The sequence below is a fragment of the Arthrobacter tumbae genome, assembly GCF_016907495.1.
GTDB lineage: Bacteria > Actinomycetota > Actinomycetes > Actinomycetales > Micrococcaceae > Arthrobacter_D > Arthrobacter_D tumbae.
Genome location: NZ_JAFBCC010000001.1, coordinates 1,197,988 through 1,654,881, shown reverse-complemented (window position 1 = coordinate 1,654,881; position 456,894 = coordinate 1,197,988). Strand labels below are relative to the sequence as shown.

Annotated in this window: 436 protein-coding genes, 4 tRNA genes, 4 pseudogenes and 4 riboswitches (2 of these 448 cut by a window edge); of the genes and pseudogenes, 238 read left to right on the top strand and 206 right to left on the bottom strand. The window is 63.6% G+C overall.

The window, feature by feature from the left end; translation table 11 throughout:
* Positions 1–1,826: the 3' portion of an error-prone DNA polymerase gene (locus JOD47_RS07910; RefSeq protein ID WP_204533408.1), read on the top strand. It extends 1,579 nt beyond the left edge of the window; 1,826 of the gene's 3,405 nt are visible here — the last part of the coding sequence; its start codon lies off the left edge, out of view; it ends in the stop codon at positions 1,824–1,826.
* A gap of 73 nt (positions 1,827–1,899) precedes the next feature.
* Here JOD47_RS07910 and JOD47_RS07905 read toward each other — a convergent pair.
* Positions 1,900–1,985, bottom strand: a tRNA-Leu gene (locus tag JOD47_RS07905).
* 279 nt (positions 1,986–2,264) lie between these two features.
* On the opposite strand from JOD47_RS07905, the gene JOD47_RS07900 reads away from it, so the two are divergent.
* Genes JOD47_RS07900 through pknB form a run of 7 tightly spaced genes read left to right on the top strand, consistent with a single transcriptional unit; the run spans position 2,265 to position 11,585 of the window.
* Positions 2,265–2,993 (top strand): FHA domain-containing protein, encoded by a 729-nt coding sequence (locus tag JOD47_RS07900; RefSeq protein WP_204533407.1) that lies wholly within the window; start codon positions 2,265–2,267, stop codon positions 2,991–2,993.
* Positions 2,990–3,466: an FHA domain-containing protein FhaB/FipA gene (locus tag JOD47_RS07895; protein ID WP_204533406.1), complete on the top strand. Its 477-nt coding sequence runs from the start codon at positions 2,990–2,992 to the stop codon at positions 3,464–3,466. Before JOD47_RS07900 ends, JOD47_RS07895 begins: the two co-directional genes overlap by 4 nt.
* 3 nt (positions 3,467–3,469) lie before the next feature.
* On the top strand, positions 3,470–5,050 hold the full coding sequence (locus JOD47_RS07890) for a PP2C family protein-serine/threonine phosphatase (RefSeq protein WP_204533405.1): 1,581 nt from the start codon (positions 3,470–3,472) through the stop codon (positions 5,048–5,050).
* Positions 5,047–6,459, top strand: coding sequence for an FtsW/RodA/SpoVE family cell cycle protein (locus JOD47_RS07885; protein ID WP_204533403.1), 1,413 nt, complete (start codon positions 5,047–5,049; stop codon positions 6,457–6,459). The genes JOD47_RS07890 and JOD47_RS07885 overlap by 4 nt, the downstream gene beginning before the upstream one ends.
* The gene (locus JOD47_RS07880; protein WP_204533402.1) at positions 6,456–7,898 is read left to right on the top strand and encodes a peptidoglycan D,D-transpeptidase FtsI family protein; all 1,443 of its coding nucleotides are present in this window, start codon (positions 6,456–6,458) and stop codon (positions 7,896–7,898) included. The genes JOD47_RS07885 and JOD47_RS07880 overlap by 4 nt, the downstream gene beginning before the upstream one ends.
* Positions 7,895–9,625, top strand: coding sequence for a protein kinase domain-containing protein (locus JOD47_RS07875; RefSeq protein WP_204533401.1), 1,731 nt, complete (start codon positions 7,895–7,897; stop codon positions 9,623–9,625). Before JOD47_RS07880 ends, JOD47_RS07875 begins: the two co-directional genes overlap by 4 nt.
* 22 nt (positions 9,626–9,647) lie before the next feature.
* Positions 9,648–11,585, top strand: coding sequence for a Stk1 family PASTA domain-containing Ser/Thr kinase (gene pknB, locus JOD47_RS07870; RefSeq protein WP_307836228.1), 1,938 nt, complete (start codon positions 9,648–9,650; stop codon positions 11,583–11,585).
* Here pknB and JOD47_RS07865 read toward each other — a convergent pair.
* From JOD47_RS07865 to JOD47_RS07855, 3 genes are read right to left on the bottom strand one after another with little or no spacing between them, the layout of a single operon-like run.
* On the bottom strand, positions 11,574–12,227 hold the full coding sequence (locus JOD47_RS07865) for an anthranilate synthase component II (protein WP_204533400.1): 654 nt from the start codon (positions 12,225–12,227) through the stop codon (positions 11,574–11,576). The two genes, pknB and JOD47_RS07865, sit on opposite strands and share 12 nt — an antisense overlap.
* A 2-nt stretch (positions 12,228–12,229) precedes the next feature.
* Positions 12,230–12,388: a hypothetical protein gene (locus tag JOD47_RS07860; RefSeq protein ID WP_204533399.1), complete on the bottom strand. Its 159-nt coding sequence runs from the start codon at positions 12,386–12,388 to the stop codon at positions 12,230–12,232.
* Positions 12,388–13,110, bottom strand: a complete 723-nt coding sequence (locus JOD47_RS07855) for a class E sortase (RefSeq protein WP_239548401.1) — start codon at positions 13,108–13,110, stop codon at positions 12,388–12,390. The genes JOD47_RS07860 and JOD47_RS07855 overlap by 1 nt, the downstream gene beginning before the upstream one ends.
* Positions 13,111–13,385: 275 nt before the next feature.
* Between JOD47_RS07855 and JOD47_RS07850 the strand changes: the two genes are divergently transcribed.
* Positions 13,386–13,631 carry a cell division protein CrgA gene (locus JOD47_RS07850; RefSeq protein ID WP_204533397.1) on the top strand — a complete coding sequence of 82 codons (246 nt, stop codon included), beginning with the start codon at positions 13,386–13,388 and terminating at the stop codon, positions 13,629–13,631.
* Between the two features lie 13 nt (positions 13,632–13,644).
* On the opposite strand, the gene JOD47_RS07845 is transcribed toward JOD47_RS07850, so the two are convergent.
* Both JOD47_RS07845 and JOD47_RS07840 read right to left on the bottom strand, forming a co-directional pair.
* Positions 13,645–15,045 carry a GntP family permease gene (locus tag JOD47_RS07845; RefSeq protein ID WP_204533395.1) on the bottom strand — a complete coding sequence of 467 codons (1,401 nt, stop codon included), beginning with the start codon at positions 15,043–15,045 and terminating at the stop codon, positions 13,645–13,647.
* A 30-nt stretch (positions 15,046–15,075) separates the two neighbouring features.
* Positions 15,076–15,588 carry a gluconokinase gene (locus tag JOD47_RS07840; RefSeq protein WP_307836227.1) on the bottom strand — a complete coding sequence of 171 codons (513 nt, stop codon included), beginning with the start codon at positions 15,586–15,588 and terminating at the stop codon, positions 15,076–15,078.
* 161 nt (positions 15,589–15,749) lie between these two features.
* Between JOD47_RS07840 and JOD47_RS07835 the strand changes: the two genes are divergently transcribed.
* On the top strand, positions 15,750–16,460 hold the full coding sequence (locus JOD47_RS07835) for a FadR/GntR family transcriptional regulator (protein ID WP_307836226.1): 711 nt from the start codon (positions 15,750–15,752) through the stop codon (positions 16,458–16,460).
* Between the two features lie 153 nt (positions 16,461–16,613).
* Here the strand turns inward: JOD47_RS07835 and JOD47_RS07830 are convergent, their stop codons facing one another.
* Positions 16,614–17,480, bottom strand: a complete 867-nt coding sequence (locus JOD47_RS07830; protein WP_204533394.1) for a rhomboid family intramembrane serine protease — start codon at positions 17,478–17,480, stop codon at positions 16,614–16,616.
* Positions 17,481–17,486: 6 nt separating this feature from the next.
* A complete protein-coding gene (locus JOD47_RS07825) occupies positions 17,487–18,029 on the bottom strand; it encodes a peptidylprolyl isomerase (RefSeq protein WP_204533393.1) in 543 nt (180 codons plus the stop codon).
* A gap of 153 nt (positions 18,030–18,182) precedes the next feature.
* On the opposite strand from JOD47_RS07825, the gene JOD47_RS07820 reads away from it, so the two are divergent.
* Positions 18,183–18,986 carry a hypothetical protein gene (locus JOD47_RS07820; RefSeq protein WP_204533392.1) on the top strand — a complete coding sequence of 268 codons (804 nt, stop codon included), beginning with the start codon at positions 18,183–18,185 and terminating at the stop codon, positions 18,984–18,986.
* Between the two features lie 109 nt (positions 18,987–19,095).
* Positions 19,096–19,932, top strand: a complete 837-nt coding sequence (locus tag JOD47_RS07815) for a glycosyltransferase family 2 protein (protein WP_372432796.1) — start codon at positions 19,096–19,098, stop codon at positions 19,930–19,932.
* A gap of 55 nt (positions 19,933–19,987) precedes the next feature.
* On the opposite strand, the gene JOD47_RS07810 is transcribed toward JOD47_RS07815, so the two are convergent.
* The 11 genes from JOD47_RS07810 to dnaA form a co-directional block, all read right to left on the bottom strand.
* Positions 19,988–20,060 (bottom strand) — tRNA-Ala (locus tag JOD47_RS07810).
* 45 nt (positions 20,061–20,105) lie between these two features.
* The gene (locus JOD47_RS17490; protein WP_307836225.1) at positions 20,106–20,222 is read right to left on the bottom strand and encodes a DLW-39 family protein; all 117 of its coding nucleotides are present in this window, start codon (positions 20,220–20,222) and stop codon (positions 20,106–20,108) included.
* Positions 20,223–20,262: 40 nt separating this feature from the next.
* Positions 20,263–20,336, bottom strand: a tRNA-Ile gene (locus JOD47_RS07805).
* An 85-nt stretch (positions 20,337–20,421) separates the two neighbouring features.
* Positions 20,422–20,955, bottom strand: a complete 534-nt coding sequence (locus JOD47_RS07800) for a DUF3566 domain-containing protein (protein ID WP_204533390.1) — start codon at positions 20,953–20,955, stop codon at positions 20,422–20,424.
* Positions 20,952–23,588 carry a DNA gyrase subunit A gene (gene gyrA, locus JOD47_RS07795; protein ID WP_204533388.1) on the bottom strand — a complete coding sequence of 879 codons (2,637 nt, stop codon included), beginning with the start codon at positions 23,586–23,588 and terminating at the stop codon, positions 20,952–20,954. Before gyrA ends, JOD47_RS07800 begins: the two co-directional genes overlap by 4 nt.
* An 83-nt stretch (positions 23,589–23,671) precedes the next feature.
* Complete coding sequence (gene gyrB / locus JOD47_RS07790; RefSeq protein ID WP_204536526.1) at positions 23,672–25,693, bottom strand: DNA topoisomerase (ATP-hydrolyzing) subunit B; 2,022 nt, start codon at positions 25,691–25,693, stop codon at positions 23,672–23,674.
* Positions 25,694–25,974: 281 nt separating this feature from the next.
* Entirely contained in the window at positions 25,975–26,451 is a 477-nt protein-coding gene (locus JOD47_RS07785; protein ID WP_239548398.1) for a DciA family protein, read from the bottom strand.
* Between the two features lie 106 nt (positions 26,452–26,557).
* A complete protein-coding gene (gene recF / locus JOD47_RS07780; protein WP_204533385.1) occupies positions 26,558–27,739 on the bottom strand; it encodes a DNA replication/repair protein RecF in 1,182 nt (393 codons plus the stop codon).
* Positions 27,740–27,756: 17 nt separating this feature from the next.
* Positions 27,757–28,644 carry a phosphogluconate dehydrogenase (NAD(+)-dependent, decarboxylating) gene (gnd, locus tag JOD47_RS07775; protein ID WP_204533383.1) on the bottom strand — a complete coding sequence of 296 codons (888 nt, stop codon included), beginning with the start codon at positions 28,642–28,644 and terminating at the stop codon, positions 27,757–27,759.
* Between the two features lie 41 nt (positions 28,645–28,685).
* Complete coding sequence (gene dnaN / locus JOD47_RS07770) at positions 28,686–29,810, bottom strand: DNA polymerase III subunit beta (protein WP_204533381.1); 1,125 nt, start codon at positions 29,808–29,810, stop codon at positions 28,686–28,688.
* A 455-nt stretch (positions 29,811–30,265) separates the two neighbouring features.
* A complete protein-coding gene (gene dnaA, locus JOD47_RS07765) occupies positions 30,266–31,669 on the bottom strand; it encodes a chromosomal replication initiator protein DnaA (protein ID WP_307836224.1) in 1,404 nt (467 codons plus the stop codon).
* 453 nt (positions 31,670–32,122) lie between these two features.
* Between dnaA and rpmH the strand changes: the two genes are divergently transcribed.
* The 8 genes from rpmH to JOD47_RS07725 all read left to right on the top strand — a co-directional run bounded on the left by rpmH (position 32,123) and on the right by JOD47_RS07725 (position 37,998).
* Positions 32,123–32,260, top strand: a complete 138-nt coding sequence (rpmH, locus tag JOD47_RS07760) for a 50S ribosomal protein L34 (RefSeq protein ID WP_196395440.1) — start codon at positions 32,123–32,125, stop codon at positions 32,258–32,260.
* A gap of 63 nt (positions 32,261–32,323) precedes the next feature.
* Entirely contained in the window at positions 32,324–32,698 is a 375-nt protein-coding gene (gene rnpA, locus JOD47_RS07755) for a ribonuclease P protein component (RefSeq protein WP_204533378.1), read from the top strand.
* Positions 32,695–33,048 (top strand): membrane protein insertion efficiency factor YidD, encoded by a 354-nt coding sequence (yidD, locus tag JOD47_RS07750; RefSeq protein ID WP_204533377.1) that lies wholly within the window; start codon positions 32,695–32,697, stop codon positions 33,046–33,048. Before rnpA ends, yidD begins: the two co-directional genes overlap by 4 nt.
* Positions 33,049–33,061: 13 nt before the next feature.
* A complete protein-coding gene (yidC, locus tag JOD47_RS07745; RefSeq protein ID WP_204533376.1) occupies positions 33,062–34,024 on the top strand; it encodes a membrane protein insertase YidC in 963 nt (320 codons plus the stop codon).
* Positions 34,021–34,578, top strand: coding sequence for a Jag family protein (locus JOD47_RS07740; RefSeq protein ID WP_204533375.1), 558 nt, complete (start codon positions 34,021–34,023; stop codon positions 34,576–34,578). Before yidC ends, JOD47_RS07740 begins: the two co-directional genes overlap by 4 nt.
* 34 nt (positions 34,579–34,612) lie before the next feature.
* Positions 34,613–35,251: a 16S rRNA (guanine(527)-N(7))-methyltransferase RsmG gene (gene rsmG / locus JOD47_RS07735; RefSeq protein WP_239548043.1), complete on the top strand. Its 639-nt coding sequence runs from the start codon at positions 34,613–34,615 to the stop codon at positions 35,249–35,251.
* A gap of 155 nt (positions 35,252–35,406) precedes the next feature.
* Positions 35,407–36,459 (top strand): ParA family protein, encoded by a 1,053-nt coding sequence (locus JOD47_RS07730; protein ID WP_239548042.1) that lies wholly within the window; start codon positions 35,407–35,409, stop codon positions 36,457–36,459.
* A 93-nt stretch (positions 36,460–36,552) separates the two neighbouring features.
* Positions 36,553–37,998, top strand: a complete 1,446-nt coding sequence (locus tag JOD47_RS07725; protein WP_204533374.1) for a ParB/RepB/Spo0J family partition protein — start codon at positions 36,553–36,555, stop codon at positions 37,996–37,998.
* Between the two features lie 2,089 nt (positions 37,999–40,087).
* Here JOD47_RS07725 and trxA read toward each other — a convergent pair.
* The 5 genes from trxA to JOD47_RS07700 all read right to left on the bottom strand — a co-directional run bounded on the left by trxA (position 40,088) and on the right by JOD47_RS07700 (position 45,456).
* Positions 40,088–40,411 (bottom strand): thioredoxin, encoded by a 324-nt coding sequence (gene trxA, locus JOD47_RS07720; RefSeq protein WP_204533373.1) that lies wholly within the window; start codon positions 40,409–40,411, stop codon positions 40,088–40,090.
* 21 nt (positions 40,412–40,432) lie between these two features.
* The gene (trxB, locus tag JOD47_RS07715) at positions 40,433–41,467 is read right to left on the bottom strand and encodes a thioredoxin-disulfide reductase (RefSeq protein ID WP_307836223.1); all 1,035 of its coding nucleotides are present in this window, start codon (positions 41,465–41,467) and stop codon (positions 40,433–40,435) included.
* A 118-nt stretch (positions 41,468–41,585) separates the two neighbouring features.
* On the bottom strand, positions 41,586–43,094 hold the full coding sequence (locus JOD47_RS07710; protein WP_204533372.1) for an ABC transporter substrate-binding protein: 1,509 nt from the start codon (positions 43,092–43,094) through the stop codon (positions 41,586–41,588).
* Between the two features lie 82 nt (positions 43,095–43,176).
* On the bottom strand, positions 43,177–44,904 hold the full coding sequence (gene murJ / locus JOD47_RS07705; RefSeq protein WP_204533370.1) for a murein biosynthesis integral membrane protein MurJ: 1,728 nt from the start codon (positions 44,902–44,904) through the stop codon (positions 43,177–43,179).
* A 72-nt stretch (positions 44,905–44,976) separates the two neighbouring features.
* Positions 44,977–45,456, bottom strand: a complete 480-nt coding sequence (locus tag JOD47_RS07700) for an NUDIX hydrolase (protein WP_239548041.1) — start codon at positions 45,454–45,456, stop codon at positions 44,977–44,979.
* A gap of 221 nt (positions 45,457–45,677) precedes the next feature.
* Here JOD47_RS07700 and JOD47_RS07695 point away from each other — a divergent pair, with 221 nt between their 5' ends.
* Together JOD47_RS07695 and JOD47_RS07690 are read left to right on the top strand one after the other, a co-directional pair.
* On the top strand, positions 45,678–47,123 hold the full coding sequence (locus JOD47_RS07695; protein WP_204533366.1) for a CCA tRNA nucleotidyltransferase: 1,446 nt from the start codon (positions 45,678–45,680) through the stop codon (positions 47,121–47,123).
* On the top strand, positions 47,120–47,767 hold the full coding sequence (locus JOD47_RS07690) for a histidine phosphatase family protein (RefSeq protein ID WP_372432795.1): 648 nt from the start codon (positions 47,120–47,122) through the stop codon (positions 47,765–47,767). Before JOD47_RS07695 ends, JOD47_RS07690 begins: the two co-directional genes overlap by 4 nt.
* Here the strand turns inward: JOD47_RS07690 and JOD47_RS07685 are convergent.
* Positions 47,764–48,924: a DUF418 domain-containing protein gene (locus tag JOD47_RS07685; RefSeq protein ID WP_204533365.1), complete on the bottom strand. Its 1,161-nt coding sequence runs from the start codon at positions 48,922–48,924 to the stop codon at positions 47,764–47,766. The two genes, JOD47_RS07690 and JOD47_RS07685, sit on opposite strands and share 4 nt — an antisense overlap.
* A 70-nt stretch (positions 48,925–48,994) precedes the next feature.
* On the opposite strand from JOD47_RS07685, the gene JOD47_RS07680 reads away from it, so the two are divergent.
* The 7 genes from JOD47_RS07680 (at position 48,995) to JOD47_RS07650 (ending at position 56,893) form a co-directional block, all read left to right on the top strand.
* Positions 48,995–49,762 (top strand): DUF8692 domain-containing protein, encoded by a 768-nt coding sequence (locus JOD47_RS07680; protein ID WP_504739226.1) that lies wholly within the window; start codon positions 48,995–48,997, stop codon positions 49,760–49,762.
* A 416-nt stretch (positions 49,763–50,178) separates the two neighbouring features.
* Positions 50,179–50,493, top strand: coding sequence for a hypothetical protein (locus JOD47_RS07675; protein WP_204533363.1), 315 nt, complete (start codon positions 50,179–50,181; stop codon positions 50,491–50,493).
* A gap of 251 nt (positions 50,494–50,744) precedes the next feature.
* Positions 50,745–51,992 (top strand): D-inositol-3-phosphate glycosyltransferase, encoded by a 1,248-nt coding sequence (gene mshA / locus JOD47_RS07670; protein ID WP_204533362.1) that lies wholly within the window; start codon positions 50,745–50,747, stop codon positions 51,990–51,992.
* Positions 51,993–52,042: 50 nt separating this feature from the next.
* Complete coding sequence (locus JOD47_RS07665) at positions 52,043–52,810, top strand: phosphatase (protein ID WP_204533361.1); 768 nt, start codon at positions 52,043–52,045, stop codon at positions 52,808–52,810.
* A gap of 108 nt (positions 52,811–52,918) precedes the next feature.
* Entirely contained in the window at positions 52,919–54,610 is a 1,692-nt protein-coding gene (locus JOD47_RS07660; RefSeq protein ID WP_204533359.1) for a formate--tetrahydrofolate ligase, read from the top strand.
* A gap of 34 nt (positions 54,611–54,644) precedes the next feature.
* Positions 54,645–55,688 (top strand): L-threonine 3-dehydrogenase, encoded by a 1,044-nt coding sequence (tdh, locus tag JOD47_RS07655; RefSeq protein ID WP_204533357.1) that lies wholly within the window; start codon positions 54,645–54,647, stop codon positions 55,686–55,688.
* Between the two features lie 11 nt (positions 55,689–55,699).
* Complete coding sequence (locus JOD47_RS07650) at positions 55,700–56,893, top strand: glycine C-acetyltransferase (protein ID WP_204533356.1); 1,194 nt, start codon at positions 55,700–55,702, stop codon at positions 56,891–56,893.
* 46 nt (positions 56,894–56,939) lie between these two features.
* Here JOD47_RS07650 and JOD47_RS07645 read toward each other — a convergent pair whose 3' ends face one another.
* The 3 genes from JOD47_RS07645 to JOD47_RS07635 all read right to left on the bottom strand — a co-directional run bounded on the left by JOD47_RS07645 (position 56,940) and on the right by JOD47_RS07635 (position 59,774).
* Complete coding sequence (locus JOD47_RS07645; protein ID WP_204533354.1) at positions 56,940–57,524, bottom strand: sigma-70 family RNA polymerase sigma factor; 585 nt, start codon at positions 57,522–57,524, stop codon at positions 56,940–56,942.
* Positions 57,525–57,609: 85 nt separating this feature from the next.
* Positions 57,610–58,581, bottom strand: a complete 972-nt coding sequence (locus JOD47_RS07640; protein ID WP_204533352.1) for a YeiH family protein — start codon at positions 58,579–58,581, stop codon at positions 57,610–57,612.
* A gap of 107 nt (positions 58,582–58,688) precedes the next feature.
* Positions 58,689–59,774, bottom strand: a complete 1,086-nt coding sequence (locus tag JOD47_RS07635) for an inositol-3-phosphate synthase (protein ID WP_204533350.1) — start codon at positions 59,772–59,774, stop codon at positions 58,689–58,691.
* A 214-nt stretch (positions 59,775–59,988) separates the two neighbouring features.
* Between JOD47_RS07635 and JOD47_RS07630 the strand changes: the two genes are divergently transcribed.
* From JOD47_RS07630 to JOD47_RS07590, 9 genes are all read left to right on the top strand, one after another.
* Complete coding sequence (locus JOD47_RS07630) at positions 59,989–61,458, top strand: glycosyltransferase family protein (RefSeq protein WP_204533348.1); 1,470 nt, start codon at positions 59,989–59,991, stop codon at positions 61,456–61,458.
* On the top strand, positions 61,455–62,546 hold the full coding sequence (locus tag JOD47_RS07625; protein WP_204533346.1) for a lipid II:glycine glycyltransferase FemX: 1,092 nt from the start codon (positions 61,455–61,457) through the stop codon (positions 62,544–62,546). Before JOD47_RS07630 ends, JOD47_RS07625 begins: the two co-directional genes overlap by 4 nt.
* Positions 62,547–62,548: 2 nt before the next feature.
* Positions 62,549–63,994: a phytoene desaturase family protein gene (locus JOD47_RS07620; RefSeq protein WP_204533344.1), complete on the top strand. Its 1,446-nt coding sequence runs from the start codon at positions 62,549–62,551 to the stop codon at positions 63,992–63,994.
* An 87-nt stretch (positions 63,995–64,081) separates the two neighbouring features.
* Positions 64,082–65,152, top strand: a complete 1,071-nt coding sequence (locus JOD47_RS07615; protein WP_204533343.1) for an FAD-dependent oxidoreductase — start codon at positions 64,082–64,084, stop codon at positions 65,150–65,152.
* Between the two features lie 84 nt (positions 65,153–65,236).
* Positions 65,237–65,338: riboswitch (glycine riboswitch) on the top strand.
* Position 65,339: 1 nt separating this feature from the next.
* A riboswitch (glycine riboswitch) is annotated at positions 65,340–65,443 on the top strand.
* 55 nt (positions 65,444–65,498) lie between these two features.
* A complete protein-coding gene (gcvP, locus tag JOD47_RS07610) occupies positions 65,499–68,327 on the top strand; it encodes an aminomethyl-transferring glycine dehydrogenase (protein WP_204533342.1) in 2,829 nt (942 codons plus the stop codon).
* 9 nt (positions 68,328–68,336) lie between these two features.
* Positions 68,337–69,449 (top strand): glycine cleavage system aminomethyltransferase GcvT, encoded by a 1,113-nt coding sequence (gcvT, locus tag JOD47_RS07605; protein ID WP_204533341.1) that lies wholly within the window; start codon positions 68,337–68,339, stop codon positions 69,447–69,449.
* Positions 69,446–70,819: an L-serine ammonia-lyase gene (locus JOD47_RS07600; protein WP_204533340.1), complete on the top strand. Its 1,374-nt coding sequence runs from the start codon at positions 69,446–69,448 to the stop codon at positions 70,817–70,819. The genes gcvT (JOD47_RS07605) and JOD47_RS07600 overlap by 4 nt, the downstream gene beginning before the upstream one ends.
* Entirely contained in the window at positions 70,820–71,581 is a 762-nt protein-coding gene (locus JOD47_RS07595) for a methylenetetrahydrofolate reductase (RefSeq protein ID WP_204533339.1), read from the top strand.
* A gap of 294 nt (positions 71,582–71,875) precedes the next feature.
* On the top strand, positions 71,876–72,109 hold the full coding sequence (locus JOD47_RS07590) for a hypothetical protein (protein ID WP_204533338.1): 234 nt from the start codon (positions 71,876–71,878) through the stop codon (positions 72,107–72,109).
* Between the two features lie 4 nt (positions 72,110–72,113).
* On the opposite strand, the gene JOD47_RS07585 is transcribed toward JOD47_RS07590, so the two are convergent.
* Positions 72,114–72,644 (bottom strand): P-loop NTPase family protein, encoded by a 531-nt coding sequence (locus tag JOD47_RS07585; RefSeq protein WP_204533337.1) that lies wholly within the window; start codon positions 72,642–72,644, stop codon positions 72,114–72,116.
* An 81-nt stretch (positions 72,645–72,725) separates the two neighbouring features.
* Between JOD47_RS07585 and JOD47_RS07580 the strand changes: the two genes are divergently transcribed.
* On the top strand, positions 72,726–74,408 hold the full coding sequence (locus JOD47_RS07580) for an ABC-F family ATP-binding cassette domain-containing protein (RefSeq protein WP_204533335.1): 1,683 nt from the start codon (positions 72,726–72,728) through the stop codon (positions 74,406–74,408).
* Positions 74,409–74,509: 101 nt separating this feature from the next.
* Positions 74,510–75,688: an MFS transporter gene (locus tag JOD47_RS07575; protein ID WP_204536516.1), complete on the top strand. Its 1,179-nt coding sequence runs from the start codon at positions 74,510–74,512 to the stop codon at positions 75,686–75,688.
* 31 nt (positions 75,689–75,719) lie between these two features.
* Here JOD47_RS07575 and JOD47_RS07570 read toward each other — a convergent pair whose 3' ends face one another.
* Positions 75,720–76,136, bottom strand: coding sequence for an EGFR-like transmembrane domain-containing protein (locus tag JOD47_RS07570; RefSeq protein WP_204533334.1), 417 nt, complete (start codon positions 76,134–76,136; stop codon positions 75,720–75,722).
* A 337-nt stretch (positions 76,137–76,473) separates the two neighbouring features.
* Between JOD47_RS07570 and JOD47_RS07565 the strand changes: the two genes are divergently transcribed.
* From JOD47_RS07565 to rplI, 12 genes are all read left to right on the top strand, one after another.
* Positions 76,474–77,460 carry an ATP-binding cassette domain-containing protein gene (locus tag JOD47_RS07565; RefSeq protein WP_204533333.1) on the top strand — a complete coding sequence of 329 codons (987 nt, stop codon included), beginning with the start codon at positions 76,474–76,476 and terminating at the stop codon, positions 77,458–77,460.
* On the top strand, positions 77,457–78,290 hold the full coding sequence (locus JOD47_RS07560; RefSeq protein WP_204533332.1) for an ABC transporter permease: 834 nt from the start codon (positions 77,457–77,459) through the stop codon (positions 78,288–78,290). The genes JOD47_RS07565 and JOD47_RS07560 overlap by 4 nt, the downstream gene beginning before the upstream one ends.
* Before the next feature lie 67 nt (positions 78,291–78,357).
* Positions 78,358–79,518 carry a YncE family protein gene (locus JOD47_RS07555; protein WP_204533331.1) on the top strand — a complete coding sequence of 387 codons (1,161 nt, stop codon included), beginning with the start codon at positions 78,358–78,360 and terminating at the stop codon, positions 79,516–79,518.
* Positions 79,519–79,643: 125 nt separating this feature from the next.
* On the top strand, positions 79,644–80,591 hold the full coding sequence (locus JOD47_RS07550) for an ABC transporter ATP-binding protein (RefSeq protein WP_204533330.1): 948 nt from the start codon (positions 79,644–79,646) through the stop codon (positions 80,589–80,591).
* A 2-nt stretch (positions 80,592–80,593) separates the two neighbouring features.
* Complete coding sequence (locus JOD47_RS07545) at positions 80,594–81,475, top strand: ABC-2 transporter permease (protein ID WP_204533329.1); 882 nt, start codon at positions 80,594–80,596, stop codon at positions 81,473–81,475.
* Between the two features lie 34 nt (positions 81,476–81,509).
* The gene (locus JOD47_RS07540) at positions 81,510–82,769 is read left to right on the top strand and encodes a sensor histidine kinase (protein WP_204533328.1); all 1,260 of its coding nucleotides are present in this window, start codon (positions 81,510–81,512) and stop codon (positions 82,767–82,769) included.
* Positions 82,766–83,449, top strand: coding sequence for a response regulator (locus JOD47_RS07535; RefSeq protein ID WP_204533326.1), 684 nt, complete (start codon positions 82,766–82,768; stop codon positions 83,447–83,449). The genes JOD47_RS07540 and JOD47_RS07535 overlap by 4 nt, the downstream gene beginning before the upstream one ends.
* A gap of 48 nt (positions 83,450–83,497) precedes the next feature.
* Positions 83,498–84,778 (top strand): M18 family aminopeptidase, encoded by a 1,281-nt coding sequence (locus JOD47_RS07530; protein WP_204533324.1) that lies wholly within the window; start codon positions 83,498–83,500, stop codon positions 84,776–84,778.
* A gap of 189 nt (positions 84,779–84,967) precedes the next feature.
* Entirely contained in the window at positions 84,968–85,273 is a 306-nt protein-coding gene (gene rpsF, locus JOD47_RS07525; RefSeq protein WP_204533322.1) for a 30S ribosomal protein S6, read from the top strand.
* Between the two features lie 54 nt (positions 85,274–85,327).
* A complete protein-coding gene (locus JOD47_RS07520; protein WP_204533321.1) occupies positions 85,328–85,882 on the top strand; it encodes a single-stranded DNA-binding protein in 555 nt (184 codons plus the stop codon).
* Between the two features lie 99 nt (positions 85,883–85,981).
* On the top strand, positions 85,982–86,221 hold the full coding sequence (gene rpsR / locus JOD47_RS07515; protein ID WP_005273147.1) for a 30S ribosomal protein S18: 240 nt from the start codon (positions 85,982–85,984) through the stop codon (positions 86,219–86,221).
* A 15-nt stretch (positions 86,222–86,236) separates the two neighbouring features.
* Positions 86,237–86,686, top strand: coding sequence for a 50S ribosomal protein L9 (gene rplI / locus JOD47_RS07510; RefSeq protein WP_204533319.1), 450 nt, complete (start codon positions 86,237–86,239; stop codon positions 86,684–86,686).
* Between the two features lie 65 nt (positions 86,687–86,751).
* On the opposite strand, the gene JOD47_RS07505 is transcribed toward rplI, so the two are convergent.
* On the bottom strand, positions 86,752–87,177 hold the full coding sequence (locus JOD47_RS07505) for a DUF1801 domain-containing protein (RefSeq protein ID WP_204533317.1): 426 nt from the start codon (positions 87,175–87,177) through the stop codon (positions 86,752–86,754).
* A 577-nt stretch (positions 87,178–87,754) separates the two neighbouring features.
* Between JOD47_RS07505 and JOD47_RS07500 the strand changes: the two genes are divergently transcribed.
* Positions 87,755–91,426 (top strand): replicative DNA helicase, encoded by a 3,672-nt coding sequence (locus JOD47_RS07500; protein ID WP_204533315.1) that lies wholly within the window; start codon positions 87,755–87,757, stop codon positions 91,424–91,426.
* 12 nt (positions 91,427–91,438) lie between these two features.
* On the opposite strand, the gene JOD47_RS07495 is transcribed toward JOD47_RS07500, so the two are convergent.
* Genes JOD47_RS07495 through JOD47_RS07485 form a run of 3 tightly spaced genes read right to left on the bottom strand, consistent with a single transcriptional unit; the run spans position 91,439 to position 93,441 of the window.
* The gene (locus JOD47_RS07495; RefSeq protein WP_204533314.1) at positions 91,439–92,008 is read right to left on the bottom strand and encodes an MOSC domain-containing protein; all 570 of its coding nucleotides are present in this window, start codon (positions 92,006–92,008) and stop codon (positions 91,439–91,441) included.
* A gap of 39 nt (positions 92,009–92,047) precedes the next feature.
* A complete protein-coding gene (locus tag JOD47_RS07490; protein WP_204533313.1) occupies positions 92,048–92,335 on the bottom strand; it encodes a MoaD/ThiS family protein in 288 nt (95 codons plus the stop codon).
* The gene (locus tag JOD47_RS07485; protein WP_204533312.1) at positions 92,332–93,441 is read right to left on the bottom strand and encodes a WD40/YVTN/BNR-like repeat-containing protein; all 1,110 of its coding nucleotides are present in this window, start codon (positions 93,439–93,441) and stop codon (positions 92,332–92,334) included. Before JOD47_RS07485 ends, JOD47_RS07490 begins: the two co-directional genes overlap by 4 nt.
* A 138-nt stretch (positions 93,442–93,579) precedes the next feature.
* Here JOD47_RS07485 and JOD47_RS07480 point away from each other — a divergent pair, with 138 nt between their 5' ends.
* Together JOD47_RS07480 and JOD47_RS07475 are read left to right on the top strand one after the other, a co-directional pair.
* Positions 93,580–94,458, top strand: a complete 879-nt coding sequence (locus JOD47_RS07480) for a DUF4031 domain-containing protein (protein ID WP_204533311.1) — start codon at positions 93,580–93,582, stop codon at positions 94,456–94,458.
* Between the two features lie 87 nt (positions 94,459–94,545).
* Positions 94,546–95,175: a TetR/AcrR family transcriptional regulator gene (locus JOD47_RS07475; protein ID WP_204533310.1), complete on the top strand. Its 630-nt coding sequence runs from the start codon at positions 94,546–94,548 to the stop codon at positions 95,173–95,175.
* A 4-nt stretch (positions 95,176–95,179) separates the two neighbouring features.
* Here JOD47_RS07475 and JOD47_RS07470 read toward each other — a convergent pair whose 3' ends face one another.
* Positions 95,180–95,461: a hypothetical protein gene (locus JOD47_RS07470; RefSeq protein WP_204533309.1), complete on the bottom strand. Its 282-nt coding sequence runs from the start codon at positions 95,459–95,461 to the stop codon at positions 95,180–95,182.
* A 79-nt stretch (positions 95,462–95,540) separates the two neighbouring features.
* Between JOD47_RS07470 and JOD47_RS07465 the strand changes: the two genes are divergently transcribed.
* The 7 genes from JOD47_RS07465 to JOD47_RS07435 all read left to right on the top strand — a co-directional run bounded on the left by JOD47_RS07465 (position 95,541) and on the right by JOD47_RS07435 (position 100,520).
* The gene (locus JOD47_RS07465) at positions 95,541–96,878 is read left to right on the top strand and encodes an MATE family efflux transporter (RefSeq protein ID WP_204533308.1); all 1,338 of its coding nucleotides are present in this window, start codon (positions 95,541–95,543) and stop codon (positions 96,876–96,878) included.
* 43 nt (positions 96,879–96,921) lie between these two features.
* Positions 96,922–97,512 (top strand): hypothetical protein, encoded by a 591-nt coding sequence (locus JOD47_RS07460; RefSeq protein WP_204533306.1) that lies wholly within the window; start codon positions 96,922–96,924, stop codon positions 97,510–97,512.
* A gap of 39 nt (positions 97,513–97,551) precedes the next feature.
* Positions 97,552–97,887, top strand: a complete 336-nt coding sequence (locus tag JOD47_RS07455; protein WP_204533304.1) for a hypothetical protein — start codon at positions 97,552–97,554, stop codon at positions 97,885–97,887.
* Positions 97,888–97,902: 15 nt separating this feature from the next.
* Positions 97,903–98,334 (top strand): DUF1761 domain-containing protein, encoded by a 432-nt coding sequence (locus JOD47_RS07450; RefSeq protein WP_204533302.1) that lies wholly within the window; start codon positions 97,903–97,905, stop codon positions 98,332–98,334.
* 46 nt (positions 98,335–98,380) lie between these two features.
* Positions 98,381–98,959, top strand: a complete 579-nt coding sequence (locus tag JOD47_RS07445; protein ID WP_204533300.1) for an HhH-GPD-type base excision DNA repair protein — start codon at positions 98,381–98,383, stop codon at positions 98,957–98,959.
* Positions 98,960–99,058: 99 nt separating this feature from the next.
* Entirely contained in the window at positions 99,059–100,036 is a 978-nt protein-coding gene (locus tag JOD47_RS07440; protein ID WP_204533299.1) for an EamA family transporter, read from the top strand.
* Positions 100,037–100,166: 130 nt separating this feature from the next.
* Entirely contained in the window at positions 100,167–100,520 is a 354-nt protein-coding gene (locus JOD47_RS07435) for a hypothetical protein (protein WP_204533297.1), read from the top strand.
* 16 nt (positions 100,521–100,536) lie between these two features.
* Here the strand turns inward: JOD47_RS07435 and JOD47_RS07430 are convergent, their stop codons facing one another.
* The 3 genes from JOD47_RS07430 to JOD47_RS07420 are packed head-to-tail and all read right to left on the bottom strand — an operon-like array spanning position 100,537 to position 103,416.
* Positions 100,537–102,813, bottom strand: a complete 2,277-nt coding sequence (locus JOD47_RS07430; RefSeq protein WP_204533296.1) for a heavy metal translocating P-type ATPase — start codon at positions 102,811–102,813, stop codon at positions 100,537–100,539.
* A gap of 37 nt (positions 102,814–102,850) precedes the next feature.
* A complete protein-coding gene (locus JOD47_RS07425; protein ID WP_204533295.1) occupies positions 102,851–103,075 on the bottom strand; it encodes a heavy-metal-associated domain-containing protein in 225 nt (74 codons plus the stop codon).
* 29 nt (positions 103,076–103,104) lie between these two features.
* The gene (locus JOD47_RS07420) at positions 103,105–103,416 is read right to left on the bottom strand and encodes a metal-sensitive transcriptional regulator (protein WP_204533294.1); all 312 of its coding nucleotides are present in this window, start codon (positions 103,414–103,416) and stop codon (positions 103,105–103,107) included.
* A gap of 128 nt (positions 103,417–103,544) precedes the next feature.
* Here JOD47_RS07420 and JOD47_RS07415 point away from each other — a divergent pair, with 128 nt between their 5' ends.
* Both JOD47_RS07415 and JOD47_RS07410 read left to right on the top strand, forming a co-directional pair.
* Positions 103,545–104,201: a DUF305 domain-containing protein gene (locus JOD47_RS07415; RefSeq protein WP_204533293.1), complete on the top strand. Its 657-nt coding sequence runs from the start codon at positions 103,545–103,547 to the stop codon at positions 104,199–104,201.
* A gap of 59 nt (positions 104,202–104,260) precedes the next feature.
* The gene (locus tag JOD47_RS07410) at positions 104,261–104,905 is read left to right on the top strand and encodes a thioredoxin-like domain-containing protein (protein ID WP_204533292.1); all 645 of its coding nucleotides are present in this window, start codon (positions 104,261–104,263) and stop codon (positions 104,903–104,905) included.
* Between the two features lie 72 nt (positions 104,906–104,977).
* Here JOD47_RS07410 and JOD47_RS07405 read toward each other — a convergent pair whose 3' ends face one another.
* Positions 104,978–106,522, bottom strand: coding sequence for an MFS transporter (locus tag JOD47_RS07405; RefSeq protein ID WP_204533291.1), 1,545 nt, complete (start codon positions 106,520–106,522; stop codon positions 104,978–104,980).
* A gap of 64 nt (positions 106,523–106,586) precedes the next feature.
* Between JOD47_RS07405 and JOD47_RS07400 the strand changes: the two genes are divergently transcribed.
* Genes JOD47_RS07400 through JOD47_RS07380 form a run of 5 tightly spaced genes read left to right on the top strand, consistent with a single transcriptional unit; the run spans position 106,587 to position 109,163 of the window.
* Positions 106,587–107,144, top strand: a complete 558-nt coding sequence (locus tag JOD47_RS07400; RefSeq protein WP_204533290.1) for a TetR/AcrR family transcriptional regulator — start codon at positions 106,587–106,589, stop codon at positions 107,142–107,144.
* A 32-nt stretch (positions 107,145–107,176) separates the two neighbouring features.
* A complete protein-coding gene (locus JOD47_RS07395; protein WP_204533288.1) occupies positions 107,177–107,674 on the top strand; it encodes a hypothetical protein in 498 nt (165 codons plus the stop codon).
* A gap of 28 nt (positions 107,675–107,702) precedes the next feature.
* Positions 107,703–108,245 (top strand): dihydrofolate reductase family protein, encoded by a 543-nt coding sequence (locus tag JOD47_RS07390; RefSeq protein WP_204533287.1) that lies wholly within the window; start codon positions 107,703–107,705, stop codon positions 108,243–108,245.
* Between the two features lie 55 nt (positions 108,246–108,300).
* Positions 108,301–108,636, top strand: a complete 336-nt coding sequence (locus tag JOD47_RS07385; protein ID WP_204533286.1) for an ArsR/SmtB family transcription factor — start codon at positions 108,301–108,303, stop codon at positions 108,634–108,636.
* A gap of 26 nt (positions 108,637–108,662) precedes the next feature.
* Positions 108,663–109,163: an SRPBCC family protein gene (locus JOD47_RS07380; protein ID WP_204533285.1), complete on the top strand. Its 501-nt coding sequence runs from the start codon at positions 108,663–108,665 to the stop codon at positions 109,161–109,163.
* Positions 109,164–109,285: 122 nt separating this feature from the next.
* On the opposite strand, the gene JOD47_RS07375 is transcribed toward JOD47_RS07380, so the two are convergent.
* The 4 genes from JOD47_RS07375 to JOD47_RS07360 are packed head-to-tail and all read right to left on the bottom strand — an operon-like array spanning position 109,286 to position 112,779.
* Positions 109,286–109,678 carry a universal stress protein gene (locus tag JOD47_RS07375; protein WP_204533284.1) on the bottom strand — a complete coding sequence of 131 codons (393 nt, stop codon included), beginning with the start codon at positions 109,676–109,678 and terminating at the stop codon, positions 109,286–109,288.
* The gene (locus JOD47_RS07370) at positions 109,675–111,234 is read right to left on the bottom strand and encodes a tripartite tricarboxylate transporter permease (protein WP_204533283.1); all 1,560 of its coding nucleotides are present in this window, start codon (positions 111,232–111,234) and stop codon (positions 109,675–109,677) included. Before JOD47_RS07370 ends, JOD47_RS07375 begins: the two co-directional genes overlap by 4 nt.
* Complete coding sequence (locus JOD47_RS07365; RefSeq protein ID WP_204533282.1) at positions 111,227–111,775, bottom strand: tripartite tricarboxylate transporter TctB family protein; 549 nt, start codon at positions 111,773–111,775, stop codon at positions 111,227–111,229. The genes JOD47_RS07370 and JOD47_RS07365 overlap by 8 nt, the downstream gene beginning before the upstream one ends.
* A gap of 5 nt (positions 111,776–111,780) precedes the next feature.
* Entirely contained in the window at positions 111,781–112,779 is a 999-nt protein-coding gene (locus tag JOD47_RS07360; protein ID WP_204533281.1) for a Bug family tripartite tricarboxylate transporter substrate binding protein, read from the bottom strand.
* Positions 112,780–112,989: 210 nt separating this feature from the next.
* Here JOD47_RS07360 and JOD47_RS07355 point away from each other — a divergent pair, with 210 nt between their 5' ends.
* Together JOD47_RS07355 and JOD47_RS07350 are read left to right on the top strand one after the other, a co-directional pair.
* Entirely contained in the window at positions 112,990–114,600 is a 1,611-nt protein-coding gene (locus tag JOD47_RS07355; RefSeq protein WP_239548040.1) for an ATP-binding protein, read from the top strand.
* Positions 114,597–115,325 (top strand): response regulator, encoded by a 729-nt coding sequence (locus tag JOD47_RS07350; RefSeq protein ID WP_204533278.1) that lies wholly within the window; start codon positions 114,597–114,599, stop codon positions 115,323–115,325. Before JOD47_RS07355 ends, JOD47_RS07350 begins: the two co-directional genes overlap by 4 nt.
* Here the strand turns inward: JOD47_RS07350 and JOD47_RS07345 are convergent.
* Complete coding sequence (locus tag JOD47_RS07345) at positions 115,322–116,041, bottom strand: AAA family ATPase (protein WP_204533276.1); 720 nt, start codon at positions 116,039–116,041, stop codon at positions 115,322–115,324. The two genes, JOD47_RS07350 and JOD47_RS07345, sit on opposite strands and share 4 nt — an antisense overlap.
* A 48-nt stretch (positions 116,042–116,089) precedes the next feature.
* On the opposite strand from JOD47_RS07345, the gene JOD47_RS07340 reads away from it, so the two are divergent.
* The 4 genes from JOD47_RS07340 (at position 116,090) to JOD47_RS07325 (ending at position 119,365) form a co-directional block, all read left to right on the top strand.
* Complete coding sequence (locus JOD47_RS07340; RefSeq protein ID WP_204533274.1) at positions 116,090–117,556, top strand: cryptochrome/photolyase family protein; 1,467 nt, start codon at positions 116,090–116,092, stop codon at positions 117,554–117,556.
* A gap of 130 nt (positions 117,557–117,686) precedes the next feature.
* Complete coding sequence (locus tag JOD47_RS07335; protein ID WP_204533272.1) at positions 117,687–117,932, top strand: hypothetical protein; 246 nt, start codon at positions 117,687–117,689, stop codon at positions 117,930–117,932.
* 3 nt (positions 117,933–117,935) lie between these two features.
* Positions 117,936–118,838 carry an FHA domain-containing protein gene (locus JOD47_RS07330; RefSeq protein WP_204533270.1) on the top strand — a complete coding sequence of 301 codons (903 nt, stop codon included), beginning with the start codon at positions 117,936–117,938 and terminating at the stop codon, positions 118,836–118,838.
* A 2-nt stretch (positions 118,839–118,840) separates the two neighbouring features.
* Complete coding sequence (locus JOD47_RS07325; RefSeq protein WP_204533268.1) at positions 118,841–119,365, top strand: 2'-5' RNA ligase family protein; 525 nt, start codon at positions 118,841–118,843, stop codon at positions 119,363–119,365.
* Here JOD47_RS07325 and purB read toward each other — a convergent pair.
* The gene (purB, locus tag JOD47_RS07320) at positions 119,362–120,801 is read right to left on the bottom strand and encodes an adenylosuccinate lyase (RefSeq protein ID WP_204533267.1); all 1,440 of its coding nucleotides are present in this window, start codon (positions 120,799–120,801) and stop codon (positions 119,362–119,364) included. The genes JOD47_RS07325 and purB overlap by 4 nt on opposite strands.
* Before the next feature lie 170 nt (positions 120,802–120,971).
* On the opposite strand from purB, the gene JOD47_RS07315 reads away from it, so the two are divergent.
* Positions 120,972–121,271 (top strand): hypothetical protein, encoded by a 300-nt coding sequence (locus tag JOD47_RS07315; protein WP_204533265.1) that lies wholly within the window; start codon positions 120,972–120,974, stop codon positions 121,269–121,271.
* Positions 121,268–122,530, top strand: a complete 1,263-nt coding sequence (locus JOD47_RS07310; protein ID WP_204533263.1) for an alpha/beta hydrolase family protein — start codon at positions 121,268–121,270, stop codon at positions 122,528–122,530. Before JOD47_RS07315 ends, JOD47_RS07310 begins: the two co-directional genes overlap by 4 nt.
* Here the strand turns inward: JOD47_RS07310 and JOD47_RS07305 are convergent.
* Positions 122,492–122,896, bottom strand: a complete 405-nt coding sequence (locus JOD47_RS07305; protein ID WP_204533261.1) for a phage holin family protein — start codon at positions 122,894–122,896, stop codon at positions 122,492–122,494. The genes JOD47_RS07310 and JOD47_RS07305 overlap by 39 nt on opposite strands.
* Positions 122,897–123,000: 104 nt before the next feature.
* Between JOD47_RS07305 and JOD47_RS07300 the strand changes: the two genes are divergently transcribed.
* The 4 genes from JOD47_RS07300 (at position 123,001) to JOD47_RS07285 (ending at position 127,829) form a co-directional block, all read left to right on the top strand.
* Positions 123,001–124,140 (top strand): histidinol-phosphate transaminase, encoded by a 1,140-nt coding sequence (locus tag JOD47_RS07300; protein ID WP_204533260.1) that lies wholly within the window; start codon positions 123,001–123,003, stop codon positions 124,138–124,140.
* A gap of 122 nt (positions 124,141–124,262) precedes the next feature.
* Complete coding sequence (locus JOD47_RS07295) at positions 124,263–125,435, top strand: thiamine pyrophosphate-dependent dehydrogenase E1 component subunit alpha (RefSeq protein WP_204533258.1); 1,173 nt, start codon at positions 124,263–124,265, stop codon at positions 125,433–125,435.
* On the top strand, positions 125,435–126,409 hold the full coding sequence (locus tag JOD47_RS07290; protein WP_204533256.1) for an alpha-ketoacid dehydrogenase subunit beta: 975 nt from the start codon (positions 125,435–125,437) through the stop codon (positions 126,407–126,409). The genes JOD47_RS07295 and JOD47_RS07290 overlap by 1 nt, the downstream gene beginning before the upstream one ends.
* A 10-nt stretch (positions 126,410–126,419) precedes the next feature.
* Positions 126,420–127,829, top strand: a complete 1,410-nt coding sequence (locus tag JOD47_RS07285; RefSeq protein WP_204533254.1) for a dihydrolipoamide acetyltransferase family protein — start codon at positions 126,420–126,422, stop codon at positions 127,827–127,829.
* 31 nt (positions 127,830–127,860) lie between these two features.
* Here the strand turns inward: JOD47_RS07285 and JOD47_RS07280 are convergent, their stop codons facing one another.
* A complete protein-coding gene (locus JOD47_RS07280) occupies positions 127,861–129,162 on the bottom strand; it encodes an aminotransferase-like domain-containing protein (RefSeq protein WP_307836222.1) in 1,302 nt (433 codons plus the stop codon).
* Positions 129,163–129,208: 46 nt separating this feature from the next.
* On the bottom strand, positions 129,209–130,177 hold the full coding sequence (locus tag JOD47_RS07275; RefSeq protein WP_204533253.1) for a helix-turn-helix transcriptional regulator: 969 nt from the start codon (positions 130,175–130,177) through the stop codon (positions 129,209–129,211).
* Positions 130,178–130,794: 617 nt separating this feature from the next.
* On the opposite strand from JOD47_RS07275, the gene JOD47_RS07270 reads away from it, so the two are divergent.
* Both JOD47_RS07270 and JOD47_RS07265 read left to right on the top strand, forming a co-directional pair.
* Positions 130,795–131,754, top strand: a complete 960-nt coding sequence (locus JOD47_RS07270; protein WP_204533252.1) for a lantibiotic dehydratase C-terminal domain-containing protein — start codon at positions 130,795–130,797, stop codon at positions 131,752–131,754.
* 54 nt (positions 131,755–131,808) lie between these two features.
* Positions 131,809–132,000: a hypothetical protein gene (locus JOD47_RS07265; protein ID WP_204533251.1), complete on the top strand. Its 192-nt coding sequence runs from the start codon at positions 131,809–131,811 to the stop codon at positions 131,998–132,000.
* Positions 132,001–132,070: 70 nt separating this feature from the next.
* Here JOD47_RS07265 and JOD47_RS07260 read toward each other — a convergent pair whose 3' ends face one another.
* Positions 132,071–132,568, bottom strand: a complete 498-nt coding sequence (locus tag JOD47_RS07260; protein ID WP_204533250.1) for a winged helix DNA-binding protein — start codon at positions 132,566–132,568, stop codon at positions 132,071–132,073.
* Positions 132,569–132,707: 139 nt separating this feature from the next.
* On the opposite strand from JOD47_RS07260, the gene JOD47_RS07255 reads away from it, so the two are divergent.
* Positions 132,708–133,730, top strand: a complete 1,023-nt coding sequence (locus JOD47_RS07255) for a Gfo/Idh/MocA family protein (RefSeq protein ID WP_204533249.1) — start codon at positions 132,708–132,710, stop codon at positions 133,728–133,730.
* Here JOD47_RS07255 and ald read toward each other — a convergent pair.
* Entirely contained in the window at positions 133,727–134,839 is a 1,113-nt protein-coding gene (ald, locus tag JOD47_RS07250; protein ID WP_204536512.1) for an alanine dehydrogenase, read from the bottom strand. The two genes, JOD47_RS07255 and ald, sit on opposite strands and share 4 nt — an antisense overlap.
* Before the next feature lie 306 nt (positions 134,840–135,145).
* On the opposite strand from ald, the gene JOD47_RS07245 reads away from it, so the two are divergent.
* Positions 135,146–136,357, top strand: a complete 1,212-nt coding sequence (locus JOD47_RS07245) for a PucR family transcriptional regulator (protein WP_204533247.1) — start codon at positions 135,146–135,148, stop codon at positions 136,355–136,357.
* Here the strand turns inward: JOD47_RS07245 and JOD47_RS07240 are convergent.
* Positions 136,337–136,720, bottom strand: coding sequence for a helix-turn-helix domain-containing protein (locus JOD47_RS07240; protein WP_204533245.1), 384 nt, complete (start codon positions 136,718–136,720; stop codon positions 136,337–136,339). The two genes, JOD47_RS07245 and JOD47_RS07240, sit on opposite strands and share 21 nt — an antisense overlap.
* 475 nt (positions 136,721–137,195) lie before the next feature.
* Positions 137,196–137,960: an SDR family oxidoreductase gene (locus JOD47_RS07235; protein ID WP_204533243.1), complete on the bottom strand. Its 765-nt coding sequence runs from the start codon at positions 137,958–137,960 to the stop codon at positions 137,196–137,198.
* 100 nt (positions 137,961–138,060) lie between these two features.
* Here JOD47_RS07235 and aceE point away from each other — a divergent pair, with 100 nt between their 5' ends.
* Positions 138,061–140,766 (top strand): pyruvate dehydrogenase (acetyl-transferring), homodimeric type, encoded by a 2,706-nt coding sequence (gene aceE / locus JOD47_RS07230; RefSeq protein ID WP_204533241.1) that lies wholly within the window; start codon positions 138,061–138,063, stop codon positions 140,764–140,766.
* A gap of 137 nt (positions 140,767–140,903) precedes the next feature.
* Positions 140,904–141,019, top strand: a riboswitch (SAM riboswitch).
* A 43-nt stretch (positions 141,020–141,062) separates the two neighbouring features.
* Positions 141,063–142,388, top strand: coding sequence for a bifunctional o-acetylhomoserine/o-acetylserine sulfhydrylase (locus JOD47_RS07225; RefSeq protein WP_204533240.1), 1,326 nt, complete (start codon positions 141,063–141,065; stop codon positions 142,386–142,388).
* A gap of 7 nt (positions 142,389–142,395) precedes the next feature.
* On the opposite strand, the gene JOD47_RS07220 is transcribed toward JOD47_RS07225, so the two are convergent.
* Positions 142,396–143,415 (bottom strand): PHP domain-containing protein, encoded by a 1,020-nt coding sequence (locus JOD47_RS07220; RefSeq protein ID WP_204533239.1) that lies wholly within the window; start codon positions 143,413–143,415, stop codon positions 142,396–142,398.
* 255 nt (positions 143,416–143,670) lie between these two features.
* On the opposite strand from JOD47_RS07220, the gene uraD reads away from it, so the two are divergent.
* From uraD to JOD47_RS07190, 6 genes are all read left to right on the top strand, one after another.
* Entirely contained in the window at positions 143,671–144,165 is a 495-nt protein-coding gene (gene uraD / locus JOD47_RS07215; protein WP_204533238.1) for a 2-oxo-4-hydroxy-4-carboxy-5-ureidoimidazoline decarboxylase, read from the top strand.
* On the top strand, positions 144,162–144,503 hold the full coding sequence (uraH, locus tag JOD47_RS07210) for a hydroxyisourate hydrolase (RefSeq protein ID WP_204533237.1): 342 nt from the start codon (positions 144,162–144,164) through the stop codon (positions 144,501–144,503). Before uraD ends, uraH begins: the two co-directional genes overlap by 4 nt.
* Positions 144,504–144,505: 2 nt before the next feature.
* The gene (gene pucL / locus JOD47_RS07205; protein ID WP_204533236.1) at positions 144,506–145,459 is read left to right on the top strand and encodes a factor-independent urate hydroxylase; all 954 of its coding nucleotides are present in this window, start codon (positions 144,506–144,508) and stop codon (positions 145,457–145,459) included.
* Between the two features lie 65 nt (positions 145,460–145,524).
* Positions 145,525–147,078 (top strand): nucleobase:cation symporter-2 family protein, encoded by a 1,554-nt coding sequence (locus JOD47_RS07200; protein WP_239548039.1) that lies wholly within the window; start codon positions 145,525–145,527, stop codon positions 147,076–147,078.
* A 145-nt stretch (positions 147,079–147,223) separates the two neighbouring features.
* Positions 147,224–148,570 (top strand): 8-oxoguanine deaminase, encoded by a 1,347-nt coding sequence (locus JOD47_RS07195; protein WP_204533234.1) that lies wholly within the window; start codon positions 147,224–147,226, stop codon positions 148,568–148,570.
* A 96-nt stretch (positions 148,571–148,666) separates the two neighbouring features.
* A complete protein-coding gene (locus JOD47_RS07190; protein ID WP_307836221.1) occupies positions 148,667–149,863 on the top strand; it encodes a hypothetical protein in 1,197 nt (398 codons plus the stop codon).
* Between the two features lie 95 nt (positions 149,864–149,958).
* Here the strand turns inward: JOD47_RS07190 and murJ (JOD47_RS07185) are convergent, their stop codons facing one another.
* The 7 genes from murJ (JOD47_RS07185) to JOD47_RS07155 all read right to left on the bottom strand — a co-directional run bounded on the left by murJ (JOD47_RS07185) (position 149,959) and on the right by JOD47_RS07155 (position 158,032).
* The gene (murJ, locus tag JOD47_RS07185; protein ID WP_204533231.1) at positions 149,959–151,491 is read right to left on the bottom strand and encodes a murein biosynthesis integral membrane protein MurJ; all 1,533 of its coding nucleotides are present in this window, start codon (positions 151,489–151,491) and stop codon (positions 149,959–149,961) included.
* A gap of 197 nt (positions 151,492–151,688) precedes the next feature.
* The gene (locus JOD47_RS07180) at positions 151,689–153,032 is read right to left on the bottom strand and encodes a glycoside-pentoside-hexuronide (GPH):cation symporter (RefSeq protein WP_204533229.1); all 1,344 of its coding nucleotides are present in this window, start codon (positions 153,030–153,032) and stop codon (positions 151,689–151,691) included.
* Positions 153,033–153,204: 172 nt separating this feature from the next.
* Positions 153,205–153,792, bottom strand: a complete 588-nt coding sequence (locus JOD47_RS07175) for a DinB family protein (RefSeq protein ID WP_204533228.1) — start codon at positions 153,790–153,792, stop codon at positions 153,205–153,207.
* Between the two features lie 57 nt (positions 153,793–153,849).
* Positions 153,850–155,505: an ABC transporter permease gene (locus JOD47_RS07170; protein WP_504739225.1), complete on the bottom strand. Its 1,656-nt coding sequence runs from the start codon at positions 155,503–155,505 to the stop codon at positions 153,850–153,852.
* Positions 155,506–155,510: 5 nt separating this feature from the next.
* A complete protein-coding gene (locus tag JOD47_RS07165; RefSeq protein ID WP_204533224.1) occupies positions 155,511–156,422 on the bottom strand; it encodes an ABC transporter ATP-binding protein in 912 nt (303 codons plus the stop codon).
* Between the two features lie 67 nt (positions 156,423–156,489).
* Positions 156,490–157,158, bottom strand: a complete 669-nt coding sequence (locus JOD47_RS07160) for a TetR/AcrR family transcriptional regulator (protein WP_204533222.1) — start codon at positions 157,156–157,158, stop codon at positions 156,490–156,492.
* A 112-nt stretch (positions 157,159–157,270) separates the two neighbouring features.
* The gene (locus tag JOD47_RS07155; RefSeq protein ID WP_204533220.1) at positions 157,271–158,032 is read right to left on the bottom strand and encodes an IclR family transcriptional regulator; all 762 of its coding nucleotides are present in this window, start codon (positions 158,030–158,032) and stop codon (positions 157,271–157,273) included.
* Positions 158,033–158,321: 289 nt separating this feature from the next.
* On the opposite strand from JOD47_RS07155, the gene JOD47_RS07150 reads away from it, so the two are divergent.
* The 5 genes from JOD47_RS07150 to JOD47_RS07130 all read left to right on the top strand — a co-directional run bounded on the left by JOD47_RS07150 (position 158,322) and on the right by JOD47_RS07130 (position 163,721).
* Positions 158,322–159,737 carry an NAD-dependent malic enzyme gene (locus tag JOD47_RS07150; RefSeq protein WP_204533218.1) on the top strand — a complete coding sequence of 472 codons (1,416 nt, stop codon included), beginning with the start codon at positions 158,322–158,324 and terminating at the stop codon, positions 159,735–159,737.
* A 9-nt stretch (positions 159,738–159,746) separates the two neighbouring features.
* A complete protein-coding gene (gene aceB, locus JOD47_RS07145) occupies positions 159,747–161,345 on the top strand; it encodes a malate synthase A (protein WP_204533217.1) in 1,599 nt (532 codons plus the stop codon).
* The gene (locus tag JOD47_RS07140) at positions 161,346–162,611 is read left to right on the top strand and encodes a DUF6986 family protein (protein WP_204533216.1); all 1,266 of its coding nucleotides are present in this window, start codon (positions 161,346–161,348) and stop codon (positions 162,609–162,611) included. It begins immediately after the preceding gene.
* A 10-nt stretch (positions 162,612–162,621) separates the two neighbouring features.
* A complete protein-coding gene (locus tag JOD47_RS07135) occupies positions 162,622–163,434 on the top strand; it encodes a bifunctional allantoicase/(S)-ureidoglycine aminohydrolase (protein WP_204533215.1) in 813 nt (270 codons plus the stop codon).
* 71 nt (positions 163,435–163,505) lie between these two features.
* Positions 163,506–163,721 (top strand): death domain-containing protein, encoded by a 216-nt coding sequence (locus JOD47_RS07130; protein ID WP_204533214.1) that lies wholly within the window; start codon positions 163,506–163,508, stop codon positions 163,719–163,721.
* Between the two features lie 644 nt (positions 163,722–164,365).
* Here JOD47_RS07130 and JOD47_RS07125 read toward each other — a convergent pair.
* Positions 164,366–165,307, bottom strand: a complete 942-nt coding sequence (locus JOD47_RS07125; RefSeq protein WP_053548963.1) for a GlxA family transcriptional regulator — start codon at positions 165,305–165,307, stop codon at positions 164,366–164,368.
* Positions 165,308–165,414: 107 nt separating this feature from the next.
* Between JOD47_RS07125 and JOD47_RS07120 the strand changes: the two genes are divergently transcribed.
* From JOD47_RS07120 to JOD47_RS07110, 3 genes are all read left to right on the top strand, one after another.
* Positions 165,415–165,726, top strand: a complete 312-nt coding sequence (locus JOD47_RS07120; protein ID WP_033107114.1) for a putative quinol monooxygenase — start codon at positions 165,415–165,417, stop codon at positions 165,724–165,726.
* A 594-nt stretch (positions 165,727–166,320) separates the two neighbouring features.
* The gene (locus tag JOD47_RS07115) at positions 166,321–167,646 is read left to right on the top strand and encodes an ISL3-like element ISPfr2 family transposase (RefSeq protein WP_204533213.1); all 1,326 of its coding nucleotides are present in this window, start codon (positions 166,321–166,323) and stop codon (positions 167,644–167,646) included.
* Positions 167,647–167,764: 118 nt separating this feature from the next.
* The gene (locus JOD47_RS07110; protein ID WP_204533213.1) at positions 167,765–169,090 is read left to right on the top strand and encodes an ISL3-like element ISPfr2 family transposase; all 1,326 of its coding nucleotides are present in this window, start codon (positions 167,765–167,767) and stop codon (positions 169,088–169,090) included.
* Here JOD47_RS07110 and JOD47_RS07105 read toward each other — a convergent pair.
* On the bottom strand, positions 169,056–169,511 hold the full coding sequence (locus JOD47_RS07105; RefSeq protein WP_307836392.1) for a competence protein CoiA family protein: 456 nt from the start codon (positions 169,509–169,511) through the stop codon (positions 169,056–169,058). The genes JOD47_RS07110 and JOD47_RS07105 overlap by 35 nt on opposite strands.
* Before the next feature lie 185 nt (positions 169,512–169,696).
* On the opposite strand from JOD47_RS07105, the gene JOD47_RS07100 reads away from it, so the two are divergent.
* Both JOD47_RS07100 and JOD47_RS07095 read left to right on the top strand, forming a co-directional pair.
* Entirely contained in the window at positions 169,697–170,905 is a 1,209-nt protein-coding gene (locus JOD47_RS07100) for an AlbA family DNA-binding domain-containing protein (protein ID WP_204533209.1), read from the top strand.
* Between the two features lie 10 nt (positions 170,906–170,915).
* Positions 170,916–171,467, top strand: coding sequence for a hypothetical protein (locus tag JOD47_RS07095; RefSeq protein WP_204533207.1), 552 nt, complete (start codon positions 170,916–170,918; stop codon positions 171,465–171,467).
* A 743-nt stretch (positions 171,468–172,210) separates the two neighbouring features.
* Here JOD47_RS07095 and JOD47_RS07090 read toward each other — a convergent pair.
* On the bottom strand, positions 172,211–172,384 hold the full coding sequence (locus JOD47_RS07090) for a hypothetical protein (protein WP_204533206.1): 174 nt from the start codon (positions 172,382–172,384) through the stop codon (positions 172,211–172,213).
* Positions 172,385–172,503: 119 nt separating this feature from the next.
* Here JOD47_RS07090 and JOD47_RS07085 point away from each other — a divergent pair, with 119 nt between their 5' ends.
* The 3 genes from JOD47_RS07085 to JOD47_RS07075 all read left to right on the top strand — a co-directional run bounded on the left by JOD47_RS07085 (position 172,504) and on the right by JOD47_RS07075 (position 174,594).
* On the top strand, positions 172,504–173,232 hold the full coding sequence (locus JOD47_RS07085; protein ID WP_204533205.1) for a class I SAM-dependent methyltransferase: 729 nt from the start codon (positions 172,504–172,506) through the stop codon (positions 173,230–173,232).
* A gap of 29 nt (positions 173,233–173,261) precedes the next feature.
* Entirely contained in the window at positions 173,262–173,870 is a 609-nt protein-coding gene (locus JOD47_RS07080; protein ID WP_307836220.1) for an HAD family hydrolase, read from the top strand.
* A 142-nt stretch (positions 173,871–174,012) separates the two neighbouring features.
* A complete protein-coding gene (locus JOD47_RS07075) occupies positions 174,013–174,594 on the top strand; it encodes a GNAT family N-acetyltransferase (protein WP_239548038.1) in 582 nt (193 codons plus the stop codon).
* A gap of 145 nt (positions 174,595–174,739) precedes the next feature.
* On the opposite strand, the gene JOD47_RS07070 is transcribed toward JOD47_RS07075, so the two are convergent.
* The 3 genes from JOD47_RS07070 to JOD47_RS07060 all read right to left on the bottom strand — a co-directional run bounded on the left by JOD47_RS07070 (position 174,740) and on the right by JOD47_RS07060 (position 176,462).
* On the bottom strand, positions 174,740–175,294 hold the full coding sequence (locus tag JOD47_RS07070) for a GNAT family N-acetyltransferase (RefSeq protein ID WP_204533203.1): 555 nt from the start codon (positions 175,292–175,294) through the stop codon (positions 174,740–174,742).
* An 89-nt stretch (positions 175,295–175,383) separates the two neighbouring features.
* Complete coding sequence (locus tag JOD47_RS07065; protein WP_204533202.1) at positions 175,384–175,788, bottom strand: VOC family protein; 405 nt, start codon at positions 175,786–175,788, stop codon at positions 175,384–175,386.
* Positions 175,789–175,859: 71 nt separating this feature from the next.
* Positions 175,860–176,462 (bottom strand): recombinase family protein, encoded by a 603-nt coding sequence (locus JOD47_RS07060; RefSeq protein ID WP_204533201.1) that lies wholly within the window; start codon positions 176,460–176,462, stop codon positions 175,860–175,862.
* A gap of 257 nt (positions 176,463–176,719) precedes the next feature.
* On the opposite strand from JOD47_RS07060, the gene JOD47_RS07055 reads away from it, so the two are divergent.
* The gene (locus JOD47_RS07055; protein ID WP_204533200.1) at positions 176,720–177,145 is read left to right on the top strand and encodes a VOC family protein; all 426 of its coding nucleotides are present in this window, start codon (positions 176,720–176,722) and stop codon (positions 177,143–177,145) included.
* An 11-nt stretch (positions 177,146–177,156) separates the two neighbouring features.
* On the opposite strand, the gene JOD47_RS07050 is transcribed toward JOD47_RS07055, so the two are convergent.
* Entirely contained in the window at positions 177,157–177,624 is a 468-nt protein-coding gene (locus JOD47_RS07050) for an SRPBCC domain-containing protein (RefSeq protein ID WP_204533198.1), read from the bottom strand.
* 134 nt (positions 177,625–177,758) lie between these two features.
* Positions 177,759–178,259, bottom strand: a complete 501-nt coding sequence (locus JOD47_RS07045) for a GNAT family N-acetyltransferase (protein ID WP_372432843.1) — start codon at positions 178,257–178,259, stop codon at positions 177,759–177,761.
* 100 nt (positions 178,260–178,359) lie between these two features.
* On the opposite strand from JOD47_RS07045, the gene JOD47_RS07040 reads away from it, so the two are divergent.
* Together JOD47_RS07040 and JOD47_RS07035 are read left to right on the top strand one after the other, a co-directional pair.
* Positions 178,360–179,364 (top strand): saccharopine dehydrogenase family protein, encoded by a 1,005-nt coding sequence (locus JOD47_RS07040; protein ID WP_239548037.1) that lies wholly within the window; start codon positions 178,360–178,362, stop codon positions 179,362–179,364.
* Between the two features lie 117 nt (positions 179,365–179,481).
* The gene (locus JOD47_RS07035; protein ID WP_204533195.1) at positions 179,482–180,144 is read left to right on the top strand and encodes a DUF1294 domain-containing protein; all 663 of its coding nucleotides are present in this window, start codon (positions 179,482–179,484) and stop codon (positions 180,142–180,144) included.
* A gap of 609 nt (positions 180,145–180,753) precedes the next feature.
* On the opposite strand, the gene JOD47_RS07030 is transcribed toward JOD47_RS07035, so the two are convergent.
* Positions 180,754–182,109, bottom strand: coding sequence for a HEPN domain-containing protein (locus JOD47_RS07030; protein WP_204533194.1), 1,356 nt, complete (start codon positions 182,107–182,109; stop codon positions 180,754–180,756).
* 1,050 nt (positions 182,110–183,159) lie between these two features.
* On the opposite strand from JOD47_RS07030, the gene JOD47_RS07025 reads away from it, so the two are divergent.
* Complete coding sequence (locus JOD47_RS07025) at positions 183,160–183,348, top strand: hypothetical protein (RefSeq protein ID WP_204533193.1); 189 nt, start codon at positions 183,160–183,162, stop codon at positions 183,346–183,348.
* Positions 183,349–183,698: 350 nt separating this feature from the next.
* Here JOD47_RS07025 and JOD47_RS07020 read toward each other — a convergent pair whose 3' ends face one another.
* Complete coding sequence (locus JOD47_RS07020; RefSeq protein ID WP_204533192.1) at positions 183,699–183,947, bottom strand: hypothetical protein; 249 nt, start codon at positions 183,945–183,947, stop codon at positions 183,699–183,701.
* A 135-nt stretch (positions 183,948–184,082) separates the two neighbouring features.
* On the opposite strand from JOD47_RS07020, the gene JOD47_RS07015 reads away from it, so the two are divergent.
* Both JOD47_RS07015 and JOD47_RS07010 read left to right on the top strand, forming a co-directional pair.
* Positions 184,083–184,562 (top strand): hypothetical protein, encoded by a 480-nt coding sequence (locus JOD47_RS07015; RefSeq protein WP_204533191.1) that lies wholly within the window; start codon positions 184,083–184,085, stop codon positions 184,560–184,562.
* Positions 184,563–184,600: 38 nt separating this feature from the next.
* Positions 184,601–185,122: a GrpB family protein gene (locus JOD47_RS07010; protein WP_204533190.1), complete on the top strand. Its 522-nt coding sequence runs from the start codon at positions 184,601–184,603 to the stop codon at positions 185,120–185,122.
* Positions 185,123–185,450: 328 nt separating this feature from the next.
* Here JOD47_RS07010 and JOD47_RS17940 read toward each other — a convergent pair.
* Positions 185,451–185,858, bottom strand: a pseudogene (locus JOD47_RS17940) (recombinase family protein); the annotation flags it as partial.
* Here JOD47_RS17940 and JOD47_RS07000 point away from each other — a divergent pair.
* The 3 genes from JOD47_RS07000 to JOD47_RS06990 all read left to right on the top strand — a co-directional run bounded on the left by JOD47_RS07000 (position 185,850) and on the right by JOD47_RS06990 (position 188,267).
* Positions 185,850–185,999, top strand: coding sequence for a hypothetical protein (locus JOD47_RS07000; protein WP_204533188.1), 150 nt, complete (start codon positions 185,850–185,852; stop codon positions 185,997–185,999). The pseudogene JOD47_RS17940 and the gene JOD47_RS07000 sit on opposite strands and share 9 nt — an antisense overlap.
* A gap of 235 nt (positions 186,000–186,234) precedes the next feature.
* On the top strand, positions 186,235–187,317 hold the full coding sequence (tyrS, locus tag JOD47_RS06995) for a tyrosine--tRNA ligase (protein WP_204533187.1): 1,083 nt from the start codon (positions 186,235–186,237) through the stop codon (positions 187,315–187,317).
* A gap of 473 nt (positions 187,318–187,790) precedes the next feature.
* Positions 187,791–188,267, top strand: a complete 477-nt coding sequence (locus JOD47_RS06990; protein WP_307836219.1) for a P-loop nucleotide/nucleoside kinase family protein — start codon at positions 187,791–187,793, stop codon at positions 188,265–188,267.
* A 59-nt stretch (positions 188,268–188,326) separates the two neighbouring features.
* On the opposite strand, the gene JOD47_RS06985 is transcribed toward JOD47_RS06990, so the two are convergent.
* On the bottom strand, positions 188,327–188,686 hold the full coding sequence (locus JOD47_RS06985; RefSeq protein ID WP_204533186.1) for a nuclear transport factor 2 family protein: 360 nt from the start codon (positions 188,684–188,686) through the stop codon (positions 188,327–188,329).
* A gap of 84 nt (positions 188,687–188,770) precedes the next feature.
* Between JOD47_RS06985 and JOD47_RS06980 the strand changes: the two genes are divergently transcribed.
* The 3 genes from JOD47_RS06980 to JOD47_RS06970 are packed head-to-tail and all read left to right on the top strand — an operon-like array spanning position 188,771 to position 190,561.
* Positions 188,771–189,214 carry a GNAT family N-acetyltransferase gene (locus tag JOD47_RS06980; protein ID WP_204533185.1) on the top strand — a complete coding sequence of 148 codons (444 nt, stop codon included), beginning with the start codon at positions 188,771–188,773 and terminating at the stop codon, positions 189,212–189,214.
* 34 nt (positions 189,215–189,248) lie between these two features.
* Positions 189,249–190,121, top strand: coding sequence for a DUF3626 domain-containing protein (locus JOD47_RS06975; protein WP_307836218.1), 873 nt, complete (start codon positions 189,249–189,251; stop codon positions 190,119–190,121).
* On the top strand, positions 190,118–190,561 hold the full coding sequence (locus JOD47_RS06970; protein ID WP_204533183.1) for an NUDIX domain-containing protein: 444 nt from the start codon (positions 190,118–190,120) through the stop codon (positions 190,559–190,561). The genes JOD47_RS06975 and JOD47_RS06970 overlap by 4 nt, the downstream gene beginning before the upstream one ends.
* Before the next feature lie 65 nt (positions 190,562–190,626).
* On the opposite strand, the gene JOD47_RS06965 is transcribed toward JOD47_RS06970, so the two are convergent.
* A complete protein-coding gene (locus JOD47_RS06965) occupies positions 190,627–190,908 on the bottom strand; it encodes a hypothetical protein (protein WP_204533181.1) in 282 nt (93 codons plus the stop codon).
* A gap of 42 nt (positions 190,909–190,950) precedes the next feature.
* Here JOD47_RS06965 and JOD47_RS06960 point away from each other — a divergent pair, with 42 nt between their 5' ends.
* From JOD47_RS06960 to JOD47_RS06950, 3 genes are read left to right on the top strand one after another with little or no spacing between them, the layout of a single operon-like run.
* Positions 190,951–191,556 (top strand): DUF402 domain-containing protein, encoded by a 606-nt coding sequence (locus JOD47_RS06960; protein WP_204533179.1) that lies wholly within the window; start codon positions 190,951–190,953, stop codon positions 191,554–191,556.
* A 9-nt stretch (positions 191,557–191,565) separates the two neighbouring features.
* Positions 191,566–192,144, top strand: coding sequence for a GNAT family N-acetyltransferase (locus JOD47_RS06955; protein WP_204533177.1), 579 nt, complete (start codon positions 191,566–191,568; stop codon positions 192,142–192,144).
* 35 nt (positions 192,145–192,179) lie between these two features.
* Complete coding sequence (locus JOD47_RS06950; protein ID WP_204533175.1) at positions 192,180–192,812, top strand: histidine phosphatase family protein; 633 nt, start codon at positions 192,180–192,182, stop codon at positions 192,810–192,812.
* A 68-nt stretch (positions 192,813–192,880) separates the two neighbouring features.
* Here the strand turns inward: JOD47_RS06950 and JOD47_RS06945 are convergent, their stop codons facing one another.
* Both JOD47_RS06945 and JOD47_RS06940 read right to left on the bottom strand, forming a co-directional pair.
* Positions 192,881–193,084 carry a hypothetical protein gene (locus tag JOD47_RS06945; RefSeq protein WP_204533173.1) on the bottom strand — a complete coding sequence of 68 codons (204 nt, stop codon included), beginning with the start codon at positions 193,082–193,084 and terminating at the stop codon, positions 192,881–192,883.
* 103 nt (positions 193,085–193,187) lie between these two features.
* On the bottom strand, positions 193,188–193,721 hold the full coding sequence (locus tag JOD47_RS06940) for a PP2C family protein-serine/threonine phosphatase (protein ID WP_239548371.1): 534 nt from the start codon (positions 193,719–193,721) through the stop codon (positions 193,188–193,190).
* A gap of 240 nt (positions 193,722–193,961) precedes the next feature.
* Here JOD47_RS06940 and JOD47_RS06935 point away from each other — a divergent pair, with 240 nt between their 5' ends.
* From JOD47_RS06935 to JOD47_RS06910, 6 genes are all read left to right on the top strand, one after another.
* Positions 193,962–194,375, top strand: a complete 414-nt coding sequence (locus tag JOD47_RS06935; protein WP_204533169.1) for a VOC family protein — start codon at positions 193,962–193,964, stop codon at positions 194,373–194,375.
* A 58-nt stretch (positions 194,376–194,433) separates the two neighbouring features.
* The gene (locus JOD47_RS17875) at positions 194,434–194,931 is read left to right on the top strand and encodes a GNAT family N-acetyltransferase (protein ID WP_204533167.1); all 498 of its coding nucleotides are present in this window, start codon (positions 194,434–194,436) and stop codon (positions 194,929–194,931) included.
* 291 nt (positions 194,932–195,222) lie between these two features.
* Positions 195,223–196,548, top strand: a complete 1,326-nt coding sequence (locus JOD47_RS06925; RefSeq protein WP_204533165.1) for an MFS transporter — start codon at positions 195,223–195,225, stop codon at positions 196,546–196,548.
* A 53-nt stretch (positions 196,549–196,601) separates the two neighbouring features.
* Complete coding sequence (locus JOD47_RS06920) at positions 196,602–197,351, top strand: phosphotransferase (RefSeq protein ID WP_204533164.1); 750 nt, start codon at positions 196,602–196,604, stop codon at positions 197,349–197,351.
* Between the two features lie 229 nt (positions 197,352–197,580).
* Entirely contained in the window at positions 197,581–198,180 is a 600-nt protein-coding gene (locus JOD47_RS06915) for a hypothetical protein (RefSeq protein WP_204533162.1), read from the top strand.
* A 13-nt stretch (positions 198,181–198,193) separates the two neighbouring features.
* The gene (locus tag JOD47_RS06910; protein ID WP_204533160.1) at positions 198,194–198,952 is read left to right on the top strand and encodes a hypothetical protein; all 759 of its coding nucleotides are present in this window, start codon (positions 198,194–198,196) and stop codon (positions 198,950–198,952) included.
* A 177-nt stretch (positions 198,953–199,129) separates the two neighbouring features.
* On the opposite strand, the gene JOD47_RS06905 is transcribed toward JOD47_RS06910, so the two are convergent.
* From JOD47_RS06905 to JOD47_RS06830, 16 genes are all read right to left on the bottom strand, one after another.
* Positions 199,130–199,777: a hypothetical protein gene (locus tag JOD47_RS06905; RefSeq protein WP_204533159.1), complete on the bottom strand. Its 648-nt coding sequence runs from the start codon at positions 199,775–199,777 to the stop codon at positions 199,130–199,132.
* Complete coding sequence (locus tag JOD47_RS06900) at positions 199,770–200,702, bottom strand: hypothetical protein (RefSeq protein ID WP_204533157.1); 933 nt, start codon at positions 200,700–200,702, stop codon at positions 199,770–199,772. The genes JOD47_RS06905 and JOD47_RS06900 overlap by 8 nt, the downstream gene beginning before the upstream one ends.
* A 153-nt stretch (positions 200,703–200,855) precedes the next feature.
* On the bottom strand, positions 200,856–202,085 hold the full coding sequence (locus tag JOD47_RS06895; RefSeq protein WP_204533156.1) for a DNA sulfur modification protein DndB: 1,230 nt from the start codon (positions 202,083–202,085) through the stop codon (positions 200,856–200,858).
* 140 nt (positions 202,086–202,225) lie between these two features.
* Positions 202,226–202,315, bottom strand: a complete 90-nt coding sequence (locus JOD47_RS17870; RefSeq protein WP_204533154.1) for a helix-turn-helix domain-containing protein — start codon at positions 202,313–202,315, stop codon at positions 202,226–202,228.
* A 104-nt stretch (positions 202,316–202,419) separates the two neighbouring features.
* Positions 202,420–202,674 carry a hypothetical protein gene (locus JOD47_RS06885; protein WP_204533152.1) on the bottom strand — a complete coding sequence of 85 codons (255 nt, stop codon included), beginning with the start codon at positions 202,672–202,674 and terminating at the stop codon, positions 202,420–202,422.
* Positions 202,675–202,741: 67 nt separating this feature from the next.
* Positions 202,742–204,127, bottom strand: coding sequence for an ATP-binding protein (locus JOD47_RS06880; RefSeq protein ID WP_239548035.1), 1,386 nt, complete (start codon positions 204,125–204,127; stop codon positions 202,742–202,744).
* Positions 204,127–205,779 (bottom strand): NAD(P)/FAD-dependent oxidoreductase, encoded by a 1,653-nt coding sequence (locus tag JOD47_RS06875; protein WP_204533150.1) that lies wholly within the window; start codon positions 205,777–205,779, stop codon positions 204,127–204,129. The genes JOD47_RS06880 and JOD47_RS06875 overlap by 1 nt, the downstream gene beginning before the upstream one ends.
* A gap of 129 nt (positions 205,780–205,908) precedes the next feature.
* Positions 205,909–206,982: an alkene reductase gene (locus JOD47_RS06870; protein WP_204533148.1), complete on the bottom strand. Its 1,074-nt coding sequence runs from the start codon at positions 206,980–206,982 to the stop codon at positions 205,909–205,911.
* 91 nt (positions 206,983–207,073) lie between these two features.
* Complete coding sequence (purU, locus tag JOD47_RS06865) at positions 207,074–207,979, bottom strand: formyltetrahydrofolate deformylase (protein ID WP_204533146.1); 906 nt, start codon at positions 207,977–207,979, stop codon at positions 207,074–207,076.
* A complete protein-coding gene (lipA, locus tag JOD47_RS06860; protein ID WP_204533144.1) occupies positions 207,969–208,997 on the bottom strand; it encodes a lipoyl synthase in 1,029 nt (342 codons plus the stop codon). The genes purU and lipA overlap by 11 nt, the downstream gene beginning before the upstream one ends.
* A gap of 25 nt (positions 208,998–209,022) precedes the next feature.
* A complete protein-coding gene (locus JOD47_RS06855) occupies positions 209,023–210,420 on the bottom strand; it encodes an L-serine ammonia-lyase (RefSeq protein WP_204533143.1) in 1,398 nt (465 codons plus the stop codon).
* A 31-nt stretch (positions 210,421–210,451) separates the two neighbouring features.
* Positions 210,452–211,783, bottom strand: coding sequence for a serine hydroxymethyltransferase (glyA, locus tag JOD47_RS06850; protein WP_307836217.1), 1,332 nt, complete (start codon positions 211,781–211,783; stop codon positions 210,452–210,454).
* Positions 211,780–212,163, bottom strand: coding sequence for a glycine cleavage system protein GcvH (gene gcvH / locus JOD47_RS06845; protein WP_204533142.1), 384 nt, complete (start codon positions 212,161–212,163; stop codon positions 211,780–211,782). The genes glyA and gcvH overlap by 4 nt, the downstream gene beginning before the upstream one ends.
* A gap of 129 nt (positions 212,164–212,292) precedes the next feature.
* Positions 212,293–213,411: a glycine cleavage system aminomethyltransferase GcvT gene (gcvT, locus tag JOD47_RS06840; RefSeq protein ID WP_204533141.1), complete on the bottom strand. Its 1,119-nt coding sequence runs from the start codon at positions 213,409–213,411 to the stop codon at positions 212,293–212,295.
* Between the two features lie 10 nt (positions 213,412–213,421).
* Positions 213,422–216,286 (bottom strand): aminomethyl-transferring glycine dehydrogenase, encoded by a 2,865-nt coding sequence (gcvP, locus tag JOD47_RS06835; RefSeq protein ID WP_372432794.1) that lies wholly within the window; start codon positions 216,284–216,286, stop codon positions 213,422–213,424.
* Positions 216,287–216,430: 144 nt separating this feature from the next.
* Positions 216,431–216,528, bottom strand: a riboswitch (glycine riboswitch).
* Positions 216,529–216,601: 73 nt separating this feature from the next.
* Entirely contained in the window at positions 216,602–217,603 is a 1,002-nt protein-coding gene (locus JOD47_RS06830; protein ID WP_204533139.1) for an Lrp/AsnC family transcriptional regulator, read from the bottom strand.
* Between the two features lie 139 nt (positions 217,604–217,742).
* On the opposite strand from JOD47_RS06830, the pseudogene JOD47_RS06825 reads away from it, so the two are divergent.
* From JOD47_RS06825 to JOD47_RS06815, 3 genes and pseudogenes are all read left to right on the top strand, one after another.
* Positions 217,743–218,499, top strand: a pseudogene (locus tag JOD47_RS06825) (DUF5058 family protein).
* 29 nt (positions 218,500–218,528) lie between these two features.
* Positions 218,529–219,239: a hypothetical protein gene (locus JOD47_RS06820; RefSeq protein WP_204533138.1), complete on the top strand. Its 711-nt coding sequence runs from the start codon at positions 218,529–218,531 to the stop codon at positions 219,237–219,239.
* 39 nt (positions 219,240–219,278) lie between these two features.
* The gene (locus JOD47_RS06815; protein ID WP_204533136.1) at positions 219,279–220,505 is read left to right on the top strand and encodes an amidohydrolase; all 1,227 of its coding nucleotides are present in this window, start codon (positions 219,279–219,281) and stop codon (positions 220,503–220,505) included.
* Between the two features lies 1 nt (position 220,506).
* On the opposite strand, the gene JOD47_RS17865 is transcribed toward JOD47_RS06815, so the two are convergent.
* On the bottom strand, positions 220,507–220,830 hold the full coding sequence (locus JOD47_RS17865) for a type II toxin-antitoxin system PemK/MazF family toxin (RefSeq protein WP_372432842.1): 324 nt from the start codon (positions 220,828–220,830) through the stop codon (positions 220,507–220,509).
* Positions 220,831–220,853: 23 nt separating this feature from the next.
* A complete protein-coding gene (locus JOD47_RS06805; protein WP_204533133.1) occupies positions 220,854–221,090 on the bottom strand; it encodes a hypothetical protein in 237 nt (78 codons plus the stop codon).
* 187 nt (positions 221,091–221,277) lie between these two features.
* Between JOD47_RS06805 and JOD47_RS06800 the strand changes: the two genes are divergently transcribed.
* The 3 genes from JOD47_RS06800 to xdhC are packed head-to-tail and all read left to right on the top strand — an operon-like array spanning position 221,278 to position 225,963.
* Complete coding sequence (locus JOD47_RS06800; protein ID WP_204536500.1) at positions 221,278–222,774, top strand: xanthine dehydrogenase small subunit; 1,497 nt, start codon at positions 221,278–221,280, stop codon at positions 222,772–222,774.
* On the top strand, positions 222,771–225,155 hold the full coding sequence (gene xdhB, locus JOD47_RS06795) for a xanthine dehydrogenase molybdopterin binding subunit (RefSeq protein ID WP_204533132.1): 2,385 nt from the start codon (positions 222,771–222,773) through the stop codon (positions 225,153–225,155). The genes JOD47_RS06800 and xdhB overlap by 4 nt, the downstream gene beginning before the upstream one ends.
* A 1-nt stretch (position 225,156) precedes the next feature.
* Positions 225,157–225,963: a xanthine dehydrogenase accessory protein XdhC gene (gene xdhC / locus JOD47_RS06790; RefSeq protein ID WP_204533131.1), complete on the top strand. Its 807-nt coding sequence runs from the start codon at positions 225,157–225,159 to the stop codon at positions 225,961–225,963.
* Positions 225,964–225,970: 7 nt separating this feature from the next.
* Here xdhC and JOD47_RS06785 read toward each other — a convergent pair whose 3' ends face one another.
* From JOD47_RS06785 to JOD47_RS06770, 4 genes are all read right to left on the bottom strand, one after another.
* Positions 225,971–226,666, bottom strand: a complete 696-nt coding sequence (locus JOD47_RS06785; protein ID WP_239548034.1) for an EAL domain-containing protein — start codon at positions 226,664–226,666, stop codon at positions 225,971–225,973.
* A 253-nt stretch (positions 226,667–226,919) separates the two neighbouring features.
* Complete coding sequence (locus JOD47_RS06780; protein WP_204533129.1) at positions 226,920–227,207, bottom strand: DUF1905 domain-containing protein; 288 nt, start codon at positions 227,205–227,207, stop codon at positions 226,920–226,922.
* 37 nt (positions 227,208–227,244) lie between these two features.
* Positions 227,245–228,753: an NCS2 family permease gene (locus tag JOD47_RS06775; protein WP_204533128.1), complete on the bottom strand. Its 1,509-nt coding sequence runs from the start codon at positions 228,751–228,753 to the stop codon at positions 227,245–227,247.
* A gap of 10 nt (positions 228,754–228,763) precedes the next feature.
* The gene (locus JOD47_RS06770; RefSeq protein ID WP_204533126.1) at positions 228,764–229,258 is read right to left on the bottom strand and encodes a nucleoside deaminase; all 495 of its coding nucleotides are present in this window, start codon (positions 229,256–229,258) and stop codon (positions 228,764–228,766) included.
* A gap of 341 nt (positions 229,259–229,599) precedes the next feature.
* Here JOD47_RS06770 and JOD47_RS06765 point away from each other — a divergent pair, with 341 nt between their 5' ends.
* Positions 229,600–230,187, top strand: a complete 588-nt coding sequence (locus JOD47_RS06765) for a pullulanase X25 domain-containing protein (RefSeq protein ID WP_204533124.1) — start codon at positions 229,600–229,602, stop codon at positions 230,185–230,187.
* A gap of 12 nt (positions 230,188–230,199) precedes the next feature.
* Here the strand turns inward: JOD47_RS06765 and JOD47_RS06760 are convergent, their stop codons facing one another.
* Positions 230,200–230,460: a hypothetical protein gene (locus JOD47_RS06760; protein ID WP_204533122.1), complete on the bottom strand. Its 261-nt coding sequence runs from the start codon at positions 230,458–230,460 to the stop codon at positions 230,200–230,202.
* A 97-nt stretch (positions 230,461–230,557) separates the two neighbouring features.
* Here JOD47_RS06760 and JOD47_RS06755 point away from each other — a divergent pair, with 97 nt between their 5' ends.
* Positions 230,558–231,553: an adenosine deaminase gene (locus JOD47_RS06755; RefSeq protein ID WP_204533120.1), complete on the top strand. Its 996-nt coding sequence runs from the start codon at positions 230,558–230,560 to the stop codon at positions 231,551–231,553.
* A gap of 13 nt (positions 231,554–231,566) precedes the next feature.
* On the opposite strand, the gene JOD47_RS06750 is transcribed toward JOD47_RS06755, so the two are convergent.
* Genes JOD47_RS06750 through JOD47_RS06740 form a run of 3 tightly spaced genes read right to left on the bottom strand, consistent with a single transcriptional unit; the run spans position 231,567 to position 234,476 of the window.
* On the bottom strand, positions 231,567–232,418 hold the full coding sequence (locus JOD47_RS06750; RefSeq protein ID WP_204533119.1) for an ABC transporter permease: 852 nt from the start codon (positions 232,416–232,418) through the stop codon (positions 231,567–231,569).
* Positions 232,408–233,364 (bottom strand): ABC transporter ATP-binding protein, encoded by a 957-nt coding sequence (locus JOD47_RS06745; protein WP_204533118.1) that lies wholly within the window; start codon positions 233,362–233,364, stop codon positions 232,408–232,410. Before JOD47_RS06745 ends, JOD47_RS06750 begins: the two co-directional genes overlap by 11 nt.
* Positions 233,361–234,476 (bottom strand): LolA family protein, encoded by a 1,116-nt coding sequence (locus JOD47_RS06740; RefSeq protein ID WP_204533117.1) that lies wholly within the window; start codon positions 234,474–234,476, stop codon positions 233,361–233,363. Before JOD47_RS06740 ends, JOD47_RS06745 begins: the two co-directional genes overlap by 4 nt.
* A gap of 191 nt (positions 234,477–234,667) precedes the next feature.
* Between JOD47_RS06740 and JOD47_RS06735 the strand changes: the two genes are divergently transcribed.
* The 9 genes from JOD47_RS06735 to JOD47_RS06695 all read left to right on the top strand — a co-directional run bounded on the left by JOD47_RS06735 (position 234,668) and on the right by JOD47_RS06695 (position 244,129).
* The gene (locus JOD47_RS06735) at positions 234,668–235,663 is read left to right on the top strand and encodes an acyl-CoA thioesterase (protein ID WP_204533116.1); all 996 of its coding nucleotides are present in this window, start codon (positions 234,668–234,670) and stop codon (positions 235,661–235,663) included.
* A gap of 26 nt (positions 235,664–235,689) precedes the next feature.
* Positions 235,690–236,586, top strand: coding sequence for a LysR family transcriptional regulator (locus tag JOD47_RS06730; protein WP_204533115.1), 897 nt, complete (start codon positions 235,690–235,692; stop codon positions 236,584–236,586).
* Positions 236,587–236,654: 68 nt separating this feature from the next.
* Complete coding sequence (locus JOD47_RS06725; RefSeq protein ID WP_204533114.1) at positions 236,655–237,731, top strand: tartrate dehydrogenase; 1,077 nt, start codon at positions 236,655–236,657, stop codon at positions 237,729–237,731.
* 138 nt (positions 237,732–237,869) lie between these two features.
* Positions 237,870–238,856: a tripartite tricarboxylate transporter substrate binding protein gene (locus JOD47_RS06720; RefSeq protein WP_204533112.1), complete on the top strand. Its 987-nt coding sequence runs from the start codon at positions 237,870–237,872 to the stop codon at positions 238,854–238,856.
* Positions 238,856–240,421 (top strand): tripartite tricarboxylate transporter permease, encoded by a 1,566-nt coding sequence (locus tag JOD47_RS06715; protein ID WP_204533110.1) that lies wholly within the window; start codon positions 238,856–238,858, stop codon positions 240,419–240,421. The genes JOD47_RS06720 and JOD47_RS06715 overlap by 1 nt, the downstream gene beginning before the upstream one ends.
* A gap of 1 nt (position 240,422) precedes the next feature.
* Positions 240,423–240,863: a tripartite tricarboxylate transporter TctB family protein gene (locus tag JOD47_RS06710; RefSeq protein ID WP_204533108.1), complete on the top strand. Its 441-nt coding sequence runs from the start codon at positions 240,423–240,425 to the stop codon at positions 240,861–240,863.
* A 22-nt stretch (positions 240,864–240,885) separates the two neighbouring features.
* On the top strand, positions 240,886–241,977 hold the full coding sequence (locus JOD47_RS06705) for a tartrate dehydrogenase (RefSeq protein ID WP_204533106.1): 1,092 nt from the start codon (positions 240,886–240,888) through the stop codon (positions 241,975–241,977).
* Positions 241,974–243,140: a mandelate racemase/muconate lactonizing enzyme family protein gene (locus JOD47_RS06700; RefSeq protein ID WP_239548033.1), complete on the top strand. Its 1,167-nt coding sequence runs from the start codon at positions 241,974–241,976 to the stop codon at positions 243,138–243,140. The genes JOD47_RS06705 and JOD47_RS06700 overlap by 4 nt, the downstream gene beginning before the upstream one ends.
* A 26-nt stretch (positions 243,141–243,166) precedes the next feature.
* Positions 243,167–244,129 (top strand): 2-hydroxyacid dehydrogenase, encoded by a 963-nt coding sequence (locus JOD47_RS06695; RefSeq protein ID WP_204533105.1) that lies wholly within the window; start codon positions 243,167–243,169, stop codon positions 244,127–244,129.
* Between the two features lie 82 nt (positions 244,130–244,211).
* Here the strand turns inward: JOD47_RS06695 and JOD47_RS06690 are convergent, their stop codons facing one another.
* From JOD47_RS06690 to JOD47_RS06665, 6 genes are read right to left on the bottom strand one after another with little or no spacing between them, the layout of a single operon-like run.
* On the bottom strand, positions 244,212–245,024 hold the full coding sequence (locus JOD47_RS06690; RefSeq protein WP_204533104.1) for an HpcH/HpaI aldolase family protein: 813 nt from the start codon (positions 245,022–245,024) through the stop codon (positions 244,212–244,214).
* Positions 245,009–245,794 carry a 2-oxo-hept-4-ene-1,7-dioate hydratase gene (gene hpaH / locus JOD47_RS06685; RefSeq protein WP_204533103.1) on the bottom strand — a complete coding sequence of 262 codons (786 nt, stop codon included), beginning with the start codon at positions 245,792–245,794 and terminating at the stop codon, positions 245,009–245,011. The genes JOD47_RS06690 and hpaH overlap by 16 nt, the downstream gene beginning before the upstream one ends.
* 2 nt (positions 245,795–245,796) lie before the next feature.
* A complete protein-coding gene (gene hpaD / locus JOD47_RS06680) occupies positions 245,797–246,885 on the bottom strand; it encodes a 3,4-dihydroxyphenylacetate 2,3-dioxygenase (protein WP_204533102.1) in 1,089 nt (362 codons plus the stop codon).
* Between the two features lie 37 nt (positions 246,886–246,922).
* Positions 246,923–248,473 carry a 5-carboxymethyl-2-hydroxymuconate semialdehyde dehydrogenase gene (gene hpaE, locus JOD47_RS06675; RefSeq protein ID WP_204533101.1) on the bottom strand — a complete coding sequence of 517 codons (1,551 nt, stop codon included), beginning with the start codon at positions 248,471–248,473 and terminating at the stop codon, positions 246,923–246,925.
* A gap of 27 nt (positions 248,474–248,500) precedes the next feature.
* A complete protein-coding gene (locus JOD47_RS06670; RefSeq protein ID WP_204533099.1) occupies positions 248,501–249,205 on the bottom strand; it encodes a GntR family transcriptional regulator in 705 nt (234 codons plus the stop codon).
* Positions 249,198–250,700 carry a fumarylacetoacetate hydrolase family protein gene (locus tag JOD47_RS06665; RefSeq protein ID WP_204533097.1) on the bottom strand — a complete coding sequence of 501 codons (1,503 nt, stop codon included), beginning with the start codon at positions 250,698–250,700 and terminating at the stop codon, positions 249,198–249,200. The genes JOD47_RS06670 and JOD47_RS06665 overlap by 8 nt, the downstream gene beginning before the upstream one ends.
* 240 nt (positions 250,701–250,940) lie before the next feature.
* Here JOD47_RS06665 and JOD47_RS06660 point away from each other — a divergent pair, with 240 nt between their 5' ends.
* Positions 250,941–252,833, top strand: coding sequence for an FAD-binding monooxygenase (locus tag JOD47_RS06660; RefSeq protein WP_204536496.1), 1,893 nt, complete (start codon positions 250,941–250,943; stop codon positions 252,831–252,833).
* 40 nt (positions 252,834–252,873) lie between these two features.
* Here JOD47_RS06660 and JOD47_RS17480 read toward each other — a convergent pair.
* A pseudogene (locus JOD47_RS17480) lies at positions 252,874–253,431 on the bottom strand (EamA family transporter); the annotation flags it as partial.
* A gap of 336 nt (positions 253,432–253,767) precedes the next feature.
* On the opposite strand from JOD47_RS17480, the gene JOD47_RS06650 reads away from it, so the two are divergent.
* Positions 253,768–254,625, top strand: a complete 858-nt coding sequence (locus tag JOD47_RS06650; RefSeq protein ID WP_204533095.1) for a LysR family transcriptional regulator — start codon at positions 253,768–253,770, stop codon at positions 254,623–254,625.
* A 22-nt stretch (positions 254,626–254,647) separates the two neighbouring features.
* On the opposite strand, the gene JOD47_RS06645 is transcribed toward JOD47_RS06650, so the two are convergent.
* From JOD47_RS06645 to JOD47_RS06625, 5 genes are all read right to left on the bottom strand, one after another.
* Positions 254,648–258,106, bottom strand: a complete 3,459-nt coding sequence (locus JOD47_RS06645; RefSeq protein WP_204533093.1) for a DEAD/DEAH box helicase family protein — start codon at positions 258,104–258,106, stop codon at positions 254,648–254,650.
* Between the two features lie 49 nt (positions 258,107–258,155).
* Positions 258,156–259,274: a Fic family protein gene (locus tag JOD47_RS06640; protein ID WP_239548031.1), complete on the bottom strand. Its 1,119-nt coding sequence runs from the start codon at positions 259,272–259,274 to the stop codon at positions 258,156–258,158.
* A gap of 233 nt (positions 259,275–259,507) precedes the next feature.
* Positions 259,508–260,326, bottom strand: a complete 819-nt coding sequence (locus tag JOD47_RS06635; RefSeq protein WP_239548030.1) for a restriction endonuclease — start codon at positions 260,324–260,326, stop codon at positions 259,508–259,510.
* The gene (locus JOD47_RS06630) at positions 260,323–261,447 is read right to left on the bottom strand and encodes a restriction endonuclease subunit S (protein WP_204533091.1); all 1,125 of its coding nucleotides are present in this window, start codon (positions 261,445–261,447) and stop codon (positions 260,323–260,325) included. The genes JOD47_RS06635 and JOD47_RS06630 overlap by 4 nt, the downstream gene beginning before the upstream one ends.
* Entirely contained in the window at positions 261,444–262,937 is a 1,494-nt protein-coding gene (locus JOD47_RS06625) for a type I restriction-modification system subunit M (RefSeq protein ID WP_204533089.1), read from the bottom strand. Before JOD47_RS06625 ends, JOD47_RS06630 begins: the two co-directional genes overlap by 4 nt.
* A 111-nt stretch (positions 262,938–263,048) precedes the next feature.
* Here JOD47_RS06625 and JOD47_RS06620 point away from each other — a divergent pair, with 111 nt between their 5' ends.
* Positions 263,049–264,848 (top strand): hypothetical protein, encoded by a 1,800-nt coding sequence (locus JOD47_RS06620; RefSeq protein WP_204533087.1) that lies wholly within the window; start codon positions 263,049–263,051, stop codon positions 264,846–264,848.
* Positions 264,849–264,852: 4 nt separating this feature from the next.
* On the opposite strand, the gene JOD47_RS06615 is transcribed toward JOD47_RS06620, so the two are convergent.
* Positions 264,853–265,890 carry a zinc-dependent alcohol dehydrogenase family protein gene (locus JOD47_RS06615; RefSeq protein WP_204533084.1) on the bottom strand — a complete coding sequence of 346 codons (1,038 nt, stop codon included), beginning with the start codon at positions 265,888–265,890 and terminating at the stop codon, positions 264,853–264,855.
* Positions 265,891–265,926: 36 nt separating this feature from the next.
* Positions 265,927–266,352 (bottom strand): PRC-barrel domain-containing protein, encoded by a 426-nt coding sequence (locus JOD47_RS06610; RefSeq protein WP_204533082.1) that lies wholly within the window; start codon positions 266,350–266,352, stop codon positions 265,927–265,929.
* A 152-nt stretch (positions 266,353–266,504) separates the two neighbouring features.
* Here JOD47_RS06610 and JOD47_RS06605 point away from each other — a divergent pair, with 152 nt between their 5' ends.
* On the top strand, positions 266,505–266,999 hold the full coding sequence (locus JOD47_RS06605; protein WP_204533080.1) for a GNAT family N-acetyltransferase: 495 nt from the start codon (positions 266,505–266,507) through the stop codon (positions 266,997–266,999).
* Positions 267,000–267,122: 123 nt separating this feature from the next.
* Here JOD47_RS06605 and JOD47_RS06600 read toward each other — a convergent pair whose 3' ends face one another.
* The 7 genes from JOD47_RS06600 to JOD47_RS06570 all read right to left on the bottom strand — a co-directional run bounded on the left by JOD47_RS06600 (position 267,123) and on the right by JOD47_RS06570 (position 272,258).
* Positions 267,123–267,317 (bottom strand): glycine zipper domain-containing protein, encoded by a 195-nt coding sequence (locus JOD47_RS06600; RefSeq protein ID WP_204536881.1) that lies wholly within the window; start codon positions 267,315–267,317, stop codon positions 267,123–267,125.
* A gap of 19 nt (positions 267,318–267,336) precedes the next feature.
* Complete coding sequence (locus JOD47_RS06595) at positions 267,337–267,618, bottom strand: hypothetical protein (RefSeq protein WP_204533078.1); 282 nt, start codon at positions 267,616–267,618, stop codon at positions 267,337–267,339.
* Positions 267,608–267,889, bottom strand: coding sequence for a hypothetical protein (locus tag JOD47_RS06590; RefSeq protein ID WP_204533076.1), 282 nt, complete (start codon positions 267,887–267,889; stop codon positions 267,608–267,610). The genes JOD47_RS06595 and JOD47_RS06590 overlap by 11 nt, the downstream gene beginning before the upstream one ends.
* Complete coding sequence (locus JOD47_RS06585; RefSeq protein WP_204533074.1) at positions 267,886–268,143, bottom strand: hypothetical protein; 258 nt, start codon at positions 268,141–268,143, stop codon at positions 267,886–267,888. Before JOD47_RS06585 ends, JOD47_RS06590 begins: the two co-directional genes overlap by 4 nt.
* Before the next feature lie 173 nt (positions 268,144–268,316).
* Positions 268,317–269,732 carry a GntP family transporter gene (locus JOD47_RS06580; protein ID WP_204533072.1) on the bottom strand — a complete coding sequence of 472 codons (1,416 nt, stop codon included), beginning with the start codon at positions 269,730–269,732 and terminating at the stop codon, positions 268,317–268,319.
* A gap of 118 nt (positions 269,733–269,850) precedes the next feature.
* The gene (locus JOD47_RS06575; RefSeq protein WP_204533071.1) at positions 269,851–270,753 is read right to left on the bottom strand and encodes an NAD(P)-dependent oxidoreductase; all 903 of its coding nucleotides are present in this window, start codon (positions 270,751–270,753) and stop codon (positions 269,851–269,853) included.
* Positions 270,754–270,803: 50 nt separating this feature from the next.
* Positions 270,804–272,258, bottom strand: coding sequence for a four-carbon acid sugar kinase family protein (locus tag JOD47_RS06570; protein ID WP_204533069.1), 1,455 nt, complete (start codon positions 272,256–272,258; stop codon positions 270,804–270,806).
* 131 nt (positions 272,259–272,389) lie between these two features.
* On the opposite strand from JOD47_RS06570, the gene JOD47_RS06565 reads away from it, so the two are divergent.
* Both JOD47_RS06565 and JOD47_RS06560 read left to right on the top strand, forming a co-directional pair.
* Positions 272,390–273,091, top strand: coding sequence for a FadR/GntR family transcriptional regulator (locus JOD47_RS06565; protein ID WP_204533068.1), 702 nt, complete (start codon positions 272,390–272,392; stop codon positions 273,089–273,091).
* A gap of 41 nt (positions 273,092–273,132) precedes the next feature.
* Positions 273,133–275,427, top strand: a complete 2,295-nt coding sequence (locus JOD47_RS06560; protein WP_204533066.1) for a beta-galactosidase — start codon at positions 273,133–273,135, stop codon at positions 275,425–275,427.
* A gap of 24 nt (positions 275,428–275,451) precedes the next feature.
* Here the strand turns inward: JOD47_RS06560 and JOD47_RS06555 are convergent, their stop codons facing one another.
* Positions 275,452–276,207 (bottom strand): class I SAM-dependent DNA methyltransferase, encoded by a 756-nt coding sequence (locus tag JOD47_RS06555; RefSeq protein ID WP_204533065.1) that lies wholly within the window; start codon positions 276,205–276,207, stop codon positions 275,452–275,454.
* Between the two features lie 261 nt (positions 276,208–276,468).
* Here JOD47_RS06555 and JOD47_RS06550 point away from each other — a divergent pair, with 261 nt between their 5' ends.
* Genes JOD47_RS06550 through JOD47_RS06525 form a run of 6 tightly spaced genes read left to right on the top strand, consistent with a single transcriptional unit; the run spans position 276,469 to position 283,399 of the window.
* Positions 276,469–277,764: an ABC transporter substrate-binding protein gene (locus JOD47_RS06550; RefSeq protein ID WP_204536492.1), complete on the top strand. Its 1,296-nt coding sequence runs from the start codon at positions 276,469–276,471 to the stop codon at positions 277,762–277,764.
* Between the two features lie 59 nt (positions 277,765–277,823).
* Positions 277,824–278,843: a carbohydrate ABC transporter permease gene (locus JOD47_RS06545; protein WP_204533063.1), complete on the top strand. Its 1,020-nt coding sequence runs from the start codon at positions 277,824–277,826 to the stop codon at positions 278,841–278,843.
* Positions 278,840–279,733: a carbohydrate ABC transporter permease gene (locus JOD47_RS06540; RefSeq protein WP_204533061.1), complete on the top strand. Its 894-nt coding sequence runs from the start codon at positions 278,840–278,842 to the stop codon at positions 279,731–279,733. Before JOD47_RS06545 ends, JOD47_RS06540 begins: the two co-directional genes overlap by 4 nt.
* Complete coding sequence (locus tag JOD47_RS06535; protein ID WP_204533060.1) at positions 279,733–281,229, top strand: GH1 family beta-glucosidase; 1,497 nt, start codon at positions 279,733–279,735, stop codon at positions 281,227–281,229. The genes JOD47_RS06540 and JOD47_RS06535 overlap by 1 nt, the downstream gene beginning before the upstream one ends.
* A 50-nt stretch (positions 281,230–281,279) precedes the next feature.
* Complete coding sequence (locus tag JOD47_RS06530; protein WP_372432793.1) at positions 281,280–282,299, top strand: LacI family DNA-binding transcriptional regulator; 1,020 nt, start codon at positions 281,280–281,282, stop codon at positions 282,297–282,299.
* 23 nt (positions 282,300–282,322) lie between these two features.
* Positions 282,323–283,399 carry a Gfo/Idh/MocA family protein gene (locus JOD47_RS06525; protein ID WP_204533057.1) on the top strand — a complete coding sequence of 359 codons (1,077 nt, stop codon included), beginning with the start codon at positions 282,323–282,325 and terminating at the stop codon, positions 283,397–283,399.
* Positions 283,400–283,456: 57 nt separating this feature from the next.
* On the opposite strand, the gene JOD47_RS06520 is transcribed toward JOD47_RS06525, so the two are convergent.
* The 4 genes from JOD47_RS06520 to JOD47_RS06505 all read right to left on the bottom strand — a co-directional run bounded on the left by JOD47_RS06520 (position 283,457) and on the right by JOD47_RS06505 (position 287,586).
* A complete protein-coding gene (locus JOD47_RS06520; RefSeq protein WP_204533056.1) occupies positions 283,457–284,629 on the bottom strand; it encodes an ATP-binding protein in 1,173 nt (390 codons plus the stop codon).
* Between the two features lie 69 nt (positions 284,630–284,698).
* Positions 284,699–285,703 (bottom strand): N-acetylglucosamine kinase, encoded by a 1,005-nt coding sequence (locus JOD47_RS06515; RefSeq protein ID WP_204533055.1) that lies wholly within the window; start codon positions 285,701–285,703, stop codon positions 284,699–284,701.
* Positions 285,691–286,962 (bottom strand): 6-phospho-beta-glucosidase, encoded by a 1,272-nt coding sequence (locus JOD47_RS06510; RefSeq protein WP_204533054.1) that lies wholly within the window; start codon positions 286,960–286,962, stop codon positions 285,691–285,693. Before JOD47_RS06510 ends, JOD47_RS06515 begins: the two co-directional genes overlap by 13 nt.
* Positions 286,963–287,040: 78 nt before the next feature.
* Positions 287,041–287,586, bottom strand: a complete 546-nt coding sequence (locus JOD47_RS06505) for a GNAT family N-acetyltransferase (protein WP_307836216.1) — start codon at positions 287,584–287,586, stop codon at positions 287,041–287,043.
* Positions 287,587–287,717: 131 nt separating this feature from the next.
* Between JOD47_RS06505 and JOD47_RS06500 the strand changes: the two genes are divergently transcribed.
* Together JOD47_RS06500 and JOD47_RS06495 are read left to right on the top strand one after the other, a co-directional pair.
* Positions 287,718–287,933 (top strand): Rv3202a family protein, encoded by a 216-nt coding sequence (locus tag JOD47_RS06500; protein ID WP_204533053.1) that lies wholly within the window; start codon positions 287,718–287,720, stop codon positions 287,931–287,933.
* Between the two features lie 166 nt (positions 287,934–288,099).
* The gene (locus JOD47_RS06495) at positions 288,100–288,495 is read left to right on the top strand and encodes an ArsR/SmtB family transcription factor (protein WP_307836215.1); all 396 of its coding nucleotides are present in this window, start codon (positions 288,100–288,102) and stop codon (positions 288,493–288,495) included.
* A gap of 5 nt (positions 288,496–288,500) precedes the next feature.
* Here JOD47_RS06495 and JOD47_RS17475 read toward each other — a convergent pair whose 3' ends face one another.
* From JOD47_RS17475 to JOD47_RS06480, 3 genes are all read right to left on the bottom strand, one after another.
* Complete coding sequence (locus tag JOD47_RS17475; RefSeq protein ID WP_204533051.1) at positions 288,501–288,734, bottom strand: YegP family protein; 234 nt, start codon at positions 288,732–288,734, stop codon at positions 288,501–288,503.
* 130 nt (positions 288,735–288,864) lie between these two features.
* On the bottom strand, positions 288,865–289,611 hold the full coding sequence (locus JOD47_RS06485) for an alpha/beta hydrolase (RefSeq protein ID WP_204533049.1): 747 nt from the start codon (positions 289,609–289,611) through the stop codon (positions 288,865–288,867).
* Positions 289,612–289,641: 30 nt separating this feature from the next.
* The gene (locus JOD47_RS06480; RefSeq protein WP_204533047.1) at positions 289,642–290,304 is read right to left on the bottom strand and encodes an alpha/beta hydrolase family protein; all 663 of its coding nucleotides are present in this window, start codon (positions 290,302–290,304) and stop codon (positions 289,642–289,644) included.
* Between the two features lie 57 nt (positions 290,305–290,361).
* On the opposite strand from JOD47_RS06480, the gene JOD47_RS06475 reads away from it, so the two are divergent.
* Complete coding sequence (locus JOD47_RS06475) at positions 290,362–291,495, top strand: winged helix DNA-binding domain-containing protein (RefSeq protein ID WP_204533045.1); 1,134 nt, start codon at positions 290,362–290,364, stop codon at positions 291,493–291,495.
* Here JOD47_RS06475 and JOD47_RS06470 read toward each other — a convergent pair.
* The 7 genes from JOD47_RS06470 to JOD47_RS06440 all read right to left on the bottom strand — a co-directional run bounded on the left by JOD47_RS06470 (position 291,473) and on the right by JOD47_RS06440 (position 297,707).
* Positions 291,473–291,811 carry a hypothetical protein gene (locus tag JOD47_RS06470; protein ID WP_204533043.1) on the bottom strand — a complete coding sequence of 113 codons (339 nt, stop codon included), beginning with the start codon at positions 291,809–291,811 and terminating at the stop codon, positions 291,473–291,475. The genes JOD47_RS06475 and JOD47_RS06470 overlap by 23 nt on opposite strands.
* A gap of 129 nt (positions 291,812–291,940) precedes the next feature.
* Positions 291,941–292,144, bottom strand: a complete 204-nt coding sequence (locus tag JOD47_RS06465) for a hypothetical protein (RefSeq protein ID WP_204533041.1) — start codon at positions 292,142–292,144, stop codon at positions 291,941–291,943.
* Between the two features lie 108 nt (positions 292,145–292,252).
* A complete protein-coding gene (locus JOD47_RS06460) occupies positions 292,253–293,887 on the bottom strand; it encodes a RecQ family ATP-dependent DNA helicase (protein WP_204533040.1) in 1,635 nt (544 codons plus the stop codon).
* The gene (locus tag JOD47_RS06455; protein WP_204533039.1) at positions 293,884–294,633 is read right to left on the bottom strand and encodes a hypothetical protein; all 750 of its coding nucleotides are present in this window, start codon (positions 294,631–294,633) and stop codon (positions 293,884–293,886) included. The genes JOD47_RS06460 and JOD47_RS06455 overlap by 4 nt, the downstream gene beginning before the upstream one ends.
* A gap of 2 nt (positions 294,634–294,635) precedes the next feature.
* Positions 294,636–295,967, bottom strand: a complete 1,332-nt coding sequence (locus tag JOD47_RS06450; RefSeq protein ID WP_204533038.1) for an APC family permease — start codon at positions 295,965–295,967, stop codon at positions 294,636–294,638.
* 11 nt (positions 295,968–295,978) lie between these two features.
* Positions 295,979–297,094: an AI-2E family transporter gene (locus JOD47_RS06445; RefSeq protein WP_204533037.1), complete on the bottom strand. Its 1,116-nt coding sequence runs from the start codon at positions 297,092–297,094 to the stop codon at positions 295,979–295,981.
* 133 nt (positions 297,095–297,227) lie between these two features.
* Positions 297,228–297,707, bottom strand: a complete 480-nt coding sequence (locus JOD47_RS06440) for a nucleoside deaminase (RefSeq protein WP_204533036.1) — start codon at positions 297,705–297,707, stop codon at positions 297,228–297,230.
* Between the two features lie 78 nt (positions 297,708–297,785).
* On the opposite strand from JOD47_RS06440, the gene JOD47_RS06435 reads away from it, so the two are divergent.
* The 4 genes from JOD47_RS06435 (at position 297,786) to JOD47_RS06420 (ending at position 301,464) form a co-directional block, all read left to right on the top strand.
* Positions 297,786–298,556 carry a MerR family transcriptional regulator gene (locus JOD47_RS06435; RefSeq protein WP_204533035.1) on the top strand — a complete coding sequence of 257 codons (771 nt, stop codon included), beginning with the start codon at positions 297,786–297,788 and terminating at the stop codon, positions 298,554–298,556.
* A 258-nt stretch (positions 298,557–298,814) separates the two neighbouring features.
* The gene (locus JOD47_RS06430; protein WP_204533033.1) at positions 298,815–299,912 is read left to right on the top strand and encodes a PLP-dependent cysteine synthase family protein; all 1,098 of its coding nucleotides are present in this window, start codon (positions 298,815–298,817) and stop codon (positions 299,910–299,912) included.
* On the top strand, positions 299,909–300,553 hold the full coding sequence (locus tag JOD47_RS06425; RefSeq protein ID WP_204533031.1) for a dihydrofolate reductase family protein: 645 nt from the start codon (positions 299,909–299,911) through the stop codon (positions 300,551–300,553). The genes JOD47_RS06430 and JOD47_RS06425 overlap by 4 nt, the downstream gene beginning before the upstream one ends.
* An 80-nt stretch (positions 300,554–300,633) precedes the next feature.
* Positions 300,634–301,464, top strand: coding sequence for a DUF1206 domain-containing protein (locus tag JOD47_RS06420; RefSeq protein WP_204533029.1), 831 nt, complete (start codon positions 300,634–300,636; stop codon positions 301,462–301,464).
* 84 nt (positions 301,465–301,548) lie between these two features.
* Here JOD47_RS06420 and JOD47_RS06415 read toward each other — a convergent pair whose 3' ends face one another.
* Positions 301,549–301,965: a YkvA family protein gene (locus JOD47_RS06415; protein WP_204533027.1), complete on the bottom strand. Its 417-nt coding sequence runs from the start codon at positions 301,963–301,965 to the stop codon at positions 301,549–301,551.
* 196 nt (positions 301,966–302,161) lie between these two features.
* Between JOD47_RS06415 and JOD47_RS06410 the strand changes: the two genes are divergently transcribed.
* The gene (locus JOD47_RS06410) at positions 302,162–302,518 is read left to right on the top strand and encodes a hypothetical protein (RefSeq protein WP_204533025.1); all 357 of its coding nucleotides are present in this window, start codon (positions 302,162–302,164) and stop codon (positions 302,516–302,518) included.
* Here JOD47_RS06410 and JOD47_RS06405 read toward each other — a convergent pair.
* Positions 302,515–303,432: a DMT family transporter gene (locus tag JOD47_RS06405; protein WP_307836214.1), complete on the bottom strand. Its 918-nt coding sequence runs from the start codon at positions 303,430–303,432 to the stop codon at positions 302,515–302,517. The genes JOD47_RS06410 and JOD47_RS06405 overlap by 4 nt on opposite strands.
* Before the next feature lie 115 nt (positions 303,433–303,547).
* Between JOD47_RS06405 and JOD47_RS06400 the strand changes: the two genes are divergently transcribed.
* The gene (locus tag JOD47_RS06400) at positions 303,548–304,618 is read left to right on the top strand and encodes a phosphatase PAP2 family protein (RefSeq protein ID WP_204533023.1); all 1,071 of its coding nucleotides are present in this window, start codon (positions 303,548–303,550) and stop codon (positions 304,616–304,618) included.
* A 130-nt stretch (positions 304,619–304,748) separates the two neighbouring features.
* Here the strand turns inward: JOD47_RS06400 and JOD47_RS06395 are convergent, their stop codons facing one another.
* Genes JOD47_RS06395 through rhaI form a run of 6 tightly spaced genes read right to left on the bottom strand, consistent with a single transcriptional unit; the run spans position 304,749 to position 312,170 of the window.
* Positions 304,749–305,441 carry a cupin domain-containing protein gene (locus JOD47_RS06395; RefSeq protein WP_204533021.1) on the bottom strand — a complete coding sequence of 231 codons (693 nt, stop codon included), beginning with the start codon at positions 305,439–305,441 and terminating at the stop codon, positions 304,749–304,751.
* A 41-nt stretch (positions 305,442–305,482) separates the two neighbouring features.
* Positions 305,483–306,388: a DUF6807 domain-containing protein gene (locus JOD47_RS06390; protein WP_204533019.1), complete on the bottom strand. Its 906-nt coding sequence runs from the start codon at positions 306,386–306,388 to the stop codon at positions 305,483–305,485.
* The gene (locus JOD47_RS06385; RefSeq protein WP_204533017.1) at positions 306,381–307,490 is read right to left on the bottom strand and encodes a Gfo/Idh/MocA family protein; all 1,110 of its coding nucleotides are present in this window, start codon (positions 307,488–307,490) and stop codon (positions 306,381–306,383) included. The genes JOD47_RS06390 and JOD47_RS06385 overlap by 8 nt, the downstream gene beginning before the upstream one ends.
* A gap of 13 nt (positions 307,491–307,503) precedes the next feature.
* Positions 307,504–308,955, bottom strand: a complete 1,452-nt coding sequence (locus JOD47_RS06380; protein ID WP_204533015.1) for a rhamnulokinase — start codon at positions 308,953–308,955, stop codon at positions 307,504–307,506.
* Positions 308,956–308,964: 9 nt separating this feature from the next.
* Positions 308,965–311,001, bottom strand: a complete 2,037-nt coding sequence (locus tag JOD47_RS06375) for a bifunctional aldolase/short-chain dehydrogenase (protein ID WP_204533013.1) — start codon at positions 310,999–311,001, stop codon at positions 308,965–308,967.
* Positions 311,002–311,003: 2 nt separating this feature from the next.
* Complete coding sequence (gene rhaI, locus JOD47_RS06370; protein WP_204533011.1) at positions 311,004–312,170, bottom strand: L-rhamnose isomerase; 1,167 nt, start codon at positions 312,168–312,170, stop codon at positions 311,004–311,006.
* A gap of 253 nt (positions 312,171–312,423) precedes the next feature.
* Here rhaI and JOD47_RS06365 point away from each other — a divergent pair, with 253 nt between their 5' ends.
* The 8 genes from JOD47_RS06365 (at position 312,424) to JOD47_RS06330 (ending at position 322,917) form a co-directional block, all read left to right on the top strand.
* Positions 312,424–313,422, top strand: a complete 999-nt coding sequence (locus tag JOD47_RS06365) for a LacI family DNA-binding transcriptional regulator (RefSeq protein ID WP_204533009.1) — start codon at positions 312,424–312,426, stop codon at positions 313,420–313,422.
* A gap of 180 nt (positions 313,423–313,602) precedes the next feature.
* Positions 313,603–313,962 carry an L-rhamnose mutarotase gene (locus tag JOD47_RS06360; protein ID WP_204533007.1) on the top strand — a complete coding sequence of 120 codons (360 nt, stop codon included), beginning with the start codon at positions 313,603–313,605 and terminating at the stop codon, positions 313,960–313,962.
* 78 nt (positions 313,963–314,040) lie between these two features.
* Positions 314,041–315,129 (top strand): Gfo/Idh/MocA family protein, encoded by a 1,089-nt coding sequence (locus JOD47_RS06355; RefSeq protein ID WP_204533006.1) that lies wholly within the window; start codon positions 314,041–314,043, stop codon positions 315,127–315,129.
* Complete coding sequence (locus JOD47_RS06350) at positions 315,126–316,043, top strand: glycoside hydrolase family protein (protein WP_204533005.1); 918 nt, start codon at positions 315,126–315,128, stop codon at positions 316,041–316,043. Before JOD47_RS06355 ends, JOD47_RS06350 begins: the two co-directional genes overlap by 4 nt.
* A 205-nt stretch (positions 316,044–316,248) precedes the next feature.
* Positions 316,249–317,391, top strand: coding sequence for a ThuA domain-containing protein (locus tag JOD47_RS06345; RefSeq protein ID WP_204533004.1), 1,143 nt, complete (start codon positions 316,249–316,251; stop codon positions 317,389–317,391).
* A 158-nt stretch (positions 317,392–317,549) separates the two neighbouring features.
* A complete protein-coding gene (locus JOD47_RS06340) occupies positions 317,550–318,266 on the top strand; it encodes a hypothetical protein (RefSeq protein ID WP_204533003.1) in 717 nt (238 codons plus the stop codon).
* Positions 318,267–318,764: 498 nt separating this feature from the next.
* Complete coding sequence (locus JOD47_RS06335; protein ID WP_204533002.1) at positions 318,765–321,332, top strand: rhamnogalacturonan lyase; 2,568 nt, start codon at positions 318,765–318,767, stop codon at positions 321,330–321,332.
* A gap of 295 nt (positions 321,333–321,627) precedes the next feature.
* Positions 321,628–322,917, top strand: a complete 1,290-nt coding sequence (locus tag JOD47_RS06330; protein ID WP_204533001.1) for a glutaminase — start codon at positions 321,628–321,630, stop codon at positions 322,915–322,917.
* 134 nt (positions 322,918–323,051) lie between these two features.
* Here the strand turns inward: JOD47_RS06330 and JOD47_RS06325 are convergent, their stop codons facing one another.
* Positions 323,052–323,822: an isocitrate lyase/PEP mutase family protein gene (locus tag JOD47_RS06325; RefSeq protein ID WP_204532999.1), complete on the bottom strand. Its 771-nt coding sequence runs from the start codon at positions 323,820–323,822 to the stop codon at positions 323,052–323,054.
* A 69-nt stretch (positions 323,823–323,891) separates the two neighbouring features.
* Positions 323,892–324,419 (bottom strand): SDR family oxidoreductase, encoded by a 528-nt coding sequence (locus tag JOD47_RS06320; protein ID WP_204532997.1) that lies wholly within the window; start codon positions 324,417–324,419, stop codon positions 323,892–323,894.
* Positions 324,420–324,517: 98 nt separating this feature from the next.
* Here JOD47_RS06320 and JOD47_RS06315 point away from each other — a divergent pair, with 98 nt between their 5' ends.
* Positions 324,518–325,009, top strand: coding sequence for a TetR/AcrR family transcriptional regulator (locus JOD47_RS06315; RefSeq protein ID WP_372432841.1), 492 nt, complete (start codon positions 324,518–324,520; stop codon positions 325,007–325,009).
* Positions 325,010–325,041: 32 nt separating this feature from the next.
* Here JOD47_RS06315 and JOD47_RS06310 read toward each other — a convergent pair whose 3' ends face one another.
* On the bottom strand, positions 325,042–327,795 hold the full coding sequence (locus JOD47_RS06310; protein WP_204532993.1) for an ATP-binding protein: 2,754 nt from the start codon (positions 327,793–327,795) through the stop codon (positions 325,042–325,044).
* A 110-nt stretch (positions 327,796–327,905) separates the two neighbouring features.
* Positions 327,906–328,496, bottom strand: coding sequence for a TetR/AcrR family transcriptional regulator (locus JOD47_RS06305; protein WP_204532991.1), 591 nt, complete (start codon positions 328,494–328,496; stop codon positions 327,906–327,908).
* Between the two features lie 117 nt (positions 328,497–328,613).
* Here JOD47_RS06305 and JOD47_RS06300 point away from each other — a divergent pair, with 117 nt between their 5' ends.
* From JOD47_RS06300 to JOD47_RS06260, 9 genes are all read left to right on the top strand, one after another.
* Positions 328,614–329,633 carry an aldo/keto reductase gene (locus tag JOD47_RS06300; RefSeq protein ID WP_204532988.1) on the top strand — a complete coding sequence of 340 codons (1,020 nt, stop codon included), beginning with the start codon at positions 328,614–328,616 and terminating at the stop codon, positions 329,631–329,633.
* 188 nt (positions 329,634–329,821) lie between these two features.
* Complete coding sequence (locus JOD47_RS06295) at positions 329,822–330,727, top strand: alpha/beta fold hydrolase (RefSeq protein ID WP_204532986.1); 906 nt, start codon at positions 329,822–329,824, stop codon at positions 330,725–330,727.
* A complete protein-coding gene (locus tag JOD47_RS06290; protein ID WP_204532984.1) occupies positions 330,724–330,966 on the top strand; it encodes a hypothetical protein in 243 nt (80 codons plus the stop codon). Before JOD47_RS06295 ends, JOD47_RS06290 begins: the two co-directional genes overlap by 4 nt.
* Entirely contained in the window at positions 330,966–331,844 is an 879-nt protein-coding gene (locus JOD47_RS06285) for an alpha/beta fold hydrolase (protein WP_204532982.1), read from the top strand. Before JOD47_RS06290 ends, JOD47_RS06285 begins: the two co-directional genes overlap by 1 nt.
* Positions 331,845–331,908: 64 nt before the next feature.
* Positions 331,909–332,700, top strand: coding sequence for a MerR family transcriptional regulator (locus tag JOD47_RS06280; RefSeq protein ID WP_204532980.1), 792 nt, complete (start codon positions 331,909–331,911; stop codon positions 332,698–332,700).
* 70 nt (positions 332,701–332,770) lie between these two features.
* Complete coding sequence (locus JOD47_RS06275; RefSeq protein WP_204532978.1) at positions 332,771–333,352, top strand: small multidrug efflux protein; 582 nt, start codon at positions 332,771–332,773, stop codon at positions 333,350–333,352.
* Between the two features lie 213 nt (positions 333,353–333,565).
* Positions 333,566–334,000 (top strand): DUF4260 domain-containing protein, encoded by a 435-nt coding sequence (locus tag JOD47_RS06270; RefSeq protein WP_204532976.1) that lies wholly within the window; start codon positions 333,566–333,568, stop codon positions 333,998–334,000.
* On the top strand, positions 333,993–334,754 hold the full coding sequence (locus JOD47_RS06265; protein ID WP_204532974.1) for a flavodoxin family protein: 762 nt from the start codon (positions 333,993–333,995) through the stop codon (positions 334,752–334,754). The genes JOD47_RS06270 and JOD47_RS06265 overlap by 8 nt, the downstream gene beginning before the upstream one ends.
* Positions 334,755–334,775: 21 nt before the next feature.
* Positions 334,776–335,732, top strand: coding sequence for a DUF5996 family protein (locus JOD47_RS06260; RefSeq protein ID WP_239548029.1), 957 nt, complete (start codon positions 334,776–334,778; stop codon positions 335,730–335,732).
* A gap of 119 nt (positions 335,733–335,851) precedes the next feature.
* On the opposite strand, the gene JOD47_RS06255 is transcribed toward JOD47_RS06260, so the two are convergent.
* On the bottom strand, positions 335,852–336,940 hold the full coding sequence (locus JOD47_RS06255) for a hypothetical protein (RefSeq protein ID WP_204532972.1): 1,089 nt from the start codon (positions 336,938–336,940) through the stop codon (positions 335,852–335,854).
* A gap of 110 nt (positions 336,941–337,050) precedes the next feature.
* Positions 337,051–338,037 carry an acetylxylan esterase gene (locus JOD47_RS06250; protein ID WP_204532971.1) on the bottom strand — a complete coding sequence of 329 codons (987 nt, stop codon included), beginning with the start codon at positions 338,035–338,037 and terminating at the stop codon, positions 337,051–337,053.
* Positions 338,038–338,223: 186 nt separating this feature from the next.
* On the opposite strand from JOD47_RS06250, the gene JOD47_RS06245 reads away from it, so the two are divergent.
* From JOD47_RS06245 to JOD47_RS17750, 5 genes are read left to right on the top strand one after another with little or no spacing between them, the layout of a single operon-like run.
* Entirely contained in the window at positions 338,224–339,522 is a 1,299-nt protein-coding gene (locus JOD47_RS06245) for an ABC transporter substrate-binding protein (RefSeq protein ID WP_204532970.1), read from the top strand.
* A gap of 38 nt (positions 339,523–339,560) precedes the next feature.
* Positions 339,561–340,547 carry a carbohydrate ABC transporter permease gene (locus tag JOD47_RS06240; protein WP_204532968.1) on the top strand — a complete coding sequence of 329 codons (987 nt, stop codon included), beginning with the start codon at positions 339,561–339,563 and terminating at the stop codon, positions 340,545–340,547.
* The gene (locus JOD47_RS06235) at positions 340,544–341,449 is read left to right on the top strand and encodes a carbohydrate ABC transporter permease (protein ID WP_372432792.1); all 906 of its coding nucleotides are present in this window, start codon (positions 340,544–340,546) and stop codon (positions 341,447–341,449) included. Before JOD47_RS06240 ends, JOD47_RS06235 begins: the two co-directional genes overlap by 4 nt.
* Positions 341,446–342,072: a hypothetical protein gene (locus JOD47_RS06230; protein ID WP_204532967.1), complete on the top strand. Its 627-nt coding sequence runs from the start codon at positions 341,446–341,448 to the stop codon at positions 342,070–342,072. Before JOD47_RS06235 ends, JOD47_RS06230 begins: the two co-directional genes overlap by 4 nt.
* Positions 342,073–342,099: 27 nt before the next feature.
* Entirely contained in the window at positions 342,100–344,070 is a 1,971-nt protein-coding gene (locus JOD47_RS17750; protein WP_307836213.1) for a beta-galactosidase, read from the top strand.
* Position 344,071: 1 nt separating this feature from the next.
* Here the strand turns inward: JOD47_RS17750 and JOD47_RS06220 are convergent, their stop codons facing one another.
* On the bottom strand, positions 344,072–344,368 hold the full coding sequence (locus JOD47_RS06220) for a DUF4287 domain-containing protein (RefSeq protein ID WP_204532966.1): 297 nt from the start codon (positions 344,366–344,368) through the stop codon (positions 344,072–344,074).
* A gap of 10 nt (positions 344,369–344,378) precedes the next feature.
* Positions 344,379–344,759 carry a cupin domain-containing protein gene (locus JOD47_RS06215; protein ID WP_204532965.1) on the bottom strand — a complete coding sequence of 127 codons (381 nt, stop codon included), beginning with the start codon at positions 344,757–344,759 and terminating at the stop codon, positions 344,379–344,381.
* A gap of 66 nt (positions 344,760–344,825) precedes the next feature.
* On the opposite strand from JOD47_RS06215, the gene JOD47_RS06210 reads away from it, so the two are divergent.
* Together JOD47_RS06210 and JOD47_RS06205 are read left to right on the top strand one after the other, a co-directional pair.
* The gene (locus JOD47_RS06210) at positions 344,826–345,806 is read left to right on the top strand and encodes an ArsR/SmtB family transcription factor (protein WP_307836212.1); all 981 of its coding nucleotides are present in this window, start codon (positions 344,826–344,828) and stop codon (positions 345,804–345,806) included.
* A 71-nt stretch (positions 345,807–345,877) separates the two neighbouring features.
* Positions 345,878–347,572 (top strand): thiamine pyrophosphate-binding protein, encoded by a 1,695-nt coding sequence (locus tag JOD47_RS06205; RefSeq protein ID WP_204532964.1) that lies wholly within the window; start codon positions 345,878–345,880, stop codon positions 347,570–347,572.
* A 4-nt stretch (positions 347,573–347,576) separates the two neighbouring features.
* On the opposite strand, the gene JOD47_RS06200 is transcribed toward JOD47_RS06205, so the two are convergent.
* Positions 347,577–348,152, bottom strand: coding sequence for a dihydrofolate reductase family protein (locus tag JOD47_RS06200; RefSeq protein WP_204532963.1), 576 nt, complete (start codon positions 348,150–348,152; stop codon positions 347,577–347,579).
* A 71-nt stretch (positions 348,153–348,223) separates the two neighbouring features.
* Here JOD47_RS06200 and JOD47_RS06195 point away from each other — a divergent pair, with 71 nt between their 5' ends.
* Positions 348,224–348,790, top strand: coding sequence for a TetR/AcrR family transcriptional regulator (locus JOD47_RS06195; RefSeq protein ID WP_204532962.1), 567 nt, complete (start codon positions 348,224–348,226; stop codon positions 348,788–348,790).
* Positions 348,791–348,843: 53 nt separating this feature from the next.
* Here the strand turns inward: JOD47_RS06195 and yicI are convergent, their stop codons facing one another.
* Positions 348,844–351,024 (bottom strand): alpha-xylosidase, encoded by a 2,181-nt coding sequence (yicI, locus tag JOD47_RS06190; RefSeq protein WP_204532960.1) that lies wholly within the window; start codon positions 351,022–351,024, stop codon positions 348,844–348,846.
* A gap of 110 nt (positions 351,025–351,134) precedes the next feature.
* Here yicI and JOD47_RS06185 point away from each other — a divergent pair, with 110 nt between their 5' ends.
* Positions 351,135–352,148: a LacI family DNA-binding transcriptional regulator gene (locus JOD47_RS06185; RefSeq protein ID WP_239548028.1), complete on the top strand. Its 1,014-nt coding sequence runs from the start codon at positions 351,135–351,137 to the stop codon at positions 352,146–352,148.
* A gap of 14 nt (positions 352,149–352,162) precedes the next feature.
* Here JOD47_RS06185 and JOD47_RS06180 read toward each other — a convergent pair.
* From JOD47_RS06180 to JOD47_RS06170, 3 genes and pseudogenes are all read right to left on the bottom strand, one after another.
* A pseudogene (locus JOD47_RS06180) lies at positions 352,163–353,085 on the bottom strand (carbohydrate ABC transporter permease).
* Positions 353,082–354,086 carry an ABC transporter permease gene (locus tag JOD47_RS06175; RefSeq protein WP_204532955.1) on the bottom strand — a complete coding sequence of 335 codons (1,005 nt, stop codon included), beginning with the start codon at positions 354,084–354,086 and terminating at the stop codon, positions 353,082–353,084. The pseudogene JOD47_RS06180 and the gene JOD47_RS06175 overlap by 4 nt, the downstream one beginning before the upstream one ends.
* 9 nt (positions 354,087–354,095) lie before the next feature.
* Entirely contained in the window at positions 354,096–355,769 is a 1,674-nt protein-coding gene (locus JOD47_RS06170) for an extracellular solute-binding protein (protein ID WP_204532952.1), read from the bottom strand.
* Positions 355,770–356,008: 239 nt separating this feature from the next.
* Here JOD47_RS06170 and JOD47_RS06165 point away from each other — a divergent pair, with 239 nt between their 5' ends.
* A complete protein-coding gene (locus JOD47_RS06165; protein ID WP_204532950.1) occupies positions 356,009–358,819 on the top strand; it encodes a glycoside hydrolase family 3 protein in 2,811 nt (936 codons plus the stop codon).
* An 86-nt stretch (positions 358,820–358,905) separates the two neighbouring features.
* On the opposite strand, the gene JOD47_RS06160 is transcribed toward JOD47_RS06165, so the two are convergent.
* A complete protein-coding gene (locus JOD47_RS06160) occupies positions 358,906–359,202 on the bottom strand; it encodes a hypothetical protein (RefSeq protein ID WP_204532948.1) in 297 nt (98 codons plus the stop codon).
* Positions 359,203–360,203: 1,001 nt separating this feature from the next.
* Here JOD47_RS06160 and JOD47_RS17470 point away from each other — a divergent pair.
* The 6 genes from JOD47_RS17470 to allB all read left to right on the top strand — a co-directional run bounded on the left by JOD47_RS17470 (position 360,204) and on the right by allB (position 366,814).
* Positions 360,204–360,449, top strand: a complete 246-nt coding sequence (locus JOD47_RS17470) for a putative endonuclease domain-containing protein (protein ID WP_239548027.1) — start codon at positions 360,204–360,206, stop codon at positions 360,447–360,449.
* A gap of 214 nt (positions 360,450–360,663) precedes the next feature.
* Positions 360,664–361,452: a hydroxypyruvate isomerase family protein gene (locus tag JOD47_RS06150; protein WP_204532946.1), complete on the top strand. Its 789-nt coding sequence runs from the start codon at positions 360,664–360,666 to the stop codon at positions 361,450–361,452.
* Positions 361,453–361,502: 50 nt separating this feature from the next.
* On the top strand, positions 361,503–362,411 hold the full coding sequence (locus JOD47_RS06145) for a 2-hydroxy-3-oxopropionate reductase (RefSeq protein WP_307836211.1): 909 nt from the start codon (positions 361,503–361,505) through the stop codon (positions 362,409–362,411).
* A 108-nt stretch (positions 362,412–362,519) separates the two neighbouring features.
* Positions 362,520–364,298 carry a glyoxylate carboligase gene (gene gcl, locus JOD47_RS06140; protein WP_204532942.1) on the top strand — a complete coding sequence of 593 codons (1,779 nt, stop codon included), beginning with the start codon at positions 362,520–362,522 and terminating at the stop codon, positions 364,296–364,298.
* 20 nt (positions 364,299–364,318) lie between these two features.
* Positions 364,319–365,467 carry a glycerate kinase gene (locus tag JOD47_RS06135; protein WP_204532940.1) on the top strand — a complete coding sequence of 383 codons (1,149 nt, stop codon included), beginning with the start codon at positions 364,319–364,321 and terminating at the stop codon, positions 365,465–365,467.
* A gap of 6 nt (positions 365,468–365,473) precedes the next feature.
* Positions 365,474–366,814 (top strand): allantoinase AllB, encoded by a 1,341-nt coding sequence (allB, locus tag JOD47_RS06130; RefSeq protein WP_204532938.1) that lies wholly within the window; start codon positions 365,474–365,476, stop codon positions 366,812–366,814.
* 282 nt (positions 366,815–367,096) lie between these two features.
* Here allB and bcp read toward each other — a convergent pair whose 3' ends face one another.
* Positions 367,097–367,567 carry a thioredoxin-dependent thiol peroxidase gene (bcp, locus tag JOD47_RS06125; RefSeq protein ID WP_204532936.1) on the bottom strand — a complete coding sequence of 157 codons (471 nt, stop codon included), beginning with the start codon at positions 367,565–367,567 and terminating at the stop codon, positions 367,097–367,099.
* Positions 367,568–367,724: 157 nt separating this feature from the next.
* Between bcp and JOD47_RS06120 the strand changes: the two genes are divergently transcribed.
* Positions 367,725–368,570, top strand: coding sequence for an HpcH/HpaI aldolase/citrate lyase family protein (locus JOD47_RS06120; RefSeq protein WP_204532934.1), 846 nt, complete (start codon positions 367,725–367,727; stop codon positions 368,568–368,570).
* 93 nt (positions 368,571–368,663) lie between these two features.
* Here the strand turns inward: JOD47_RS06120 and JOD47_RS06115 are convergent, their stop codons facing one another.
* The 6 genes from JOD47_RS06115 to JOD47_RS06090 all read right to left on the bottom strand — a co-directional run bounded on the left by JOD47_RS06115 (position 368,664) and on the right by JOD47_RS06090 (position 377,537).
* Positions 368,664–369,746 (bottom strand): fatty acid desaturase family protein, encoded by a 1,083-nt coding sequence (locus tag JOD47_RS06115; RefSeq protein ID WP_204532933.1) that lies wholly within the window; start codon positions 369,744–369,746, stop codon positions 368,664–368,666.
* A 136-nt stretch (positions 369,747–369,882) separates the two neighbouring features.
* On the bottom strand, positions 369,883–372,030 hold the full coding sequence (locus JOD47_RS06110) for an FG-GAP repeat domain-containing protein (RefSeq protein ID WP_204532932.1): 2,148 nt from the start codon (positions 372,028–372,030) through the stop codon (positions 369,883–369,885).
* A gap of 219 nt (positions 372,031–372,249) precedes the next feature.
* Positions 372,250–373,581 carry an ABC transporter substrate-binding protein gene (locus tag JOD47_RS06105; protein ID WP_204532931.1) on the bottom strand — a complete coding sequence of 444 codons (1,332 nt, stop codon included), beginning with the start codon at positions 373,579–373,581 and terminating at the stop codon, positions 372,250–372,252.
* Between the two features lie 67 nt (positions 373,582–373,648).
* Positions 373,649–374,551, bottom strand: coding sequence for a carbohydrate ABC transporter permease (locus JOD47_RS06100; RefSeq protein ID WP_204532930.1), 903 nt, complete (start codon positions 374,549–374,551; stop codon positions 373,649–373,651).
* The gene (locus JOD47_RS06095; protein WP_204532929.1) at positions 374,548–375,495 is read right to left on the bottom strand and encodes a carbohydrate ABC transporter permease; all 948 of its coding nucleotides are present in this window, start codon (positions 375,493–375,495) and stop codon (positions 374,548–374,550) included. The genes JOD47_RS06100 and JOD47_RS06095 overlap by 4 nt, the downstream gene beginning before the upstream one ends.
* A complete protein-coding gene (locus tag JOD47_RS06090) occupies positions 375,495–377,537 on the bottom strand; it encodes a beta-galactosidase (RefSeq protein ID WP_204532928.1) in 2,043 nt (680 codons plus the stop codon). Before JOD47_RS06090 ends, JOD47_RS06095 begins: the two co-directional genes overlap by 1 nt.
* A gap of 165 nt (positions 377,538–377,702) precedes the next feature.
* Here JOD47_RS06090 and JOD47_RS06085 point away from each other — a divergent pair, with 165 nt between their 5' ends.
* The 4 genes from JOD47_RS06085 to JOD47_RS06070 all read left to right on the top strand — a co-directional run bounded on the left by JOD47_RS06085 (position 377,703) and on the right by JOD47_RS06070 (position 381,668).
* Complete coding sequence (locus tag JOD47_RS06085) at positions 377,703–378,719, top strand: LacI family DNA-binding transcriptional regulator (protein ID WP_204532927.1); 1,017 nt, start codon at positions 377,703–377,705, stop codon at positions 378,717–378,719.
* A 134-nt stretch (positions 378,720–378,853) separates the two neighbouring features.
* On the top strand, positions 378,854–379,987 hold the full coding sequence (locus JOD47_RS06080; protein ID WP_204532925.1) for a Re/Si-specific NAD(P)(+) transhydrogenase subunit alpha: 1,134 nt from the start codon (positions 378,854–378,856) through the stop codon (positions 379,985–379,987).
* Complete coding sequence (locus JOD47_RS06075; protein ID WP_204532923.1) at positions 379,987–380,298, top strand: NAD(P) transhydrogenase subunit alpha part 2; 312 nt, start codon at positions 379,987–379,989, stop codon at positions 380,296–380,298. The genes JOD47_RS06080 and JOD47_RS06075 overlap by 1 nt, the downstream gene beginning before the upstream one ends.
* Positions 380,295–381,668, top strand: coding sequence for an NAD(P)(+) transhydrogenase (Re/Si-specific) subunit beta (locus JOD47_RS06070; protein ID WP_204532921.1), 1,374 nt, complete (start codon positions 380,295–380,297; stop codon positions 381,666–381,668). The genes JOD47_RS06075 and JOD47_RS06070 overlap by 4 nt, the downstream gene beginning before the upstream one ends.
* A gap of 191 nt (positions 381,669–381,859) precedes the next feature.
* Here JOD47_RS06070 and JOD47_RS06065 read toward each other — a convergent pair whose 3' ends face one another.
* Both JOD47_RS06065 and JOD47_RS06060 read right to left on the bottom strand, forming a co-directional pair.
* Complete coding sequence (locus JOD47_RS06065) at positions 381,860–382,126, bottom strand: GlsB/YeaQ/YmgE family stress response membrane protein (protein ID WP_204532919.1); 267 nt, start codon at positions 382,124–382,126, stop codon at positions 381,860–381,862.
* A 231-nt stretch (positions 382,127–382,357) separates the two neighbouring features.
* Entirely contained in the window at positions 382,358–383,371 is a 1,014-nt protein-coding gene (locus JOD47_RS06060; RefSeq protein WP_204532916.1) for a LacI family DNA-binding transcriptional regulator, read from the bottom strand.
* Between the two features lie 160 nt (positions 383,372–383,531).
* Here JOD47_RS06060 and JOD47_RS06055 point away from each other — a divergent pair, with 160 nt between their 5' ends.
* From JOD47_RS06055 to JOD47_RS06040, 4 genes are read left to right on the top strand one after another with little or no spacing between them, the layout of a single operon-like run.
* The gene (locus tag JOD47_RS06055; protein ID WP_204532905.1) at positions 383,532–384,974 is read left to right on the top strand and encodes a Gfo/Idh/MocA family protein; all 1,443 of its coding nucleotides are present in this window, start codon (positions 383,532–383,534) and stop codon (positions 384,972–384,974) included.
* Positions 384,952–385,929: an NAD-dependent epimerase/dehydratase family protein gene (locus JOD47_RS06050; protein ID WP_204532903.1), complete on the top strand. Its 978-nt coding sequence runs from the start codon at positions 384,952–384,954 to the stop codon at positions 385,927–385,929. Before JOD47_RS06055 ends, JOD47_RS06050 begins: the two co-directional genes overlap by 23 nt.
* Before the next feature lie 3 nt (positions 385,930–385,932).
* Complete coding sequence (locus tag JOD47_RS06045) at positions 385,933–386,838, top strand: 5-dehydro-4-deoxyglucarate dehydratase (protein ID WP_204532901.1); 906 nt, start codon at positions 385,933–385,935, stop codon at positions 386,836–386,838.
* Positions 386,835–387,908 (top strand): mandelate racemase/muconate lactonizing enzyme family protein, encoded by a 1,074-nt coding sequence (locus JOD47_RS06040; RefSeq protein ID WP_204532899.1) that lies wholly within the window; start codon positions 386,835–386,837, stop codon positions 387,906–387,908. Before JOD47_RS06045 ends, JOD47_RS06040 begins: the two co-directional genes overlap by 4 nt.
* A gap of 52 nt (positions 387,909–387,960) precedes the next feature.
* On the opposite strand, the gene JOD47_RS17745 is transcribed toward JOD47_RS06040, so the two are convergent.
* Entirely contained in the window at positions 387,961–389,049 is a 1,089-nt protein-coding gene (locus JOD47_RS17745; protein WP_204532897.1) for a phosphotransferase, read from the bottom strand.
* Positions 389,050–389,154: 105 nt separating this feature from the next.
* On the opposite strand from JOD47_RS17745, the gene JOD47_RS06030 reads away from it, so the two are divergent.
* Both JOD47_RS06030 and JOD47_RS06025 read left to right on the top strand, forming a co-directional pair.
* Positions 389,155–390,177 carry a ring-cleaving dioxygenase gene (locus JOD47_RS06030; protein WP_204532895.1) on the top strand — a complete coding sequence of 341 codons (1,023 nt, stop codon included), beginning with the start codon at positions 389,155–389,157 and terminating at the stop codon, positions 390,175–390,177.
* Positions 390,177–390,803: an alpha/beta hydrolase gene (locus JOD47_RS06025; RefSeq protein ID WP_204532893.1), complete on the top strand. Its 627-nt coding sequence runs from the start codon at positions 390,177–390,179 to the stop codon at positions 390,801–390,803. Before JOD47_RS06030 ends, JOD47_RS06025 begins: the two co-directional genes overlap by 1 nt.
* Positions 390,804–390,818: 15 nt before the next feature.
* Here JOD47_RS06025 and JOD47_RS06020 read toward each other — a convergent pair whose 3' ends face one another.
* The 12 genes from JOD47_RS06020 to JOD47_RS05965 form a co-directional block, all read right to left on the bottom strand.
* Positions 390,819–391,538 (bottom strand): NYN domain-containing protein, encoded by a 720-nt coding sequence (locus JOD47_RS06020; RefSeq protein WP_204532891.1) that lies wholly within the window; start codon positions 391,536–391,538, stop codon positions 390,819–390,821.
* Positions 391,539–391,668: 130 nt separating this feature from the next.
* Positions 391,669–392,799 (bottom strand): M24 family metallopeptidase, encoded by a 1,131-nt coding sequence (locus tag JOD47_RS06015; RefSeq protein WP_204532889.1) that lies wholly within the window; start codon positions 392,797–392,799, stop codon positions 391,669–391,671.
* Positions 392,796–394,844: a DUF6807 family protein gene (locus tag JOD47_RS06010; protein ID WP_204532886.1), complete on the bottom strand. Its 2,049-nt coding sequence runs from the start codon at positions 394,842–394,844 to the stop codon at positions 392,796–392,798. Before JOD47_RS06010 ends, JOD47_RS06015 begins: the two co-directional genes overlap by 4 nt.
* Positions 394,845–394,867: 23 nt before the next feature.
* Positions 394,868–396,181: an ABC transporter substrate-binding protein gene (locus JOD47_RS06005; RefSeq protein ID WP_204532885.1), complete on the bottom strand. Its 1,314-nt coding sequence runs from the start codon at positions 396,179–396,181 to the stop codon at positions 394,868–394,870.
* Between the two features lie 55 nt (positions 396,182–396,236).
* Complete coding sequence (locus JOD47_RS06000) at positions 396,237–397,541, bottom strand: ABC transporter substrate-binding protein (RefSeq protein ID WP_204532884.1); 1,305 nt, start codon at positions 397,539–397,541, stop codon at positions 396,237–396,239.
* Positions 397,542–397,588: 47 nt separating this feature from the next.
* Entirely contained in the window at positions 397,589–398,527 is a 939-nt protein-coding gene (locus JOD47_RS05995; RefSeq protein ID WP_204532882.1) for a carbohydrate ABC transporter permease, read from the bottom strand.
* Positions 398,517–399,461: a carbohydrate ABC transporter permease gene (locus JOD47_RS05990; protein WP_204532880.1), complete on the bottom strand. Its 945-nt coding sequence runs from the start codon at positions 399,459–399,461 to the stop codon at positions 398,517–398,519. Before JOD47_RS05990 ends, JOD47_RS05995 begins: the two co-directional genes overlap by 11 nt.
* A gap of 247 nt (positions 399,462–399,708) precedes the next feature.
* A complete protein-coding gene (locus tag JOD47_RS05985; protein ID WP_204532879.1) occupies positions 399,709–400,824 on the bottom strand; it encodes a dienelactone hydrolase family protein in 1,116 nt (371 codons plus the stop codon).
* A gap of 64 nt (positions 400,825–400,888) precedes the next feature.
* On the bottom strand, positions 400,889–401,512 hold the full coding sequence (locus JOD47_RS05980; protein ID WP_204532878.1) for a flavin reductase family protein: 624 nt from the start codon (positions 401,510–401,512) through the stop codon (positions 400,889–400,891).
* A gap of 107 nt (positions 401,513–401,619) precedes the next feature.
* Positions 401,620–402,108 (bottom strand): SRPBCC family protein, encoded by a 489-nt coding sequence (locus JOD47_RS05975; RefSeq protein ID WP_204532876.1) that lies wholly within the window; start codon positions 402,106–402,108, stop codon positions 401,620–401,622.
* Positions 402,105–402,461, bottom strand: a complete 357-nt coding sequence (locus JOD47_RS05970) for an ArsR/SmtB family transcription factor (protein WP_204532874.1) — start codon at positions 402,459–402,461, stop codon at positions 402,105–402,107. Before JOD47_RS05970 ends, JOD47_RS05975 begins: the two co-directional genes overlap by 4 nt.
* 110 nt (positions 402,462–402,571) lie before the next feature.
* The gene (locus JOD47_RS05965) at positions 402,572–403,408 is read right to left on the bottom strand and encodes an SDR family oxidoreductase (RefSeq protein ID WP_204532872.1); all 837 of its coding nucleotides are present in this window, start codon (positions 403,406–403,408) and stop codon (positions 402,572–402,574) included.
* A 109-nt stretch (positions 403,409–403,517) separates the two neighbouring features.
* Here JOD47_RS05965 and JOD47_RS05960 point away from each other — a divergent pair, with 109 nt between their 5' ends.
* Positions 403,518–404,339 (top strand): SGNH/GDSL hydrolase family protein, encoded by an 822-nt coding sequence (locus JOD47_RS05960; protein WP_307836209.1) that lies wholly within the window; start codon positions 403,518–403,520, stop codon positions 404,337–404,339.
* Here the strand turns inward: JOD47_RS05960 and JOD47_RS05955 are convergent.
* The 3 genes from JOD47_RS05955 to JOD47_RS05945 all read right to left on the bottom strand — a co-directional run bounded on the left by JOD47_RS05955 (position 404,305) and on the right by JOD47_RS05945 (position 407,421).
* Positions 404,305–404,643 (bottom strand): DUF3140 domain-containing protein, encoded by a 339-nt coding sequence (locus JOD47_RS05955; RefSeq protein ID WP_204532871.1) that lies wholly within the window; start codon positions 404,641–404,643, stop codon positions 404,305–404,307. The two genes, JOD47_RS05960 and JOD47_RS05955, sit on opposite strands and share 35 nt — an antisense overlap.
* 148 nt (positions 404,644–404,791) lie before the next feature.
* A complete protein-coding gene (locus JOD47_RS05950; protein ID WP_204532870.1) occupies positions 404,792–406,465 on the bottom strand; it encodes an alpha-amylase family protein in 1,674 nt (557 codons plus the stop codon).
* Positions 406,465–407,421, bottom strand: coding sequence for a TIGR03885 family FMN-dependent LLM class oxidoreductase (locus JOD47_RS05945; RefSeq protein ID WP_204532866.1), 957 nt, complete (start codon positions 407,419–407,421; stop codon positions 406,465–406,467). Before JOD47_RS05945 ends, JOD47_RS05950 begins: the two co-directional genes overlap by 1 nt.
* Positions 407,422–407,568: 147 nt before the next feature.
* On the opposite strand from JOD47_RS05945, the gene JOD47_RS05940 reads away from it, so the two are divergent.
* The 6 genes from JOD47_RS05940 to JOD47_RS05915 all read left to right on the top strand — a co-directional run bounded on the left by JOD47_RS05940 (position 407,569) and on the right by JOD47_RS05915 (position 414,932).
* Positions 407,569–408,474: an SDR family oxidoreductase gene (locus tag JOD47_RS05940; RefSeq protein WP_372432791.1), complete on the top strand. Its 906-nt coding sequence runs from the start codon at positions 407,569–407,571 to the stop codon at positions 408,472–408,474.
* Positions 408,475–408,821: 347 nt separating this feature from the next.
* The gene (locus JOD47_RS05935; RefSeq protein WP_204532865.1) at positions 408,822–409,703 is read left to right on the top strand and encodes a manganese catalase; all 882 of its coding nucleotides are present in this window, start codon (positions 408,822–408,824) and stop codon (positions 409,701–409,703) included.
* Positions 409,704–409,863: 160 nt separating this feature from the next.
* On the top strand, positions 409,864–410,892 hold the full coding sequence (locus JOD47_RS05930; RefSeq protein ID WP_204532864.1) for an iron-containing redox enzyme family protein: 1,029 nt from the start codon (positions 409,864–409,866) through the stop codon (positions 410,890–410,892).
* Complete coding sequence (locus tag JOD47_RS05925) at positions 410,889–411,878, top strand: glycosyltransferase family 2 protein (protein WP_204532863.1); 990 nt, start codon at positions 410,889–410,891, stop codon at positions 411,876–411,878. The genes JOD47_RS05930 and JOD47_RS05925 overlap by 4 nt, the downstream gene beginning before the upstream one ends.
* A gap of 109 nt (positions 411,879–411,987) precedes the next feature.
* Complete coding sequence (locus JOD47_RS05920) at positions 411,988–414,453, top strand: molybdopterin oxidoreductase family protein (protein ID WP_204532862.1); 2,466 nt, start codon at positions 411,988–411,990, stop codon at positions 414,451–414,453.
* Positions 414,450–414,932 carry a hypothetical protein gene (locus tag JOD47_RS05915; protein WP_204532861.1) on the top strand — a complete coding sequence of 161 codons (483 nt, stop codon included), beginning with the start codon at positions 414,450–414,452 and terminating at the stop codon, positions 414,930–414,932. The genes JOD47_RS05920 and JOD47_RS05915 overlap by 4 nt, the downstream gene beginning before the upstream one ends.
* 78 nt (positions 414,933–415,010) lie before the next feature.
* On the opposite strand, the gene JOD47_RS05910 is transcribed toward JOD47_RS05915, so the two are convergent.
* Entirely contained in the window at positions 415,011–415,910 is a 900-nt protein-coding gene (locus JOD47_RS05910; protein WP_204532859.1) for a hypothetical protein, read from the bottom strand.
* A 105-nt stretch (positions 415,911–416,015) separates the two neighbouring features.
* On the opposite strand from JOD47_RS05910, the gene JOD47_RS05905 reads away from it, so the two are divergent.
* The gene (locus JOD47_RS05905) at positions 416,016–416,516 is read left to right on the top strand and encodes a DUF456 domain-containing protein (RefSeq protein ID WP_204532857.1); all 501 of its coding nucleotides are present in this window, start codon (positions 416,016–416,018) and stop codon (positions 416,514–416,516) included.
* A gap of 17 nt (positions 416,517–416,533) precedes the next feature.
* Here the strand turns inward: JOD47_RS05905 and JOD47_RS17650 are convergent, their stop codons facing one another.
* Genes JOD47_RS17650 through JOD47_RS05895 form a run of 3 tightly spaced genes read right to left on the bottom strand, consistent with a single transcriptional unit; the run spans position 416,534 to position 419,680 of the window.
* Positions 416,534–416,656: a hypothetical protein gene (locus JOD47_RS17650; protein ID WP_275577875.1), complete on the bottom strand. Its 123-nt coding sequence runs from the start codon at positions 416,654–416,656 to the stop codon at positions 416,534–416,536.
* A gap of 46 nt (positions 416,657–416,702) precedes the next feature.
* Positions 416,703–418,181: a S10 family peptidase gene (locus JOD47_RS05900; RefSeq protein ID WP_204532855.1), complete on the bottom strand. Its 1,479-nt coding sequence runs from the start codon at positions 418,179–418,181 to the stop codon at positions 416,703–416,705.
* 32 nt (positions 418,182–418,213) lie between these two features.
* Entirely contained in the window at positions 418,214–419,680 is a 1,467-nt protein-coding gene (locus tag JOD47_RS05895; protein ID WP_204532853.1) for a DHA2 family efflux MFS transporter permease subunit, read from the bottom strand.
* A 69-nt stretch (positions 419,681–419,749) separates the two neighbouring features.
* Between JOD47_RS05895 and JOD47_RS05890 the strand changes: the two genes are divergently transcribed.
* Both JOD47_RS05890 and JOD47_RS05885 read left to right on the top strand, forming a co-directional pair.
* Positions 419,750–419,822, top strand: a tRNA-Ala gene (locus tag JOD47_RS05890).
* 111 nt (positions 419,823–419,933) lie between these two features.
* Positions 419,934–420,392 carry a MarR family winged helix-turn-helix transcriptional regulator gene (locus JOD47_RS05885; protein WP_204532851.1) on the top strand — a complete coding sequence of 153 codons (459 nt, stop codon included), beginning with the start codon at positions 419,934–419,936 and terminating at the stop codon, positions 420,390–420,392.
* Positions 420,393–420,458: 66 nt separating this feature from the next.
* On the opposite strand, the gene JOD47_RS05880 is transcribed toward JOD47_RS05885, so the two are convergent.
* From JOD47_RS05880 to JOD47_RS05870, 3 genes are read right to left on the bottom strand one after another with little or no spacing between them, the layout of a single operon-like run.
* Positions 420,459–421,079, bottom strand: coding sequence for a DUF3618 domain-containing protein (locus JOD47_RS05880; RefSeq protein ID WP_204532849.1), 621 nt, complete (start codon positions 421,077–421,079; stop codon positions 420,459–420,461).
* On the bottom strand, positions 421,076–421,528 hold the full coding sequence (locus JOD47_RS05875) for a phage holin family protein (protein WP_204532847.1): 453 nt from the start codon (positions 421,526–421,528) through the stop codon (positions 421,076–421,078). Before JOD47_RS05875 ends, JOD47_RS05880 begins: the two co-directional genes overlap by 4 nt.
* Positions 421,528–422,292 (bottom strand): hypothetical protein, encoded by a 765-nt coding sequence (locus JOD47_RS05870; RefSeq protein ID WP_204532845.1) that lies wholly within the window; start codon positions 422,290–422,292, stop codon positions 421,528–421,530. Before JOD47_RS05870 ends, JOD47_RS05875 begins: the two co-directional genes overlap by 1 nt.
* A gap of 199 nt (positions 422,293–422,491) precedes the next feature.
* On the opposite strand from JOD47_RS05870, the gene JOD47_RS05865 reads away from it, so the two are divergent.
* The gene (locus JOD47_RS05865; RefSeq protein WP_204532843.1) at positions 422,492–422,731 is read left to right on the top strand and encodes a CDGSH iron-sulfur domain-containing protein; all 240 of its coding nucleotides are present in this window, start codon (positions 422,492–422,494) and stop codon (positions 422,729–422,731) included.
* A gap of 60 nt (positions 422,732–422,791) precedes the next feature.
* Here JOD47_RS05865 and JOD47_RS05860 read toward each other — a convergent pair whose 3' ends face one another.
* From JOD47_RS05860 to JOD47_RS05850, 3 genes are all read right to left on the bottom strand, one after another.
* The gene (locus JOD47_RS05860; RefSeq protein WP_204532841.1) at positions 422,792–424,651 is read right to left on the bottom strand and encodes an S-layer homology domain-containing protein; all 1,860 of its coding nucleotides are present in this window, start codon (positions 424,649–424,651) and stop codon (positions 422,792–422,794) included.
* A gap of 268 nt (positions 424,652–424,919) precedes the next feature.
* Entirely contained in the window at positions 424,920–425,243 is a 324-nt protein-coding gene (locus JOD47_RS05855) for a hypothetical protein (RefSeq protein WP_204532839.1), read from the bottom strand.
* Positions 425,244–425,373: 130 nt separating this feature from the next.
* Positions 425,374–426,600: an alpha-hydroxy acid oxidase gene (locus JOD47_RS05850; RefSeq protein WP_204532837.1), complete on the bottom strand. Its 1,227-nt coding sequence runs from the start codon at positions 426,598–426,600 to the stop codon at positions 425,374–425,376.
* Positions 426,601–426,676: 76 nt separating this feature from the next.
* Between JOD47_RS05850 and JOD47_RS05845 the strand changes: the two genes are divergently transcribed.
* Complete coding sequence (locus JOD47_RS05845; RefSeq protein WP_204532835.1) at positions 426,677–427,366, top strand: FadR/GntR family transcriptional regulator; 690 nt, start codon at positions 426,677–426,679, stop codon at positions 427,364–427,366.
* Between the two features lie 40 nt (positions 427,367–427,406).
* On the opposite strand, the gene JOD47_RS05840 is transcribed toward JOD47_RS05845, so the two are convergent.
* The 3 genes from JOD47_RS05840 to JOD47_RS05830 all read right to left on the bottom strand — a co-directional run bounded on the left by JOD47_RS05840 (position 427,407) and on the right by JOD47_RS05830 (position 430,109).
* Positions 427,407–427,871: a MarR family winged helix-turn-helix transcriptional regulator gene (locus JOD47_RS05840; RefSeq protein WP_204532833.1), complete on the bottom strand. Its 465-nt coding sequence runs from the start codon at positions 427,869–427,871 to the stop codon at positions 427,407–427,409.
* A 105-nt stretch (positions 427,872–427,976) separates the two neighbouring features.
* Positions 427,977–429,098 (bottom strand): glycerate kinase, encoded by a 1,122-nt coding sequence (locus JOD47_RS05835; RefSeq protein ID WP_204532832.1) that lies wholly within the window; start codon positions 429,096–429,098, stop codon positions 427,977–427,979.
* Between the two features lie 9 nt (positions 429,099–429,107).
* Positions 429,108–430,109 carry a LacI family DNA-binding transcriptional regulator gene (locus tag JOD47_RS05830; protein WP_204532831.1) on the bottom strand — a complete coding sequence of 334 codons (1,002 nt, stop codon included), beginning with the start codon at positions 430,107–430,109 and terminating at the stop codon, positions 429,108–429,110.
* Positions 430,110–430,298: 189 nt separating this feature from the next.
* On the opposite strand from JOD47_RS05830, the gene JOD47_RS05825 reads away from it, so the two are divergent.
* The 4 genes from JOD47_RS05825 (at position 430,299) to JOD47_RS05810 (ending at position 434,308) form a co-directional block, all read left to right on the top strand.
* Positions 430,299–431,435: a Gfo/Idh/MocA family protein gene (locus JOD47_RS05825; RefSeq protein WP_204536478.1), complete on the top strand. Its 1,137-nt coding sequence runs from the start codon at positions 430,299–430,301 to the stop codon at positions 431,433–431,435.
* On the top strand, positions 431,432–432,646 hold the full coding sequence (locus JOD47_RS05820) for a dihydrodipicolinate synthase family protein (RefSeq protein ID WP_204532830.1): 1,215 nt from the start codon (positions 431,432–431,434) through the stop codon (positions 432,644–432,646). The genes JOD47_RS05825 and JOD47_RS05820 overlap by 4 nt, the downstream gene beginning before the upstream one ends.
* Positions 432,643–433,518, top strand: a complete 876-nt coding sequence (locus JOD47_RS05815; RefSeq protein ID WP_204532829.1) for a sugar phosphate isomerase/epimerase family protein — start codon at positions 432,643–432,645, stop codon at positions 433,516–433,518. Before JOD47_RS05820 ends, JOD47_RS05815 begins: the two co-directional genes overlap by 4 nt.
* Positions 433,519–433,786: 268 nt before the next feature.
* A complete protein-coding gene (locus JOD47_RS05810) occupies positions 433,787–434,308 on the top strand; it encodes a mycothiol transferase (RefSeq protein WP_204532828.1) in 522 nt (173 codons plus the stop codon).
* A gap of 85 nt (positions 434,309–434,393) precedes the next feature.
* Here JOD47_RS05810 and JOD47_RS05805 read toward each other — a convergent pair whose 3' ends face one another.
* From JOD47_RS05805 to JOD47_RS05795, 3 genes are all read right to left on the bottom strand, one after another.
* The gene (locus JOD47_RS05805; protein WP_204532827.1) at positions 434,394–435,038 is read right to left on the bottom strand and encodes an alpha-ketoglutarate-dependent dioxygenase AlkB family protein; all 645 of its coding nucleotides are present in this window, start codon (positions 435,036–435,038) and stop codon (positions 434,394–434,396) included.
* Positions 435,039–435,292: 254 nt separating this feature from the next.
* A complete protein-coding gene (locus tag JOD47_RS05800; protein WP_307836208.1) occupies positions 435,293–436,129 on the bottom strand; it encodes an MBL fold metallo-hydrolase in 837 nt (278 codons plus the stop codon).
* 3 nt (positions 436,130–436,132) lie between these two features.
* On the bottom strand, positions 436,133–437,026 hold the full coding sequence (locus JOD47_RS05795) for a phosphoribosyltransferase (protein WP_204532825.1): 894 nt from the start codon (positions 437,024–437,026) through the stop codon (positions 436,133–436,135).
* A gap of 113 nt (positions 437,027–437,139) precedes the next feature.
* Between JOD47_RS05795 and JOD47_RS05790 the strand changes: the two genes are divergently transcribed.
* Genes JOD47_RS05790 through JOD47_RS05780 form a run of 3 tightly spaced genes read left to right on the top strand, consistent with a single transcriptional unit; the run spans position 437,140 to position 440,341 of the window.
* Complete coding sequence (locus JOD47_RS05790; protein WP_204532813.1) at positions 437,140–437,424, top strand: hypothetical protein; 285 nt, start codon at positions 437,140–437,142, stop codon at positions 437,422–437,424.
* The gene (locus tag JOD47_RS05785) at positions 437,421–438,560 is read left to right on the top strand and encodes a baeRF2 domain-containing protein (protein WP_204532811.1); all 1,140 of its coding nucleotides are present in this window, start codon (positions 437,421–437,423) and stop codon (positions 438,558–438,560) included. The genes JOD47_RS05790 and JOD47_RS05785 overlap by 4 nt, the downstream gene beginning before the upstream one ends.
* Positions 438,560–440,341: a thiamine pyrophosphate-requiring protein gene (locus JOD47_RS05780; protein ID WP_204532809.1), complete on the top strand. Its 1,782-nt coding sequence runs from the start codon at positions 438,560–438,562 to the stop codon at positions 440,339–440,341. Before JOD47_RS05785 ends, JOD47_RS05780 begins: the two co-directional genes overlap by 1 nt.
* Position 440,342: 1 nt before the next feature.
* Here JOD47_RS05780 and JOD47_RS05775 read toward each other — a convergent pair whose 3' ends face one another.
* Positions 440,343–441,140, bottom strand: coding sequence for a phosphatase PAP2 family protein (locus JOD47_RS05775; RefSeq protein ID WP_204532807.1), 798 nt, complete (start codon positions 441,138–441,140; stop codon positions 440,343–440,345).
* Between the two features lie 68 nt (positions 441,141–441,208).
* Here JOD47_RS05775 and JOD47_RS05770 point away from each other — a divergent pair, with 68 nt between their 5' ends.
* A complete protein-coding gene (locus JOD47_RS05770) occupies positions 441,209–441,856 on the top strand; it encodes a pyridoxine/pyridoxamine 5'-phosphate oxidase (RefSeq protein WP_239548026.1) in 648 nt (215 codons plus the stop codon).
* A gap of 71 nt (positions 441,857–441,927) precedes the next feature.
* Here JOD47_RS05770 and JOD47_RS05765 read toward each other — a convergent pair whose 3' ends face one another.
* Positions 441,928–442,761 (bottom strand): aldo/keto reductase, encoded by an 834-nt coding sequence (locus JOD47_RS05765; RefSeq protein WP_204532805.1) that lies wholly within the window; start codon positions 442,759–442,761, stop codon positions 441,928–441,930.
* A gap of 133 nt (positions 442,762–442,894) precedes the next feature.
* Between JOD47_RS05765 and JOD47_RS05760 the strand changes: the two genes are divergently transcribed.
* Positions 442,895–443,974, top strand: coding sequence for a DNA polymerase IV (locus JOD47_RS05760; RefSeq protein WP_443623160.1), 1,080 nt, complete (start codon positions 442,895–442,897; stop codon positions 443,972–443,974).
* A gap of 109 nt (positions 443,975–444,083) precedes the next feature.
* Here the strand turns inward: JOD47_RS05760 and putP are convergent, their stop codons facing one another.
* Positions 444,084–445,583 carry a sodium/proline symporter PutP gene (putP, locus tag JOD47_RS05755; protein WP_204532803.1) on the bottom strand — a complete coding sequence of 500 codons (1,500 nt, stop codon included), beginning with the start codon at positions 445,581–445,583 and terminating at the stop codon, positions 444,084–444,086.
* 144 nt (positions 445,584–445,727) lie between these two features.
* On the opposite strand from putP, the gene JOD47_RS05750 reads away from it, so the two are divergent.
* Complete coding sequence (locus JOD47_RS05750; RefSeq protein WP_204532801.1) at positions 445,728–446,276, top strand: acyl-CoA thioesterase; 549 nt, start codon at positions 445,728–445,730, stop codon at positions 446,274–446,276.
* A gap of 10 nt (positions 446,277–446,286) precedes the next feature.
* Here JOD47_RS05750 and JOD47_RS05745 read toward each other — a convergent pair whose 3' ends face one another.
* Positions 446,287–448,209, bottom strand: coding sequence for an acyl-CoA dehydrogenase family protein (locus JOD47_RS05745; protein ID WP_204532799.1), 1,923 nt, complete (start codon positions 448,207–448,209; stop codon positions 446,287–446,289).
* Positions 448,210–448,337: 128 nt separating this feature from the next.
* On the opposite strand from JOD47_RS05745, the gene malQ reads away from it, so the two are divergent.
* The 3 genes from malQ to JOD47_RS17925 all read left to right on the top strand — a co-directional run bounded on the left by malQ (position 448,338) and on the right by JOD47_RS17925 (position 452,064).
* Positions 448,338–450,410: a 4-alpha-glucanotransferase gene (gene malQ, locus JOD47_RS05740; RefSeq protein ID WP_204532795.1), complete on the top strand. Its 2,073-nt coding sequence runs from the start codon at positions 448,338–448,340 to the stop codon at positions 450,408–450,410.
* A 159-nt stretch (positions 450,411–450,569) separates the two neighbouring features.
* The gene (locus JOD47_RS05735; RefSeq protein WP_204532793.1) at positions 450,570–451,952 is read left to right on the top strand and encodes an OFA family MFS transporter; all 1,383 of its coding nucleotides are present in this window, start codon (positions 450,570–450,572) and stop codon (positions 451,950–451,952) included.
* 1 nt (position 451,953) lies between these two features.
* A complete protein-coding gene (locus JOD47_RS17925) occupies positions 451,954–452,064 on the top strand; it encodes an MFS transporter small subunit (RefSeq protein WP_443623159.1) in 111 nt (36 codons plus the stop codon).
* 4 nt (positions 452,065–452,068) lie between these two features.
* Here JOD47_RS17925 and JOD47_RS05730 read toward each other — a convergent pair whose 3' ends face one another.
* Entirely contained in the window at positions 452,069–452,398 is a 330-nt protein-coding gene (locus JOD47_RS05730) for a hypothetical protein (protein ID WP_204532791.1), read from the bottom strand.
* 216 nt (positions 452,399–452,614) lie between these two features.
* Entirely contained in the window at positions 452,615–454,105 is a 1,491-nt protein-coding gene (locus JOD47_RS05725; RefSeq protein WP_307836387.1) for a glyceraldehyde-3-phosphate dehydrogenase, read from the bottom strand.
* Between the two features lie 315 nt (positions 454,106–454,420).
* On the opposite strand from JOD47_RS05725, the gene JOD47_RS05720 reads away from it, so the two are divergent.
* The 3 genes from JOD47_RS05720 to JOD47_RS05710 all read left to right on the top strand — a co-directional run.
* Positions 454,421–455,590 carry a cation:proton antiporter gene (locus JOD47_RS05720; protein WP_204532789.1) on the top strand — a complete coding sequence of 390 codons (1,170 nt, stop codon included), beginning with the start codon at positions 454,421–454,423 and terminating at the stop codon, positions 455,588–455,590.
* A 140-nt stretch (positions 455,591–455,730) separates the two neighbouring features.
* Positions 455,731–456,312 (top strand): sigma-70 family RNA polymerase sigma factor, encoded by a 582-nt coding sequence (locus JOD47_RS05715; protein ID WP_204532782.1) that lies wholly within the window; start codon positions 455,731–455,733, stop codon positions 456,310–456,312.
* Positions 456,313–456,392: 80 nt separating this feature from the next.
* Positions 456,393–456,894, top strand: the 5' portion of a protein-coding gene (locus JOD47_RS05710; protein WP_204532781.1) for a GAF domain-containing protein. It continues 320 nt past the right edge of the window; 502 of the gene's 822 nt are visible here — the first part of the coding sequence; its start codon is at positions 456,393–456,395; the stop codon falls past the right edge of the window.

Sequence of the window (456,894 nt, the reverse complement as noted above, 5' to 3'; positions counted from 1 at the left end):
CTGATCACGACATCCCCGAGCCGGTAGTGGAACTGGCACAGGGAGTGCTGAAGTTTCCTCGCCATCTCGGGATTCACTCGGGCGGCATGGTGCTCACCGACCGCCCGATCGGGGAAGTGTGCCCGATCGAGCACGGACGGATGGACGGGCGCACAGTCCTGCAGTGGGACAAGGACGACTGCGCCTGGATGGGTCTGGTCAAGTTCGACCTGCTGGGGCTCGGCATCATGGCGGCCATGCAGTACAACTTCGATCTCGTCAAGAAGCACTTCGGCGAGGAATGGACGCTGCACACCATGCCCCGGGAAGAGCAGGGCGTCTACGACCAACTGTGCTTCGCCGATTCAATTGGAGTGTTCCAGGTGGAAAGCCGCGCCCAGATGGGAATGCTGCCGCGCCTGCAGCCCCGCCGGTTCTATGACCTGGTTATCGAGGTTGCGCTGGTACGTCCCGGCCCCATCCAGGGCGGAGCGGTGCACCCTTACATCAAGCGGAAACTGGGGGAGGAAGAAGAAAGCTACCTCCACCCCAAGCTGGTACCGGTTCTCAAGCGCACGCTCGGAGTACCGCTCTTCCAGGAGCAACTCATGCAGATGGCCATGGTGGTGGGCAACTGTTCAGGCGCCGACGCCGATCAGTTGCGCCGCGCAATGGGGTCCAAACGCGGGCTTGAGCGGATCGACACTCTCAAGGAGAAGCTGTATGCAGGCATGAAGTCCAATGGGATCACCGGGGAAACCGCCGACTCCGTCTACCGGAAGATCCAGGCGTTCGCCAATTTCGGGTTCGCTGAGAGCCACTCAATCAGCTTCGCCCTGCTGGTCTACGCCAGTGCCTGGCTCCGGCTTCACTATCCCGGGGCGTTCCTGGCCTCACTCCTCCGCGCACAGCCGATGGGCTTCTACTCGCCCCAGACACTGGTGGCAGATGCCCGGCGGCACGGTGTCACGGTCCTGCGCCCGGACATCCTGCTCTCGGGAACCCATGCGGACCTTGAGCTCGGCGCCGCCGGTACCGGCACCACCGGCTCGGACGAGTGCCTGGCGTTCCACCAGCCACCAGTGGGGAAATTCGACCGCTCCATTCCCTTTGACTCAACTGCCCACCGCCGGGACGGCAACCATGCGGTCCGGCTGGGGCTGGACAGTGTGCAGTCGATCGGCAAGAAACTGGCCCAGGCCATCGTCGAGGAGCGCGAGGCCAACGGCCCGTTCGAAACCATGGGTGACCTGGCGCGCCGGACCGAACTGAACTCACAGCAGCTTGAAGCGCTGGCAGCGGCTGGGGCTTTTGACTCAATGGGACTCACCCAGCGGGAAGCGCTCTGGCATGCCGGACCGGCTTCCACGGAACGCGAGGGCCAGATCAAGGGAACAACTGTGTATATCCAGCCGCCCCTGTTTCCGGATCTCACCGACGTCGACCGCGTGGCAGCCGATCTGTGGTCCACTGGCATCACTCCAGATGACCATCCGGTCCGCCACGTCCGCCCAACATTACGACGCCGGGGCGCATTGACCGCCGCGGACCTCCTTTCCGCCGAGTCCGGTCGGCGCGTTGAAGTCGGTGGAGTGGTCACCCACCGGCAGCGCCCTGCTACGGCCAGCGGCATCACCTTCATGAACCTTGAGGACGAGACGGGGCTGGTGAACGTCATCTGCTCGGTAGGGGTCTGGCAGCGGTACCGGCGGATAGCGCGGGAAGCCAGCAGTGTCCTGGTGCGTGGGGTGCTGGAGCGGTCCAACGAGGGGGTGGTGAACCTGGTGGCAGATAAGTTCGAGATCCTCCGCCTCAAAGCTGCCACCAAGTCACGCGACTTCCGCTGACCGGGCGTTTGGCCGGTCAGCGCATCAGAAATGGGCAAAAAATACCCCGGCACGAGGCCGGGGAATTTTTCTATGGTGCGCGAGGGGGGATTTGAACCCCCACACCCTTTCGGATACTGGCACCTGAAGCCAGCGCGTCTGCCGTTCCGCCACTCGCGCAGAGTGAAGAAGGAAACTCGTTAAGAATTCCTCCGAATCAGCAGAAACAAGCATAACGGAGCGGCGCCAAAAACACCTAAACGGGACGGCTGCTGCATACGCCGCAACTTTGCGGCGTATGGGAACGTTGGATGTAATCGACGGGGCAACATGCCCGGTTAAGGCCATTTAGGGGACGCCCCAGTAGTATCGACAGAAGACAGCAGCGACCCGGTATGCCTCCGCGCGCTTTCGTGCGGGCACATTCGGGCAGCAAAAGACGCAGGTGAGGAGGTAGGCATGGGCATTCTGGATAATGTCGAGCGCGGACTCGAGAAGATGGTCCGTGGTGCCTTCTCCACCGGTTCCCGATCCCAGGTGCAACCGGTGGAGATCGCCAGTGCGCTGCGCCGAGAGCTGGACAACAAGTCGCTCACGCTGGCACAGGGCCGCACCCTCGCACCGAATGTTTTCACCGCCCGGCTATCGGATCCGGACTTCGCGCTCGCCCAGGAGTGGGGAGCCCCGCTCGCAGAGGAACTGTGCGACGTCGTCATCAAGCACGTCAACAGCCAGAACTACACTCTTCAGGGCTCGGTTCGGGTCTCCTTCACCCGCGATTCCAACCTGAAGCCGGGTACCTTCGAGATCGACTCCGCCACCGAGAAGCAGGCTGCGCAGCGCCGGTCCGCTCCCAGCGTCCCAAGCCGCCAGCCCACCCGCTACCAGCCCGTCCTGGAGCTCGACGGCCAGCGCTACTCGCTGAACGCCGGGTCCGTGCTGCTGGGCCGCTCATCGGAAGCGGACATCCTCGTCGATGACACCGGCGTGTCCCGCCGTCACCTCGAAATCCACACGGGCCAGGGCCAGTCCCGCGCTGTTGACCTCGGCTCGACGAACGGCAGCTACGTGAACGGGCAACGCGTACAGGGAGAGGCCGACCTGTCGGACGGCTCAGTGATCACCATGGGCCGCACCCGCATGACTTTCCGACTTGTACCCGTGCAGAACGGCGGCCGCCAGGCATGAGTGATCTGACCGTAACGCTGTTGAGGTACGGGTTCCTGCTCCTGATCTGGATCCTCGTTCTCAGTGTCGTCAGTGCACTGCGGCGGGATCTCGTTGTCGGACGGCGCAACCGGACCGGGTCCCCAACGGCCCGCGAAGCCCGCAGGCATCCGGAGCTGGTTGAGGAACCACCGGCCAAGGCGCAGGCCCGCCGCCTGGTTGTCACGGAAGGCCCCCTCAAAGGAACCGCTCTTGACCTGGCCTCCAGCCCCATCCTGCTGGGACGTGCACAGGAGGCCACACTGGTCCTCGAGGACGACTACGCGTCCGGTCGCCATGCCCGGCTTTTCCCACAGGGCAGCCGGTGGTTCATCGAAGATCTCGGATCCACCAACGGAACCTACCTCGCGGGCAACCAGCTGACCCGCGCGCTGCCGGTGGAACCCGGTGTACCAGTTCGGATCGGTAAGACGGTCATCGAATTGAGGCCATAGTCCATGGCCCTGGTTTTCCGGTTCGCCGCCCGCTCAGATGTGGGAAAGGTCCGCGCAAAGAATGACGATTCCGCCTACGCCGGCCGTTACCTCGCCGTCGTAGCCGACGGCATGGGCGGGCATGCAGGCGGCAATATCGCCTCAGCGTCGACAGTCCTGGATCTGGTGCACCTTGACCGCAAGGACTACGACGGCGACGCCGGCACCCACCTGGCCGATGAAATCCAGACGGCCAACTCGCTCCTGTCCGAACTGGTCAGCACCAACCCGCAGCTTGCGGGCATGGGAACAACCGTCACGGCCATGCTTCTCAACGGCGAGAAGATCTCCTTCGCCCACATCGGTGATTCGCGTGCCTATCGGCTGAAGGACGACGTTTTCGAGCAAATCAGTGTCGATCACACCTTCGTGCAACGGCTCATCGAGGAGGGCAGGCTCAAGCCGGAGGAAGCGGAGGTTCATCCGCACAAGAATGTGCTGATGCGTGTCCTCGGCGATGTCGATGCCAGCCCGGAACTCGATCTGACTACCTTCGATGCCGAGCCGGGTGAGCGGTGGCTGCTGTGCTCGGACGGACTGAATGCCGTGCTGGATGATGCGACCGTTGAACGGGTCATCCGGGAGACGCGGGATCTCTCAGCATGCGTCAACACGCTTGTCGACCTGACGCTGGCCGGCGGGTCGCCGGACAACATCACCATCGTGGTGGTTGACGTGGATACCGCCACGCCTGAAGATTTGCGCACGGCCGCGCTCACCGCCCTCCCGCCCGCGAGGGAAGCGGCCGGGGAGAAGGACAGCGATGTCCCCGCTGATGACGCGACACCAGGTGTCGCTATCAGGGCAGATGTTATCCGGGAAGACCTGTCATCCCGCCCGCATACCCTGGTGGGTTCGGCAGCGCTGGCTACTGAAACCGGTCAGATTCCGATCGTCACGCAGCGCTCCACCGAACGCCGCGCTGCCATGATGCTGACCCACAAGGCACCACCTGCCGACGCAGCGGACGACGACGGGACTGAGGATGGCCCTGCGCCCCGCCGCCGGCGCTGGCTGCTGCCGGCCGCACTTGCCTTGATGGCGCTGATTCTTGCCGCCGTTCTCTCACTGGGATACGTCTGGACCCAGACGCGCTACTACGTCGCGGCCTTTGACAACAGAGTGGCCATCTACAACGGTGTTGCACAGACACTCGGGCCGATTCCACTGAGCCACGTCGACCAGACAACCGACATTCCCGTCTCCAGCCTTCCGGAGTTCCAGCGCAACCGCCTGGAGAACACTCTTGCGGCAAGTGATCTCCGACATGCACAGGACATCGTTGAAGACCTGCGCCAGTCACTGCGGGCGTTGCCCTGCCCACCGGAAAGCGACCCGAGCCCGTCCGCGAGCCCGTCACCCACAGGTTCAGCCTCACCCGAGACTGCATCACCCGAGCCATCAGCCTCGGCCAGCCCAACAGCAGAACCGAGTGCAAGTGCTCCTGACAGCCCCAGCGCCACCGCCGAAGCGAGTCCCAGCGCCTCCGCAAGTGCCAATGCCGCACCAGGCGAAGCTGCCTCCTGCGGAGGGAGAGTCCAATGAGTGAAGTACTTACCGTCCCGAGGTCCCGCCGTAACGTCGAGGCGCTCCTCCTCATCGTCGCACTGACGGTAGCGATCGGCGCCAACTGGCTTGTTGGTCTGGACAAAGAAAACCCCTTCGACTCGGCCTTCTGGCTGCAGGGCGGAACGCTCGCTGCGCTGGCGTTGATCTTTCACATCCTTCTTCGTTTCCGCGCGAAGTATGCAGATCCTGTAATACTTCCCATCGTGATAGCACTCAATGGAATCGGTCTGGCCATGATCTACCGGCTGGATCTTGCCCTTCCCGCTGATGGCCAACCTGTAGCACCGAGCCAGTTCCTCTGGACAACGGTGGCTATGGGCGCATCCATAGCCACGCTCCTGGTCATCCGGGATCACCGGATCCTGCGTCGATTCACCTACATCTCGCTTATTGTGAGCGCCGTTCTGCTGATGCTTCCGCTCACGCCGCTGGGCGTCGAAATCAACGGAGCCCGTATCTGGATCAACGTGGGGGTGGGTACCTTCCAGCCCGGCGAGGTCGCCAAGATCACCCTCGCTATATTCTTTGCAGGGTATCTATCCACCAATCGAGACCTCATCCTGCTGGCCGGGAAGAAGTTGGGACCCCTGCAGCTCCCGCGCTTCCGTGACCTGGCGCCCATGGTGGCTGCCTGGCTTGTCAGCATCGGTGTCCTGATCTTCCAGCGTGACCTCGGCTCCTCCATCCTGTTCTTCGGCCTGTTCATGGCCATGATCTACGTCGCCACCTCGCGGGTCAGCTGGGTGCTGATCGGACTCGCGATGATCGCCGTCGGCGGTTATGCCGCCCTTCAGTTGTTCAGCCATGTCGCCCTGCGCATCGACAGCTGGATCAATGCGTTTGAACCGGAGGTCTTCAACCGGAATCCCGGTGGGAGCGGTCAGGTTGTCCAGGGGTTGTTCGGCTTGGCCAACGGCGGCCTTGTCGGAACCGGGCTCGGTCAGGGCCGGCCGGACCTCGTGACCTATGCAAACAGCGACATGATCATCACCGCCCTCGGCGAGGAGCTCGGCCTCATCGGACTATTCGCCATCGTGCTGCTCTATATCCTGCTCATCTCGCGCGGTTTCCGAGCGGCTCTAGGTACCCGTGACGGGTTCGGCAAGCTGCTCGCCTGCGGCTTGTCATTCACCATCGCACTGCAATGCTTCGTGGTCATCGGGGGAGTCACACGGCTCATCCCGCTCACTGGACTCACCACGCCCTTCATGTCCGCCGGGGGTTCTTCCCTGCTGGCGAACTGGATCATCGTCGCCCTGCTCCTGCTCATCTCGGAGACGGCCCGGCGGCCGGCAGTGAAGGGCCCGGTCCGCGAAACATTCCCCGAAGGCAAGCAGAACCGGAACACTCCGGCAACGGATACTACGCGGGAGGTCAGCGCATGAACCAGGCCATCCGACGCTCGTGGATCGTGGCCATAAGCATGTTTGCGCTCGTCCTCGGATCCCTGACCTACGTCCAGTTCTTCGAGGCCAATGCGTTGGAGAACAACGACTGGAATACGCGGCAAATCCTGCAGGACTATGGAAAGAACCGGGGCGCAATTCTGGTGGACGGACGTCCGATTGCCGAATCCGTGCCCTCAAACGACCAGTTCAACTACCAGCGCGTCTACAACCAACCGGAAATGTATGCGCACCTCACCGGATTCTTTTCGTTGGTGAACGGGTCCACCCAGCTTGAGAACGTCATGAATGAGGACCTATCCGGCAGTAGCGACGATCTCTTTATCGATCAGATGATCCGCCTGTTCTCGGGCGCGCAGGCACAGGGCGCCTCCGTAGAGCTGACGATCGACCCGCAGTTGCAGCAGATGGCGTGGGAGATGATCCCTGAAGGGCAGACCGGATCGATCGTTGTCATGGAACCGGCCACCGGAAACGTGCTCGCGATGGCATCGAAGCCGTCCTATGATCCCAATCTGCTCGCCGCTCATGACACCTCAGTGGTTGTGCAGAACATCGAGCAGCTCGCGCAGGTTCCTGGTTTGTCCATCTATTTCAACCCTGCAACGCAGTCACTTGTCGCTCCCGGATCAGTCTTCAAACTGGTGGTGGCGGCCGCCGCTCTTGAAACCGGTCAGTTCGATGCGGAGTCCACCATCCCCAATCCGCCGGTGCTTGACCTTCCAGGCACCGACGTCGGGCTGCCGAACTTCACCACCGGCGGATGCGCGACGCGTGACACCGCAGATCTGGAGTTCGCGCTGGAGCAGTCCTGCAACACTCCGTTTGCCCAGATGGCGTGGGATCTCGGTGAGCAAGCGGTGCTCGAGCAGGCTCAGGAGTTCGGCTTCGGTGAGCGCTTCTTCATCCCGGTCGAGGTCGCTGCCAGCCAATTCCCCACCGAACTCAGCGAAGCCCAGCTCGCGCAGTCAGCCATCGGGCAGTTCAGCGTCGCCGTGACACCCCTCCAGATGGCAATGGTGAGCGCGGCGATCGCCAATGACGGTGTGCTGATGAAGCCTAATCTCGTGAAAGCCGTCCGGGCACCGGACCTCTCGATTATCGACGAACCCGAGCCGGAGGTTTTCCGGGAATCCCTCAGCGCGGACAATGCCAACCAGATCACTGAGTGGATGGTCAACGTGGTGGAGAACGGTACCGCGCGCAGTGCCGCAGTCCCCGGCGTGGAAGTGGCCGGCAAAACCGGCACCGCGGAGGTCCCCGAGCAGGGCGATAATGCCTGGTTCACCGGCTTCGCACCTGCTGACGACCCCGAAGTAGTGGTTTCCATCGTCATGCAGGACGTCGACATTGCGACGGGTGCCCAGTTGACAAGTCCAAACGCTAAGAGACTCATAGAGGCGGTGTTGAATAGGTGAGGCCTACTTCAGGTATCACATTAGGCGGCAGGTTCCAGCTGACTGATCGCATCGCCATCGGTGGCATGGGTGAAGTCTGGAAGGCCCGTGACCAGGTGCTCGGACGCATCGTGGCCATCAAGATTCTGAAGGAGGAATACACGGGCGATCCCGGGTTCCTCAATCGGTTCCGTGCTGAAGCCCGCCACACCGCCCTGCTGAACCACGAGGGCATTGCCAACGTCTTCGATTACGGCGAAGAGGGCGGCTCGGCCTACCTCGTCATGGAGCTCGTCCCGGGTCAGCCCCTGTCCACCATCATTGAGCGCGAGCACATCCTGTCTCCGGACAGGGCACTGTCCATCATCGGCCAGACTGCTACGGCCCTCAGTGTCGCGCACCGTCAAGGTCTTGTGCACCGGGACGTCAAGCCCGGAAATCTGTTGATCATGCCGGACGGCCGCGTGAAGATCACTGACTTCGGCATCGCGCGCCTTGCTGATCAGGTTCCACTGACCGCCACCGGACAGGTCATGGGCACCGCCCAGTACCTGGCCCCTGAGCAGGCAACCGGCCAGCAGGCAACCGGCTCCAGCGATATTTATGCACTGGGCGTGATCGGGTACGAGCTGCTCGCCGGACGGCGGCCGTTCTCGGGTGAGTCGCAGATCGCAATCGCCCTCGCCCAGGTCAATGATGCTCCGCCTGACCTGCCCGAAACTATCCCACACGCGGTTCGTGCACTGATCGCCAGCATGCTGGCCAAGGACCCGGCGGACCGTCCGGCGAACGCCGAAGCCCTTGCCGAGGCCGTCGCCGCCATCCGCCGCAACGATATTCGTGCGGCGGAGTCCGCCGTTCCCGGCATGCTGCTGTTCACCGACTCCACCGGTCCGCTCACCACTCCGGTTCCGGCGCCAACCAGTGCCACCCGGGCCGTTCCCGCTCCGACGACGTCGGCCCTGCCTACCGTTGCGGGCGCCGGGGCAGTTGCAGCGTCGCGGGAATGGACCGAGGAAGACATCGACGAGGAGCCGCCGCGTCAGGAAGAGTCGCGCGGGCGCAGTCCCTGGCTGATTGCTCTGATCATCCTGCTTGTGTTGGCAGCTCTCACTCTTGCAGGCTTCCTGCTCGCTCCGCTGCTGGCCGGGGACCAGGACGAACCGGCCCCCGCGCCGACCAGCTCCTCGGCATCCCCGACGCCATCTGAAAGTGAAACCCCGACGCCGACGCCGGAAGAAACCACTCCGGAACCCACCACCCCTGCACCAACCACACCGGAAGCTATCGTGGTGGATGCCGCCACCTATCAGGGGCGTCCCATTGACGTGGTCGTAGCCGAGCTCAACAATCTCGGGTTCTCCGTGGACCAGCAGCCGGAGGTTACGGACGAGTTCGCCCCCGGGACGGTCCTGACCCTGAACCCCGTCGGCCCGCTGGCGCCGGGATCACAGATTACGGTCACCTTCGCTGAAGCACCAGAGACGTTGACCATTCCATCGGGTCTTGAAGGAGCCACCGAGGAAGAACTGCAGCAGGCCCTCGCCGATTTGGGCCTCAGCGCCGTCCGTTCCAGCTCTGAGGCTTCCGAGGAGGAAGCCGGCACCGTTCTGTCTGTCGATCCGGCGGAGGGAACCGAGGTGGAGCCCGGCAGCACGGTTCGATACGTCGTCTCCTTGGGCCCCGAAGAGACCGCTCCCCCGGCGATCGGGCCTGGCCAGACGCCGCCGGGCCAGGACCAGCCCTAGGAAGCATGTGAGGGGGCACCAGGTGAGCAGCGAAAGAGTCCTCAACGGACGTTACGAGATGGGTGAACTGATCGGCCGTGGGGGCATGGCCGACGTTCACCTTGGCCGTGACGTCCGGCTCGGTCGTACCGTGGCCATTAAGGTGTTGCGGCGGGACCTTGCGCGGGATCCGCTGTTCCAGTCCCGTTTCCGCCGTGAAGCGCAGGCTGTAGCTGGCCTGAACCACCCCACGATCGTGTCCGTGTACGACACCGGTGAGGAGGAGATCGAGGGCCAGCACCATGACGAGGTCCGTGTCCCTTTCATCGTCATGGAATTCGTCGCCGGGCTGACCCTCCGCGATCTCCTCAAGCGCGGCGAGCTGACCCCTGAGACTTCTGTCGACTACATGCTGGGTGTTCTCTCCGCGCTCGAGTACAGCCACCGTGCAGGAATCGTGCACCGGGACATCAAGCCCGCCAATGTCATGATCACTCCGGAGGGTCAGGTGAAGGTCATGGACTTCGGCATTGCGCGGGCCATCGCGGATTCCGCCGCCACCATGACCCAGACCCAGGCGGTCATCGGCACCGCCCAGTATCTTTCACCTGAGCAGGCGCGCGGAGAAACGGTGGATGCGCGCAGCGATCTGTACTCGGCGGGTTGCCTGCTGTATGAACTGCTCACCGGAAGGCCTCCGTTCGTGGGCGACAGTCCGGTGTCTGTCGCCTATCAGCACGTCCGTGAAATTCCCGTGCCTGCCCGGGAACTCGATGCGAGCATTCCGGCGGAGATCGAGTCGGTTCTCTCCATCTCGCTGGAAAAGGACCGCGCCCGGCGCTTCCAGAGCGCAGCCGACTTCCGGGCTGCCCTACGGGATGCGCGCAAGGGCATCCGGCCAGGCGTACCGGCAGCTCCTACGGAAGCAATCGCCGCCGTTCCAACACGAACCGACGACGACGCCCCGCAGACAAGAGCCATGGCCAAGGTTCTCGCGGGCGGAAGCATCGCAGCCGATTCACTGGTGGAGGAGGAGGAAACCGGTTCGCTTCCCGTGGCGCATGCTGCGCGGAACCGCCGGGACGTCGAGGACCGGCGTCGAACACGCCGCCGCGGGTGGATCGCGGTGCTGTTGGTGCTGCTGGCACTGCTGCTGTCTGCCGGCGGTGTAGCACTTTTCGGAATCCTCAACTCGCAACCGGAGGAGCCCGTTCTCACCTCCGTTCCCGCGGTTGACTCAATGACTGAAACGGAGGCGAGCAATGCTTTGACCGCCGTCGGTCTCCGACCGCAGGTGGAACGTACATTCCATGATGAGGTCGAGTCAGGCTTTGCTATTGCCACTGATCCCGAGGCCGGCGGCGAGGTCGAGCCGGATTCACTGGTGACGCTGCGGATTTCCAAGGGACCGGCGAACCGCGCTATACCGGAGGACATCTTCCAGATGACCGAATCGTCCGCGCGGGATGCCCTCGAATCGGTAGGTCTGCGGGGCGGCAGCGTAAGCGAAGCGAACAGCGCAACCGTTCCTGCAGGGCGGGTAATCGAGACTGAACCGGCACTCGGTTCATCCGTTCCCGCCGATTCCGAAGTGAATCTGGTGCTCTCTACCGGGCTGGTGACCGTCCCGCGGCTCACCTCTTTGCCGAGGGATGAAGCGGTGGCCCTGCTGGAGGACCCCGCCCGCGCCTTGGTGCCGCGCATTGAGGAGGAACCGAACGCCGTCGTCGAACCCGGTCTGGTGGTAAGGCAGGAACCCGCTGCGAACACGAATATCGCGCCCGGAACCGAAGTTGTTATCTATGTCGCTACCGAACCGGAAGAGGAAGAAGAGCCTCCTCCACCAACAACCCCGGCCCCCACGTCGAGCGCTCCAGCCGAAGAGGAAGAGTCCGGCAACGAGGGTCGCGGGCGAGGGCAGGGGCAGGGGCAGGGAAACAGTGGCGTCGTGGGGGACGTGTTGGAGGGCTTAGGACCCTGACTGCTGGTGGATCAGCGGGCTGAGCGTGGCTGAGCGCGCTGCGGCGCCGTTCAGACCAGCCTGCTCCAGCCAGTTTCCCAGCATCCGGTAGCCGCCCTCGGTCAGCACGGACTCCGGGTGGAACTGCACTCCGCACAGCGGAGCGGAACGATGCTCCAGGCCCATGATCACGCCACTGGCCGTCCGCGCCGTCACACGCAGCTCAGCGGGAACGTCCCCGACAGCCGCCAGCGAGTGGTAGCGGGTGGCCGTCAGTGGTGATTGCAGGCCTTCGAAGACGTTGGTGGAGTCATGTTCGACCAGGGACGTCTTGCCGTGCATCAGCTCGGGAGCATGCGTAACTGATCCGCCATAGGCCTCTGCCAGTGCCTGGTGACCAAGGCACACTCCGAGCATCGGCTTGCTGTTCGCGCCGCACCACTTGATCAGGTCGATGCAGACCCCCGCCTCCGCCGGCGCACCCGGACCGGGAGAGATGAGGACGGCGTCCCGCACTTCCGCAAGTGCAACAGCCTCGGCCAGCGTCACGTCATCGTTCCGGACGACGGTGGTCTCCGCACCGAGTTCCTGCAGATAACCGACCAGTGTGTACACGAAGCTGTCGTAGTTGTCGACGACCAGAATGCGGGTAGGGCTGCTCATGATCACGTGCCAATCGTTGAATCGGTCAGGGGACTGAACTGGGAGAGCCAGGGGAAGACCCAGCTCACGAGGACGGCCAGCGCTGCCACGATGAGCAGAATCGCCCAGATGATCCGCAGCCAGAAAGGCCCCGGCAGGTGGCGGAATAGAAACGCGTACATCAGGCGGCTCCTTCCGCGACTTCGGCTACCTGCGCGGCAATCTCCTCCGGCGGTCCGTCCCCCAGTGACTGGAACGATTCCATCACTGCGTAGGCGATGATCCGCTCCTGGGCGCCGAAGCGCGGATTGCAGCTGGTGAGGGTAAGGATCCGTTCCTCGGGTTCAACGCCCGGCTGCGTAGGTACGGGCGCGAGAACATCGACGCGGTCGGGCAGCACAATCTGGGTATTGCGATAGACGTAGGAGTAATAGCCGTCCTGCGTCTGCACGTAGATGCGGTCGCCGGGCACGAGGGTATGAATGTTGTCCAGCACAGCACCATTTGTCTGCCGGTGGCCTGCGAGTGCGAAATTACCGACGGCGCCCGGCATTCCGGTCTCCGGATAGTGCCCTAAACCGAGGTTGTCGAGAACCGCCGTCGTCACGCCGCCGGTGACCGGTCGGGTATAGCCGTCCCCGAACCGCGGGATGTAGATGACGGCGAACGTCTCACCCGCCGCCTTCGTCTCCAGTACGGGAATCTCATCAGGTGATGGAACTTCGGGCTCCCCCCCAGGACGATCTGCGACAGACTCCTCTGGGAGGTCCGCGAAGAATTCCTCCACCGCCTGGCCCTGCTTTGCGTTTGATTGGACGTTTGTCCACCACAGTTGCCATGCCACGAACAAGAGGAGGATCACGCCGGCTGTGATGAGCAGCTCACCGATCACCTGAGCCGACATCTCCAGCAGACTACGACGACGACGGCTGGCGGGCGCGCGCCGGGAACGGTCACGGCGGGCCACCGCGATGCCGCCGCCGAGGTTGCTCAATCCTTCTCCCTGCCTACGAATATGATGTCGGGCGTCGCAGCAGCGGTTCATTAGCTAGAATGGGCAGCTAGAACCGCGCCGATGACATAGGTCCTTTCTCAGGATAACCGGTGTCGCCGCCGCGTTCCGAGCTGTATGACCGCAAACACAGCGGCTGGACGCCCAGCCGCCGTCTAGGAGGATCCGTGCCCGAGTCGAAGTCCCGCAAGAAGCAGGTCGAGCCGAAAACGCGCGCCGCTGCGGAACCGAAGCCGAACCCGGTCTGGTACAAGCCGGTGATGTTCGGGCTGATGGTGGTCGGCCTGCTGTGGATTCTGGTCTACTACATCTCTGAGGGACGCTTCCCGATTCCGGGTATCGACTCCTGGAACATCCTGATCGGCTTCGGAGTCGCTATTGCCGGGTTCCTGATGACAACCCGCTGGCGGTAGGTCTTCCGCCGGTTCACCCGAGGGAAGCAAGCCCGAAGACTGATGCGGCGATTCCGAAGCCCATCACGCCAATAGCAGTTTCCATGACCGTCCAGGTCTTGAAAGTCGTCTTCACATCCATGTCGAAGAACCGGCCGACCAACCAGAATCCGGAGTCATTGACATGGCTGGCCACAACGGATCCGGCGGCCACCGCAATGACGAGGGCAGCGAGCTGCAGACCGTTGTAGTCCGAGGATGCAATGGCGGGGCTGATCAATCCAGCCGCTGTGGTCAGCGCAACCGTCGCTGAACCCTGTGCAATACGGAGAATGGCCGCGATCAGGAATCCCGCGAGGATGACCGGGATCCCGAGGTTGCCGAGCGCACCCTCAAGTGCCGATCCGATGCCGGAGGAGCGAAGTACACCGCCGAACATGCCGCCGGCGCCGGTGATGAGGATGACCGAGCAGACCGGCCCCAGCGATGATTCGAGGACCTTCTCCAATGCAGACTTTTCAATACCTCGGCGCCGTCCCAGCACGTATGCCGCGACGAGCAGCGAGATCAGCAGTGCGACGGGCGTCTCACCCACGGTGCGCAGGACCTGGAACCAGACCTGATCCGAAGTTCCCTCCGGGAGTGCCCCTCCGACGTTCAGCGCGTTCAGGCCTGTGTTCAGGAAGATGAGGACCAGCGGCAGCAGTAGGATTCCAACGACGGTGCCGAAGGCCGGCGGATTACTCTCGTGTTCTTCATCGGCCTGGCCGAGGAGCGCTGGAATCGGCAGGACTATGCGCTTGCCCATCCATAGCCCGTAGAGGTAGCACGTGACGTACCAGGTCGGTATTGCAGCGATCAACCCGACCAGCACGACAAGCCCGATGTTGGCTCCGAAAAATTCGGAGGCTGCAACCGGCCCGGGATGCGGTGGAACGAAGATGTGCATGACAGAGAAGGCACCGGCGGCCGGCAGGCCATAGATCAGGACGCCGCCGCCCAGTCGCCGGGCAACTGAGAACACCACCGGCAGCATGACCACCAAACCGGCGTCGAAGAAGATCGGAAAGCCAAAAAGCAGCGAAGCGATGCCGAGAGCGAGTGGAGCCCTTTTCTCGCCGAACTTGCCGATCAGGTAGTCGGCGAGCACTTTCGCGCCGCCGCTTGTTTCGACCAGGCGGCCCAGCATTGCTCCGAGGCCGACGAGCAGCGCCACCGTCGCCAAAGTGGAACCGAATCCGCTCGTCAGTACGGGAACCACCTGATCAGCTGGTATTCCGGTTGCGAATGCCGTGAGCAAACTGACCAGAATCAGCGCTACAAACGCATGAATGCGCAGTTTGATAATGAGGAGCAGCAGCACCGCAATTGCGGCCGCGGCGATGAGCAGGAGCGGACCAGCGCCAAGCGTCTGAGTCCAGCCTTCAATGAGCATGAATTACTTCTCCGTTAATTTCTTTGGTTCTCAGGCGGTCGGGCCCAGCTCGGCCATGATGCGATCCGTGACTTCCGCGGGCGTGCCGACATTGTCGACAGTGAGCCCGCGTTCGTTCTCCTGGAGTATTTCGAGGGTGTTGACCTGCGATGGCAACAGTGATTCAGGCATGAAGTGGCCGGTCCGTGTCTTCATGCGCGAGCGGATGAGTTCAACATCGCCGAGCAGGTGAACAAACCGGACGTCACCGTCGGCAGCGGCCAGCACATCGCGGTAACTCCTCCGCAACGCCGAACACGTCACGATGGTGGATTCTCCACTGGCGCTCTTCTCGCTGATCCATCGCGCGATCGAGTCCAGCCAGGGCTTGCGATCCTCATCCGTCAGAGCAATACCCTGGGTCATTTTGGTGATGTTCTCACGGGAATGAAATTCGTCCGCTTCGGCATAGATCCAGCCCAGACGCTCCGCCAGTGCCGTGGCGATCGTCGTCTTGCCTGATCCTGACACGCCCATGATCACCAGATGCATTCGTGATTTCACGCTAACTCCTCGACTTCCTTGTCGCTCGCGCCTCCTGTGACGCAACGCTCAATTTACTCGACCATAAAGGTAGCACCTTTGATGGACCGAAAGATACTACCTTTGAATTGCCGCCTTCCCGGCTTATCCTGATCCCACCCCTACCTCGGAAAGGTTTCTCAGTGGCGCTGTCCTCGAAAGGCCCCGCACCGGTGGCCGCCGTCATGTACAGCAGCATCATCGAGGAGCTGGGACGCAGCATAGTCAGCGGTGAGCTGCAACCGGGTGAACGCCTGACAATCGAAGCATTACAGGAGCGGTTTGGAGTCTCACGAACCGTGATTCGCGACTGCATGCGCATTCTCGAATCGATGAACCTCGTGTTCAGCAAACGCCGCGTCGGAATAGTGGTGCAGTCACCCCGCCACTGGAACGTGTACGACGCGCGGATCATCCGCTGGCGCCTGGAAGGAACCTCCCGCGCAAAACAGTTCAAGAGTCTGACGGAACTGCGCTGTGCGGTCGAGCCGCTCGCTGCGGCAGGAGCAGCGCGCAACGCCACTCAGGAGCAGCGCGCCGTCGTCGTCGACCTTGCCCAACAGCTGCGCATACTCGGCGAGGCCGGCCGTCTTGACGAGTTTCTTGCTGCGGATGTGGAATTCCATGCACTGCTCCTGCTCGCCAGCGGTAATGAGATGTTCTCCGCACTCGACGGCGTTGTCACTGAAGTCCTGCGTGGCAGGACTAACCAGGGATTAATGCCCCGCAAACCCCGTGAGCACGCGCTCGCCAGCCACGAAGCCGTCGCAGCAGCGATCGCCGAGGCCGACCCTGGCGCGGCTGAGACAGCGATGCGGAACCTACTCGCCGAAGTACGGCAAGCAATTACGTAGCCGTACACAGGTTGTGCACTGAGTTATCCACAGCTGTGTGTAACTTGGGCGGATTCATCAGTCCGTTCCGTGTAAACCTTGGGATTGCTTATCCACAGCTGTGGAATTACATGTGTGTAAGTTTTCCCCACTGGGGATAAGCCCTGTGGAAAACTACGCCGGAAAAGCAACCAGGCTCGCGCCGACGAAGGTCAGCGCCAACAGCACGACGGTCAGCACCGCCAACCCGGACCATTGGATCAGGGAGCGCTTCGGACTCCGCGGTGTATAGGCGATGATGGCCGCGGCAGCGCTTCCGGCCAGCAGACCGCCGAGGTGGGCCTGCCAGGAGATCCCCGCAACCACAAAGCCGAGAACGGTATTAATGGCGATGAGCACAACCAGTTGCCGTACATCCCCACCACGTCGCCTCTGCACGATGAGCATGGCTCCGAAAAGCCCGAAAACTGCTCCTGATGCTCCGACGACGCCCTGCAGTGGGTTGGTCAAGAGCAGTACAGCAACCGATCCGCCGAAAGCAGCGATCAGATAGAGGGCAAGAAACCTTGCCCGTCCCAGCAGGGGTTCAAGAGCCTGCCCGATGATCCAGAGCGCGTACATGTTGAATCCGATATGGAGCAGGAATCCTGTGGAATGGAGGAACGCGGCGGTGATCATGCGCCAAGGTTCCGGGGTGACGATGCCCGAGGTGTAGATACCCGCGTATGCCAGTGCGTCGGTCACGCCGGGGATGGCAAGTTGGGCAAGGAACAGCGCCACGCAGGCACCAATGAGCGAGAAGGTCACCAGCGGCCGCCCCTGCCGCACTGTTCCGCCGAAGATGGTGCGCGTGGCCGGAGTCTGGCGCTGCGCTTCACGCACGCAGTCGACGCACTGGATCCCGACGGCCGCCGGACGCTGGCATTCCGGGCAGGCGGGCCTGCCACATCGTTGACACCGCACATAGCTCACCCGGTCCGGGTGGCGCGGGCACACGGGAACGTCCTCATCCGGCCGGCCGGCCGGGATTCCATAGGTCATGAGCCGCTAGGCCTGCTCGATGCTGATGCTGTTGATCACGACGTCTTCGAGAGGCTTGTCGCGTCCATCGGTGGCGATCGAGTTGAGCTGGTCCACGATGGCGCGTGACGACTCGTCCTTGACCTCTCCAAAAATGGTGTGCTTACCCTGCAGCCAGGTGGTCGGAACCGACGTGATGAAGAACTGCGAGCCGTTGGTTCCGCGGCCATTCTGCAGACCGGCGTTCGCCATTGCCAGCTTGTAGGGCGCGGTGAAGTCCAGATCGGGATTGATTTCATCGTCGAACTTGTAGCCCGGACCGCCAATACCCTGTCCCAGGGGATCGCCACCCTGGATCATGAAGTCCTTGATGACGCGGTGGAAGATGGTGCCGTCGTAGAGCGGTGCGTTGGTTTCCTCACCCGTGCTCGGGTGGGTCCACTTGATCTCACCGGTAGCAAGACCCGTGAAGTTCTTGACCGTCTTGGGGGCGTGGTTGCCGTAAAGCTCCACCTTGATGTCCCCGAGGCTGGTATGGATGGTTGCGTGTGCAGTAGCAATAGCTGTCATGCCATTCATTCTTTCACGCACGTCGGCGGTATCTCCTGGAACAACCTCGTTCCGCGCACAGTGAAAATACTGTGAAACAAACCTCCGGATAGCATGGACCTCGGGATAGCACGTAGGCTGACTGACAACAGTCACTATCCACGGGAGGTAGTTGTGAAGAAATCCGAAAGCGTTGTCCGCAGCCTTGAGAACAACGTTCTGATGGGCGTCGGCACGGCGCGGGATTGGGCCGCTCCGCGAGTGGATGCCGCGAGAGGATGGGTGGCGCCGCGTATCGAACGGGGAATCGAAACGGCCTCGCCCAAGATCCAGCAGAGCATCAACCGCGCAGCACAGGGTCTGTCTGACGGCGTCGCCGTCGTCACCCCCCGAATCCAGGAGAGCCTGGACCGCGTAGGCCCGCGGATCAACCAGTTTGTCGACGGCACGGCCCCGCGCATCCAGGGCACCCTGGACCGCGCAACTCCGGCTCTCAACCAGGCTCGTGACCGCGTGGTGGGCGAGTACATCCCGGCAGTGTCGCACCGGCTTGGCGACGCCGCTGATTCAGCGTCGCGCACGCTGGCAGCTGCGACCATCCCGGCCGGCGTTGCCGGTGTTGTCACCAAGGTGACCGGTGACAAGAAGGCCGTGAAGAAGTACCAGAAGGCAGCCGTTGTCGCCGCGCAGCGCGCCGCGAAAGACCTCAAGCGAAGCAAGCAGCGCAAAAGCGGCAAGGGCTGGCTCATTGCCGGCATCATCGCCGCAGCCGTAACAGCCGGAATCGCGGTCTGGCGCGCATCACAGCCTGTGGAAGATCCCTGGAAGACCCCGGCTCCGGTCGAACCGACGCCGGTTGCGGACATCGCACACAATGACGATGCCAAGCAGGCTGTGAACGACATCAAGGAAGCTGCTGACCGAGCAGCTGAAAAGACCAACCCTGACGCCGGCGCACCGAAGGGGCCCGCCGTCTAGTTGCCTCTCAATCCGCTGACAGCGGGAAAGATCCACCCATTGGAGGATCTTTCCCGCTTTTTTCATGTCCGGGGCCAGAGCCTCCCCGGCTGGTGATAGATTTACGGCCGTGCACCCCGCGAAGCCGTCCGTGTCGATAGTCATCCCGGCGTACAACGAAGAAAGCGTCATCCGCCAGTGCCTCATTGCGGCTATCTACCAGTCCATGCCGGCTTATGAGATTCTGGTGGTCGATAACCGCTCCACCGACCACACCGCAGACATCGTCCGCCAGATGCAGCTGGAGTACCCTGAGAGCCCAATTCACCTGCTGGAGCAGAACGACCGGCAGGGTCTCATACCAACGAGAAACTTCGGTCTGAACCACGCGACAGGTGATGTACTGGGCCGAATCGATGCGGATTCAGTGCTCGAGCCGGACTGGGTCGAAACGGTGCAGGCGGGCTTCAGCGATCCGACCGTCGCCGCTGCGACCGGACCTGTTGTTTACTACGACATGCCGATGCGGCGGTGGGGGCTGAAAGCGGATGACAAGATGCGCCAACTCGTACTCAAGCTCGCGCGCAACCAGTACCACTTCTTATTCGGCTCCAACATGGCGCTTCGCAGCACGGCCTGGGAACAGATCCGGAACTACACCTGTCTTGATGAGTTGGATGAGATGCATGAGGACATAGACCTCTCTCTGCATCTTGCGGAACAGGAGCTCATCATCCGCTACATCCCCGCCATGGTCAGCGGGATGTCAGCCCGGCGTCTCGAGAATTCGCCCAAGGACTACCGTTACTACGTCACGAGGTTCGACCGCACTTACCGGGCTCACCAGATTGACAAGAAGGTTCTCAAGATTCCGATGCTGATCTTCATGTCGATCTACTACCCCGCGAAGGTGTTGCGTGCGGTGCACACCGCGCGGGCTGCCCGCACTACAGCGACCAACCGCTAGGCACCACTTAACAGGGAAAGGCTCCAGCCTCTCGGCTGGAGCCTTTCCCTTTCGGTGGAGGCACGGGGACTCGAACCCCGAACCCCCTGCTTGCAAAGCAGGTGCGCTACCAATTGCGCCATGCCCCCGTAAAACGGAACCTGATCAGTATACCCCGACCAACTGGTGAAGTTTTACTCGACCGGATCCGTCGCGCTACTCCACACTTCCTTGTCTTTCTCGGACTCCTGCCACCGTTTGTAGGCGAGAACCCCTGCAACAGCAGCTGCCGCTACCAGCAACTTCTTCACAGTGCTCCTCCTTGCAGTTACCTGCCGGTTTCAGAATCCGTGGGCGTACCAGGACTTGAACCTGGGACCTCTTCGTTATCAGCGAAGCGCTCTAACCGCCTGAGCTATACGCCCCCGCACCTCATCGGGCCGAGATACGACTTTACAGTAGGCCCTCAGCGATCCACAAATTGAGAACCTGGCCCCGATCACCGACCGATCAGTCGTCTGTGAGCGTCACTCCGATTCCACCTACGAGGGTGGATGAGATGTTGTAGAGAACCGCCGAGAGCATGGCCAGAGCGGTCAGGAGAACCACATTCACCACGGCGATGATGGTGGCGAAAGACACAACCTGACCCAGCGACGCGAACTGGCGCAGGTCGAAGCCAGCGCCTTCTGATCCAGCGATCTCTCCGAGAAGTTGATTCACCCGGTCGAAGATTCCCGTCAGGTCGAGCACCGTCCAGATCACGATTGCAGCCACCACGGTGACAATCCCCAGCGCTACGGAAAGGAGGAATGACATCTTCAGGACCGACCAGGGGTCGATCTTGCTGACCAGCAGCCGCGCTTTACGCGCCTTGGCCTTCGGTGCGGGCTTCACAAGCCCGGGACGGTTACCCGCGGGCCTTGCGGCAGACGAAGCAGGGCGCTGGGGTGGGCGCGCAGGCGGGTTCACCCGAGGTCCTCCGCCCGACGACCGCACGGCGCTGCCCGCAGTCGCGCGCGGATTTGAGTTGGCAGAACTCACTCGGAACCTCCAATATCGCTTGACTCAGCCTCCGGCCCAGCCGTTTCTTCTGACGACAACGGTACTTCATCCGGCGCATCCAGCGCAGACTCGGCTTCGTCCACACCCATCACAGGAACTTCCTCATCCACCGTGAGCCCTCGTTCGGTGTTGCGGGCGACGGCGATGATCCGGTCCGCCTTATCCGGCTTCGCGAAGATGACGCCCATGGTGTCGCGGCCCTTCGCCGGCACGCCGACCACCGCCGACCGCACCACCTTACCGCCGCCCATGACCACCAGGACCTCATCCTCTTCCTGCACAATGAGAGCGCCAACCAAATCACCGCGCACGTCGGCGAGCTTCGCCACCTTGATACCCAGGCCGCCGCGGCCCTGCACACGGTACTCATCCACTTTGGTCCGTTTCGCGAAGCCGCCCTCGGTCACGATGAACACGTAGGAGTCGTCGCTGACGACGTTGGCCGCCAGCAGCTCGTCATCCTCCCGGAACTTCATGCCCGTCACTCCGGAGGTAGCCCTGCCCATGGGCCGCAAAGCCTCATCAGTAGCACTGAAGCGAAGCGATTGCCCCTTCCGGGAGACGAGCATCATGTCATCGGTCTCAGAGACCAACTGGGCCGACACCAGCTCATCACCGTCACGCAGGTTGATGGCGATGACGCCCGCTGAACGGTTGGTGTCATAGTCCTCGAGGCGCGTCTTCTTGACCAGGCCGCGTTTGGTTGCGAGCACCAGGTAGGGAGATTGCTGGTAATCCCGCAGGTCGAGCACCTGGGCGATGGTCTCGTCGGGCTGGAAGGCAAGCAGGTTCGCCACGTGCTGGCCCTTGGCGTCGCGTGCCGCTTCCACAAGCTCATATGCCTTCGCCCGGTAGACGCGGCCAAGGTTGGTGAAGAACAGCAGCCAGTGGTGCGTGGTGGTAACGAAGAAGTGCTCGACGACGTCGTCGCCGCGCAGCTGCGCCCCGCGGATACCCTTGCCGCCGCGGGCCTGCTGACGGTAGTTATCGCTTCGGGTCCGCTTGACGTAACCTCCGCGGGTGATGGTGACCACCATTTCCTCTTCGGGAATGAGGTCTTCCATGCTCATGTCACCGTCGTACCCCATGAGGATCTCGGTGCGGCGGTCATCACCATGCTTGTCTACAATTTCCTGCAGCTCAGTCGAGACAATCTCACGCTGCTGTACCTCGGAGGCAAGAATCTTCTTGTACTCGGTGATTTCGGATTCGAGCTTGGCATGCTGATCCTGGATCTTCTGCCTCTCCAAAGCGGCGAGCCGCCGCAGCTGCATGTCCAGAATTGCCTGGGCCTGAACCTCATCGATCTCCAGCAGGCCCATCAGCCCATTGCGTGCATCCTCTACCGTCGAGGATCTCCGGATGAGGGCGATCACGTCATCGAGGGCGTCGAGTGCCTTGAGCAGTCCACGCAGGATATGTGCGGCCTCTTCAGCCTTGCGGAGACGGTACCGGGTCCTGCGGACAATGACTTCGAGCTGGTGCGTGACCCAGTGGCGGATGAACGCATCAAGGCTCAGGGTGCGCGGCACCTCATCGACGATGGCGAGCATATTGGCGCTGAAATTATCCTGCAGCTGAGTGTGCTTGTAGAGGTTGTTCAGCACGACCTTGGCTACGGCATCACGCTTGAGGACAATGACCAGGCGCTGGCCCGTGCGCCCCGAGGTCTCATCCCGGAGGTCGGCTATCCCCGAAACCTTCCCGTCCTTGACGAGATCAGCGATCTTGATGGCCAGATTGTCCGGATTGGCCTGGTAGGGCAACTCGGTGACAACCAGGCAGGTCCGGCCCTGAATCTCCTCGACGTTGACCACGGCACGCATGGTGATTGAACCACGGCCTGTCCGGTACGCATCTTCAATGCCCTTGTGGCCGAGGATCTGTGCACCCGTGGGGAAGTCTGGCCCTTTGATGCGCTGGATGAGCGACTCAAGCAGCTCTTCCTTGCTTGCGGTCGGATTCTGGAGGTACCACTGCACACCGTCCGCAACCTCGCGCAGGTTGTGCGGCGGGATGTTGGTGGCCATGCCGACGGCAATACCGGAGGAACCGTTAACCAGAAGGTTGGGGAAGCGTGACGGCAGGATGGTCGGTTCCTGGTTTTTTCCGTCATAGTTGTCCTGGAAGTCGACGGTCTCTTCGTCGATATCGCGGACCATCTCCATCGCCAGGGGCGCCATCTTCGTCTCGGTATACCGGGGCGCGGCCGCACCGTCGTTTCCCGGCGATCCGAAGTTTCCCTGGCCAAGGGCCAGTGGATACCTCATGGTCCAGTCCTGAATGAGCCGGACCAACGCATCATAGATAGCGCTGTCACCGTGCGGGTGGTACTGGCCCATGACTTCACCGACAACACGCGCGCACTTGTTGAAGGAGCGGTCAGGGCGGTAGCCGCCGTCGAACATCGCATACAGGACGCGGCGGTGGACGGGCTTCAGACCGTCACGCACGTCGGGCAGTGCGCGGCCGACAATGACCGCCATCGCGTAGTCCAGGTAGGACCGCTGCATCTCTGTCTGCAGGTCCACCTGCTCGATGCGGTCCGTCAGCACTGCGCCTTCAAGAGGCGTCCCGTCGCTCGGAACCTCAGGCGTTACTTCGTCACTCATCTAGTTCGTTCCATTCGTGGATGCGTGTCAGGAACCGGATCACAAGATAACTGCGTGCCCCGGCCGGGTCTGCTCGAATTCGGTCAGATGTCGAGGAACCGTACGTCTTTGGCGTTCTGCTGGATGAAGTTGCGGCGTGACTCGACATCCTCACCCATCAGGACGGAGAAGATCTGGTCGGCTGCGGCGGCATCATCCATGGTGACCTGCAGGAGGGTGCGGTGGTCGGGATCCATGGTGGTTTCCCACAGCTCCGTGTAGTCCATCTCACCGAGGCCCTTGTAGCGCTGGATCCCGTTCTCCTTGGGGAGCCGCTGGTTGTTGGCCAGGCCCATTTTGATGGTTTCATCCCGCTCGCGGTCGCTATACACATAGGAATGAGCCGCGTTGGACCACTTGATGCGGTAAAGCGGCGGCTGTGCCAGATATACATAGCCGTTCTCAATAAGCGGTCGCATGTAGCGGAAGAGCAGCGTGAGCAGCAGCGTGGTGATGTGCTGACCGTCAACGTCGGCATCTGCCATCAGGACTATCTTGTGGTAGCGGGCCTTCTCGACGTTGAAATCCTCACCGATACCGGCTCCGAAAGCGGTGATCATCGCCTGGACTTCGGTGTTGCTCAACGCGCGGTCAAGCCGGGCCCGCTCCACGTTCAGGATCTTTCCGCGCAGCGGAAGGATGGCCTGTGTTTCCGGATTGCGGCCGCGGACGGCCGAACCGCCGGCGGAGTCACCCTCAACTATGTAGATTTCGGACTTCGACGGGTCCTTCGACTGGCAGTCCTTGAGTTTGCCCGGCATACCGCCGGACTCGAGCAGGCCCTTGCGCCGGGTGGATTCGCGGGCCTTGCGCGCAGCCAGCCGCGCCTGGGCTGCCTGGATGGACTTGCGGATGACGTCGCGGGCGGGGCCGGGATTGCGCTCGAGCCAGTCACCCAGTTGGTCAGTGACCACGCGCTGCACAAATCCCTTGGCTTCGGAGTTGCCGAGCTTGGTCTTGGTCTGTCCTTCGAACTGTGGTTCAGAGAGTTTTACGGAGATGACGGCGGTGAGTCCCTCGCGGATGTCGTCACCCGTGAGGTTGTCATCCTTTTCCTTGATGATGTTCTTCTCGCGCGCATAACGGTTGATCAGCGACGTCATTGCTGCGCGGAAACCCTCCTCGTGGGTTCCACCCTCGTGTGTGTTGATGGTGTTCGCGTAGGTGTGAACGCTTTCGGAATACGCCGTTGTCCACTGCATTGCCACTTCCACGGCGATGGACCGGTCCGAATCCTCAGTCTCGAACGCGATCACGTCTTCGTGAATGATGTCTACGCGCTTCGATGAGTTCAGGTGCTTGACGTAGTCCAGCAAACCATTCTCGTAGAGGTACTCCACATGGCGGTGTTTGTTCTCTTCGGCCTTTTCAGCCTCGGCGTGGGCGGCGTCCGTAATCTCCTCGGTCTCCACCTCAGGCACGCGCTCATCCACAAGGCTGATCCTCAGGCCCTTGTTCAGGAAGGCCATCTGCTGGAAACGCGCCCGCAACGTCTCAAAATCGAACTCAACCGATTCGAAGATGGATGCATCCGGATAGAACGTCTGGGTGGTTCCGGTCTCAGTGGTTTCCGCACCCTTGTCGAGCTGTCCGACCGGCTTTCCGCCGTCCTCGAAGGACTGCCTCCAGATGTGACCCTGACGCTTGATTTCCGTGTTGACGCGGGAGGAAAGCGCGTTCACCACTGAGATGCCAACTCCATGGAGACCACCGGAAACGGCATACCCTCCACCGCCGAATTTTCCGCCTGCGTGCAGGATGGTCATGACTACTTCAACGGTGGGTTTGCCCTCGGTGGGATGCATATCAACCGGAATACCACGGCCATTGTCGATGACCCGTACACCGCCGTCAGCAAGCAGTGTGACCTTGATGTGATCGCAGTACCCAGCGAGCGCCTCATCCACAGAGTTATCCACAACCTCGTAGACGAGGTGGTGCAGACCGCGCGGACCAGTGGATCCGATGTACATACCGGGCCGCTTGCGAACCGCTTCGAGTCCCTCAAGGACCGTGATGTCACTTGCGCCGTAACCTTTGGGTGCGCCGGCGCCGGTCTCCGGCATTCCGGCAGATTCCAGTTCGTTGTCGTTAGCCACGGACGCTGTCGACTCCTCGTTGTCCTAATGTTGCCCGGTCTCAGAATGAAGGCATCCCCAAAAGGAATGCCTGCACCTATTATTCTACCGTGCAGCGACCGACAACGGCGCCTCAATTGCCTCCTAACGCCGAATAAACCGCTATTTAAGCTCTCAGCGGGGGGTCTTGTGGGGGCGTATACGTCCGCTGGGGTCCACTCGGCGCTGCACCCCGCTCATCAGGCGATCCGCCGGCAACTGGTCAAGGGTTAGCCGTAAGTATCCCTGGGCCCACGACCCGGAACCGATCGGCCGCCTTTTCTCCATGACGGAGCAGACGGCCCGACGATCTTCATGGCCGTCACAACACCGGTGCCCAATTCGTGTTCGAAGCGCCGGAGCAGGTCCGGGCTGATCAACCTGAGCTGCGTTGCCCAGGCTGTGGAATCGCACCGCACGAAAACCGTTGTCTCGTGGAAACTCTCAGGCGTGCAGTGGCTGGCGATCTCCTGTCCGACCAGTTCCTCCCACCGCGCCATCACCGACCCGACAGCTACCGGCGAATTCCAGCCCCGCTCGCTGAGCAGCCGCCCGAACACCGCACCGACTCCCTGTGGATCCCTGCCGGTGTAGGACTCCTGGCCTCTGGTCCGCGGGGCACCGGGCCCAGTACGACGACGGCGCGCGGCCGGCGCGCGAACATCACCGCGCGCTACGGAAGCGTCACGGAGTCGGTTCAGGAGCAGCCGCGGCGCATCCTGGCCAGGAGTGCCCCCGGCATCGCCCGAAAGGGGCGTGCCGGCGTCGTCGTTGGGGGTTGTCTTCCCTGCGCCCGGCGCTCCGAGATCATCCTCAGGCCGGGACTTCACTGAAGCCTCCAGGCACTACCTCGAACTGGCGGCCCTTCAACGCGGCCGGCACATCCTCTCCGACCGCGGCGGTAACAAGGACCTGTTCCGCACCGATGACCACGGACGCCAATCGCTCACGGCGGTTCGTATCCAGTTCAGCAAATACGTCATCGAGGATCAGGACGGGTGTGGATCCCGGTGTCTGATCGTCATCCGCGAGGAGATAATACGAGCCAAGTCGAAGCGCAAGCGCCATGGACCACGTTTCACCGTGCGAGGCGTACCCCTTGACCAGGGCGCGGCCGAGCATGAGCTCGACCTCATCGCGATGCGGGCCAACCAGCGAAATACCACGCTCGGTTTCGCGGCGCCGCTGCTTGGTGATGGCTGCCAGGAACCGTTCAGTGATGTGTTCAATGGAGAGGGTGCCGAGGTCTTCAGGTGTGGAGATCGACGTGCCGTCATCGTCGTCGGAAACCGGCCCGACCAGTGACGACCGGTAGGCGGCTGTTGCAATCTTCGAGCCGTCCGTCAACTCACGATAGGCCTTTTGTACGTGTGGCAACAGTCTGGTCAGAACGGCAAGGCGGGCGTGAAGAAGTTGCGAACCGACGGCCGCGAGATGCTGGTCCCACACTTCCAACGTGGCCTCGTGCGCGTCGGTAAGCCTGCGCCCCCGCAACGATTTGAGCAGTGCATTGCGCTGCTTCAGAACCCGTTCGTAGTCTGCGCGTGTACCGGCATGGTGGGGTACCAGCTGCACCATCAGATCATCCAGGAACCGCCGCCGGTTGGACGGATCGCCCTTGACGAGAGCGAGGTCTTCCGGCGCAAAGAGAACTGTCCGAAGTATTCCGGCGGCGTCCCGCGCCCGGACCGGGTTGGCTCGGTTGATGCGGGCGCGGTTGGCCCGTTCGCCGTTAATTTCCATTTCGACGCTGGTGGCTTGAGTTCCGCGGACCAAACGCCCACGAACCAGGGCACGCTCGGCATCGAAGGCGATCAGCGGCCTATCGGAGCTCACCCGATGGGACGAGAGTGACCCAAGGTAACCGATTGCCTCGACGATGTTGGTTTTTCCGACGCCGTTCGGTCCAACGAATACAGTCACTCCGGGTTCGAGGGCGACTTCAAGTTGCGAATAGCTACGGAAATCGGTCAGTGAGAGATGCTGGACGTACACCGCTGCTCAATCATTGTTCACTTGCGGGGCGGGCGCACGGCATGGCCGCCGAACTGGTTACGCAGAGCCGCAACCATCTTCAGGGACGGCGCATCCTCCTGCCTGGAGCTGAAGCGGGCAAACAGAGCAGCGGTGATAGCGGGCGCGGCCACTTCGTTGGCGATGGCCTGCTCAACCGTCCATCTGCCCTCACCCGAATCCTCCACATAAGCACCGACCTGGGTGAGTTTCGGGTCTTCCTCAAGCGCCTTTACCAAGAGGTCGAGCAGCCAGGATCGCACAACCGTGCCCTTCTGCCATGCGCGGAAGGTGCCGTGTACGTCCTTGATGATGTCTTTCGCCTCGAGCAGTTCATAGCCTTCGGCGTAGGCCTGCATCAGACCGTACTCAATCCCGTTGTGCACCATCTTCGCGTAGTGTCCGGCACCGGTGTCGCCCACATGGACGAAACTTTCTTCCCGGTCGCCGTCCGGACGCAGCGCATCGAAGACCGGCATCACCCGTTCAACGTCCGCGGCAGCTCCACCAACCATGAGCCCGTATCCGTTCTCAAGGCCCCATACGCCACCGGATACCCCACAATCGACAAAGGCAATACCCTGGTGAGCCAGCTGTTCGCTGTGTTCCTGATCGGTGCTGAATTTGGTGTTGCCGCCATCGATCACGAGGTCGCCCTCGGACAGCTTCTCTCCGAGTTCGGTAATGACCTGGTCGGTGATCTTCCCAGCCGGCACCATCACCCAGACCACCCGTGGAGCGGGGAGTGCGGCGATGAGCTCATCGACGCTTTCGGCATCGGACACGTCTGGATTCCGGTCATAACCCGTGACCTCTATGCCCCGGGAACGCAACCGTTCCCGCATGTTGTGTCCCATTTTTCCGAGTCCGATTAGGCCGATGTGCATAGTATCCTCCATGGGTTTCGGTGGGATGGACGGTCTGGTTGCTACTGGTTTGGCAGCCTCACGGGCATCAACAGGTACCTGTAGTCTTCCCGGTCTGCACCGGTGGCCTCTTCCTGCGCCGAGATGACGGCGGGCTTCGGCGGCGTGGTGAAGGAGAACCGTACGAAGCGGCTGCTGAATGCGCCCAGCCCTTCACTCAGGTAGTGGGGGTTGAAGGCCACGGTGATGTCATCGCCGTCCAGGGTGGCTTCGATAGCTTCGGATGCCTGGGCATCTTCACCGGTCCCGGCGTCGAGCACCACCTGGCCCGCACTGAATGCGAGCCGTACGGGCGTGTTCCGCTCGGCGACCAATGCCACACGACGGACAGCTTCCACCAGCAGGCTGGTCTCCACCGTTGCATGGATGGGGGTGTTATCAGGGAAGAGGGACCGGATCTTGGGGTAATCGCCGTCGACCAACAGTGAGGTGGTTCGCCGGCCACCGCTTTCAAAACCTATGAGCTCGCTGTTGTCAGACAGCGCAATATTGAGATCGCCGGACCCTCCGAGCGTTTTTGCTACTTCGCTCAAAGTCTTGGCTTTGACCAGGGCGCTGGTGGAGATTCCGGGATTCGTCGGTTTCCAGGAAAGCTCACGAAGCGCCAAACGGTAACGGTCGGTTGCGAGGAAAGTGATCAGGTCTTCCTCGATTTCCATCCGCACGCCGGTGAGGATGGGAAGGGTGTCATCCCTACTGGCAGCGATGATGACCTGTGAAACGGCCTCAGCGAAAGCATCCCCGTCGACGACGCCGCTGACGTCCGGTAGCGCTGGAAGTTCCGGATACTCCGCTTCCGGCATGGTGGCGAGATTGAACCGGCTGTTACGACACGTCAATGTGACCTTGGATCCGTCGGTCTCGACCTCGACCGGTGCGGAGGGAAGGCTGCGGCAGATGTCCGCAAGCAACCGTCCGGACACGAGAATGGTTCCCTCTTCGGCTACATCAGCGGCGATCTCCAGACGTGCTGAGATCTCGTAGTCAAAACTGGCCAGACTGAGGGTACCCGCACCTGCCTTGATCAATAGACCCGATAGCACCGGTACAGGAGGACGCGGTGACAGGGAACGCGCTGTCCACGTTACGGCCTCAGCCAGGACATCGCGCTCGACTCGGAATTTCACTGAAGGGTGCCGCCTTTCGCGAGGTACCTCGGGGGGAAGCCACTCGTCCTCAACCTTTCCGGTAGATCTTTCCGGCAAAGGAGGACGCGTGAGCAAACGTCAACTCTACTGAGTTCCAGCTTAGCGCGACACAGTGGGCAGTCTTGCCGGTCGGTCTGGAGGGGAAATGTTATTTGGAACAGATCGATGGATTAAGGATCAGTAGTGTTAATAACTCCTGTGGATACTGTGGATAACCCGGGTGGTTCCCGCGTTCCCGCGGATTCTCCCTGTGCACAGGATGTGCACAGCGCCGTGTGAAGTACATGGCGCTGTGTGCATGAAATAGCTGTAATTCAGCGGTCCACAGCCCTACCCGGTCTTGTCCTCATTAACGTCCACGGAAAACCCGTAGTTATCCACAATTGTTTCCACAGCTGTTAATTCACCCGTTGGCGGGCAGCTTGCGCTGCGTCCTACGAATCTTTGCGATGGTGTTTGATGCGGTTGGTTAGTTCGGTCACCTGGTTATAGATGGCCCGGCGTTCCGCCATGAGTTCACGGATCTTCCGGTCGGCATGGATAACAGTGGTGTGGTCGCGGCCTCCGAGCTCCTGACCAATTTTCGGTAGTGACATATCGGTCAGTTCGCGGCAGAGGTACATCGCAATCTGCCGGGCTGTGACCAGTGTGCGCGTCCGCGACTTGCTGCACAGATCATCAAGAGTGATGGTGAAGTACTCAGCCGTCTGCGCCATGATCAGCGACGATGTAATTTCCTGGGCGCCGTCGTCGCTGATGAGGTCTTTGAGCACTATCTCGGCCAGGTTCTTGTCGACGGCCTGGCGGTTCAGGCTGGCAAAAGCCGTTACCCGGATCAGTGCACCCTCCAGTTCGCGAATGTTCGTGGAGATCTTCGATGCGATGTACTCGAGCACCTCATCCGGTGCACTCATTCCTTCGCTGATGGCCTTCTTGCGAAGAATGGCGATACGGGTCTCCAACTCCGGCGGTTGGATATCGGTAAGGAGGCCCCACTCGAAGCGTGAACGCATCCGCTCTTCGAAGCCCGACAGCTGCTTGGGAGGGAGATCGGAGGTGATGACCACCTGTTTGTTGTGGTTGTGAAGTGCGTTGAAGGTGTGGAAGAACTCTTCCTGCGTCCGGTCCTTGCCGGAGAGGAATTGAATGTCGTCGATGAGGAGGATGTCGACGTTCCGATATGTCTGTTTGAAGCTTGTGCCCTCATCATCGCGGATTGAGTTGATGAAGTCGTTCGTGAATTCTTCAGAATTGACGTAGCGCACCCGGATTCCGGTATAGAGGTGGCGGGCGTAGTGACCTATGGCGTGCAGCAGGTGAGTTTTGCCCAACCCGGAGTCGCCGTAGATGAAGAGTGGGTTATAGGCCTTGGCCGGCGCCTCTGCTACCGCTACTGCAGCCGCATGAGCGAACCGGTTCGACGAACCTATGACGAATGTATCGAAGATGTACTTCGGGTTCAGGCGCCCGAATTCGTGGGAGTTGCTCGGCGGAGTGGGTGATGGTGCCTGCTCCCGCTGCGTGCTTTCCTCCGGAACCTCCTCAGGTTCTTCCTCAGCGATTGGAGTGAGATCCGAGTCAATGACGAACGCACACTGGATCTCTTCCCGGAAGACGTCCCTGAGGGCATCGTTGAGCGGGCTCTTGAGTTGACTCTGAAGAACTTCACGGGTCAGTTCGTTCGGAACAGCTACAAGCAGGGTTGTCCCGATGAGTCCCTGTGCCTGCGCCAGCACCACAAACCCACGCTGGCGGGGAGAAATCCGCTCGTCCTGTTCGAGGGTGCGGATTACCTTGCGCCAGGAGCTTCCTACATCATTAATCTCGTCGGTACTCACTCGCGTCCTCAGTTGAAAGTTTATTTGAGCCGGCTCGATCCGCGGATGCATCAGTAATCCACAGAGTTATGCACAGCACGTGGATAATTGCACCACCCGGCAACAGTAGACGATCAAAAGTACAGAGGATAGCTGGGACCGGTCCTGTGGATAAGGTAGTCTCGGGCGTCTCCGGCACGTTGCTTTGTGGCTGGAATCGGCCGGTTGTCCACATGGTGTTTATAACGGGGGCGTGCTGGGCAGGTCTCGTCCGGTTTGACCGTCTTGTGCCCGGTGCCCTAACGTTATGTAGTCCTTTATGTCTGCATTTTGCATGCCTCCATACCGTCAGCCAACCGCTGAACGGTATCGCGGTGCAAGCAAAGGCAGACGTACTACAACTTCATTGCGCCAGTCCGTTCTTCCCCCTTGTTGCAACGGCAGCGCATGCCAAGAACGTTCTGGAGTATCACAGTGAGCAAGCGGACCTTTCAGCCGAATAACCGCCGTCGTGCCAAGAAGCACGGCTTCCGTCTTCGCATGCGCACCCGCGCCGGCCGCGCCATTCTGTCTGCGCGCCGCGGCAAGGGCCGCATCGAGCTTTCGGCCTAGCATCATCTAACCCATCCGCCGGCGTCGTCTGACTGACAACGCCCCGACCGCCCGGAGCTCCAGGTGCTTTCTACCGCCCACAGAGTCCGGTCGGCCACTGATTTTTCGCATACCGTTCGTTCCGGTACCCGTTCGGGGTGCCGGAACTTGGTGTTATATGCGGTCGGAACCGGTGCTGGCATGCCCTCGCGCTTTGGCTTCATCGTGTCGAAAAGTGTTGGGAACGCGGTAACGCGGAATCTCGTTAAGAGGAGACTGAGAGAAGCAGCAGCGTCAGCGTTGCTGCAGCGACCGGTCGGAGTCGATGTTGTTGTGCGTGCACTGCCCCCGGCGGCTTCGGCGGGTTGGCCTGAGCTCAGTTCCGATTTTTGTCGGTGCCTGGCATCGAGTGTGAAGCGGTTCAGCAAGGACGGCGGCAGAATGGGAGACGGCACATGACAGCGGATCATTCGCCGTCGAAATTTTCCCGCGTTTCATGGCTGCCCCGTGCCGTTCTCATTGGCATTCTTGTGAGCTATCGCCGACTGATCTCACCTCTATATGGCCCGGTGTGCCGATTCTTTCCCTCCTGCTCGGCTTATGCGCTTGAGGCAGTGACCGTGCATGGCGCAGTCAAGGGTTCATGGTTTGCTGCGAGGCGACTGTGTCGGTGTCATCCTTGGAACGATGGCGGAGTGGACCATGTGCCTTCAGGTGGACGGCATTTTGCACCCGGTGAAGAACCACAGATTGTAGTGCTGAATCACCCGGTGATTCCTGCAGATGAGGAAAGCCGCACAGCGGCCTGAGGAGCAACAGATTATGGATTTCTTCGAAACGATTCTCCTGCCCTTCCGATGGCTGGTGTCCTGGGTCATGCAGGCTTTCCACGAGGGATTCACCTTCCTCGGTATGGACGCGGCGTCGGGTTGGACCTGGACGTTGTCCATTGTTGGTCTCGTCGTGGTCATCCGTGCGGCGCTGATACCTGTCTTCGTGAAGCAGATCAAGGCCCAGCGCGGGATGCAGGCACTTCAGCCGGACTTGAGAAAGCTGCAGCAGAAGTACAAGGGCAAGACGGATCAACTCTCGCGTCAGGCAATGACGCAGGAGCAGATGGCCCTGTACAAGAAACACGGGACAAACCCGTTCGCTGCCTGTCTGCCGATCCTGATCCAGATGCCGTTCTTCTTCGCCTTGTTCACCGTCCTGAATGGTGTATCAACGGCAAGCGACAATGGCGAAGGAATCGGCGCGCTCACCGTCGATGACGTCCAACAGTTTGATGCAGCCGAGATCTTCGGTGCGCCGCTCTCCTCGTCCCTGCTCCACGGATTCGGTACGGAGGGTCACACCTCAGTAGTAGTCCTCTCGATCATCATGATCCTGGCCATGACTGCCTCGCAGTTCATCACGCAGAAGCAAATCATGGCCAAGAACATGTCCGAAGAGGCCATGCAGAGTCCCTTCATGCGCCAGCAGAAGATCATGCTGTACATCCTGCCCCTGGTATTCGGCATAGGTGGAATCAACTTCCCGATCGGTGTGCTGATCTACTGGACCACCACCAACCTCTGGACCATGGTGCAGCAGTTCTACGTGATCAGGCGGATGCCTACTCCCGGATCGCCCGCGGCGAAGGCACTGGCTGAGCGCCGTGCAAAGAAGGGGCTTCCGATGGTCCCGCTGCTTGGGGAAAAGAAGGGTGAGCCGGCAGTCGAAGCAGTCGCACCACCCAAAGCTCAACGAGTACAGCCTCAGCGCAAGAACAGGAAACGCAAATGAGCACCGACAACATGCAGGAAGAGTCTCTTGAGACAGCGACCGGGGACGTCGTCGACCAGGGCGCCGGCGAACAGGATGGAGTGACGTCAGCCGAGGACGAAGGTGACGTCGCCGCTGACTACCTTGAGGAACTCCTGGATATCGCGGATATAGACGGTGACATCGATATTGAGGTACGGAACGGTCGCACCTACATCTCGATAGTCTCGGAAGAGAAGGACGCACAGGGCCTGCAGGCTCTTGTTGGTCGGGACGGCGAGGTTTTGGAAGCGCTGCAGGAACTGGCGCGGCTGTCTGTGCTCACGTCGACCGAACATCGCTCACGTCTGGTTCTGGATGTGGACGGATTTCGTGAAGCCCGTAACAAGGAGCTCCGCGAGATCGCTGAACAGGCGGTCAGCACGGTCAAGGAAAGCGGTGGAGAGGTTGCTCTGGCTCCGATGTCTGCTTATGAGCGCAAGATCGTCCATGACATCGTTGCTGATCTGGGCATGGTCAGTGAGTCCGAGGGTGAGGGTTCGCGGCGCCACATCGTAGTGTCAGCCGGGTCCTGACAGTCCGTCTCTCTTTCCCGAAGGAGGGATTGCCTTGACGATTGAAATCGGTACAAAGGAACTTGTTGCTGCGCGCACGATCTTTGGTGACCGTCTTCCGCTCGCTGAGCGATTTGTCAATCACCTTGCTACATCAGGAATCGAGCGAGGCCTTCTCGGACCACGGGAACTGCCGCGCTTATGGGACAGGCACGTCCTCAACTGTGCGGTTGTGGGGCAACTGATCCCAAGTGCGTCTCGTGTTGCTGACGTCGGCAGTGGTGCCGGTCTGCCCGGGCTGGCTCTTGCCATAGCAAGGCCGGATGCAGCGTTCTATCTGATCGAGCCCCTCGAGCGAAGAGTAAACTGGCTTCGCGAGGTAACTGATGATCTGGGTCTGAAGAATGTCGAAATTTTTCGCGGGCGCGCTGAACAGGCCGTCGGAAAGTTTGATGTGGATATTGTGACAGCTCGTGCCGTATCCGCGCTGTCCGGTCTTGCCACACTCACCATGCCCCTCCTCAAAGGGTCGGGAGACGTCCTTGCCATCAAGGGGCGAAGCGCGGGCGAAGAAGTGGAAAAGGCGGCGAAGATCATCCGTCGTCTGGGTGGAAAATCCACGAGTGTCGAAACGGTGGGCGGCGCGCTGCTTGATGAACCTACGACCGTAGTCCGTATCGTCGTCGCACGCTGACCGCATCTTCGCAAGGAAGTTGCGCACACTACGGATTGTCTGTCGGGGTGCGGGGTCTACACCCGATAACCTAGAGTGGACCGATCCGGTACCTGAAAGTGAGCGAAACGCTTGTGACGAAAGATTCTGCCACGCGACGCGAGCCTCCTACGTCGATGATGGGTTCGTCTCTGGCAATCACTATCGCCGATATTCAACCGGAAGTATTTTCAAACCCGACAAACACGGGCATCGTTTCACGTGAAACGGTCGGCGCGGGCGGGGCAAGCAATCCAAGTCAGGCCACCAGCGTGAAATCTAACGGAAGCACCAAGAACGTCATGGATGTTCTCGATGACAGCACCCCCTTGGCGCGTGAACTAGCGTCTGAAACACGGCGACGTGAGAAACTGCTGGGCCGCAAGCTACCGCGACCCTCCGAGACGCGGGTACTTACAGTCAGCAATCAGAAGGGCGGAGTCGGTAAGACAACCACCACGGTGAATCTGGCGGCCGGTCTTGCTTCCGCCGGTTTGAACGTGCTTGTCATAGATATCGATCCGCAGGGAAACGCCTCTACCGCGCTGGGGATTGAGCATCACGCCGAGGTGGACAGCATTTATGACGTGCTGATCGATGATCTTCCCCTGTCGAGTGTGGTGGCACCCTGCCCGGATGTTCCGAATCTCATCTGCGCTCCTGCGACCATTCATCTGGCTGGTGCGGAGATCGAGCTGGTATCCCTGGTGGCCCGTGAACAGCGGCTGCGGCGTGCGATCGACCTCTACGCGAAGGAGCGCGCTGAGAACGAGGAGGAGCGCCTGGACTTCATCTTCATCGACTGCCCTCCGAGCCTTGGACTACTGACTGTCAACGCCTTCGTGGCGGCTCGTGAGGTGCTCATTCCAATTCAGTGTGAGTACTATGCGCTCGAGGGTTTGAGCCAACTCCTCAAGAACATCGAGATGATTCAGAAACATCTCAACGCGGATCTGGTTGTCTCCACGATACTTCTCACCATGTATGACGGCCGCACCAATCTGGCGGCACAGGTTGCAGCTGAGGTTCGCGAGCACTTCCCTCACCAGGTGCTGAAGGCGGTAGTGCCGAGATCCGTAAGGATCTCGGAGGCTCCGAGCTATCAGCAGACGGTGCTCACCTATGACCCCTCGTCGAGTGGCGCACTGTCTTATCTTGAGGCAGCTGCTGAAATAGCGGAACGCTCATAGAGCGCCTGCGCTCTATGACGCATCCCTCCCAGTAGACTGAACGCATTATCAATCGCTGCAGTTTGTCTGCTCTCCTTTGAGAGGAACCGTTTCATGCCTGAGAAGCGTAGGGGTCTAGGCCGAGGACTTGGCGCGCTCATACCGAGCAGCGCAGAGCAACAGGATAGAAGTGAGAGCGGATCAAGTACGAGGGTTGCGGAGCGTGGGCGTCCTGTAGACCTCTTCTTCCCATCGGCCACACCCAACGGCGCGCCCGATCACTCAACCGATGGACAGAAGCAGGACGCGCCACCGCGAGTCTCCGGGCGGTCGTCAATCAATAAGGAGGCACTCACTGCGCCTTCGAAAAGGCCGAGCTCACGCAGCCAGACAGGGTCGAAGAAGCAACCTACTGCCAGGAGCGCGAAGGCAAAGACGGAAGCTGGCTCCGGGAAGGGTGTGAAAAGCCCACCAGATTCGCCGGTTGACGAGTTGAAGGAAGATCAGGCGAAGAAGTCGGTCGAGCGGGCTCCCGAAACAGGAGCAGAGCGAACAGCGGATAACGGTACGACGGCCGCGGCCGTACCCGAGGCATCTCAGCTGGGTCTCCCAGCCGAGAATGGCCCCTCCTCTCCACTCGGTAGTGGAGGCGAAGTGGTCGAGGGAGGATTCGATGCGGAACCCAGCGATGTCGCTGGTGCGATCGGTGAAGAAGCGGGTGACGTTTCACGTGAAACGCTACGCGAGGTTCCTGGCGCGCGTTTCGCCGAGCTCCCGATCGACTCCATTCACCCAAACAGGAAGCAGCCCCGTAACGTCTTTGACGAGGACGAGATGGCCGAGTTGGTCCACTCCGTGCGGGAAATCGGAATACTTCAGCCTGTTGTCGTGCGTGTCTCCCCCGAAGGTGGTGACCAGGGCTACGAACTGGTTATGGGTGAGCGTCGCTGGCGGGCGTCGAAAGAGGCCGGTCTTGATACCGTTCCGGCCATCATCCGGGATACCACCGACGATGACCTACTGCGTGATGCGCTACTCGAGAACCTGCATCGGAGTCAACTGAATCCGTTAGAAGAAGCGGCCGCTTACCAGCAACTTCTTGAGGATTTTGGATGCTCCCAGGAAGAGCTCGCCGGTCGCATTGGACGCTCCCGGCCTCAGATCTCCAATACTTTGCGACTCATGAAGCTGCCGCCGCTTGTGCAGCGCCGTTTGGCAGCGGGTGTGCTCAGCGCTGGGCACGCTCGGGCACTGCTCGGGCTGTCCGATCCGGCCGAGATGGAGAAGCTAGCCCAGCGGATAGTTGCGGAAGGTCTTTCGGTTCGCTCCACTGAAGAAATTGTCGCGATGAGTGACGGCTTGCGGCGCCCCGCAAAGCCGAGCACGCCGCGTGCCGGCGCGCGACATGAGCGACTCGACTATCTTGCTACATCCTTGTCAGACCGTCTGGACACCAGTGTGAAGATAACGCTCGGCGCCAAGAAGGGGCGGGTGAGTATTGAGTTTGCAAGCGTGGATGACCTGAACCGGATTATGGGGGTTCTGGCGCCTACGCCATAGCACTGAGGGATCACGGCGCAAGAGTAGCCGTGAAAGGGCGTCGTTTCACGTGAAACGACGCCCTTCCTACGTGGGGAGGGCATTCTTGGTGCGAGAGAGCGGGAGCCGGCTGATTCTCCGTCGACTCTGGCGCACGGAGTATCGGTGCTCCGCTGAGCAAGGCGCGGACTTATCAGTGCGGATGCGGTTCCGATGCCCCTATATTCGCAGAGAGTCTCGACTGTCGGCGGTTAGTACGGATTACCGCTGCGTGCTGGCCTTCAAGCAGGTACGCGGTGTATCGATCAGGAGCCGCATCGGCCCCCATCTATCTCGCTGGAATCTGCAGAGCTTTCTCCCCTCGCCGCGCAGCTTCATCGACACAGTTGCGCAGTCGATCCAGGCTGAACGGACAACTTGAAATTTGGTCAGGTCTGAACCTTGTCTGAGTGCTTGGCTGAAGGGCGCTTGGTTGGGTGATCAACTGGCAGGACGGTTTGACGTCGCAAAGCCGTTTCACGTGAAACGGCCCAGGCCGGTGGCACAGGCGGTACACCTCCACTTGGGACTTAGCACTTGGCACGCGAACAGCACTGCTTCGAGGGCGAACCCCCCCGCCTTCCTAGCGGAAAGACTTGCGTGCCTCCCGGTGCGACATCCAGTCCTTCTGCGTGGGTATGGGACATACATTTCCGGTGAACTCATCCCGTCTAGGTCGGCGAAGCGTTGTCCGCTCATCCTTTCTGCTGCACGCTCGGCATGGGTGCTCGCCGGCCACTGAAGTTGGGTCGCTCGTGGTGACAACCCGTTGTGTCTCGGAGAGGCGTTGGGCTGGCCACGTCGAACTGGAGGTGAGATGGGCGCGGACGACGGGCCGGGTTTCACGTGAAACATCCCCAAGCCCGAAGGATGGCGTCTGGACACTTCGAAATAGGCCGCGCGCGGAGGTCCACCGCTGTCGGTGAGCCGATCAGCACTGCGTAGTGAGAGTTGCCCAGAGAGTTGCCCAGAGAGTTGACAGTGAGCCTTGCACAGTCAGAGCGCTCGGCTCGGTGCCGGCCGAAGCTGGCTGGCTATCGAGCGATATTCCACGTCGGATCCTCCTGTCGCGTTGGAGTTCCGAACGCGGCATACCCTCGGACGCTGGCGCGCCGCATCGCCGCCAAAACGCCGACCTCGGTGAGATTGTCGTGCACTGCCTAGAATGTGCTGGATTATCGCAGTGTGCAGTGTGCAGTGTGCAGTGTGCAGTGTGCAGCATACTTGCCGCTTGTTGCGTTTCTGTGGGTGAGTTCGCGGGCCCGAACCGAAGTCGGGCTGGCTGGTGCTGATCCGTTTCACGTGAAACGATGCTTGGATACGTTCAGTCGAAACCTTGCTCTCCACTGGGTCTGCTCACGCCCGTCCCAGATGGTGGCGTATTGGTCGATGAGGAGTCCTTGTAGGCCTGATGTTCTCGTATGGCGTGGGGTGGTCGCCAGTTGCAGAGGAGGGGACCGGAACTGGAGGGCTGGAAGGTGCGTAGACGGTTGAACTGCTTGCCATCTCAGTGAAACTCGTAGTTGAAAGTGCTTCCATCCCCCTTAAAAGCTGCGCCAGGTTCCCGCGCATGCTCAGATATCAGTGCCGCTCGATTCCTTGGCTTGGCGGCATCGAATGACTCCCTGCTATCGGTTGATGCCGGCCACTCGGCTTCGGTTCAAACGCCGCACCCTCGTGTGGGGAAGCCGGTCGGAGCTTGCGGGTTTCACGTGAAACACTTGCCGACGGTGACGCGCTTTGGACGAGAAGCTATTGACATGGATGTCCTGGACGTTGGTGCTGGTATCCCGGCCCGGCCCGATCGGAATGTGCCAATGCTCCTTACTAGCGCTACTAAGCCAAGCTTGCACGATGTGAACGCGCTTCCTTGCCTGCTGAAACCAGCTGTCTGGCGCAATCCTACGGCGCTATGGCCCGATCGTAAATCGGGCGAGCACGCGAAATTCCAGCTTCCGGTGCTGCCATAACCCACTTCCGGACGGACGTTTCACGTGAAACGTCGGTTGTGGTGCTGGGATAAGAAAGCCGGGCCACCCAACGGGTGGCCCCGCTTTCTTAGGTCTAGGCTCTAGAGGAACTGAGCGAATTCCTGTTCCAGCACTTGCTTCGGCTTCGCGCCGATCGAGGTTGCGGCTACTTCTCCGTCTTTGAAGACGTATACGGCAGGAATCGAGGTGATTCCGTACTTTGCTGCAGTAGCAGGATTGTCGTCAACGTTCAGCTTCACAACATCGATCTTCTCTGAGTGCTCAGAAGCGATGTCATCAAGAATCGGTGACAGTTTGCGGCATGGACCACACCATTCAGCCCAAAAATCAACCATTACCGGTTTCGAAGCGTTGAGTACATCCGCTTCGAACGAGTTATCGGTTACTTCCTTCGCGTCGCTCATATCTTTGCTCCTTCTCGAGGGTTATACGGAAGCGGTTTCAGAAACTTCTTCTGCCACGGGTGTCGGTACTTCCGCGGCTGTCTGTGCAGCGTCGCCCAAATCGGCGAGGTAATGTTCAACATCGATCGCCGCGACGCACCCTGATCCGGACGCTGTGATGGCCTGGCGGTACGTTGGGTCGATGACGTCCCCTGCAGCGAAAACACCCGGAAGGGACGTCTTGGAGGTCCTTCCGAGGACAGCAATCGTGCCTTCTTCGGTCAGTTTCAGCTGATCCTTGATCAGGTCGGTTCGCGGATCATTACCGATTGCCACGAAAACCCCGGTGACAGCAAGTTCGCGTGGCGAGCCGTCGATCGTGCTCGCCAGCGTCAGGCCGTTGACCTTGTCAGATCCGTGAATGGCAGTTACTTCCGCATTCCACTCAAACCGGATCTTCTCGTGAGCCAGTGCACGGTCCTGCATAATCCGTGACGCACGAAGGGAATCTCGCCTGTGCACCACCGTGACGGAGCGGGCGAATTTGGTGAGGAAGAGCGCTTCCTCCATAGCGGAGTCGCCTCCGCCGATAACGGCGATGTCCTGGTCCTTGAAGAAGAAGCCATCGCACGTGGCACACCAGCTGACTCCGTGACCTGAGAGTCGCTTCTCATCGTCGAGACCGAGTTCACGATAGGCAGATCCGGTGGAAATAATGACGGCGCGCGCACGGAACGTCTCGCCGGTGCCGATGGTGACAGCTTTGACGTCGCCGAGGAGTTCCACCGAGGTCACGTCCTCGAAGAGGATCTCGGTTCCAAAGCGCGCTGCCTGCTTTTCGAAGTTCTCCATGAGGTCCGGCCCCATGACACCTTCCGGGAATCCGGGGTAATTTTCCACGTCAGTCGTATTCATCAACTCGCCGCCGGCGGTCACAGAGCTGGCGATCAGCAGTGGTGAGAGGTTGGCCCGGGCCGCGTAAACCGCCGCGGTGTATCCAGCGGGACCGGATCCGACGATGATGACGTCGCGGATATCGCCAGGTATGTTGCTGCCGTTCTTTGTCTCAGTGCTCACGGGTTTGATGAACCTTTCTATCGGTGAGAGCGATCGAACCTTCAGTCCGGTCGCGATCAATTGCAACAACGACAGGCCAACTGCTCTTATTCCATGCTGTCGGGGAGCGGGGCAGCCGCTAGGAGATGTTGATCTCCGCGATGCGCATACCCCAGGGGTACTGGGCCTGGACGTTGGAGAGCCTCGGGAGTTGGGTGAAATTGACGATCACATACTGCGCTGTGGGAGGAGCACCATCGACCTGCGGCACGTTGAACGTCACCGATGGTCCGGTGAAGCCCGACTGCGCTATCTGGGTTGCACCCTCAAGCGTCGGCTCATCATTCAGCAATACAGTGAAGCTGCCGCCGGAGCTGTTCAGCTGTTCGATCTGTATTTCCGAGACATTGGAGGGCCCTTCGAGCTCAACCACCAGCGCAAGGTTCTGGGCGAGGCCACCGAACGTCTCATTCGCGTAGACCAGACTGCCCCAGAAGCTTGCCGGATTGTCATCGATGATCGCAGGGAGGTCGGCGTCGGTCTGGGCGTTCAGCTCGGGATTATCCGGCACCAGGCGGGTGACGCCCGTGGCAACCGGTGCCACCAGCTCCGGTGTGGGCGTTGCAGACTCTGAGGCAGACGGCGGGGGGCTTTGGCTGTCCGTGGCTTCGACGGTGCTCTCTGTCGTTGCGCTTTCGTTGGCGACGGGTGGATCGAAAATGGGCCGCAACTGCGTGACGGCGAGTATAACGGCGCCCACGATCACGAGAGCGAGGACGATGCCGACAAGCAGGCGGGTGAAACGAGGATTGTTCTCGCGATCCTCATCCTCGTCGTAATCCTCGTAAGGGCCGTCGTCGTCGTATTGGGTACCGGCAGCGGTAGCTCCGCCCGCAGCGGCGGCGGCAGGGAAACGTGACGCCGGCCGCTGGGACGAGGCGCTGTCCTCTGGGCGGTCGTAATCGTCCTCGGACCAAGCGGTAACCTTCGCGCTCCCGCTACGTTCGTCAGCTGGAATGGCGCGGGGAGGAGCACTTGGCGGCGGCGGGACACTGGGATGGCGTTCGGCTGGGCCGGATGCCGAGATGTCCTGCGGGGCAGTGCCCGGATCTGCCTGGCCGGATGCGGCGGCCGCACCGGCAGCAGCTCCACCGGCAGCACCCGCCGCAGCGCCGCGGCCGAAACGGGGCATCCGCGCCTTCGGGAGGCGTGCCTGCCGACGCTCCGGCTCATGGTGATAGTCGTCGTCGTCTTCGTAGGTTTCAGGCTCCGTGGAACGGGCAACGCCGAAAATCTCGGAACCGAGCGTGTCCGTGAAGAACGGTTCAATATAGGGGGCATCCTGCTGAATTACGAGATCCAGGAGGTCGGCGGCCGGTGCGCGGTTGGTGACAAGGTAGGTGCCGGCGTCGGTGATTCCAAGGTCAAGAACCTGGATATTGCCGGCCCGCTCACCCGTAGCAACCTCACGGGCGCTCGTGGCTACCTGACCGGCGTTGGAAGGCGACGCCACCAGGATGCTGACCGGCCGGTTCAGCACCTGGTCCACGCCGTCAAGCACCAGGTCCTTCTCAGCAGAGGCGAGGACGTAAGCGGTGACCTTGTACCGGCCGCCCAGTACTGAGCCGACGTCTACTGCTTCTGGCACGTGTTCCTCCCGGATGTGGATACTTTGTACCAATGCTACCGGCCACTTCCGGGCAGAGGGCGCGTACGCGCGGGGCTACGGCTTACCGGCGTCCGAAGCGGGTCAGGAGCGGAGCAAGGAAGTCAGTCAGTTCGGTGATGCGCAGAACCTTCAGCATTCCGATGTAGACCGCTGCCATCAGCGGTCCGGCAAGGACAAGAACGACGACGGCGCTCCCCACCGACTGCCACACGAACCCGTCAGGCTGGTACGCACCGAAGAACCACAGCAGTCCGGCGCCGAAGGCGGCGGCCACCAGGCCCGCAATGGTCAGTCGGACGTGGACATCATAGATGTGCCCGGCTCCGTATCCGCCGATCTTCCGGACAAGAAACACATGACTGACGACGACGGCCACAATGTTGCCGAGGGTGAAGCTGAGAGCCAGCATGGGAACGATGAGCGCCGGCTCGAACAGGCTGGCCGTGAGTGCCAGCGCAACGCCCGTGACCGAAAGGATGAGCTGGATCTTCAGCGGGGTGATGGCGTCTTCTGCCGCGTAGAAAACCCGGTTGAGGAAGAAGTTGGCGCTGAGGAAGGGCGCACCGACCGCCAGCAGCGTGATGATGAGCGCGTTGAGGGCGCCGCCTTCGCGGATACCGCCCGAAAAGACCATGCCCAGCGGCGCCGCGAGCGCCAGCAGCGCCGCTGCACCGAAAACGGTAGCCACTCCGATGGTCCGCATGCCCAGTGACAGCGTCTCCTTGGTGGTATCCACATCACCCTGGGAATGCGCGGCAGCGAGACGGTTGAACATGACGGTGGCCAGCGACAGCGCGATCACGGAGTGAGGCAGAACGTAGACCAGCGACCCGATATCCAGGTTGGTGAGACCGGCGATGTAGGCGTCGTCGGGCAGGTCGGTTCGGGCCTCGGTGGCGATCGTGGCCACCCACTGGTTGACCATGTAGAGACCGTTGCCGATCAGCATGGTCACGATCGTGATGGAAGCGAGCCGCCCGGTTTTTCCGAGCCCGACGCCGCGCCAACCGAACCTGGGCCTGAGGCCGAGGTGCAAACGGCGCAGCGGCACGATGAGAACCACCGCCTGGATAACGATTCCGAGGGTGGTTCCGCCGGCCAGCAGCAGCGTATGGGTGGGAGTCCACGTGTCGGGGGTATGCGCGGTGGTTCGTTCGGCGCCCAGCATTGTGATGAAGGCAATGAGGAAACCGATGGAGACGATGTTGTTGACCACGGGAGCCCACATGTACGGACCGAAGGAACCGTTGGCGTTGAGGACCTGCCCGATGATCGAGTAGAGCCCGTAGAAGAAGATCTGCGGCAGGCACCAGTAGGCGAAGACCGTGGTGAGGGCCAGCGCGTCACCGGACACATTGGTGAGCAGGTCCGCCAGGAACGGCGCGGCCAGTGTGATCAGCACAGTCAGGATGAACAGGACGATGACGGAGAGCGTCATCAGGCGGCTCACGAAGTCCGCACCGCGGTCCTCCTGCCGGCTCGCCCGGATGATCTGCGGCACCAGCACTGCGTTGAACACGCCGCCCGCAATCATCAGGAAGATATAGGTCGGCAAGTTGTTCGCCGCGGGGAACAGGTCGGATACCGCGCCGGCAGTGCCGATTGCCGTGGCGAGGAGAGCCACACGGACGAGGCCGAGGATGCGCGAAACGAGCGTGCCCGCAGCCATGATCGCGCTGGAGCGTGCAGTTGTATCGGTGGGCGGAACATTGCCCGCGGGAGTGGGACGGCGACTGGGCACCACGCCCGCATCCTGGACCGGTATTGAGGCGGTGTTGGTATCAGACATCGTTCCATATCGTCTCACCATTGGCGGCCGATACCGGTAACCCGCAGTCATTGCACTATGGCAGGCACCGAATCAGAGGTACTGCGGCAGGACTTCGCGGGCGAGGTCCGCGATGCGGCGCTCGTTCGGGAAGGAAAGCTTCCGGCCGAGGTCAGCGAGCGGAACCCAGGCGACGTCGACGGCCTCATGATCGGGATCATTCTCGATGGTGAGATGCCCGCCGGTCGAGATGAGGAGAAAGTGGTGGACCGTTTTGTGGACGCGGTGCCCGCTGACGGTGAACCAGTAGTCGATACTGCCGAGCGCGGCGAGGACGCGGCCGCAGATGCCGGTTTCCTCTTCAATTTCCCGCACCGCTGCCTGCTCGTTGTTTTCCTGGTTCTCCGGGTGGCCCTTGGGCAAACACCATTCGAGCCGTCCGCCACGGTTCAGCCGGGCGATGATTGCCACGTTGAGCAGGTCGGTGGAGGTGTCGACGACGATTCCGCCTGCCGACACTTCCTCTACCGTGGGCAGGGACTGATGGACCAGCGGCGCGCCTGTTCGTCCCATTGACGCTGTCAATGGGGTGCGCTTTGGGGCGCTCGGAACGGGACGGTCCATGATCCCACTCTAACTACCTTTGCTGGGGGATGATGACCGCACGCACGGCTCCGCGCCAGCATGCAGAACGGGCGGCGTGTTGCCGCGCTGATGGTCCGATCGGCGACCCGCTTGCCCGTTCCGAGCCTCGTAATGGTGTTTGGGCTGATCTCTGGCACGCTTAAAGAACTATGGTGCACCTGTTGGAAGATTCCCCGTTGACCGCCCCCCTTCCGGCGGTGGTCACTGAGCTTGGACGGCTGTTCGCTGACGCCGGTCATGAACTTTCCCTGGTGGGCGGGCCGGTCCGGGACCTTTTCCTTGGTAGGTCGTCTCCGGACCTCGATTTCACCACGGACGCTGACCCGGACCAGACGATCGCGGTCATCAGGCGCTGGTCCGATGCCTTCTGGGAAATCGGCCGGGAGTTCGGAACCATCGGTCTGCGCAAGGCGTCCTTCACCATCGAGGTCACGACCTACCGCGCTGAGGTCTACGATCCGTCCTCCCGCAAGCCTGTGGTTGCGTTCGGTACAAACCTGGAGGACGACCTCCTCCGCCGGGACTTCACGATCAACGCCATGGCCTTGCGGCTTCCCTCACTGGAACTCGTGGACCCGTACGGTGGTGTGAAGGACCTGCACGCGGGCCTGCTGCGCACTCCGGGGGCGCCGTCGTCGTCGTTCTCCGATGATCCGCTCCGCATGATGCGGGCCGCGCGGTTCGCATCCCAGCTGGGAGTGGAGGTTGCGCCGGAAGTCCGGGAGGCAATGACCGCAATGGCCGAGCGCATCACCATCATCTCCGCGGAGCGCGTCCGGGACGAGCTCACCAAACTCATCAACGGGGCCCACCCCCGGCGGGGCGTTGACCTGATGGTCTCCACCGGATTGGCCGACCATGTGCTGCCTGAGGTGCCCGCGCTGCGCCTGGAGCTGGACGAGCACCACCGGCACAAGGACGTCTACCAGCACTCGCTGACCGTGCTGGAGCAGGCGTGCGCGCTGGAAACCGACGACGACGGCGCGGTGCCGGCTCCCGATTTTGCCCTGCGGTTCGCTGCCCTGATGCACGACGTCGGGAAGCCGGCCACCCGGCGCTTCGAACCGACCGGCGGTGTGAGTTTTCGCCACCACGACGTCGTCGGAGCAAAACTGACGGCCAAGCGGATGAAGACGCTCCGCTTCGACAACGACACCATCAAGGCGGTGGCGCGCCTCGTGGAGCTCCACATGCGCTTCTACGGTTACGGCGAGGCGGGCTGGACGGATTCTGCCGTTCGTCGCTACGTGAGCGACGCCGGACCGCAGCTTGAACGGCTGCACCGGCTGACGCGGTCGGACGTGACGACGCGCAACCGCCGCAAGGCCGAGCGCCTCGCTTTTGCCTACGATGACCTGGAGAACCGCATCGCTGCGCTCGCCGAGCAGGAAGAGCTTGCGTCGATACGGCCGGATCTGGACGGAGAAGACATCATGAAGCTGCTGGGCATTCGGCCGGGGCCGGTGGTGGGGCGGGCCTACCGTTTTCTTTTGGAGGAACGCATGGAACATGGCCCGCATACCCGTGAGGCGGCCGAGTCCAAGCTGCACGCCTGGTGGGCAGGCCAGCCCGAAGCCGCAGGAGATGAATCATGAGCCAGTCCGGAGCCGCGGCCGCTGACCTGACCTCGGCGGGCACACCGCTGCCCAACCTCTGGCTCCTGCGCCACGGTGAGACGGAGTGGTCCCGGGACGGCAACTACACCGGCCTCACTGACCTCGCACTGACCCCGGCCGGTGAACAGCAGGCGCGGGACGCTGCGAGCCGGTTGGCCGGCGTCGAGTTTGACTTGGTCTTCACGTCTCCGCTTCAGCGTGCGCGACGAACCGCTGAGCTGGCCGGGTTCGCCGGCGCCGAGGTGCTCCCATATGCACATGAGTGGGATTACGGTGACAACGAGGGCCGTAACAGTGCGCTTGTCCGCCAGGAGAATCCGGACTACCTCATCTGGAAGGACGGCGTACCGAACGGTGAAACCATCGCTCAGGTGGCAACCCGCGCTGACCGGATCATTTCCCGGGTCCAGGCCGGCTGCGGCACACCAGCGGACCAGGATCCGCAGGCGAAACCTGTGCAGAACGCTCTTCTGGTGGCCCACGGCCACTTCCTCCGGGTGCTCGCGGCACGCTGGCTGGAGTTCGATCCAGCGGAGGGGCGGCGCTTCGTCCTTGGTACGGCAGCGGTGTGTGCGCTCGGCTGGGACAAGCGCACACCCGCCATCCTGCGCTGGAACATCTAGCTCCCCGGCACCCGATCACCTGGTGCGCCGTACGTGACGCGGCGCAGCAGCCACTCTGCCGGGCCAGTCCTTATGCGTACGAGGAGAAGGCAGCTGAGGATCAGCTGGGCAACAAAGATGACGACGGCGATTCCCGCCACCGCGATGGCCGGCAGCCCGTTGGAAAGCCGCAGCCCGTAGGCAGTGAACACGAGGGCCATGATCACCGACTGCATGAGGTAGTTGGTCAGTGCCATGCGTCCCGCCGGCGCAAGCAGTCCGCAGATTTGTGCACCCGCCGTCGTCCGGAAAAGCAGCAGGAGGAGACTCACATAGCCGGCTGTCTGTAGAGGTGCGGTGAGGGTGGAGATGCCGAAGGCCAGCACACTGAACCGGTCGCCGTTCCCGTAGATGGTCAGGTAGGCCTGGAAAGCCCCGGCGGCGAGGCCGACGGGAAGGCAGGTTGCCGCCGTCGTCGTCAGTGTGCGGGTGGAGAGCCGCCGTTCCAGGAGGCGGGCCCGGCCGGCCGCAAGGCCGAGGTAGAACATGCCCAGCGAGAGCGGACCCTGAAGGAAGACCACCCCGGCGACGTTGTCCAGGAAGTTATCCGCGTTGGAGGAGAAGGCCGAGCCGGCGCTCTCGGTGATCGCGCCGGGATCAACTGGAACAGCGGCGGAGGGAGCACCCGCCCCGGCACTGGCGATGAAAAGGCCCACAGCCAGAATGAGCGAACCCAGTACTCCAATCAGTGCACTGCCCGTGACAACGGCGCTGGACGTGCGCAGTGATTGCGTAGCGAGCAGGATCAGGCCCATGAGCGAGTACGTCAGGAGGATGTCGCCGAAGAACAGGAAGAGTCCGTGCAGCAATCCGAGGACAAACAATGCAGCAAGGCGGCGCTGCATGCGTTGCACCGGGGACGCGGTTGCAGTGATGGCGGCTCGCCACTGGAGAACAAAGCTGTAGCCGAACAGGAAGGAGAAGAGCAGGTAGAACTTCGCTTCGAAGAGAGCTGCAACAGTGAACCGCACTGCGAGGTCGGCTGCCGATTGATGGCCCGGACTGACGGCGCCGGCAAGGGTGTACGGGTCGGCGAAGTACCAGATATTGACCATGAGGATGCCCCCGAGCGCAAAACTGCGCAGTGCATCGACCTCCCGGAGCCGTGCAGATACCATCCGCCTACCTTCCCGCATCCGGCGTCGTGTTTCTCATCTTTTTCTCATGATGTCTGATTAGGCTCACTTCATCACGAGACAACCCAGACCCACGCCGCTCCCGGCACCTGCATTCCGGTCGACGATCATTGGGAAGCTCATCACCACCCTCGGGTGGACCGGGGCCGTCCTGCTCGTTACCGGAGCGGTCATTGACGCATTCTCGCCCATCTTCGAAGGCGGCGGGCGAATCTCAGCTGCGTTCTTTCTCGTGCGGGATATGACGTATGCGTCCCGTGAAGACAGTGTGTGGACCTGGTACTCGGTGCTGCTGCTCGCCGCCGTCAGTGCCGCTTTTGCGCTTCTGGCACTCATCCGGCGCTCAACCGGTCAAGGCTTTGCCCCGTATGTCTGTTTTGCGGTCGCGGCGGGCTTCATGTCCATAGATGAAGCCACGCTCTTTCACGAGAAATTCGCCATCGCCGCACGCTTGATGGGGTTGTCCCTGCCGTTCACCTTCACCTGGCTGGTCATTGGCATTCCCTTCGCCATCGTGGCGGGCTTTGTTCTTCTGGCGATAGCGCGGAGGGTCGATGCGCTGCTGAGGCGGAGGCTGATCGTGGCCGGCGCAGTCTTTCTCGTCGGAGCTGTCGGATTCGAAATGCTGGGAGGAATCATCGTCAGCCTCTCCGATAACCTCGTTCTTCCTGGAACCCGGCTGCTGTACCAGTTCACAGCGATGATCGAAGAGGGCCTGGAAGTCGCGGGTGCGCTCATCGCCTTGTGGGCGACACTGGCGGCGCTCGACATCCGCTGGACCGGGCGCAGCCTGGTTGCGCAGAATCCCACTGACTCCTGATCGGCGGATTGCCGGCTATTCCAACCCTGGAAAATCTTTCAGAATCTCTCGGGAAAAGAACTAGGCGAAGCCGCTTTGTTTGGGGTACCTTTGAGAAGTGCCATTGGGAGAACTCAATCTTCCTTTGTTTTTGCACTGTCCAGGTAAGCGCTCGTAAGAAACGGAGGTGGGATTTCGGTGATTAATCTTCTCGGCGGCATAATGGCCGCGCGAACCCGCCCTGCCTCCGCCATCGCAGCGCACTAAGTTCCTGCTGAAGACGGCACTTCTCTCTTAATTTTCCTTCTACGGAGAAGTCTCTCTTTTTCACTTTGTGTCAGGCGGAATACGCCTCGCTTCTTTGTGTCTTCCGGCACGAATCCCGGGTTTATCCCGGCGCTTTTTATCTTTCCGCACCACAGTCCCAGGAGATACTCATGCCTGTTTCAGCCCCTACTTCCATCGAACGCACCACGGCCCAGGTCGATGCACAGCGGCGTTCGCAGGGGGAATTCATCATGTCCGGCAACCTCACCCGCCTCGACAACTCCGTTGGTCAACCCGACATGGAGCCGATCGATCCTTCAGCGGTGATGCCTGACTTCACGCAGCGAGAGGAGGTGTACCTCATGATCAGGAAACTCCGGGAGAGTGTTTCCTTCTGGAAGCGAATACAGGAATCGTCGGTCGACAACGCCTGGGAAAATGCCCAGTCCTATGCCCTGCCGCAGCATCACCTGTTCATCAAGTAACAGGTGCGTCCATGCGGCACGTTCGCCGCTTCCCGTCGATCCGCGAAGGAGGAACTGATGCAAGTCATCGGTACCACCACCAGAGAAGCCCGCGCTTCCCAGCGCGGGCTTCCGCCTTTAACGGGCCCCTCCGTCCCGTCCGGGAGATACCTGCCCGGAATGTAGTGACTGTTGTCCGCGTTATATGGTCACTAGGGCCGGCAGTCAGGCGCTGGCATCAGCCCACAACATGGACGGCGAAGGGAGGGCTCGTGACCCCCGTGAAGCGCGTGGCGATGCTGTCGCTTCACACATCGCCCTTCGATCAGCCCGGCGGCGGGGATGCCGGCGGTATGAACGTCTACGTCCGCTCGGTGGCACTCGAGCTCGCCAAGGTTGGCATCGACGTCGAAATCTTCACCCGCGCAGCAGCGGACGGGCAACCGCACGTCGAGGAATTGGGCCCGGGTGTCCTGGTCCGCCATCTCATTGCCGGACCCACCCGCAGGGTGCCGAAAGAAGTTCTTCCCCAGCTCTCCGATGACCTCGCAGACGCTATTGCCGACGCAACCGATCTGCTTGCTGACGGGCACTTCGACGTCATCCACTCCCACTACTGGGTCTCCGGCATCGTGGGCCTGACCGTTGCGCGATCCCTCAACCTGCCGCTGGTTCACTCGATGCACACCATGGCCCGGGTGAAGAACCTTCGACTCCACGCCGGAGGCGTGATGGAACCTGAATCCCGCATTGCAGGCGAGCAGACCATCGTCAACGACGCCGACCGCCTCATTGCCAACACGAGTACGGAGGCCGCTGAACTGGAGTCCCTGTACGGAGCGGCCGCCGAGAAGGTCGACATCGTCGCTCCCGGTGTGGATCTGGACATCTTCAATGCGCTTGACCGGCCCGGGTCCCGGCAAGGGCTTTCGTTCGCTGCCGAGACCTTCCACGTGGTGTTCGCCGGCCGGATCCAGAAGCTGAAGGGCCCTCACCTGCTCGTCCAGGCCGCCGCTGACCTGTTGGCGCGGCGCCCCGACATCCCGCTCCAGGTCAGCATCATCGGCTCCGGCAGCGGATCCGAAGCCCTGGAACTGCGGCCCCTGATCAATCGGCTCGGACTGCAGGACGTGGTGCGGCTCTACCCGCCCGTCCTGCCCGGGCAGCTTGCGCACTGGTTCCGGGCGGCCGACGTCGTGGCCATGCCTTCCTACAGTGAATCGTTCGGCCTGGTGGCGCTTGAGGCGCAGGCCTGTGGTACTCCGGTGCTGGCAGCGAACGTCGGGGGTCTGCCGCAGGCGATCAGTGCCGGGCGAACAGGCATCCTGGTCGACGGGCATGGTGCCGCTCTTTGGTCAGCGGCGCTGGAGGTCCTGCACGACGACGGCGGAATGCGCCGCACGCTTGGCGCCAATGCCGCGGTGCACGCGCTGGCCTTCGGCTGGCAGCGGACCGCACTGTTCACGGCGCAGAGTTACCGGACCGCCGTCGAACAGTACGAGGGCGCCCCGGCGCTCTGAGCCGCAGCAGTCTATCCAGGCGCCGCGAGCAGTGTGCCTAGGATGGACGGGTGAATGCAGCCGCGGAACTTGCCAGCTATCTCGACTCAGTGGGTATCACCGGGGAGGTTGCCACCCCGCGGCAGGACAACCTCCGGCACATGCGGCTGTTCCTCGAGGGAAATGAGCACCTTGAGTTCGGTGTGCGGCTTACCCGCACCTGGACCCTCGACGAAGTTTTCGACCTGATGCACGAGCGCGTCGGCACCAGCACCGACCGGGACCACCTCGAGGGTCAGGACACCATTGACGCGCACAAGTGTGTCGCCGCACTCGATCGGTTCGCGGACCGGTTCGGCGAGGCCGTCCGAACCGGCAGCCGGATCCTGTTCGCCACCGGTCATCCCGCAGGCCTGCTGCCCGTCCACGCTGCGCTCGCCGCTGCAGCTGAGCGCGGCGGCGCAACCGTCGTCAAGGTACCGGAGGGCCAGCCTTTCCGGGACGGCGACATCCGGCAGCTTTTCGGTGTCCTGGCCTGGCACCAGTACGGTGGCCTCGTCCACACCCACTACCCCGAGCCGATGCGGCTCAGCCTCGAGCTTCTCGCATCCCAGGGCGCGCCCGCGCCCGAGCTGGTGGTGGCTGATCATGGCTGGGCGGGGCATGCGGCATCAGTCGGCATTCCGACGCTCGGCTTTGCTGACTGCAATGACCCGGGCCTGTTTGTCTCCGAGGCCGAGGGGCAACTGGAAGTAGCGGTGCCGCTGGATGACAACCTGTGCCCCGGTCTCTATGAGCCGATGACCAGCTATATTCTTGAGCGCGCAGGACTGGCCTGAAGTCCCTGCTCGGGGGCAGGGCCGCGCCGGTCCGCGCTGGTAGATTGGATGTGAGCTCACACCCGAGCCGCCCACAGTCCTGCCAGCACCCCGGAGGGATCTGAGACGATGACGTCCATCCACGCCCCTGTGTCCGACCTCGACATCGCACGAGCTGCCCGTATCCGTCCCATCGAGGAAATTGCAGCAGCGGCGGGGATTCCCGCTGAGGCGCTCGAACTGTACGGGCGGTACAAGGCAAAGATCGACATCGCACGGTTGCCCCGCGTCGGTGGGAAGGCGCCGGGCAAAGTGGTCCTGGTCAGCGCGATGAGTCCCACCCCCGCTGGCGAGGGTAAATCCACCTGCACGGTAGGGCTCGCGGACTCCCTGGCACGCGCGGGACAGCGTGTGATGGTTGCCCTGCGTGAGCCCTCGCTGGGCCCGGTCATGGGCATGAAGGGCGGAGCCACGGGCGGCGGCTATTCACAGGTGCTGCCGATGGAGGACATCAACCTCCACTTCACGGGCGATTTCCACGCGATTACGAGTGCCAACAACACGCTGATGGCCCTGGTCGACAATTCCATCTACCAGGGCAACCCGCTCAACATCGATCCCCGCAGGATCACCTTCAAGCGCGTGCTCGACGTCAATGACCGCAGCTTGCGGGAGGTAGTGATCGGCCTGGGCGGGCCCACCCAGGGAGTTCCTCGCCAGGACGGGTTCGACATCACGGTGGCATCGGAGGTCATGGCCGCCTTCTGCCTGGCCACCGATCTCGCAGATCTGCGGCAGCGGCTCGCGCGCATGACCATCGGGTACACCTATGACAGGAAGCCGGTCACCGTTGCGGACCTCGGCGTTGAAGGAGCACTGACACTGCTGCTGAAGGACGCCGTCAAACCCAATCTCGTGCAGACGATTGCCGGCACTCCGGCGCTGGTGCATGGTGGGCCATTTGCCAACATCGCGCACGGCTGCAACTCGGTCATCGCCACCCAGACAGCGCAACGCCTTTCCGACATCGTGGTGACCGAGGCCGGGTTCGGTGCAGACCTGGGCGCCGAGAAATTTATGGATATCAAGGCGCGGGCTGCAGATGTGGCGCCTGACGCCGTCGTACTGGTTGCAACCATTCGTGCGCTGAAAATGCACGGTGGCGTCGCGAAGGCAGATCTGCGGGAGCCGGATGTCAACGCGGTCAAGCGCGGAGTCGTGAACCTCCGGCGCCACGTAGCGAACGTGCGTAAATTCGGCATCACACCCGTGGTGGCGGTCAACAAATTCGCCACTGACACGGATGAGGAACTCGAGGCGCTGCTGTCATGGTGTGCTGCCGAGGGCATCAGCGCCGCAGTAGCGGATATCTGGGGTGAGGGCGGCGGCGGGCCGGGCGGTGACGACCTCGCCGGGAAAGTCCTGGCCGCGCTTGAGGCGCCCCGCTCCTTCCGCCACCTCTACCCGTTGGAGCTCTCTGTAGAGGAGAAAATCCGCACAATCGCGCAGGAGATTTATGGAGCCTGTGATGTCGATTTCTCCACAGCAGCTTCACGTCGCCTGGCTGAGATCGAAGCCAATGGCTGGAATCAACTGCCGGTGTGCATGGCGAAGACGCAGTATTCGTTTTCCGACGACGCCACCCGGCTCGGTGCTCCCGAGGGCTTCACCCTTCACGTGCGAGACCTGATTCCAAAGACCGGCGCGGGTTTCATCGTCGCCCTGACCGGGGCTGTGATGACCATGCCCGGTCTGCCTAAGGAACCCGGTGCCCTGCGCATGGACGTGGATGACGACGGCGGAGCGGTAGGACTGTTCTGAGTACCGTCCAGCGACACAAACGAAAGGACTGTGGGTGAAGGCGCTCTATAAATCCGGTGCACGGGCTGGCTTTGACTTCGTGGACCGGCCGGAGCCGGTGCCCGGCATCGGCGAGGTGAAGATCCGGGTGATGACCACGGGCATTTGCGGAACGGATCTGCATATCGAGTCGTGGGATTCGTGGGCGGCCGGGATCATCGAGGCGCCGCTGATTCCCGGGCATGAGTTCTACGGTGAGGTGGTGGAGCTTGGCGAGGGCGTGTGTGAGGTCCGGGTGGGTGACCGGGTTTCCGGTGAGGGGCACATTGTGTGCGGGATCTGCCGTAACTGCCGTGCCGGGCGCCGTCAGATGTGTATCCGGACTGTCAGCGTCGGCGTGCAGCGGGATGGTGCGTTTGCAGAATTCGTGGTGATCCCGGAGACCAACGTGTGGGTTCACCATGAGGGTGTGACACCGGAGCTTGGCGCGGTGTTCGATCCGTTCGGCAACGCGGTGCATACGGCGTTGAGCTTCCCGTTGGTGGGTGAGGACGTGCTGATCACCGGGGCAGGTCCGATCGGCCTGATGGCTATCGCTGTTGCCCGTCATGCCGGTGCGCGCAATATCGCGATTACGGACGTGTCCGAGCCGCGGTTGGACCTTGCGCGGTCGATCGGGGTGGACCTGGCGGTTGATGTGAGCCGGATGCGGATCACCGAGGCGCAGCGGGAGCTGCATATGGTGGAGGGTTTCGACATCGGCCTGGAGATGTCCGGGCACCCCACGGCGCTGCCTGAGATGATCGACAATATGAACCATGGCGGCCGGATCGCGATGCTGGGTCTGCCGTCCCAGGACATCACGATCGGCTGGGGGAAGGTGGTCACGCACATGCTTACGCTGAAGGGCGTGTACGGGCGGGAGATGTTTGAGACGTGGTACGCCATGTCCGCGATGCTGCAGTCCAATGACCGGCTGCGTGATGCTGTGGCGAGTGTGGTCACTGACGTGCTGCCGGCGTCGGAGTGGCAGGAAGGTTTCAGCATTGCCCGTAACGGGCGCAGCGGCAAAGTAGTGCTTGACTGGTCGGCGATCTAGAGGAGTTGCGGATGTTTGTTTCAGTGCGGGATCAGCTTCAGTCCGAGCTGCAGGAGATCCGGGATGCCGGCTTGTATAAGCATGAACGGACCATTTCTTCACCGCAGTCCAACTCGATCCGCGCTGCGTTCGGGAACGCGGAGGGCGCGCAGGTGTTGAACTTCTGCGCCAACAACTACCTCGGCCTGGCGGACCACCCCGCGATCATCCAGGCCGCGAAGGGTGCGCTGGATGATCGCGGGTTCGGGATGGCGTCGGTCCGGTTTATCTGCGGGACGCAGGACCTGCATCTTGAACTCGAGCGGCGTGTGTCGGCGTTCCTGGGCACTGAGGACACCATTCTCTTCTCGTCGTGCTTCGATGCCAACGGCGGGGTTTTCGAGTCACTGCTGAACGCTGAGGATGCCGTCATTTCCGACGCACTGAACCACGCCTCGATCATTGACGGGATCCGGCTGAGCAAGGCACAGCGGTACCGGTACGCGAACCGGGACATGGCGGATCTCGAGGCGAAGCTGCAGGAGGCCGCCGGCGCGCGTCGTCGTCTGGTCGTGACCGACGGGGTTTTCTCGATGGATGGCTACCTTGCGCCATTGAAGGAGATCTGCGACCTCGCGGAGCGGTATGACGCCATGGTGATGGTGGATGACTCGCATGCCGTGGGATTCATGGGGGCCACTGGGGCGGGAACGCCGGAGCATGCCGGTGTATCGGATCGCGTTGATCTCTACACCGGAACGTTCGGCAAGGCGCTCGGTGGTGCATCGGGCGGTTATGTGGCGGGTCGGGCGGAGATCGTCGAGCTGTTGCGGCAGCGGGCGCGGCCGTACTTGTTCTCCAACTCGCTGGCGCCGTCGATTGTCGCGGCAACCCTGACGGCACTGGACCTGGTCCAGAACAGTGCTGACCTGCGTGCCCGGTTGGGTGAGAACGCGGCCCTGTTCCGGTCTCGGATGACCGAGGAAGGATTCGACCTGCTCGAAGGTGAGCATGCCATCATCCCGGTCATGTTCGGCGATGCCGCGCTGGCGGCGCGGGTAGCGGACAGCATGCTGGAACACGGGGTCTACGTGATCGCGTTCAGCTACCCCGTTGTCCCCAAGGGCGCGGCACGTATCCGCGTACAACTCTCCGCAGCCCACAGCACCGAAGACGTCGAGGCGTGCGTGGCAGCGTTCGTAGCAGCGCGGGACGCCGTGGCGTAGTTCCCGGCTGCGAGAGCCACAGCGCTGACTCCTTCGAGGGCAGTTGTCAGGCCTCTTCCATCCGGATCCGCAACTGCTTCAGTCCGTCCCTGATCCTTGACTTGACGGTTGCAGGCGGTGCAGAGAGGTATACCGCTACTTCTCGGTAGGTCATGCAGTTGAAATAGGCGAGGGTGATTGCTTCTTGCTGAAGAGGAGAGAGTTCGCGGAGGCATCGAATCAGATGTTGCGCTTCCAGGCGACCAGCAACTGATTCCGCCACGACGTCATGATCAACGTCCTGGTTGGTAGTGCCCCATCGGAAGGCCCGGTTGGCGCTGGCCTGTTCGCTCCGTACCCGGTCAACGGCCCGGCGGTGGGCAATGGTCATCAACCACGCCATTGCACTGCCGATGGTCGGATCAAACTTATGAGCGTCCAGCCACACCACTACGTAGATGTCCTGCGCGGTTTCCTGGGCAATTTCAGCATTGACGATGATCCGCCGGACGAAACCGTAAACCCGCTGCGATGTCAGCTCGTAAAAGGTGGTGAACGCCTCCCGGTCGCCCTGAGCAGTTAGCAGGAGGAAGCCACTCAGGGCTTCCTGCTCCACCTGCTCTGCGGTGGCGACGCCTCCGTGTCTGTTCATGACGGGTTTCCCTTGTGGTAGCTCGCCGTGCGGTCAGACGGTAGTGAAGTGAACTGAAGGAACGGTAACCGAGGCCGTCCTTCGATCAAGATACCGCTATTGAGCAGGCGAGGGATACCCCGAGAATGACCAGGGTTGAAAGCAGTCCGAGCAGCACCGGGCGCTTGCCCACGCGCAGCAGGCTTTTCAGGTGGACCCCCAGACCCAGGGCGAACATCGCTGCCGACAGCAGCAGCGTCTGCAGTACCTGTGCCAGGTCCAGGGCACCCTGCGGGAGGACGTCCGAGGTGCGCAGCAGCATCGCTCCCACGAACCCCACAATAAAGAACGGGACCACCGGAGGCATCTTGCCGCCCGTCGTCGGTTTGGTACGGCGCATGCGCAGGGCTATGCCGGCAGTGATTGGCGCCAGGGTGAGGACACGGGCGAGCTTCACCGTGACGGCAACAGCAAGTGCCGAACTGCCCACCGACTCGCCCGCCGCAACAACCTGTGCCACTTCGTGGGTCGACGCGCCGATCCACACGCCGAGGGTCCTCTCGGGCAGTCCCAGCAACCCGCCCAGGAAGGGGACCGTGGGTATCATCAGGGTCCCGAAGAGCACCACCAGCCCGACGGCGGTTGCAACTTCCGTCTTCTTGGCACCAGCCGCGGTCTCCGTGGCTGCAACTGCGGCCGCACCGCAGATAGAGAACCCTGACGCGATGAGAAGTCGCTGGGCAAAGCTGATCCCCAGGAGCTTCCCGATCCAGAGTGTGGCAGCAAAGGTCACGCCCACTGATAGAAGAACAAGAAGGAGCACGCCGGGGCCTAGCCCAAGGACGGCTGACAGTGAGAGCTGGAGTCCGAGCAGTACGATCCCGGCCCGCAGCAGGGTCCTGGATGAAACGCCGATCCCCGTAAAGAGGAGGGAGGGTACCGGCAGCAGGTTTCCCCAGGCTGCCCCGAGGAGGATGGCGATCAGGAGCGGACTGGTTCCCGAGAGAAGACCGCTCAGCAGCCAGGAAAGCGCCGCGCCGGCGAGACACACCGCCAGGCCGGGCAAACTATTGCTCATGTCAACAATCTCTCATGCCGTGCCGGTCGGCGGTGGCAGACAGGCTACCTCTTCACGACAAAGCGCCCCCGGCAAAAACCGGGGGCGCTTTTTCGTAGGAGACGCTTCTAGCGCTCAACCTCGCCGCGGATGAAGGCTTCAACCTTGTCGCGGGCGATGTCGTCGTTGTACTGCTCCGGAGGCGACTTCATGAAGTAGCTCGAAGCAGAGAGGATCGGTCCGCCGATGCCGCGGTCTGCGGCAATCTTCGCGGCGCGAATGGCGTCGATGATTACGCCGGCAGAGTTCGGGGAATCCCACACTTCCAGCTTGTACTCGAGGGATACGGGTGCATCGCCGAAGTTGCGGCCCTCGAGGCGCACAAACGCCCATTTGCGGTCATCCAGCCAGGCGACGTAATCCGACGGTCCGATGTGAACGTCGTCGGCGTGCAGTTTTGCCTCAACGTTTGAGGTGACGGCCTGCGTCTTGGAAATCTTCTTGGACTCAAGGCGGTCGCGCTCGAGCATGTTTTTGAAGTCCATGTTGCCGCCGACGTTCAGCTGGTACGTGCGGTCCAGGGTGACACCGCGGTCTTCGAACAGCTTGGCCATGACGCGGTGCGTGATGGTAGCGCCGATCTGGCTCTTGATGTCATCGCCCACAATCGGGACGCCTGCTGCAGTGAACTTGTCAGCCCACTCCTTGGTGCCCGCGATGAAAACGGGAAGGGCATTGACGAAAGCGACGCCGGCATCAATGGCGCACTGGGCGTAGAACTTCGCTGCTGCATCGGAACCGACCGGCAGGTAGCAGACCAGAACGTCCACCTTTGAGGCCTTGAGTTCGGCTACAACGTTGACCGGCTCGGCATCGGACTCGACGATGGTCTCGCGGTAGTACTTGCCCAAGCCATCCATGGTGTGACCGCGCTGGACCTTGACTCCGGTGGGCGGCACGTCCGCGATCTTGATGGTGTTGTTCTCGCTGGCGCCGATGGCATCCGCGAGGTCCAGGCCGACCTTCTTGCCATCGACGTCGAACGCGCTGACAAAGTGCACGTCATTGACGTGGTACTTGCCGAACTCCACATGCATCAGGCCGGGGATGGTCGCAGTAGCGTCTGCATCCTTGTAGTACTGCACTCCCTGCACCAGGGATGCTGCACAGTTGCCAACACCGACGATTGCTACCCGAATGGGGTTAGTTCCCACTGTTCTCCTCTTTACGCGCACTTATAACCGCCTGGACCGAGGTCTTTGATTGCCTTTGCCTCCGGCGGAATCCACAGCTAATACAGTCTACTTGCTATTGCGAACGCCCGTTGTTGCCTGCTCATTCCCCCAAACCCTTCGGAGCGGCCGAATTCCGGTGGATATCTGCCAAGAGGGGAGCCGTTGTCCTGCCCGTTCGCTAGGCTTTCGAGACATGGAGCAAGCGCAGGGTCCCCGCCACCCCGCGAGCATCTCCGTGCCCACACGCAGGGACCCCCTGCTCAGGCAGATGACGGAGATCGCCGGCGGCGTACTGGGCAGGCACGCCGCACCGGGGCGGGTGCGGCCGGCGGTCTTCACCGTGGAGCGGGTTCTCGTTCTCCTGACCACTGCGGCAGCTGTTCTTGCGGTGCTGATGAAGGCTTCCTGCCGCACTGACGGATGGACGCGTCCTACGCAGTTCTATCGGGCCTGCTACTCGGACTGGACGGAAGCGTTTCAGTTTCAGGGCTTCGGAAGTGGATTGTCCCCCTTCGCGGAGGGTTCCACTTTCGACGGCCCATTGCTCGTTGGCGTATTCGCTGGACTGGTCGCCTTGCTGGTCCCGACGTCAGCGGACGGGATAGTCCAGACGCAATCCCTGATGCAGTACTTCGATGTCAACGCCGTGCTGATCGCCGCGGCCTGGATCGGAACGGTTCTCACGGCAATGCGCCTGGCCAGCCGCCGGCCGTGGGACGCGGCGGTGGTGGCGGTGGCGCCGATTGCGATCCTGACGGCAACCTCAAGCTGGGTGCTGCTTTCTGTTCTGCTGAGCGTCCTCGCCGTGTGGACGTTTGCGCAGCACCGCTATGTGGTCTCCGGAATCCTGCTGGGGTTCGGCGCCGGATTCAGCATCCACGTGCTCCTGGTCTTCGCCGCCGTCATACTGCTGGCCGTGCGTACCGGCAGGTCCAGGGCGGCCCTGTTGAGCGGCGGCTCCCTGATAGCGGTCTGGTTTCTCACCGTTCTTCCATTCGGTCCAGGGCGGGCCCTGGCGCTCCCTTGGGAGTACGATCCGGCTCACCTGGGCATCTCTTCTTCACTCTGGTCGGGCTATAACCTGCTTGCGGAAAGGCTCGGTCTTCCGCTGCTTTCTCCCGAAGCGATTGCGACCCTCGCCTTCACCGCCTTCGCCGTGCTGGCCGCCTTGATCTCCCTGCTGGTGCTGCGGGCACCGCGACGTCCGCGGCTCCCACAAGTGGTATTCCTCCTGCTCGGAGCCCTCGTTCTGGTGCTGCCCGACTACCCGCCCGAACTCAGTTTGTGGCTGCTGCCTTTCCTCGCGCTTTCATATGTTGATTGGCGAATACTTTGCGTCTGGCAACTCACCGAAGTGCTTCACTGGTGGGCCTACTGGATGTACATCGCCCGTGAGGCCTCCTCGGGTGCGGTCGAGAACAATATCGACTCTCCCTATTACGTAGCCGCAATACTGGCGCGTCTGTTGGTCACCGGTTACCTGCTGTACCGGGTCGCACAACACGTACTTGAACCGGCATATGATCCCGTGCGGCGTATCGGTATCGACGACCCTGCGGGCGGCCCTTTCGATACGGCTCCCGACCGGGAGGCGTCCGCTCCGGTAGTCTTGAGCGAGTCCCTTCCGGACCCGAAAATCACCGCACCGAAAGATCCCCAGTGACAGAACCCGACTTCCGCAGCGAGCGCCTCACGCCTGAGGCATTCGAGCTGTTGGCGTCGGCACACCCCGGTGTCGTCATTCCGCTCGAACAGACGCCACAGTGGGCGGACTTCGAGCTCGGTCTGGGCAGGGAACCCTACGGGCTGTGGGCCTATTACGACGACGGCGAGCCGGTTGCGATGGTGAGTTTCCTGCGGGTGCGGCGCAGGTTCCGCGAATCGCTGGTCGCGATCAACGGGCCCGTGTGGTTCGCGGACCGTTCCGCGGAAGCTGAGCTTCGCCTCATGCGTACGGTCCAGCACCAGTTCACCGAAGATCCGGGTACGGACCCCCTCTATGTCCGCATGCAGGTGAAACACCCTCTGCCGCCTGCGGATGGTCCGATCGAGCATGGCTGGTATGAACGCGAGATCGTCGTCGACCTGACGCCGGACGAGGATGCCATCTTCAAATCGTTCCGGCCGAACGCCCGGAACAGCATCCGTCGTGCAGAACGGTCAGGTGTGGAAGTCCGGACCATTGAGCGGGCCAGTTGGGTTGAGGTGTTCCGGAGGGACCTGTACCCGATCCTGCAGGAGACAGCCGAGCGCGACGGCTTCTCCAGCTTCGGCCCCGACTATTACGAGTTGCTGCTCTCAACGCTGGGGGATCATCTTCGGCTCATCGTCGCCTACGTGGACAACAGGGCCGTGAGCTGGTTGATCACCACCGAATACCGCGGGTACTCGGTCTACTACTTCGCGGGCAGCACGCACGACGCGCGAAAGACGTTCGCGCCGTACCTGCTGCTGTGGGAAGCCTTCAAACAGCTGAAGGCGGCCGGCAATACGGCCTGCGGGCTTACCGGCATCGTGAGTGAGAACTACCCGCAGCTGGTCAACGTCACCACATTCAAGAGAAACTTTTCCAAGAACGTCGTGGACATTCCGACAACCTTTGACATCCCGCTGAACCCGGGCAGGTACCGGGTGGTGGCCGGGCTCCTCACGTTCCGCAGAACGGCGCCGGCCAAAGGTCGCGCGTTGCTCATGGGAGCGGCGTCGTCGTTGTCCAGGCTTCGCGCCCACCGGTCCGGAGGAAAGAGCTAGCCATGGCCGACGTCGCGATTGTCGGTGCCGGGCCCAACGGGCTGGCGGCCGGAGTCGTGATGGCACGGGCGGGCTTGAGCGTAGAGGTTTTTGAGGCCGAGCGGGCTATCGGCGGTGGCTCACGCACCATGGAACTGCTTGAGCCCGACCACGTGCATGACGTGTGCTCAGCTGTGCATCCAATGGCGTTGGCGTCGCCTTTCTTCCGCGAATTCGGCCTGGCTGACCGGATCCCCTTCGTGGTTCCCCAGCTGTCCTACGCCAATCCCCTTGACGATGGGCGTGCCGGTCTCGCCTACCGCGACCTGGGGCGCACTGCTGTGGGCCTGGGCAGGGACGGACAGGCGTGGCGCCGCCTGATGCGCCCGCTCGTGCAGCACATCGACGGGGTGGTTGACACCGGCCTCAACCAGTTCCTGCGCATCCCGCGGCACCCGGTGGCGGCCGCGGTGCTCGGGCTGAGGACGCTCGAGCAGGGGTCCGGCCTGTGGAACCTGCGTTTCTCGACGGAAGAGGCTGCTGCGTTGTTCACCGGTGTTGCTGCGCACGCGGTAGCCCCTTTGCCTACGCTCGCTGCTGCCGGGGCCGGGCTCACCCTCGGCGCTTTGGCCCATTCCGTGGGGTGGCCCATTCCGGTCGGGGGATCGCAGGCTCTGGTGAACGCGATGGCGGAAGACATCCAGGCGCACGGCGGAGTCATCCACACTGCCCGACGGATTGAATCGGTTGGCGAGTTCGACGGCGCACGTGCTGTCCTGCTCGATGTCTCTCCCAGTGCTGCCGGCAGCCTGGCGGGCGATCGGCTCCCGCAGAGCTACGTCTCAACTCTGGACCGGTTCCGCTATGGGGACGGCGCCTGCAAGGTGGACTTCATTCTCTCCGGTCCGGTGCCGTGGGCCAACGAGGAAGTACGAACGGCCGGCACAGTTCATGCGGGCGGAACCCGGGCTGAAGTGGCGGCGTCAGAAGCCGACGTGGCTGCGGGACGCCATCCGGAGAAACCGTACGTGCTGGTCTCGCAGCCATCGCTGTTCGATTCTTCCCGCGCACCCCACGGGCGGCACGTTCTGTGGACGTACTGCCACGTGCCCAACGGATCCACACAGGACATGACCGAGGCCATCGTGCGGCAGATCGAGCGTTTCGCGCCCGGCTTCCGCGACGTCGTCGTGCGTTCACATGTGATGACGGCGGCCGACCTTCAGCAGTACAACGCCAATTACGTGGGCGGTGACTTCAGCGGTGGCGCGGTGACGATCCCTCAGCTGCTGGCGCGTCCCTCCTTTGGCCCTAATCCCTGGCGGATGCCGGCGAAGGGGCTGTATCTGTGCTCGGCGTCGACGCCGCCCGGCCCGGGCGTTCACGGCATGGGCGGTTATCACGCGGCGAGGCTGGCGCTGGAGGACGTGTTCGGGCTCCCGATGCCGGATCTGTCACCGGCCACGTAGCGCCTGGTCCGCTGAAGGTGCCGTCGAAGGAACATTCGCATCCGGAATCGCGTTGCACCACGAGGAACGGGATCGAGGAGGTTCAGAGTGCTGCAAGTCGTGGTCATCGGCGCCGGTCAGGCAGGTCTGTCCGCGGCGTACCACCTGCAGCGCCAGGGTCTCCGGCCGGCCCGCGACTTCCTCGTCCTCGACGCGAATGAGGGACCGGGCGGCGCGTGGCGGCACCGCTGGGACTCGCTGACCTTCGGCACGGCGCACAACATCCACGACCTACCCGCCATGGAACTGGGCACACCGGACCCAACCGAGCCGGCGTCGTCAGTTGTTGCCCGCTACTACGGCGATTATGAACAGGAGTTCGGGCTCGAAGTCCGCCGGCCGGTACGAGTGCAGAAGGTTGAGGGGTTCGACGGCGGCCTCACGGTCCACACGGACAAAGGAACGTGGGAAACCCGGCTCCTCATCAACGCCACCGGCACCTGGGACCGCCCGTACTGGCCCTACTACCCCGGCCGGGAACTGTTCCGGGGCCGCCAGCTGCATACCCACGACTTCGTCAGCGCCGACGAGTTCCGCAGCAAGCGTGTTGTGGTGGTCGGCGCCGGAACCTCAGCCGTCCAGTTCCTTCTCAAGCTGGCCGACGCCGGCGCCAGAACTACGTGGGTGACCCGCCGCCCGCCGTCCTTCACGGACCGGACGTTCGACTCCGAGTGGGGCCGCGACGTCGAGCGCAGAGTGCACTCGCGCACAAAGGCCGGGCTTCCGCCGTCGAGCGTGGTCTCTGTCACCGGACTGCCGCTCACGGCGCAGTACCGCGCCGGCATCGAGTCCGGTGTTCTGCGGTCACGGGGCCCGCTCAGGAGGATCACCGAGACAGGCATAGAGCTCGACGGCGGCGTGATGGTCCCAGCCGACGTCATCCTCTGGGCGACCGGCTTCCGTGCTGCCCTGGATCACCTGCAGCCGTTGAAACTCCGGGAACCCGGCGGCGGTATCCGCATGGACGGAGTGACTGTCCTGAAGGATGAAAGGGTGCTGCTCGTCGGCTACGGCGCGTCGGCATCAACGCTCGGCGCCACCAGGGCTGGACGTGCGGCAGCCAACCAGGCAGTCCGCCGGCTCGGCAGCATGGAACAGCAGGAAGCGCTCGCGGGCTGAGACGTCAACCATTTCCCGCGTGGGAAGTCGAAGAGTAAGCTTGGTCACGATCGCACAACTAAAAAGCCACATTTTCAACGCCGTTGACCCGCAGCGGGAGAGTTCTGCCGTTGACTGACAGCCGGCAGGCGCCGTAGGAGCAAATCCTCCCCAGGAATCTCTCAGGCCCAGCACCGCAGCGGAAAGGCAACTCTGGAAAGCAGCACTGCCGAAGTTTGGTAGTGCTCACCGACGGTGCAATGTGAACGCAGTGTTCACGGAATCTCTCAGGTCCAATACAGAGCGGGGAGGAACCCGACCATCTGTCCGCGCGTCCTGCGCCGGACACTGATCTACGGAGTTCCTCATGACGCACCAGACGGAATCAACTTTCTCCGACCGCCACATCGGTCCCCGCTCGGATGACGCCGAGCAGATGCTCAAGGTCCTCGGGTACCCCAGCCTGGATAAACTCGTCGACGTTGCGGTGCCGGCGAGCATTCGCATCAACGAGGGCCTTGATCTTCCGTCTGCGCTGAGCGAGTCAGAGGTCCTTGCGGAACTGCGCAGCATCGCCGCGAAGAACAAGACCGCCGTGCAGATGATCGGCCAGGGCTACTACGACACCGTCACGCCTCCCGTGATCCGCCGCAATGTGCTTGAGGCTCCGGCCTGGTACACGGCCTACACCCCCTACCAGCCGGAAATCTCCCAGGGCCGCCTTGAAGCGCTTCTGAACTTCCAGACGATGGTCCAGGACCTCACCGCGCTGCCCATCGCCAACGCTTCCCTGCTCGATGAAGCATCAGCCGTAGCCGAGGCCGTTCTCCTGATGCGCCGCTCCGGCAAGAACAAGGGACGCACCATCCTGGACGCCGACTGCCTGCCCCAGACCATCGCCGTCGTCATGGGCCGTGCTGAGGCGCTTGGGTTCGACATCGAGATCGCCGACCTCTCGAATGGACTGCCGGACGGCGACATCAACGGCATCGTCCTCCAACTGCCCGGAACCTCAGGTGCCCTGCGCAATTCCGCCGACATCATCGCGAAAGCCCACGACGGCGGCGCTCTGGTGACGGTCGCGGCTGACCTTCTGGCGCTGACCCTGATCACCCCTCCGGGGGAGCAGGGTGCCGACATCGCCGTCGGTTCCGCCCAGCGCTTCGGTGTGCCGCTGTTCTTCGGCGGACCGCACGCTGCCTACATGGCCGTCCGCAAGGGCCTGGAGCGCATGCTTCCCGGCCGCCTTGTTGGAGTGTCGAAGGATTCCGACGGCGCACCTGCCTACCGTCTTGCACTGCAGACCCGTGAGCAGCACATCCGCCGCGAGAAGGCCACATCGAACATCTGCACCGCCCAGGCGCTGCTCGCGATCGTTGCCAGCATGTACGGCGTCTATCACGGCCCCGACGGACTGAAGGCGATCGCGGAACGTGTGCATGGAAAGGCAGCCAGGCTTGCCGCCGCCCTTCCGGGAACGGTTCACGACTCCTTCTTCGACACCCTGCTGGTGCAGGTGGAGGGCCAGGCAGAGGGCATTGTCAGCAAGGCCGAGGAGCGGGGCATCAACCTGCGACTAGTCGACGCGGATCACGTCGGCATCGCCTGCGATGAGACCACCACGGACGCCCACCTCGAGACCATCGCCGAGGTTTTCGAGGTTGATCTGTCAGGGGATACGGAGAGTGCGATTCCTGCGGAGCTTCAGCGGACGTCCTCCTTCATGACCCACCCCGTGTTCTCCCTCCACCGCTCCGAGACCCAGATGCTGCGCTACCTGCGCGGACTCTCGGACCGTGACCTGGCACTGGACCGCACCATGATTCCGCTGGGCTCCTGCACCATGAAGCTCAATGCCACGGTTGAGATGGAACCGATCTCCTGGCCCGAGTTCGCAACCATCCACCCATTCGCTCCCGAGCACCAGACTGAGGGCTGGCGTCAACTGGTTGATGACCTGGAGGATCGCCTCGCTGAGATCACCGGCTACGCCAGGGTGTCGATCCAGCCGAACGCCGGCTCCCAGGGCGAGCTCGCCGGCCTCCTGGCCATTCGCAAGTACCACCTGTCGCGCGGGGATGAGGCACGCACGGTGTGCCTCATCCCGTCGTCGGCGCACGGCACCAACGCTGCCTCGGCCGTGCTCGCCGGCATGAAGGTGGTAGTGGTCAAGACCGCCGGAAACGGCAATATCGACCACGATGACCTCCAGGCCAAGATCGAGGCGAACAAGGATTCCCTGTCCGCGATCATGATCACCTACCCCTCCACCCACGGCGTCTTCGAGGAAGACGTTCGCTGGGTTTGCGACCAGGTGCATGGCGCGGGCGGTCAGGTCTACATCGACGGCGCGAACCTCAACGCGCTGGTCGGGCTCGCCAAGCCGGGTGAGTTCGGTGGCGACGTTTCCCACTTGAACCTGCACAAGACTTTCTGCATTCCGCACGGCGGCGGCGGTCCCGGTGTCGGACCGGTAGCGGTGGCGGAGCATCTTGCGCCGTTCCTGCCCGGAGACGCGAACAGCGCAGCTGGTGCAGAAAACGGAGACACATCAGGAGTCCCCATCTCCGCCTCCCGCTTCGGTTCAGCAGGCGTACTTCCCATTTCCTGGGCCTACGTCGCACTGATGGGAAGTGAGGGTTTGACGGCCGCAACGAAGTCCGCCCTCCTTGCAGCCAACTACGTCGCCGCCCGCCTCAACGAGCACTTCCCCGTGCTCTACTCGGGCGAGAACGGACTGGTGGCGCACGAGTGCATCCTGGACCTTCGCGAGCTGACGGCGAAGACCGGCGTCACCGCCGAAGACGTGGCCAAGCGCCTCATCGACTACGGCTTCCATGCCCCGACCCTGAGCTTCCCGGTAGCCGGCACGCTGATGGTGGAGCCCACCGAGTCCGAGGACCTCCGCGAACTGGACCGCTTCGTCGAGGCGATGATCGCCATCCGGCACGAGATCGACCGGGTCGGAACAGGCGAATGGCAACTGGAGGAGAGTCCACTCCGCCAGGCACCGCATACCGCACAGGCTCTCATCAGCGACGAATGGTCGCAGGCCTACTCACGGGAACTAGCGGCCTTCCCGCTGCGCACGCTGCGCCACGACAAGTACTTCCCGCCGGTCCGCCGCATCGACGGTGCCCACGGTGACAGGAACCTTGTGTGCTCGTGCCCTCCGATCGAAGACTTCGAAGACTAAGGAACCGCCATGACAAAGCAGACAGCGCTTTATGCCCGGCACCAGGAACTCGGGGCGGCGTTCACCGACTTCGGCGGCTGGCAGATGCCCCTGAAATATCGCAGCGAGCTGGAGGAGCACCACACCGTCCGCCGGGCTGCCGGGATCTTCGACCTTTCGCACATGGGCGAGGTGATGGTGAGCGGGCCGCAGGCAGCCAGCTTCCTCAACTACGCCCTCGTGGGCAACATGGAGATCATGGCGGTGGGGAAGGCCAAGTACTCCCTCATCTGCACCGAGGGCGGCGGCGTGATCGATGACCTCATCACGTACCGCCTCGCCGAGGAACAGTTCCTCGTGGTTCCCAACGCCTCGAACTCCGATACGGTGGCCGCCGAGCTCCAGCAGCGTGCTGCCGACTTCGATGTCACTGTGGAGGATCAGTCGGAGGAGACCGCGCTCATCGCAGTCCAGGGGCCTAACGCGGAGGCGATCCTGCTCGGTATGGCGCCGGCAGGAGACCAGGACGCCATCACCTCGCTCAAGTACTACGCCGCCGTTCGCGTGGAGCTCGCAGGGCAGCCTGTCCTTCTCGCCCGCACCGGCTACACGGGCGAGGATGGCTTTGAACTCTTCATCGAGAACGACCAGGCCGCGCAACTGTGGAAAGCCGTCACCGAGGCAGGGACGGATCATGGACTGGCGCCATGCGGCCTGGCTTCGCGGGACTCGCTCCGCCTCGAGGCAGGCATGCCGTTGTACGGCCACGAGTTGGGCCTGGAGACGAATCCGTTCGAAGCAGGACTGGGCGGCGTCGTCAGTCTGAAGAAGACCGATGACTTTGTGGGCCGCTCCGTGCTGGAGCCGCTGAAGGCCGAAACGCCGGAACGAAAGCTGGTTGGCCTGCGCGGTACCGGACGCCGGTCTGCCCGTGCAGGGTACGACGTCGTATCGAACGGACAGACCGTTGGAACCGTTACCTCCGGCCTTCCGAGCCCGACCCTCGGTTACCCCGTGGCGCTCGCTTACGTCGAAACAGGGCTGAGCGAACCGGGCACGGAACTGCAGGTCGACCTGCGTGGACGTCCGGAAGAGTTTACTGTCGTTGAACTGCCGTTCTATAAGCGTCCGGGCCGCTCATGACCATCAGCGCTTTTGACCTCTTCAAGATCGGCATAGGTCCCTCGAGCTCCCATACGGGCGGGCCCATGACGGCGGCCTATCTCTTCACCCGGATGGTGGTGGAGCAGGGACTGCTTGAACAGGTCCACCACGTTGACGCTGAACTGTTCGGTTCGCTGGGCGTCACCGGTCACGGACACGGTACCGTCAAGGCCGTGATCCTGGGACTTGAGGGGGAGCAGCCGCATCTCATCGATCCGGAACGCGCTGAGCCTCGCGTGGAGGAGATCTCCGCAACGAAGATCCTTCGCCTGGCCGGCTCGCACGACGTGGCTTTCGACCCGGAGAAAGATCTCGTTCTGCACCGTAAGCAGCGGCTGGACTATCACACCAATGGCATGCGCTTCTCGGCATATAACTCCGAAGGCATGCTTCTATCTGCCCGCGAGTACTACTCGGTGGGCGGCGGGTTTGTGTTGGATCAGGATCAGATTGGTGCGGATCTGTCCGCGGAACAGACCGTCGCCATTCCGTACCCGTTCGAATCCGGCGAACAGTTGCTCGGCCTTGCCGCGGCGACGGGAAAGTCCTTTTCCGGGATAGTGCTGGCCAACGAACTGGCCGCCCGGTCCGAGGATGAGATCCGCAACGGCCTGCTCGAAATCTGGGATGTCATGCAGGACACCATCCGGCGGGGGTCGACCAACAGCGGCATCCTTCCCGGCGGTCTGCATGTCCGGCGTCGGGCTGCCCGGCAGCTTGAGCTGCTCCAGAAGGAAGCTGATCCCAACGATCACCTCAGCACCATGGAGTGGGTCACGCTGTTCGCGCTTGCGGTCAATGAGGAGAACGCAGCCGGGGGCCGCGTGGTCACCGCTCCCACCAACGGCGCGGCCGGCATCATCCCGGCAGTCCTGAAGTACTACACGGACTTCGTTCCAGGAGCGGACGACGACGGCGTCATCCGCTTCCTGCTCGCCGCCACCGCCGTCGGCGCCCTCTTCAAAAAGAACGCATCGATTTCCGGTGCCGAGGTCGGCTGCCAGGGTGAGGTCGGTTCAGCGTGCGCGATGGCCGCTGCGGGGCTGGCCGAGGTGCTGGGAGGCACCCCCGAGCAGGTCGAGAACGCGGCGGAAATCGGTATCGAACACAACCTGGGCCTGACCTGCGATCCCGTCGGCGGCCTGGTGCAGATACCGTGCATCGAGCGCAACGCCGTGGGAGCGATGAAGGCTATCACCGCTGCCCGGATGGCCGTCCGCGGCGACGGGCAGCACTTCGTCTCACTCGACGCAGCCATCAAGACGATGCGGGAAACCGGTGCCGACATGATGGACAAGTACAAGGAAACGGCCCGCGGTGGGCTGGCATTGAACGTCGTGGAATGCTGAATGGGTCTGCCGTTCACAGTTGAGGTCATTCCGGGAGGTGACGTTGCCTCCCGGTTGCAAAGCCACCTCGCAGCGCCGGCGACGGTCGCCGTCACCTGCCTTCCGCACCACGGCCCGGCAAAGACGGTGGATCTGGCCGTGGAGCTTGCCGGTCTTGGCTACCGCGCCGTGCCGCATCTGGCAGCCCGTTCCGTTGCGTCGAAGCAGCAGCTCGCGGAGTTCATGGTGCGTCTTGCGGACGCGGGGGTGCGGGACATCTTTGCCGTAGCCGGGGATGCCCGTGAGCCGGTCGGACCATATGCGTGGAGCCTGCCGCTCATCGAGGAGATCGCGGCGACCGGTGGATTCGAAACCGGGTTCGCCGCCTATCCCGAAGGTCATCCCACAGTTCCCGAGCCCGAACTGACCGAGCTGCTGCTCAAGAAACAGGAGCTTGGCAGTTGGGCCGTCACCCAGATGTGCTTTTCCGGGGATGTCCTCAGCGACTACATCGCCCGCTTGAGATCGAGCGGCGTGACCGTGCCCATATGGGCAGGTGTTCCGGGACGTGTCCGGCGCACCCGTCTCATTTCCCTTGCCGGGCGAATCGGAGTCGGTCCGTCGCTGAAGTTCGCCAAGCGGAGCGGTTCGCTGCTGCGTTCAGTACTGGCGCCGTCGTCGTACGATCCCTCCCGATTGGTGCGCTCCATCGAGACGACCGGCGCGTTCGCGGGGCTGCACATCTACAGTTTCAACGATTTCCGGGGTCTGCCCCGAAACTGAGCTGCGGCTCAGCCACACCTGCTTGCCGTAGCGGGTTTCCTGGGCTGTGTAGTTGTGGTGGCAGTTGAAGCGCTCCTGCTCCTGAACGGGGGTGCCGGCCCACCGGGTGACGCAATCAGCACCCGATCCATCACTCCTTCTCGGTTCAGCAGGGCGAAGTCCTGGGCCCAGCTTCGCGCCATCGACCAACGTTTCCCCAAGGCATGAAGGCAACGATGAGGCATGTTCTCCAGTGGCGGCTGGAGAGCATACTTCCCGGTGGCGGCTGGGAAGACACCGTCCGCAGGAGGAGTCATGAGTGTAGAGATTATTGGTGCCCTGGCCATGATGGCGGGCGGTGCCCTCGTGGTCGTTGCTACCCTTCTCGCGGTGGGGCGGCAACGTCGGCACATCGTTGTGCCGCCAGTGCTGTCAGCTGCTGATCAGCGTCTGCTCCCTTATCTGAAGCTGACTTCCGCGCAGTGGCTTGCGCTGACCGATTTCCAGCGTTCGAACCTGCGTGAGCGGGCCCATCGTTCGATGAACTAGTAGATCACTTCTCGTTGGACCGGAGCCACTGCTCGAGCTCCTTCGGGCTGGTGAAGCGAACCACTGGCAGCCCGGCGTCCTGATATGCGCGGATTCTCCGGCGCTTACCGGCGAAGGATGTGAAGTGCCAGCGGATGATCGAGTCCCGCGCGATGACCCGGCGAAAGCTCTCCGTGTTTCCGTTGCACACCTCCTCCTGCGTAAGCATGCGCCGCAGGGTCCTGCGGACCAGCCGGAACAGCGAGAGCCAGCGGGGATAATCCAAGGCGATGATGGCGTCTGCGCGGGGGATCAAGCTGTCGGACCATTTGCCGTAGAAGCTGTCCAGCACCCAGGCATTCCGGGCGGCGATCTCCTCGACCATGCGGAGCTGATCGGCAGGATCCCGCTCCACCCAGCCAGGAAGCCAGCCGATGTCCGTGTCCACGGACGTGAGCGGCAACCCGGTCGCAGCCGCATAGCGCTCGGCCGCTGTCGTTTTTCCGGACCCGGTCACACCGAAGAACACCACTCGCTGAGGGGTTGTTGGAATCACGCTCCCATCCTTGCACTCCGTGGTCGGCTCACGGAGGAGCCCTCATTTCGGCTCACCCGATGGGGGTGGAAGACTGGGGCAGTGGCGCACCTCGACATTTCCAACATCGATTACTTCCTTTCCGACGGCCGTCAGCTGCTCAACAGCGTGAGCTTCAAGGTCGGCGAGGGCCATAAGACTGCCCTGATTGGCCCGAACGGTACCGGCAAGACCACGCTCCTGCGCATTGTTGCCGGCGACATCACGGCCGATGAGGGTGCCATCACCCGGTCCGGCAGCATGGGCATCATGCGCCAGTTCGTCGGTCAGGTGCGCGATGACACCACCGTCCGCGACCTCCTCGTCTCCGCTGCCCCGCCGGCCCTTGCCTCCGCTGCGAAGAGGATCGATGTCGCTGAGCTCGCAATGATGGAGCACGACGACGAACCCACCCAGATGCGCTACGCCCAGGCGATCGCCGACTGGGGAGACGCCGGCGGCTATGAACTCGAGACCACTTGGGACGAAGTCACCATGGCGGCGCTTGGCGTTCCGTACGATCGGGCACAGTACCGCGCGGCGTCGTCGTTATCCGGAGGCGAGCAGAAGCGGCTGGTGCTTGAGGCCCTGTTCTCGGGACCGGACGAGCTGCTGCTCCTCGATGAACCGGACAACTACCTCGATGTGCCCGGCAAACGGTGGCTCGAAGCGAAGCTCAACGAGTCCAGCAAGTCGGTCCTCTTCGTCAGTCACGACCGCGAACTGCTCGACAATGCCGCCACGCGGATTGTCACGCTGGAGCCCGGCGCGCTCGGCGCGTCGAGCTGGGTGCACGGCGGCGGTTTCAGCACCTACCTGCAGGCTCGAACCGATCGAAACGCGCGGTTCGAGGAATTGCGGCGGCGCTGGGACGAGGAGCACATCAAGCTCAAAGAGCTCGTGAACATGTACAAGAACAAGGCGGCGTTCCGCTCGGATATGGCCAATCGCTACCACGCTGCCCAGACCCGCCTGGCGAAGTTCCTTGAGGCTGGGCCGCCGGAGGCTATCCCGATCGAACAGAACGTGAAGATGCGGCTCAAGGGCGGGCGCACAGCCAAGCGGGCCGTCGTCGCGCAAAAGCTCGAACTCACCGGGCTGATGAAGCCGTTCAGCACCGAGATCTGGTTCGGCGACCGCGTCGGGGTGCTGGGCTCCAACGGATCGGGCAAGTCCCACTTCCTTCGCCTCCTCGCCGCCGGCGGCACTGATCCTGAGAAGGAACATGAGCCGGTGTCCGAGGTGAGCATTGCACCGGTGCCCCACACCGGCGTCGTGAAGTTGGGTGCGCGTATTCGCCCGGGTTTCTTCGCCCAGACGCATGTGCGCCCGGACCTGTTGGGCCGGACACTGCTCGACATCCTGCACCGCGGCGATGATCACCGATCAGGGCTCGGCCGGGAGGCGGCGTCGGGAGTGCTGGACCGCTACGGGTTGGCAGGGCAGTCGGAGCAACTGTACGACTCGCTCTCCGGCGGACAGCAGGCGCGGCTGCAGATCCTGCTGCTTGAGCTGTCCGGCGCCACGTTGCTGCTCCTCGACGAACCCACGGACAACCTCGACCTCCACTCAGCCGAAGCCCTGGAACGGGCCATCGACGCGTTCGAGGGAACTGTGCTGGCCGTGACCCATGACCGCTGGTTTGCCCGCAGCTTCGACCGGTTCCTCGTCTTCGGCGAGGACGGCAAGGTGTATGAGTCCGAGGCTCCGGTCTGGGACGAGGGCCGGGTGCAGCGCGCGCGCTGAAGCCCAGCTGCTGTCATCTGCATCACACTGGGCGCCACTGGTAGACCCTGCTGAGCCGGTGCGCATACGGTTTAGAGGTGCAGAGCAACGTCAATCCAGCCATGTGGGCAACCTTCGCGATTTTCGGGCTCAACGGGCTCGTGTTCGCCAGCTGGGCGGCCCGGATTCCGTCCGCGTCGGACACGCTTGGGCTCAGCGACGGCCAGACGGGCGCGCTGCTGCTCGTTGCGGCGATCGGGTCCATGATCTCGTTGCCGTTGTCCGGCGGGATCGCGGCGCGGATCGGCACGGCGAACACCGTGAGGCTGGGGGGAGTGGCCGCCACCATCGCAGCCTCCACCATTGCCGGCGGGCTCGTGGCGCAATCCGTGGTGCTGTCTGCCACCGGTCTCTTCATCTTCGGCCTCGGCATCGGCCTCTGGGATGTTGCGCAGAACCTTGAAGGCGCCGACGTCGAACGCCGGCTCATGCGCACGATCATGCCGAAGTTCCATGCAGCCTTCAGCGGCGGTGCCTTCATCGGTGCGCTCACCGGAGCCGGCCTGGCGGCTGCGGGCGTGGAGCTGTCAACCCACCTCGCGGCGGTTGCTGTGCTGGTGCTGGTCATTTCGCTGTGGATTCCGCGCTACTTCCTGCCTGAGGACCCTCACGCCGGAAAGCACGACGACGCAACCGCCTCCCGGTCCAGCGGATTCACCGCATGGAAGGAGCCGCGCACGCTCCTCATCGGGCTGGTAGTGCTCGGTGCAGCGCTCACCGAAGGCGCGGCGAATGACTGGGTAGCGAAAGCGACCGTGGACGGCCTTGGTGCCACCGAAGCCGTCGGTGCGCTGATGTTCGGGGTGTTCGTTGCCTCCATGACGCTCTTCCGCTTCGTTGGCGGCGGCTTCATCGACCGGTTCGGGCGGGTGCGGGTGCTGCAGGTGAGCCTCGCGTCGTCGTTGGCGGGCCTGGTGCTTTTCGTCTTTGCACCCAATGTGCTCCTCGCCGGAGTCGGAGCCGTGCTGTGGGGAACCGGCGCCGCGCTCGGATTTCCCATGGGAATGTCCGCCGCCGCAGACGAGCCCCGCCGGGCCGCTGCACGCGTGTCGGTGGTTTCCACGATCGGCTACACAGCGTTCCTCGCAGGCCCTCCGCTACTCGGTTTCCTCGGTGACCAGGTGGGAATCCGCAACGCACTGCTCGCCGTCGGAGTGGCCGTACTGGCATCCTTCCTCGTGGCGCCTGCCGCGGCGGAGCGTCCCGCGGGCGAACCGAAGGGCGCCGGCATCCCGTCCTGACGGCGGCGTCGCGCGGGAGGCGGCCCAGCCGTCAGTGACGTCCGGACCGGCCGGGATCGGCGTCGTTCTTCCGGTCGCTGCCCTTTCCCTGATCATTGCGTACGTCAGGGTCGATCTCATCCGCATGCCGGGTGTGTTCCTCTGTTTCCCGGCGCAGTCCCTGGGCATCGTTTTGCCGCTGTTCCGCTTCCTTGCGCAGCCGTTCGGCATCCACCTCGGCTTGCTGGGCATCAGCGTCAGCGCGGGCGGCGCGGGCCTCCCGCTCACGTGCTTCCAGGTCCTTGGCGTGCGCCTCTTCCCGAATCCGGTCTGCGCGATCGTGATCCTCCCGGCGCTTCTCCTGATCGTGTGCGTGCTTGCGCTTCCGTCCAAGGAATACGATCAATCCGATGATGAGCAGCACTACGAGGATCCCGATGATGATCCAGACCCACATCATTGCGTCCATTGCCTTCGCCTTCCTTATGAATGGCCGCCGCGAGGGGTCGAGCCAATTTGAGCGGCGCCCAAGAGGGACGTCATGTAGTAACTCTCGACCTGCGGATGAAGGTCGTCAAGGCCCGGGATCCTTCACGCGGGTTACTCGTCAGTGAGAGATACTCCCTCAGGACGACGTCGTCAGTCGCCTCAGGTGGCTACGCTCAGTATCGGTGCCCGCCGAGCGGTGGCTACAGCGACGACGGTTGCACTGGGCACGCTGCGTCCCGTTAGGCGCCACCGGGTTGCGGACCGAAACTGTCCGCAGTCCTCTTCTTCCCGTAATTCCGAAAACCTAGGGTTGACCCATGACGATCATCCAGGCTGAAGGCCTGACAAAAACCTACAAATCGAAGAGCGGCCCGGTGCATGCACTCGCGGGCCTCAACCTTTCGGTCCCGCAGGGGACCGTGAAGGCTCTGCTCGGTCCCAACGGAGCGGGCAAGACAACGGCGGTCAAGGTACTCACCACCCTGATCAAGCCTGACCAAGGCACGGCACATATCGACGGCATTGACGTCGTGAACAATCCGAAAGCTGCCCGGCGGATCATCGGAGCGTCCGGCCAGTATGCGGCGGTCGACGAGAACCTCACCGGGTTCGAAAACCTGGAGATGGTGGGCAGGCTCTACCACCTGGGTGCGAAGACCGCACGCAAGCGGGCACAGGAGCTGATCGACCAGTTCGAGCTCACGGAAGCCGGGAACCGGCCGGTGAAGGGATTCTCCGGTGGCATGCGTCGTCGTATTGACCTCGCCGGAGCGCTGGTCATCAACCCGAAAATCCTGTTCCTCGACGAGCCGACTACCGGGCTGGATCCACGGAGCAGGCTCGCGCTGTGGGAGATCATCTCCCAACTGGTGAATGACGGGACCACGCTGCTCCTGACCACCCAGTACCTTGAGGAGGCGGACCACCTTTCGGATGACATCGCCGTGATCGACGGCGGTAAGGTCATCGCCGAGGGCACTTCGGATGAACTGAAGGCGCAGATCGGCGGCCACCGGGTGGTCGTGACTCTGGTGGACGAGGCAGACGCCGGCGCGGCCCGCGAAATCCTCGCGCGTCACGGTGACGGCACCCCCGCCGTCAGCGATCGCACCGTGGAGGTGTCCGTCGTCGACGGACCACGCGCCCTGCAGTATGTGCTCTCCGATTTGGGCAAGGCGAACATCCAGCTGCACGACGCCGGTATGCGCCGGCCCACGCTCGATGACGTCTTCCTCAAGCTCACCGGCCACCGGGCCGAAGACGAGACCAGCAAGAATGACGCTGAGATGGAGAAAGCCCAGTGACCGCGCTCAGCCAGCCCACCTACGACAGCGTAGGGTCGCCTCTCGCCCAACTGTTCTCCGACGGCTGGATCGCCACACGCCGCAATCTGATCAAGATCAAGCGCGTGCCGGAGATCCTCGTCTTCACCATCCTCCAGCCCATCATGTTTGTGCTCCTGTTCAGCCAGGTCTACGCCGGCGCCATGAACGTGCCCGACTACACGAACTTCCTCATGGCCGGGATCTTCGCGCAGACGGTCATCTTCGGCTCCACCTTCTCAGGTGCCGCGATGGCGCAGGACCTGAAGGACGGCATCATCGACCGCTTCCGTACCTTGCCCATGAGCCCGGCAGCAGTGCTCATCGGCCGTACCAACGGCGACCTAGTGATCAACAGCATTTCCATGATGATCATGATGGGAACCGGCTGGTTGGTCGGTTGGCGGGTCACCACGTCGGTGTGGGGTTTCCTGGGCGGTGTGGCGGTCCTGCTGTTGTTCTCCTACGCCTTCAGCTGGGTCATGGCTCTTCTCGGTATGAGCGTTCGCAGCCCGGAGGTCATTAACAACGCATCCTTCATGATCCTGTTCCCGCTGACGTTCATCTCGAACGCCTTCGTTCCCATCCACACCATGCCGGAGGTACTGAAGAACATTGCGGAGTGGAACCCGGTATCGGCCCTCGTGGAGTCCGCACGGATACTGTTCGGGAACACCAATCCGGAATTCCCGGAGCCCACCGCGTGGACCCTGCAGAACCCGATCATCACCGTGATTTTCGGAGTCATCGTGATGCTTGCCATCTTCGTGCCGCTTTCGGTGAAGAAGTTCAAGTCCATCAGTTCCCGGTAACAGGAGGCCGACGACGGCGGCACCCCCCGTGCTGCCGCCGTTGCGACTTTCGCGGGACAATGGGTGCATGCTTCGTAGCGCCGTCGTCGTTCTCTGCCTGCTGTTTCTGACAGCCTGCACGGCGGCGCCTATCCCGGGTGCCACGAGTTCGGCACCTCAACCGGCGGCCACCGCTTCCGGCGTGGCTGTGCCCACCCCTGGTAAAGCTCTCTCAGCGAAGCCGACCACGCCACCATCACCACGGGAATCCCTGGTCCTCGCTACCGACGCGGCAGGAGCGGACCTTCTGGTCATCAATCCCGCAGATCCGGGCAGCCCTCTCGAGCAGCGGATTCCCGTCGGGCAGGCACCCTGGGATGTCGCGGTCAGCGGCACCCGGGCCTTCGTCTCCACAGCCGAAGGAATGGCGGTGGTCGACCTGGAGGAACGGCGTCGTACTTCACTGATCCCATACGCGAATCCGGCTGGCTCCATCTCGCATGGGGAGTATCGGCCCGGCGGCACGGGTATCGCGGTCAGCGCTGACGGAAGCACCGTCTTCGTGGCGGTACTCCGGGCGGACGGCACCTCGGTGCTGGAGAAGATGGACGTTCAGGACGGGCGGACCGTCGGTACCGTTGAGGTGGGACTGCGGCCGTTCGACATCCTGCTTTCCGCCGACGGTTCGGAGATCTACACGATCGACCACGATTCCTTCTCGATCCACGTCATCAACACCGAAACGCTTGCCGCGCGCCGGATCGAGGTAGCCCCGTTCGGCACGCAGGGCGGCCTGGCCTCCTGGGAGAAGCCGCACTATGGCGCGATTGACGACGCCGGGAACCTCCTTCTGCCCTATCAGGGCCTGGCGCTCGCCGTCGTCGACCCGGCCTCGGGCGCTGTCTCCGTGGAGGAGATGACCGCCAACTCGCATCAGCACGGAACTGCGCTTGTTGACGACACCCTCCTTGTGGTCGGGACGGGGGCATTCGGCAATGCCACCGGATCCCCGAACCTCACGGTCCGGGACACGGCGAGCGGTGACGAACGGATCCTGCCGCTGGACCGGCTGCATGAAACGGTGGTGCCCTGGGTTGATCCTGGTACAGGGAAGGCTTATGCGCTGCTCTCCGGCGGCTACACGCGGGATGGTTCCTGGCCCGGCATCACCGTCGTCGATCTTGAAACGTTCGAGCAGCGGGAGCTGGCGGTGCCCGGGAGGCCGCAGTCACTGGCCGTAATGCCCTAGAAGCGTCATCCTTTCGACGTACCAACGCCGGGTGCAAGATCATCCCGTTGGGCGGTGCCGTTCGGGCTGAAGCTCCGTAGGGTTGGGTGTATTCCAAAACTTTCCCTTCCCCAAGGATGCCCACCATGATTGAGGCAGCAGAACTGTCCAAGCGCTATGGCGCAAAGACTGCCGTAGACGGTATCTCATTCAGCGTCAAACCCGGCCGTGTCACCGGTTTTCTCGGTCCCAACGGCGCCGGCAAGTCCACCACAATGCGGATGATCGTCGGACTCGACAACCCCTCCGGCGGCGACGTCCGCGTCAACGGCAAACACTACGCACAGCACTCCGCACCCCTGCGCGAGGTAGGCGCCTTGCTCGATGCGAAAGCAGTCCATACCAAGCGCTCGGCTTACAACCACCTCCGCGCGATGGCTGCCACCCACGGCATTCCCAACAGCCGCGTCAAGGAAGTCATTGAGATGACCGGCCTTGGACCCGTCGCCAAGAAGCGCGTCGGCGGATTCTCGCTAGGAATGGGTCAGCGACTCGGCATTGCGTGTGCACTGCTTGGCGATCCGCACACCGTCATCCTCGACGAGCCGGTCAACGGCCTCGACCCCGAGGGCGTGCAGTGGGTGCGGCACCTCGCCAAGGGGCTTGCTTCCGAAGGCCGCACCGTCTTCCTTTCTTCCCACCTGATGTCGGAGATGGCACTCACGGCAGACCATCTCATCGTCATCGGGCGCGGCCGTATCATCGCCGACGCCCCGATCAGCGAAATCCTTGACGGACAGGGCCAGACCCGCGCCCGGGTCCGCACTGACCGTCCCACCGACCTGGTGCGGGCACTGGCCGCGGACGGCGTCTCCAGCCAGCAGCTCGAACCGGAGCTCCTCGAAATCACCGGTGCGGACTCGCGTCGGATCGCGGAGGTCGCCCTTCAGCGCCAAATCCTTCTCTACGAACTGACACCGCTGCAGGCCTCGCTGGAGGACGCATACATGCAGCTCACCTCCGACGAGGTCGAGTACCACTCACATGCTCTTACGCAGGCTCCTGCCGGGGCCGGCTCCGAGGAAGGCAAGTAGCCATGTCACATACAGCCACTGCACCTGCACCAGAAACAGTGGGTGCCCGCCGCGGCCCCTCCGGGGGATCCGGCGTGAACTTCGCGCGGGTACTCAAATCCGAGTGGATCAAGGTAACAACTGTCCCGTCGACGGTGATCATGCTGAGCATCACCGTGGTGGTCATGGTTGGTCTTGCGGCGCTGTTCGCTTGGCAGACCACCGTTCTGCTCGATCTTCAGTCTGATCCTGAGGTGGCTGCCCAGGTGCAGGGAGCACCGGATGCAACCTCGATCGTTTCCACCATCCCGGGGTCCGGGCTGATCTTCGGCCAACTTCTCATCGGCTCTTTGGCAGTGGTCCTGATTGCTTCCGAGTGGGGCACCGGGATGATCCGGTCCACCATGGTTGCCGTTCCCAAACGAATCCCGGCGCTGCTGGCCAAACAGCTCGTTATCGCTGCCATCGCCTTCATCATCGGTGCAGGATCGGCCTTCGTCGGTTACCTAGTCGCACAGCCGATTCTCGCTCCCTCTGACCTGGCGTTCGGCCTGGATACCGACGGCGTGCTGCTGCACATCATCAACACGGGTTCGGTTCTGGCCCTGGTCGCCATCATCGCCATGTCTATCGGAACCCTTCTGCGCAACACCGCCGGCGGAGTTGTAACCACCATCGGTCTCCTGTTTGTCCTTCCGATCCTCGTGGCCACCTTGCTGGCAGGTATCGCTGACTGGATCCCTGACGCCGCGCGGTTCCTGCCGAGCAGCGCAGGCGAGCAGATGGTGGCCATCACCATCGCAGAAGACGCCCTGAACCAGTGGCAGGGCGCGCTGGTACTCGGCGCCTGGGCATTGGTCCTCCTGGTGATCTCGCTCATCGTCACCAAGAAGCGCGACGTCTAGCCGGCTGCTGCAACGCACCCAATAAGCTCACTCCATGAGTGAAAAATCCTTGGTGAAGGAGACTGCGGAACGAACGGCCGCCGTCTCCTTCACCGAGATCAACGCCCGGCGTCTCGGTCCCATCCGCCGGTACTTCCGGTCACATCCGCAGGTGATGGATGTCGCCGTCGTCCTGGCGTTCCTTCTGGCCACGCTGCCCAACGTCGTCCTCGCTGCCGAATTACCCAGCGGCTGGTGGGGCCTGACACCTGTGGCGGTGGCGGCTTTTGCACTGTTCTTCCGCCGGAGCAATCCCCTGGTGGTAGTTGCTCTGATAACCGTGCTGGAACCGGTCATCCTGCTCATTTCCGAGGGTCGGGGAAGTGTTGGCATTGCCATCTTCTTCGCGCTGTATACGGTTGCCGTGAAGCATTCGGTGCGGGTCGCCGTCTGGACTCTGGTGGGAGCGGCAGTAGTCTCGATCGTTCCCCTGTGGTTCACCATGGGAGATCTCCTTCCCGACGAAGCTCCATTCTTGATCTGGGTGATCACAGGGTTCGTCATCACCTGGTATGCGGTCGCCGTCGGTGTGGGAGTCACCATCCGCCGGGAGAGGCTTCATGAGAACGAGCTGCGCGAGTGGGCTGAACGCAACGCCGAACTTGCCTCCGCCAATGAGCGGAACAGGATCGCCCGCGAGATGCATGATGTGGTCGCGCATTCCCTGTCGGTGATGATCGCGCTCTCCGATGGTGCCGGCGTCGTCATGAAACGTGATCAGGACCGTGCACGGCAGGTGCTGGCGGAGCTCTCCGCAACCGGGCGTACTGCGCTGGCGGACATGCGCCGCGTGCTCGGTGTCCTGCGAGTTGGGCCGGACGCCGCCCCGCTCGCCCCGTTGCCGGCGGGTGATTCACTGGCCGGTCTCCTTGAAGGGTTCCGCGCTGCCGGACTGCCAATTCGTGTGCAGTTGAGCGGGCCGGGCCTGCCGGAGGACGCCGCCTTCCAGATGACCGTTCACCGCATTGTGCAGGAGTCCCTGACCAACGTGCTGCGGTACGCGAAGGCGGTGACCACGGTGGACGTCCTGATCGCCAGGCTGGGCAGCTCCGTCAGGGTGCGCGTGTCCGACGACGGCCGGGGCGCCATGGAACAGGTGCCGTCAGTGGGAACCGGGCAGGGAATCACCGGCATGCGTGAGCGGGCCGCCATCTACGGCGGCACAGTGAACTGCGGGCCAACACCGTCCGGCGGGTGGGTTGTGACCGCAGAACTACGAATTCCCGTCGAAAACCGTCAGGAGAAGTCCGCGTGAGCGAACCGACAAGGGTGCTATTGGTGGATGACCAGCCGCTGCTGCGGATGGGCTTCCGTCTGATTCTCGAGGGCGAGGAAGATATGCAGATCGTCGGCGAGGCCTCCGACGGCGCCGAGGCTGCACGTCTGGCAGCGCGGCTGGAGCCGGACGTCGTACTGATGGACGTCCGCATGCCGGTGATGGACGGGATCGAGGCGACCCGGCGCATCACCGGGTCAGGGGCATGCGCCCGGATCATCATCCTCACCACCTTCGACCTCGATGAGTACGCGTTCGCCGGGCTGCGGGCAGGGGCGTCGGCATTCCTCCTCAAGGACGTCGCGCCGAACGAGCTGGTGCATGCCGTCCGCGTGGTCGCAAGCGGTGACGCCGTGGTCGCGCCGCGGGTCACCCAGCGGCTGCTCGAGGAGTATGTACGCTCCCGCCCCGCCGCCCCGAAGCCTCCCCGCGACCCGCTTCTGCAGGACTTGACCCCGCGCGAGCTGGAAGTCCTTGGTGCCATCGCTGAGGGGCTGTCCAACGCGGAACTGGCGCACCGGTTCTTCCTCTCCGAAGCCACAGTGAAGACCCATGTGCGTCGGATCCTCACCAAACTCCACCTGCGCGACCGCGTCCAGGCCGTGGTGTACGCCTATGAGACCGGCCTGGTCACCCCGAGCCAGGGGCTTGATTTCTGAGGTTGCCCGCCTCCCGGGCGGCACCCGGCGGCCAGTAGGCTTGCAGACATGACTGCCGCTCACGCTCACATCGCAGACCTCGGCGCCTACGTTGCTGCCTCACCCTCCAGCTTCCACGCCGCCCACGAGGGCGGCATCCGGCTCCAGGCGGCCGGCTTCACCCAGTTGCATGAAGACGATGCCTGGGACGGCGGACCCGGCCGGTTCTACGTCATCCGCGACGGCGCGCTGATCGCCTGGATCACCCCGCCCACCGCAACGGAGACCACAGGCTTTCACATTCTCGGCGCCCATACCGACTCCCCGTCCTTCAAGCTGAAGCCCAAGCCAACCATCGGACGCCACGGCTGGCTGCAGGCCGGCGTCGAAATCTACGGCGGCCCGCTGCTGAATTCCTGGCTGGACCGTGAGCTGGCGCTCGCCGGCCGGCTGGTAACGCACGACGGCGCGGAGCACCTTGTCCACACAGGCCCGCTGCTGCGTTTCCCCCAGCTGGCAATCCATCTCGACCGCGCCGTCAATGACGGGCTGAAGCTCGACAAGCAGCAGCACATGAACCCGGTCTGGGGCCTTGGCGATCCGGGACGTGCGGACCTCCTGCAGCTCCTTGCCGTGGACGCTGATCTCGAAGCGGCGGATATCGGCGGCTTTGACGTGGTGGTTGCGGATACCCAGCAGCCCCGGGTCTTCGGTGCGGATGGCGAATTCTTCGCCTCCGGCAGGCTGGACAACCTCTCCTCTGTCCACGCCGGGCTCACCGCCCTCATCCAGGCACCAAAGAACGACACCGGCGGCGCGCCCATTGCTGTGCTGGCCGCTTTTGATCACGAGGAAGTCGGCAGCGGATCACGCTCCGGCGCGAGCGGGCCGTTCCTCGAGGACATCCTGCACCGGATCTCCTCGGGATTGGGCGCCGGTGAGGAGCAGCGGCGGCGGGCTCTCGCGTCGTCGTTCTGTGTGTCTTCGGATGCCGGCCACGCCGTCCATCCCAACTACGCCGAGCGCCACGATCCAGCGAACCATCCGGTCCTGAATGGCGGACCGCTGCTGAAGATCAACGCGAACCAGCGGTACACCACAGACGCTCCCGGCGCCGCCTACTGGGCGCGGCTGTGCAGGGACGCCGGCGCTCCGTACCAGGAGTTCGTTTCGAACAACGTGATGCCGTGCGGATCCACCATTGGGCCGCTGACCGCAACCCGGCTCGGCATCCGGACGGTGGACGTCGGCGTTCCGCTGCTGTCCATGCACTCTGCCCGTGAGCTCTGCGGCGTCGAGGATCCCTACCAACTCACCCGGGTGATGCAGCGGTTCTTCACGGTTTCGTAGCGCCGTTTCCTGGAGCAGCCCGTTGTCCACAGGCGGTTCGAAGAGCTGCCGGGTGTCCGGTAGTATTGATGAGTCCGTGTCACCGTGGAACCGCTGAAAATGAGCGGTTCCTGCGCGCGGATCAACGCTAAAGAACCTCCTGTTGCGGAAAGACCGCGACCGTTTAGCCCAGAGGAGGTGGGTTCACAAATGCGTGCATATGAACTGATGGTAATCATCGACCCCGATGTCGAGGAACGTACCGTTGAGCCAACACTCGAGAAGTTCCTGAATGTCGTACGTAACGGCGAAGGAACTGTGGACAAGGTAGACATCTGGGGACGTCGCCGCCTTGCCTATGAAATCAAGAAGAAGACCGAAGGCATTTATGCCGTCGTCAACTTCACCGCCACCCCGGCTGTAGCAGCTGAACTTGATCGCCAGCTTGGTCTGAATGAGACCATCATGCGCACCAAGATCATCCGCCCCGAGGAGCAGAAGGTTTCTGCCGAGTAATTTCGGCTATCAAACCAGGCCTACTTCGGTGGGCCCGTGACCGTAGGAGGCACCATGGCAGGCGAGACCATTATCACGGTCGTCGGTAATCTCACCAGCGACCCGGAACTTCGTTTCACCCCGTCAGGCTCTGCAGTGGCTAATTTCACCATTGCGTCGACGCCGCGGACCTTCGACCGTCAGTCCAGCGAGTGGAAGGACGGCGAAACGCTGTTCCTCCGGGCGTCGGTCTGGCGTGAAGCGGCTGAGAACGTTGCGGAGACCCTCACCAAGGGAACCCGTGTTGTTGCTCAGGGCCGCCTCAAGTCACGCACTTATGACACCAAGGAAGGCGAGAAGCGCACCGTCATGGAGTTGGAGGTGGACGAAATCGGTCCATCCCTGCGCTACGCATCTGCCAAGGTAAGCCGTACCCAGCGCTCCGGCGGTGGTGGCGGCGGCTTCGGTGGAGACAGTGGCGGAAGCGGCGGTGGCGGTTCCAACCAGGGTTGGAATGGCGGCGGCGGCCAGCAGGCACAGCAGCCGTCCCAGGATCCCTGGGGTGCACCGGCCGGCGGTAATTCGTCCGGTTGGGGCAACGGCCCGGAATCATCCGAGCCGCCTTTCTAGATCTTCCAGGAACGGTGCCGGACCGGCGGCGTTCCACTTCTGAAATTCCCATCCCGCAGAACCGTTCTGCGGGCTCCACCAGACATAAGGAGCACCACGATGGCTAAGGCTGAACTTCGTAAGCCCAAACCAAAGTCCAACCCCTTGAAGGCCGCTGACGTCACCGTCATCGACTACAAGGACGTAGCACTGCTGCGTAAGTTCATTTCCGACCGCGGAAAGATCCGTGCGCGCCGCGTTACCGGCGTGACCGTGCAGGAACAGCGCAAGATCGCCCAGGCAATCAAGAATGCCCGCGAAGTTGCACTCCTGCCTTACTCCGGCGCAGGCCGCGGCTAAGGAAAGGAACACACCATGGCAAAGCTTATTCTTACCCAGGAAGTCACCGGTCTGGGAACCGCAGGTGATGTTGTCGAGGTCAAGAACGGTTACGCACGTAACTTCCTTCTGCCTCGCGGCTTCGCTCTCACGTGGACCAAGGGCGGCGAAAAGCAGGTGGAGTCCATCAAGGCTGCACGTTCTGCCCGCGAGCACGCTTCGCTCGAGGACGCTCAGCGTCAGGCTGCTGCCCTGCAGGCCAAGCCGGTCAAGCTGACCGTCAAGGCCGGCGAGTCCGGTCGTCTCTTCGGAACCGTCAAGGCCGAGGATGTCGCCAAGGCTGTTGAGTCCGCTGGCCTCGGCTCCATCGACAAGCGCAAGGTGGAACTGCCGGCACACATCAAGTCGACCGGCAGCTACCAGGCAAACGTTCGTCTCCACGAGGATGTTGCCGCTGTGATCGATCTCGACGTCGTCGCCAGCTAGATTATTTCTGCACTGCCGTAAAGGCCCTCGCTCCTTCGGGAACGGGGGCCTTTCGCTTGCACTGATCAGGTGTTGGTGAAGTTCTCACTCACCATGAACTGATGACCCACGTCGATGAGCTGGGCGAGAACGTCCTGGTCGACGTCGTCGAGCTTGTTGATGTACAGGCACGCCGCACCTGTCTTGTGCTTGCCCAGCTTCTGCAGCAACCCGGCCGCCCCCGGCGCGTACGTAAGCCCGTAGAGCGCGAGGTTGGCACTGCGTGGTGAGAAGCCGACGGCCAGGGCATCTCCCTCGCGGCCCGTGGCGTACTTGTAGTGGTAGCTTCCGAATCCCACCATCGAAGGGCCCCACATGACTGCTTCCTGCCCGGTGACCCGGCCCATGAGAGCCAGGAGCCTCTGAGCATCCTGCCGGCGTCGCTCGTTTTCTACTGAGGCTATGAATTCCTGCGGGGACGCGGTGGTGGGCGCCGTCTTGTTATTAGCCATGTGAGGAAGTATCGCAGGCTGGAGCAGTTCACGGAACTTGCCGGTGAATACATCCAGCAACTGGAGTATTCCTCATTCCGTACGTCTGGTCGCGATCCATCAGAGCAGAGGCATAGACGGCCGTCACGGGTCTTGATCCACTGGAAGCTGGCCTGTAGCCGGTCGAGCGCGAGGTTGTGGATAGGTGGTGCATAAAAGCACCGCTGTAGGGCTAATATCGCCTGCTGTCAACACCCAAGTACGGGATGAATGTTCGGATGAGAAAGTTTTCGTCCACAGGCTGTCTCGGGTGTTTGGCCTAGTCAGAGCGAGATTGTGGGCAAAGATTCTTGCTAATCCACATAGATATCCCCAGCCTCTACACACAACACGCCGCACAATTGCCAGCTTATACACACCCCCTGTGGATAACTCGCTTGGCAGAGGGGATGCTGGGCACTAGCGTTGCGGGGTATCCCATACCGCAAGGACTGTCGGTGGCGGCTGATATCTATGGTTATTCAGCTCGGATCCACCGCTCATCGGCAGACGCCCGGGGCAGGGATTTGGGGAAGTTTCGGGAAGGAAGGCCGCACACGTGTCGTTGACTCATGCGGATTCATCAGAAGACACTCGCTCACCGCAGTTTTCCCGAACGCCCCCGCAGGATCTGGTTGCTGAGCAGTCCGTCCTCGGCGGGATGATGCTGTCCAAGGACGCGATTGCGGACTGCGTCGAGGTGCTGCGGGGCGTGGATTTCTACCGCCCGGCACACGAAAGCATTTATGAAGCCATTATCGATCTCTACGGTCGTGGAGAGCCCGCTGATGCCGTTACCGTGTCGGACGAGCTCACCAAGCGTGGGGAGATCTCCCGTATCGGCGGGCCGGCCTATCTTCACACACTGATCCAGTCGGTCCCCACCGCCGCCAATGCGGGCTTTTACGCTGAAATCGTTCGGGAGCGTGCTGTCCTGCGCCGCCTGGTTGATGCCGGCACCAAGATTGTCCAGCTCGGCTACTCCAATGACGGCGAGGTGGATGACCTTGTCAACGCCGCTCAGGCCGAGGTCTATGCGGTAGCTGAACGCCGCACCGCTGAAGACTATGTGCCCCTGAAAGACATAATCGAGGGCACGGTTGACGAGATTGAGTCGGCTGGGCACCGCGGTGAGGGCATGACCGGGGTCCCAACGGGCTTCTACGAATTCGATGAACTCACCCAAGGCCTGCATGGCGGGCAGATGATTGTGATTGCGGCCAGGCCGGCTATGGGTAAGGCCCTGGCACTCGACACCCCGCTGCCCACGCCCACCGGCTGGACAACCATGGGTGAGGTATCGGTGGGCGATCAGGTGATTGCAGCGGATGGTAGCCCTACCGCCGTTGTGGCTGCCACGGAGGTGATGCAGGGGCGCCCGTGCTTCAAAGTCACCTTCGACGACGGTTCCACAATCGTCGCCGACGAAGAACACCAATGGCTTACCGATACCCGAGCTTCCCGGAAGTCCGCGCAGGAAGCGTCCGCGGGCCACCACCGTGTACGCAATCAACGGGTGTTTCCCTCTGTTCGTACTACACGGGAAATCGCGGACACGCTCCGATGTAACACCAGCGATCAGCGACTCAACCATTCAGTGCGCAACACCCGTCCGTTGGCCTTACCTCAGGCTGAGCTGCCGATCGGCCCTTACACTTTGGGGGCGTGGCTGGGTGATGGCGCGTCGGCGACCGCTCGAATAACCACGGCTGACGAGGAGGTGCTCCTCCGTGTTGGCGGCGAGGGCTACTCCACCACCGAAGGCGCCTCGATTCCTGAGGAAGAGCTGCGCACGCTCGGAGTGCTTGGAAACAAGCACATCCCTATCCAGTATCTTCGAGCCAGCGAGGCACAGCGGCGCGCTCTCTTGGCCGGTCTGCTGGATACGGACGGCACCGTTACCGCGAATGGCTGCGTGCAGTTCGCCGTCACGCACAAACGCCTGGCCCAGAACTTCCGTGAGCTTGCCCTCAGCCTCGGCTACCGGACCGGTTGGTGGGAGAAGCCTGTCAAGGGTCGTAGTGCTTCGTCATCGACGTGCTTCGTGATCACTTTCTCCACTGATGACACTGTATTCGGGCTAACTCGCAAGCAGATTCTCCACAAAGAGCGGGACAGCCGGTCCACGCCGAAGCGGACTCAGCGGTTCATTACCTCAGTGGAACGGATTGAGTCGGTACCTGTTCGATGCCTACAGGTAGCGAATGATGAGCATCTGTTTTTGGCAGGTCGTTCCTTCATACCGACGCACAACTCCACGTTCGCCCTGGACTGGGCGCGTTCTGCTGCCATCAAGCACAACATGACTACCGTCTTCTTCTCCCTCGAGATGGGCCGCAACGAGATCGCCATGCGACTGTTGTCCGCAGAAGCCACCATCGGGCTGCAGGATCTGCGCAAGGGCACTGTAAAGGATGAGCAGTGGGGCAAGATTGCCACCACGATGGGACGCATGAATGACGCCCCGCTCTTCATTGACGACAGCCCCAACATGTCCCTGATGGAGATCCGCGCGAAATGCCGCCGCCTCAAGCAGCGGCATGATCTGAAGCTCGTTGTCCTCGACTATCTACAGCTGATGTCATCCGGAAAGCGTGTGGAATCCCGCCAGCAGGAAGTCTCGGAGTTCTCGCGAGCCCTGAAGCTCCTGGCCAAGGAATTGAACGTTCCCGTGGTCGCTCTTTCGCAGCTCAACCGTGGCTCTGAACAGCGAACCGACAAGCGGCCGATGGTCTCGGACCTTCGCGAGTCAGGTTGCCTCACCGCTGACACGAGGGTGCTGCGATCGGATACCGGCGCGGAGACCACTATGGGCGAGCTGTTCCGGACCGGTGCCCGGGATGTGCCTGTTTGGTCTCTGGACGACAGCCTCCGGTACGTGGAGCGCCACCTAACGCACGTTTTCTCGACCGGCACGAAGGAGGTTTTCCGTCTAACGTTGGCCTCTGGGAAGACTATTCGAGCCACCTCCAACCATCCGTTTTTCACCTACGACGGCTGGCGTGCCCTCGGTCATCTCAAGGTCGGGGACCGACTGGGTGTTCCTCGCCATGTCAACGGGCCGTCAGAGCGGACCCAGTGGGACGATTCTCAGGTCATCCTGCTCGGTCACCTCTTGGGTGATGGATCCTTCGTGAAGCGCCAGCCCATCCGCTATGCAACGCAGGACGAAGCGAACGTAACCGCAGTATCCGAGGCGGCCAAGTACTTCGGTATCACTGCGGTTCGCGATGACTACGCGGCAGCCCGGTGCGTAACGGTGCGGCTCCCGGCGCCCTACCGGCTCACACACGGCATGCGGAACCCGATCGCGGCGTGGCTCGATTCGTTTGGTCTCTTTGGGGCGCGCAGCCACGAGAAGTTCGTTCCGGAAGAGGTCTTCGCTTTACCCAAGGCCCAGATTTCCCTATTCCTGAAGCACCTTTGGGCGACCGACGGTTCTGTGACTGTGAACCGAGCGGCCACGGGCGGCCGCATCTACTATGCGTCGACCTCACGGCGGCTCATCGACGACGTAACGCGGCTCCTTCTTCGCTTCGGTATCAGCGCCAGGGTAAAGACGGCGACGGCAAAGGGCAACTACCGTCCCGGCTATACGCTTGACGTCTCAGGCGGTGACGATCAGCGCCGATTCCTACAGGAGATCGGCGTCCATGGTGCCCGTGCGGCCTCATGTGAGCGTCTGCTCGACATCATTCGGGACAAAACGGCCAACACCAATGTTGACACCGTTCCTCTGCAGGTTTGGGATGATGTGAAGTCCATCCTCGCCGAAAAGGATATGACCCACCGTGAGTTCCAAGCGGCCATTGGGACCCAATATTGTGGATCGACCCTCTTCAAGGCCGCTCCGTCGCGGCAGCGTTTGGCAAGGGTGGCGGCCGTGTTGGGCTCAGCGGAGCTCGACGTCATGGCAGTCAACGATCTCCTCTGGGACAGCGTTGTAAGTATTGAACCGGATGGTGAGGAAGAGGTATTCGACGCGACTGTCCTTGGAAACCACAACTTCGTTGCCAACGGCATCGCCGTTCATAACTCGATCGAACAGGATGCGGATATGGTCATCCTGCTTCACCGCGACGACGTGTATGACAAGGAATCACCGCGAGCCGGGGAAGCCGACGTCATCGTTGCCAAGCACCGTAACGGTCCTACGAAGACGTTGGTTGTCGGATTCCAGGGCCACTACTCGCGATTCAACAACATGGCGGCAGACACCGGCGGGTTCTAGGGTAGAGGCCGATCACGGGAGACGGCTGGGCTTCAACCGGTGAGGCACTCCGGCCTGCGCCGGGTCGAGTTCCACCGGGCTCACCAGCACGGCCGGGCCTCGGTGCAGCGCCCCACTGGCAACAGGCTGGCAGCGCACGCCCCCGCGGCCACGCATGGCCGCATGCGCGCCAGGAGCGAGCATCCGGTCCATCCACGCACACGGATGCGCGGGCCTGCCGCCGCGCAGCGTCACCTGGTCTCCGCCGGACTCAAGTGTGAACTCCTGTCCAATCAGGGGCGCCAACTGCGCACCCCTCAGGACCACGTTGCGACGCGTCAGCAGCGGATCGAAAGCATCCTCACCCAGCTCTGCCGCGATCGCCTCCAGCGCTTCGACAGCGAACACCGTCACGGCAGCATCCATGTGCGCGGCCTTGCCGAAGAAGCGGTCCCCGACGATGCCCTTACCGGCCACCACGTCGACATGCCCGGCGTCCACCGTTGGCACGTCCGCTGCGCCATCACGCGCCCGGCCGAAGTAGGCGTGCTGGCCAGACACAAGCAGATGCAGGATCTCGACCTCGTACCGGTAGACGCTCATTCATACAAGCTAACGCGTCCCGAGGCTGAGCGCAGCCGCCTACCCGCCGGCCACCGACTGGATGATCATCACCTCTGACCCAGGCGTAACCGGTGTCGATAGACCGTCCGCCCGGCGCACGTCTTCACCGTCCACGTAGATATTGACGTAGCGGCGCAGCGCCCCGGTCTCATCACGGATCCGACGGGCAAGGACAGGTCTCCCGTCGGCCAGTGTGTCCAGTAGCGCAGACACCGGAGCGGGAGCTTCCAACGGAATCTCGACGGCGGACCGGTCATCAACCAGCGGCCGCAGCAGCGTCGGAATCAGGACGGTGACAGGGCTCATGGTGACCCGACGCCAGCGGCCGCGCCAACGACGACGGCGGCACGCACGCACAGCACATCCGGCAGGTGAGCTGCCACTTCAGTGAAAGTTCCGCCTTCGTCCGCGCTGGCGTAGACAGAACCGCCCCGCGTGCCGAAGTAGACGCCGACGGGCTCCGCAGTGTCCACGCCTGCGGCATCGCGCAGTACGGCGTTGTATTCGCTGGCGGGCAGGCCGTTGTCCAGCCGGGTCCAGGTGGCACCGGCGTCGTCCGTGCGGTGAACGGCAAGCCGGGCATCCGGCGGGATGCGCTCGCCGTCGGCTTTCAGGGGAATCACCCAGGCGGTACCGCCGCGGCGGGGATGGGACAGCATCACGAATCCGAAGTCAGCCGGCAGTCCGTCAGCGATCGATTCCCACGTTTCCGCGCCGTCGTCGGTCCGGTAGACACCGTGGTGGTTCTGGGCGTAGAGCCGTTGGGGATTCTCAGGATCCCGAGCGATCTTGTGAACACACTGACCGAATTCCGGGTTGGGGTCCGGCATGAAGTACGCCGAGATGCCCTTGTTCCGCGGTTCCCAGGACTGGCCGCCGTCTGTGGAGCGATAGACGCCGCCGGTACTCATGGCCACGTGAACGGTGTCGTCGACCGGGCTGGGTGTGACCGTGTGCGCCGCGGCGCCGCCGAAACCGGCGCCCCACTCCGAGCGGTGCGGATGGTCCCACAGCCCGCGGTTGAGCTCGAAGTGCTGCCCGCCGTCAGTCGATTTCCACACGGAGATCGGTTCACAGCCGGCCCAGACAACCCCCGGCCGGTCCGTTGAATCCGGCTGCAGCTGCCAGATTCGGCCAAGCGCGGTGTCATCTGATTCGGCAAACTTGATGGCGCCCTGCTCGGGTTCGGACCAGGTCGCGCCGAGGTCATCCGAATAGACCACGGTGGGCCCCCAGTGCCAGTCCATCATTCCCACCAGGATGCGCGTCCTCCCCTCGCGGGTATCAATTCCGATGCTCGGGATCTCGGACATGAGGTGGTGGGGCTGTGAGAGCGTCCAGTTCTGCCGGTCGGTGCTGGTTGCAAGCCATAGGCCCTTTTTGGTTCCGATGGCAAGGAGGGTGGTTTCCATGGGTACTCGATTCGCGAAGGTGAAAACGCGGTCGCCGTGGACACACCAAACGCACGACGGCACCGCATGTAGACACCGTAAACAATGGCACAGCACCCAGCGGCTGTACAGGGGTTTTGCTGGGTATGCTTCTATCCCATGGCCGTGTATATCGATCCTCCGCTCTGGCCCGCGCACGGCACGCTTTTCTCGCACCTCATCTCGGATACCTCGCTCGCTGAGCTACACGCATTCGCAGCCAGCGCCGGCATTCCCGAGCGCGCGTTCGACATAGACCACTACGACGTCCCGGCCCGGCGCTACCGCCGGCTCGCCGAGCTCGGTGCCCACGAGGTTGACGGCGGAACGTTGGTGCGGGTCCTGATCGCCAGTGGGCTACGGGTACCTGCACGACGCCGGCCGGACCGCATCCGCCGGTCCCTCCTCACGCGATGGGAGCAGACCCTGCCCGGCACACCCCATCTCGGCGCGGAGGTGCTGGGCCGGTGGTCGGAGCCGCACCGCCGCTACCATACGCCCGAACACCTGCTCGATGTTCTGGAGGCGCTGGATCTGCTTTTCACCGACAACGACGACGCCGACACCCGCCTGCATGCGCGGCTCGCCGCCTGGTTCCACGACGCTGTGTACAACGGCCGGGCAGGGGAGGACGAGGAAGCGTCGGCCGTGCTCGCCGGATCCTTACTCGAAGGCATCGTGGAGGGTCGCGCGGAGGTAATGCGGCTGGTGCTGCTCACCACTACGCACGCGCCGCAGGAGGGTGACCGTCCGGCTGAGCTGCTGTGTGATGCGGACCTTGCGGTTCTGGGCCGCGCCCCGGGAGGGTACCGGCGGTACCTCGCCGCCGTCCGGGAGGAGTACGCCCATGTTCCGGACCCGGAATTCGCGCGGGGGAGGGCAGCCGTCGTCGACCGCTTGTCGAGCCTCGATCCGCTTTACCGCACCGCCGAGGGACGGTGTCTGTGGGCCGCGAAGGCTCAGCAGAACCTGTCGGCCGAGGCGGCCGCGCTGCGCTGAACATGCCGGTTGGAGCACCGGCATCGTGGCACAATTGTTGACAGTGTTCACATTCCAGTGTGGTTCCGGGAAGCGTGAGGAGAAGGTGTGACTCATCGGTCGCGCAGTACATACCGTCACGGTGACCTGTACCGCGCGCTGGTGGCCGCTGGCATTGAACTTGCACGCGAGGGCGGGCCAGCCGCCGTCGTGCTCCGTGAGGCTACGCGCCGCACCGGTGTGACACCCAACGCTGCCTACCGGCACTTCGCCGACAAGCGGGCACTCCTCCATGCGGTGTCTATGGCGGCCCAGGCGGAACTGGCGCGCTCCATCGAGGAAGAGCTGTCCCGGATTGAGTCAACCGGCGACGTCGGCGATGTTGCCAAGGCACGTCTCCGCGCCGTCGGAGCCGGTTACCTTCTTTTTGCGCAGACCCAGCCGGGCCTTTTCCGCACGGCATTCGCGGAGCATGCAGACCTTCGGGATGCCGCTACTCCTGATTCGGCGGGTGACACCGGTCTGACACCTTTTCAGCTGTTGTCTGCGGCGTTGGACGGCCTGGTTGATGCGGGAGTCTTGCCGGCGGAACGACGTTTAGGGGCTGAGTTTCTGGCGTGGTCATCGGTGCATGGACTCGCCATGCTGGTCATCGATGGACCGCTGCAGGGTCTTGACGTGGAGCAGCGGACCTTCGCGGCGCGGCGACTGCTCGAGATGGTCGAGAAGGGACTATGACCTTTTAAAGGTCGTTGGGCCGTTGCCCGGCAGCGCGGGCGCGGGCCCGGTAGCGAAGCACATGGCCCCGCGCAATCAGCGCGATCGCCGCCACCACGATGACAACGCCGATGATCAGCAGCACTATGGAACCGGAATCAACGGGCTCGCTGCGAGCCGCGGACCGCGCAAAGCCTGACATGCCCTGCGGTATGAAGAAGGTGCTGAATAGAAGGAGCGCAGCGCCAACGATGAAGTGCTTGACCCCAGCTTTCACGGACATCTCCTCATCTGGCTGAACAGCCATCCAACCAGTACCCAGCGTAGCTATTCGGGGCCCGGATGGCCCATCCGTTTTGTCTCACCCAGGGCCTAGGCTGGAATTCGTGTCCACCACTGTTCCGGATCGCCGCCAGCTTGGCCGCTCCATCCTCCGCCTTGCTGTACCTGCGCTGGGTGCTCTCATTGCCGAGCCGCTGTTCCTGTTGGCGGACTCCGCGATCGTCGGTCACCTGGGAGTGAATGAACTGGCCGGCGTGGGCCTCGCCTCAACGGTGCTTCAGACCGCCGTCGGGCTTATGGTTTTCCTCGCCTACTCAACAACGCCTGCAGTTGCGCGTTTCCTGGGCGCCGGCCGCATGCAGGATGCGCTTGCAGCAGGGCGCGACGGCGTCGGGCTGGCACTGTTGCTGGGTGTGGTCCTGTCGGGTCTCGGCTGGATCCTCGCGCCAGGGCTCGCGGCCGCAATGGGCGCCGAAGGCGAGGTGCACCAGTTCGCGGTGGACTACCTTCGATTCTCCATGCCCGGGCTGACGGCCATGCTCGTTGTCCTCGCGGCAACAGGGGTGTTGAGAGGGCTGCAGGACACTCGCACTCCGCTCGTGGTGGCGGGAGCCGGCTTCGGAGTCAACATCGTCCTCAACTACCTGCTGGTCTACGGTGCGGGGCTCTCCGTCGCAGGTTCCGCGCTGGGGACCAGCATCGCGCAATGGGGCATGGCAGCGGTCTACCTCGTCATCATCTATCGCTTCTCAGGCAGGCACTCGGTTTCGCTCCGTCCCACCTGGCGGGGACTCAGGGCAACCGCACGGGTTGGTTCATGGCTGATGCTGCGGACAGCCAGTCTGCGGGTCGCGATCCTCGCAACGGTGGTGGTTGCAACATCGCAGGGGCCTGTGTCCCTCGCAGCCCATCAGCTGATCATGACCATCTTCACTCTCCTCGCCTTCGCGCTGGATGCTCTCGCCATTGCGGCACAGGCGCTCATCGGGAAGGAACTTGGTGCCGGCAACCGGCCTCTTGCGCATGCCCTCACCCGCACCATGATTCGTTGGGGGGTTGCCTTCGGCGTCCTGACCGGGCTGATGCTGGCAGCCGTTGCACCGTTCATTGACTGGATTTTCACTTCTGACGAGGGCGTCCAGGCTGCCTTCACCGTGGGCCTCTGGGTACTCGCTGCGGCGCAGCCCGTCTGCGGCTACGTCTTTGTGCTGGATGGAGTTCTGATCGGGGCCGGTGACGCGAAGTATCTGGCGCTCGCCGGCGTCGTGAATCTAATTTTGTACGTTCCGCTGCTGGTTCTGGTCTTCGCCGCCGGCCTGACCGGGCTGGAGGGAATCGCCTGGCTGTGGGCCGGATTCGGCGTCGGTTATATGCTGGCGCGCGCACTGACCCTCGGCTGGCGCGTCAGGAATGATCGCTGGATGGTTACCGGTGCCGCCTGAGACTAAACTTGCAACGTCCATCAGGCGCACGGAAAGGCAGGACATGAGCGCGGAAACGGCAGGCAAGACCGCACCGACTCCACTCTGGCGTGCTTTTCTGCTTCACGCCGCAGTGGCCGGCGCCTTCGGGCTGCTGACCATCTTCTGGGGGCAGCCCTCCGTCCATGTGATGTCCGTCGCGGGAGGGCTCTATCTCCTGGGGCTGGCCGCCGCCGTGTACTTCACCGAACAGAGCCTGAAGTTTCAGGGCGCCATCCCCGCATGGCTCACTCGAACGGTGCCGGTGTTCCTCGCGATTGCCGGACTGCTCAATTTGTGGGTTCACGCAGACAGCATGTTCGCTCAGACCGGCGCGCTTGCGCTGATTCTGATGGGCCTGGTGTACGTGATCGTCTGGTTCAAGAATCGCGGTGCGCATAGTGCTGCCCGCGATTTCCTCCTGATTGGGATCGTGACAACGCTCACCGGAGTTCTGCTGCCGCTGTTCCAGGCTCTCGGAGCGCACGCGCTGCTCGGCGTGGCAGGCGGCGGTGCGGTGATTACCGCCGTCGTGCTTGCGCTTGCGGCCCTCAGCTACCGGCACGATGCTCGCGAAGTTGCCGGTCCTACAGCACATACCAAACCCGTAAACTAGATTTCTACTATTCGTAGAAGATATTGAGGAGAAGGAACCGTGTCCAAGCAGGTCAAGGGCGTCAGGGGTCCTCTCATTTTTTCGGCTGTTCTTGCCGTAATAGCGGGCATCGCAACCATGGTTTTCGCCACAGGTGGGGGCACACGCGAGCTGCGGGTGGACCTGGGCCTGACCGCCGCCGGCATCGCCTTCATTGCCTCCCTGGTGATCAGCGCGCTGTTGCTGATGACGGAAAAGCCCAATGAAGACCACCTCGGGAAGGGCACGGGGATCAACCGCTCGTCCTCGAAGATTCCGGGCGGGTCAGCCAATCTTGATGAACACGGCAACCCTCGGGGCACCAACCCAAAACGCACCGACGACGACGCCCGCTAACCCAAGGAGCGCACCATGGCTGTTCCCGAGATCAACGTTCTCGCCGTTATCATCGCCACCCTGTCCACCATGGTGGTCGGCACCATCTGGTACACGCCCAAGGTCTTTGGCAACTACTGGATGCGGACCGCGAAGGTGAACCCAAGCGGAGACGGCAAGGATGCCGTCAAGCCGATCCTCATCACCGTTGTGGTCAGCTTCATCAGCGCCTGGGTCCTGGCCGGGAGCGCCGCAATTGCACAGGAGTTTTATGGCGGCAACTTCCTGCTGAACACCCTCATCACGGCAGTCATCCTGTGGGCCGGGTTCACCGCCACACGGTTCGCCACTCATGATGCCTTCGAGGGTCGCCCAGTTGGACTCACCATCCTCAACAGCGCCCACGAGCTTGTAACCTTCATCGTGATGGCGCTCATCATCGGACTCTTTGGAATCAGCGGCGCCTGAGAACCGACGGGCTCCAACCGCCCGCCTGGTCGCTAGCATTGGACCTATGGCGCCACATATCTACATCACCGGCGACAGCGAGGCTGATCAGCTGCTGTCCAACAATCCGCTCGCTCTACTGCTGGGCATGCTCCTCGACCAGCAGGTAGCGATGGAAACGGCTTTTGCGGGGCCGGCCAAGATCAAGTCCCGGCTAGGCACCCTTGATGCCGCCACCATCGCAGACTACGACGCCGATGCTTTCGTTGAGCTGTGCCGCACCCCTCCCGCTGTGCACCGCTATCCCGGCAACATGGCGGCCCGGATCCAGACGCTTTGCCGGACAGTGGTTGACGAATGGGACGGTGAGGCCGCGGCCATCTGGACGCGCGGTGAGCCGGACGGCCCCGAGGTGCTGAAGAGGCTGAAGGGCCTGCCGGGCTTCGGGGTGCAGAAAGCGCAGATCTTCCTTGCCTTGCTTGGCGAACGCTATGACTTCACGGGCTCCGGGTGGAGGGAGGCAGCAGGCCACTACGGTGAGAACGGCTGCTTCCGGTCCGTCGCGAACATCACTGACGCTGAGTCACTGGCGAAGGTTCGTGAGACCAAACGGGCAGCAAAGGCAGCCGCGAAGCAGAAAGCGTAGCTGATCCGTCATGACCGTAACTGGTGTTGACTCATAACTAATCCTCGGCGTAACGTCATTACCGTAAATACACTTTGGTTATGACGTTATGAGGCACCCATGAGAAGCGGTACAGCTACCGGACTGTGGTTCGCGCTTCTGTCAGCTGCTTCGTTCGGCGTCTCCGGACCCTTCGCGAAATCGCTGCTGGAGATCGGCTGGAGTCCAGGTGCCGCCGTCGGAATCCGTATCGGTGGCGCCGCCCTGGTGCTGCTTGTACCCGTGCTGATCGCGCTCCGCGGCCGCTGGGGCACACTGCGCCGTAATGCACTGACGCTGATCATCTACGGTGCAACGGCCATCGCGCTCTGCCAGTTCTTCTACTTCAGTGCTGTTCAGCGCATGTCGGTCGGCGTTTCACTGCTGCTCGAGTACCTTGCGCCCGTGCTCATTGTCGGCTGGCTATGGCTCCGCTCACGCAGGGCTCCGAGCCGGCTCACCATCTGCGGATCCATCATCGCCATGCTCGGCTTGCTCCTGGTTCTCGATCTCACCGGTGACCAGCGGCTCGATCCCATCGGAGTTCTGTATGGGCTCGGAGCCGCGGTCTGCCTCGCCGTGTTCTTTGTGATGTCAGCAAAGGCCGACGACGACCTCCCGCCACTGATCATGGCCGGCGGCGGCATGCTGGTCGGCGCTTTCACCATCCTCGTGCTCGGGCTCATCGGTGTGATGCCCTTTGCGTTCGAGTTCCGCGACGTGACCCTCGCGGGCTGGCAGACTTCCTGGCTGGTCCCGGTGCTGATGCTGGTCCTGATCGCTACGGTGCTCGCCTATGTCACCGGGATCTTCGCCGCGCGGGGTCTCGGATCGAAGGTGGCATCCTTCGTCGGACTCACCGAAGTGATGTTCGCCGTCCTCGCGTCGTGGCTTATTCTCGGCGAGCTGCCCTCAGTCATCCAGCTGCTCGGCGGGGCGCTGATTGTCGGCGGAGTGATCCTGGTCCGTATCGACGAACTGCGGCAGGCGGCAGGCTCCCGCGACCCGCTCGACCAGGCCAACGTCGTCGAACCTGTTCCGACGACTCCGGGCAGCTAAGGGGAGACCACAGAATCCGAAGGCACGGTTCCGTGTCGAGGTCGGGCTTCTGGGCGGCTTAGTGTGACGTATGCGCCTGACCCGAAACAGCCATCGACCGCCCTCACAGCAAGGGGCGGCCCTCGTACTCATGGCGGCCCTGTCCTCAGGGCTCTGGTTCGGCTGGTTCGCCTGGGATACCGAGTATCACTACGACCCTGCCGCAGGCGAGATGGCGGGGCCGTATGAGCTATGGCAGGGCATCGGCGCATTCCTGTGCAGCTTCGTGGTGGTCGCGCTGGCCTACCGGCTCCTGCATTTCATCGTCGCCCTGATGGTGGTTCCTGCGTCCTTCACCTTCGCGTGGATCAGTACCGCGGCAGCTACCGATGACACTGGGCTGTGGCTGGTGGGGGCACTGCTCGTCGCCTTCGGCACAACCGCCGGTGCGGCTCTCATGCTCGGCATCGCTGCCGCCGTGGAAGCTGCTCGCGAACCCGCCTGACTCCGTGCCGAACGGGTTACTTGCCGAACCGGCGCAACCGCAGCGAATTCGCGACTACCAGCACCGAGCTAGCCGCCATGGCGGCACCCGCGACCATCGGGTTCAGCAGGCCCAGAGCCGCAATCGGGATGCCGATCGTGTTGTAGAAGAACGCCCAGAACAGGTTGGACTTGATCGTGCCGAGCGTCTTCCTGGACAGCTCGATAGCTTGAGCCACCTGCTCCAGGCTGTTGCCCATCACCGTGAGGTCAGCGGCTTCGATTGCGACGTCGGTACCGGACCCCATCGCGATGCCCAGATCCGCCTGCGCCAGCGCAGCGGCGTCGTTCACGCCGTCACCGGCCATCGCCACAGTGGCCCCCTCGGCCTGAAGCCGCTTCACGGCGTCGACTTTGCCTTCGGGAAGCACATCCGCCATGACGTCTCCGGGAGCAATGCCTACTTCCGCGGCGATCTTCCGAGCCACGGCGGCGTTGTCCCCGGTGAGGAGCATCGGCCGCAGCCCGAGCTGCTTGAGCCGCTCGATGGCGGCCGCTGAGGACTCCTTGACGGTGTCCTGCAGACTGACCAGCCCGGCCACTTCACCATCGACGGCAACCCAGATCGCGGTTGAACCGGCCTCCTGCTCCGCAGCAAGAGCCGAACGGTGCGCATCGGTGATATCGACGTCGTTCTCCTTCAGCCAACCGGCACGCCCGGCCAGTACCGCGGAACCGTTAACGGTCCCACGCACGCCGCCGCCTGCGGAGCTGATGAAGTCGCTCACCCTCGGGTGCCCGGGAGCTGCCGCCGCAATGGCGTGCGCGATGGGGTGTTCGCTGGCAGACTCCACTGCCGCCGCCAGCGACAGCACGTCCTCTCGGCTGTGAGAACCGAGTACGACGACGTCCGTCACCGACAACCGGCCGCTGGTCACGGTGCCGGTCTTGTCCAGAACGATGGTGTCAACCGTGCGGGTGTCCTCCAGAACCTGGGGACCGCGGATGAGTATGCCCAGCTGTGCGCCCCGGCCCGTGCCCGTGAGCAGCGCAGTCGGTGTTGCCAGTCCCAGCGCACACGGGCAGGCGATGACGAGCACTGCGACGGCGGCCGTGAACGCTGCCTCAACGTCACCGCTGAGGACGAGCCACGCCACGAAGGTGAGCACTGCGATCACGAGGACCACGGGCACAAAGACGGCGCTGATGCGGTCAGCCAGCCGTGCGATCGGCGCCTTGCCGCTCTGCGCCTGGCTGACCAGCCGGCCCATCTGCGCCAGGGTGGTCTCGCTTCCGACGCGGGTTGCACGGATGATCAGCCGGCCGGACGTGTTGATGGTTGCGCCGGTGACGGTGCTGTCCGGACCCACCTCAACGGGGACTGACTCTCCGGTGATGAGGGACGTGTCCACGGCGCTGCGCCCGTCGACAACGAAGCCGTCGGTCGCGATCTTCTCACCCGGCCGGACAACGAACTCGTCACCATGTACCAACGACGACGCCGGTACTTTCACTTCGACGCGCTCGCCGCCCTGTTGGCGCAGCACGGTGGCATCCTTGGCGCCCAGATTGAGGAGGGACTTCAGTGCGTCACCGGCCCGCTGCTTGGCATTGGCTTCCAGATACCTGCCGAGCAGCAGGAAGGTCACGACGACGGCGGCGACCTCGAAGTAGAGCGCGTGCCCGCCCATATCCATACCGACATGCGCGGTAACCATCGGATCAGCGAGCAGCTGGCCCAGAGAGAAGAGATAGGCCGCAGTGACGCCGATCGACACGAGGGTGTCCATCGTGGAAGAGAAGTGCCGCGCATTGATCGCCGCGGCCTTGTGGAAGGACCAGGCAGACCACGTGACTACCGGCGTGCTGAGTGCAAGCACCACCCAGCCCCAGTGCGGAAACTGGAGCGCCGGAATCATCGAGATAAGGAATACCGGGACGGTCAGGATCGCAGCAGTGATCAGACGGGGACGCAGCTGGGATGCAGTGCCCCCGTGCGACATGTGATCGTGGTCCATCCCGTCCGCTGCCGGTTCACCTTCCGACGATGGCCCGGGACCGTGCGGCGACTTCTTCAGTTGCGCGGTATATCCGGTGGCATTCACGGTGTTGACGATGTCTTCATCTGAGATGTGCGCAGGCACCGTCACCATGGCTGATTCGAGCGGCAGATTGACACTCGCCTCAACGCCGTCGAGCTTGCCGAGTTTGCGCTCGACGCGACCGACGCATGAAGCGCAGGTCATGCCCTGGATATCCAGCTCAACTGTCCGGGTAGCGCTCGCGGTCTCTGCAGTGTCCGGTGTGGTGGTCATGATGGTCCTTCCAGGCCGGCTTTCCGCCGGCGTTCTACTACGCGTCGTTGGAAACGACTACGTAGCCGGCTTCCGCTACGGCTTCGCCGATCTGCTCGGAGTCGATGTCACTCTCTGACGTGACGGTTGCGGTGGAGATTCCACCCTTGTTCAGCTCAACTGAGACGTTCTGGACGCCCTCGATGGCCGAGATCTCCTCGCTGACCGAGTCAACGCAGTGGCCGCAGGTCATGCCCGAGATGCTGACTGTAGTGGTGCTCATAATTGTTCTCCTTCGGTGATGTGCAGGACCTACCGCAACAGCCGGCTGATAGCCGCTGATGCCTCCTGAACTTTTTCGTTGACCGCCCGGGGGTCTCCGGACGCCTGGGATTCATTGGCGGCACCGACGACGCAGTGGGCAATGTGCTCCTCAAGGAGCCCGATGCTGACGGCGTGCAGCGCCTTGTTCACGGCGGAAACCTGAGTGAGGACGTCGATACAGTACTTGTCCTCCTCAACCATCCGCGCGATTCCCCGCACCTGCCCCTCAATGCGCTTGAGCCTGAGGAGGTAGGCCTCCTTGTCAGCGGTGTAGCCGTGTTCCGTTGTTGTCTGCGTCATGATGCCTCCCGGTCGACTTCCAATTTATACCCATAGGGGGTATAGGTCAAGTACCCCTAGGGGGTATCGATCGGGAACGAATGTCCCGGTGCTCTACGTTAGATAACAAGACACGAAAGGCAACCCTCATGACCCTCAACCTTGAGGCGTGGCAGAAGCGCGTCCTCCTCCTTCTCGGCCTGATAGCGGTGGCCGCCCTGTTTGCCCTTGCTTTCACCGCCGGCAGGGTGGCGGCAACACCTGAGACGCCGGGCACCAACAGTGCGGACGCGGGATTCGCGCGTGACATGCAGGTCCACCATTCCCAGGCCGTCGAGATGTCGCGCATCGTGCGCGACCAGACTGACGACGTCGTCATCCGCACCATTGCTTATGACATCGCCATGACCCAGCAGCACCAGGTCGGCCAGATGTACGCCTGGCTGGAGGAATGGGGGCTGCCGCAGAGCACTGACGCGGACCGCATGGCGTGGATGGCAGGCAGCGGACACACTGCACATGCCGACGCCGACGCCGACGGCGATGCCTCCGCGGTCGCTGCGGACGGCCTGATGCCCGGCATGGCAACTCCCGAAGAGATGGACGCGCTCGCCGAGGCGACCGGTGAGGACGCTGAGCGGCTCTACCTCGAGCTCATGATCGATCACCATGTGGCCGGGGTGGACATGGCCGAGGCGGGAGTGGATTTGGCGGATGACCCCGAACTCCGCGAGCTCGCCCGGAAGATGGCGGCTGGACAGCAGATTGAGATCGTGGAGATGGAAAAGCTCCTGGCGCAGCTCTAACCCACCCGCCCGGTACATTTAGACCCGAACCCTTACAAAAACAGAAGGAAATCAGCGCGTTGAATAAGAAGCGAGCTCAGGAGAATGTGGACCGTCAGGCACGGTTGAAGGCGCTCCAGTCACAGCAGCGGGCCAGCGAACGGAAGCGGAACAGCTTGATCTTCGGCGGCATCGCCCTGGTGATTGTCGCCATCATCGTCGCCGTCACCATTGTGATTGTGCAGCAGGTGCGGGAAAACGATCGGCTGGATGCGCTCGCCGAACAGCCCATTGATGGCCTCGAGACCATCGAGGTGACATCGTTCGAGCACGTTCCCGGTCCGGTCGAATATGACCAGGCTCCTCCTGTCGGTGGTGACCACAACGCCATCTGGACCAACTGCGGCATCTACACTGAGCCGATCCCGAATGAGAACACCGTTCACTCGATGGAGCATGGCGCCGTCTGGATCACCTACCAGCCGGATCTGGAGCAGTCCGAGATCGACGCCCTTACCGATCTCGTGGGGGAGCGGAGCTACGTCCTCCTGAGCCCATACGAAGGCCAGGAGTCGCCGGTCATGGCCAGCGCCTGGGGCCTTCAGCTGGGCGTCGACTCGGCTGAAGACGAGCGGCTCGCTGCCTTCCTCACTAAGTACGTGCAGGGCGAACAGACCCGCGAGCCGGGTGCGGCCTGCAGCGGAGCGCTCGATCCCTCCGCCTGATCCCCTACGTTGAATGAGCAGGACACGCCCCTTATCCCTCGGGATTAGGGGCGTGTCCTGCTTAATGAACGTTTAGGCGGATGGCTTACGGAGGCTCCAGAACGCCAGTCCGGAAGCGGCCAGCATGAGCACCGCGCCGATGCCTGACGTAAGAACAACGCCGCTGTCGAACGCGTGGAACGCCGAATCCAACAAAAGCGAACCGCTGTCCGCTGGCAGCTCCGACGCGACGTTGATTGCGCCGCCCAGGGTTTCCGTCGCCGTCGTGCCCTGTTCAGGACTCAGTCCGGCAGGAAGCCTCAGGTGCTTCTGGTAGGAGGCGAGCAGGATGCTGCCGAGGAGCGCGGTGCCGAAGACTGAGCCGACCTCATAGGCCGTTTCCGAGATCGCTGACGCTGCGCCCGCCTTCGCGGCCGGCACGCTGGACAGGATGAGGTCGTTCGACACCGTCTCGGATGCTCCCACGCCTGCGCCGAGCAGTACGAAGGCCGCAAGCAACGCTCCGATTGATCCGCCCTGGCTCAGCAGCGCGACAAACGCGTACGCTCCGGCGGAAAGCAGCAGGGCGGCCGGCACCACAACGTGTGGTGCAACCCTGCGGACCAGCGGCACGACGGCGAGGCCCGCAACGATGGTCATGATCAGACCGGGCACGAGCACCGCGCCTGCCTCCAGCGGACTGAGCCCCAGCACCAGCTGCAGATGCTGGGACACGAAGTAGAGGAACCCGACCAGCGAGAAGATCGCGAGCAGGTTCACCAGCACCGCACCGGTGAAAGGCCGCACCGTGAAAAGCCGCACGTCGAGCATGGGATTCTGCCGCCCCAGCTGGCGGCGGACAAACGCGGTGCCGGCGGCAAGACCAACGACGACGGCGGCAGCAACCACCGCTGCCGACCCGCCTTTTGCGAAGGTCTTGATGGCAAAGACAATGGGCAGCATGGTGCTGACGGAGAGCACGATGCTCAGGTAGTCGACCCGGCCCGGGTTGGGATCTGCTGACTCCGGAACCAGCAGAGGGGTAACGGCGAGCAGGACCAGGAGCACGGGAACAGCCAGCAGGAACACCGAGCCCCACCAGAAGTGTTCCAGGAGCGCCCCGCCCACCAGCGGACCGAGGGCAGCGCCCGCCGAAAAGCCGGCTGCCCAGACCGCCACGGCGAGGCGCCGCTGGTTGCGGTCAAGGAAGATATTCCGGATGAGGGAAAGCGTGGACGGCATGAGCATGGCGCCGAACACGCCAAGTCCAACACGGGCAGCTACGAGGAGCTCGGCAGTGGGTGCGAAGGCGGCGGCGACCGAGAAGACCGCAAATCCGGTGGCGCCGATCATGAGGAGCCGGCGCCGCCCGAAGCGGTCGCCGAAGCTGCCCATCGCCACCAGCAAGCCGGCGAGGACCAGCGGATAGCTGTCGATGATCCACAGCAGTGTTGTACCGCTGGTGTTGAACGCCAGCGAGATTTCCGGCATGGCGAAACTGAGGACCGTGTTGTCCACGGCGACCAGAAGCACCGGCAGCATCAGGGCCGCCAGCGCCCACCACTCACGTCGGCCGGCAAGCGGAGGGACGCCAAGTGATCGGGTAGCAGCCGGGACGGAGGTGTAGTACTGGGTCATGCTCTTAAAGCTATACCGTCCAGCCGGTACAGTAAAGCGGAGAGGCTTCCGTATGATGAACGTCATGGCCAGTGCCCGCGAACGGATTCTCGACAGCTACGAAAGCATCCTCATCAGCGATGGGGAGCGCAGTGCCACCATGGAATCGGTCGCAGCGGCGGCTGACGTGTCCAAGGGGGGGTTGCTCTATCATTTCCCGTCCAAGGAAGCTCTCGTTGATGGCCTGGCCGAGCGCCTTGAGGGTCTCGTTTCCCGCGACCGGGAGGCGATGACGGCGGATCCGGAAGGCCCCGCGCGCTACTACGTCCGCACCTCCATGTATGAAAACAGCCCACTGGACCGGGCGCTCGTGGCGATGGCGCGCCTTGCGCAGCAGGGCCACGCGAAAGCACAGGCAACCTTCGCACTCATCCAGGAGCAGTGGCTGGGTGCCCTCGAGGCCGAGCTCGGGAGCCGCGCCGTCGCCCGCGCGGTGAAGCTGCTTGGCGACGGACTGTATTACGACGCCGCGTTCTTCGCCGGAGCCGGCTCCGAGCAGCAAAGTGGCGAGGAGCTTCAGGAGGTCCTGGCCATAGTCGACCTCATAGTCCGGGATGGTGCACAGGTCCAGCGAGGGGCATAGCCGCAGTGCTTCGGGCGGACTAGCCTTGGTCCATGAGACGGCGCCGCGGCCAGATGCTTGCGATGGCAGTGGTGTCAGCTGCCGCGCTTGGCGGATGCGCGTTGGGTGCCCCGTTCGTCACGGGCCAGGCCTGCGCCTCCTGGGCCGGCTACGAAACTCCACAGGACATGTACAACGAAGCGGAGCTGGTCCTGGTTGGGGCGGTCCTTGAGCGCGACGGCGAGGTCCAGGTGCCCCCGGGCGGCCCCACCGCGACTGCCCGCGCCTATAGCTTCGACGTCCAGGACGTGCTGAAGTCGAGCCCCGACGGCGACATCGCGGCCGGCGATACCGTCCGGATCGCAGCCATGGCGGATGGCTGTTCTCCCGGCGTCGAGTATGCGGACGAGGATCAGCTTGAGGTTGACGGGCGCATCATCTTCTTCGGCAGGGAAGATTCGGGCGCCTGGATGACTCTCAACCCCTTTCAGGGCGTTCTGCCCTTCCCCGAGGGAACTGCGCTGCCGTTCGAGGCCACCGCCGCTCCCTAGAATTGCGAGCCGGGTCTACGATGCTTCCATGACTCAGCGACAGTGGTCCGGGCATGTGTTCATTGGCATGAGCGTCGACGGGATGATCGCCAGAGCCGACGACAGTCTCGATTGGCTGACGGGCGACGCGGCCTCCGGGGAAGCCAACGACCCCGATGCTTCAGGCTTCACTGAATTCATGGCGTCGGTCGATCACCTGGTGATGGGAAGAAGCACCTACGAGGTAGTGCAGGGGATGGGGGAGTGGTTCTACGGCGATACGCCGGTGATCGTGTTGAGTACGACGCTCCAGACAGATGATGCCCGCATCCGAATCGTTCGCTCACTGGATGAGGCCACTGAACTGCTGGACGACGACGGCGCCCGCAACGTCTATGTCGACGGCGGCAGGACTGTACGCACCTTCCTTGCCGCTGGTTTGATCCGAACCATCACCCTTACGCGGGTGCCTGTGCTCATTGGCGAAGGGAAACCGCTGTTCGGCGCGCTCCCGGCCGATGTGCGGCTGCAACTGGATGACGTGAGGGCACTCACGGGCGGAGCCGTGCAGACCCGTTACACGGTCCTTTAGGAAAATGCCCGGAAACCCTTGACCCGGCCACGGCAGAGGAATAATCTACAACCAAATGGTTGTAGATCAGCTCTCAGAATCTGAAGTGGACCGGTTGTTCCACGCTCTCGCGGATAGCACCCGGCGCAGCATCGTTGTCCGCGCCATCAGCGAGGAGCACTCGGTTTCAGCCCTGGCTGCGCACTACGCCATGAGTTTCGCGGCGGTGCAGAAGCACGTAGCGGTGCTGGAACAGGCGTCTTTGGTCACCAAGGAGAAACGCGGAAGGGAGCAGATGGTGCGTGCTAACCGGGAAGCAGTTCGGAGGGCGCGGCATCTGCTTGACGAGTACGAGAAGATCTGGCGGCAACGCGTCGACCGGATCGCCGAAATCCTCGCCGAGGATGAGTAGTCGAAAATCAGGAAAGGGTAATCATCATGGCTGTCATCAGCAGTGAAAAGGACATCGAGGCGCTCAGCTTCACCATCGTCGCGGAGTTTGACGCCGCCGTCGATCGCGTCTGGCAGATATGGGAGGATCCGCGCCAGCTCGAGCGTTGGTGGGGCCCTCCGACGTGGCCGGCCACGTTCGACAAGCACGAGTTCCGCGAGGGCGGTTCGTCAAGCTACTTCATGACCGGGCCGGAAGGGGAGAAGAGCCGCGGCTGGTGGAAGTTTACCGCCATCGACTCGCCCCGGCGGCTGGAGTTCAACGACGGCTTTGCCGACGAGTCCGGTGCGCCGGTGGGCGATATGGGTGAGACGCACGCCGTCGTCACCCTTGAGGAGGTTGAAGCCGGCCGCACCCGCATGACGGTGGCATCCAGTTTTGAGAACGCCGAGCAGCTTCAGCAGATGCTGGAGATGGGCATGGAAGAGGGGCTCAAGGAGGCCATGGGCCAGATCGACGGGATCCTGGCAGAGCGGGCCAGCGTCTGACCGCCGGTTCCTCGCAGGTACGGGAGAAGCCCGCGGCGTGTCTGGAACGACACGCCGCGGGCCTCTTTCTGTGTGTACTCAAACCTGCACGGAATGGGACCGACTTGCACCAGGAACGGGCGTCAGGGCTTCACCGCAAGCACGTTGCACGCGGCGCCCAGCAGGATCGACTGCGCGGTGGAACCCATGATGAGCTTGCCCACGGGCGTGCGGTGGCGCAGCCCGATGACGATGAGCTCGGCAGCATGGCGAACAGCCGCCTCCAGCACGTCCTCCGCAGCGGTGTCCTTCGACGTTCCGTGATGGACGGTGAAGTCCACTCCGGAGGTCCGCAGCGTGTCCTGCAAGCGGGACATGTCCTCGTCGTCGGCGTAGGCCGGATCCACCAGGCGGTCTGCCCTGGTGGTGTTGACCACCACGAGTGTCGCGCCGCGTTGGCGAGCTTCGGCAACCGCGGCTTTCGCAGCGGCGTCCCCCAGCGCGTTCGGCACGTAGCCCAGCACAACGGCACTCATCTTCCGCCTTCTTTCAGGTCAACGGCTGCTGCCGGTGTCTCTTCCACGACCTCGGACTCCATGGCCCGCTGGCGCTTCTTCAACCAGAAGGAGAGAACGAAGATTACGATGAGCACCACGTAGATGGTCGCGGAGATCGGGGTGCTCACCAGCGCGGTCGGGTCACCCTGCGAGATGGCGAGCGAACGCCGCAACTGATCCTCGAAGATCGGACCGAGGATGAGACCCACCACCATCGGCGCGATCGGATAACCGTAACGGCGCATGAAGAACCCCAGTACGCCGATTACCAGCAGGACAAACACGTCCACCGGGGTGAAGTTCACCGAGAACGCGCCCATGGCCGCGAAGACGAGGATGCCGGAGTAGAGGTAGGGCCGCGGGATCTGCAGGATCTTCACCCAGATGCCCACCAGCGGCAGGTTCAGGACCAGCAGCATCAGGTTACCCACGTACAGGCTCGCAATCAGCGCCCACACCAGTGCACCCTCAACCTCGAACAGGAGAGGTCCGGGCTGGATGTTGTAGCGCTGGAATGCGACCAGCATCATGGCGGCGGTGGCCGTCGTCGGAATACCGAGGGTCAGCAGCGGAACGAGGACACCGGCAGCAGCCGCGTTGTTGGCTGACTCCGGGCCGGCGACGCCTTCGATAGCGCCCTTGCCGAACTGTTTCTTCCGCTCACCCTTGGCCAGCTTCCGTTCGGAGGCGTAGGACAGGAAGGTCGCGACGTCCGCACCGCCGGCGGGAATGGTTCCCACGGGGAAGCCGATGAACGTTCCGCGAAGCCAGGGCTTCCAGGACCGCTTCCAGTCATCCTTGCGCATCCAGTTGGTCCAGCGCCCAGCCACGGGAATCACCTTCACGGGACCGTGGCGGAGGCGGGAAGCGACGTAGAGCGCCTCACCGACCGCGAAGAGCGCAACGGCCACAAGAACGACGTCGATACCGTCCGCCAGGAACGGGTTGCCGAAGGTGTACCGCTGCTGGGCGGTCAGTGCGTCGACGCCGATCAGGGCGATGAACAGGCCCAGCGCCAGCGACGCGAGCCCACGCAGCACGGAGGCACCGAGCAGTGCCCCGACGGTCAGGAACGCAACGATCATCAGCGCCACGTACTCGGTGGGCCCGATCTGCACGGCGAATTCGGCGACATAGGGCGCCACGAAGCTCAGCAGCACGGTGGCGACGGTTCCGGCAATGAACGAGCCGATCGCCGCCGTCGCCAGTGCAGCGGCGCCCCTGCCGGCCTTGGCCATCTTGTTGCCCTCGAGGGCGGTGACAATGGAGGCTGATTCGCCGGGTGTGTTGAGGAGGATCGAGGTCGTGGAGCCGCCATACATGCCGCCGTAGTAGATGCCCGCGAAGACGATGATGGCCGCCGTCGGGTCAAGGCTGTAGGTGATCGGCATGAGCAGTGCCACGGTCATGGCCGGGCCGATGCCCGGCAGGACACCCACCGCGGTACCCACCAGCACGCCGCCGAGCGCGTACAGCAGGTACATGGGCTGCATCGCGACGCTGAAACCCTCAAGCAGTGCCATGAAATTATCCATTGAAGATTTCAACTCCTTCCAGGAGGAAACCGGCCGGCAGCGAGACTCCGAGGAGGCCCGCGAACACGAACTGGAGGATCAGCGCGAGAACGACGGCGATGATTGCGTTGCGCCACCACGGCTTCGCGCCGAGGGACCACGCAGCACCGAAGAATAGGACGGCGGCCGCTACCGGCCAGCCGAGGGGAACGATGAGCGCGATGTGAATAGCGAGGAACCCGACGAGCTTGCCGACGGTGAGCCAGTCGGTCTTCACGTCGGGGTCAATGTCCTCGCCTTCCTCGGCGGCACCGGTGTGCCCGCGAAGGAGCTGGATGACCAGCCCAATGCCGATGGCCACCATGATGCCGGAGACGATGAACGGGAAGGCGCGGGGGCCAACAACGCCGGCGGACGGCGGGATGGGAATCTGCGAGCCGGCAATGAAACCGACGACGCCGACGCAGACGATCATTCCCGCGAAGATCAGTTCGCCGAGGGGCCGGGCGGGCGCGGTTTTGGTGCCGCTTCCGCCCGGCGCCCCGTTGATTGAAGAGCTCATCGCCGTTACAGCAGACCGATCTCGGTCAGGGTGGTCTTCACAGCGGCGATGTCTTCGGTCAGGAAGGCGTCGAACTCTTCGCCGGCCAGGAACGCGTCGGACCACGCGTTGGTCTCAAGGGTGGTCTGCCAGGCTTCGGTCTCGGACATTGCGGTCACCAGTTCGGTCAGCTCCGCTGCCTTCGCCTCGTCGATGGTGCCCGGCGCCACAACACCGCGCCAGTTGGTCAGCACCAGGTCGACGCCCTCGTCCGTCAGCGTCGGCACGTCCGGCAGTAGCGCCGCGGGCTCTGCACCCGACACTGCGAGCGCACGCAACTTGCCGGCCTTGACCTGTTCTGCGTACTCGCCGACGCCTGAGATGCCCGCAGACACCTTGTTGCCAAGCAGTGCAGCGAGCGACTCACCGCCACCGGAGTAGGGAATGTAGTTGAGGCTGTCGGGCGCGATTCCGGCCTCTTTCAGCATCTGGCCTGCGAGGATGTGGTCCGCGCCGCCCGCTGAGCCACCGGTGATGGACACGCCCTGACCGTCCTCCTCGACTGCGGAAAGCAGATCGTCGATGCTCTGGAACGGTGAATCGGCCGGTACGACGACGATCAGCGGCTCTTCCGTCAGTCGTGCAATGGGGGTGGTGTCTTCAATACGCGTTTCGGCTGCGTTGGTCTCGACGGCGCCGACCATGACGTAGCCCATCACCATGAGCGTGTCGGGGTCCTGCTCGGTGGCCAGCTGGGCGAGGCCGTTGGTGCCGCCGGCGCCGCCGACGTTCACGACTGACGCATTGCCCACCAGGTCGTTGTCCTGCAGATCCTTCTGCATGGCACGGCCCGTCTGGTCCCAGCCGCCGCCCGGATCGGCGGGGACGATGATGTTGAGGCGGTCGATTCCGGCCTCGGCTTCCGTGCCGCCGGACGTGCTGCCGCAGGCGGACAGTGCAAGGACAGATGCGACGCCGATGACGCCTGCAGCCGACAAGCGCTTCATTGTGCTCTCGTGCTTCATGGGGTGGAACCTTCCTACGTTCACTTCTGACATGTGATGCGCCTCACCACACGTTCCGGTCCAGCGTAGGGAGGGATCAACCGGGCGGAAACCATACGGTCACAACGTGCGTAGTGGTCATTGTGGTCATGGAGAAATTCCGGTTTCAGCGCCGGCCTACCGCCGGTTCCATACACCCGATCGTGCGAGAATGGAAGGATGATCCGGACAATGTCGCTTAGATCACAGCTGTTCTTCCTGCAGCTGCTGATTGTGCTGATCATTGTGCTGGTGGCGGGCACCGTCGCCGTCCGGATGCAGGAACAGCAGATTCGGGATGCCTATGAGGGCCGCATGGTCGGAGTGGCGCAATCGATCGCCCAGCTGCCGTCCGTCGTGGATGCGTTCGACGACGCTGATCCCAGCGCCGTCATCCAACCCATCGCCGAACTCACCACGCAGGCCACTGGTGTCACCTACGTGGTGGTGACTGACGACGTCGGAATCCGGTATTCACACCCGAACCCGGACATGATCGGTCAGATGGTGTCGACTGATCCAGCCGTCCCGCTGTCCGGCGAGACTTTCGTGGGCACACAGACTGGAACACTGGGTGAGTCATGGCGCGTGAAGGTGCCCATCCGGGGTGAGGACGGCACCGTGATCGGGACCGCCTCGGTGGGTACCCTGGAGTCGACTCTCGCGGCGGATCTCCAGGAAGACCTGCCGGTGCTCCTTGCCTGGCTCGTTGTGGCTGCCCTTGCCGGAACCGCTGGATCGATCTGGATCTCACGGCTGATCTGGCGCCGCATCTACCGGCTCGAGCCCGAAGAAATCGCAGCACTGCTCGAGACCCGTGACGCCATGCTCCACGGCATCGGCGAAGGGGTGGTCGCGCTGGATGAACGCGGACGGCTGGCCGTGCTCAATGATGAGGCCAACCGGCTGCTCGACCTGGGTGATGAGGTGATGGGCCGTCCGGCAAGCGCAGTCCTGGAACCAGCCCTTGTCGGCATGTTCGATTCGGCAGGAGACGCCGATGAAACCGTTCTGGTGGGTGAGCGGGTGCTTCTCGCCCGCTCAAGTGATGCCATTGTCGACGGCCGGCGCGTGGGCAGGGTCCTGGTGCTGCGCGATCGCACGGAACTGCACCAGCTGCTGCTGGACCTCGACGGTGCGCGTGATGTCACGCAAGCCCTCCGCAGCCAGGCACATGAGTTCGCAAACAAGATGCACGTCATCTCGGGTCTGCTCGAGTTGGGCCGCACGGACAAAGCGGTGGACTTCATCTCCCGGTCGGGCCATGGCGGATCGGTGGTGTCCGGAGACCTCTCGCCCGGTGTCAGTGATCCGGACGCCGCCGGCCTCCTCATGGCCAAAACCACCATCTGTGCCGAGAAGGGCATCAGCCTGATCGTCGACGAGGCATCGGCCTTCGAGGCGGACGGCACCACTGATCCGGTGACCGTGTTGGGGAACCTCATCGATAACGCCGTCGACGCTGTCGGTTCCAACGGAACAATCCACGTCAGGCTGACCTCGGACGCCGCAGGCTGCTCCATCGCGGTGTCTGACGACGGCCCGGGCATCCCCGAAAATCTGCGTTCGCAGGTGTTCGCAACAGGGTTCTCAACCAAGGACACCGCAGGCGCAGGTTCCCGCGGTTTCGGGCTGGCGCTCGTCCAACGTGTCGCCGAGCGCCGCGCGGGCGGCGTGAGGCTCACAGAGTCGGTGCTGGGCGGCGCGCACATTGCGGTGACACTGGGCCCGGCGCCTGTTCTGCCGGAGCAGGATGCCCCGCGCCCAATGGAACCGCACGACGCCGGGGTGCCCGCCCCGTGAGCCTCATTCGAACGCTGGTCGTCGACGACGATCAGGAGATTGCCGGTGTGCACTCGGGGTTCCTGCTCGCGCACGGAGGCTTCGACGTCGTCGGCGTGGCGAATTCCGGCGGAGAAGCGCTCGAGAAGGTGCGCGAACTGAAGCCGGAACTGATGCTGCTCGATATTCACCTGCCGGACATGTCGGGAATCGATGTGCTGCGCGCTGCCCGCAATATCCCCGGTGACCCGGTGGACATCATTGCCATCACAGCCGCCCGGGAACTCGAAACGGTGCGCGCTGCGATGGCCGGCGGGGTGCTGCACTACCTCGTCAAGCCATTCAACTCGAAGGTCCTGATGGGGCGGCTGGACGACTACGTGCAACACCGGGCGAGGATCGTGGAGCACAGCTCGTTCTCAGCGGGGCCGCTGGATCAGGAGCGTATCGACAGACTGCTTGCCGCCACGCCCACCGAGGCGCCGCAGGTGCAGCTTCCGGTGCCCGGAGGCTCGCTGCCGAAAGGCCTGTCCCAGCCCACCCTTGACTCCGTGGTCGGTGCGCTCCGGGCCTCCGGCGTCGGCTTCTCTGCGTCCGAGGTCGCAGCCCAGCTTGGCCTCGCGAGGGTGAGCGCGCGGAGATACCTCGAGTACCTCGTGACGAAGGGCAGTGCGCGCATTGTGCCGAAGTATGGTGCCGCGGGCAGGCCGGAGAAGTTCTACGTGTGGACGGGTGCCCAGCGCTAGATGTGGCGCAGGTACCGTGTCGGCGCCTTCAAAAACCCGCGCCAGTTGTCCACGAGCGCAAGGTCCTCCCACTCCCGTTCGCGCAGCCCCCACTCGCCCACCTCTAGAATCTGCGCGCCGGGAAGGGCAGCAAGAACCGGGGAGTGCGTGGACAGGAGAACCTGCGACTTGCCGTCGGCGAGCAGCTGCTTGAGCACCCCCACCAGCGCGAGGCAGCCGGAGAAGGACAACGCCGATTCCGGTTCATCCAGCACCCACAGCCCTGCTCCGCGAAAGCGGTCGGCCACCAGTTCCAGGAAGGATTCGCCGTGGGACATGTCGTGGAACGCTGCGTCTCCGCGGGTACTCGGGTTCTTCTCCAGGTAGGTGAAGAACCCGTGCATGGTCTCCGCTCGCAGGAAGTACCCGCGCCGCGTGGTTCCGGCATTGCGGACCAGCTGCAGGTGTTCACTCAACCCGGACTCCGAGGCCCGCGTGCTGTGCCGCGCCCCGGTGGATCCGCCCTCGACCGAGAGACCGTACGCCTCAGCGATCGCCTCGATCAGCGTCGATTTCCCAGAGCCGTTCTCGCCGACAAGGACGGTGGCCCGGCCAAGGTCCAGTCCATCCCGAAGCACCTGCGCAACCGGCGCCAGCGTGGCGGGCCATGCAGTGCGCGGCAAGGCGTTGTCCCGGCTCTCCTCCAGGCGGCGGATGGGGTACCGGTCGAATGCCATGGCCCCAGTCTGGCAGTCCGCCCTGACAGTCAGTACTAATGTGTGGACATGCACGCGCAGCTGATCTTCCCGCACCAGCTCTTCGAAGAGCACCTGGATGCACCGGATTCCCGGTGTTACATCCTTGTGGAGGACGACCTATTCTTCCGTCAGTACCGGTTTCACGTGCAAAAGCTACTTCTGCACAGGGCAAGCATGCGCGCTTTCGAGCGCCGGCTGCGTGAATCCGGACGGGAAGTCGAGTACGTGGAGACAGACTCGGCAACCTCCAGTCAGGCGGCGCTCGCCGAGGTGCTCACGCGGATTGGCGCGACGTCCTGCACCTATTACGACGTCGTCGACGATTGGCTGGCACAACGCCTCACCGGAACGCTCCGGCAGCTCTCGATCGAGCCGATGATGGAGGACACCCCATCATTCATCTGCACCAACGCTGACCTGGACCAGTATTTCTCTTCCAACGGCTGGCGGATGCAGAATTTCTACGAGTGGCAGCGCAAGCGGCTGGGGATCCTACTCGAGGACGACGGCGGGCCCTCGGGCGGGCGGTGGAGTTTCGATACCGAGAACCGGAAGAAGCTTCCGAAGAAGCTCATGGTCCCTGCCCTGCCGGCCAACAGCCGCGAAACCGACGACGACGTCGCCACCGCCCGAAGCTGGGTGGCGGAAGAATTTCCGGATAACCCGGGCGACGCCAACGGTTTCAACTGGCCCGTCACGCACCAAGCGGCCGCGGACGCCCTCAAGGTTTTCCTCGCCGAACGGTTCGAGTTGTTCGGCCCGTACGAGGATGCCATCGCTGAAACCCACTCGTTCCTGTTCCATTCAGCTCTCAGCTCGAGCATGAATACCGGGCTGCTGAAGCCGGCCGACGTCGTCGGTATTGCTCTGGACTACGCCGGCCGGCATGGCACGCCGATCGCCAGCGTGGAGGGTTTCGTCCGCCAGATCATCGGGTGGCGGGAGTACATGCGAGCGTCTTATGCGCTGCACGGGCGGCGCATGCGCACGAGCAACCACCTCCGGATGTCCCGGCACCTGGATCAGTCCTGGTATGACGCCACCACAGGAATAGCGCCGGTCGACACGGTCATCCGCCGCGTCCTCGACACCGGCTACGCCCACCACATCGAGCGGCTGATGGTGCTCGGCAATGCGGCCATTCTCCTCCGTGTCGATCCGAATGACGTGTACGAATGGTTCATGGCGATGTTCATCGACGCCTACGACTGGGTGATGGTCCCGAACGTGTACGCGATGAGCCAGTTCGCAGCAGGCAACGCGATCACGACGAAGCCGTACATCAGCGGCAGCAACTACCTGCGGAAGATGAGCGACCTGCCACAGGGCGACTGGCAGCACGTCTGGGACGCACTGTACTGGCAGTTCGTCGCGGATCACCGGGAGCTGCTGGCCAGGAATCCCCGCTCGAGCATGAGCGTGCGGCTGCTCGACCGAATGGATGCTGGGCGCCGGAAGGAGCTCGCTGCCGAGGCTGAGCGGTGGCTTGCCTGATCTGCAGGCTACCGCACCGGCTCCCGGCGGGAGGGTTCACTTGTGGCCCGGCGCAGGTTAGGCTCGGACTTGTCAGGTCAGGCGGGTAGAGGGCGCCGGACAGAACCGAAAGTACGCAAGGAAATTCGCCATGTCTGAAAACACCTCTGTTGATAGCAACCGCAGCATCCGGGACTGGGCCGACCTCGCCGAGGAGATGTGGTCCTATCTCACCGGCAAGGGCGCTGCAGTCAATTACAGCTTCATCGACATGACCGTCGAGGTGCCGCGCGACATCGGACCGGATGCACCCCGCGCAACCTGGAAGCTGAACGGCACCGTGAGGGTCACCACCAGCGACAACGACGCCGCGGGCTCCGACACCCACCGGAGCTGACCCGTGTCGCAGCGGGTACACCTGGACATTGACCTCGCCTTCTCGTTCTCGGAGCACGACGACGGCGCAACCACCGGCGCGACGAATGGCACCGTCAGTGCGGCCGGGTCCGAGGTGACCATTTACTGCGAGGATCCGTCGGTTGCCGGCTTCGGTGGTATGCCCTCTCTGGAGAGTGTCCGCGAGCTCGCAGCGAACCTGGCCACCAAGGGGCTCACTGTGACCATCGCCGGTCCCGCCGGGACCCTCGTGAGTATCGGCAAGGTGGAAACGTCAATGGCCCAGCGGCTGATGACGCGGTCATCGCACATCCGAGCCGGGTCGATCACGGCGCTCGCGCCCCTGATCCGGGGCGTCAGCCGGAAATCGAGCGTGCCGCTACTGCCGCCGTCAACCCCGTTCCCCCTCGTTCCCACGGTGAACCGGCGCATCCGGCGCCAGGTGACCACCACCCACCACACGCGGGGCAGCGGGCGTCCGCGCCTCATCTTCGTGCAGGATTCCGACACCTGGAACGGGCAGGTCCCGCGTGAAGTGAATCTGGTCGGGGAGAAGCTGGTGATCGGAAGCTCGCCGGACGCCGACCTGGTGCTCGACGGACTGCTTCCCGTGCATGCGACGGTTGAGCACAACGCCGACGACGAATACGTGCTCATGCCGCACGGGCCTGTCCGTGGCAGCGTCCAGTCGGAAGGCCCGTCCATCCTGAGAACCGGCGCACGTGTCCAGCTCGGTGACTGGTGCCTGGCGTACTTCCGCGAGGAATACGCGGATCACGGGCGCCCGTTCGGCGGCCGCAGCGGCGGGGAGATGGCTTACCAGCGGCCGCAATACGATCCGAGATCGGGCACGGTGGAGGAGGATGGCTCCTTCGGAATCGGCGACTACCGGCAGAATCCGCGCTGACCGTGGACAGCGTGGAGCTCCTCCTCGATGTAACGGGGGAGGAGCTCCTGCGTTCAGACTGGGACATCCTCAAGCAGGCCGGCTTACCTTCCCAGGCCAGGCACACCGCGGCCTCGAACCGCGCTCACATCACCCTGCTCGCTGCGCCACGGATTCCGGCTCAGTATGACGTGGCCCTTGCGGCGCTCGCCGGGGTGCTGCCGCTTCCCATCCACACAGCTGGTCTGGTTCTTTTCCGAACCGGGCGGGGGCAGGTACTGGCGCGCCTCGGCGTCGTCAGCGAAGCTCTTTGTGGCCTTCATCGAGCCGTGCACGCGGCTCTGGGCGACGTGCCGGATGTCGCGGGCAACTGCGTCCCGAACCGCTGGGTACCGCACATCACGCTCGCGCGCGGCATGAACTCGGGGCAGGTTGCCCAGGCGGTCGATCTCCTGCCCGGTGATCGCGGCCGGCTCCTTCTCCGCTCCCTGCGGCGCTGGGACAGCCATGAAAAAACGACGACGGCGCTCGGCAGCGCAACCGCTTAGCGGAGGTGGTCCACCAGGTGTTCCGCGATGCCGGTGTAGGTTGCCGGTGTCAGCGCGAGCAGCCGTTCCTCGGCCTCCGCGGAGAGCCCCAGTTCAAGGACGAACTCACGCATTCGCGCTGCGTCCACGCGTTGTCCGCGGGTGAGGTCCTTCAGCCGCTCGTACGGGTCTTCCATGCCCGGGGTTCCCGCGATTGCCTCGGCACGCATGACCATCTGCACGGCTTCACCGAGGACCTCCCAGTTGGTGTCCAAATCAGCGGCCAGTACCGACTCCGCGACGTCCAGGCGCTCAAGCCCCTTTGAGACGTTCGAGATGGCCAGCATTGAATGCCCGAAGGCCACGCCGATGTTGCGCTGGGAGGAGGAATCAGTCAGGTCGCGCTGCCATCGTGAGGTCACCAGGGTGGAGGCCAGGACATCCAGCAGGGAGCACGAGATCTCGAGGTTCGCCTCCGCGTTCTCGAAGCGGATGGGATTGACCTTGTGCGGCATGGTGGAGGAACCGGTTGCTCCCGCTACCGGCACCTGCGCGAAGTAGCCGATGGAAATGTAGCTCCATACGTCCGTGCAGAAGTTGTGCAGGATGCGGTTGAAGCGGGCAACGTCGGCGTACAGTTCCGCCTGCCAGTCGTGGGATTCGATCTGGGTGGTCAGCGGGTTCCAGGTCAGGCCGAGGCCCTCCACGAATTCTCTGGCGACGGCCTGCCATTCGGCGCGCGGCACGGAGGCGACGTGAGCGGCAAAGGTGCCGGTTGCTCCGTTGATCTTCCCCAGGTACTCCGTCCGGCGTATGCGCTCGAGCTGCCGGGCCAGGCGGTGCGCCACGACGGCGAGCTCCTTGCCGAGGGTGGTGGGTGTGGCCGGCTGTCCATGGGTCCGGGAAAGCATGGGGACTGCCCGGGATTCTTCGGCCATCGCCTTGACCTGATTCACGAGCGACTCCGCCGCGGGAAGCCAGATGTCTTCCACCGCGCCCTTCACGCCGAGAGCATAGGACAGGTTGTTGATGTCTTCTGAGGTGCAGCCGAAGTGGACGAGGGGCTTCAGGCGGCTGATGCCGATGCCTTCAAGCCGGCTTCCGATGAAGTACTCGACGGCCTTGACGTCATGCACAGTGACCCGCTCGATTTCGGCAAGCTCGCTGACGGCGCTGCCGTCGAAGGTACTGACAATCTCCCGGAGCGCTGCTTCCTGAACGTCTGTGAGTGGAGCCGTTCCGGGCAGGACACTCTTGCGGGTGAGGTGGATGAGCCACTCCACTTCGACGTGAACGCGATCCCGGTTGAGTGCAGCTTCGGACAGGTAGTCAACCAAAGGAGCGACTGCTGGGCGGTATCTCCCGTCGAGGGGCCCAAGGGCAATAGGCACTTGGCCGTCAACCTGGTGAATCGTTACGGACGCAAGGTTGACCCGGGAGGAAGGAGTGTGCGGCATGGGTCCAATCATTCCATGACCGGCGGTATGCGCTCCAAGCGTGACGACTCCTCCACAGGCACAGGATTCCTGCGGGATATCAACATACGCCCCACCTGCGAAGCGCCCGGCCTCCGTCCGCGCCTAGCGTCGTTGGTAGCTACAACAGCAAGGTGAGGAGGGTGCGGAGCATGTATCGCAGTATGGCGGCGGGCTCAACCTGTGAGCAGGAGCCCAGCGAGGCGGCACGCGACTTCGCGAGACGCCTGGGCCTACAGGCCGATGTTGTCGACGCCGTGCGACAGCGGATTGGTGTTGCTCAGAGTATCCACTGGGAGTCTCCGGCGGGACGTAACTTCCGCTCATATCTGATCGAGCGGGAGTCCGGGCTTCGGACCGCATCAGCCCTTTTGCGTGAGGCCGCTGTATCAATGGAGGGATACGGAATTGCGCTGCAGATGGGGGAGACAACGAGCGGCTCGCAAGGATGAGCACCGAGCATGACCTCACCCCTGTGCACACTCCTCCCGATGTCGATGGCGTTGCCAGAGTCATCGGTGGTGTTGGGGACATCCGCTTCCAATGGGAGGAATTGGACAGGGGTGCGCAGATTGTCGGAGACGCTGCAGAAGAACTAAGTAGTGTGGCTGAGGCTGTTGCCTCTATGGACGTCCGGTTGTCGGCCCTCCAGCTGATGACAGCAGGCAACGTCGATGCGACCGCTGCTTCGTTTTCAAGCGGCGCGGCGGCCGCAGAAGCGATTGTGCTGGCGCACCAAAAGATTCTCGACAGCAGCTCTGAGCTCAGGAACGCCGCAGACAAGATCCGGTTGAGTCGATTCGCGTATGAGGCGGCCGATGTCGTGGTTCGTGGGCTCATCGGTGACATCCGGACTGTCGGAGTTCCTTCCGGGTCGGCACTCCTGTTAGCTGCGCCGTTAAGCCTGGAGCACACCCGATCCGAGACCACACGGTTGGATGGAACCGTCGATGACTTATTGGCACAGGTTTCGCACGCCACCAAGGAGCCGGGAAGTGCCTTCGAAGTCCTCGAGGTAGCCGGCGAGTCAGGACCTACCTACGTTGTGGTGATTCCAGGATCGGAAGGGAGCAGCTGGGAGGAACCTTTCAGTTTCCACGGGGTGACAGAGGCGCGAGCTGTAGACAGCGCGTATGTCGGCGATGCAGTGGGTCGCGCGTTGGAGGAAGTAGACGCCGCAAAAGGCGCCGACGTTGTTCTCGTTGGCTACAGCCAGGGCGGCATGCACGCGATGAACCTTGCCAACAGCGGCCCCGTCGCTGAGAAGTATTCAATTGCTCATGTGGTGACGGCAGGATCGCCGGTGGAACTGGAAGAGGCCCCTGAGGGAACCACATTCCTCCATCTCGCCCATACCTGGGACATCGTGCCCCATGTCGACCTGGTTCCACGCGAAGATCAGCCCAATCAAGTCTCCGTGGTCCTTGACCACCAGGCTAAGTTGCGAGAAGGAGAAGATTTCGGTTTCGGCCCTGCCCACAAGATCGACAGCTACCGCGAAGGAGCGCGGGCCGTGGACCTGAGTTCTCATCCTTCGATTGCACCGATCACTGCAGCGCTCGGCGCGGCTGTCGCGGGGTCCACAGCCAAGCGTCACGTTTTCCAGGTCACCCGCCCGCCGCTGCTGGGCCCGCAGCCTGCGCCGCGCAACGAGCCGAAGCTGACTCCAGGGCTATCGTCTGGTTCCGGTGATCGATCCCGCGACAAGTGAGACAAGGCTGATGATGATCGCTCCCAGGATCGCTGTCCAGAAGAAGTCGTCCACCAGGAAGCCGATAGGGGTGAAGGAGGTGAGCCAGGAGGTGAGCATGAGCATGCCCGCATTGATGATGATCGTGAAGAGTCCGAGCGTAAGGATAGTCAGGGGCAGCGAGAGCAGGGACACGACGGGCCTGACGAGCGCGTTGACGATCCCGAACACCAGACCAACGAAGAGGTAGGAGAGCACGCTAGCGACGGTTTCATTGGTGGACACTTCAGCGGCGGCTTCCGAGCCCACCTCTATGCCGGGCAGCAGCCAGGCGGCCACCCATAAGGCAAGTGCATTGATGAGTACCCTCACGATGAACCGAAGCATGCACCAATGCTGTCACATCCACGGTTGTGATTCGCCGATCCAGCAGGAATTCCGGTGTTCCACCGGCGCCCGTCGTGCATGCCCGGACCAGTACGCTTGTGCACATGAGTGCACCCGAACACCACACCGACGCTGCTGCGGACGAGGTCACCCGCATCCACCCGCGCAGCGTACTTGGCCGTTTACCCCGTTACGCCGCCGGGAAACCCCCGGTAGTGATCGAAGGTCTTGAAAGCTTCAAGCTCTCTTCAAACGAGAACCCGCTTCCACCGCTCCCGGCGGTGCTCCAGGCGATTGGCAGCCAGACGGCAGTCAACCGCTATCCGGACCCGATGACCACAACACTGCGCACCGGGCTCGGGGCCTTTCTCGGAGTGCCGCCCGAGGACATCGTCACCGGCGCCGGAAGCCTCGGCGCACTGAACCAGATCCTCGCCGCATTCGCAGGCCAGAACGATTACGATGCACCCGACGAAGTCATCTACCCCTGGCGGTCCTTCGAGGCGTACCCGATCTGCGTTGGACTGGCCGGAGCCATGAGCGTGCAGGTCCCGCTGCTTCCGGATTCGTCCCATGATCTCGATGCGATGGCATCCGCAATCACCGACCGCACGCGGGTCATCCTCCTGTGCACACCGAACAACCCGACGGGCCCGGCGTTGACCGAGCAGGAAGTGCGCGGCTTCCTCGCCCGGGTGCCGCGAAACATCATCGTGGTGCTGGACGAGGCCTACGTGGAGTTTGTCCGGAAAGAAGACGCCGTCGAAGGTCTTCAGCTTTACCGCGACTACCCCAACGTCATTGTCCTTCGCACCTTCTCCAAAGCGCACGGTCTTGCCGGGCTACGGGTCGGGTACTCCATCTCCCAGTCGGCACTCACCGAGCACCTTCGCGTCAGCGCGACCCCTTTCGCGGTGTCCCAGATTGCCGAGCATGCGGCAGTCACCTCCCTGCAGCACATCGATGAGGTCCGGGAACGGGTGCAGTCCATCGTTGACGAGCGCATCCGCGTGGTCAATGGGCTTAATCGCCTCGGGTGGCAGGTACCGGAGGCCGAGGGGAACTTCATCTGGCTGGCACTCGGAGAAAACACCTCCGAATTCGCAGCGTTGGCCGAACAACAGGCCCTCTCCGTCCGGCCATTCGGCGTGGAAGGCATCAGGGTGAGCATCGGCGAACCCGAGGCGAATTCACGGTTCCTTGAGCTTTGTGGAACGTACACAAGAGGTCCGGGAGTTTCCTAGCACTTCACAAATAGGAGGTGGGCGCCGTCGTCGTTACTCTTGTAGGACTGCGCATGCACTCTAGTGCATGAACAATCAATAGATATACCGCCCACGGAATATTACCTGCGAGGATCCAGAGTATGGCAACATCCCGCCTGCCTGCGGCCGAGTTCGATGCAGAGGAGCAGCTCGACGCCCAGCATCTGCCGGAGTTCCCACGGGACCCGTCCGGCATGGTGCAGATGCTTTCACCGGACGGCGAGCTGAACAGCTCCGGCTTCAGGGGCTATGTCCCGGCGGAGGATGAGCTGGCCGCGCTGTACCGGGACATGTACCTCATCAGGCGCTTCGACCAGGAAGCAACTGCGCTGCAGCGCCAGGGAGAGCTTGCACTCTGGGTGCCGATGCGCGGCCAGGAAGCAGCGCAGATCGGCTCCGCCCGTGCCATGCAGGACCAGGACTACGCATTCCCCACCTACCGCGAACACGGCGTGGCGGTGTCACGGGGAGTCGCCCACGCGGACCTGCTCAAGCTGTTCCGGGGTGTGACCAACGGTGGGTGGAACCCGAAGGACTCCAACTTCCACCTCTACACACTGGTTCTCGCGGCCCAGTGCCTGCATGCCGTCGGGTACGCCATGGGCATGCAGCGGGATCAGCTCGCGGAGCCGTCGTTGCCGAAGGCTGCAACGGTGGCCTATTTCGGAGACGGTGCCAGTTCCGAAGGGGACGTCCACGAAGCTATGGTTTTCGCCGCCTCCTTCAATGCGCCGGCGATCTTCTTCTGCCAGAACAACCACTGGGCCATCTCGGTACCCACAGAAGTCCAGTCCCGCGTTCCCCTCGCGTACCGCGCTCACGGGTACGGTTTCCCAGGAATCCGTGTTGATGGCAACGATGTCCTCGCTGTGCAGGCCGTCACCCGCTGGGCGCTGGACCGCGCCCGGAACGGCGGGGGACCCGTGCTTATCGAAGCCTTCACCTACCGGATGAGTGCGCACACCACAGCCGATGACCCCACGAAGTACCGCCTCGCCGCTGAGGAGGAACAGTGGGTTGCCCGCGATCCACTGACCCGTGTGGAACATCGCCTGCGCGCTACGGGCACCGGGGAGCATTTCTTCCAGCAGCTTGAGGAGGAAGCGGTCGAGCTCGCCGGGAACCTGCGCGCCGCGGTCCTGTCCATGAGTGCGCCGGGGCTGGAGCACCGCTTCGCTGCCACGTATGCGGAAGCACATCCGCTGATCCAGGAGGAACTGAAGGCCTGGAAAGACTATGAAGCCGGCTTCGACATTGAGGGAGGTGACCGCTGATGGCCGTGATGACCATAGCCAAGGCCATCAACGAGGGCCTCCGGGCCGCGCTGGGCACGCACCCCCGCGCCCTGCTCATGGGCGAGGACATCGGGGACCTCGGCGGTGTTTACCGGGTCACGGAAGGCCTCAAGGCGCAGTTCGGGCCGGAACGCGTTGTGGATACCCCGCTCGCTGAGTCCGGGATCATCGGGACGGCCATTGGCCTTGCCCTGCGGGGATACCTCCCCATCTGCGAGATTCAGTTCGACGGGTTCGTGTTCCCGGGGTTCAACCAGATCACCACGCAGCTGGCAAAAATGCACGCCCGCAGCGACGGTCTCCTGAGCGCGCCGGTCGTCATCCGGATTCCCTACGGCGGTGGGATCGGAAGTGTGGAGCATCATTCCGAGTCACCCGAAGCGCTGTTCGCCCACACCGCCGGCCTTCGGATCATCACGCCGTCCAATCCGCATGACGCGTACTGGATGATTCAGCAGGCAGTGACGTGCGCGGATCCGGTGATCGTCTTCGAGCCGAAGCGCCGCTACTGGCTGAAGGGGGAAGTGGACGTATCGGCGGTGCCCACCAGTCCGTTCCAGGCAGAGGTGCTCCGCGTTGGCACCGACGCAACCATCGTGGCGTACGGTCCGCTGGTTCCGGTGGCTCTCGCCGCGGCGAACGCGGCTGCGGAAGACGGCACGAGCGTCGAGGTCATCGACCTGCGGTCCATCTCGCCGATCGACTTCGACACCGTCACGGACTCGGTGCTCAAGACCGGCCGCCTGCTGGTCGCACATGAAGCGCCGACCTTCGGCGGCATTGGTGGAGAGATCGCCGCTCGCATTACCGAGCGCGCGTTCCTGTCCCTCGAGGCCCCGGTCACACGGGTAGGCGGCTTCCACCTGCCGTATCCCACCGCACGCACCGAGGAACACTACCTGCCGGACCTCGACCGCATCCTGCACTCGCTTGACACGGTGCTCGCCTACTAGAAGGACTTCCATGACGCTGAACACCTTCAATCTCCCTGACGTGGGCGAGGGTCTCACGGAGGCCGAAATCGTCCGTTGGCAGGTGCAGCCCGGCGCAACGGTCGCCGTCAACGACGTCATCGTGGAGATCGAGACAGCCAAATCGCTCGTTGAGCTGCCGTCTCCCTACGCGGGCGTGGTTGCTGAACTCCTCGTTCGGGAGGGCGAGACGGTCGAGGTGGGAACACCCATCATTTCCGTTTCCGACACCCCGCTCGATGCGCCCGGCGCAACTGAACCGCCGGCCGCGGCGCACGTTCCCGGGGAATTGGTCACTCCACCCGCCGCAGCAACGCCGTCCGGGGACACCAACGCACCCCTCGTCGGAACCGGCCCCAAGGCCGATTCCTCCCGCCGCAGACCGCGCACCAACCGTGCCGCCGGCACGCAGACAACCCAACCGACGACGACGGCGCCCGGACCCCCGGCGGCGCACGTCACCGACGTGCAACCCCCCGCGACGGCGCCCTCCCGCACTGCCGCGGCAATATCCGGCGTAGTGCGCCGCGCCCTCGCGAAACCGCCCGTACGTAAGGCCGCCCGCGATCTCGGCATCGACCTAGCCGACGTCCCCGCGACCGGTGGCTCGGGTGAGGTCACCAAGCAGGACCTGCTGAGCTACCAGGCCCAGCGGGACGCGGAGCAGGACCACGCGCCGTCGTTCTGGGGTGCGGCCACCCGTCCCCAGGACCAGCGGGTCGAGCGCATCCCCGTCAAGGGTGTCCGCAAAGCCACCGCGCGGGCGATGGTCGAAAGCGCCTTCTCAGCTCCGCACGTGAGCATCTTCGTTGACGTCGATGCCTCCCGGACCATGGAGTTCGTGAAGCGGCTCAAAGTCTCGCGGGACTTCGAGGGTGTCAAGGTTTCACCGCTGCTGATTCTCGCGAAGGCCGTCATCTGGGCGGCGGCGCGCAACCCGTCGGTCAATGCGACCTGGACCGATCAGGAAATCCTGGTCAAGCACTTCATGAACCTCGGTATTGCTGCGGCGACGCCCCGCGGGCTCATGGTGCCGAACATCAAGGATGCCCAGGATCTTTCCCTGAAGGAGCTGGCTCTGGCGTTGAATGATCTGGCGTCCCGCGCGCGGGCAGGCAAGACCCAGCCGGCGGAGATGCAGGGCGGAACCCTGACGGTCACCAACATCGGGGCCCTCGGTATTGACACCGGAACGCCCATCATCAACCCGGGTGAAGTCGCCATCGTTGCGTTCGGAACCATCAAGCAGAAGCCGTGGGTGCTCGATGGCGAGGTTATTCCGCGCTGGATCACCACGCTGGGTGGATCGTTCGATCATCGCGTGGTGGACGGCGACCTGAGCGCCCGCTTCATGGCCGACGTCGCGTCGATCCTGGAAGAACCAGCGCTACTTCTCGACTGACACGTAGCGTCTGCAGCGCGCCGTCGTCGTTCTATGCGCGGGAGGCGTTTTCCTCGATCGCGGTCTTCAGGATCGGCGCCAGGCGGCGGATGCCCTCTTCGATGTCCTCCGGTGAGACGGCGCTGAACGCAAGGCGCAGCTTGTTCGAAGGCTCATCGGACGGCGTGAAGGCAGCACCCGGGATGAAGACCACCCCGGCGTCAATGGCCTGGTAGAGCAGCGGGTAGGTGTCCACGCCCTCCGGAAGCGTGACCCATACAAAGAAGCCGCCGTCCGGCGTTGTCCAGGTGACTCCCTCGGGGAGGTGCTCGGCAAGCCCTTTCAGCATGGTGGAACACCGTTCGCTGTATAGGGAACGGGTGTTGGAGAGGTGGCCCTGCCAGTCGTAGTCGCTCAGATACGCTGAAACAAGCATCTGGGTCAGCGGCGACGGGCACAGCACTACTGCCTCGCACGCAAGGTAGAACCGGCGGTGCAGATGCCGGGGAACAAGCGCCCAGCCCAGGCGGACGCCGGGCGCGAAGATCTTCGAGAACGAGCCAAGGTAGATGACATCATCCGGGTTCTCCGCCCGCATCGGCGGGAGCGGGTGACCGTCGAAGCGGAGCAGGCCGTATGGGTTGTCCTCGAGGATCAGGATGTTGTGTGCCCGGCAGATGTCGACAATCCGCTGGCGACGGTCCGCCGCAAGCGTGATGCCGCTGGGGTTGTTGAAGCTGGGAATCGTATAGAGCAACTTGATGCGGCGACCCTCGGCGAGCAAATCCGCGATGCGCTGCTCGAGCAGCTCCGGAACGAGACCCTGCTCGTCCATCTCGATGGCCTGCACGTCCACCTGATAGGCCTCGAAGGTGTTGAGCGCACCGACATAAGTCGGATCCTCGCACAGGATGACGTCCCCTGGGTCGCAGAAGACCTTGGCTGCTACATCCTGCGCTGACTGTGATCCTGTGGTTACGACGATGTCAGCCGGATCCGCATCAGCAATGCCTTCGGCGGCCATGACGTCGCAGATCTGCCGGCGAAGCTTCTCCATGCCCTGACCGCCGCCGTACTGCAGGGCCTCCAGTCCATGTTCGGCGATGATCCGCTCGGCAGTCCTGCCCAGATCCTGCATGGGAAGCGACTTCAGATAGGGGCTGCCGCCGGCGAGCGAGACGAGCCCGGGCCGGATGGAGATGTCGAAAACGTCGCGGACGGCTGATTGCTTGATGTTCGCTGCTCGTTCGGAGAATAACTTCTCGTGCCTGTGGGCCGATTCGACCGCCCGTTCAAGGGCCACTTCGGTTTCGGCGGGCAGCAGCGTTGAGTTCAGTTCATCCTGGGAGGTCACGCGACGAGTCTAGAGGACGCGTTCACTGATAGGCAACGGAAGTTTTCTAAATCCACCCGGCTTGATGAGCCTTGATGCCTGCCTGAAACCGGCTGTCCGCGTGGAGGGTCTCAAGCATCCACGCGATATGGCGGCGGCAGGTCCTGACGTTGATGTCCAGACGCCGGGCGATGACCTCGTCCGAATAGCCCGAAGCGAGGCCTTTGAGGATGGCCTGCTGCGTGCTGTTAAGGGGCGAGGCCGTAGGTACATCGATCAGGAAGGGCTCGCTGAGTTCCCAGGCAAACTCAAACAGTTGGGTGAAGATGTGGATCAGGTGTGGATCCCGAACCACCAGTGCTGCCTTGTCGTCATGTCCCAGCTGACGGGCTATGAGGGCGAGTTTCCGGTCGAAGATCAGCATTCGTAGCGGCACACGTGGGAGGGCGCCGAAACGCCCGCCTCCGGCGGTGATGGCAGCAACCGCCTTGCGCGTTGGAACGTGGTCACGTGTGCTGACGTCATACAGCGTTTTGCGCTCCACGCCCAGTCTCAGCAGTTCCAGATCCTTGCGGACGTTCTCCTCCTGGACATCCGCCGTGGATCCCTGGCCGGGCTGGGCGATCAACACCTTTTCGGTGACATCCCTGCCGTAGTCGATCAGAACGCGATGAATCAGATGCGGATCTTCCAGAGTCTCCACCGATGAGCTGGTGATGACATTCTTGCGTGCCTCAAGGTAGGTCGGCACCAGGGTGGAAAGTTCCCGCCGGCGGGCAGCAATCCTGGCTCGAAGATCCTGCACAGAGCGCTCATCAGCGTCGACCAGATCGGCCAGCGCAACGTCCGGAGAAACGGCAATATAGGCGTGCGCGGAGGCGCCCTGTTCACTCAGCAGCCGGCGCTCCACGAGCACTTCCATCGCTGAGTCAATCTCCCGTAGGGTGTACCCAAGCGCCTCCGAGGCCTCGGATTTTGCCCATCCAGGGTGGCCAACGGCATACCGGTAGAGCTCAATGGATATGCCGTCGAGCATCCCGGGTTCCCTTTCCGACCGTCCGCGTTCTCTAGGGGTAGCCTACAGACCCGGGTTGGATCCGCCGTGCCCGCCTCAGCGATCGTCCCTGATAACGGTCGGAACAGCGATGTAAAAACGTGACATGTCAGCTTAATGACATTGCTGCAGCGGCCTGTGATCACGGGGTTGAAACCCACTGGAAACGGCGGGAACGCCGGGTGGCCGGGCATCCGTGAGGCAGTACGCCAGGCACGCCTGAGGATGCAGTTGTCCGCATCAGGTCATGTCCTGAATAGGGCACCTTCTCAGCTGGACAAGCCGCAACCGCCACACACATGCTTGACTCACCGGCTCGACGGCGAGCCGGATGGCGTCACATGCAACCCGACGGAAGGGAACGTCCAGTGAAGAAGATCATCAGCGCAGCCGCAGGCCTCCTTGTCGCAGCAGCAGTTCTTGCACCGGCAACCCCGGCAGTCGGAGCAGCCAGCTGGGATTGGCCGAAGACAGTAACCGCAAGTTGGGACTGGCCGAAATAAGACCAACCACATAGCGTCTCAACCTTCGTTGCGAAGGTTGAAACGCCCAAAGACTCGCCCCAGCGGGGGTAACCATTAGCCCTGAAGGAGGATGCCATGAGTCAGCTGACAGCAGTTCGAACCGCCTCACGAACTGCACTCAGCGCTCAATGGTGGCATCTTTCCACTCATGCAGGCGGCTTCGATGTAGCGGACGGCATCATTGGAGACCTGGTTACCCCGCTGGCGGCGCAGGCCCACGTACTGCGGGCCGAGAAATGGTTCTACACGCGGAGTGTGGACCCATCTTCATCTGTTCAGGTACGGCTTCACATTCTGGCGCAGCCCGCCACCATTGAGCGTTTGCAGACGGTCCATCAGGTGCTGCTGAAGCGCAGCGGCGCGCTGGCCGCTATGCCCTCCCGGCAAGCCACCTCAACGCCCGCGACACATGGCTACTACCTGCGCGGCGTCGAGGATGCGGACCCCCAGCTCGAGGCTGAGCTGTTCAAGTACGGAGGCGTTGAAGGCCTGCAATTGGCAGAGGAAGTCTTCGAACTCTCCTCCGAGCTCGCCGCGTGGGGCACGCAGCGGTTCTCCAAGATGCACAGCCGGTCCGCTTTCGCCGCTTTGGTTCTCTTCGACTCCGCGCGCAGCATGATGAAAGGCTCGCGGTCCGCCAGCTGGGCCGATCGACGCCGGATCTCCTGGGAGTATTACTGGGACAGCCATCTCAAGACCTGCACCCCTGATCTCGGTGCCCGCGGCCCCGCGGTCCGTGAGGCCATGGCTAACCAGGTGAACGCCAAGGTGCCCGCGTTCCAGAGCCTGATGGCCGCGACAGCCGCCGAGTCAGCGGTTCACAACTGGAGGCGCCGGTGGTTCCGCGCGGTAGACAGCTATCTGTACCGCGCCGACAGAGCCCGCGTCAGCCGCAGTGCCCAACACCTGACGGTCCATCAGGCGCACATGACGCTGAATCGCCTTGGCTTCAGTCCCCGTGAGGAAGCCGTACTCGGTTTGTACGCCCGCACGTGGAGCGCTGAACGTGAACGAGCCCTGTTCAACCGGAACTGATGCCCGTCCTGCTCGATCGTCACCACCCCAGACGAGAAAGGAACAAGTGCAAGCATGGCCCACAACGAAAATGTCATCCTCGCCGCAGACGCACACGACCTGAGCGAGGCCCTGGGGTGTTCTCCTGACACGGTCGAAGACCTTCGGGGGATGGGAGTGCTTGCCTCCCAGGGAGAGCTCTTTGACGTTGGAGCTGCGCGCGACTATCTGCGCGATGCTGCGTGGGCCGACAGTCTCTGGCACTAACCTGGACCACTCCAGTCGAACAGAAGGCCCGGACCCTGACGAGTCCAGGCCTTCTGTATGAACGCCCGATCTACTCCGGGTTGAGGACCCCGCCGTCGCGAAGACGGCTGATCAGGGAGCCAAGCTCCATCCGCAGTGTTGTGCTCTTTTCGGCGAACAGGGCATCCTCAAGGTCGCGCGCCTCGATGAGGGCGCGGCTGCCGGCGGCAGTCATGGAATACACGCCGTTCTCCACCGTCACGAACCCCCGTCGGCTGAGTTCCGCGAGCGAATGTTCGGTGATGTCCGCAGACAGGAGGCACTGGGCTGCAACCTCCGGGGTGGCCGCTCCAGACAGTTCCGCCAGGCCGCTCAGGACGGACAGGTCTATTGGAGTCAGTCCGAGTTGAGCCAATTCGGAATGCAGGTGCTCCTGCACAAAGTGTGCTGCCGTGGTGAGCATGAGGCGGGTGGAATGCGTGTGCAGCGGCGCACCGTCGTCGTTGATTTCAGCAGTGCTGAAGGAAACGGGCAGGTCGGTGCCGAGATCAGTCGAGTTGTCAACGCTGGGGTCCGGAGCGGTGGACATAGGCTCCCTTAAGGGTAAGAGATTCAATAGCCACTGCTTGACCGATAGATGATCATAGTATGGCTCCGCCCGTCCGCAAATTCGGACGCTGCAGCCAGCTCCTGATGCCGAAGTCCCGCTGTGGCCCTAGGGTTGGGCCATGGAGAAAATCAGGACGGCCCTCATCGGATTCGGCCTGGGCGGGCGGGTTTTCCACGCGCCGTTCATCAGCGCCAGCAGTCGGTATTCACTCGATATCGTCGTGACATCCAACAAGGACCGCATTGCGCAGGTGGAAACGCTCTACCCGGACGCGCAGATCCTCCACACCGTCGATGAGCTGGAGGAGCAGCTGGATCAGCTGGATCTCGTCGTGGTGAGTACGCCTCCGGCCACCCACGCCGAGCCGGCCGAGCGGGCACTGAGGGGAGCCGCGGCCGTCGTCGTCGACAAGCCGTTCGTCGTTGATTCAGCGGACGGTGAGCGGCTCATTGCACTGGCCCGGGAGGAGGGGCAGTTGCTGACCGTCTTTCAGAACAGGCGCTGGGACGGCGATTTCCTGACCGTGAAGAAGCTGCTCGAGGCGGGCAAGCTGGGCGCTGTCCGGCGGTTCGAATCCCGGATGGAAACGTACAAGCCGCTGGTCACCAAGCCGTGGAAGGCCAACAGCGGAGCCGAGGAGGGTGGGGGGATTCTGTACGACCTCGGCCCCCACCTGATCGACCAGGCGCTGCAGCTCTTCGGGGACGCTGAACTCATCCATGCGGAACGTGCGGCCCACCGCGAAGCCGAAGGGCCGGACGACGATGTCTTTGTGGCCCTGAAGCATTCCTCAGGCGTCATCAGCCACCTCTGGATGAACGCGCTCGCGCCGCAGGCCGCGCCGCGGTTCCGGGTTACGGGCTCCGAATCGGCGTACACCAAATGGGGAGTGGACGTTCAGGAAGCCGCCGTTGATGCAGGCATGCTGCCCTCCGACCCCGGCTACGGTGTGGAGGACAGGCTCGCCTGGGGTCTGCTCGGATTCGACCACGAGGCAACGCGGCATCCGACGGAGGACGGTAACTACCCCGCGTTCTACGACATCCTCGCAGCCGCGCTGCAGGACGGCGGGCCCGTCCCGGTTGACCCGGCGGACAGCCTGCGTGCCCACCGGATCATCGAGGCGGCGCACACCGTCTAGACGAGCCGGCGCCAGTCCTCGGTGAGTTCGAGGCCGTGTGCCTCGGACACCGAATGATGCGCCACCGCGCCGCCGGCGACGTTGAGTCCGTGTGCCAGCGCAGGAACCGCCTCGAAGGCACCGCGGACTCCTTTGTTGGCCAGCGCCACGGCATACCGCAGGGTGACGTTGGTCAGTGCGTAGGTGGACGTATTGGGGACAGCGCCCGGCATGTTTCCCACGCAGTAGAAGAGCGACTGGTGGACGGTGAACGTGGGTTCCTCATGCGTGGTCACGTGCGAGTCCTCAAAGCAGCCGCCCTGATCCACGGCAATGTCAACGAGCACGCTGCCCGGCTTCATCCGCGACACCATGTCGTTGGTGACGAGCTTCGGCGCCTTTGCGCCCGGGATAAGTACTGAGCCGATCACCAGATCAGCGTCCAGCACTGCCCGCTCGATCTCGAAGGCATTCGACGCGATGGTCCGGATCCGGCCCGCATACTGGGCGTCGAGCTCGCGGAGGCGGGCTATGTTGATGTCCAGAACGGTGACGTCCGCTCCGGTGCCCACGGCCATGGCGGTGGCGTTGGTTCCGGCAACGCCCGCGCCAAGGACAACGACCTTCGCGGGACGCACGCCCGGTACGCCGCCCAACAGCAGCCCGGGACCTCCCGACGGCGCCGTCATGACCTGCGCCCCGACCTGGACCGACAGCCGTCCGGCTACCTCGGACATGGGGGCCAGCAGTGGAAGCGCGCGGCCGTCCTGGACGGTCTCATAGGCGATCGCCGTGACGCCGGATTCCATCAGCGCATGGGTCAGCTTCGGCTCAGCCGCGAGGTGCAGGTAGGTGAAGAGGATCAGGCCTTCCCGGAAGCGGTGGTACTCCTCCGCGATCGGCTCCTTGACCTTCATGATCATGTCGGCCCGGGCCCACACGTCATCGGGTTCGTCGACGATCTCCGCGCCCGCTGCGATGTATTCGTCATCCGTGATGTTGGAGCCGACGCCGGCCGACCGCTCCACGAGGACCGTATGGCCGTGGGTGCGGAACTCGTGGACGCCTGAGGCCGTGATGGCTACGCGAAACTCGTTGTTCTTCACTTCTTTGGGGACGCCGATGATCACGGGATTCTCCGCCTGCTCTCGAATTGCCTGAAGGTGACCACGGAAGGTGATCGGCAGGCTTGTGGCCTGTTTCCTCAAGGATACGAGCGCTTCCTGCCGGCGGACAGGGCGCCCACCGCCCGCTACAGAAGGGCGGAACGACGACGACGGGAGCCGCCGTCGTCGTGTGCGTTGCCTTCCGCGTAGGAAAGCGGACGACGGGCAGCTGTGACCGGGATCACTAGCATGAACCGATTGTTCCTTCCAGTCGACATTTGTCGAGTTGTGGAGCGCCAAGTGTCGCCGCCGCGGTCCTAGGATGAGGGAGTGCAGACAACCCAGGTGGAGCTCGAGGTGGAACGGATAGCCGCACGCCTTGGGCGGGGCCTTTCCCTGGAGGACCTCGACGGCGTTCTCCTTGCCTACAGCAGCCACCAATCCTCCGCAGACCGCGTGCGGGTCAACTTCCTGCTCAGCAAGAAGGTTCCGGCGGACGTCAGCGCCTGGCAGCTGCAGCACGGAATAACGACGGCGGTGCGTCCGGTCGCGGTCCCGGCAAACCCTGAACTCGGAATGCTTGGGCGGGTATGCGTACCGCTGCTGGTGCGCGGTTTCCGCGTCGGTTACGTGTGGGTGCAGCAGGACGCCGGCGAGGACGGCGCCGCTCACATCCTCAAGCAGTTGCCGGGAGTGCGCGAGGACATTGACCGCCTTGCGGCCCTGCTGCTGGAGGACAACACAGCCGGCTCCGAGCACCGCACGCGCCGGGAGCGGGTCTTCCTTGCTGCCGCCACGGGAGATGGCCAGGCGCTGGAGGAGTGTGCGGGTTGGCCGGAACTCGACGGCACCTCGCCGTGGCACGTTGAGGTACTCCTCGATCGTCCGTTGTTGCCCCCGAAGGCGGGCTCGGATGATGGGACGCTGGCCCGGCGTACCGCAGCTTTGCAGGCCACGGTGGGGGCCGACGTCGTCGTCTTCAGTGCCGGCGAGGCGTCCCATTCGGTGCTCCTCGTCCGCCATGACGCAGGCCAGGCGGAGCTGGCCGCGATCCGGCACCGGTATGGTCAGCGGCTGGCCGCTGTGGCGGGAGCGGCCGGCAGCCCGCTGACGAGCGGGGCCAGCGAGCCGTTCACTTCGCCTGTCGGCCTGGCGGGCGGGTACGTTCAGGCGAGATCGGCGGCGCAGGCGGCCGCGGTTGACCCCTTGCTCGGCGATGCCGTGGGCTACCGCTCGATCGGCGTGTACCAGTTCCTCGCCGGCGGCGGTTGGCAGGCTTCCTCGCCGCGGTCGGTCTACTTCGAGGAACTTGAGGACTACGACCGCAACAACGAGCTGCTGCCCGTTCTGGAGCTGTTGTTCGACAAGAACGGTTCGGTACAGGACGTGGCGGGCCAACTCCATCTCCATCGCAGCAGCGTGTACAACCGGCTGGCCCGCGTGCGCTCGGTGATCGGCGCTGATCCGCTTAGCGGGCCGGTCCGCCTTGAGCTGCACCTGGCGCTCAAGGCGCGGCGATGGTCACGGCGTCCCCGCATCTGAGTTCTTCTGGGCGGCGAGCCACGCGTCGATTGCGTCCCGCCTGATGCGTCGGTGGGTTCCGCGGTATTCCACCGGGATGACGCCGGCGTCGGTCAGGTTCCGCAGGTAGGTGTGCGAGATTCCGGCCGCTTCCGCGGCCTGCGAGGTGGTCAGTGATTCGGCGACGGAGGTCACTGTCACGGAGTCTCCCGCCGCCAGCCTCTGCAGGAGATCGACGACGGCGTCCCTCGCCTCCTGTGGGAGCCTGACGGCGGTGCCGTCCACGAACACCGTGACATCGCTACTGTCCGCCAGGGTTCGGGCCAGCGACAGGCGCTGCGTATTAGGAAGAGCCGGGGCGGTGCGGGAGCGGTGTCGGATCATAGCGCTATTCTGCCAATCCAGTTGCTTCGAAACACTAAGGACTTCCTTAATTTGCGTGCAAAAGGTATCGTTATTGAACCTTAACTAAGCGAGCTTAGTTTGTTGCTTATTTGAACAAAATGCAGTTGGACGGTGGCAAACAATGACGATTATCAACCCGGACCATCGAAGCACCATGTTGCCCTCGACGGGACAGCTGGCCGAGCGCGATAGCGCTTTGCCCTGGTGTGGAAGCTGTGGAACCGATGAGTTCCTGATCTACGAGGACTTTGTGCCTGCACGTGTCTCCTCTGGTGGGCGGGACCTGCTTCCTGCCAGCGTCAGCTATTCCTGCTCTGTCTGCGGATGCTTCAACGGACACCAGGTTCCACCCATGTGGAGCCCTCCACAGTGGTTCTGGTACAGCTGAACCCCGTCAATCCAGACCGCCGAAAGCCCTCCGCCTCCACGGGGGGCTTTTTGCTGTACGCATCCCCTAGCCCCGCCCGATAAAGGGCATGCCGCTGGCCGTCATCACCACTGTGCCGATGCTGGCTGATGCCGGCAGTTGCGCCATGTGCAGAACCGTACGGGCGGCCTCCTCCACCGGGAACGTAGGTTCCACCCGCCGGGACCCGTCCGCCTGCAGCGCGCCCTCGTTCACGCCGAGGGTGGTCATGAGCCCGGTCGAGGTGTTGCCGATGTCGATCTGGCCGCAGGTGATGCCGTAAGCGCGTCCGTCAAGCTCGATCGACCTGGTCAGCCCTGTAATTGCGTGCTTTGTTGCGGTGTAGGCCACTGACCGTGGCCGTGGGGAGTGGGCTGCGATGGAGCCGTTGTTGATGATGCGGCCGCCCTGCGGATCCTGGTTTCGCATGCTGCGGAACGCTTCCGCTGCGCACAGGAACGAACCCGTGAGGTTGACCGCCACCGTTGACGTCCATTCCTCTGGACTGATCTCGTCAACGGCACCCGCGGGACCCATCGTTCCCGCGTTGTTGAACAGGAGATCGATCCGGCCCCAGCGTTGGTGCACGTGCGCGAAGAGGTGCGCGACGTCGTCGGGCCGGCTGATGTCGGTGGGCAAGACATCAGCCAGTTCCCAGCCCCGGGCAGTCTCTTCGAGTGGTTCGCGCCGGCGCCCGGCGAGGGTCACCGCCCAGCCTGCGTCCAGGAAGGCGTGCGCCACGGCCCGTCCGATGCCGGAGCCTGCGCCGGTGATAACGGCAATGCGGGTGGAATGTCGCGGCTGCTCGTTCATGACGTTTCGGGTGGCCCTTTCTGGTCGGCATTCCCATCTTCGCAGGAACCCGCTCTATAGTAATGGAAATATAGTTCCGTCTAGCGAAATAAGGTTGAGCATGGTTGCTGATCAGGGGATTGTGGGTTCGGGTGTTGGTGGGGATTCGGATCCGGAGGAGACGGCTGAGTGGATTGAGTCGTTTGATCAACTGATTGATCAGCGCGGTTCCGATCGGGCCCGTGATGTTTTGGGTCGTTTGCTGGCCCGTGCTGGTGGCCGGTCGGTGGGTCTTCCTCCTGTGGTGACGACTGATTATGTGAATACCATTCCGGTGGATGAGGAGCCTGAGTTCCCGGGGGATGAGGAGATCGAGCGGAAGTTCCGGGCGTGGATGCGGTGGAACGCCGCGGTGATGGTGCATCGGGCGCAGCGTCCGGAGATCGGTGTGGGCGGCCATATTTCCACGTACGCGGGGGCGGCGACCCTGTATGAGGTGGGCTTCAATCATTTCTTCAAGGGCAAGGACCACCCCTCGGGTGGGGATCAGGTGTTCTTCCAGGGCCACGCGTCACCGGGCATGTACGCCAGGGCGTACCTGGAGGGCCGGCTGACTGAGGAGGATCTGGACGGGTTCCGGCAGGAGAAGTCCAAGGCCGGTCACGCGTTGTCTTCGTATCCGCATCCGCGGTTGATGCCGGAGTTCTGGGAGTTCCCGACGGTGTCGATGGGGATCGGGCCGATGAACGCGATCTATCAGGCGCAGTCCAACCGGTATCTGCAGAACCGTGGGTTGAAGGACACGTCCGGGCAGCAGGTGTGGGCGTTCCTCGGGGACGGGGAGATGGATGAGCCGGAATCGCGTGGCCTGTTGCAGTTGGCGGCGAATGAGAATCTGGACAACCTGAACTTTGTGATCAACTGCAACCTGCAGCGCCTGGACGGGCCGGTGCGCGGTAACGGCAAGATTATGCAGGAACTCGAGGCGTTCTTCCGCGGTGCGGGGTGGAACGTGATCAAGGTGGTCTGGGGCCGGGAGTGGGATGACCTGCTCGCCAAGGACACCGGCGGGGATCTGGTGACGATCATGAATGAGACCCTCGACGGGGATTACCAGACCTACAAGGCGGAGTCCGGTGGGTTCGTGCGGGATCATTTCTTCGGGAAGACCCCGGCCACGAAGGATCTGGTGGCGGATATGACCGATGACCAGGTGTGGGGGCTCAAGCGTGGCGGGCATGATTACCGGAAGGTGTACGCGGCGTACAAGGCTGCCACCGAGTTCAAGGGCAAACCCACCGTCATCCTCGCCAAAACGGTGAAGGGTTACGGGCTGGGCACCCACTTCGAGGGCCGTAACGCGACCCACCAGATGAAGAAACTCACCAACGCTGACCTCAAGGCGTTCCGGGACCACCTCCGCATCCCAATCACCGACGAGGCGTTGGAGGCCGACCCGTATGCGCCTCCCTATTACCACCCCGGCACTGAGGCGAGGGAGATTCAATACTTGCTGGACCGGCGTCGTGCCCTGGGTGGGTTTGTCCCCCAGCGCCGTACCGAGGCGGCGGCCCTGGAACTGCCGGGGGACAAGGCCTACGAGGTCGCGAACCGCGGCTCCGGCAAGCAGCAGGCCGCCACCACGATGGCCTTCGTCAGGCTCCTGAAAGACCTCATGCGGGACAAGGGGCTAGGGTCGCGGATCGTGCCCATCGTGCCGGATGAATCGCGGACCTTTGGCATGGACGCGTTCTTCCCGACAGCGAAGATCTACAATCCGGAGGGCCAGAACTACCTTTCGGTAGACCGCGAACTGGTCCTCGCCTACAAGGAATCGATCCAGGGCCAGATCCTGCACCCGGGGATCAATGAGGCCGGTGCCGTGGCCGCCTTCACGGCCGCCGGAACGGCGTACGCCACTCACGGTGAACCGTTGATCCCGATCTACGTGTTCTACTCGATGTTCGGATTTCAGCGCACCGGCGACTCCTTCTGGGCTGCCGGTGACCAGATGACCCGCGGTTTCATCATCGGTGCCACCGCCGGCCGCACCACGCTCACCGGCGAAGGCCTCCAGCACGCCGACGGACACTCACCCATTCTCGCTTCCACCAATCCAGCCGTTGTCACCTACGACCCTGCCTACGGGTATGAGCTGGGCATCATTATGCGCGCGGGGCTGGAACGCATGTATGGCCCGGATTCCACAGATCCGAATGTCATGTACTACCTGACCGTCTACAACGAGCCCATCATCCAGCCGCCGCTGCCCGAGGAGTTGGATGCCGACGCGGTGGTGCGCGGCCTCTACCGGCTGAAACCAGGCAACGACGACGACGACGGCGGCCGGCCGAAGGCGCAGATCCTCGCCTCAGGCGTAGCAGTGCCCTGGGCGCTCGAGGCGCAGGAGCTCCTGACGGATCACTGGGGGGTCTCGGCTGACGTGTGGTCGGTGACCTCGTGGACCGAGCTGCGACGCGACGCACTCGCCGCCGAGGAGGAAGCATTCCTCAATCCCGGCGCTGAGGCCCGCGTTCCCTTCGTCACCCAGCAGCTGGGTGAAGCGCCGGGACCAATCGTGGCCGTTACCGACTATATGAAGGCCGTTCCGGACCAGATCCGCCAGTTCCTGCCGCAGGATTTCGCCACGCTCGGAGCGGACGGGTTCGGCTTCTCCGACACGCGCGCCGCAGCCAGGCGGTACTTCAAGATCGACTCCCACTCCGTCGTCGTACGCACTCTTCAGCTCCTCGCGAAGCGGGGAGAGGTCGACGCCGACGCCCCACGCCAGGCAATGGAGAAGTACGCGCTCCTCACCCTCCCCTGACGTTTTTGTCGCCTAGTTGCGACCTAGAACCACTTTTAACTGCAACTAGGCGACAAAAACTTCAGCAACTCAACCCGTGGATTACATGGAACGTCATGTTCGTGCCGGGGGAATACTCCTGCGCCTACACTGGCCACGGTCATGAGTGCCAGCGCGAAGCCCCGGCTTGCTGGCCAGCAACCCTCCAGCTGCGGTGGGGTGCTCCGGGTGAAGACCTGGCCGCCCGGCACCAGCCGGACGGCAAGCGCGGCCCGCGGTGCTCCCACCATGCCGGGCCCATGCCAAAGGAGCCTTGAATGTCCAACCAATGGTCTTTCGAAACCCGCCAGATTCACGCCGGACAGGAACCGGACAGCACCACGGGTGCCCGTGCCCTGCCGATCTACCAGACCACGTCGTTCGTCTTCCCCAGCGCCGAAAGCGCCGCCAACCGGTTTGCCCTTGCCGAGCTGGCTCCCATCTACACGCGAATCGGAAACCCCACGCAGGATGCGGTGGAGCAGCGGATCGCCAGCCTGGAAGGCGGACTGGGCGCGCTGCTGCTCAGCTCCGGCCAGGCGGCGGAGACCTTCGCCATCCTGAACGTCGCCGAGGCGGGTGACCACGTGGTTGCCAGCCCCAGCCTGTACGGCGGCACCTACAACCTGCTCGCCCATACGCTGAAGAAGTTCGGCATTTCCGTCACGTTTGTGGAGGATCCGGACAATCTGGAGCAGTGGCGGGACGCTGTGCAGCCCAACACCAAGCTCTTCTTCGCGGAGGTGGTTTCCAACCCGCGGCAGGACGTGCTCGACATTGAAGGAGTGTCCCGAACCGCGCACGACGCCGGTGTGCCCCTGATCGTGGACAACACCCTTGCCACGCCTTACCTGATCCGACCCCTGGAGTGGGGTGCGGACATCGTTGTCCATTCGGCCACCAAGTACCTGGGCGGCCACGGCACCGCGATCGCCGGCGTAATCGTCGATTCCGGTAGGTTCGACTTCGCCAAGGATCCCAGCCGGTTCCCCGGCTTCAACACGCCGGACCCGACATACAACGGTCTGGTGTACGCGCGGGACCTGGGTGCCGACGGTGCCCTTGGGGCCAACCTGTCCTACATCCTCAAGGCCAGGGTTCAGTTGCTGCGGGATCTCGGCTCCGCGGTGTCCCCGTTCAACGCCTTCCTGATTGCCCAGGGCCTGGAAACCCTGAGCCTACGCATGGAGCGGCACGTCTCCAACGCCACGGAGGTAGCCCGGTGGCTGGAAGCACGTGAGGACGTCGAGTCGGTCGCCTATGCCGGACTGCCCTCGAGCGCCTGGTACGAGCGCGGCCGAAAGTACGGCCGCAAGGGGATCGGTGCCATCGTTTCCTTCAACCTGGCCGGGGGCGCGGAGGCCGGCAAGCGCTTCGTGGATGCCCTTGAACTGCACTCACATGTGGCCAACCTCGGTGACGTCCGTTCGCTGGTGATCCACCCGGCGTCGACCACCCACAGCCAGCTCTCCCCGGAACAGCAGGTCATCGCCGGTGTCACCCCTGGCCTCGTGCGGCTCTCAGTGGGAATTGAACACGTCGACGACATCCTGGCGGACCTTGAAGCCGGCTTCAGGGCAGCCAAGGAAGCGGCAGGAGTTTAGGCTCCTTTCAGGAGCGCGCCCAGGCGAGCAGTTTGTCCAGCGGCCACGTCGTAATGATGCGGTCCGCGGGCACGCCGTTTGCTTCGGCGCGCTCCGCGCCGTACTGAAGGAAATCGAGCTGACCGGGGGCGTGGGCATCGCTGTCGATGCTGAAGAGACACCCGGTGTCCAACGCCAGCTGGATCAGGTCATCCGGCGGGTCCTGCCGCTCGGGGCGTGAATTGATCTCCACCGCTACGTTGTGTTCGGCGCAGGCGGTGAACACCTTTTCGGCGTCGAACTCTGATTGCGGCCGCTGGCCGCGCGAGCCCTGGACGAGGCGCCCGGTGCAGTGGCCCAAGACGTTGGTGTGCGGGTCGCGGATGCCGCCCAGCATGCGCGCGGTCATGGTCCGGCGGTCGGAGCGCAGCTTGGAGTGGACACTGGCGACGACGATGTCCAACCGGTCGAGCATCTGCAGCGACTGATCCAGTGTTCCGTCTTCGAGGATGTCCACCTCGATGCCCTTCAGGAGGCGGAAGCCGTTGCCGCCGTCGTCGTCGTTGATCTGGTCCACGATCTGGAGTTGCTCGGTGAGGCGCTCCGCGCTCAGGCCGTTTGCGATCTTCAGGTTGGGGGAGTGGTCGGTGAGCGCCAGGTATTCGTGGTTGAGGGCACGCGCGGCGTCGACCATGAGCGGGATCGGGCTCCCGCCGTCGGACCAGTCGCTGTGGCTGTGCAGGTCGCCGCGAAGGAGGGCACGCAGCTCCGATCCGCCGCTGGCCAGGGCTTCCTTCGAGCGCTCGCGAAGGTCCGCGAGATAGGCCGGGACTTCGCCGTCGAGCGCCTCGGTGATGACCTCGTAGGAGCGCGCTCCGATGCCCTTCATGCGTTTGAGCCGGCCGTCGCGGGCCCGTTGTGCAAGTTCGCCTGGCTCCAGCTCGGCGATGGCCGCGGCGGCCTTGCGGAACGCCTGAACCTTGAAGCTGGGAGCCATTTCGCGTTCCAGCCAGAAGGCGATTTCATTCAGGGCGGCGGTGGCATCCATAGGCCCATCTTCCCTTATCCAGGCCGCTGTAGCGGGTTCTGTGGATGCGGCTCTATCATGTGATCCAGGTAACGCTTGACAGCTACCGTGTGATCGGGGCTACAATCAATTCGGAATAAAGATTCCACCATATAGAAACTAAACGAGAACCATACGGTTCCTGAACTATCGTCGGAAACATCGAGTCAAATCGAATTCGTTCGAGGGTAAGGGTGTTCAGCGCTGGCGATAGCGCTCTATAGAAAGCTGACACCCATGCGTCTTGCAACCCTCAATACCTGTACCCCCGAAGTGGCTGCTGCCCAACTCACGCCGTGCGTCGACATCCCGCGCTGGGTTGAGGCCATCATTGATGCCCGGCCGTTCACCTCGGAAGCCGACCTGATCGCCTTCGCCGAGAAGGCAGCCTATCCGTGGACCGAAGCCGAGATCGACGGCGCCCTGGCGCATCACCCTCGCATCGGTGACCGGGCGCAGGGGAATACTACTGAAGCCACCATGTCCCGCGGTGAGCAGGCCGGCGTCAGCACCGCCGTCGAAACGCAGACCGCACTCCAGGCAGGCAACCGCGCCTACGAGGAGAAGTTCGGGAGAGTTTTCCTCATCAGGGCGGCCGGGCGCAGCGCCGAGGATATCCTCGCCGCCCTCGATGAGCGACTGGGCCATACGTCCGCGCAGGAGCTGGAAATCAGCGCCGGGCAACTGCGTGAAATTGCCATCCTTCGACTCAAGGGGGTCCTTGCAGCATGAGCCGCAGCCACATCACCACCCACGTGCTCGACACCGGTACGGGACGGCCCGCCGCCGGCGTCGCTGCCGCACTGCACCGGCTGGGCCCGGACGGGTGGGAGGAAATAGCGGGCGGAACCACCGACGACGACGGCCGCATCACCTCCCTGGGCCCGGAGGCGCTGGAGGCGGGCACCTTCCGGATCGACTTCGAAACCGGCACCTACTTCGCGGCCTCCGAAACCGAGACGTTCTTTCCGTCCGTCTCACTGATTTTTGAACTTACCGACCCGGCACAGCACTACCACGTGCCGCTTTTGATTAGTCCCTTCGCCTATTCCACCTACCGAGGAAGCTGACAATGACGACACCGACCATCGAAACAAGCGCCAACACCAACGACACCACCGCAGGCACCAGCGGCCGTATCGTTCTGGGCCGGAACCAGTACGGCAAGGCCGAATGCAGGCTCGTGAAGATCACCCGAGACACGGCCCGCCACCAGATCGAGGACCTCAACGTCACCTCGCAGCTGCACGGCGACTTCGAAACCGCCCACACCGAGGGCGACAACTCACACGTTGTTGCCACGGACACGCAGAAGAACACGGTGTACGCCTTCGCCCGCGACGGCATCGGCTCTCCGGAGCAGTTCCTCCTGCGCCTGGGCAAGCACTTCACCGAGAGCTTCGACTGGGTCTCCGGCGGACGCTGGGAGGCGGAGCAGTACTTCTGGGACCGCATCAGCGACCATGACCACGCGTTCTCCCGCAACAAGTCGGAGACCCGCACGGCTGTGCTGCTCATCGAGAACGGCGCCCGGCACATCGTTGCCGGGATCGAGGATCTGACCGTACTGAAGTCAACCGGCTCTGAGTTTCACGGGTTCCCACGGGATCAGTACACCACCCTGCAGGAGACCACCGACCGCATCCTTGCGACCGATGTGACCGCCCGTTGGCGCTACGCAGCAAATACCACGGATATCGACTTCAACGCGGTATATGCCAGCGTCCGCAAGATCTTCCTCGACGCCTTTGCCCAGACCCACTCCCTGGCTCTGCAGCAGACCATGTTCCAGATGGGCAAGCAGGCACTGGAGGCACACCCGGAGATTGAGGAGATCAAGCTCTCCCTGCCGAACAAGCACCACTTCCTCGTGGACCTCGAGCCGTTCGGCATCGACAACCCGGGCGAGGTCTTCTTCGCGGCCGACCGGCCGTACGGACTGATCGAGGCGACCGTCGAGCGCGAGCGCGCCGAAGGTTCCACCAACGAAGCAGCAATCTGGGCCAACATCCCCGGCTTCTGCTGAGAAAAACGGTTTACCCCCTACTCATGTGAGACAAGGAAGTCATACTCATGAAAGCAGTCAGCTCTATGAAACATCAGGCTAAACCCCAACGCCCCGAGGATGAACGGCTGCCCCTCGGACGATCGTTCGCCTACGGGTTCCAGCACGTCCTCACCATGTACGGCGGAATTATCGCCGTTCCGCTCATCGTCGGAACCGCCGCCGGCGTATCCCAGGACGACATCGCCGTCCTGATTGCCTCCTGCCTCTTCGTCGGCGGCGCCGCAACCATCCTGCAGAGCTACGGTGTGAAGTTCTTCGGCTCCCAGCTCCCACTGGTGCAGGGCGTCTCCTTTGCCGGCGTCGCCACCATGACTGCGATCATCAGCGGCGGTGGAGGACTCCCGACCATCTTCGGCGCGGTCCTCGTGGCCTCCGTGATCGGGCTGATCCTCGCGCCGTTCTTCGCGAAGATCATCCGGTTCTTCCCGCCGGTTGTTACCGGCGTCATCATCACCACCATCGGCTTGACCCTCATGCCGGTTGCGGCCAACTGGGCGATGGGCGGAAACCGTAACGCTGACAACTACGGCAGCCTCACCAACATCGGGCTGGCCGCCGGAACGCTTGCGCTGGTGCTTCTCCTGAGCAAGCTGGGCAACGCGGCAATCTCCCGCCTGTCCATCCTGCTCGCCATTGTGGGTGGCACGATCATCGCCACGCTCCTGGGTCTCGCTGACTTCTCGAACGTCGGCAGCGGCGCCATCTTTGCCTTCCCCCAGCCCTTCGCGTTCGGCTGGCCCGTCTTTGATATCGCAGCCATCATCTCGATGACCATCGTGATTCTTGTCTGCATGACAGAGACTACGGCGGACATCCTCGCCGTCGGTGAAATCGCCAGGACCAAGGTTGACTCCCGTCGCATCGCTGACGGCCTGCGTGCGGACATGCTCTCCAGCGCGCTTGCCCCCGTCTTCAACTCCTTCCCGCAGACCGCCTTCGCGCAGAACGTCGGGCTGGTGGCCATCACCGGCATCCGCAGCCGCTACGTCGTGGCCGCGGGCGGACTCATCATGGTCATCCTCGGACTCCTGCCCATTCTGGGACGCCTGGTTGCCGCGGTTCCGACGCCGGTGCTCGGCGGCGCCGGGATCGTCCTGTTCGGCACCGTGGCAGCAAGCGGCATCCGCACGCTGGCGAAGGTCGACTACGAGGGCAACATGAACCTCGTGATCGTTGCAGTGGCACTCGCCTTCGGCACGATTCCCGTGGTTGCCCCGACCTTCTACGATGCATTCCCCACCTGGTTTGGGATCATCTTCCATTCGGGAATCAGCTCGGCGGCCATCATGGCCGTGCTGATGAACCTGCTCTTCAACCACCTGAAGGCCGGTAATCCTGAGCGTGCCTCCGTCTTCGTAGCCAGCCCGCCGCGCATGGTGCGCGAAGATGAACTCGTCGCGCTGCAGGATGGCGACAGCTTTCAGGGCGGCAAGCTCGTGGCGGCGGACGGTACAGAGATTCCCGTGGTGACCGCGGCGCAGTACACCGTGGTCAAGGAGAAGCTTGATAACGGCGAGATCAGCTGTGTCGAGGACATCCGTAAGATCTGCGACGAGACTCCCGGCCACCAGCACTAGATTCCATCCCTGCCTACCTCGCGAATCAGGGCAGGCAGGGACCATAACCTGGATCAGCAGACAGGACCACTGAGCTGACGGCACACCCCGCCGTCACGCCGGTGGTCCTGTGCCGTTTCATCCCGAAAGGAACGGAGAATCCCTGATGCAACGAATCTGGATCCGCGACCCCCTCGCCATCTTTACCGCCAATGAATCCGACGCCGGCGGTGGGGTGGTCATTGAAGGCACCACCATCGTGGAACTGGTCCGGACGGGGGCGACGCCGTCCGGACAGTACGACTCCGTCTTCGACGCCCGCAGCCACGTGGTGCTGCCCGGACTCATCAATACGCACCACCACTTCTACCAGACCCTCACCCGGGCGTGGGCGCCGGTGGTCAATGTGCCGCTCTTCCCCTGGCTGGTGAACCTCTACCCCGTATGGGCGCGGCTCACGCCACGCGATCTTGAACTGGCGACGACGGCGGCGCTCGCTGAGCTGCTGCTCTCCGGGTGCACCACGGCCGCTGATCACCACTACCTGTTCCCGGGTGGCATGGAGGAATCGATCGACGTGCAGGTGTCCGTGGTGCGCAGGCTGGGTATGCGAGCGACCCTCACGCGCGGTTCCATGACCCTTGGCGAGGACGACGGCGGCCTGCCGCCCCAGCAGACAGTGCAGGACCCCGAGGTGATACTCGCCGACAGCGAAAGGCTCATCCGGCAGTACCACGAACGCGGTGCAGGCGCGCAGGTGCAGATTGCGCTGGCGCCGTGCTCACCCTTCTCGGTCACGACGGAAATCATGAAGGCCAGTGCTGCGCTGGCCGACTTCCACGACGTCCGGCTGCATACCCACCTCGCAGAGACGCTCGACGAAGAAGACTTCTGCCGGGAGCGGTTTGGCATGAGGACGGTCGAGTACCTCGACAGCGTCGGCTGGTTGGGGCCGAGGACCTGGCTGGCGCACGGTATCCACTTCGATGACAGCGAGATCGCCCAGCTCGGATCCGCGGGAGTCGGTGTAGCGCATTGCCCCACCTCGAACATGCGCCTCGCCTCCGGTATCTGCAGGGCCATTGAACTTGAGGAGGCCGGCGTAGAGGTGGGCCTTGGGGTGGATGGATCCGCGTCCAACGATGCCTCCAATCTGATCCTCGAGGCGCGTCAGGCTCTCTATCTCCAGCGGTTGCGGTACGGCGCAGAGCGCGCCACGCCGTCCCGTGCACTGGGGTGGGCCACGCGAGGATCGGCCACCGCGCTGGGACGGAGCGACATCGGGGAACTGGCGGTGGGGAAACAGGCTGACCTTGCGATGTTCCGGATGGATGACCTCCGCTTCTCCGGCAGTCACGACCCGCTGTCGGCGCTGCTGCTCTGCGGCGCTGACCGTGCCGACCGGGTGATGATCGGAGGCCGATGGCGGGTGGAGGACGGCGCCGTCGTCGGGCTGGACCTCGAGTCGCTGATCGCTGAGCACTCGGCAGCAGCAAGGCGGCTGGTCGGCTGAGCCCCTTGCGACTCGCCGTCTAATCGCTTTATCATCTGTTTCTCATCTGTGCTTCCTAGGCTGGGACAAGACGTTTCCCGCCTATCGGAAGGCCGCGTGGACCCGCAGCCCAGAATTGATGACGCTTCACCGGCGCACCGCCGTGCCCTGATAGTCAGTACCTCCCGGGATCGCGGCGCACTCGCGGCCGCTCGTTCGCTGCGCGCAGCCGGCTGGACAGTAGGGGTGGGCACGCCCGAGGGAAGGGGCATGCTGTGCTCGTCACGGGCTGTCGCCGCCTGTCACACTGTTCCCCGTCCCCGCGGTGACGGTAAAGCCTTCATCGAGGGCGTCAGCGCTGCAGTGAAAGCCGGCGGATATGACGTGGTTTTCGGGGGCGGTGACGACTGGATGGCTGCGCTCGCAACCTACCGGCACCAGATTCCGACGACGGTGGCGCACCCCTCGCCGGACGCGGTCGAGCGGGCCTTGGACAAGGTCCTGCTCGCGGAGAGCGCCGGTCGGGTGGGACTGGCGGCGCCGCGCACCGTGCCGGCCACGCCGGAGGCAATCGCCGACTGGGACGGTCCCGTTGTGGTGAAGTCGCGTGCGCACTGGTCGCCGGGTCAGACCCGGCCGCACCGCATCGAGGCGCGGCTGTTCGACAGCATGACCGCCGCCAAGGAACGCGTCAACCACATGGAGGAGCTCGGTGCGGAGCCACTCCTCCAGGAGCCCATTCGAGGACAGCTCGGTGCCCTGATCGGGTTCTTCCGCGACGGACACCTTGAAGGAAGGGTTCAGCAGGAGACGCCTCGGCTCTGGCCCACACCGAACGGGGCGTCAGCGCGTGCGCAGACCGTCGCCGTCGACGCCGCTCTTGCGGAGAAGGTTGAAGCGCTGCTGACCGATATCGGCTGGTGGGGGCTCGTGGAGCTGCAGTTTCTGACAGACGACGACGGCGTTTCCCACCTTATTGATTTCAACGGCCGGTTCTTCGGATCCATTGCCCTCACCAACGCAGCCCGCCCCGGCCTGGCTGACGCGTGGGGCAGGCTGGCACTCGGCGAGACGGTGCCGCACCTTGCCGATGCACCCGCAGGCTTCAGGTACGCGTGGACGGCAGGGGACCTGCGCCGTGCCCGCATCGAGCGGCGGGGCGGGTTGGTCGCCGACCTTGCCGACACCATCCGTTGGGCCAGCCGCGCACAGCACAGCGTGTGGGACGTGAAGGACCCAGGGCCAACCATGAACCTGATTTTCGCCCGGTTCAACCGGGATAAGCCGGTGACACTTCGCCCGTCCGCCGCGTAGGCATCGGCACCCGCGCCAAGGTCAGTGCCTGCGCCAGCATCAACGTCAGTGCCGGCGTCGAGGTGAGCGCGAACGCCAGCATCAGCGCTAGTGACTCAGCGGCGCCGCGCTGCCCGCAGCATGTCGAGGGGCACCCGGCCCTCGGGAGCACGCAGCACAACCAGCCCGAGCGCGTAGGTGCCGCACACGCCAAGCACGACAACGGCGGCCGTCAGCAACGCCGGGCCGGCGACAATGTTCACCAGGAGAAGTCCCACAGCGCCGGCCACAGCCGCCAACAGGGCCGCGCGGAAGAGGAGGGCGAGAGCCTCACGCAAGTTCACGCCGTCGTGCCTGGTCTTGAGAAGCCACGCATTCGCGACGGCGGCGAGGACCAGTGAAGCGCTGGTGGCCAGCGCAATACCGGCGACTCCCATGACCGGTGCCAGCAGGATGTCGCCCACCACGTTGACCACCATGGCAAGCACGGAAATCACCACGGGAGCCTTGGCGTCACCGAGCGCGTACGCGGTGCTCACCACCACCTGCCGGATGCCCAGCGCCAGGAGTGCCGGCGCGTACCAGAGAACAGCGGTGGCCGTGGCCTCGATGTCCTCCGGGGAGAAGGCGCCGCGGCCGAAGGCCACTTCCACGAGCGGCTCCGCGGCGACCGCCAGGACAACGCAGAGTGGAACAAGGATGGTCACAGTGACTGAAAGGCCGCGGTTCACGAGCCGTCTGAGCTCCGGGAGGTTGCTCACCGAAGCGCTGATCGCCGGATACAGCGGCACCAGGAGGGAGGCGATCAGCAGCTGCTCGGGGAGGTTCACGAGCCTCCAGCCGTAGGAGAGCGCTGTGATGGCGCCCTCCTCAAGCGTGGAGCCTACCGCCCGGTCCACCAGCGTGTTCACGTTTCCGACGGCGCTGCCGACGAGCATTGCCGGGACCAGCACGGCAATCTCCCGGAAGCCGGGATCCTTCAGCTGGAGGCGTGGACGTACCCGCGTGCCGAGGCTGCGCAGCGGGGGCAGTTGCAGCAGGAGTCGTGCGCCGGAGCCCACAACGAACCCCACCGCGAGAGCGGCGATCCCGTAGCGGGGGCCGAAGAGCCCGGCCGCCGCAATCATGATCAGGTTGAACGGGACACCCTGCAGGGACGCCCAGGCGAAGCGTCCGTGTGATTGGGCCAGGGCGGCCAGCAGGTCGGTACCCGCCACGAGCACCGTTGCGACCAGCACGATGCGGGTGAGCATGGCCGCGGTGGCTGTGGTTTCGGCGTCGAATCCCGGTGCGAGCAGCGAGGCCACGGGGCCGGCGAAGATCGCCATGACAACGCCGCCGACGCCAAGGACCACCATCGTGAGCGTGAAAGCGACGTCGAACCCCGTGTGTCCCCTGCACCCTTTGTCCTCGGCGGCCGCCTCCCGGGAGACAACCGGCGTAGCCGAGCGGGCCATCGCGTAGGCAACGAGCCCCAGCACAATGTTCATCAGGCCCTGCGCCACGAGATAGGCGTCCAGCTCGGCGCCGGCGCCGAAAACCGCGGCAATGACGACGTCGCGGAGGAACCCGAGAAGCGTGGACATCGCAGTGAGACCGGTGACAAGGATGGCTGCCCTGGAGATCGACTTACCTCCGTGTCTGGCCACGGAATCCCACGCTATCCTGTCTGGGCGGTGAAGCGCTGCTTCCGGGCCCGTTTCGTGCACGATTGCCGGGCGCTGAAGCCGTTTCGTGCAGGTCTGCTGGCCAGTGGCCCCTAATCCGCGGCGTGTCGTCGGAGACGCGCCGGATCAGCCCTCCAGACCTGCACGCAATGGTGAGCGGACTCCGGGCGGCTGGTTCCCTAACTGCGCTCCTGGATGGTCAGCACCAGCTTGGCGTGGGCGTCGTCCGTCAGGGGATACCACCGCATGACTCCGACGGCGAGCAGCAGGATGACCGCGGGAGCAAGGCCGGCGGCCACGCGGATGCCTAGTTCCGCCGTCGCGCTTTGTTCTGTTGCCCCGGACACATAGCCGCCCCAGGCGAGGGCGAAGGCGGCCAGACCGCCGCCGAGTGCCATGCCGATCTTCCTCGTGGACGCCAGCAGCGAGTAGTTGGTTCCGTCGGTGCGGTGGCCCGTCTTCCACTCGCCGTACTCAACTGTGTCAGCGACCAGAGCCCACATCAGGATGCTGACGGCGGCCGCGCCCGACACGGAGAGGAACATGCCTGCGACTGCGAGCCAGACGAGCTCCACCGGGACGACAAAGACGACAACACCGCCCGCGGCGCCCAGCAGTCCTCCTGAGATGTAGATGCATCGCTTGCCCCAGCGCTGAACCAGGCGCGGCGTCACGAGTGCCAGTACAAGGGTGATGACCACCTGCGCGCCGGACAGCAGGGCAAACAGCTCCAAACGTCCAAGGACATCCCGAAGGTAGAAGAGCTTCGCGGTGTTGGTCACCACGTTGGCCGTCATGAAGAAAAGGGAACTCAGGCACAGGATCTGCAGGGGTACATTCTGAACGAGTGTGTTCCGTGCATCCCGCAGTGAAAGCCGGGGAGCCGAAGCAGGAAGCTGCTCCCGCGTGGCCAGTGCGGTGAACAGGTACAGGAGAGTGCCGACAAGGGCGAAGGCGACAGTCAGTGGTGTCAGGACGTTCCGGATGTCAGCGCCGTTCTGGAACTGCGGGGCGATGAGGATGCCCAGGAAGGCTGTGGTGGCCAACCCACCCATGGTTCTGGCGCTCGCCAGCCGTGCGCGGTCGCCCGGATCCCGTGTCAGTGTTCCGGCCAGTGCTCCATAGGGAACGTTGACGAGGCTGTACGCAAGGCAGTACGCAAAGTAGGACACGTAGGCAAAGGTCAGCGTCCATGCGGAGTCGAGGTTGTGGATATGGAACATCACTACGCTCAGGCCCAGTGGTGCAGCGCCGAAAAGCAGGAACGGACGGAACTTTCCGAGACGTCGGTCGTGGTTCCGGTCGGCGATCCTACCCGCAAAGATGTCCGCGACAGCGTTGAAGAGTCCTGCCAGCAGCAGGAGGGTGCCCGCGGCAGCGGCGGGGATCCCGGCGACATCGGTGTAATAGACAAGCAGGAACATCCCCACGGTGGTGAAGGTCATGCTGTTCGCGATATCACCGGCACCGTAGGAAGCGACGCTGAGGAACGGGAGGCGTGTGGAAGGCGGTCGCTTCGTCATATTCTCCAGTTCGGTGCATGCTCGCTATCTGCGACACGGCGTAGAAAACGTTTTCTTACAGTCTAGCGCGCGGAGAAGGAAGAGCGGACGGACCGACCCCAGCGTGAAGGGCGGCCGTCAGGGCCGGCGCACTTTACCCTGGGAGGCGGTCAGGACCGGCGCCGGTGAGTGGTCAGGTGGCGCCCTGGTCGGCATGCCGGGCCGCCGTCTCGATCCGCTCCCAGTGCTTCGACCACTCCTCGGCGCTACGCTTGGCGATATTCGGATCATCCGGGCCGCGGCCGGTGGCGCCGTCGAGCTGTTCACGAAGGATGTCAGCGTGCCCGAGGTGCTGGGCCGTCTCCACGCACATGTGTACAAGGATCTGTTGCAGGGTTACCTGCCTGCGCTCCGGGGACCACCACGGCACTTCACCCACAGCATCAAGCGGAAGCGCCTCAATGGTTGCGTCGGTGTGAGCCGCGGAGAAGTGGTGGAGCTCGATGATCTCCTCCCGAGTTTCACCGGCGGTGAGCCACATATCGGCCTCGGGGGCGGCGTCGTCGTCGAACCACGGCAAGTCCCGGCCGCTGGGCCGGTTGAAAACCTCACCGAAGTAGCCCAACTGCACGCTGGCGACATGCTTCACGAGGCCAAGCAGGTTGGTGCCCGTGGGCGTCAGTGGCCGGCGTGCGTCATAATCACCGAGGCCGTCCACTTTCGCGAGCAGGTCAGCGCGGCGCAGGCGCAGATAGTGCAGCAGAACCTCTTTGTCATTCATGGGTGGCACTCTACTGGCTGCCACCGACAGGAACTATCTACTGACAATAACCATGATTCAGCCCGCCTCCAGATCCCGGCGACGGAAGGAAAGCACTCCGGCAGTGACCAGCAGCAGGGCGACCAGCGCGGAGCCCAATACCGGGCCGGGACTCAGAGCTTCAGCTGGCACCCGGGGCATCAGGCCGAACGGTTCGGCGTCGCTCACCGCTCCGGGCAGGTTCAGCAGTGGACCGTAGACGCCCACGATGATTGAACCCAGCAGTAGAAGCCAGACCCACCAGCGGCCTGCCCTCAACACGCCATAGGACAGCGCGGCCAGACCGGCGAAGGCCATGACGAGGGGAAGATAGACGAGCCCCACAAGGGCGAAGTCCAGCGCCAGGTTCGGGTCGGAGAGCGACGTTCCTGCCCCAACGCCGAGCCCCAGCCCGATACCAAGGAGCATCACCGTTGAGCCGAGGGCCGTCACCGCCAGTGAGCTGACCAGCCAGCGGGCGCGGCTGACCGAGGTCGCCAGGATGGCACCGGTACGGCCGTCACTTTCCTCGCCCCTTAGCCGGTTGACCGAGATCACTGCATACACCGCTACCGCCATGGCGAAGTACGCCGTGAAGGATGCAAGCGTTGCTCGGAGTACGTCGCCGCCTGCTCCCTGGCCGAAGACCGCGGCCAGTTGCGGCTGCGCTTCGAAGCTCTCCACGATCCCCTGACCCATGGAGCCCGTCAGGACGGCGAAGATGACGAGTCCGGTCAGCCACCCGATGATGCTTCCGCGCTCCATCCGGAGAATCAGTCCCACCGGATGCACCAGCGACTTCCGGGCACTTCCCCGGCCGCTCCGTGCTGGGACCAGGCCCGCGCCGAAGTCGCGGTGTACGGTCAGCAGCACCGCGATGGTCAGCAGCACTGCCACAAGTCCCACGCAGAGCAGGAGCGGCCACCACCGCAGGTCAGTGAAGGCCCGCGTCTGCTGTGCCCACGCAATGGGCGAAAACCAGGAGAGAGCGCTGCCTCCCAGGGCCTGGGCGTCACCGATGCCGCGCAGCAGAAATGCCAGGGCCAACGCTGCACCAGCCATGCCGGAGGCGGTGCGGGCATGTTCGCTGAGCTGCGCGGTCACGGCAGCAACGCCGCCGAACACCAGCCCCACCAGTGCCATTCCGGCCGACACGGCGAGGGTGTCCGTGAACACCAGGCCGCTGGCAAGCAGTCCGCCGCCAAGAGCAGCACCAATGGCTGCGTTCGCCACCAGGAGAGTGAGGACAGCGGCGGCCAAGGGTGCACGATTTCCTACCACGCCCGCCCGGATGAGCTCCGCCCTGCCGCTCTCCTCTTCCGCGCGGGTATGCCGGACCACCAGGAAGATCGACATGAGGGCGGCGGCAACCGCGAGCATGCCGAGCAGCTCGTTGGTCACCATCGCCCCGAAGGTGTAGTTGTCAATGCCGTACCCGGGGCCGGTCAGCAGGGCGCCGGAGGGGTCCTGCATGATGGCGGCGCGCGTCTGGAGTGCAGCCTGGTCTGGATAGGCAATCGGAATGACGCTGCCGAAATAGGCGACCATGCCGCCGATCCCCAGCCCCCACGCCGGGATGCGGACCCGGTCCCTTCGGAGTGCAAACCGGAACAGCCGGAGGGTGCCGGTGAGGCTTCCGGCGGTGCCCTGTGCGGAACGGTGGTCCTGCTGATGTGCGATGAGTGTCGCGTTCATGGCGCTCACCGCCCACCTTGGACAGTTGCGGTGGTGTATCCGTCCCCATACTGGTGCAGGAAAAGCTCCTCGAGCGAGGGCGGCGTGCTGATGAGGCTGCGGACGCCCAGCGGGAGGAGGTGCGCCAACGCAGCCGGGAGGGCGTCGTCGTCGGCGGTGAAATGAACTTTATCCGCGTCCATGTGGACATCATGGACGCCCGCTATGGACGCCACGGTGGTGGCGTCGCCATCGGAGACGACGGCGACGGCGGTACGCCGCAGGTGCCGGAGCTCGGCCAGCGTCCCGGTCTGGACCGTTCGGCCCTGCCGGATGATGGTGACGCGGTCGCAGAGGGCTTCCACTTCGGCGAGGATATGGCTGGAGAGCAGGACCGTGCGGCCCGCGGCCTTGACCTCCCGGATGCAGGCCTGGAACTCACGTTCCATGAGGGGATCCAGTCCGGAGGTCGGCTCGTCGAGGATCAGGAGCTCGACGTCGCTGGCCAGTGCCGCGATCAGAGCCACTTTCTGGCGGTTTCCCTTGGAGTAGGAGCGGGTCTTCTTCGTGGGATCGAGGTCGAACCGTTCGAGCAGCTGGCTGCGGCGGCTGCGGTCGACGCCTCCCCGCAGTCCGGCGAAAAGGTCGATGGCCTCGCCGCCGGTAATTTTCGGCCAGAGGCTCACGTCGCCTGGAACGTACGCCAGCCTGCTGTGAAGGTCGACGGCGTCCCAGGGATCGCGGCCGAAGATCCTAGCGGTGCCGGAATCGGCCCGGAGCAGGCCGAGGAGGATCCGAATGGTGGTGGACTTGCCGGATCCGTTCGGTCCGAGGAATCCGTGTACCTCGCCGGGTTCGAGTGTGAGGTCGAGTTGGTCGAGTGCACGCACGGAGCCGAAGGACTTCTCCAGCTGACGTACGTCGATGATTGCTGACATGGGAAACACCTTCTGGGAAGAGTGTTGAACGTTGTGGGTATTCAGTGTTGTGGAGGCGCAGGAGGGATCAGGGCTGCGGTGGATCGCCGACGTACAGAAGGTATGCGTCCAGCATGGAGCGGTCGGCCAGGAGGCCCTGGGAGAAAAGCTCGGTGCTGGGCAGCCCCATCCGGGAGAGATACCCGCGCATCACCCCGGCGAAATCATCCGGGTCCTCGGGAGGATTCAGGGTCAGGTCCAGCAGGAGCGCGCCGAAGCCCTGAACGGTCAGGTATCTGGCACGTGCCTTCTCATCCAGTGAAGGAAGGATGGTCCCGGCCTTCACGCCTGCGGCGATCCACTCTTCGGCGTCGGCCGCGAAATGATCAATGAATGACCGCGCAAGATCTCCGCCCGCCTGTAGGCTCTGCAGCGCATAGCCCACCAGCGGTGCTGACTCCTCCACGGACGCCATGGCAAGCAGAAGCTCGTCGGCCGACGCGGGGCGGACGGCCTGCTCCTTGTACTCCCGGACTTTTTGAAGGACGTAGTCATCACAGGTTTCCCGGAGGCCCTGCTTGGACCCGAAATGGTGAAGGATCAACCCAGGGCTCACGCCCGCTGCGTCTGCAATGGTGCGCACGCTGACGTTGAAGCCCGACCGCCCGAACAGCTGGACGGCGGCGTCGCGCACCCTGGCGCGAGCCGTGAGGTCAGAGCGGTCGACGTCGGCCGGCTCCTTCGATACTGAACGCATGTTCAGTATCCTAAACCCGCGTTCAAGCGGAGGCAATAGGCCGCCCAGTGAGGCTACGTTTCAGTCAGCTCCCGGCGCATGATCCACCGGGTGTGGGTCCCGCTTGCTGCGCCTAGCTTGCGAGGTTGAGGTCGTCCGAGATTGCCTGTGCAGCGGATCGCAGGAGCGGGATGGCCTTGTCAGCGAACCCCTCGTCCACGCGGGAGATCGGTCCTGAGACGGAGATGGCAGTGGGGGTGGGAGCGTTGGGCACCGCCATCGCGAAGCAGCGGACCCCCAGTTCCTGCTCCTGCTCATCAATGGAGTAGCCGCGCTCGCGGATGTTGTCCAGCTCGGTGAGGAGCTGGTCCACGGAGGCGATGCTCTTCTCCGTGGGCGTGGGCATGCCGGCGCGGGTCACGATGGTGCGCACCGTTTCATTGTCGAGCTGGGCCAGGATGGCCTTCCCGACGCCGGTGTCATGGGTATGCGCCCGGCGCCCCACTTCGGTGAACATGCGCATGGAGTGCGACGACGGAACCTGCGCGATATAGACCACCATGTCGGAGTCGAGTACGGCCATGTTCGAGGTCTCACCCAGCCGGTCCACGAGCATTCTCAGCTGAGGGCGCGCCAGGGCGCCGAGCTGCTTGTTGGCGCCCTCGCCCAGACGAATCAGGCGCGGACCAAGGGCGTAGCGCCGGTTGGGCAACTGCCGGGCGTAGCCCTTCATCACCAGCGTGCGCAGGAGCCGGTGGATCGTGGGCAGAGGCAGGTCTGTGGAGGAGGAGAGCTCGCTGAGCGTCACCTCACCACCGGCGTCGGTAATCAACTCCAGCAGTTCGAATACGCGCTCCACCGACTGGACGCCGCCGCCCGCAGCCTTCTCGGCCATTTGGCACTCCTAGCTAGAAACTATCCGCACAGCGGAAGAACTTCTCCAAAGATACCCTACTTCCACAGAGCGGAAACTGGGTTGCGCCGGAGGAACTGCCGCCCGTTGCCGTAGGAACTACAGCCCGTTGCCGGAGAAACTGCCCGGAGGCGCAGCCCTGCCGGTTCGAAGCGGCAGCCCTGCACCTACCGGCAGTTTCTATGACCGTACCTCCGCGACCGCAGCTTGCATTTCCATTTGGTAGATAATAATATCCACAATACGAAATAACTTATCTGGAGGATCTTCAATGGCGAGTCCCAGCCCCGGTTACTCAATCACCCTGCGCGTTCAGGCGCCGTCGAGCTTTACTGCCACTGCCGAGCTGGCCGCCGCAGTTGGCTCCGCCGGCGCGTCCATTACAGCGCTTGACGTCACGGAATCGCACCACAACAGCATCGTGGTTGACGTCAGCTGCAACACCACCGACGCAGCCCACGGTGAGCGCGTCCGCGACGCCCTCGACGCCCTCGACGGCGTTCACGTGAAGAAGCTGAGCGACCGCACCTTCCTCATGCACCTCGGCGGGAAGCTGGAGGTCGTCCCCAAGGTTCCGCTGCGCAACCGTGACGATCTCTCCCGTGCTTACACTCCCGGCGTCGCCCGCGTTTGTATGGCCATTGCGGAGAATCCCGAGGACGCCCGCCGCCTGACCATCAAACGCAACACCGTTGCTGTGGTGACGGACGGCTCGGCTGTGCTGGGTCTCGGCAATATCGGCCCCGCCGCCGCGCTGCCCGTCATGGAGGGCAAAGCCGCCCTCTTCAAGCAGTTCGCCAACGTGGACGCCTGGCCGGTCTGCCTTGACACGCAGGACACCGAAGAGATCATCAGCATCGTCAAGGCCCTGGCGCCCGTCTATGGCGGAGTGAACCTCGAGGACATCGCGGCTCCTCGGTGCTTCGAGATCGAAAACCGGCTGCGCGCGGAGCTGGACATTCCCGTCTTCCACGATGACCAGCACGGCACGGCGATCGTCACGCTGGCCGCCCTCACCAACGCCCTCCGCGTCGTGGACAAGAAGGTCGAGAATGTGCGGATTGTCGTCTCGGGCGTCGGCGCCGCCGGTTCCGCCATCATCCAGCTGCTGCAGGCCCAGGGCGCGAAGAACATCGTGGCGTGCGACCGCAAGGGTGCGATCCACAGCGGGCAGAACCACACTGACGAGCACCGTCGCTGGATAGCCGAGAACACCAACCAGAACGCCTTCGCCGGCACGCTTCACGAAGCACTGGCCGGCGCGGACGTCTTCATCGGCGTCAGTGCCCCGAACATCATCGGCGAGGAGCAGGTCGCCTCCATGGCTGACCAGGCGATCGTTTTTGCCATGGCCAACCCGGACCCGGAAATCGACCCGATCATCGCCGCCCGGCACGCTGCCGTCGTTGCCACCGGGCGCAGCGATTTCCCGAACCAGATCAACAACGTGCTCGCCTTCCCGGGATTCTTCCGCGGCTTGCTCGACGCGGGGGCATCCGACATCACGCCGCAGATGCTGGTTGCCGCGGCGGATGCAATCGCCGCCCGCGTGGACGATGATGAGCTTAACGCCAGCTTCATCATCCCGAGTGTGTTCGATCCGCACGTCGCAGGTGATGTGGCAGCTGCGGTTGCCGCAGCGGCGCAGGCCGCTCATCAGGGTGCAGCCACAGAATCAGCAGAGTAGGAGCAGGACATGTCGATAGAACTTACGACGACGACGCCGGTAGCTGGCGCGGAGACCATCCTCACCACCGAGGCGCTCCAGTTTCTTGAAAAACTGCACCAGGAGTTCCGTGCCACGCGGGACGAGCGGCTAACCGCCCGCGGCAAGCGCCGGGAGGAAGTGGCACAGACCGGCAGGCTCGACTTCCTTCCCGAAACGGCCGAAATCCGCGCAGGCGACTGGACCGTCGCGGAAGCACCACCACAGCTGACGGACCGCCGCGTGGAGATGACCGGACCGGCGTCGCCGGCGAAGATGGCCATCAACGCGCTCAACTCGGGCGCCAAAGTCTGGCTCGCAGACCTCGAGGACGCAAGCGCCCCTACCTGGCACAACGTCATCGACTCCCAGGTCAACCTCTACGGTGCGGCTCGCGGCTCCCTCAGCTTCACGTCACCGGAGGGCAAGGAGTACGAGCTGCGCACTGACGCGCCGCTGGCTGTCGTCGTTGCCCGTCCGCGCGGCTGGCACCTGCCGGAGAAGAACATCATCATTGACGGCGAGCCTGCCATCGGCGCGCTCGTGGACTTCGGACTGCACTTCTTCCACAACGCGAAGCACCTGCTGGAGAACGGCAGCGGACCGTACTACTACCTGCCCAAGCTGGAGAGCCACCTCGAGGCGAGGCTGTGGAACGACGTCTTCGTGTTCGCACAGGACTACGTCGGCGTCCCGCAGGGTTCCGTCCGCGCGACCGTGCTCATCGAAACCATTCCCGCCGCGTTCGAGATGGACGAGATCCTCTACGAACTGCGCGACCACGCCTCCGGCCTGAACGCCGGCCGCTGGGACTACCTGTTCAGCATCATCAAGTACTTCCGCGACGGCGGCGAGTCCTTCATCCTGCCCGACCGCGCGTCCGTGGCCATGACGGCACCCTTCATGCGCGCGTACACCGAGCTTCTGGTCAAGACCTGCCACCGCCGCGGTGCGTTCGCCATGGGTGGGATGGCTGCGTTCATCCCCAATCGACGGGAACCCGATGTTACGGCCCAGGCAGTGGAGAAGGTCCGCGCCGACAAGACCCGAGAGGCCAGCGACGGCTTCGACGGCTCGTGGGTTGCGCACCCGGACCTCGTGCCGATCTGCCGCGAGGTATTCGACTCCGTTCTGGGGGACAAGCCGAACCAGATCGACCGGCAGCGGCCCGAGGTGGAGGTGACCGCCGAGCAACTGCTCGACGTTGAATCCGCCGACGGCGACGTCACCGAGGTGGGCCTGCGCGCCAACCTTTATGTCGCCGTCGCCTACGTTGCTGTGTGGCTCTCCGGCAACGGCGCCGTTGCCATTCACAACCTCATGGAGGACGCGGCGACGGCGGAGATCTCCCGTTCCCAGGTCTGGCAGCAGATCCGGAACAAGGTGGTGCTCGCTGACACGGGAAACACGGTCACGCCCGAGTTGGTGAACTCGATCCTCGCGGAGGAAACCGAAAGGTTGCGCGGCGAAGTCGGCGACGAAGCCTTCGCAAAGTTCTACGAGCCGGCCAGCCGCCTCATCGCGGACATCTGCGTCTCCGAGGACTACACGGACTTCCTCACGCTTCCCGCCTATGAGCTGGTGAGCTGAGTGGAGTTCGCGCTCGGTTTCGACGATTACGCCGCGATCGACTCGAAGCTCGCGGAAACCGATCAGCTCCTGCGCTTCAGCTATCCCGGCGACAACGGCTCGCGCCAGCCGGTCCACACCGTGTATGTGCCTGCGGACCGCTACCAGCCCTCCCTCCCCGGTGACTGGGGGCGGGAGGCGGTTGCCGCCGTCGAGCGCGCCGGTGGCATGGACGCGCTGTGCAGCGCGTTGGGAGTGAACGACGACGTCGGCACGCTGGTGAGCGCGAAGCTCACCGCTGAGCCGATCGAGGACCTGCGCCTCGACTTCGAGGACGGGTACGGCAACCGGCCCGACGACGAAGAGGACGCCGACGCCGCCCGCGCCGCCATTGCGGTGGCCCGGGCTGTCCGAGACGGGATCGCCCCGCCGTTCATCGGCATTCGCTTCAAGTGCTTCGAGGAGCCGACCCGCCGCCGTGCGCTGCGGACGCTGGATCTCTTTGTGGGCGGACTGCTCGCGGAAGGCCCGCTGCCGGAGGGACTGGTGCTCACTCTGCCCAAGGTTTCGACGGCGGCGCAGGTGGAGGCGATGGTCTTCGCCTGCCAGCGGCTGGAAGCGGTGCACGGACTTGCCCCGGGCAGGCTGCGGTTCGAGGTGCAGATGGAAACGCCGCAGCTGATCCTGGCCGCCGACGGCACCGTACCCGTTGCGCAGCTGCTGCACCGGGCGGAGGGCCGTGTCTCTGCGCTGCACTACGGCACGTACGACTACAGCGATTCGTTGCAGATCGCCGCGGAATACCAGTCGATGGAGCACCCCGCTGCGGATTACGCCAAGCAGGTCATGCAGGTGGCTGTCGCGGGCACCGGCGTCCGACTGTCGGACGGGTCGACGAACATCCTTCCCATCGGCACCGATTCCGAGGTGTCTGCGGCATGGGCGCTACATGCACGGCTGGTGCGGCGCTCGCTGGAGCGCGGCTACTACCAGGGATGGGACCTCCATCCCGCCCAGCTGCCGAGCCGGTTCATCGCCACGTATGCGTTTTACCGCGAGGGCCTGCCGGCAGCGGCACAACGGCTTCGCAACTACGTGCACCGGATCGAGAGTGCAATCCTCGACGAGCCCGCAACAGCCCGGGCGCTTGCCCGCTTTGTGCACCGCGGTGTGCTCTGCGGCGCCGTCACAGAGACCGAAGTGAACGAGCTGGCCGGTATTGCCATTCCTGACCTGGAAGCGCTCGCGCATCCACGGAAACTTCCTGAAACAGCTGAAAACATCTAAGGACTGAACGTTGAGCAACTACTACGCACCTGAAACCGTCCTTCCGCCGCAGACGGACCTGCTGACCGGCCGCGCCGTCGTCACCGAGGCCTACACGGTCATTCCCCGCGGGGTCCTCCGCGACATCGTGGTCAGCGAACTCCCCGACTGGACCGGGACCCGCACCTGGATCCTGAACCGGCCGGTGGCAGGCGGCGCGACGACATTCGCCCAGTACCTGCTCGAAGTCTCGCAGGGCGGTGGCTCCACCAACCCCGAGCCGGAAGCGGGGGTGGAGTCCTTCGTGTTCCTCCTTGAGGGAGCTCTCACCATCAAGCTCGAGGGCGAGCTGCACGACCTCACGCCCGGCGGATTCGCTTTCATTCCGCCGGGTGCCGAATGGGAAGTCTCCAACTCCTCGCCGGAGCTCGCAAAGTTCCAGTGGATCCGCAAGGCGTACCAGCCGCTTGCCGGGCACACACCCAAGGCCCGCGTTGGCAATGAGAAGGACATCGAGCCCGGCGCGATGCCCGGTACCGACAACAAATGGCGCACCACCCGCATGCTGCCCACCGATGACATGGCCTATGACATGCACATCAACGTCGTCACGTTCGAGCCCGGCGCCGTCATTCCCTTCGCGGAGACGCACGTCATGGAGCACGGGCTCTATGTGCTGGAGGGCAAGGCCGTGTACCGGCTCAATCAGGACTGGGTGGAGGTTCAGGAAGGCGATTACATGTCCCTCCGCGCGTTCTGCCCGCAGGCCTGCTACGCCGGCGGTCCGTCCAACTTCCGCTACCTGCTCTACAAGGACGTGAACCGTCAGATCAAACTGACCTAAGCTGCCGCAGCTTATGGAGGGCCTGTCAACAACTGTTGACGGGCCCTCCATGTGTCAACTAATGTTGACACATGGAGGGGGATCGAATGAAAACTCTGGTGGCATCAATGGATGGGAAAGGTCCCGCCGACGCACTGCACGCCGTTGCGGAGTTGCAGAAGGAAGTCTCACGCACTGAAGCGTCCCTGGTCCGCGCGGCCAGGCAGGGAGGACTGTCGTGGGAAGCGATTGCCCTGTGCCTGGGCGTGAGCAAGCAGGCCGTCCATCGCAAGTACGGAAAGCGCTAACGCACGAGGCACCGATCATGGGCTAGAGACGCGAGGGTCGCTACGCCTCAAGCAAACCCCATCCTTCGACGCTGGCGGCCGCTAGAACGGATCCGTGCCGGGACCAGCCAGCCCCAAGAGGGTAATTGACATATTGGGCCCTTATCGGCATTCGACGATGTCGAGTTCCATCTGATGTGGTCCCGCTTTCGGCAGGTCCTTGTCCTAGCTGACCCCAGAACGGTTGCTTCTCGGTGCGGGTGACTAATTGGGCTCTTCCCAGATGAGGGTGTAGGTCGGCCGGGAGCGTCGGTCCGCAGATAGACGTCGAGGTCTCCCGACGACGGAGGTTCCTACGCCATCCGTCCGAAAGACCTCGACGTGACCGACGCTACCCCGCCGGCCGGCTTCGGCCGCCCTGACCTGACCGCCTTCGCGTCTCATCCCAGTCGACCCTGATCGAGTCTGCTGACCCCCTCGACGAGAAAGCAGCGACATCACAGCCACCCAACCCCGACCGTCCGGGAAGCCGGGACACGTCACATGACCTGTGCTGCGGGCGTGTCGAGTGGGTCGTCCAGGGGCGACGCAGGAGCGTCGACGCGACGTGCTGAGAGGTGGTTCCAGTCGAGCGCTAGGACACCGGCTACAGGCATGGCGATAGGTCAGGAACGGCGTCGCTCCCTGCGCAGGAGGGAGCGCAGAGTCTCGGCGTTCGCGTAGCCGACCCGTAGCGCGATCTCGGCGGAGGTGAAGTCCGTGGTTGCTGAGAGGTGCCGAGCTCGTTCGATGCGAAGCCGTTGGACGAAGCCGAGCGGAGTGAGGTTGAGCGCCGCACGGACTCGTCGTTCGAGGGTGCGCCGGCTGGTGCCGAGCGACTGCGCGACGAAGGCGACGTTGAACGGTTCGTCCAGGCGGGCGCGCACGAAGCGTTCGAACTCGACGACGATCGGGTCCTCGTGCCGGAGATGTTCGTAGGCGACGAAGGCCGCCTGCGACGGACGCTCGTCGATGATGAGGAGCTTGGCGACATGTTGGGCCAGGTCGGGGCTGATCGATCGCACGAGTGAGAGCGCGAGGTCGATGTGGGCGAACGCGGCGCCGGCGGTGACGAGGTTCCCGTCGACCACGACCATGGTGTCGAGATCGAGGGCGACGGTCGGATAGCGCTTCAGGAACTCCGGCCCCAGGAACCAGCTGGTCGTCGCCCTCCGATGATGCATCCGTCCGGTCTCGGCGACAGCGAACACGCCGGTGCACGCCGCGGCGATCCGGGTGGTCGCCTCGTCGAGGCGCCCGAGCGAGGCGATGACCGAACGAGCATCTCGGCTCTGGAGGACGTCGTTGGTAGCGGCGGCCGTAAGGGTTCCAAGCGCAGGGACGACGACCACGTCGAACTCTCCGGACTCCGACAGCGGGTGGTCCACCGACAGGGTCATCGATGCCGTCGTGGTCACTCGCCGTTTCGGTCCGAGGATGGCGAGTTCGATCGGGTCGATCCGCGGGTCGACATCGCCGCGGGCTCCGTCGGCCACCCGCACGATGTCGATGATCGACGCGATAGCCGAACCGAAGCAGCCGTCGATCGCGATCAGTCCGATACGCATGACGTAAACAATAGCAATACTGCCGCATACGCCACTCCCCACCGGCCCTCGCTCGTCATACGCTGGACTCGTCCCACGAAGAACCCCGACGTCAAGGAGAGTCCCTCATGTCCACACCCGCATCACTTCCGTATGCCTTCGTCGCCAAGATCGTCGCGGCCGATGGACAGCACGACGCGGTCGCCGATCTGCTCGCCGGCGCTGTCGCACTCGCCAACGAAGAAGTAGGAACGATTGTCTGGTTCGCGGTCAGGACCCACGCCGACACCTTCTGGATCTTCGATGCATTCCCCGACGAAGCCGCTCGCGACGCCCACGCCAACGGCGCCATCGTCGCAGCCCTGATGGCCAACCAGCACCTCCTCGGCGCAGCACCCGAGATCCTGGCGGCCGACGTCCTCGCGTCCAAGCTCCCGTAGTCCGCCAACGCACGAGACGATCGCGCCCCGCCGAGCCGTCGCCAGGTCGCGACGCAACGCCACGCTGCGTTGCCGAGCGGTGCGAGGCCTATCGGCACACGGACAGGATGCCGGCCGCGAGCGCTCAGCCGGCGAGGGGTCCGTCGCAGAGGAGAGCGACGTCGGTGTCGGGCAGAGCCGTGAGGCCAGCGCATCGCGCGACCACCAGAACGGTTCGCCGGAGCCGCCTGTCGCAATCGAACGGACGACCTAATCACGTCGGCTTTGCGTCTATCGCTTGATGCGCCCACTGGGCGAACGAGCCGCTGACCTGCGCAAACGCCGAGCGTGGAGGACGCCGCCATCCGGTGGTGACTGACGACGACCGACCAGTACCGACCGTTTCACCGGAGCTTGCGGCGGCGTCGAAGCCGAGCAAGCTCCATTCTTTTAGCTCACCGCGCCCTCCTCCTCGCCGGCCCCGTCGTCGGCGAAGACGTTTCAGGGGTCTTCTCAGATGACGGTGTAGGTCGGCCGGGCGCGTCGGTCCGCAGATAGACGTCGAGGTCTCCCGACGACGGAGGTTCCTACGCCATCCATCCGAAAGACCTCGACGTGTCCGACGCTACCCCGCCGGCCGGATTCGGCCGCCCTGACCTGACCGCCTTCGCTCGACTCGACGGCCTCGGTCTGAGCGTGACCGGACAACGACTTGAACCGGATCGTGCGGTCCTCGCGTGCCGCGTGGTGGAACCAGATCAGTGGTGCCGACGGTGCGGCAGCGAAGGCGCTGCTCGTGACACCGTGATCCGGCGGTTGGCCCACGAGCCGCTGGGCTGGCGACCGACCGTGCTGGAAGTTGTAGTGCGCCGCTACCGCTGTGCCGACTGCGGACACGTGTGGCGCCAAGACACCAGCGCCGCGGCGGAGCCACGCGCGAAGCTCTCGCGCACCGGGCTGCGGTGGGCGCTGGAAGGGATCGTGGTCGCACACCTCACCGTCGCACGTGTCGCCGAGGGACTCGGGGTCGCGTGGGACACCGCCAACAACGCGGTCCTGGCTGAAGGCAAGCGGCTGCTGATCAACGACCCCACGCGGTTCGAGGGCGTGAAGGTCATTGGCGTCGATGAGCACGTCTGGCGCCACACCAGGCGTGGCGACAAGTACGTCACCGTGATCATCGACCTCACCCCGGTCCGCGATGGCGCCGGCCCAGCAAGGCTGCTGGACATGGTCGAGGGCCGGTCGAAGGCGGCGTTCAAGACCTGGCTCGCCGACCGCGACGACGCCTTCCGTGACGCGGTCGAGGTGGTCGCGATGGACGGCTTCACCGGGTTTAAGACCGCCGCTGCAGAGGAGATCCCGGACGCGGTCACGGTGATGGATCCCTTCCACGTCGTGCGCCTGGCCGGTGACGCCCTCGACAGGTGCCGGCGCCGGGTCCAACTCGCGATCCACGGGCACCGTGGGTTCAGGGACGACCCGCTCTACAAGTCGCGGCGCACGCTGCACACCGGCGCGGACCTGCTCACCGACAAGCAGAGCGACAGGCTACGCGCGCTGTTCGTTGATGACGCTCACGTCGAGGTCGAGGCGAGCTGGGGTGTCTACCAGCGCATGATCGCCGCCTATCGGCACGAGGACCGGCAACGTGGCCGCGAGCTCATGGAGAAGCTGATCACCGACCTCAGCGCCGGCGTCCCCAAGGTGCTCACCGAGCTCACCACCCTGGGCCGGACCCTGAAGAAGCGAGCCGCTGACGTGCTCGCCTACTTCGAACGACCCGGCACCAGCAACGGGCCGACCGAGGCGCTCAACGGACGGCTCGAACACCTGCGCGGCTCCGCACTCGGGTTCCGCAACCTGACCAACTACATCGCCCGAAGCCTGCTCGAGACCGGCGGCTTCAGACCCCAACTCCTACACCCCCGATTGGGATGAGCCGCTTTGGGTCTTCTCAGATGACGGTGTAGGTCGGCCGGGCGCGTCGGTCCGCAGATAGACGTCGAGGTCTCCCGACGACGGAGGTTCCTACGCCATCCATCCGAAAGACCTCGACGTGTCCGACGCTACCCCGCCGGCCGGATTCGGCCGCCCTGACCTGACCGCCTTCGCTCGACTCGACGGCCTCGGTCTGAGCGTGACCGGACAACGACTTGAACCGGATCGTGCGGTCCTCGCGTGCCGCGTGGTGGAACCAGATCAGTGGTGCCGACGGTGCGGCAGCGAAGGCGCTGCTCGTGACACCGTGATCCGGCGGTTGGCCCACGAGCCGCTGGGCTGGCGACCGACCGTGCTGGAAGTTGTAGTGCGCCGCTACCGCTGTGCCGACTGCGGACACGTGTGGCGCCAAGACACCAGCGCCGCGGCGGAGCCACGCGCGAAGCTCTCGCGCACCGGGCTGCGGTGGGCGCTGGAAGGGATCGTGGTCGCACACCTCACCGTCGCACGTGTCGCCGAGGGACTCGGGGTCGCGTGGGACACCGCCAACAACGCGGTCCTGGCTGAAGGCAAGCGGCTGCTGATCAACGACCCCACGCGGTTCGAGGGCGTGAAGGTCATTGGCGTCGATGAGCACGTCTGGCGCCACACCAGGCGTGGCGACAAGTACGTCACCGTGATCATCGACCTCACCCCGGTCCGCGATGGCGCCGGCCCAGCAAGGCTGCTGGACATGGTCGAGGGCCGGTCGAAGGCGGCGTTCAAGACCTGGCTCGCCGACCGCGACGACGCCTTCCGTGACGCGGTCGAGGTGGTCGCGATGGACGGCTTCACCGGGTTTAAGACCGCCGCTGCAGAGGAGATCCCGGACGCGGTCACGGTGATGGATCCCTTCCACGTCGTGCGCCTGGCCGGTGACGCCCTCGACAGGTGCCGGCGCCGGGTCCAACTCGCGATCCACGGGCACCGTGGGTTCAGGGACGACCCGCTCTACAAGTCGCGGCGCACGCTGCACACCGGCGCGGACCTGCTCACCGACAAGCAGAGCGACAGGCTACGCGCGCTGTTCGTTGATGACGCTCACGTCGAGGTCGAGGCGAGCTGGGGTGTCTACCAGCGCATGATCGCCGCCTATCGGCACGAGGACCGGCAACGTGGCCGCGAGCTCATGGAGAAGCTGATCACCGACCTCAGCGCCGGCGTCCCCAAGGTGCTCACCGAGCTCACCACCCTGGGCCGGACCCTGAAGAAGCGAGCCGCTGACGTGCTCGCCTACTTCGAACGACCCGGCACCAGCAACGGGCCGACCGAGGCGCTCAACGGACGGCTCGAACACCTGCGCGGCTCCGCACTCGGGTTCCGCAACCTGACCAACTACATCGCCCGAAGCCTGCTCGAGACCGGCGGCTTCAGACCCCAACTCCTACACCCCCGATTGGGATGAGCCGCCAATGAACGGTACTGGCTCGTTGGCTGTATCGGGCAGTCCGTTCCTCAACATGGCGAGCGGAAATCTGGGAACGCTGGACTTCGAGGGCTACTTCGAAGGAGGGGCCGGAAGCTAGTACATCGGTGCGCCCAGATTCTATTGACACTTCCAGTTGGCACCGGAAACCTGGCATGTTTTCGATCCAGGTCCTGAGAGCCTCTTGAATCGCTAGGTGTGTGTAGCGGTCGCCCAGAGTGTCGGACGGCATCAGTGCGCATTTACTACCGGATTGATGCCGAAAGTGGGGCACGTTTACGTCGCCTATAGCGAAGGTTAGCTCTCCACCGCAGCCTCCAAGAGCGGAAGAACAGTAGAAAGTGTTCGATCCCTTCAAGCGGCGGGCTTCATCGCGTGCTTCTGGGGCGCGAACAGACACGCGAGAGTCCGGTGAGCCGACAACCGCATAGATTTCACGGCCGCCAGAAGGGTTTTCGTTGCGCACTCTCGGACTCTATTCGGGCGGTATGACATTTCCGCTGCCCTGGCGGCTGGGGCAACGAGGTCAGTTATGCGCAGAACTAAGCTGGGAGCATCTTCGCCAATTTCTGAGAGGGGCACGCCGTGCCGTATACCGCTCTTCATCGAGCGCTGGGTTTACATGACCGACCGCTTCAGTACCCCGACTTTGAGGCTGCGGTACAGGCAAGCGTGCCCGAATCAGCGGACCTCGACTGGAAGTACCAGCTGCCTATAGCCGCGACCAAGGATGAGTTCGCCAAGGATGTCGCTGCGATGGCTAATAGTGGTGGCGGAGTCATCATCTACGGGATCGAAGAGCATGATGCCCAAGCGGTGGCTATCAGCGGCGCGGGCGCCTTTGGTGATGCGGTGGAACGAACGCTGCGGTCGTGGGTTGGCAGTCTAGTTCAACCACCCCTCTATACGCTCAACTTCACTGCGTTCGGCCCTGGCGACCGCTTGGTCGTGCTCCTAGAGGTCCCTGCGAGCCTTGATAGTCCGCATCTAGTCCTGCGTGCTGATCGAACATTCCGCGCACCGCGGCGCAACGGCAGCAAAACAGACTACATGTTGGAGCGCGAAATCGAGATTGCGTATCGCAGTCGCTTCCAAGCGAGAAGCGACCGAGAAGGCAGAATGACCGAGCTGCTGCAGGAGCTTGTGAATCGGTTTGACATGGACCAGACCAAAATAGCGATGGTCGCCCGTCCTGTTGCCACGCGCCCAAGTCACCTCGGTCGCATCTCAGAGTCCAAATTAGACGACGTCGCACAGAAATGGATTCAGAACAACGGTTTCACGGTTGAGCGCGGGCCAGGGCTAGGCCGAATTTATGGCAGGGCTAGAGCTGGTTACCGTAAGTGGACAATTAGGGCCCCAGAGGCCAACCCTGAGGGCATCTTCGAGATTCATGACGATGGCACGGTCGCGCTGGGGTACATCCTGCATGCGTCCGGCGAGCTCAGACCAGGCTCTGCATACACGGAACGCCATGCGCAATTAGCACCAGCAACGCTGGCACACGCGATTCAGGCGACATCCCAGACGTTGGGCCTGACAGGCGATTATCAGGCTAAATTCTTGATTCGAGGTAGGACGCTGAGCATGACACTCCGAACATTCGAACACGGACAGTTCACCACAGCAGGACCACACAACATAATCTCCAACTTTGAGCCGGTCGATGCAATGTTCACAGTCGGCACGGACGGCCAGCTCCTACTTCAGCAGGTTCGTGACGCGGCGCGCGATCTGCTCAACTACGGCGGTGTTGCTGATTTCGAGACTCAGTATCTTAGGCCAGTCATTTGACCGGGCTGGTATGAATACGACGCCTCTGTGGGTAGCCATCACCCTCCCTCTCCTCGGCTTCGCCGTAGCTATCCGCAGTGAAATTTTGCGTAGCTACCTTCAGTCACGCCGCGAGGCTGCTGCACGGGTTCACGATCGACAGGAACGCCTAAAGGGCAGACGTGATGAGTTCGAGCTGGCGGTACTGAAAAACGCTTATGCGTCATTGAACCGGCTCGCCAGGGCTGCGATGAGATTTCATCTCATCGATTTGCAGGTGGCTGAAGTGGTTGGGTCTTATGCTTCCCGGCAGACAGGCGATCAAACCGGGCCAGAACTTGAGGAAGAGTTCTTGAAGGCAAAAGTGCAACTCGCCACGGAGCTGGAACTGGTACTCGATGACAATCTCCGAGCACAACTGGAGGCAACACGGGATGCTTTGCTGACACCATCCGCTATGTACAACAGTGAAGCGGCAGAAGCACAGAAAGCAATGAACCGAGCGTTGGCGATGACCGACGAGACACAACGCAGCTTGGGTGCGCGCATTCGGGAGCTTTACGCGGTCTCAGCAGTCGTTTGAGTATGGAGGTCCGAGGGACGGTGTGTTGCGTTGGGGTACACCCAAACGCAACTGTGCAGAACGGAGCCGGATCACGTTGTTCTAGGGTCCGTTCACGGCTTTCGCAACAGACGCGGGCGAGGGTCTACACATCGTGCAACGTTTGCCGGCGGGCAGTGCGTTGAGGATCTTCCGGGACGGCTTGACGGGTTAGCAGCTCACCCCACAGGTGGACGACTTTGAGCTCCACCCTTCGGGCTCCACTCGCCCACAGGTGGATGCCCGACACCGCGGTCACAATCGACTCCAGCTCTCCCTTCGTTCTCAGGTGGCATTAGTAGTTCTATTTAGTCCTGTGAAGGGTCAGCTCTTGCATACGCCAGCACGGCGATAGGAGGCTGTGCACAGCCGCCGCTCGCTCGAGGCGAGCTTAGCTGTGTCGGTGACGTGGTGGGTGTGTGCAGGCGGTCAGCTAGGTTCCCTGCTGTCCAGGTGTGTGCGGGACAAGCAGCGGAGCGTGGGGAGCTTGTGCCGTGCACATGTGGTCAGGAGGCGGCGGAATCCTTCAACGCCAACCCCTCAAAAACGGTCGATATCTTTAGTCCGTCTCCCTAGTTGCCTTACTGGCGCGGAGTATCCGACTTGGAGGTGTCCACCACGCATCTTTGATTGACTTATCGCTCGAGGGATACGGGCGAAATCGTGACGCATTCGAGATGCGCATGGATAACTACCCGGGGACGGCCCTGCGGCCTGGTTGAGTTTCAGGCAGGCTGGGCGAGCTGAAAGATGAATCGGTCGTCGGGTGACCAGATGTGCTCGTTGTCGCAGATCTTCGCCTCCAGGGCCTCGCGAGCCTCGTCGTAGGTCGCGTCGCTGGCCGTGATCCGGTTTGTCGCAGTCTCGCTGCAGCTGCGCACAGTTCCCGTAAGCTTCACTTTCGAACCTCACCATCTACCGCTGACAGCCTCGCGCCGCCACCTCACAAATCTATTCGGCTAACGTCAGGCGGTGCAGGAGAGCGCTAATCGGAGCGGAGCCCCGGTACTCTGGCACGGTGGCTGACTCCCATTCCTCCGATCTGTACGATGCCGTCAATACCTGGGGCGTTGATGACGAGTTCTATCTGAAATTCGTTACGTTGGTCCCTGCTGCGCGGGTGCTCGACCTGGGCTGCGGCACCGGACGCGTGACTCTTGCGGTCGCGCGGGCAGGGTGCGACGTCACAGGTGTGGACCCTAATGGGTCACGGCTCGAAGCGGCGCGGGCGAAGCCGAAGGCCGGGCGTGTGGAATGGATTGAGGGTGACTCGACAGTGATTGGACCGGGTCGCGAGTTCGACGTTGCAATCATGAGCGCGAATGTTCCTCAGGAAATTCTCGACGACGCGGAGTTAGCCCGGTCTTTCGCCGATATCGCAGAACATCTTGTCCCAGGCGGCCGACTTGCTTTCAACAGCCGTGACCCCGAGGCACGAGGTTTGGAAGCATGGACAAAAGAGCGCAGCCACAAACTTGTTCAACTCCCCGAAGGCCAAAGCCAGCACTGGTACCAGACCACCCATGTTGACGAGGCGAACGGCCTGGTTGAATTTTGTGCGCACGAAGTCGGCGTTGACGGCACTGAGAATATCGGATGTGACACCCTCCGCTTCCGTTCAGAAGAGCAACTGCGCGCCATGCTCAGCGACGCAGGATTAGTAGTAGATGACGTATTCGGAGGCTTTGAGGGTGAGCCAGTCGCGAAGGGTAACGGCAGCCTAGTCATTACCGCTCATAAGCCTTAGTGGGGGAACTCTGTGACTAGGCTGAAGCTGTGATTAAGCCGGATGACAGCCGAACGTGGTACCTGTTCGATTACGGGATGGTGATCTCGACTGCACCCGAACCGGATGATTGGGACTTACTGCAGGAGGCAACCGGCATCGACTTGCAGGTGCCGAACAGTGCTTACTGGACCAATCGCGAACGATTCGACGCGGGGGATCTAGAGCCCTTGGAATACTGGTCGAGAGTAGTTGGCCGTCAAATCACTGATCAGTTCACAGAAGTTCTCGAATCCCTCGACGCATCCCAGTGGTCCCACCTGAACCTCAAGACAATGTCTGTTCTAGAGGCTTTGGTGCAGAAGGGTTCCAACCTCGCCCTGCTGTCGAACATGCCTGCTGGGATGTCACGGCGCTTTCTTGCCGAAGCGCCGTGGACCAGACACTTTTCTAGAACGTTTTTTAGTGGGCAGCTTGGCATGACGAAGCCGGACAGGCGGGTCTTCAAGCATGTCCTTGACGAGCTACATGCGCGTGCAGAAGACAGCATCTTCATCGATGACAATGCCCTGAATATCGATACCGCTCAAGCGCTCGGCATCCGCACAGTGGCATACTCTCCCGGAACCAACCTTCACCGGGCACTGAATCTGCCGTAACCACTGCGGTGGCCGGCACCCTGGCCCGGACAGAAAGCACTTGAGCACAGCAGCGGGTGCTAGGAAACGATTCGGTCAATGGGACGGGTCTAGTGTGTGAAAGCCGCCGATCCCGAGTTAGCGAATGCGCAATGATGGTTGCATGAGTCAGTTTGCCAGTGTTGAGGAAGCGACAGCTTATGGTGCCGGAATTCTTGAAGGAGACCGGGTTCGGTTCCGTCGGCTCCACGAGAGCGATCTTGAAAAGCTTGATCAGTGGTGGTCTGCACCGGAATGGGCAGTCTTGCAACAGTCCACTATCCGGCCACGCCCTGAGGGCAGCGCCGCCGAGCTTTATCGGGAATGGAGCGCGAACGCCACCTCCGCAAGCGTCGGATTCAGTATCGAAATTCAAGAGACCAAAGATTTTATCGGTCATGTGGCCCTCTATGGAGCTACCATTCCCGAGCGGGCAGCAACTCTAGGTGTCATCCTCGATCCAGTAAAGACCGGCCAAGGTTATGGTACTGATGCCGTTAAAACTGCAATCCGGTACGGGTTCCTGCAAATGGGTCTCAACCGTATAGAGCTGCAGGCCTGGGCATTCAATACCCGGGCAATTCGGGCTTACTCAAAAGCCGGTTTCGTCGAAGAGGGACGCCGACGTGAAGCGGTGTTCTATGACGGAGCCTTTCACGATCAAATAATCATGTCGATCCTTCAACGCGAATGGGATCATCTGTAGCGGGTCCTATGTGGAGCGGGGGCCCAATGAACGGAAATGATGGATTCCGAGACGCCGAGGACTGGGACAGGACACGCACACAGAACGCGCCTCGTTTCCGTGCCCATTTATTCAGTCATCGTGCTCACGTTCATAGTCGTAGTCTTCATCTGAGATCGATCCAATATCGACGCTTAGGTGCAGACCCTTCAGCTGCTACGGTGTCTTCAAGGATGCCACCACACCGCTCGATCGTACTGATCGATCCTTGATTGTCGTCGTCGCAAGTGACTAGCGCCCGCTCGATGCCGAGGCTTTTAACCACCCGCAGCCCTTGGCGCAGCATCTCGGTTGCATAGCCACGGCGGCGGTGTGCCGGCCGCACGCAGTAGCCGATATGACCGCCCTCTACGAGCAGTGCCGGGGTTAGCTCATGCCGGATGTGGACCCGCCCCACGATCTGATTGCCAATTGCCGCGAACAGCATCGTCGCGGGCACGCGGCCTGGCGAAAGGTTAATGCCGGCCCTGTCCCTCTCAACCTTGTCGAGATACTGTTCCCACGTCTGGTCGGCACGGCGGAGTGTGAAATTGAAGCCGTCCTCTGCGAGCTCTGACTGAGCAGCAAGGACCTGCGCCTCGTCCGTTGGAAGCGGATCCCGCAGGACTAACGATCCTTGGGGATCCAGACTCGACGGAGCGGAGGACTGTGACGTCAACATCTTCAGAACCCTACCCGAGCTGACTCATCGATCTTTTGACGTCAGCTTCGCGTAAGGAAGTAGAGCCAATCGATCGCTCGAATCGGCGCTTACGGCTTTGGGGAGAGAAATTCCAGCCTGTTGCCGTTATTGTCCAGCAGATAGAAGCGTCGCATGCCGGGAAAGTTGTCATCCCATTCAGGTACCAAATCATGTTCCTCAACTCGGCCTGCCAGAGCGTCCAGGTCCTGAACAAGGATTCCCGGGTGAGCTTTCCTCTGCGGCCTGAAGTCTTCCTCTACGCCCAAATGAATCTCAAGGCTGTCCGCCCTCACCCATAAGCCACCCCGTGCAGCAAGGACCGGAGGCTTCTCCACTTCAGTCAGACCAAGAACGCCTACGTAAAACTTTCGGCAATCGTCCTCACCGCCAGGCGGCAGGGCGAGTTGGACATGATGTAGCCCGAGCTTGAAAGGAGTTTCAGCAGGAGCATCCAAATACTGATCAACCGACATCGCTTTCCCATCTGGTCGCGTGTACGACGTTCATCTCGACTCTAAACCCAGGCCCATAGGCGGCGGCTGGATCACGCATGGTTCGTCGGGGTTTCGCTGATCACGAGGGCTTGCTGGTGCCGGTATAGGGTGGCGCGGCTCCAGCCAACGAGTCGTGCGGCTTCTTCTGCGGTTCGCCCCTTGGCTCGTGCGTCAGCTGCGATGGCTAGCTTGTCGGCGACCACCTTTGAATCTGAAAGCGGACGCCCGAATCGGGTGCCGTTCTGCTTGGCAGCTGCGATGCCGGCGTTGACCCGTTCGGTGATGAGCTCCCGCTCATACTCCGCGAGGGTGGCAAGCATATTCAACATCAGACGACCGGTCGAGGTTGCCGGGTCTATCCCGTCCGAGAGGGACCGGATGAGGATTCCTCGTTCACGGAGCAAGTTGACCGTGTTCAGGACATCGATGAGTGATCGACCGAGTCTGTCGACGCGCCACACAATGATGGTGTCTCCTTCATCGGCGTATTCAAGGAGCTTCTTCATCCCGGGCCGCTCGATCGCAGCTCTGCTGCCTGAGGTGACATCGGAGAAGATGTCACGCTTATGCGCGCCGGCCGCAATGAGTGCGTAGAGCTGCAGCTGCGCATCTTGGGTTGATGTGCTGACGCGGGTGTATCCGAGATGCCTCATACCGTCATTCTGACTCAGAAACCTCCATCAACGGCGCAGGTGAGACGAAATACGGTGAGATAGGTTTTCGAGACGCGGACTGCCCTGTATTTCCGGGGCGCGTGAAGCCCGCCACGAACTTTGGCGGTGTGTCTTGGAAAGCTGTTGTTTTTCGAGACGCAGGCGAGGCGAGTAGGCGCAAGGTTCTCCATAGACTGGAGGTAGGGTCGCGGAGAATTTTCGGGCTTTCGAATACTCGGCACACGTAAACTGTCCGGATGTCGAGCCCCGCGTTCTTCCTCTACACCCGCAGTAACAACATCGCCGCGTCCCGCCGGTTCTACTCAGAATTGTTGCGGCTTGACCAGATCTGGGACGAGGAAGGTGACATCGCCTACCTAGTTGGAGACACTGTCCAGTTCTCCATCGGTTATGACCCCGACGCGACGGGTGACCACGAGTGGGCTTTCCAGCCTGGCTGGGTGTTTGGGTTAGGTATCGACCCCAACCCAAGGCGTGCCCGCGCGTCGTGGAGCATCCCGCTATCACCCCAGTCGTTCCTGAGCACTGTTGCTCGGGTGCAGGAAGCGGGAATCGCCGCCCTTCGCCCTGAACCCTTCTGGGTCGGTTACTGGAGCTACGTGGTCAAAGACCCAATGGGTCAGACCGTCGAGCTGGCAGACCCCTTCACCGCTGGCCCCTAAGCCCGGCGGTTCTACGACTGGGCAAATGACTCATATGTGGACCAGAACTCGTCCATCGGACGCGGTTGCTCGAGGAGCAGCGCTTCTAGGTATAGAAGGTGCGTGTGCCAACCGGGCAAGTAATTGACCGCCTCGCGCCCCAACTCTTCGTGCTCGAGCTCCAAGGAGGTTGTCTCACCAGCTGGAGAGAGTGCAATCCGCACATGTGAGTTCGCTTCGTCCGGGAACTTCCAGGTCATGCTCAAGAGCTGTCCCGGGCGGCACTCCTGAATGCGGCTGGTGCAGGAGTAGTTCTCAGCGTGCTCAATCGTCACGACATTGCCGGTGACGAGCCTGCCAGAGGTCAATATCCCCAGCCATCGGGGCAATGCTTCAGGATCAGTGAGGCCCCACCAGAGGCGTGCTGCGGGCACGGCCATAGACCAGCTGTGCGATACCCGTCCAGCAGCAGTGTCAATGGAAGAACTCACGAGGGGCATAACGGGAGCCTAACGCGCTTCTTGATCTCGCACTGCGACGTCGGTCTTCTTTCCGCTGGCAGCCGTTCCGCACCGCCGGGTGCGGGCGCGGCTCGTCTACCCCGAGATGGACCCTCGTCTATCGAATGTTTACTTCAATGAACCAGATCACGGACACGCCACACGATCTCGAGTGCAGAATCATCTGTCGGACTTGGTTCGACCCGTTCCACGGTGAAGCCCTCGCGTTCATAGAACGCGCCGGCGCGGTCGTTGGCTGCGAAGTGTTCGATATACAGCTTTTCGGCCTCCGGGGGCAGCCGCTTAGTGAGTGCGTCAAGTAACTGAGGCCCCAGCCCACGACCGCGATGCTGGGGATGCACGTACAGCTTGTAGATCACATGGTTGTCTCCGCTCCGGCCGCGCTGTCCAACACCGACGACCTGGCCGTCCACCTCGGCGACGACGATCAGGCCCTTGCCCGCAGCCGCGGCGATGTGCGCATCGTTCCACCACCTGCGAACCTGGTCATCCGCAGCATCCACGCCGATCAGCGGCGCGTAGTGAGACCGAACGTGCGCCTCGCCGAACCGACAGATAGCCATGACATCGTCGTACTCAGCATCTCCAACAACTAGTTCAAGTTCGGATGAAATCGGGTCGCTCCTTCAACGAACTGCAACTGCTCTCGTCCTAACCAGAATAGGACAGCACGGTCATAAGACACTGTCCAAAAACCCTGACTCGCTCGCTGCGTTGGCCGCGGGCACCAGGGTTCTCTTCACCACGGTGGGTCCCTACGCGAAGTACGGACTGCCTGTCGTCGAGGCTTGTGCCCGCGCCGGCACCCACTACGGGGACCTGACGGGCGAGGTGTCCTTCGTCCGTGAAGCCATCGACCGTTGTGACACCCTGGCAAGGACTACCGGCGCACGGATCGTCCATGCGTGCGGCTACGACTCCGTCCCGTCGGACCTTGCAGTGCTCCTCCTGCACCGCGCCGCGGAGGCCGACGGCGCGGGCGGACTGACCGAGGTGCAGCTCGTCGCCAGGGCCAAGGGTGGCTTCAGCGGCGGCACCATCGAGTCGATGCGTGGGCAGCTCGACGGAATGCGATCGGACCCTGTACTGCGTTTCCTCGCCGGCGATCCCTACTCCCTCAGTCCGGACCGGACGGCGGAGCCCTCGACCCCGCAGCCGGCGGACCTGGGATGGGTCGGCCGCGCGGAGGGCGGCCCGTGGACCGCTCCCTTCATCATGGCGTCGGTGAACACGCGGATCGTGCGTCGCAGCAATGCCCTGCAGGGTTGGGCGTACGGTCGGTCCCTGCGGTACGGCGAGGTGATGTGTATGGGGCGGGGAGCCGCCGGCGCCGTCATCGCCGGAGCGACGGCGCTCGGACTACGGGTGTTCGGAGCCGCACTGGCCCTACCGCTCACGAGGAAACTACTGGACCGAGTCCTTCCGCCTCCCGGTGCGGGCCCGAGCGAGGCCGCGAGGCGCTCAGGCTGGTTCCGGTCCCAGGTAACTGCTTCCACAGCAAGCGGCCTGCGGTACCGGGCCATCGCAGCCGGGCCCGGCGACCCAGGATACGCCGCCACCGCCGTAATGGCCGGGGAGACAGCACTCTCACTCGCCCTCGACGGCGACCGCCTGCCGCCCGCTGCAGGATCACTGACCCCGGCGACCGCCCTCGGCGACGTCCTGGTTGAGAGGCTGCGCGCGGCAGGCCATACCTACGACGTCATTTCCCTCACCTGACGGACGCCGAATCGGATCACAATCCGCACTGGTGCGCCAAGAAAACCTGAAGGCAAAACCGGTGTCTGTACTGGTGGCACGCATGCCGCTCTAACATCGATCGGTAACATGTAGAAAATGGGGATCGGGACCGAGCGGATATCTGGAACGCTGACTTCGTGGAACGACGACCGCGGTTTTGGGTTCATCTCCCGAACGGACACTTCCCAAAAAACGTTCGTGCATATCTCAGCGTTCCCGCCTCGGGCACGCCGACCTCAGCTGGGCGAGGCCCTCACATTTGAGGTTGAGCTCTCCCGAGACGGAAAACAACGCGCAACGCGCGTGCAGCCGGTTGTCCATGCACCAGCGCTAACGTCCCCGATTCGGCGAACGCCTGGAGCAGGAGCTCGGCGCAGACCGGGCACCCTGGCTTATCTCGCAATCCTCGGCTTCGTCATCGCCTACTTGCTTGTCAACGCCATGTGGCCCATCCCGCTGTGGGTCCCAGCACTGTACCTGTTAGCAAGCGGCCTCTGCTTTCTCCTGTATGCGGCGGACAAGGCCGCCGCAGTCTCCGGGGGGTGGCGGACTTCGGAGAAGGCGCTGCTCCTGTTAGATGCCGTCGGTGGGTGGCCGGGCGGTATCGTCGCTCAGCAGGTGCTTCGCCACAAGACGCGCAAGGCGAGCTTTCGCTTTGCTTTCTGGAACAGCGTTGTCGTGAATCTGCTCGCCTTCGCTCTGTTCACTACGCCCCTATTCACGGTGTTTGCTCGATGGGGCAGCGCAGTATTCGGGTGAATCGTCTGCTGAGTAGCATCGACGATGTTGCACTTAGTCGCTGCCCCCACGCTGACCCCTGAACTCATGGAGAAGCTTCCGCCACGAGCACCACTACCGGATTACGCGACTGACGATCTGAGCACTCGTGATCTGTCCAAGTCACAGAGCCGAGACTTCGCCTTGCGCAACCTCCCAGCACCGGACATACAGAACTGACACAATTCGAGCGGTCAGGTACAAAATACCGCTCCAGAAATGCCCCTTGCTGAAGTGGTGAACGAGGCGCCCTCATCTGTGATTTGGGAGTTTTCAGCGATCGTGCCTAGCTCAACTTCGCAGTGATCCCACGCGGGATCACCGACTCACAGATTTCCGCTGCATGCATTCAACCGACGCCGGCGGCCTTCTGAACTGGACTACATGAATGCACCTGACGTCTTGCAACCCATGGGATACAAGACAAAAGTTCGAGACAGTTCTGCTAGGTGGGTTCCCGTACCCGTGCATACAACACGACTATGACGATCCCTCAACGGACACCTTCTCGGGTGGGTCTGACGCCGCTTTCGCTTGGTGATTCCGTTCGTCCGCCTAAACAATGCCGGGTCGGGTAGCGGCCGGCTAGTCTCACTGCTTCTGACGGGCGCGGAAATCAGAGAGCGCGGAGAAGCCTTCCCATAGCTCTTCACGGTCGATGTTCGCCAGTGCGTAAGAAAACCTATCGGAGCGCGCGAGTTTCGCCTCGAAATCATACTCAGGGCTTAGTTCCAGGAGAATCCTCAGAACCATGGCCCAACGGCAGCTTTCGACTGCCACGTAGTAGATGGCAAAGGATGGCTCATCAAATCTAATGACCAGTTGATGGCTCTGATGGTTCCGAATTTTCTTCACCATCCCCACCCACTGCCGCAGATCGGGGCCGAAAAGGCTAGGAACGATCTCGTGAACGCGCTCGAGCAGTTCTAGTACTCGGTCCTGGTACGTGATTTGGTTGAGGTGTCGCAATGTCTCGCTAAACACGGTGTGCGCGCGTTCCTCGTCAGTGAATCCTTCTTGAAGCAGCGCCTTCACACCTGCGTGCCGAGCTTCACGCGATGCACGCTCAACGGCCCGTGAACTGACTTCGTTGAACCGAACCCGCGGCTCATATAAGCGCCGGTGAAGACCTTCCAGCCCCGTCGCTAAGACTTGCGCGTCGAGTTGAAGGGTTTTCGAAAGGCCGTTGAGTATGTAGGGAAACGGCTCCACTTTGTGAGCGAGAGGTATCCAGGCAGCGAACATGGACTGAGAGAGATCTTGAACGGGCATGAAGGTGCCACGAGCAAGGGGAGCGGAATCGTCACTTTGAACGGTCAAGAGGTGCCAGCGTTCCTCAATCAGCACTTCGGTGTGAGCGACTCCAGGAACCTTCTGGGCGGTCCACAACCCGAGGAGTTGGCCGCTGGAGTGCTGTACTTCGTTGCGCAGCGTTTGAAGTGGTGTCGCTCTCGCTGCAGTGAACTGGAAACCCATTCCTCGCTCGTGTCTCCATGCTTTGAGTTCTCCTGGGATAGAACCCACAACCGAATCCGGGGATTCCCCACTTTCGAACTTCACCATCGCAGGTAATAGCCAAGTCCACCTGATGCCACCAACAAGATCACGTTCACCACGCAGGTGAGCCCCGATGAGAGTCATCGAACCCCGGAAGCTCTGCTTTATTGAAGAGAACAGGAGCATTGAACCCTGCATCAGAGCGCCGAAGAGGGTTACAGGCCGTTTGTCGTCAAGCGTGCCGATTATGTCCCGCGGGACGAAATCAGCGACTATCTTGGCCGGATCACCACTCTGCGTCACTACATTCGGTTTCGTCATATCCAACTGCTCCGGCTGAAAAATGAAATCGTCCAGCTCAAGTACATAGGAGCCATCCTCTTCCAGCTGCAGCGCCCCAGCGACCATGAAATCGCTACTCAGGCCGAACATCCCTCGCAATTCGCTCACTCAGTCAGTATCACTGCAAGCCCATGCCTACTCCAGAGCTGCACGATGCAACTAGCTTCCGGTGTTGCCTCAAGTGCATTATGGGTCGCACGTGAGGGATCTACCTTCATGATCACCGGATAGCTCGTGAGTCGGCCCGTCGCGAGCGGCCTCATGCTGGTCGCGCTATCGTAAGCGGGTGCCCCATTTGGTAGCTCTTGGACCCCGCTCTCGACCGAGCAGCTTGGAATCGACCAGCGATTTCCTCCGGCAGCTTGTGTTCACCGACGGCGTTGGATTGCTCGCACTTGCAGTTGCCGTGCTGGTGGTTGTCGTCGGCTTCGTCAGGTGGTGTGTCGGCAAGGCGCGCACCCGAACAGAAGAGGCTCGACTTGTGACAAGTCACTTTAGGTTCGTGGGAATGGGATGAACATTCCCTTCCAGTACAAGATTTCGGTTCACAACGCGACCCCACACCCACTGCGAATGGTCGAAGTTAGGTACTGGGATGGCATCGCGAGCCGACCGGTGCTCGCCCGCTCCTCCCAAACGGGAGATCCTGTCGTCCTCCCTGGCGACATAGGAATCGCATCGGTGCCGGCCATGACGAGGGACCCCAAGAAGTTCGACAGGTTCTACTTCTTCCGGTACACAGACTCACAGAATCGGACCTAGCACCGGCGCGTCGACAGTCCGAATTTCCTGAACCGCATTCAAGTTCTACTGCTCGAGCGATCTCATCGAACTATCTGGTCGCGAATGGTGGGTTGAGCCTAACCCGCCCGAAACGGGCTGCTTACTGTCCCTGCTCCGTACGCTCCTCGGGCCTCCATGCAAACAGTCGAAGCTCGCAGGATCACTGGCGCACCGATCCCCGTGAGACCTACCGAGAAGGCGCAAGTTGAAGGTCCGGCGTCTGCAACATTCATTTGTCTTGCAAGTCTAGGGTTGCAACACACCAGGACGAGACAACACCACTCCCCCGGCACTGCTACTCCCTTTACGTCTTGTTACCCTGTCTCCTAAGTAGGAGCATCCTTTCGTGACTGATTAGTAGGTTGCGGGACAGTCTTGGGACAAATCGACCTAGAGGAGCCGTATGGGCAAGCTCATCGGGTACGGGCTCAAGCCAGCGATGAGACGCCTCTCATCGATTCCGGCATCATCTATCTGTTGGCATTCGGTCAGATGCGGTTCAGCCTTGATCCTGAGCTGAAGGACACGGAGACGGCGGCTCGGCAAATCGATGCCCGTTTCTAAGGGATTATTCGGCTGAACGCTCCTTTGGAGGCCCTAGAAAAGCCCAAGAGCGCAGATATCAGTCGCATGAGAAGGTCGTCCAACAGAACGTGCGCGATTTCAGGTCAATCTCTCGGCCGATTGATGAACTGATCTGCGGGCTGGGACACCAGTTTCTCTTTGACGTCCATGACTCCGGAGTCGCCAACCAGCTCAAGATGGCTCGCGAGTGGACGCTTAGCCGATCCCGGCACCTTCCTCTGACGGATGTCGTGGCCGCTGCGGAGAAGTCCTGGGCACCTCGTTAATCCACTTCGTCTCACCAGCCAAACGGCTCGCGGACAGTGCAAATGTACTGACCTATCGCAGGTTCACATCGACGTGACAGTGACGGCCATCGACCGCACAACACCGAGCAGCTTCTCAATCTCTGCCGCCTCTTCATAACCGAGGTCAGTGCGCCACACATTCCGCTCTTCAAGCCAGTACCAATGAAGCCCTGGGCCTACAGCTTCCTGCGCCGCTTCAAGCTTCGGATAGTCGCCAACCCGGTCATAATCGTGCACAAACGCGCCGTTCGGTGAGTAGCCCACACGGAGCCTGTAAAGATTTCGTTTCATCGTTGTTCTTCTCCTTCGTCACGTCGGCAGAACCTCTGCCGTCCCGCACTTAATCAACTGGTTTGAGTAGCAGTTGCGGGATATCGCCTCTCCCGGTTTCTGCTGCCTATCCGGGCTGGCCCGTAGACTCGGCGCATGATTGTGGAGACTAAGCTGCTTCCTGATTCTTCGAGGCTCCACCTGGGCGTCGTCCTCCGGGTACAGGAGGACTCTTGCCAAATCCTGAACGAGGGCGAGATCTCTTCAGTAGGTTTTGCAGATCCTTTCCCATCACCACGAACTGAACGTGTCTCACCCGGCAACTTGGTAGCCGTTGCTGCCACACCTGAGGGAACCGAAGCGGTGGTATTCCGCTGGTATGACGCACTCATTCTTGGTGAAGAAGGCGGGATGGTTCGTCTCTGGGAGCCAGCCCACGGCGAGGTGGTTGCCCAGCCGCGCGATGCGCAGCAGTCCCACGAGCCAGGCACGAGGGCCTATCTGTCAGCCGGCCTGCCCGGCGCTAGTTGGTGGGTGTCCGGTGCCGTCTCCACGACTGCTGAAAAAGCTGTTGTGGAACTAGACGAAGTGGCGCAATTTTGCACCAATCATGATTTGTGGAACCGCCTCGGCTGATGTCCCACGCCGGTGATGTGAGTGCCGAGGAGCGATGGGTGGAGGTCACGCCGCACGACGACGGTTGGGCTGTGCTGTATCAAAGTGAGGCGGCAAGAATTAATGCAGCGCTCGGCGTTTATGCGCTTGGGATAGAGCATTTTGGAAGCACAGCAGTGCTCGGGCTCCTGGCTAAGCCGATCGTGGACATCCTGATCGGTGCCCGTAAGGACAGCGATCCGGGCACAGCTGTCGTCGGTCTGAGGGGGCTAGGGTACGAGTATCTGGGTGAAGATGGCCGACGTCCGGGCCGGCACTTTTGGCGCAAGCGAGGTATCAACGCATTCAACGCGAGCGTCGTACCCTACGGCGGAGAGCTGTGGGAAAGCAACCTTGCAGTTCGTGACTTCCTTCGCATGCATCCGACGTGGGCGAAACGTTACGGACAGGTCAAATTGAGTGCAGCAACCGCATCTGAAATGAGCATGCTGGGATATCAGGATCATAAGCGCGAATTCGTTGACGAGCTCCGAGCCGCCGCTGTGACCTGGGCGGGCGGGCGCGACCACAATTTACCGTGATCGGCTCTCTAGCGAACTGTTCTCTGCCCTCCCTCAGCTGATGTCCGTAGAGCGTGGTGCGGGAAACCCTGAATGTCTCCGCCACTTGCTGTGTGGTGCCGGTCCTCGCCAGAACGACTCGCTGGTTCCGATACTGAGGTAGCGATACACAGTGGCGCGGCTGGTGCCGATGATCTTTCCTATGTCGGCTGGCGTGAGCCCTGTGCTTTAGGTCGCGGGCACGTTTGACCTTCGGGTGAGAGATGGTGACTTCTTGTCGTCCGGCTTTCCGCCCGTGCTGAGCGGCTGCAGCCATGCCCGCTCTGGTTCGCTCGGCCAGCTGGTCACGCTCGAGCTGGGCGAACGCCGACATCACAGTGAGCATGGCCCTACCCGTCGGCCCGGTTGTGCTAATGCCTTCTGTGACGCTGCGGAAGTGCACGCCCCGATGTTCCAAGTCATCGATGAGGGCCAACAGGTTACGGGTGTTGCGCCCTAATTAATCCAGCTTCCAGACCACAACCACGTCACCATCCCGCAAGTGGTCGAGTAGCTTGTCGAGCTCGGGCCGGCTGGCCATCGTTCCACTCACTCCGTGATCGGTGAATATCCGGCCGCAGTAAGTGCTGCGTGCTGTAGGTCCGCGTTCTGATCCAAGGTGCTGACCCTGGCATAACCGATACTTTCCCACCCGCATGCTCCTCAAACTCATCAAAGGCCTCTTCATGCGCTGTTGAGAATAGCCGATATGAGACACATTGATGCGACAGCATCCCGCTGTGGTCAGGCCGTCACCGGCGGGCGGTGTGCCGTCAAATACGGCGCGGGCGGGTTCAGCGGTCAGGATCTGGGCAAGCGTTCCATGGGCAGGGGTCTCACCAGCTTCGATGAGGTGTAGTGCTGTGGCGGCGCCACATAGGCAGCAGAGGAATTTACTGCTAGGTTCACTCTCGTGATGCGGAAATCGTTCATGTATCGACCGGCTCTGGTTGGAGCCGGCGTCTTGTAGATCCCACATCACCTTCACCAAGAGCCTGAGGCAAGAACCACATCGGTTCTTGCCTTTCTTATTTCCCGTCGCGGGAGGTTCCGGGCATGTCGGCTCTTCTCGCAATACTGAGAGGAACTGCCCTATGGCAACAGCATCTGAAATACTTCAAGCGCTCAAGCGGACCACCGAGACCATCATCGGCGAATCAGATCTCGTCGAGTTGCTGGACTCGGGTCGGCAGCTGCGCATCAAGTTCGGAGTGGACTGCACAGCTCCGGACCTCCACATCGGTCACGCAGTAAATTTATGGATGATGCGACGTCTTCAAGATGCAGGACACCGTGTGGTGTTCCTGCTCGGAGACCTGACAACGCGGATCGGGGATCCGACCGGGAAGTCTGAAACCCGACCGATCCTGACAACCGAAGAGATCGATGCGAACGCGGCCGCGTTCCTGGACCAGGTGTCCTTGGTGCTCGACACCTCGCCCACCGTATTCGAGGTTCGCCGCAATTCTGAGTGGTTCGACAGCATGGACGTTGCCGCGCTGCTGTCGTTATGCAGCATGGTGACACATGCTCAGCTAATGGCCAGGGACATGTTTCGGGAGCGCGTCGCGGAAGGCCGCGAAATCGCGTTGCACGAACTGACCTACCCGGTTTTGCAGGGTTACGACAGCTTCGCGATGGACAGTGATCTCACCATTGTGGGGTCGGATCAGTTGTTCAACGAGTCAATGGGGCGACACTTCCAACAGCGACTCGGGGCGAAGCCGCAAGTTGTCATCACGACGACCATCACTCCAGGGCTCGACGGAGGTCCGAAACAGTCCAAGTCGCTCAGTAACTACGTCGCGTTGCGGGATAGCCCGGAAAACAAGTTCGGGAAGTTGATGTCTCTTACTGATGGTCTCGTTGGTAGGTTCGCCGCCGTCTACACCGACCTGCCGATAGATCGGGTTCAGGAGCTCGAAGTGGCAGCAACAATCGGAGGTACCGCTGCCCGCGACGCCAAATTGTTCATGGCAGAGGGTGTTGTGAGTCGTTACCACGGCCCGGACGTAGCTTCCTCCTGCCGTCGGGATTTCATTCGGGTCTTCTCTGAACGGGAGCACCCGGATATGGAAGCGGTGCAAATTCCGCATGCGCACCTCACCGTTTTAGAATTGGTGAGGGCAGCGCTACCGCACCAAAGCAACAGCGAACGACGGCGGCTCATTACCTAGGGCGGCGTCAAACTAAATGGCTCGAAGCTCACGGAACCAGAAGCTGCCATAGAAATCCGGCCGGGGTCGATCCTCAAGACAGGAAAACGCTCCTGGCACCGCCTGGTGCTGCCGGAAATGGGCTCACAATCTGGTGGTCGCATGACCTCGACCGCTTCACCCGATGGGTCGAGCAAACAAGGGTGAAAAATCGCTGAACGACTACTGCGCCTCCTGCCACTACACAGGGCACCAGCTCCCTCGCTTCGCTGCTAGCGCGACCGGATCCGATGCAACTTGACATCCTCGAACGCCGATAAGGGCCACGGTCCCGACCGGGGTACGTAAACGTGGGTACTGAAACGGAGCAAACGGGCACGGGAAGCGAGGCGACCAACGTCGGCGTGTTCCGACCGCTCTGGCGATGTCTTGCAACCGATCCTCCATCGGACAACCTGGCGTGTGCGGTTTCTTAGGTCAGTATCATCAAGAACGTGAGTCGCGTTGTGTTCATGTGTGGCCCGGCAGGGTCCGGCAAATCGACCTTTGCCAAGCAACTAGAGGACGAGGGCTTCATTCGACTGTCGATCGATGAAGAGGCATGGAGTCGCGGGCATAGGACTCAACCGCTTCCAGCCGACATGGCTCTCGCTATAGAGAACGAACTGCGAAAACAGTTGGTCAGCCACTTGAATAAGGGCACAAACATTGTCCTCGACTACTCGTTCTGGTCGCGGGCGATGAGGGACGACTACCGGCATCTGCTGAGCCGCTTGGGAGTGACACCGGAGACGATCTACCTTGCCACCCCACGAAACGTTGTTCTCGACCGCGTGCGGGTCAGGAACGGCGCTACGCCGAACGAAGTGAAGCTCAGCGAGGAAACAGCGGCCGAGTACTTCGACGCGTTCGAGCCTCCGACGGCAGAAGAAGGCCCGCTGCATGTCATCCATTGGCACGGAACGTCATAGCGGAGGAACGCTCACCGGGTGGTTTCGGGAAGTTGACTACACGATTCTGAACGCAGCGATCAGTCAGTCGGAATGATCGTGCCCTGATGAAACCGCATTACCGGTCCCGCAATCTCCCATAATGATGAGTGCCGACTGTCGTGATCAGTGCCATGAATTCGGTAGTTGACGAGAACGAGCTCTGGACTGATCCGGTTGAACAGCCACTCTGAAGTCTTGGGTACCGGACGTGGTTGCTCGCCTTGCAAAGCCGCCACCGTTTCTAGATAGCTCCAGCGACGACCTGAACGGCCAATCTCCGCGAAATCATCAGAAAGTAAAGAGGACACGTTATCCGAGTTGTTACGCACGGCTGAGGACAGCAGCGCGATTTCGGCGGCCTTAACTTCTGAGTAGTGCGATGCATCTGATTCCCACATGCACCGAACTTATCGTGAACTGGATGCCCGTTCTCGCGCTAATCTTCTGGCGATGCGTCGGACGAGCCGCGATAGCGTGGTCGGATGGCAACTACCCGCCGCTACCGCGAAAATGACTTGTATGGTGTTGCTGCGCTTCGTGCTACGTGGGCCAGTAACGCGCAGCATCGTGTATCACCTGACGTGAGATTCCTTGAGTCCTTCCAGCAGTGGTTGCACAGCAATCCTCGAACCATATTCATTGCCGAGGAGGAAGGTGAACTCATTGGCATGGTGAATCTGCAAGTGTTCCAGCGGATGCCTAAACCCGGCCAGGAAGCCTCTTGCTGGGTGTACCTCAGCAACGCGTTCGTCCTGCCCGGTAACAGGGACGAGGGCATAGGCAGCTCCTTACTTCGAGCGGCGATTACGTACCCTCGTTCTATCGGCGCTGCCCGCATCACCTTGTCGCCCACTGCCGACTCAATAGACTTTTATAGGCGGGCCGGATTCAAGCCGGCGGATGAATTACTCGTTCACCGGCTATAAACGCGGCCAGACCCACGATCACATCGGAGCACCTGTGACCAGCGGACATGATGATCCATTACAGGAGGCACCCGATCAGAAGGATTCGGAATACATCTCCTCGGTCCTTGCATACATCCGTGAGCTATCGGGAGGAGCAGCACTAGCCCTGAACGCGCGCGTCAATCTCCACTTTCAACCGGATCTCTACCTGGTAGACGGCATTTCAGTTCTAGATGGACTTGTGGCATCGGGCATGTACCTCTCTCAATTCGAAACCGGCGTCAGCAACGGAGGGCAGACCGCTCATCCCGGCGGCGAACGGTTCGCTTGGGAGCAGCGCATGTTCGCCGGCGTCTACGACACCCTTCGCCCAGCGAGCCGTCCCAAATACGGGGCGCTGAACCACCATCATGATTCGTATGGTGCCGCACCCCGGTTCGGGGCCTGCTATTTCAGGTTGCGCCGCGAAGTGCTTGAGCGGGCCACGTTCTGCTACCCGGACAGCGTCTTCCAACCGGACAACTTCGCAACTGCAGATAGGTTCGGGTTACTTGAAATGGCGGCCGTCCCGCCCACCGACGATCCGCTCGATCACTACATCGAAGCCCACGTCCATGGACCAGTCATCGTCTCCCGCGACGTGGAGGCGCTGGTTCTAGATCCTTCGTACCGCGGCACTGCAATTGACACCGCAGCCCAAAACCTCGACTGCCCCTTGGAATGGCATCCAGGCTACCGAGTCAGTCTCGCCGTCATCCGTCAACACCCCGACTATCGAGGAGTGCACATCGTGCGGCTGGCAGAGCGGGTCGCAGAGGACAGCGCACTCACCCCTGAACTCATCGGTCGCGCACGTCGGGAAGGCACCCACGATCCCCAACTGTTGAAGAAGGTGTGGCACTACGTGGCAAGGTTCGGGCGATGACTTCACACAATGGGGCGATGGCACGGGAAGTCGAGAAGGCCGTCTGTTACGTCCTGCACAACAATCACCTCCTTGTGTTCACGCATAACAACGTGCCGCTGACCGTCACCGGAGTGCAGGTCCCCGCCGGGTCGATCAAACCGGGCGAGTCACCGGAACGAGCCGCCGTGCGGGAACTCCACGAGGAAACTGACCGACCCGGGCAAATCCTTTCTAGCGTCGGCGTCCAACGATATGACTTGCGACCCACCCGAAATGAAATAGCCGTGCGGCATTACTTCGAGATGAGAATGACCGACGCAGATGAGTCAGAGCGGTGGGTTGCCGGAGAATCCGACCCGTCCACCGGCAGGGAAACCTCCCTTGGACTTGCTGGTGGCTCCCGTTGCGCAATGCGCACGTTCTTGCAGCGGGATTCGGTGAACGTATTGGTGCAATGATTGCCCGCGAAGCCGTTCGACAGGGGCCTGACCTGATCTAGGTTGGGAGGATGAACCTCGACACCCTAAGCGACCTTCTTGATGAGGTGTCGGTGGCGTACGCTGCGCGAAACGGTATAAAACGAACTGCGGATTGGTTCACGCTGAAGCTGCAGGAAGAACTTGGTGAGCTGACCCAGGCGTATCTGATGGAACGTGGGCAGGCGCGAAGCAAAGGGAGATCCGTCGAAGAGCTCAGAGATGGCGTACGAGCGGAAGTCGCTGACGTTCTCGCCCATCTTCTGCTCCTGGCCAGGCATCACAAAATCGATGTGATGGAAGCTCTCGAGGAGAAGTGGCTTGTTCACCACCCTCCCCGCTCGCCCCGATGGAAACGCGGGGAGGTCATTATGTGGTCCTACAGGGACCCTGATTTCCCGGATCTGATTGATTGTCGGCCGGTGACCGTGGTGGACGACGGCGAGGAAGGCCTCGTGGTGTGGCTCGCCCCAGGAACCCGGATGCTGCACCACGTCCTTGAGGGCGGTGCTGACATCCGCACAGCGGATGGGGCTGCCAGGTTCACCTCCCCACGAGCCCAGGCGGTACGTAACTGGTCTGGTTCCGGGGTTCTGGCCGTCTTTCAACCGGACACCATGTACTCCGTGTGGTTCTTCGAGACAGAACCCGGGGTCCGGGACACTTACTACATCAACATTGAGCAGCCGTACCTTCGAACAGCGAACGGCATCGAGAGTAGCGATCTGATCCTCGACGTCGTCGCGTCCGGCACCCGATACAAATACAAGGACGAAGACGAACTGGCTGCCGCCCGGGAAGCCGGCGTGATCGATGATTCCCTGCATGAGCGGATTCACCGCGCAGCCGAGCAAGCCATCGCAGCCTTCCAGGCGCGGGATTACCCGTTCAACGCCGGCTACGCGCAGTTCCAGCCCGACCCTTCCTGGCCAACCCCAGACCTACCGCCCGAAACGACATGGCAGTACGAAACGTGAGGAACCTGCATGCCCACACTTGGACCTTACCTACCACCACGAACCCTGAACCAGACGGAACAGCCGACCCTAGCCGTCGACGGTCTGCTCCTTCGCCCCTGGGCTGATGCAGACGTTGCAGCGGTGATCGAGGCATACACCGATCCGGAGATTGCCCGCTTCAACCGGCGGGTGATCGAGACCGAAACCGAAGCCCTGGAATGGATCCACCGCTGGCCGGCCCGATGGCAGAAAGAGACCGGCGCAAACTGGGCCGTGTGCAAAAGCGAACGAAAAGTGGTCGGGCGGGTGGCACTGAGCCTGGTCAACCTCTTCGAAGGCGACGCGGAACTCGGCTACTGGGTCCTACCCTCGGCGCGGGGTAACGGCGTGGCGCCACTAGCGGTCACAGCGCTGAGAAGATGGGCGTTCGATATTGTCGGCCTCAAACGCCTCCAACTCACCCACTCAGTCCGCAATCAGGCTTCCTGCCGCGTCGCCGACAAATCAGGTTTCGCGCAAGAGGGGACCAAGCGGAGCGCCATGAGGCACGACGACGGGTGGCACGACATGCACCTTCACGCCGCTATCAACGAGGCTGTCGCCTAAGTCCATCGAAACAGTTCGCCCGTTATGGTCCATATATGCGCGAGATCTACATCGTTACTCATCCCGAGGCCACGCACATCACCGAGAACGTAGTCGGCGGCTGGTACGACTCCTCACTCACGGCGCAGGGAACCCGAGATGCAGAACGAATCGCCCAACGTCTGGTGGAGCTCCTGCCCGAGCGGCCCACGGTGCATCTTGCAACGTCCGACCTTCGTCGCGCCCGACAGACCGCAGCACCGATCGCGCGGGCGCTCGGTGTCGAGGCCATCATAGATGAGGATTTGCGAGAGCGATCCTACGGCGAAGCTGAGGGAACTACACCCGGGAGCACAGTCTTTCTGGCACCTTCCACTGATGCTCAGCGAATGGACCATCACCCTGGCACTCCTGGAACGGAAACCCGTCGTGAGTGGGCTACCCGCGTCTACCGGGCACTCGATCGTGTGCAGCAGGCTGAGACTGACCACTCAGTCATCGTTACCCATGGCGGAACCCTGACCTACCTCCTCGCCGCCTGGATCCAGGTACCCATTGATCGCGCAGGGTATGCGATGTTCTCCACCACGCCCGGAGGAATAACCCGGCTCAGAGAAGACGACTTCTCCCACGATCGCCACATCGTCAACCTCAACGACACAAGCCACCTCAATCGAGCACCACACTGATCATCGGCAGGTCAGAAATCGGAGCGATTCAGCAGTCTTCAGTGATCTGTTGCGCCTCTGCTCAAGGTTCAGTAACGAGTGCCCGGAGCCGGGAGCTGACCATAGATTTCCAGCGCTGCCCCGCCCACTGCAACTTCAGCTCTTGAGGGGCCCTGCACCAGATCGCAGATGACGGCCGTGATGTTGTCGCGGCTGTCGCACTGCTCGGAGAGGGCGATCAGTGCGTCCACAGTGGCCTGCGGATCGAGGCCGGCGGCAACGGTTTCTTTCACTAGTTCATCCGGCACGTAATCGGTCAGACCGTCGCTGGCTAAAAGCCACCGGTCTCCTTCGCATGGTTGATGGCGTGAGAGCGTGACAGATGAATTTGGGCTGTCATTTCGGCCGGTGAGCACCTTCAAAACTACCGATCGCATGGGGTGTCTCGCGGAATCGGGGGGGGGGGGGGGTGATCTTCTGCGCATTAATGAGCTCTTGTATGAAGGAGTCATCGCGGGAGACCTGAGAGAAATCGCCGTCGCGTAGCAGGTACGCCCGCGAGTCGCCGATATGCGCGAGTATTAGGTCTTCCTCAGCGCAAAATAACGCCGTCAGGGTTGTTGACATCCCACTCAGTGACTCGTCGTGTTGTACCCGGCGGAAGACACCGTAGTTCGCGGTCGCAATGGATTCACGGGCATAGTCATCGCTCAACGCGCGACCACGCATCGATTGGATGACTGCGGCGAGGTTCTGTATCACCATTGCCGAGGCCACCTCACCGCCAGCGTGTCCCCCAACGCCGTCGGCAACGGCAGCAGCAGAGGACGAAAACAAGTACGAGTCCTCGTTATTGCCCCGATGCGCGCCCCGCCAGGAACGCCCCGCCGCCGAAAAAATTAGCCGAGCAGGATGCCTCCCACCCCCCATCGCCGAAGGCGAAGTACTAACCGGGCTACCGTTCTCAAACATGAAGAGAGACTACTAGCTATCCGGGTCCTCTCGACTGCGTGGCGACGGACGGCAGCCAAGTACAGCCGGTTTTCACCATTGATTCGAAGGTCGGGTCGCTTGCCTACCTATGTCGAGTCACCACCATCGACACCGGGATGTGCTTGTTCAAGGCGGTAAGTTGAATGGATAACGTGGATTCTGGTCAGGGGGAATTCGGTGTCAAAGGTCGTTGATCCGTATGTATCCGAGCCTCGTGCAACGGGTTTCGGGCTAGGAATCCATCACGTCCAGCTGGCGTTGCCGGTGGGCGGTGAGGACGCGTGCCGGCAGTTCTATGTTGGCGTTCTGGGCCTCACAGAGGTGCAAAAGCCGCCAGCATTAGCGGCCCGGGGTGGACTGTGGGTTCGTGCTGACAATCTGGAGATTCATCTCGGCGTTGAAGTGGACTTCCGGCCACAGAAGAAGGCCCACCCGGGGATCTTCGTTCACGACATCGACGTGCTGGCACAACGCGTGCACGCCCACGGTCACACTCCTGAATGGGACGACAACTTCCCCGGAATGCGCCGGTTCTACCTATGGGACAACAACGGAAACCGGCTCGAATTCCTCTCCCCCACAACTGGATGACTAGCCCTCGACCGCTCGTGGAGGTTCCACGGCTGCTATCGATAGAGAAAATCTCACTATGGCCGTTCTGACTGCCCCTGACACTGGCTGGCACACTGCCTGGCTTGAAGCACACGCCGAATGGGGTCCGGGCGTACATGAAGATGGCTTCGGGTTGCTGCCTTGCGACGAAGTTGGATCCCAAGCCGGCTTCGCTTCGTGGGTAGGACGGCTTAGCGACGATAAGCAATGCTCGTACTGGTGGATTGTCAACGGTGACAAGGTCCTTGGCGGGATCGCACTGCGGCACCAGTCCCACCCGCTTGTGTCGCAGGCTGGCCACATCGGTTATGGGATACGCCCGTCAGCACGCGGCCAAGGGCTGGCAACTTGGGCAGTAGCTCGCGTAGTCGAGGAAGCGCACATGCTGGGGATGGAACAGGTCCTAGCAGTATGCCGGTCCCACAACACAGCATCAGCGAGGACCATCGATCGCCAGGGTGGCGTCCTTGAGGGAACCCCACAAGAGAGCACAGTCCTCCGCTACTGGATCCCAACGAACCCGCCACGCGCATAGCCCCCATAGTCCCATTCGAGTGCAACTGAATCGCTGGAACGATCGTTATTGAGCGAGCTGCCTTTCTGGCCGAGCGACCACTTCAACCACTCGCTTACCCTGTGAGCCCCCTTCTGAGTCCATACCTCTCGCAGTGTCAGGAACCGTCTTAACGCATAGAGACGAGCCAGGAATCGGGGACTGGGTACTCTATGTGGAGACGACGACCGGTAGGACGTGAGCTGCACGCTCGGTTGAGAGGGGGACGGGGATCAGCCCCTGGCAGGCGGCAATTGATGCTCAGACAAGCCAATGAAACTGCGTAAGAACTCAGCTTTTGTCCGATTTTGGACCGCCTCAACCGTGTCAGACTTCGGTACCTACATCACCACAGTGGCGCTCTCAGTTCTTGTCCTGGTATCCCTAGACGGCACCGCTTTGGACCAAGGATTGGTTAACGCTGCACGATGGGCGCCGTACCTGCTCTTTGGGTTACTCGCGGGAATCTGGGTAGATCGTTTTCGCCGCCGCACAGTCCTCATAGCCGGTGACTTCGGTCGCGGATTGGTACTGGCCCTCTTGTGCTTGCTAGGTGCCTTGGGTTTCCTCAACGTCCCTACGGTGATGATCCTGATATTCATTTTTGGGGCGCTGGCGCTAATGAGCGACGCCGCCTACCAGTCCTTTTTGCCGCAACTGGTTCCCCGGCCCCTGCTCACGCGAGCCAATGCCCGGCTCCAGCAAAGCGACACCGTCGCTCAAACCACAGGGAGCGCCGTGGCCGGTGGCCTCGTCGCAGTGGTGACTGCGCCCTTCGCCCTACTCTTGGGAGCGATAACCCACTTCCTTTCCGGGGCCGTCCTGCTCTCCCTGAAACACGCGGCGACGAACAAGCCACCCGTACGCACGGACGGTTCCATAAGCCGCAAGATTGGTGAGGGCTTGGGCTGGATCTACGGTCACTCCCGACTGAGACCTTTGGCCTTGTCCAGCCATGTATGGTTCATCGGTTCCGCAATGATGGGCGCGGTCCTTCCGGCACTTGTTCTAAATGATCTGAGGCTTGGTGCGCTAGGACTGGGCCTGGTTCTCAGTGGTGCAGGAATTGGCTCCGTAGTCGGAGCTCTCATTTCTATACGCATCGGAGAGTGGTGGGGTACTGGCAAGACAATCGTCATAACGCAATTGATTCAGCCTGTAGCGCTTGCGCTGATTGCCCTCTCTCCTATGGTCGCTGTAGCTGTGGCTAACGGTCCTCTCGATGATCAAGCGTATGGCTCACCTGCCGAGTGGCCTGTGGCGCTTTGGGCGGCATTTGCAGTCGCGGCCGGAGGGCAGTTCCTTTTCTGGCTGTCTATGGGTGTCGCAGGCCCGCTGGAAATGGGGTACTGGCAGGCTGTTACGCCAGACAAACTAATGGCACGAATGAGCGCCACCAGGCGCTCGATAAACCGAGGGATGATTGTCCTGGGCGCACCCCTAGGTGGAGCAATCGCTACTTTCACGAACTCCTCCATCGCCCTTTGGGTCGCCGCCGCGATCATGTTGCTCGCAGCCTTGGTACTGCTGTTTTCAAAGTTTCGAACCGCAAACGTAGAAAACGATCAACTAACAGACGAAGAAGCGCTCACACACTGAGCGCCGAACCATCACTGACCATCGTTTGCGGCTGCTCCAGTAGGCTTCGGGGAGTGAATGACGAAGAACAGCTAACCGGCGGCAATACTTCGGACAGTGTTGTTCGCGTGGGGAAAACAGTGCGGAAACCCTGGCAGCAAAAATCCGCGGTAGTCCAGAGCTATTTACAGTCACTTCGCGGTGCTGGAGTAGTTGCGCCAGAACCTTTGGGGCGGGACTCCGACAATCGACACGTGGTCGAATACGTTGCCGGAGATCTCGCATTGAACCATCTGCCCCTCAGCACTGATGCCCTCTTCCGCATTGGTCGAATGGTCCGACAGATCCACGACGCAAGCGAAACGTTTCCACTCCCCCAGAGAGAGGACTGGAACCTACCCTTGCCCGCTGAAGCTCCGAATTTGATGTGTCATAACGACCTCGCGCCGTGGAACCTCATCGTCGGGGAACGGTGGGTCTTCATTGATTGGGACGGAGCCGGCCCAAGTACACGACTGTGGGACTTGGCGTACGCCGCACAATCATTTAGCTCTATGTTTGAAGGGCAGCCAGTAGATGAAGCCGCAGTAAACCTAAAAGCGTTTGTTAGCGGGTACGGCGCGGATATCGAATTGCGCAAGGCTCTCCCTGACGCTATGAGCCAGCGGACACAAGCCATGTACGACTTACTGGAAGAGTCCCACCGAACAGGATTCCAACCGTGGGCCTCCATGTACGTAGACGGACACGGCGAGCACTGGCGAGATGCGTCCGCCTACGTGCAACAAAACCAAGCCGCCTGGGAACAGGCCCTGACTATCTGAACCAATTGCCCGGCATAAACGCAGCTCCCAACCATGGTCCCCGAGATGTCCTCCGAGCCAGCCAGCCTACGCCGAACCGCTGTCCTTGATGCGTCAAGTCCAGAGCTTCGCGCAGATCTGCTGCAAGAGCCAGAAATCGGCCTCAACGCAACGCACTATCTGGTGTAGAGGCCTGTGGCGTACAGGTGTACCCCAACGCCACTGCGTAGATCGAGCTACATTACTCATCATGGCCTCGAAAGCACTCCAGATATGGGGAACTGACAGAGCAGAGGCTCTGGACCGAATGGAAAAAGTACATGCGGCTGTCACAGGTGGACTTCGAGGTCGTCCGCGTGATGTGACCGAGCTCAATCACGCATTGTTCCTGCGCCTCGCTGGGGAAGTGCAGGGCTTCTGTCGGGACTTACATGACGAGTCCATCGAAGCCCTGTGCACGCCAACGCAGGTCCCCCTCCAAGACCTTCGCGATACGTTTCGCTTAGCCCTTCTGACCGGCAGGAAGCTTGATTCGGGTAACGCTGGAGCTGGCAATATCGGTTCTGACTGGACGAAGCTCGGCATGTCGCTCTGGCCTGATCTCAAAGCCGTCTACCCCAGCCAGGTGAGGGGTGCGACCGACTGGAACGATCGGCTGACCTGGCTAAACGAAGCCCGTAATGGAATCGCCCACAACGACGTAACGAAGATTGCTTCCGCCCACTCTAGGCACCCACTCACCTTGCGTACGTTCCGCGTGATGCGTGGGCGGTTTGGCAAGTTGGCGGATGGAATGGACAAAGTTACAGGCGCATACTTAGGTGCAGCTACCGGTTCCTGGCCGTGGTGACAAGGGAGGGATGATGGCAAAGAATCGTCGAGTAATACCGGGTCGCTTCGTGCGGTTGTCACCCGCCCAGATGAAGACGGGTACTCAAGTCGAAGTCATCTTCGGTCGCCACGAGACAACTGGAGTCATCGTGGACAAGACTGTGACCGGGCGATACAAAGTCAAGGTTGAAGTAGAAGGTTCAGATGAGCCCGTGACGACGAACTACGCGAAGGAAGACATGGCCTTCAACCCACGCGATTTGCCCGAGGACGCCCTGCAAGAAATCGTCGCTCAAGCAGCCGTTGTTGACGAAGCGTGGAGCTTCCTACACAAGTTCTATGGTGGCGATCTGATTGCGGCTTGGGAGGTGATGCATCCGACCTACAGGCTCTGCCTAGCTCAATGGTGGGTGGAAGCTAACCAGACGCCACTAACCAGCAATGGCTACGACCTAGACGTGGCTGCGCAGGAACTGGCGTCCACTACCCGGGGGGAACACGATCTGTGGGAGGACCTCAGCCGAGTCGTTCTTCGTGACTTCCGCAAGGGGTTTCCTCTGAACCCCAGTACGGCGGCTATCGGTTCGACCGTGAGGATGATCGACCTCGACACGGAACTGCTGTACGTGCATCCTGACACCCCGAACGGAGGGCTCTGGGAGCAGGGAGAGAGCCGAGCGGTGTACCCGATGGTCATGAAGCTTTCAGGAGACGACTGGAAGGTGCTCAACTGGGCCTCTGGAATCGTCCCCACCCCGGGCCTTCCTCCCACCCTTTTCCAGGTCGATTGAGCGCTCTTCACCGATGTGTTACTGGGCGTACCCCAGACCGACAGCAACCCCGCCACCCAAGGCAAAAAAGCCCGCCACTCTCGTGAAAGTTCACACGTTCGTTAGTCCATAAGCAACGGGTCAGAACCGGTCCTTTCTGCACCTTCGCACAAACGGGTGTAGCAACAGGGTTAAAGCTCAGTCCTTGGGCGCGACCACGTACATTTCAGACCCGTCACCCTCGATGGTCGTCTCCGACGTCACCGTTATGCTCCGCACTCCCGCTTCAACGATCGTTCTCTGATGGGAGACGAGGACACCTAACGAACCTCCATCTGGAGTGAAGATTTCTCGTCCTATGTGATGTACTCCGAAGCTCACTGAGCGCATCGGTTTGCCGGCATTGATACTCCAGACCTTCCTGGTGTGATCCAAGGTCGGAGAACAGGCCTGACAGGTGACGTAGCTGTTCAGTGCCTCTACCTCAGTTCTATTCAGGATCTTGGGCATCTTCTGAACGAAACCGAGATCCCGAACCCGGCATGGACCAGCCAGAACGTATCTCCAGGCTTCCTCCCTGTCGATCACGTGTCGCACATGGAAACACGATTGTGCATGAACTCGGCGGACACCGCCATCAGTCATGACGAAAGCCGGATCCTTCGACCGCAGCTCACTATCCACTAGATGCTGCTCGCGCTGTACCTGTGCTCTCATGTCCTCCAAGGAAAGCACCGTTGATCCGTAGTCAGGGACATCTGGCTCTCCCCCAACGATGTCTTGGATTAGCTGACGAATATCCGCCTCAGTGAGTCGTTCGGCCCCCGCCGCCGCAGAGTCACTCATCCTTTCCTCCTGAATCGTTGCGAGTGGCTTCGTTGGAGCTTGATGAGTCAAGTTGCACTCGCGCACGCTCTGACCATTTGATGGTCATTTCCCGGCCAGCGTACGCTGCGGTGCCGGCAGCTATCACACACCCGGTTACCGTGGGGACAGCAATCAGTCCCATCACCGCAGCTACGAAAAGGGTGTACCAAACTATTAGGCCCAGTGCCTGAGTGCCCTCATGAGTCCTCGGTGGCCAGTTCAGACCGCAGTAGGCGACACCATATGTGAGAAGTTCGTCGTTTCGCGTGATTCGGGTTAGCTGCTCAGCGCGCTCGGGGAGGTTGGCTGACCAGGCGGCTGCCATCTCCTCGAACTTGGCATCAATGTCCGCCTTATCGCCGCCGGTGGCTAACCGATCTGACCAATCACGCGTCACCACGGCGCCAATCTGCGTAAGCGATCCGACCTCCGCAGCCCTCACACTCGCGAAAACACCCGCATCACCTAAAGTCTTCAGCACCCCCGCCGCACCCGACGCACCAAACAACAGGTCCGGCTTCACCAGATCAGCCGCGGACGCCAACACACTCTGCATACCCACCGCAGATTCAAACCACGACCCCTCCGCAGCCCTCACACTCGCGAAAACACCCGCATCACCTAAAGTCTTCAGCACCCCCGCCGCACCCGACGCACCAAACAACAGGTCCGGCTTCACCAGATCAGCCGCGGACGCCAACACACTCTGCATACCCACCGCAGATTCAAACCACGACCCCTCCGCAGCCCTCACACTCGCGAAAACACCCGCATCACCTAAAGTCTTCAGCACCCCCGCCGCACCCGACGCACCAAACAACAGGTCCGGCTTCACCAGATCAGCCGCGGACGACGGCACTTGAGCATTTCGGTCCGGTAGGTCTTCTTGACTGGCTTCGGTCATGATTCGTCCCCTATCCAGGTCGTGATGACGGGTGGGCTAATTGGGTGAAAGAAGATTTGCGCGGCATCCTATCTAAGCCCACCGACATCAAAAGTAGCCATGCGTGGTTGACCTCTGACGCGATTTGCACACCCGGAGGTCAACTCGGATTGACTAATTGAGCCAGATTGGCTTGTCTACTGCCCACTTGACCATTGCGTCGCGCAGGGTTCTCAAATCCTGGCGACGGCTTCTCGGTGAAAGTGCCCCGACACTGAAGACGTTGTCGGAAACATGATCAACCCAAATACTGCCCTCCGATACCGGACCGTCCATAGAGGGCGCGAGCTGCTGAAAAAACTCAACCACGTCATCGTCGTCCAACATTTGCGTGTCCGTGAGCTCGGCGTACACTCCCGCGAGGACACGAAGCATGACCGTCGAACCAAGCAGGTTAGTCGCCCGCAGGTCTTGGGGCGTCAGCTGACCGTCAGCGACAGCTTCCAAGGGCGGAAATGCCGCAATAAGGGTGTCAAGGAAGTTATTCGTCTTTTCGACGAGCTCTCCCTCATCGAGTTCATCCTCGAGGCGTCGTCCAACCCGACCATCGATGCCAACCGCGATAGTGCGGATAATTTCGGCAACCTGCTTCGCTCCAACCAGGTTCGGATTACTTCGCCCCATCCGGTCCTGCTCAAGGTCGACACGATCTTTGAACAGAGCATGCTTAGTTACGCCTTCCAGGGCACGGTTGACGACCTTGCGGCTGTCAAAGCGCGCTTTCACAGATGATGTGATTCCAAGTGCATTGTCAGCGATATCGAAGAACATTTGCTTGTAGGCAACCTGGTCATCTTCGATGAAGATCTGCAGTGATGTGCGATCACGGGACAGACGGTTCCGCTGCTCCGTAAGTTCGTCAATTTTGGTTTGGTACTGATCGAGCACACCTTGCTCAGCTCCGTTCTTCTTCGAAGCAGAAAGGGTGCTGCGTGCTTTCTCAAGATCGGCTGCGATGCCGGCGATCGCCAGGTGTATACCGAGCGTTCGGTGCTGACCATCCAAAATTCGGAGATCGGTGCGAGCCATCGTCGGGAAAGAGATAATTCCGAACTCTGTCCCGTTTATCTCTTCGGTCACCTCAAACTCGAAGATGTCTGGTGCACGCAAGACCAAAGCCGGGGCCACCCAGTCCAGCTTCTCCCGAATGTAATCGCCAAAAGCGCGAGCATGAGCTTCTTTCACCTGCCGGTTCCCTTCAGCGGGGTGGCGAGGATCTGGCGCAGGAAGTAAATCCGCAATCTGGGTTAGCGAGAGGTCGAGAGAAAATACTCGGCGGCCACCTTGGCGGTAGCGCGTTGCATAGAAACGGATGTTCGGGTCGTACCCGGTTGGAACTGTCATGATGGTTCTCCTTAAGTCTTATTTAGAACGATTAAACCTAGTCTACGTCATTAAGATCTTAAATGCAAGACTAGAGTTAGATCTGCCTGTTAGAGCACTAATCACGGTGGCATCGAGCTGTGGCACTAGGCGGCGGGGAGTCAGGTGCCTAAATTTCGGTAGAGCGTGGCGCGTGAGACGTTGAACGTCTCGGAAATCTGTTGTTTGGTGTAGCGGCCGGCCTCGATCATGGCGCGGGCCTAGGCGATCTGTGTTGGACTCACACCCGGCTTCCGCCCGCCAGTCCTGCCACGGCTGCGAACTGCATCCAATCCTTCCTTGGTGCGCTCAACGATCAGGTCATGCTCAAACTGAGTGACTGCTCTATCGTGAACCGGCTCCTTTCCGAGTCGGCCTCGATGAGGTCCCAGTCGTGTGCGGCGACGGGCAGCCTGGACCGTACGGCCTCGAGCTTCACTCTCGACCTTCCGGCGAGCCCCACGCGCAGGTCCGACGGAGCGTGGTCCGCAAAATATCCGGCGATCAGTTCACCGACGAAGCCGGTCGCACCGAAGAGGACGAGGTCGTGGTCGCGCGCTGGGGCCTCCATGCCAGCAGTCTTCCACAGCAGCGGCCGGACCGACGCGGAGAAGTGCCGGGCTCGCACATTGAACAGGTCAGGCCTGGACCAGCGGTAACCGCACCCGGAACACTGTCCTACCGGGTACGGACTCGAAGTCGATCGATCCGCCGTGCCGTTCGACGACGATCCGCCGCGCAATATCCAGACCCAATCCCGTTCCCTTGCCCACGTCCTTCGTGGTGTAGAACGCTTCGAATGCCCGCTTCGCGACCGGGGGTGCGATGCCAGGGCCGGTGTCGCCGATCTCGACGGTAACCCCGGCTCCGTCGCTGAGGGTCGCAACGCGCAGGGTACCGACGCCTTCCATGGCATCCACTGCGTTGTCGATGAGGTTGGTCCACACCTGGTTCAGCTCGCCCGGGTAGGCGTCGATGGCGGGCACGTTGTCGCTATATTCGCGGATGATTTCGACGCCGCCGCGCAGCTTGTGTCCCAGCATCACCAGGGTGCTCTCAAGACCCTCGACCACATCGGTGTTCTGCCGCGAGCCCCGGTCCATCTGCGAATAGGACTTCACGGCTGCGACGAGTTCAGAGACCCGCCGCGTCGACTCCCGCACTTCGGACAGCAACTTCTCAACGGTCAGGGTGGCAGCTATCCACTCCAGGGCCGGCGCCAGGGCAGGGCCACCGAACAGCTCTTCCGTGCGCCGGCACCAGTCGTCGTCGGCGCCAGCAGCCGCCAGCGTCGGGCCGATCAGCCAGTCCCGCTCCACGTTCCGGTCGGACAGCCACTCACTGAGGAGATCTTCCTGATCGGCAAGTGTGAGCGCATCGGGGACGAGCGCCGTCGTTGTCAGTTCTTCCCGCAGCATTTCCAGTTCAGAGAACTGGGCGGAAGTGATTCCGGTGTGGGTCAGTCGGCCGACGGATTCGAGCAGCCCCCGGGATGCCTCCTCCAGACCGTCGACGGCGCGGCTGGCTGCGGCGGCAGGGTTGTTGATCTCGTGGGCGAGGCCGGCCGAAAGTGTGCCGAGTGTAACCAGTGCTTCCCGCTGCCGGATGGTCGATTCAACCCGGCGTACGGTCCCGTACAAGCCCTCGATAAAGTGCACGCCGAAGGGGAACCACTCAGCGTAGAGCGCTCGGAGGGCCGTGGCTGGGACGCAGAGTAGCCGGCCCCCCTCGCTTCCGCGCCCGGTGGCCAGATAGACACTGCTTTGATCCCAGGCACGGAATCCGCCGGCCCATCGTCCAGGGACATCCATTGTCCCGACGACGGTATCTTCGCGCCCAACATGGCGAAGCAGCTGGAGGGAACCGTCGATCAGTACCCACCAGGAGTCCGCAGGTTCGCCCTCGTGCGAAAGGATGACGCCAGGTTCGACGGGGACCTCTGTGCCCGCTTCGACGAGGTCGACAAGTTGTTGGTCGCTGAGGCCTTTGAAGAGGCTGATTCCTCGAAGCTCGCTCGCGTGCATCAGATTGTTCCCAGGTAGCGGTGCACGAGGTAGACGGACATCGCGCCCTCACCGACCGCCGAGGCTACACGCTTCATCGAGTCGAGCCGGACGTCCCCGGCGGCAAAGACGCCGGGAACGCTTGTCTCCAGCGCAAACGGCCCGCGTACCAGCGGCCAGGGCACGGGATTTTCGGAATTCAGGTCGTGGCCGGTCATGATGAAACCGAATCTGTCGCGTACGACCTCCTCACCGAGCCAGTCAGTCCGAGGTGACGCACCGATGAAGATGAAGAGCCAGCTGGCCGGCACTTCCTCCGTCCGGCCCGTATCCCGATCAACGAGCTCCAGGAACTCGAAGTGCCCATCTCCGCGGGCCGCCACAACCTCGCTCCGGTAGCGGACCTCGATCACCGGCGAAGCGAGGATCCGCTGTACGAGGTACTGGGACATGGTGCTTTCGAGCGTGCCTGACCGCACCAGGAGTATTACCCGTTTCGCGAAACGGGAGAAGTTCAAGGCGGCCTGGCCGGCGGAGTTGGCAGCTCCGACGATGTAGACATCCTCGCCCTCGCACTGGCTGGCCTCGCTGGCGTTCGCGCCGTAGTAGATTCCCCGGCCACTGAAAGTGTCGATGCCTACCGCCTCCAACCGCCGGTAGGAAACGCCGGTGGCGATAATGAGTGCCCGTGCCTCCAACTCTCCGGAGCCGAAGAGCACGGCGCGCACCTGCCCTCGCGACTCGAAGCCCACGACATCGTTAGCGAGTACCACCTCCGCCCCGAACCGGGTCACCTGCGCCATGGCACGCTGGGTGAGGTCAGAACCGCTCAAGCCTTTCGGGAAACCGAGATAGTTTTCGATGGCGGCGCTCTGGCCGGCCTGCCCACCGGGCGCTTCGCGCTCGACGATCACGGTACTGAGTCCCTCAGACGCCGCGTAGACCGCAGCGGCGAGACCCGCCGGCCCGCCCCCGACGATGCAGACGTCGTAGAGCGGACGGTCCGCGCGCGTGCGTAAACCCAAGGCCGAAGCCAGATCGAGGGTCGACGGAGACCGGAGCACCGTACCGTCCGGCAGGAGCACCAGCGGAAGATCCGCCGGCGTCACTTCGGCAAGGTCGCGCAGGCGCCCGGCCTCTGCGTCGCGTTCGATGTCGAGCCAGCGGTAGGGCACATAGTTGCGGGCGAGGAAGGTCTTGATTTCGTGGCTGCGGTCAGACCAACGTGCGCCCACAACGCGCACGTCGGAGGTGTGATCCGGGTTGGCCCGGCGCCAGTCATCGAGCAGGTCATCGACCACCGGGTACAACCGGTCGGCCGGCGGATCCCATGGTTTGAGCAGGTAATGGTCGAGCCCGATGTCGTTGATCGCCCTGATGGCGACATCAGTGTCCGCGTAAGCCGTGAGAAGGAGAAGCTTTGCGCCTGGAGCATGCGGCCGCGCGCGCTCCATCAACTCGATCCCCGTCATCTTGGGCATCCGCTGGTCCGCTGCGATGAGTGCAACTGCCTGATCCCTCAGGGCCAGTTTGGTCAGGACGTCCAGGGCTTCCGGGCCTGAGGTTGCCCGGAGAATCCTGTAGTCCGGTCCATATCTGCTGCGGAGGTCGCGGGCGACCGCCGCGGAAACCTGCGGATCGTCGTCTACCGTCAGAATGTTCGGCTTCGTCATGGCTGGCGGTTCCTGGTACCAGGCATAGTGCATGACCCATCTGCTCAGGAGACCTAGCGTGAAGCCTATACAGAGCCGTTCCGGGAGTCCATGGGTCCGAAGGACTGTTTGGAACCGCTCCTCGTCCGGTTAGGCAGGCTGATACGCGGGGTAGTCCGTGTATCCCTCGGCGCCGCTGGTGTAGAAGGTGGCCATGTCCGGTTCATTCTCCGGAAGGCCCTCCTTCCAGCGGTGCACGAGATCCGGATTGGCTATGGCCGCACGGCCGACGACGACGGCGTCAGCCAGGTCATTCTCGACCAGTGAGATGGCCTCGTCCCGGGTAGTCATGACGCTGAAGCCGGTGTTCAGGAGGAATGGGCCGTCAAACTGCTCGCGCAGTTCCCGGACCAGCTCACCGGCGGGCTCGTTATGAAGCACGCTGAGGTACGCCAATCCCAGCGGCGAGATGGCCTGGGTCAGGGCGGAGTAGGTCCGGCGGAGATCCTCGTGGTCCAGCTCGGTTGCGCCCTGGACGTTGTGCTCGGGTGAAACGCGGATGCCTACCTTCTCGGCTCCGATTGCCTTGGCGACGGCGTTCACTACTTCGCCGACGAACCGCGCGCGGTTCTCGGGTGAGCCGCCGTACTGGTCCTCCCGCTGGTTCGCCGCGGGGGAAAGGAATTCATGCAACAGGTAGCCGTTGGCACCGTGGAGTTCAACGCCGTCGAACCCTGCCTTGATGGCGTTGAGCGAGCCCTGAACAAACTCCTCGACAACTCCGGGAAGCTCGTCCTCGGTGAGCGCGTGGGGGACCGGGTAGGGCTGCTTGCCCTTGTAGGTGCGGGTCATGCCGTCGATTGCGATGGCGCTCGGGCCGACGACCGTCCGGCCGCCGTTGGTGTCCTCGTGGGTGACCCGTCCCGCGTGCATGACCTGGGCGAAGATGCGGCCGCCCTCAGCATGGACGGCGTCAGTGACCCCGGTCCAGCCTTCGACCTGCTCGTCCGTCACGAGCCCGGGTTGGCCCGGAAAACCCTGGCCGGCGTGGCTTGGGTAGGTTCCCTCGCTGACGATCAGGCCGAGTGACGCGCGCTGGCGATAATGCTCGACGACGATCGGTCCAGGCACGCCGTCCTGGCCGGAACGGCAGCGGGTGAGCGGAGCCATGACCAGGCGGTTGGGCAGTTTCAGTTCGCCTACGGTAATCGGGGAGAACAGCATGGGGGAGTCCTTTCGCGGAAGCTTTCACTGTGAAAGCGCAGTTGCCCGGGCAACTATTCCGGATGGGACGTGGATCACATGCCGTACGGGCTCAGCGCAGAACGACCGTGCGGTTCCCCAGCAGCACGATCCTTCCCTCACAGTGCCAGCGCACCGCGTTACGCAGGGCAGCGCACTCGGCGTCGCGGCCCACCGCCACCAGATCGTCCGGCGTGTAGGTGTGGTCCACCTCGATGACCTGCTGGGAAATGATCGGTCCCTCGTCGAGTTCTGCATTGACGTAATGGGCGGTTGCGCCCACGGTCTTCACGCCCCGCTCGTAGGCCTGATGGTACGGCTTGGCGCCCTTGAAACTCGGCAGGAAGGAGTGGTGGATGTTGATGACCCGGCCTGCCATCCGGAGGGAGAGCTCATCACTGAGGACCTGCATGTAGCGCGCCAGCACCACGAGTTCCACGTCGAACTCGTCGACAAGTTCCAGGAGCCTGGCCTCGGCGTCCGGCTTGGTCTCCTTCGTGACGGGCACGTGGAAGAAAGGAATGCCATGCCACTGGACAAGGCCCTCCTGATCCCGGTGATTTGAGACCACTGCAACAATCTCGACTGGGAGCTCGCCCGTGCGGGTGCGGTAGAGCAGGTCATTGAGGCAGTGGCCCATCTTCGACACCATGACCAGCACCCGGCGTTTACGGCCCTGCGGCTCCAACTGCCAGTTCAGCTGCCACCGGTCGGCCACCGGCGCAAAATCATGCCGCAACCCTTCGGTGCGGGAAGGCGGCTGTAATTCCGGCAACAGAGAGGACGCCGAAGAACCGAAGGAGAAGTGGATCCGCATGAAGAAATGCCGCTGCGCTTTATCTCCGTACTGCTTGATGTCGAGGATGTCGCAGCCCTGATCCAACAGAAACCCTGAGATCGCGTGGACGATGCCGGGAGATTCAACGCAGTCGACGGTGAGTACATGCTCCCTCTGGGACGCGGGTGTTTCAGTTGCCACGAGATACTCCTTGTGCGTGTGCCGCCAGCAGGGTGCTGGCTTCCTGGCGGGTACTGCCGGAGCTTTCGATGTGCGCGAGTTCGGCGGGGATCTCCCACCCCTTCTTGCGCATTGCCGTGGCCCACAGCCGGCCGGCGCGGTACGAGGAGCGCACCAACGGCCCGCTCATGACACCGAGGAAGCCGATGTCGTCCGCTTCCTGCTGGATGTCGACGAACTCCTGAGGCTTCACCCAGCGGTCCACGGGTAGGTGGCGTTCGCTGGGACGCAGGTACTGCGTGATGGTGATCAGGTCGCAGCCAGCCTGGTGCAGGTCGGAAAGCGCGTGCGAGATCTCCTCCCGCGTCTCGCCCATGCCCAGGATCAGGTTGGACTTGGTGACCATCCCCAGGTTCCGCCCCTGGGTCAGGACGTCGAGTGAACGCTCATAACGGAACGCCGGCCGGATCCGCTTGAAGATGCGCGGCACAGTCTCGACGTTGTGCGCAAAGACTTCCGGCTTCGAATCGCAGATCGCCTGAATGTGCTCCGGCTTGCCGGAGAAGTCGGGGATCAGAAGCTCGACGCCGGTGCCCGGGTTCAGTTCGTGAATCTTGCGGACGGTTTCCGCGTAAAGCCACACGCCCTCGTCCTCGAGGTCGTCACGGGCCACGCCGGTCACAGTGGCGTAGCGCAACTGCATGGCCTTGACCGAACGCGCCACCTTGGTGGGCTCGAACCGGTCCACCGGGGAGGGCTTGCCGGTGTCGATCTGGCAGAAGTCACAGCGGCGCGTGCACTCGGAACCGCCGATGAGGAACGTGGCTTCCTTGTCCTCCCAGCATTCGAAGATGTTGGGGCAGCCGGCCTCCTCGCACACGGTGTGGAGGCCTTCCTTCTTCACGAGGTTCTTGAGCTGGACGTACTCCGGTCCCATCTGGACTTTCGCTTTGATCCAGTCGGGCTTGCGTTCCACGGGGACGGCAGAGTTGCGCTGCTCTACGCGGAGCAGCTTGCGGCCTTCTGGTGCCAGAGTCATGGGTTCTCTTCCTTCGACTTCCGATTCAGCATTCGACGACGTTGACGGCAAGGCCGCCGAGTGCCGTTTCCTTGTATTTGGAGCTCATGTCCTTGCCGGTTTCCCGCATGGTCACAATGACCTCATCCAGTGACACCCGGTGCGTACCGTCTCCCCAGAGGGCCATCTTGGCCGCGTTGATCGCCTTGGCGGCGGCAATCGCATTGCGTTCGATGCAGGGGACCTGCACCAGACCACCGATGGGATCGCAGGTGAGGCCGAGGTTGTGTTCCATGGCGATCTCGGCCGCGTTCTCCACCTGGGAGGCAGAGCCGCCCATCACCTCAGCGAGGCCGGCCGCCGCCATGGACGACGCCGAACCCACCTCGCCCTGGCAGCCCACCTCTGCGCCGGAGATGGAAGCCTGCTCCTTGTACAGCACGCCGATGGCGGCGGCAGTCAGCAGGAACTTCACGACGACGTCGTCCCTGTCCTCCTGCGCGGCGTTTTCCATGCCGGGCGCAAAGTACAGTGCGTAGTAGAGCACGGCGGGAATGATGCCGGCGGCGCCGTTGGTGGGTGCGGTGACCACCCTGCCGCCGGACGCGTTCTCCTCGTTGACGGCGAGGGCAACGAGGTTGACCCATTCCTGCCAGTACTTCGGGTCCCGGTCCTTGTCCTCCTTGAGCAGCCGCTCATGCCAATCCGGAGCACGACGGCGGACCTTCAGCCCGCCGGGAAGCAAGCCTTCACGCTTGATGGCTGAGTTCTTGCACTCCTCCATCACCTGCCAGATGTGCAGCAGGCCGTCCCGGATTTCCTGATCTGAGTGCGCTACCTTCTCGTTGAGGAGCATGATGTCGCTGATAGCCAGGCCGGTGGTGCGGCAGTGCTCCAGCAGTCCGGCCGCCGTGCGGAAGGGGTAGGGCAGCTGTTCCTTGGACTCCTCAAGCTGTTCTGCAGCGGCATCTTCCTCGCCTTCGCGCACAATGAAGCCTCCGCCCACCGAGAAGAACGTCGCCTCATGGAGTATCTCGCCGGCGTCGTTTTTCACCTGGAAGGTCAGCCCGTTGGTGTGGCGGGGCAGCACGGTCAACGGACGCAGCACCATGTCTTCCACGCCGTAGGGCAGGGAAGCTCCGCCGGCCAGCTGCAGCATCCCGGTATCGGCGATGGCGGCCAGCCGTTCCTCCACCTCGTCCGGCAGGATCAACTCGGGGTGGAAACCTTCGAGACCAAGCAGGACGGCGGTCATGGTGCCGTGTCCGCGGCCCGTTGCCGCGAGGGACCCGTAGAGGTCCACCCGCAGTGACGTCACCTCCGCCAGCCTGCCGGAGGCCTTGAGCTCCTCCGCGAAGACGGCGGCAGCCCGCATGGGGCCAACGGTGTGCGAGCTTGAGGGCCCGATCCCGATGGAAAAGAGGTCAAAGACTCCAACAGCCATAGTTATTCCTTAAGTGGACACCGATCCGCCCTCAGGCGAGGTCGGCAACGTCCGGATAGAGGGGGTGCGCGGCGGCGAGTGCTTCCACACGGGAACGCAGGGCGGAGAGGTCGGCACCGGCGTCGGCAATCAAAGCCTCGGCGATGATGTCAGCGACCTCCGCGAATGCTTCTGCGCCGAAGCCGCGGGTAGCCAGCGCGGGGGTGCCGATGCGCAGCCCGGAGGTGACCATCGGCGGGCGCGGGTCGAACGGCACTGCGTTGCGGTTCACGGTGATGTCGATCTCCGCCAGACGGTCCTCGGCCTGCTGTCCATTCAGTTCGCAGTTGCGCAGGTCAACCAGGACGAGGTGCACATCGGTTCCGCCGGAGATGACGTTGATTCCCTTCGCGGTGACGTCCGGCTGGATCAGGCGTTCGGCCAGGATCCGTGCGCCGGCAAGGACCCGCTCCTGACGTTCCTTGAACTCCGGCGAGGCGGCAATCTTGAAGGCAACCGCCTTGCCGGCGATGACATGTTCCAGTGGCCCGCCCTGCTGGCCCGGGAACACGGCGGAGTTGATTTTTTTGGCGATGGCGGCGTCGTTGCTCAGGATGATGCCGCCGCGCGGACCGGCGAGAGTCTTGTGCGTGGTGGACGTGGTGACATGCGCGTGCGGCACGGGGGAGGGGTGCAGACCGGCGGCGACGAGGCCGGCGAAGTGCGCCATATCGACCATGAGATAGGCGCCCACCGAGTCGGCAATCCGCCGGAACTCGGCGAAGTCCAGCTGGCGGGCGTACGCGGACCAGCCGGCAACGATGAGCTGCGGCTTGTGTTCCTGTGCGAGGCGCTCCACCTCGGCCATATCGATCCGGTGGTCATCTTCGCGGACCTGGTACGGAATGACGTTGTACAGCTTGCCCGAGAAGTTGATGCGCATGCCGTGCGTCAGGTGCCCGCCATGAGCCAGGTTCAGGCCCATGATGGTGTCGCCAGGCTTGATCAGCGCGTGCATCACCGAGGCGTTTGCCTGGGCACCGGAGTGCGGCTGCACGTTGGCGTACTCAGCGCCGAACAGGGCCTTCAGCCGGTCGATCGCCAGTTGCTCGATGACGTCCACATGCTCACAGCCGCCGTAGTAGCGCTTGCCGGGATACCCTTCCGCGTATTTGTTGGTCAGGACGGAGCCCTGAGCCTGCATGACTGCAGCGGCGGTGTGGTTCTCCGATGCGATCATTTCCAGACCGGAGCGCTGGCGGTTCAGTTCGTCGTCGATCTTCCCGGCGATCCGCGGATCCAGGTCGGACAACTGCGCGTTCAGCGACTGCGACACAACCTGCTCGAAAGCGACGGTAGCCTGGCCTGCTCCTACGGGGCTCACAGCTCGCCTCCGTTGGCTGCGGCGTACTCTTCAGCTGACATCAGGGGGCCGTTCTCGGTGACGGCCACCTTGAACAGCCAGCCGTTGCCATACGGATCGCTGTTGATCAGTTCCGGATTGTCGACGACGTCGGCATTGGTTTCGGTGACTTCGCCGGAGACCGGCGCGTACAGATCCGAGACGGACTTGGTGGATTCCACCTCGCCGCACGTTTCGCCGGCGGTGACGGTGTCGCCGACCTCGGGAAGGTCCACGTACACGATGTCGCCGAGGGCGTCGGTGGCCACGGCGGTGATACCGATCGAGACGGGTCCGGAGCCGTCGCCGGCAATCCATTCGTGCTCGGCGGAGTACAACAGGTCAGCAATAACCTTGCTCATATCTCATCCTTAAAGTGTCGTTCGATTTGAAGCGTGACGGTGAAGGCGCCGGCAGGGCCGGCGTTTTCGGAAGCGTGCGTCAAGCGAAGCAGCACGCGTGAAAATGCCGACTCTGCCGGACCCAGAGGCTTACTTGGAGCGCTTGTAGAACGGCAGTGCGACAACTTCGAACGGCTCAGGCTTGCCGCGGAGGTCGATGTCCAGAGCTGTGCCGGGTTCGCTGAGTTCGACGTCCACGTATGCCAACGCGATCGGGTAGCCCAGGGTGGGGGAGGGCTGGCCGGAGGTCACTTCGCCCACCACGTTCCCGTCTTTCAGGACGGGATAGTGGCTGCGGCCTGCGCGGCGCCCGAGGCCCTTGAGGCCCACGAGCTTGCGCCCAGTGGTCGAGCCGGTGCCGGCTGCTTTGAGTTCGGCCAGTGCAGTCTTGCCGATGAAGTCGGATTCCTTGGCCAGTGAAACGACCGGACCGAGGCCCGCAGCGTAGGGGTTGCCCTCGCGGGAGAGTTCGTTGCCGTAGAGCGGCATGCCTGCCTCGAGGCGCAGGGAGTCGCGGGACGCGAGGCCGGCGGGGAGTCCCTGCCCGGTTCCGGTCTCCAGCAGCGCTTCCCACAGACCGGGAGCGTCCTCGTTCGGCACGTAGATCTCGAAGCCGTCCTCACCGGTGTATCCGGTGCGCGCCAGCAGCAGTTCCTGACCGTTGATCTCGACCTCAACAGCGGCGTAGTACTTGAGCTCGGTGACGAGCGCGTGCTGGTCGGCCGGCACCAGCGTGAGCAGGATGGCCTCGGCATTGGGTCCCTGCACGGCGATAAGCGACGTCTCGGCGGACACATCGTTCACAGTGACGTTGAAATTCGCGGCTCGTTCAGCAAGTTCCGCGGCAACCACGGCGGCGTTTCCGGCGTTGGGGACCACGAGGTACTTCTCATCGTCGCGGCGGTAGGAGATCAGGTCATCGATGATGCCGCCGTCCTGCTGGCAGATCAGCGAGTACTTGGCCTTTCCTACCGCCACCGCTGAGAGCTTGCCGACCAGAGCGTAGTCGAGGAAGGCCGCGGCGTGCGGGCCGGTGACCCAGACTTCGCCCATGTGGGAGAGGTCAAAGAGACCCGCGGCGGTACGTACCGCGTGGTGCTCGGAGAGTTCGGACTTGTACTTCAGGGGCATTTGCCAACCGCCGAAGTCGGTGAAGGACGCCCCGGCCAGCTTGTGCTGGTCGTAAAGCGCTGTGTAGTTCTCGGTCATCGCGGAATCCTTAGTTCTCGAAGTCGGAGAGAGGAGGGCAGGAGCAGACCAGGTTTCGGTCTCCTGCGGCGCCGTCGATACGGCCAACGGGCGGGAAGTACTTGTCCTGCCGGAGGGAGGGCACGGGGAACGCGCCCTGCTCGCGCGGGTAACGGCGCTCCCACTCGGAGGTGACGACGGCGGCTGCCGTGTGCGGCGCGTTACGCAGCGGCGACTCTTCCAACGTGAAGTCCCCGGTGGCGACCTGCTCCATTTCCTTGCGGATGGTCACCATTGCGTCGATGAAGCGGTCGATTTCCGCGAGGTCCTCGGACTCGGTCGGCTCTACCATCAGAGTGCCTGCCACGGGGAAGGACAGCGTGGGGGCATGGAACCCGAAGTCGATAAGGCGTTTGGCGACGTCCTCGGCCGTAACTCCCGTGCGGGCCGTGAGCTCGCGCAGGTCAAGGATGCACTCGTGGGCAACGAGTCCACTTTCACCGGTGTAGAGGACCGGGAAGTGCTCGTTCAACCGGGCGGCGATGTAGTTTGCCGCCAGGAGGGCGGACTTGGTGGCTTCGGTGAGGCCCTGGCCGCCCATCAGCTTTACGTACGCCCAGGAGATCGGCAGGACGCCCGCCGACCCGAAGCGGGAAGCAGAAATCGCGACGCCGTGTCCGGCTTCATGGGCGGACTTGTTCGCGTCGCCCGGCATGAACGGCGCCAGGTGCGCCTTCGCAGCCACCGGGCCGACGCCGGGACCGCCGCCGCCGTGCGGGATGCAAAAGGTTTTGTGCAGGTTCAGGTGTGAGACGTCGCCGCCGAACTTGCCCGGCTGGGCGAGGCCGACGAGAGCGTTCAGGTTTGCGCCGTCGACGTAGACCTGGCCGCCCGCCTCGTGCACCGCATCGCAGACTTCGCGGACGTCGGCGTCGAACACTCCGTGGGTGGACGGATAGGTGATCATGATCGCCGACAGGGCGTCCCTGTTGGCTTCGATCTTCCCCCGCAGGTCACCGTGGTCGATGGTGCCGTCCGAAGCCGTGGCTACGACCACAACCTTCATGCCCGCGAGGACAGCCGACGCTGCGTTGGTGCCGTGCGCGGAGGCAGGAATCAGGCAGACGTTGCGCTGGCCCTCGCCGCGGGAAGCGTGGTACCCGCGAATGGCGAGCAGCCCGGCGAGCTCACCCTGTGAACCGGCGTTGGGCTGGATGGAAACCTGGTCGTACCCGGTGATCTCAGCAAGGTCGGCTTCGAGCCCGTCGATCAGCTCGCGCCAGCCTTCGGTCTGGGAATCCGGGGCGAAGGGGTGAATCGAAGCGAACTCGGGCCACGAAATGGCTTCCATTTCAGCGGTGGCGTTCAGCTTCATGGTGCAGGAGCCCAGCGGGATCATGGTGCGGTCCAGCGCGAGGTCCCGGTCCGAGAGCCTGCGGATGTAGCGCAGCAGCTGGGTCTCCGAACGGTGCGTGTTGAAGACCGGGTGCTGAAGGTATTCCGAGGTGCGCACGACGGCGGCGGGCAGCTCGAAGCCCGCAGCTTCCCTTACCTGACCGGCACCAAAAGCGGCGGACACGGCGGAGAGGACATCCGGCGTCGTCGTTTCATCGATCGAGATGCCGACGGTGTCGGCGTTGATGAGGCGCAGGTTGATCCCACGCGATTCAGCAGCGGAGACCACCTTGGCGGCGTCGCGGGGTACGTGGACGGTGAGGGTGTCGAAGAAGGAGTCGCTCTCCAGTTCCCAGCCGGCGGCCTTGAGCGTGGTGGCGAGCGCACGGGCGCTGCCGTGGACGTTCTGCGCAATGGCCTTCAGTCCATCCGGGCCGTGATAGACGGCGTAGAACGAAGACACGATGGCCAGCAGCGCCTGCGCGGTGCAGATGTTCGACGTGGCCTTCTCGCGGCGGATGTGCTGCTCGCGGGTCTGGAGGGCCAGGCGGTAGGCGGGAGCACCGGCGTTGTCATTGGAGACGCCGACGATGCGGCCGGGAAGGGTGCGTTCCATGCCGTCGCGCGCGGCCATGTACGCGGCGTGCGGTCCACCGAAGAACAGCGGAACACCGAAGCGCTGGGTGGAGCCGACGGCGATGTCCGCTCCCTGCTCACCCGGAGGGGTGATGAGCGTCAGAGCGAGGAGGTCAGCGGCCACGGTAACAAGCGCACCCCGCTCTTTCGCTTCTGCGATGACGGAGGCCTGGTCCCAGACACGGCCGGAGACGCCCGGCTGCTGGAGGACGACGCCGTTGATGTCGCCTTCCGGGAGTCCCTGGGAGAGGTCAGCGACCTCCACCTCGAAACCGAGCGCCTCTGCGCGGCCGAGGACGATGGCGATGGTCTGGGGAAGGCAGTCCGCGTCAAGGACGGTTTTGCCGTCCTTGACGGCCTTGTTCTTATTGGCCCGGCGCATGAGCAGCACGGCTTCCGCCACAGCCGTGGCCTCGTCAAGGAGGGAAGCGTTGGCGACGGGCAGGGCAGTGAGATCCTGCACCATGGTCTGGAAGTTGAGCAGCGCCTCAAGCCGTCCCTGTGAGATCTCGGGCTGGTACGGGGTGTAGGCCGTGTACCAGGCGGGCGCTTCAAGGATGTTGCGGCGGATCACTGCCGGCGTGACGGTGTCGTAGTAGCCCTGGCCGATCATCTGAACGGCGGTCTTGTTTCTGCCGGCAAGCCTGCGCAGTTCGGCCAGCACCTGGACTTCGCTGAGCGCGCTGTCCAGTCCGAGCGGGCTTTCCTGACGAATCGAATCAGGCACGGCACTGTCAACAAGGCTGTCGACAGTGTCATAGCCGACAGCCTTCAGCATTGTGTCGATGTGGTCCTGGCGGCGCGCACCGATGTGGCGGTCTGCGAACGTGGATTGGGGCGACGGATTCGTCATGAGGAACTCCATAACTCAGGTGGTGCAAAGACACCACGATGATTTGGGTTCCTCCCCGCTCTGTATTGGACCTGAGAGTTTCCGTCTTGCCCGGTGTTCCGGGCTCCACTTGCACCGTCGGTGAGCCCGATTTCCCGGACTGCTTTCCAGAGTTGCCTCGCCGCGGCGGTACATGGGCCTGAGAGATTCCTGGGGAGGATTTGCTCCTACGGCGCCCGCTGAATGTACCGGCAGGACTCTCCCGCCACGGATCGAAAGCGTGCGTCACTGGTAGGTGACGCGATTCACATGCTATCGGTTACTTGAGCCTTCACGCAACTTGGTGGTCTACCAGGCCTCGCCCGGCACAGTGAGTTCGCCGGTTGCGGTGCCGTCCCGGTTGAGCAGCCAGCCAACGCGCTTGCGGACGTTGGCGATCACCACGCTTTCCACCAGTTCCAGGTCTGGGATGTGCTCTGCCACGGCCCGTTCTACGGCCATGATGTCCGCCGCCGTCCGCAACCACATCATGAAGAGGAAGTTTGTCGCACCGGTTGTTGAGGCGCACAGGCGGAGGGAGCCCAGAGACTCAAGGTGTGCAGCGGCGTCGTCGTGCCGGCTTGCAGGCAATCGAGCCATCCATTGGCAGATGATCGGGTAGCCAACCAGCCCGTTGGCTACCTCGCAACGGAAGGACAAGACGCCTGCATCGAGGATCTTCTGGAGCTGCCGTCGTGCAGTTGCGGGGTGGAGACCCACCGCCTCGGCGATCTCGGCAGCCGTCGCGCGGCCGTTGCGGCTCAACTGCTGGATGATCGGACGGTACTTGGGCGGGAGCGCACCTCGGTATGGCGGGCGGCTTCCGGCCGCCTGCTGCAGTGCCGTCCGCTGGCCGGAAGTCAGGGTGTCGAGCCGCCAGCCATATGCGCCCTGGTGCAGCTTCGTGCAAAAAGACGTCTCGTACCGGATTAGTCCAGGTATCTGGTCGAGCTGTGGATAGACCGACTCAACCAGCCAGGTCGGGGTCGGTGCGATGACCGTCAGCATCATGTCGCGGTTGCGGTAACACTCCTCGATCGTGAAGACGTCGGGAATTTTGGAGATGGCGCTCAGGGCGTCCTCGCGCCGGGCAGGGTCGCACTGCACGTCGTGGAAGGACAGTGACATCTGGTCGGGGTTGCCGACCGGATGTGCAGTGATCCAAGCCGCCCCCGCCGCTGATAGGCGATCCCAGCGTGCGGCGAGCGAGGTCGGGTGCCTGTCCAGTGCTTCGGCGATCACCGTCCACGGCAGGCGTGGCCCGATCTGCAGCGCGTTGACAAGCCGCAGGTCCTCCTCATCGAGCTCCATAGCTTCCTCCGTGATCGATTTCGAGCGACTGCTAGCTCTTTTTGTAAATTATCAGGGATTTGAGGCGGTGTGGTGCAGGTCACTTCACAATGAATAGCAACTGATCCATCCCTCGCCTGCACAGACCGGAAGGCTTCCCATGGCACCCACCCAGATCGTGGAGAACGGCAGCTCGACGAACATTCTTTCCATCGCCAACATGCCCGTGCTGTGGGCGTGTGCACTCGGCGTCTTCGCCGTCATCATCCTCCAGTCCGTCATCTATATTCGCGCCGCACGAAAGGCGGCTCCCGCAGCCGGGATCAGCACCGCAGAACTGAAGACATCATTCCGTTCAGGTGCCGTCGCAGCGATCGGCCCGTCACTCGCCGTCGTACTGGTGGCCATTGCCTTGCTGGCACTGTTCGGCACGCCGGCGGTCCTGGTGCGCATCGGGTTGATCGGATCGGCAGCTTACGAAACCGGCGCTGCGAACATCGCGGCATCGACCATGGATGCCACGCTGGGCGGCGCCACCTACACGCAGCAGGTTTTCGCCGTCGCGTTCTTCGCGATGAGCATCGGCGGGGCGATGTGGATGCTCACCACGCTGATCGCTACTCCGCTGCTGAAGCGCGGCGAGCACAAACTTGCCAAAGTCAACCCACTGATCATGACCGTGGTGCCCGCGGCCGCGTTGCTCGCTGCCTTCATCTCGATCGGGATCGGAGAAATCCCCAAAAGCAGCGCGCATCTCCTGACCCTCCTCACAGCCGGAGCCGTCATGGCTGTGCCTGTTCCTCGCGAAGCGGCTGAACCGGGTCTGGCTGCGCGAATGGGGCCTGGGCTTCGCGATTGTCGCAGCCCTCTTCGTCGCCTACGCCGCCCACACCGCCGGCCTCGGCCCAGTCGCATGACCGCCCAACTTTCCGGAAGGAACAATCCCATGACCACCACCCTGAGCCCGGCCCAGGCGACGGCGGACCTCGCGGAATTCGACCGCACCACCTCCCGCTGGGGCCGGCTGACCATGATCGCCGGACTCATCATTTCCGTCGCAGGACCGCTCTACTTGGTCCTGTTCGCCAATCTCGGCATCACCTCCACACAGCTGTGGACCGCCGTCGCCGCCGTCCTGGGCACCTTCTTTGTCATCTGGCTGGTGGAGCCGATCACCTACTTCCCGATCCTCGGTCCTGCAGCCATGTACCAGGCGTTCATGATCGGCAACATCTCGAACAAGCTCCTGCCCTCCGTGCTCGTTGCCCAGACCAGCATCGGCGCCAAACCCGGGACCGATCGCGGCAACTTTGCTGCCATCATGGCCATCTGCGGAGCGGCGGCCATCCATCTCCTGTCGCTGCTGATCTTCGTTGGAATCCTGGGCACCTGGCTGATCAACGTTGTACCGGCGGGCGTCACCGACGTCGCCCGTATCTACGTGCTGCCGGCCGTCATGGGCGCTGTCATCGTTCAGGCGATCATTTCGACAAGGCAGCTGCGGCCTACGCTGATCGCTTTCGCTGTGGTCCTGGTGGTGCAGTTTGTCCTGCTGCCGCTAGTGCCGGGCCTGGCGATGGTTCCCACTGCCGTGTCCGTTATTGCGACCATCCTGTTTGCGTGGTTTGCCCGCAAAGAAGCACGGTCCGAAGCCTGACAGTTGAGCCTTGAGATGCCTGAAAGAGAGATTATGGAAATGAGCGCCACACTGCCTGCCGAGCTGCTCAGCGAGAGCCAGCGCGCCGAAATGCACGATCTTTACCGCCACCTGCATGCCCATCCTGAACTGTCCATGCAGGAGCACAGAACGTCCGCGCTGATCCAGGCCGAACTCGAGAAGGCAGGGATCGAGGCGTTCCGCTGCGGCGGCACCGGCGTCGTCGGTATCCTGCGGAACGGTGACGGCCCGGTGGTGGCCTTCCGCGCCGACATCGACGGACTGCCCATCAGGGAAGACACTGGGTTGCCCTATGCCAGCACGGCCACCGGAGTGCTCGACGACGGCACGGAGGTGCCGGTCATGCACGGCTGCGGCCACGACATTCACGCGGCCACGCTACTGACGGCGGCGAAGCTCCTCGCCGGGTCGCTGGAGCGCTGGGCCGGAACCATTGTGCTGATTTTCCAGCCCGGTGAGGAAACAGCGGCCGGGGCAAAGGCCATGGTGGAGGACGGCCTCTGGGACAGGGCGCCGAGACCTGAGGTGATCTACGGACAGCATGTGATGCCGGGCCTTGCAGGAACCATCCAGTACGCCACCGGGCACACCATGACCCAGGCAGACTCCTGGAAGGTGACGCTGCTGGGCCGCCAGTCCCATGGGTCCCAACCGCAGGATTCCATAGACCCGATTGTGTTGGGCGCTCACATCATTACTCGGATCCAGACCATCGTCTCGCGCGAGATTGACCCGCGGCGTGCTGCGGTGGTCACGGTGGGCACGTTCCACGGCGGTCTCAAGGAAAACATCATCCCCTCCAGCGCCGAATTCACGCTCAATGTGCGGACTTTCGACGACGCGGTCCGTGAAAAGGTGCTGAACTCACTGCGCCGGATCATCCGCGCAGAGGCGGAGGCCTCGGACGCGCCGGATCCGGTAATCGAGGAGCTGTACACGTTTCCAAAAAACTACAACGATCCGGAGGCTACGGCTGATGTCGTGGAGGCGCTCGGCAAGGCGCTGGGTGACGGCAACGTAATCGAGGTTGAGCCGCTGATGGGATCGGAGGACTTCGGGCTGCTGGGAGCGGCAATCGGTGTTCCGTCGGTTTTCTGGTTCTTCGGTGGGCATACGCAGGAGACTCTCGACGCCGACCAGGTGCCGATGAACCACTCGCCGTTCTTCTCGCCCGCTATGGAGCCGACCCTTTCAACCGGCGTCAGGGCGGCAATGGCGGCGGTCCTATCGAAGGCGGGAACCTAGATCAGGAGCGGAGGTCGAGGAAATCCCCGAGCCATACGCGCGTGGTGCTCAGACAATCTGCTGATACGCGTCCAGCTATCCGGGTCAATCGATCGCGAGACAGGGTGCGGGGTTGCTCCGTCATGATCCATGAAGGACGGTCGAGACCACTGGGCCCCTCTACAGGTATATGGTTCGGCCACCCTCGATGCATCGTTGTGATGGGAAGCGCGATGACCAGTGTCGTGACTGCATCCAGGTAGCCGGCTGAGGCGATGATCAGAGCAGGCCGGTGTCCGCCTTGCTCACGGCCGCGCACTGATTCGAGCGACGCCCACACGATCATGCCTGGCTCCAGGTCGAGTTCAGTCACTTCTCTGCGTCAGCCAGTTCAGCACGCTCCCACAGGTCAGCCTCGTCGTCGTAGCCTGCACCTCCAGCGCTCGATGTCGCCGCCACTGCCTCCCTGAGGTTCGTCAACCGAAGTCTGCGGTCTTCCGCCTCAGCAAGACGAGCCAGGTGCGCGCCCAGTGTAAGCCCTCTGGAAGCAGCTTGCGCCTTCAAGCGATCCCGTAGATCGTCGCTCACTTTGATGGTGGTAGTCATACTTTGAGTATACCGCTGGAGGTTCAGAGCGCCTGTGGTGATAGTTCAATTATCTATCGCATCGTGGAAACTAAGTTCCGCGTATAGGGTGTACGCTAGGTCACACCGAAACTACGTAACGAACAGTTTGACACGCTTCAGACAGTTCGGTTGGCGCGTCGGTCCGGTTCGTACGGGAGCGTGAATGATGGACGGAATCAAGGTAACCGTCAACGGCAAAGTCCGGGACTGCAGCGGAACAAATCCCCACACTCGATTACTCGACTGGTTGCGGGACGAAGGGCTCACAGGGTCGAAGGAAGGTTGCGCTGAAGGGGAATGCGGCGCCTGCGCGGTCCTCGTAGCCCGCCCCGATGGGACCGATCGCAGCCGATGGACCTCGGTCAATGCATGCCTCCCACCGGCACTTGCCTTTGACGGCCAGGAAATCATCACCGCCGAGGGGCTCGGAAACGTCTCCGACGCGTGTACGCCGGAGGACCTTCACCCGGTACAGCGCGAGATGGCAGACCGCGGCGGCTCGCAGTGCGGCTACTGCACCCCCGGATTTGTCTGCTCGATGGCTGCCGAATACTACCGGCCCGAGCGCTCGCCCGCGCAGGAAGACAAGGAAACCGGAACCGCTGTCGTCGGTGAAGAGCACGCTACCGACCACGAGTGCGGTCCCAACGGGTTCGACCTGCATTCACTCAGCGGCAACCTGTGCCGCTGCACGGGCTACCGCCCGATCCGCGACGCAGCGTACGCACTGGAAACACCCCCGGACTCCGATCCGCTGCTCGAGCGCCAGAACCGGCCCGCCCCCGCGCCGCAACACACCCGCGTCAGCGGTGAGTCGGAGTTCATCCGTCCCCAGTCGCTCGACGAGGTCCACCAGACCTTGCGTGTCAATTCGGACGTGAAGCTGGTTGCCGGCGCCACCGACCTCGGCGTTGAGGTCAACCTGCGGCATTCCCGCCCGCCGCTGGTCCTCGCCATCGACCGGCTTGAGGAGCTCCGGGGGCTGACGTTCGACGCCGATTCCATCGAGATCGGTGCTGCACTGACACTCTCCGAAGTTGAGCGGGCGCTCGACGGCCGGATCCCGCTGCTGAGTCACCTTTTTCCGCAGTTCGCCTCGCGTCTAATTCGCAATGCCGCGACGTTCGGTGGCAACCTCTCCACAGGATCGCCCATCGGTGACTCCGCGCCGGTATTCCTGGCGCTTGACGCACGGGTCATCCTCTCCTCCACAGACGGGGAGCGCGAGGTCCCGTTGTCCGAGTACTACACCGGCTACCGCCAGAGCGTCCGCAAGCCTCACGAGATGCTGCGCGCCATCCGCATCCCGTTGCCGCTCGCCGAAAGCACCGCGTTCTACAAAATCGCCAAGCGGCGCTTCGATGACATCTCAAGTGTGTCCGTGGCCATCGCGCTGCAGCTCAGTGACGGCGCCGTACGTTCTGCACGTATTGGGCTGGGCGGTGTGGCAGCGACTCCCATCCGCGCGCTGGCAACCGAAGAGGCGCTGGTCGGGCAACCCTGGACGTCCGACACGGTGGCGGCCGCCGCCGTCGTCATGGCGGGTGAAGGCACCCCGATCGATGACATGCGGGCCAGCTCGCTCTACCGCTCGGCAATGCTGAGGCAGGCGCTGCTGAGATTCCATGCCGAGAACGCTCCGGAACTGGAGGTGTCCAAGTGAAGTCACTGTCGGATCGACCCGTCAACTGCGTGGTGGGTGTTCCTGTATCCCACGAAAGTGCCGCAGCCCATGTCACCGGTACGGCTCTTTATACGGATGACCTGATCGTCCGCAACTCCAATGTCCTGCATGCCTGGCCGGTCCAGTCAACGCACGCGCATGCCCGTATCGTCGACCTGCGCACCCAGCCCGCGCTGGAGGTTCCCGGCGTGGTCAGGGTACTGACGGCGTCGGACGTTCCCGGCGTGAACGATGCCGGGATCAAGCACGACGAGCCGCTCTTCCCCAGTGAAGTGATGTTCTACGGACACGCGGTGTGCTGGGTGCTGGGGGAGTCGCTGGAAGCTGCGCGCCTCGGCGCGGAGGCGGTGGAGGTCGACTACGAGCCGCTGCCGTCGCTGATCACCGTTGAGGAGGCCATCGCGGCCGAGAGCTTCCAGGGGAACCGTCCGACGGTTGCTCGTGGTGAGCCGGACAAGGCGCTCGAGAATGCAGCGCACCGGTTCAGCGGCGAGTTCCAGTTCAGCGGGCAGGAGCACTTCTATTTGGAAACCCACGCATCGTTCGCCTACATCGACGAGGCCGGGCAGGTGTTCATTCAGTGCAGCACTCAGCACCCGTCCGAGACGCAGGAAATCGTGGCCCACGTGCTGGACCTTTCCAGCCACGATGTCACCGTGCAGTGCCTCCGGATGGGCGGCGGGTTCGGCGGCAAGGAGATGCAGCCGCACGGTTGGGCGGCCATTGCAGCGCTCGGTGCCACCCTTACCGGTCGGCCCGTCCGGCTGCGGCTGAACCGCACCCAGGACATCACCATGTCCGGAAAGCGGCACCCGTTCCACGCACGCTGGGAGGTAGGGTTCGACGACGACGGCCGCCTCCAGGCGCTGAAAGCCACCCTCACGAGCGACGGCGGTTGGAGCCTTGACCTTTCTGAGCCGGTGCTGCAGCGCGCGCTGTGCCACATCGACAACGCGTACTACATCCCCAACATCGAGGTGAATGGCCGGATCGCGAAGACCAATAAGACGTCGCAGACAGCGTTTCGCGGCTTCGGGGGTCCGCAGGGGATGCTGGTGATCGAGGATTTGCTTGGCCGGTGCGCGCCATTGTTGGGGCTGGATCCGAGTGAGCTTCGTCGTCGTAATTTTTACGAGCCGGGGCAGAGCACGCCGTACGGGCAGCCGGTACGGCACGCCGAACGCCTTCAGGCGATCTGGCAGTCGCTTTCGGAAAGGGCGGATGTTGCACGGCGTTGTGAGGAGATCGCGACCTTCAACGCGTCGCATCCGAATACCAAGCGGGCGCTCGGCATGACTCCGGTGAAGTTTGGTATCTCCTTCAACCTCACCGCGTTCAACCAGGCCGGTGCGCTGGTGCATGTGTATAAGGACGGGTCGGTGCTGATCAATCACGGCGGCACGGAGATGGGCCAGGGCCTGCACACCAAGATGCGGCAGGTTGCGGCAACGGCACTGGGCGTGCCGCTGTCTTCCGTGCGGCTCGCGCCGACGCGGACGGACAAGGTGCCCAACACCTCGGCGACGGCGGCGAGTTCCGGTGCGGACCTCAACGGCGGTGCGATCAAGAACGCGTGCGAGCAGATCAGTTCACGGCTGGCGGAAGTTGCCGCACGGAAGCTGAACATCCACCCGGATGACGTTCGGTTCGATGGCGGTTTGGTCACCGGGATCGGCTTCCACGACTCTTCGTTGACCTTCGCGGAGTTGGCGCGCGACGCGTACTTCCAGCGCGTGTCCCTCTGGGCGGCCGGGTACTACCGCACCGAAGGCCTGCACTGGGACAGCGCCCGCATGCAGGGCGAACCGTTCAAATACTTCAGCTACGGCGCGGCGCTCGCCGAGGTGGAAGTGGACCGCTTCACGGGCGCCTACCGGCAGCTGCGCACGGACATAGTGCACGACGTCGGTGACAGCCTCTCGCCGATGATCGACGTTGGGCAGATTGAGGGCGGTTATGTTCAGGGTGCGGGCTGGCTGACGCTCGAAGACCTGCGCTGGGATGCATCCGACGGCGCCAACCGCGGTCGGATCACCACGCAGTCCGCCAGCACCTACAAGCTGCCGAGTTTCTCCGAGATGCCGGAGGAGTTCAATGTGCACCTGTTTGAGCGGGCCACCGAGAGTGGAGTGGTCTATGGTTCGAAGGCCGTGGGTGAGCCTCCGCTGATGCTGGCCTTCAGCGTCCGGGAGGCGCTTCGGGAGGCGGTCGCCGCTTTCGGGCCGGGGGATGTCGAGGTGGACCTTGCCAGCCCGGCGACTCCGGAAGCGGTGTTCTGGGCGATCGAGCGGGTGTCGGCGCCGTCGTCGTCCTCTTCCTCCTCGGGTGACCTTGTCACGTCCACGAGTTCAGCGCAGTGACATGGACTGGCTGGAGGCTTTGCAGCAGCTGAGATCCTCGGGGCAGCCAGGTGTGCTGGCGACCGTGTCAGAGGTGCGCGGGCATTCTCCCCGGGAGGCCGGGGCAAAGATGCTCGTCGGGGCGTCGTCGAGTTGGGGGACCATCGGCGGCGGGAACCTTGAAGCGACCGTGATTGACCGGGCGCGGGAGATGATGGCGGGCGGGGTTTCAGCTGCCGAGAACGTCGAGTTCTCACTCAGCGAGCATGCCGTGACGCAGCACGGTCGGCAATGCTGCGGCGGGAAGGTTCGGGTGTTGCTTGAGCCGTTCCTGTCGCTACCCACTGTGGCGGTGTTCGGCGTCGGGCATGTGGGGTACGAGCTTGGGAGGGTACTTTCGCGGCTGCCCATGAACCTGTACCTGGTGGACAGCCGGGCCGAGCAGTTGCTGCCCGAGCGGCTGGCTGATGTGACTTCCGGCGTGGCGGCCGTGCACCCGGTGCATACGCCGGTGCCGGACTCGTTCCTGGGTGAGCTGCCCGCCGGTGCGCACGTGTTCATCATGAGCCACGACCACTCCGAGGATTTCCTGCTGTGCGATGCCGCGATGCGGCGTGGGGACCTCGGGAGCGTTGGGTTGATCGGTTCGAAGGCTAAGTGGTCGCGGTTCCGGCAGAAGCTGGCGGCGGAGGGGTATGCCGAGCAGGAGATCGGGCGGATTCAGTGCCCGATCGGACTGCCGGACGTGACGGGGAAAGCGCCGGCTGTCATAGCGGTAAGTGTGGCGGCGGATCTGTTGCGGCGACTGTCTGCGCGGGACTCACAGTAGAAGGTGTTCAGGAGCGGACCCCGTTCACCTGCGGAAGCTGTTCGAACGCCGGCTTCGCAAACCAGTAGCCCTGGAACAAGCGGATGCCGCCGGCGGCCAGGTGCCTGTACTCCGCCTCCGTCTCGACACCTTCTGCAAGCACCGTCATGCCGAGCGCCCGAGCCATTGCCAGAATGCCGGTCACCACGGCTTGGCGGGACAGACTGCTGTCGATTCCCCGGACGAGCTTCATGTCTATCTTGATGAGGTCAGGCTGGAACTCGACCAGTAGCCCCAACCCGGCGTGGCCGGCACCGAAGTCGTCGATGGCCGTGGTGAATCCGTGCTTGCGGTATTCGGTGATGATGTTGGTGAGGTGAGCGGTGTCCGTCACCTCCTCGTTCTCCGTGAACTCGAACATGATCGACGACGTCGGGAAGCTGTATCGCTCTGCTGCCAGCAGGGTCGCCCGGAGGCATGCGGCGGGTTCGTAGACTGCATTCGGCATGAAGTTGATGGACAGCTTCAGATCTTCGCCAGCAGGAAACAGCCGCGATGCCAGTTCGATTGCCTTGACCCGGCAGTCCTGGTCGAAGCGGTACTTCTGCTCTGCGGAAACCCTGGACAGGACCTCGAAGGCACCTTCGCCCGATACGCCCCTGACGAGCGCCTCATATCCCCACACGCGATCGTCAACCGCGTCATAGATAGGTTGGAAGGCCATGCTGAAGTCAAAGTCGAGTTTCGATGATGGCGCGCAGCCGTTACATGCCATGCGGAATGGCCCCCTCACTGGTCCCGTCCACAATAGGACACCCACAGGACATGGGATCCCACAGCCGCTTATAACGTGTCATGGATTTTCTGTTCGGCACGGCATGCCAGTCCCGGCGCACGCGCTCAATCACGCGCTGTCCAGCATGGCTCTCCGGGCAGCCGTGCGCTCAGCCCACTCCTCGCACTCGGTCTCAAGCGGCTCAGGCATCGATCGACAGCCCAACCGTCACCGTGTCGCCGTCGTCAATCCCCTCGTCCTTCCGGACAAAGTCCTTGATCGGCACAATGTAGCCGCCGTTCTTGGGAAACAGCGACGTGGTCCAGGTGGTGCCGCCGATCGTCACAGACGCCGGGATCATTCCCCAGCCATAGCTGACGATCTTCGACACCGCCCGGACCTCAACGCACTGAAGGTCCGGCACCGTCACGAAGTGATACGGCGCCGGACCCCTCCAGTACCAGATCTCGCCCTCGAAGGTCAGCTCCACGGGGTCAGCCTAGACCGATTCAGGCGAGGGAGAAGGTTTACCCGCCCATCCAGATCGTGATCGGGCCACGGGCGAAGTAGACGAGGAACCCCGCTGCGACCACCCAGAGGAGCGGGTGGATCTTGCGGGCTTTACCCGACGACGCGCGGATGATGACCCAGCTGATGAAGCCGGCGCCGATGCCGTTGGCGATCGAGTAGGTCAGAGGCATGGTCACGATGGTGAGGAACGCCGGCAGTGCGATGGAGAAGTTCCGGAAGTCGATCTCGCGGATCTGCGCCACCATCATGGCACCGACGACGACGAGAGCTGCCGCTGCCACCTCCAGCGGCACCACCGCCGTCAACGGCGTGAAGAACATCGCGGCCAGGAAGAGCGCGCCCGTCACCACTGACGCGAGTCCGGTGCGTGCACCCTCGCCGATGCCGGCAGCAGAGTCGATAAAGACGGTGTTTGACGATGCAGACGTTCCACCGCCGGCAACCGCACCCACACCCTCGATCACCAGAGCGGACTTCAGGCGCGGGAAGTTGCCGCGCTTGTCCGTCAGGCCAGCTTGCTTGGCCAGGCCGGTCATGGTGCCCATCGCGTCGAAGAAGTTGGTGAAGACGAGCGTGAACACCAGCATGGTTGCAGCGAGAATACCGATGCGGTCGAACGCCCCGAAGAGATCGAATGCTCCCACCAGGCTGAAGTCCGGCAGCGAGACGATGTTCGAGGGGATGACCGGCGCGTTGAGGTGCCACCCGGAAGGGTTGTCCGGCCCGCCGGCGCCCAGACGCATCGACATCTCGACAATGATCGCGATGACCGTCGTGACGATAATGCCGATGAGGAGCCCGCCCTGGACCTTCCGGGCGATCAGGATCCCCATGGTGATGAGGCCGATGATGAAGACGAGCGTCGGCACTGTGGTGATGGAGCCGCCGTCGCCCATTTGGACCGGAGGGCCACCGGCAGTGCGGGTGACGAAGCCGGAGTCCACGAAGCCGATGAAGGCGATGAACAGGCCGATGCCCACGGTGATGGCGGCCTTGAGTTGCCGCGGTACGGCGTTGAAGACGGCCGTTCGGGCTCCGGTGACCGCGAGCAGCACGATCAGCAGGCCGTTGATGACCACGAGACCCATGGCTTCGGGCCAGGTGACATCCCCGACCACGGAGACGGCGAGGAACGAGTTGATCCCCAGGCCGGCGGCGATGCCGAAGGGAAGATTTGCGACCACTCCGAAGAGGATGGTCATGACGCCGGCGGTCAACCCGGTGACGGCGGCGATCTGTGTGGCCTGGAGCCAACCGCCTTCCACATCGAGTGCAGCGGCGTCGGGACTGAAGCCGCCGAGGATCAGCGGATTCAGGATGACGATGTACGCCATGGTGAAGAAGGTGACGAAGCCGCCGCGGACCTCGCGGCTGTTCGTCGAACCACGTTCGGTGATCTTGAAGAACTTGTCGAGCGGGCTGAGCGTCCCGGGTTGAACGGGCTGGCGGACTGAGCGGGAACCTCTGGGTTCCGGGTGACCGCCGGTCTCGGTGAGGATTGCCATGACGTGCTCCTTAGTAATCCACGCGGGCAACGAGGTTGCTCCACGCTTCGAAGGGTGCCAGGGCGGTTACTTCCGCCGAGGGCGTGAGTTCGTAGTGGCGCACCGGCATGATCCGGTCCTCCACAGGGGTGGCGAAGAAGTCGTAGAACACGGCGTCGTCGAACCCGGCCTGAGCGGCGTCGTTCCGGTCGGCAGCGAAGACGACGGCGTCCACCCTGGCCCACAGCGCAGCCGAAAGGCAGAGCGGGCACGGCTCGCAGCTTGTGTAGAGGGTGCTGCCGGATAGGTCGAAGGTCTCAAGCGCGGCACAGGCGTTGCGGATAGCCATCACTTCCGCGTGCGCCGTTGGATCGTTGGTGGCGGTAACCCGGTTGGTTCCTTCGAAGGCCCGGCCGTCGAGCGTCACGATGAGCGCACCGAACGGGCCGCCGGAGTTGTGGACGTTATCAGTTGCCAGGGAAATTGCCCTGGAGAGGAACTGCTCTTCTTTGGTGGTGGTAGTCACGGTGATTCTCCCGAACGTGGGGCAGCAATCACTCGAGTCCACGGGCGCCAACGATTCAGCGGTGTTCTGCGACCAGACTGCTGCGGGGTATGGGGATTTGCAGGTCCACCTGGTAGATAGCTCCGATTGGAGCCCGCCGTTGGCTTCGTTGTATGACGCTAGCAGGCAGTTGTGACTTAGACCATAGGTTTGGTGAAACTTTCTTTTCATCCAGCGGAATTTGTCGCCACGCTCCGGGTCACATTTCGACACGACATGCCGCCGGTCGCCAGGCTCCCCGGGCCGGGAGTAAACCGCTGTCAAAATCTTCTCGGAAGTACAGCAACTTGAGAGGTCCACACATGAGTGCCCAAGACAACACAGCAGCCCGCCTGAAGGCCATCGTCCAGATCCTGGCCGAACAGCCCGCACTAGCCGTCAAAGGCGCAGACGTCCTGACATCAGCCGTGAAGCGGGTGCCGCTCAGCGAGTGGGAAAGCGAAGTCCTCAGCGGCGGCGTCGCACGCGGCGTGAAGCGCCTGTCCACAGCGACAGCCGCGCTGGTCAAGGAAGGCTTCATCCTGAAGGGCCGCACCGGATGGACCATCACCGAGGATGGTGCGCGCTACGCAGCCGCACCCGGCGCCGTCGCGCTGGCCGGCAACTTCGGTCACCGCCTGGGCGCTGAGGACTGGGCACCGGCAGCTGACCAGGTGCAGATGGCCTACAGCCCTGTGTCGCAGCGCTGGGAACTCACCGCACAGCTGCCCGCCGGCACCTACGAGTACAAGGTCGTCATTGACCGCTCCTGGGAAGAGAACTACGGTGCGTTCGGCATCAGCAACGGTGCCAACCACGAACTCCAGCACGACGGCGGTGTAGTCACCTTCCGTTACGACCACCGCTCGAAGGACGTTGAAGTGACCATCCTGGACGGCGCGCTGGTCTAGCGCTCTTTGTCTCTAGCTCTCCTCGTTGCCGGGCTCCCGGGCCGGATTCTCCCGGCCCATCTCATCCCAGTGTCCTGAGTTGTCGGCGGCTTCTTCCGGTTTGTCTCCGGGCTGGTCGCCGCCAACGAAGGCCGCAGGAACAGCGCCGGCCGCGTGCGTTCCCTGCTCATCACGGATGTTTTCAGCGTCTCCGGCGCGTGGATCAGGTTCCAGAACCGCTTCGCGGGGATCGTCGTCGTGCGCGTGGTTGCTTTCAGCGGCGTTGTCCGTCATGAGGGCGATCCTTTCACCTTTGCTGCCGGCCGCGCTAGCGTAGCCGTACTCCGGCGCGGCCGGCTTGAGTATCTTCTACACACCGGAAAGAGCCGTCATGACTGTGCTGCCCACGGCCGAGTTGCATCTGCACATTGAAGGGACGCTCGAGCCGGAGTTGATCTTCGCGCTCGCCGGGCGCAACGGTATTGAGCTGCCCTATGCGGATGTTGAGGAGTTGCGCCGGCAGTACCGGTTCGCGGATCTGCAGGCGTTCCTGAACCTGTACTACGAGAACATGGCCGTCCTGCAGACCGAACAGGACTTCGCGGACATGACGCGGGCGTACCTCGCCCGCGCCTCGGCAGCGGGTGTGCGGCACGCGGAAATCATGATGGATCCGCAGGCGCATCTCTCCCGTGGCATTTCGCTGGCCACCTGTGTCAACGGTGTCGCGTCGGCGCTCACGGTCAGCGAGGAGGAGTTCGGCATCAGCACTGAACTCATCGCTGCGTTCCTTCGTGATGAACCCGCCGAGGAAGCGCTGGCAGTGCTCGAGCAGTTGCTGGCAATGAACGCTCCCATCATCGGGATCGGGCTGGATTCAGCGGAGGTGGGCTACCCACCGCGGGACTTCATTGCCCTGTATGAGCGTGCGCACGAGGCGGGTCTGAAGTGCATCGCCCACGCGGGAGAGGAAGGACCGCCGGAGTACATCCGGGAGGCGCTCGATCTGCTGAAGGTTTCGCGGATCGACCACGGCATCCGGTGCATGGAGGACGAGGAACTGGTGGTACGGCTGGCGGCCGAGCAGACACCGCTGACGGTCTGCCCGCTGTCCAACGTGCGTCTGCGCGCCGTGGACACCCTCGCCGATCATCCGCTGCCGCGCATGCTGGAACGGGGGCTGAGCGTCTCGGTGAACTCGGATGATCCGGCCTACTTCGGTGGATACGTGGATGACAATTTCGCCCAGCTGCAGTCGGTCTTCGAGTTCGACGACGACCAACTCGCGCAGCTTGCCGGAAACTCAGTGCGGTCGGCCTTCATTACGGACACACGCCGCAGGGAGCTTCTCGCGGAGATAGAGGCTTGGCGGGCTGGGCGGCCATAATGCCCACTGGCGCTCAGGCCAGCACGTCCTTGGTGCTGAACCGGCCATAGGCCAGGGCGCCGAATACCACCACGTAACCAACCTGAAGCAGGGCATTCGCGGCGAACGAGTCCCACACAATCGGATCCCTCAGCAGGTCCGCGAACCCCAGCCAATACTGCGTCAGCAGCCACGGGTGGATCCACTCAAGCTGTGGAAGCTGCCCCACCACCTGGCTGACCACTGAGGCCACCACGGTCGCAGCCATCGCGCCCACCGGAACATCGGTGAGCGTGGACATGAAGAGCCCGACGGCGCAGAGCCCCAGCAGCGACAGCGTCACGTAGAAGCACACCAGGGCAATGCGCAGCAGCGCTTCCGGCACACCGATGCTGGTGCCGGAGAGCAGGGTCACCGGCCCGACCGGGAACAGCAGCGCTCCCATGAGGGTGCCGACTATCGCTACCGTGAAGGTCGCAGCCAGACAGAAGACGACGGCGCCGGCATACTTCACTGCCAGGAGTCGCCCCCGCGCCACGGGAGACATGAGCAGGTACCGCAGGGTGCCCGTGCTCGCCTCGCCCGCGACGGTGTCACCGGCGACCACCCCGACGGTCAGCGGCAGGAACAGCGGAATCGCAACGATGGTCGCGACGACGGCGACGAAGAGCCCGTTCTGGCTCACCTGGTCGAGGAATGCGGGCCCGCGTCCGGCTGACGGTCCGGAGGACAGCCTGACGGCCACGGCGATCAGCACGGGGATCGCAGCGAGTGCAGCCAGCAGCGCCCAGGTGCGGCGGCGACGAAAAAGGACGGACAGTTCAGACGTGAGGAAACTTCCCCCGGCCGTCTTGCGGGGTGTTGAGACAGGTGCACTACTGGACAACGTCGAATCCCTCCCCGGTGAGGGCCACGAACAGATCCTCGAGTCCGGCCTGGTCAACACTGAACCCGTTCACCCTCACGTCCGCCTCGACCAGCGCACGCACCACCCGGTCCGGTGCCAGCCCCGCCGGAAGCAGCGCGGTGACGCTGTGCGCGCCGGAGGTGGCGCCGTCGTCGTCGGGTGTTGTGCCCAGCCGGCGGAGCACAGTGTGGGTCTGAGGCACATCGGGGGTGTTCACACGGATGCGCGGTTCGCCGGAGCGGCGCAGCTCATCGAGGCTGCCCTGCGCAACGAGCGAGCCGGCGCTGAGCACCGCTGCGTGGGAGCAGATCTGCTCGACCTCCGTGAGCAGGTGGCTCGAGACGAAGACGGTGGTGCCCTCCTCGGTGAGGGAGCGCACGAGGTGCCGGACTTCGCGGGTGCCCTGCGGGTCGAGGCCGTTGGTGGGCTCGTCGAGGACGATGAGGTCGCGGTGGGTGAGCAGCGCGTTGGCAATTCCGAGGCGCTGCTTCATGCCGAGTGAGTAGCGGCCGACTTTCTTGCCGGCGGCCTGCGACAGCCCCACCCGTTCCAGCGCGGTCTCGACGCGTTGCCGACTTGTGGAGGGAGAGACGTAGCGGTCAGCGGCGTCGAGGCGGAGGAGGTTCGCCGTTCCGGAGAGGAAGGGGTAGAAACCCGGGCCCTCCACGAGTGCGCCGACCCGGGGGAGCACCTCCTGCAGTGCTCGCGGAATGGATTCGCCGAGCACCCGGACGTCGCCGGAGGTGGCGGAGGCGAGGCCGAGCAGGATCCGGATGGTGGTGGTCTTCCCCGAACCATTAGGGCCGAGGAACCCGAACACCGACCCGCGCGGAACCGCGAGATCGATGCCGTTGACCACGTCCCTGCCGCCCAACCGCTTGGTCAGGCCTGCTGTCTCGATGACGAGGTCGGCGGCCCCGCTCACTGCCCGGAAGCTACTGCCTGCAGGCGTTCAACGGTGACCGATCCGGCAAGGATGCGGCCGTCGTCAGTGATGAGTACGTTCACCAGTGCTGTGGACAGGAGCTGACCACCGTCGACCGGTGTGCTCAGCTGCATCAGTTCCGGCGGAATCTCCTGCTGCCCGGCCGGAACAACGACGACGGTGTCCCAACCTTCGCCCACCACGGTCGGCTTCTCTGCCGCTGCAGCTTCCTTGTCAGCCTGCTCGCGCTGGTGCTCGCCTTTATGCTCGCCAGGATCCACCTCGGTGACGGTCGCACCCGCCGGCGGGGTGAAGTCGAACAGATCCGCGGACGGTTCCTCGTAGCTGATCTCGGTGAAGGCGGAGCTGAACGCCGGGTCGCTGCTGCCGGCGGCAGTCACGGTGACGCCCAGGGGAAGGCCGGTTTCGCCGTCGACCGCAATGCTGACCGAACCCACGAGGGTCTCGGTGGAGCGTGGAGTCAGGACGAGATCGTAGACGGCACGCCCGGCGACCATGCGGTCCGAACCGACGGTGACCTCGGTGGACGGGTCGATCTTCTCAAGGAAGTGGGCGGCGACGTCGTTCGGGGCGGAGGGGGCGCCGTCGGGCTTTTCATGGTCCTCAAGGGTGGCGTGGATCGCCTCGTTCTCATCCGAGTTGTAGTACCAGAGTTCATCGCCGTTGCGGACGATGTTGCGTTCCTCCAGCTGGTCGAGCACCTGAAGGCGTGCCTGATCGGGGCCGTTGACGAAGACCTGGGCGGTGTGTGATCCGGTGATGAGTTCTAGGGCGGCGCTGGCCGGGGAGGGTTCGCCGTCGTCGTCGTTATTGGTGCCGCCTGTTGTGGCGCCGCCTGCGTTGGCCCCGGCGGCCGCGCCGAGAGCGGAGAGGTCCGGAAGGCCGAGGTTCGAGCTTTGCTCCACTGTGCCGGAGAACGCGTCGACGTCTTTCTCCTGAACCAGCGCGAGGACTTCGGCGGCGGTCTTGTCAGGAAGGTCAACCGCCGCATTGGCGCTGAAGGGGGCCACGAGCGCTGCGGCGCCGACCGCCCCCGCGGCAACAACTGCCGGTGTCCACTGACGCCATGATTTTCGCCCTGTACGAGTCATCGTAAACTTCCTCGTTTTGGTGGTGGTTCTGGGATCGGTCTTGGGCGCCACGCTACACCCGTAACCTGAGAATTGCGTCGGAGTTTCACTCGCTTCCCCATCCGGAAATTCTGCGCAGCTACGGTGGGTCCGGGCGTCGTGAAGCCGCCATAAATGCGCAAAAGTTCCAGGTTCGGCTAGCGTGAACAACCATGGAAAACGAGACGCAAGGACGCGTCGAAACGACCGCCCGCCCCAATCCGCATTCAGTGACGCTGCGGTTCCTGGCCGCGCCGACGGATCTCGGGCACAGCGGCTCCGTGGACGCCGGCACGGTGCTGGAATGGGTGGATAAAGCGGCCTATGCCGCGGCCGTCGGCTGGGCCAAGAGCTACTGTGTGACGGCGTACGTGGGCAACATCCACTTCGCTGACCCGGTGAATGTCGGAGACATGGTCGAAGTCGAAGCGACCATCGTGTACACCGGGAAGTCCTCGCTGCACATCCGGACCGTTGTCTCTTCGGGGGATGTCAAAGGCGCCGAAGCGACGATGCGCAGCCAGTGCCTCGTGATCTTCGTGGCCGTGGGGCCGGACGGCAAGCCCGTGCCGGTGCCGCAATTCAACCCTGTTACGACGGCGGAGATTGACCTGAGGGACCAAGCGGTTGCCCGGATAGAAGTACGGGATTCAATCGTCGCCGCCATGAGCAGGCAGGAATACACCGACGCCGGAACCGCCGAGCGCGTCACCCTCCGCTTCCTTGCGGCGCCGACTGACGTGAACTGGGGCGGCAAGGTTCATGGCGGGACAGTTATGGACTGGATCGACGAAGCAGCCTATATCTGCGCCACGCGTTACTGCGGCCAGGACACGGTGGCCGTCTTCTCGGGTGGCGTGAGGTTCTACCGGCCGCTGTTGATCGGGGACCTGGTAGAGGTGGAAGCGCGCCTGGTCTACACAGGGAACAAGGGCATGCACATCGCGGTACATGTGCGCTCCGGTAAGCCCACGGGACGCGACATGCAGCTGACCACCTACTGCCTCACGGTGATGGTGGCCCGCGATGAGACGGGTACCGCCGTCTCTGTTCCGCCCTGGGTCCCGGTCTCGGATGAGGACAAGCGACTCGCAGAGCACGCCCGTGAACTGCTCGAGATCCGCGGCCGGGCGCCGGGAAGCAGCCTTCCTAGCCACCTGTCCGGATAGCGCTGGCCGTCGGGCAGGATTGAGCCATGGACATCCGGCACCTGAAGTACTTCCTCGGCGTCGTCGATCACGGTGGTTTCGCCAGGGCGGCAGCGGCGCTACACGTCGCCCAGCCGTCGCTGTCGCAGGCAGTGCTTGCCCTTGAGCGGGAGCTGGGGGTGCAGCTCTTCCATCGAACGGGGCGCAGCGTCGTCGTGAGTGCGTCAGGCCGGGCACTCATAGAACCGGCGCGGAGAACAGTTCGTGACCTCGATTCCTTCCGCTCCACCGTCGGGGCATTGAAGGGCAGGGAAACCGGACACGTAGACCTGGCTCTTATGCCGTCGCAATCGGTTGAACCCTTCAGATCCATCGCAGTGCGGTTTGGGCAACTTCATCCCGGAATCACGATCAGCGCCCATTCCGCCTACACCGGCGACGACGTCATGCGCCTGATCGGAAGCGGGAAGTGCGAGCTCGGGCTCTTCGGCAGTTCCAGCTTCCCACCCTCCGCCGGCATTCACCTGGAGCCCGTTGAGGAACAGGCCATGGTGCTCATCGGGCTCCCCGGCCAGCCCTTCGAGGACGGCTCGGTGGTGCGCTATCCCGAGCTGTCCGGGCAAAGGTTCATCACCTCGCAGAAGGGAAGCGTCATGCGGCAGGTCGTGGACGAGATCCTGGCCAGCGGCGTCGATGCCACCGTCGCTGTTGAAGTGGCCCACCGGGCGGCGGTCCTGCCGCTCGTGCTCGCGGGGGCCGGCGTGGCAGTGCTGGCAGCCGCCTGGGCGGACTTCGCGCGTAAAAACGGCGCGGCGGTCATGCATCTTGAGCCAAGCCACAAGTTGCAGGTAATGCTGGCCTCCCGCAGCCAGGCGCCGCTCACCCCTGCAGCCCGAGCCTTCGCCGAACTGGTTCATCAATACACCTCTGACAAGCACCTATAGCCTGAGCCTATTCGGCGAAGAGGATACAAGTCTGAGACATCCGTCACGGCCTGCCCTAGTCTCGCAGCATGACCCAGCAGACATTTCGCATCGCAGCCATACCCGCAGACGGCATCGGGCAGGAAGTGACGGCCGCGGGCCGGAAGGTGCTCGACGCCATTGCGAAGAACTCCGGCGGAGCAGTCTCCTTCGACTGGACCGAATTTCCCTGGGGCTCGGACTACTACGCGGAACACGGCGTCATGATGGCCGACGACGGACTGGAACAGCTGAGCGGTTTCGATGCCATCTACTTCGGTGCCGTTGGTTGGCCGACGGTGCCGGACCACATCAGCCTCTGGGGGCTCCGACTGGCGATCTGCCAGGGCTTCGACCAGTGGGCCAACGTTCGCCCCGTCCACTTCCTTCCCGGAGTCACCAGCCCGCTCCGCAAAGCGGACACCACTGAACTCGACTGGATCGTCGTCCGCGAAAATAGTGAAGGCGAGTACGCAGGACTCGGGGGACGCAACCTCGCTGCCCGCGGCCAGGGCGGCGAGGTTGCGGTTCAATCTTCGCTGTTCACCGAAGTCGGCTGTGAGCGGATCATCCGGTTTGCCTTCGATATCGCCCGTTCACGCGACCGCAGAAAACTTTCCAGCGTGACGAAAAGCAACGCCCAGCAGTACGGCATGGTGCTGTGGGACGACGTCTTCAAACGCGTTGCCAAGGACTATCCCGATGTTGAAACCGAGAGCGTCCTGGTCGACGCCATGGCAGCAAAATTCGTCCTGAAGCCCGAAGAGCTCTCCGTGGTCGTGGCATCAAATCTGAACGCTGACATCCTTTCGGACCTGGGCAGCGCACTCGCGGGCAGCCTCGGCCTTGCGAGCAGCGCCAATTACAATCCTGAGCGGCGTTTCCCCAGCATGTTCGAGCCGGTACATGGCTCCGCTCCTGACATCGCCGGGCAGGAAATCTCCAATCCGATCGGCGCGATTGCCAGCGCAAGCCTGATGCTCGAGCACTTTGGCCTCACGACAGAGGCGGAACGCCTTGCGGAAGCTATCCGCGCCACGACCGCCGCCGGCGTCCTGCCCAGGGATCTGGGCGGATCCGCCACTACCGAGGATGTAACTGATGCCGTAATCAGCTACCTCCCGTAATTTTTCCACTGCGGTTGAACAGTATGACCGCAATAGTGACGCGCATCACTGCGTCACTACAGGGTGGCAGTGGTTAGTGCCGCCAAATGGAACCCGCACCACCAACGAAGCGCCAACTCTTACCAATGGAGGTAAAAGATGAAAAGCCGCCGGATGTTCGCATCAATTGTCGGAACGATCGCCGTCGCACTTGCCGCGACAGGCTGCGGGGGAGGTGAAGCCGGCGGAGGAGCGGCTGAGAATTTCCCACAGAAACGCGTGGAATACATCCTGCCGTTCGACGCTGGCGGAGAATCCGACATCACTGCTCGCCTGCAGCAGGAGAAGCTGGCTGAGGTGCTCGGGCAGGCCGTGAACATCTCGTACAAGCCCGGAGGTGGCGGTGCGCTGGGCTGGTCTGAACTCACCCGTACCGCGCCGGATGGCTACAAGTTCATGGGAAGCAATCTTCCGCACATCATTCTGCAGCCGATGCTTCGGGACGACGCCGGGTACGAGACCGAGGACCTGAAGCAGGTCTACATCTTCCAGAGCACTCCGAACGCCCTCCTTGTGCCGGCAGACAGCGATATCCAGAACCTGGAGGACTTCATCGCGGCGGCGAAGGAGGATCCCGGGGCGATGTCTGTTGGAGGCAGCGGTGACTTCACCGCGAACCACATCGGAACGCTCATGCTGAACGACATGGCAGGCATCGATGTCACCTACACGCCGTTCTCCGGGACGGGCACCGCTGTTCCTGCCCTCCTCGGCGGGCACGTGGACGCCCTGATGTCCTACACTCCGCAGATCTCGCAGCTCGGTGACCAGGTGCGTGCCATCGCCGTTGCCACCGAGGAACGCATGCCCGGACTGCCGGACGTACCCACCTTCGCTGAACAGGGCTATGACCTGGTCGACGGCGCATACCGCGGTGTTTCGGTTCCGTCGGAAACTCCGGATGACATCGTCCAGAAATTGGCCGACGCTTTCGAAGAGGTAAATCAGGATCCGGAACTCGTGGAAGCCTTCGAGGAGCAGGCCTTCGTCCTCGAGAACTACGGCCCCGATGAGGCTGTTGAGCTCACCGAAGAACGCAAGGCCGTGTATGAAGACCTGCTGACCCGGCTCGAACTGGTTCCGTAATGTTCGAAGTACTCGGGCAGGGGCTGCTCGCCAACCTTGCCCCGTCCATGCTGCTCCTGGTGCTGATCGGCACCTTGAGCGGCATGGCCCTCGGGGCGATGCCGGGGCTGAGCGCCACCATGGGCGTTGCGCTGCTGGTTCCCTTCACCTTCGCCATGGACCCGACCTCCGGGCTGGTCCTGCTGGGTGCCTTCTATATGGGCGCGATCTACGGCGGGTCATTCACGGCCATCCTGGTAAATGCCCCGGGAACGCCGTCGTCGATTGCCACCGCCCTCGATGGTTATCCGCTCACGCGGAAGGGACGCAGCGAATTTGCGATTGTGGGTGCCACCATGGGCTCCTTCGTCGGCGGAATCATCGGGGTCATCGCACTGATCTTCCTGGCACCGCCGCTGGCGTCGTTCTCGCTGCGCTTCGGGCCTCAGGAGTACTTCTGGGTCGCGATTTTCGGCCTGACGATCATCGCCAGCCTCGCCTCCGGGTCGCTGCTGAAGGGGCTGATCGGTGGTCTGCTCGGATTGCTGCTGGCCACCGTCGGTATCGCCCCAGTGGGAGGGGATGTGCGGTTCACTTTTGGTGAGCCCATGCTCCAGGGCGGCATTCCACTGGTGCCGGCACTGATCGGCCTGTTCACCATCCCCGAGGTCATCCGTCTGATCGCCCTGCGTACGCGGGACGCGCAGATGGTGGACGAGACCCGGCAGAAAGACCGGCTGGGCGGGATGCTGAAGGAAATTCTGAGCCGCCCGGTCAACCTGATCCGGTCGGGCGTCATCGGAACGATCGTCGGCATCCTCCCGGGTGCGGGCGGTAGTGTCGCGAACCTCGTCGCCTATAACGAGGCCAAGCGCGCTTCCAAGCACCCGGAGACGTTCGGCGAGGGTGAGATCGACGGCGTCGTCGCATCCGAATCCGCCAACAACGGTACGGTGGGCGGCGGGTTCATCCCCACGCTGACGCTGGGAGTGCCGGGAACTCCTCCCGATGCCATCATCTTGGGCGTTCTTCTGCTGCATGGACTGCGACCCGGTGCGGAGCTCTTTACGACCTCTGGTCCGCTGGTCTACACCTTCATCATCGCGCTCGCGGTGTCCGCCGTCATGATGGTGCCGGTAGGTCTGGTTGCCGGCCGCGGTCTGCAACGCGGGGTTATGGCCCTTCCCGTCCGCTACCTGGCTCCGGGAATCACCGTGCTCACCATCATCGGTGCGTACGCCATCCGAAGCTCGGTGGTTGACGTCTTCATCATGCTTGCGCTCGGAGTTGCCGCGTACCTGCTCCAGCGGGTCGGCATCGGTGGAGCCTCGATCGTCCTCGGCCTGGTCCTCGGCTCCATCGCTGAGACAGGTCTGGTTCAGGGCATCCTGACCTCGGCGGATGCAGCCCTTCCGTGGACCACGTTCTTCACCCGGCCCATCAGCCTGGTGCTGATTGCCATGAGCGTTCTCTCCGTTCTCTGGCCCTTTCTGCAGAAGCGGCGGGCAGCGAAGACGGCAGCGGCGGTAAACGACAAGACCGCCAACCCGGTCTCCCAACGCCCCGACACCGGAGAGGGTGACTGATATGGGAAACATCATCGGCGGTGCCGTTGTCCTGCTGGTCTGCCTGATCTTCTGGGTCCAGCGCGCCTATTCCAGTGAATATGGCGGGATCTTCCCGGATGCCGTCCTGATCGCGTTGGCCGTTCTCGGCGTGCTACTCGTGGCACGCGGGGTCTTGTGGCGCGACCGGGAAACCGGCTGGCACAACACCGGGCGGCTTGGCTTCAAGGACCTGGGCCGCGCACTGGTGCTGCTGGTCGCCTGGGTGGCGTCTCTGCCCATCCTCGGCTACCTCTACGGCGGCATCGTGTTCTTCACCCTCGTGGCTGTGCTCATGCGCACCTCGCGGCCCACCTGGAAGAACGTGCTCCTCGACTTCGGTGTCGCCGTCGTCGTGGTGGTGCTGTTCTACCTCGCGTTCACGCAGGTTCTCTTCGTCAGCCTTCCCGAACTCGCCCTGTAACTTCCAGAACAAAGGACTTCACATGACAGATCCCAGCTACCGCATTGCCGTCATCCCGGGTGACGGCATCGGCACCGAGGTGATGCCACCTGCGCAAAGACTCCTCGAACTCGCGGGCCGGCGCTACGGCTTCAGCTTCGACTGGCGGGAGTTCGAGTGGGGCTGTGAGTACTACTCCCGGACCGGACGCATGATGCCGGAGGACGGCCTCGAGCAGCTCGCCGAATGCGACCAGATCTTCCTCGGCGCAGTGGGTTTCCCCGGCGTTCCTGACCACGTGTCCCTCTGGGGGTTGCTGATTCCCATCCGGCGCGCCTTCCGTCAGTACATCAACCTTCGTCCGGTCCGGCTGCTGGCCGGAATCGAAAGCCCTCTCCGAAAGGTGCCTGCCGGCGGAATCGACTTCCTGGTGGTCAGGGAAAACAACGAGGGGGAATACTCCGAGAGCGGCGGGCGCCTCTACCGCGGGATGCCGCAGGAGATGGCGATCCAGGAGTCCATCTTCACCCGGTTCGGCGTTGAACGCGCGATGAACTATGCGATCAACCTGGCCGAACAACGCAAGGGCATCCTCGCCTCTGCCACGAAGTCCAACGGGATCATCCACACGATGCCGTTCTGGGACGAGATCCTTCGGGATCTCGCCAAGGACCACCCGAACCTCACGGTGTCCGAGTACCACATCGACGCCCTCGCGGCGCTGTTCGTGCTTGACCCGGCCCGCTTTGATGTTGTCGTCGCCTCCAACCTCTTCGGCGACATCCTCACCGACCTCGGCGCGGCCATCATCGGCAGTATCGGCATCGCACCTTCAGCGAACCTCAATCCCGAAAAGGAGTTCCCGTCGATGTTCGAGCCGGTTCACGGCTCGGCTCCGGACATCGCCGGACAGGGAAAGGCAAACCCCCTGGGCCAGGTCTGGGCGGCATCGATGATGCTTGACCACCTTGGCCACGAGGACGCAGGAAGGGACCTGATCACCGCCATGGAGCACGTCCTCACCCAAACCGATATACGCACCCCTGACCTCGTCGGGACCGCAACCACAAACGACGTGGCTGACGCGCTGGTTTCCGCCTTCGAATCCTTGACACCTGCAGGAGTTGGAAAATGAGAATCGTCGAAATCCGTGAGCAGACCCTTCCGATCAGTTCCTCCATCCGGAACGCCTTCATCGACTTCACCAAGATGACGCTGAGCCTGGTCGCGGTGATTACCGACGTTGAGCGCGACGGGAAGCCGGTTATCGGTTACGGCTTCAACTCCAACGGCAGGTACGGCCAGGGCTCACTGATGCGCGAACGCATCATTCCCCGGATCATGGAAGCACCCGCCGAAGACCTGTTGGACGAGACCGGCGACAATTTCGATCCGGCTCTGATCTGGGACGTCATGATGGCCAATGAGAAGCCGGGAGGACACGGCGAACGGTCGGTGGCGGTCGGAACCCTGGACATGGCGATCTGGGATGCAGTGGCGAAGATCGAGGGTAAGCCGCTTTTCAGGCTGCTTGCGGAACGATATGGCAACAACAAGCCGGACAACCGGGTCTTCGTTTACGCCGCCGGCGGCTATTACCAGCCCGGGCGCGGCATTCAGGGGCTTCGCGATGAGATGCAGAGCTATCTTGACCGCGGCTACACGACGGTCAAGGCGAAGATCGGCGGTGCCCCGTTGGCCGAAGACCTCCAGCGCATCGAAGCCGTGCTGGGCATGCTCGGTCCCGGGCAGAGCCTCGCGGTCGACGCCAACGGGCGTTTCGACCGTAAAACCGCCGTCGAGTACGCGGAAGCGCTCTCCGCGTATGACTTGTTCTGGTACGAGGAGCCCGTGGATCCACTGGACTATGAGGCGCAGGCGGACGTCGCGGCTGCTTACGCCGGACCGTTGGCTACCGGTGAGAACCTATTCTCCATGCAGGATTCGCGCAATCTCATCCGTTACGGCGGACTCCGGCCGGACAAGGACTGGCTCCAGTTCGACTGCGCGCTCAGCTACGGGTTGGTCGAATACCTCCGGACACTGTCCATGCTCGACGAGAACGGCTGGTCGGCGTCCCGCTGCGTCCCGCACGGCGGACACCAGATGTCGCTGAATATCGCGGCCGGACTTGGCCTCGGCGGTAACGAGTCCTACCCGGATCTTTTCCAGCCCTTCGGTGGTTTCCCGGACGGAGTTGCGGTGGAGAACGGATTCATCACCATGCCGGATCTGCCCGGAATCGGTTTCGAGGGTAAGAGCGACCTGTACCGGGTGATGCGGGACCTGAGTGCCTGATGGGGTTCTCCCGGAGCCGCCCACTGGTGGCGGTCACCCGATCGTCCCTCCCCGGTGGGGGTATCGACCGGCTGCGTGAGCGTGCCGACGTCGTGCTCTGGCCGGACGACGACGTGCCCGCCTCCGGTGAGGCGCTCCGGAAACTCGCCCGCGGCGCAGATGCGGTGCTGGCTCCCTACGCGAAGGTGGACCGGGAGTTCCTCGAGGCGGTGCGCGGAAGCGTGCGCATCGTCGCCCTGCCAAGCGCGGGATACGACGCCGTTGACGTCACCGCTGCCCTTGACGCGGGCATTGTGATCACCAACGCGCCCAACGTGCTGCACGAGACGACGGCGGACACGACGTTTGCATTGATGCTTCTTGCGCGCAGGCTACTTCTTCCAGCGGTCGACGATCTGCGCGGAGGGGAATGGAAACGGTCCAGGTTCGACGAGCATCTGGGTCTTGACATCACCGGCGCCACGCTCGGGCTTGCGGGATATGGGCAGATTGCGCAGGCGGTCGCTCGCCGCGCTGCCGGTTTCGGTATGACGGTGCTGCACAGCCTGTCCCGTACCGGCAGCACCGACCTCTCCACGGCTGTGGGATGGGACGAACTGCTGGAGCGCTCCGACATCGTGTCACTCCATGTGCCGCTTACCGCCGAAACGAAGGGTCTTATCGGAGCGGGTGAGCTGGCCCGGATGAAGCCGACCGCCACGTTGATCAACACCGCACGCGGGCCCGTTGTTGACACCGCCGCCCTGCTTCAGGCCCTCGACGACGGCGTCATCCACTCGGCAGGGCTGGACGTCTACGATGTCGAGCCGATCCGGGATCCCGAGCATCCGTTGCTGCGCCACCCGCGTATCGCGGTACTGCCGCACGTTGGATCCGCCACGGAAGCCACCCGCGCACGGATGGTGGACCTCGCCGTTGACAACATCCTTGCGGTCCTTGAGGGACGCCCGGCGCTGACTCCAGTGGCCGAGATGAAGCAGGGCGGATAGCACGAACTTTTGTGCAGCTCTGGTGGGTTCCAGCCACTGGAAGCCACCAGAGCTGCGCAAAATTTCCAGGGTTGTGAGCCGGTCAGTAGCTGGCGGGGGAACCGCCGGCGGACTCTTCGGGTGCCGATATGAACTGTGCGGCGAGGGCCTCAGAGCCCCTTGCCAGCAGTGCGACGTCGGCGCCGACCAGGATGAAGGTTGCGCCGGCGTTCAGGTAGTGGCGCGCGGTGTCGGGATTGAAGGCATTCACGCCGGCCGGCTTGCCGGACTTCTTCGCTGCATCAAGACAGCGTTCGACGGCGGCACGCACCTCCGGATGCTCCTGCTGGCCCAGCAAACCCATGGAAGCGGCGAGGTCCGCGGGACCCATGAAAATGGCGTCGACGCCCTCTACCGCAAGGATGTCCTCCACGGCTTCAACAGCTGCTGCAGACTCGATTTGAACCGCCACGCTGACGGTTTCCCCGGCGCGGGCAAGGTAATCGGGGACACGGTTCCACCGGGCGGCGCGTGCCAGCGCGGATCCGACGCCGCGTACTCCCTCCGGCGGGTACCGGGTGGCAGCCACAGCGGCCTCGGCTTCCGCCGCCGAATGAACCATCGGGACGAGCAGGTTCTGCACGCCGAGGTCCAGGTACTGCTTGATCAGGACAGTGTCATTCACGGGCGGCCGCACCATGGTGTGCACCGGGTAGCCGTGGATGGCCTGCAGTTGGGCGAGGATCGACTCAAGGCCGTTGGGGCTGTGCTCGGCGTCAATCAGGATCCAGTCGAGGCCGGCCCCTGCGCACAGCTCGGCGATCAGCGGGCTGCCCGAACAAACCCACATGCCGGCGAGCGGACGGTCGGCCGTGGCCATCACGTCGCGGAAAGTGGTGTTCAGTGGAAGTGGCATGTCACAGCTCCAAGTGGTCCGTAGTCGGCGTGCACGGTGTCGCCCTTATGAACCCAGAGCGGACGGGTGAAGGAGCCTGCGAGAATAATGTCCCCGGCCTTCAAGCTGTCTCCGTGGGCGGCGATCTTGTTCGCCAGCCAGTGGACACCCGCAGCAGGATGGTCCAGAACACCGGCTGCGACGCCGGTTTCCTCCACGGTCTGGTTCTTGTAGAGGATGGCGGAGACCCAACGGAGGTCGACGGCGTCGGGCTTGACCGGACGGCCGCCCACCACCATGGCGCCCATCGCGGCGTTATCAGAAATGGTGTCCACGATGGTCCGGCCCTCCATCTCGATCCGGGAGTCCAGGATCTCGAGGGCCGGAACCACGTAGTCGGTGGCGTTGAGGACGTCGAAGATGGTGCAGCCCGGACCTTTCAATCCGTCCTTGAGGACGAATGCCAGCTCCACCTCTACCCGCGGGTGGGTGTACTTGTCCCACTCCACCGAGCAACCCGTTTCCAACACCATGTCATCGAAGATGGCGCCATAGTCCGGCTCCGTGATTCCCGTGGCCGCCTGCATGGCCTTGGACGTGAGACCGATCTTGCGCCCCACCAGGGTGCGCCCGGCTTCCTCATTACGACGGCGCCACAGCTGCTGCACGGCGTAGGAGTCCTCCACCGTCATGTCCGGATAGCGCGCGGTCAGGCGGGGAATCGGGGTGCGGCTGCGCCCTGCTTCCACCAGTTCGTCTGCAATGGCCTCAATCGTTGCGTCGTCCAGCATGGCTACAGCTGTGCTCCCAGCTTGAAGCCCTGCTCGGCGGCAGCACCGTCGTCGTCCTGCTTGCGGGTGTAGGAGAAGCCGTCAGCGCCGACGGTGACCGCCATCTCGCTCTTCTCCTCGCGCTCGACCACGGGTTGCGGGTTGCCATCGAGGTCCAGGACCAGGGAGGCCTCGGTGTACCAGGACGGCACAACCGGGTTGCCCCACCAATCGCGGCGCTGGTTGTCGTGGACGTCCCAAGTGATGGTGGGATTGTCCGGATCGCCGGTGTAGTAGTCCTGGGTGTAGATCTCGATGCGGTGGCCGCCCGGGTCCAGGATGTACAGGTAGAACGCGTTGGACACGCCGTGGCGTCCCGGGCCGCGCTCGATCCGGTCGCTGATGCGCAGCGCGCCCATCTTGTCGCAGATCTGGATGATGTTGTGCTTCTCGTGCGTGGCGAAGGCAACATGATGCATGCGCGGTCCGTTGCCGCCGGTGAGCGCCGTGTCATGGACCGTCTGCTTGCGGTGCATCCAGGCAGCATAGGTGACGCCGTCGGAATCCTTGATGTCCTCGGAGACGCGGAAGCCGAGGTCCTCGAGGTACTTCCGGCCGCGCGGCACGTCCGGGGTGACCTGGTTGAAGTGGTCGAGACGAACCAGTTCGCCCGCCGAGTAGAGGTCGTAGCGCTGGGTCAGGCGCTCGACGTGCTTCACGTCGTAGAAGAACTCGTAGGGGAAGCCCAGCGGATCCTCGACGCGGACTGAGTCACCGATGCCCTTGGTGAAACCGTCCTTGCGACGCTCGGTGCGGCACCCCAGCTCTTTGTAGTAGGTCTCGGCCGCGTCCACCTCAGCAGGGGATTTCACACGGTAGGCGAAGGCGGCAACAGCGGCGATCGGTCCCTTGCGCAGCACCAGGTTGTGGTGAATGAACTCCTCGAGGGGGCGCAGGTAGATGGTGTTCTCGTCTTCCTCGGTGACGTGCAGGCCGAGGACGTCAACGTAGAACTCGCGCGACCTGGCAAGGTCAGTGACCACGAGCTCCATGTAGGCGCAGCGGACAATGTCCGGAGCCGGGGCGTTGGGCGTGGGAACGAAGTTGGTCATGATGTTCTCTCTTCTTTGAGCAGGTGCAGGAAAGTTTCTAGCCCTCGTTGGCGACGGAGTCTTCGACGCTGCCGAACTTCGGCGTGTGCACAGGGCCGAGCGTGATGTGCACGGCCTGCTGGTCGGTGTAGAAGTCGATCGAGCGGTAGCCGCCCTCATGGCCCAGACCGGAAGCCTTGACTCCGCCGAACGGGGTCCGGAGGTCGCGGACGTTGTGACTGTTGAGCCACACCATGCCGGCCTCCACGTTCTGGGCGAAGTTGTGCGCGCGGGTGAGGTTTTGGGTCCAGATGTAGGCGGCTAGACCGTACTTTGTGTTGTTCGCGAGAGCCAGCGCTTCGTCGTCGTTCTCGAAGGGGGTGATGGCGACAACGGGGCCGAAGATCTCCTCCTGGAAGATCCGTGCTTCAGGCGCGACGTCGGCGAACACGGTCGGCGCGATGTAGTTGCTGTTGTTTAGCCCTTCGGGCAGATTCTCCGGACGCCCGCCGCCGGCGAGCAGCCGGCCCTCGGACTTGCCGATCTCCACGTAGGAGGCAACCTTCTCGTAGTGCTCCGGGTGGACCAGCGCGCCGACCTGCGTCTTCGGGTCATGCGGATCACCGACGACGATGGTCTTGGCGCGGTCGGCGTACCTCTCGCAGAATTCATCGTAGATGGCGCGCTCCACGAGGATGCGGGAGCCGGCGGTGCAGCGCTCGCCGTTGAGGGAGAAAACCCCGAACAGTGCGGAATCGATCGCGGCGTCGAGGTCCGCATCGGCGAACACCACACAGGGTGACTTGCCGCCGAGCTCCATCGACAGGCCCTTGAGGTTGGCGGCGGCGTTGCGGAAAATCGTCTGCCCGGTGGTGGTCTCGCCGGTGAAGGAGATCAGCGGAACATCCGGGTGCTTCACGAGTGCGTCACCTGCTTCCTCGCCGAGGCCGTTGACCAGGTTGAACACGCCGTCGGGCAGGCCAGCGTCCTTGAAAATCTGCGCCCACAGGGAAGCAGAGAGCGGAGTGAATTCGGCAGGTTTGAGGACCACAGTGTTGCCGGTTGCCAGCGCGGGGGCAAGCTTCCACGATTCGAGCATGAACGGGGTGTTCCACGGCGTGATCAGGCCGGCAACGCCGATTGGCTTGCGGTTCACGTAGTTGATCTGGGAGCCGGGAACCTTCATGGCGTCGTCGAATTGGGCAACGATCAGGTCCGCAAAGAAGCGGAAGTTCTCCGCTGCGCGCAGGGCCTGGCCCTTGGCCTGGGTAATGGGGAGGCCGGTATCAAACGTCTCAAGTTCGGCGAGGCGGGCTTCCTGCGCCTCGACGGCGTCGGCAATCCTGTTCAGGACGCGGGCTCGTTCGCGCGGCTTCATCCTGGGCCACGGGCCGCTGACAAACGCCTCACGTGCAGCGGCGACAGCGAGGTCGATGTCTTCCTTCTGGCCGGCGGCTGCGGTGGCGTAATTCTTGTTGGACACCGGATCCAGCACGTCGAAGGTCCCGCCGCTGACGGAATCGACGAACTTCCCGTTGATGTAGTGCTGGAGGTGCGCGGGCAGGTCCTGAGGGACGTAGTGGGTGGTTTCAGGGGCGGTGGACGTCATTGTTCTCTTCCTGACTACTGGGCTTCATTAAGTGGTGGCGGGTGCTTGCGCGAGGTAGGCGTCAAGAGTTGCGGATCGGTGCTGCCGGGCCGCGTGCTCGATTGTGTCCGCGTCAGCCTGGGATTCGATGAGCTGAAGCAGGGCTTCGTGTTCACGCACTGATTCGCGTGCGCGTCCGGGGACAAACCGGAAGGTTGAGGACCGGAGCGTTGCCAGCCGGTTCCAGCCGCGGTGAACCAGATCCAGGATGTGCGGATTAGGGCACTGCTCAAAGAGAACGCTGTGGAAATCTTGGTTGAGCCTTGTGAAGCGGACGGGGTCAAAGTGTTCAAGGCAGTCGCGCATCTCCTCGTTGACGGCGCGCGCCCGGGCGACGGTTGTGGAGTCGATCAGCGGTGCGGACAGCGCCGTGGCCGCCCCCTCCACGATGCTGAGCGTCTGCATCGTATAGAGGTACTCGGTCGGGTCGATTCCGGAAACTGTGGCGCCGACGTTGCGCTCGAACTTCACGAGCCCTTCGGCTTCCAGCCGCCGGATCGCTTCCCGCACCGGCACTACGCTGAAGCCGAGGTCTTCGGCTATTTTCGCCAGCACCAGGCGGTATCCGGGGGAGAAGGTCCCCTCCACGATGCGAGCCTTGATTGAAATGTATGCCTGCTCGGATTTGCTGCCGGGCTTGATGTCACCGGCGGTCTGTACGACGACGGCTGGCCCGAAGGCGATATCAACCATCTGATGCTCCTTCCGAAGCTGGGGCTGCCCACTCCTGGTATTTCGCCTTCCACTCCGCGTTCATCGGGAAAAGCCCGTCAACGCCGTTGCCCTGCCTGACCATCTCGAAAATGAAGGTCTCCTCCTTTTCCTGCCGGATGCAGTCATCGACGAGTTCCCCGGCGAGGGCCGGAGGGATCACGATGATGCCGTCGGAATCAGCCACGATGATGTCACCGGGCTGCACAGTGGCGCCGCCGCACCCAATGGTGATGTCCGTATCCCACGGGATGTGCCGGCGGCCCAGAACCGCGGGGTGAGGATTGGCGAAGTAGGTCGGCATGTCGAGATCAGCGACTGCCGAGAAGTCGCGGACTCCGCCGTCCGTGATGATGGCTGCCGCGCCACGCACCTGGGCGCGCAGGGCCAGGACATCGCCCACTGTTCCCGTGCCCTTCTCGCCGCGTGCTTCCATGACGAGGATCTCGCCGTCGTTCACTGAATCGATGGCGCGCTTCTGCGCATTGAAGCCACCCCCATGGGTTGTGAAGAGGTCTTCCCGATTGGGCACAAAGCGCAACGTGCGAGCCAGGCCCACTACCCGCCGGTCCGGGCGCGTGGTCTGCAGGCCGTCAATGCTGACGTTGTTCAGGCCGCGCTTGCGCAGCTGGGAGGACAGGGTGGCGGTGGCAACGCTTTCGAGCTTCTTCTTGAGCTCCGGCGCCAGAGCTTGCGTGGTCGGTTCCAGGCCGGCTGCTTCGCGGGAACCGTAGGCCTCTTCGCGTTGGGCGTCATCCGGCTTGGGCTGCGCGCCGAAGTCAGCGAACGGCGTGGTTCCCTCCACCACCCGGGTGGTGAGCTTGCCGCTGCTTGAGCTGCCTGCGGTGACCTCGATTTCGACGACGTCGCCCGGCTGGGCAACGGACGCTCCGGCGGGTGTGCCGGTGAGGATGATGTCGCCCTCCTCAAGGGTGAGGAGCTGGGAGAGATCGGCGACGAGTTGCGCGAACGGAAAGAGGAGGTCCTCGGTCGTGTCATCCTGCACCAGGTCACCGTTGTGCCACGTGCGAACCCGCAGTGCGGCGGGATCGACATCACTCGCGGGGATCAGCTGCGGACCGACGGGGGTGAATCCGTCACCGCCCTTGGAACGGAGATTGGAGCCCTTGTCTGCGTAACGCAGGTCGTAGACCCCCAGGTCATTGCTTGCGGTGACCCACCCGACGTGGTTCCAGGCGTCCTCGATGCTGATTCGGCGTGCCGGCTTGCCGATGATGAGGGCGATCTCCCCTTCATAACCGAGTAATTCGCAGCCAAGCGGACGTTCGACCGAGCCGGGGGCTTCGGCAGATCCCAACGCCAGCGACGACGGCGGCTTGAGGAAGTAGGAGGGTTGCTGGGGGGTGCGCCCACGCTGCGCGGCGCGGCTCGGATAGTTGATGTGGACCGCGATGACCTTGCGGGTGCGGGCAAGGAGCTGAGTGCTCGCTTCGGTGGTCCGGGACTCCGTCGTCATGCCGCGTACTCCTCGTTAGATCCAGCGATGTGCTGATGTACGAAATCGTATACGATGAGTCTGTCTTGTGAAGTAGGGCACGTCAACCCTTCGCCGCAGGACGGAAAAGCAGTTGTGTTCTGCATCATGTTCGTCGTACAGTTTTGGCACCGCCATTCAATTATAGAAATAGCTGTTCACATAGCGAACACATCAGGCGGTGGATTTCTGAAGTTTCACAAAGAAGTGAGTGAGGACAGCGTGCACTTCCACCATCACGGCTACGTTTCCGGCAATCCACGGGTTCAGGCTGCAGCCGGCGTCGGCGTGAACCGGCCCGAGGAATTGCCTGACGAGGTCGATGTCCTGATTGTTGGCAGCGGCCCGGCTGGCATGCTCGCCGCTGCGCAGTTGTCACAGTTCCCGAACATCACCACGCGCCTTGTGGAGCGACGGCCCGGCAGGCTCGCAATCGGGCAGGCGGACGGTATCCAGGCCCGTAGCGTTGAAACTTTCCAGGCTTTCGGGTTCGCCGAGCGCATCATTGCCGAGGCGTACCGCATCACCGAAATGGCGTTCTGGAAGCCCGATCCGGCCGATCCTTCGCGAATCATCCGCACCGCCCGCCCGGACGATGACCCCACGGGCATCAGCGAATTCCCACACCTCATCGTGAACCAGGCGCGGGTGCTGGATTACTTTGCTGAGTTCATGGCAAGCGCACCTACCCGCATGACCCCGGACTATGGGTTCGATTTTCAAAGCCTCGAGGTTGACGACGACGGCGAGTACCCGGTGACCGTCACCCTGCTTCACACCGCCGGACCCCGCGAAGGTCAGGAGCGCACGGTGCGTGCCAAGTACGTGATCGGCGCCGATGGGGCACGCAGCAAAGTCCGCCAGGCGATTGGATGCACGCTCGCCGGTGATGCGGCGAATCACGCCTGGGGCGTCATGGATGTCCTGGCCGTCACTGACTTCCCGGATATCCGGCTCAAGTGCGCCATCCAGTCCGGTGCGGGCGGAAGCATCCTGCTCATTCCCCGCGAGGGCGGCCATTTGTTCCGGATGTATGTGGATCTGGGTGAGGTGACGGCGCACACCAAAGGGGATATCCGCAGCACCACCATCGAAGAGGTCATCGAGAAGGCCAACGCGATCCTGCACCCTTACACGCTTGATGTGCGCAATGTCGCGTGGAACAGCGTCTATGAGGTTGGCCACCGTCTCACAGACAGGTTCGACGACGTTCTTCCGGAGGACATTGGAACCCGCACTCCGCGCGTCTTCATCACCGGCGACGCCTGCCATACGCACAGCGCTAAAGCCGGCCAGGGCATGAACGTTTCCATGCAGGACGGCTTCAACATCGCCTGGAAGCTAGGCCATGTGTTGGAAGGCCGGAGCCCGGAGAATTTGCTGTCCACCTACTCGGCCGAACGCCAGGTGGTTGCAAAGAACCTCATCGACTTCGACAAGCAGTGGTCCACGCTCATGGCGAAGAAGCCCGAAGAGTTCGAGGACCCCACCGAACTGGAGAACTTCTACGTCCGCACCATGGAGTTTCCCGCGGGGTTCATGACGGAGTACTCGCCGTCGATGATCGTTGCTGGGGCGACGCACCAGGAGCTGGCTACCGGCTTTCCTGTGGGCAAGCGCTTCAAGTCGGCGCCGGTTGTCCGGGTGTGCGACACCAATCCGCTGCATCTCGGCCACCATGCGACGGCGGATGGACGCTGGCGCATCTACGTCTTTGCTGACGAGCCGCTGCCTGGCAACCCGTCGAAGGTGACCAATTTCGCCGAGTGGCTCAGAAATTCACCGGAGTCACCGCTCGCTGCAACGCCGGAGGGTGCGGATATCGACGCCTGGTATGACGTCAAGGTCATTTACCAGCAGGACCACCAGAGCATCGACATCAACGCCGTGCCTGCGGTCTTCAAACCTGAAGTCGGGCCGTTCAAGCTGAACTATCTGGAGAAGGTATTCGGCGTCGATCCGGCGGAGGACATCTTTGAGTTGCGCGGACTGGACCGGGGAGGCGTCGTCGTCGTTGTTCGTCCGGATCAGTACGTGGCCAATGTGCTGCCGCTGACGGCAACGGCGGAGCTGGGCGAGTTCTTCGCAGGAATGCGGGTGGGCGCGCGGGTCTGAGCTGTGACCGCGACGCAGCGGCGACATTCGCGATGACAATGAGCGCGATCCCCAGAACTTCGGCGGGGTTCAACAGCTGTTGCAGGGCGACAACCCCGATGATGGCGGCGAACACGGGATTGGAGCTCATCAGTATCCCGAAGAGGTTGGCAGGTATATGCCGGAGTGCCACGAGATCCGCAACATAGGGGACCACGGAGGAAAGAATGCCAGCGGCAACCGCGTAGGCCAGCATCGTGGTGCTCGGGCGCGCCTCCAGGATGATGAGGACGGCGATGGGTGCAAAAGCGACGGCGGACAGCCCGGCCGCGACGGCGGTTCCCTCGATGCCGGGCACGCGGGTTCCGACCGTCCTGTTGAGCAGGATGTAGGCTGCCCAGCTCAAGGCCGCGAGCAGTGCGCATCCGATGCCGAAGTAATCCGAGGTCACTTCCGGCTTGGCGATGGCGACGACGCCGGCCGCAGCAATAGCACCGCATACCGCGCTCTTCCGGCTGCGGCGCGTGAAAATCGCGACTGCCAGCGGGCCCAGGAACTCGAGGGTCACGGCGAGCCCCAGCCCGATACGCTCCACTGCCGAGTAAAGCCCGAGGTTCATGGTTCCAAACACGACCGCGAGGAGGATGATCGGCCACCACTGCGCCCACGTGAACCGCCAAACATGCGGCCGGACGGTCGGCAGCAGAACGGCGGCCGCGATGATTTGCCGGAGCGCGACCACCCCGGCCGGCCCCAGCACGGGAAATGCAAGCGAACCCGTCGCGGCGCCGAGCTGATTCGATACGGCACTGCCCATCAGGGTTGCGATTCCCGTGGCCCGACCGGTCCCGGATTGCGTGTTCATCATGAGGAAATCGTGGACCCGCGTTGCCACCGGCTCACAATTCACTTCCTGCTCTATTGATGCACCCTACGCATCAATAGACTGCTCCGTATGGATATCGAGCTGCGCCAATTGCGATCCTTCATAGCTGTCGTTGAAGCGGGCAGCTTCACGGATGCAGCGATTGATCTCGGCATCTCGCAGACTACGGTGACGCGGAATGTCGCAGCGTTGGAGGCGGCTCTGGGAGTTCGGCTTTTACAGCGGACCACGAGGTGGGTTGACGTCACTGCTGCGGGGGAGCTGGCGCTGCGACATGCGCGGCGGGTCTTCGGCACGCTGCATGACCTTGAGGAGGAGATTCTCACCGGGAGCCGGGTGATTCGAATCGGGTATCCGTGGTCCGCGCTCGGCCAGCATACAGCGGAGTTTCAACGCAAGTGGCCTGCTTCATTCCCGAACATGACGTTGCAACTGGTCAAGACGAACACGCGGACTGCTGGGTTGTCCGAAGGGAAGACGGACCTGGGGATCCTGCGGTACCAGCCCGACGCGAAGGGCCTGCATCATGAAGTGATCGGCGAGGAGGCCCGATATTGCGCGATGGTGAGTGGTGACCCGCTGGCACGCCGGAAAAGTGTCACCCTCGCTCAGGCGGCGACTCTTCCACTTGCCGTTGACTTGCGTACAGGAAGCACGCGCTTGTCCCTGTGGCCGGAGGACGCCCAACCGACGATCATTCACACGGACGACGTCGATGATTGGCTCACCGCCATTGGATCCGGCAGTGCCCGGGGCGTCACGGCGGCGTCCACGACGCACCAATACCGCCGACCGGGGATCGTCTACCGACCCATCCGCGACGCGCCGCCGGTGCTGGTGTACGCTGCCTGGGTCGAATCCAATCCACCCATGGGCTGCCACGAAATCGTGGACCTCATGGCCACTTTGTACGGTTACTCCCGGTAGAGGTGTCCATTGCCTGGCTGCGTCAGCTCGCCCGCGTGGTCTCCCTGAACTGACGTAGAACCCCGTCGAGAGCGTCCAGGTCCTCTTCCCGGAATAGCTGCTCCGGACCGGCCGGTGCAAGGCTGCTGAACGGCGACTCATACAGCTGACCAACTTCCATCACTCCGTTGCGGGTGAGGTGCTGGACGATCATGTTCACGAAGTCGAGCTGGGACGCAGTGAGCGTAGTCCCGGCGATGAACTCCGCCATCGATTCCTTCACGGCCTCCGGCTCGAGTCCAACAAGCGATCGCACGAAGTAGCCGAGACCCTCGTGCGCGGCTCGGTCCAAGTCCTCCCGCGAGCCTGCGCCGCTTTCGAGAAGCAGCCGCTCCAGCTCCTCCAGATCCAGTTCGGTGAGCGGCCGGTTCCGGCGAAGGCGTTGGATGGTGGCATGGTCCAGCTTGTCCGCCAGATAGATGCGTACTTTCTCGCTGTAGCGCGCCATATCGACGGGTGCGACGACGTCGGGAAGCTCCACTTCACGGACCTCGCCGAGGACGTCCTCGAAGTCTGTGTAGACAACCTTCCGCCGTTTCTTCTCGATGAGATGAACAAGGGCACGCAGTTTGAGCCGGATCTCCTCCAACCACAGAGGATTGGCAGCTTCCCAGTGAAGCGGGCTCAACACGTCCTCAAGGAGACCAAGCTGGGCAGCGATCGCCGGGATGGTTGGCTGGTCCTGGAGAGCGGAGGCAATCTCCGTGATCTTCGTCCGGAGCGGTGGAAGCTTGCCGGGCTCGGTCAGAAGGACCAGCTGAGCGGTGAGCATCAGCTGATCGAACCGCTTAGCTTCCTCTGTGTCGCGTGGGGCCGCCACGGTGGCGAGGTCGCTGAGCTGGGACTCCAGCACCTCGATGTCATGCGGAGTAAGGTTTTGCCAGTTCTCCCTGCGTGAGAAACGGTCGACGTGCTCCAGCCGCGGCCGCACACGGAAGTTCTCCCGCGGAAGGTCCTGAACCACCCGGTGCAGCGACGTCCGCACGTTCGCCGCATAATCGCCGTCGCACTGAGTGGATTGAAGTGCCTGAAGCAACCGGACCCGTGTGATGAACGTGCGCTGCGCCAGTGGCTTGGCCAGTTGACCCTCTGACAGTGCAAGCCCGGCATTGAAGAACTCCGCGTTCCGGCAGATGTCGAAGATCAGGAAGTCTTTCTTGTGCTCACCAGGTCCATAAAGGTCAGGGGAGAGACGAGTGCCCCGCCCCACCATCTGCCAGAACTTGGTCTTGGACCGAACCAGCTTGAAGAACACCAGGTTCACGACCTGGGGCACGTCGATGCCGGTATCCAGCATGTCGACTGAGATGGCAATGTCCGGCTTGCCGTCGGTCCTGCCAAAGGACTCGATGAGCGTCGACGCGTAGTTCACGTCATACGTGATGACCTGAGCCATCTCACCCTTCTCGCCCGGATAGTTCACGTTGAACCGCTGCTCAATGAAACGGGCGTGGTCGCTGTTCCGGGCGAAGATGATGGTCTTGCCGATCCGGTCGCCGCCAGCCACGCGGTGCCCGCGCTCCATCAACACCTCAAGCGCTTTATCGACCGTGTCCTTGTTGAAAAGCCATTTGTTGACGACGGCGCGGTCCACCTCATCGGGAATCTCGCCGTCGTCGTCCCATTCTTTTGAATCCCACTCGTCCTTTTCCTGCTCGCTCAGGTCCTCATAGCGGATCCCCTCGTAGGGGAACTTGAGCGGCACTTCCATGATTCGCGGCGGGACGAGCCAGCCCTCGTCGATGGCGCGGTTCAGCTCATATGCGAAGGTGGGGACGTTGTCTTCGATGTTGAAGAGGGCAAAGGTGTTGCGGTCTACGTCGTCGGTCGGGGTGGCCGTGAGACCAATGAGGAACGAGTCGAAGTAGTCGAAAATCGCCTTGTACTTCTGATAGACCGAGCGGTGCGCCTCGTCGACGATGATTAGATCGTAGTGCCCAATTCCGTAGCGTTCGCGGTTAACCGTGCCGTCTCCCACCGTTTCGTCGATGAGGTTCATCATGGTCGGGTAGGTGGCCAGGTGGATGCGGCTGTCGGCGACTTTGTCCCGGCCCAAGACCTCCGGAGCTGATCCCGGGAGGTGGGTCTTGAACGCCTTCGCTGCCTGATCGACCAGCGCAACACGGTCCGCGAGGAAGAGGACACGCTTGACCCAGTTCGCCTTCATGAGCAGGTCAGCGAGCGCGATCACCGTTCGGGTCTTCCCGGTGCCCGTGGCCATGACGATGAGGGCACGCTGCTCGGCGTCGTTCTCAAAGGCTTGCGTCACTGCTCGGATGGCGGCGTGCTGGTAGTCACGCTCGACAATCGCATTGTCGATGACCGCTGCCCCCAGTGGTTTGCGGGTGGTGCGGCGGTCGACCAGGAGTTGCAGCTGATCGCGGGTGTGGAATCCCTGTACCTCGCGCTCGGCATAGAAGGCGTCATCCCAGATGTACGTCTGGTAGCCGTTGGTGAAGTAGATGATGGGCCGCTGACCGAAGCGCCGCTCGAGGCAGTCGGCGTAAAGCCGGGCCTGTTGGCGGCCGTTGTGCGGATCCTTGGCGGTGCGCTTCGCTTCGACGACGGCGAGCGGCAGCCCGTTCGCTCCCCAGAGCACGTAGTCGGCGGCGCCTTTGCCGGTGAGGGTTCCTTGCGCCGTGGGCATGGTGTCGACGGGATACTCCCGGACATCTGCGGCGGCAAGGTCCCAGCCTGCCCATTGGAGTTGCGGATCGATGAGGTCTGTGCGGGTGACGCCCTCGTCATAGTCGTGTTGGTCCGGCTCGTGCCGTCGCTGTGCCGTTACCAGCTTGATCTGCTCGCGAAGTTCCCTGAGCTCATCCTCAAGAGTGGCCTTCAGCTGGGCTGCTTCGCTGAGCTTACGGTCGCGTTCTTCCAGTTCCTTCGCGAGCGCCGCAACCTGCTCTGCGGTTTTGGGTACGACGTCGGTTGGCTGGGGTGGATTTGTTTGACCCGGTTTGGGTGGGGCCGGCATCGGACGATGCTGCGGCCTCAGCAGTGTCGGGCTGAACTCCAGGCCAGGCCGCGGACGGTTCTCTTCGACCCGTGAGTAGTGATGGGCGAGCCAGAAACAGGTCTGGAACAGTTCGCGGAGGATGGTCTCGGCAATCAGGACACTAACCGGGACGTTCGTGTGGACGGCCTTGTTCGAGATCTTCCGCACGGCATGCATCTTGTCGAGGAGCCGCTCGCCGGCGAGCTTCTTGAACGTCGGTTCGTTGAGCATGCCGTTGATGTCGTCTTTGTACGGCTGGTTCAGCGACGTATCTGCCGTGAAGATCCACTGCAGCGCGAATTCGAGGGTGCGGCGGGAGTAGAGGAGCGAGGTGCGCGGGTCGATACGCGCGAAGCGTTCAGCGTTGCGGGCTTCGGCGGCAATGTCCGGCCATTCGGCGCGCAGGAACGCGAAGTTGCTCTGTGCCTGAGCCGCGTCCCCCATCAGTGCCCCTTTGCTGGTCCCTTGTGCAGAATACCGGACCGGCGGCGCGTCAAAAGAGCTTCTCCTCTCGATCATCCGTGACGTCGTCGCGAACGAGTAGATCCATGAAGCGGGTGTTGATGAAGATCAGCTCCCGTCCCACCCGCACGTCTGTGAGAACTCCAGCCCGCGTAAGCTCCTTCAGCCAGTTGGTGGCAGTTGGTCTGGAGACTCCGCACGCTTCTCGTACATTCGAAATCCGGCAGTAGGGCTGTTCGAACAGAACGTCAAGGAGCCCAACGTGCCCGCCCCCGGATATGGCGGCGCCTATTTCGTGCTTCAGCACCCCTTGCAGATGCTGAACGGCGTCAATTTTCTTCAACGTAGAGTTTGCCGTTTCACGAACGCCCTCAAGCATGTACTCGACCCAATCGACCCATGCTTCCTCAGCAGTCACTGCCAACAGGCGACGGTAGTAGTCGCTCTTGTTCTTGATGATGAAACGGGACAGGTATAGGACGGGGTGGTCGAGCAGACCGGCAGCAACCAGCATCAGAACATTGAGGATCCGGCCCGTCCGCCCGTTTCCATCGTCGAAAGGATGAACGGCTTCGAATTGATAGTGCGCGATCGCCATGCGGGTAAGTGGGTCATATCCTCGACCTGAGTTTACGAACAACTCCCAATCCGCGAGCTTTGCGTCAATGACTTCGTGCCCCTCTGGAGGGGTGTAGATCGCGGTATGGGTTACCGGATTGCCGATGTAGGTGCCGCTGCCCGAGCGGAGGTCCATCTCGTGCCGCATGATGATTGAGCACACCTGTCGAGCCGTATTAGTGGTGACAATCCCGCGCCGTTGCACCATGTTGAAGCCTTCGAACAGAGCGGTCCTGTAGCGAAGTGCTTCTCTGGTTGCGGAGTTGGCGGAAGTCTCGTCTTCTGCGTGCATGAAGAGTTCGTCTGTGGTGGTCACAATGTTCTCGACTTCCGAGCTCGCTTGAGCTTCGAGCAAGGGTATTGCGTTGATGAGCACCGACGCGTTTGTCATGGAACGTGCTGCTTGATTCATCGCGGCAAGAGAAGAGCGTGCCTCAATGGCAAGTTTGAGAATTGAAGTCGTCTCCACGTCCACCCTGGGCGGGAGGGTAGGTAGGCCGTTGTAGGGCTTGCCTGGATTCCAATCGGCCATGCAAAGAACTTAGCAAGCAGGATGCTACGTGTAAAGAATCGGTCGATTTTTTTACACGTTATCGAGATGTGTAAACGGGTGTGCAGGTTTTATCCACAGGTTCGAAAGCCGTAGGCGCCACAGCTACTCGAAGTAATCCTCGTCAAGGTCCACGACGTCGTAGGTCTGCTTCACCTGCACGCCCACGCGGTACTTGATCATCAGGTTCACGAGCCGAACGCTGTCGATCAGGATCACGCGCTACGGGATGCCGGCCGCATAGCTACGAGCGTGGTCGGTAAAACTGCTCGTCGTGATGAAGACTCCGCGCGAGGCGCCCGCGCCGTGGAGCGCGCCGACAAACGCCTGGATGGTTTCGCGGCCGACGTTATGTCGTCCTTGTAGCGCTTGGCCTGGATATAAATCTGGTCGAGGCCCAGGGCGTCCTGGTCAATGACACCATCGACGCCGCCATCACCGCTTCCGCCGATTTGCTTGCCGCGCTGCTCCGCACCGCCGTAACCCATCTTCAGGAGGACATCGACCACGGTTTGTTCGAAGAGCGATGGATCCATCGCGCGAAGGCGTTGAAGAAGTTCCGCGCCTACGTCGGCCTGGATACGGTCGATCCCGTCCTCAACCTGCTGAATGGGGTCACGCTCTTCGTCTTGCGTTTTCGCCCGGTTGTCCGGCGTTGACTTCGTCAGTCCCGCGCGGATCGGTTGGTACTCGACGTACGCAGGAATTTGCTCCAGTTGCGCCTTATCCAAGCCGTTGGGATGCTCGGAGGGCAATCGGCGGCCGGTGTCTGTAATAGTGCTCAAGCCTCGGGCGGGTCGCTCGATCGCCTTCGCTCGGCTCAAGTCCGATATTGCCCAACCAATACGGTTCTCCGCACTTGGCTCTCCGGACTTCAGCATCACTGACCGCTGTTTTTGCGTCATGCCCGCTTCATCAAGAGTGGCAGCGACCAAGTCGCGGCGCGACCAAACCTGCCCGTCCTGCAGAACTCTCAACACCGGAATCATGAAGTCTTGCCATCGAGGCAGGGGGACGGCGTTTTCGTCACTCATAGTTCTCCTTTGAACGCACGGTGCTGAAGGGATGCGAAGAGGGTATCGAGCTCCGCAAGTTGAGTACGGTGGTGCTCCTTCAAACGTTCGACGGCGGCGATGCGAGTCGAGAATTCCTGCTGTGCTTCGAGCGGCGGAACAGGGACGGGAAGGCGCTTTAGCTTCTCGCCAGTTAGGTGTGCGATGGTCGCGGAAGTGACATAGTCGGCCAGACCCCCACCTTTGGATAGGTGCCATAGCAGGTGTACAACGTACTGCGGTGTGACTCGAGAGTGGTCTGGACGCGCCCTGTGCAGAGCCTTCTGGTAATAGCACTCCAGGCCGGTGTCATGCCAGATCGCGGCACGTCCCGGTTCACCACCCTCGCAGATGAGCACGTCACCCTGCTGTAATCGGAACGTCTCTCTATCCTTCTCGGTGAAATCCATCTCGAAGAGGTTCGTGAGGTCGATTTTGAACCACTGGACGTTTGCATTCCGGATGTACGCACGTTTGTGGTCGCCTGACTGAGCCTTCTTATCGAGCATCTTGCCGAGTCTGCTCGGAGCAATCTCCTCGAAAGACTGAACCGGCCATCGAGAAGGAATAGAAGTGGGATCGCTGAACATGCCGCGGAAGATTGATTGGGGAAGCGTGTCGAGGTGAGCGAGGGCTTCGCGGCGCTTGGCTCGGACCTCGTCGGCCTTGTCCAGGATTGCCGCGATGCGCCGCTGCTCGTCGAGGGGTGGGAGTGGGAAAGCGATTCTTGCGGCGCCCGCCTTAGTCAACTTCGCCCGCGTGGTCCCCGTTACGTGAGCGCGGACATCATAATTTTCGAGCACGCGACAAAGATAGTTCCGGTCGATTGAAGACTTCGGTCGAAGCACATGAGCGTGATTGTTTACCCAAGACTTGCCATCGATGCGGTAGGCGATCCGTCTCAGCGGGTCTCCAAAATGTCCTCCGTCTTCCGCTAGGAGAACAAGCGGCTCGTCGAATAAGTAGTCAGCCACTGAGTCCTGCTGACCGTTAGCGCCGTAGTACGGGATAGGTCCGGGAGCGCGATCCTTCGCCGTGATGGGACGTCTGCGATGATCCAGAAACTCTACAACTGAGCCAAGCTGAGTGAGCGGATAGTTCATCGAAGCAGGTCCTTCAGCTCCGCCATGCCGTCAACGATTTCCTTCTCGAGGAGTTCGAGCTCGGCGATGATCTCCGCCGGCGCCTTGTGCTCAACCTCGTCATACTCGACCTCTTTATACCTGTTCAGCGAGAGGTCGTAGCCGTTCTCGGCGATTTCTGACTTGGTTACGAGGAAAGACTGATCCGTCCGTGCCCGCTCAGCTTCCGTCGTCGTGCGCGTTTTGTATCGCTCCAAAACATCGGTGAGGTCGGAAGAGGCGAGCGGTGTGCGCTTGTCGTCGAGGCTGAAGCCGTCGGACTTCACGTCGTAAAACCAGACGTTGTCTGTGCCACCGGAGTTGGTCTTCGTGAAGAACAGGATCGCCGTCGAGACTCCGGCGTAAGGCTTGAAGACGCCGGACGGGAGTTTCACCACGGCGTCGAGCTTGTGCTGTTCGACCAGCAGCTTGCGCAGATCCTTGTGCGCCTTCGATGAACCGAAGAGGACGCCGTCGGGCACGATCACCGCCGCCCGACCACCGGGCTTGAGTAGGCGGATAAACAGAGCAAGGAAGAGGAGCTCGGTCTTCTTGGTCTTGACCAGGCTGAGAAGGTCCTTGGCCACGTTCTCGTAGTCGAGGCTGCCAGCGAAGGGCGGATTCGCGAGGATCAGGTTGTACTTCTCCTCCTCGGTGGAGTGCAGATCGGCCAGCGAATCGCGGTAGGTAATCACCGGGTTCTCCACCCCGTGCAACAGCATGTTCATCGAGCCGATGCGGAGCATGGTGTTGTCGAAGTCGTACCCGTGGAACTGCTCGTAATGGTAGAAGTTGAGCTGCTTCTGATCCGTCAGCATGTCGGGGGAGTCCCACAGGTGCTCGGCGGCACGGACCAGGAAGCCGCAGGTGCCCGAGGCCGGATCACAGATGACCTCCATCGGTTGCGGGTCCGTCATCTGCACCATGAGGTCGATGATGTGGCGCGGGGTGCGGAACTGCCCGTTGGTGCCGGCGGAAGCGATTTTGGAGAGCATGTACTCGTACAGGTCGCCCTTGGTGTCGCGGCCGGTCATATCGATGCCGTCGATGATGTCGATAACCCGCTCGAGGACGCTCGAGTTCGGGATGGTGAAGCGGGCGTCCTTCATGTGGTGGCTGTAGGTCGAGTCCTCGCCGTTGGACTGCTGCGTCAGCTCATCGCGCAGGAACGGAAAGATGTGCTCGGAGAAGAGGATGAACTTCTCTTCACGGGAGAAGTCTTTGAACTTGCTCCACCGCAGGTCACCGTAGCTGCGTCCTCGAGGGTCGGTGTCGGCGGGGAAGATCGGGTTGCTGACCTGCTTGCCGGTGCGGTTGGCGCGGTTTTCGGCTGAGGTCTGGGCTTCATCCAGGCGCTTCAGGAACAGCAGGTAGGTAATCTGTTCAATCACCTCGAGCGGGTTCGAGATGCCGCCCGTCCAAAAGGTGTCCCACACTTTGTCTACCTGTGCGCGCACTGTCCCGTTGATCACGCGTTCCAGCTTAAGGTGAGTCGGGGGCCTTCGCGGCACCTGGTGAGTTGGGGATTGGACCGGGGCGTCGTCGTCGGGGTCCGGTTGTAGCGAGGGGAACGCGTTGTGGAGATGGATCAACGTACTGCGGTGGCAGAACGGCTGACAGCCGCCGTCCGTGCCAGTGCAGTCGAGGACGACGCCGGTGCACGCGACGTTGAGCATGCGCTCGCCTTCCTTGGAGAGTTGGATCTGCAAACGCTCCAAGAAATTGAGCGCGAGCTCGGACGTGAAGACAGTCTGATCAATCACCCGGTTCTGGGTATCGGCAACCGCGGTCTGGCAGCATTCCTCGGTCGCCGGTTCGCGGCATCGATTTCCACCTCTCAATATCACTTCGCCACACCCGTTCCAAGGATCAGGGCCAATCTGCTCGACACCTTGGTGTTTCGAGACATTCTTCGTGCCCACGGCAACACGATGTTCAACCGTGTGACCCAGGGGGTCAAGAAAGCCCTTGGCCTACCCGAACCTGAGAGCCTCGCAGAGATCGGTTTTGCTGGGCATGGACCGGCGAACATATTTCTCCTGCTCGACGTCGCGGCATCCTTTGCAACCGTCCAGTTCAGGCGGACCTCTGTGACCCTTGACGGTGTTCGCGGTCCTGAGGGGATGGACCTCTACGCTGACGCGCTGGATAACTGCCACTTCATGACGACGGCTTTCGCACGCTTTTTACTGAAGTCCCAACCGAGTTCCGAGATGCTATGCAAGGCCACGGAGCGGGGCCGCCTCGATGGCTTCGGGGTTTCACCTACGGACATTGACCTCGAGCGGCTCTCCTCCGAGCTGGAGAAGTTGCGGTCCCGATTGCCCGAGCTAGCTGCGGCTTACGCCTCATGGGCGCCGGGTGGGGACACTGCCCACCGACTGCCTCCTCCTGAGGCCGGCCAGGACGACGACGCGCGCATGGTTTTCACGGTGTTGGAACCTAAAAGCCGACCGCGGACTGCGGGCGAAGCAAACGAGCAACGCCTGATACGCCGTAACTGGTCTGTGAGGCTACGCGAGCACAGGAATTTTCTGGTGCCGGGGTCCGCCGTCCTTTCGGGTGCCTGGTATCTGTTGTTTATTCAGGCGACGTCGCAGGACCTGTCGATACGGGTTGGCCTGCTCGCCGCAGTGCTTGGCGCCCTCGTCGCAGCAGCGCTGCTCGCATTGATTGATGCACGCGAGGCAGCCTTCTTCCGGGCAGCCACAGCACTCAGTAAGTACACCGTTCTGCAGGGGCATCGTGATAACGCATTTCTCGCGGCACTTCGGAAGGTCCGCCCCGACGCCTTCGGTGCCTCGAAGTACGCGGGCCTGCCGCGAAACTTCACTGTGATGGCGCAGCGCGAGGGCGTTGCCTTGCTGGGGCTTGGCGTACGACCGAACGTCGTCGCTGCCTTCCACTGGATTCACCTCCCTGCCATCACTGCGCCACCAAACTCTCCCGCCTCATCGGCCCGATCATCACACCGTGTGGCGCTCATGGTTCGGCACGACGGTGAAAAGGTGGAGCTCAGCTTCCCCCTGGAACGGGCGAAGGTGGCTTGGACGCAGCGCAACTTCCTTGAGAACAAACCGATGGAAGCAGTCCTCTCCATGTTGCAGGGTATGCGTACCAACTGGACGATGCCGCCGCTCGGTTCCAGGTACACCAGCGACACCTGGGACGTGAGTGAACGGTTCGATCTTCTGAGATCCGCGAACGTCGCAGGCACTACTTACGAACGGGAAGTGCTCGACTGGGAATTCGGACGCCGCGACGGGCTTGTGCTGGACGGAGCGGAGGAGCTGCACCGGACGCAAAGAAGCTTGAAAGTTGCCCTTGCAGCTCTGCTTTTCGGCATCTTCATCATCGTGCCGGTCCTCACCGCAGCCAACTGAATCCTCAGCGCCAGGGATCGACGATCGTCATCCCGGCAGGCTTCGCTCGATCGAAACCTGGCAACAGGAAAGCAGCCTCAGCGAGTCCAACGGTGCGTTCAATCAGCAGGTCCGGTCGCAGCGAGCCGTCCTCGATGAGCGCCATCATCCCCGGATAATCGGCGGCGGCCATGCCATGGCTGCCCAGCACATCGAGCTCCGGCGCGATCACCCGCGCCATCGGAACGCGAGGATTGCCCTCGACCGGAGGCAGCAGCCCGATCTGCACATGCCGACCCCGACGTCGAAGACTCAGAATGGCGTCCGCACAGGTCTGCTCGCTGCCGACCGCATCAATGGCGACATGGCTTCCGCCGTCGGTGAGTTGAGCAATAGCGGACGGGATGTCACCGCCGTCGGCCATGAGGACGTGCTCAGCGCCGAGCCTGGACGCAACCTCAAGGGCCTCCGCGTTCCGGTCAACGACGATCACACGTGCGCCCACCGCGCGAGCGATCATCACCGCGCTCAAACCCACACCGCCCGCACCTACAACGGTTACCCACTCGCCTGGTCTCACCTGCGCGCGGCTGATCAGCGCGCGGTACGCGGTAGCGAACCTGCAACCCAGGCTGGCCGCCGTCGCGAAATCTATCCCGTCGGGAATTGCCACCAGATTGGTGTCGGCAGCATGCAGGCCGACATACTCCGCGAAGGATCCCCAGTGAGTGAAGCCCGGCTGCTGCTGGTTGGGGCACACCTGGGCGTTACCCGATGCGCACAATTCACACCGGCCGCAGCCGCACACAAAGGGAACCGTCACGCGGTCACCGGTCTTCCACCGGACGACGTCGGCGCCTACCTCGGTGATGATGCCGGCAAGCTCGTGGCCGGGAACGTGGGGAAACGTGATGTCCTCGTGGCCGACCCAGGCGTGCCAATCACTGCGGCACAGGCCTGTTGCCATCACTTTGACCACGACGCCGCCCGGAGTGACCGCTGGAGCCGGTACCTCCCGAACGCCGGGCTGGCCCTGAACCTGGTCGAAAACTACTGCGCGCATTATCGGAGTCTAAAGCGTTGCGCGCGTGAGCTTTAGCTAAAGGGCACGCCCAGAGCGTGGGGGGAGTGCGGGATACATATAGCCTGCTCCCCAAAACGGGCTGTAGCCGTAGTATCCGTACACGTCTTCGTAGTAATCGGTCTGATCGACGAGTTCGGGGTTGTACGTGGGTGCACCGGCCACGTGCCCACGAGACTGGTTGATGTGGACGTTCTCGTCGATATTGGTAATGGCGTCGATCGGAATGAAGGATTTCTCCTCGCCTATCCCCAGGAAACCGCCTGAGGCAACCTCCAGGAAGCGGATTTTGTTCTCGCCGTCGTCAATCAACAGGTCATCCACCTTCCCGAGGTCATCGCCGTCTTTGTCTTTGACGTTCAGCCCGCGGATGTCCTCTTCTGGAGCCACGGTCTGGTCGCTGTCACTCAGCTTGATCAGCTTGGACGTTTCTCCTGTTGCCATGGTTCTGCTCCTACTTTCGGTGTCCGGATAGATCTGTGAGTCGGAACTCGAAGGGCTAATGAGCCTTCGATCAACCGAATCACGGTCCGCGCCGTCGGGCAAGGGTGCGGTCAAAGCGGATAGCCGTTGGATCGCTGCTAGCGTCGACGATCATGAAACTCCGACCGCTTACACTCGAGGACGAAGCCGAAGCGACGGCGGCGCATGCGGAACTTGAACGTGAGAACTTCGAGTTCCTGCTGGGCTATGAGTCCGGGATGGACTGGAGCGATTTCCCTCAGCAAACCGAGCACCTGCAACGAGGCATCGGCGTACCGGCCGGCCGGGTTCCTGCGACCTTCCTGGTGGCGGAGGACGAGGGGCGCATCATCGGCAGGGTCTCCATCCGCCACAGGCTCAACGAGTACCTGCTGTCCGTGGGAGGCCACATTGGCTACGCAGTGCTCCCCGCGTTTCGGCGACGCGGCTACGCCAGCCTCATTCTCGAAGCGGCGCTGGTCGAGGCCCACGGACTCGGGATTGAGAGTGTGCTGCTGACGTGCGACGCCGACAATCTTGCGTCCAAGGCAACGATCGAGCGCCACGGGGGTATCCAGGAGGGAGCGCCTGACGGAGGGGCGAAGCTTCGCTACTGGATTGGGCTCTGACGGACCACACAGAACGTTTCGCGATAGCCGTCCAGCCATGCGATAGCGGTTAAACGCTATCGGAAGACTGAACCGCTGTCGGTGGGCTGGAACGCTATCGGGAACCGGACCTGAATGAGGAATCTAGCGCTCGCCGTTGCGAATCGCGTGAGCCACCGCCCCAGCAGCAGCGCCCAGCGGTAATCCAAGGCCAATGCCCAACCCGATGTTGTTCACCAGGATGCCCACGACCACTCCAATGAGCAGCCCGAACGGTATGCCGATCGCCATGCTGTTCGCCATGCGGCTGTCGGCTGAATCGTTCTCCTCTTCATGCATGCTTCGATGCTAGCCGGAGCTAACGACGACGACGGCCGAGCACGAACCCGCCCACGCCCGCCGCCAGCGCCACTCCAGTGCCGAGAAGCACGCCGCCCATTGCGGGGCTGAACAACAGCGGGCCGTTGCTCAGGACACCGTTCGAGGTGAGGTGGAATTCCTGGCCCTGACCTCCGACAGAAGCGAACTCCTGCATGGCAACCGGCTGGGAACCGATCACCAGAAACACCCCGAGAACCAGCAGCAGCGCTCCAACACTCAACACGGCGATGGCTTTACGCCATCCGGGATCAGCCCGCATCCGGAGCCTCCTTCGCGAGCCGGCTGCCGTAGGCGCCGGAACTGACCATCAGGCCGCCCAACACCAGCAGGCCACCGGCGGTGGTGAGCAGATCGGAGGAGGAGGCACCGTCGTCGTACGCGATAACGAGCTCTGAGCCATACGCAATGCTCGCTCCGGCGTGCGCGGCAGGAAGTGGCGGGGCGGCTGGCGGCCGGCCAAACAGCAGCGACACCCCGGCCAGAACCAGCAAAGCGGCGACACCGAGCAGCGAGATCAGCAGCCGCCTCACGTCCGGCGCCGTCCGCGAAGGTAGCCGAGGGCACCTGCGCACAGGATGAGTCCCGCTCCGGCCAGGGATCCGCCGAAGATTTCACCCGCCGTCGGACCGGGTAAGACAACGGTGTTGCTCGTCAACGGTGCGTAAGCGATCCAGCCGAACGACGCAGGCGGCGCCGTGGCTCCGGCAACAAGAACCAACAAAAGCCCGACGACGGCGATGCCAAGTCCGGTTGCAACCCACCGGTTGGCGCGGATCCAGTTCATTTTCCCCCCTCGGCGCCCCCGCACAAGGAGCTGACTGTTCCGAACAATAACGGGTGGGAGTGCCTGGTGACTACAACTGATCCGATAACGGTTTTGCCATCCGATAGCGGGAGGCCGCTATCGGATGGCAAAAGAGCTATCGGGAGGCGCGAACGGTATCGCGGAAAGTAAAACTAGACCGCAAACCCGCCCACGAGCGCCCACACCACGAGGGTGAGAAGGAAGCCGGCAACGCCCAGGATGGTGGTCAGCACAGTCCAGGTACGGAGGCCATCCGCCACGGAGAGGCCCAGGAAGCGGGTCACAATCCAGAAGCCGGAGTCGTTCACGTGGCTCAGGCCGAACGCGCCGAAACCGATCGCGATCAGAATGAGCGCCGTCTGCACGGGGGAATAGCCGCCTGCCGCGACTGCCGCGCTGAGGAGACCCGCCGTCGTAATGATGGCGACCGTTGCCGAACCCTGCGAGGCACGCAGCACTGCGGCGAGGATGAACGCCATGACAATGATGGGCAGACCAACGGCCGCAAGACCCTCAGCCAGCGCGGTTCCGATACCGGAAACGGTCAGCACCTTGCCGAAGACGCCGCCGGCGCCGGTCACGAGGATGACGATCGCAGTGGGAGCCAGCGCGGAGTCCATGACTTCGCCGGTGTGCTGGGAGGACCAGCCGCGGCGGATGCCGAGGAAGTAGTACGCCAGAGCGAGAGCGGTGAGCAGCGCGATCAGCGGTGAGCCGATGAACCCGGCGAGGTCCCGGCCTAGCGTCTCCTCTGGGAGGATGACGGCGCCGACGGTCCCGATCATGATCATCAGGATGGGAAGCACGATCAGGGAGATGATCATCGCGGGACTTGGCGCGGTGCGGACCTGCGTGGCTACGCTTCCGGTGCCGCCGGGCGCTGTATCGCGCTCGACGTCGGATTCACCGGTACCGAACAGCTTGAACTGGGCGGCGGTGGCGGGGAGCATCTCATACTCGCGACGGTTCAGCTTCTGCGCAACGAAGTAGCCCAGTACACCGACCGGGAGGCAGAGCAGCAGGCCCAGCACAGTGGTCCACCCGATATCCGCACCGAGGATCCCGGCTCCACCCACAACGCCGGGGTGCGGCGGAACAACCACGTGGATTGCGAGCATGATGGCGCCAACCGGCAGGCCGAACTTGACCGGGTTCACGCCGGCAGCCTTCGCGAAACCGTAGATGATCGGCACGAGGATGATGAACCCGACGTCGAAGAACACGGGAATGGCCAGCAGGAACGCCGCGGAGGTCAACGCAGCAACCACGCGGCGCGGGCCGAGCACCGAGGTAAATTTCCCCGCCAGTGCCTGGGCGCCGCCGGAGATTTCGATCATCTTACCGAGCATGGCGCCGAGACCGACGAGGATTGCGACGTTGCCGAGCGTTCCTCCCATACCTTCAGTCACGGTGCTGACGATGTCGCCGAGCGGAATGCCCGCGACCAGCGCCACGATTACGCTCACCACCAGCAGCGCCAGGAACGCCGGAATCTTGAACTTGATAACTCCCACGAGCAGCAGGGCAACGCCCGCTACTGCAACGGCGAGGAGAGCGAGAGGGCTCATAAGGGATGTCTCCTATGACAACGGGAGCCTCGCGGTGAGGCTGCCAATACAAACGACGACGGCGGGAGCCGCCTGAGCGGGAACGGTGCGGTTCCGAATGGTGCAGTGAGCGACGACGTCAGGCGCTGCGCTTCGTGGGCGCAACAACCCGGATGACGGCGGAATCATCCGCAGCGGCGAGGCCCTGGGCCTGACCGAGAAGGTAGAGCTGTTCGGCCGCGGCGGCGACCGGCGTCGCCAGCCCGGCCCCGCGGGTGGCCTTACCGACGATCCCCATGTCTTTGACGAAGATGTCGAGCCGGCTCAGTACTTCGGCGCCGTCCTCGCTGTACGCCTCGAGGATCCGCGGACCGCGGTTGGAGAGCATGAAGGAACCTGCGGCTCCGGCCTCGAGGGCTGCGAGAGTCTTCTGCTGGTCGAGGCCAAGTGCGTCGGCCAGCGCCATCGCCTCTGCGGCGGCGGCAATGTGGACGCCGCAGAGCAGCTGGTTGACGGTCTTGAGCGCCTGGCCGTCGCCCGGCTTGTCGCCGACAATGCTCAGCGTTGACGCCAACAGCTCAAGCACCGGGCGGGCCGCTTCCACCGCAGACGGCTCGGCACCCACGACGATGAGCAGGTCTCCCTCCCCGGCCCGCTTCGGTCCACCGGACAGCGGCGCATCGACGAGGGCAACGCCGAATTCCGCGAGACGCGCAACCGTGCCGGCGATCGCCTCCGTACCCACGGTGCTGGTGAGGATGACGACGGCGCCGGGCTTCAGCGCTGCGGCGACACCGTTTTCGCCGAACAGGACCTCGGTGAGCTGCTCGCCGTTGCGGACCGCCAGCAGGAGGGCGTCGGCGCCGTGCGTCGCGTCCCGCCCGGAAGCGAAGGTGCGCACACCGGCGTCGTTCGCCAGCTTCAGCCGCTCCTCGGCGATGTCGAAGCCGTGGACAGTCAGTTGCGTTGCGAGGCGGGTTGCCATCGGCAGTCCCATCGCGCCGAGGCCGAGGACGGTGACCTGGTAATCAGTGGTGCTCATGTGTATCTCCGTTGGTACGTGCTGGGTTGAACGGTGCAGTGAGAAAGTTGCTAGAAGGTGGCGCTGAGGGTGCGCGTCACGTCTGCGAGTGAGCGGTCGTCGCCGACGTTTCCGGCGAAAACAATGTAGGGGATGCCCTTGGCCGGGCCGTCAACGGGCGCCCAGAGGCTGACGATCCCGGGCAGCATGGGACCGCGCACGATGGCGTGACGGATCTCCAGCCCGTGGGCTGCAACATCGGATGAGGTGATGCCGCCCTTCGCGATGACGAAGCGGGGAGGGAACGCTTTTAGCGTCCGGTTGACGACGTCGACGACGGCGGCAGATACGGTGCGCGCGATGCGCAGGCTCTCGGACGGGTCATCCGCGCGGACCAGGAGTCGGCTGGTGTGCACGATGACGTCAGCGCCGTCGAGGGCAGTGGTGACGTCGTCGACCACTTCGTCGAGGTAGCGGTCCGAATCTCCGGTCAGCAGGCGTTCGACGTCAATCTCCACGATGCGGGCGGCGCTGTGCTCGGTGGTCAACACGTTCAGCTGCCGCGTGGTCACGCCGACGTGGGAGCCGACGACAATGAGGCCGCCCGCAGCGCTAGGGCTGGTGCCGGCGAACGCTTCGTCGCTGCTAAGCGGCTCGCGAACGTCCTGCCCGATGCGCGCCCGCATGAACGGCGGTCCCACCCGGTACAGCAGGCGCTTGCCGCGCCGTTCAGCTTCGGCGAGGCCCAGCGACAGTGCGCGGAGGTCGTTCTCGGTGACGATGTCCGCGACGATCGGAGTGGAGTCGGTGGCGCCGTCGAGCGCGTCTGCGATGGCTATCGCCGACAGCTCCGGATCGCTGGTTTCGCTGCCAGCGCGAATGATATTCAGGTCGAGAACGATCACGTCACGGGCGGCGAACCGTCCACCCGACTTCTCCTCCACATACTTCGGCAGCTCCGAATTGGTGAAGCCGAAGGTGGCGTCCTTCGCAAATTCAGTCTCAGCGACCGGAATCAGTTCGTCGTCGCTTCCGCGCGTGTAGTGCACTCCGCCGATAGTGATGCGGCCGGCGTCGGGAAAAGCCGGGATGATGACGACGCCGTCGGTGACTTCCCCGGAAACCTCGGCCACTGTGGCGGCGATGACGTCCGGCTCCAGCGGGTAGTGCCCCCGGAGGGTGGAGTCGCTGCGGCTGACGAAGCTCACGCGGAGGTCGGATCCAAGCTGGGCAGCGGCGTCGAGCGCGTTGCGGACCACTTCCTCGTTACGGGAGGCGGCTTCCGCGGGATCGAGGCTGCGGGTGTTGGTCAGCACGTAGACCGCGGGTTTGCCCTCGCCGTAGGCCCAGGTGAAGTCCTCGGCTTCCCAGCGGGTGAGGACCGGCAGATCCGAGACGGACTGCGTGCCGGTGGGGTCGTCGTCGAGCACTACGAAGATGCGGTTTTCAAGCGTCTGGGCCACCGCGTCGGCGGATACGGCGAGCTCGGCCGGGTAACCGGCGAGGAGGTTTGTCTCAGTAGTCACTGTGCACTCCGTTGTGAAAAGCTGGCTTCGATTCTGAATGTAAGATGTCAGACATCTTGCATGTGAAATAGTGTGACACAGGCCATGCAGACGCGCAAGTACACTTGGCTGGTCACCGGAAGAGGGGGAGTATGGCACGCAAATCGCTGGTCGATGAAGTCGCTGACGAGCTGCTCGACCGCATTGTTGCCGGTGAATTCCCGCCCGGATCCGGTGTTCCCGGCGAGCTTGAACTGAGCGCGCGGCACGAGGTCAGCCGCATGACCGTCCGGGAAGCGATGAAGACCCTCGTGGCGCGCCGGATCCTCCGCGTAGAGCGTGGGCGGGGTACGTTCGTGAACCCACTGAACCAGTGGTCGTCGTTGGAGGCGGTGCTGCGTGCCGCGTCGGAGGGCCAGGATGACGCCGCAGTGGCCGTGCAGCTGATTGAGCTGCGGCGCATGCTCGAAACCGGTGCCGCTGAACTCGCCGCGAGCCGCATCACCGCCGAGGAACTCACCGAGATGGACGGGCAACTGGCACACATGCGTGCCGCCCATGAAGCGAACGACGTCGACCGCTTCGTCGCTGCCGATCTCGCCTTCCATGACCTGATCCTGCATGCGTCCGGGAACGTGTTTGTTGCGGTGCTGTTTGAGCCGCTGACCCGGATCCTTGCCTCCCGGCGCGCGCAAACCTCGAAGGTGGTCCAGATTCAGATCAACGCCATTGCCGAGCACGCCAACATCATGGACGCCATGCGCTCGCATGACACCGAACGCGCCCGGCTGGCCATGGATCGGCACATGGAGCAGACGCTCAATGATCTGTTGAGTTACGTCCTCGAACCCTGACTTTGTTGCTCGGCAAGCGGTATGCGCTTACCGTCGAGATCATGCCCGCCCTGAAGATCTCCCACGTTGGCTGGGACGCTCCCGAAACCCGCCCGCAGATGGCCAACGACGTCGACACCCGCCCCGGTTTTGCGCTCACCAACCGCAGCATCCTCCGGAATGGCGAACCGTGGATTCCGGTCACCGGTGAGATGCACTACAGCCGGCAGCCGCGCGAACGCTGGGCCGATGCGCTGCGGCTGATAAAGGCGGGCGGCATCAACGTTGTCGCCACCTACATCTTCTGGATTCATCACCAGCCGGACGAGCAGGAAGCCCCAAGCTTCGAGGGCAACCTCGACCTGGCGGCGTTCGTGCAGCTGTGTCAGGAGGTCGGACTCGAGGTCATCCTTCGGCTCGGCCCGTGGTGCCATGGCGAGGTCCGCAACGGCGGCCATCCGGACTGGGTGGTCAATGCGGATTACACCGAACGCACCAATGATCCGCGCTATCTCGAAGCCGTTCGCACCTGGTTCGGGCAGATTGGGCGGGAAGTCGCCGGGCTGTGCGGCAGCGATGGCCCGGTGATCGGCATCCAGCTCGAGAACGAGATCTACGACCAACCCGACCACATCCTCGCCCTCAAGGACATCGCCCGGGAGAGCGGGCTCTTCGCACCGCTCTGGACCGCGACGGCCTGGGGCAGCGCGGACATCCCGGTGGGCGAGGTGTTCCCGCTCTACGGCGGCTACTCGGACGGATTCTGGGTGGACACCGAACAGGGCTGGGATGAGAGCTTCCAGACCCATTTCACGTTTTCCCACCAGTGGGATGACCCGGGCATCGGCAAGGACCTCGCAGGTGCCGCCTGGACCGGCGTCGTCGGCGCAAAACACCCCGATTTCCCGGCCGCAACCTGCGAACTCGGCGGCGGCATGGCGAAGGCCTACCACCGGCGTCCGGCGCCGACCGCCCGGGATATCGCCGCCGTCGCGCTCTGCAAGCTCGGCAGCGGCTCGGCCTGGCAGGGCTATTACATGTTTGTGGGCGGCACCAACCCGCGCAAGGGCCTGCAGGAGTCCCACGCGACCGGCTACCCGAACGACCTGCCGGAACTGAACTACGACTTCGGCGCACCAGTCGGTGCCCACCTACAGATTCGTGAGAGCTTTCACCGACTGCGGAACCAGCACTCCTTCCTGGAGGCTTTCGGCTCCCGTCTCGCGGCGATGAATGCCACTATCCCGGAAAACGACGACGACGGTGGCCTCCGCTGGTCACTGCGCAGCGACGGCGCGAGCGGCTTTGTTTTCATCAACAACCACCGGCCGCATGAGCCGTTGCCCGCCCGGACGGGAGTGCAGTTCGAGATCGGGTTGGATGACCAGAGTGTCCTGTTCCCTCACCGTCCGGTCGATATTCCGGCCGGAGAATTTCTGTCCTGGCCGGTGCAACTGGAGGCGGGCGGCGTCGTCGTCCGGTGGGCCACGCTCAACGTACTGACGGTGCTTGAACCCGAAGGGGAGCCACCGGTTCTGGTGCTTACCGCGAACGACGGCGTCGATGCGCACCTCGCGGTGCCGGCCGGGTACACCGCAGAGGGTCATCCCAGTGCGCCCGTAGGCGGGGAACTCGTCCTCGAGGACCTTCAGCCCGGTTTTCTCACCGTGACCAGCGACGACGGTGCGCGGTTGCGCGTGCTGGTTCTTTCGGCGTCACAAGCGTTGGAAGCGTGGACGCCTACCGTCAGCGGCCGTCGTCGTCTGGTGTTGTCGGCTGCCCCTGTGGTGGAGCGGGACGGAGGGCTGGCGGTGTATGCGTACCAGTCCGGGACGGTGGCAGCGTTCCCTCCAACGGGACAAGCGGACGACGACGGTTTCTCGCGCCACCCGTTCACCGTTCCGTCGCAGGCGCATGAAGTGACGATCACACGGGCGGCTCCGGCTTCTGCACCGCCGGCACGGCCCGTCACGGTCCCCGGACGCGCCTCCGCGCCGTCCCCGGATGACTTCGCTACGCATGCCGCCCGCTACACCATCAGCGTTAGCGGTCAGGCGAAGGCAGGGGAGCGTTCGCTGCTGGGCCTTGAGCTGGTGGGCGACGCGGCGTCGTCGTTGTTTGACGGCCGCGAAGAGGACGTCTTCTGGGACGGTTCGGCGTGGGACATCGACATCACTCCGGCCCAAGACACCGACCGGAGGGTGATCGAGGCGGCTGTCTATCCCCTCGCTGCCGACACTCCCGTGTGGCTGCCTGACGAGGCGGACAGGGTCCGCGTAGCCCTGACGGAGCCGACGGCGGAGATCCTCAGCGCGTCGGTCGTCACCGTCAGGACCAAGCACGTTCCGGTTCAGTAGGGCTGAGGGCCGCCAGTTGAGGGTTCAGGGTGAGGTGAGCCGGTACACCGAGACGTGGCTTCGTGATTCTGCGGTGAAGGGGCTGCGGTCCCAGTCGGCCCACCTGGATTCCAGTGTGAAGCCGGCCAGCCTTGCCATGAGATCGAGTTCGCTGGGCCAGATGTAGCGGTGTGGCGTACGCCCGATGTGAGCGTTCCGGCCATCAGCGAGCTCCGGACCGAAAGTCACGTGGTGGGAGGTCACGTGCTGCGTGAGCACGTCATAGGTATCAACGAGGAGGTACCCCGGCTGGCTCACCTCGACTGTGCCGCTGTGTCCAGGTGCCAGTGAACGCAGCTGCGGCACCCAGAGTTCAACAACAAAGCATCCACCGGGCGCCAGGTGGCGGGCAGCGTTCCGGAAGCATTCCACCTGCTCGTCCTGCGTCAGGAGGTTCGCGATGGTGTTGAACACGAGAAACGCGAGAGAGAAGTTTCTGCCGGCCGCTGCTTCGGTCATGTCGCCCTGAATCACCGGGATCCGGTCATCGCCGACCTTCTCCCGAAGCCGCGAAATCATTGCGTGCGACAACTCAATGCCGCTGACGGGAACTCCGGTCTCCGAAAGGGGAATAGCGACGCGCCCTGTTCCCACGGCGAATTCCACGGCGGGGCCGCTGCCGGCGAGCTCCGACAGGACTTTCACCGTCGGAGCCAAAACTTCAGGGGTGAACATTCCCTCGCCGGGGGTGTCGTACTTTCGAGCGGCCTCGTCGTCCCAGAGCTGCTGCTGGTTGATCATCCCGCCACTATTCCACGGTCCCTTCAGTGACGCAGGCGGAGGTCGTGGACAATGTGATGGAGCGCTCTATTGACATGTGACAGAGGTCATCTGTAGATTGGCTGAACCGCCGATGGAGCGCTCCATCAAACTCCCGTACCAATCTTCACGCAGGCTGATCCCGTCCGTTCCAGGAGGCCAGTCAGTGGAACCCAGCACGCCCTTTTCCCATCGAAGCACGCACACAAAGGAGTGACCGTGAGCCTTTCACGACGCACCAAAATGATCACAGCCCTCACCGGCACTATGACCCTGGCCTTCGTTGCCACGGGTTGCGGCAGTAGCAGCGATGAACCGGCCAGCGCCGAGAATCCCGTCGAGCTGACCGTCACCACCTTCGGAAACTTCGGCTACGACGACCTGTACGCCGAATACGAGGAGGCCAACCCCGGCGTAACCATCGAGGCCAACAACATCGACGGCAGCGCCAATGCCCGCACCGATGCGTTCACCAAGCTCGCGGCCGGCTCCGGCCTGAGTGACGTTGTCGCCGTGGAAGAGGGCTGGCTCGGCTCGATCATGGAGGTGTCTGACCAGTTCGTGGACCTCAACGAGCACGGCGCCCAGGACATCAAGGACAACTGGGTGGACTGGAAGTTCGAGCAGGGCACCGATCCCGACGGCCGCGTCATCGGCTACGGCACCGACATCGGACCGCAGGCACTGTGCTTCAACCAGGATCTCTTCGAGGAAGCAGGCTTCCCCACGGACCGCGAAGAAGTTGCTGAACTCTTCGGCGGCGACGACGCCACCTGGGAGACCTACTTCGACCTGGGCCGGGAGTACAACGAGGCCACCGGCAAAGCCTGGTATGACCAGTCTGCTTTCGTGTGGAACTCCATGGTGAACCAGATGGAGGAGGGCTACTACACGGCCGACGGTGCGCTGAACGTCGAGGGCAACGAAGCCATGCGCGCCAAGTTCGACCTCCTCGCCGCAGGCACAGCCGACGGGCTGTCCGCCAACCAGAAGCAGTTCGACTGGGGCAAGGGCAAGGCGTTCGTTGATGGCTCCTTCGCCGTCCATGTGTGCCCCGCCTGGATGCTGGGAACCATTCAGGAGCAGCTTGAATCCGCCGGCGGTGGACCCGAGACCGGTTGGGACGTAGCCGATGTCTTCCCGGGAGGCGCGTCCAACTGGGGCGGAGCCTTCCTCTCCGTTCCTGAAAGTTCGGAGCAACCGGCCGAGGCCGCCAAGCTTGCAGCCTGGCTGACCGCACCGGAGCAGCAGGTCAAGCAGTCCGCCGCAGCGAACAACTTCCCCAGCACCCTCGAGGCACAGCAGCAGATCGTTGAGGATGCAGTACCCAACGAGCTCTTCAACGACGCCCCCTACGGTGCCATCTTCGCCTCGCGGGCTGAGGGCGTCGTCGCGCAGTTCAAGGGTCCGAAGGACTCGGTGATTCAGGAGAACGTCTTCGCTCCGGCACTGAAGATCCTCGACACGGGTTCCGGAACGGCTGACGAGGCCTGGAACGAAGCCGTCAAGCTCCTCAACGAGCTCGTCGTCAACAACTAGCACACCGGCCGTGGGGCCTCCGGGAGTACCGGAGGCCCCCTCATGGACTGGAACCGTCAATGACTACGACACTGAATCGACCGGCAGCCGGCGCTCCCGCTGCCAGCAAGACTGCACCGACCTTCCGCCAGCGCCTCAATGTGTTCGATGTGAAGGCGTCGCCGTACCTCTATATAGCCCCGTTCTTTCTCCTGTTCGGGCTCGTGGGGCTCTTCCCCCTCGGTTACACCTTCGTTGTCTCCCTCTTCGACTGGCATCTGTTGAAGGGGCAGGGCGAGTTTGTGGGCCTGCGGAACTTCGTCGAGGTACTCCAGGACAGGTTCTTCTGGAACTCACTGTTCAACACCGTGAGCATCTTCCTGCTCTCCACCATCCCGCAGCTGGTAGTCGCAACGGGCATTGCGGCCGTCCTGGACCAGAACCTGCGTGCCAAGACGTTCTGGCGCATGAGCATCCTGCTCCCATACATCGTTACTCCGGTAGCGGTTGCCATGATCTTCGCGAACATGTTCGGTGAGCAGTACGGGCTCATCAACAACATCCTGGCCAGCATGGGCATCGACCGGATCATGTGGATGAACGAGACCCTGCCCAGCCACATCGCCATCGCCACCATGGTGAACTGGCGCTGGACCGGCTACAACGCCCTGATCCTGCTCGCGGCAATGCAGGCCGTGCCGCGGGACATCTATGAATCCGCCGCCATCGACGGCGCCGGGCCGTTCCGCCGCTTCTTCAGCATCACGCTGCCGAGCATCCGCCCCACCATGATCTTCGTGGTCATCACCGCAACCATCGGTGGCCTGCAGATCTTCACCGAACCCAAGCTCTACGATCCCAGGAGCGCCGGCGGAACCGCACGCCAGTTCCAGACCACCGTGCTTTACCTGTGGGAAATGGCGTTCCAGCGTCAGAACTTCGGCAAGGCTGCAACCATCGCGTGGCTCCTGTTCCTCATCATCGTCCTCTTCGGCATCGTGAACTGGCTGATCTCGCGCCGCATCGCGACCACCGGCGACGCGCCTGCAAACAGACGTCTGAGGCGTGCAGGATTAACGACCACAAGGAGTGGGAAATGACCGTCATCGACAGGACGCAGACCGCTGACCGAACTGCGCGATCCTTGCCGTTGCGGAGAAAGCTGTTCGGCAACGGGCACCGTCCCGGGTTCCTGACCTACGGGTTGCTGTTTGCGTTCTTCCTCGCCTCGGCATATCCGTTGTGGTGGTCCGTCATCATCGGCAGCCGGTCCAATTCGGCACTGGCCGGAACCTGGCCGCCGCTCCTGCCCGGCGGCAACTTCTGGACCAACGTCGGCGAAGTATTCGACACCATTCCGTTCTGGTTGGCACTGGGCAACAGCGTCCTGATATCCGGCATCATCACGGTGTCAGTCGTGACCTTCTCGACGCTTGCCGGCTACTCCTTCGCGAAGCTCCGCTTCAAGGGGCGCAACGGCCTGATGGTCGCGGTGATCGCCACCATGGCGATTCCCACCCAGCTGGGCATCATCCCGCTGTTCATGATGATGCGGACCCTGGGCTGGACCGGCGAGATCGGCGCCGTCGTCATTCCCACGCTGGTGACCGCGTTCGGCGTGTTCTTCATGCGCCAGTACCTGGTGGACGTCATCCCCGACGAGCTCATTGAATCCGCGCGCATGGACGGCGCGTCCATGATCTCCACCTTCTGGCATGTGGCGCTTCCCGCCGCACGGCCCGCGATGGCGATTCTTGGCCTCTTCACCTTCATGACCGCCTGGACGGATTTCCTCTGGCCGTTGCTGGTGCTCGACGCCGGTAACCCCACCCTGCAGACGGCCTTGAGCCAACTGCAGGCCGCCCGGTACGTCGATTACTCGATCGTGCTCACCGGAGCGATTCTCGCAACACTTCCCCTGCTGGCGCTCTTCGTCGTCGCAGGCCGACAACTCATCTCAGGAATCATGCAAGGAGCAGTGAAAGGCTAATGCCACTCGACGCAACCCGCCTACCCATCGACGGTGAACCCGTTCCAGGGAACGCGACCAGAACCTGGCCGGAAGGATTCCTCTGGGGTTCAGCCACCGCGGCAGCCCAGGTCGAAGGGGCAAGCCACCAGGGCGGCAAGGAAGACTCCGTCTGGGACGCCTTCGCCCGCGTACCGGGGGCTATTGCCCACGGAGACACGCTCAAGCATGCGGTCCAGCACTACGACCGCATGCCCGAAGATGTCCGCATCATGAAGGAGCTCGGGCTGGGCTCCTACCGGTTCTCCACGAGCTGGGCGCGGGTCCGGCCGGGGGACCGTGGGCCCAACCCGGAAGGCCTGGACTTCTACTCACGGCTGGTGGATGAACTGCTCGACGCCGGGATCCTCCCCTGGCTGACCCTCTATCACTGGGACCTGCCGCAAGCCCTGGAGGAAAAGGGCGGCTGGGCGAACCGTGACACCGCGTACCGCTTTGTGGACTACGCCAACGATGTCTATTCTGCGCTGGGCGACCGGGTGCAGCACTGGACGACGTTCAACGAGCCGTTCTGCTCCTCCCTGCTCGGTTATGCGGCCGGAGTTCATGCTCCCGGGCGGCAGGAACCGCGGGCTGCCGTTGCCGCTGTTCACCACCAGCACCTGGCGCACGGCCTCGCCGTCAATACCCTGCGCTCCCGCGGGGCCGAGCAGATCGGCATCACGCTCAACCTGAGCAATTCCATCCCGAAGGATCCCGCGGACCCCATCGATCTCGATGCCGCGCGCCGGTTCGATTCCCTCCAGAACCGCATTTTCCTTGACCCGATCCTGCGCGGAGCGTATCCGGAAGACACACTCACGGACCTCGAGCAGTTCGGCATCCGAGACGTCATCCAGTTCGGTGACCTCGAGATCATCGGCACGCCCATCGACTTCCTCGGGGTCAACCACTACCACGACGACCTCATCAGCGGTCACCCGACCGAGGGCGGCGACGGCCACTCCGGCGGCACCACCCGCAAGACGTCCTCGTGCTGGATCGGCTCTGAGGACATCGCCTTCCCGAGCCGCGGCCTGCCGCGCACGGCGATGAACTGGGAAGTGAACCCGGACGGGCTCCGGAAACTGCTGGTCCGCCTCGGCGAGGAGTACAGCGCCCTCCCACCGCTGTACGTGACGGAGAACGGCGCTGCCTACGACGACGTCGTCAGCAGCGACGGCGCGGTGCACGATACCGAGCGGACCCAGTTCGTGCTTGACCACGTTGCTGCGGTAGGTGAGGCAATCGACGCCGGTGCAGACGTCCGCGGCTACTTCGTCTGGTCACTGCTCGACAACTTCGAATGGTCCTGGGGCTATGGCAAGCGCTTCGGGATTGTCCGGGTGGATTACGACTCCTTTGAACGGACCATCAAGGACAGCGGCCATGCCTACCGGCAACTGATCAGCTCCGCGAGGGCTGACGGGGAGGTGGAACAGTCGAGGGTGCAGGTGCTCACGCCGTCAGGAGCCTGAGCCAACCTAGACTGGACCCACAGGTTCCAGCACCATGCACGGAGATGATTGTGAAGACAGACGCAAGCCGGTCGCGGCCCGCGCCGACCCTCGAAATGGTGGCCGCGCTCGCCGGCGTCTCACGATCAACGGTGTCCCGGGTGGTCAACGATGCACCGAACGTTGACCCGGACATCGTGAAATCCGTGGAAAAGGCCATCTCCACGCTGAACTACATCCCCAACCGCGCTGCCCGTTCGCTTGCGAGCAGGCGGACCAACTCGGTTGCAGTGGTGGTTCCGGAGTCCACCTCGAAAGTGTTTGCCGACCCGTTCTTCGCCACCCTGGTGGAAAGCATCGCGCAAACGCTCGTGGAGACGAAGTACACGCTGAACCTGATCGTCTCGTCTGAAGCCAGGCCTGAGAAGACCCGAAGCTACCTGCTGGGCGGAAACGTTGACGGTGCGTTGGTGGTCTCCCACCACAGCGGTGACCACTCCTGGACCAGGATCAGCGATTCGCTCCCCGTGGTTTTCGCGGGACGCCCTTTCCGGGGTGAAGGTGACAGCTACTACGTGGAGGTGAACAACCAGGCCGCTGCGGCGAGGGCCGCCCAGCACCTGGTTGATGCCGGACGCACCTCAATCGCCACCATCGCCGGCCCGCAGGACATGTACCCGGGGATCGACCGGCTGCGCGGCTGGGAGACTGCCCTGCGATCGGCTCGACTGGACACGTCCCTCGTGGAGATCGGCGACTTCACGCAGGCATCCGGCAGGGAGGCGATGCGCCGGCTCCTGGACCGCGGGCAGCCGATCGACGGGCTCTTCGCGGCCAATGACCAAATGGCGGCCGGTGCCTGCGCGGTGCTCACAGAGCGGAACATCCGCATCCCGGCCGATATCGCCGTCGTCGGCTTCGATGATGACTCGTTTGCCACCTCGGTGACGCCCGCCCTGACTACTATTCACCACCCCATCGTTGAGATGGGACACCGTATGGCCGAGATCCTCCTCGCACTGATCGAGGGTGACCCGGCGGACCGCGTGAACCTGCTGCCTACCTCGCTGGTGGTCAGGGGTTCCGCCTGACTTCATAAACTCGAGGAAAAGTGATGCGTCAACACATTCTGCCCGTTCCGCCCTGCGCTGAGCCCGGAGCTGACCCGCTGAAAGCCACCGGAAAGAAGCTGCGCTGGGGCGTCGTGGCTCCGGGCACCATAGCGCGCCGCGTGACCGCTGACCTGGCGCTGCTCGAAGACTCGGTGCTGTACGCGGTGAGCTCGCGCAGCGAAGCGAACGCTGCGGGCTTCGCCGCCGACTTCGGCTTCGCAACCAGCTACTCTGACATCAATGGCGTGAGCGGTTACCAGCAGTTGTTCAATGACCCGGATGTGGACGTGGTCTACATTGCGACGCCGCACAGCCAGCACCGTGAGGTGGCGGAAGCGGCGCTCACCGCGGGCAAGCACGTCCTCTGCGAGAAGCCTTTCACCGTCAACGCTGCGGAAGCCCGGGCGCTCGCCGAGGTTGCGGCGGCCAACGGCGTCTTCCTGATGGAAGCGGTCTGGACGCGCTTCCTGCCGAGCATCAACCGGGCGTGGGACATCCTTGCCTCCGGGGAGCTGGGAGAGGTGCAGTGGGTCCAGGCGGACCTGGGTTTCGTGTCCGCTTACGACCGGAACTCCCGCCTCTGGGATCCGTCTGCCGGCGGCGGCGCGCTGTTGGACCTCGCGGTCTATCCACTGACCTGGGCGCTCGGAGCGCTGGGGTTTCCGGCCGGCGTCGCGGCCCAGGCAACCCTCACCGACGACGGCGTGGACATGCGGAACGCCCTGACGCTTTCCTACGAGAACGGGGAAGTCGCCCAACTGATCACATCGATCGTTGCCAGCTGTCCCGGCACAGCTACGGTGAGCGGAAACGCCGGATGGCTGACAGCCTCCACTCCGCAGTGCAACCCAACGAGCCTCACCATCACGACGACGGACGGACGCTCCCGCGTCGAATCCTTCGGCCAGGTGGGAAGCAACTATGTGTACCAGCTTCGCGAAGTTAGCCGGTGCATCCAGGACGGGCTGACCGAAAGCCCCACCATGCCGTGGGCTGACTCGGTTGCCACGATGGAGCTTCTCGACGACGTGCGCGGGCAGGTCGGCATCCGGTACGGAAGCGATCAGGTCACGGTGTAGTTCGCACGTTCCGCTGGAGCGGAATGGGGTGGCGCCGAGCGATCCTAGATGCGCGACTTATGTGTTGTGTTGGCGCTGTATGTAGAGCGCCATGCCGGGCACGGTGAATGCGACTCGGCCATGTGCTGGGGCGTAAATGATGCCCTTCTTGATGAGGGAGGCGCGGTTCATGGTCATTGAGGATTGTTTGCGCCCACCACGTTCTGCGAGTTGGGCGGTGCCTGAGCCCTCGTCACCGTCGAGGGCCATGAGCCGAAGGAATTCCTGTTCCCCTTTAGTCGCACGCTTCCAGCGCGACGGAAAGAATCCCTGGTCGAGTTGTGCGCGCCCAATGGTGACAGCGATCTGCGCGTCTTGTGAGGTGATCGTCTTCTCTGGAGCCGTTTCCCAAGCCGCGTGTCCGTATTCCTGAATGAAGTAGGGATATCCACCGGACGCCGTGAGGAGTAAGTCACGGGCCTCAACTTCATACCTTGCGCCATATTTCGCGGCGGGAGCGACGAGAGCCGATACCGCAGCGTCGTGGGTGAGTGCGTCGATGTGCCGGTAGTTGAAAAGGCGTTCGGCGTACGAGCGGGCTTCAGCAAGAACTGAGGGGAGGTTAGGTAGTCCTGCTCCGACGATGTAGAAAGGCCACTCCCGTTGTCCGGCCATGTGTTGGGTGCTCAGCAGCGCAGTAAGGAGTGCTTTGTCCAGGTCCTGCATTTCGTCAATGATGAAAATCAAGGCGCGGTGCTGCTCAGTCATCGCAGCTGAGAGGTCCTCGACCATTTCTTCAAGGTCGACCTCGATGGATCCCGAGTCGGCGCGACCACGTGCTAGGTCAACGCCTATGTCGATTCCTGTGACTCCGAGCTTGGCGGAGAACGAAACAATGCTTCCGAGGGCTTCACGCAACGTTGAAGTGATGCCACGACGGTTTGCTTTACGGGCGGCTTGCAGGAGTCCACGAGCGAGTTTGGCCCTGACCGCCGCCGGGCCCCCCTCAGCGTCACGGCCCTCCAGGGATACAGTCATGAAGTCCGCACGTTCAGCCTGCCGTCGGAACTCATTCAGTAGAACCGTTTTTCCGACGCCCCGGAGTCCGTGGAGCACAATTCCACGATCGGACCGCCGTTGCTGACTCTTGGCGATGAGGAGATTGAATGCGTTAACCTCGGTGCTGCGGCCCACCAGCTCGAAAGGACGGCGCCCTGAGCCGGGCGAGTATGGGTTGAGGTCGCTATCCATACATTAATATAATCAGGTATTTAGAAATCTGGATAATTCTATATAGATTCTTATAAGCGGCGTGGAATGTCATGTGCACTCCAGTGCGGCCCGTGCACGAGCCATCGCACCAGCCTCCACCCCGGCTGCTTCCAGGGCCAGAAGGCCCGCCCCCACGATCGGGGGTGCGGTCACCAGGTGCAGGTGGGCGTTGGGTGCCTGTTCCTCCAGGCCCAACCCGATTCTGGTGAGGAGCCGGCTGTCATTCGCAGCGAGCACCCCTCCGCCCAGAACGACGGGCACCGGTGCGTTGAGCAGATCGAGACGCCGAAGCGCAGTGACCGCCAGGACAACAATCTCGTCCGCCTGGCGGTCAACCACTGATGCGGCGACGTCATCGCCGGCACTTGAGGCTGTGAACAGAACGGGAGTGAGGTCAGCAACCGAACGCGCGGGGATGCGCCCGAGGTGGATGGCTTCGATGACTTCGCGCACGGAGTCCAGGTTGTAGGCCGCCGGAATCAGCTCGGCCAGGGACGTCCGTGGCCCCCGGCCGTCTTCTGACCTGGCCGCGTGCCACAGCGCAGCGGCGCCGAGGTCCCCTCCGCCGCCCCAGTCTCCGGACAGCAGGCCAAGGGCGGGGAACCGCGCCGTCCGTCCGTCAGCACTTACTCCCACGGCGTTGATTCCGGTCCCACAGACAACCGCCACCGCATTCGGGCTGTCGGTTCCGGCCCTGAGGAGAGCAAAGAGGTCATTGTCGACGACCGCGCGTCTCCCATCGGCTCCTCCTGCCCAGGCGTCTTCGGCGATGGCCGAGGAGAATTCCTCGATCTCGACCGGGAGGTCCATGCCGGCAAGGTAGACGCTTGTCTGGAGCAGCGGCCGGTTTCCGATAGCCGCCAATGCCCCGGCAGCAAGCGCCCGGATCACCGCCACAGACGCGTCGAGGCCTACCGTCTGGGGATTCGCGCCACCGCCCCGAGCATGAAAAACCACCTCGCCCTCGAGTGAAAGAACTGCGAGGTCTGTCTTGGAACCGCCGCCGTCAACCGCGATGACAACAGGGCAGCCGGGCTGGTTCAACGGGCCCACGCCAGGTGGTCACGGTTGGCGGCGAGCAGTGCATCGGTGAGCTTCTCCGCCTTATCGAACTGGCCAACCAGCGGATGGGCAAGCATCGCCCGAAGCACGCGCTCACGCCCACCGTGCAGCGCAGCGTCGAGGGCCAGCCGTTCGTAGGACGCCACGTGGCTGATCAACCCGGCTATCTCCTCCGGGATCGTACCGATCGGAGGCACAGTCAGCCCGCCGGGCCGAATGACCGCGGGGACCTCGATCACGTGATCGTCAGGCAGGAACGGCAGCGTGCCGTCATTGCGGACATTGACAACCTGGACATCACCCCGCCCTGAGATCAGCGACGACATGAGGTCAACCGCTGCTTCCGAATAAAAGGCGCCGCCCCTCAGGGACAGTTCCTCCGGTTTCGTATCCAGCGCCGGGTCCGCGTACTTTTTGAGTAGCGCCTCCTCAACCTCCATGACTGCCTGCGCCCGGGATGGCTGGCTCAGCTGATCTCGGAGCACCTCGTCGTGGGCGTAGAAGTACCGCAGGTAGTAGGACGGCACAGCCTGCTGCAGCGACAACAATGCGGGCGGCAGCTGCACCTCCCGGGCCACTTCTTCGAGATGTTCTCCAAGGATTCGGGGGAGGACGTTGACGGAGCCGCCGTCCGTCTTCAGGTTGACGCCCAGTTCCCACGTGAGGTGGTTGAGTCCCACATGGTCCAGGGAAATATCGCCGTAGTCAGCGTCGAGAAGTGCAGCGAACCTGCGCTGGAAACCGATGGCCACGTTGCACAGCCCCACGGCCCGGTGGCCGACCTGCAGGAGCGCCCGCGTCACTATCCCGACCGGATTCGTGAAATCAATGATCCACGCGTTCGGCTTCGCCTTCTCCCGGATGATTTCAGCAATGTGCAGCACCACGGGCACGGTCCGCAGCGCCTTGGCGAACCCTCCGGGCCCGGTGGTCTCCTGCCCCACACAGCAGGCTTCGTGGGGGAAGGTCTCGTCGCCATGGCGTGCGGCCTGCCCGCCGACGCGCAACTGCAGGAGAACGACGTCGGCGTCGCTGACCCCCGCTTCGACGCTGGAAGTGGTCCGGATCTGTCCGGGATGGCCCGCTCTCGAGAAGATGCGGCGGGAAAGACCTGACACCAGTTCAAGCCTCGACGCGTCGGGATCAACCAGCCAGAGCTCTTCGATGGGCAGTATCTCCCTGAGGCGGGCGAAGCCGTCCACGAGCTCCGGCGTGTAGGTCGACCCGCCGCCGACAACAGCAACCTTCATGTCATCCTTTTCCTTGGGCGAGCGAGCCCCTGGTCTCCTTGGGCGAGCGAACTTCTGGCCTCAATCCTTGCATTCCGTTCATCGGGGAAGCGGCGCGATGTCTTTCGGCGCGGGGTCGGTTGCCAGGCGGGCGTGTGTCTCCACGTCGTAGCGTTCGACGCCATAACGCAGTTTTGCGCGCTCAACACCCTCGGCCTGGAATCCGGCGCGGGTTGCCACCCTACATGAGGCGGGATTATTGACCCGGTGCCCCAGCTCCAGGCGGAAGAGGCTTTCTGAAAAGGCCCATTCCGACGCCGACACCAGACCTCTGGTGATCAGTCCGCGGCCGCGGAACTCCGCGTTCAACCAGTAGGAGACCCAGGCCGTGCCGTGATTGAACTCCATCGAGGAAATGCCAATATCGCCGACCGCAACGCCGTCGACCGCCACAGCGAAATGCCGCGCTGACGCGCTTTCGGTTGCCAACTGGTTTTCGATGTATTGCCTGCACGCGTCGTGGGTCGCCAGGTCCTGCTGACCAAACTGGATGAGTAGGTCCTCGCTGCCGGACGCGGCGTCGTTGAGGGCGCCGGCGTCGTCGGGCGTCCAGCGTCGAAGGATTGCACCCTCACTACTTTCCACGTCTGGTACTCCTTGAATGGTCTTCGGGCCGGTGGCAGCGTCTCCGCAAACCCATCGGCACCTCTTCACAAAAATAGCAAGCGTGCTTATTATCGTAGGTGCACGTTTCCCTTCAGACGGAGGAGCCAGACATGTCCACGGAAGGCGATGAGCCGTTCACGGCCAATGATGCCGACCGGCTTGAGCAACAGCAAGCCGTCGGTGACGATTCCGCTGATGACCTCACTGAGCAGCCGCTTGAAGCGGGGACCCGCGAAGCGAACGAGGCCGACGTCGTCGAACAGGCTCAGTCGGTATCCGGCGAGGATGACTATCCACGCGGTCCCGTAGGGGAAGAATCCGACTGACACCACCCCTCAGCCCGCCCGGTCCAGAGGGATACTACTTGCGGGTAGCACATGACGGTATGATGAAGTCCTCAACTGCCCGGGCAATCGCCGAGAGGCACTTTTTCTGTACCGGCTGTCATCCTGTGATCGCCCCGGTCCATGCACGCTAAGGATGATGGTTTTCGTGGAGGCATTTCCCGGAGCGCACCGGCCTCTCTATGAGGTGAAAGCCAACCTGTTCAAAGGCATGGCGCATCCCGTGCGGGTGCGGGTTCTTGAGATTCTTTCTACCTCGCCGGACGTCTCGGTGACGGACCTCATTTCCGATATGGGTGTCGAAGCGTCCCGCCTTTCCCAGCACCTATCCGTGCTGCGGACGCACCACCTCGTCGTGTCCGAGCGGCGCGGCAGCCAGGTCTTCTACAGCCTGGCGTATCCGCGAGTTGCCGATCTGCTGGCAACAGCGAAGATGCTGTTGGGCGAGGTTCTGGAGTCCACGCAGCAGCAACTGCGCACCTCGGAGTGGGCTGCGCCGGAACCCGTTGAAGCCGGGGAAGCCGAGTCCGCTCCCAGGCGGTAGCGCAACTAAGCCGTCGCGCGGCGCCGCACATGCCGCACCCGCGGCGTCCGTGCGGAAGGGTCGGAGCGATCGTGGATGTGTCCCATGGCGGCATGCTCGCGGACGGCGGTTATTGCTGTCGCGGCGTCATCTTTGTTCCCGTATCCGGCAGAGGTCACGAGGATGCCGCCCCGCTCATCCACGAGTCGAAAGCGGTATAGCTTGTCGGCATCCCTGAAGATCTCGAAGTTCCCGGCCACAAATTCCTCCCCCGGTGCTGAGGCGCTACGGTGCGCCTGATGACTTTAGGATTTCATCAATTCGTAATATAAGAAAGCTATGTGACGGTCGAAGACACTTCCCTCCAACCTTTTCCCAAGGTTTGTGGATTTAGCGGCTGATCCAGCCCTGCCGCGAAAGCCACTTGCCGCACAGCGCGGTCCACTGGTCGGGGCCGGATTCGCCCGCAGCCAAGCCCAACCCATGCGAGCCGTGCGGGAAGACGTGGACCTCGGCCGGAACTCCGTGCCTGATCAGGGCACGTGCATAGGCGAAGGTATTCTCCACGGGCACAGCGCCGTCGTCGGCCGTGTGCCAGAGGAACGCCGGAGGCGTTGCGTCGGTGACGTTCAGTTCCGGTGACATCTCTCGAAGCAGGTCCGACGACGGCGATCGGCCCAGCAAATTATCGATGCTCCCCTGATGGACAGCTTCCGTGAAAGACACCACCGGGTAGCAGAGGATCGACAGGTCGGGGACGGCGGAAAGGACGTCGAGTGTCGGATTTTGCGTGGACGCAGCTGTCGAGAGCGTGGCGGCGAGATGTCCACCGGCTGAGAACCCGAGCACCCCTACGCGACCGCCGTCCACGGCAACGCCGTGCTGCCCCTCCCGGATCCAGAGCATTGCTTCCTTGGCGTCGATCAGCGGCGCGGGATGCTGGTGCGGGGCCACCCGGTACCGAAGGACGAATGCGTGGATGCCGAGCCCGGCGAGCCATTCGGCGACGGGCTCGCCCTCGTGGTCCGAGGTCTTGCCGTAGCCGCCTCCCGGAAGCACGAGGACCGCAGGTCTGTGAACATCGGCTCCATCCACGGCTGGAATCACTGTCAGATTGGCGGGAGCGGGAGTCGGCATAGATTCACCGTACCCAGCGGGAGTGCGGGCCTAACCACTCCGTGCAATAAATGACGACACCGCGGGAGCCAGCGATGCACCGATGTCCTGAGGGCTGCGCTTGGCGCCCTTGACCGCAAAGGAGTGATCGGCGTCGGGCACGTACTGCAGCGTTGCCCGCTCACCGAGCTTCGCGACCACCGGATCCAGGAGCTCCTTCCGCGCGAACGCGTCGTTGCTTCCCTGCAGGAAGAGCATGGGCTTTTCAATGCGGACCAGATGTTCGTCGCGGATTTTCTCGGGTTTGCCCGGCGGGTGCAACGGATAACCGAGGAAGATCAAGCCGGCAGCGTCCATTCCCTCCGCTGCTGCCATGGACGCCATCCGGCCGCCGAAGGATTTCCCACACGCCCACACCGCTCCGTCCGGGGTGAGCTCCTGTGCATGCGCCATCACTTCCCGCCAGGCCGCGATCGCCTTCGGAGGGCGGTCCGGGAATCGCCGGCCCTGCTCCATGTAGGGAAAGTTGAAGCGCAGGGTGGCAAAGCCGGCGTCGTTCATGGCGTTGCTGAAGCCGAGGAGGAAAGGGTGATTCATCCCCGCGCCGGCTCCATGAGCGATGATCATGGTTGCCTGCGGCGTGTCCGGCCGCTCGTAGGTGCAGGAGAAATCGGCGTCGTCAACGCGCAGGGTGAAGTGCTCGGAGGAGGACATCTGCCCATCATGCCGCAGGTCCTCCTGTGCAGGTACCGAACAACGCATACTGATGCCATGGGAACTCCGATCACCCGGGACCAGTTGCTGCAGCTCCGGCTCGCGCACCACTTCCCCGGCCGCGACGGCCAAACACCGCCCGGCCCGCCCGGCCCGGCCGGCGTGGTCGACAGGATGCTCGCAGTCCAGGCGCAGGACTTCGGCCAGGCGCTCTGGGCGGTTGGCTCGCGAGTTCGCGGTTCCACGCGTCACGAGGTCCTCGCTGTCCTCGATAGTGCAGAGGTGGTGCGGTCAGCGCCGGTGCGCGGCACGCTCCACTTCGTGCGGCCGGCTGACCTCCGCTGGATGCTCGGGCTGACGGCGGAGCGAATGATCAAGTCTGCGTCGCGCCGCCTGGCGGAACTCGACCTTGACCAGCGCACACTCCACCGGGCCCGGGATGTAGCCGGTGAGGCGCTCGCGGGCGGCATGGCGCTCAGCCGGGATGAGTTTTTGGAAACCCTTGACGGCTCAGGCATCTCCACCAGCGGGCAACGGGGGTACCACATCATCTGGTATCTGGCGCAGACGCAGCTGGTCTGCTGGGGGCCTTCCGACGGATCGCAGCAGGCGTTAGTGCTGCTTGACGAATGGGCTCCCGGTAACGGTGCGCCGCCGGATCGGGACGAGGCTCTCCGGCGGTTCGTTCTCCGGTACTTCACCGGACACGGCCCGGCACGGCTGCAGGACTTCACCTGGTGGTCGAAACTGACTCTCGCTGACGCGAAAGTTGGCCTGGCTCAGGCACGCAGCGAGCTGGAGGAGTACGTCTACGACGGCGCGAGCTACTGGGCCCTGCCGGAAGTCACCGAACCGGACCCGCTTACCGAAGGCGGACTGCTGCTGGCCGGGTATGACGAGTACATTCTTGGCTACCAGGACCGCGCCCCCTCGCTGCCGCCCGAATATGCCTCCCGCATCCAGCTGGCCAAGAACGGAGTATTCAAGCCGTCCCTTCTGCTGGACGGCCGCGCCGTCGGAACCTGGCGCAGAAACCCGCGGGACAACACGGCGGACACCGCTCCGTTTGCCGAGTCCGCAATCAGCGGCACCGAAGTGTTCGACGGCGCCATCGCTGCCTACGCGCGTTTTCTCGCCGATAAGCGCACGCCTGAAAAGCCCCGAAAACTCAACCGGACCCGAGATTGGTGACCCGGACCAGCCGCCAGCCCTCCCAGCGGGGATCCCTGCAGACGTCGAAGACGAGTATGGGGGACGCCGGCCCCGTTTGTGCCCTGAACCGCCAGTACTGCTGTGTCATGATGCTGCCCTGGCCCATGATTCCCGAAGGGTCCGGCTCCCACCAGCTTCGGGAGCTTGTCCAGTGCATGGGATCATCCAGAACCTGCCAGATGCTGGCCCTCCATCGAAGGGCCAGCGGCTCGCCCCGGGCCGTGAAGCGTACATCTGCCTCCTCGTTGAGGGACCGCGACCCCGGCTGAACCTCGTCTATGTGCTGCGCCGTCATTACCCTTCACCTCTCCAGTGCCGGGTTTAAAAGTAGAACATATTTTCGATTAAGTCACCCCGGTTAAAGAACAATCCGGACCAGGCAGGCCGACAGCCTGTCCAGTCCGGAGTGTTCCCGATGAAGGGGTCAGTTCTCCTGCTCGCGCCGGTTCAACTCCAGGTTGACCTCCTCGAGACGCGCCTCGGTTTCCGGCTCCGGGAGGCCCTCTGCATACTCCGCCTCAAGCTCGCGATGGATCCTGCTGTTGAGTACCTCGACCTCGACGTCATCCAGCACGGTCAGGTCTTCCGGGAACGGTTCCTCCGGGGAAATCTTGTGGTTGGTTTCCATGGGTCACTTTCGGGCTCATTACGGTTCTCTTTCGAAGTGTAACCATGCTGTCGAGCGTTGCGCGAGATCGTATGACGGAACGCGCAGTTTCCGCGCACACCAGTACCTTCAGGACCCCACCGCCGTCAGCAGGTCTTTCTCCTCCACGAGCGGAACGGACAGCGACTTGTACCCGTGCTCCCCGAACAGGACAGTGACGGCGCCATCCTCGTATCCCATCACCACGCCTTCGCCCCATTCGTCATGCCGGACGGTGCTTTGCAGCGGGAAGGGGTGCTTCCCGCCGTCGTCGTCAGTATGCTCCGCCGACCGGCCGGAATCACAGTTGTCGCACGCACCGCACAGGCCCTCCCGCTCCTCGCCGAAGTAGCCGAGCAGGAACTTTCGCCGGCATCCGCGGTACTCCGCGTACTGCCGTGCCATCTCCACGCGGGAGCGGTCAACCTCCTGCCGCCGCTTCTGATGATCGACGACGTCGGCAATCACCTGCCCTGCATTCGTCGCCACTGCGCGGTACTTCCCGGCCCGCTCACGGACCGCATCCACCTCAACCAGTTGGTTCAGGAGCCCGGAGAGCTTGCGCTGGGTCAGTCCGGTCGCGTCCCGGATTCCGGCGGCATCGAGTGCGCTTTCCGCTGCCCGCAAAGCGGCGAACAACTCACGAAGGCTGTCCTCCTGCACGTTCTTCGCGGCGAAGAATCGGCGGATCCCAAGATCCTCAGGGCGGTAGTGAAGCACGACGGCGGCCGGCTCACCGTCCCGCCCGGCACGCCCTGCCTCCTGGTAGTAGCTGTCGAGGGAATCGGGAATGTTCGCATGCACCACGAACCGCACGTCCGGCTTGTCGATGCCCATCCCGAACGCCGTTGTTGCCACCATGACGTCCAGCTCGCCGGCATGGAACGCTTCGTGCAGCGCGGTCCGCTCGGATTTTTTCCGCCCGGAGTGGTAGGCGTCGGCACGCAGTCCCGCGTCCCGCAGTTCCTGTGCGTACTGGTCGGTCTGCTTCCGGGTTGCCGTGTACAGCAGCCCCTGCCCCTCGAGGGAGACCACCTGCTCCATTACCGCGCGCTGTTTGTCCCGGTCGGACTCGTGCTGCTGCACGTTGAGGTGGAGGTTTGGCCGGTCGAAACCTTCAGCGACAACGACGGCGTCCTTCAGCTTCAGCCGCTCCTGGATTTCCTGCCGCACAGGGGGAGAAGCGGTGGCCGTCAGCGCGATGACCGGACGCTTGAGGCGCTCCACCAGCGAGCCCAGCTGGAGGTAGTCGGGCCGGAAGTCGTGCCCCCACGCGGAAACGCAGTGCGCCTCGTCGATTACCAGGAAAGACACGTCCAGCGCTGTCAGCCGCGCGGCTGTTTCCTCGCGGGCCAGCTGCTCGGGCGCCAGGAACAGGAACTTGGCGCGGCGCCCCTCATCGGGGTCTTCCGCGGCTGCCCACGCCGCGTCGATCTCGCTGTCCGTCGCGGTGGAGTTCAGGACATGGGCCCGGACCTCGCCGAGTGCCTCATTGATGGCCTCCGCCTGGTCGCGCTGAAGGGCGATCAACGGCGAAACGACGACGGCGACGCCCGGGACGGCCATGGCCGCCACCTGATAGATGGCGGATTTTCCGTAACCGGTGGGAAGGACGCAGAGGAGGTTCCGGCCGTCGTCGGCTGCGTCCAGCGCCTTGCGCTGTCCGGGGAGGAGCGAATCCCAGCCGAAGAGCTCCCGCGCGGTGGCCTCAAGTTTTCTGTTCATCCGGCGGCCGCCGTAATGAGGGCAAGCAGCGCTGAGTACAGCACCAGGCCCGCGAGGAACCAGGGGAAGCTTGAGCCGCGGTTTGACGGCAGCTCTTCCTTGAAGACGTTCAACAGGACGGAGCCTCCCAGCAGGGCGGTCAGAATGGCAACGACAACAGTGCTGGTCGGCGCGAACAGGGCGGACAGCAGCCAACCGAGAAGGAGTGCTCCGGCGAGGACAATCCGGCCGGTGGCGGCGAACCGGTGCGGATAATGTTCCTCAAGGTGCCGGTCCGTGAGTACAAAGTGCAGGCCCATGGCGATGGCGAACAGGATCGCGAAGAGGTATCCCGTTTCGACGCGCAGCGCCATGGTGTACGTGATCAGGGCGTTGTACCCGGCGAACGCTCCGATGTGCAGCCAGTATGCGCCGGCGGAATCCGGCCGTTTGTCTGCGCGCCGGGTGGTGGCCTGCCGGTCCAGCCCATAGAAGATGGTGAAACCGGTGAGCGCCACGACGAAGATCCCGAGGTCGAAGAGCGGCGTGACCTCGATGGTGTCCTCGAGTAACTCGCCGATCGCCTCGTTACCCTCCGCGATTTCCGGGAGCAGGTGGAGGAAGACGTACGCAACGGCGAGTCCTCCCGCGAAGGATCCGGTCACGCTTTCCGGCACGAAGGGCAGCTTGCGGATGCGCGGAGCGGCGAGGTGCAGTGCCGCCAGGGCCAGTGCAATGACCAGCGAAGCGAGCAGGGCCACGATCATGGCTACCTCGCGTCCGCCTGACGCTCACGGTTGTTGCGTTTGATCACCACCGCGCTGATGAAATACAGCACGACGCCGACACCCACCAGAATTGCCGCCCGCAGCCAGATCTCGCCGGACTGCTGGATGAGAAGAAGGATGCAGGAGGCAACGCCGAGGTAGGGAATAACCGTCGGAACGCGGAAGTGTGCGTGCTCAACACGGTCCCGGCGGAGAACCAGTACCGCGATGTTGGTGCTGATGAAGACGAACAGGAGCAGCAGCACCACCGTCTCGGCGAGCGAGGCGAGGTCGCCGGTGAGGGTCAGGGCCATGGCGACCGCCGTCGTCGTAATAATGGCTACCCACGGCGTGCGCCGGTTGGGCAGGACCTTGCCCAGGACCGGAGGAAGGAGGCCTTCTTCGGCCATGCCGAAAGTCAACCGGCTCGCCATGATCATGGTCAGCAGTGCACCGTTCGCGACTGCCACGAGAGCGATCAGGCTGAATAGCCACGGCGGAATCCCGAAGCCGGTGGCGGTGACCACGTCGAGCAGGGGCGCGGTGGAGCCGGCCAGGTCTTCGGCGGGTAGGGCGGCGGCGGACACCAGCCCGATCAGCAGGTAGACGGCACCTGCGGTGAAGAGGGCGCCGAACAGAGCTTTCGGGTAGACGCGCGCCGGGTTCTGCACTTCCTCGGCGACGTTCGCCGACACCTCGAAGCCCACGAACGAGTAGTACGCGATGAGGGACGCTCCGAGGACGGCAACGGCAGGATTCGCGTTGGGCGGGAACTGGGAGATCTGCCCCGGGTTGCCGCCGCCCTGGCCGAGGAACACGGCAACGACGACGATCACGAGCACCAGTCCGGACACCTCGATGACCGTCATGACCACATTGGAGCGCACCGATTCCTTGATGCCGCGTGCGTTCAGCAGTGCAAGCAGTGCCAGGAACACCACGGCCGCCCACACGGGCGGGACGGCGATGAACGCGGAGAGGTAGTCACCCGTAAACGCCAGCGTCAGCCCGGCCGCGCTGGTCACGCCGGCGGCGAGCATGCAGAACCCCACGACAAAGGAGATGAACGGGGTCTTGTACGCCCGTTGTGCGAAGACGGCCGCTCCACCCGCCTTGGGGTACTTGGTCACCAATTCCGCGTAGGAGCCGGCCGTGAGCAGAGCCAGCGCCAGGGCAACGATCAGCGGCACCCAGATGGCTCCGCCGACCTCGGCGGCGATCACGCCCACCAGTGCGTAGATGCCCGCACCGAGCACGTCGCCGAGGATGAACAGGTAGAGCAGCTTGCCGGAAATACCCTGCCGAAGTTTCGATGGAGCCGTTTCTGTGGTCATTTTTCCCATCCTCAGGTTGGTTCGGTGCCTGCGGGCGGCAGGTCCGGATTCAGCGGCTCCATCCTCGGATCCTCAGCCGTCCATACCTGCAGGACCGCCCATGTGACGGCCGCGATCGGAACGGACAGCACGGCGCCGATGATGCCCGCGAGGATGGTTCCGGCCGTCAGCGCGAGCAGGATCACCAGGGCATGGAGACGTAGCGACTTGCCCATGACGATGGGCTGCAGGAGGTCACCTTCCAGCTGGTTGACGGCGACGACGACGCCGACCACGATGAGCGCGACAATCGGTCCGTTGGCCACTAGCGCAACGAGGGCGGCCAGGACGCCGGCGAGGGTGGCTCCCACCAGCGGGATAAACGCACCGATGAATACGATCATGGCGAGCGGCAGGGCCAGCGGTACGCCGAGGATGAGCAGTGCGATGCCGATGGCCACGGCATCGACCAGCGCAACGATTGCCGTTCCGCGGACGTAGCTGCCGAGTACCTCCAGGGTGCGGGCACCTGAGCGGCGCAATTTCTGGTCGCGCTCGCCCTTGAAGGGTCGGAGGAAGAACTCCCAGATCTTCTTGCCGTCCTTCAGGAAAAAGAAGAGGATGACGGCCGTCAGGGTGGCGCCGGTCAGGAATTCAGCCACCACGGAGACACCCGAGATGGCGCCGGAGCGGAACTGGGCGCTTGTTGCGTAGTCGATGATGGCGGTGCGTGCCTGGTCCAGCTGTTCAGGCGAGATCGGGAACGGTCCGCTGGTGAGGAAGGCCTGTAGCTCGTCCAGGCCTTCGGTGGCTGCGGCAATCAGCTCGTCAGCCTGGCTTCGGACCGAAAATACGATGATGGTGATGACGCCCGAGATCACGATCAGCAGGGCGAGGAAGGCTATGGCCGTGGCCAGCGCACCGGGAACTCCGCGCCGCCGCAGCAGGTTCACGAAGGGTCCGATGGCGGCCGCAAGGATCAGCGCAATGATGATCGGGATCACGAGCAGCCGGATCTGGAGCAGCCCGTAGATGGCCACCACCGCAAGGGTCAGTATCAGCAGAATCTGTGCGGATCTGGACGCTGTCCGGCCGAGGCCGTCCGTCCATGGACTTGATCTGGAGCTGTGCAAGCGGGAGCCGGCCATAGGTTTCCCTTCCCCGGAGGTGATCGGTGTGCTGCGGGCAACTAAATGCTAAGCATACTGTGTAATTTCGCGGGGAGGTCAGCGCGGGTGCCGGGGTGGGGCTCCGTATGCGCTTCTGGGCACGTGAGCGCGCTTAGTAATCGATGCGGTTGGCCAGCTCGGCCCAGGCGCGGAAAGGGCTGATGCTGGCGGAGCCCGGGAGTTCAAGCTGCTGCACCAGCATTGACCGTTCCTGCACAGGCTTGGCGAAGAACTCGTGGAACACGGCGTCGTCGAAGCCGGCCTGAGCCGCATCATGCCGGTCTGCCGCGTACACGATGCCGTCGACGCGCGCCCACAGCGCGGCGGACAGGCAGAGGGGGCACGGCTCGCAGCTCGTGTAGAGAGTGCAGCCGCTCAGATCAAAGGTCCCGAGCGACGAACAGGCGTTGCGGATGGCCATGACTTCGGCGTGGGCGGTGGGGTCGTTGTTCGCGGTCACGCGGTTGGTTCCGTCAAACGGGCGCCCATCGCCGGTGACAATGACGGCTCCGAAGGGACCGCCGTCGTCGTGCACGTTCCTGGTTGCGAGGTCGATGGCGCGGGCAAGGAATTGCGCCTCTCCAGTGCTCATTTACGAACCCTACACCCGGTTCTTGACCTTGACGCAGCGTCAACCTATACCGTGAGAAAGACGGGCAGGGAGAAGCACATGGACAGATCGATTCAGGACATCGCGCGGCTGGTCGGAACCACCAGCCGCACTCTGCGGCACTACCATCGCCTGGGTCTGCTGCCGCCCTCCAGGGTGGGCAGCAACGGCTACCGCTATTACGACGACGGCGCGCTGGTGAGGCTGCAGCGGATCCTCCTGCTGCGCGACCTTGGGCTGGGGCTTCCTGCGATCGCCGACGTGCTGGACAGGGAACCGGAGCCCGCCCGAGCACTGCAGAAGCACCTGCAGCTGCTGAGGCAGGAGCAGGAGCGGCTGGCGCGACAGATCGCGTCGGTCTCGCTGACCATCGAACAACTGGAAGGAGGTGAACAACTGATGGCTGAGAACATGTTCAACGGCTTCGACTCCACGCAGTACAAGGACGAGGTGGAGCAGCGGTGGGGCAAGGAGGCGTACGCGTCCGGAGACCGCTGGTGGACCGGCATGAGTGATGCTGAGCGAGCGGCGTGGAAGGCGCGGACGGCGCAGCTCGGCGCTGACTGGACAGCTGCTGCAGAGCAGGGCGTCGGGGCTGACAGCGCTGAGGCCCAGGAGCTGGCGCGGCGGCACTACGAATGGCTGTCCGGGGTGCCCGGTCTGCCGTCGTCGGGCGGCGGGCCCTCGGGCGGCGGGCCCTCGAAGGAGTACGTCACCGGGCTCGGTGACATGTACGTCGCCGATGACCGCTTCGGCGCGAACTACGGCGGCCGGAAGGGCGCGGAGTTCGTGCGCGACGCGCTGAAGGTCTTCGCCGACCGTCACCTCTAGCGGAAGGGCAGGGACGACGACGGCGGCACCCACCGGGGCGCCGTCGTCGTTCCCTGCCATGCGGCGGGTAGCCGTCACCGTCGTTTCGGGGAGTGCAGGTGAGCAACCTGGACACGAGTGGGACCAGGCTGGAGATCGGTGAGCAGTATTTCCCTCACCGATGTCCAGGTTGCTCGCGCAAGGGGGCGCCGGAGCACCCACGGGGGCGCCGTCGTCGTCGGTGGCCCTTTTGTCGGCGTGACTCCGTAAGGTGCAGATATGACGATTTCCGCTGTGGCTGACCGCGCCTGGTCGGATGAGGCCATCCGGCGCATCGAGGCCGAGGGCAACCGGTCCGCCGACACCCACCTGCTCGCGCTGCCGCTGCCGGAGAGCTGGGGCATCGACGTCTACCTCAAGGACGAGTCGACGCACCGGACGGGAAGCCTGAAGCACCGGCTGGCCCGGTCGCTGTTCCTGTTCGGGCTCGTCAACGGCTGGATCCGGGAGGGCGCCACCATCGTTGAGGCCTCCAGCGGATCGACGGCCGTCTCCGAGGCGTACTTCGCGCAACTGCTCGGACTGCCGTTCGTTGCGGTGATGACCCGATCCACCAGTCCCGAGAAGATCGCGCTGATAGAGCAGTACGGCGGGACGTGCTCCTTCGTTGACGGGGCGTCGGAAGTGTATGACGCCGCCGAGCGCATTGCGGCGGAGACCGGCGGCCACTACATGGACCAGTTCACGTACGCCGAACGAGCCACCGACTGGCGCGGCAACAACAACATCGCCGAATCGATCTTCCGGCAAATGGAACACGAGAGGTTTCCCGTTCCCGAGTGGGTGGTTGTCGGCGCAGGAACCGGCGGAACCAGCGCGACCATCGGCAGGTACCTCCGCTACAACCGCTACCCCACACGGCTTGCCGTGGTGGACCCGGAAAACTCGGCGTTCTATCCCACCTGGGCGGAAGGTGCCGCCGCCGTCGGGAAGCCGTCGCGGATCGAGGGGATCGGCCGGCCCCGGCCTGAGCCGAGTTTCGTTCCCTCAGTCATTGACGCGATGATCCAGGTCCCCGATGCCGCTTCGGTTGCCGCTTCCCGGCACCTCCGTACCTGGACGGGGATGTCAGCCGGTCCGTCCACCGGAACCAACCTGTGGGGAGTATGGCAGTTGGTCGCGGAACTGAAGGCGGCCGGCCGGCAGGGGAGTATCGTCTCCCTCCTCTGCGACTCTGGTGAGCGTTATGCGTGTTCCTATAACGACGACTCCTGGCTGGCCGAGCGTGGTCTGGATCCCGGGCCCGCGCTCGCACTGCTGGAGCAGTTCTTCGATACGGGGGAGTGGCCGGCGACAACGATGAGGAGTATCAGGTGAACCAGCTACTGAGGGTCCAGAATTTCGGTGTTTCCAGTGACGGTTTCGGAGCCGGTGAGAACCAGAGCCTGGAAAGACCGTTCGGTCACGCAGACCCCGGCGCCATGTTCGCCTGGGCAGGAGCAACGGCAAGCTGGCCGAACCGAACTGACCCCGGAGGGACCCGCGGCCTCGACGACTACTTCACCCGGGATTTCAGCAACAACATCGGGGCGGAAATCATGGGCAGAAACAAGTTCAGTCCACACCGTGGCCCGTGGCAGAACGAGGACTGGCAGGGCTGGTGGGGCAACGAACCGCCTTTCCATACTCCAGTGTTTGTAATGACCCACCACGAGCGGCCCTCCTTCACCCTGTCCGATACCACGTTCCATTTCACCGGCGCTGATCCAGCAACGGTGCTGGCTGACGCGCGGAAGGCCGCCAATGGCAAGGATGTCCGGCTGGGCGGCGGCGCGACCACCATCCGGGAGTTTCTCGACGCGGATCTCGTGGACACGCTGCACGTAGCTGTCTCTCCGGTTGAACTCGGATCCGGGGCGCGCCTGTGGGAATCGCCCGAGGAGTTGCTCGATCGCTTCCATCTCGAGGTTGTTCCCAGCGCCGGCGGCGTGACCCATCACCTGTTCTGGCGGCGCTGACCTCTGCACTGCGGGCTTGCGCCCATCGAAAGGCACCTGCGGTTGTACCCTGAAATCCCAGGTAAATGCAGGAGCGGTGAATGTCAACGGATGGAAGCTCCCGGGCACGGGAGGCCGCGGATGTCGCGGAGGATGCGTCGGACCATGCAGTGCTCGACGCCGTCGCGCGCTTCGGATTCGCCGTTCTCGCCGTCGTTCATATTCTCATCGGCATCATTGCGCTGCAGATCGCGTTCGGAGGAAGCGGTGAGGCTGAGCCGACCGGCGCCCTGGAACAGCTGGCTGGTGGAACGTCCGGCCCGTGGATCATGTGGGCCTGCGCGATCGGGTGCCTCGGACTCGCTGCCTGGCAGCTCAGCGAAGCGACCCTGCGCGCCCGCCACCTGCCCACCGGGGAACAGGTCTCCAAGACAATATCCTCCGGATCGCTGAGCATCATCTACGGCAGTATGGCCTTCACCTTTGCCCGGTTCGCCTTCGGCGGGGAAGTTGACTCCAGCGAATCAACCCGCGATTTCACCGCGGCGATGATCGGCTCCGGCTTCGGCATTTTTGTGATCCTTGCCGTTGGCGGGACCGTCCTCGGAATTGGCGTCCACTTTGTCTTCAAGGGGCTCCTCCGCAAATTCCGGCCCGAGCTCCGGCACTTCGAGGACACGCACCGCGGGGCCCTCATCGAGGTGCTCGGAGTCATCGGGCACGTCGCGAAAGGAATTGCCCTCATTCTCGTAGGGATCCTGTTCATTGCCGCTGTGGTTACCCATGACGCTGCACGCTCCACGGGGCTCGACGGCAGCCTGAAGGCGCTGACGGACCACCCGTTCGGTGATGCGATGCTCATCTCCATTGCGGTGGGCCTTATCTGCTACGGCATTTTCGCGTTGGTGCGCGCGAAGTTCGGGCGGATGTGACCCACCTCCTGGGAACTTTTGCGCACGTCCGGCGATTTCGGGGGGGGGGGCCGGAAGCCACTGGATCTGCACGAAAGTTCGTACTCAGGGACGTTCGGCGTATCCGGCAAGCCGGAGGACCACGTGCAGGCCGTCGTCGTCGCCCGTCCAGAGGCGGGCCAGCAGCTCCGGTCCGGTACGCCGGATGACTGCGCGGAGGACGACGGCAACGATGATCAGGTCGTCGGCGTACCCCAGCACCGGGATGAAATCCGGTACGAGGTCGATCGGCAGGACCAGGTACGCCAGCAGCACCACGATGAGCACTCGGACCGATCGCGGGACCTCTCGGTCTCTCAACAGGGATCGGAGGAGCCGGAGCAGATCCGGAAGCAGGCGCAGGGCGCTGCGCATGCTCACGGTTTCGGGATTCCTGCGCGCGTAGAGATAAAGGAGCACGAGCGCCACCACGTACACAACAAGGAGCCCCGCCAGGATAGCGACTACAGGTTCCCACGACATGCTGCCAACCCTATGTGCCCCGTGTCTGTTCGAGAGCACGGCCGCCCGTTAGGGTTAGCGGGTGGGGAAATCCGGGGGACATACACCTATCCGTCTGGCTGCAGCGGCCGCTTGGGCCGTTGCAGCGCTCATACTGAGTTCGTGCTCGGCTGTATCCGCCGCGATGGGCGAGGAGTCGAAGGACACTTCCGAGGTCGTGGCGAGCGCACCCGAGCCGACCATGGCGCCGTTGGATCTCGGTCTTGATCCGGAGGACGTCATCCAGGAAGGTGATGGTGACTCCACCACCATGGGAACCATCGGTTGGCCGGACACCGAGCTTCCCGTGGGCGAGTATCTCGTCCACGCCCAGTGCCGGGGCACAGAGGGGCTCACCTTCTCCTACACATCGCAGGCTCGCAGCGAGCGCATGACCGGTTTTGCCTGCGGCGATCCCACCTTTTTCACCGTTTCCGTGGAGGAGCCCGGCTACTTCATCACGTTCAGTGGTGAACCGGCCGTCGGCGTCGAGTACATTTTCGCGGTCACGGCGCCGGAGGCAGCAACCTCCTAGGGCACGCCAACCGCTGTGCGGACATTGCGTCGGACCGGCACCGTGAGCACTGCCAGGCTCGCAATCACAAGCCCGACGCCGATCCACCCTGCCGCCGGCAGCCTTTCACCCACGATGACGACGGCGAGCATCGCCGCGACCACCGGTTCCGCCAGGGACAGTGTGGTTGCCGTGCTTGCCGTGACCCTGGCGAGGCCCAGACCGAAGAGGACGTAGCCGAGGAACATCGGCACCAGCGCCATGTAGGCACCGACAGCGAAGTTGTTCCACGAGGCAAGCAACGGCGCGCCGGTGAGGAAGAGCACCGGCATCAGCAGCACGCCTCCCACGCCGAAGATCGCGCCCATCGCAACCCGGGAGCGCACGCCGCGCCGCATGGTCCGGTGGGCCGCCCAGGAGTACATCGCGTACGTCACGCCGGCGAGCAAACCCAGCAGGACCCCGGCCGTGGTGTCACCTGCTCCCGCCTCCTGCGCCGGCTCCACAAACGAGAGCAGCACTACGCCCACCAGCCCGACGCCGGCACCCACCACCCAGCGCCGGGTCAGCCGGTGCCCGTCAACGACGCGCTCGATAACCGCTGACGCGATGGGCGCCGAGCCGATCGAAATGACGGTACCCACAGCAACACCGGCCAACCGCATGGAGCTGTAGAAGGCAAGCGGGTAGATCGCGACGGCCAGGCCGCCGAGAGCGATAGGAATCCACCGCCGTCGTAATTCGTGGCGGGCGTGGACCAGCGCCGGTCCTGCGAGGGCTGCCTGAAGGAGGCCGCCGATTCCCATTGCCGCCGCGCCGATGGCGAGGGGGCCGACGCCGGGCGCAAAGCTGGCAACGGTGCCGGTTGTTCCCCACAGCACCGCCGCAATGAGGACAAAAACAGCACCGATGCCCGCGCCCGATTGGTGGGTCACAGCTGCTCGCACGGCGTCATGAAACAAGGGTATCGAGGCAGGTCCGTTTGCCCGCTACTGAAGGGGCGCGCCGCCTTGGGGAGGATTTCTAGCGCAGGTGGAATACTTACCGGTAATGACTATTGAAACAAGACATGAACATTTGTTGTGGCGTCGCTTGTTCGGCGTCCCGCTCATCGTCACCGTTTCATGCGGAATCCTGATGGTGGTGACCGCAATCGTCGCGGATCTTCCCATCCGTGACCCTGATGGCTTCCTGGGTCCCAGCTATGTTCGTCTGCCCCTGATTGCGCTCATCTTCTTGGCGGCCGATGTGGTGCCGCGGGTAGCCCTCAAACGCCCAGTCCCCAGGGATGTCCTCGGAATGGTGGTTCGTGTTCTTCGCGAACGCTGGAGCGGACCCCGTATGGCAGTCACGGTGGCGGGGCTGACGGTTTTCTATCTTTCGTACGTCGCCTACCGGAACTTCAAGAGCTTCCTGCCCTTCCTCCAGGAGCGCCGTGAGGACATGCTGTTACTTGCTTCCGACCGTCTGCTGGTGGGCGGTCAGTATCCCGGAGACATACTTCACGAGCTTCTCGGAACGGGCATCAGCGCCACAGTTCTGTCTGCGGTGTACATGTTCTACATGCTATTCGTTCCGCTTTCGCTTGCCGCAGCGCTGATCTGGTTCGACAACCTTTCCCTGGGGGCCTGGTATGTCACCGCGCTCAGCTTCAACTGGCTCCTCGGCGCGGTTAGCTACTACACGCTTCCCTCGCTGGGGCCGATCTATGTGCATCCCGGAACGTTCGCGGACTTGCCCGACACCGCCGTCGCCGGTTTGCAGGAGGGTCTATGGCGTAACCGCGTCGAAGTGCTGGCCGACCCCCATGCCACGCAAGACGTGCACGGGATCGCCGCCTTCGCCTCGCTCCACGTCTCCGTGGTCTTTACGGCGGCACTGGTTGCGCACCTGGCGCGCCTGCCCAAGCTGCTTCGCTGGGCTCTATGGGCCTTTGTTGCCTTGACGTCGGTAGCAACCGTCTACTTCGGATGGCACTATATCGTCGACGTTCCTGCCGGTTTGGTCATCGGAGGACTCTCGGTGTGGTTGGCGGCACTGGCCGTCGGTCGAACCAGGGCCGCTCGGTCACAACTGCCTGATCCCGCGACAGCCCAGGCAGCAGCCCCGCGCCTGGGTTAACCCCGGTCGGTAACGCGAACCTGCCGCACGCAAACGCGCCGGTGATTGTCAGGATCGTGGGGACGTCCCCACGATCCTGCCGGTTACCGGCACTTTTGCGGAGGTGAGTCGGCAGAGGAGTCGGCAGAGGTTAGGAGCGCCGGTCGGCGTCCCAGATCCCCAGCCGCCCGCACATCCCAAAGGCGCGCGGCTCAGGCCGCGGCACGGCACGTACGACGGCGGCGCCGCCCAGGTGCGAAGCGTCGCCTTCCGCGAGGGAGGTCAGCTGCGCGCGGGTCGTCTCGACATCCGCAAGCACCGTGTCCGTCCACAGTTTCGTCCACTCCTCCACACGAGGCTGCACCAGCGCGGCCGCGGCGACGTAGAACGCCTCCAGCGGACCGCGGTCGCCGCTCTCCAGCGCAGCCAGCAGGTCCGCGTAGCCCTCGATTGCCAAATCACGACGACGACGGGCGGCCTCGCCGCGCTCCGCCTCGCTGCCCTCAGGCAACGTGACCGCTGACCGGTACCTGCCGGCGTCGGAAACAATCTCCAGCGGAAACGTCAGCACTGCGTCCCCCGCCTCGGGAAGCCCCGAGTTCTGCATGATCGTCAGGATGTGCAGGTCCCCGGTGTTGATGAGCCGGTGCACCGTGCCCGGGCTGAACCACAGCACCGAGCCGGCACTCAGCGGGTCTCGCGCGTAGCCCTCGGAGGAGAGCGTGTGCACCTCACCTGATCCGCCGATCACCACGTACCCCTCGTTCGACACCGTGTGCAGGTGCGGCGTCCCCCCATGGTGCCCGTCAGCGGTCGCCCACTCGTAGACCCGCAGGTCGCTCATGCCGACCGATCCCGGAAACAGTGGGACGCGCGGCGACTCGCTCACAGGGACGCGCCCTTCGCAATCCGCTCGATGTCGTCGCGCTCGCAGATCCGGTCCACGAAGACGTACCGGTGCTGGAGCCGCAGCGACTCCCCGGGTGCAAGCGTGATCTCCTCGTCGAAAGCGGGGGAGGGGGCCAGCGCCGCGAATGGTTCGCTGCGGACAAACCACTTGAGCGGAACCGCCGACGACGACGTCCCGGCCAGCGCAACGATGGTGGCACCGCCGTCGAGCTCGTCATTCTGCCCGGCGAGGGCGATCCAGGGCGCAGAGGCGCCCATCATCGCTTCGCCATCGGCACCCTCGGGTCCGAGGATCGAGCAGCCGGTCCAGCTGCGCGGACCGCGCCAGAAGAAACCGGTGTACCCGGCGTTGGCGCGGCCGTGCGTGGTGGGGCTGCCAAGATCAAGGGAACGGTCCGACACGTTGGTCAACTCGGTGGTGAAGTCCAGTTGCCAGGACTGCTCCTGCACATCGACGCTGGAGAAGACGGTCTCGCGCTGCTCCGAGAGCCAGCGCTCGCCGGCGGAGTTGCGCCACGTCAGGGCTTCACCCAGCGAGATCCGGTCAGGCGAGGCGGACAGCCCCGGGAAACCGTCGTGCTCAATGGTGCCCAGGTTGTCCCGCCACTGGTAATCGGTCTCCGGAGAGAACGTCGGCCCGCCCCAGAAGTTCTGCCCCGAAACGTGGGACCAGGTCATCTGTAGGCCCTTGTGCCAGCGGTGATCCCACGGGCGGAAGCCGGTGAGCGGCGCACCGCTCAGCGTCCGCAGCGGGTGCAGGTACGGCTTCGGAGCTTCCGAGCGGGTTGCCGGCGGGATGAATACATAAGTCGCCAGGTCAACGGCGCCGCAGGAGATCACCAGCTCACTGTTGGATGGACGGCGAAGCTGCAGTTCAGGCATCGAGTGTCTCCTTCAGCGTTGCGGAAGTACCGTTCATGGACCAGTAGAACGGATTCTCCCGGGTCAGTTCACTCCGCTTGATCCGGCGCCCTTCAAACGCCGACTGGTACAGGCCCGCGATCAGCTCAAGCACCCGGCGTCCGTCATGCCCCGAAGCCGCCGGGCGCTCGCCGCATTCGAGCGAGGACACCAGCTCCTCCAGCTGCACCGCGTGGGAGCTCGCGAGGTTCTGGGTGGGCGCCCAGGCTTCCACCGAGGCAGGCTCAACGTGCGGAGCAGGCGTCCACTTCCAGTGCGAATTGTCATACCCGTACAGGTGCTCGACCTCCACAGTGGCATCGGCGAAGTCGAAGCGCAGATAGCTGGTCTCCCGCGGCGAGAGCACGCTGTTCACCACGGAGACAATGGCGCCGCTCTCGAAGGTGACATGCGCAAAGGAGACGTCTTCGGTCTCAACATCACGGCCCAAGGTAGCCATGGTGGCGTTTATTTCGGTCCAGTCGCCCAGCAGAGACAGCAGCAGGTCCATCTGGTGGATGCCGTGGCCCATGGCCGGTCCGCCGCCTTCCGTCTCCCACCTACCCCGCCACGCGACGTCGTAATAGGCGGTATCCCGGTACCAGAGCGTGTGGCAGATGCCCACCAAGGGTGCCCCGAGGTCGCCCGCCGCAATCTGCGCGCGGAGCGTGCGCGCCGCCGAGCCGAAGCGGTGCTGGAAGACGTAGGAGGCATACGGCCCGTCGGCGCCCTCGTGTTCGAGGATGGCGTCGTACTCGGCCAGCGACAGTGTCGGCGGCTTTTCGCACCAGACCGACGCGCCGGCGTCGAGCGAGCGGATCACCGCGTCAGTGTGGGATCCGGGCGGCGTGCAGACCAGTACGAGGTCCGGCTGCACCTCCTCAAGCATCCCGGCCACGGAGGTGTTGGAGTGCGGCGCGCCCCACTCGGCTGCGACCTCCCGCGCCCGGTCAGCGTCCATATCGACGATTGCCGCGATCTCCACCCGATCACCGAGGACGCGCAGCCCGGGGAGGTGTTGTCCCTGGGCGATGCCTCCGGCTCCAACGACGGCGGTGCGGATGGGTTTGGTGCGAACTGCCACTGCGAATCCTTTGCTAGGTCAGTGCTGTTTCGGTTTGTCGTGCGGGTTCATAACTCTGGCTCTGGGCCGTGCTTCGAACGGCGGCACGGATGTCGGTAAGGGTGGCACCTGCGCCGAGTGCGCCCGCCCCGAGTGCGCCGTCGGCACGCATCTGAACCAGCACGTTGCCAAGGGCGGTGGCCTCCACCGGACCGGCAAGAACGGGCAGCCCGGCGGCGTCCGCGGTGAGCTGGCACAGCAACCGGTTCTGTGACCCACCGCCGACTATGTGTACGACGTCGATCGGCTTACCGCTGAGCTCGGCCGCCTGCGCCAGCGTCCGCGCGTACACCTCTGCGAGGCTGTCCAGGATGCAGCGGACGACGGCGGCGGGAGACTCAAGCGCGGAGCCTGCCGCCTCGCGGATGCGGTTTGGCATGTTGTCGGGGGCGATGAAGTCGTCGGAATCGGCGTCAATGCGTGGGCCGCCGACGGGCAGCGCAGCTGCTTCCGCAAGGACGTTCTCGAGCGTCACCGACGGCCCCCATTTCCGCAGGCACTCGCTCAGCAGCCACAGCCCGCCGCAGTTGCGCAGGTACCGGATGGTGCCGTCGACGCCGCGTTCGTTGGTGAAGTTTGCGGCGCGGCCAGCCTCGGTGAGGATCGGCTCCGGCAGCTCCACGCCCACCAGAGACCAGGTGCCGGAAGAGATGTACGCGAAGTTGGCTACACCCGCGGGCACCGCTGCCACGGCGGATGCTGTGTCGTGGGAACCGACGGCGACGACTTTCGTCTCAGGATCCAGCCCGGTCCGCTCGGCGATGGAGGGCAGCAGCGTGCCCAGGGTTTCGCCCGGTTCCATCAGGGTCGGGAAGATTTTGCGGGGTATCTCAACGGCGTCGAGGAGGTGGCTCGAAAAGTTGCCCGTCGCCGCATCGAGCAGCCCGGTGGTCGAGGCGTTCGTGATCTCGCAGCGGCGTTCGCCCGTGAGCCAAAAGCCAAGCAGATCAGGGATCAGCAGCGCCTGGACGTTCTCAAGGGACGGCTCGGCCGCCAGTTGATAGACCGTATTGAACGGGAGGAACTGCAGGCCAGTCGTCTCGTAGAGCCGCTCGAAGGGGACGGTTTCGTGGACTTTGTCAACCACGCCAGCCGTGCGCGGGTCACGGTAGCTGTGCGGCTGGGAGGTGAGAGCGCCGTCGTCGTTCACTAGGCCGTAGTCCACCGCCCAGGTGTCGACGCCGATGCTGACCACCCGCTCGCCGGCGGCTTTCGCCCGTTCCCCAGCCAGCGTCAGGCCGAGCAGCACCTCCTCGAAGAGGGCGTCGATGTTCCAGCGGAGGGCGCCGTCGAGTTCCTGCACCCCGTTGGGGAAGCGGTGCACAACTTCGAGGGAGGGACCGTCGGCGCCCATCCGGCCGAGAATGACCCGGCCGGATGAGGCGCCGATATCGACGGCTGCGTAGACAGCCGGTTCCGGACTCATCGGCTGGACCTAGCGGAGGAAGGCGGCGGCGACGCCGGCATCGACCGGGACGTGCAGGCCGGTGGTGTGGGACAGCTCGGCGGAGGTGAGCACGACGGCGGCGTTCGCCACGTTCTCGGGCAGCACCTCGCGCTTGAGGAGGGTCCGCTGGGCGTAGTACTCGCCGAGCTTCTCTTCGTCCACCCCGTAGACTGCGGCGCGCTTGGCTCCCCAGCCGCCGGCGAAGATGCCGGAGCCGCGGACCACGCCGTCGGGGTTGATGCCGTTGACGCGGACCCCGTGCTCACCGAGTTCAGCGGCGAGCAGGCGCACCTGGTGGGCCTGGTCGGCTTTGGTGGCCGAGTAGGCGATGTTGTTCGGGCCGGCGAAAACGGAGTTCTTCGAGGAGATGTAGATGATGTCCCCGCCCATTTCCTGGTCGATCAGGACCTTCGCGGCGGCCTTGGAGACAAGGAACGAGCCCTTCGCCATCACGTTGTGCTGCAGATCCCAGTCCTTCTCGGAGGTCTCGAGCAGCGGCTTGGAGATCGAGAGCCCGGCGTTGTTGACCACGAGGTCCAGTCCGCCGAAGGCCAGGACGGCGGCGTCGACCGCTTGCTGGACCTGCTCGGGGGAAGTGACGTCGGCCTGGATGCCGACGGCGACGTCCGGGCCACCGAGTTCCTCGGCGACCTTCTCGGCATTCTCGAGGTTCAGGTCGGCGATGACCACGCACGCACCTTCGGCTGCGAGGCGGGTGGCGATGGCTTTGCCGATGCCCGAGGCGGCGCCGGTCACCAGCGCGATGCGCGTGGCATGGGACTTCGGCTTGGGCATCCGCGCGAGCTTGGCCTCTTCCAGCGCCCAGTACTCGATGCGGAACTTCTCCGACTCATCGATGGGGGCGTAGGTGGAGATCGCCTCAGCACCGCGCATCACGTTGATTGCGTTGATGTAGAACTCACCGGCCACGCGTGCGGTCTGCTTGTTGACCCCGTAGGAGAACATTCCGACGCCGGGAACCAGGACAATCGCCGGGTCCGCTCCGCGCATGGCTGGGGAATCCGCATCCGCGTGGCGCTCATAGTACGCCTGGTAGTCCGAACGGTATTCCTTATGGAGTTCCTTCAGCCGGGCGACAGAATCTTCGATGGAGGCGTCGGCGGGCAGGTCCAAGACCAGTGGCTTGACCTTGGTGCGCAGGAAGTGGTCCGGGCAGGAGGTGCCCAGAGCCGCCAGGCGCGGATGTTCAGCCGCGCTCAAAAAGTCCAGGACGACGTCGTCGTCGGTAAAGTGCCCCACCTGCGCCCGGTCGGTGGAGGCCAGGCCGCGGATCACCGGCGCGAGGGCAGCGGCCTTCGTGCGGCGCTCCTCAGGCGAGAGCGCGGCGTAGCCGTCGAGGGGTTCACCAAAGGGGTTGGAGGCACCGTTCTCGGCGAGGTAGCGCTCGGCGGTTTCGATCATCCACAGCGAGTTGTTCTCGGCCTCGTCGGAGGTTTCGCCCCACGCGGTGATGCCGTGTCCGCCGAGGATGGTGCCGACGGCCTGCGGGTTCTCGGCCTTGATCGAGGCGATGTCCAGGCCGAGCTGGAAGCCCGGGCGTCGCCAGGGCACCCACACCACCCTGTCGCCGAAGATCTTCTCGGTGAGGGCTTCGCCGTCGACCGCTGTGGCGATCGCGATGCCGGAATCCGGGTGGAGGTGGTCAACGTGTGCGGCGTCGACGAGGCCGTGCATGGCGGTGTCGATCGAGGGGGCGGCGCCGCCCTTGCCGTGGAGGGTGTAATCGAACGCGGCGACCATCTCGTCTTCGCGGTCAAGGCCGGGGTAGACGTTGGTGAGTGCGCGGAGCCGGTCGAGGCGAAGTACCGCCAGGCCCTGCTCCTTGAGGGTGCCCAGGTCACCGCCGGAGCCCTTCACCCAGAGCAGCTCAACGTTTTCACCCGTGACGGGGTCGGTGTCGCTGCCCTTCGCCGAGGTGTTGCCGCCGGCGTAGTTCGTGTTGCGCTTATCCGCGCCTAGCCGGTTGGACCGGTTGATGAGGTCCTGAACTGTTTGATTACTCATGCTTACGCGCCCCATCCTGCCTGCTGCCCGCCCTCGCGGTCCGCGTTGATTATTTCCTGGTAGCCGCTGGCTGCGTAGGCAGCCATCGGGTCCGCGGGGAGTCCGCGGGATTCACGCCACGCGGCGAGTGCCGGCCGGACGTCGGTGTAGAAGGCGTCCATGAAGAGTGCGTGCGCGCCGAGGACGTCGCCTGCTTCCTGCGCCTTGGTCAGCGCGGTGCGGTCAACGAGGAGCGCGCGGGCAGTCATTTCCTGGACGTTCAGCACGGAGCGGATCTGGCCGGGGATCTTCTCTTCGAGGTTGTGGCACTGGTCCAGCATGAGGGCCACGTTGCTGGCCGGATCGAGTGCGCCGCCGCGGGCCACCTCGTACATGATGCGGAACAGCTGGAACGGATCCGCTGCGCCGACAATGAGGTCATCATCGGCATAGAAGCGGGAATTGAAGTCGAACGATCCGAGCTTGCCGAGGCGGATCAGCTGCGCCACGATGAACTCGATATTGGTGCCGGGGGCATGGTGGCCGGTGTCGAGGCAGACCATGGCCTTCTCTCCCAGGGCCAGTGTGTGGGCGTAGGAGGTTCCCCAGTCGGGGACGTCCGTATGGTAGAAAGCCGGTTCGAAGAATTTGTACTCAAGGACCATGCGCTGGCCCTCGCCGAGGCGCTCGTAAACCTTTTGCAGGGAGTCATGCAGCCAGTCCTGGCGTGAGCGCATGTCGCCCTGGCCGGGGTAGTTAGTGCCGTCCGCCAGCCAGATCTTCAGGTCCTGGGAGCCGGTGACGTTCATGACGTCAATGCACTCGAACATGTGGTCCAGCGCCTTGTTGCGAACAGCGGCGTCGCTGTGGGTGAGGGAGCCGAACTTGTAAATGTCATCCTGGAACGTGTTGCTGTTGATAGTGCCCAGCGTGATGCCGAGGCCGCGCGCGTACTCGGACAGTTCGCCATAGTTCTCCACCTTGTCCCAAGGGATGTGCAGGGCAACGGAGGGCGCGAGGCCGGTCAGTTCATTGACCTTCGCGGCATCCGCGATCTTCTCCTGCACAGTGCGCGGGGTACCGGGAGTCTGGAACACCTTGAAACGGGTTCCGGAATTGCCGTAGGCCCAGGACGGCACCTCGATAGCGAGGTTCTCCAGGGTTGGCGTTATGCGGCTCAGGTCAACCATTACTTCTCTCCATCTACAGCTGCCGGCTCCAAAGCCCGCGCGCATCGTCGTTGTTTTGCACTGACTTTTCACTGGGCCTGAAAGGGGCGGCGGTGGCGGTCAGGAGGTGAATCGAATATTGAATCGATTCATTAGCACGTTTCAAAGGTATCCTTGGGGATAAGTGGTGTCAAGCATTCTTGTGAAGACTGCACATTTACGGACATCCCTTGCCTCCAGCTGCGTCACTTCCATGAAACGAGGGTCTGCCCGGATGGTCAGTATCAAGGACGTCGCCGACCAGGCGCAGGTTGCCGTCGGCACGGTATCCAACGTGCTCAACAACCCGGACCGCGTGGCTGAAAAGACCCGCGAACGGGTGCTCAGTGTCATTTCCGAGCTTGGTTTCGTGCGCAATGACGCCGCCCGCCAGCTCCGTGCCGGGCTCAGCCGCACCATCGGGCTCATCGTCCTCGACGTGAGCAACCCGTTCTTCTCCTCGCTGGCGCGCGCCGCCGAAGACCGCGCAGCGGAGTCGGACAGCACGGTGCTGCTCGGTGACAGCGGGCACGACGCCGGCCGGGAAAGCCGCTACCTCGATGTCTTCGAGCAGCAGCGCGTCAAAGGAGTCCTGATTTCCCCGGTGGGGAACGTCGATTCCCGGCTCGAGCAGCTGCGTGCACATGGCGTGCCGGTGGTCCTCGTAGACCGGGTGGATCCGCAGCGGCGTGTGAGTTCGGTGTCCGTGGACGATGTCGCCGGCGGCTATATGGCCGTGAAGCACATGCTGACGCGGGGACGGCGGCGCATCGCGTTCATCGGTGCGTCCACCGATATCCAGCAGGTCGCGGACCGTCTGACCGGAGCGCAGCAGGCTGTGGAGGAGTACCCGGATGCCGAGCTCGAGGTTGTGGAAGCTGCTGCGATGACCGTGCTGGCGGGCCGGGCCGCGGGTGAACTCCTTGCGGAGCGCGGCAGGGAAGGCCTGCCGGACGGCATCTTCTGCGCCAACGACCTCCTGGCTATCGGCGTCATGCAGGCTGTACTGCTCATTCGGGGGTTGCGGATTCCCGAGGACCTCGCGCTGATCGGCTATGACGACATCGACTTCGCCCAGTCAGCGGTTGTCCCCCTGTCCACAGTGCGGCGGCCAACGGAGCTGATGGGGCGCACCGCCGTCGAACTCCTGCTTGAGGCGATTGACCGAACCTCGCCCGAGAGCCGCCAGGTAATCTTCCAGCCCGAGCTGGTCAGCCGCGGGAGCACCCTCTAGCCCACCCCGTCCTCTGGGAACTTTTGCGCGGGTTCGGTGGGTTCAACGGCCTGGCAAGTCACCGTAGGTGCGCAAAAGTTCAGTGGGATCGGGCCACTTTCCGATTAGGTTGGGCCACTCGATAGGTCGCGGTGGTAGCATCGCCGTGAAACGATTCACTTCCGCTCGACGAGGAGAACCATGGAACGCGTCTGCTTCCAGCTGCAGGTGAAGCCCGATCGCATCGAGGAGTACAAGGAGCGCCATGCGGCTGTCTGGCCGGACATGCTCCGCGCCCTCAAGGACACCGGCTGGAACAACTACTCGCTTTTCCTTCGGCCCGACGGACTGCTGATCGGCTATGTGGAGTCGGAGGACTTCGCGGCCGCCCAGCGCGCCATGGCCGAGATTGACGTCAACGCCCGCTGGCAGGCCGAGATGGGCGAGTTCTTCGTGCAGCTCGACGGTCGACCGGACGAAGGGTTCGTCCAGATCGAAGAGGTCTTTCACCTCGAGGACCAACTCAAGGGCCACGTCGGCCATCAGCAGCCCGCAAAGTAGCCGGTAAATGGCAGGCTCGCCGGGAAGACCCCACGAACGTGCCACGCACCGGCGATCCTGGCTCGGAAGGAGCTTTCAATGACCCGCACTCTTCGCGCCGCCATCCTCGGCACCGGCGCCGTGGCGCATCTCCATGCCGAGGCGCTCGCCGCAATCGCCGGCGTCACCGCGGTTGCCTCGGCGGACCCCAGTGAGGAGCGGGTCCACGACTTCAACGCCCGCCACGGCATCGCAGTCGGGTACGGCACGCTGGAGGAGTTGCTGGCCAGGGAGGCTATCGACGTCGTGCATATCTGCACTCCGCCGGCCGGACATGCGGAACAGACAAAGGCAGCGTTCGACGTCGGTGCTCACGTGATTGCCGAAAAGCCTCCTGCGCTTTCCCTCGCCGAAGTGGACGCCATGCAGTCGGCGGCCGTTGTCGCCGACCGGCAGCTCGCCGTCGTCTTCCAGCAGCGCACCGGCACGGCGGCGACTCATGTCCGCAACCTGCTGCAATCGGGTGATCTCGGGAGGCCGCTGACCGCCGTCTGCCATACACACTGGTACCGCGGATCCGAGTACTACGACGTCCCGTGGCGCGGAACGTGGGAGTCGGAGGGCGGCGGCACCACGCTGAGCCACGGCATCCATCAGATCGACCTGCTGTCCTACCTGCTCGGCGAGTGGGGGTCGGCGTCCGGCCAACTGTTCCGGCTCGACCGGGAGGTCGAAACCGAGGACACCTCCTGCGGCGTCGTCGTCTTCGAGAGCGGCGCGGTCGCGTCGGTCATGACCACCGTGCTCGCGCCGCGCGAATCGAGCCTGATCCGCATCGATACCGAACACGCAACCATCGAGCTCGAGCACCTCTACGGCCACAACCACGCAAGCTGGAAACTGACTCCTGCCCGCCACATCAGCGCTGAGCGTGCGGCGTCGTGGGCGATGCCGTCGAACGAGGTGCCGAGCGGGCACGATGCGCTCCTGTCCGAGGTCTACGCATCTTTGCTGACAGGAGCCGACGTGCCGCCGGTCGCGGCCGATCCTGCACGTGCGATCGAAATCGTTGCCGCTCTCTACGCGTCCGCCGGGCGCGGTACGCCCGTGGCGCGAGCGGAAATCGCCGCTCCTGATTTCCGCGGCAGCATGCGCTCTCCCGTAACGGATCTGCGTCCCGGGCGGTGAGTGCGCCGCTGCTCGCTGACCCGCTCGGCGGGCCGACTGACCCCGCCGTCATTCGCAACGAACAGACCAAGCTGTGGTGGATGTTCTACACCCAGCGGCGCCCCGCCGATCAGGGCCCGGGCGTTGAGTGGGTGCACGGCAGTCGGATCGGTGTGGCAGTGTCCGACGACGGCGCACGCTGGCTTCACCGCGGTGTGGTCGACGGTCTCGATCCGGCAGGGGAGCACGGCCCGAACACTCACTGGGCACCGGAAGTGGTGTGGGACGGCACTCGATACTCCATGTACCTCACCTGGATCCGGGGTATGCCCTCGACATGGGCCGGGCATGAGCGTCGCATCGCGTATCTGGTCAGCGATGACCTTGAGTCCTGGGAGCACCGTGGATTCCTGGAACTGAGTTCGGACTACGTGATCGATGCCGCCGTGGCCCGAACCCCCGACGGGCTGCAGCGGCTCTGGTACAAGGACGAGGCGGACGGCTCCACCACCTGGGCTGCGGTGAGTGCCGACGGGCACAGCTGGACCGTCGAAGGGCAGGTCATCGGCGGTGCGCCCCATGAGGGGCCGAACGTCTTCGAGCTGGGCGGGTTCTTCTGGATGATCGTGGACGAGTGGCGCGGTCAGCGCGTCTACCGGTCCGCTGATGGCGTTTCCTGGTCGGCGCAGGGTTTGATCCTTGACGTGCCGGGTACGCATCCGGAGGACCGGCAGGTGGGCAGGCATGCCGACGTCGTCGTTTGCGGTGAGGAAGCCGTTGCCTTCTACTTCACGCACCCCGAATGGGGCGGAAGCAACGACGTCGAAGGGCAGGCGGGCGCGCTGCGTCGGTCGGAGGTGCACCGGGCGAGGCTGTGGGTAGAGACCGGCGTGCTGCGGTGTGACCGCGATGCACCGGTGGGCGTGCTGAGCTGACAGCTTGTGAAAGAAAATATGCGGAATAAGTAGCGTCAGGGGGTAGCTTTCCCGCGCTCCAGGCAGTTTACTGGGCAATAAGTTGTCCGAATCAACAATCTCGTTGGCCGCTCAAATGCGGGCTGGATTGTCTACTTCGGCAGCTGATCCTGGTGCCCACGCCCGATCTCGGTGACTTAGGGCACAGCCACAACAAAGGAGCGCAATGAAGCGATACACCAGTAAGGCAGCCCTTGGCGTGCTTGGAGCGGCACTCGTCGTTCCCGCCCTGGCGACGGCTCCAGCCCAGGCCGAGCCCACGTCGGTGCAGGCCGAGGTGACCGAGGATTACGACGTTCTCGTTGTCGGGAAGACCACCGGCTTCCGCCACAGCAGCATCGATGAGGCGACAACGGCGATCATGGCACTCGGTCAGGCGAACGGCTTCAGTGTCGACGTCTGGGATCCGCCAACGTCGCCGAGGAACCAGGGGCAGCCGGACCGCACACTGCCCAGCACACCGTTCACCAGCGCATCGGACCTCGCGAAGTACGAGACTGTCGTCTTCGTATCCACCGTTGACGGCACCAATAGCCTCAACCCTGCGACACCGACGCTGCTCGACGAGGGTGAACTGGAGGCGTTCCAGGGTTACATCCGTTCCGGCGGCGGCTTCGCCGGCGTCCATGCGGCGACGGATTCGATGCACACGGTTCCCTGGTACAGCGAACTGACCGGCGGCAGCGCCCGGTTTGTCAGCCATCCTGCCCAGCAGACCGCGGTCCAGGTAGTGGAGGACGGCACTCATCCTTCGACAGAGCACCTGTCAGGAACCTGGACGCGCTTTGACGAGTGGTACAACTTCACTCAGAGCCCCCGCGATGCCGTCCGCGTCCTCACAAACCTTGACGAAACCTCGTACAACCCCGGCGGTAACGCGATGGGTGCCGATCACCCGCTGTCCTGGTGCCACAACTTCGAGTCCGCCCGCTCCTGGTACACCGGTGGAGGTCACACGGAGGCGTCGTACGTAGATCCGGTCTTCCTTGAGCACCTGCTGGGCGGAATTGCGTGGTCGGCCGGTGCCGTGAGCGGCGGCGGTGATTGTGTCACCTGGAATGAGGTCGAATCGACGACGGCGGATCTGCTCGCTGAAGGTGCTATCTCATCGAAGGCTGCCACCCAGGTCGGCAAGCAGCTGGACAAGGCTCGGGTGCTCGCGGAGGCCGGTTCGCATGCCGATTCTGCAGACAAGCTCAACGCCGCCGCGGCCCAGGTTCAGGCGCACGTTAACCGGGGCTCAGGCGCGTACAGCCTGCTGCTCGGCAAGGTGCAGGATCTGCAGGTCTGGCAGGGCGGGCTGGAGTAAGCAGGGCGTCCGCCGCACTGGCTGCTGCATCAGGCGCCAGTGCGGCGGCATGGCCGACCTGTGATTTCACGCACGGGTGCACTGATTCCGCAGCAGAGCCGCCGCAATCGGCCTTGGCCGCGCGTGTTCCGTTCAACCCCTGAAGGTCATCGATCCGCTTGAAGAGTTCGCCACGCCCCTCCCGCACAACGCGGGTCCTTGCCGTAGCTGCCGCATTCCTGATAGCCGTGGCGGTTGCGTTCACCATTGGGCTTACCGTTGGGGGTGACGGCCCTCCCGAGGCCGGTTCTTCCGAGGCGGGCTCGATTGATGCCGGTCCGCCCGAGGCCGGTCCGCCAGAGGCCGGTTCGATTGAGGCGGTTGCTGCGGAACTGGCGAAGGGCCAGGCTCAGGACAGGGCCGAACTGAACTCGAACCTGGCGGCGGCCGCCGAATTGGCTCACGGTCGTGTGGGGCAGGCCCTGCAGGAGTTGTCCTCTGCTGTATCGGAAAACGTTGTATCGGCCGGCGCAGGTGAGGCCGAAGCGTGGAAGCGCGAGCTGGCGGTTGCGATCTCCGCGCTGGAGAGCGTCGAGGATGGCACCAGCGAGCAAACGGTTGTTCGGGAGGCCTTCATCGGTGCGGCTCACTTGCTTCAGTCGGCGGCTGACGACCACGAGTACCTCGTGAATGGGCCGGCAGGCGAGCGTGAAGCCCGAGCCGCAACCGTCATCGAGCGACGCGACGCGGCGGTTCGTCTGTGGCAGTCCGGGGCAGCGCAACTGGACACCCTCACCGTTGGGTCGGGTGAGGGGCATGTACACCTCTTCCTCACGCCGGACGGAAATCCCGATGCTGTCCCGCTGGAATTCCAGGAGCCCGGAACCGGGGAGTGACGGCTGCTTCGTGCGGTGACTCGGCTTTGGCCCGAGCTTTTCCGGCGAACCTGTAGCCGCGCCGAGCAACCCGGACGCGGCGTCGAGCAACCCGGACACCGCGCCGAGCAACCCGGACACTGCGTCCGGCTGTGGTCCGAGCTTTCCGGCAAACCTGCAGCTGCGCCGAGCAACCCGGACGTTGCGTCGAGCAACCCGGACACCGCGCCGAGCAACCCGGACGCGGCGTCGAGCAACCCGGACACGATAGGGACCAAGCCGGAGAACGGTGAGGGAAATGCTGCTCACCTTGGTCTAGTTTGCTCCCCGAGCGCCGATTCCCGCGCCAAGGTTTCCCGCCCGCTGAAGGTTCGCGCCGACCGCCCGCCCAAAGTCCGCGCCGGAAGAGCGCCCCGCGGAGTCCGCAGCCACAATCACATCAACCTTGGGAAAACCTTGACCCGCCCACTGCACTTCGCCTAGCGTAGAGAAAGCGCTTTCCGTTGAAAGGATTCAAAGATGAACCCGCGCCTTCGCGTCATCCCCGTACCCGCAACGCTCGCACTCAGTGCAGCCCTGATCGCCGGAGGTGGTGGCGTTCCGGCCGCTGCAGCTCCGGCCCCCGATGCCCAGGTAGGCATCCAGCTCGAACACCTCGACCGCGGCCTCGTTGCGGCCGCAACCTCCGAGGGAACCTTCCTCAGCTGGCGCCTCCTCGCCACGGAAGTTACCGGCTCGAACGAGACCGGTCAGACGGGCGCCGACTTCGCCGTCTACCGCAACGGCGAGAAGATCGCTACTGTCACCGACAGCACCAACTACCTCGACCCCGACGCGACGGAAGGTGCCACCTACTCGGTTGCCGCCGTCGTCGACGGTGTGGAACTGCAGCGCAGCGCAGAAGTGAATCCCTGGTCTCAGGGGTACACCGATATTCCGCTGCAGAAACCGGCCGACGGCGTGACCCCCGCCGGTGAGAGCTACGCCTACCGGGCCAATGACATGAGCATTGGTGATGTCGACGGCGATGGTTCCCTGGAATACATCGTCAAGTGGGACCCAACCAACCAGAAGGACGTTTCCCAGGTTGGCTACACCGGTAACACCTACATCGACACGTACACGATGGACGGCACGCTGCTGAATCGCATCGACCTCGGCGTCAACATCCGCTCCGGCGCTCACTACACACAGTTCATGGTCTACGATTTCGACGGCGACGGCCGCTCCGAGATGATGATGAAGACGGCGCCAGGCACCAAGATCTTCACTTACGACGACGCCGGTAACGTCACTGACGAGCGCTACATCACCATGCCGACCGACGACATCGCCGCTGGTTACAGCAACGAGGATGACTACAGGAAGAGCGCGGCTGACTATTACGAGCACGTCGTGGACATGTTCGCAGGCTGGCAGGAACACCCCGAGGTGGTTGCCGGAAATTGGCCCGCTACGCTCGAGGGAGCCTTCGGCATCGAGCCGCGCTATGAGTACCCGCTCTCGGACGCCGATGCTCGTTCCATGGCTGATTACTTCATGGACGTCTACGCGCCAAGTCGCAGCGAACGCAATAAGCTTCGTGAGTTCGAAGGCTTCATTCTGGACGGGCCTGAGTACCTCACGGTATTCGACGGTGCCACCGGCGAAGAGCTCCAGACCGTAGATTATGAGCCCGCACGGGGCGATGACGGCCTGATGTGGGGCGATTACGCCATGAGCCGCATCGAGCCGGGTAACCGTGTAGACCGATTCCTGGCGGGCGTCGCCTACCTTGATGGCCAGCGTCCGTCGGCGGTCTTTGCCCGTGGCTACTACTCGCGATCCACGATTGCCGCCTACAACTGGGACGGCAAGAACCTGTCGCAGTCATGGTTCGTCGACAGCGGTTACATCGAGATGCCGAATCCCTTCAATGCCGTCGCCCATGATTTGAATGGCACCGACCCTGAATTCGGCTCGCTTACAACCCAGGGCTTCCACTCACTCAGCGCGGCCGACGTGGATGGTGACGGGAAGCAGGAGATCGTCTATGGTGCAGCCACCATCGACGATGATGGATCGCTCCTCTACAGTTCCTTCGACACCCTTCCGGAGGGCAGCAAGGCGCCAGGTACTGAGGCGAAGCTGGGCCACGGCGACGCGATGCACGTTACCGACATCGATCCGAACCGCAGCGGGCTGGAAATCTGGACATCTCACGAGGGTGGACGCGGCGCTCCGTATGGTTCTGTTCTCCGTGATGCAGCGAACGGTGAAACGATATTTGGGTCCTATTCCGGTCGCGATACCGGCCGCAGCATGATCGGCGACGTGCGCGCAGATGTCGAGGGTATCGAGGCCTGGGCGAGCATGCCCGGCGGCACCGACGGATCCGGCCTTCTGAACTCAACAGGAGAAGCGCTGGATTCCCGCACACCGGGCACCAACATGAGCATCAAGTGGGCAGCAGACCTGACCACGCAGCTCGTCAATCGTTCCAACGACGAAACCCCCACCATCGACGACTGGACCCGCGGCCGACTGCTCACGGCGGAAGGAACTCTCACCAACAACAGCACCAAGGGTAATCCCGGCCTGGTTGCCGATGCCTTCGGTGATTGGCGGGAAGAACTGTTCGTTCGCACGGCGGATAGTTCCGCAATCCGCGTCTACCTCAGCACCGAGGTCACCGGGCACAAGCTCACGACGCTGCTGCACGACCCGCAGTACCGGGCCGAGGTCGCGCGCCAGAACACCGCGTACAACCAGCCGTCTTACACGAGCTACTACCTGGCCTCGGACATGGACTTCGCGAACGTTCCGGTGCCAAACGCCTGGACTCCTGGGCTCATCGGTTACTTGACGGCGACACTTGAGTCGTTCGTTGCCAGCGGCGATGTTGCCGGACCTGTTGCGAAGCAGCTGGAGACCTCACTGGCCCAGGCACAGCAGGCGGTCGAGCAGGGCGACGCCGCAAAGGTCGGCAAGGCAATGGACCGGTTCGTCAAGGCGTTGAACCAGGGCAAGAAGCCCGACGTGGTCTCTGATTCGGCCCGCGCCGTGCTCGAAAATGGCGTACAGACCGTTCTCGGAATGGTCCGGTAGGTCGCAAGCAGTACCCGGAACTTTCGGACAGATAAGGCGGGTTCAGCGCAGCTGAACCCGCCTTATCTGTGCAAAAGTTCGGGTGCCATGTGCTCTCGCAGGGCCGGTGCAGGTCATCCGGCGGCGCGCCGTCTTGACCGTGTTCCAGCAACACACTATCTACTGGCGTTACAGCGGCGAGAGTTATCCGCCCTGGCGCTGCGAGGTCTACACACGCGCTGGAAGGTGATGCGTAGTCGACATGCACCTGAAGATTCGCAGTGTGAAGGTCTCACGTGGATAGGACGAGGAATATATGCAGTCAATGATTCCCGACTATGTCTCCGAGGTACTCAGAGACGTGGAGGCGGATACCTCAGGAATGCTGGCGAGCTATATCCCTGAACTCGCCACAGCGGATCCCGACCGGCTCGGAGCGGTCCTCGCCACTGTTGACGGTGAGGTCTATGGCGCCGGTGACATCGATACCGAGTTCACCATTCAGTCAATCTCCAAGCCATTCACGTATGCATTGGCATTGTCGGATCGTGGATTCGGCCCCGTTCTCGCCAGAGTCGGTGTCGAGCCATCAGGGGAGGCATTCAACGAAATTTCGCTGGAAAGCGACACAGGGCGCCCTCGTAACCCCATGATCAATGCCGGTGCGATCACCGCCCATTCGTTGGCCGGAGCGGAGGATTTGAAGTCTGCTGAACGCGTGGAGCACGTGGTCAAAGGTCTTTCGTCGTTCGCTGGTCGTCAGCTGAGGGTGGACGAGTCGGCGTGTGCGTCGGAGATGGAGCACGCGCATCGGAACCTGGCCATCGCGTACATGCTCCGCAGTCACAATATTCTCGCGGAAGACCCGAGAGCCGTCGTCGAAGGCTATCTCCGCCAGTGTTCCGTGCTCGTCACGGCGCGCGACCTGGCCATGATGGCTGCGACGTTGGCCAACCGCGGAGTGAATCCATTGACAGGGGAGAAGGTGATACACGAACCGGTGGCACGTCAGGTGCTGACCGTCATGGCCACCTGCGGAATGTATGACGCGGCCGGCGATTGGGCGACCCAGGTGGGCATTCCGGCGAAGAGCGGCGTAGCTGGCGGACTGATCGGTGCGTTGCCCGGCCAGATCGGTATTGCCACATTCTCCCCTCGACTGGACTCCCACGGGAACAGTGTGCGCGGGGTTTCTCTGTTCGAACGGTTCTCCTCAGATATGGGCCTGCATGTGATGGAGGTTCCACCTGCGGCGCGCGCTGTCGTGCGATCGAATCACGTCGTCGCTGATGGGCTGAACGCGATCCGGGTCCTGCAACTACAGGGTGGGATCCGCTTTGCCGGCGCCGAACGGATCGTTCGCGAGATCGCGGACAGCGCGTCGTCGGAACCGCGGGTGGTTTTGGATGTCTCGATGGTCTATTCGATTGACGATGTGGCACGGCGAATGCTGCTGGAGGCCGCGCGCCGGCTCACGCTGGACGGACATGAGGTCTACCTCATCGACCCGGAATCGATCATCCCCAACCCCAACCCCGGTGAGGGTGGCCGGCTAGCCGTCGTCTGCGGCTTCGAGCAGCTCGTAAGAGGGACGCTGGACCCATAACGGAGCAATCCGGACAGGACATAGAGCAATCCGGGCAAGATGGAGTGAAATTTCGCACCGAATTGTCCGGATTGCTCTATGTGGATCTACGAAGCCGCACCGCGAACGCTTCGTAACCGGGCCCCGTCGTTATTTCAGTTGAGCGCGGGAGTGTCCTTCGGGATGACGCCGTTTGCGTAAAGATCCTCGGTGACATCCTGCAACGCGCGCAGGGCGACACGTTGGGTGAGTGGGCCGTAGGAGATGCGGGCCACACCCAGTGACTCGTACTCGTCGGCGGACAGCGCACCCGGTAGGCCGATGACGCTGAGCTTGCGCTCTCCGAGGCCGGCGACGAGGCGGTCGGTGGACTCCCGGTCCAAAACCCCGGGTACGAACACGAGGCTCGCGCCGGCGTTCAGGAAGGCTTTGCCGCGCTCGACCGCATCGTCGAGGCTGTCGGAAAGGGGGCGATCGCCGCCGCGCACGATCGCATCTGTGCGGGCATTCAGCTGGAAAGCCACGCCCTCCTGCTCCGCAACCCGCATGATGGCCTCCACGTTCGCGACGGCCTCGGCCAGCGGAACCAGTCGGTCTTCGACGTTTGCGCCGACGACGCCGACTCCGATCGCCCGGCGGACGGCGTCGCCCGGGTCCCCGAAACCCGCGTCCAGGTCGGCGGTCACAGGCAGGTCGGTCGCTTGTACGATCCGAGCCAGGGCGGACAGTGCAAGATCGAGAGGAATCTCGCCATCCGCGAATCCGTGGCTCGCTGCGATCGAGTGCCCGGCGGTCGCAATCGCGCGGGTGCCGGGCACGGCGGCGACGGTTCGGGTGCTGATTGCGTCCCAGACGTTGACGACACGGAGAATTTCGGGGGCTTCGTGCAGGGCCTTCAGTGAACTGGCCTTCTCAGCGGTTGTCATGATTGTGACTCTACTTGAGAGGGTACGGCTGCGCCCGCACTGTCCGCGACAGCCGTCGAACGTCGTGGCTCAAAGGTGGTTCACTCCGCCGTCGACTACCAGGTTTGCGCCCAACATGAAGCTGCTGTCGGAAGATGCAAGGAAGGCCACGGCGGCTGCCATCTCCTCGACACGTGCTGTGCGGCCTATGGGTAGGCTCATGCCAAGGGTTGCGTTGTATCCGGCCACGTTCTCGGCTCCGACGAGCTCCATCACGCCGGACGTATCAGTCGGTCCGGGTGAAATCGCGTTGACCCGGACGCCTCGGTCTTTGAGCTCGCCCGCCCACGTACGCGCGAAGCTGCGCAGGGCCGCCTTCGAGGCTGCGTAGGCACCCATGCTTGCTGCGCCCCGGTCTGCGGCGGTCGACGGCTTGATGACAATGGATGCCCCCTTGTTGAGGAGCGGGATCGCCTTCTGCACCGTCAAGACCGTACCGGTGACGTTAACGCCGAAGACATGATCGAGATAATTCTTCGTGATGTTGCCGGGCACAGCCGTTACGCTGCGGCCGATCGCGGCTGCGGCCTCGCTCAGCTCGCTCTCGCGCCGACCCATGATGAAGACGTACGCCCTTCTTCCACCAATCGTGCAGCCGTGGCGCGGCCGATGCCGTTCGTGCCGCCCCCAGTTATTGTGAGGAGGCGAGCCTCGTGATGCTCACAGATGCAATGGGCATCTCCCGCAAGAGCATGTATGCCGCATTCGGTAACAAGGAGGAGTTGTTCCTCAAGGTCCTGCAGCGCTACGAACGCGGCCCGGGCGCATATGCGCGGGAGTCGGTGCACGCTCCGACCGCACGTGAGGTCGCCCGGTCATATCTCGAAGGTACGGTGTGCGCTGGCACCCAGCCTGGCCGACCCACCGGCTGCCTGGGCGTACGCGCAGCCCTCGCTGTCGGAGTCACCGGGCAGGCCGTGCAGGGCATCCTCACATCGTGGCGGGCCAAAAGTCAGGCCGACTTGCGTGAGCGATTCCAGAAAGCCGCCGACGACGGCGATCTCCCGGCAGGCGCCGATGCTGACTTGATCGCGCGATACCTCACAACGATCGCCGACGGTGTGTCAGTGCAGGCGACCGCCGGAGCATCTCCCGCAGCGCTACAGCGTGTTGTCGACGCGGCGCTTCTGCACTGGCCACCATCCTGACGCGGCGCGGCGTCTCTCGCCGTCGGGCTGGGTCAGGGAAGTTGCAGTTCCCTCAGCTGCCGACGAGAGGTAATGCCAAGTTTGCGGAAGATGTTGCGCAGGTGGGCTTCGATCGTTCGCGGGCTCAGGAACAATTGCGCACCGACCTCCCGGGAGGTTGCACCGGTGCCTACCAGCCGCGAGATGTGCAGCTCGTGGGCGGTGAGCGCGTCGGCAGGTTGAGCGGTGCGTTTGCGCGGGTGCTCCCCGGTTGCCCGCAACTCGTTTGCGGCGCGTGCAGCGAAGGCGCCCGCTCCCATGTCCGACAACATCTGGTGGGCAGTGCGGAGCTGTTCGCGGGCGTCCTGACGGCGGCCATCGCGACGCAGCCACTCACCGTAGACGAGGTGCGCGCGGGCCGCGTCGGTCGCTATTCGGCAGCCTCGGAGCCGTTCGATTGCCTCGCGGTAATGTTCATCGGCAGCGGGTCCAGTAGTAGTCAGGGCCCGTGAACGTGCCTCCAAACCCAGCGCCCACGATGTACCGCAGGCACGAGTTCGCAAACTCAACCGTTCGAGAGCGAGCGCGGCCCCTTGGGGGTCGCCGGCGCGGACGGATGCCTCAACGAGCTCGGGGAGGCCGACGGTGCTGAGCGAGAGCTCGACTGATTCGCACGCCCTTTCGGCAGCTTGCTTCGCGGCCAAGTAGTTGCCGAGGCCATTGTGGAGTACAGCTGTCGCGTATTGGGCCAGAGCAACCTCCGTGCCCTCCTCCGGGTAGCTGACATCCCGAAACGTGAGGTTGTTCAGTTCGGTTGCCGTGGCCCGGTCGCCACGCCAGGCGGCCAGGATGACCTGAGCATGGCGCAAATGAACGCCACCGGTCGACTCCGTAATCGCCGTCGCCTCGGCAGCCAGCTCGCCGGCCCGGGCGAGCTGACCGCTGATGATCAGGACGTTGGCCTGGAAGCTCAGAGCGGCTGGGAGTCCGGCCAGCGCGCCGGCGGCACGGCCCAAACGTACGTTGCAGTCGGCAAGTTCGTGGGCAAGATCGTCGTCGAGGATACCCACAGCTACTCGCCCGGCCAGCCAGAGCCACGGCCTGCTTTGATAGTGCTGCACGCCTTCCACGCGAGCACAATCAAGCAACGCTTTAAGTGCGAGCCTCAAGCTGGGCACTCCTGCCGCATATCCCCGGGCCACGGTCGTCGCGAGCCCCTCCAGGAGCAGGTCCACCGGTCGCGGCGCAACCCCGAGGGCGGAAGTGGCAAGCGCTACCTTGGCAATACCGGCCCCAGCGGCGCCGCCATTGATGATCGCCGCGTCCAGAGCGTGTAGGTAAGTTTCACGGGCCAGTGCTGCGTCGAGCGGGGCAAATGTTTTTGCGGCATCAAGGAGCATCGTTGGTGCCGCTTCGTCTCGCGTCAGGTGGAATGCGATCTGGGCGCGTAGCAGCTTCAGGCGGGCGTCCTGAAGTGCGTCCAACGGCCCGCCCGCCGCTATCGACAGCAGCTTCAAGGCGTCCTCGGACGCGCCGGCCCCGTGCTTGGCGTGTGCGGCTTCCAGCGCCCGTCTCACTCGCTGAGAGGGGTCCGGCGTCAGCTCGGCCGCTTGCTGCAGGAAGGCGGCTCCTGCCGCCAATCCCCCGCGGGCGCGCGCCCGGTCGGCGGAGCGTTCCAGCTCCGCGGCGACTTCCTCGTCGGCGCCTATCACCGCCTGTGCCCGGTGCCAGGCGCGCCGGTCGGGGTCCAGCTGCGGGTCGGTTGCGACGGCCAATGCGTGGTGGGCCCGGCGGCGATCGGGTGGTGTCGCGGCTTTGTAGATAGCCGAGCGCACCAGTGGATGGCGGAACGTCACCCTGGCGTCGATCTGGAGCAGCTCGGCGGCCTCCGCCTGCGCCGCTACCTCGCGGGGGATCTCCAGCTTCGCGGCTGCGCGCCACAGCAGCGCCGCATCGCCGGTCGGCTCCGCCGCGGCCACCAGCAAAAGCAGCTGGGTTTCGGCGGGCAGGCTGCCCGAGCGGCTCTTGAAGCTGTTCTCGATGCGGCGCGGGATGCTCAACGCTCCCGGCAGTTCGAAGCCGCCAGCCAACTGTGCTGCGTGCGCTCCCTGTGGAAGCTCAAGCAGGGCCAGAGGATTACCGCGGGCTTCTGCGATGATCCGGTCACTCACCTCGTCATCCAGCGGGGCGCGGAACGCGGCGGTCAGTAACGTCCGAGCGTCGCCTTCGCCCAACCCCTCCAAGCGCAGCTCCGGTAATCCGGCGCACGGGTCAACCACCTCCCCGATGTCACTGTCGCTGGAGTCGCGCACCGAGAAAACCAGCAGGACCCGCTCGGCCGCCACCCGCCGCGCCACAAATGTCAGTACCTGTGCGGACGCCGAGTCCAGCCACTGCGCATCGTCGATGAGACACAGTAAAGGACTCTCGTCGGCGATCTCGGCCAGCAGATTAAGAACAGCCAGACCGACCAGAAACCGGTCCGGCGCGTCACCTTCGCGGAGCCCGAAGGCCACGCTCAAGGCGGCTTGTTGCGGGTCGGGCAGTACACTCGCGCGGTCCAGCAGGGGCGTGCAGAGCTGGTGCAAGGCCGCGAATGCGAACTGCGATTCGGATTCCACTCCGACTGACGTCTCCACCCGGAACCCTAGTGGGGCCGCTGCTTTGCGTGCGTGCTCCAGCAGCGCTGTCTTCCCGATTCCCGCTTCGCCACGCACCACAACCGAGCCGCTGCGTCCGGCCTGTGCCTGGGCCAGCAGTAGTTCTATCGCCTCGCGCTCTGCGCGGCGACCCAAGAGCTGCGTCAAATTCGCTCCCGCCTGGGTCTGTCGTCGAAATACTAGGTTTACTAGGTAATTGTCACCGACGCGAACGAGGCCTGCCAAGCAGTAGCCTCACCGCGGGCGAATGGTTTTTGTCAGCGGGTGCCGGCCAGGAGCAAATGGGTGAGCTTGCGTGGGTCGTAGCGACCATCATCTCCTGCTAAAAGGCAGAGATTGCCGACGCCGCGCATCAACTCATACCCGGTAACTTTGGCGCTGATTTCGCCATTTGCGCGCGCGGCATCGAGGAGGCGGTCGCAGATCGGCACGAGCCGGTCGAGGAAGTAGTCATGCAGACTGCCGGTCGACTCGTCCTGGGTGCGGACGGTTGCGAGCCCGTGTTTGGTTGCAAGGAAGTCAACGAAGGCGTCGAACCACTCGGCCAGTGCCGCGAACGGCTGTGAGCCGTCCTTGAGCAGCGTCTCCCCGAGGTCGACGCACGCGTCGACCTGATGACGGTAGACGGCGGCGATCAGCTCGGAACGCGAAGGGAAATGGCGGTAGATGGTCCCCATTCCCACGCCGGCCTCTGCCGCGATGAGCCGTACCGGGGCATCAATGCCCGACTCCGCGAATATCCGCGCCGCGGCCCCGAGTAGGACCTGCTCGTTGCGGCGGGCGTCAGACCGCCGCGTACGGGCTGGGGGCGCGGTCTTTGAGCGGCCGGGTTCAGTGGCGCTTGGCATGGCGGGGCTCCTCCTTGCTAAACGGAACAACGCTCCGTATCTTTAACGGAGCGCTGCTCCGGTTCAATCTTGCCAGATCGGGCGCTGCGCCACACAACATCACGACAGGAGAACGCTATGCAGTACAGCACCCTCGGACACACAGGCATCCAGGTGAGCCGCCTGGCCCTGGGCACGATGAACTTCGGAAGAATCGGCGGAACAACGCAGGCCGAGGTCGACGCGCTCGTCGGCACTGCACTGGATGCCGGGATCAATATGGTTGACACGGCCGACGTATACAGCGGCGGGGAATCCGAGGAACTGCTCGGTAAAGCCCTCGTCGGACGCCGGGACGAGGTCGTGCTGGCGACCAAGGCCGGGCTGCCAATGAGCGACAGGATCGGGCAGAAGGGAGCGTCGCGGCGATGGCTCACTGCGGCACTTGAGGGCAGCCTGCGCAGGCTGGGTGTCGACTATGTCGACCTATTCCAGATCCACCGGTGGGATCCGGCCACGAGCGACGAGGAGACCCTCTCGGCGCTGTCGGATCTGCAGCGGGCCGGGAAGATCCGTCACTTCGGAACCTCTACGTATCCGGCCCACCGCTTGGTTCAGGCCCAGTGGGCGGCTACCAAGGCCGGGATAGGTCGGTTCGTCACCGAGCAGCCCAGCTATTCGATCCTGCAGCGCGGCGTGGAGCGTGATGTGCTGCCCGTGGCTCAGGAGTATGGACTCGGCGTGATGGTGTGGAGTCCACTGGCTTCGGGGTGGCTCTCCGGTGCGGTGCGCCGTGACCGGGAAGTGACCACCAACCGTGCAGCGTTCATGCCGCAGCGTTTCGACCTCGCTGACCCCGGGAACCAGGCGCGGATGGACGCCGTCGAGAAACTCGCGGCCCTCGCTGAGGAATCAGATCTGACTCTCATTCAGCTGGCGCTGGGGTTCGTCGCCGCCCACCCAGGGGTAACCAGTGCTCTGATCGGACCGCGCACGATCGACCACCTCGCCTCGCAGCTTGCGGCCGCTGAGATAGTGCTGGCGACCGATGTGCTCGATGCGATCGACGGGATCGTCGTGCCTGGCACGGACCTGGCTGCGCACGAGAAGAATGACGCCGCTCCAGCACTGCTGGACGTAGCGTTGCGGCGCCGGTGAAACATGACGGCCAGCAGTAGTCACCGTGTTGCCGCGCTGCAACACGGTGGCTATGGATGCCGGTCTAGGTGGCTTTCACCGACGCGTACTGACTGGTTCCAATGCGAGCCTGATCTTGCGGTGCGAACCGCGGATCGCCGAAAAAGCCGAACTGACAACCGCACGATGGACCGCCGAAGGGAACAGCCATGGGATTCATCACCGTAGGGAAAGAGAACAGTACGCCGATAGAGCTGTACTACGAGGATCACGGAACTGGTCAGCCGGTGCTTCTCATTCACGGGTATCCATTGAACGGACACAGCTGGGAACGCCAAACCCGGGAGCTGCTGGCCAGCGGGTATCGTGTTATCACCTATGACCGTCGAGGGTTCGGGCGGTCCTCGAAGGCCGGCTCGGGCTACGACTACGACACGTTCGCCGCCGACCTGCACACACTCCTGGAAACCCTCGACCTTCGGGACGTCACTCTCGTCGGGTTTTCCATGGGCACCGGTGAGCTTGCCCGCTACGTGGCCCGCTACGGACACGAGCGGGTCGAGAAGCTCGCGTTCCTCGCGTCACTGGAGCCGTTCCTCCTCGCTCGTGAGGACAATCCCGAGGGCATCCCTCAAGAAGTATTCGACGGGATCGAAGCCCAGGCGAAGGGTGATCGGTATGCCTGGTACTCATCGTTCTTCGCTGACTTCTACAACCTTGACGAAACCCTCGGTAGCCGTATCAGTCAAGAGGCTGTCAACGGAAGCTGGAACGTCGCTATCTCAAGTGCACCTGTGGCGGCCTACGCGGTGGTGTCCTCGTGGCTCGAAGACTTCCGCGCCGACGTCGATGCTGTTCGTGCCAGCGGCAAGCCGGCACTGATCCTGCACGGCACGGCCGATGGGATCCTTCCCATTGACGCCACAGCCCGCCGCTTCCGCCCGCTTCTGCCCGATGCACAGTACGTCGAAATCGACGGCGCTCCGCACGGGCTGCTATGGACGCACGCCGCCGAGGTCAACAGGGTGCTTCTCGCGTTCCTCAAGACCGAACAAGAACCAGCAGGCCCGGCGACCGGTCGGGAACGAGGGCAAGAAGTGAGTAGCCACCCATGAACGAACAGAATGCAACGATTGAGACGGTGGAGCTCCGCGCGCTCATCGAAGGGCAGCACATGTGGATCAGTCCGCAGCTCTGCCACAGGCCAGAAACCACCAGCGCTCCGCGTGCCACCAGTATCAGCATGGCAGCGGTACTCGGGTCCACACTGCTGAGCGTTGTGGGCGCTGAACATCTCCACTATCACGCTGCAGACAGGTCGCGTTCGCTGTCGCCTGTGAATGGTGGACCGTAATGCCTACCGTCCACCATCGCGCAGTGACCGTCGACGGCCTCGACGTCTTCTATCGTGAATCCGGACCAGAGCATGCCCCGGTGCTCGTGCTGCTCCATGGGTACCCCACGAGTTCGCACATGTTCCGGCACCTCATTCCGGCGCTGGCGGAAACGTACCGGGTCCTCGCGCCGGATCACATAGGCTTCGGACGCTCATCCGCACCCTCTGCCGATGATTTCGCGTATACCTTCGATGCCCTGGCAGAGGTCACCCGCGGATTCCTCAGGACCCTGAACATCACCACCTACACCGTGTATGTGCAGGACTACGGCGCCCCGATCGCATGGCGATTGGCACTTGCAGAACCGGGCGCCCTCGAAGGTGTGATCTCCCAGAACGGAAACGCGTATGAGGAAGGATTTGTCCAGGCCTTCTGGGATCCGATTTGGGCCTACGCTGCTGATCGTTCGGAGTCCAACGAGGCGGCTTTACGGCCGGCGCTCGAACGAGGGGCGGTCGAATGGCAGTACACGCACGGCGTCCCCGACGTAACGACTATCGACCCTGATGCGTGGGAGCATGACCTTGCGTTGCTGAACCGACCCGGGACTGACCGGGCTCAACTAGACCTGTTTGCCGATTACGTCACGAACAGGCGGCTCTACCCCGCGATTCAGGACTGGCTCGGTGCATCCCAGATCCCGGTCCTTGCCGTGTGGGGACGAAACGATGAGATCTTCTCGGCTGCCGGGGCCGAAGCGTTCCGCCGCGATGTCGCTGCCGCACGGGTCGAGCTCCTCGACGGCGGACACTTCCTACTCGAATCGCACCTGGACCAAGTCGTCCACATCGTCCGTGAATGGCAGACCCAACAGCAGACGATCTCAACGAGTTAGCCGCAGGAGCGCTCGTGCCACCGGCAGACAAAGAGCGCGATCGCCGTCACCGAAGGAGTAACCCATGGCGTGGAGTACTCGTGAATTGGCCGATTTGGCCGGCACAACCGTGAACACAATCCGCCACTATCACCGACTCAAGCTGATGGGCCAACCTGAGCGCAGGTACAACGGATACAAGCAGTACGGTGTGAGGGACCTCGTGCGGCTGCTGAGGATTCGGAGACTTGCGGAATTGGGTGTTCCGCTCTCCCGGATCGGGGAGGTCAGCACAGGCGGCGAGGGCACACCGGATGCGTTGCGCGAGCTGGATGCTGAGCTCGCGGCCGGCATGGAGCGTTTGCGTCGGGCACGGGCCGACATCGCCGCGATCCTGCGCGAAAACTCTCCCGCTGACGCCCCTGCGGGATTCGCGTCGATCGCTTCGCACCTTTCCGACTCAGACAGCTCCATCATCCACATCTATACGCAGTTGTATGACGAGGACGCCATGGCGGACCTACGGCGCATGGTGGAAGTCGACGCCGAGGCCGGCGTGGTCGGGGAAGAAATCAACGCACTTCCGACTGAGGCTGACGACGCGACCCGGCAGCGACTTGCGGAGCGGCTCGCGCCGACTCTTGTGAAGAACCTGATCGAGTACCCATGGCTGCAGGACCCGGCACGCCACCTGTCGAAAAGTGAACACGTCACGCAGGAAACGTTTATCGAGGCAGTGGTCGAACTGTACAACTCCGCTCAACTCGACGTCCTCACCCGTGCGGGCATGCTCGCACAAGAGCAGTTACGCGCCGGCGGCGTCAATGCTGAAGCCTCCGCTGAAGCTTTGTCGCTGCTCAACTTGACCCCGTTCTAAGGACAGGGTTTCTACTGAGAAAAACCCCCGTGGCGCGACGAATGTCACCCACATTAGCAAGGAGCCTTAGATGAATCCCATCGAGGAACTCGTCAATAACTTCCGAGAATTCGTGGCCCAGGTGCCCGAATTGATTCAGCCGCTGATCGTGATGCTGGCCGGCGCCGTCCCCTTCATCGAGGGCGAGGGCGCGTCCATCATCGGCATCGTCGGTGGCGTCAACCCCGTCGTTGCGGCAGTAGCCGCGGCTGCTGGAAACTTCATCTGCGTACTCCTCGTGGTGCTTCTTACATCACAGGCGCGCACCGCCGTCGTGAACCGCCGCTCCGACAGGGTCGGCGCGACCATGGGGACAACTGCCGTCGCAGGGTCCGCTGGCGGCGGCGCCGCGGCTGCCGAACAGCAGGCACCAGCCAAGCCCGACTCCAAGGGTCGGAAGCGCTTCGAAAGGTGGCTTGTTCGCTTCGGCGTACCAGGCGCGAGCCTCCTCGGGCCGCTCGCCATCCCCACGCAGTTCACTTCGGCGATCCTGGTGGCCGGCGGCACTCCGCGCGGATGGGTTCTGCTGTGGCAGGCCATTGCGATCGCGCTGTGGACCACCATCGCCACGGTCTCGGTCCTGCTTGCACTCCAAGTCGTCACAATGGCCTGATCCCATGGGGGAAATCCCGCCCGGGCTGGGCTTGGTGTTGCTGGCGGTCGCCGTGCTTACGCGAGCCCCCCTCGAATTCGACGCCGTTCTTCCCACGGAGTATCTCGCCGTCGTTGCGGTTTTGCTCGGTACGACAGGCCTCGGGCTGGCGGTCGCTAGCGCCGTGTGGCAAATAACGAGACGATGCAGTAGGAAGCAGCAGGAGAAGGCAGCATGAAAACCACGACGATCCAACGGGTAGAGAATGCGGCGATTGCGTCGTCGATCATGATCGCGGTCATCGCTTACAGTCAGCCTTGGTGGCTGCTTTTCGCCGCGTTTCTCCTGTTCGACCTGTCAGCCCTGGGCTATTTGCGCAGCTCCCGGGCTGGTGCAGTCACCTACAATCTGATGCACAACTACACTGGCCCGGCACTCGTGCTGTCGCTTTATTTCGCCCTTCTGCTCGGCGGTCGTCAGGCGACCTGGCTTGCGCTCCTCGCTGCATGCTGGGCTTTTCACGTCGCTGTTGATCGGGCGCTCGGCTACGGACTCAAGCTGGAGGACTTCACGCACACGCACCTCGGGCGGATCGGTCGGAAGCCGATCGATGCCGACCGACCACCTGTTCCGATGACTAGCCGTGAAAAGAGCCCGATCAATGACTGAGACTGACAGTACCGGGCCCGCCGCGACGGCGGATGCAGATCACACCGAACGGCCGTCCTTTGCCGGACTGCGGGCCCTCTTCATCAACGCGACCCTGAAGCGCTCTCCCGAACAGAGCCACACTGACGGACTGGTGCGCCGTAGCAGCGGCATCATGCGTGCCCACGGGGTCGAGGTGGACGAGATTCGGGCCGTTGATCATGACATCGCCACCGGAGTGTGGCCTGATATGACCGAGCAAGGTTCGCAGACTGATGCCTGGCCTGTGATTTTCGAGCGCGTGCTGGCTGCGGACATCCTGGTTCTGGCTGGCCCCATCTGGCTGGGTGACAACAGTTCGGTGATGAAACGCGTGATCGAACGGCTTTACGCCTGCTCCAGCATCCTCAACGAGCAGGGCCAGTACGCCTACTACGGCCGCGTGGGCGGCTCCCTGATTACCGGCAACGAGGACGGAGTCAAACACTGCGCAATGAATGTGCTCTACAGCCTGCAGCACCTCGGCTACACCATCCCGCCGCAGGCCGACGCCGGCTGGATCGGAGCAGTCGGCCCGGGCCCCTCCTACCTCGATCCCGGTTCAGGCGGACCGGAAAACGACTTCACCAACCGCAACACCACTTTCATGACCTACAACCTGCTGCACCTCGCCGCGATGTTGCGGGCTGCAGGTGGCGTTCCGGCGTATGGGAACCGGCGCAGCGAATGGGACGCCGGCTGTGCACCGGACCAGCAGAACCCCGAGCACCGCTAACCGAAGCGGTAAGGAGCAAACATGACCGCGAAACAAATGTCCACCGCTGATACATGGCCCTCATTGCGGGTCGCGGATTGGACAGCGACCCGCGATACCCTGCACATGTGGACCCAGATTGTGGGCAAGATCCGGCTGGTGAACGCACCCCTGCTCAACCACTGGTGGCAGGTCACGCTCTATGTCAGCGCCAGGGGGCTGACCACATCAAGGATTCCGTACCGAGCCGGGACCTTCGATATGGAGTTCGACTTCATCGATCACCGGCTCGTCATCCGCAGCAGTAATGGTTCGAGCAAAATTGTGCCGCTGGAGCCAAAACCGGTCGCCGATTTCTACGCCCAAACCATGGAAGCCCTCGCTGAGTTGGGGATTGAGGCGGAGATTCAATCGCGGCCAAACGAGGTTGAGCCGGCGATTCCGTTCGCCGAAGACTATGAACACGCCTCTTACGACGCCGAAGCGGCGCACTTGTTTTGGCGTCAGTTGCTCCAAGCCGGCCGGGTCCTGGGCGAGTTTCGGTCGCACTTTGTCGGGAAGGTCAGCCCGGTCCACTTCTTTTGGGGAGCGATGGACCTGGCCTGCACCAGGTTTTCGGGGCGTATGGCGCCGCCGCATCCGGGCGGTGCCCCGAACTGCGGCGATTGGGTGATGCTGGAGGGCTACTCGCGGGAATTGAGCAGTTGCGGATTCTGGCCCGGCGGCGGGGACGAGGGCGCGTTCTACTCCTATGCCTACCCTGAGCCAGAGGGTTTCTCCGACTATCCGGTCATGCCGCCGGGTGCTTTCTATAGCTCCGAGTACCGACAGTTCCTGTTGCCGTACGAGGCTGTACGCAGCGCTGAAGATCCGGACCGTATGTTGGGCCAATTCCTTCACTCCACCTACCAGGCGGCCGCCGATGGCGGTGGCTGGGACCGTGTGGCACTGGAAGACCATCCTGATCGCTGGCGTGATGAGCAGTCCCGCAGCCGGTGACCTTCCGGAAAAGAGCAGTCCGGACACTAGGTTGAGCAATCCGGAAAGGATGGAGCGAAATAGTGCGCCATTTTGTCCGGATTGCTCTGCGTGAGGAGCCGAAGTAGACGTTGCGACCGTCAGACGTCGTTGCGGGTGAACGCAGCGGCCCGGACGACGTCGTCGCTTTCCAGCCCCGCGCCCAGTGCACCGCCGACGGTCGCCAGGGCTGCGGTCAGCAGACTGAGCTGCGCGTACTCAGTCAGTCCCACAGATTCACCGACGACGGCGGCGAACACTCCCGCGTCGACCAGCAGCACCGCTGCCAGGAAGGACAGCACGAACAGCGCACCGAAGAAGGTGATGACGCCGATCACTACGGTCGCCGTCGTCGCGAGATTGAACAGCGCTACCTGCTCCCGCTCCACCCGTCGCCGTGGACGTTCCCACAGGTCCGCGCCGATCACGAGCGTGAGTGTGACGGCACCGACAGCAAGCACGGTCAGCAGAGTGAGCCGCAGGGGACCGTAGGCGGTGGCCAGCAGCCAGAGGTCGCTTGTCGCGAGGGTCACCACGCCTGCTGCGGCAGCGGCGGTCAGCGCCCGGGAGAGGGTGACCGCCAGGCGCCACGGCCGGTTCGCGAGGATGAGCCCGAGCAGCACGCGGGCATTCCCAGCGACCACCCGTCCGGTGAACTGGATCGGGTTTTCGTCCGCGTGGTCGGGCAGGTCGTCGGCCATTTCGCGGGCGCGCCGGGCGCGGTCTTCGGGCGCGTCGTCGTCGTCCCAGCCGGCCAGCGGCCCGACGAGGCGTGCAACCGCCGTCGTCATGTTTCCCCGGCGGCCCACTGCGCGGACCGCAGGCAGCGCAATCAGCCCCACCCTGTGGACGGGGCTGATTTGGGTGAGCACCGGCTTCCGTCCGCTGCGGAGTGCAAGGTCGCTGACGACGACGGCGAGATCCCAGTCTTCGTCCAGCAGCCGGTCGCGCGCGGTTTCCAGCAGTTCCGACGGCGCGCGTCCGTCGAGCGTTTCGACCGCTATCACCATGCGCCACCCGACACCCGGGTACGACTCGCGGAGCAGACGCGGGAGATTGTCAGTCAGCTCCTGCACCGTGGCAGTGTCGAGGGACGGGGGAATGACGACGCCGAGGACCAGTTCGGGAACGTTACCGGGTTGCGTTTCAGGAACATCGCCAGGCTGTGGCGGCGGGGGAGTATCGGGCACCGCTCAATGATCCACGTTTCGGAAGATTCGTGCAGCTTCGGTGAGTCCGAGGGCATCCGAACCCGCCATATCTGCGCAAAACTTCCCAGGGTTTAGGACTTCCCAGGGGGCTAGGCCGAAGCGAACACCTCACGCTGGAACCGGATGTGCTCTGCCGCCTGGACCGCCCCGCCATTCTCATGCCCGTTATAGGGAAAGACGTTCATCAACTTCGGACCGGCGTAGGCGTTGTACGCGGCGTAGACGCACGAGGGCGGGCAGACGTCGTCGAGCAGGCCCACCGAGAAGAGCGCCGGCATGGTGGCGCGGGCGGCGAAGTTGACGCCGTCGAAATAGCCCAGCGTGCTGAAGATTTCTTCCTCGCGGCCGCGCTGGACACCGAGGTAGCGCACCAGCTCGCTGTACGGTGCGGTGTTGACGATCTCCGTTGCACGCCGGACGTGGGAAAGGAACGGCACATCCACGATCACGCCCAGCGGCGCGTGCTCAAGGAAGACGGGGGACAGGGCCGCAGACGCGAGGGCAATCGCCCCGCCCTGACTGCCGCCGGAGATCAGCACCCGCGAAGCGTCAACGAATGGGTGCGCCTGTGCCGCTTCGACGGCACGCACCGCGTCCGTGAACAGCCGCCGGTAGTAATAGGTCTCGGGGGATTCAATGCCGAGCGTCAGGTGCCCGCCGAAGTGGGGCCCGCTCACGCCGGGGTCGGGAGTGTCGCCGCTGCGGTGCCCGGCGCCCTGCCCGCGCAGGTCCATGACGAAATGCGCGACGCCGGTGCTTGGGATGGCGGTCCACTCGCCGAGGAGGCTCCTTCCGCCGCCGTAACCGATGTAGGTGACAACGGTAGGCAGCGGACCTGAGGCTGAGCGCGGCCGGAGCATCCACCCCTTGATGGGGTGCCCGCCGTACCCCGCGAAGGTGACATCCTCGGTGACCAGCTCGGAATAGCCGGCATCGACCTCGTCGAACCGGGCATCGAGTGAGAAGGCCGCAGTCTCGGCAAGGGTCTTCTCCCAGAACGTGTCAAAATCGGCGGGTTCGGCGCGATCCGGCGCGTACTGCTCGAGTTCGCGGAGAGGGAGGTCAAACTGCGGCATCTGAAGAATTCCTTCGCTCATTGTGTCTCGGAAGTATCACAGCTCACATTATTCTAGGAGTAGGCCTTGCGCATTGAGACGATTCAATTTACTCTCGATGGAGAGCGCTTTCCCGTGATGTACACCACTGTACCAGCGGCCCGAAGAGCTTCACCTCAAATCTGAGCCGTTCCCAGGAGGACAAAGATGTTCAAAAAACTTTCACGACGCGCCGGGTCCGGCGTAGCGGTCACCATGGCGGCAGCTCTCATGCTGACTGCGTGCGGCGGCAATGGCGGCGGCGAAGCCGGCGGCACCCCTGACCCGAATGAGGAAGTCACCCTCAACTTCACCTGGTGGGGTAACGAGGACCGCGCTGAGCGTTACAACGAGGCGATCGCACTGTTCGAGGAAGAAAACCCGAACATCGACGTCAACGGAACCTTCATGGACTTCCCCGCGTACTGGGAGAAGCGCCAGACCGAAGCAGCAGGCGGCGGGCTTCCGGATGTCATGCAGTTCGACTACAGCTACCTGCGCCAGTACGGTCAGAACGGCCTGCTGATGGATCTGACCGAGTACGAGGGCAACGGCCTGACCACCGACTCCATCGACGAGACGCTGCTCGCCACCGGCAAGCTTGAGGATCAGACCCTCGCAGTACCCACCGGGTACAACGCCTGGTCGCTCTTCGAGAACCCGGCATTGATCGAGCAGGCCGGCGTCGAGGGCTACGAAGGCGGCACCTCCTGGGAGGACTACGAGGCCTACATGGCCAGCGTTAGTGAAGCCGGCGACGAAATCTGGGGCGGCACCGATTACACCGGCCGCATCCAGAACTTCGAGCTGAAGCTTCGCCAGGAAGGTCGCGAACTCTTCACCGAGGAAGGCCAATTGAACTTCACTCAGGAAGAACTGGCTGAGTTCTGGGGCAGCACCGCGGAGCTGCGGACGGGCGACGCCGTGATTCCAGGCCGCAAGCTGGAGGAAGTGGCTCCGAAGTCAGGCTTCGGTTCCAACCTCACCGCAAGCGAAATGACCTGGTCCAACTTTATGGGCGGCTACCTGGCAGACACCGGTGCTGAGGACCTGACCATCCTGGCTCCGCCCACCAGCGATCCTTCGGTGAAGGACCTCTACCAGAAGCCCTCCATGCTGCACGCCGTAGGAGCTCAGACCGAGCACCCTGAAGCAGCGGTGGCCTTCGTTGAGTTCCTGATCAACAGCCCTGAGGTCGGCGAGATCTTCGGCGCTTCCCTGGGTGTCCCCGCTTCGGAGACCGCCCTCGAAGGTGCCGCCCTCGAAGGCCCTGAGCTTGAGGTCAAGGAGTACCTGGACTCGGTCGCTGACCGCATCGGCGAGCCCCCTGCAGCTCCGATCGTGGGCTACGGCGCACTCGAAAACACCTTCCTGACGCTCGGCACCTCGATCGGTCTGGATGCGATCACTCCTGAAGAAGCCGCGCAGCAGTTCTTCGACGAGGCTGCCGTTACGCTCGGCAGCTGAACACCGACCTTAGCTATCACCGCTATTAGGAGCAGGCTATGACCACGGGATCGGCGCACGCGCCAACACACACCCGCAATACCGCCGAACCCGGCGCCCGTCCGGCGGGCAACCGCCGGACGGGCGGGCAGCCCAGACGCAAAAACAACGGGGAGAACGTCGCGGGCTACCTCTTCCTCTCCCCATGGTTGATCGGGCTTTTCGCACTTACCCTGGGCCCGATGCTGTATTCGCTGTACCTTGCGTTCACCGACTACAACCTGTTCACGGCCCCCGAGTGGACCGGCCTGGGCAACTTCGAACGGATGGCCGGAGACACCGTCTTCTGGGGATCCGTCCAGATCACCATGATCTACGTCCTCGTCGGCACACCGATCAAGCTGGCAGCCGCACTCGGTGTGGCGATGCTGCTGAACTACAAGACCAGGGGCACCGGGTTCTTCCGGTCGGCGTTCTATGCGCCGAGCCTGATCGGCGCATCGGTCAGCATCGCGATCGTGTGGCGGGCCATGTTCTCCGCCGACGGTCCGGTGGACAGCGGTCTGAGCCTCTTCGGTATCAACCTCGGCGGTTGGGTCGGTGTGCCGGCCCTGATCATGCCAATGATGATCCTCCTCGCGGTGTGGCAGTTCGGCGCCCCGATGGTCATCTTCCTGGCCGGCCTGAAGCAAGTTCCAGCCGAGCTTTATGAAGCGGCGTCAGTGGACGGCGCGAAGGCATGGCGCAAGTTCCTCAGCGTCACCCTGCCGATGCTCTCTCCGGTGATCTTCTTCAACCTGCTGCTCGAAATGATCGGCGCGTTCCAGATCTTCGCCTCCGCCTACATCATCGGCTCCGGAACCGGCGGCCCTGCCGGCGCCACCAACTTCTACACCGTCTACCTCTACACCCGAGCGTTCACGAACAACCAGATGGGTTACGCCTCGGCGATGGCCTGGGTACTCCTGATCGCCGTAGGCATCCTCGCGTTCATCCTTTTCCGCACCTCCAAGAGCTGGGTGCACTACGGAGGTGACTCAAAGTGACCACTATCGAAACCAACCCGACAGCTGTGCCGCCGGTCCAGCCGACGCGTAAGCGCCGGCAGCCCCGGCGAAAGACTGCGGCCACGGTGGCCTGGATCATCGGCATTGTGCTTCTGACCGCCGTCGTGCTCTATCCGCTCCTGTGGATGATCTCGGCTTCGTTCAAGCCCAGCGCCGAGTTCGGTGCGAACAACAGCTTCCTGCCGGAGAACCCCACTTTCGACAACTTCTTCAAGGTCATGGAGGGCGTCGCCGGTATTCCCACCTGGAAGTTCTTCTGGAACTCAACCATCCTCGGCATCGGCGCGGTGATCGGCACAGTTATCTCCTCCTCGATGGCTGCCTACGCGTTCGCCCGCCTGAACTTCAAGGGCCGCCCGCTGTTCTTCACCATGATGATCGGCACGCTCCTGCTCCCGTTCCACGTGCTGATCATTCCCCAGTACATGATCTTCCGTAACCTCGGGATGATCGACACCTTCTTCCCCCTCCTGGTTGGCAAATTCCTGGCCACCGAAGCGTTCTTCGTCTTCCTCATGGTCCAGTTCATCCGGAACCTGCCCAAGGAACTCGACGAGGCAGCCCGCATCGACGGGTGTGGACACTGGCGCATCTTCTGGTCCATCACCATTCCGCTGATCAAGCCGGCGCTCATCACCTCGTCGATCTTCGCGTTCATCTGGAGCTGGAACGACTTCCTCGGCCCCCTGCTGTACCTGAACTCGCCGGACAACTACCCGTTGCCGCTGGCACTGCGGGTGTTCAATGACCAAACCAGTGGTTCCGATTACGGCGCCACGGTCGCGATCGCGGTGCTGGCACTGCTGCCGGTCATGCTGTTCTTCGTTATCTTCCAGCGGTTCCTTGTCGACGGCGTCGCCACCCAGGGCCTGAAGGGATGACACCCCGCAGCGTCCGCAAACGGCGCGAACGACCCCAACCAGACGGCACCCAGCTCAAGTGGCCGGGTGCCGAGGGGAAGTTCGCGCTGTTCGCGGAAGTGCTGTGGATAGGGATTCTCACCGTCGCCGGCGGCCTGCTGCTGATCACGCTCCCCGCGGCGATCGCAGCCTCCAACCGGCACCTCCACCGCTACCTACTGGCCGAGCGTTCCACGCTCGGCCAGTGGTGGGTGGATTTCCTGTCCGCCCTCCGCACCGGCTGGGTGGTGGGATTGACGACGACGGCGCTCGCCTTGGTCCTGCTCTTCAACCTCCTGCTCGCAGGCACACAGGTGCTGCCCGGCTGGCAGGCGGTGTTCGCCGTCGGGATCGTGGCCCTGGCCGGGTTCGCGCTGGCGCTGCTGCAGTCGGCGGTCCGCTGGACGCCCGAAAAGGGGTGGCGGCAGGCAGTGCGGGACGGGGTGCAGGCTTTTGCCTCGGACCCGGGCGCGATTGTCCCGCTGCTTGTCGCACTGGCGCTGACCGTCGTCGTGACCTGGCAGTTGCCGCCGCTGATCGTGCCCGGAATGGGCTGCCTTGTTTTCGCTGTGCTCGTTGTGAAGGAACGCGAGCGTAAGCGCTGATTTTCCAACACTCCCGAAAGGAACACCGTGCATTACGGCGGCGATTACAACCCTGAGCAGTGGCCGGAATCGGTCTGGCCGGAAGATGTCGAGCGGATGAAGGAAGCCGGGGTCACCATGGTGAGCCTCGGCATCTTCGCGTGGTCGCGGATCCAGCCCGCGGAGGACGTCTACGACTTCGAGTGGCTCGACCGCGTCATCAATCTGCTCCACGAGGGCGGTATTGCGGTGGACCTTGCCACCGCGACGGCGTCGCCCCCGCCGTGGATGACCGTCGCCTACGCGGACATCCTCGCAAGCGATGAGAACGGCGCACCGTACTGGCACGGAAGCCGGCAGCACTACGCGCCGTCGTCGCCGTCGTACCGCCGTCTGGCCTCGGCCCTGGTGCAGCGACTCGCCGAGCGATACGTGGATCACCCGGCTGTGGTGCTGTGGCACGTCAACAACGAGTACGGCTGCCACCTCAACCTGGACTATTCCGATTCGGCCCGCGATGCGTTCCGCGTCTGGTTGGAGCGTAAGTACGGCACGCTCGAGGAGTTGAACGCTGCCTGGGGAACGTGGTTCTGGGCGCAGCACTACGAGTCCTTCAACCACGTCTTCCCGCCGCGCAAGGCTCCCTATAGCCACAATCCCGGCCAGCTGCTCGACTTCCGGCGCTTCACATCCGACATGCTGCTCGAGTGCTACCGGATGGAGCGGGACATCATCCGCGCCGCCGGGGCCACCCAGCCCGTGACGACCAACTTCATGGGCGCCTTCAAGCCCGCCAACTACTGGGAATGGGCGGCGGAGATGGACGTCATCTCCGACGACTGCTACCCGGACCCCAACGAGGCCGAGAGCTTCCGTGCCGGGGCCTTCCAGCGCGACCTGATGCGCTCCTTCAAGCCGGACACCCCGTGGCTGCTCATGGAACAGTCCACGAACGCGCTCAACTGGCGGCCCACTAACGCCCCCAAGGCGCCGGGGCAGATGCAGGCGTTGTCCATGCAGAGTGTCGGCCGTGGAGCCGATGGCATCCTGTTCTTCCAGTGGCGGCAGTCCCGCGCGGGCGCCGAAAAGTTTCACTCCGCTATGCTGCCGCACGCCGGCACGTCCACCCGTACCTGGCGTGAGGTTGTCCAGCTGGGTGAGGATCTCGCGTCGCTGCCCGCGCTGCCGGTCGGCTCGAAGGACGCCCGCGTGGCCATCGTCTTCGACTGGGAGAACTGGTGGGCGATCGAGAACCCGGACCACCCGGTTGTCCTCGACTACGTCGAGTGTGTGCAGCGCTGGTACAACGCCATTCACCGCCGGCACGTACAGGTGGACTTCGTGCAGCCGACGTCGGATCTGGCGCAGTACGCCGTCGTCGTCGCGCCGCAGCTGTACCTGCTCAAGGAAGATGGAGCGGCGAACCTCACGAGCTTCGCCGAGGGCGGCGGGCACCTGCTGGTGACCGCGTTCAGCGACGTCGTCGACGAGCATGACCGCTTCCGCGAGGGCGGGTACCTCACCCAACTGGGCCCTCTGCTCGGTGTCACACTGGAGGAATTCGGGGCCCTGGTGCCGCCGTCGTCCACCCCGGGCCAGCGCACGGCCCCTGTCACGTTCGGTTCGGAAACCTTCGACGGCCTGTACCTGGCCGAGGAGATCGCCGCAGTCGACGCGGAGGTGCTCGCTCCCTTCAGCAGCGGACGCACCGAGGGGCTGCCGGCCTTCACCGCACGCGCGGCCGGAGCCGGCCGCGCCTACTATCTCGCAACAGTGCCGGACGACGACGGCGCCCGCCTGGTGAGCGCGCACGTGTTCGCAGGTGCCGGCGTCGTGCCCGTGCTTGAAGGGCTGCCGGAGCTGGTGGAGGTAGCGCAGCGCGGCGACGTGGTGACGCTGATCAATCACGGGGTTGACGCCGTCGCCGTCGAGGTGTCCGGAACGGACCTGCTCAGCGGGGAGGCCGTGGACAAGGTGCACCTGGAGTCGTTCGGGTACGCGTTGGTGCGCCAGGCGTAGGTCACTCGTTCGCGGGTCTGGTTGCTTTCCCGTCCAGCCACAGCTCAGCCGACTCATCCCGATGCGAACCATCGGACCCCACGTGTTTCTCGCTGATCTGTGGGCCTTTCTTGATGACGTGAACCAGCGCCATGGCGTGCCCGCGGCCCAGGCCGTAGTCCGCTTTCAGCCAGTTCACAATCTCCCCTGCCTTGACGGCCGGATCGCCAAGGCCGCGGTCCTTCGCCTGCTCAACCAGCTCACGCGGAGTTTTGCCGGTCTTCTCTTCGATCGCGTCGAGGTATGCCTGAAACGACATGATGCTTTCCTTACTGGCCGCTGGAGGCCTGGTTGTCGGGGCTGAACTCTTCCTGAATCATCCTGGGAGAGGCGTGAATGCACATGATGTGCAGCCGCGACTCACCGGTGTTCCTGAAGCTGTGCCAGACACCGGCGGCCACCACCGCGGTATCGCCCTCCGTAGCGGTGAACCTCACGCCGCCGACCTCCAGTCCCGCCTGACCACGCAGAACCACCCAGGTTTCGCTGTAGGGATGGCGGTGGAGATCGGGACCGCTTCCGGGCTCGGCATCGACCAGAAAGTAGGAGATACCGGATCCGTAGCTTTCGCCCTCAAACCTGAGAGTAGAACTGCCCCGCAGGCGAAGATCAGCCGCCGGGATGGTGTGGCTGCCGGGTAGCGTTTCCATGTCAGTCCTTCCGCCGTCGTCATTCCAAGTCTGGGAACGCAGCGCACAGAGGGCTACTCTTTCGATGTGGATCGAAATGAAGTGATATTCCACCTGGGCGCAGGTGACCTCGGGCTGCTTCGATTCGGCATCTCACCCGGCCACGAACTCGCCCACGCCGTCCGCACACTGCAATCGGCCGGCAGCAGGCCGCTGCAGTGGGGATGGCTGCGGACCGTCAAAGACACGGTTCCTGTCGAGGCATACCAGCTGATGAAGCTGTTGGTCGCGCCGTCGGGCTATTTTCCGGACTTCCTGACCGGACCCATGACAGGCGACACGACACCGGCCGAAGAGATCGATCAGCTGCGCGCAACTCCGCCGGAAACGGTACGGCTCCAGCTGGGCAAAGTGCTGCGCCTCGCAACCGGCCACCGGCATGCCCGGGTCACAGCAATGATGGGTGAGCCGGAGCGATCCCTGCGCCGGGTCTGTGACGCGTGGGAATCCCTGTGGGCGGCACTCATCGCACCCCATTGGGACCAGACGCGGCGCATCCTGCACGCAGATATCGCCCAGCGTTCACGCCGCATCGCAGAGGCAGGAACGACGGCGATGGTCGCCTCCCTGCACGAGCGCGTGAGCTGGCAGGACAACAGCGTCCGCGTACGGATGCACAGCTGGAACGAATACGTTCCCTGCGAAGGCAGCGGCCTGCTGCTGGTGCCAAGCGTCTTCGCCAGCCCGTGGTGTTCGGTTCTCACCGAGAAACCCATCCAACCGACGCTCTTCTACCCGGTGAAGGCGCTCGCCAACAGCTGGCACCTGCGCAACTCCCCAGCAGAAAGGGCCCTGTCCACCCTGATGGGCGAGGGGCGCGCCAAAGTCCTGCTCTGCCTGACCGGTGAACGCTCGACGTCGGAAGTTGCCGGCGCCTGCTCCCTCGCCGCTTCCACGGCCTCCCACCATCTCACCGCGCTGAGGGACGCCGGCCTCATCACCAGCAGGCGTGACGGCGCACGCGTCCTTCATTCCCGCACCCTCCTTGGTGACTCCCTGGCCGGCTAGCGGCGATGCGGAAGCGCCACCCGGGAGCACCTAACCTAGTGAGGACGAACACGAAGGAGTGGACTTAAACCATGACGACCGCCAGCACCCAGGACCAGCCGACCGGCACCACCCCGAGGCTGCCCGACGAGGGCCATGTTTCGGCGGCTGTGGCTGATGCAGTGGCGGAGCGGGCCGGCCACCTGTTCGGGCTGATGGGCAACGGCAATGCTCACTTCATCAGCCGACTCACCCGACGCGGCTTCCCGTTCACCTCCGCCCGGCACGAATCCGCAACTGTTGCCATGGCTGACGCCTACCACCGGGCAACCGGCGGAGTGGCCGCAGCAACCACCACGTACGGCGCAGGCTTCGCTAACGCCTATACGACGCTCGCCGAGGCGCGCATCGCGCGGATCCCGCTCGTGTTGGTGGTCGGCGATGCGCCGGCGGCCGGCCCGCGTAAGTTCGATATCGATCAGGTGAAAGCGGCCGAAGCGGTCGGGGTAACCACCCTGGTCGCCCACCCCGGCAACGCCGCCGAGGTCACGCACCGGGCGTTCGACCTCGCCCTGCAGTCGGTGCAGCCTGTCATCGTCGCTATCCCGTATGACATCGCAACGGCGCCGCTCACCGAAACCGAGCCGCTCGAGCCGCTGCCCGGCAAGGCCGTGTGGCCGCCGGAAGAAACAGACCTCGACAGGGTGGCCGAACTGCTCGCCTCGGCGAAACGACCGGTCGTGATCGCCGGCCGCGGGGTGGTCCTCGCGGACGCCGCGTCGCCCCTGAAGGAAATCGGCGACCGCCTCGGCGCCCTCTTCATGACCTCGGTCATGGCGATCAACGCCTTCGACAGCGAGTGGGACCTCGGCGTCGCTGGAGGCTTCACCCGCCGCCACCGCCTCGAAGTGGCGCGCCAAGCGGACGTTGTCCTGGTGGTCGGCGCCAGCATGAACATCTTCCAGACGCGCTATGGAACCTTGTTCCCTGAGGGAACGCACATCATCCGGGTGGACAACGAGCCCGACGAGAAGCATCCCATCGTGGTCGATTACATCCGCTCCGACATCCGCCCGTTCGTTGAGGGCCTCCTGGAACGCGTGCAGCAGGCAAGAGCGTCCACCTGGCGCCAGGAAGTTCCGGAGGTCGCCGAGGCGGAGTTCCGGTCTTCCCACCCCATCGAGGATCCCGTCGAGTTCGGCCCCGACGGACGCCTCAACCCCCGGGCCGTCGTCGCTGCACTGGAGGACATCCTCCCGGCCGAGCGCTCCGTGGTCATGGACGGCGGGCACTTCATCGGGTGGGCGCCCATGTATCTGTCCGTGCCCGATCCGCACGCCATGATCCTGGTGGGCACCGCCTTCCAGTCCATCGGCATGGGATTCGGATCCGCAGCCGGCGTGTCGGTGGCGCGCCCGGACCGCACCACCGTCCTGGTCAGCGGCGACGGCGGCGGCCTCATGGGCCTGGCCGACTTTGAGACCTTCCTCCGCGCCACCCGACGGGGCGTGCTGATCGTGCTCAACGACTCCGCCTACGGCGCTGAACTCCACCAGTACGCCGCCAAGGGCCTCCACAACCAGGCGATGCTCATCGACGAAGTGGACTTCGCCGCCGTCGGGCGCGCTCTCGGGGCCAAGGGTGCAAAGGCGCACACCCTCGCCGACCTCACCGAACTCGAGACCTGGCTGGCAACCGGCGACGACGGCGTGTTCGTCCTCGACGTCGCCATCTCCCAGCAGGTGGTCGCCGAGTTCATGGCGGAGTCGGTCGCGATCAAGAAGTAGGGCGCTAGCTGTCTGAGCTGAAGACGTGCTCCTCGATCACGACGCCCGACTCGAATGAGCGGGTTCCGGTCAAAGCGAGCGCGCGTGGTTCGTAGGGGGCGCTGCCGAACATGGAGATACCGGAGCCAAAGACGACGGGGTTGCGCTTCAGAACGAGGTGGTCAATCTCAGGCAGGAGGGTACCGGCGAGTTCGCCACCACCGCATAGCCAGATGTCCAGGCCATCTTCCTGCTTGAGATCGCGGACCGTAGCGAGCGGATCGTCAGTGAGGGTGATCGCGGGGTCAACGTCGCGCGGGTGGCGGCTCGCTACGACCTGTCGCAGGTGTGGGTAGGGGCTGGCAATACCGATTTCGAGTGCGGGGGTGAGCGTGTTCCATCCCATGATCACCGTGTCGAATCGCGTGTTCGGCGGCTCGATTCCCAGCGCAGCGTGCGCATGGGCGGGTAGCGCATCTGCGTACTCGCCGAACACCACCGACGCGTGATCGCCTTCGACGAGGAATGCATCGAACCCGCCTGCCGGGTCCGCGATATAGCCGTCAGTACTGACGGCGACGTAGTAGACGAGGTTTCGCACGGCATCTCCAATCACGACATCTGTCGTACTTAAACTACAACAGGAGTCGTGGTTTCGCTAGTGTGGGCTGCATGGCTCGCAACGACCAACGACGCTCCGCTCTTGCCGACGCCGGAATCCGCGTGCTCGCCGATGAGGGAGCCCGCGGTCTCACTCACCGTGCTGTCGACGCCGCGGCCGGTACGCCGCGCGGGACAGCCTCGAATTACTTCCCGACTCGCGACGATCTCATCTCCGCACTGGTTGAGCGCATCGGAGAGCGACTGTCGCCCGACCCCGAAGCCATTCCTTCGCGTAACGCCCGGCCTCCCGACCGGGCACTCTTTGCCGCCTACCTGCGCGACGTCGTGCAACGGCTCAGTGCTGACCGGCATGTGTCGCTCGCTCTCTTCGAGCTGCGATTGGAAGCTGCTCGACGGCCCGCTGTCGCCGACGCGCTTGGAGCGTGGCGACAGCGAGCGTTCCAGGAGGATGTCGCATTCAACGGCGCCTCCGGTCTGCCCGGCGGGCCAACGGAGATAGCCCTGTTCCACTACGCCATCGACGGACTAATGCTCGACCACCTCACTGTGCCACTCGACACCGGAATGTCCGTCGACGCCGTCATAAACGAATTCGTCGATCGCCTACTGCGGTGAGGTCGCGTAGCAGCCCTACGGGGCGGCGGGGTCAACCTCCCGGCCAGCAACAGCTAGCGAACGACGACGGCGCTCACCCCTCCCTGCTCAGCGGTCACCTCATAGGTGGTTGATGAACCGCCGGGGGAGGGCACCTGAACCCTGGAGCGATGCCCCTCCCCGACCGCAAAGGCGCTGAATTCGACGTTGGCTGCCCAGTCGTAATCCGGCCGGTTGGAAACGGTGCCCAGCGGCAGGACCGTTCCTGGCCGAACGAAGACCGGCGCTTCCATGACCGGGAAGGACCGGGTGTGCCAGCGGGGTCCCTCGAGGGTTTCGCCGGACTCGAGGTGGGTCCACGTTCCCTCGGGAAGGTAGAAGGAGTGCTCACCGCCGGCCTCCAGCACCGGCGCAACCAGCAGGCTGCTGCCGAGCATGTACTGCCGGTCGAGATGCGCACACCCCTGGTCAGCAGGGAACTCCAGGAACATGGGTCGCATCACCGGGGTTCCGGACGAATACGCCTCCTCGGCTGCGCCGGCCAGGTACGGCATCAGGCGCATCTTCAGCTCGGTGAAGTGCCGCAGCACGTCCACCGACTCCTCATCCACCAGCCACGGCACCCGGTAGGAGTTGGATCCGTGCAGGCGGGAGTGTGACGAGAGCAGCCCGAACGCTATCCAGCGCTTGAACATCTCCGGCTCCGGTGTGCCCTCGAACCCGCCGATGTCATGGCTCCAGAACGCGAAGCCTGAGGACGCAAGGGACAAGCCTCCGCGCAGGGACTCGGACATCGCGGCGAAGGTGGATTCGCAGTCCCCACCCCAGTGAACCGGAAGCTTCTGGCCGCCAGTGGTCGCCGACCTAGCGAACAGGACCGCTTCACCAACCCCCAGCTCCTTCTCGAGCAGCTGGAACACTGCCTCGTTGTACAGCTGGGTGTAGTAGTTGTGCATCCGCTGCGGGTTCGAGCCGTCATGCCAGACCACGTCGGTGGGGATGCGCTCGCCGAAATCGGTCTTGAAGGAGTCCACTCCCTGCCCCAGCAGGGTGCGGAGCTTGTCCTGGTACCAGAGGACGGCGTCGGGGTTGGTGAAGTCCACCAACCCCATGCCGGCCTGCCAGAGGTCCCACTGCCACACCGAACCGTCAGCCCGCTGCACCAGGTACCCGAGCTCCCGGCCCTCCCGGAACAGGTGGGAGCGCTGCGCGATGTACGGGTTGATCCACACGCACACCTTGAGTCCGCGCTCGTGCAGGCGCCGGAGCATGCCCTCGGGGTCCGGGAACGTCGCGGGGTCCCAGACGAAGTCGCTCCAGTGGAATGCCCGCATCCAGTGGCAGTCGAAGTGGAACACGGACAGCGGCAGGTTGCGCTCCGCCATCCCGTCGATGAAGGACATGACGGTGTCCTCGTCGTAGTCCGTGGTGAAGGAGGTGGACAGCCACAGCCCGTAGGACCACGCAGGAATCCGCGCGGGCCTGCCGGTCAGTTCCGTGTACCGGCGCAGGATGTCCTTGGGCGACGGCCCGTAGATCACGAAGTACTGGAGCTTCTGGCCCTCCACGCTGAACTGCGCACGGGAGACCACCTCCGACCCGATCTCAAAGGAAACCCGCTCCGGATGGTTCACGAACACCCCGTACCCGGAGTTGGTCAGGAAGAACGGCACGTTCTTGTAGGCGAGGTCGCTCGAGGTACCGCCGTCCTCGTTCCACACGTCCACCGACTGGCCGTTCTTCACAAACGCTCCGAAGCGCTCGCCGAGGCCGTATACATTGGTACCGACGCCCAGGGTGAGCTGTTCATGCACAAAGGAGCGGCCGGCGTCGTCGGTAATGAAACCGACGCTCCGCGGCACCGAACTGGTCAACAGCTTCCCGTCGCCGGTGAAATCCACCGCCCAGTCGCCGCCCAGGCTGACGGACGCGGTGAGCGCACCGGAGGTCAGGGTTGCGTGGGTGTCCCCGACGGACATGTCGACCGCGGGATGCGCGTCCTGCAGCTCAAACCGCGGGTTGGGATCGAGTGCGCCCTGGAAGTGCTCGATGGTCACGCCGATGACGCCTTCAAGCGGCGACGTGAAGGAGACCGTCAACTGCGGGCAGTTCAGCGCGTCTCCGCGGGCATTGATCCGCTGGGTCGGCGCATAGATTTCCAGGCCGGAATCGGTGGCTACGACGTCGGAAATGTCCCGCGGATGAAGTGCCGTCAGGCCCTTGCGGTACATCCAGTAACCGTCTGTGAATTTCATGCTGTTCCTTCATGTGGTGCGTTCAAAGTAGGTGTGTCGATGTCGAAGCGCTTCCCTACCGGAGCGGCGGAAAGCTTGATGGGCGCGGATCGAAGCGTGTCGAAGCTAGGATGGGTCCCGTGGCCACCATGAATGATGTCGCCCGGGAAGCCGGGGTATCGCTGAGCACTGTTTCCTACGTACTGAGCGGAAAGCGAACCATCTCCGAAGAGACCCGGCTGGCTGTCCAGAGTGCTATCCGGAAGCTCGACTACAGCCCGCATTCCGGTGCCCGGGCGCTCGCCTCCAACCGCTCCAACGTGCTGGGCCTGATGGCGCCGCTGCGCGCGGACGTTAACGTCAGCGTCATCATGCAGTTCGTGGCAGCCGTGGTCACCACCGCGCGCACCTACAACCAGGACGTCCTTCTCCTGACCCAGGACGACGCCGGCGGGCTGGAGCGCGTTACGTCGCAGTCCATGGTGGACGGACTCCTCATGATGGACATCGAAGCCCGCGATCCCCGCATCCCCCTGCTCGCAAAGCTGCGCAAACCGGCAGTGCTGATCGGCCTGCCGGATGACCCGCAGGGGCTCAGTTGCGTCGATTTCGACTTCGCGGGCGCCTCCCGGACGGCCGTCCGGCACCTGGTGGACCTGAATCACCGCAGTATCGGTTTCATCGGCTCCCCGCAGGCGTCCCTTGAGCGCCACGCCACCTACGCCGACCGCGCCCGGAAGGGTTTCACCGAGGCCTGCGATGCCGCCGGCGTTCCTTCCGTACTGCGCGCGTGCGAGGCTTCCATGCCCGCCCTCACCGAGGCGCTCAATGCAGTGCTCGACGACGACGGCGCCACTGCAGTCACTGCCCTCGTGGTGCATAACGAGGGGCTGCTGCCGCTGCTGCACGAGGCGCTGGCCGGGCGCGGCCTGCGCATTCCCGAGGACATTTCCGTGGTGGTCATCGCTCCGGAGGACGTGGCGCTCGCCGCGGCCAGGCCGTGGACCGCCGTCTCCATCCCGGCGCACGACATCGGCCGCGCCGCCGTGGAAATGGTCATGGACCGGCTCAATTCGGACAAACCGGTTGAGGTGCGGCTGATTGTCCCCAGCCTGGTCCAGCGGGAGACTACCAGCGCCCGCTGACCTGCACACCGGCGTCATCCCTTCACCGCGCCGATCATGACGCCCTTGGTGAAGTGCTTCTGCACGAACGGGTAGACCATGAGGATCGGCACCATTGCGATGACGATGACCGCCATCTGCAGGGCGAGTGAGGGCGCCACGCCCTGGCCCACGTCGATCTGGCCGGGTACGGACACGCCCTGCAGCACGTAGGAGCGCAGGACCACCTGCAGTGGATTCTTGGAGCTGTCATTGATGTAGAGCACCGCGTTGAAAAAGGCGTTCCAGTAGCCGACGCCGTAGAACAGCGCGATCACGGCGGTCACGGCCTTAGACATGGCAGCACAATCTGGGCGAGAATGCGCCACTCGCTGGCGCCGTCGATCCGTGCACTGTCGAGGATGCCGCGGTCAATCCCCATGAAGAATCCGCGCAGGATAATGATGTTGAAGACGGACACCGCACTCGGCAGGATCAGCGCCCAGTAGGAGTTGATGAGGCCCAGCCCTGAAACCAGCAGGTAGGACGGGATCATTCCGGCGCTGAAGAACATCGTGATCAGCAGGGTGAACAGTATCGGCGTATGCGCAAAGGAGCCGGGCCGTGAGAGGCCGTAGGCGCACAGGATCGACACCACCATGCTGAGCAGCGTTCCGGTGACGGTGACGCCGACACTCACCAGCACGGCGCGGGTCACCACGCCGCCGTTCAGGATCTGGCGGTACGCGTCGAGCGAGAATTCACCCGGGATGAGGACGAGGCCGCCCGCCTGGGTGATGGTGCCCTGGGACGAGATGCTGGTGAGCAGGATGGTGTAGAGCGGACCGAGGACCGCGAGCACCACGAGGGTCAGGATCACCACCTTTCCCGCCTTGGTTGCAATTCCCGGTTCTTCTTCCCACGCGGGCCGCGAAGGACCGCTCCGGCGGGGCCGGGCTGGCTTGATGATCGTTGTCATGACTTGGAATACACCCCGTTTTCGCCGAAGAGATGGGCCACCTTGTTGGCGGCGAGAATGAGCCCGAGCGAGATGACGCCCTTGATGAGCCCGGCGGCAGCTGCGTAGCTCCAGTCGCCGTTCTGGATGCCGGTGTAGTAGACGAAGGTGTCAAGCACCTCGGCAGCCTCGGCGCCTACGGCGTCGCGCTGCAGGATCATCTGCTCGAACCCGACGGTCAGCGCGTCGCCGAGCCGGAGGATGAGCAGCAGGACGATGACCGAGCGGAGCCCCGGCAGCGTCACATGCCACATGCGGCGCCAGCGGTTGGCTCCGTCGACAGCCGCGGCCTCGTACTGCTCCGGATCGATCGCGGCCAGGGCGGCCAGGAAGACGATGATGCCCCACCCGGCGTCCTTCCAGACCGCCTGCGAGGTGATGAGGAACAGGAACGTGTCCGGATTGGTCATGATGTCCATGCCGCTCCACCCGTTGGCGCGGAGCATCTGGCTCAGCAGCCCAGCCCCGCCCAGCAGCTGCTGGAAGACCGACACCACGAGCACCCACGAAAAGAAGTGCGGAAGGTAGACGATCGCCTGGATCGTGGCACGCATTGCAGGCCGAAGCAGGGAATTGAGCAGGAGAGCCAGGGCAATCGGAACGGGGAAGAAGAACACGAGCTGGAAGCCCGTGATGACCAGCGTGTTGCGGACTGCGTTCCAGAAGTTGGGATCACCGAACACCCGCGCGAAGTTCTCAATGCCCACCCAGGGGCTGGCCGGGATACCGATGAACGGCGAGTAGCTCTGGAACGCGACCACATTGCCGAGCAACGGCACGTAGGCAAACACAACCAGAAGCACGACGACGGGAAGCGCCATCAGGACCAGCGAACGGTCGCGGCGGAACCGGGTCTTCCAACCCTGCTTCCGCCGGACAGGCGGCGGGGCAGGCAGGCTCGTGACGTCGTCGTGCTTGTCCGCCGTCCGCTTGCCGCGGCGGATGAAATCTGTGGTGGTCATGGCCGGTGTTTATGCGGTCAGAAAGCCGGCGTAGAACTCGCGGAGCTTTTCGCCGCCGTTCTGCTTCCAGGTGGCAATCTCGGAATCGAGGTCCGTGAGGCTCTTGCGGCCGCGGGCGATGTCCTTGGCCAGGTCATCGAAGGGTGCACCGAGGGAACCGTACTGCGGCGGCTCCTGGATCTGCATCCCGAAGAAGACATCCTCCTGGACGAAGGGGGCCTGGCGGGCCTCCCACTCGGTTTTGGCTTCGACGAAGCCGGGGTACTGGACCTGCGAGTTGACGGTGGGCGGGCTGACGAGGAACTGGTACGTGCTCGTGACTTCCGCGCGGCCGAGGTCAGTCATCTGCGGGATGTTCTGGTCATCGCGCTCGAAGTGCTTGCCCTCGACTCCGCTGGTGATGAGGAGGTTCTCCTCCGTGCCGAAGGGTGCGGCCATGAAGTTCGCCAGTGCCAGCAGTTCCTCGATCCTCGCGGTGTCCTCGGTCTTCTTGATGAAACTGAAGATTCCGGCCGGTTGGCCGCTGAAGAGAACCGGATCGCCGCCGTCGGGCGCGAAGAAGTCCATCGGCTGCATATTGAAGTCCGGGTTGGTGGGCAACACGCGGCCGAGTGCCTCGTGCCAGCCGCCGACGCCGTCGACCGTCATCAGCGTGGCGCCTGATTCGAAACGTGGCTTTGCCTGCTGGGCGTTGCCCGCAACGGCGTCGGGGTGGACGGCACCGGACTTGAAGAGCTTGATGATCCATTCGAGGGCGGCGCGGTATTCCTCGGTCTCGAACTTGTTCACCAGCGTGCCGTCCACGAGCTTCCACTTGGGGACGACCCCGTGCATCAGCTGGGCGCCGTTCCAGACGTCCTCCGAACCCCAGCGGTTCTTCGACGGGTCAGTGATTTCCTTGGCCACGGCGATGTACTCATCCGCGGTCTTCGGCTGCTCAAGGCCCATCTCCTCGAACAGGTCAGTGCGGTAGAAGAACGCGTCATTGACCAGCGGCGTAGGCATGGGCAGTCCGTAGAGGCCGCCCTCGAAGCAGCTGTACTTCCACGCCGCCGTCGGAATGTTGGCCAGGTTGGGGTACTTCTCGACCTTATCGCCCGCGAGATAGGGGGAGAGGTCCGTGAACAGGCCCTTGGCAGCCTGCCCGAAACGCGGCGGGATGTTCCAGGAGGGGATGACCACCCAGTCGGGAACGTCGCGCGGCGAAGCGAGCACGGTCTGGATCTTGTCGCCGTAGGTGTTGCCGTCATTGGCCTGGAATTCGACGGTGGCGCCGAGGCGCTCGTTCACCGCCTGGTAGTACGCGTTGTCCGGCAGTCCGCGCGGAATGGCCCACCACGCCGGCGACATTGCCGTGTAGGTGCCGCCGCTCCCGGGAGCCTTCGATACGGACTTGACCAGTGTGGTGGGGATGGTGGTGAAGCCCGGCGTGGAACCGCTGACGCCCGGGATGTCCGGCTGGACCAGGTTCATCGGGATGTACTTGGGCACGAGCTTGGCGACGGCATCCGCCAGCCCGCCCGCCGTCGTCGCCTGCGGAGCTGACGCGCCGGTGCTGCAGGCGGTCAACAGCGCCGGGGAAGCGGCAAAGAAAGCCGCTCCGCCCAGCAGGCCGAGGAAGGACCGGCGGCCGAAGGGCTTGCGGGTGATGGTGCCGTCGAGGGCTTCCGGGATGTTTGGCATGGTGCACTCCTTCGTGTCCAGGCGCGCCGGTAGGGGCGCAATGGGGGTTTTGCAATTCGAATAGGCGGCGCGTCGGCTCTTCAATTAGTCGAAGCGCTTCGATTGATCCAACCGTAGGGCATCTTCCGTTCTGAGACAAGAGGAAATTGTGTTGCGTATCACAGCGCGTGATGTCAGCATGGTGGTCGAAGAACGCTGTGCAAGCGCTTAAACAACTCCTTCAGTGATCGGAACCCTTCGTGACCGAAACCCAACTTGCCGTCCGGACCGCAGAGAGTATCCTCGCAACGCTCTCCCAGGCGGAAAAGATCGCGCTGCTCCACCAGCACTCACCGGCGGTTCCCGACGCCGGGCTGGCCTACTTCCATACCGGCGCGGAGGCGGCGCACGGCGTGGCCTGGCTCGGGGATGCGACGATTTTCCCGCAGACGGTCGGTCTCGCGGCAACCTGGGACGAGGATCTACTGCGGCGCGTAGGGCGGGCGGTCGGCGTGGAGATGCGCGCAAAGAAGGCCGCCGATCCGACCGTGAGCCTCAACGTCTGGGCGCCCGTGGTCAATCCGCTCCGGCACCCGCTGTGGGGGCGGAACGAGGAGGGCTTTTCGGAGGACTCCGCGCTCACCGCTTCGCTGGCCACGGCTTACTGTGAAGGCCTGAGGGGCGACCACGCCGAGCAGTGGCTGACCGTCCCCACGCTGAAGCACTTCCTCGGCTACAACAATGAGCGCGACCGCAATGTGACCTCGAGCCAACTGCCGCCGCGCGTCCTTCATGAGTACGAGCTGCCCGCCTACCGGCTGCCCATCGAATCGGGGGCCGCGGGCGCCGTCATGCTTTCCTACAACCTGGTCAATGGTCGGCCTGCGCATGTGTCCGATCTGGTGGCCGGGCATCTGCGCACGTGGCGGAACGGGGACTCCCTTGCGATCGTGACGGACGCGGGCGCACCGTCCTCGCTGTTCACGGCGGAGAAGTATTTCGACGACGGCGCGTCCGCCTACGCAGCAGCCCTCCGCGCCGGCGTCGACAGTTTCACGGACGACGGCGACGACTCCGCACCGTCCATTGCCTACCTTGAGGAGGCGCTGGACCGCGGGCTCATTTCTGCCGCGGATATCGACGCGGCGGTCCTTCGCCTGCTCACGCTGCGTGAACGCACGGGTGAGTTCGAGCCCGACGGCGGCGTGTATGGATCGATTGCGGCTGAGGCGCTGCTGACTTCCGAGCACGCGGCGCTGGCCCGGGAGGCTGCGCGCAAGTCCGTTGTGGTTCTTCGGAACGCGGCGGTTGATGGCTCAGAAGATGCGGCGGGTGATGCGGGGCCGGTCCTGCCGCTGGGTGACGCGCCTGGAACCATCGCCGTCATCGGATCCCTGGGGCCCCACGTGCTCAGCGACTGGTACAGCGGAACGCTGGTGAATCCCGTGAGTATCGCGGCGGGCCTTGAGGAACGGTACGGCAGCGTGGTCGCGGAAGAAGGGCTGGACGTCGTTGCGCTTCGCAGCATCCGCACCAATCGGTACCTGGGCGTGCCCGAGGGTTCCGCGGCGCTGACTGCATCCGCAGGCTCTCCGGGTCCTGCCGAGTCCCTGGTGCTGAAGGACTGGGGTAATGGCGAGTGCACGCTGCGCTCCTCGGTGAGCGGGCGCTTCGTTTCCGGGGAGAGCGGGTATCTCCGTGCAACGTCGGAGCGGGTCGGCGGCTGGGTGGTGCAGGAGACGTTCGCGCTGCACCGCTCGACCGATGGGTCTGCCGCCGTGCGGCACGTTGCCTCCGGAAAGTGGGTGCGGATGGAGGAAGGAACAGGCAGCGCCGTGCTCGTTCCGGGATCCGAGCAGGACGCCGACCGCTTCACCCTGCGCACCATCCGGTCCGGTACCGAAGCGGCACGCAAGGCTGCGGCGTCGGCAGGTGTCGCCGTCGTCGTCGTCGGTAATGATCCGCACCTGGGCGGGCGGGAGACGATCGACCGAACCACGCTGGACCTGCCGCAGAGTGAGCAGGAGCTGATCCGGGTGGTGCGGGAGGCGAACCCGCGGACCGTGCTGGTGATCGTCTCGTCCTACCCCTACGCGCTCGGGGAGCTGGCGGAGGTGCCGGCAATTGTGTGGTCCTCGCACGGAGGGCAGGAACTCGGGCGCGGCGTGGTGGATGTGTTGAGCGGGGATCATGAACCGTCCGGGCGGCTGCCGCAGACGTGGTGGGCCCGGGATGAGGATCTCGCGGACATCCTCGACTACGACATCATCGGTTCCCGGTCGACGTATCACTACAGCGCGGCTGAGCCGCTCTTCCCGTTGGGTCACGGGCTGGGCTACGCAGCTGTGGAGTACGAGTCGGCTTCGTATGGTGAGGGCGTGCTTGCGGTGTCCCTGCTGAACGCCGGCGGGCGGGACGTGCATGAACTGGTGCAGGTGTATGCCACCTCGGATCTGCCCGGGTACCCGCGGCGGCGGCTGATTGCGCACGCGAGGGTGTCGCTGGCGCCGGGGGAGCGGACGGTGGTTTCGATTCCGGTGGACGAGGAGAAGCTTGCGACGTTCAGTCCGGCTGCGGGGCGAATGCTGGTGGAGCCGGGAACGTATTGGCTGCTGATTGGGCGTTCCGCGGAAGATCTGCCGTTGGCGGTTGCTCTCGAGGAGGGCGGTTCGGGTAGTCCGGTGCGGACGCGTGGCGCCTGGGTTCGGGCGGAGCTGTTCGACGAATCCGCAAACGCCCTCCTGGTGCCGGAGTCGCGGCTGCAGGGGACGGAGGTGACCGTCGCTGATTCCGCGCTTTTGCGGGGAACGCTGACGTATCGCGGATGGGATGGCTCAGCGCCGGCGTCAGTGGCGGTGCGGGTTGCCAGGAGTGCCGGTGGAGCGCTGCGGATCCTGGTTCCCGGGCCTGCGGATACTTGGCGGGAATGGGGTGCGGCGCCGGTTGCGGCCGGGTACACCGGGGACGTTGAGATTCCTCTTGCCGGGCGTCTTGGTGAGATGCCCGTGGTGGTCCGCCTGGTGCTTGAAGGGGGCGTGACCGTCAGCGAGTTCCTGGTTCCTGACGCCTGATTCAGCTCCGGGTACCTCAGCCTCGGGCTGCTTCAGCTCCGGTTACTTTTCCTGAGACTACTTTTCGTGCGGCTACTTCAGTCCGGTTACTTTTCCTCCGGCGTAGCCGGTCCCTCGCGTTCCTCATTGCGGCCGCCGTTGCGTTCAGCCGCACGGCGCCGCAGGAACCGCCGCGCCGGTCCTGCCCAGGACAGGAGGAGGAGAATAGTGAAGAGGTGATTGGCGAGCCCGCCGAGCACTTGAAACGGAATGATCTGCACGAGCGCAGTGACAACCAGCGCGCCCAGCAGAACGTTCTTGATGATCTTGAGTGCCTGCGGGCTCAAGGGCCGTGGCCACTCAATCATTGGCGTTACGTCGTCGTTCCTGTGCGCGCGTTGCATCGGACCCCTCTCCTGCCCTTAAGGCTATCGCGCCGGGACCCAGGGTGCCGCCCGCGCGGTGTGCGGTGTGACGGGACGCGGGCGGATGACACGCGCGGTGTGACGGGTGACGCACGCCGCACGGGTGACCTGTGCGGCGTGCAGCGTGTAGCCCGAAGAAACTGCCCGGAGGTGCAGGGCTGCCGGTTCGAAGCGGCGGCCCTGCACCTCCGGGCAGTTCCTGGGTTGGTGTCCTCGCGGACTTATCCACATACGCCAAGTACTTGGCCCGCGGGACCCGACGACCTTCCATCCTTGAAGGGTGAAATCGACTGAATGGCTCACCGGCGGCGACGCTCTCTGGCTCACTGAGACGCTCATGGACAGGGGGCTGACGAAGCGCAACATTCAAACTCTGGTGAAGTCGGGCCAGCTCGTGCGGCTTCGAAGGGGCTGTTACATGTCAGCCAAAGCCTGGAAGAAGCTGTCGCCGAGCACCAGCGCTCTCCGACTGATTCATGCCCACAGGAACGCCACGGTTGCAACGGGTTCAGGGTCCGGAACGTACAGCCACACCACTGCTGCCCGGGCCCACGGGCTCTACCTCTGGGAGGTTGACTCGGTCATTCACCTGACGCAGCCGTCGAATATCTCTGCGACAAGTCACGCATCGGACGTCCGGAATCATCAGGCACGGCTGGAGCCATTCGAAGTGACGCGTCGTGCCAACCTTCGGGTCACGTCCCTGGAGCGTACGGTGGTCGATTGCGCTCGCATACTCCCCTTCAAGCAGGCCCTGGTCATCGCTGAGCATGCGCTTCACCTCGGCGCAAATCCGGAACTGATCTGGAAGACCATCGAGCGTTTGGCCGGCTACAAGGGTGTCGCCAGGGCCAGGAAGGTTGTGGCGCATGCCAGTGCGCTGTCGGAATCTCCAGGGGAGACGCTCACCTGGTACTTCCTGAGGAAGATGTGCCTGCCGATGCCGGTCCAACAATTCACCAGTCCGTACGCACAATGGAGTGCACCGACTGGATTTCGCCTGGGAGGGCATCAAGCTCGCGCTGGAGTTCGACGGCCGAACGAAGTACTTCGACTACGCCCCCACTGAGGAGGTGCTCTTTCAGGAGCGGCGGCGGGAGAGGGCCCTGATGGAGCAAGGGTGGACGTTCATCCGCATCGAGTGGAAGGACCTTTTCGACGAGGCTCGCCTCAAGGACAGGATCCTGGGCGCGATTCAACGGGCAGAGGCCAGGCAGGCAGCGTGACGGCTCCGCACCTCCACGTCCCGCTCCTCAATCCCAGAAACTGCCGGGAGGTGCACGACTGCCGCTTCGAAGCGGCGTCCCTGCACCTCCGGGCAGTTTCTGTCCCGGGCCCGGTTGACTCACGTCACATCCAACCCCTACCATTTCATTAGACAGAAAGTTACTTCCACATTACGGAATAACGATCAAGCCGAAAGAACGTAAGGGATCGACGATGACCTACACCGTGAACTGCTCCATCCTCCTCATTGAGCTGCCGCTGCTCGAGCGGCCGGCTGCTGCGAAGAAGGCCGGCTTCGACGCCGTCGAGTTCTGGTGGCCGTTCGAAACCTCCACCCCGTCAGACGCAGACGTCACAGCCTTCGAAAACGCGATCACCGACGCCGGCGTTCAGCTCACCGGCCTCAACTTCAACGCCGGCAACATGCCGGGCGGCGATCGCGGCCTCGTCTCCTGGCCGGAGCGGCAGGATGACTTCCGCGCGAACGTGCCGGTCGTCGTCGGGATCGGAAAGCGGCTGGGCTGCAAGGCCTTCAACGCGCTGTACGGCAACCGAATCGATGGCGTGAGCGCCGAGGAACAGGACGCGGTCGCCATCGACAATCTGGCTTTCGCGGCTGACGCCGTCGCTTCAATCGGCGGCGTCGTTCTTCTGGAGCCGGTCAGCGGTGCGGAGAAGTACCCGCTGCTCACGGCACAGGACGCGCTGAACGTGATCGCGAAGACCGGCAAGAGCAACATCAAGCTCCTCGCCGACTTCTACCACCTGGCGGTCAACGGCGATGACGTTGCGCAGGTCATCGAGAATCACGCAAAGGACTTCGGCCACATCCAGATTGCCGACGCCCCCGGCCGCGGAGCCCCCGGAAGCGGGGACCTCCCGCTCGGAGAGTGGATCTCCCGCAGTCGGGAACTCGGTTACGAGGGCCACATCGGTCTCGAGTACAAGGAACCGGCGGACACCGCCTTCAACTGGACCATCCGCGAACACGCCTCCCGCTAAGCCCCACCCGCTCCCTAACCTCGCAAGCTCGGCCAGGGAACCCGGCGGGCGTGGGCCCAGCACAACACTCAAGGACAAACAGAATGAGCAAAGTAACAGTCATCGGACTCGGCATCATGGGCCTGCCCATGGCCATCAATCTCGTCAAGGCCGGCCATACCGTCACCGGCTTCAACCGCAGCCAGGACAAGATGGACAAGCTCGTCGCAGAGGGCGGGTCGGCGGCAACCAGCATTGCTCACGCAGTCAAAGATGCCGACGTCGTCATCACCATGGTGCCGGACTCACCCGACGTCGAGGGCGTAGTGAGTGGAGACGACGGCGTCTTCGCTAACGCGAAAAAGGGCGCTCTCTGGATCGATGCCAGCAGCATCCGCCCGGACGTCGCGGTTGAGCTTTCCAGGCAGGCGCGCGACGCCGGCCTGAAGCCGCTGGACGCGCCGGTTTCCGGCGGCGAGCAGGGCGCCATCGACGCAGTCCTCTCGATCATGGTCGGTGGAGAAAAGGAAGACTTCGACGCCGCACAGGACGTACTGAACGCCGTCGGGAAGACGATCGTCCACGTTGGTCCGTCCGGCTCCGGCCAGACTGTGAAGGCCGCGAACCAGCTCATTGTCGCCGTCAACATCGGCGTCCTGTCTGAAGCGATCGTCTTCCTCGAGGCCTACGGCGTGGACACCGACGCCGCCCTCAAGGTCCTTGGCGGCGGGCTCGCCGGCTCCAAGGTGCTCGACCAGAAGGGTCAGAAGATGCTGGACCGCAACTTCGATCCCGGCTTCCGACTAGCGCTGCACCACAAGGATCTCGGCATTGTCACCTCAGCCGCCCGCGAAGCCGGCGTGGCCACCCCACTGGGTGCCGTCGTCGCGCAGTTGGTTGCCTCGCTCGTCAACACGGGCGACGGCGGCCTCGACCACTCCGGCCTCTTCAAGCTGATCAACCAGCTGTCCGGCAAATAACCCCCACCCTTCCCCGTTCATTTGGCAGGACACGCCCCGAAAGACACCTCATAAGGGGTGTGTCCTGACAACTCAACGGACCCCAAGCCTTAGAAGTAGGAGCACACCATGCCTAAAATGCGCGCTGTCGACGCAGCCGTTGCGATCCTGGAGAAGGAGGGCGCCACCACGGCGTTCGGCCTGCCCGGAGCAGCGATCAACCCCTTCTATTCCGCGATGCGCGCCCACGGCGGCATCCACCACATCCTCGCCCGCCACGTTGAGGGTGCCTCGCACATGGCCGAGGGTTTCACCCGTGCCAAGCCCGGCAACATCGGCGTCTGCATCGGCACTTCCGGGCCCGCCGGAACCGACATGATCACCGGCCTCTACTCGGCGATGGCGGACTCGATCCCCATCCTCTGCATCACGGGCCAGGCTCCCGTGGCCAAGCTGCACAAGGAAGATTTCCAGGCCGTGGATATCGCCTCGATCGCGAAGCCGGTCACCAAGATGGCTGTGACCGTCATGGAAGCGGGCCAGGTTCCCGGCACCTTCCAGAAGGCGTTCTACGAGATGCGGACCGGCCGCCCCGGACCCGTGCTCATCGACCTGCCGATCGACGTCCAGCAGACCGAAATCGAGTTCGACCCCGACACCTACGAGCCCCTCCAGGTCCACAAGCCCGCCGCCACGCGCAAGCAGCTGGAGAAGGCGCTTGACATGATGACGGCGGCTGAACGCCCGCTCATCGTGGCCGGCGGCGGCATCATCAACGCCAACGCCTCCGAGCAGCTGGTGGAACTCGCGGAACTGCTGAATATCCCGGTGATCCCCACGCTCATGGGTTGGGGCTCCATCCCCGACGATCACGAGCTGATGGCCGGCATGGTGGGCCTGCAGACCTCGCACCGGTACGGCAACGCCACCATGCTGGAGTCGGACTTTGTGATCGGCATCGGCAACCGCTGGGCCAACCGCCACACCGGCGCCCTCGACGTCTACACCAAGGGCCGCACGTTCGTTCACATCGACATTGAGCCCACGCAGATCGGTCGCGTTTTCTCGCCCGACTTCGGGATCGTGTCCGACGCCGGTGCCGCCCTGAGCGGTCTGGTCCAGGTTGCTCGCGAACGCAAGGAGCAGCAAGGCCTTCCGGACTGGAACGCCTGGGTGAAGGACTGCGCACAGCGGAAGTCCACGATGCAGCGCAAGACCAACTTCGACAACGTGCCGGTCAAGCCGCAGCGCGTGTACCAGGAGATGAACAGCGCCTTCGGCCGGGACACCCGCTACGTTTCGACCATCGGGCTCTCCCAGATCGCCGGCGCTCAGTTCCTGCACGTCTACGAGGCACGCAACTGGATCAACTGCGGCCAGGCCGGCCCGCTGGGTTGGACCCTTCCCGCAGCGCTGGGCGTGGCCCAGGCAAGTCCGGGGGAGACCGTCGTCGCGCTTTCCGGTGACTACGACTTCCAGTTCATGATCGAAGAACTGGCCGTCGGTGCGCAGTTCCAGCTGCCATACATCCACGTGGTTGTGAACAACTCCTACCTGGGCCTCATCCGCCAGGCGCAGCGCGGGTTCGAGATGGATTACCACGTGTCCCTCGCCTTCGAAAACGTGAACGCACCCGAGCTCGACGGCTACGGGGTGGACCACATCGCGGTAGCCGAGGGCCTGGGCTGCAAGGCGATCCGCGTCCGCGAGGCCGATGATCTGCAGGCCGCCTTCGAGAAGGCCCGCGCCCTCATGCAGGAGTACCGCGTGCCGGTGGTTGTGGAGGTCATCCTCGAACGCGTCACCAACATCTCGATGGGAGCCGCCGGGATAGACGCGATCAACGAGTTCGAGGACCTCGCCGAATCCTCTGACGACGCCCCCACCGCCATCTCCCTGCTCGTCTAGAGGGCTGGTTCAATAGCGTCATGCGAATCGTCATTGCACCGGACAAGTTCAAGGGATCGCTCACCGCTCCCGAGGTGGCAGAACGGCTGCGTGCAGGGCTGCTGGCCGCGGATCCGGCGCTGACCGTGGACACTGTCCCAGTGGCCGACGGCGGTGAGGGCACACTCGATGCCGCCCTCGCCGCCGGGTTCGACCGCCATACCGTTCCGGTCTCCGGACCGACCGGTGAGCCGATTGACGCGCCGATCGCCATCCGCGATTCGACGGCGGTGATCGAGATGGCGCTCGCGTCCGGCCTCGCTGTTCTTCCCGGGGGAGTGCTGCAGGCCCGCGAAGCGACGAGTCGCGGCACCGGTGAATTGATCCGCTATGCGCTCGATTCCGGCTGCACCAGCATTGTGCTGGGCGTCGGCGGCAGTGCGAACACAGACGGCGGCGCCGGGATGCTTACCGGCCTCGGCGCCGCTTTGCTCGATGAAACAGGCAGCGCGCTTCCCGATGGAGGCGCGGCGTTGACCGACCTCGCCTGGGTTGATCTGTCCACCCTGGATCCGCGCCTCGCCAACGTGGCGTTCACCCTCGCGTCCGACGTCGACAATCCCCTGCTCGGCCCCATCGGCGCTGCCGCCGTTTTCGGCCCGCAGAAGGGAGCAACGCCCGACGACGTCGCTCACCTGGACGGCGCGCTGGCCCGGTTCGTGGAGGTGCTTGAGAAGGAGCTTGGGCCGCGCGCCCGCGCTCTCTCGGAGGCGCCGGGTGCCGGAGCCGCAGGTGGTGTGGGTTACGCAGCCCTCGCGGTACTGAACGCCGAGCGCAGGCCGGGCATCGACGTCGTACTGGAACTCACCGGACTGGCCCGCAAGCTGGACGGTGCGGATCTGGTGATCACCGGCGAGGGCAGTCTGGATGAGCAGAGTCTCGGCGGGAAGACGCCGCTGGGCGTGGCTCTGGCGGCCGGGGACATTCCGGTGATTGCCGTGTGCGGGCGAACAACGCTGACGCTCGAACAGGTCACAGCGGCAGGGTTCCAGGGCGTGTACGCGCTGACCGATCTGGAGCCTGACGTGGACAAGTGCATCGCCAACGCCGGGGAACTGCTTGAGCAGGTAGGCCAGAAGATCGCCGCCTCCCTCGGCGTGGGCGTCGGAACTCAGAGAAACAAGGAGTGAAGAGCTGTGAATGATTCTTATGACCTCGTCATCCGCGGCGAGCGCATTCTGACAACGGCGGGAATCGCCCCGCGTGAAATCGGCGTCCGCGACGGTGTCATCGTGGCAATGGAGCCGCTGGGCAACGGTCTTGACGGCGCCACGGTAGTCGAGCTTGCGCCGGATGAGACGCTGATCCCTGGGCTGGTTGACTCGCATGTGCACGTCAACGAGCCCGGCCGGACGGAGTGGGAGGGCTTTGCCTCAGCCACAAAGGCTGCTGCGGCCGGCGGCGTGACCACCATCATCGACATGCCGCTGAACAGCATCCCGCCCACGGTCAACGTGGACGCGCTCGAGCAGAAGCGGGCGGTGGCGGAAACTCAATCCTTCGTCGACGTTGGCTTCTGGGGCGGCGCCATACCCGGCAACACAGCAGACCTGCGACCACTTCATGACGAGGGTGTCTTCGGGTTCAAGTGCTTCCTGCTCCACTCCGGTGTGGATGAGTTCCCGCACCTCGAGGCCGATGAGATGGAAGCGGACATGGCGGAGCTCAAGACCTTCGACTCCCTCATGATCGTCCACGCCGAGGACTCGCGGTCCATCGACCGTGCGCCGTCCGCCGAGGGCGATCAGTACTCCAAGTTCCTCGCCTCCCGCCCGCGCGGTGCGGAGAACGTGGCGATCGCCGAGGTCATTGAACGGGCGCGCTGGACCGGTGCGCGTGCGCACATCCTGCACCTGTCGTCGTCGGACGCTCTGCCCATGATTGCAACGGCCAAGCGCGACGGCGTGCACCTCACCGTTGAGACGTGCCCGCACTACCTCACGCTGTTGTCGGAGGAGATCCCGAACGGGGCCACGGCGTTCAAGTGCTGCCCGCCGATTCGTGAAGCGTCCAACCGCGAGCTGCTGTGGCAGGGTTTGATCGACGGGACGATCGACTGCATCGTGTCCGACCACTCACCGTCCACCCTGGACCTGAAGGACCTGGAGAACGGCGACTTCGGCGTGGCCTGGGGAGGCGTTTCCTCACTGCAGCTGGGCCTCTCGCTGATCTGGTCGGAGGCGCGGAAGCGGGACATTCCGCTGGAGCAGGTTGTGGAGTGGATGTCAGCCCGCCCGGCCGGGTTGGCACGCCTCCAGCGCAAAGGGAAGCTCGCGCTCGGATACGACGCTGACTTCTCCGTCTTCGCGGCCGACGACACCTTCGTGGTCGACGTGAACAAGCTCCATCACAAGAATCCCATCTCACCGTACGCGGGCAAGGCGTTGTCCGGCGTCGTCCGGTCCACCTACCTCCGCGGTGAGGTGCTGGACCTCGAGAAGCCGACGGGGCGCCTGCTCCGCCGGGGAGCGGCCTGACCCGCCACCAGGACATGCATCGAGTGGGCGCGTAGAACCATCTCTCGTGCGAGCGCGGGTAGTTAGCGCCCACTCGATCCACAGACTCCGGAAGGGTGCTAGCACGTCCGTCCGGGAACGAGGAAGGCCCTCCCCTGCTGAAATTTCCAGCCAAGGGAGGGCCTTCTGTATGTGCTCAACATCAGATCGAGTGGGCGCGTAGAACCACCTCTCGTGCGTGGAGCGGTAATTACCGCCCACTCGATGTGCGCCTGAGAGGTGCAGGCTCGCGAGCCCACCGCCCTACACCGCGCTGAGCTGCTCCCGCAGGCGCGCTACATGGCCCTTCGCGTCAACGCCGTATTCCGCGTGCTGCACCGTGCCGTCCGGACCCACGACGACGGTGGACCGGATGATGCCGACGACGGTCTCACCCTTGAACTGTTTCTCGCCGTACGCGCCCCAGGCCGTGGCGACTTCATTGTCCGCATCCGAGAGCAGGGGAAATGCAAGTCCGTGGTTACTGGTGAAGGATGCGAGCTCATCCGGCGTATCCGGCGAGACGCCGACAACGCTGTAGCCGGCGCCCTGCAGCGATGCGAGGTTGTCGCGGAAATCGCAGGCCTCGGTGGTGCAGCCCGGGGTCTCCGCCTTGGGGTAGAAATACACGACGACGCTGCGGTCACGGAACTCGGCGAGACTCACCGGCTGCCCGTCAGCGTCTGGAAGGGTGAACGAGGGGGCCGGATCTCCGACCGCAAGCTGATTGCTCATGCGCTACTCTTTCGTCTGGTGATATTTCTTTACTGTATTGTGAAAAGCTTAGTTTCCGCAGAGGTCCGGGTCAAAAGACTTTTTTGGTCGTAGTGTTCACTGTTCCATACGGCCGGACGGTGGATTACGACGACGCCGGTTGCGTAAGGTTCTAGGTATGGCCCCCCTTCGTAATAGCCGCGCTGCTGCGCTTCCCGCCAAGCTGTCCCGTTCCTGGCTGCTCGCCTCTGCGGCATCGGAGCAAAACTTCGCGCCGGCGCTGGCCTCCGAAGCCGACTCAGTGGTCTTCGATATCGAGGACGCTGTGCCCGCGGAATCCAAGCCGGAGGCGCGTGAACGGGTGGTCGAGGCGCTCTCCACCGGCATGACGGCCTGGGTCCGGGTCAACGGTATTGAAACCGACTTCTGGGCTGCGGACCTAGCCGCGTTGTCCAAGGCGCCCGGCCTGCGCGGCGTCATGCTCGCCATGACGGAGAAACCGGAACAGGTCACGCACACTGCTATGCGGCTCCAGGCGGGTACCCCGGTGCTCGCGCTGGTCGAATCCGCGCTGGGCATCGAGAACGCCACGGCCATCGCCAGCGCTCCCGGCACGTTCCGCCTGGCGTTCGGCGTGGGAGACTTTCGCCGCGACACCGGCGCTTCGGATGACCCGATGGCCCTGGCCTACGCCCGCGCCAAGCTCGTGGTCGCTTCCCGGGTGGGGCAGCTCCCCGGCCCGATCGACGGACCGACGGTGGGCGCCCTCGGTGATGATCTGTTGGAGGCGTGCAAGGTCACCGCATCGATGGGCATGACCGGAAAACTCTGCCTGCGCCCCGACGCCGCGGACACCATCAACACCGGCCTGTCTCCCAGCGAATCCGAGATCCAGTGGGCGCACGAGCTCCTCGACGCGCACGCGTCCGGCGCCGTCGTGGGAGACGGCTCCTACCTGCCAAGACTGGCCCGCGCCCAGAAAATCTCCTCGCTGGCTGACTCCTACGGACTCTGGAACGCCTGAGTCCCGCCCGCACAAAGTCTCTCCAGCACAAACGACGACGGCGACCGCTCACCGAAGGGTGAGGGTCGCCGTCGTCGTAATGGCAGTCTGGAATCAGCGCCGGCGGTACCGGTTGACCATGGGGCAATCGAAGGGATCGCGGGCCGCAAGCCCCACCCGGTTGAGGTAGGAGACAACCGCTCCGTAGGAGGCGGCTACACCAACCTCGGTGTAGGGGACCTTGAGGCGTTCGCAGTGCTCGCGCACAATGACCGCTGCCCGGCGCAGGTGTGGGCGCGGCATGTCGGGGAAGAGGTGGTGCTCAATCTGGAAGTTGAGGCCGCCGAAGGCGTTATTGATGAAGTTACCGCCGCGGATGTTACGCGAGGTGAGGACCTGCTTCTGGAAGAAGTCCAGCTTGCTGTCCCGCGGGATGACCGGCATGCCCTTGTGGTTCGGCGCGAATGAGGCACCCATGTAGATACCGAAAACCGCCATCTGTACGCCGATGAACGCGAACGCCATGCCGACGGGCAGGAACCAGAACAGCACCCCGAGGTAGAGACCGAATCGCATCGCGAGGAGCGCAAGCTCAACCCAGCGGCCCTGGACGGCGCCGGGGCTGAACAGGGTGGCGATCGAACGGGCGTGTAGGTTCAGGCCCTCGAAGGTCAGGAGCGGGAAGAAGAGGTATCCCTGGCGGCGCGTGATCCAGGCCTGGATGCCCTTGGCCTTGGCGGCGTCTTCCTCCAGGAACGAGATGGTGTCCACCTCGATGTCCGGGTCCTTGCCCACCACGTTGGGATCATTGTGGTGGCGGGAGTGCTTGTTCATCCACCACTGGTAGCTGATTCCGACGACGCCGGCAGCCAGGATACGCCCGGACCAGTCGTTGGCGCCGCGGGAGGCGAAGATCTGGCGGTGGGATGCCTCGTGCGCCAGGAAGGCGATCTGAGTCATGACGATGCCCAGGACGCCGGCGATCAGAAGCTGGAACCAGGTGTCACCGAGGAGCGCGAAGCCGGTCCAGGACGCTCCAAGCGCGAGTCCGAGGAGCACCATGATCGAAATGTAGAAGCCGCGCCTGCGGGTCAGCAGGCCTTCCTTGCGCACTTGCTTGAGCAGCGTGGCGTAGGAGGCAACGACGTCGTTCGGTTTGGCAACTCGGACGGAGCGCGCTGATGAAGTGATGGTCATAAAAATCCCTGAGGTCGAGAATCGACTTCCCAGCCGTGAAAGGGTCCCCATTTCCCCGAAGATTCCTCAATGCTACAGGCGCTGCCTGATGGTGCGCTGGAAATATGCAGTCTGCTGACTATTCAGCGCCCCAGTGTCAGGGAACGACAAGGGTGTAGATGTTCCAGCCAGTGCCGACCGGTTCTCTGGGCCAGAACTGCCCGGAACCGTTGCCGGGGTAAGTCCACAGCCTGCCCGAGCTGTCGCGCGCGAGGAGATCCGCCGCGGAGTCGTTGCCGAACAATCCCGGTCCGGTCAACCCCGACATGCTGTTCCAGCCCACGCCGATGCGGGAGCGGGAAGTGAAGCCGCCTTTGCCGTTGCCGGGATACAGCCAGAGTTGTCCGGAACTGTCCCTTGCGTGCAGGTCTGACTTCTTGTCGCCGTTGAAGTCTCCTACGCCAACTATTGCGTTCATGCTGTTCCAGCCGGTGCCGATATGAAGTCGGCTCGTGAACCCCCCTGTCCCGTTCCCGGGGTAGAGGAAGAGCCTGCCGCCTGCGTCGGAGGAAATGAGGTCGGGGATCGTATCGCCGTTGAAGTCACCAGGCGTTGCCAGTGCGGTCATGCTCCGCCATCCTGAACCGATCTGTTGCCGCGCTTGCAGGCGTCCCGCTCCATTTCCCGGATAGAGCCAAAGGGCTCCGGCGGTGTCTCGAGCAATGACGTCGGCTTTCCGGTCACCGTCGAAGTCGCCAGGCATCAGAATGGAAGTCATCGAATTCCATCCCGAGCCGATTTTCACCCGGGCTCCCATCGTGTTGTTCCAGGCTCCGGCGTAGTACCAGAGCGCGCCAGCGGCATCCCGGGCGAGAATATCCGGGCGTCCGTCTCCGTTCAGGTCTTTCTGTGCAGGCCGGGGGAGTTTCACGACAACCGGCTCAGACACCATGGTCTTGTCGCTGTATCCGGGCGCATGCACCTTCACCCGGGCTTCGATGGTCTTGCCCAGGAGCTCCTTCGTGAGGTAGATGTCCTGCCACTGGGGAAGCTGGACGCCGTCTGCATACAGCCGGAAAGTGAAGCCGGTGCCGGTTGGCCATGAACCGCTGATTTCCGCCCGGAGCCAGGTTTCTGTCTCACCCGGACCGGTGAGCGTGAGGGTATGGGGTCCGAATTCATCGAGGTTCCCATACCGGACCTCAGTGATAGAAGCAGAACGCCGCGTTCTTTGTGTTCCGTCCGGCCAGGTTCCGGTTACGTGAACTTGCAGGTCTTCACCGGATCGCGCGTACTCAAGCTTGTGAGTAGGTGCTGTCGCGCCTTCAATCGGCACGGCCGGCGAATTCGCCAATGACGGATGCACGATCCACATCCACTGATAGGACAAGCTGACCGGTCCTGGTCCCCAGACTCCCGGATCTGCCGTCAGCGTGTGGGGCACCTGGTTTATCCCACTGATCGTTGGCGACGCTGTCTGATATTCGGCCGGGTCAACGATTGTGAACGTGAATGGTGAGGTTTCCTCCGGGTAGTGATCAAAGGACGATGAGTAGTGCATCACCCCGCTGTTGTCCACCAGATTCAGATCGGCTACCCAGTATGTTCCCGGCTCGAGAGTCCCCGCATCAGTAGTGAATGTGTGGTCCCATTCCCACAGGTTGTTTCCCACATTGCGCGCCTGAACGTCTTCGTAGACGTAGTGGTGGAAGTGAGGACCCTTGATAGTGAGCCCAAAGGACCTGATGCCCTGAAGGTCCTCGGCGCGCACGCGCACAGTAATGGGTTTTCCAGGCTCAGAACTCGACGGCGAGAAGCTGACATCCTTGATGCGCGGTCCAAGGTGGTACTCCGTGCCCGTCACTTCCACGGTAGGAGAAGCCATGTCCGAGGGAAACGTGTACCAACTGCTGGCGCGTCCATCACTCAGGTAACCCTCGCTGATATACAGCGTCCCGGATGGAAGCGAGCTATCCGTGAGGGGCAGCGAGATTGTCCCGGTCCAGGAACCGTCGGCTAGCCTTGTCGACTCGATGATGTAAATCGGCTTGTACCAACTTGGATCTGAGTCGGACTTCAGGTTGAAATAGCCGCTCGGTACTCCCGCCTCATCCACTGCGGTCCAGCGAAACACGATGGTGTCCCCTGGGCTTGCAGAGGGACCGGACTCGGCAACGAGGCCGGTCAGCACCGGGGCCCCGGGCATGATGGTTGCAGCTGTACTGGGAGGTACTGCCAACGCCGTGATGAACAGCAAGGCCATCAGGACGGCGCCGAATCGGGCTGCGACGGATTTGCCGCTCATATTCATCTATCTTTCCGCTGCAGGTAACCGCGCACCTGCGCGTCGAACGGTACTCTATCCCGCGAAAAACGGCACAGTTCCTCACACTGTAAAACTTGAGTGAAAACTGAGCTTCAGACTGCGACTTCACCGGCCCGGACGCAGAAACGCCGGCCTGCTCCCCGACCTACCGCTAACAACGGAGGCCAGGCAACAAGCCGGCGAATCTGTGGGGAGAAGCTACTCCACTACGGGGATGGACTGTGCCTCCAAAGCGTCGACCGTCTGCTCCTGGCCGCTCTGCAGAGCTTCCATCAGGGTGGACTCGCCGCCGATCGCAGCACCGAAGCCGTCAGAGACATCCGTGTAGGTCTGCGTCATGGTGGGGCCCCAGGTGAATTCGGGGTCGACGTTTTCAGAGGCCTCGGCGAAGACGTCGTAGACAGCCTGTCCGCCGAAGAACTCCGACTCACCGGCGAATGCCTCCAGGTCAGCACCCGCACTCGCTGCCGGGTACAGCCCGCCGAGCTCGTTCGCCAGCGCCAGTGCCTCGGGATCGGTGTTGAGCCACAGCGCAAACTGCGAGGCTTCATACGGGTTGTCGGATCCCTTCAGGACTGCGGTGGAGGAGCCGCCCCAGTTACCGGCAGCACTCTGGCCCGCGTCCCACTGCGGCATGGGAGCGACAGCCCAGTTGCCGGCGGTATCCGGCGCACCGCTCTGCAGCGTCGAGGTGCCCCAGACCGCGGAGACCCAGGTCCACTGGTCGCCCTCGTTGAAGGATGCATTCCACTCGTCGGAGAACGAGGGGAGGGTGGATACGAGGTCATCCTCGAGCAGTCCCTGCCAGTACTCGGCCACCTGCGTTGACTCTTCGCCTGTCAGGTTGACCTCCCAGCCGTCGTCCTCGCTGCTGAACCACTCGCCGCCCGCCTGCCAGACAAGACCGGCGAACCAGTTCACGTCCGAGCGCGGGAAGTTGGTGATGTAGCCGCCTTCCTCACGGATCTGCTCGGCGGCGGTTGCGTACTCTTCCCAGGTGGTCGGGACCTCAATCCCGGCCTGCTCGAAGAGGTCCGCGCGGTAGAAGAGGGCCATGGGTCCGCTGTCCTGCGGGATGGCGTAGACCGCGTCCTCCTCGCCGAAGGTCACCTGGTTCCAGGTCCAGTCGATGAACTGGTCGCCGGCATTGCCGACACCTTCACAGGCCGCGATGTTCTCGAGCCCGTCCTGAACACGGAAGTTCGGGAGGGCGTCATACTCGATCTGACCGAGGTCCGGCGCGTTGCCCGCCTGCAGCTGGTTGAAGAAGTTCTGGTAGGTGCCGGAGTTTCCGTTGGGGCCGGTCTGGACGGTCACCTGGACGTCCGGATTCTCCTCGTTCCACAGCTCCACCACCTGGTCCATCCCGGGGACCCACGTGGTGAAGGTCAGCTCCACGGGCTCGGTGGAGGGCTCGCACGCTGCTGCTTCGGGAGCGCCGGAGGTGTCCCCTCCGCCGGCGCAGCCCGCGAGGGCCAGAGCGGAGACCATGACGACGGCGGCGGTGGTCTTTCCGTGATGCATACGCATTCTGTTTTTTCCTTTGTGTATGGACGGTGCCGGCGACGGGTGCCTCCGGCAGTTTCTTGGGGTCTGGTTACTTGACGCTTCCCGTACCGAGTCCGCTGCTCCAGAAGCGCTGCAGCCCGAGGAAAGCGATGATGAGGGGAAGGATGGAGACGAGCGCGCCGATGATCACGAACGTGCGCAGCTCCGGAATCTGGCTGATCTGGCTGTTCCACGCGTACAGGCCCAGCGTCACCGGAAAGAGGGCCTGGTCGCGCAGCATGATCAGCGGGAGGAAGAAGTTGTTCCAGATGGTGACGAACTGGAACAGGAAGATGGTTACCAGCGCCGGCGCCATGAGGCGGCTGGAGACGGTGAAGAAGGTACGCACCTCACCGGAGCCGTCCAGCCGGGCTGCCTCGAGGAGCTCCCCGGGAACCGAGGCTGCGGCGTAGATCCGGGCGAGGTAGACACCGAAGGGGCTGACGAGGCTGGGCAGGAAGACCGCCCAGTAGGTGTTGGTCAGGTTCACTTCGCTGAAGATCAGGAACAGCGGCAGGGCCAGCGCCGTGGCCGGTACCAGGACCCCGCTGAGGACCACGTTGAAGATGGCTTCCCGGCCCTTGAACTCGTACTTGGACAGCGCGTAGCCGCACATCGCCGCAATGATGGTGCCGAGGAACGCCCCGACCCCCGCGTACAGGGCGCTGTTCAGGAGCCATTTGACGAAGAGTCCGTTTTCATACGCGAACAGGCCGGTGATGTTGCTGAAGAAGGTCGAGACGGAGTCCGGGGTGAACCACAGCGCGGACGTCCCGGTGATGTCGCCGCCGGACTTCGTGGAGGTGACCAGCAGCCACCAGATCGGGGTCAGGAAGTACAGGGTGAAGACGCCCATGATGAGCATGGCTGCACTGCGGGACATGATGCTTTGCCGCGGACCCCTGGAACGGGACTTCTCCGGGGCGGACAGGGGAACGGCTGCCGTGGTCATTGGGATACCTTCCGCTGGGTTGCCTTCAGGAAGACGAAGGAGAGGATGAAGGTGGCGATTGCGAGGACAACCGAGAACGCAGCGGCCAGGTTGTAGTTGGGGATCGACGCCGTGGTGTAGACCGCGAGGTTCGGTGTGTAGGTGCTGCTGATCGCCGAGCTGAAGCTGCGCAGCGTCTGGGGTTCCGCGAGGAGCTGCAGCGTGCCGATGATGGAGAACACGCCGGTGAGGATGATCGCCGGAGTTACCAGCGGGATCTTGATCCGCCAGGCGATCTGGGCGTTGGAAGCGCCGTCAAGCCGCGCGGCCTCGTAGATCTCCGTGGGAATGGCGAGCAGCGACGCGTAGATGATGAGCATGTTGTAGCCGACGTACACCCAGGTCACGATGTTCGCGATGGACCACAGGACCAGGGACCCGTCGAGGAAGTTGATCTCCGAGGTGACGGCGCTGAACGGTGAGAGCGAGGGGGAGTACAGGAATCCCCACATGATCGCCGCGATGACGCCCGGGACCGCGTACGGCGCAAAGAACGCGAGGCGGAAAAATTTCTTGCCCTTGAGCAGCGGCGAATCGAGCAGCAGCGCGAAGAGCAGCGCCATGCCGAGCATGATCGGCACCTGCACCGCACCGAAGAGGAGGACCCGGCCGACGGACGCCCAGAACGCCTCGTCCTGGAACACGATCGCGTACTGGCTGAGCCCGCCGAAGACCTGCTGGGGTGCGCCGAACGTGCCCTCCCGCTCGACCGTGAGGAGCGACTGGATGATCGCGAAGATGATCGGAGCCGCATAGAAGAGGAGAAAGAGCACGGCGAACGGCGCCACGAAAACGGCGACCGCCCTGCGCGTGCTGCGCCGCTTGTTGGAAATGTGCCGTGAGCCCTTTGCGGTGCCCGGCGGGTTGGTGCCCGGCGGGTTCTGGGCGTGGTCCAGGGTAGCCATCAGGAGGCCTCCTTGCCTGTTGATACGGTGCTGCCTGTTGAATGGGTGCGTACAACGCGGACCGTGCCCGCCGGAACGACGACGACGTCGGCAACTTCCGTGCCGAGCACCAGTTCAGTTCCGGTGATCCGGTGTTTGTAGTCCTGCGTGGTGTGGTTGATGACGAAGAGATAGCGCTGATCTCCGGAAACCCGCTCGACGGTTTCCACGCCGCGCGTCCCGGAGGCCGGAATGCCGGCGGCGCGGGCGGCGTCGCTGACCACTTCCAGCAGGGTTTCCTTGCCGAGCGAAGTGCCCAGGTACCAGGCGTGGCCGTTCCCGAAGGAATTGCGGGTGACGGCGGCGGTCCCGGCGAGGTGACCCTCGGTGATGGTGAGAACAGCTTCAGCGCCCGTGGTGCGAAGGGCTTCGCTCCAGAGTGCCGCCGTCGTGCCGTTTGAAAGCTGCAGTTTCTGGCCGGCGGCCAGCGGGTGGAATTCCTCGACCCGGATGCCGAGCAGGTCGCGGAAGGCGCCGGGGTAGCCTCCCGGGCGCACCCTTTCGTTTTCATCGACGATGCCGCTGAAGAAGGAGATGACAGCGGTGCCGCCCCGGCGGACGTAGTCGGTGAGCCGGCCGGCGTCGTCGTCGCTTATGAGGTAGAGCGCAGGGACGAGCACGAGGTCATAACCGGTGAAGTCGCCGTCCGGCGGCAGGAAATCGGCGGTGATGCCGGCGTCCCACAGGGCGCCGTAGAGCGCATGCACCTGGTCCAGGTAGCGGAGGTCGGCGGAAGGGTGGGAGTCGGAATCGCACGCCCACCAGGCCTCCCAGCTGAAGACCACCGCTGCCCGCGCTGTGACCGTACTGCCGGCGACTTCGCGCAACCGGCCCAGGGTCCCGCCCAATTCGATGACCTCACGCCAGATTTTCGAGTCGGTGCCGGCGTGGGGAAGCATGGCCGAGTGGAACTTCTCACTTCCCTGCAGGGAGGCGCGCCACTGGAAGAAACACAGGCCGTCCGCACCGCGGGCGAGGTGGGAAAGGGAGTTGCGCAGCAGTTCGCCGGGCGCCTTGGCGATATTCCGCGGTTGCCAGTTGACTGCGCTGGTGGCGTGTTCCATCAGGATCCAGGGCCGGTTCCGGGCCAGGCCCCGGGTGAGGTCAGCGGCGAGGGCGATCTCCTGCACCGGGTCCTCGAGCCGGTGATCCGGGTAGTGGTCGTTGGCGATGACATCCATCTCCGGTGCCCACTGCCAGTAGTTCTGGGTGCGGATGTGCGCAGTGACCATGAAGTTGGTGGTGACGGGGAAGTCGCTGTGCATGCGGAGAATGTCGGCCTCGGCCCGGTAGTACCCGAGGAGTTCGTCGGAGCTGAAGCGGCGGAAATCCAGGACTTGCGTGGGGTTGGGGGTGGCGTGCGGGGTGCGCGGTGGGAGAATCTGCTCCCAGGCCGAGTACCGCTGGCTCCAGAACGCGGTGCCCCACGCAGCGTTGAGGGCATCCAGGGTGAGGTAACGGTCCTGCAGCCAGCCCCGGAAGGACGCAGCCGATGTGTCGCAGTAGCACAGCGCGTTGTGGCAGCCGAGTTCATTCGATACGTGCCAGAGGCGCACTGCTGGGTGCGCGCCGTACCTGCGGGCGACTTCCTCGACGAGCCTGAGTGCATGAGCCCGGAAAACGGGGGAGCTGGGGCACCAGGCCTGACGCCCGCCCGGCCAGCGGGTTTCGCCGTCAACCGTGATCGGAAGGATCTCCGGGTACGCCGTGGTGAGCCATGGCGGAGGGGAAGCGGTGCCGGTTCCCAGGTTGACGCCGATGCCGTTTGCGTGGAGGAGGTCCATGATGGCGTCGAGCCGGTCGAAGTGGAACGTGTCAAGGCCGGGCTGGAGTTCCGCCCAGCCGAAGATGTTGACGGCCACCAGGTTGACCCCGGCCTCGCGCATCAGCTGCACGTCTTCCGCCCACGTGGCCTCGTCCCACTGTTCCGGGTTGTAGTCGCAGCCGAACACCAGGCCGCCGTCGGGGGCGAGTTGGGTGATCGGTGAGATGGTGGTCGGCACGTAAGGTCCTTGACTGTTCGCTGTTGCTTCTGTGAACGTTCCCAGAAAGCGCGAAGCGCGATGTTCTGCGCGATCTGGGAACGTTCACAGAGTAGTCTGCGTCACACCGGCATGTCAACGTTTTATTCGGATCCGCCGGTTCGTCAGCTCCGTTACAGTATCGGTATGGACTCCACTCGCGTGCGCCGTCGGCGGGCAACAATTAATGATGTTGCCTCAGCGGCGGGTCTGTCCCGGGGGACGGTCTCGCGCGTCGTGAACGGGGAAAAGTACGTCTCGCCCGAGGCGAAAATGGCGGTTGAGTCGGCCATTGCGCAGGTAGGTTACGTCCGCAATTCGGCGGCGCGGAACCTGGTGCGGCAGGAGTCCCGCGCGATCGGTCTCATCATCCATGAGCCGCACTCCCTGTTGTTCGAGGACCCCAACATCGGATCGATCCTCCTCGGCGCAAACTCGGTGCTTTCCGCGGCGGACTACCAGTTGGTTTCCCTGATCATCGACACCGCGCGGGACAGCCGGCGGGTGGCAGACTACCTGCGCGGGGGGCTGGTGGACGGCGCCGTCATCATCTCTGCGCGAACCGCGGATCCCATTGCAACGGCGGTGCGGAACCTGAAGATTCCGGCCGCCTTCGTCGGTCATCCGCCGGGTACACCCGACATTCCGTACGTGGGGATCGACAACGTGGCAGCCGCCCGGACAATTGTGCGGCGGTTGCTGGATACCGGTCGGACCAGGGTCGGGATGATCGCCTGTGCGCTGGACCGCGACTCCGGCCAGGATCGGCTTGAGGGCTTCCGGGCGGCGCTTGGGCCGGCGTTCGATCCGGACCTCGTTCTGGAGTTTCCGCTCTACACCTATGCCGCCGGCGCTGACGGCATGGCCGAACTCCTGCGGAGGCGGCCGGACATCGACGGCGTTTTTGCCGCCTCTGATGCGGTGGCGGCGGGTGCCATGGCCACCCTGCAGGAGCAGGGCAGGCGGGTGCCGGACGACGTCGGGATAGTGGGCTTCGACGACAGCAGCTGGGCCCTGCGCTGCAAGCCGCAACTGTCCACGGTCAAGCAGCCGGCGGACCTGCTGGGCCGCGCGGCCGCGGAGCTTGTCCTCGCCCAGATCGAGGGCAAGGAGGCTGAAGTGCGGATGCTGAGCACCACGGTGGTGTGGCGGAAGTCCGCCTGAGGCGAAGGGAGGGCAGCCGGCCGCATAACCATCCCGCAACGCCGGACGCCGGCTGTTCCACGAGCACCCCGGCTGTGTGATGCTATGTTCCAGCGGTTGGGCGACGGCGCCCCCGTTCGGGAGGGGGTGGGATCGTGTTGGTGGGAGTCAAACGGGAAACCCGGGCCGGTGAACGCCGCGTGGCGGCCACCCCCGCTTCGGTCCGCCAGCTGATGAAGCTCGGCCTGGACATCGCGGTGGAATCTGACGCCGGAGTTCAGGCGGGCCACGACGACGCCGCCTACCGCACCTCCGGCGCCGACGTCGTTGCCCGCCTCGGCCACGTCGACGTCCTGTGCCACGTGGCGCCGTTGACGCCGGATGAGGCCAGCGCCCTGAGGCCGGGCACGATCACGGTCGGTTTCGCTTCCCCGGCGGCTGAGCTGCCCACCGTTAGCGCGCTGGCGCAGGCCGGGGTTGCGTCGTTTGCACTCGAACTCATCCCCCGGATCTCGCGCGCGCAGACCATGGATGCGCTGTCCTCCCAGTCCCTCGTTGCCGGCTACCGGGCTGTCCTTGAGGCGGCCATCCGGTTCCCGCGCTTCTTCCCCCTGTACATGACCGCGGCCGGGACCGTGCCACCCGCACGCGTCCTCGTGCTCGGCGCCGGCGTCGCAGGGCTTCAGGCAATCGGGACCGCAAAGCGGCTGGGTGCGCGGGTGTCCGCGTACGACGTCCGCCCCGCCTCAGCAGACGAGGTTGCCTCCCTTGGCGGCAGCTTCATCAACCTCGACCTCGACGCCATCGAGGGGTCCGGCGGGTATGCCCGCGAGATGAGTCAGGACCGGGCCGCACGGCAGCGGGAACTCCTCGCGCCGCATGTGGCGGCGTCGGATGTGCTGATCACCACCGCAGCCGTCCCCGGCAGGCCCGCCCCGCTCCTGGTGACCACCGACATGGTCGCCGGGATGAAGGGCGGCGCTGTCGTTGTCGATCTCGCCGCCGAGACGGGAGGCAACGTGGAGGGCGTCAAGGCCGGGCACGACGTCGCCGTCCCCGGCGTCGGCGGCACCGTCACATTGGTGGGGATGAAGGACGCGGCATCGGCAATGGCGACTGACGCATCCCGACTGTTCGCCGCCAATGTCGCGAACCTCGTGGAGCTCATGACCGTCGACGGGCGAGTAGTCCCGGACTTCAACGACGACGTGGTTTCCGCTGCATGCCTCACCCACGACGGCCGCGTGATGCACCAGCCCACGGCAGCCTTGCTGAAGGGAGTGCCCTGATGGACCTGCCCGCCCTGCTCACCGTAGTGGTTCTTTCCGTGTTCGTTGGCTTTGAGGTGGTCTCCAAGGTAACGAGCACGCTCCACACACCTCTCATGTCCGGTGCCAACGCGATTCACGGGATTATTCTCATCGGTGCCATTCTCGTAGCGGGACAGGCCACTGAGCCGCTGCCGCTGGGCCTGGCGCTGCTGGCGGTGCTGCTCGCGACGGTGAACCTGGTGGGCGGCTTTGTGGTGACCGATCGGATGCTCCACATGTTCCGCGGCCGTGATCAGGCCCGGCAGGCGGACAGGGATCCCGGCGCATGAACCTCCTGCCCGTCGAGGTGACAGCACTGCTGTACCTGGCTGTTGCTGTGTGCTTCATCCTGGCGCTGAAGGGCTTGAGCTCTCCGCGGACCGCCCGGCGTGGCAACCTGATCGGCGCCGGGGGAGCGGCGCTCGCCGTCGTCATCGTCTTCCTCTCCACGCGCCTGGAGAACGTGCCGGCCATCCTCATCGCGATAGCGGTGGGAGCTGCGGTGGCAGCGCCGATCGCGCGAGGCGTCCACATGACGCAGATGCCCCAACTTGTCGCGCTGTTCAACGGGGTCGGCGGCGGTGCAGCCGCGCTGGTGGCCATCCTTGAACTGGCAGCGCACGACGGCGCGTGGACGCGTGCCGCCGTCGTCTTCACCATGGTGGTGGGGGCGGTGTCCTTCGCTGGTTCGGGGGTTACGGTCGCGAAACTACAGGAGCTGATGACCACCCGGCCGGTCATCTTCAGCGGGATGCGCTGGATGATGTCCGCCGTCGTCGTCGCTCTTCTGGTCGCTGCGGTCCTGGTGACCGTTACGGGAAACGTGGTGTGGGCGACCGTCCTGCTGCTGCTCGGGCTGGCAGGCGGTGTTCTGCTGGTGCTGCCGGTCGGCGGGGCCGATGTACCAATTGTCATCTCCCTGCTCAATGCGTTCACGGGCCTTGCGGTGGCGGCGTCCGGCATCGTCCTGGACAACGTGCTGCTGCTGGTGGCGGGAACGTTGGTCGGGGCGAGCGGCACGATCCTGACGCGGGCGATGGCCGCAGCCATGGGACGCGGCGTGGCGGGAATTATGTTCGGAGCGTTCCGTGGAGGCTCCACTGCCGGGTCGGGAACCCTGAGCGAGCGACCCGTGCGGTCATCGGGCGCAGAGGATGTGGCCGTCATGCTCGGGTATGCGCAGCGCGTGGTGATTGTGCCGGGGTATGGCCTCGCTGTGTCGCAGGGTCAGCATACGGTTGCGGAGCTTGCGGAGACGCTGGAAGCCCGCGGTGTAGAGGTGTCCTTCGCAATTCATCCGGTGGCTGGACGGATGCCCGGGCACATGAACGTGTTGCTGGCGGAGGCGAACGTGCCGTACGAGTCGCTGAGGGAGATGGCCGAGGTCAATCCCGAGTTCCGGAACATGGACGTTGCTCTGGTGGTCGGGGCGAACGACGTGGTGAACCCGGCGGCGAAGACCTCGCCTGGGTCCCCGATTTACGGCATGCCGATTCTGGAGGTGGCCGACGCCGCGCAGGTGGTATTCCTGAAGCGTTCGATGCGGCCGGGATTCGCGGGCATCGAGAACGAGTTGCTGTACTCGCCGCAGACGACGCTGCTGTTCGGCGATGCCAAGGAGTCACTGACGAGGGTGCTCGGCGCAGTGAAGGCGCTCTGACAGCAGCGACGCGCAGCCAGAAACGGTCTGCGGGTGCAGGGCTGCGGAACAGAAACTGCCCGCGGGTGCGGGGCTGCGGAACAGAAACTGCCCGGAGGTGCAGGGCTGCGGAACAGAAACTGCCCCCGGGCGCAGAACCGCCGGTTCGAACCGGCAGCCCTGCGCTCAGGGGCAGTTTCTGTGCGAGAGTGCTACCGACGGACGCTGCGGTTGCGGCGGCCCGACAGTGACTCGGCCACGCCGATCAGCAGAACCGCTGCGATGACCGCAAGGATGAAACCGAGCACGTTCAGCTCGAAGATTCCGCCGGTGTGGAAGAAGCTTGCTATCAACCCGCCGATGACGGATCCGGCGAGCCCCAGCAGCAGGGTCGCGAGCAGCCCGAGGTTCTGCTTACCCGGCTTGATGAGCCGGGCGAGTGCCCCGATAATCAATCCGGCAATGATGAAACCGATCATGATGCCTCCTAAAGATGAGTGTTTCCTCCGAGAACACTAAGCCTGCTTTCTAGTGAGGGCAACTGGTGGCGGTTGCACGGGCCCATACGCGGCGGTCGCACGGGCCCATACGCAGAGAAACTGCCCGGAGGCGCAGGGTCGCCGATTCGAACCGGCGGCCCTGCGCCCAGGGGCAGTTTCTGTGCTGGGCTGCACGCGATGCCGGGCGCACGCTACCGGCAAGCCCCACCGCTAACGCGCGGCCGGCCCGGTACTGCCGCGCCGCCTGAGCTCGGGCTGGAACGTGGTGTGCGAGGGCTTGGACCCGCCGTCCCCCAGGAGCCGGCGCATCTCGTGCCACGCCTGCTCGCCGATGTCATTGATCGGCACCGCGGCGGTGGTGAGCGGGGGCGTGGTGTAGTTCGCGAACGGGATGTCATCGAACCCGGTGATCGAGATCTGCCCAGGTACGTCGATGCCGCGCTCATGTAGGCCGCTCAAGAGTCCCATGGCTACGAGGTCGTTGAAGGCCAGTACACCGGTGGCGCCGGTTTCGAGGACGCTGTCCACCGAGCCGTGCCCGGCCTCGAAGCTCGACCCGCCGGACAGAACCGTCAGTTCAATCCCCGGGTTGTCCACGCGGAACTTCTCCAGCCCCTGCAGGCGTGCCTGGTTGGACGCGCTTCGCTCGGGTCCTTCGAGAAACGCAAGCGTGGTGTGGCCGAGCTCCACGAGGTGCGCCGCCAGGTCCTTCACGCCCTGCCCGTAATCGACCACGAGGCTCGGAGTCTCGGTGTCCGTCGTCGAGCGGTTGACCAGAACCAGTGGCCGCAGCGACGGAAGGAGCGCCTCCAGTTCCGCCTCGTTCATGCGTGGCGCGCAGAGCACGACGCCGTCACACCGCCGTCGTGCTTCGCCCGCCAGGATTGATTCCTCGCTGGACACTTCCGATGAATCCGCGATCAGGACGCGGTAGCCATCCTGGGCGGCGGCACGGCTTACGCCGCGGAGCATCCCCTGGAAAGTAGGATTGGCCAGATCAGGCACGACGACGCCGATGGTGTCGGTCTTGCCCAGCGCCAGGCTGCGCCCCACTGCGTTGGGCTGGTAGTTCAGTTCGGCGGCGGCGCTCCGGACCCGGGCCGCTATGTCCGGATCCACCGAGAAGTTGCCGTTCATGACGCGCGAGACCGAGGCCAGCGAGACTCCTGCTCGCTGCGCGACGTCGGTGATGCCTACCCTGCGGTTGGCTGCTTTCCTGGCCATAGGTTCCTCATCCGGGCTGGGGATCGGCGTCCCCGCGGCAAATGGTTGACGGGTACACCAGTGTGTTGATAGAAAGCATATAACCTATTTCAGAAAACGTTTTCTCACATCACATCCACGGTGTCTCATCATCACCGGGGACCGTGACCGAAGGAGCCCCATGAGCACCGCCCCCCATACTGTTCCTGTGGAGCAGCAGTCCGCTTCGAGGCCGGAGCAGCGCGAGCGCACCCGCCTGGTGCTCGTCGGCACCGGCTCGCGGGCGGAAATGTATGTCCGCGCTGCCCTCGGCGATCATGCGTCCTCCGCTGAACTCGTGGCCATCAGCGACAACAACCCGGGACGGGTTGAGTACTACCTGGCTCTTGCCGCGGAACTCTCGGCGGAACTTTCGCCGAGGACAACGGTCCTGCAGTTCCGCCCGGAGGAGCTGACGCAGTTCATCCGGGACAACGGCATCGACCGCGTCATCGTGACCACGCCTGACTACACGCATGCCGATTACATCGTCGAGGCGCTGGAAGCGGGAGCGGACGTCGTCGTCGAAAAGCCGCTCACCATCGACGCCGAGGGCTGCCGCCGGATCTGCGACGCGATTGAGCGTACCGGCCGCGACGTCGTTGTGACCTTCAACTACCGGTACTCACCCCGCAACAGTGCGCTGAAGGAGATCATCCAGAGCGGCGCGATCGGCACGGTGACGTCCATCGACTTCAGCTGGATGCTGGACACCGTCCACGGCGCCGACTACTTCCGCCGCTGGCACCGGCAGAAGGAGAACTCCGGCGGTCTGCTGATCCATAAGGCGTCCCATCACTTCGACCTCGTGAACTGGTGGATCGACGACGTTCCCGAACGCGTCTTCGCCAGCGGTGGGCTGCGCTTCTACGGGGACAGCAACGCCGCCGGCCGCGGACTAACGGACCGCCCCGGGCGCGGCACCATCGACTCCGCCGCGGGGGATCCGTTCGCGCTTGACCTGCGCGAGGATCAGAAGCTGAACGACCTCTACTACGCCAACGAGCACCACGACGGGTACCAGCGTGACCAAGACGTTTTCGCCCCCGGCATCACCATCGAGGACAACCTGGCGCTCGTGGTCGACTACGCGTCCGGAGCGACGCTCAGCTACTCGCTGAACGCGCACAGCCCCTGGGAGGGCTACCGGGTCGCAGTGAACGGAACGCTGGGACGCGCGGAACTTGAAGTTGTGGAGCGGGCCGCGGTCTCCGGCAGCACGGATCAGAAGAACGTCGTCGATCCCAGTGCCACTCCGGTGGAGGAGGACGACGCCGTCCGGATCAACGGCGAACGCCTCATCCTGCAGCGCCACTGGGAACCTGCCGTCGAAGTGCCGATCGTCAACGGGGAGGGCGGCCACGGCGGCGGTGACGCGCTGCTGCTCACCGACCTTTTCGAAGGGCCCGGTGAGGACCCGCTGGGCAGGCCGTCGGGCTACCTCGACGGTCTGCGCGCCGTCGCCGTCGGTATTGCGGGCAACGCTTCACTCGAATCCTCGCTGCCCGTGCGCATCACTGAACTCGGCCTCGGAGCGGACCTCAAAGCGGACCGTGCCGACAATGGGCAGGTGCGCCGTGGCTGAGCGGGCGCAGACTACCGTCCTGGTCTCGGGAGGCTCCGGCCGGCTGGGCCGCAGTGTGGTGACCGGCCTCGCTGAGGCAGGGTACGACGTCGTCTCCGTGGACCGCACGCCGGTCCCCGACGGCGTGTTCCCCACTCATATCCGCCAGGAGGCGGCAGATCTGCTGGCTGCCGGCGTTGCCCGCAGCGTGATGGAAACCCACCGGCCCGACGCCGTCATCCACCTTGCCGCGATCGCTGTCCCGTTCAGTGCGCCGGAGGACGTGATTCTGCAGACCAACAGCCAACTCGCCTTCCAGGTGATGGGCGCCGCGACGGACCTCGGCGTTGGCAGGATCATCACCGCCTCAAGCCCCACGGTCCTTGGCTACGGGGCACCCGCCGGTTGGATGCCGGACGCTTTCCCACTGGATGAGCAGACCACGCCGAAGCCCTGGAACGCCTACGCGCTCTCCAAGCTGCTCGCCGAGCAGACCATGCGCATGTTCGCGGCCGCGCAGGGCGACCGGATTCGGTACGCCGCCTTCCGCCCCTGCTACGTCATCTCGCCCGAGGAATGGGCAGGTGCGCCGACCCAGCAGGGGAACACCGTCGTCGAACGCCTTGACGATCCCGCGCTGTCCGCGCCCGCGATCTTCAACTATGTGGACGCGCGGGATGTCGCGGATTTCCTCGACGTGCTGCTGCAGTCGATGGACCGGATCCCGAACGCCGAGACATTCTTCGTGGGCGCAGCCGATGCACTGGCACGCGAACCGCTGTCCGAGCTCATCCCGCGCTACCTCCCCGCGGTGGGTGCGCTCGCCGGCAACCTGCACGGAACCACCCCGGCCTTCTCCATCGACAAGGCGCGGAAGCTGCTCGGCTGGGAGCCCAAGCGAAGCTGGCGCACGGAGCTCGTGAAATCGGAGCCCGCAACACCGGAGCTTGCCTCCGCAATCCAGGAAGCAAGGTAAATCATGCAGTTCAATGCAGTGCTGTTCTTTCCCGTGACACCGTTCTCGCCGTCCGGTTCGGTTGATACCGCGTTGCTTCAGGAGCACATCGAGTCCCGCCTGAGCTATGGGCCCGGAGGAGTTTTTCCTGCCTGCGGTACCGGGGAGTTCCATGCCCTCGATCTCGAGGAGATTCGCGCCGTCGTCACTACCGCCGTAAGGACAGTCAACGGGCAGGTCCCGGTGGTTGCCGGTACCGGCGGGCCGCTCGGCCACGCCCGTGCCGCGGCGAGGGCGGCGGAAGAAGCGGGGGCTGACGCCTTGCTCGTGCTGCCCCCCTACCTCGTTCGGGGGCCGTCGGAAGGCCTTGTCGCCTACGTGGAGGAGGTGGCTGCCGCTTCCAGCCTGCCGGTCATCATCTACCACCGGGCCAACGGAGCTTTCACCGCCGACGCCGTCGCGCGCCTGGCATCCAACCCGAAGGTGGTTGGATTCAAGGACGGTGTGGGCGACGTCGGGCTTGCGCAGGAGATCGTGTCCGCTGTCGCTGCCACCGGGCGGACCGACTTCCAGTTCTTCAACGGGCTCCTCACCGCGGAACTCAGCCAGGGCGCCTACCGCGGTCTGGGAATCCCGCTCTACTCCTCCGCCGCGTTCGCCATGGCGCCGGGGATTGCCACCGCGTACTACCGTGCCTACATCGACAATGATGAGCCCGCCCGGCACCGCCTGCTGGACGGTTTCTACGCGCCGCTGGTCAGGCTGCGTGATCAGACACCGGGCTTCGGCGTCTCGCTCGTCAAGGCGGGGCTGCGGCTGGACGGGCTCGACGTCGGGTCCGTCCGTCCGCCGCTGGTCGACCCATCCGAGACCCAGCTGGTGGAACTCAAGGCCATCCTTGCGGCCGGCCGTGAGCTCGTGGGCGCATGAGCCCGAAGATCACCGGCCTCTCCGCGCGTCTGGTCACGGCGCCGCTGCGGCGCGCCTGGGGAGCTGACGTGCCGGAGAATCACTTCATCGCGACGACGGTAACTACCGACGACGGCGGTACCGGGCACGGTTTCTCCTGGACGCCCACCATCGGGCCGCAGGCAGTGCTGGCGTTGCTGGAACATGACATCGCGCCATTTGTGGAGGGACTTCCCGCCCGGGCGGAGGAGGTGTGGGACGCCCTCTGGGTCCGGCTCCATGAGGCAGGCGGGGGAGGGCTGACCACCATCGCGATGGCCGGTGTCGACCTCGCCCTGTGGGACCTGGCGGGGAAGCAGGCGGGGTGTTCCGTACCTGACCTGCTGGGCCGGCGTCGGGAAACCGTGCCGGTGTATGGGTCCGGAGTGAACCTGCACTACACCCTCGAGGAGCTCGTTGAGCAGGCCCAGCGGTGGGTCACTGAAGGCCGGCAGGCGGTCAAGGTCAAAGTGGGTAAGCCGGACCTGCGCGAGGATGCCGAGCGGATCGCCGCAGTCCGTGAGGTCATCGGCCCCGACCGCGCACTGATGATCGACGCCAACCAGCGGTGGGACCTGCCCACCACGCTGCGGGCGCTTGAATGGCTCGCGGAGTACGGCCTGCATTGGCTCGAAGAACCGATCCGCGCGGACGATCTCTCTGCCTACCGGCGGCTGCGGCGCTCCTCGCCGGTGCCCATTGCGCTGGGTGAAAACGTGCACACCATCTACCGGTTCCGGGACTTCATCGAGGCGGACGCCGTCGACATCATCCAACCCAACATCATCCGGGTCGGTGGAATCACTCCGTTCCGGCGGATCGTCGAGCTCGCCCGGGCCAACAGCATCGCGGTGGCTCCGCACCTGCTCCCGGAGCTTTCCGGGCAGCTTGCCTCCACTCTTGCGGAAACGGTGTGGGTGGAAGCGGTCGACGGCGCCACCATGACCGAGCTGGGCATCCTCGCCGGACCGTCGCCGGTCAGCATCACTGAATCCGGGCTTGCGGTGACGGGCCAGCCGGGGCTCGGCCTGGAGATCACCCCTACCCGTTGATTTCGCAGGACACGCCCCTTATGGAGCGTCATTAGGGGTGTGTCCTGCCAACTCACGGGGCCTGATGGAGCGCGCGGTCGGCTGACGCGAGGAGCAGGTCCACGAGGACGATCAGCTCATCCAGTGCCACTGCCGGGCTCTCGTCCGGAAGGCTTCCCCGCCGCGGGGGCTGACCCTTTTCGATACCGGCGACGACGTCGGCGGCGAGCTTCCAGCGCAGTGCAATCGCTGCGTCGAACCCCAGGCGGATCTCCTCAAACGTGATGGTGGGTGCCTCTGCCCGGAGAGCTGTGGAGTAGGCGTCCAGAGCGTCATCGACGATCGGCAGCGCGACACCCGCGAGGGCATCGCCGCGGCGGACCGAGGAGAAGACCAAGGATGCGAGGTCCGCTCCCACGGGGCCGGCGCCGATTGATTCCCAGTCGATCAGAACGGTCCGGCCGCCCGAGTGGAAGACGTTTGCGCCGACAGCGTCGTGGTGGCACAGGGTCTGCGGAAGCGATTCCAGAATCGCGCGGTAACGGTTCTGGCTGAGGACCAGTTGCTCGGCGGCGGCCAGCCGGTCCCCGAGGCGCGCGGCTGCACGGGCGTCACCGCGTCGCAGTGTGGCCAGACCCTGCTCGATGGCCTCAGGCTGGCTATGGCGATCAATCCATTCAGTGAAGTACCAGGGCTCCGAGAGTCGGCGCCCCACCCACAGCCCGCCCATGCCGCCAAGGTCGCGCGCGGCGGTGAGCAGGGTCTCCGCGTCCAGCGGCCGTGCGCCCTCGTGGCGGATTTCCTCAAGCCAGAGAATCATCCCTCCATCCGGATCGAGCAGTCTCCCGTGAATGCGTGGCGTTCCGATGCCGGGAGCGACTCCGTCAAGCACTCCGGAGGCGTACGCGTCGAACTCGCGCCGTCCGTTATCCAGGAGATACGCGGAGGCCAGTGCAGGCCCCTCGGTGCGCTTCTCGATCATGGACCATGAAACGCGCTCACCGTCTACGAGTGCGTTTCCCGAGACTCGGCTCACCGTGCGGTGTGCGAGGAACGCGTCGTACTCCAGCGGGGTGCGCACTACGTCAGCGAGTGCAGTAACGCGGCCGCCCACGGCGTCGGTAACGGCTGCTTTCAGCGGTTCGTGCAGCGCATCGTTCACGCTTCACAGACTAACGGTCGGGAGAGGGAATAAGCTCGTGAGTATATGCATTTGCATGTACAACGTCGACCGCAGGGGCCGGCCGGAACCCTCCGGAGGATCACCATGACAGCGCACACCACGGGTCTGCACCACGTCACCGCCATTGCGGGTGACCCGCAGGCGAACATCGACTTCTACATCCGCGGGCTCGGACTTCGGCTCGTGAAGAAGACGGTCAACTTCGACGACCCGTCCACCTATCACCTCTACTACGGCGACGACGCCGGCCGGCCGGGCTCGCTCATGACCTTCTTCCCGTGGGGCCAGGTGGCACCGGGGCGGATCGGTTCCGGCCAATCCACCACCACCGCCTTCTCGGTACCTGAGGGGAGCCTGGGCTGGTGGCAGAACCACTTCCGGGCGCTCGGCGTGGAGTCCTCCATTACGCGGGCATCCGCGGAGGAGGAAAGGCTTTCGCTGCGCGACCCCGACGGACTTCAGCTCGACCTCGTGGCCTCCTCGACGTCCGATCCCCGTAATCCGTGGGACTCGTCCTTTGTCCCCGCGGAGCGTGCCGTCCGCGGCCAGCACTCCTCCGTGCTGACGGTCGCGAACCCGGAGCACACCCTGCGCGTCCTCACCGAAGACCTCGGGCTGCGTATCTCCGATGAGATCCCCGGCCGAACCCGGCTGCAAGCGGGCGTCGGCGGCCCCGGGAACATTGTCGACGTCATTGCTGATCCTGCCGGACCCTACGGGCTCGTGGCCGGCGGCACCGTGCACCACATCGCCTTCCGGGTTCCGGACAAAGCCACCCAGGAGCTGTGGCGACAGGATCTCGTGGAGCGCGGATTCGCCGTGACAGCGATTCTCGACCGCCAGTACTTCACCTCGATCTATTTCCGGGAGCCCGGCGGTGTGCTGTTCGAAATCGCGACGGACACTCCGGGGTTCAATGTGGATGAGCCGCTGCTGGAACTCGGACGCTCGCTGAAGCTGCCGCCGTGGCTCGAGCCCTCACGTGAGGACATTGAAGCTTCGGTCGCCCGTATCGAAGTGCCGGAAGACAACAACACCCTGCCCGACGGTGCGGCCAACGGCGCGGCTGTCGGGCCGGCTGAGCAGTCCACTGGAGGCATCGCCTGATGCCCGCACCGCAGCTTATCGACTGGCCACACCTGTACCGGGAGGGCGACTCCGAGCGTCCACTTCTCCTGATGCTGCACGGCACCGGCTCAAACGAGGAGGACATTGCTGCGCTCGCTGCGCAGCTGGACCCGACCGCAGCGGTGCTTGCGCCACGCGGCAGGGTGCAGGAGAACGGAATGCTGCGCTGGTTCGCCCGGCGCGGGGAGGGAGTGTTCGACGTCGACGACGTCATCCTCCGCGCCGGCGAACTGGCCGGTTTCCTCGCTGATGCGCGGGAACACTATGACATCGGCACCCGGGAAATCATCGCCGTCGGCTTTTCCAATGGTGCCAACATTGCGTTGGCCACCGCGATGCTGCATCCGGAAGCGCTGAACCGTGTGGTTGCGTTCTCCGGTATGTACCCGTTCGGGGAGCGGACGACGGAGGCTACCCTGTCCGGCAATCGTTTCCTCGTGCTCAACGGGCGGTCAGACCCGATGGCGCCGCTGAGCAGCGTTACTACGCTGATGTCGGAGCTGCAGCGACAGGGCGCCGACGTCGAACAGGTTCTTCGGGAGGGCGGTCACGGTATCGATCGCTCAGACCTGACCGCCGCCGTCGACTGGTTGGACCGCCGCTAACCTCCGGGAATATCCTCACGCTTTGCGGCCATCCCGCACATAGACGGACAGGTCCTGCCGCTTGACCTGGAACATCCCCGTCGCCTCGACCAGCTCGCTCAACTTCGTATAGCCGTAGTTCCGGGAATCGAACGAAGCCTGATTGCCGATCTGACTGCCTACTTCACTGAGGTGTGCCCAGCCGTCATCGCCGCTGGCCGCCTCAACAGCACTGCGGAGCATCAGCATCAAGCGGGCATCGCCTCTGAGCTTCTGCGGCTCGCGCGGCTGAGACTCCGTTCCATTGGATTCCGCTGACGGCTGCCCAAGGCCCTCAACATAGGTGAACTGAGAACACGCATTGACGAAGGGAGCAGGCGTCTTGCGCTCGCCGAAGCCATAGACCTTCAACCCGTCGGTGAGCACGCGCATCACCAGGGGAGTGAAGTCTGCGTCACTGGAGATGAAGGCGAACGCATCAACCGAACGCGTATACAGCAGGTCCATCGCGTCAATAATCATCGCCATGTCCGATGCATTCTTGCCTGAGCTGTAGGCAAACTGCTGAATAGGGCGGATGGCATACGTATGGAGCGTGTCTTCCCAGGGCTGCATACTCGGGCTTTTCCAGTTGCCGTAGGCGCTCCGGACATTGGCGGTGCCGTAGCGGGCAACTTCAGCGAGAATCACATCGATCTTCGAAGCCGGCGCGTTCTCGGCATCGATCAACAAGGCGATGCGTTTCTCGTCAGTCACCTGCTGAGCATCCTGCGGAAGTGACGGTTGGTCAACAGCATGCGCCGCCGCCAGGCATCGAACCGGAACTTTTGCGCAGCTCCTGTGGGTCCCACGGCACTGGAACCCACCGGAAGTGCGCAAAAGTTCGCTAGATCTCCAGGGTCAGAGGCCGCATTAAGCCGTTCACCCCGACGGCGGGCCAGCGCTCATCCACGCTGAGCACCCTGATGCCGCCGGCAGTGAGCAGCACGGTGTCCTCGATCTTCACCCCGGGGCCCGACGGGTTCCAGGTGAACGCCTGATTGAGCACCACCTCGTCATCGGTCGACGCCGTGACCCGCGGATCCCGGCCCGCGTACCCGGCGGGGCCGCCCTGATGATGCAGCCGCCACTGATCCGACCCAAATCCGTGAGCAGCGTAGGAACTGCGGATGACCTCGAAGATTCCGTCCAGCCGCGCACCCGGCACCGTCGCAGCGAAAATGTCCGCCTCCACAGCGGTAATGCGCGCCTCGGCGTCCCGCTCGGCGGCCGTCGATCCGTCAAAGCGCACCCAGCGGGTGACGTTCGCAACCATCCCGCGGCGCCGTGCACACACGACCGCCATCGCCCGCCGCCCCAACGGCGACGACGTCGGCAGCGGGTGCCGGAAAGCCGACCGCTCACGGCCATTGCAGAGCAGGACCAGCGGCTCAGCGCCCATCGCGATGACCCGCGCGCCCAGCTCAGCGGCGATGTCCCGTTCCGGCGTATGTGGCCTGGCGGCGGAGAGCACATCGGTCAGCGCACCCGCGACCTCCACGTTCAGTTCTGTGTACTGCTCCACCTCCGCGGGAAGAAGCGACTGCCTCGCGTCGCGCAGCTCCCGCCGCACGCTCGCCTCATCCAGCGGCTGCGAAGGGGACAGCCGGCTCACAACCTCGTCCATTGATCCGTGCCAGGGAACCGGATGAACGACGACGTCGGCCGGCAGCTCCTCGCGGATCAACCGGTCCGCCTCATTATTGAACGTGACCAGATGGTCCCGTTCGCGGTCAATCAGCAGCATGGCGATGGGATCCCCCGCGAAGCTGATATGCAGACGGCTTCCGCCCAGATACCAGGTCATCGCGGTGTTGGTGGTCAACAGCAGCGAGTCACGGCCCGCGCGGTCAAGGATCTCAAGGATCCGGCCGCGCTTGACGGCGCGCTCCTCGGCACGGTTGTCGACACGCTCCACGGCTGGATTCGCAGTTGGGTCCGAAAGCGTCTCGAGCCCGGGAGCTGAAGTGGTGGTCATGGGTGCCTTTCATCGGCCGCGAGGATGCGGACTGCATCAGGGGTCAGAGCTCCGTCGGCAATGAGGACGGTGACGGACCGGGCAAGGGGAGCCTCGCGTGTGGTGGTGACCGCCCGGTCCCAGGCGAGGGCAAGCCCCACTCCGGGGTAACCCTCGGCCCGGACGAACCAGGGGTCAATCGCGTTGTCGTTCGGCAGGAAGAGCAGCGTCGCCGGTCGGCCGTCGAAGGTGCCCTGCCAGCACAGCCAGTCAGAGACGGTGCCGTGGACACCCGCTTCACCGGAGGCGTCCGCCGTCGTCATGGTGGTGTTTTCGCCGGCGGGGAGGCGCCAGAAAAAGCCGCCATACCCTCCGCCGCTGCGCCCATTCGAGCCCGGGCTCCCAAGGGACACCGCGTCCTCGCCGGCAGGTGTCAGGGAAAAGTCGATCGTGAGCGCCCAGACGGCGTCATTCACCTTGCGCCAGCTGATACGGCGGGCTTCATGCAGCAGGGCGGAACCGTCAGGGCCACTCCAGCGCAGCGCTTCCTCGAGGGAATTACGCTGTTGCACCAGCCCGGTGCGGGTGATCCGGCCGTGGTCCGGGCGCCACACGTAGCCCTGCGCCTCGCGACGGTAGGTTCGGCCGCCCCAGAAGTTCACGCCGTCGACGTCCTGCACGGCAACGCCTGCGCCGAGATGCCACACATGGTCTGCGGGGAAGTGGTCGGTGACTATGACGCCGTCGAGCGTTGTGACGGGATGCAGGTAGGGGCGCGGTGAAAGGAAGGGAGAGACCGCGGTGCCGTCCCGGTAGGACCCGACCTCGCGACCGCCCAGCACCAGCGGCACGGACGACGACGGCACGGAAGACGACGACGGCGCTCGCCGCGCCCAGCCCGGGTCCAGTTCAGACAGGGTCGCCTGGGCGAGACACGCCCGCTGCAGGAGGTCCTCGATGCCGTGCACCACGGGATGCGAATCATCACCGTCGCCGATCCAGGTGACGTGCGAAGGATCAATGGGCTGCGGCGCCGGGGCCAGCCGGACGGCGTCAAGCACCCGCATGAAGGCGCCGGAAGAGGCGAGCGGGCTGATCAGCGCCGTGCCGGCCGTCCGGTGTTCAAGCAGGTTCTCCAGCAGGTTGGCGCGCCCGAAGTGCTCGGTGACAGTGCCGTCCGCAGTGGTGACGGCCAGCTCGTCCTCGGTGTAGTACAGCACGGCGGTTCCCTGTGTGCCGTGGAGCGTGACGCTGGGTCGCGTCTGCTCCGCGGCACACAGGGTAAGTGCGAGCGTAACCACCCTGCCGGATGCTGTGCGCACCCGGATAGTGGACGTGTCATCGCACTCGATGTCGTGGGCCCGGTACAGGTCCGTCTCGACGGTAGCCACGTCGGACGCCTCCCTTGCACCGGCCACACGAAGGGCGGTCGCAACCGCATGGGCAAGCGGATTGGTGGCCACGCCGTCGACCACGTCCACTCCGTCCAGCGTCCGCTTTCCCGCCCAGCGGGAACGTCCGAAGTAGCCCCGGGTCCGCACCCACGTACCCAGCGCACTGACGCCCCGAACCGAACCCAGCGTTCCCGATGCCACGAGATCGTCGAGCCGGTCAAGCGCTGCCGAACCCAGGCTTTGAAACCCGGTCTGCACGGCAACGCCTGCTTTTTCGGCAGCGGCGAGGAGCGAGTTGTACTGCTCCATCGACGCCACCGGAGGCTTCTCCACATACACATCCGCGCCGGCCTCGATCGCCGCGTGGGCGAGCGGCGCGTGTGCCTGGATCGGGGTGGCAATAACGACGACGTCGGGCGCCACCCCCGCGGCGAGCAGATCCTCCAGATTCGCGAACACGCCCACCCCGGCACGCAGCGCGCCGTCCTCGGGCGGACGGGGGTCCGCCACGGCAACAAGCCGTGCGGCGCCGTCGTCCTCCAACCGGCGAAGGTTGTCCAGGTGGCGGGCACCGTAGCCATGGACGCCCACCAGCGCCACGCGTGCAACGCGGACGGGGTCGTCGGCAGCACCCTCGGAGAGGTGCAGCGGGCGGGGTGCGGGGTCAAGCATGATCGATTTCCGTTCCGGGATAATCAGCCTGCGCTGATCATGCCTTCGATTTCTGCGGTCAGTTTCTCCGTTGCCTCAACCGGGGTCAGGTTGTCGAAGAGAACCTCGGAGACGTAGCGCTTGACCGTGTCCTGGACGCCACCGGCACCGACGGGCGAGGGCAGTGGGGCTGCGCCCATGTCGGGGCTGATCTCCTCGAGGAAGTCGACCACCGTCTGATCGGTTTCATTCAGCTCAGGGGCAATAGCAGCGGCCATATCCGGGTTGGCGGGCACTCCACGGTCAACCAGCATCTTCTTCGCAGCATCGGGGTTGTTCGCGAGGTAGTTCACGAACGCTGCCGCAGCTTCCTGATCATCGGACTGGCTGGAGACAGACCAGTACATCGAAGCCTTGTAGTACATGCCGTTCTCAGCGGCGTCACCTGACTCTGACGGCGGACGAAGCATGGTCACTTCGCTGCCGCTCGCCGACTCCACCGCAGAAAGCTGGTTGGACCAGTACCAACCCATTGCCGCGCGGTTGGTGGCGAAGCCGCCGGCTTCGAAGGATCCCGACAGCTCCTCGGTGTAGCGGGCGGCACTCGGGCCGCCGCCGTCGCGCACCTCGAGGAGGTGTTCGAACCAGGCGGTCAGAGTTTCGGGTGAGTAGCCCACGGTGCCGGGTTCGTCGTCGTTATAGAGGTTCTCACCCTGCTGACGGAGCCAGATCCGCAGGTCCACGTCCTGGGCGCCATACTCGGTGCCGACAATGTCGCCGCCCAGCTTCTCGCTCAGCTCGGCCGAGATGCGGTAGTAGTCGTCCCACGTCCAGGTGGTGTCATCGGGGAGTTCCATGCCTGCCTGCGTGAACAGGTCCTGGTTGGCCATGATCACGTAGGCGTTCTGGCCTGTGGACAACCCATACAGGCCTTCCTCGTAGCGCCCGAGGTTGAGGGCGGCGTCGTCGAACTTGGAGGTGTCCAGGCCTTCGAGGGTGCTGAGGTCCGCCAGTGCGCCGCGGCCGGCGTACTCCTGCAGGTACTTCTCGTCCATGGTGATGACGTCCGGGGCATCGCGGCCGGCCGTGGTGGTTGCAAGCTTGTCCCAGTAGCCGCCGAAGTCAGAGTACTCACCCTCGATGGTGATGCCCTCATTCTCCGCTTCGAACATGTCGATGATCTCCTGGTTCGCCACGTGGCGTGGATCCGATCCCCACCAGGAGAAGCGGAGATTCCCGTCACCTGCGGCGGCGCTGTCACCGCCGCCGGCGTTGCCGCAGGCGCCCAGTGACGCCGTGAGCACGACGGCGGCAGCCGCAGCTGTCAGAGTTCGCGTCGAGCGAGAGAAGTTCTTCATTGAATCTCTTCCTGTCTTATCGGGTGGTGGATTTGTTCGGATAGATGGTGCGTGGTCAGCCTGCGCTGATCATGCCTTCGATTTCAGCGGTCAACTGCTCGGTTGCCTCTTCGGGAGTGAGGTTGTCGAAGAGGACCTCACCCACATAGCGGACGATCGTTTCCTGCACGGTTCCCGCTCCGATGGGGGAGGGCTTCGGCGAGTCGGAGACCTCGGGTTCGATCTCCTCGAGGAAGGACACGACTGTCTGCTGGGACTCATCGAGCTTGGGTTCGATGGCTGCGGCCATGTCGGGGTTGGCGGGGACGCCACGGTCCACGAGCATCTTCTCGGCGGCCGCGGGATCGTTGGCCAGGTAGTTCACGAAGTCGGCTGCGGCTGCCTGGTCATCTGACTGGCTGGAGACGGACCAGTACATGGACGCCTTGTAGTACATGCCGTTGTCCTCGGCGTTGCCGGACGGCGAGGGCACCCGGAGAATGCGGATGTCGTCACCGGTGGCGGCGCCGAGGGCACCCAGCTGGTTGGACCAGTACCAACCCATGGCGGTCTTCTTTGTGGGGAAGTTCTCGGCCTCGAAGGTGCCGGCAGCCGCTTCAGTGAACTGAGCCGCGCTGACGCCGCCGCCGGTGTCGCGGACGTTGAGCAGGTGCTCGAACCAGGAGAGCAGGTTCTCCTGCGAGTAACCCACGGTGCCCGGCTCATCCTCGCTGTAGAGTTCCTCGCCGTTCTGGCGCAGCCAGATGCGCAGATCGCCGTCGAGCGCGCCGTAATCGGTTCCCGCGACCTCACCCAAGTTCTCGCTGATCGTGGCCGAAAGCTCGTAGTAGTCATCCCAGGTCCACGTGCTGTCGTCCGGGATCTCGACGCCGGCTTCAGCGAAGAGGTCCGCGTTGACCATGACCGAGTAGGCGTTCTGGCCGGTGCTCAGCCCGTACACGCCGTCCTCGTAACGCCCGAGGTCCAGAGCGGCTTCGGGGAACTTGGACAGGTCGAGGTTTTCGAGCTCGGTGAGGTCCGTCAGGGCTCCGCGGCCCGCGTATTCCATGATGTATTTCTCGTCCATGGTGATGACATCGGGGGCATCCCGGCCCGCCGTCGTCGTCGCCAGCTTGTCCCAGTAACCGGAGAAGTCGGAGAATTCGCCGGCTACGGTGACGCCCTCGTTGTTCGTTTCATAGATGTCGATGATTTCCTGGGTTGCCTCGTGGCGTGGGTCCGATCCCCACCAGGAGAAGCGGAGGTTGCCGTCGCCGGCGGCTTCACTGCCGCCGTTGCCGCAGGCTCCCATTGACAGTCCGAGGACGACGGCGAGAGAGGCAGCCGTAACGGTGCGGACAGGGCGCGAGAACTTCTTCATTGAATTTCTTCCAATCTTTCGAGCGGTTGTCTGGTGACCTGAGCGGTCTATTTGATGCCTGTGGTGGCGATGCCCTTGACCAGGTACTTCTGGCCGAAGAGGAAGACCAGGAAGACAGGGAGCAGGGAGACGATGGACATGGCGAACATCGAGCCCCAGGAGGAGGTGGCGGTGCTGTCCACAAAGGAGCGCAGGGCAACCGGCACCGTGTACATCTCGGGGTCGGTCAGGTAGATCAGCTGGCTGAAGAAGTCGTTCCAGGTCCAGATGAAGGTGAAGATGGTGGTTGTGGCCAGCGCGGGCATCATCAGCGGAAGGATGATGCGGGTGAAGATCCGCACGTGGCCGCAGCCGTCAATCCGCGCCGCCTCGTCGAGTTCCTTCGGCAGTCCGCGGATGAACTGCACCATGAGGAACACGAAGAACGCGTCCGTGGCGAGCAGCTTGGGAAGCACCAGCGGAATGAAGGTGTTCACCCAGCCAAGCTCCGAGAAGATGATGTACTGCGGCACGATGATCACGTGGATGGGCAGCATGATCGTCATGAGCATGATGGCGAACAACAGGTTACGACGGCGGAACTTCAGCCGTGCGAAGGCGTAGGCGGCCATGGAGCAGGACACCAGATTGCCGATGATCGAGCCGATCACCACGATCATCGAGTTGATCATGTAGTGCCCGAACGGTGACTGGAGGGCGTTCCAGCCTTCCGTGTAGTTGCTGATCTCGAAGGTGGTGAGCCAGAGGCCGGCCTCACGGAAGATCACGTCATTCGGCCGGAGCGAGCTCACCAGCATCCACAGCAGCGGGTAGAGCATGATGACGCCGAAGACAATGAGCACAAGGTGCTTGATCAGGCGGCTTCCCGTGCTTCCGCTCAGCTCCTCGTTGTTCCGGTTCTTCCGGCGAACCGGCGGCGTCTTGGGAGTCTGTTTCAGTTCCGCTGCAGGGGCGGTGCTGGTCTGGGGCGCGATATTAGTCGTCATAGAACACCCACCATTTCGAGGCGATGAAGTTGATGAAGGTAAAGGCGGCGATGATGAGCAGCAGCAGCCACGCCATGGCCGAGGCGTACCCCATATTGAAGTTGCCGAAGCCCTGTTGGTAGAGGTACAGCGTGAAGAACATCGTTGAGTCTGCAGGGCCGCCGGTGCCGCCGGAAACGACGAACGCCTGCGTGAAGGACTGGAAGGCTCCGATGATCTGGAGCACCAGGTTGAAGAAGATGATCGGGGTGAGCAGCGGGGCCGTGATGGTGGTGAACTGCCGCACCTTCGACGCGCCGTCCATGGCCGCAGCCTCGTAGTACATCGTGGGGATCTGGCGGAGACCGGCCAGGAAGATCACCATTGGCGCACCGAAGGTCCAGACGTTGAGCACCATCAGCGTGCCCAGCGCGGTCGAGGGGTCCGCGATCCACCCCATGCCCTCGATGCCGACCAGTGCCAGAAGTTGGTTGATGAGCCCCGAGGTTCCGAAGATTTGCCGCCACAGGACAGCGATGGCAACGGAGCCGCCGAGCAGGGAGGGCAGGTAGTAGACGGAGCGGTAGAAGCTCAGGCCCCGCATGCCGCGGTCCAGGATCAGTGCAAGCGCCAGTGCTGCGATGAGCTGGAGGGGAACCGAGACGAAGACGTAGAGGAAAGTCACTCCGAGGGAGTTCTGGAGCCGGGTGTCCTCGAACATCCGAAGGTAGTTGTCCAGCCCGGTCCATTCCGGTGGCTGGAGCAGGTTGTAGTCGGTGAAGGACAGGTACAGCGATGCACCCATGGGACCGATCGTGATGAGGGCCAGCCCCACCAGCCACGGAGCAAGGAACAGGTAGGAGACCAGCTCCTCCTTCTTCTCGGCAGCGGTCAGCTTCCGCTTCTTTCCTTGCGGCTCTTTCTTCAGCCGGGACATCTCACTCAGAGCTGACATGGCCGCTCCTTTCCGAGATCGTGAGCGCGCATCCCGGCGCCGCCGCGAACGCGTCGTTCGGAAGCTTCATGGGGAACCTTCTGTCGGTTGTAGGGCTTGTGCTCGATATATGAGAAAACGCTTTCTCGGGACTGCAAACGACCCTAGTGTGTGATGCGCCACACGTCAAGGAAAACGTTTTCCAGCGCGGATTGCGTCGTCATATCGGATCGCATTCGGCGATCAGTGCGTGAGGGAACGACCAGTGTTAGAGGGAACGAGCCAGGAATGCCAGCGCGTCCTGGAGCATGTCAGCGGTGACCACGTGGCCGGCGTCGTACCAGGATCCGGTATAGCGACCCGGCGCATCGTGCGCGATGGCACTCAACATCGCGTCGGCGTCGTGCATGCCCTCGGGCGTGAAGAGCGGATCCTGGCCCGCGTACTGCACGAGGTAACGGCACGCAGTACTGATGGCAGTGAGCTCCGGCCAATCGAACGACGACGCCAGGCCCGGAGTGGCAAGCAGCCACGAGTGGGCGTCCAGGTGGGAAGGAAGAAGGCCCTCGAAGGTGGTCATCATGCAGCAGACGACGGCGGCGCGCACCTCCGGCGCAAGAGCTGACAGGATCAGTGCCCGTCCTCCACCGCCGGAGAAACCGCCGACGCCGATACTTCCGTTCTCTACGCCGGGCAGGTTTCGCAGGACTTCCAAAGCCGCCAGATCCTCAAAGGCCACCATTCCGGCGTAGCTGGTGCCGAGCAGGCCGGCAGTCTTCGCGATCGTGTGTTCATGGATGGCAGCAGCGGCGTTGTACTCCATGGCGGGCGTCGGCTGGATGCCTTCCTCCCGCCAGAGCGCTCGCCGTGCGGCGAGCCCCTCAGCTACGCGTGCGGGTGGCGGGTCGAGCAGGAACTTCCGGCTGCCCCAGCTGAAGGAATCGTGGACCAGCACAGCGAAGCCGGCGCGGGCCAGCTCGTTGGCGACGGCGCGGCCGGAGTAGAGGTCTCGCTGAAGGTTTGCCACTTCGGCGCTGGTTTCAGAGCCGGCGTCGATCAGGCGCTCCGCACCAAGCCACTTGTTGCCGCCATGGCAGTGGAGCCACAAAATGCCGGGAAGAGGGCCATCCGTTCCTGCGGGTCTCAGCAGGTAGCCCTTGGTGGGTGGGCCGTATGGCAGTTCCCATCCAAGCTCCTGCAGTTCAATGCCGTCGATCACCTGGGTGCGGTGTACCGTGACCGGCGGTTCGGGGACGGGTTCGGGTACGCCGAGGGCCTGGGCCAGTCTCGCGCTCGCCATGTTGTGCCCCTGGTATGTGCCGAGCTGCCGCAGGGCGTCGGGCCAGTCCTCGAAGCCGCCGATTGGGCTCGGGAGTGACGTCATGGACGGTTCGCGGAGCGTGAGCTGGGCCAGGACCCTACCCGAGCGGTCGGGTTTCGGAGGAGCATCATCCACCGTCCGCCGGGAAGGAGCCGGGCCAGTCCTCGAGCCGGATTCTCCTGATCCGGCGTACCTCGCCCACCGTTCCCCATTCGTCCCGGCCCAGCCGCGACAGCGGCTTGAGTAGGTCCACGCGAGGGTGGTCGCCGTCGAGCACGTGTTCGGAAATGGCTGCATGGACTACCTCGCCCAGGATCAGGGTGCAGTTGCCCACGGGAATGAGACTGTGCAGGCGGCACTCCAGCGCAACGGGGGATTCGTGTACGCGCGGCGTACTGATCAAGGTGCTCGCTTCGCGTTGCAGGCCGGCGGCGTCGAACTCGCTCACTTCGGGCCCGAATGCGGTGCCCGTTGCGTTGATGCGTTCAAACAGGTTCTCCGGAGTGAAGTTCACGGTGAACTCGCCGCTTGCCCGGATGTTCCGCAGGCTGTCCTTTTCACCGACCGACGTGAACTGGATGATCGGCGGGTCCGTCGATGCAACGGTGAAGAAGGAATGCGGCGCGAGGTTGTCCACACCGCTCTCCGACCGCGACGCTACCCACGCGATGGGGCGCGGCACCACCGTACTGGTGAGCAGCTTGTAGAACGCCGCGGCTGAGAGTTGGTCCCTGTGGAAGTCCCTGCGCATGTACCGAGCCTAAGGTGCGGCGGCGCAGCATCCCACCGGATCACGGGTTTCACTGGGAATGTTTAGACACTCCCAGTGGAACCCGTCATTGAGTGGGATGCTCGGTATCAAGCGCGTGAAGGAAGGCTTGCAAGCAGCTCATCGAGGCGCTCGTAACCCTCGGTCATGCCGCCCTCCATGCCGGACTGCGCCATGCCGTCGCGAGCCTCCTGGGAGGGGTAGACGGAGTGGCCGATCAGTTTGCAGCGTCCGCCGCCGAGGTCTTCGAAGGTCAGGGACTCGATACTGACGACGTCGGGATAACCGAGGAATTCGAAAGTCTGAATAGCGAACTCGTTGTCCCGCACGGTGTGGAAGACGCCGCTGAAGTCATAGCGTTCACCATCCGGCCCGATATGGGTATAGCGGTAGCTGCCGCCGGTTCGGAAGTCATAGTGGTCGATTTCGGCTTTCATTCCACGAGGGCCGAGCCAGTTCGCGATCATCGCGGGGTCCCTGTGGGCTTCGAAGACGGCTTCGACCGGGAAGTCGAACTCCCGCTCGACGTCGATGTAGGGGACGCCTTCCGGCACGGAAAGCTTGAGTGGGTTGCTCATGATGGGTCCTTGGGTGCGCGGCCAGTTCTGGCCTGGATTTCGAGTAGATCATCGAGTGCGCGGAACTGGCTCTCACGGGCAAGCCTGTATTGGTCAATCCACGCGGTGAGCGCCTCCAGCCGTGCAGGGTTCAGGTGCACTGGGCGACGCTGGGCATCACGCGAGCGGGTTACCAGTTCAGCCTGTTCGAGGACCTGAATGTGCCTGGAGATTGCCTGCTTGGTGATGTTGAACGGTGCAGCCAACTCATTGACGGTTGCGGGTCCGCGGCTGAGGTGGGCGATGATGCTGCGTCGCGCCGGGTCTGCCAAAGCCATGAAGGCCCGGTCCAGACGATCAGCGTCCCCATCCATTATCAACTGCTTCCTTTATCAACGAACTGGTTGATTACTAACGTAAGCCTGATGCCCCATTGAGTCAAGGGTTTTGTCTGATTAGCGGCTCGGAACCACCAGCGCGCCTTCTACCGCCTGAGCAATGCTTCGAGATTCAATGGTGCTGCTCCGGTGAGGTCCTGCACCGCCGTCGTCGTCCGTTCCAGCTGACCGGAGGCAATCGCTGTGTAGGTGGTCACCCACGCGTCCAGTTGCCAGTCCGGAACCCCGTAGGAGGCGCGTGAAGCATAGGCCTCCTCCACGGTCTCCTCCTCGTAGCGGGTCTGGCGACCAGTCACCCGCGTGACGATTGCCGCGACCTCGCTGAGCGAGAGGGCTTCGGGGCCGGTGAGATCCCAGGTCCGCCCCACGTGCGCGTTCGGATTTTCAAGCACGACGACGGCGGCACGCGCCACGTCCGTCCGCGCCACTGCTGCTACCCGGCCATTGCCGGCAGGTCCGCGAAGCACGCCTTCGTCACTCGCGAAAAGAGGCAGAACATCCAGGTAGAAGTTGTCCCGCAGGAACGTGTGGGCCATTCCGGAGTTGCGGATGTGCTCCTCGGTTGCCCAATGATCCCGGCCCAGCGTGAAGGTCGCGTCCGGCGCAGCGGCAAGGAAGGAGGTGTAGATAATGTGTTGAACGCCGGCTTCCACGGCGGCATCGATGAACGTTCGGTGCTGATCCACGCGGTCCTCGGCTTCTGCACCGGACACCATGAACAGCACGTCGCTCCCGTGCAGCGCCTTCACTGCGGGCTCCCGGTCGGCGTAGCTCGCTGTCGCGATTGTCGCTCCCGGGAGGTCCGGCGCCCGTGCGGGGTCACGCACCAGAAGCGTTTGTTCGTATCCTGCGTGGGACAGGCGGCGGGCTATTTCGCCGCCGACGCGTCCGGTTGAGCCGGTAACCGCAAGTCGTGGAGTCATGCTGGGTTGAGCGCGCGGACCTGCTTCAATATTCCGAATTCACCGTGACTTTCCCGCGGCGAAACGTGAATGACGAAGGAAAGTCGTCCGTCATCCCTACCGTGGAGCGGTGTCCAGGCTGTATGTCGCGATCGGTGATTCCTTCACGGAGGGAGTGGGGGACTGGGACTCCCGCTATCCCAATGGCGTCCGTGGCTGGGCGGATCGCGTGGCCAAACAACTGAGCAAACAGGACCCGAGCTGGCGCTACGCCAACCTCGCGATCCGTAGCAAGCGGCTTCGCCAGATCGTCGACGAGCAACTGCAGCCCGCGCTCGACCTCCACCCCAGCGTTGTCAGCGTCTATGCCGGTGGGAACGACATCCTCGAACTGCGCGCCAGCATCACCCCGCTCATGGAGACCTACGAGGAAATGGTGTCCCGCATCGCGGCCGCCGGCGCCCGGCCACTCCTTTTCACGGGTTTCGACGTCCGACTGCATCCGGTCCTCGAACCGATGCGACGCCGGAACTGGACCTACAACGACCATGTGCGCCGGATCGCCGACACCTATGGCGCCCTGCTCGTGGACTACTGGTGCTTCGAGGAGTACGACGATCCGCGCCTCTGGGACATCGACCGCCTCCACATGTCCCCGGCCGGCCACAGGAACATGGCCGCCCAGGTGCTGCGCGTGCTTGGCATCGACCACACGCTCACGTCCAAACCCCTGCGGCCCCGGCAGCGTTCGACCATGGCCGAACTGCTCCGCGCGGAGTCAGTGTGGTGGGGTGAGTGGGTGATCCCAATGTTTGGACGGCGCCTGCGCAATGTGACTCTCGGTGATGACCTCGAGCCGCGCTGGCCTGTACCGATCCGCCCGGCAGACGGGCTGAAGCGACTGGCAGCCGGGCGGTTCAGTCCTTCAGCGGGTCATGCCCCCAGTTCATGAGCGAGTAGCGCCACTTTGAATGCTCGACGTCGGAGGAAGGCTTCTGCGCGAGGTGCCGGTGGACATAGCCCACCACCTTGCGCATGTGCGCAGCGTCTGAGTCGGTGAGGTCCGCTTTCTTCGTGGACAGGAGTTTGATGATGCGGCGGCCGGACGCGTGCCCAACTGACTCGCCGCCGTCGTCCTTCTGCCCGACCTCCTTTGATTCCTCCGTGTCCAGCCACTTCTCCACCTGGGATGCCGTCATATTGACGGCTTCCTTCCATTCGTCCCAGACCTCGTCAACGCTGGTGGTGTCCGACATGTCTACTCCTGTCCTCGTACACTGGATTCATCATGACTTTCATCAACAAGTACCGCGTCCCGATTGTCTGGCTCTTAGTCATCGCCATGGTGGCCTCCGTCGGAGCCGGCTTCTTCGCCACCATTTTCTAGGGCTGGTTCCAAGCCAATCACCACAGCCGGCCGGCACCGGGAACCTGAATCCGCAGCCACCGGTATCCGTAGGCGGGCAGCTTCACTTTGAGGGTTTCGCCCGGATGGATATCGGTCCGGGTGTCCTGCAGCAGGTCCGTGAGGATGCCACCGCCGTCGGGCACATCGCCGTCGTTCAGTTTCACCGACGCTTCGGCGGGCTCGGCCGCAAAGTTATGGAAGATGAACAGGGAGTTTTCTTCCCAGTCGCAGCGGTGAGCCAATACGGCGGGGTTGGGGGTGTCGATCAGCGAGAACGCGCCCCAGCCCAGTTCGGGGCATTCCCGGTAGCGGCGGATCAGGGTACCCATGAAGCCGAGCAGGGATGACGGATCCCGCCTGGCGGCGACCACATTGACCTTGTCGGGTCCAAACTCCCCTTCCACGAGCGGCGCCACCAGCTTGTCCGGCGGCGCGGAGGAGAAGCCGGCGCTGTCCTCGTCTGTCCATTGCATCGGGGTGCGTACAGCCAGCCGGCCCTCGGCCGCCAGGTTCTCACCCATCCCGATCTCTTCGCCGTAGAACAGCACCGGCGTCCCGGGGAGGGAGAACAGCAGCGAATACACCATGCGGATGCGCTGCTGATCGCCGCCCAGCATGGGAGGGAGCCGCCGCTTGAGGCCCCGGCCGTATACCTGCATGTTCTTTTCAGGTCCGAAGGCGTCGAATACTTCCTGCCGCTCGGAGTCCAGGAGTTTGTCCAGGGTCAGCTCGTCATGGTTCCGGACGAAAGTGGCCCATTGGCTGTCGGGATCGATGGAGGGCCGGTCGGTAAGAGTGCGTGCCAGTGCACGCGCATCGCCCCGGGCCAGGGACAGGTACATCTGCTGCATTGTCACGAAGTCGAACTGCATGTTGAGCTCATCAGCGGCGTCACCGAAGAACTCGACCTGCTGTTCATAGGGAAGATTGACCTCGCCGAGAAGCACTGCGTCACCGGTGCGCCGCGAGAGAAACCGGCGCAGGTTGCGCAGATAGTCGTGCGGGTCCCCGGCTTGATCATCAATGCCCTTCGTTTCAAGGAAGAAGGGCACAGCGTCCACCCGGAACCCGGAAAGCCCCAGTTCCAGCCAGAAGCCCATCGCTTTGGCGATCTCGTCACGGACCATGGGATTTGCGACATTGAGGTCCGGCTGGTGCGAATAGAAGCGGTGCAGGTACCACTCGCCCGTTTTCCGGTCCTTGGTCCAGATGGAGTTCTCCTTGTCCGGAAACACCACCTCACTGGAGGTATCCGGCGGCGGATCCGATCGCCAGACGTAGAAGTCGCGGTAGGGATTGTCCTTCGAGGAACGCGCCTGCGTGAACCAGGGATGCTGATCGGAAGTGTGGTTGACCACGAGGTCCGCAATCACGCGCATTCCGCGGTCCTTCGCCGTCCGGATGAACTCCACCAGGTCTCCGAGGGAACCCAGCCGCCCGTCCACCCCGTAGAAGTCGATGATGTCGTACCCATCGTCACGCTGCGGCGAAGGATAGAACGGCATCAACCAGACGCACGTGATGCCGAGTTCTGCGAGATAGTCCAGCCGCTGGGCAGCACCGGCGAAATCCCCCACGCCGTCGCCGTCGGAATCGCAGAAGGTCTCGATATCCAGGCAGTAGATGACCGCGTTCTTCCACCAGAGGTCAGAGGTGTCCGTGACGCGCATCAGCGGACCTCGGGCAGAACACGCTCGGCAAAGGCCTCAATGAACGGCTTCTGCTCCGTCCCCACGTAGTGCAGGTACAGCTCATCGAAGCCGAGGTCTGCGAACTCCCGCAATCGTTGGGCGTGGACAGCGAGATCCGCCGAAATCTGTACGGTGCTTCGAAGCTTCTCCTCGGTGACGTCCCGTGTGGCTTCCTCGAAGTCGGAGGGGCGGGCTAAATCCCACGCCGTTGGGGGTGACAGGGTGTTAGACCCCCACTGCCGAAGTGCCACCTCAAGAGCCTCCTGTTCCGTCGGCGCCCAGGACACGTGCACCTGGAGGACCGCTTTTCCCCTGCCGCCTGCACCTCGGTAGGCAGCAAGCATGTCGGCGAGCTTCGCGGGTTCCTGGTTGACCGTTACCAGTCCATCCGCCCACCGGGCGCTACGCTCAGCAGTCTCAACGCTGATTGCCGGAGCGATGAGCGGCGGCTTCACCTCAGGGATCTCCCACAATCGCGCGCGATCCACGGTCACATGGCCGCGGTGGGTGACCTCCTCGCCGTCGTGCATGCGCCGGATGATGTCGACACACTCCTCGATGCGTTCCTGCCGCACATTCTTGGGTGGCCAGGGGTCTCCGGTGATGTGTTCATTGAGATTTTCACCGCTGCCCAGGGCCGCCCAGAAGCGTCCGGGAAACATGCACGCCAGGGTGGCGCTTGCCTGGGCGATGATAGCGGGGTGGTATCGCTGCCCAGGCGCGGAGACAACGCCGAAGCGCAGGCGGGTGGTGGCGAGCGCGGCCCCGAGCCAGGACCAGGCGAAGGCGGAATGGCCTTGTGCCCGTGACCATGGCTCAAAGTGATCGGAGCACATGGCGGCCTCGAACCCGGCCTGCTCAGCGAGCTGGACATCCTCGAGTAGCTGCGACGGTGTATTTTGCTCGTGTGATGCGTGAAAACCAATCAGCGTCATGCGCGCCTCCCTGTTCGGCCTTGAAGCCCTTAGCGGGTCCGGCATAGTGTGATAAGTAGGCTTACCTTTGCATGTGAGCCTAGTCTTCCTTCGGTTCGCCCTCAAGGGAGGCGTTACACCGACTGCCCGGATTGCCAGGAGGAAATCGTGAGCAACGCATCGAAAGACCAGTACACCTTCCAGAACCCCGTCACCAGGTTCCCCGAGATTTCCCCGCCTAAACAGGACCAGCCGGAGCCTGGACTGGACCAGAATCTTGAGCCGCAGACAGACCGCGGCGAAGAGTCGTACCGCGGCACCGGCCGCCTTGAGGGCAGGAAAGCCCTCATCACGGGAGCTGATTCCGGCATCGGTGCGGCAGTGGCCATTGCGTTCGCACGGGAAGGCGCCGACGTCGCGCTTTCCTACCTTCCCGAGGAGGAGGCGGACGCTGACGAGATTGTCCGCCTGATTGAAGAGTGTGGACGCACGGCGGTGAAGCTGCCCGGCGACATCAAGGACGGAGAGTTCTGCAAGGACCTGGTGACACGGGCGGTGGAGGGCCTCGGCGGCCTTGACATCCTCGTCAACAACGCGGGCAAGCAGATCGCGGTGGAGCGGCTTGAAGACATCGACGACGAGCAGCTTGACCACACATTCAAGACGAACATCTACTCGTTCTTCCGCATCACGCGGGAAGCGTTGAAGCACCTGCCGGCCGGATCGAGCATCATCAACACCACGTCGATCCAGGCGTACAACCCGTCACCGACGCTCCTCGACTACGCCAGCACCAAAGCTGCGATCAACAACTTCACCAAGGGCCTCGCGCAGCAGCTGGCGCCGCGCGGCATCCGCGTGAACGCCGTCGCCCCCGGTCCGTTCTGGACACCGCTGCAGGTATCGGACGGGCAGCCAAAGGATGCGCTGCCCGAGTTCGGAAAGGACACCCCGCTGGGGCGCGCCGGCCAGCCCACCGAACTTGCGCCGGCGTACGTCTTCCTCGCATCACCCGAATCGAGTTACGTGCTCGGCGAGACCCTGAACGTTAACGGCGGAAGCCCGACGCCGTAACCCGAAGTGTGCCGGCGTTAGAGCGTTCGGGAAGAAGTGTCCGGAGTGATTCCCGGGCGGGGCCGTCTCAGTCGGGGAAACGGGACGGCCCCGCTCGGGGGGGCTCTGGCAATGCCAGTGCCGGCAGGAGGAGAAGGTGGTCTCGCCCGTCTCTGTCCTGCGCTTTCACTATGGCGAGCAGACCTTGGAAAATCCTTGGGACGCGGGCCAGGAAAAAATAAGCGTGCTTATCACTTCCCCTCCGCTGGGTGCCCGGGTTAGCGTCGAGGAACGAGGTTCCGCGCTCTCCAGCCCGGACAGATGAGTTGGCCGAACAGACCCGGAGCCGCAATCACGGAGGTTTCCCCGTGTTCTTCCACAAGCAGGAATTGCAGTTCAAGTCCACACCCGACAAGCCCGATGCCGTGTACGCCAGAAAGCTGCAGGAGGTTCTCGGCGGGCAATACGGTGAGATTACCGTAGCCATGCAGTACAGCTTTCAGGCATGGAATACCCATATACCCGGCAAGTACCGCGACCTGCTTTTCGGAATCGGTTCCGAAGAGTTTGGCCACGTTGAGATGCTGGCGACCATGATCGCCCAACTGCTTGAGAAAGCACCCCTGGGCATCACCGACGAGGCCGTCCAGTCCGATCCGGCGATTGCCGCCGTGGTGGGTGGTACTGACATGCAGCAGGCGATTGTTGCCGGCGCGGGTGCCCGTCCGGTTGACAGCATGGGCAACCCCTGGTCCGGCAGCTACATCACGGCGAGCGGCAACCTGCTGGCCGACTTCACCGCCAACGCCAACGCCGAAATGCAGGGCAGGCTCCAGGTGGCTCGGCTCTACCATATGACCGATGATCACGGCATCCGGGACATGCTCTCCTTCCTCCTCGCGCGTGACACCATGCACCAGAACCAGTGGATCGCAGCGGCTCGCGAATTGCAGGAAGAAGGGTCGGAAAGCCTTCCTGTGCCGAGCAACTTCCCGCTCAACAAAGAGGAGCGAAGCGTGTCCTACCAATTCCAGAATTTCTCCGATGGGAAGGCCGCCGCGGAAGGTGCGTGGGCGTCCGGTCCCACCCCGGACGGGCATGGCGAATTCACCTACCACGAGGGCCCGACGACGTCGGCGCCCATGCCGCCTCCCACTCATCCCGATTCGCGGTTCTACGGGACAACTGAGCTGCCGAACACCATGGAGAAGATGGCCGGAAGCATGCAGGACAAGCTGCACAAGGAGTAGGCCCACATTCCCGGCGAACGGCCCGCTGCGCCCCATTGCGGCGGGCTGTTCGGTGCCCGCTCGGCCCCGGTGCCCGCTCCGCTCAACTAGACAGTAGGCTTAGCATCAGGTTGTTGATGGGGACGACGGCGTCGGCCCACCTGGGTAGAGAGGGTTTGCCATGAGGAGTCCTGAACCACGCGGGGTTGCGAGCACGGCGTTGCTGGAGTTGCTTCCGCAGGAGCCACACGCCGAGGGCATTGAAACGTTGCAGAACGCGGTGGGCAACGGGCTTGGCGGCTCCTCCGGAATACTGGCGGATGATGACCTTCAGCTCACCCTTTTCTGCCTCTACGAGCTGCATTACGGTGGCATCGATGGAGCGCACCCCGACTGGGAATGGGAGCCCGGCCCCCTTGCAGTTCGCCGGGAGATCGAGCGGGACTTCGAATCGGCCCTGCGCGCCGCCGTCGACCTCCCCTCGCTGGAACCGCGCGATTCCGATGGCGTGGCAGCCGTTCTCTTCGAACTCGCCGCGGCTGATACCGGGCCAAGCGTGTCCCGGTTCGTCGCGAAGAAGGCAACCCTGGAGCAGGCGCAGGAGTTCCTGATCCACAAATCGGTCTACCAGCTCAAGGAAGGAGACCCCCACACCTGGGCCATCCCGCGGCTGAACGGGCGGGCCAAGGCGGCAATGGTGGAAATACAGGCCGATGAATACGGCGGCGGGCGGCCGGACCGGATGCATTCAGCGCTCTTCGCACGCACCATGCGCGGGGTGGGACTCGATGACACCTACGGTCACTACGTTGACGCCGTACCTGCCCTGACCCTTGCCTCATCCAACATGATGTCGCTGTTCGGCCTGCACCGACGGCTGCGCGGCGCCATCGTGGGACACCTCGCAGCGTATGAGATGACCTCGTCCCAGCCCAACCGCCTCTACGGAAACGGTTTCCGGAGGCTCGGATTCGACGAGGACGTTACCTGGTACTTCGACGAGCATGTCGAGGCCGACGCCGTCCATGAGCAGATCGCAGGACGGGACCTCGCCGGCGGACTGGTGGAGGCCGAGCCGGAACTGCTCGAGGATGTCTACTTCGGAGCAACGGCTGCCCTCGCGCTCGACGGCATGCTCGGTGAGCACATCATCGCCACCTGGGAGAAAGGTGAGTCGTCCCTCCGGATAACCGCGCCCGCTCGGACATGACACCGCCCGCAGCGACCTACATCCTGCCGCTGCGGTGGACGGAGGACTGCGGACTGGCCGCGCTCGCCGTGTACCTCGGCAAGGTTGCGCAGCAGGCCGAGGTGCTCGTGGTGGATGGGTCGCCGGATGAACTGTTTGCCCGGCATGCCTCGGCCCTCCCGCCCACGGTTCGCCATCTCCGCCCGCGGTTCACCTGCCGCAACGGCAAAGTGGCCGGAGTGCTGACCGGACTGGCAGAGGCGTCCTGCGAACGGATCATCATTGCCGATGACGACGTCCGCTACGATCCGCCTGCATTCCGCCGGATGATGGAGCTGCTTGACGAAGCCGACGTCGTCCGCCCCCAGAATTACTTCCTCACCCTTCCGTGGCATGCCCGCTGGGATACCGGCCGAACGCTGCTCAACCGCGTGCTGGGCTCAGATTTCCCGGGCACCGTGGGCGTGCGCCGCTCCACCCTGAGAGCTACCGGAGGCTATGACGGCGACGTCCTGTTCGAAAACCTCGAACTCCTGCGCACCGTGCGCGCGGCGGGCGGGAAGCAAATCCGCGCGGATGACCTCTTCGTCGGAAGGATCCCGCCTGCCGCCGGCCACTTCCGCCGCCAACGGATCCGGCAGGCCTACGACGACTTCGCCCAACCCCCGCGGCTCCTCCTGGAGCTGTCCCTGCTTCCCGCGCTGATCCTGCTGGTGCACCGCTACGGTGCGATTGCCTTCCCGGCGGTTGCCGCCGTCGTCGTTGGTTTGGCAGAAACAGGACGACGACGGCGGGGCGGCAGGCTGGTTTTCAACGCGTCGGCTGCGCTGTGGGCGCCGGCGTGGCTGGCAGAGCGCATGCTGACCGTCTGGGTGGCCCTGTTTCTGCGGCTGACCGGCGGCGTTCCCTATGCCGGATCGAAGCTGCCAAAGGCGGGAAATTCCGTCGGCGCTCTCCGGCGCAGGCACGCCGAAGCGAGGTTTCATCGCCACAGCCCGCCCTTGTAGGGTCCTGCGGGCTTCGATACGGTCAGAGAGGACCCACCGAGAAGAGCGCTGGTGCCTTCCGGCGACCGGTACGCCCAGCAATCTTTACTGAAGAACTGGAGGCGAGTGCATGAGCAAGAAGGACCGCATCGCTGAACCATGGGGAACGCGGACCCCCTACGCGTCGGGTGAGCCGTGGCCTGTTCGGGTGGATATGCACCTGGAGGAGGGGCTCCAGGCAGGGGATGTTGATCGGTGGGTACAGACCGCATCCATTCTCCACTCCAACGGTGATGCGCTGGACATCGCCGTGAAGGATGACCGAATCGCCGGAGTCCGCGGGAGGGCTGATGACCGCGTCAACCATGGACGCCTCGGGCCCAAGGACCTGTATGGCTGGCAGGCCAACTCGTCTCCGGACCGGCTGACCAAGCCGCTCATCCGCAAGCGCGGAAAGCTTGTCGAGACGGACTGGGACACCGCGATGGACAGGATCGTGGGGAAGACCCGGGACCTGCTCGATGAGCAGGGCGCCAGTGCAATCGGCTTCTACACCACAGGCCAGCTGTTCGCTGAGGAGTACTACACCCTCGGCATCGTTGCGCACGGCGGACTCGGCACCAACCACGTGGACGGCAATACCCGACTGTGCACCGCCACCGCGGCCGCAGCGCTGAAGGAATCGTTCGCATGTGATGGCCAGCCCGGTTCCTACACGGACATCGATCACGCTGATGTGATTGCACTCTACGGTCACAACATGGCTGAAACGCAGACGGTTCTCTGGACCCGGGTTCTTGACCGCCTTGCCGGCCCCAACCCGCCGCAGATCATCTGCGTGGATCCACGCCTGACCCCGGTTGCCAAGGCCGCAACGGTGCACCTCGCTCCACGCCCGGGGACCAACGTGGCCCTCATGAACGGGCTGCTCCACGAGATCATCGCCAACGGCTGGATTGACTCCGATTACATCCAGGCCCACGCCGTCGGCTTCAGCGAACTCGAGAAGCGGGTCAAGGAGTACCCGCCGGAGGTGGTGGAACACATCTGCGATGTACCGGCTGACCGGATCCGGGAAGCGGCGGGCATCATCGGGCGGGCTGAGCGGCTGTTGTCCACTGTGCTTCAGGGCTTCTATCAGTCCAACCAGGCCACGGCGGCAGCCGTCCAGGTCAACAACATCAATATCATCCGGGGAATGCTGGGCAAGCCCGGCTGCGGGATCCTGCAGATGAACGGCCAGCCCACCGCACAGAACACCCGCGAATGCGGCGGCGACGGTGATCTCCCGGCCTTCCGTAACTGGTCCAACGACGCCCACGTGGAAGATCTCGCCAAGGTCTGGAACGTGGATCCCATGGAGATTCCGCATTACTCGCCGCCCACGCACGTCATGCAGATGATGCGGTACGTCGAGGACGGATCCATCCGCATGCTATGGGTCAGCGGCACCAATCCGGCCGTTTCGCTGCCGGAACTGCAGCGGGTGCGTTCCATATTGACGCAGGACCGCCTGTTCCTGGTGGTTCAGGACATCTTCCTGTCCGAGACCGCGCAACTGGCCGACGTCGTCCTTCCTGCTGCGACCTGGGGAGAAAAGACCGGAACCTTCACCAATGTGGATCGGACCGTGCATATTTCCGAGAAGGCCGTCGATCCGCCCGGGGATGCCAAGTCCGATCTCGACATCTTCCTCGAGTACGCCCGGCGGCTGGACCTCCGGGATAAGGACGGCCAACCGCTGGTCACCTGGCATGATCCGGAGTCCGCCTTCGAGGCCTGGAAGGAATGCACGCGGGGCCGTCCGTGCGACTACACCGGCATAACCTATGAAAAGCTCCGCGGAGGCTCCGGAATCCAGTGGCCGTGCAATGAGGAAAACCCGGAAGGTTCCGAACGTATCTATGCCGACGGCAAATTCTGGAGTTCGCCGGAGTACTGCGAAAGCTACGGGCGAGACCTCGTGACCGGTGCCCCGCTCGAACCGGACGAGTACAAGGCCATGAACCCTGAGGGCAAGGCAATCATCAAGGCGGCTGAATATATGCCGCCACACGAGATTCCAAGCGGGAAGTACCCGTTCCAGCTCATCACCGGGCGAACCCTCTACCACTTCCATACCCGGACCAAGACGGCGCGGGCACCGCAGCTTCAGGCCGCCGCTCCCGAGGTGTGGGTGGAGATGTCGGACCACGATGCCAAGGCGTTCGGCATCGCAGAGGGAGACCTGACCCGGGTGTCCACTCCCCGCGGATCGGTTGAGGCGAAGGTGAGGATCAGCGGCATCCGCGACGGCGTGCTCTTCCTGCCCTTCCATTACGGTTACTGGGACACCGACGGCGGCCACAAACCGGACAAGGCCGGCAGGGCTGCAAACGAGCTGACTATCACTGACTGGGATCCGGCGTCGAAACAGCCGATCTTCAAAACGGCGGCAGCAAGCATACGGAAGCTCAAATCCGGCAAGGGGCCTTCCGCAGCGCCGACGACGACGGCGTCCGCTCCCATCCGCCCGATCGGTCGGGAAACAAAGGGCTCGCATAACGCCGAGGTTCAGGAGACGCTGAACGGCGCTGGGACGGAAGGGCAACGATGAAAATCGGCCTGGTGCTTCACGAGCTGCATCGCTCGGAGAATGACCTTGCACTCGAACTGCTGCAGGTCTCCGAGCGGAACAAGGTGGATCACGAGATCTACCATCTGGGCAGGGACCTCGCGAGGTGGTCACAGGACCACGTCCGGGAGATCGCGGAGATCGGCAAGCAGTACGGTCAAAACCTCGATCCCGAGCCACGCCATGAGTTCAACCTGGCTGAGAAGGTCCGCGAGGCGGGAAGCGATATTCTCGGGCGGCGGAGCGCTCCGGCATTACTGATGCTGCGGGACCTGCGGGAGATCTACATGAAAGCATCCGGCGTATCAGTGGACTGGGAGATGCTGGCCCAGGCGGCGCAGGGGATCAAGCACACGGATCTCCTCGATGTGACGAAGCGGTGCCATCCCCAGACCCTGCGGCAGATGCGCTGGGCCAATGCCATGTTGAAGGTGAACTCAACACAGGCGCTGATCAGCTAACCCTCGGGAAGTTTTGTGCAGCTCCGGCGACTTCCCATCTCTGGGAGTCACCGGAGCTGCACAAAACTTCCGATGGGGCTACCGGTTGTCGATGGCGTCGTAGTCCGTGCGGTCGATCTTGCGGTGATACCGCATACCGGCCAGTCCGCCCAATACCGCACCGGCCAGCGCTGCAAGCAGCGCGACGACGACGGCGATGATGCCGGCAGTGGTCAGCGCGCCCTCATTCAGGGGCAGGCGGGGGAAGCTGTTCAGATTCGCCAGGACGTCGAACTGCGATCCGAAAATGAGGCCGAGGATGGCAACGAGGATGGCAATGATGATCGCCCACAGCCAGACCGCAATACCCTGCTTGGCACCGTTGAACCGGGACATGCGCCCTGCAACATATCCGCCGGCGAAGTAGGAAAGAAGGAGGATGACAAGGAGGATGATGGCGCTGGTGATTCCGGCAGTCTGGGCACTCTCAGACGCCTGGTTGGTCGCTTCATTCAGGCTGGTGTTGGTCGAAAGGCCGAACGCTGCGCCCGCGGCCGCCACCAGCGCGGTGAGAATGACTGCCATGCCGGTGGCAGTCAGCCAGCCGAAGAAGGCGGCGCCGAACTTCATGCCGCCGAACGTCTCTTTCTCGCGCTGATGAAGCGCATCCCGCTCCGCTCCGACGGGAACCGGCGTGACGTCGCGGTCGCGGTCATAGTCCCGGTTGTCGTCAGGATCGAGGTCTCTCCCACGGCGGTCGCGGTCGTTGCGGTCGCTGGTGTGTGACACCGGGACGGCCGCTGTGTGGCTGGAGCGGTCATCGCGCTGGGAGCGGTCGTCAATGCCGTCGTTGTTACGGTCAACGTTGATCGCACGTGTTTCGGCGTCTGATGTGCGTGCGTCACGACGCCGGGAATCCCCAGCGTCCGGAGTGGAGGACTCATCCGCATGCCTGGGGCGGTAGTCCCGATCGTCGTTCCCTGTTCCTGGTGTACTCATGGTGCCTCCTGATGTCAGGGCCCTAAGGCGACTTCATAAGCAACCTTAGTATTCCGGCGTTGTGCATACAAGGGCGCCGCTCCGTGCGGTGGCATGCTTGAGGGCATGGACTGGGAAATTCTTGTCACCGTGATCTGTGGCTTGGCCATCGCCGTGGGAGTGGCGGGCGTGGTCATTCCCATCCTGCCCGGCAGCATCCTCATCATCGGTTCGCTGCTGGTGTGGGCATTCACCGTGACGAGCGGTCCGGGTTGGACTGCCCTCGCCGTGGGTGGGATATGCGCCCTGGCCGGGCTCCTGGCGGGAACCATACTGACCGGTCGGAAGCTACGTCAACGGAAGATTCCGGGGCGGTCCATCACCGTAGGCCTGGTTCTGGGCGTAGTGGGTATGTTCGTGATCCCGGTGGTGGGACTGATCGTCGGGTTCATTGCCGGCCTGCTGCTGAGTGAAGCCGCACGCCTGCGCGATTTCGGGGCGGCGGTGTCCTCCAGTGGTGAGGCGTTGAAGGCTCTAGGCCTTGGGATTGTGGTGGAACTTCTGCTTGCCTGCGCGGCGGGCAGCGCATGGATCATTGCCGTATGGGCACACTTCGCCATGCGCTGACCCGCCCCGGATACCTTCTACCGCCGGTAGCCGCGGTTCTTCCCACGCGTGTTCTTGGCGTTGGTTCGGCCCTGCTGGCGCTTACCGAGCAGTTTCGATGCAATGACCGGTGCGAGCATCCAAAGGATTTTCTTCAGCATGTTGTTCCGCCTTTCGTGGAATGAACCTCCATAGTAAGCACACTGATCAATTCTGCGCAGGTTCGAAGGTGACGAATTCCCTGAGGGCTTCGAGTTGCGCAAGCCTGCACTCGGGCTTGAGGTACATCATGTGCCCAGCCTCGTGATAGTGGTGGGAGATCCTCGAGCGCGCATGCTCATTGAGTGACATATGGGCGAAGACGTACTCGGCGGCGAAGTGCGGCGTGGCGCCGTCCTGGTACCCATAATCCACGTGAACCCGCAGCGCCGGATTGTGAACCATGAGCCGCTCGAGCACATCACTCACGTCAACCGGCGCACCTTCGAAGGTCCGGTAGCTCCAGGGCTGAACCCGTGCGGTGAGGATCTCGTAGGGCAGGTCATTCTCATACCCGAGTTCGGCGCGCACGTAGTGGTTGATCGCGGCGGCGAAGGGGCCGGTGATGGCGCGCATGCTCGGATCATCCGTTGAGCTGGAGGACTGTGGGTTGGCCGGCGGGGCGGTGAATCGCCCATCGATCCGCCCTACCGCAAGGTCTTCCGCCCGGAGGAGCTCAGCCGCGAATTCGTGGTAAGCCCAGCGCAGGTTCGTGCGCCGGATGAAGTCTCCATCGAGGGTGGTGAGGGCGCTCAGGCGGGTGACGACGTCGTCGTACTCGGTCTGGGTGAGCCGGGCGCCCTGACTGAGGGCATAGCCGAAGTCGCGCGAGGCGAACTCCTCGGCCTCGCGAACGACGTCGGTGAGCTCCCTGCCGGGGTGGCGGCCGTGATAGTGGGCGATCGCCGCGTAGGTGGGCAGGTGGAGTGCGTACGGGGTGTCGCTGCCCGGGAAGAAACGGAGTGTGGACATGTTGAGCACTGTCGAAATGAGGCCGAGGCCGTTGACCGCCATGCCATAGGCATCGAACAGGCGGCCGGCCACGGCGACCGCCCGGAGGGTGCCGTAGGACTCGCCCACGAGGTACTTGGGCGAAAGCCACCGGTTGTTGCGGGTGGTCCAGAGGCGGATGACCTCCGCCACGAGGTCGCGGTCCTCAACAAAGGCATGGAACTCGTCCGTCTTCTCGCCCTCGATCACACGCGAGAAGCCGGTGCTCACCGGGTCGATCAGGACGAGGTCGCTGTGTTCCAGGAGGGTTTCGGGATTGTCCATAAGGCCGAAAGGCGGCGGAGTCATTGCACCGGCGTCGCCGGAGTTCACGAGCCGTGGTCCGAGCAGCCCCAGGTGCAGCCAGACCGATGAGGAACCTGGACCGCCGTTGAAAGCGAAAGTGACAGGCCGCTCCGGCGTGCTGTTGTCCCTGGTGTACGCGACGACGAAGATCTCCGCCTTTGGCTTGAAGCCCTCCGATTTGCCGTCTTTGGTTTCTTCACGCCGCAGGACCAGCCGGCCGGTGGTCGTTGTGTACTCAAGACCCGAGGCGGCGGTGTGCTGCCGTGTCACGAAGTCGTCGCTGACTTCCTTGACGGCGTCGGGCTCCGTCTTTTCGACGGTGGTGCTTTCAGTTGCGAAGTCTTCTTCCATCCCATGAGCCTATCGGTGGTTATGAGAGGCAACTACCCCTGTGTGGAAGTTTGCCTGGCCGGCTCGACGTCTGCGCTCCATGGTTGGCTCTGTTCCGGACGGGCGAAGAAAAGAGCGGCGATCAAGCCGATGACGACGACGGTTCCAGGCAGGAGCAGCGACTCACCCATGGCTGCCGCGTACCCGGCAGACTGCCCCGGCGTGCCTGCGGCCCCGTTGGCTGCCAGACGTGCCTGCATGATGGCCGCGATACCAGCGCTTCCGATCACGGCTCCCACCTGACGTGTGGTGTTGTAGACGCCGGACCCGGCTCCGGCGAGCGACGGCGCGAGGTTGCGTGTAGCGGTCAGTGAGACCGGAGCCCAGATGCCGGCGCTTGCCAGACCGATCAGCGCGAGCGGCAGCAACAGCAGCCAGATGGGAGTGGTCGGCGTGAGCAGCGACGCCAGCCAGAACAGTGCAACGGCCATACCGGTGAAACCGAAAATCGCCATGTATTTGGGATTGCCGCGCTGGACGAGCTTCCCGACGAAGGGAGCCAGCACACCGGAGATAATCGCCATGGGGGCCAGCAGCATCGCAGCCTGTGTGGGCGAGAGGTTACGAACGTTCTGGGCGTAGAGCATGAGCGGCAGGCTCATCGTCGTGATGGTGAAGCCCATCGCTGAGATGGCGGTATTGGCCAGCGAGAAGTTGCGGTCGCGGAAGAGCTTCAGCGGAACCAGGGGTTCCTTTCGGTTATAGCGCTGCCACACCAGAAAGGCGCCGAAGAGCACGGCGCCGGTGATGATGAGGGACCAGACCGAAATGGGCCCGGCGATAGGACCCCAATCGTAGGTCTGGCCCTCCTGAAGGCCGAACACCAGGCAGAACATTCCGGCGGCGCTGAGAACCACGCCGAGGAGGTCGAAGGAGTGGTTTGTGGTGGTCAGTTCCGGAACCAGGCGGTAGGCAAGGAAGAACCCGACGACGCCGACGGGCAGGTTGACGAAGAAGATCCACTCCCAGCCGAGTGTGTCAACGAGTACGCCGCCCAGGATGGGGCCGGCCAGCGTGGCGATGCCCGCAACGGAGCCCCACAGGCCCATGGCCGACCCGCGTCTGTCCGGCGGGAAGATGCGGGTGATGACGGACATTGTCTGGGGCGTCATCAGCGCCGCGCCCAATCCCTGAAAAACGCGGGCGAGGATGAGCAACTCGATGGTTCCGGCGAAGCCGCACATTGCGCTGGACGCAGTGAAGACGGCCAGGCCGGCAAGATAGATTCGGCGCGGTCCAAACCTGTCACCCAGCCTGCCCGTGATCAGCAGCGGCACGGCATAGGCAAGGAGATATGCGCTGGTGACCCAGATGGCGCTGTCTATGTCCGCCTGCAAGCCCTCCATGATGGCGGGCGTGGCAACGGAGACGATGGTGGAGTCGACGAGGATCATGAAGAACCCGATGACGAGCGACCATAACGCCGGCCAGGCCCGGATTTCCGGAGCGGAGGAATGCATGGTTCGAGGGTACAACCGGGCACTGACATTTGGTTCCGGGCCCGGGTGCTGGGGTATCTTGGTTGCTTTGGGGCTTTAGCTCAGTTGGTAGAGCGTTTCGTTCGCAATGAAAAGGTCAGGGGTTCGATTCCCCTAAGCTCCACTCTTTCCGTCACAGCAGGTCGCGCGTGCACCGGCCTGACAGGAATAAAATCATCCATGGGTCCATCGACTACGAATCCCTTAGTCCGGACCCTGATGAAAAGAGGCGGAGATGTCGGACACAGATCTTTGGACGACGGAACGAATGCTCACCACCGCTGCCCGCCTGACCGAGAACGCCTGGAACGAGCGCCTTCTCGCGATCGGGATTACGCACGCCGCCTTCGTCACACTGCGTTCAGTCGAGGCGAACGGCCCGTTGTCCCAGGTTGAGTTGGCGGAGCACCTGCACGTCACCGCCCAGACCGTCGGCCGAACACTGGTCCGCCTCGAACAGCAGGGCCTGGTGTACCGCCAGGGCAGCGAGACCGACCGCCGGACCTTCGTCGTGAGTCTCACTCAATCCGGCAGATCACTGCTTTCCGAGGCGGAGCGTCACGAGCGGGAATTTGCGCTCGACCTCCAGCGTGCATCTCCTGAGCTGCGTCGGCTGTTGATGAAGGTCATCGAGGATCTGCTCCCGGCCCGTTCCCGCCGAAACGGCGTGCATCAAGCGGGCCAGAATGGCTGAATGAGGACAACAAACCGCTGGCGCCGTACGGAATCCGTACGGCGCCAGCGGTTTGTTCTCTAGCCGTTACGGCGTGTTCGAGCTGCTCTGAACGTTGGACTTCGCATCCTGTGCCCGGTCCTTGACGTCGGAGGCAGCGCTGGTGCCTTCTTCCTTCACTGTGTTGGCTGAGTCCGTGGCGCTCTGCTTGACCGAGTCCATGGCCTCCTGCGCCGGTTCCTTCATGTCCTCGGCAACCTGCTTGGCTGCGTCGGTCACCTCGGAGACGAGAGGCTGCGCTTTCTCTTTCACAGCCTGTGCGGCTTCCTTTTCCTTCTGGCTCGCCGGAATGAGAGAGGAAGCCAAGAGGCCGGCCCCGAACGCGATCAAACCAGCGGCGAGAGGGTTTCCCTGCGTCTTTGAGGTAACGCGCTGGGGTGCGTCATGAAGTGCGTCGCCGGCCTGGTGGGCCGAATCCTTCATTGACTGGGAAGCACCGTGAGCGTTGCCCTTGGCAGAGTGGCCGGCGTCATGAGCCGAACCCATCACGCTGTTCTTGGCGTTCCCGAAGGCGTTTTTCACTTTGTCGGTCTGCCGGTGGGCGATGTTCGACGGGCTTACTTTGTCCGCGACTGCGTCAACATCAGTGCCCAGTTCGCGGCGGGTGCGTTCGATGTCCGCACGGATTTCGTCAGGTGTCTGGTTCATGGCGTGTGCTCTCCTGGTTTCAACGTAGGCGGAATTTCCTTGGCTGTCTCAGCGGTCTGCGGCATGCCCTTGATCGACTTCATCTCCTTCTTCCCGGTGAGTGCCAGCACTGCAGCGATGATGCCCCAGATGACTGCCACAACCACCGAGGCCCAGCCGAGGCCCATGAGCTCGGCCAGTCCCCACATCAGGGCCAGGGAGAGGAAGAGGAGGACAAAGTGTCCAGCAACTGCAGCGCCGCCGAACATCCCTGCGCCCTTGCCTGCGCGGGTTCCCGACTCTCGCAGTTCAGCCTTTGCGAGCTCGAGTTCCTGACGCATCAGCGTCGACAGGTCACTGGAGACCTCACTGAGTAACTGCCCCAGAGAGGCGTTCGAACCCTGGTCATTGTCCGGGCTCGGCGGCGGCGGTTGAGCCGTATGCGATCCGTGGAGGTGTGGCTCGGTCATTAGCGGAAGTCCCTCCCTGAGTCAGTGCCTGTAACCCCAGGCTGGGTAAGGGGAGTGGTGGGGGTGACGGCCGGCGTGGTGGTTGGTGGGGCCACCGGCGGTGTATCGATGCCTGCGCCGTACGCTGGTTGGTCGGTTCCGTATTCGTCAGGGACCGGCGGGTAGGTAGCGACGTGCTGGCCGCCTGCCGCCGAACCGGTGGGGCTGCCGGTCGAGGGAGTGCTGCTCGATTCGGATCCGCCTTGGAGGCCGCGTGCGAGTCGGCCCGCGAGCAGGCCTGCGCCGGCTGCAACTAACAGGAAGGTGCCGGGCTTGCGGCGGGCAAAGCCGGTAACTTCGTCAAGCAGTGACCCCGGATCGCGGCCCTCCAGCCAGGATGCCGCGCTGCCGGTTCGCTGAGCGGCCTGCTGCACGAGGTGCTGGGCCGTGCCGCTCTCGGAGCTCTGCGCCATGGTGTTCAGCTCATCGCTCAGTGAACGCAGACCGTCGCTGACGCGCTGCTGCTGGGTGCCGGCCTGGCTCTTCAGATCGGAACCAAGCTCACCGACCAGGTTCCTGGCCTGGGCCCCGGCCTCGTGCGCCACATTCTTTGCTTCTGACCCGGCGGTCTGTGCGACACCCCTGGCTGCGTCTGCGCCCTGCCGCCCTACATCCTTGGCTTCATCCTTTGCAGCAGACTGAGTGGACTGTCCGGAGGACGGGGTGCTCTGCGCGCCCGGCGTTGAAGTAACCAGCGGGTCTTCTGACCAGTTCTGTGTGCTCATAATGACTCCTTTATTGATGTGGAGGACTTCTGGAAGGTAAGCCGTCGCAACTACACAATAAGCATGCTTAGCATATGATCACAAGACCGCAACGAAAAACTGCCGTCAAGTATCAATCTCGCTGGGACCTGTGTGGACAGCCAGCTTAGTATCCTGGGCAGGAGTCGGCTAGGGGATCAAGTGCAATCAGGGAGACGTCATGACTTCACCATCAGCATCATCAAGAAACGACGACGTCAGTATTGTTGCCTGCCCCGACGGGCCGCTGCTGGTGAGGGGCGAGGTGCCCATCGTCACTCCTGCAGGGGAGCCGGTGCCGCGCCGTCGTAAGACAGTTGCCCTGTGCCGGTGCGGAGCCTCGACGATCAAACCGTACTGCGACGGCACGCATAAGCTCATTAACTTCCGTACGGAGCCGGATCTGCCGGATCAGGAGTAGGCGACAAAAGGCAAGGGCCGGACTCACGGAGGAGTCCGACCCTGACCTAAGCGAACGTTTTCAGCACCCGCCGTTGCGGTCGACGTATGAGTCAAGTCGCTTGACGAATGCAGCCATCGCTTCCCGGGTTATGGGATCGAGTGGCCGGTAGGTGCCGTCCGACCAACCGGTTGAGATACTCTCTTGCTTCATCCAGGACATTTCAAGCGCGAAGGCATCTGCACGCGTGACGTCGGTGAAGCTCCTGGAGGAAGGCAAGGAATAGGAAGCAGCTGCACCAATGTCGCAGAATTCACTCGCAAATCGGTGAAGAAATGCAGCCATCGCATCCCGGTTGATCGGCTGGTCCGGTCGATACCTGCCGTCCGTCCAACCCGTGGAGAGGCCGGATGACTCCATCCAGGCGATTTGCCGGTAGAAGGGGTGCGCTGTCGACACGTCGCGGAAGGGGCTTTGCTTGGGCGGCGTGTAGCTTGTGACGCCCGCGAGGCGGTAGAGGAAGGCCGCCATGGCGTCACGGTTCATGGCTGTGAACGGCCGGTAGGTACCGTCAGGCCAACCCGTGGTCAGTTTGCTTGCGGCCAGCCATTCAATGTCCGCCCGGAACCCGGAGCCGCGCAGGTCGGTGAAAGGCAGGCCTGCATCAATAGTCACGGACGCTGCGGAGTCCGAAACTGAGTTGATGGTTACGGTCGTTCCCGCGTGGGTGCGGAAGACGCTGCCTGCCTGCCATGCGGTGTTGGGCGCGTAGTAACCCGGGTAGGGCCTCGTGTCCGGCATGAGCGCTATCGACGACGCTACTGTGTTCCCGCCGCTCTGAACGATTTTCACACCGCGGTTTCCTCCCACCGCGAGGTTCCTGTCGAATCCGACCGGCGTGCGGAGTTCCAGATAGTAGATCTCGCGGCTTCGGGGGTCGGTGAATTTCACCGCACGCTTGGCCGCTGTTCCAGCCCACGGGCGCAACGTGTAGGTCTTCCTGCCTGTGGCTGTGCCTACGTTCAGGATCTCGTCACCGCGCCCAAAGCCTCCGTAGTCCCAGAAGCTTGAGCTGATGGCGGGGGTGTCGAACCAGCGCGAGATGCCCATCAGGTCCGATGTGTCGCCGTACTGGCGGATGGAGCAGTCCGATCCGAAGTACGGCGTGTCGGAAACTCCGCTTCCGCACTGCAATGAATCGGCGTGCATGAGACCGAGAACGTGGCCGAATTCGTGTGTTACGACGTTCGTGGTGAAGTTGGTGATCTGCGGCATGAGAATGCGCCCACTGGTCCCGTTGCTACTCCAGCCATAGCCCAGGTAACCCTCCTTCAGGACGGAGGGGATGAACACAACAAGGGCTGTATACGGACTGTAGGACCACCTGAGCTCGGATGTCACCTTGTTCATGATCTGGTCGTAAGAATCAGTGGTTCGGGCCGCTGACCTGTGATTGACCGACTCGTAGGCCACCGACATGGAGAGTCGCCCATTGGACATGCTCTTCCAGTAGCTGCTCGACGCTGCGATTGCATTCCTGGCGGAAGAGAGGGGCACCGTGGCATTGCTGTCGGCCAGGTCAACGGTGACCAAGCGAACCTTGATGTCACCACGGCGGGAAAGGGTGCCTCCGGCGCCCAACGGCGACATGGCCGCGCCCTCTGTCGTTGAGTCGTGCGAGTGGCCGTCTCCCGTTGTCTCGCCCTCAAACGTGTGGTCAGGGTAGGACGGTATGCCGCCGGGGAAGAGCTCGCTCAACTCGGCCGTCGCAGATTCGGCCGGTGAAACAACCTGGGGTTCCGGGGTCTGCACCGGTTCCTGGGTTGCAACCGTAGACGGCTGAACGGATTGTGCCGATGCCGGCTGCACACCGGCCGAGAGGCTTGCCGCCAGGAGCAGAACGCCAGTGAGCGCAGCTGTAGAACGCTGAAGTGAAAGCATGGAAGTCCTTGGTGGTACGAGTGTGGGGTGGGGCAGGCGCCGCCGTGTCCCCCTACGGCGGCGCCGGGCTGTTTCGAGACCATCAGTCCTCAAAGCCCCGCACCAAGTATAGGTTTAGCTATCTCCGGTAAATCGCCGGGAATTCGCAAAGGATTGTCCAAGGAAGCTCAGTTTTTCCGCAAGATGACCGCAGTATGAATAATGAGCAGGAATTACCGAACAATTTCTAATTGCCCACCGTAATTATTCGGTGAAAACGCGAATGAAATCAGGAGGCGCTGCGGGCTGCGTGCGTGGGCTCCGGACGGCCCGCCGGGCGCGGATCCAGCCGCACGACGACGGCGGACTCCGCGGGAGCGGTCGGGCGGTTCAGTGCCATCTGGGCAAGGGCCAGCAGGAAAACGGGAATTGAGAGCAGTATGAAGGTGAAGAGCGCGTACATGGCGATGATCGCGTGGATGGGGGAGTTGAACAGGCTGGCTATGAAGGCCGCACTGCCAAGCCAGGTCCACAGCCAGAACAGTATGACGGCATACAGAACCGTCCGGGCGCGCCGGTATTTCAACGGATAGTGCACCCGTCGTCGCTTCATTTTATTTTGACCCCCAGGTCTCACGGATCCCGCGCCCCGCGAGTTCCTTCAATGATAGTAAGCCCCGGGAAAGCATTTGTCGCCTGGCTGCCACTTTGAATGAATTAGGAGGCAACCAGGCGACAGGAATCTAAAGGAACCGGACGTGATCCGGCGTTAGATCCTCCACTCGGGTGACCCCGAGCAACTGCATGGTGCGCGTGATTTCCTTGTCCAGAATAGCGATGGCGCGGTCTACGCCCGCCCGCCCTCCTGCCATGAGCCCATACAGGTATGCCCGGCCGATCAGAGTGAAGTCAGCACCGAGGGCGAGCGCAGCCACGATGTCGCCGCCGCTCATGATGCCGGTGTCGAGCATGATGGATGTCTTGCCCTTCAGCTCGGCTGCCACATCCGGAAGCAGTCGCAGGGGAATAGGTGCGCGGTCAAGTTGGCGGCCGCCGTGATTGGAGAGCACGATTCCGTCTGCACCGTGGTCGACTACCTTTTTGGCGTCGTCGAGCGTTTGGATGCCCTTGACCACGAGGTTGCCCTTCCACACCTCACGCAGCCAGTCCAGATCATCAAAGGTCAGGGTGGGATCGAACATGGAGTTGATCAGGTCAGCGACGGTGCCCGAGTAGCGGTTGAGCGAAGCGAATGCGAGTGGCTCATGAGTCAGGAAGTTGAACCACCAGGCCGGGCGGTAGGACGCGTCGATGACCGTCTTCACGGTGAGCGCGGGCGGGATGGTCATGCCGTTCCGCACATCGCGCAGTCGCGCGCCGGCCACGGCGGTATCCACGGTGACCATCAGCGTGTCATTGCCGGCCGCTGCTGCCCGCTCGATCAGCTCCATCGAGCGTTCGCGGTCCGTCCAAAGGTACAGCTGGAACCAGTTCCGCCCCGACGGCGCTGCGCGCGCCACGTCCTCAATGGATGCGGTCCCCATGGTGGAAAGGGTGTACGGAATTCCGGCGGCGTCGGCGGCCTGCGATCCCGCGTATTCTCCCTCCGACTGCATCATGCGGGTAAAGCCGGTGGGCGCGATGCCGAACGGCAGGGCGGACTCCTTGCCCAGGACCGTGACGGAGGTGTCCACCTTCTCGACGTTCCGCAGGATGCCGGGCCGGAACTCGAGGTCAAGGAACGCCTCCCGTGCCCGCCGCAGGGTGATTTCCGCTTCCGCCGCGCCGTCCGTGTAATCGAAGGGTGCGGTGGGGGTGCGCCGCTTGGCGATCGCTCGAAGGTCGCCGATCGTGTTCGCACGCCTCAGCCGGGCGCTCTGGCTGAACTCCGGCTTCTTGAACTGCATCAGCGGGGCCAGGTCAGCAACTTTGGGGATCCGGCGCTTGAGCGCTTCGGGCGTGTGGGACATGGGAAACCTTCGCGTCGGGGTGTGGTCTGACCACATTACCGGGATGTGGTCAGACCACGCAAGGTAATCTTGTCGCATGCGTACCCACCAGCTTGTTCAGTCATGGCTTGAGAGCCAGCTCGAGGCCGGACGCCTGGCCGTGGGGGACCGGCTGCCCGGTGAGCGCATGGTGGCCGAACAGCTGGGTATTTCCCGTGCATCCGCCCGGGAAGGAATACGGGTGCTGGAGGCAATGGGGATTGTTCGTGCCGGCGTCGGATCCGGACCGGGTGCCGGCACGGTGATTACCGCCAATCCGGGAGCCGCGCTGGGCGCAGCACTTCGCCTGCACATGGCGACATCGCACCTGCCCGTTGAGGACATCGTCCAGACCCGCCTGCTCCTGGAGACCTGGGCCGCCGCCCATGCCAAACCGGCCGCACCTGCAATGGACGACGCCGCGGCGCTCCTTGACGCCATGGAGACCTCAGCTCCGGACGAGAAGGAATTCCTGCGCCTCGATGCACTTTTCCACGTCGCTCTCGCTGATGCGGCCGGCAACGTGTTGATCGGCGCGATGATGTCTTCGCTCAGGGAATCGATCGAGGGCTATACGCTGCGCCTCACCCGTACCCTGCCGAACTGGGCGGCGACATCCGCCCGCCTTCGCGCCGAGCACCGTGACATTCACAATGCAATCAGGAACGACGACGGCGCACTCGCCGCGCAGCTGGTGGCAAGCCATATTGAGGGCTTCTATGAAGAGGCGGGCCTCTCCGCGTCCTGACTACAGGGCCCGACTACTGGTCTTGCACTACAGGGTCTGACTACTGATCCTCCACGGCGTGCAGTCCGCTCCGACCGCGGACCTGACGCTGCGGTTCCGCCAGCTCCTCGATTGCGGCACGCAGGTGCGAGCGCAGTTCGGGAGACAGCAGCGCTTCATCCGACACCAGGGTGCGCTCAATGTTGCGGCCCTTCTCCAGTGTCGCGAGGCCCTTCTCGGTGATGCGCACAGTCTGGCTGCGGCGGTCGTCGTCGCCCCGGGTGCGCTCGATGTGTCCCTTGGCCTCAAGCCGGTTGAGGGTCTTCCCGATTGTCTGAGCCTGCACATGAACCAGTTCAGCGAGCTGCGCCTGCCGGAGCGGGCCGTAACCGGCCAGGACGGCGAGCGCAGTAAACCCGGCGTGGGTCACGTCGAGTTCAGCGAGCCGCTGGTTCCAGGATTGCTCAACCAGCCGCGCTGCTGTGGTGAGAAGCCGGCCTGTCGACCAGGCTGAAAGATCGGGCATGCGCTGTCACCTTACCTGTCGATTTTATTTATCCATCTAATCATCAGCTTACTTATGATTGCTGTGGAATCAACCGTGCAACGTGGGAAAGGTAGCTGTCAACCCTCAGGAATTCGACAGAAGAGCCCTGAGAACGGACTCGGAGGCGTCGGCCGCATAGCGTGAAGCGCTCTTCATGGCGGCCGCAATCGAGGGGGCGGTATCCGCCAGACTTCGTGCGTGCAGCACCCCGTGGGCGGCCAGATCGGCGTCGGACAACGTGATGCGTCCGGCAACAGCGAGCACCGGCAGGCCGAGATTCCTTGCGCGGTCGGCCAGCCCGAGCGGAGCCTTCCCGAATTCGGATTGCGCGTCCAGCGAACCTTCACCCGTGAGTACCAGATCCGCCTGAGCGAGCTTCCCGTCCAACCCGGTCAGGCCGGCAACCAAGTCGAAGCCGGGCTCCAGCGAGGCATTCATGCAGGCAAGGAAGGCAGCAGGAAATCCGCCGGCGGCTCCTGCGCCGGGCTGCTGAACATCCACCCCTGTGGTGTCCTGCAGAAGCTGCGCCCATCGCGCCAGCGCGGCGTCGAGCGCCGTGCGGAGGCTTGCGTCAGCTCCTTTCTGCGCGCCGAACACGTGGGCGGCGCCGTCGGGCCCGGAAAGCGGGTTCTGCACATCGACGGCGATGCGCAGCTGGACATGGTGAAGGCGTGGATCCAGGCCGGAGAGGTCCAGGGTGGCTGCGCGCGCCAGGGGCAATCCGCCCAGCGGAAGTTCCGCGCCGTCGTCGTCAAGGATTTTCGCGCCCAGGGCACGCAGGGCGCCCGAGCCGCCGTCGGTCATCGCCGACCCGCCCACACCCAGCACAATCTCCGTGGTGCCGGCGTCGAGAGCAGCTGTCAGCAGCTCACCGCTCCCGTAGCAGTGCGCCGAACCGGCTGTGGCGCGGCTGGGCGTGACGAACTCAAGCCCACTGGCACGGGCCGTTTCGATGACGGCAGTGGAACCGGTGAGAGCCCAGGGAGCGTCCACCGAGTCGGCGAGCGGTCCGCGGACCCTGGTCTGCCGCCGGACACCTCCGGCGGCGAGGACGGCCTCGAGCGTTCCTTCACCGCCGTCCGCAATGGGTTGCATGGTGATATCGGCATCGGGCAGGACGCGGCGGACGCCGGCGGCGATCGCCGCGGCCGCTTCGGCGCCCGTCAGGGTGCCCTTGAATTTGTCCGGTGCTATCAGGATTCTCATGATGCTGAGCTAGGCTCCTGCCGATTCGCGGATGATGACCTCTCCCAGGATTGGTGCGGGAGGCGCCTTGTCGGGATCCAGGGCAAGGTTTGCCGCCTCTTCGCCCAGCTGCTCGAGCGGCAGGTGCACGGTGGTCAGTGCGGGGAAGTAATCGCGCAGGGTGGGAATGTCATCGAAGCCGGTCACCAGGGCGTCCGCCGGCACCGAAGCGCCCAGGGCGCGCAGGCCGGCGATCGCGCCGATGGCCATCACGTCGTTCACCGCGAGCAGGCAGACGCCGCGTTCACCCCTGAGCTCGTCCCAGCAGCGCTGGGCGGCTTCGAAGCCGCCCTCACGGTCGAACCCACTGCCGACGACGGCGGCAGGCTCCAGCCCCGCTGCCTTCAGTGCGGTCGTGAAACCGGAGACGCGGTCGCGTGCAGTGTTCAGCTCGTGAGGGCCGGCCAGGATGGCGAACCGCGTCACTCCGAGCGAGACGAGCCTGGCGACGAGGGCGGCGGCGCCGTCGGAATTGCCCACGGGTACGGTCAGGCCGGAGCCGGGGGAGCCGCCGATGGTCACGACGCGCCCGCCGTTCTGCTGGTAGCGGGCCAGCTCGTGCTCAAGCTCCGGATCGGCCTGTGCACGGCGGGAACCGGCCAGGATGATGGCGTCGGTGCGATGGGAGGCGAAGGCGCTGACGGCGTCGTGCTCTGCGCTTTCCGAAGGATCAGTGCTGGCCAGCAGCACCTGCCGGCGGTAGTTCCGCGCGGCATGCTGGACACCGCGGGCGATGGAGGAGAAGTAGGGGTCGGAGATGTCGTGCACGACGAGGCCGACCAGGCCCGTGGAGGAGCGCGCGAGGGCCTGGGCCTGCGCATTGGGCACGTACCCGAGTTCGAGCGCCGCCGCGCGGACCCGCTCGGCGATCTCCTCCGCGGGGCGGCGGGAGGATCCGTTCAGCACCCGGGATGCCGTGGCCAGGGATACTCCGGCATGGCTGGCCACACCGGACAGGGTTACAGCGGCCACCGGGCTCCTTCGGGTAGTTCGACTCCCGCTGAGTGCGCAGTCAGCGACCTTCGGTGCGGCCGGGACCGCGCCCAGCGGGGAGGGGTTGACGTGGTCTCGATCACTACCCTATATTGGAAAGCGCTTTCCACCAACATTCTTTCCTCTTCGGGAGTAAACGTGACTGAGACCAAGACCATCCGCATCGCGATGAATGGCATCACCGGCCGGATGGGCTACCGGCAGCACCTGCTGCGCTCCATCCTGCCGATCCGCGACCAGGGGGGCGTCACCCTCGCCGACGGCTCAAAAGTGCAGGTTGAGCCCATCCTCGTAGGACGCAACGAAGCGAAAATCCGCGACCTGGCACAGCAGCACAAGGTTGAGCACTGGACCACGGACCTGGACGGGATCATCGCCGACCCCACCGTCGACGTCGTCTTCGATGCCTCCATGACCTCGCTGCGCGCGGAAACCCTCAAGAAGGCCATGGCCGCCGGCAAGCACATCTACACGGAGAAGCCCACGGCCGAGACCCTCGCCGAGGCCGTGGAGCTTGCCCGCATTGCGCAGGAAGCCGGGGTCACCGCCGGTGTTGTCCACGACAAGCTGTACCTGCCGGGCCTGGTGAAGCTGCGCCGGCTCGTCGATGAAGGCTTCTTCGGCCGCATCCTCTCGCTGCGCGGAGAGTTCGGCTACTGGGTGTTCGAGGGCGACCACCAGGCGGCCCAGCGCCCCTCGTGGAACTATCGCAAGGAAGACGGCGGCGGCATGACCACTGACATGTTCTGCCACTGGAACTACGTGCTCGAGGGCATCATCGGCAAGGTCAAAACCGTCAACGCCAACACCGTCACCCACATCCCCGCCCGCTGGGATGAGCAGGGCAAGGAATACAAGGCAACGGCCGACGACGCCGCTTATGGCATCTTCGAACTGGAGACACCCAGTGGCGACCACGTATTGGCGCAGATCAACTCCTCCTGGGCCGTGCGCGTCTACCGCGACGAGCTCGTCGAGTTCCAGATCGACGGAACGCACGGCTCAGCCGTCGCCGGGCTGAACAAGTGCGTTGCCCAGCAGCGTGCGCACACCCCCAAGCCGGTCTGGAACCCGGACCTGCCCGTCACGGAGTCGTTCCGCGACCAGTGGCAGGAAGTGCCCGCCAACGCCGAACTGGACAACGGCTTCAAGCTGCAGTGGGAAGAGTTCCTCCGCGACGTTTCCGCCGGCCGCGAGCACCGTTTCGGGCTGCTCTCCGCAGCGCGCGGCGTCCAGCTCGCCGAGCTTGGCCTGCAGTCCTCGGCCGAGCGCCGTACGTTCGACATCCCGGAGATCACGCTATGACCTCGCTCTACCTCCCCACCGCGGCCGGCTCGCTTGAGCGTTACGAACTTGCGCCCGCCCGGGAATGGGCCAGGCCGACGGCGCCGCTCACCGCCCGGCACGCCTACGCCGCCGCGCACGTGATCCCAGAGGTCACGGCGGACAACACTCCAGGTGCCCCCGCCGTCCTCGACTGGGACACCACGCTCGCCTACCGCCGGGAGCTGTGGTCCTACGGACTCGGCGTCGCCGATGCCATGGACACCGCCCAGCGGGGCATGGGTCTGGACTGGCCGGCCACGCAGGAACTGATCCGCCGCTCCGGTGCCGAGGCAGCCGCCGTCGTCGGTTCGAATGCTGACGCGACGCGCGGCAAAACAGTCCGGGACCTGCTTGCCTGCGGTGCCGGCACCGACCAGCTCTCCATCGCGGACCTGCCGTCCGGGCGCGCCGGCCTGAACGCCGTCGTCGAGGCCTACCGGGAGCAGATCAAGGTGGTGTCCGACGCCGGCGCGAAGGTCATCCTCATGGCTTCCCGCGCACTCGCCGCTGTTGCCCAGAGCCCTGCGGACTACCAGTACGTCTACGGGATCCTGCTGGCCGAGGCTGACGAACCGGTCATTCTGCACTGGCTCGGTACCATGTTTGACCCTGCGCTTGACGGCTACTGGGGCAGCAACGACGTAACAGCAGCGACCGACATCTTCCTCGACCTCATCCGCGCGCAGCCGGAGAAGGTGGACGGCGTGAAGGTGTCCCTGCTCGACGCCGCCCACGAGACCGCCCTGCGTGCAGTGCTTCCGGAGAGCGTCCGGCTCTACACCGGCGATGACTTCAACTATCCGGAGCTCATCCACGGCGACGGCACGCACTACTCGGATGCGCTGCTGGGCATCTTCGCGGCGATCTACCCTGCCGCGTCGGCAGCCCTGCAGGCGTACGACGACGGCGATACGGACCGCGGGCGGGCCATCCTTGACTCCACCCGGGATCTCGGAAAGCACATCTTCAGTGCGCCGACGTTCTACTACAAGACCGGCATTGCCTTCCTGTCCTGGGTCAACGGGCACCAGCCCGGGTTCCAGATGGTGGGCGGCCTGCACTCCGGCCGTTCGGCGCTTCACCTGGCCGACACGTTCCGTCTTGCCGACAAGGCCGGGCTGCTCGTTGACCCGGATGTCGCCGCCCACCGCTTCGAGTGGCTGCTTGCCAGCTACGGGGTGGGCGCGTGAGCCGCCTCTCGCTGAACACAGCGACCACGAAGAACATCACCCTGGCGGAGGCGGTTGCGCTGACATCGGAGGCCGGGCTGTCGCATATCGGGCTCTGGCGTGACCGCGTGGCCGAGACCGGCCTGGACAAGGCTGTGCGGCTCGTTTCTGAAGCCGGCCTGACGGTTTCGAGCCTGTGCCGCGGCGGGTTCCTGACCGCAGCCGATGAAGCGGGCCAGGCAGCCGCCCTTGCCGACAACACCCAGGCGATTGTCGAAGCGGCAACGCTGGGCACCCGCGAGCTGATCATGGTGGTGGGTGGATTGCCCGCCGCCGGTGCGCTCAGCGGTGGAACCGCCGTCGATCCTTCCGCGCCGGGCGCGAAGGACGTCGCCGCTGCCCGCCAGCGCGTCGCCGACCGCATTGCCGAGCTGGTGCCGGTGGCTGAAGAGCACAACGTGCGCCTCGTCCTTGAGCCGCTGCACCCCATGTACGCGGCGGACCGGGCCGTGCTCTCGACGCTGGGCCAGGCGCTGGACATGGCGGCGCCGTTCCCTGCGGAAACCGTCGGCGTGGTCGTGGATACCTTCCATGTGTGGTGGGATCCGGCGCTCGAATCCTCGATTCAGCGTGCCGGGGCGGAGGGGCGTCTTGCGTCCTACCAGGTGTGTGACTGGAACCTGCCGATCGCCGCTGATGCGCTGCTCTCCCGCGGGTACATGGGTGACGGCTACATCGACTTCGAAACGATCACGCGCTGGGTTGCCGCGACCGGCTACGTAGGCCCGGTCGAGGTGGAAATCTTCAACCGGGAGATCTGGGATTCACCGGCCGCCGAGGTGCTGGCGACGGTCAAGGCCCGCTACGAAACCCTCGTGGAGCCGCACCTCTAGGCTGCGCTCCGGTCTTGCGCGCGTTTCTTCGGCGCTGCGGGTGTCGCTTCGGCGCTGCGGTGAGCAACCTGGAGATCGGTGAGGGAAATACTGCTCACCAATCTCCACTCTGCTCCCGCTTGTGTCCGGATTGCTCCCGCTTGTGTCCGGGTAGCTCACTTGTCGCGCGGGTTCCGAGCCGCTCGTCCCTCGCGCCCGGAGTTTCGCACCCGGAAACCTCGCAACCGTAGCCTCGGGCCCGGAAACCTCGGGGGACTAGGCTGGGCGCATGAGTGGAAGCGACGTGCTTGTTGAGGCCTTCGGGCGAATCCCCGACGCGGTGTCCCGGGCGGTGGACGGCCTCGACGCCGGACAACTCGCCTACCGGCCGGTGCTTGCCGACGGTTCAGGCGCTCCCGGAAACAGTGTCGCCTGGCTGGTCTGGCATCTCACCCGGGTACAGGACAACCACCTGGCCGACGCCGCCGACCGCGATGAACTGTGGCTCACCGAGGGCTGGGCCGAGAAATTTGGTCTCGACCTGCCGCGGGATGACACCGGCTACGGCCACACGCCCGACGACGTGGAAAAGGTCCGCGTCGACTCCGCCGGGATGCTCGTCGAGTACCACCGGGCAGTACACGTTCGCAGCATGGAGTTCGTCGAGAATCTCAGTGAGACGGATCTGGACCGCATCATCGACTCGTCCTGGGACCCGCCGGTCACCCTGCGTGTCCGGTTGGTCAGCGTCATCGAGGACTGCCTGCAGCACGCGGGTCAGGCTGCCTACCTGCGCGGGCTGCTGGTGTGATCCTCAAAGACGCCGAGTAGGCGCAGGGTCGCCGGTTCGAAGCGGCGTTCCTGCCCTCAACCGGCGATTCTGGAGCCAGCCGACCTCAGAGCCCCGTCACCCGCAGCGTGATGTTGAGCCGGCCGTCCAGTCCCAGTGCTGGATCGGCTGTTCCCGGAAACGTCTTCATCACCCCGTGGTACGCCAGCCGCGACTCCCCGCCGAAGACAAACAGGTCCCCCGACTCCAGCCGCACGTCGGTCCACGGCTTGCTCCGGTTCTCGGTGTTCCCGAACCGGAACACGCAACTGTCTCCGATGCTCAGGGACACCACGGGTTCAAGGGACTTCTCCTCCTTGTCCTGGTGCATGCCCATCTTGGCTGCGGCGTCGTAGAAGTTGATCAGCGCGGCGTCGGGTTCATAGGACTCGTCGCGTTCTCCGTAAGCGGCTTCGACGGCGTCCCTCCCCAACTCAGCGAGCCACGAAGGGAACTCGGCGACCTGCCCACCGCCGGCGTCGTCGGCTGTTTTGGTATAGCGGTAGGGCACCCAGTGCCAACCGAGGCACACTGTCTGCACCGACATCCGGGACCCGTTGGGCATCCGGGTGTGCCGCATGGGCACCGGCCCGCCGGCCCACTCGCGGCATGCAGCGATGAGTTCCCGCTGGCGGTCGAAATCCAGCCAGTCCGGAATGTGCACGGCACCGGGAGCGACGACGGCGGGATCACGCGGCAAGAGAGTGGCCATGGGAACATTCTCTTCCATTGTGTGTCCGAGCGGTCGGGGATACGCTCGCTTCGACCGACATGCCCGGAGAACACCGACGACGCCGCCGCCCGCGTCCGAGAGCTCGGTGGCACGGTGGCTTCCGAACCGCAGGATTCGCCGTATGGACCGGTCTGCACGGCGACTGATGCGTCGGGAATGGCCTTCTGGATCAACTCGCGCTAGCGCACATCGCCGTACAGCGGATCCGTCGACGTCCCGCCAGGGCGCGGAAGCTACGGCGCGTGCGGCTGGGCAACGGTTCCGTGGAAGGAACGCTCCTCACGCAGATAGTGCAGCTGCGCCGCGACCGAATGCTCCGCTGCGCGGCGCACCGAAGGATCAACCCCGGCGTACACCCGGTCGGTGACGGAGCCGACGTCGGCCCTCTCAACTGAGAGGCCAAGCGTCAGGAGCGCAGCGCGCACCTGGTCAAGCCGCTCCAGGCGGTGCGTGCGGTAGGCGCGGACAATGTCCCCGAGGTTCGGGTGCGTCGGTCCGTGCGCCGGCAGCATTGCGGCGTCTCCGAGGGACTCGAGTGTCTCGAGGGACCGGAGGTAGTCACTGAGCGTCCCGTCGGGGTAGCTCAGCACGGTGGTACCACGGCCGAGGATGGTGTCTCCCGTGAGGACGGAGCCGTTGGGCCCGTCGTCGGGCAGGTGGAAGCACACCGAATCAGCGGTGTGTCCGGGCGTAGCGAGGACGTTGATCCGCACCCCGGCGGCGGAAAGGACCTCACCGTCGGCGAGTGAGTTTCCGCCGTGGCAGTAGGCAGGGTCGAAGGCGCGAACCGGTGCCCCGGTCATCTCATGAAAGCGGGTGCTGGCCTCCGTGTGATCCCGGTGATGGTGGGTGATGAGCACCAGCTCCACCGGTCCCGCAGACTGCAGCGCGGCAAGGTGGGCCTCGTCGAGTGGGCCGGGATCAACCACGACCACTCCCCGCGAATCCGGGGCGGAAAGAACATAGGAGTTGGTGCCGTCGAGGCTCATCGGCCCGGCATTGGGGGCGAGCCGGTAGCGGGTGAGCGGTCCGCTGGAGGTCAGCCCGGCGCCGTCGTCGTCGGAGGACACCGGCTACCTGACTGTCTCGCGGACCTCGCCGAAGGGTACCTCGCCAGAGACCTCGGCCTGTGTGTCGGGACCGAGGTTGGTGGTGATCAGGACACCGTGCTCCCCACCGGCCACGGCCTGCTTGAAGACGGGCAGAACGGCGGCGGCCGTACTGTCATCGAGACCTGCGAGGTAGGCGCGGTAGGACTCGGGAAGCTCTGAATAATCGGTCATGGTCCCCAAACTACGCCCGCGTGCGTTCTGCAACAACCGCCGAACCTCCGCGTCGGGGACCTGCTCGAAGCTGCGGTAGGCGCTGCCGACCGCAGGTAGGTCGGTGGCCGACCAGGGGTTCACCAATTCGTCAACCGACCCATGGACCGTCTCAGCGGCGGACGCAAGGAAGACCGGCGCGGCCGCAACGATCCGGCCGGCTCCCGCTGCCCGGAGCGCCGCAACGGCCGCGAGCATCGTGGCACCGGTGGCAACGCCGTCGTCAATGACCACCACCGTTGCTCCGGCTACCGCCAGCGGGGCCAGCCCCTCGCGGTAGAGGAGTTCGCGGCGCGCGAGTTCCTCCTGCTCACGCTCGGCAACCCGGGCGAAGGCCGCGTCTGCATTCCTGACATCGGCGAGCACCTTCGCGTTGCGGACGGTTTCAAGGGTGCCGCCGATCGAGGCCACCGCTCCCATCGCCAATTCAGGAAACTCAGGAACGCCGACCTTGCGCACCATGACGACGTCCAAGGGTGCGCCGAGCGCTTCCGCCACCACCCCCGCAACCGGGACCCCACCCCGCGGAAGGCCGAGCACTAGCGGTTCGACATCGTTCAGAACAGGCCGTAGGGCGGCCGCAAGCTGCCAGCCGGCGTCTTCGCGGTCCGCGTAACGTGCGGGTTCATTGTGCTTGAGATGCATCTTTTCCCTGGTCAACCGGAGGGTCTTTTATTCGAAGGCAGAGGATGATAGACCGTAAGTAACCTTAGCATTCACGGGTCAGACGAAACCGAACAACGAGAAAGAGGTACGTCATGGCAGAGCGGGGAAACACCACCCACGGGTCCATCCAGGATGATCAGTTGAAACACGAGGCTCAGGGGCTGATACAGGGTGGCCGCGTGACTCGCGCGGAGGAGTGGCGCGAGTCCGAGACAATCGACGACGGCGGCAGCACCGGCGACACCGGCGACACCGGTGACCAACCGGTCTACGAGCCGGCTGCCGAACCGGGGCAGACGGGCGACATGGCGGACGACGGCCCGCTCACTGAAACGATCGAGGACGAAGTCAGCGATGACAATGAGGAGGCGCAGTGACCAGCACCCTGCACACGCTTGCAGATGTCTATCGGAAGCCCGGACCCTGGGTGACCATCTATACGAATGCGAGCACCGGTACTGTCGATTCGCTCCACGCCGACGACGTCCGGCCTGACAATATCGCCAAGGCACTCGAGGAAGCGGGCGCCACCAAGGATGACCGCAAGGCCGTCGCGGAGGCGCTCCGCCAGTCGGCGATGGGCCTGCCGGACCCGGTGGCGCGTCTGATCGTGGTGGCGAACGGTTCGGTGGAACTGGATGAGTTCCTGCCCGGGCCCCTCGCCCTGCCGGAGTTCACGTCGGTGAACGGGGCGCCGAACCTGTGCCCGCTGCTGTGGCACCGTCCGGACGACTTCGCCTACGTTGTGGCTGAAGTGGGCCGCGACGGCGGTGAGATCCACCTGCGCCGCGCGAACGGCCTGCAGGATGACGACATGACGCACATCGAGGGAGATACGGAGAACCTCAAAAAGGTCCCGAGCGGCGGCTGGTCGCAGGGCCGCTACCAGCACCGCACCGAGAACATCTGGAAGGCGAACGCCTCGGACATCGCCGGCGAGATCGACAAGGTCGTCCGCAGCAGCCGCGCGCGGCTGCTGGTAGTCGCCGGTGACATTCGTGCCCGGAACCTCGTGGCCGAACAGCTGAGCGAGCAGTCCAAGGACGTCCTTACCGTCGTCGAAAGCCACAGCCGTACAGAGGGAGCGGACAAGGAAGCGTATGCACAGGAAATCAACAAGCGGGTAGCCGAATGCATCGCCCGCCGGCAGGCACAACTGCTCGAACGGCTCAATAACCAGAAGGGACGCGCCAACCCTGAGTCAACCGAGGGGATCGGCTCTGTGGTGCACGCGCTGCAGCAGGCACAGGTGGACACGCTCTTTCTTGAAAGCCAGGGCCTCAACGGCCACCGGCTGCTGGCCCTGGGGTCGGAGCCCTGGACCGCCGAGATCGACGGGGAAACCGCAGGTGCGCCTGTGCTGGGGGAGGTGCCGGCGCCGTCGTCGTTGTTGCGTGCTGCGGTACTGACTGACGCCGAAGTGGCGCTGTTCCCTTCCGGCGCTCTCGACGGCGGACCTGTGGCAGCGCTGCTGCGCTGGCCCGTCGGGCCAACGGTACCGACAGCCGGCTGATGGGGGACCGGCTGGTAGCTGACGGCATTGTTGAGCGGTTGACGGCGTGGGGCGTCGACCGCGTGTTCGGTTACAGCGGTGACGGGATCAACCCGGTGCTCGGCGCGCTCCGGCGTGCCGGGTCGCCGGCGTTTATCCAGGCCCGCCACGAGGAGAACGCCGCCTTCATGGCGGTTGGCCATGCCAAGTACACCGGCCGGGTAGGCGTTGTGCTCTCCACGCAGGGGCCGGGAGCCGTGCACCTGCTCAACGGCCTGTATGACGCACGGATGGACAGCGTGCCCGTGGTCGCGTTGGTGGGGCAGCAGAGCCAGACCGTACTGGGCTCGGCCTACCAGCAGGAGATCGACCTGCAGAGCCTGTTCAAGGACGTCGCATCCGGGTTTCGGCAGCAGGTCAACAGCCCGGACCAGGCGCCCATGGTGATTGACCGGGCCTTCAAGGCGGCCCTCGCAACCCGGTCACCCGCCGTCGTCATCCTGCCCCACGACGTGCAGCAGGAGCCCGCGCCTGAGCTGGAACACGAGCACGGAGTCATTCCCTCCGCCCCGCTCTGGAGCCGTGGGACGGTGATCCCGCAGGAGCAGGACGTGCACGACGCCGCCGCCCTCCTCAATGCCGGATCGAAGCTTGCGCTGCTGGTCGGGCAGGGCGCGCGGGGTGCGCAGGCAGAGGTGGCTGCGCTCGCGGAGAAGCTGGGCGCCGCCGTCGTCACCAGCCTGCTCGGCAAACCGTACGTGGACGAGGCCATGCCCTGGGCGGCCGGGACCATGGGCCATTTGGGAACGAGCGCCAGCGGGTGGGCCATGGCGCACTGCGACACCCTGCTGATCATCGGATCCAACGATCCCTGGACCGAGTTCTACCCGCCGCCGGGGGCCGCCCGCGCGGTGCAGATCGACAGCGACGCCAAGGCCATCGGGAATCGCTACCCGGTGGAGGTGGCGGTGACGGGAGATGCCGCCGAGTCACTCCGGGCGCTTCTGCCGCGTGTCCACGAGCGCCTCGGGTGGCGTGCCGACGTTGAACGTCATGTCGACGTCTGGCGGAGTCTGAGCGAGGCCCGCGCACTGACGGCTGCCGATCCGGTGAACCCCGAACGCGCTGTCCGCGAGCTGAACGGACGGCTCCCGGAGAACGCGCAAGTGGCGGTCGACGTCGGCAGTTGCGTCTACTGGTACGCCCGGCAGCTGCACCTGCCGCCGGATGTGCCGGCGCACCTCTCGAGCACGCTCGCGAGCATGGGCTGCGGCCTTCCCTACGGTCTCGCCGCGAAGCTTGCGGCGCCGGACCGGCCGCTGGTGGTCCTCACGGGCGACGGCGGCTTCCAGATGACCGGGATGGCCGAGCTCATCACCGTCAGCCGGCTCTGGAAGTCCTGGACGAACCCGGTGTTCGCGATCTGCATTCTCAACAACCTCGACCTGGCCGAAGTCAGCTGGGAGCAACGAGAAACCGAGTCGGAACCGCGCTTCGAGGACAGCCAGCAACTGCCTGACGTGGACTATTCGGGGTACGCGAAGCTGCTGGGCCTGGACGGGGAACGGGTGGACTCAGCCGATGACGTCGGGCCGGCGTGGGACCGCGCGCTCGCCGGCGACCGACCCTATGTGCTGGATATCCGCACGGACGCCGATGTGCCGTTGCTTCCGCCCTTCCCCGCCGGCCGGAAGCTGGCCGAGTCGATGGAGGAGGCCCTGAAAGCCGAGGGGAACACCCACGCCCTGGAGCTGCTTCGCGAGTATGTGCGGCTGGAGGCAGAGGCACATACTCAGGATTGAGCTACGCCCGTCGCTTCCGCCGGTAATTCCGGAACGTGAGCAACAGTCGGTGCGCCGTGATGACAAGGGCCAGCCACGCCAGCCCCAGCGTCCAGGCCACCGCGACATCGGTGACCCAGTGATGCCCGAGGTACACACGTGAGAGGCCCATCGTGAAAGCGAAGAGGATGGCAACGGTGACGGTGAGGGCACGCACGCGCTTCGAATGCTGACGCAGCACCAGAAGGTACGCCAGGATCCCCGAGACGACAACGGCATTCAGTGTATGTCCGCTCGGGAACGACGCCGAGATCTCGTACGGCGGCACCGCGAACTCACGGTCGGGCCGCAACCGCCCGATAGCGTCCTTGCTCAGGACCGTCATCAGCAGGGAGCCTCCGGCTGCTATGACCGTGAGGATCAGCGGCGTGTATGATCGCCGCGCCACAACGAGGGCAAGTGTTGCGCCGAGGGCGAGAATCGGCATGCCGATTGGGCCACCGATATGCGTGTAAGCCGTGATTGCGTCGTTCAGCCATGGCGATCGCATGGTGAGCGCGGCATCGAGGGCGGGTTGATCGAGGGCAGCAATCCCGTCTTCATCCGACACTGCTTCGTAGACCTCCGCGGACGCGACCGTAAGCGATACAGCAGCCCCGATGCCTACCGCGAGCAGCAGCAGGAGCGCCCAGCGCGGTCCGATCCACTGCGCCACTGCCCGGACGCACGTGACCAGGAACCGGCCGACCGGGGTAGTCCACCGGGTCAGATCGCGGGTACCGACGTGATGGTCTTCGTTCTCCGGGTCCTGGAATGACATCCTTCGAGGTTAGCAACGCGACCCGGACTCCGCTTGGCCGCGCGAGCGCCGGGCGTAGGCTGGCCATCATGCATACACCCGTCCAGAACCTGCTCCGCGGACTGCCCGTCTTCCCCGAAGACATGGCCCTGTTCGACACGGCTGCCGCACCCGATTCCCCCCTGGACCTGTTCACTGACTGGCTGAGCGCAGCGATCGACGACGGCGTTCCCGCTCCGCACGCGGTCACCCTCTCAACGACCGACGACGACGGCCACCCTGCCGCCCGAGTCGTCATCCTCAAGGACCTCGACCATCGCGGATTCTCCTTCGCCACCAGCAGTGACAGCCCCAAGGGTCGGCAGCTGCAGGACACACCGAATGCTGCCCTGACCTTTTTTTGGCAGGCGGTTGGCCGGCAGGTGCGCGTCAGCGGTGCCGTGACGCCCGGAACGGCAGAAGAAAACGACGCCGACTTCCGCCGTCGTCATCCCACCGCACGTGCGCTGGTGCTCGCCGGGCAGCAAAGCGAAACGGTTCGGCAGTCAGATTCGGTGAGCGCCGCCGTCGAACGTGAGCTGGCAGGAATTGAGGACAAGGGGTCCGCTACGTGGACCGTCTACACGGTGGCGCCTGAGCGGGTGGAATTTTGGCAGGCGGACGCAGAGCGGCGCCACACCCGACTCCTGTACGTGCGCAGCGGCGAGGGTTGGCGGCGTGAGGTCCTCTGGCCCTGAAGTTTTGTGCACCTCCGATGACTCCGCCGCCGCGGAAGTCACCGGAGGTGCACAAAACTCTCGGGTTGGGGCTAGTGCCCGAAGGAGTCGGAGTCGGCGATGTCCCCGTCACCTGTGTCCAGCGCAGACAGGAACTCGACTTCGTCCTGGGTGAGCTCGAACCCGAACAGGTTGATGTTCTGCTTGATGCGCAGCGGGTTCGCCGATTTGGGGATGGCCACCAGCCCCAGCTGAACGTGCCAGCGCAGGACAATCTGTGCCGGAGTCATCCCGTACTTGTCTGCGAGCTGATCCACGGCCGTACTCTGCAGCAGGTCGCTGCCCTTGCCGAGCGGGCTCCACGACTCGGTCACGATTCCATGCTTGGAGTGAAAATGCCGTGAATCCGGTCGCGTGTGGCGGGGGTCGAGCTGAATCTGGTTGACGTCCGGAACCAGACCCGCGTCGAGGACCCGCTCCAGGTGGGCAGGCTTGAAGTTGGAGACGCCGAAGGCCCGGATGAGGCCTTCCTCCCGCAACCCGGCGAGTCCTTTGACCGCGTCCACGTAGCGGTCCTGCTCAGGATTGGGCCAGTGCACCAGCAGCAGGTCGATGTAATCGACGCCCAGCCGGGCCGCGCTTTGCTCGAAGGCTTTCCGGACGCCGTCGACGCCGTGCCACTGCTTGTTGAACTTGGTGGTGATGAAGACCTGATCCCGCTCGATCCCCGACCGCCGGATTCCTTCCCCGACGCCGGCCTCGTTGCCGTAGTTCTCCGCGGTGTCGAAGAGGCGGTACCCGACGGATACTGCATGCTCGACGGCGGTAGCCGCCTCGTCATCGTCAAGCGGCCAGGTGCCCAAACCGAGCACCGGAATGGACGCACCGCTGAGAAGCTCTATGGTTGGTGCCGCCGCGTCAGTCATGTTCTCCTCGTATCGTTCGGGTGTGCAACTTCTTCCCAGCTTTCTAGCTGGGACGGTGGTGCGTCAATCCGGCGACGGATTGTGGCCGGAAGAAACGGTGGTGCAGGAAGGAACCTCGGGGCAGACTGGGACCGTGAGTCAAGGCCACATCCCCTGGGTGCTGCACGTCGATCTGGACCAGTTCATCGCCGCTGTCGAGGTGCTGCGAAGGCCCGAGCTGGCGGGCAAACCGGTGATCGTGGGTGGCCGCGGCGATCCCACCGAGCGCGCGGTGGTCTCCACCGCGTCCTACGAAGCCCGTGCGTTCGGAGTGGGGTCCGGTATGCCCCTGCGCATCGCCGCCCGGAAAGTTCCGGATGCCGTGATCCTGCCGGTCGACTCCGAGACCTATCTCGCCGCTTCCGACACCGTGATGGCGGCGTTGCGGGCTCAACCGGATGCCATCGTTCAGGTGTTGGGGTGGGACGAAGCCTTCGTCGGGGTGACAACTGATGACCCCGAGGCCTACGCCCGCCGTGCGCAGCAGGCGGTCCTGGACGCTTCGCAGCTGCACTGCAGTGTCGGCGTCGGAGACACGCTGGTGCGGGCCAAGGTTGCCACCGGATTCGCCAAGCCCGCCGGCGTCTTCCGCCTCACAGCGGAGAACTGGCTGGACGTGATGGGCAGCCGTCCCAGCATCGACCTGTGGGGCGTGGGACCCAAGGTTTCCCGCCGCCTGGCGACGCTCAACATCACGACCGTTGCTGAACTCGCCGCCTCCGATCCAGGCGACCTTGTTCCGGAGTTCGGTCCCAAGATGGGCCCCTGGTACGCCCAGCTGGGACGCGGGGACGGCGAGCGCGTGGTTGATGACACCCCATGGGTTGCCCGCGGACACAGCAGGGAAACGACCTACCAGCAGGATCTGACCGAGCCGGCGCAGGTGGAAGAGGCCGTGCGGGAATTGGTGGCCCGCGTTCTTGAGGACGTCATCGCTGAGGGCCGGCCGGTGATCGGCGTGACCCTCAAGGTGCGGTACGCGCCGTTCTTCACCAAGACGTACGCCAAACGGATCCCGGAAACGTTCGACCGCGAGCTCATTCTTGCCGGCGCGTTCGACCTCGTCGGCAAGATCGAGCCTGACCGGCCGATCCGGCTTCTCGGTTTCCGGGCCGGCATGTCCATGCCGGATGAAGCCCGAAAGGGACACACGCCGACGCGCAGCGGGTGGTGAGTGCGCCGTCGTCGTGCGCTGAAAGCGGATCCTGCTCCCGGAAAAGCAGCGGCTCCCCGGAAGCGGAGGCAACCGGGGAGCCACTGGTCATGCGATCGATCGAAGGGAACTAGGAAACCGTGACCGGTTCCTTGCGTTCGGAAACGCCGCGGACTGCAGCGTCGAACTCGGCTTCGATCTCCGCGTTCGGCTTCCAGGTCATCCGGCTGACGACGACGGCGACGATGAGGTTGGCGAAGAACGCCGGCACGATCTCGTACATCGTGGCCGCCAGCGGGGAGTTGCCCCAGGCGAAGACGACGACAGCACCCACGATCATCCCGGACAGTGCGCCCGGCATGGTCAGCTTCCTCCAGAACAGCGAGAGCAGCACGGTGGGTCCGAAAGACGCGCCGAAGCCTGCCCAGGCGAAGGCAACCAGCGCGAGGATGGATTCGTTGCGGCCTGACGCCAGGACGATCGCGACGATCGCGACCACCAGCACGCCGAGACGGCCGAGGACGACGCCCTGCTTGGCGGTAAGGTTCCGCTTGGAGACCATGTTGTAGAGGTCCTCAACCAGTGCGGAGGAGCACACCACGAGCTGCGAGGAGATGGTGCTCATGATCGCTGCGAGGACGGCCGCAAGGACGATACCTGCAACAAAGGGGTGGAAGAACGCCTGCGACAGCGCGAGGAACACGGCCTCCGGATCCTCGAGCGTCAGCTGCGGGTTCTGCTCGAAGTAGGCGATGCCCACCAGCGCGGTGCTGACGGCACCGATGACGGTCAGGATCATCCAGCTGATGCCGATGCGACGGCCGGCCGTGGCGTCCTGCGGGGAACGCAGGGCCATGAAGCGAACGATGATGTGCGGCTGGCCGAAGTAGCCAAGCCCCCACGCTGCGGCGGAGATGATAGCGAGGATTGACCCGCCCGCTACGAACTCGAGCATCGACGGATCGACGGCGCGGATGGAGTCGGTCATTCCGGTGAACCCGCCAACCTGAACAAACCCGATGATCGGAACGACGATCAGCGCGATCAACATGAGAATTCCCTGCGCCACGTCAGTGAAGGTGGCGCCCATGAAACCGCCGAACAGGGTGTAGGAGATGGTGACTGCAGCAACGAGGATCATGCCGAGCGTGTAGCTGGAGTTGAAGGAGGACTCGAAGAACACGCCGCCTGCAACCATGCCCGAGGATACGTAGAACGTAAAGAACACCAGGATGATGATGCCGGACACCACGCGCAGAACCCGTGAGCGGTCCTTGAGCCGGTTTTCCAGGAAGCTCGGCACAGTGATCGAGTTGTTGGATACCTCGGTGTAGCTCCGCAAGCGGGGAGCCACGAACTTCCAGTTCAGCCAGGCTCCGATGGTCAGGCCAATGGCGATCCAGACCTCAATCAGGCCGGACAGGTAGATGGCGCCGGGCAGTCCGAGCAACAGCCACCCCGACATGTCGGAGGCTCCCGCGCTGAGCGCGGCCACTCCGGGCTTGAGTCCGCGGCCGGCGAGCATGTAATCATCGAGATCGGACGTTTTCCGGTACGCGTACCAGCCGATTCCCAGCATGGCGGCCATGTAGAGCGCCATGGCGAGGTATTGGAAGGTCTGGTCAGTCATGGGTTCCTTTCACAGAATTCTTGGAACTGGCTGAGTGCAGCCGCCCACTATTCCAAGGCGACACCCAGTTTGGCTAATAAGGTGACCTGGTTCACTGCGATTTCGATGCTGAAAAGAGTTGTTACCGGTGGGTAATATAGGACAATGCACCTGCTATTGCGCACCCTCTGGCTTCTCTTTGCGTCACGCCGCCGGGCGAAGGTAAGCATCTGGGATTCAGCCTCCCTGCCACAACGGGTTCAGCTCACGGACATCGACATTGCGATGCACGTCAACAACGGCATGTACCTGTCCCTGATGGACCTGGGCAGGTTTGACCTTATGATCCGCAGCGGCATCTGGAAGCTCATGCGCCGGAAGGGCTGGACGCCGGTGGTCAACGCCGAGACGATCACGTTCCGGAAGTCGCTCCAGCTTGGCCAGCGCTACACCATCGAGACACGGATTCTGGGTTTCGATGAGCGGGCCATCTATTTTGAGCAGCGCATGGTGCACGGCGGCGAGATCTACGCACGTGCCTACATCGCCACCCGCCTGCTCAGCTCAGCCGGGCCGGTATCGAATGCCGAAATCTTCGAAGCGATGGGGTATCCGCCCGCGGACATGGTGCTCCCGGAGTGGGTTCATGAGTGGCGCGTCAATACCGCGCTTCCCAGCACGCGGCGTCCTGCTACCCACGACTGGGTCAGGTAGTCAGCGGTACTCAGCGGTACTTTCGGTGCAGATTCTCGCCACCGGATGAGCCCTCCGGATGATCGGCGATCCATGGACCTGTCCCTTCCGACTGGTCGAGAACGCCCTCCTCAAGCCAGGTATGCCGCCCGTCGAGAACGCTCCCCGCGAGGCGCGTGTCCGCGCTGTCAGTGTTTTTCCACAGGTCGCTGAAAAGCTGCTCGATCCGCAGCCGTGACTGCCGGCAGAAGACCTCCGCGAGCTCGCCTGCCTCCCGCCGGCCCTGCCCCTCAAGGTGTTTGGCATGGGAGCACGTGGCCGCCATCGCAAACAATTCCGCTCCGATGTCGACAATCCGCCCGAGGAACACTTGCCGGTGCTCGAGCTTCGCCTGCCAGCGGGCCATGCCGAGGAAGGTATGGCGGGCAAGGCGCCGGGATGCCCGCTCCACGTAGCGCACATGCCCGGCAAGCCGCCCGAAATCGGAGTAGGAGCGCGGCGACAGGCCCGGACCGGCGAGAAGGTGCGGAAGCCACCCGGCGTAGAAGCTGCTGGCGCCTGCAGCCGCCTTTGCCTTCGCTAGAAGGTCAGCGTCCGACGACGCGAGGTCGCCTGCCGCTGCAAGGTGGGCATCGACTGCCTCACGGGCGATGAGCAGGTGCATGATTTCCGAGGAGCCCTCGAAGATCCGGTTGATTCGGAGATCCCGCAGCTGCTGTTCCACCGGAACTGCGCGTTCTCCGCGGGCTTTGAGGGAGGCCGCGCTCTCATACCCCCTGCCGCCGCGGATCTGCATCAGTTCATCGGCGATCCGGTAGGCCATTTCGCTGGACCACAGCTTGGCCAGGGCAGCTTCGATGCGAACATCCTTCTGCCCGGAATCAGCAAGAGCGGCGGAGAGTTCAAAGACGGACTCGAGGGCGAATGCGGTCGCGGCAATGAAGGAAATCTTCTGTGCGACGGCCTCGTGCCTGCCGATCGGCCGACCCCACTGGACGCGTGCGCCTGACCATTCACGTGCGATCTTCAGCGACCACTTGCCCGCGGCCGCGCAGTTTGCGGGGATGGAGAGCCGCCCGGTGTTCAGGGTGGTGAGGGCAATCTTGAGCCCCTGGCCTTCCTTGCCCAACCGGTTGGCGATCGGGATCCGGACGTTCTCGAACCGGGTGACACCGTTCTCGATTCCGCGCAGGCCCATGAAGGCATTCCGGTGCGTCACCGTGATCCCCGGAGCGTCCGCCTCCACGACGAAGGCGGAGATGCCGCCCCGACCGCCGCTGTGCGGAGGCACCGTCGCCATCACCACGATCAGCTCGGCAATCACACCATTGGTGGTCCAGAGTTTGCTGCCGTTGAGAACGTAGATGCCGTCGTCGTCGTTGCGGGTTGCGGTGGCGTTCATGCGGGCGGGGTCGGACCCGACATCCGGCTCGGTCAGCAGGAAGGCCGAGATGGCACCGGACGCGCAGCGGGGAAGGTACTCCTGTTTCTGCTCGGGGGTGCCGAACATGCGCACGGGTTCAGGCACTCCGATGGACTGGTGCGCGGAGACCAGCGCTCCCAGGCTGGGGTGGACAGAGGTGAGCAGCATCAGTGCCCGCCCGTAGTAGGTCAGCGACAGGCCCAGGCCGCCGAATTCCCGGGGGATCTTGATGCCGAAGACGCCCAGTTCGGCGAGGTCCCGAAGGTACTCGTCCGGGATCAGCGAGTCCCGCTCGATCAACTGACCGTCCATGGCGGCCAGAAGCGAGGTGAGCCGCGCAAGGAACTCCTCGCCGTCGTCGTCGCCGGCGTGTGTGGAGGAGGGGTGCGGGTGAATGAGAGAGATGTCGCAGCGGCCCAGATAGAGGCCTTTCGCGAAGCTGGGCCGGTTCCATTCCGTTTCCCGGGCGGACTCCGCCACCTCCCGGGAGGTGCGCTCGTTGACGTTCTCCTGAAGTGCTTCGGCGCTCATGGCAGCCCCCTTCAACGGTAGGCTCCGCCAGCCGGAACCCGGCCATGGGTAAATGCTACTCCCCGGTAGGGACGGGCAGGGGGCGCCGTCTGTAACCACAACCGGGAGCGAGCCAATAGATTAGGAGGATGGCCCAGCTCACACCGCTCCAGCAACTCGCCGAGCAGCACCGCGTCGGAATCACTTTCAAGGGCTGGGACGGCACGCCTCAGACGGTAGGCGATGAAACGCTGGTTGCGGTCCTCACCGCGCTTGGGGTGCCCTGCTCAACAGACGACGACGTCGCTGCCTCCCTCCGCGCAGCCGAACGTGCGCCGTGGCTGCGTACGCTGCCTCCCGCCGTCGTCGTTCGGGACGGTGACCCCACAACCGTGCCGGTCACTGTGCCGGCAGGCTCCCTGCCCTCCATCCGGATTGTGCTGGAAGACGGGACCGAGCGTCCGGTGCCGGTGGGGTTCGCACAGAAGCGGGACGTGGACGGAAAGAGCGTCAGCCGGTTCACGGTCGAGGTCCCGCTCGACCTCCCGCTCGGCTGGCACACCCTTGTGGTGACTAACGGATCGACTGAAACTCGTTGCGCGCTCGTCGTGACGCCGCGGAAGCTCACCACCGCAGACCGCCTGAGCCGCACGTGGGGGCTGATGGCTCAGCTGTATTCGGTGCGGTCGCGGTCGTCGTGGGGCATCGGGGATCTCGCTGACCTTGCGCGGTTAGCTGAGATCTCGGCGGGTAAAGGCGCCGGTTTTGTGCTGATCAACCCGCTCCATGCAGCGCAGCCCAAACCGCCGGTCGAGGCATCCCCCTACCTGCCGACCACGCGCCGGTTCTTCAATCCCATCTACCTGCGCGTGGAGAACGTCGTCGAGTTCGGGAATCTGCCGGCGGCGCAGGCAGACACCGTCCGCGACCTGGCGGCAGCGTTCCGGGCCGCCAACGAGAACGTGGACGTCATTGACCGGGATCCCAGCTACGCCGCCAAGCTGCAGGCACTCGAACTCGTCTTCGCGGTCCCGCGGCAGCCGGAGCGGGAGGACGCGTTCCGGCGATTCCGCTCCGAAGCCGGGCCAGGGCTGGAGAACTTTGCCCTGTGGTCCGCGCTTGCGGAAACGCTCCCCGAGGGCGCTGCCGAGTGGAGCGACCCGGAATTCCTTGAAGCGCAGCACGCTGAGCTGGCGAGCCGTATCGACTTCCACGCCTGGCTGCAGTGGCTGTGCGACGAACAACTTGAAGCTGTCCAGCGAGCCGCCACGGATGCCGGCATGAACCTTGGCATTATGCATGATCTCGCGGTGGGCGTTCACCCGGCCGGTGCTGACGCGTGGACCCTGAGTGGCGTATTGGCGTCCGGCATCAGCGTCGGCGCCCCGCCGGACATGTTCAACCAGCAGGGCCAGGACTGGGCGCAGCCGCCCTGGCACCCGGAACGGCTCGCCGAGTCCGGCTACGCCGCATACCGCGATATGCTGCGCACCATCCTCCGGCACGCCGGCGGCATCCGGATCGACCACATCCTCGGCCTGTTCCGCCTGTGGTGGATCCCGCAGGGTTCGATGCCCGGCGACGGCGCTTACGTGTACTACGACCACGAGGCGCTTATCGGCATCCTCGCGCTCGAGGCTGAGCGTGCGGGTGCCGTCGTCGTCGGTGAGGACCTGGGCGTCTTCGAGCCGGGTGTGCAGGAGTACCTGGCCGAGCGCGGTGTGCTCGGCACCTCCATCCTGTGGTTTGAGTACGACGACGAGGAGCCGCGCCCTGCGGAGCAGTACCGGACTGCGTGCCTCACCACGGTCACCACCCATGACCTGCCGCCAAGCGCGGGTTACCTCGCAGGCCGGCACGTTGAACTGCGAGAGCAACTTGGACTGCTGGGCAGGCCTGTGGAGGAAGAGAAGGCTGCGGATCGCCAGGCTCAGGAGCGGGTGCTCTCCCGCGTTCGCACCACCACCGGAGCCACACCCGCCACCGTGCAGGAGACAGTTGAGACAATGCACACCTTCATCGCGCAGACCCCGTCGGTGCTGCTCGGGGTTGCACTGACCGACGCGGTAGGCGAGGAACGCACGCAGAATCAGCCGGGGACCACATCCGAGCAGTATCCCAACTGGCAGGTTCCGCTGGCGGGGCCGGACGGCGTCGTGCTCGTTGAGGACTTGCCGGGGCTGGCGCGGTTCGATGAGCTGGTTCGTGCTCTTCAGAGGTGAACCATTTGAACCGATTCTACCGCTTACCGCACTGGAACGACCGTTCACCGCACGCCGACGATGTTTGCCTCAGGCAATATGTGACGTAATGCACAATATTCCATGGTGGGGGCCAAGCGGACGACGGCGTCCACACGTAGAGGGAGAGGCATTCACTTCATGAGCTGGCTCGATAGGGAACACACAATTGCTCCACCCGGATTCAACCGCTGGCTGATCCCGCCCGCGGCACTCGCTGTGCACCTGTGCATCGGCCAGGCTTACGCCACCAGCGTTTACAAGACGGCACTCGTCGAGCATTTCGATGCGAGTCTCACCGAAATTGGTCTGATCTTCTCCATCGCGATCGTGATGCTCGGCCTGTCCGCCGCGGTGATGGGCACGTGGGTGGACCGCAACGGCCCGCGCAAGGCCATGTTCACCTCGGCTATGTTCTGGGTCAGCGGGTTCCTCGTCGGAGCGCTCGGGATCTTCACCAACCAGCTCTGGCTGGTGTACCTCGGGTATGGTGTGATTGGCGGCATCGGGCTGGGTATCGGCTACATCTCGCCTGTCTCCACGCTGATCAAATGGTTCCCCGACCGGCCGGGACTGGCTACCGGAATGGCGATCATGGGCTTCGGCGGCGGTGCGCTGATCGCGAGCCCGCTGTCCACTCAGCTTCTGCGGATGTTCGACCCGAATTCGGGTACGGAGGGCTGGGTAGCCAGCGGTGAAGCGGTGGGCATGCTGTTTGTCACCCTCGCGGTGATCTACCTCATCTACATGGTCTTCGGAGCCTTCACCATCAAGGTTCCCGCTGCCGATTGGCGGCCGGACGGCTACGACCCGTCCACCATGAAATCGAAGGCGCTCGTCACCAGCGATAACGTTTCCGCGAAGAACGCCATCCGCACCAAGCAGTTCTGGCTGATCTGGATCGCGCTGTTCTGCAACGTGACCGCAGGAATCGGCATTCTTGAGCAGGCCGCACCGATGATCCAGGACTTCTTCCGCCAGGCAGACGGCGTCAGCGCCGTGTCCGCGGCTGTAGCGGGCGGCTTCGTCGGCCTGTTGTCCATCGGCAACATGGCGGGCCGCTTCGGATGGTCGACGCTGTCCGACCACATCGGCCGCAAGCGCATCTACATGGTCTATCTGGGCGTCGGCGCAATTCTCTACACGGTGCTTGCGCTGGCCGGCTCCTCGACCACTGTGCTCTACGTGCTGCTCGCGTTCGTGATCATTTCCTTCTACGGCGGCGGGTTCGCGACGGTTCCGGCGTATCTTCGCGACCTGTTCGGTACGTTCGAGGTGGGCGCAATCCATGGCCGCCTTCTGACTGCCTGGTCAGCCGCGGGTATTGCCGGACCGCTGATCGTGAACGGGTTCCTCGATGCGCGGGGCACGCCCGGGGAGCTTGTCGCAGCCGACTATCAGCCGGCCCTGCTGACTATGGTTGGCCTGCTGATCGTCGGATTCATCGCGAACCTGATGATCAACTCCGTGGACTCACGATTCCACGAAGCCAAGAAGACCGCCGAACCCGCAATGGAGGCATGAGATGGAAATCAGCAAGGCTCGACTGACTGTTGTGTGGGCGCTGGTTGCAGTGCCCCTGGCCTACGGGATCTTCACCACCCTCACCCGGGTGGCCGCGCTCTTTACCGGCTAGCTGCTCACCGGCTAGCTGCGCTGGAACTGAGGTGCACGCCGTCGTCGTCGATTCTTTCGACGGCGTCGGCGGCCTCATAGAAGTTGTTGCCGATTCCGGTGCCGTCCACGTGGACGTATCCGAGGCGAAGGAGTCGCTGAGCGCGTTCCTCGTCCACCTCCTCGGTACTGAAGGCGCCGGCGAGGAAGTTGACGATCCCGCCCTGCTCCTGCGTCTGGCCTTCGGGGGTAACTGCCTGCGGGTCGCCCATCTTGACGCTCTTCACCGTGCCGATCTTCCTGCCCTCGGCGTTGATGACGTCCATACCTTCTCGAACTTCACTGAGGTCATTCACCGGTGGGTCTCCATTCCGTTCGGGTGCTTGGACTTCCACCCTAGGACGGCGACGCCGCCGCGGTCGAGGAGTGCGGCAGGCGGAGGCCCCACAATCACAAAAGCGCCGGTGTGCGGCAGGGTCGTGGGGACATCCCCACGATCGTGCCACGCACCGGCGCTTCTGCGCGGTCAGACGACGCACCGGCGCTTCTACGTGCGCGTCAGCGCGTGGAGACTAAACGCTGGAGGCAAGCTCCGCCGTCGGAATGGCTTCCTTCGCGGGGAACGACGGCGGGTGGACTCCGGCCATCTCCTCCATGACGCGGACCACCTGGCAGCTGTAGCCGAACTCGTTGTCGTACCAGACGTATAGGACCAAGTTCTTGTCATTGCAGATGGTGGCGAGGCCGTCGACCGTGCCGGAGCGGCGTGAGCCGACGAAGTCCGTGGAGACGACGTCGGGGGAGTCAATGTAGTCCAACTGCTTGCGCAGGTCGGAGTGCAGCGACATCTCGCGGAGGTAATCGTTGACGCTGTCCTTGGTGGTCTCGTGCTCAAGCGACAGGTTCAGGATCGCGATCGACACGTCCGGGGTGGGCACGCGGATGGAGCTGCCCGTGAGCTTGCCCTCCAGTTCGGGCAGCGCCTTGGCCACGGCCTTGGCCGCGCCCGTCTCGGTGATGACCATGTTCAGGGCAGCGGAACGGCCCCGGCGGTCGCCCTTGTGGAAGTTGTCGATCAGGTTCTGGTCATTGGTGAAGGAGTGGACCGTCTCCACATGCCCGTGCACCACGCCGAACTCATCGTTGATCGCCTTGAGTACGGGGGTGATGGCGTTGGTGGTGCAGGACGCCGCAGTGACGATGGTGTCCCCGGCTGCAATGTCAGTGTGGTTGATGCCGTGGACGATGTTCTTCAGGCCGCCCTTGCCCGGTGCTGTCAGCAGGACTTTCGCAACACCCTTGCTCTGCAGGTGCTGGCTGAGGCCCTCCTCGTCACGCCAGCGGCCGGTATTGTCAACGACCAGCGCGTTGGAAATGCCGTAGGCGGTGTAGTCGATGGTGGACGGGTCATTCGAGTAGATGACCTGAATCCGCACACCGTTGGCCGTGATGGTGTTGGTTTCCTCATCCACCTGGATGCTGCCCTCGAACGAGCCATGCACCGAGTCCCGGCGCAACAGGCTTCCGCGTTTCATGAGGTCATTCTCGGCGCCCTTGCGCACCACGATCGCCCGCAGGCACAGTCCGTGCCCACCGCCCGCCTTCTCGATGAGCAGCCGGGCAACCAGGCGGCCAATGCGGCCAAAACCATAGAGAACGACGTCGGTGCTCGTCCGTGCGTCGGCACCGCGCTTACCGACGACGTCGGCCAATTCCTCCCGGAGGAATTCCTCCAGGGAGGCGCTGCCGCCCTCCTCCCGATTCAACCTGTATTTCTGGGCCAGACGGGCGACATCAATGGCCGCTGCTCCCAGCTCCAGGTCGGCGAGGGCACGCAGCAGGGGTGCGGTCTCTTCGAGGAGCAGCTCTTCCTTGCTCATGCGGCGTGCGAACCGGTGTGCCTTGAGGATGCCCATGGTGGACTTGTTGATGAGGCTGCGGCCATGGATGCTGGTCACCACATTGTTCTCGCGGTAGAGGCGGCCGATGACGGGAATCATCCCTTCGGCGAGTGCCTCCCGGCTCATCCAGGTGTCGCGGGTGACGGAAGGTTTGTGATCCACGATGATCAGGTCCTTTCTGTTGCCGGTTGTGCCGGCGGGGTAAAGCGTCGAGTGCCCGGGATGCTGGGCAGGAATGGCCTTCGCTACGGTGCCGATGACAACGACGTCGGACGGACAATGGAAAACGAGGGTTCTTTCTAGAATATCGCTCAGGACGGCAGCCACCGCCGGAATGGGCTGTTAGCCTGCTCACGTCGCGGTCATCGCTGGCACAATGGGCCCATGGCTGATTCCCCTGGAGACGCTGTCCATGGCCGAGCGGTGGCGGGCTGCTCAGCTCACGCCGGGTTCCAACCGGCTTCGGAAGACGGCTAGATGGATCCGGCGCTGGGACTGAGCTTCGCCGTCGTACTGCTGGTGGGCGTGCTCATTTCGGAACGGGCGAGCCGCACAGTCATTTCCACCGCCGTGCTCTTCCTGCTGGCTGGGTTCCTGCTCGGGCAGGGAGTCCTCGGCGTCATCAGGGTGGAATCGGGCGATCCCGTTGTCCTCATCCTGTCAGAGCTCGCGCTCTTTTCCGTCCTGTTCACGGACGGAATGCGGGTCGGTCTCACTGATCTTCGTGCTGCCTGGCGGTTGCCCGGCCGGGCATTGGTTCTTGGGCTACCGCTCACCCTTGTGGTCACCGCAGTTCTGGCCCACTACGTCGCAGGACTGCCGTGGCTCGAGTCGTTCCTGCTGGGCGCCGTGCTTGCACCCACAGACCCGGTGTTTGCTTCCGCCATCGTGGGGCGAAAGGAGGTCCCCGGCCGCCTGCGGCACCTGCTCAATGTGGAGTCGGGGATCAACGACGGACTTGCCCTCCCCATTGTCCTGGTTCTGCTTGCCATGGCCGGCGGCACGGAGGCCGGAGGATGGCAACTGACGGAGGAGATCCTGCTCGGCATCGTCGTCGGGGTGGCGGTTCCGCTGCTGGTACTGGCTTTGGAACGGCTTCCCTTCCTGAGAGCAGAACGTCACCTTGAGCCGCTGCTGACCGTATCCATCGGGCTTCTCGTGCTGACGATCTGCATGGCCACCCACGCCAACCTGTTCCTCGGAGCGTTCGCCGCCGGAGTCACGATCGCTACCGTCCGTCCGGAGTTCCGCGACGAGTTTGAGCAGTTCGGAGAGCTGGTCACTGAGCTGCTCAAACTTGCTGCCATTCTGGTCTTCGGCGCCCTGATCACTCCGGCATTCCTCTTTCAGGAGATCCCGTTCGCCGGCTGGCTGTTCGCACTGCTGGCGCTCGTCGTCGCCCGCCCGCTCGCGCTGCTGGCGTCATTCCTCGGAACCAACCTCCCCCGTGGGCAGCGCATCGCGGCCATGTGGTTCGGGCCGAAGGGCTTTGCGTCAGTGGTCTACGGGCTGCTGGTCCTGCAATCCGGCATTGAGCTGGCCGATCAGGTGTTCCACCTCGCCGCGCTTGCGATTGTGCTGTCGATTCTGGCGCACTCCTCTACGGACGTCCTCATTGCAAAGAAGCTGAGTACAACACCCGGGTAGCGGCGGACAATCCGCGGTCTTGCTAGGCTGTGTGATCGGGGGCATAGTGTGATGCGCTGTTGCCGGCTCGTACTCGGCGGCATCAGCGGTGAACGGTCGGCGTTGTTTCAAACGGCGTCGTCGCGACAGACGGGGTAGCGATGCACAAAGCAGGACCAGGCACAGAGACGCTCAGCGATCTTCTGTCCCGTGTGGCAGAGGGTGACCAGCGCGCTTTTGCCGGGCTCTATGAGCAGGTTTCCAAGCGGGTGCATGGACTGGTGCTGCGTGTTGTGCGTAACCACGCGATCTCTGCCGAAGTGGTGCAGGAAGTCTTCCTGATGCTCTGGGTTTCAGCTGACCGTTACAAAGCCGATCTCGGTTCCCCCGAGGCGTGGATTTTCACCCTTGCACACAGGCGCGCGGTGGACCGTGTGCGCAGCGAACAGCGGTCGGTGATCCGGGATGGGCAGTACGCACAGAAGGAGTACTTCGTGCAGGAGCCCGTGGATGAGCGGGTTCATCACACGCTCATGAGCGAAAGCGTGAAACGCTGCCTCGCTTCTCTGACCGACCTGCAGGCTGAAGCGATCAGGCTCGCCTACTACGGCGGCCTCACCTACACCGAAGTCGCGGAAGCGCTGCAGGTAAAAGTTCCCACGGCCAAGTCCCGTATCCAGTCCGGCCTGGTGTGCCTGCGCAACGCAATGGAAGCCGATGGTTACGGAGCGCGCTCGAGGTAGCACAATGGATCTCTACCGGGTCCGCTGGGCCCGGTACAAGCTATGGGCAAAACGGGCAGCGAGCGTTCCGGAAGGCGGCGATGAATCCCTATCTGCAGCAATGGTTCACCGCCCGTGCGGTGGCCGATACGGGTCTCGATCCCGATGAGGTGTGGACCGGCTTCGCCAACCTCGGCGGATGGTGCGATCGCCTGGAAGTGCAGGCCTATCTCTCCGGCCTGGCGCTGATCGACGAACTGCAGCGGGACATGGTTTCGCACGCCGTCAACGAGATGCTCGATGAGCGCAGCGCGCCTGCCCGACGCGCTGCCTACTCGACGGACGACGTTTCCCTGGCGTCCGGCGTGATCACCGAGAGCAGTTTCGAGAGCTGCACGGATGGTGCGCTGCAGAGGTTCGTGACGTCGTCGTACGCGTTCCTCAAGGGCGCTGACGCGGAGCGGCGTCGGCTCGACTCACTGGCACAGACAGGCCTGTTCGGAACGCCCGCGGAAGAGCGGTTTGACCGGATCACCCGCGAAGCGCAGCGGGTGTTCGGTGTCAGTTCTTCATCGTTGGCGCTGATCGGCGAGCGTCAGCAGT

Coding starts and splice junctions, on each gene's coding strand:
- JOD47_RS07900 (WP_204533407.1), top strand. CDS start 2,265: ATGGGCATTCTGGATAATGTCGAGCGCGGACTCGAGAAGATGGTCCGT.
- JOD47_RS07895 (WP_204533406.1), top strand. CDS start 2,990: ATGAGTGATCTGACCGTAACGCTGTTGAGGTACGGGTTCCTGCTCCTG.
- JOD47_RS07890 (WP_204533405.1), top strand. CDS start 3,470: ATGGCCCTGGTTTTCCGGTTCGCCGCCCGCTCAGATGTGGGAAAGGTC.
- JOD47_RS07885 (WP_204533403.1), top strand. CDS start 5,047: ATGAGTGAAGTACTTACCGTCCCGAGGTCCCGCCGTAACGTCGAGGCG.
- JOD47_RS07880 (WP_204533402.1), top strand. CDS start 6,456: ATGAACCAGGCCATCCGACGCTCGTGGATCGTGGCCATAAGCATGTTT.
- JOD47_RS07865 (WP_204533400.1), bottom strand. CDS start 12,227: ATGAGCAGCCCTACCCGCATTCTGGTCGTCGACAACTACGACAGCTTC.
- JOD47_RS07860 (WP_204533399.1), bottom strand. CDS start 12,388: ATGTACGCGTTTCTATTCCGCCACCTGCCGGGGCCTTTCTGGCTGCGG.
- JOD47_RS07855 (WP_239548401.1), bottom strand. CDS start 13,110: ATGTCGGCTCAGGTGATCGGTGAGCTGCTCATCACAGCCGGCGTGATC.
- JOD47_RS07845 (WP_204533395.1), bottom strand. CDS start 15,045: ATGCTCATTGAAGGCTGGACTCAGACGCTTGGCGCTGGTCCGCTCCTG.
- JOD47_RS07830 (WP_204533394.1), bottom strand. CDS start 17,480: ATGACCTATGGAATCCCGGCCGGCCGGCCGGATGAGGACGTTCCCGTG.
- JOD47_RS07825 (WP_204533393.1), bottom strand. CDS start 18,029: ATGACAGCTATTGCTACTGCACACGCAACCATCCATACCAGCCTCGGG.
- gyrA (WP_204533388.1), bottom strand. CDS start 23,588: ATGAGTGACGAAGTAACGCCTGAGGTTCCGAGCGACGGGACGCCTCTT.
- gyrB (WP_204536526.1), bottom strand. CDS start 25,693: ATGCCGGAGACCGGCGCCGGCGCACCCAAAGGTTACGGCGCAAGTGAC.
- gnd (WP_204533383.1), bottom strand. CDS start 28,644: ATGCACATCGGCCTAATCGGACTCGGAAAAATGGGACACAACATGCGG.
- yidD (WP_204533377.1), top strand. CDS start 32,695: ATGACAGCGGATCATTCGCCGTCGAAATTTTCCCGCGTTTCATGGCTG.
- yidC (WP_204533376.1), top strand. CDS start 33,062: ATGGATTTCTTCGAAACGATTCTCCTGCCCTTCCGATGGCTGGTGTCC.
- JOD47_RS07740 (WP_204533375.1), top strand. CDS start 34,021: ATGAGCACCGACAACATGCAGGAAGAGTCTCTTGAGACAGCGACCGGG.
- JOD47_RS07730 (WP_239548042.1), top strand. CDS start 35,407: ATGATGGGTTCGTCTCTGGCAATCACTATCGCCGATATTCAACCGGAA.
- JOD47_RS07725 (WP_204533374.1), top strand. CDS start 36,553: ATGCCTGAGAAGCGTAGGGGTCTAGGCCGAGGACTTGGCGCGCTCATA.
- trxA (WP_204533373.1), bottom strand. CDS start 40,411: ATGAGCGACGCGAAGGAAGTAACCGATAACTCGTTCGAAGCGGATGTA.
- murJ (WP_204533370.1), bottom strand. CDS start 44,904: ATGTCTGATACCAACACCGCCTCAATACCGGTCCAGGATGCGGGCGTG.
- JOD47_RS07700 (WP_239548041.1), bottom strand. CDS start 45,456: ATGGGACGAACAGGCGCGCCGCTGGTCCATCAGTCCCTGCCCACGGTA.
- JOD47_RS07695 (WP_204533366.1), top strand. CDS start 45,678: ATGGTGCACCTGTTGGAAGATTCCCCGTTGACCGCCCCCCTTCCGGCG.
- JOD47_RS07690 (WP_372432795.1), top strand. CDS start 47,120: ATGAGCCAGTCCGGAGCCGCGGCCGCTGACCTGACCTCGGCGGGCACA.
- JOD47_RS07685 (WP_204533365.1), bottom strand. CDS start 48,924: ATGGTATCTGCACGGCTCCGGGAGGTCGATGCACTGCGCAGTTTTGCG.
- JOD47_RS07675 (WP_204533363.1), top strand. CDS start 50,179: ATGCCTGTTTCAGCCCCTACTTCCATCGAACGCACCACGGCCCAGGTC.
- JOD47_RS07660 (WP_204533359.1), top strand. CDS start 52,919: ATGACGTCCATCCACGCCCCTGTGTCCGACCTCGACATCGCACGAGCT.
- JOD47_RS07650 (WP_204533356.1), top strand. CDS start 55,700: ATGTTTGTTTCAGTGCGGGATCAGCTTCAGTCCGAGCTGCAGGAGATC.
- JOD47_RS07645 (WP_204533354.1), bottom strand. CDS start 57,524: ATGAACAGACACGGAGGCGTCGCCACCGCAGAGCAGGTGGAGCAGGAA.
- JOD47_RS07640 (WP_204533352.1), bottom strand. CDS start 58,581: ATGAGCAATAGTTTGCCCGGCCTGGCGGTGTGTCTCGCCGGCGCGGCG.
- JOD47_RS07630 (WP_204533348.1), top strand. CDS start 59,989: ATGGAGCAAGCGCAGGGTCCCCGCCACCCCGCGAGCATCTCCGTGCCC.
- JOD47_RS07620 (WP_204533344.1), top strand. CDS start 62,549: ATGGCCGACGTCGCGATTGTCGGTGCCGGGCCCAACGGGCTGGCGGCC.
- gcvP (WP_204533342.1), top strand. CDS start 65,499: ATGACGCACCAGACGGAATCAACTTTCTCCGACCGCCACATCGGTCCC.
- gcvT (WP_204533341.1), top strand. CDS start 68,337: ATGACAAAGCAGACAGCGCTTTATGCCCGGCACCAGGAACTCGGGGCG.
- JOD47_RS07600 (WP_204533340.1), top strand. CDS start 69,446: ATGACCATCAGCGCTTTTGACCTCTTCAAGATCGGCATAGGTCCCTCG.
- JOD47_RS07595 (WP_204533339.1), top strand. CDS start 70,820: ATGGGTCTGCCGTTCACAGTTGAGGTCATTCCGGGAGGTGACGTTGCC.
- JOD47_RS07590 (WP_204533338.1), top strand. CDS start 71,876: ATGAGTGTAGAGATTATTGGTGCCCTGGCCATGATGGCGGGCGGTGCC.
- JOD47_RS07575 (WP_204536516.1), top strand. CDS start 74,510: ATGTGGGCAACCTTCGCGATTTTCGGGCTCAACGGGCTCGTGTTCGCC.
- JOD47_RS07570 (WP_204533334.1), bottom strand. CDS start 76,136: ATGGACGCAATGATGTGGGTCTGGATCATCATCGGGATCCTCGTAGTG.
- JOD47_RS07565 (WP_204533333.1), top strand. CDS start 76,474: ATGACGATCATCCAGGCTGAAGGCCTGACAAAAACCTACAAATCGAAG.
- JOD47_RS07555 (WP_204533331.1), top strand. CDS start 78,358: ATGCTTCGTAGCGCCGTCGTCGTTCTCTGCCTGCTGTTTCTGACAGCC.
- JOD47_RS07550 (WP_204533330.1), top strand. CDS start 79,644: ATGATTGAGGCAGCAGAACTGTCCAAGCGCTATGGCGCAAAGACTGCC.
- JOD47_RS07545 (WP_204533329.1), top strand. CDS start 80,594: ATGTCACATACAGCCACTGCACCTGCACCAGAAACAGTGGGTGCCCGC.
- JOD47_RS07540 (WP_204533328.1), top strand. CDS start 81,510: ATGAGTGAAAAATCCTTGGTGAAGGAGACTGCGGAACGAACGGCCGCC.
- JOD47_RS07530 (WP_204533324.1), top strand. CDS start 83,498: ATGACTGCCGCTCACGCTCACATCGCAGACCTCGGCGCCTACGTTGCT.
- rpsF (WP_204533322.1), top strand. CDS start 84,968: ATGCGTGCATATGAACTGATGGTAATCATCGACCCCGATGTCGAGGAA.
- JOD47_RS07520 (WP_204533321.1), top strand. CDS start 85,328: ATGGCAGGCGAGACCATTATCACGGTCGTCGGTAATCTCACCAGCGAC.
- rpsR (WP_005273147.1), top strand. CDS start 85,982: ATGGCTAAGGCTGAACTTCGTAAGCCCAAACCAAAGTCCAACCCCTTG.
- rplI (WP_204533319.1), top strand. CDS start 86,237: ATGGCAAAGCTTATTCTTACCCAGGAAGTCACCGGTCTGGGAACCGCA.
- JOD47_RS07505 (WP_204533317.1), bottom strand. CDS start 87,177: ATGGCTAATAACAAGACGGCGCCCACCACCGCGTCCCCGCAGGAATTC.
- JOD47_RS07495 (WP_204533314.1), bottom strand. CDS start 92,008: ATGAGCGTCTACCGGTACGAGGTCGAGATCCTGCATCTGCTTGTGTCT.
- JOD47_RS07490 (WP_204533313.1), bottom strand. CDS start 92,335: ATGAGCCCTGTCACCGTCCTGATTCCGACGCTGCTGCGGCCGCTGGTT.
- JOD47_RS07485 (WP_204533312.1), bottom strand. CDS start 93,441: ATGGAAACCACCCTCCTTGCCATCGGAACCAAAAAGGGCCTATGGCTT.
- JOD47_RS07480 (WP_204533311.1), top strand. CDS start 93,580: ATGGCCGTGTATATCGATCCTCCGCTCTGGCCCGCGCACGGCACGCTT.
- JOD47_RS07470 (WP_204533309.1), bottom strand. CDS start 95,461: ATGGCTGTTCAGCCAGATGAGGAGATGTCCGTGAAAGCTGGGGTCAAG.
- JOD47_RS07460 (WP_204533306.1), top strand. CDS start 96,922: ATGAGCGCGGAAACGGCAGGCAAGACCGCACCGACTCCACTCTGGCGT.
- JOD47_RS07450 (WP_204533302.1), top strand. CDS start 97,903: ATGGCTGTTCCCGAGATCAACGTTCTCGCCGTTATCATCGCCACCCTG.
- JOD47_RS07445 (WP_204533300.1), top strand. CDS start 98,381: ATGGCGCCACATATCTACATCACCGGCGACAGCGAGGCTGATCAGCTG.
- JOD47_RS07440 (WP_204533299.1), top strand. CDS start 99,059: ATGAGAAGCGGTACAGCTACCGGACTGTGGTTCGCGCTTCTGTCAGCT.
- JOD47_RS07435 (WP_204533297.1), top strand. CDS start 100,167: ATGGCGGCCCTGTCCTCAGGGCTCTGGTTCGGCTGGTTCGCCTGGGAT.
- JOD47_RS07430 (WP_204533296.1), bottom strand. CDS start 102,813: ATGACCACCACACCGGACACTGCAGAGACCGCGAGCGCTACCCGGACA.
- JOD47_RS07425 (WP_204533295.1), bottom strand. CDS start 103,075: ATGAGCACCACTACAGTCAGCATCTCGGGCATGACCTGCGGCCACTGC.
- JOD47_RS07420 (WP_204533294.1), bottom strand. CDS start 103,416: ATGACGCAGACAACAACGGAACACGGCTACACCGCTGACAAGGAGGCC.
- JOD47_RS07415 (WP_204533293.1), top strand. CDS start 103,545: ATGACCCTCAACCTTGAGGCGTGGCAGAAGCGCGTCCTCCTCCTTCTC.
- JOD47_RS07405 (WP_204533291.1), bottom strand. CDS start 106,522: ATGACCCAGTACTACACCTCCGTCCCGGCTGCTACCCGATCACTTGGC.
- JOD47_RS07400 (WP_204533290.1), top strand. CDS start 106,587: ATGGCCAGTGCCCGCGAACGGATTCTCGACAGCTACGAAAGCATCCTC.
- JOD47_RS07395 (WP_204533288.1), top strand. CDS start 107,177: ATGAGACGGCGCCGCGGCCAGATGCTTGCGATGGCAGTGGTGTCAGCT.
- JOD47_RS07390 (WP_204533287.1), top strand. CDS start 107,703: ATGACTCAGCGACAGTGGTCCGGGCATGTGTTCATTGGCATGAGCGTC.
- JOD47_RS07385 (WP_204533286.1), top strand. CDS start 108,301: ATGGTTGTAGATCAGCTCTCAGAATCTGAAGTGGACCGGTTGTTCCAC.
- JOD47_RS07380 (WP_204533285.1), top strand. CDS start 108,663: ATGGCTGTCATCAGCAGTGAAAAGGACATCGAGGCGCTCAGCTTCACC.
- JOD47_RS07375 (WP_204533284.1), bottom strand. CDS start 109,678: ATGAGTGCCGTTGTGCTGGGCTACGTGCCGAACGCGCTGGGGGACGCC.
- JOD47_RS07370 (WP_204533283.1), bottom strand. CDS start 111,234: ATGGATAATTTCATGGCACTGCTTGAGGGTTTCAGCGTCGCGATGCAG.
- JOD47_RS07365 (WP_204533282.1), bottom strand. CDS start 111,775: ATGAGCTCTTCAATCAACGGGGCGCCGGGCGGAAGCGGCACCAAAACC.
- JOD47_RS07360 (WP_204533281.1), bottom strand. CDS start 112,779: ATGAAGCACGAGAGCACAATGAAGCGCTTGTCGGCTGCAGGCGTCATC.
- JOD47_RS07355 (WP_239548040.1), top strand. CDS start 112,990: ATGTCGCTTAGATCACAGCTGTTCTTCCTGCAGCTGCTGATTGTGCTG.
- JOD47_RS07345 (WP_204533276.1), bottom strand. CDS start 116,041: ATGGCATTCGACCGGTACCCCATCCGCCGCCTGGAGGAGAGCCGGGAC.
- JOD47_RS07340 (WP_204533274.1), top strand. CDS start 116,090: ATGCACGCGCAGCTGATCTTCCCGCACCAGCTCTTCGAAGAGCACCTG.
- JOD47_RS07335 (WP_204533272.1), top strand. CDS start 117,687: ATGTCTGAAAACACCTCTGTTGATAGCAACCGCAGCATCCGGGACTGG.
- purB (WP_204533267.1), bottom strand. CDS start 120,801: ATGCCGCACACTCCTTCCTCCCGGGTCAACCTTGCGTCCGTAACGATT.
- JOD47_RS07315 (WP_204533265.1), top strand. CDS start 120,972: ATGTATCGCAGTATGGCGGCGGGCTCAACCTGTGAGCAGGAGCCCAGC.
- JOD47_RS07310 (WP_204533263.1), top strand. CDS start 121,268: ATGAGCACCGAGCATGACCTCACCCCTGTGCACACTCCTCCCGATGTC.
- JOD47_RS07305 (WP_204533261.1), bottom strand. CDS start 122,896: ATGCTTCGGTTCATCGTGAGGGTACTCATCAATGCACTTGCCTTATGG.
- JOD47_RS07300 (WP_204533260.1), top strand. CDS start 123,001: ATGAGTGCACCCGAACACCACACCGACGCTGCTGCGGACGAGGTCACC.
- JOD47_RS07295 (WP_204533258.1), top strand. CDS start 124,263: ATGGCAACATCCCGCCTGCCTGCGGCCGAGTTCGATGCAGAGGAGCAG.
- JOD47_RS07290 (WP_204533256.1), top strand. CDS start 125,435: ATGGCCGTGATGACCATAGCCAAGGCCATCAACGAGGGCCTCCGGGCC.
- JOD47_RS07285 (WP_204533254.1), top strand. CDS start 126,420: ATGACGCTGAACACCTTCAATCTCCCTGACGTGGGCGAGGGTCTCACG.
- JOD47_RS07275 (WP_204533253.1), bottom strand. CDS start 130,177: ATGCTCGACGGCATATCCATTGAGCTCTACCGGTATGCCGTTGGCCAC.
- JOD47_RS07270 (WP_204533252.1), top strand. CDS start 130,795: ATGAGTCAGCTGACAGCAGTTCGAACCGCCTCACGAACTGCACTCAGC.
- JOD47_RS07265 (WP_204533251.1), top strand. CDS start 131,809: ATGGCCCACAACGAAAATGTCATCCTCGCCGCAGACGCACACGACCTG.
- JOD47_RS07260 (WP_204533250.1), bottom strand. CDS start 132,568: ATGTCCACCGCTCCGGACCCCAGCGTTGACAACTCGACTGATCTCGGC.
- JOD47_RS07255 (WP_204533249.1), top strand. CDS start 132,708: ATGGAGAAAATCAGGACGGCCCTCATCGGATTCGGCCTGGGCGGGCGG.
- JOD47_RS07240 (WP_204533245.1), bottom strand. CDS start 136,720: ATGATCCGACACCGCTCCCGCACCGCCCCGGCTCTTCCTAATACGCAG.
- JOD47_RS07235 (WP_204533243.1), bottom strand. CDS start 137,960: ATGAACGAGCAGCCGCGACATTCCACCCGCATTGCCGTTATCACCGGC.
- aceE (WP_204533241.1), top strand. CDS start 138,061: ATGGTTGCTGATCAGGGGATTGTGGGTTCGGGTGTTGGTGGGGATTCG.
- JOD47_RS07225 (WP_204533240.1), top strand. CDS start 141,063: ATGTCCAACCAATGGTCTTTCGAAACCCGCCAGATTCACGCCGGACAG.
- JOD47_RS07220 (WP_204533239.1), bottom strand. CDS start 143,415: ATGGATGCCACCGCCGCCCTGAATGAAATCGCCTTCTGGCTGGAACGC.
- uraD (WP_204533238.1), top strand. CDS start 143,671: ATGCGTCTTGCAACCCTCAATACCTGTACCCCCGAAGTGGCTGCTGCC.
- uraH (WP_204533237.1), top strand. CDS start 144,162: ATGAGCCGCAGCCACATCACCACCCACGTGCTCGACACCGGTACGGGA.
- pucL (WP_204533236.1), top strand. CDS start 144,506: ATGACGACACCGACCATCGAAACAAGCGCCAACACCAACGACACCACC.
- JOD47_RS07200 (WP_239548039.1), top strand. CDS start 145,525: ATGAAACATCAGGCTAAACCCCAACGCCCCGAGGATGAACGGCTGCCC.
- JOD47_RS07195 (WP_204533234.1), top strand. CDS start 147,224: ATGCAACGAATCTGGATCCGCGACCCCCTCGCCATCTTTACCGCCAAT.
- JOD47_RS07180 (WP_204533229.1), bottom strand. CDS start 153,032: ATGACGAAGCGACCGCCTTCCACACGCCTCCCGTTCCTCAGCGTCGCT.
- JOD47_RS07175 (WP_204533228.1), bottom strand. CDS start 153,792: ATGAATGACAAAGAGGTTCTGCTGCACTATCTGCGCCTGCGCCGCGCT.
- JOD47_RS07170 (WP_504739225.1), bottom strand. CDS start 155,505: ATGAACGCGACACTCATCGCACATCAGCAGGACCACCGTTCCGCACAG.
- JOD47_RS07165 (WP_204533224.1), bottom strand. CDS start 156,422: ATGTCAGCAATCATCGACGTACGTCAGCTGGAGAAGTCCTTCGGCTCC.
- JOD47_RS07160 (WP_204533222.1), bottom strand. CDS start 157,158: ATGCGTTCAGTATCGAAGGAGCCGGCCGACGTCGACCGCTCTGACCTC.
- JOD47_RS07155 (WP_204533220.1), bottom strand. CDS start 158,032: ATGGCCGAGAAGGCTGCGGGCGGCGGCGTCCAGTCGGTGGAGCGCGTA.
- JOD47_RS07150 (WP_204533218.1), top strand. CDS start 158,322: ATGGCGAGTCCCAGCCCCGGTTACTCAATCACCCTGCGCGTTCAGGCG.
- aceB (WP_204533217.1), top strand. CDS start 159,747: ATGTCGATAGAACTTACGACGACGACGCCGGTAGCTGGCGCGGAGACC.
- JOD47_RS07130 (WP_204533214.1), top strand. CDS start 163,506: ATGGAGGGGGATCGAATGAAAACTCTGGTGGCATCAATGGATGGGAAA.
- JOD47_RS07125 (WP_053548963.1), bottom strand. CDS start 165,307: ATGCGTATCGGACTGATCGCGATCGACGGCTGCTTCGGTTCGGCTATC.
- JOD47_RS07120 (WP_033107114.1), top strand. CDS start 165,415: ATGTCCACACCCGCATCACTTCCGTATGCCTTCGTCGCCAAGATCGTC.
- JOD47_RS07095 (WP_204533207.1), top strand. CDS start 170,916: ATGAATACGACGCCTCTGTGGGTAGCCATCACCCTCCCTCTCCTCGGC.
- JOD47_RS07075 (WP_239548038.1), top strand. CDS start 174,013: ATGAGTCAGTTTGCCAGTGTTGAGGAAGCGACAGCTTATGGTGCCGGA.
- JOD47_RS07070 (WP_204533203.1), bottom strand. CDS start 175,294: ATGTTGACGTCACAGTCCTCCGCTCCGTCGAGTCTGGATCCCCAAGGA.
- JOD47_RS07065 (WP_204533202.1), bottom strand. CDS start 175,788: ATGTCGGTTGATCAGTATTTGGATGCTCCTGCTGAAACTCCTTTCAAG.
- JOD47_RS07060 (WP_204533201.1), bottom strand. CDS start 176,462: ATGAGGCATCTCGGATACACCCGCGTCAGCACATCAACCCAAGATGCG.
- JOD47_RS07055 (WP_204533200.1), top strand. CDS start 176,720: ATGTCGAGCCCCGCGTTCTTCCTCTACACCCGCAGTAACAACATCGCC.
- JOD47_RS07050 (WP_204533198.1), bottom strand. CDS start 177,624: ATGCCCCTCGTGAGTTCTTCCATTGACACTGCTGCTGGACGGGTATCG.
- JOD47_RS07035 (WP_204533195.1), top strand. CDS start 179,482: ATGGGGATCGGGACCGAGCGGATATCTGGAACGCTGACTTCGTGGAAC.
- JOD47_RS07020 (WP_204533192.1), bottom strand. CDS start 183,947: ATGAAACGAAATCTTTACAGGCTCCGTGTGGGCTACTCACCGAACGGC.
- JOD47_RS07015 (WP_204533191.1), top strand. CDS start 184,083: ATGATTGTGGAGACTAAGCTGCTTCCTGATTCTTCGAGGCTCCACCTG.
- JOD47_RS07000 (WP_204533188.1), top strand. CDS start 185,850: ATGAGACACATTGATGCGACAGCATCCCGCTGTGGTCAGGCCGTCACC.
- tyrS (WP_204533187.1), top strand. CDS start 186,235: ATGGCAACAGCATCTGAAATACTTCAAGCGCTCAAGCGGACCACCGAG.
- JOD47_RS06985 (WP_204533186.1), bottom strand. CDS start 188,686: ATGTGGGAATCAGATGCATCGCACTACTCAGAAGTTAAGGCCGCCGAA.
- JOD47_RS06980 (WP_204533185.1), top strand. CDS start 188,771: ATGGCAACTACCCGCCGCTACCGCGAAAATGACTTGTATGGTGTTGCT.
- JOD47_RS06970 (WP_204533183.1), top strand. CDS start 190,118: ATGACTTCACACAATGGGGCGATGGCACGGGAAGTCGAGAAGGCCGTC.
- JOD47_RS06960 (WP_204533179.1), top strand. CDS start 190,951: ATGTGGTCCTACAGGGACCCTGATTTCCCGGATCTGATTGATTGTCGG.
- JOD47_RS06955 (WP_204533177.1), top strand. CDS start 191,566: ATGCCCACACTTGGACCTTACCTACCACCACGAACCCTGAACCAGACG.
- JOD47_RS06950 (WP_204533175.1), top strand. CDS start 192,180: ATGCGCGAGATCTACATCGTTACTCATCCCGAGGCCACGCACATCACC.
- JOD47_RS06940 (WP_239548371.1), bottom strand. CDS start 193,721: ATGGGGGGTGGGAGGCATCCTGCTCGGCTAATTTTTTCGGCGGCGGGG.
- JOD47_RS17875 (WP_204533167.1), top strand. CDS start 194,434: ATGGCCGTTCTGACTGCCCCTGACACTGGCTGGCACACTGCCTGGCTT.
- JOD47_RS06925 (WP_204533165.1), top strand. CDS start 195,223: ATGAAACTGCGTAAGAACTCAGCTTTTGTCCGATTTTGGACCGCCTCA.
- JOD47_RS06915 (WP_204533162.1), top strand. CDS start 197,581: ATGGCCTCGAAAGCACTCCAGATATGGGGAACTGACAGAGCAGAGGCT.
- JOD47_RS06910 (WP_204533160.1), top strand. CDS start 198,194: ATGGCAAAGAATCGTCGAGTAATACCGGGTCGCTTCGTGCGGTTGTCA.
- JOD47_RS06905 (WP_204533159.1), bottom strand. CDS start 199,777: ATGAGTGACTCTGCGGCGGCGGGGGCCGAACGACTCACTGAGGCGGAT.
- JOD47_RS06900 (WP_204533157.1), bottom strand. CDS start 200,702: ATGACCGAAGCCAGTCAAGAAGACCTACCGGACCGAAATGCTCAAGTG.
- JOD47_RS06895 (WP_204533156.1), bottom strand. CDS start 202,085: ATGACAGTTCCAACCGGGTACGACCCGAACATCCGTTTCTATGCAACG.
- JOD47_RS17870 (WP_204533154.1), bottom strand. CDS start 202,315: ATGATCGAGGCCGGCCGCTACACCAAACAACAGATTTCCGAGACGTTC.
- JOD47_RS06885 (WP_204533152.1), bottom strand. CDS start 202,674: ATGGAGGCCCCAGCGCGCGACCACGACCTCGTCCTCTTCGGTGCGACC.
- JOD47_RS06880 (WP_239548035.1), bottom strand. CDS start 204,127: ATGCACGCGAGCGAGCTTCGAGGAATCAGCCTCTTCAAAGGCCTCAGC.
- JOD47_RS06875 (WP_204533150.1), bottom strand. CDS start 205,779: ATGACGAAGCCGAACATTCTGACGGTAGACGACGATCCGCAGGTTTCC.
- JOD47_RS06870 (WP_204533148.1), bottom strand. CDS start 206,982: ATGCTGTTCTCCCCGATTACCGTAGGCGAACTGAAACTGCCCAACCGC.
- lipA (WP_204533144.1), bottom strand. CDS start 208,997: ATGACTCTGGCACCAGAAGGCCGCAAGCTGCTCCGCGTAGAGCAGCGC.
- JOD47_RS06855 (WP_204533143.1), bottom strand. CDS start 210,420: ATGGCTGTTGGAGTCTTTGACCTCTTTTCCATCGGGATCGGGCCCTCA.
- gcvH (WP_204533142.1), bottom strand. CDS start 212,163: ATGAGCAAGGTTATTGCTGACCTGTTGTACTCCGCCGAGCACGAATGG.
- gcvT (WP_204533141.1), bottom strand. CDS start 213,411: ATGACCGAGAACTACACAGCGCTTTACGACCAGCACAAGCTGGCCGGG.
- gcvP (WP_372432794.1), bottom strand. CDS start 216,286: ATGGAGTTCCTCATGACGAATCCGTCGCCCCAATCCACGTTCGCAGAC.
- JOD47_RS06830 (WP_204533139.1), bottom strand. CDS start 217,603: ATGGAGCTCGATGAGGAGGACCTGCGGCTTGTCAACGCGCTGCAGATC.
- JOD47_RS06820 (WP_204533138.1), top strand. CDS start 218,529: ATGACCACCACCCTGAGCCCGGCCCAGGCGACGGCGGACCTCGCGGAA.
- JOD47_RS06815 (WP_204533136.1), top strand. CDS start 219,279: ATGAGCGCCACACTGCCTGCCGAGCTGCTCAGCGAGAGCCAGCGCGCC.
- JOD47_RS17865 (WP_372432842.1), bottom strand. CDS start 220,830: ATGATCGTGTGGGCGTCGCTCGAATCAGTGCGCGGCCGTGAGCAAGGC.
- JOD47_RS06805 (WP_204533133.1), bottom strand. CDS start 221,090: ATGACTACCACCATCAAAGTGAGCGACGATCTACGGGATCGCTTGAAG.
- JOD47_RS06800 (WP_204536500.1), top strand. CDS start 221,278: ATGGACGGAATCAAGGTAACCGTCAACGGCAAAGTCCGGGACTGCAGC.
- xdhC (WP_204533131.1), top strand. CDS start 225,157: ATGGACTGGCTGGAGGCTTTGCAGCAGCTGAGATCCTCGGGGCAGCCA.
- JOD47_RS06785 (WP_239548034.1), bottom strand. CDS start 226,666: ATGGCCTTCCAACCTATCTATGACGCGGTTGACGATCGCGTGTGGGGA.
- JOD47_RS06775 (WP_204533128.1), bottom strand. CDS start 228,753: ATGGCAATCCTCACCGAGACCGGCGGTCACCCGGAACCCAGAGGTTCC.
- JOD47_RS06765 (WP_204533124.1), top strand. CDS start 229,600: ATGAGTGCCCAAGACAACACAGCAGCCCGCCTGAAGGCCATCGTCCAG.
- JOD47_RS06760 (WP_204533122.1), bottom strand. CDS start 230,460: ATGACGGACAACGCCGCTGAAAGCAACCACGCGCACGACGACGATCCC.
- JOD47_RS06755 (WP_204533120.1), top strand. CDS start 230,558: ATGACTGTGCTGCCCACGGCCGAGTTGCATCTGCACATTGAAGGGACG.
- JOD47_RS06740 (WP_204533117.1), bottom strand. CDS start 234,476: ATGACTCGTACAGGGCGAAAATCATGGCGTCAGTGGACACCGGCAGTT.
- JOD47_RS06735 (WP_204533116.1), top strand. CDS start 234,668: ATGGAAAACGAGACGCAAGGACGCGTCGAAACGACCGCCCGCCCCAAT.
- JOD47_RS06730 (WP_204533115.1), top strand. CDS start 235,690: ATGGACATCCGGCACCTGAAGTACTTCCTCGGCGTCGTCGATCACGGT.
- JOD47_RS06725 (WP_204533114.1), top strand. CDS start 236,655: ATGACCCAGCAGACATTTCGCATCGCAGCCATACCCGCAGACGGCATC.
- JOD47_RS06720 (WP_204533112.1), top strand. CDS start 237,870: ATGAAAAGCCGCCGGATGTTCGCATCAATTGTCGGAACGATCGCCGTC.
- JOD47_RS06715 (WP_204533110.1), top strand. CDS start 238,856: ATGTTCGAAGTACTCGGGCAGGGGCTGCTCGCCAACCTTGCCCCGTCC.
- JOD47_RS06710 (WP_204533108.1), top strand. CDS start 240,423: ATGGGAAACATCATCGGCGGTGCCGTTGTCCTGCTGGTCTGCCTGATC.
- JOD47_RS06705 (WP_204533106.1), top strand. CDS start 240,886: ATGACAGATCCCAGCTACCGCATTGCCGTCATCCCGGGTGACGGCATC.
- JOD47_RS06700 (WP_239548033.1), top strand. CDS start 241,974: ATGAGAATCGTCGAAATCCGTGAGCAGACCCTTCCGATCAGTTCCTCC.
- JOD47_RS06690 (WP_204533104.1), bottom strand. CDS start 245,024: ATGCCACTTCCACTGAACACCACTTTCCGCGACGTGATGGCCACGGCC.
- hpaH (WP_204533103.1), bottom strand. CDS start 245,794: ATGCTGGACGACGCAACGATTGAGGCCATTGCAGACGAACTGGTGGAA.
- hpaD (WP_204533102.1), bottom strand. CDS start 246,885: ATGACCAACTTCGTTCCCACGCCCAACGCCCCGGCTCCGGACATTGTC.
- hpaE (WP_204533101.1), bottom strand. CDS start 248,473: ATGACGTCCACCGCCCCTGAAACCACCCACTACGTCCCTCAGGACCTG.
- JOD47_RS06670 (WP_204533099.1), bottom strand. CDS start 249,205: ATGGTTGATATCGCCTTCGGGCCAGCCGTCGTCGTACAGACCGCCGGT.
- JOD47_RS06665 (WP_204533097.1), bottom strand. CDS start 250,700: ATGACGACGGAGTCCCGGACCACCGAAGCGAGCACTCAGCTCCTTGCC.
- JOD47_RS06650 (WP_204533095.1), top strand. CDS start 253,768: ATGGATATCGAGCTGCGCCAATTGCGATCCTTCATAGCTGTCGTTGAA.
- JOD47_RS06645 (WP_204533093.1), bottom strand. CDS start 258,106: ATGGGGGACGCGGCTCAGGCACAGAGCAACTTCGCGTTCCTGCGCGCC.
- JOD47_RS06640 (WP_239548031.1), bottom strand. CDS start 259,274: ATGGCCGATTGGAATCCAGGCAAGCCCTACAACGGCCTACCTACCCTC.
- JOD47_RS06635 (WP_239548030.1), bottom strand. CDS start 260,326: ATGAGTGACGAAAACGCCGTCCCCCTGCCTCGATGGCAAGACTTCATG.
- JOD47_RS06630 (WP_204533091.1), bottom strand. CDS start 261,447: ATGAACTATCCGCTCACTCAGCTTGGCTCAGTTGTAGAGTTTCTGGAT.
- JOD47_RS06620 (WP_204533087.1), top strand. CDS start 263,049: ATGGATCAACGTACTGCGGTGGCAGAACGGCTGACAGCCGCCGTCCGT.
- JOD47_RS06615 (WP_204533084.1), bottom strand. CDS start 265,890: ATGCGCGCAGTAGTTTTCGACCAGGTTCAGGGCCAGCCCGGCGTTCGG.
- JOD47_RS06610 (WP_204533082.1), bottom strand. CDS start 266,352: ATGGCAACAGGAGAAACGTCCAAGCTGATCAAGCTGAGTGACAGCGAC.
- JOD47_RS06605 (WP_204533080.1), top strand. CDS start 266,505: ATGAAACTCCGACCGCTTACACTCGAGGACGAAGCCGAAGCGACGGCG.
- JOD47_RS06600 (WP_204536881.1), bottom strand. CDS start 267,317: ATGCATGAAGAGGAGAACGATTCAGCCGACAGCCGCATGGCGAACAGC.
- JOD47_RS06595 (WP_204533078.1), bottom strand. CDS start 267,618: ATGCGGGCTGATCCCGGATGGCGTAAAGCCATCGCCGTGTTGAGTGTT.
- JOD47_RS06585 (WP_204533074.1), bottom strand. CDS start 268,143: ATGAACTGGATCCGCGCCAACCGGTGGGTTGCAACCGGACTTGGCATC.
- JOD47_RS06580 (WP_204533072.1), bottom strand. CDS start 269,732: ATGAGCCCTCTCGCTCTCCTCGCCGTTGCAGTAGCGGGCGTTGCCCTG.
- JOD47_RS06575 (WP_204533071.1), bottom strand. CDS start 270,753: ATGAGCACCACTGATTACCAGGTCACCGTCCTCGGCCTCGGCGCGATG.
- JOD47_RS06565 (WP_204533068.1), top strand. CDS start 272,390: ATGGCACGCAAATCGCTGGTCGATGAAGTCGCTGACGAGCTGCTCGAC.
- JOD47_RS06560 (WP_204533066.1), top strand. CDS start 273,133: ATGCCCGCCCTGAAGATCTCCCACGTTGGCTGGGACGCTCCCGAAACC.
- JOD47_RS06555 (WP_204533065.1), bottom strand. CDS start 276,207: ATGATCAACCAGCAGCAGCTCTGGGACGACGAGGCCGCTCGAAAGTAC.
- JOD47_RS06550 (WP_204536492.1), top strand. CDS start 276,469: ATGATCACAGCCCTCACCGGCACTATGACCCTGGCCTTCGTTGCCACG.
- JOD47_RS06545 (WP_204533063.1), top strand. CDS start 277,824: ATGACTACGACACTGAATCGACCGGCAGCCGGCGCTCCCGCTGCCAGC.
- JOD47_RS06540 (WP_204533061.1), top strand. CDS start 278,840: ATGACCGTCATCGACAGGACGCAGACCGCTGACCGAACTGCGCGATCC.
- JOD47_RS06535 (WP_204533060.1), top strand. CDS start 279,733: ATGCCACTCGACGCAACCCGCCTACCCATCGACGGTGAACCCGTTCCA.
- JOD47_RS06525 (WP_204533057.1), top strand. CDS start 282,323: ATGCGTCAACACATTCTGCCCGTTCCGCCCTGCGCTGAGCCCGGAGCT.
- JOD47_RS06520 (WP_204533056.1), bottom strand. CDS start 284,629: ATGGATAGCGACCTCAACCCATACTCGCCCGGCTCAGGGCGCCGTCCT.
- JOD47_RS06510 (WP_204533054.1), bottom strand. CDS start 286,962: ATGAAGGTTGCTGTTGTCGGCGGCGGGTCGACCTACACGCCGGAGCTC.
- JOD47_RS06500 (WP_204533053.1), top strand. CDS start 287,718: ATGTCCACGGAAGGCGATGAGCCGTTCACGGCCAATGATGCCGACCGG.
- JOD47_RS06485 (WP_204533049.1), bottom strand. CDS start 289,611: ATGCCGACTCCCGCTCCCGCCAATCTGACAGTGATTCCAGCCGTGGAT.
- JOD47_RS06480 (WP_204533047.1), bottom strand. CDS start 290,304: ATGTCCTCCTCCGAGCACTTCACCCTGCGCGTTGACGACGCCGATTTC.
- JOD47_RS06475 (WP_204533045.1), top strand. CDS start 290,362: ATGGGAACTCCGATCACCCGGGACCAGTTGCTGCAGCTCCGGCTCGCG.
- JOD47_RS06470 (WP_204533043.1), bottom strand. CDS start 291,811: ATGACGGCGCAGCACATAGACGAGGTTCAGCCGGGGTCGCGGTCCCTC.
- JOD47_RS06465 (WP_204533041.1), bottom strand. CDS start 292,144: ATGGAAACCAACCACAAGATTTCCCCGGAGGAACCGTTCCCGGAAGAC.
- JOD47_RS06460 (WP_204533040.1), bottom strand. CDS start 293,887: ATGAACAGAAAACTTGAGGCCACCGCGCGGGAGCTCTTCGGCTGGGAT.
- JOD47_RS06455 (WP_204533039.1), bottom strand. CDS start 294,633: ATGATCGTGGCCCTGCTCGCTTCGCTGGTCATTGCACTGGCCCTGGCG.
- JOD47_RS06450 (WP_204533038.1), bottom strand. CDS start 295,967: ATGACCACAGAAACGGCTCCATCGAAACTTCGGCAGGGTATTTCCGGC.
- JOD47_RS06445 (WP_204533037.1), bottom strand. CDS start 297,094: ATGGCCGGCTCCCGCTTGCACAGCTCCAGATCAAGTCCATGGACGGAC.
- JOD47_RS06440 (WP_204533036.1), bottom strand. CDS start 297,707: ATGAGCACTGGAGAGGCGCAATTCCTTGCCCGCGCCATCGACCTCGCA.
- JOD47_RS06435 (WP_204533035.1), top strand. CDS start 297,786: ATGGACAGATCGATTCAGGACATCGCGCGGCTGGTCGGAACCACCAGC.
- JOD47_RS06430 (WP_204533033.1), top strand. CDS start 298,815: ATGACGATTTCCGCTGTGGCTGACCGCGCCTGGTCGGATGAGGCCATC.
- JOD47_RS06420 (WP_204533029.1), top strand. CDS start 300,634: ATGTCAACGGATGGAAGCTCCCGGGCACGGGAGGCCGCGGATGTCGCG.
- JOD47_RS06415 (WP_204533027.1), bottom strand. CDS start 301,965: ATGTCGTGGGAACCTGTAGTCGCTATCCTGGCGGGGCTCCTTGTTGTG.
- JOD47_RS06400 (WP_204533023.1), top strand. CDS start 303,548: ATGACTATTGAAACAAGACATGAACATTTGTTGTGGCGTCGCTTGTTC.
- JOD47_RS06395 (WP_204533021.1), bottom strand. CDS start 305,441: ATGAGCGACCTGCGGGTCTACGAGTGGGCGACCGCTGACGGGCACCAT.
- JOD47_RS06390 (WP_204533019.1), bottom strand. CDS start 306,388: ATGCCTGAACTGCAGCTTCGCCGTCCATCCAACAGTGAGCTGGTGATC.
- JOD47_RS06380 (WP_204533015.1), bottom strand. CDS start 308,955: ATGAGTCCGGAACCGGCTGTCTACGCAGCCGTCGATATCGGCGCCTCA.
- JOD47_RS06375 (WP_204533013.1), bottom strand. CDS start 311,001: ATGAGTAATCAAACAGTTCAGGACCTCATCAACCGGTCCAACCGGCTA.
- rhaI (WP_204533011.1), bottom strand. CDS start 312,170: ATGGTTGACCTGAGCCGCATAACGCCAACCCTGGAGAACCTCGCTATC.
- JOD47_RS06365 (WP_204533009.1), top strand. CDS start 312,424: ATGGTCAGTATCAAGGACGTCGCCGACCAGGCGCAGGTTGCCGTCGGC.
- JOD47_RS06360 (WP_204533007.1), top strand. CDS start 313,603: ATGGAACGCGTCTGCTTCCAGCTGCAGGTGAAGCCCGATCGCATCGAG.
- JOD47_RS06355 (WP_204533006.1), top strand. CDS start 314,041: ATGACCCGCACTCTTCGCGCCGCCATCCTCGGCACCGGCGCCGTGGCG.
- JOD47_RS06345 (WP_204533004.1), top strand. CDS start 316,249: ATGAAGCGATACACCAGTAAGGCAGCCCTTGGCGTGCTTGGAGCGGCA.
- JOD47_RS06335 (WP_204533002.1), top strand. CDS start 318,765: ATGAACCCGCGCCTTCGCGTCATCCCCGTACCCGCAACGCTCGCACTC.
- JOD47_RS06330 (WP_204533001.1), top strand. CDS start 321,628: ATGCAGTCAATGATTCCCGACTATGTCTCCGAGGTACTCAGAGACGTG.
- JOD47_RS06325 (WP_204532999.1), bottom strand. CDS start 323,822: ATGACAACCGCTGAGAAGGCCAGTTCACTGAAGGCCCTGCACGAAGCC.
- JOD47_RS06320 (WP_204532997.1), bottom strand. CDS start 324,419: ATGGGTCGGCGCGAGAGCGAGCTGAGCGAGGCCGCAGCCGCGATCGGC.
- JOD47_RS06315 (WP_372432841.1), top strand. CDS start 324,518: ATGCTCACAGATGCAATGGGCATCTCCCGCAAGAGCATGTATGCCGCA.
- JOD47_RS06305 (WP_204532991.1), bottom strand. CDS start 328,496: ATGCCAAGCGCCACTGAACCCGGCCGCTCAAAGACCGCGCCCCCAGCC.
- JOD47_RS06300 (WP_204532988.1), top strand. CDS start 328,614: ATGCAGTACAGCACCCTCGGACACACAGGCATCCAGGTGAGCCGCCTG.
- JOD47_RS06295 (WP_204532986.1), top strand. CDS start 329,822: ATGGGATTCATCACCGTAGGGAAAGAGAACAGTACGCCGATAGAGCTG.
- JOD47_RS06290 (WP_204532984.1), top strand. CDS start 330,724: ATGAACGAACAGAATGCAACGATTGAGACGGTGGAGCTCCGCGCGCTC.
- JOD47_RS06285 (WP_204532982.1), top strand. CDS start 330,966: ATGCCTACCGTCCACCATCGCGCAGTGACCGTCGACGGCCTCGACGTC.
- JOD47_RS06280 (WP_204532980.1), top strand. CDS start 331,909: ATGGCGTGGAGTACTCGTGAATTGGCCGATTTGGCCGGCACAACCGTG.
- JOD47_RS06275 (WP_204532978.1), top strand. CDS start 332,771: ATGAATCCCATCGAGGAACTCGTCAATAACTTCCGAGAATTCGTGGCC.
- JOD47_RS06270 (WP_204532976.1), top strand. CDS start 333,566: ATGAAAACCACGACGATCCAACGGGTAGAGAATGCGGCGATTGCGTCG.
- JOD47_RS06265 (WP_204532974.1), top strand. CDS start 333,993: ATGACTGAGACTGACAGTACCGGGCCCGCCGCGACGGCGGATGCAGAT.
- JOD47_RS06260 (WP_239548029.1), top strand. CDS start 334,776: ATGACCGCGAAACAAATGTCCACCGCTGATACATGGCCCTCATTGCGG.
- JOD47_RS06250 (WP_204532971.1), bottom strand. CDS start 338,037: ATGCCGCAGTTTGACCTCCCTCTCCGCGAACTCGAGCAGTACGCGCCG.
- JOD47_RS06245 (WP_204532970.1), top strand. CDS start 338,224: ATGTTCAAAAAACTTTCACGACGCGCCGGGTCCGGCGTAGCGGTCACC.
- JOD47_RS06240 (WP_204532968.1), top strand. CDS start 339,561: ATGACCACGGGATCGGCGCACGCGCCAACACACACCCGCAATACCGCC.
- JOD47_RS06230 (WP_204532967.1), top strand. CDS start 341,446: ATGACACCCCGCAGCGTCCGCAAACGGCGCGAACGACCCCAACCAGAC.
- JOD47_RS06220 (WP_204532966.1), bottom strand. CDS start 344,368: ATGTCGTTTCAGGCATACCTCGACGCGATCGAAGAGAAGACCGGCAAA.
- JOD47_RS06215 (WP_204532965.1), bottom strand. CDS start 344,759: ATGGAAACGCTACCCGGCAGCCACACCATCCCGGCGGCTGATCTTCGC.
- JOD47_RS06205 (WP_204532964.1), top strand. CDS start 345,878: ATGACGACCGCCAGCACCCAGGACCAGCCGACCGGCACCACCCCGAGG.
- JOD47_RS06195 (WP_204532962.1), top strand. CDS start 348,224: ATGGCTCGCAACGACCAACGACGCTCCGCTCTTGCCGACGCCGGAATC.
- yicI (WP_204532960.1), bottom strand. CDS start 351,024: ATGAAATTCACAGACGGTTACTGGATGTACCGCAAGGGCCTGACGGCA.
- JOD47_RS06185 (WP_239548028.1), top strand. CDS start 351,135: ATGGGTCCCGTGGCCACCATGAATGATGTCGCCCGGGAAGCCGGGGTA.
- JOD47_RS06175 (WP_204532955.1), bottom strand. CDS start 354,086: ATGACCACCACAGATTTCATCCGCCGCGGCAAGCGGACGGCGGACAAG.
- JOD47_RS06170 (WP_204532952.1), bottom strand. CDS start 355,769: ATGCCAAACATCCCGGAAGCCCTCGACGGCACCATCACCCGCAAGCCC.
- JOD47_RS06160 (WP_204532948.1), bottom strand. CDS start 359,202: ATGCAACGCGCGCACAGGAACGACGACGTAACGCCAATGATTGAGTGG.
- JOD47_RS06150 (WP_204532946.1), top strand. CDS start 360,664: ATGACCTACACCGTGAACTGCTCCATCCTCCTCATTGAGCTGCCGCTG.
- gcl (WP_204532942.1), top strand. CDS start 362,520: ATGCCTAAAATGCGCGCTGTCGACGCAGCCGTTGCGATCCTGGAGAAG.
- JOD47_RS06135 (WP_204532940.1), top strand. CDS start 364,319: ATGCGAATCGTCATTGCACCGGACAAGTTCAAGGGATCGCTCACCGCT.
- bcp (WP_204532936.1), bottom strand. CDS start 367,567: ATGAGCAATCAGCTTGCGGTCGGAGATCCGGCCCCCTCGTTCACCCTT.
- JOD47_RS06120 (WP_204532934.1), top strand. CDS start 367,725: ATGGCCCCCCTTCGTAATAGCCGCGCTGCTGCGCTTCCCGCCAAGCTG.
- JOD47_RS06115 (WP_204532933.1), bottom strand. CDS start 369,746: ATGACCATCACTTCATCAGCGCGCTCCGTCCGAGTTGCCAAACCGAAC.
- JOD47_RS06110 (WP_204532932.1), bottom strand. CDS start 372,030: ATGAGCGGCAAATCCGTCGCAGCCCGATTCGGCGCCGTCCTGATGGCC.
- JOD47_RS06105 (WP_204532931.1), bottom strand. CDS start 373,581: ATGCGTATGCATCACGGAAAGACCACCGCCGCCGTCGTCATGGTCTCC.
- JOD47_RS06100 (WP_204532930.1), bottom strand. CDS start 374,551: ATGACCACGGCAGCCGTTCCCCTGTCCGCCCCGGAGAAGTCCCGTTCC.
- JOD47_RS06095 (WP_204532929.1), bottom strand. CDS start 375,495: ATGGCTACCCTGGACCACGCCCAGAACCCGCCGGGCACCAACCCGCCG.
- JOD47_RS06085 (WP_204532927.1), top strand. CDS start 377,703: ATGGACTCCACTCGCGTGCGCCGTCGGCGGGCAACAATTAATGATGTT.
- JOD47_RS06075 (WP_204532923.1), top strand. CDS start 379,987: ATGGACCTGCCCGCCCTGCTCACCGTAGTGGTTCTTTCCGTGTTCGTT.
- JOD47_RS06070 (WP_204532921.1), top strand. CDS start 380,295: ATGAACCTCCTGCCCGTCGAGGTGACAGCACTGCTGTACCTGGCTGTT.
- JOD47_RS06065 (WP_204532919.1), bottom strand. CDS start 382,126: ATGATCGGTTTCATCATTGCCGGATTGATTATCGGGGCACTCGCCCGG.
- JOD47_RS06060 (WP_204532916.1), bottom strand. CDS start 383,371: ATGGCCAGGAAAGCAGCCAACCGCAGGGTAGGCATCACCGACGTCGCG.
- JOD47_RS06055 (WP_204532905.1), top strand. CDS start 383,532: ATGAGCACCGCCCCCCATACTGTTCCTGTGGAGCAGCAGTCCGCTTCG.
- JOD47_RS06050 (WP_204532903.1), top strand. CDS start 384,952: ATGGGCAGGTGCGCCGTGGCTGAGCGGGCGCAGACTACCGTCCTGGTC.
- JOD47_RS06045 (WP_204532901.1), top strand. CDS start 385,933: ATGCAGTTCAATGCAGTGCTGTTCTTTCCCGTGACACCGTTCTCGCCG.
- JOD47_RS06040 (WP_204532899.1), top strand. CDS start 386,835: ATGAGCCCGAAGATCACCGGCCTCTCCGCGCGTCTGGTCACGGCGCCG.
- JOD47_RS06030 (WP_204532895.1), top strand. CDS start 389,155: ATGACAGCGCACACCACGGGTCTGCACCACGTCACCGCCATTGCGGGT.
- JOD47_RS06025 (WP_204532893.1), top strand. CDS start 390,177: ATGCCCGCACCGCAGCTTATCGACTGGCCACACCTGTACCGGGAGGGC.
- JOD47_RS06015 (WP_204532889.1), bottom strand. CDS start 392,799: ATGACCACCACTTCAGCTCCCGGGCTCGAGACGCTTTCGGACCCAACT.
- JOD47_RS06010 (WP_204532886.1), bottom strand. CDS start 394,844: ATGCTTGACCCCGCACCCCGCCCGCTGCACCTCTCCGAGGGTGCTGCC.
- JOD47_RS06005 (WP_204532885.1), bottom strand. CDS start 396,181: ATGAAGAACTTCTCTCGCTCGACGCGAACTCTGACAGCTGCGGCTGCC.
- JOD47_RS06000 (WP_204532884.1), bottom strand. CDS start 397,541: ATGAAGAAGTTCTCGCGCCCTGTCCGCACCGTTACGGCTGCCTCTCTC.
- JOD47_RS05995 (WP_204532882.1), bottom strand. CDS start 398,527: ATGACGACTAATATCGCGCCCCAGACCAGCACCGCCCCTGCAGCGGAA.
- JOD47_RS05990 (WP_204532880.1), bottom strand. CDS start 399,461: ATGTCAGCTCTGAGTGAGATGTCCCGGCTGAAGAAAGAGCCGCAAGGA.
- JOD47_RS05985 (WP_204532879.1), bottom strand. CDS start 400,824: ATGACGTCACTCCCGAGCCCAATCGGCGGCTTCGAGGACTGGCCCGAC.
- JOD47_RS05980 (WP_204532878.1), bottom strand. CDS start 401,512: ATGCGCAGGGACTTCCACAGGGACCAACTCTCAGCCGCGGCGTTCTAC.
- JOD47_RS05975 (WP_204532876.1), bottom strand. CDS start 402,108: ATGAGCAACCCACTCAAGCTTTCCGTGCCGGAAGGCGTCCCCTACATC.
- JOD47_RS05970 (WP_204532874.1), bottom strand. CDS start 402,461: ATGGATGGGGACGCTGATCGTCTGGACCGGGCCTTCATGGCTTTGGCA.
- JOD47_RS05965 (WP_204532872.1), bottom strand. CDS start 403,408: ATGACTCCACGACTTGCGGTTACCGGCTCAACCGGACGCGTCGGCGGC.
- JOD47_RS05955 (WP_204532871.1), bottom strand. CDS start 404,643: ATGTCGGACACCACCAGCGTTGACGAGGTCTGGGACGAATGGAAGGAA.
- JOD47_RS05950 (WP_204532870.1), bottom strand. CDS start 406,465: ATGCGCGTCACGGACACCTCTGACCTCTGGTGGAAGAACGCGGTCATC.
- JOD47_RS05945 (WP_204532866.1), bottom strand. CDS start 407,421: ATGACGCTGATTGGTTTTCACGCATCACACGAGCAAAATACACCGTCG.
- JOD47_RS05930 (WP_204532864.1), top strand. CDS start 409,864: ATGAGGAGTCCTGAACCACGCGGGGTTGCGAGCACGGCGTTGCTGGAG.
- JOD47_RS05925 (WP_204532863.1), top strand. CDS start 410,889: ATGACACCGCCCGCAGCGACCTACATCCTGCCGCTGCGGTGGACGGAG.
- JOD47_RS05920 (WP_204532862.1), top strand. CDS start 411,988: ATGAGCAAGAAGGACCGCATCGCTGAACCATGGGGAACGCGGACCCCC.
- JOD47_RS05915 (WP_204532861.1), top strand. CDS start 414,450: ATGAAAATCGGCCTGGTGCTTCACGAGCTGCATCGCTCGGAGAATGAC.
- JOD47_RS05910 (WP_204532859.1), bottom strand. CDS start 415,910: ATGAGTACACCAGGAACAGGGAACGACGATCGGGACTACCGCCCCAGG.
- JOD47_RS05905 (WP_204532857.1), top strand. CDS start 416,016: ATGGACTGGGAAATTCTTGTCACCGTGATCTGTGGCTTGGCCATCGCC.
- JOD47_RS17650 (WP_275577875.1), bottom strand. CDS start 416,656: ATGCTGAAGAAAATCCTTTGGATGCTCGCACCGGTCATTGCATCGAAA.
- JOD47_RS05900 (WP_204532855.1), bottom strand. CDS start 418,181: ATGGAAGAAGACTTCGCAACTGAAAGCACCACCGTCGAAAAGACGGAG.
- JOD47_RS05895 (WP_204532853.1), bottom strand. CDS start 419,680: ATGCATTCCTCCGCTCCGGAAATCCGGGCCTGGCCGGCGTTATGGTCG.
- JOD47_RS05885 (WP_204532851.1), top strand. CDS start 419,934: ATGTCGGACACAGATCTTTGGACGACGGAACGAATGCTCACCACCGCT.
- JOD47_RS05880 (WP_204532849.1), bottom strand. CDS start 421,079: ATGAACCAGACACCTGACGAAATCCGTGCGGACATCGAACGCACCCGC.
- JOD47_RS05875 (WP_204532847.1), bottom strand. CDS start 421,528: ATGACCGAGCCACACCTCCACGGATCGCATACGGCTCAACCGCCGCCG.
- JOD47_RS05870 (WP_204532845.1), bottom strand. CDS start 422,292: ATGAGCACACAGAACTGGTCAGAAGACCCGCTGGTTACTTCAACGCCG.
- JOD47_RS05865 (WP_204532843.1), top strand. CDS start 422,492: ATGACTTCACCATCAGCATCATCAAGAAACGACGACGTCAGTATTGTT.
- JOD47_RS05860 (WP_204532841.1), bottom strand. CDS start 424,651: ATGCTTTCACTTCAGCGTTCTACAGCTGCGCTCACTGGCGTTCTGCTC.
- JOD47_RS05855 (WP_204532839.1), bottom strand. CDS start 425,243: ATGAAGCGACGACGGGTGCACTATCCGTTGAAATACCGGCGCGCCCGG.
- JOD47_RS05850 (WP_204532837.1), bottom strand. CDS start 426,600: ATGTCCCACACGCCCGAAGCGCTCAAGCGCCGGATCCCCAAAGTTGCT.
- JOD47_RS05845 (WP_204532835.1), top strand. CDS start 426,677: ATGCGTACCCACCAGCTTGTTCAGTCATGGCTTGAGAGCCAGCTCGAG.
- JOD47_RS05840 (WP_204532833.1), bottom strand. CDS start 427,871: ATGCCCGATCTTTCAGCCTGGTCGACAGGCCGGCTTCTCACCACAGCA.
- JOD47_RS05835 (WP_204532832.1), bottom strand. CDS start 429,098: ATGAGAATCCTGATAGCACCGGACAAATTCAAGGGCACCCTGACGGGC.
- JOD47_RS05825 (WP_204536478.1), top strand. CDS start 430,299: ATGAATGGCATCACCGGCCGGATGGGCTACCGGCAGCACCTGCTGCGC.
- JOD47_RS05820 (WP_204532830.1), top strand. CDS start 431,432: ATGACCTCGCTCTACCTCCCCACCGCGGCCGGCTCGCTTGAGCGTTAC.
- JOD47_RS05810 (WP_204532828.1), top strand. CDS start 433,787: ATGAGTGGAAGCGACGTGCTTGTTGAGGCCTTCGGGCGAATCCCCGAC.
- JOD47_RS05805 (WP_204532827.1), bottom strand. CDS start 435,038: ATGGCCACTCTCTTGCCGCGTGATCCCGCCGTCGTCGCTCCCGGTGCC.
- JOD47_RS05795 (WP_204532825.1), bottom strand. CDS start 437,026: ATGCATCTCAAGCACAATGAACCCGCACGTTACGCGGACCGCGAAGAC.
- JOD47_RS05790 (WP_204532813.1), top strand. CDS start 437,140: ATGGCAGAGCGGGGAAACACCACCCACGGGTCCATCCAGGATGATCAG.
- JOD47_RS05780 (WP_204532809.1), top strand. CDS start 438,560: ATGGGGGACCGGCTGGTAGCTGACGGCATTGTTGAGCGGTTGACGGCG.
- JOD47_RS05775 (WP_204532807.1), bottom strand. CDS start 441,140: ATGTCATTCCAGGACCCGGAGAACGAAGACCATCACGTCGGTACCCGC.
- JOD47_RS05770 (WP_239548026.1), top strand. CDS start 441,209: ATGCATACACCCGTCCAGAACCTGCTCCGCGGACTGCCCGTCTTCCCC.
- JOD47_RS05765 (WP_204532805.1), bottom strand. CDS start 442,761: ATGACTGACGCGGCGGCACCAACCATAGAGCTTCTCAGCGGTGCGTCC.
- putP (WP_204532803.1), bottom strand. CDS start 445,583: ATGACTGACCAGACCTTCCAATACCTCGCCATGGCGCTCTACATGGCC.
- JOD47_RS05750 (WP_204532801.1), top strand. CDS start 445,728: ATGCACCTGCTATTGCGCACCCTCTGGCTTCTCTTTGCGTCACGCCGC.
- JOD47_RS05745 (WP_204532799.1), bottom strand. CDS start 448,209: ATGAGCGCCGAAGCACTTCAGGAGAACGTCAACGAGCGCACCTCCCGG.
- malQ (WP_204532795.1), top strand. CDS start 448,338: ATGGCCCAGCTCACACCGCTCCAGCAACTCGCCGAGCAGCACCGCGTC.
- JOD47_RS05735 (WP_204532793.1), top strand. CDS start 450,570: ATGAGCTGGCTCGATAGGGAACACACAATTGCTCCACCCGGATTCAAC.
- JOD47_RS17925 (WP_443623159.1), top strand. CDS start 451,954: ATGGAAATCAGCAAGGCTCGACTGACTGTTGTGTGGGCGCTGGTTGCA.
- JOD47_RS05720 (WP_204532789.1), top strand. CDS start 454,421: ATGGATCCGGCGCTGGGACTGAGCTTCGCCGTCGTACTGCTGGTGGGC.
- JOD47_RS05715 (WP_204532782.1), top strand. CDS start 455,731: ATGCACAAAGCAGGACCAGGCACAGAGACGCTCAGCGATCTTCTGTCC.